The sequence below is a fragment of the Caballeronia sp. DA-9 genome, from assembly GCF_051615025.1.
Lineage (GTDB): Bacteria > Pseudomonadota > Gammaproteobacteria > Burkholderiales > Burkholderiaceae > Caballeronia > Caballeronia sordidicola.
Genome location: NZ_CP195133.1, coordinates 2,054,081 through 2,513,756 on the forward strand (window position 1 = coordinate 2,054,081; position 459,676 = coordinate 2,513,756).

At 59.8% G+C, this 459,676-nt stretch carries 411 protein-coding genes, 9 tRNA genes, 3 rRNA genes and 7 pseudogenes (2 of these 430 cut by a window edge); 157 read left to right on the plus strand and 273 right to left on the minus strand.

The features are described 5' to 3' along the window. The 3 genes from ACRWA7_RS25625 to ACRWA7_RS25635 form a co-directional block, all read right to left on the minus strand. Positions 1-146 carry the 5' portion of a nuclear transport factor 2 family protein gene (locus ACRWA7_RS25625; RefSeq protein WP_060856314.1) on the minus strand. The gene continues 289 nt to the left of window position 1, outside the view, so 146 of the gene's 435 nt are visible here — the first part of the coding sequence; the start codon lies at positions 144-146; its stop codon lies beyond the left edge, outside the window. Positions 147-378: 232 nt separating this feature from the next. Further along, positions 379-2,976: an ATP-dependent chaperone ClpB gene (gene clpB / locus ACRWA7_RS25630; protein ID WP_060856315.1), complete on the minus strand. Its 2,598-nt coding sequence runs from the start codon at positions 2,974-2,976 to the stop codon at positions 379-381. A gap of 210 nt (positions 2,977-3,186) precedes the next feature. After that, the gene (locus ACRWA7_RS25635; RefSeq protein WP_438393068.1) at positions 3,187-3,690 is read right to left on the minus strand and encodes an Rrf2 family transcriptional regulator; all 504 of its coding nucleotides are present in this window, start codon (positions 3,688-3,690) and stop codon (positions 3,187-3,189) included. A 394-nt stretch (positions 3,691-4,084) separates the two neighbouring features. Between ACRWA7_RS25635 and ACRWA7_RS25640 the strand changes: the two genes are divergently transcribed. Then, complete coding sequence (locus ACRWA7_RS25640) at positions 4,085-4,645, plus strand: group III truncated hemoglobin (protein ID WP_060856317.1); 561 nt, start codon at positions 4,085-4,087, stop codon at positions 4,643-4,645. 10 nt (positions 4,646-4,655) lie between these two features. Here ACRWA7_RS25640 and moaE read toward each other — a convergent pair whose 3' ends face one another. The 3 genes from moaE to ACRWA7_RS25655 are packed head-to-tail and all read right to left on the minus strand — an operon-like array spanning position 4,656 to position 6,629. Next, complete coding sequence (gene moaE, locus ACRWA7_RS25645; protein ID WP_060856318.1) at positions 4,656-5,132, minus strand: molybdopterin synthase catalytic subunit MoaE; 477 nt, start codon at positions 5,130-5,132, stop codon at positions 4,656-4,658. A gap of 1 nt (position 5,133) precedes the next feature. After that, on the minus strand, positions 5,134-5,391 hold the full coding sequence (moaD, locus tag ACRWA7_RS25650; RefSeq protein WP_060856360.1) for a molybdopterin converting factor subunit 1: 258 nt from the start codon (positions 5,389-5,391) through the stop codon (positions 5,134-5,136). A gap of 8 nt (positions 5,392-5,399) precedes the next feature. Beyond that, complete coding sequence (locus ACRWA7_RS25655; protein WP_438396783.1) at positions 5,400-6,629, minus strand: molybdopterin molybdotransferase MoeA; 1,230 nt, start codon at positions 6,627-6,629, stop codon at positions 5,400-5,402. Between the two features lie 249 nt (positions 6,630-6,878). Between ACRWA7_RS25655 and ACRWA7_RS25660 the strand changes: the two genes are divergently transcribed. The 6 genes from ACRWA7_RS25660 (at position 6,879) to ACRWA7_RS25685 (ending at position 12,062) form a co-directional block, all read left to right on the plus strand. Further along, a complete protein-coding gene (locus ACRWA7_RS25660) occupies positions 6,879-7,424 on the plus strand; it encodes an NUDIX hydrolase (protein ID WP_438393072.1) in 546 nt (181 codons plus the stop codon). Between the two features lie 14 nt (positions 7,425-7,438). After that, positions 7,439-8,182 carry a leucyl/phenylalanyl-tRNA--protein transferase gene (gene aat, locus ACRWA7_RS25665; protein WP_060856321.1) on the plus strand — a complete coding sequence of 248 codons (744 nt, stop codon included), beginning with the start codon at positions 7,439-7,441 and terminating at the stop codon, positions 8,180-8,182. 151 nt (positions 8,183-8,333) lie between these two features. Further along, positions 8,334-9,197 carry an arginyltransferase gene (locus ACRWA7_RS25670; protein ID WP_438393074.1) on the plus strand — a complete coding sequence of 288 codons (864 nt, stop codon included), beginning with the start codon at positions 8,334-8,336 and terminating at the stop codon, positions 9,195-9,197. A gap of 128 nt (positions 9,198-9,325) precedes the next feature. Continuing rightward, positions 9,326-10,366 carry a quinone-dependent dihydroorotate dehydrogenase gene (locus ACRWA7_RS25675; protein ID WP_438393076.1) on the plus strand — a complete coding sequence of 347 codons (1,041 nt, stop codon included), beginning with the start codon at positions 9,326-9,328 and terminating at the stop codon, positions 10,364-10,366. Positions 10,367-10,494: 128 nt separating this feature from the next. Next, positions 10,495-11,286, plus strand: a complete 792-nt coding sequence (locus ACRWA7_RS25680) for a cystine ABC transporter substrate-binding protein (RefSeq protein WP_438393077.1) — start codon at positions 10,495-10,497, stop codon at positions 11,284-11,286. A 116-nt stretch (positions 11,287-11,402) separates the two neighbouring features. After that, positions 11,403-12,062, plus strand: coding sequence for an amino acid ABC transporter permease (locus tag ACRWA7_RS25685; protein ID WP_060856324.1), 660 nt, complete (start codon positions 11,403-11,405; stop codon positions 12,060-12,062). Between the two features lie 28 nt (positions 12,063-12,090). Here ACRWA7_RS25685 and lepB read toward each other — a convergent pair whose 3' ends face one another. The 6 genes from lepB to ACRWA7_RS25715 form a co-directional block, all read right to left on the minus strand. Then, positions 12,091-12,768, minus strand: coding sequence for a signal peptidase I (lepB, locus tag ACRWA7_RS25690; RefSeq protein WP_438393079.1), 678 nt, complete (start codon positions 12,766-12,768; stop codon positions 12,091-12,093). 89 nt (positions 12,769-12,857) lie between these two features. After that, the gene (locus ACRWA7_RS25695; protein WP_438393081.1) at positions 12,858-13,838 is read right to left on the minus strand and encodes a Gfo/Idh/MocA family protein; all 981 of its coding nucleotides are present in this window, start codon (positions 13,836-13,838) and stop codon (positions 12,858-12,860) included. A 266-nt stretch (positions 13,839-14,104) separates the two neighbouring features. Then, positions 14,105-14,860, minus strand: coding sequence for a FadR/GntR family transcriptional regulator (locus ACRWA7_RS25700; protein ID WP_060856327.1), 756 nt, complete (start codon positions 14,858-14,860; stop codon positions 14,105-14,107). Between the two features lie 295 nt (positions 14,861-15,155). Further along, positions 15,156-16,739, minus strand: coding sequence for a mannose-1-phosphate guanylyltransferase/mannose-6-phosphate isomerase (locus ACRWA7_RS25705; RefSeq protein WP_060856362.1), 1,584 nt, complete (start codon positions 16,737-16,739; stop codon positions 15,156-15,158). A gap of 213 nt (positions 16,740-16,952) precedes the next feature. Then, positions 16,953-18,413 (minus strand): flippase, encoded by a 1,461-nt coding sequence (locus ACRWA7_RS25710; RefSeq protein ID WP_438393083.1) that lies wholly within the window; start codon positions 18,411-18,413, stop codon positions 16,953-16,955. A 225-nt stretch (positions 18,414-18,638) separates the two neighbouring features. Continuing rightward, the gene (locus tag ACRWA7_RS25715; RefSeq protein WP_438393084.1) at positions 18,639-20,510 is read right to left on the minus strand and encodes a serine aminopeptidase domain-containing protein; all 1,872 of its coding nucleotides are present in this window, start codon (positions 20,508-20,510) and stop codon (positions 18,639-18,641) included. Between the two features lie 265 nt (positions 20,511-20,775). Between ACRWA7_RS25715 and ACRWA7_RS25720 the strand changes: the two genes are divergently transcribed. Next, complete coding sequence (locus tag ACRWA7_RS25720) at positions 20,776-21,735, plus strand: glycosyltransferase family 2 protein (protein WP_438393086.1); 960 nt, start codon at positions 20,776-20,778, stop codon at positions 21,733-21,735. After that, positions 21,674-22,651 carry a glycosyltransferase family 2 protein gene (locus tag ACRWA7_RS25725; RefSeq protein WP_438393088.1) on the plus strand — a complete coding sequence of 326 codons (978 nt, stop codon included), beginning with the start codon at positions 21,674-21,676 and terminating at the stop codon, positions 22,649-22,651. The genes ACRWA7_RS25720 and ACRWA7_RS25725 overlap by 62 nt, the downstream gene beginning before the upstream one ends. A 703-nt stretch (positions 22,652-23,354) precedes the next feature. Here the strand turns inward: ACRWA7_RS25725 and ACRWA7_RS25730 are convergent. The 5 genes from ACRWA7_RS25730 to ACRWA7_RS25750 form a co-directional block, all read right to left on the minus strand. Next, a complete protein-coding gene (locus ACRWA7_RS25730) occupies positions 23,355-24,464 on the minus strand; it encodes a glycosyltransferase family 4 protein (protein WP_438393089.1) in 1,110 nt (369 codons plus the stop codon). Positions 24,465-24,558: 94 nt separating this feature from the next. Continuing rightward, entirely contained in the window at positions 24,559-25,740 is a 1,182-nt protein-coding gene (locus ACRWA7_RS25735; RefSeq protein WP_438393091.1) for a glycosyltransferase family 4 protein, read from the minus strand. Between the two features lie 56 nt (positions 25,741-25,796). After that, complete coding sequence (locus ACRWA7_RS25740) at positions 25,797-26,999, minus strand: glycosyltransferase family 4 protein (RefSeq protein WP_438396784.1); 1,203 nt, start codon at positions 26,997-26,999, stop codon at positions 25,797-25,799. A gap of 59 nt (positions 27,000-27,058) precedes the next feature. Next, entirely contained in the window at positions 27,059-28,735 is a 1,677-nt protein-coding gene (locus ACRWA7_RS25745; protein WP_438393093.1) for an O-antigen ligase family protein, read from the minus strand. 132 nt (positions 28,736-28,867) lie between these two features. Continuing rightward, on the minus strand, positions 28,868-29,404 hold the full coding sequence (locus tag ACRWA7_RS25750) for a GNAT family N-acetyltransferase (RefSeq protein WP_438393094.1): 537 nt from the start codon (positions 29,402-29,404) through the stop codon (positions 28,868-28,870). 350 nt (positions 29,405-29,754) lie between these two features. On the opposite strand from ACRWA7_RS25750, the gene ACRWA7_RS25755 reads away from it, so the two are divergent. The 9 genes from ACRWA7_RS25755 to ACRWA7_RS25795 all read left to right on the plus strand — a co-directional run bounded on the left by ACRWA7_RS25755 (position 29,755) and on the right by ACRWA7_RS25795 (position 43,174). Then, on the plus strand, positions 29,755-30,006 hold the full coding sequence (locus ACRWA7_RS25755) for an acyl carrier protein (protein WP_060818814.1): 252 nt from the start codon (positions 29,755-29,757) through the stop codon (positions 30,004-30,006). After that, positions 30,003-31,280, plus strand: a complete 1,278-nt coding sequence (locus ACRWA7_RS25760) for an acyl-CoA dehydrogenase family protein (RefSeq protein WP_438393096.1) — start codon at positions 30,003-30,005, stop codon at positions 31,278-31,280. The genes ACRWA7_RS25755 and ACRWA7_RS25760 overlap by 4 nt, the downstream gene beginning before the upstream one ends. 3 nt (positions 31,281-31,283) lie before the next feature. Continuing rightward, on the plus strand, positions 31,284-32,318 hold the full coding sequence (locus ACRWA7_RS25765; protein WP_438393098.1) for an amino acid--[acyl-carrier-protein] ligase: 1,035 nt from the start codon (positions 31,284-31,286) through the stop codon (positions 32,316-32,318). Between the two features lie 74 nt (positions 32,319-32,392). Continuing rightward, positions 32,393-33,352, plus strand: coding sequence for a DUF1839 family protein (locus ACRWA7_RS25770; RefSeq protein WP_060819205.1), 960 nt, complete (start codon positions 32,393-32,395; stop codon positions 33,350-33,352). 127 nt (positions 33,353-33,479) lie between these two features. Then, positions 33,480-36,053 carry a glycosyl hydrolase 2 galactose-binding domain-containing protein gene (locus ACRWA7_RS25775; protein WP_438393100.1) on the plus strand — a complete coding sequence of 858 codons (2,574 nt, stop codon included), beginning with the start codon at positions 33,480-33,482 and terminating at the stop codon, positions 36,051-36,053. A gap of 543 nt (positions 36,054-36,596) precedes the next feature. Beyond that, positions 36,597-37,334, plus strand: coding sequence for a Crp/Fnr family transcriptional regulator (locus ACRWA7_RS25780; protein WP_060818820.1), 738 nt, complete (start codon positions 36,597-36,599; stop codon positions 37,332-37,334). Positions 37,335-38,098: 764 nt separating this feature from the next. Next, positions 38,099-39,388, plus strand: coding sequence for a polysaccharide biosynthesis/export family protein (locus ACRWA7_RS25785; protein WP_438393102.1), 1,290 nt, complete (start codon positions 38,099-38,101; stop codon positions 39,386-39,388). A gap of 32 nt (positions 39,389-39,420) precedes the next feature. Continuing rightward, a complete protein-coding gene (locus tag ACRWA7_RS25790; protein ID WP_438393104.1) occupies positions 39,421-41,817 on the plus strand; it encodes a polysaccharide biosynthesis tyrosine autokinase in 2,397 nt (798 codons plus the stop codon). 286 nt (positions 41,818-42,103) lie between these two features. After that, positions 42,104-43,174, plus strand: coding sequence for an IS30 family transposase (locus ACRWA7_RS25795; RefSeq protein WP_438393106.1), 1,071 nt, complete (start codon positions 42,104-42,106; stop codon positions 43,172-43,174). Positions 43,175-43,815: 641 nt separating this feature from the next. Here ACRWA7_RS25795 and ACRWA7_RS25800 read toward each other — a convergent pair. Beyond that, complete coding sequence (locus ACRWA7_RS25800) at positions 43,816-44,988, minus strand: glycosyltransferase family 4 protein (protein ID WP_082850441.1); 1,173 nt, start codon at positions 44,986-44,988, stop codon at positions 43,816-43,818. 208 nt (positions 44,989-45,196) lie between these two features. Here ACRWA7_RS25800 and ACRWA7_RS25805 point away from each other — a divergent pair, with 208 nt between their 5' ends. Continuing rightward, positions 45,197-46,531: a glycosyltransferase family 4 protein gene (locus ACRWA7_RS25805; RefSeq protein WP_438393108.1), complete on the plus strand. Its 1,335-nt coding sequence runs from the start codon at positions 45,197-45,199 to the stop codon at positions 46,529-46,531. A 76-nt stretch (positions 46,532-46,607) separates the two neighbouring features. Here ACRWA7_RS25805 and ACRWA7_RS25810 read toward each other — a convergent pair whose 3' ends face one another. From ACRWA7_RS25810 to rnr, 6 genes are all read right to left on the minus strand, one after another. Continuing rightward, positions 46,608-46,844, minus strand: a complete 237-nt coding sequence (locus ACRWA7_RS25810) for a hypothetical protein (protein WP_060818827.1) — start codon at positions 46,842-46,844, stop codon at positions 46,608-46,610. A gap of 298 nt (positions 46,845-47,142) precedes the next feature. Continuing rightward, positions 47,143-47,838: a ribose-5-phosphate isomerase RpiA gene (gene rpiA, locus ACRWA7_RS25815; protein WP_438393110.1), complete on the minus strand. Its 696-nt coding sequence runs from the start codon at positions 47,836-47,838 to the stop codon at positions 47,143-47,145. Positions 47,839-47,883: 45 nt separating this feature from the next. Then, a complete protein-coding gene (locus ACRWA7_RS25820) occupies positions 47,884-48,276 on the minus strand; it encodes a SirB2 family protein (protein ID WP_438393112.1) in 393 nt (130 codons plus the stop codon). A 15-nt stretch (positions 48,277-48,291) separates the two neighbouring features. Further along, positions 48,292-49,128, minus strand: a complete 837-nt coding sequence (locus ACRWA7_RS25825) for an N-acetylmuramoyl-L-alanine amidase (RefSeq protein ID WP_438393113.1) — start codon at positions 49,126-49,128, stop codon at positions 48,292-48,294. A 6-nt stretch (positions 49,129-49,134) separates the two neighbouring features. Further along, entirely contained in the window at positions 49,135-49,878 is a 744-nt protein-coding gene (rlmB, locus tag ACRWA7_RS25830) for a 23S rRNA (guanosine(2251)-2'-O)-methyltransferase RlmB (protein ID WP_056364043.1), read from the minus strand. A 128-nt stretch (positions 49,879-50,006) separates the two neighbouring features. Next, entirely contained in the window at positions 50,007-52,514 is a 2,508-nt protein-coding gene (rnr, locus tag ACRWA7_RS25835; RefSeq protein WP_060818833.1) for a ribonuclease R, read from the minus strand. 337 nt (positions 52,515-52,851) lie between these two features. On the opposite strand from rnr, the gene ACRWA7_RS25840 reads away from it, so the two are divergent. Together ACRWA7_RS25840 and ACRWA7_RS25845 are read left to right on the plus strand one after the other, a co-directional pair. Further along, positions 52,852-52,938, plus strand: a tRNA-Leu gene (locus tag ACRWA7_RS25840). Positions 52,939-53,295: 357 nt separating this feature from the next. Continuing rightward, positions 53,296-53,460 (plus strand): hypothetical protein, encoded by a 165-nt coding sequence (locus tag ACRWA7_RS25845; RefSeq protein ID WP_438393114.1) that lies wholly within the window; start codon positions 53,296-53,298, stop codon positions 53,458-53,460. A 94-nt stretch (positions 53,461-53,554) separates the two neighbouring features. Here ACRWA7_RS25845 and ACRWA7_RS25850 read toward each other — a convergent pair whose 3' ends face one another. The 5 genes from ACRWA7_RS25850 to ACRWA7_RS25870 all read right to left on the minus strand — a co-directional run bounded on the left by ACRWA7_RS25850 (position 53,555) and on the right by ACRWA7_RS25870 (position 59,597). Continuing rightward, a complete protein-coding gene (locus ACRWA7_RS25850) occupies positions 53,555-54,505 on the minus strand; it encodes a LysR substrate-binding domain-containing protein (RefSeq protein ID WP_438393115.1) in 951 nt (316 codons plus the stop codon). A gap of 110 nt (positions 54,506-54,615) precedes the next feature. Then, positions 54,616-55,575, minus strand: coding sequence for a PDR/VanB family oxidoreductase (locus tag ACRWA7_RS25855; RefSeq protein ID WP_438393116.1), 960 nt, complete (start codon positions 55,573-55,575; stop codon positions 54,616-54,618). A 28-nt stretch (positions 55,576-55,603) separates the two neighbouring features. Further along, complete coding sequence (locus tag ACRWA7_RS25860; protein WP_438393118.1) at positions 55,604-56,938, minus strand: MFS transporter; 1,335 nt, start codon at positions 56,936-56,938, stop codon at positions 55,604-55,606. 102 nt (positions 56,939-57,040) lie between these two features. Then, complete coding sequence (locus ACRWA7_RS25865) at positions 57,041-58,090, minus strand: Rieske 2Fe-2S domain-containing protein (protein ID WP_438393119.1); 1,050 nt, start codon at positions 58,088-58,090, stop codon at positions 57,041-57,043. Positions 58,091-58,649: 559 nt separating this feature from the next. After that, positions 58,650-59,597: a LysR substrate-binding domain-containing protein gene (locus ACRWA7_RS25870; RefSeq protein ID WP_438393120.1), complete on the minus strand. Its 948-nt coding sequence runs from the start codon at positions 59,595-59,597 to the stop codon at positions 58,650-58,652. A gap of 207 nt (positions 59,598-59,804) precedes the next feature. Between ACRWA7_RS25870 and ACRWA7_RS25875 the strand changes: the two genes are divergently transcribed. From ACRWA7_RS25875 to ACRWA7_RS25885, 3 genes and pseudogenes are all read left to right on the plus strand, one after another. Further along, a complete protein-coding gene (locus ACRWA7_RS25875) occupies positions 59,805-60,845 on the plus strand; it encodes a Rieske 2Fe-2S domain-containing protein (RefSeq protein ID WP_438393121.1) in 1,041 nt (346 codons plus the stop codon). 114 nt (positions 60,846-60,959) lie between these two features. Next, entirely contained in the window at positions 60,960-62,330 is a 1,371-nt protein-coding gene (locus ACRWA7_RS25880; RefSeq protein WP_438393122.1) for an MFS transporter, read from the plus strand. Between the two features lie 167 nt (positions 62,331-62,497). After that, positions 62,498-63,023 (plus strand): annotated as a pseudogene (locus tag ACRWA7_RS25885) (IS3 family transposase); the annotation flags it as partial. Between the two features lie 17 nt (positions 63,024-63,040). Here the strand turns inward: ACRWA7_RS25885 and ACRWA7_RS25890 are convergent. The 7 genes from ACRWA7_RS25890 to ACRWA7_RS25920 form a co-directional block, all read right to left on the minus strand. After that, positions 63,041-64,030 carry a 4,5-dihydroxyphthalate decarboxylase gene (locus tag ACRWA7_RS25890; RefSeq protein WP_438393124.1) on the minus strand — a complete coding sequence of 330 codons (990 nt, stop codon included), beginning with the start codon at positions 64,028-64,030 and terminating at the stop codon, positions 63,041-63,043. A gap of 25 nt (positions 64,031-64,055) precedes the next feature. After that, the gene (locus ACRWA7_RS25895; RefSeq protein ID WP_438393125.1) at positions 64,056-65,417 is read right to left on the minus strand and encodes an MFS transporter; all 1,362 of its coding nucleotides are present in this window, start codon (positions 65,415-65,417) and stop codon (positions 64,056-64,058) included. 14 nt (positions 65,418-65,431) lie between these two features. Further along, a complete protein-coding gene (locus tag ACRWA7_RS25900) occupies positions 65,432-66,514 on the minus strand; it encodes a porin (RefSeq protein WP_438393127.1) in 1,083 nt (360 codons plus the stop codon). A gap of 142 nt (positions 66,515-66,656) precedes the next feature. Continuing rightward, the gene (locus tag ACRWA7_RS25905; protein ID WP_438393129.1) at positions 66,657-67,646 is read right to left on the minus strand and encodes an ornithine cyclodeaminase family protein; all 990 of its coding nucleotides are present in this window, start codon (positions 67,644-67,646) and stop codon (positions 66,657-66,659) included. Further along, positions 67,643-68,197: a hypothetical protein gene (locus ACRWA7_RS25910; RefSeq protein ID WP_438393131.1), complete on the minus strand. Its 555-nt coding sequence runs from the start codon at positions 68,195-68,197 to the stop codon at positions 67,643-67,645. Before ACRWA7_RS25910 ends, ACRWA7_RS25905 begins: the two co-directional genes overlap by 4 nt. Before the next feature lie 31 nt (positions 68,198-68,228). After that, positions 68,229-69,119, minus strand: a complete 891-nt coding sequence (dapA, locus tag ACRWA7_RS25915; protein WP_438393132.1) for a 4-hydroxy-tetrahydrodipicolinate synthase — start codon at positions 69,117-69,119, stop codon at positions 68,229-68,231. Positions 69,120-69,133: 14 nt separating this feature from the next. Then, entirely contained in the window at positions 69,134-70,258 is a 1,125-nt protein-coding gene (locus ACRWA7_RS25920; RefSeq protein ID WP_438393134.1) for a cupin domain-containing protein, read from the minus strand. A gap of 210 nt (positions 70,259-70,468) precedes the next feature. Here ACRWA7_RS25920 and ACRWA7_RS25925 point away from each other — a divergent pair, with 210 nt between their 5' ends. Continuing rightward, the gene (locus ACRWA7_RS25925) at positions 70,469-71,722 is read left to right on the plus strand and encodes a citrate synthase family protein (RefSeq protein WP_438393135.1); all 1,254 of its coding nucleotides are present in this window, start codon (positions 70,469-70,471) and stop codon (positions 71,720-71,722) included. Positions 71,723-71,846: 124 nt separating this feature from the next. On the opposite strand, the pseudogene ACRWA7_RS25930 reads toward ACRWA7_RS25925, so the two are convergent. Next, positions 71,847-71,993: pseudogene (locus ACRWA7_RS25930) on the minus strand (IS30 family transposase); the annotation flags it as partial. 389 nt (positions 71,994-72,382) lie between these two features. Between ACRWA7_RS25930 and ACRWA7_RS25935 the strand changes: the two are divergent. Both ACRWA7_RS25935 and ACRWA7_RS25940 read left to right on the plus strand, forming a co-directional pair. Continuing rightward, positions 72,383-73,111: pseudogene (locus tag ACRWA7_RS25935) on the plus strand (diguanylate cyclase domain-containing protein); the annotation flags it as partial. Between the two features lie 59 nt (positions 73,112-73,170). Then, complete coding sequence (locus ACRWA7_RS25940; RefSeq protein WP_438393137.1) at positions 73,171-73,521, plus strand: diguanylate cyclase domain-containing protein; 351 nt, start codon at positions 73,171-73,173, stop codon at positions 73,519-73,521. A 485-nt stretch (positions 73,522-74,006) separates the two neighbouring features. On the opposite strand, the gene ACRWA7_RS25945 is transcribed toward ACRWA7_RS25940, so the two are convergent. From ACRWA7_RS25945 to ACRWA7_RS26020, 16 genes are all read right to left on the minus strand, one after another. Continuing rightward, positions 74,007-74,990 carry a D-2-hydroxyacid dehydrogenase gene (locus tag ACRWA7_RS25945; protein ID WP_438393139.1) on the minus strand — a complete coding sequence of 328 codons (984 nt, stop codon included), beginning with the start codon at positions 74,988-74,990 and terminating at the stop codon, positions 74,007-74,009. A gap of 20 nt (positions 74,991-75,010) precedes the next feature. Continuing rightward, positions 75,011-75,520 (minus strand): aromatic-ring-hydroxylating dioxygenase subunit beta, encoded by a 510-nt coding sequence (locus ACRWA7_RS25950; protein ID WP_438393141.1) that lies wholly within the window; start codon positions 75,518-75,520, stop codon positions 75,011-75,013. Further along, complete coding sequence (locus tag ACRWA7_RS25955) at positions 75,513-76,796, minus strand: aromatic ring-hydroxylating dioxygenase subunit alpha (protein WP_438393142.1); 1,284 nt, start codon at positions 76,794-76,796, stop codon at positions 75,513-75,515. Before ACRWA7_RS25955 ends, ACRWA7_RS25950 begins: the two co-directional genes overlap by 8 nt. 52 nt (positions 76,797-76,848) lie before the next feature. After that, a complete protein-coding gene (locus ACRWA7_RS25960) occupies positions 76,849-77,844 on the minus strand; it encodes an ABC transporter substrate-binding protein (protein WP_438393144.1) in 996 nt (331 codons plus the stop codon). 103 nt (positions 77,845-77,947) lie between these two features. Next, positions 77,948-78,784, minus strand: a complete 837-nt coding sequence (locus ACRWA7_RS25965) for a GntR family transcriptional regulator (protein ID WP_438393146.1) — start codon at positions 78,782-78,784, stop codon at positions 77,948-77,950. A gap of 12 nt (positions 78,785-78,796) precedes the next feature. Further along, on the minus strand, positions 78,797-79,396 hold the full coding sequence (locus ACRWA7_RS25970; RefSeq protein WP_438393148.1) for a UbiX family flavin prenyltransferase: 600 nt from the start codon (positions 79,394-79,396) through the stop codon (positions 78,797-78,799). Beyond that, complete coding sequence (locus tag ACRWA7_RS25975; RefSeq protein WP_438393149.1) at positions 79,393-80,418, minus strand: ABC transporter substrate-binding protein; 1,026 nt, start codon at positions 80,416-80,418, stop codon at positions 79,393-79,395. Before ACRWA7_RS25975 ends, ACRWA7_RS25970 begins: the two co-directional genes overlap by 4 nt. Positions 80,419-80,460: 42 nt before the next feature. Then, positions 80,461-82,056: a UbiD family decarboxylase gene (locus ACRWA7_RS25980; RefSeq protein WP_438393150.1), complete on the minus strand. Its 1,596-nt coding sequence runs from the start codon at positions 82,054-82,056 to the stop codon at positions 80,461-80,463. 33 nt (positions 82,057-82,089) lie between these two features. Then, positions 82,090-83,628 (minus strand): class I adenylate-forming enzyme family protein, encoded by a 1,539-nt coding sequence (locus ACRWA7_RS25985; RefSeq protein WP_438393152.1) that lies wholly within the window; start codon positions 83,626-83,628, stop codon positions 82,090-82,092. Then, on the minus strand, positions 83,618-84,466 hold the full coding sequence (locus ACRWA7_RS25990) for a VOC family protein (RefSeq protein WP_438393154.1): 849 nt from the start codon (positions 84,464-84,466) through the stop codon (positions 83,618-83,620). Before ACRWA7_RS25990 ends, ACRWA7_RS25985 begins: the two co-directional genes overlap by 11 nt. Next, positions 84,463-84,900: a PaaI family thioesterase gene (locus ACRWA7_RS25995; RefSeq protein ID WP_438393156.1), complete on the minus strand. Its 438-nt coding sequence runs from the start codon at positions 84,898-84,900 to the stop codon at positions 84,463-84,465. The genes ACRWA7_RS25990 and ACRWA7_RS25995 overlap by 4 nt, the downstream gene beginning before the upstream one ends. Positions 84,901-84,915: 15 nt before the next feature. After that, positions 84,916-85,917: a zinc-binding dehydrogenase gene (locus ACRWA7_RS26000; RefSeq protein WP_438393157.1), complete on the minus strand. Its 1,002-nt coding sequence runs from the start codon at positions 85,915-85,917 to the stop codon at positions 84,916-84,918. Positions 85,918-86,018: 101 nt separating this feature from the next. Continuing rightward, on the minus strand, positions 86,019-86,828 hold the full coding sequence (locus ACRWA7_RS26005; protein ID WP_438393159.1) for an ABC transporter permease: 810 nt from the start codon (positions 86,826-86,828) through the stop codon (positions 86,019-86,021). Positions 86,829-86,850: 22 nt separating this feature from the next. Further along, positions 86,851-87,627, minus strand: coding sequence for an ABC transporter ATP-binding protein (locus ACRWA7_RS26010; protein WP_438393160.1), 777 nt, complete (start codon positions 87,625-87,627; stop codon positions 86,851-86,853). Then, complete coding sequence (locus tag ACRWA7_RS26015; RefSeq protein WP_438393161.1) at positions 87,624-88,460, minus strand: GntR family transcriptional regulator; 837 nt, start codon at positions 88,458-88,460, stop codon at positions 87,624-87,626. Before ACRWA7_RS26015 ends, ACRWA7_RS26010 begins: the two co-directional genes overlap by 4 nt. 78 nt (positions 88,461-88,538) lie before the next feature. Continuing rightward, positions 88,539-89,588, minus strand: a complete 1,050-nt coding sequence (locus tag ACRWA7_RS26020; RefSeq protein WP_060818858.1) for a porin — start codon at positions 89,586-89,588, stop codon at positions 88,539-88,541. 653 nt (positions 89,589-90,241) lie between these two features. Between ACRWA7_RS26020 and ACRWA7_RS26025 the strand changes: the two genes are divergently transcribed. The 3 genes from ACRWA7_RS26025 (at position 90,242) to ACRWA7_RS26035 (ending at position 93,698) form a co-directional block, all read left to right on the plus strand. After that, positions 90,242-91,189: a 3-hydroxyacyl-CoA dehydrogenase gene (locus ACRWA7_RS26025; protein WP_060818860.1), complete on the plus strand. Its 948-nt coding sequence runs from the start codon at positions 90,242-90,244 to the stop codon at positions 91,187-91,189. Between the two features lie 200 nt (positions 91,190-91,389). Then, entirely contained in the window at positions 91,390-92,664 is a 1,275-nt protein-coding gene (locus ACRWA7_RS26030) for an MFS transporter (protein WP_438393163.1), read from the plus strand. Continuing rightward, positions 92,661-93,698, plus strand: a complete 1,038-nt coding sequence (locus ACRWA7_RS26035; RefSeq protein ID WP_438393165.1) for an amidohydrolase family protein — start codon at positions 92,661-92,663, stop codon at positions 93,696-93,698. The genes ACRWA7_RS26030 and ACRWA7_RS26035 overlap by 4 nt, the downstream gene beginning before the upstream one ends. A gap of 31 nt (positions 93,699-93,729) precedes the next feature. Here the strand turns inward: ACRWA7_RS26035 and ACRWA7_RS26040 are convergent, their stop codons facing one another. The 7 genes from ACRWA7_RS26040 to ACRWA7_RS26070 all read right to left on the minus strand — a co-directional run bounded on the left by ACRWA7_RS26040 (position 93,730) and on the right by ACRWA7_RS26070 (position 102,641). Then, a complete protein-coding gene (locus ACRWA7_RS26040) occupies positions 93,730-94,548 on the minus strand; it encodes a FadR/GntR family transcriptional regulator (protein ID WP_438393167.1) in 819 nt (272 codons plus the stop codon). Between the two features lie 241 nt (positions 94,549-94,789). Then, positions 94,790-95,578 (minus strand): COG4705 family protein, encoded by a 789-nt coding sequence (locus ACRWA7_RS26045; protein WP_438393169.1) that lies wholly within the window; start codon positions 95,576-95,578, stop codon positions 94,790-94,792. Between the two features lie 119 nt (positions 95,579-95,697). Continuing rightward, the gene (locus ACRWA7_RS26050; protein WP_438393171.1) at positions 95,698-96,696 is read right to left on the minus strand and encodes a PstS family phosphate ABC transporter substrate-binding protein; all 999 of its coding nucleotides are present in this window, start codon (positions 96,694-96,696) and stop codon (positions 95,698-95,700) included. Between the two features lie 29 nt (positions 96,697-96,725). Further along, complete coding sequence (locus tag ACRWA7_RS26055; protein ID WP_438393173.1) at positions 96,726-97,769, minus strand: PstS family phosphate ABC transporter substrate-binding protein; 1,044 nt, start codon at positions 97,767-97,769, stop codon at positions 96,726-96,728. Further along, positions 97,766-98,716 carry a PstS family phosphate ABC transporter substrate-binding protein gene (locus ACRWA7_RS26060; RefSeq protein WP_438396785.1) on the minus strand — a complete coding sequence of 317 codons (951 nt, stop codon included), beginning with the start codon at positions 98,714-98,716 and terminating at the stop codon, positions 97,766-97,768. Before ACRWA7_RS26060 ends, ACRWA7_RS26055 begins: the two co-directional genes overlap by 4 nt. An 11-nt stretch (positions 98,717-98,727) precedes the next feature. Then, positions 98,728-100,956, minus strand: a complete 2,229-nt coding sequence (locus ACRWA7_RS26065) for a TonB-dependent siderophore receptor (RefSeq protein ID WP_438393175.1) — start codon at positions 100,954-100,956, stop codon at positions 98,728-98,730. A 293-nt stretch (positions 100,957-101,249) separates the two neighbouring features. Then, positions 101,250-102,641, minus strand: a complete 1,392-nt coding sequence (locus ACRWA7_RS26070) for an ATP-binding protein (protein ID WP_438393177.1) — start codon at positions 102,639-102,641, stop codon at positions 101,250-101,252. Positions 102,642-102,830: 189 nt separating this feature from the next. Here ACRWA7_RS26070 and ACRWA7_RS26075 point away from each other — a divergent pair, with 189 nt between their 5' ends. Both ACRWA7_RS26075 and ACRWA7_RS26080 read left to right on the plus strand, forming a co-directional pair. After that, entirely contained in the window at positions 102,831-103,010 is a 180-nt protein-coding gene (locus tag ACRWA7_RS26075; protein WP_438393178.1) for a hypothetical protein, read from the plus strand. A 28-nt stretch (positions 103,011-103,038) separates the two neighbouring features. Next, positions 103,039-103,652, plus strand: a pseudogene (locus ACRWA7_RS26080) (glycosyltransferase); the annotation flags it as partial. Here the strand turns inward: ACRWA7_RS26080 and ACRWA7_RS26085 are convergent. The 3 genes and pseudogenes from ACRWA7_RS26085 to ACRWA7_RS26095 all read right to left on the minus strand — a co-directional run. After that, positions 103,641-103,868: pseudogene (locus ACRWA7_RS26085) on the minus strand (hopanoid biosynthesis associated radical SAM protein HpnJ); the annotation flags it as partial. The pseudogenes ACRWA7_RS26080 and ACRWA7_RS26085 overlap by 12 nt on opposite strands. After that, positions 103,865-104,494: a hypothetical protein gene (locus ACRWA7_RS26090; RefSeq protein ID WP_438393180.1), complete on the minus strand. Its 630-nt coding sequence runs from the start codon at positions 104,492-104,494 to the stop codon at positions 103,865-103,867. The pseudogene ACRWA7_RS26085 and the gene ACRWA7_RS26090, both read right to left, overlap by 4 nt. Before the next feature lie 220 nt (positions 104,495-104,714). After that, the gene (locus tag ACRWA7_RS26095; RefSeq protein ID WP_438393182.1) at positions 104,715-105,431 is read right to left on the minus strand and encodes a hypothetical protein; all 717 of its coding nucleotides are present in this window, start codon (positions 105,429-105,431) and stop codon (positions 104,715-104,717) included. 207 nt (positions 105,432-105,638) lie between these two features. Here ACRWA7_RS26095 and ACRWA7_RS26100 point away from each other — a divergent pair, with 207 nt between their 5' ends. The 5 genes from ACRWA7_RS26100 (at position 105,639) to ACRWA7_RS26120 (ending at position 110,929) form a co-directional block, all read left to right on the plus strand. After that, entirely contained in the window at positions 105,639-106,301 is a 663-nt protein-coding gene (locus ACRWA7_RS26100; protein ID WP_438393184.1) for a response regulator transcription factor, read from the plus strand. A gap of 337 nt (positions 106,302-106,638) precedes the next feature. Then, positions 106,639-107,706, plus strand: a complete 1,068-nt coding sequence (gene alr / locus ACRWA7_RS26105) for an alanine racemase (protein ID WP_438393186.1) — start codon at positions 106,639-106,641, stop codon at positions 107,704-107,706. A 91-nt stretch (positions 107,707-107,797) separates the two neighbouring features. Continuing rightward, positions 107,798-107,882, plus strand: a tRNA-Leu gene (locus ACRWA7_RS26110). A 630-nt stretch (positions 107,883-108,512) separates the two neighbouring features. Continuing rightward, positions 108,513-109,670, plus strand: a complete 1,158-nt coding sequence (locus ACRWA7_RS26115; RefSeq protein WP_438393187.1) for a porin — start codon at positions 108,513-108,515, stop codon at positions 109,668-109,670. Positions 109,671-109,747: 77 nt separating this feature from the next. Further along, entirely contained in the window at positions 109,748-110,929 is a 1,182-nt protein-coding gene (locus tag ACRWA7_RS26120; protein ID WP_438393188.1) for an alpha/beta hydrolase, read from the plus strand. 24 nt (positions 110,930-110,953) lie between these two features. Here ACRWA7_RS26120 and ACRWA7_RS26125 read toward each other — a convergent pair whose 3' ends face one another. The 15 genes from ACRWA7_RS26125 to ACRWA7_RS26195 all read right to left on the minus strand — a co-directional run bounded on the left by ACRWA7_RS26125 (position 110,954) and on the right by ACRWA7_RS26195 (position 124,830). Beyond that, the gene (locus ACRWA7_RS26125) at positions 110,954-111,631 is read right to left on the minus strand and encodes a winged helix-turn-helix transcriptional regulator (RefSeq protein ID WP_438393190.1); all 678 of its coding nucleotides are present in this window, start codon (positions 111,629-111,631) and stop codon (positions 110,954-110,956) included. An 8-nt stretch (positions 111,632-111,639) separates the two neighbouring features. After that, positions 111,640-113,070: an ATP-binding protein gene (locus tag ACRWA7_RS26130; protein ID WP_438393192.1), complete on the minus strand. Its 1,431-nt coding sequence runs from the start codon at positions 113,068-113,070 to the stop codon at positions 111,640-111,642. 21 nt (positions 113,071-113,091) lie between these two features. Further along, complete coding sequence (locus ACRWA7_RS26135) at positions 113,092-113,772, minus strand: response regulator transcription factor (RefSeq protein WP_060818889.1); 681 nt, start codon at positions 113,770-113,772, stop codon at positions 113,092-113,094. Positions 113,773-113,854: 82 nt separating this feature from the next. Then, on the minus strand, positions 113,855-114,154 hold the full coding sequence (locus ACRWA7_RS26140; protein WP_438393195.1) for a DUF4148 domain-containing protein: 300 nt from the start codon (positions 114,152-114,154) through the stop codon (positions 113,855-113,857). Between the two features lie 303 nt (positions 114,155-114,457). After that, a complete protein-coding gene (locus ACRWA7_RS26145; protein WP_244164033.1) occupies positions 114,458-116,002 on the minus strand; it encodes a tripartite tricarboxylate transporter permease in 1,545 nt (514 codons plus the stop codon). Between the two features lie 16 nt (positions 116,003-116,018). Next, positions 116,019-116,525 (minus strand): tripartite tricarboxylate transporter TctB family protein, encoded by a 507-nt coding sequence (locus ACRWA7_RS26150; RefSeq protein WP_060818893.1) that lies wholly within the window; start codon positions 116,523-116,525, stop codon positions 116,019-116,021. A gap of 174 nt (positions 116,526-116,699) precedes the next feature. After that, complete coding sequence (locus ACRWA7_RS26155; protein ID WP_060818895.1) at positions 116,700-117,080, minus strand: VOC family protein; 381 nt, start codon at positions 117,078-117,080, stop codon at positions 116,700-116,702. A 102-nt stretch (positions 117,081-117,182) separates the two neighbouring features. Further along, on the minus strand, positions 117,183-118,205 hold the full coding sequence (locus ACRWA7_RS26160; protein ID WP_438393196.1) for a tripartite tricarboxylate transporter substrate binding protein: 1,023 nt from the start codon (positions 118,203-118,205) through the stop codon (positions 117,183-117,185). A gap of 40 nt (positions 118,206-118,245) precedes the next feature. Beyond that, positions 118,246-119,229, minus strand: a complete 984-nt coding sequence (locus ACRWA7_RS26165; RefSeq protein WP_060818897.1) for a hypothetical protein — start codon at positions 119,227-119,229, stop codon at positions 118,246-118,248. Positions 119,230-119,419: 190 nt separating this feature from the next. Further along, entirely contained in the window at positions 119,420-120,160 is a 741-nt protein-coding gene (locus ACRWA7_RS26170) for an FCD domain-containing protein (RefSeq protein ID WP_063493202.1), read from the minus strand. Positions 120,161-120,262: 102 nt separating this feature from the next. After that, a complete protein-coding gene (locus tag ACRWA7_RS26175; RefSeq protein WP_438396786.1) occupies positions 120,263-121,402 on the minus strand; it encodes a porin in 1,140 nt (379 codons plus the stop codon). A gap of 672 nt (positions 121,403-122,074) precedes the next feature. Beyond that, positions 122,075-122,722, minus strand: a complete 648-nt coding sequence (locus ACRWA7_RS26180; RefSeq protein ID WP_438393198.1) for a glutathione S-transferase family protein — start codon at positions 122,720-122,722, stop codon at positions 122,075-122,077. A gap of 8 nt (positions 122,723-122,730) precedes the next feature. Then, on the minus strand, positions 122,731-123,267 hold the full coding sequence (locus ACRWA7_RS26185; protein ID WP_438393200.1) for a chromate transporter: 537 nt from the start codon (positions 123,265-123,267) through the stop codon (positions 122,731-122,733). Next, the gene (locus ACRWA7_RS26190; RefSeq protein WP_060818902.1) at positions 123,260-123,829 is read right to left on the minus strand and encodes a chromate transporter; all 570 of its coding nucleotides are present in this window, start codon (positions 123,827-123,829) and stop codon (positions 123,260-123,262) included. Before ACRWA7_RS26190 ends, ACRWA7_RS26185 begins: the two co-directional genes overlap by 8 nt. 257 nt (positions 123,830-124,086) lie before the next feature. Beyond that, positions 124,087-124,830: a GntR family transcriptional regulator gene (locus tag ACRWA7_RS26195; protein WP_438393202.1), complete on the minus strand. Its 744-nt coding sequence runs from the start codon at positions 124,828-124,830 to the stop codon at positions 124,087-124,089. A gap of 247 nt (positions 124,831-125,077) precedes the next feature. Between ACRWA7_RS26195 and ACRWA7_RS26200 the strand changes: the two genes are divergently transcribed. Then, positions 125,078-126,340 carry an Hsp70 family protein gene (locus tag ACRWA7_RS26200; protein ID WP_438393204.1) on the plus strand — a complete coding sequence of 421 codons (1,263 nt, stop codon included), beginning with the start codon at positions 125,078-125,080 and terminating at the stop codon, positions 126,338-126,340. Positions 126,341-126,698: 358 nt separating this feature from the next. Here the strand turns inward: ACRWA7_RS26200 and ACRWA7_RS26205 are convergent, their stop codons facing one another. The 3 genes from ACRWA7_RS26205 to ACRWA7_RS26215 form a co-directional block, all read right to left on the minus strand. Then, positions 126,699-127,658 carry a chemotaxis protein CheX gene (locus tag ACRWA7_RS26205; RefSeq protein WP_438396787.1) on the minus strand — a complete coding sequence of 320 codons (960 nt, stop codon included), beginning with the start codon at positions 127,656-127,658 and terminating at the stop codon, positions 126,699-126,701. Between the two features lie 178 nt (positions 127,659-127,836). Further along, the gene (locus tag ACRWA7_RS26210; RefSeq protein ID WP_279616254.1) at positions 127,837-127,959 is read right to left on the minus strand and encodes a hypothetical protein; all 123 of its coding nucleotides are present in this window, start codon (positions 127,957-127,959) and stop codon (positions 127,837-127,839) included. Between the two features lie 408 nt (positions 127,960-128,367). Next, the gene (locus ACRWA7_RS26215) at positions 128,368-129,564 is read right to left on the minus strand and encodes a hypothetical protein (protein ID WP_438393206.1); all 1,197 of its coding nucleotides are present in this window, start codon (positions 129,562-129,564) and stop codon (positions 128,368-128,370) included. A gap of 360 nt (positions 129,565-129,924) precedes the next feature. On the opposite strand from ACRWA7_RS26215, the gene ACRWA7_RS26220 reads away from it, so the two are divergent. Together ACRWA7_RS26220 and ACRWA7_RS26225 are read left to right on the plus strand one after the other, a co-directional pair. Further along, complete coding sequence (locus ACRWA7_RS26220; protein ID WP_438393208.1) at positions 129,925-132,129, plus strand: multicopper oxidase family protein; 2,205 nt, start codon at positions 129,925-129,927, stop codon at positions 132,127-132,129. 12 nt (positions 132,130-132,141) lie between these two features. Next, entirely contained in the window at positions 132,142-132,693 is a 552-nt protein-coding gene (locus tag ACRWA7_RS26225) for a hypothetical protein (RefSeq protein ID WP_438393209.1), read from the plus strand. Positions 132,694-132,729: 36 nt separating this feature from the next. On the opposite strand, the gene ACRWA7_RS26230 is transcribed toward ACRWA7_RS26225, so the two are convergent. From ACRWA7_RS26230 to ACRWA7_RS26245, 4 genes are all read right to left on the minus strand, one after another. Beyond that, positions 132,730-134,148, minus strand: a complete 1,419-nt coding sequence (locus tag ACRWA7_RS26230; RefSeq protein WP_060818915.1) for an inorganic phosphate transporter — start codon at positions 134,146-134,148, stop codon at positions 132,730-132,732. A gap of 141 nt (positions 134,149-134,289) precedes the next feature. After that, the gene (locus tag ACRWA7_RS26235; RefSeq protein ID WP_060818916.1) at positions 134,290-134,553 is read right to left on the minus strand and encodes a hypothetical protein; all 264 of its coding nucleotides are present in this window, start codon (positions 134,551-134,553) and stop codon (positions 134,290-134,292) included. 175 nt (positions 134,554-134,728) lie between these two features. Next, positions 134,729-136,288, minus strand: a complete 1,560-nt coding sequence (locus tag ACRWA7_RS26240; RefSeq protein ID WP_438393212.1) for an FAD-dependent monooxygenase — start codon at positions 136,286-136,288, stop codon at positions 134,729-134,731. Positions 136,289-136,538: 250 nt separating this feature from the next. After that, positions 136,539-137,426: an SDR family oxidoreductase gene (locus ACRWA7_RS26245; RefSeq protein WP_438393213.1), complete on the minus strand. Its 888-nt coding sequence runs from the start codon at positions 137,424-137,426 to the stop codon at positions 136,539-136,541. A gap of 97 nt (positions 137,427-137,523) precedes the next feature. Between ACRWA7_RS26245 and ACRWA7_RS26250 the strand changes: the two genes are divergently transcribed. Then, the gene (locus tag ACRWA7_RS26250; RefSeq protein WP_438393215.1) at positions 137,524-138,351 is read left to right on the plus strand and encodes a helix-turn-helix transcriptional regulator; all 828 of its coding nucleotides are present in this window, start codon (positions 137,524-137,526) and stop codon (positions 138,349-138,351) included. Between the two features lie 35 nt (positions 138,352-138,386). Here the strand turns inward: ACRWA7_RS26250 and ACRWA7_RS26255 are convergent, their stop codons facing one another. The 5 genes from ACRWA7_RS26255 to ACRWA7_RS26275 all read right to left on the minus strand — a co-directional run bounded on the left by ACRWA7_RS26255 (position 138,387) and on the right by ACRWA7_RS26275 (position 144,303). Continuing rightward, on the minus strand, positions 138,387-139,610 hold the full coding sequence (locus tag ACRWA7_RS26255; RefSeq protein ID WP_438393217.1) for a Gfo/Idh/MocA family oxidoreductase: 1,224 nt from the start codon (positions 139,608-139,610) through the stop codon (positions 138,387-138,389). A gap of 47 nt (positions 139,611-139,657) precedes the next feature. Then, positions 139,658-140,317 carry a DUF1275 family protein gene (locus ACRWA7_RS26260; RefSeq protein ID WP_438393218.1) on the minus strand — a complete coding sequence of 220 codons (660 nt, stop codon included), beginning with the start codon at positions 140,315-140,317 and terminating at the stop codon, positions 139,658-139,660. Between the two features lie 292 nt (positions 140,318-140,609). Then, positions 140,610-142,121 carry an aldehyde dehydrogenase gene (locus ACRWA7_RS26265; RefSeq protein WP_060818928.1) on the minus strand — a complete coding sequence of 504 codons (1,512 nt, stop codon included), beginning with the start codon at positions 142,119-142,121 and terminating at the stop codon, positions 140,610-140,612. Positions 142,122-142,135: 14 nt separating this feature from the next. Beyond that, positions 142,136-143,524: an MFS transporter gene (locus ACRWA7_RS26270; RefSeq protein ID WP_438393221.1), complete on the minus strand. Its 1,389-nt coding sequence runs from the start codon at positions 143,522-143,524 to the stop codon at positions 142,136-142,138. Between the two features lie 47 nt (positions 143,525-143,571). Beyond that, positions 143,572-144,303, minus strand: coding sequence for an enoyl-CoA hydratase/isomerase family protein (locus tag ACRWA7_RS26275; protein ID WP_438393222.1), 732 nt, complete (start codon positions 144,301-144,303; stop codon positions 143,572-143,574). A 101-nt stretch (positions 144,304-144,404) separates the two neighbouring features. On the opposite strand from ACRWA7_RS26275, the gene ACRWA7_RS26280 reads away from it, so the two are divergent. Further along, positions 144,405-145,130 (plus strand): GntR family transcriptional regulator, encoded by a 726-nt coding sequence (locus ACRWA7_RS26280; RefSeq protein ID WP_438396788.1) that lies wholly within the window; start codon positions 144,405-144,407, stop codon positions 145,128-145,130. Between the two features lie 51 nt (positions 145,131-145,181). Here ACRWA7_RS26280 and ACRWA7_RS26285 read toward each other — a convergent pair whose 3' ends face one another. From ACRWA7_RS26285 to ACRWA7_RS26300, 4 genes are all read right to left on the minus strand, one after another. Further along, a complete protein-coding gene (locus tag ACRWA7_RS26285) occupies positions 145,182-147,338 on the minus strand; it encodes a putative bifunctional diguanylate cyclase/phosphodiesterase (RefSeq protein ID WP_438393224.1) in 2,157 nt (718 codons plus the stop codon). 575 nt (positions 147,339-147,913) lie between these two features. Next, on the minus strand, positions 147,914-148,642 hold the full coding sequence (locus ACRWA7_RS26290) for a transporter substrate-binding domain-containing protein (protein ID WP_438393226.1): 729 nt from the start codon (positions 148,640-148,642) through the stop codon (positions 147,914-147,916). Positions 148,643-148,688: 46 nt separating this feature from the next. Beyond that, positions 148,689-150,458 carry a CocE/NonD family hydrolase gene (locus ACRWA7_RS26295; RefSeq protein ID WP_438393227.1) on the minus strand — a complete coding sequence of 590 codons (1,770 nt, stop codon included), beginning with the start codon at positions 150,456-150,458 and terminating at the stop codon, positions 148,689-148,691. Positions 150,459-150,513: 55 nt separating this feature from the next. Then, complete coding sequence (locus ACRWA7_RS26300; protein ID WP_438393229.1) at positions 150,514-152,244, minus strand: serine hydrolase; 1,731 nt, start codon at positions 152,242-152,244, stop codon at positions 150,514-150,516. A gap of 331 nt (positions 152,245-152,575) precedes the next feature. Between ACRWA7_RS26300 and ACRWA7_RS26305 the strand changes: the two genes are divergently transcribed. Both ACRWA7_RS26305 and ACRWA7_RS26310 read left to right on the plus strand, forming a co-directional pair. Beyond that, positions 152,576-152,740: a hypothetical protein gene (locus ACRWA7_RS26305; protein WP_157766618.1), complete on the plus strand. Its 165-nt coding sequence runs from the start codon at positions 152,576-152,578 to the stop codon at positions 152,738-152,740. Positions 152,741-152,905: 165 nt separating this feature from the next. Then, positions 152,906-153,592, plus strand: a complete 687-nt coding sequence (locus ACRWA7_RS26310) for a cation diffusion facilitator family transporter (RefSeq protein WP_438393231.1) — start codon at positions 152,906-152,908, stop codon at positions 153,590-153,592. A gap of 18 nt (positions 153,593-153,610) precedes the next feature. Here the strand turns inward: ACRWA7_RS26310 and ACRWA7_RS26315 are convergent, their stop codons facing one another. Further along, positions 153,611-155,167 carry a methyl-accepting chemotaxis protein gene (locus ACRWA7_RS26315; protein ID WP_438393232.1) on the minus strand — a complete coding sequence of 519 codons (1,557 nt, stop codon included), beginning with the start codon at positions 155,165-155,167 and terminating at the stop codon, positions 153,611-153,613. A 333-nt stretch (positions 155,168-155,500) separates the two neighbouring features. On the opposite strand from ACRWA7_RS26315, the gene ACRWA7_RS26320 reads away from it, so the two are divergent. Then, complete coding sequence (locus tag ACRWA7_RS26320; RefSeq protein WP_438393233.1) at positions 155,501-156,598, plus strand: DNA alkylation repair protein; 1,098 nt, start codon at positions 155,501-155,503, stop codon at positions 156,596-156,598. Here the strand turns inward: ACRWA7_RS26320 and ACRWA7_RS26325 are convergent. Then, positions 156,577-157,479 carry a LysR substrate-binding domain-containing protein gene (locus tag ACRWA7_RS26325; protein ID WP_438393234.1) on the minus strand — a complete coding sequence of 301 codons (903 nt, stop codon included), beginning with the start codon at positions 157,477-157,479 and terminating at the stop codon, positions 156,577-156,579. The genes ACRWA7_RS26320 and ACRWA7_RS26325 overlap by 22 nt on opposite strands. A gap of 122 nt (positions 157,480-157,601) precedes the next feature. Between ACRWA7_RS26325 and ACRWA7_RS26330 the strand changes: the two genes are divergently transcribed. Beyond that, entirely contained in the window at positions 157,602-158,351 is a 750-nt protein-coding gene (locus ACRWA7_RS26330; RefSeq protein WP_438393236.1) for a sulfite exporter TauE/SafE family protein, read from the plus strand. Between the two features lie 153 nt (positions 158,352-158,504). On the opposite strand, the gene mdeB is transcribed toward ACRWA7_RS26330, so the two are convergent. Beyond that, entirely contained in the window at positions 158,505-161,225 is a 2,721-nt protein-coding gene (gene mdeB, locus ACRWA7_RS26335; RefSeq protein ID WP_438393238.1) for an alpha-ketoglutarate dehydrogenase, read from the minus strand. A 152-nt stretch (positions 161,226-161,377) separates the two neighbouring features. On the opposite strand from mdeB, the gene ACRWA7_RS26340 reads away from it, so the two are divergent. Then, a complete protein-coding gene (locus ACRWA7_RS26340; protein ID WP_438393240.1) occupies positions 161,378-161,908 on the plus strand; it encodes an Lrp/AsnC family transcriptional regulator in 531 nt (176 codons plus the stop codon). Between the two features lie 44 nt (positions 161,909-161,952). Here ACRWA7_RS26340 and ACRWA7_RS26345 read toward each other — a convergent pair whose 3' ends face one another. Both ACRWA7_RS26345 and ACRWA7_RS26350 read right to left on the minus strand, forming a co-directional pair. Further along, a complete protein-coding gene (locus ACRWA7_RS26345; RefSeq protein ID WP_060818953.1) occupies positions 161,953-162,375 on the minus strand; it encodes a MarR family winged helix-turn-helix transcriptional regulator in 423 nt (140 codons plus the stop codon). 58 nt (positions 162,376-162,433) lie between these two features. Further along, positions 162,434-163,615: an HPP family protein gene (locus ACRWA7_RS26350; protein ID WP_438396789.1), complete on the minus strand. Its 1,182-nt coding sequence runs from the start codon at positions 163,613-163,615 to the stop codon at positions 162,434-162,436. A 580-nt stretch (positions 163,616-164,195) separates the two neighbouring features. Here ACRWA7_RS26350 and ACRWA7_RS26355 point away from each other — a divergent pair. The 10 genes from ACRWA7_RS26355 to surE all read left to right on the plus strand — a co-directional run bounded on the left by ACRWA7_RS26355 (position 164,196) and on the right by surE (position 177,244). Continuing rightward, positions 164,196-165,977, plus strand: a complete 1,782-nt coding sequence (locus ACRWA7_RS26355) for a chloride channel protein (protein WP_438393241.1) — start codon at positions 164,196-164,198, stop codon at positions 165,975-165,977. Positions 165,978-166,265: 288 nt separating this feature from the next. Beyond that, positions 166,266-167,492, plus strand: coding sequence for an MFS transporter (locus ACRWA7_RS26360; protein WP_060818957.1), 1,227 nt, complete (start codon positions 166,266-166,268; stop codon positions 167,490-167,492). A 188-nt stretch (positions 167,493-167,680) separates the two neighbouring features. Beyond that, a complete protein-coding gene (locus tag ACRWA7_RS26365) occupies positions 167,681-168,442 on the plus strand; it encodes a TetR/AcrR family transcriptional regulator (RefSeq protein WP_438393244.1) in 762 nt (253 codons plus the stop codon). Positions 168,443-168,546: 104 nt separating this feature from the next. Then, the gene (locus ACRWA7_RS26370) at positions 168,547-171,051 is read left to right on the plus strand and encodes an acyl-CoA dehydrogenase (RefSeq protein ID WP_438393246.1); all 2,505 of its coding nucleotides are present in this window, start codon (positions 168,547-168,549) and stop codon (positions 171,049-171,051) included. 37 nt (positions 171,052-171,088) lie between these two features. Beyond that, positions 171,089-172,519: a 3-oxoacyl-ACP reductase gene (locus tag ACRWA7_RS26375; protein WP_438393247.1), complete on the plus strand. Its 1,431-nt coding sequence runs from the start codon at positions 171,089-171,091 to the stop codon at positions 172,517-172,519. A gap of 5 nt (positions 172,520-172,524) precedes the next feature. Next, positions 172,525-173,430 (plus strand): MaoC family dehydratase, encoded by a 906-nt coding sequence (locus tag ACRWA7_RS26380; protein ID WP_438396790.1) that lies wholly within the window; start codon positions 172,525-172,527, stop codon positions 173,428-173,430. 2 nt (positions 173,431-173,432) lie between these two features. Next, on the plus strand, positions 173,433-174,734 hold the full coding sequence (locus tag ACRWA7_RS26385) for an acetyl-CoA C-acetyltransferase (protein WP_438393249.1): 1,302 nt from the start codon (positions 173,433-173,435) through the stop codon (positions 174,732-174,734). 199 nt (positions 174,735-174,933) lie between these two features. After that, positions 174,934-175,959, plus strand: a complete 1,026-nt coding sequence (locus ACRWA7_RS26390) for a DUF1571 domain-containing protein (RefSeq protein ID WP_438393251.1) — start codon at positions 174,934-174,936, stop codon at positions 175,957-175,959. A gap of 162 nt (positions 175,960-176,121) precedes the next feature. Then, complete coding sequence (locus ACRWA7_RS26395; RefSeq protein ID WP_060818965.1) at positions 176,122-176,361, plus strand: hypothetical protein; 240 nt, start codon at positions 176,122-176,124, stop codon at positions 176,359-176,361. A gap of 79 nt (positions 176,362-176,440) precedes the next feature. Beyond that, complete coding sequence (gene surE, locus ACRWA7_RS26400) at positions 176,441-177,244, plus strand: 5'/3'-nucleotidase SurE (protein ID WP_438393252.1); 804 nt, start codon at positions 176,441-176,443, stop codon at positions 177,242-177,244. A gap of 30 nt (positions 177,245-177,274) precedes the next feature. Here surE and ACRWA7_RS26405 read toward each other — a convergent pair whose 3' ends face one another. The 13 genes from ACRWA7_RS26405 to ACRWA7_RS26465 all read right to left on the minus strand — a co-directional run bounded on the left by ACRWA7_RS26405 (position 177,275) and on the right by ACRWA7_RS26465 (position 190,586). After that, positions 177,275-178,666 (minus strand): sigma 54-interacting transcriptional regulator, encoded by a 1,392-nt coding sequence (locus ACRWA7_RS26405; RefSeq protein ID WP_438393254.1) that lies wholly within the window; start codon positions 178,664-178,666, stop codon positions 177,275-177,277. Between the two features lie 53 nt (positions 178,667-178,719). After that, positions 178,720-180,495: a TadG family pilus assembly protein gene (locus tag ACRWA7_RS26410; protein WP_438393256.1), complete on the minus strand. Its 1,776-nt coding sequence runs from the start codon at positions 180,493-180,495 to the stop codon at positions 178,720-178,722. Continuing rightward, entirely contained in the window at positions 180,452-180,859 is a 408-nt protein-coding gene (locus ACRWA7_RS26415) for a DUF3613 domain-containing protein (protein WP_438393257.1), read from the minus strand. The genes ACRWA7_RS26410 and ACRWA7_RS26415 overlap by 44 nt, the downstream gene beginning before the upstream one ends. 10 nt (positions 180,860-180,869) lie before the next feature. Then, positions 180,870-181,784 (minus strand): tetratricopeptide repeat protein, encoded by a 915-nt coding sequence (locus tag ACRWA7_RS26420; protein ID WP_208603268.1) that lies wholly within the window; start codon positions 181,782-181,784, stop codon positions 180,870-180,872. A gap of 30 nt (positions 181,785-181,814) precedes the next feature. Continuing rightward, on the minus strand, positions 181,815-182,819 hold the full coding sequence (locus ACRWA7_RS26425) for a type II secretion system F family protein (RefSeq protein ID WP_438393259.1): 1,005 nt from the start codon (positions 182,817-182,819) through the stop codon (positions 181,815-181,817). Positions 182,820-182,821: 2 nt separating this feature from the next. Beyond that, positions 182,822-183,838 carry a type II secretion system F family protein gene (locus ACRWA7_RS26430; RefSeq protein ID WP_438393260.1) on the minus strand — a complete coding sequence of 339 codons (1,017 nt, stop codon included), beginning with the start codon at positions 183,836-183,838 and terminating at the stop codon, positions 182,822-182,824. Then, the gene (locus tag ACRWA7_RS26435; RefSeq protein ID WP_438393261.1) at positions 183,831-185,198 is read right to left on the minus strand and encodes a CpaF family protein; all 1,368 of its coding nucleotides are present in this window, start codon (positions 185,196-185,198) and stop codon (positions 183,831-183,833) included. The genes ACRWA7_RS26430 and ACRWA7_RS26435 overlap by 8 nt, the downstream gene beginning before the upstream one ends. Before the next feature lie 3 nt (positions 185,199-185,201). After that, a complete protein-coding gene (locus ACRWA7_RS26440; protein WP_438393262.1) occupies positions 185,202-186,533 on the minus strand; it encodes an AAA family ATPase in 1,332 nt (443 codons plus the stop codon). A 63-nt stretch (positions 186,534-186,596) separates the two neighbouring features. Beyond that, the gene (locus ACRWA7_RS26445; RefSeq protein WP_438393264.1) at positions 186,597-188,033 is read right to left on the minus strand and encodes a type II and III secretion system protein family protein; all 1,437 of its coding nucleotides are present in this window, start codon (positions 188,031-188,033) and stop codon (positions 186,597-186,599) included. Between the two features lie 146 nt (positions 188,034-188,179). After that, positions 188,180-189,145, minus strand: a complete 966-nt coding sequence (cpaB, locus tag ACRWA7_RS26450) for a Flp pilus assembly protein CpaB (protein WP_438393265.1) — start codon at positions 189,143-189,145, stop codon at positions 188,180-188,182. A gap of 32 nt (positions 189,146-189,177) precedes the next feature. Further along, the gene (locus ACRWA7_RS26455) at positions 189,178-189,669 is read right to left on the minus strand and encodes a TadE/TadG family type IV pilus assembly protein (protein WP_438396791.1); all 492 of its coding nucleotides are present in this window, start codon (positions 189,667-189,669) and stop codon (positions 189,178-189,180) included. A gap of 11 nt (positions 189,670-189,680) precedes the next feature. After that, the gene (locus ACRWA7_RS26460) at positions 189,681-190,190 is read right to left on the minus strand and encodes an A24 family peptidase (protein ID WP_244164036.1); all 510 of its coding nucleotides are present in this window, start codon (positions 190,188-190,190) and stop codon (positions 189,681-189,683) included. A 228-nt stretch (positions 190,191-190,418) separates the two neighbouring features. Continuing rightward, positions 190,419-190,586 carry a Flp family type IVb pilin gene (locus tag ACRWA7_RS26465; protein WP_075643275.1) on the minus strand — a complete coding sequence of 56 codons (168 nt, stop codon included), beginning with the start codon at positions 190,584-190,586 and terminating at the stop codon, positions 190,419-190,421. 769 nt (positions 190,587-191,355) lie between these two features. Between ACRWA7_RS26465 and ACRWA7_RS26470 the strand changes: the two genes are divergently transcribed. From ACRWA7_RS26470 to ACRWA7_RS26480, 3 genes are all read left to right on the plus strand, one after another. Further along, positions 191,356-193,065, plus strand: coding sequence for a collagen-like triple helix repeat-containing protein (locus ACRWA7_RS26470; RefSeq protein WP_438393267.1), 1,710 nt, complete (start codon positions 191,356-191,358; stop codon positions 193,063-193,065). A 372-nt stretch (positions 193,066-193,437) separates the two neighbouring features. After that, complete coding sequence (locus tag ACRWA7_RS26475) at positions 193,438-195,141, plus strand: ShlB/FhaC/HecB family hemolysin secretion/activation protein (protein ID WP_438393269.1); 1,704 nt, start codon at positions 193,438-193,440, stop codon at positions 195,139-195,141. A gap of 150 nt (positions 195,142-195,291) precedes the next feature. Continuing rightward, positions 195,292-195,765, plus strand: a complete 474-nt coding sequence (locus tag ACRWA7_RS26480; protein WP_438393270.1) for a DUF2147 domain-containing protein — start codon at positions 195,292-195,294, stop codon at positions 195,763-195,765. A 100-nt stretch (positions 195,766-195,865) separates the two neighbouring features. On the opposite strand, the gene ACRWA7_RS26485 is transcribed toward ACRWA7_RS26480, so the two are convergent. From ACRWA7_RS26485 to typA, 6 genes are all read right to left on the minus strand, one after another. Then, on the minus strand, positions 195,866-196,342 hold the full coding sequence (locus ACRWA7_RS26485; protein WP_438393272.1) for a transposase: 477 nt from the start codon (positions 196,340-196,342) through the stop codon (positions 195,866-195,868). 164 nt (positions 196,343-196,506) lie between these two features. Next, on the minus strand, positions 196,507-197,604 hold the full coding sequence (gene zapE, locus ACRWA7_RS26490; RefSeq protein ID WP_438393274.1) for a cell division protein ZapE: 1,098 nt from the start codon (positions 197,602-197,604) through the stop codon (positions 196,507-196,509). A gap of 144 nt (positions 197,605-197,748) precedes the next feature. Next, positions 197,749-199,179: a dihydrolipoyl dehydrogenase gene (lpdA, locus tag ACRWA7_RS26495; RefSeq protein ID WP_438393275.1), complete on the minus strand. Its 1,431-nt coding sequence runs from the start codon at positions 199,177-199,179 to the stop codon at positions 197,749-197,751. A 128-nt stretch (positions 199,180-199,307) separates the two neighbouring features. Next, positions 199,308-200,621 (minus strand): 2-oxoglutarate dehydrogenase complex dihydrolipoyllysine-residue succinyltransferase, encoded by a 1,314-nt coding sequence (gene odhB, locus ACRWA7_RS26500; RefSeq protein ID WP_438393277.1) that lies wholly within the window; start codon positions 200,619-200,621, stop codon positions 199,308-199,310. 214 nt (positions 200,622-200,835) lie between these two features. Further along, the gene (locus ACRWA7_RS26505) at positions 200,836-203,694 is read right to left on the minus strand and encodes a 2-oxoglutarate dehydrogenase E1 component (protein ID WP_438393279.1); all 2,859 of its coding nucleotides are present in this window, start codon (positions 203,692-203,694) and stop codon (positions 200,836-200,838) included. A 299-nt stretch (positions 203,695-203,993) separates the two neighbouring features. Next, entirely contained in the window at positions 203,994-205,820 is a 1,827-nt protein-coding gene (gene typA, locus ACRWA7_RS26510; protein WP_060818999.1) for a translational GTPase TypA, read from the minus strand. A gap of 424 nt (positions 205,821-206,244) precedes the next feature. On the opposite strand from typA, the gene ACRWA7_RS26515 reads away from it, so the two are divergent. From ACRWA7_RS26515 to ACRWA7_RS26530, 4 genes are all read left to right on the plus strand, one after another. Next, positions 206,245-206,766: a MarR family winged helix-turn-helix transcriptional regulator gene (locus tag ACRWA7_RS26515; RefSeq protein ID WP_438396793.1), complete on the plus strand. Its 522-nt coding sequence runs from the start codon at positions 206,245-206,247 to the stop codon at positions 206,764-206,766. A 131-nt stretch (positions 206,767-206,897) separates the two neighbouring features. After that, positions 206,898-208,430 (plus strand): efflux transporter outer membrane subunit, encoded by a 1,533-nt coding sequence (locus ACRWA7_RS26520; RefSeq protein ID WP_438393282.1) that lies wholly within the window; start codon positions 206,898-206,900, stop codon positions 208,428-208,430. Between the two features lie 76 nt (positions 208,431-208,506). Then, the gene (locus ACRWA7_RS26525) at positions 208,507-209,766 is read left to right on the plus strand and encodes an HlyD family secretion protein (RefSeq protein WP_438393284.1); all 1,260 of its coding nucleotides are present in this window, start codon (positions 208,507-208,509) and stop codon (positions 209,764-209,766) included. Positions 209,767-209,797: 31 nt separating this feature from the next. Further along, entirely contained in the window at positions 209,798-211,357 is a 1,560-nt protein-coding gene (locus tag ACRWA7_RS26530; RefSeq protein WP_060819005.1) for a DHA2 family efflux MFS transporter permease subunit, read from the plus strand. A gap of 57 nt (positions 211,358-211,414) precedes the next feature. On the opposite strand, the gene truB is transcribed toward ACRWA7_RS26530, so the two are convergent. The 9 genes from truB to ACRWA7_RS26575 form a co-directional block, all read right to left on the minus strand. Further along, positions 211,415-212,344, minus strand: coding sequence for a tRNA pseudouridine(55) synthase TruB (gene truB / locus ACRWA7_RS26535; protein ID WP_438393286.1), 930 nt, complete (start codon positions 212,342-212,344; stop codon positions 211,415-211,417). A 3-nt stretch (positions 212,345-212,347) separates the two neighbouring features. Then, entirely contained in the window at positions 212,348-212,752 is a 405-nt protein-coding gene (gene rbfA / locus ACRWA7_RS26540; RefSeq protein WP_438393288.1) for a 30S ribosome-binding factor RbfA, read from the minus strand. A 97-nt stretch (positions 212,753-212,849) separates the two neighbouring features. After that, on the minus strand, positions 212,850-215,837 hold the full coding sequence (gene infB / locus ACRWA7_RS26545; protein WP_438393289.1) for a translation initiation factor IF-2: 2,988 nt from the start codon (positions 215,835-215,837) through the stop codon (positions 212,850-212,852). 93 nt (positions 215,838-215,930) lie between these two features. Next, positions 215,931-217,406 carry a transcription termination factor NusA gene (gene nusA, locus ACRWA7_RS26550; protein WP_438393291.1) on the minus strand — a complete coding sequence of 492 codons (1,476 nt, stop codon included), beginning with the start codon at positions 217,404-217,406 and terminating at the stop codon, positions 215,931-215,933. Continuing rightward, complete coding sequence (rimP, locus tag ACRWA7_RS26555; protein ID WP_056364635.1) at positions 217,403-217,864, minus strand: ribosome maturation factor RimP; 462 nt, start codon at positions 217,862-217,864, stop codon at positions 217,403-217,405. The genes nusA and rimP overlap by 4 nt, the downstream gene beginning before the upstream one ends. 445 nt (positions 217,865-218,309) lie before the next feature. Further along, entirely contained in the window at positions 218,310-220,223 is a 1,914-nt protein-coding gene (rluB, locus tag ACRWA7_RS26560; protein ID WP_438393292.1) for a 23S rRNA pseudouridine(2605) synthase RluB, read from the minus strand. A 127-nt stretch (positions 220,224-220,350) separates the two neighbouring features. Beyond that, the gene (gene scpB, locus ACRWA7_RS26565) at positions 220,351-221,430 is read right to left on the minus strand and encodes an SMC-Scp complex subunit ScpB (protein WP_438393294.1); all 1,080 of its coding nucleotides are present in this window, start codon (positions 221,428-221,430) and stop codon (positions 220,351-220,353) included. A 436-nt stretch (positions 221,431-221,866) separates the two neighbouring features. Beyond that, on the minus strand, positions 221,867-223,132 hold the full coding sequence (locus tag ACRWA7_RS26570) for a pyridoxal phosphate-dependent aminotransferase (RefSeq protein ID WP_438393295.1): 1,266 nt from the start codon (positions 223,130-223,132) through the stop codon (positions 221,867-221,869). A gap of 128 nt (positions 223,133-223,260) precedes the next feature. After that, positions 223,261-224,175 (minus strand): LysR family transcriptional regulator, encoded by a 915-nt coding sequence (locus ACRWA7_RS26575; protein WP_438393297.1) that lies wholly within the window; start codon positions 224,173-224,175, stop codon positions 223,261-223,263. A gap of 400 nt (positions 224,176-224,575) precedes the next feature. On the opposite strand from ACRWA7_RS26575, the pseudogene ACRWA7_RS26580 reads away from it, so the two are divergent. Both ACRWA7_RS26580 and ACRWA7_RS26585 read left to right on the plus strand, forming a co-directional pair. Beyond that, positions 224,576-224,971, plus strand: a pseudogene (locus tag ACRWA7_RS26580) (transposase); the annotation flags it as partial. Between the two features lie 353 nt (positions 224,972-225,324). After that, positions 225,325-225,585: a hypothetical protein gene (locus ACRWA7_RS26585; protein WP_438393299.1), complete on the plus strand. Its 261-nt coding sequence runs from the start codon at positions 225,325-225,327 to the stop codon at positions 225,583-225,585. Positions 225,586-225,884: 299 nt separating this feature from the next. Here the strand turns inward: ACRWA7_RS26585 and ACRWA7_RS26590 are convergent, their stop codons facing one another. Continuing rightward, positions 225,885-226,199: a hypothetical protein gene (locus ACRWA7_RS26590; protein WP_060819019.1), complete on the minus strand. Its 315-nt coding sequence runs from the start codon at positions 226,197-226,199 to the stop codon at positions 225,885-225,887. A gap of 483 nt (positions 226,200-226,682) precedes the next feature. Between ACRWA7_RS26590 and ACRWA7_RS26595 the strand changes: the two genes are divergently transcribed. From ACRWA7_RS26595 to ACRWA7_RS26605, 3 genes are all read left to right on the plus strand, one after another. After that, positions 226,683-227,231, plus strand: coding sequence for a YdcF family protein (locus ACRWA7_RS26595; protein WP_438393301.1), 549 nt, complete (start codon positions 226,683-226,685; stop codon positions 227,229-227,231). Between the two features lie 276 nt (positions 227,232-227,507). Next, the gene (locus tag ACRWA7_RS26600; RefSeq protein WP_060819021.1) at positions 227,508-227,765 is read left to right on the plus strand and encodes a hypothetical protein; all 258 of its coding nucleotides are present in this window, start codon (positions 227,508-227,510) and stop codon (positions 227,763-227,765) included. Between the two features lie 204 nt (positions 227,766-227,969). After that, complete coding sequence (locus ACRWA7_RS26605) at positions 227,970-228,233, plus strand: hypothetical protein (protein ID WP_062087069.1); 264 nt, start codon at positions 227,970-227,972, stop codon at positions 228,231-228,233. A gap of 63 nt (positions 228,234-228,296) precedes the next feature. Here ACRWA7_RS26605 and ACRWA7_RS26610 read toward each other — a convergent pair whose 3' ends face one another. Further along, complete coding sequence (locus ACRWA7_RS26610) at positions 228,297-228,584, minus strand: putative quinol monooxygenase (protein ID WP_438393303.1); 288 nt, start codon at positions 228,582-228,584, stop codon at positions 228,297-228,299. 535 nt (positions 228,585-229,119) lie between these two features. Beyond that, entirely contained in the window at positions 229,120-230,328 is a 1,209-nt protein-coding gene (gene bamC / locus ACRWA7_RS26615) for an outer membrane protein assembly factor BamC (RefSeq protein WP_060819027.1), read from the minus strand. A 509-nt stretch (positions 230,329-230,837) separates the two neighbouring features. On the opposite strand from bamC, the gene ACRWA7_RS26620 reads away from it, so the two are divergent. Together ACRWA7_RS26620 and ACRWA7_RS26625 are read left to right on the plus strand one after the other, a co-directional pair. Further along, entirely contained in the window at positions 230,838-231,311 is a 474-nt protein-coding gene (locus ACRWA7_RS26620; RefSeq protein WP_438393305.1) for a DUF2844 domain-containing protein, read from the plus strand. 9 nt (positions 231,312-231,320) lie between these two features. Continuing rightward, on the plus strand, positions 231,321-232,619 hold the full coding sequence (locus ACRWA7_RS26625; RefSeq protein WP_438393307.1) for a DUF3443 domain-containing protein: 1,299 nt from the start codon (positions 231,321-231,323) through the stop codon (positions 232,617-232,619). Positions 232,620-232,739: 120 nt separating this feature from the next. Here ACRWA7_RS26625 and pcaF read toward each other — a convergent pair whose 3' ends face one another. Genes pcaF through ACRWA7_RS26640 form a run of 3 tightly spaced genes read right to left on the minus strand, consistent with a single transcriptional unit; the run spans position 232,740 to position 235,376 of the window. Further along, positions 232,740-233,942: a 3-oxoadipyl-CoA thiolase gene (gene pcaF / locus ACRWA7_RS26630; protein ID WP_438393310.1), complete on the minus strand. Its 1,203-nt coding sequence runs from the start codon at positions 233,940-233,942 to the stop codon at positions 232,740-232,742. Positions 233,943-233,973: 31 nt separating this feature from the next. Further along, positions 233,974-234,654: a 3-oxoacid CoA-transferase subunit B gene (locus ACRWA7_RS26635; RefSeq protein WP_060819031.1), complete on the minus strand. Its 681-nt coding sequence runs from the start codon at positions 234,652-234,654 to the stop codon at positions 233,974-233,976. Between the two features lie 29 nt (positions 234,655-234,683). After that, positions 234,684-235,376, minus strand: coding sequence for a 3-oxoacid CoA-transferase subunit A (locus ACRWA7_RS26640; RefSeq protein ID WP_060819032.1), 693 nt, complete (start codon positions 235,374-235,376; stop codon positions 234,684-234,686). Between the two features lie 191 nt (positions 235,377-235,567). Between ACRWA7_RS26640 and ACRWA7_RS26645 the strand changes: the two genes are divergently transcribed. The 5 genes from ACRWA7_RS26645 (at position 235,568) to ACRWA7_RS26665 (ending at position 238,743) form a co-directional block, all read left to right on the plus strand. Then, positions 235,568-236,383, plus strand: a complete 816-nt coding sequence (locus tag ACRWA7_RS26645; protein ID WP_438393312.1) for an IclR family transcriptional regulator domain-containing protein — start codon at positions 235,568-235,570, stop codon at positions 236,381-236,383. A gap of 82 nt (positions 236,384-236,465) precedes the next feature. Then, positions 236,466-237,413, plus strand: coding sequence for a LysR family transcriptional regulator (locus tag ACRWA7_RS26650; RefSeq protein WP_438393313.1), 948 nt, complete (start codon positions 236,466-236,468; stop codon positions 237,411-237,413). Positions 237,414-237,441: 28 nt separating this feature from the next. Then, entirely contained in the window at positions 237,442-237,897 is a 456-nt protein-coding gene (locus tag ACRWA7_RS26655) for a hypothetical protein (RefSeq protein WP_438393315.1), read from the plus strand. A gap of 142 nt (positions 237,898-238,039) precedes the next feature. After that, positions 238,040-238,116: transfer RNA gene (locus ACRWA7_RS26660), tRNA-Pro, on the plus strand. Positions 238,117-238,353: 237 nt separating this feature from the next. Continuing rightward, entirely contained in the window at positions 238,354-238,743 is a 390-nt protein-coding gene (locus tag ACRWA7_RS26665; RefSeq protein WP_438393317.1) for a hypothetical protein, read from the plus strand. 86 nt (positions 238,744-238,829) lie between these two features. Here ACRWA7_RS26665 and ACRWA7_RS26670 read toward each other — a convergent pair whose 3' ends face one another. From ACRWA7_RS26670 to ACRWA7_RS26680, 3 genes are all read right to left on the minus strand, one after another. Then, positions 238,830-239,156, minus strand: coding sequence for an NIPSNAP family protein (locus ACRWA7_RS26670; RefSeq protein WP_060819042.1), 327 nt, complete (start codon positions 239,154-239,156; stop codon positions 238,830-238,832). Positions 239,157-239,283: 127 nt separating this feature from the next. Then, on the minus strand, positions 239,284-240,762 hold the full coding sequence (locus ACRWA7_RS26675) for an MFS transporter (protein WP_438393319.1): 1,479 nt from the start codon (positions 240,760-240,762) through the stop codon (positions 239,284-239,286). A gap of 219 nt (positions 240,763-240,981) precedes the next feature. Then, complete coding sequence (locus tag ACRWA7_RS26680; protein ID WP_438393321.1) at positions 240,982-241,455, minus strand: VOC family protein; 474 nt, start codon at positions 241,453-241,455, stop codon at positions 240,982-240,984. 423 nt (positions 241,456-241,878) lie between these two features. Here ACRWA7_RS26680 and ACRWA7_RS26685 point away from each other — a divergent pair, with 423 nt between their 5' ends. Next, a complete protein-coding gene (locus ACRWA7_RS26685) occupies positions 241,879-242,223 on the plus strand; it encodes a hypothetical protein (protein ID WP_438393323.1) in 345 nt (114 codons plus the stop codon). A gap of 124 nt (positions 242,224-242,347) precedes the next feature. Here ACRWA7_RS26685 and ACRWA7_RS26690 read toward each other — a convergent pair whose 3' ends face one another. The 15 genes from ACRWA7_RS26690 to ACRWA7_RS26760 form a co-directional block, all read right to left on the minus strand. After that, positions 242,348-242,737, minus strand: coding sequence for a MerR family transcriptional regulator (locus ACRWA7_RS26690; protein WP_060819048.1), 390 nt, complete (start codon positions 242,735-242,737; stop codon positions 242,348-242,350). Positions 242,738-242,824: 87 nt separating this feature from the next. Further along, the gene (locus ACRWA7_RS26695; RefSeq protein WP_056364192.1) at positions 242,825-243,235 is read right to left on the minus strand and encodes an integration host factor subunit alpha; all 411 of its coding nucleotides are present in this window, start codon (positions 243,233-243,235) and stop codon (positions 242,825-242,827) included. A gap of 50 nt (positions 243,236-243,285) precedes the next feature. Then, a complete protein-coding gene (gene pheT, locus ACRWA7_RS26700) occupies positions 243,286-245,718 on the minus strand; it encodes a phenylalanine--tRNA ligase subunit beta (RefSeq protein ID WP_438393325.1) in 2,433 nt (810 codons plus the stop codon). Between the two features lie 86 nt (positions 245,719-245,804). After that, positions 245,805-246,818 carry a phenylalanine--tRNA ligase subunit alpha gene (gene pheS / locus ACRWA7_RS26705; protein ID WP_438393326.1) on the minus strand — a complete coding sequence of 338 codons (1,014 nt, stop codon included), beginning with the start codon at positions 246,816-246,818 and terminating at the stop codon, positions 245,805-245,807. A 205-nt stretch (positions 246,819-247,023) separates the two neighbouring features. Then, positions 247,024-247,383 carry a 50S ribosomal protein L20 gene (rplT, locus tag ACRWA7_RS26710; protein WP_007585475.1) on the minus strand — a complete coding sequence of 120 codons (360 nt, stop codon included), beginning with the start codon at positions 247,381-247,383 and terminating at the stop codon, positions 247,024-247,026. Between the two features lie 29 nt (positions 247,384-247,412). Next, complete coding sequence (gene rpmI, locus ACRWA7_RS26715; RefSeq protein WP_031359004.1) at positions 247,413-247,610, minus strand: 50S ribosomal protein L35; 198 nt, start codon at positions 247,608-247,610, stop codon at positions 247,413-247,415. 17 nt (positions 247,611-247,627) lie between these two features. Further along, the gene (locus tag ACRWA7_RS26720; protein ID WP_060819052.1) at positions 247,628-247,816 is read right to left on the minus strand and encodes a hypothetical protein; all 189 of its coding nucleotides are present in this window, start codon (positions 247,814-247,816) and stop codon (positions 247,628-247,630) included. Positions 247,817-247,819: 3 nt separating this feature from the next. Next, a complete protein-coding gene (gene infC / locus ACRWA7_RS26725) occupies positions 247,820-248,344 on the minus strand; it encodes a translation initiation factor IF-3 (RefSeq protein ID WP_075359824.1) in 525 nt (174 codons plus the stop codon). Positions 248,345-248,394: 50 nt separating this feature from the next. Continuing rightward, positions 248,395-250,302, minus strand: a complete 1,908-nt coding sequence (gene thrS, locus ACRWA7_RS26730) for a threonine--tRNA ligase (protein WP_438393328.1) — start codon at positions 250,300-250,302, stop codon at positions 248,395-248,397. A gap of 274 nt (positions 250,303-250,576) precedes the next feature. Next, positions 250,577-250,653: transfer RNA gene (locus ACRWA7_RS26735), tRNA-Val, on the minus strand. Between the two features lie 149 nt (positions 250,654-250,802). Beyond that, a complete protein-coding gene (locus ACRWA7_RS26740; RefSeq protein ID WP_438393330.1) occupies positions 250,803-253,037 on the minus strand; it encodes a RelA/SpoT family protein in 2,235 nt (744 codons plus the stop codon). Between the two features lie 32 nt (positions 253,038-253,069). Then, the gene (locus ACRWA7_RS26745; RefSeq protein WP_438393332.1) at positions 253,070-253,435 is read right to left on the minus strand and encodes a RidA family protein; all 366 of its coding nucleotides are present in this window, start codon (positions 253,433-253,435) and stop codon (positions 253,070-253,072) included. Positions 253,436-253,483: 48 nt separating this feature from the next. Beyond that, the gene (locus tag ACRWA7_RS26750; RefSeq protein WP_438393334.1) at positions 253,484-254,401 is read right to left on the minus strand and encodes an alpha/beta fold hydrolase; all 918 of its coding nucleotides are present in this window, start codon (positions 254,399-254,401) and stop codon (positions 253,484-253,486) included. A 225-nt stretch (positions 254,402-254,626) separates the two neighbouring features. After that, positions 254,627-255,268, minus strand: coding sequence for a CoA transferase subunit B (locus tag ACRWA7_RS26755; protein WP_060819058.1), 642 nt, complete (start codon positions 255,266-255,268; stop codon positions 254,627-254,629). A gap of 2 nt (positions 255,269-255,270) precedes the next feature. After that, positions 255,271-255,975, minus strand: a complete 705-nt coding sequence (locus ACRWA7_RS26760; RefSeq protein ID WP_438393336.1) for a CoA transferase subunit A — start codon at positions 255,973-255,975, stop codon at positions 255,271-255,273. Between the two features lie 191 nt (positions 255,976-256,166). Between ACRWA7_RS26760 and ACRWA7_RS26765 the strand changes: the two genes are divergently transcribed. Beyond that, positions 256,167-256,712, plus strand: a complete 546-nt coding sequence (locus ACRWA7_RS26765) for a LuxR C-terminal-related transcriptional regulator (RefSeq protein WP_060819062.1) — start codon at positions 256,167-256,169, stop codon at positions 256,710-256,712. Position 256,713: 1 nt separating this feature from the next. Here the strand turns inward: ACRWA7_RS26765 and ACRWA7_RS26770 are convergent, their stop codons facing one another. Next, the gene (locus ACRWA7_RS26770; RefSeq protein WP_438393338.1) at positions 256,714-257,175 is read right to left on the minus strand and encodes an acyl-CoA thioesterase; all 462 of its coding nucleotides are present in this window, start codon (positions 257,173-257,175) and stop codon (positions 256,714-256,716) included. Next, positions 257,172-257,945: an SDR family oxidoreductase gene (locus ACRWA7_RS26775; RefSeq protein ID WP_060819066.1), complete on the minus strand. Its 774-nt coding sequence runs from the start codon at positions 257,943-257,945 to the stop codon at positions 257,172-257,174. Before ACRWA7_RS26775 ends, ACRWA7_RS26770 begins: the two co-directional genes overlap by 4 nt. A 249-nt stretch (positions 257,946-258,194) precedes the next feature. Here ACRWA7_RS26775 and ACRWA7_RS26780 point away from each other — a divergent pair, with 249 nt between their 5' ends. Beyond that, positions 258,195-259,868: an electron transfer flavoprotein-ubiquinone oxidoreductase gene (locus ACRWA7_RS26780; RefSeq protein ID WP_438393340.1), complete on the plus strand. Its 1,674-nt coding sequence runs from the start codon at positions 258,195-258,197 to the stop codon at positions 259,866-259,868. Positions 259,869-259,930: 62 nt separating this feature from the next. On the opposite strand, the gene aroC is transcribed toward ACRWA7_RS26780, so the two are convergent. From aroC to ACRWA7_RS26795, 3 genes are all read right to left on the minus strand, one after another. Further along, positions 259,931-261,034: a chorismate synthase gene (aroC, locus tag ACRWA7_RS26785; RefSeq protein WP_438393342.1), complete on the minus strand. Its 1,104-nt coding sequence runs from the start codon at positions 261,032-261,034 to the stop codon at positions 259,931-259,933. A 72-nt stretch (positions 261,035-261,106) separates the two neighbouring features. Beyond that, positions 261,107-263,041, minus strand: coding sequence for an MFS transporter (locus ACRWA7_RS26790; RefSeq protein WP_438393343.1), 1,935 nt, complete (start codon positions 263,039-263,041; stop codon positions 261,107-261,109). Between the two features lie 159 nt (positions 263,042-263,200). Next, complete coding sequence (locus ACRWA7_RS26795; RefSeq protein WP_056364222.1) at positions 263,201-263,653, minus strand: CBS domain-containing protein; 453 nt, start codon at positions 263,651-263,653, stop codon at positions 263,201-263,203. Positions 263,654-263,905: 252 nt separating this feature from the next. Here ACRWA7_RS26795 and ACRWA7_RS26800 point away from each other — a divergent pair, with 252 nt between their 5' ends. The 3 genes from ACRWA7_RS26800 to ACRWA7_RS26810 all read left to right on the plus strand — a co-directional run bounded on the left by ACRWA7_RS26800 (position 263,906) and on the right by ACRWA7_RS26810 (position 266,533). Further along, a complete protein-coding gene (locus tag ACRWA7_RS26800; protein ID WP_438396795.1) occupies positions 263,906-265,231 on the plus strand; it encodes an O-acetylhomoserine aminocarboxypropyltransferase in 1,326 nt (441 codons plus the stop codon). Beyond that, positions 265,228-266,049, plus strand: coding sequence for an alpha/beta fold hydrolase (locus ACRWA7_RS26805; RefSeq protein WP_438393345.1), 822 nt, complete (start codon positions 265,228-265,230; stop codon positions 266,047-266,049). The genes ACRWA7_RS26800 and ACRWA7_RS26805 overlap by 4 nt, the downstream gene beginning before the upstream one ends. A 163-nt stretch (positions 266,050-266,212) precedes the next feature. Further along, on the plus strand, positions 266,213-266,533 hold the full coding sequence (locus ACRWA7_RS26810; protein WP_060819075.1) for an Mpo1-like protein: 321 nt from the start codon (positions 266,213-266,215) through the stop codon (positions 266,531-266,533). Here the strand turns inward: ACRWA7_RS26810 and ACRWA7_RS26815 are convergent. Continuing rightward, positions 266,530-267,837 carry a YihY family inner membrane protein gene (locus tag ACRWA7_RS26815; protein WP_438393348.1) on the minus strand — a complete coding sequence of 436 codons (1,308 nt, stop codon included), beginning with the start codon at positions 267,835-267,837 and terminating at the stop codon, positions 266,530-266,532. The two genes, ACRWA7_RS26810 and ACRWA7_RS26815, sit on opposite strands and share 4 nt — an antisense overlap. 118 nt (positions 267,838-267,955) lie before the next feature. On the opposite strand from ACRWA7_RS26815, the gene wrbA reads away from it, so the two are divergent. The 4 genes from wrbA (at position 267,956) to ACRWA7_RS26835 (ending at position 271,372) form a co-directional block, all read left to right on the plus strand. Then, the gene (wrbA, locus tag ACRWA7_RS26820) at positions 267,956-268,558 is read left to right on the plus strand and encodes an NAD(P)H:quinone oxidoreductase (RefSeq protein WP_438393350.1); all 603 of its coding nucleotides are present in this window, start codon (positions 267,956-267,958) and stop codon (positions 268,556-268,558) included. Further along, positions 268,558-268,977, plus strand: coding sequence for a DUF2069 domain-containing protein (locus ACRWA7_RS26825; protein ID WP_438393352.1), 420 nt, complete (start codon positions 268,558-268,560; stop codon positions 268,975-268,977). Before wrbA ends, ACRWA7_RS26825 begins: the two co-directional genes overlap by 1 nt. A 120-nt stretch (positions 268,978-269,097) precedes the next feature. After that, a complete protein-coding gene (locus tag ACRWA7_RS26830) occupies positions 269,098-270,546 on the plus strand; it encodes an FAD-binding oxidoreductase (RefSeq protein ID WP_438393353.1) in 1,449 nt (482 codons plus the stop codon). Between the two features lie 22 nt (positions 270,547-270,568). Next, the gene (locus ACRWA7_RS26835) at positions 270,569-271,372 is read left to right on the plus strand and encodes a metallophosphoesterase (RefSeq protein WP_438393355.1); all 804 of its coding nucleotides are present in this window, start codon (positions 270,569-270,571) and stop codon (positions 271,370-271,372) included. A gap of 143 nt (positions 271,373-271,515) precedes the next feature. Here ACRWA7_RS26835 and ACRWA7_RS26840 read toward each other — a convergent pair whose 3' ends face one another. Continuing rightward, on the minus strand, positions 271,516-271,677 hold the full coding sequence (locus ACRWA7_RS26840) for a hypothetical protein (RefSeq protein ID WP_438393357.1): 162 nt from the start codon (positions 271,675-271,677) through the stop codon (positions 271,516-271,518). A gap of 163 nt (positions 271,678-271,840) precedes the next feature. Continuing rightward, on the minus strand, positions 271,841-272,779 hold the full coding sequence (locus ACRWA7_RS26845; RefSeq protein WP_438393358.1) for a LysR family transcriptional regulator: 939 nt from the start codon (positions 272,777-272,779) through the stop codon (positions 271,841-271,843). A 195-nt stretch (positions 272,780-272,974) separates the two neighbouring features. Here ACRWA7_RS26845 and ACRWA7_RS26850 point away from each other — a divergent pair, with 195 nt between their 5' ends. The 4 genes from ACRWA7_RS26850 to ACRWA7_RS26865 are packed head-to-tail and all read left to right on the plus strand — an operon-like array spanning position 272,975 to position 277,669. Next, positions 272,975-274,462 (plus strand): efflux transporter outer membrane subunit, encoded by a 1,488-nt coding sequence (locus ACRWA7_RS26850; RefSeq protein ID WP_438393359.1) that lies wholly within the window; start codon positions 272,975-272,977, stop codon positions 274,460-274,462. Beyond that, complete coding sequence (locus ACRWA7_RS26855; protein ID WP_438393360.1) at positions 274,459-276,594, plus strand: FUSC family protein; 2,136 nt, start codon at positions 274,459-274,461, stop codon at positions 276,592-276,594. Before ACRWA7_RS26850 ends, ACRWA7_RS26855 begins: the two co-directional genes overlap by 4 nt. Further along, a complete protein-coding gene (locus ACRWA7_RS26860) occupies positions 276,584-276,784 on the plus strand; it encodes a DUF1656 domain-containing protein (RefSeq protein ID WP_438393362.1) in 201 nt (66 codons plus the stop codon). Before ACRWA7_RS26855 ends, ACRWA7_RS26860 begins: the two co-directional genes overlap by 11 nt. 21 nt (positions 276,785-276,805) lie before the next feature. Continuing rightward, a complete protein-coding gene (locus ACRWA7_RS26865; protein WP_438393364.1) occupies positions 276,806-277,669 on the plus strand; it encodes an efflux RND transporter periplasmic adaptor subunit in 864 nt (287 codons plus the stop codon). Positions 277,670-277,674: 5 nt separating this feature from the next. Here ACRWA7_RS26865 and astE read toward each other — a convergent pair whose 3' ends face one another. From astE to ACRWA7_RS26915, 10 genes are all read right to left on the minus strand, one after another. Further along, positions 277,675-278,679 carry a succinylglutamate desuccinylase gene (gene astE, locus ACRWA7_RS26870; RefSeq protein ID WP_438393365.1) on the minus strand — a complete coding sequence of 335 codons (1,005 nt, stop codon included), beginning with the start codon at positions 278,677-278,679 and terminating at the stop codon, positions 277,675-277,677. A 7-nt stretch (positions 278,680-278,686) separates the two neighbouring features. Then, positions 278,687-280,030 (minus strand): N-succinylarginine dihydrolase, encoded by a 1,344-nt coding sequence (gene astB, locus ACRWA7_RS26875; RefSeq protein WP_438393367.1) that lies wholly within the window; start codon positions 280,028-280,030, stop codon positions 278,687-278,689. Between the two features lie 9 nt (positions 280,031-280,039). Continuing rightward, positions 280,040-281,515, minus strand: coding sequence for a succinylglutamate-semialdehyde dehydrogenase (gene astD / locus ACRWA7_RS26880; RefSeq protein ID WP_438393369.1), 1,476 nt, complete (start codon positions 281,513-281,515; stop codon positions 280,040-280,042). A 10-nt stretch (positions 281,516-281,525) separates the two neighbouring features. Beyond that, entirely contained in the window at positions 281,526-282,575 is a 1,050-nt protein-coding gene (gene astA, locus ACRWA7_RS26885; RefSeq protein ID WP_438393370.1) for an arginine N-succinyltransferase, read from the minus strand. Continuing rightward, positions 282,572-283,627, minus strand: a complete 1,056-nt coding sequence (gene aruF, locus ACRWA7_RS26890) for an arginine/ornithine succinyltransferase subunit alpha (protein ID WP_438393372.1) — start codon at positions 283,625-283,627, stop codon at positions 282,572-282,574. Before aruF ends, astA begins: the two co-directional genes overlap by 4 nt. Before the next feature lie 44 nt (positions 283,628-283,671). Beyond that, positions 283,672-284,883, minus strand: a complete 1,212-nt coding sequence (locus ACRWA7_RS26895; protein WP_438393373.1) for an aspartate aminotransferase family protein — start codon at positions 284,881-284,883, stop codon at positions 283,672-283,674. A gap of 106 nt (positions 284,884-284,989) precedes the next feature. Further along, the gene (locus tag ACRWA7_RS26900; protein WP_438396797.1) at positions 284,990-285,907 is read right to left on the minus strand and encodes a GlxA family transcriptional regulator; all 918 of its coding nucleotides are present in this window, start codon (positions 285,905-285,907) and stop codon (positions 284,990-284,992) included. A 64-nt stretch (positions 285,908-285,971) separates the two neighbouring features. Next, complete coding sequence (locus tag ACRWA7_RS26905) at positions 285,972-286,787, minus strand: ABC transporter ATP-binding protein (RefSeq protein ID WP_060819268.1); 816 nt, start codon at positions 286,785-286,787, stop codon at positions 285,972-285,974. A 137-nt stretch (positions 286,788-286,924) separates the two neighbouring features. Next, entirely contained in the window at positions 286,925-287,350 is a 426-nt protein-coding gene (locus ACRWA7_RS26910) for a hypothetical protein (protein WP_438393375.1), read from the minus strand. Between the two features lie 60 nt (positions 287,351-287,410). Then, positions 287,411-288,301 (minus strand): EAL domain-containing protein, encoded by an 891-nt coding sequence (locus ACRWA7_RS26915; RefSeq protein ID WP_374728616.1) that lies wholly within the window; start codon positions 288,299-288,301, stop codon positions 287,411-287,413. Positions 288,302-288,758: 457 nt separating this feature from the next. On the opposite strand from ACRWA7_RS26915, the gene ACRWA7_RS26920 reads away from it, so the two are divergent. The 4 genes from ACRWA7_RS26920 (at position 288,759) to rpsU (ending at position 290,680) form a co-directional block, all read left to right on the plus strand. Beyond that, positions 288,759-289,304: a GNAT family N-acetyltransferase gene (locus ACRWA7_RS26920; RefSeq protein ID WP_438393377.1), complete on the plus strand. Its 546-nt coding sequence runs from the start codon at positions 288,759-288,761 to the stop codon at positions 289,302-289,304. Between the two features lie 41 nt (positions 289,305-289,345). Then, positions 289,346-289,939: an IMPACT family protein gene (locus tag ACRWA7_RS26925; RefSeq protein ID WP_438393379.1), complete on the plus strand. Its 594-nt coding sequence runs from the start codon at positions 289,346-289,348 to the stop codon at positions 289,937-289,939. Further along, positions 289,936-290,268: a 2Fe-2S iron-sulfur cluster-binding protein gene (locus tag ACRWA7_RS26930; protein WP_438393380.1), complete on the plus strand. Its 333-nt coding sequence runs from the start codon at positions 289,936-289,938 to the stop codon at positions 290,266-290,268. Before ACRWA7_RS26925 ends, ACRWA7_RS26930 begins: the two co-directional genes overlap by 4 nt. Before the next feature lie 199 nt (positions 290,269-290,467). After that, the gene (gene rpsU, locus ACRWA7_RS26935) at positions 290,468-290,680 is read left to right on the plus strand and encodes a 30S ribosomal protein S21 (RefSeq protein WP_006999077.1); all 213 of its coding nucleotides are present in this window, start codon (positions 290,468-290,470) and stop codon (positions 290,678-290,680) included. Between the two features lie 320 nt (positions 290,681-291,000). Here the strand turns inward: rpsU and ACRWA7_RS26940 are convergent. Together ACRWA7_RS26940 and ACRWA7_RS26945 are read right to left on the minus strand one after the other, a co-directional pair. Beyond that, positions 291,001-291,077 (minus strand) — tRNA-Met (locus tag ACRWA7_RS26940). 78 nt (positions 291,078-291,155) lie between these two features. Beyond that, positions 291,156-292,688 carry a peptide MFS transporter gene (locus ACRWA7_RS26945; RefSeq protein WP_438393382.1) on the minus strand — a complete coding sequence of 511 codons (1,533 nt, stop codon included), beginning with the start codon at positions 292,686-292,688 and terminating at the stop codon, positions 291,156-291,158. Between the two features lie 322 nt (positions 292,689-293,010). On the opposite strand from ACRWA7_RS26945, the gene ACRWA7_RS26950 reads away from it, so the two are divergent. Next, the gene (locus ACRWA7_RS26950) at positions 293,011-293,742 is read left to right on the plus strand and encodes an SDR family oxidoreductase (protein WP_438393384.1); all 732 of its coding nucleotides are present in this window, start codon (positions 293,011-293,013) and stop codon (positions 293,740-293,742) included. On the opposite strand, the gene ACRWA7_RS26955 is transcribed toward ACRWA7_RS26950, so the two are convergent. The 16 genes from ACRWA7_RS26955 to ACRWA7_RS27030 form a co-directional block, all read right to left on the minus strand. Further along, entirely contained in the window at positions 293,682-294,413 is a 732-nt protein-coding gene (locus ACRWA7_RS26955; protein WP_438393386.1) for a ribonuclease HI family protein, read from the minus strand. The two genes, ACRWA7_RS26950 and ACRWA7_RS26955, sit on opposite strands and share 61 nt — an antisense overlap. A 51-nt stretch (positions 294,414-294,464) precedes the next feature. Then, the gene (gene ccmI, locus ACRWA7_RS26960) at positions 294,465-295,655 is read right to left on the minus strand and encodes a c-type cytochrome biogenesis protein CcmI (RefSeq protein WP_438393388.1); all 1,191 of its coding nucleotides are present in this window, start codon (positions 295,653-295,655) and stop codon (positions 294,465-294,467) included. After that, positions 295,652-296,125: a cytochrome c-type biogenesis protein gene (locus ACRWA7_RS26965; protein WP_438393389.1), complete on the minus strand. Its 474-nt coding sequence runs from the start codon at positions 296,123-296,125 to the stop codon at positions 295,652-295,654. Before ACRWA7_RS26965 ends, ccmI begins: the two co-directional genes overlap by 4 nt. Continuing rightward, positions 296,118-296,657 carry a DsbE family thiol:disulfide interchange protein gene (locus ACRWA7_RS26970; RefSeq protein WP_060819108.1) on the minus strand — a complete coding sequence of 180 codons (540 nt, stop codon included), beginning with the start codon at positions 296,655-296,657 and terminating at the stop codon, positions 296,118-296,120. Before ACRWA7_RS26970 ends, ACRWA7_RS26965 begins: the two co-directional genes overlap by 8 nt. Next, complete coding sequence (locus ACRWA7_RS26975; protein ID WP_438393391.1) at positions 296,654-298,693, minus strand: heme lyase CcmF/NrfE family subunit; 2,040 nt, start codon at positions 298,691-298,693, stop codon at positions 296,654-296,656. Before ACRWA7_RS26975 ends, ACRWA7_RS26970 begins: the two co-directional genes overlap by 4 nt. Then, on the minus strand, positions 298,690-299,151 hold the full coding sequence (gene ccmE / locus ACRWA7_RS26980; protein WP_438393392.1) for a cytochrome c maturation protein CcmE: 462 nt from the start codon (positions 299,149-299,151) through the stop codon (positions 298,690-298,692). Before ccmE ends, ACRWA7_RS26975 begins: the two co-directional genes overlap by 4 nt. Further along, a complete protein-coding gene (ccmD, locus tag ACRWA7_RS26985) occupies positions 299,148-299,327 on the minus strand; it encodes a heme exporter protein CcmD (protein ID WP_438393394.1) in 180 nt (59 codons plus the stop codon). The genes ccmE and ccmD overlap by 4 nt, the downstream gene beginning before the upstream one ends. A gap of 25 nt (positions 299,328-299,352) precedes the next feature. Further along, on the minus strand, positions 299,353-300,069 hold the full coding sequence (gene ccmC / locus ACRWA7_RS26990; RefSeq protein WP_438393395.1) for a heme ABC transporter permease CcmC: 717 nt from the start codon (positions 300,067-300,069) through the stop codon (positions 299,353-299,355). A gap of 20 nt (positions 300,070-300,089) precedes the next feature. Next, the gene (gene ccmB, locus ACRWA7_RS26995) at positions 300,090-300,758 is read right to left on the minus strand and encodes a heme exporter protein CcmB (protein ID WP_438393397.1); all 669 of its coding nucleotides are present in this window, start codon (positions 300,756-300,758) and stop codon (positions 300,090-300,092) included. Continuing rightward, positions 300,746-301,456, minus strand: a complete 711-nt coding sequence (ccmA, locus tag ACRWA7_RS27000; RefSeq protein ID WP_438393399.1) for a cytochrome c biogenesis heme-transporting ATPase CcmA — start codon at positions 301,454-301,456, stop codon at positions 300,746-300,748. The genes ccmB and ccmA overlap by 13 nt, the downstream gene beginning before the upstream one ends. A 7-nt stretch (positions 301,457-301,463) precedes the next feature. After that, complete coding sequence (locus ACRWA7_RS27005) at positions 301,464-302,078, minus strand: NapC/NirT family cytochrome c (protein WP_438393401.1); 615 nt, start codon at positions 302,076-302,078, stop codon at positions 301,464-301,466. A gap of 9 nt (positions 302,079-302,087) precedes the next feature. Beyond that, positions 302,088-302,564: a nitrate reductase cytochrome c-type subunit gene (locus ACRWA7_RS27010; protein ID WP_438396798.1), complete on the minus strand. Its 477-nt coding sequence runs from the start codon at positions 302,562-302,564 to the stop codon at positions 302,088-302,090. A 49-nt stretch (positions 302,565-302,613) separates the two neighbouring features. Further along, positions 302,614-305,118 carry a periplasmic nitrate reductase subunit alpha gene (napA, locus tag ACRWA7_RS27015; protein ID WP_438393402.1) on the minus strand — a complete coding sequence of 835 codons (2,505 nt, stop codon included), beginning with the start codon at positions 305,116-305,118 and terminating at the stop codon, positions 302,614-302,616. After that, the gene (locus ACRWA7_RS27020) at positions 305,090-305,425 is read right to left on the minus strand and encodes a chaperone NapD (RefSeq protein ID WP_438393404.1); all 336 of its coding nucleotides are present in this window, start codon (positions 305,423-305,425) and stop codon (positions 305,090-305,092) included. The genes napA and ACRWA7_RS27020 overlap by 29 nt, the downstream gene beginning before the upstream one ends. Positions 305,426-305,477: 52 nt before the next feature. After that, positions 305,478-305,636, minus strand: coding sequence for a periplasmic nitrate reductase, NapE protein (locus tag ACRWA7_RS27025; protein WP_438393406.1), 159 nt, complete (start codon positions 305,634-305,636; stop codon positions 305,478-305,480). A 326-nt stretch (positions 305,637-305,962) separates the two neighbouring features. After that, on the minus strand, positions 305,963-306,667 hold the full coding sequence (locus tag ACRWA7_RS27030) for a glutathione S-transferase N-terminal domain-containing protein (protein ID WP_438393407.1): 705 nt from the start codon (positions 306,665-306,667) through the stop codon (positions 305,963-305,965). 262 nt (positions 306,668-306,929) lie between these two features. Between ACRWA7_RS27030 and ACRWA7_RS27035 the strand changes: the two genes are divergently transcribed. The 4 genes from ACRWA7_RS27035 to ACRWA7_RS27050 all read left to right on the plus strand — a co-directional run bounded on the left by ACRWA7_RS27035 (position 306,930) and on the right by ACRWA7_RS27050 (position 310,028). Further along, positions 306,930-309,107: a malate synthase G gene (locus ACRWA7_RS27035; RefSeq protein WP_438393408.1), complete on the plus strand. Its 2,178-nt coding sequence runs from the start codon at positions 306,930-306,932 to the stop codon at positions 309,105-309,107. Positions 309,108-309,167: 60 nt separating this feature from the next. After that, positions 309,168-309,401, plus strand: a complete 234-nt coding sequence (locus ACRWA7_RS27040; protein WP_438393409.1) for an AbrB/MazE/SpoVT family DNA-binding domain-containing protein — start codon at positions 309,168-309,170, stop codon at positions 309,399-309,401. Next, the gene (locus ACRWA7_RS27045; protein WP_438393411.1) at positions 309,394-309,801 is read left to right on the plus strand and encodes a PIN domain-containing protein; all 408 of its coding nucleotides are present in this window, start codon (positions 309,394-309,396) and stop codon (positions 309,799-309,801) included. Before ACRWA7_RS27040 ends, ACRWA7_RS27045 begins: the two co-directional genes overlap by 8 nt. 137 nt (positions 309,802-309,938) lie before the next feature. After that, positions 309,939-310,028: transfer RNA gene (locus tag ACRWA7_RS27050), tRNA-Ser, on the plus strand. An 80-nt stretch (positions 310,029-310,108) separates the two neighbouring features. On the opposite strand, the gene ACRWA7_RS27055 is transcribed toward ACRWA7_RS27050, so the two are convergent. The 3 genes from ACRWA7_RS27055 to acs form a co-directional block, all read right to left on the minus strand. Continuing rightward, positions 310,109-312,127, minus strand: coding sequence for a sodium:solute symporter family protein (locus ACRWA7_RS27055; RefSeq protein ID WP_438393412.1), 2,019 nt, complete (start codon positions 312,125-312,127; stop codon positions 310,109-310,111). Positions 312,128-312,134: 7 nt separating this feature from the next. Further along, positions 312,135-312,476, minus strand: coding sequence for a DUF4212 domain-containing protein (locus ACRWA7_RS27060; protein ID WP_060819158.1), 342 nt, complete (start codon positions 312,474-312,476; stop codon positions 312,135-312,137). Between the two features lie 138 nt (positions 312,477-312,614). Further along, positions 312,615-314,597: an acetate--CoA ligase gene (gene acs, locus ACRWA7_RS27065; RefSeq protein WP_438393414.1), complete on the minus strand. Its 1,983-nt coding sequence runs from the start codon at positions 314,595-314,597 to the stop codon at positions 312,615-312,617. A 607-nt stretch (positions 314,598-315,204) separates the two neighbouring features. Here acs and ACRWA7_RS27070 point away from each other — a divergent pair. The 8 genes from ACRWA7_RS27070 to ACRWA7_RS27105 all read left to right on the plus strand — a co-directional run bounded on the left by ACRWA7_RS27070 (position 315,205) and on the right by ACRWA7_RS27105 (position 321,852). Beyond that, entirely contained in the window at positions 315,205-315,792 is a 588-nt protein-coding gene (locus tag ACRWA7_RS27070; protein ID WP_060819162.1) for a TIGR00645 family protein, read from the plus strand. 112 nt (positions 315,793-315,904) lie between these two features. Next, positions 315,905-317,428: a fumarate hydratase gene (locus ACRWA7_RS27075; protein ID WP_060819164.1), complete on the plus strand. Its 1,524-nt coding sequence runs from the start codon at positions 315,905-315,907 to the stop codon at positions 317,426-317,428. A gap of 225 nt (positions 317,429-317,653) precedes the next feature. Beyond that, positions 317,654-318,130, plus strand: coding sequence for a bacterioferritin (bfr, locus tag ACRWA7_RS27080; protein ID WP_060819165.1), 477 nt, complete (start codon positions 317,654-317,656; stop codon positions 318,128-318,130). 13 nt (positions 318,131-318,143) lie between these two features. Then, entirely contained in the window at positions 318,144-319,019 is an 876-nt protein-coding gene (gene murI / locus ACRWA7_RS27085) for a glutamate racemase (protein ID WP_438393416.1), read from the plus strand. Between the two features lie 241 nt (positions 319,020-319,260). Next, positions 319,261-319,497 carry a (2Fe-2S)-binding protein gene (locus tag ACRWA7_RS27090; RefSeq protein ID WP_060819169.1) on the plus strand — a complete coding sequence of 79 codons (237 nt, stop codon included), beginning with the start codon at positions 319,261-319,263 and terminating at the stop codon, positions 319,495-319,497. A gap of 308 nt (positions 319,498-319,805) precedes the next feature. Then, positions 319,806-320,576 (plus strand): energy transducer TonB, encoded by a 771-nt coding sequence (locus tag ACRWA7_RS27095; RefSeq protein WP_438393418.1) that lies wholly within the window; start codon positions 319,806-319,808, stop codon positions 320,574-320,576. 64 nt (positions 320,577-320,640) lie between these two features. Then, entirely contained in the window at positions 320,641-321,414 is a 774-nt protein-coding gene (locus ACRWA7_RS27100) for a MotA/TolQ/ExbB proton channel family protein (protein ID WP_060819171.1), read from the plus strand. Positions 321,415-321,426: 12 nt separating this feature from the next. Beyond that, the gene (locus ACRWA7_RS27105; RefSeq protein WP_060819173.1) at positions 321,427-321,852 is read left to right on the plus strand and encodes an ExbD/TolR family protein; all 426 of its coding nucleotides are present in this window, start codon (positions 321,427-321,429) and stop codon (positions 321,850-321,852) included. A gap of 339 nt (positions 321,853-322,191) precedes the next feature. Here ACRWA7_RS27105 and ACRWA7_RS27110 read toward each other — a convergent pair whose 3' ends face one another. Next, a complete protein-coding gene (locus tag ACRWA7_RS27110) occupies positions 322,192-323,154 on the minus strand; it encodes a LysR substrate-binding domain-containing protein (RefSeq protein WP_060819174.1) in 963 nt (320 codons plus the stop codon). A 156-nt stretch (positions 323,155-323,310) separates the two neighbouring features. Here ACRWA7_RS27110 and ACRWA7_RS27115 point away from each other — a divergent pair, with 156 nt between their 5' ends. From ACRWA7_RS27115 to hemP, 4 genes are all read left to right on the plus strand, one after another. Then, positions 323,311-324,183: a pirin family protein gene (locus tag ACRWA7_RS27115; RefSeq protein ID WP_438393420.1), complete on the plus strand. Its 873-nt coding sequence runs from the start codon at positions 323,311-323,313 to the stop codon at positions 324,181-324,183. A gap of 140 nt (positions 324,184-324,323) precedes the next feature. Next, positions 324,324-324,737: an OsmC family protein gene (locus ACRWA7_RS27120; protein WP_438393422.1), complete on the plus strand. Its 414-nt coding sequence runs from the start codon at positions 324,324-324,326 to the stop codon at positions 324,735-324,737. A gap of 46 nt (positions 324,738-324,783) precedes the next feature. Then, positions 324,784-325,278 (plus strand): SRPBCC family protein, encoded by a 495-nt coding sequence (locus ACRWA7_RS27125; RefSeq protein WP_438393423.1) that lies wholly within the window; start codon positions 324,784-324,786, stop codon positions 325,276-325,278. A gap of 138 nt (positions 325,279-325,416) precedes the next feature. Further along, a complete protein-coding gene (hemP, locus tag ACRWA7_RS27130; protein WP_060819181.1) occupies positions 325,417-325,674 on the plus strand; it encodes a hemin uptake protein HemP in 258 nt (85 codons plus the stop codon). Between the two features lie 279 nt (positions 325,675-325,953). On the opposite strand, the gene ACRWA7_RS27135 is transcribed toward hemP, so the two are convergent. The 6 genes from ACRWA7_RS27135 to uvrB all read right to left on the minus strand — a co-directional run bounded on the left by ACRWA7_RS27135 (position 325,954) and on the right by uvrB (position 332,048). Beyond that, a complete protein-coding gene (locus tag ACRWA7_RS27135; RefSeq protein ID WP_060819183.1) occupies positions 325,954-326,367 on the minus strand; it encodes a GlcG/HbpS family heme-binding protein in 414 nt (137 codons plus the stop codon). A 39-nt stretch (positions 326,368-326,406) separates the two neighbouring features. Then, positions 326,407-327,816: a 4Fe-4S binding protein gene (locus ACRWA7_RS27140; RefSeq protein WP_208603269.1), complete on the minus strand. Its 1,410-nt coding sequence runs from the start codon at positions 327,814-327,816 to the stop codon at positions 326,407-326,409. Then, complete coding sequence (locus tag ACRWA7_RS27145; protein ID WP_438393425.1) at positions 327,813-328,658, minus strand: FTR1 family iron permease; 846 nt, start codon at positions 328,656-328,658, stop codon at positions 327,813-327,815. Before ACRWA7_RS27145 ends, ACRWA7_RS27140 begins: the two co-directional genes overlap by 4 nt. Before the next feature lie 35 nt (positions 328,659-328,693). Continuing rightward, entirely contained in the window at positions 328,694-329,041 is a 348-nt protein-coding gene (locus tag ACRWA7_RS27150; RefSeq protein ID WP_060819187.1) for a cupredoxin domain-containing protein, read from the minus strand. Positions 329,042-329,129: 88 nt separating this feature from the next. Beyond that, the gene (locus ACRWA7_RS27155; protein ID WP_060819189.1) at positions 329,130-329,678 is read right to left on the minus strand and encodes an iron transporter; all 549 of its coding nucleotides are present in this window, start codon (positions 329,676-329,678) and stop codon (positions 329,130-329,132) included. A gap of 288 nt (positions 329,679-329,966) precedes the next feature. Next, positions 329,967-332,048 (minus strand): excinuclease ABC subunit UvrB, encoded by a 2,082-nt coding sequence (gene uvrB, locus ACRWA7_RS27160; RefSeq protein ID WP_060819190.1) that lies wholly within the window; start codon positions 332,046-332,048, stop codon positions 329,967-329,969. Positions 332,049-332,513: 465 nt separating this feature from the next. On the opposite strand from uvrB, the gene ACRWA7_RS27165 reads away from it, so the two are divergent. After that, positions 332,514-333,713, plus strand: coding sequence for an amino acid aminotransferase (locus ACRWA7_RS27165; protein WP_438393427.1), 1,200 nt, complete (start codon positions 332,514-332,516; stop codon positions 333,711-333,713). Positions 333,714-333,777: 64 nt separating this feature from the next. Here the strand turns inward: ACRWA7_RS27165 and ACRWA7_RS27170 are convergent, their stop codons facing one another. Continuing rightward, entirely contained in the window at positions 333,778-335,007 is a 1,230-nt protein-coding gene (locus ACRWA7_RS27170; RefSeq protein ID WP_438396800.1) for a DUF3734 domain-containing protein, read from the minus strand. 308 nt (positions 335,008-335,315) lie between these two features. On the opposite strand from ACRWA7_RS27170, the gene ACRWA7_RS27175 reads away from it, so the two are divergent. The 3 genes from ACRWA7_RS27175 to copM all read left to right on the plus strand — a co-directional run bounded on the left by ACRWA7_RS27175 (position 335,316) and on the right by copM (position 338,545). Then, a complete protein-coding gene (locus tag ACRWA7_RS27175; RefSeq protein WP_438393429.1) occupies positions 335,316-336,287 on the plus strand; it encodes a potassium channel beta subunit family protein in 972 nt (323 codons plus the stop codon). A 150-nt stretch (positions 336,288-336,437) separates the two neighbouring features. Continuing rightward, a complete protein-coding gene (locus tag ACRWA7_RS27180; protein WP_060819278.1) occupies positions 336,438-337,283 on the plus strand; it encodes a 23S rRNA (adenine(2030)-N(6))-methyltransferase RlmJ in 846 nt (281 codons plus the stop codon). An 851-nt stretch (positions 337,284-338,134) separates the two neighbouring features. Then, positions 338,135-338,545, plus strand: a complete 411-nt coding sequence (gene copM / locus ACRWA7_RS27185; protein ID WP_060819195.1) for a CopM family metallochaperone — start codon at positions 338,135-338,137, stop codon at positions 338,543-338,545. Between the two features lie 73 nt (positions 338,546-338,618). Here the strand turns inward: copM and ACRWA7_RS27190 are convergent, their stop codons facing one another. Both ACRWA7_RS27190 and cueR read right to left on the minus strand, forming a co-directional pair. Further along, positions 338,619-338,765, minus strand: a complete 147-nt coding sequence (locus tag ACRWA7_RS27190; RefSeq protein ID WP_087882081.1) for a DUF3563 family protein — start codon at positions 338,763-338,765, stop codon at positions 338,619-338,621. A 271-nt stretch (positions 338,766-339,036) separates the two neighbouring features. Then, positions 339,037-339,423 (minus strand): Cu(I)-responsive transcriptional regulator, encoded by a 387-nt coding sequence (gene cueR, locus ACRWA7_RS27195; RefSeq protein WP_060819197.1) that lies wholly within the window; start codon positions 339,421-339,423, stop codon positions 339,037-339,039. Positions 339,424-339,504: 81 nt separating this feature from the next. Here cueR and ACRWA7_RS27200 point away from each other — a divergent pair, with 81 nt between their 5' ends. After that, on the plus strand, positions 339,505-339,723 hold the full coding sequence (locus tag ACRWA7_RS27200; protein WP_060819199.1) for a heavy-metal-associated domain-containing protein: 219 nt from the start codon (positions 339,505-339,507) through the stop codon (positions 339,721-339,723). Further along, a complete protein-coding gene (locus tag ACRWA7_RS27205; RefSeq protein WP_438393433.1) occupies positions 339,720-340,652 on the plus strand; it encodes a dTDP-4-dehydrorhamnose reductase family protein in 933 nt (310 codons plus the stop codon). Before ACRWA7_RS27200 ends, ACRWA7_RS27205 begins: the two co-directional genes overlap by 4 nt. 169 nt (positions 340,653-340,821) lie before the next feature. Here the strand turns inward: ACRWA7_RS27205 and rrf are convergent. The 5 genes from rrf to ACRWA7_RS27230 all read right to left on the minus strand — a co-directional run bounded on the left by rrf (position 340,822) and on the right by ACRWA7_RS27230 (position 346,145). Further along, positions 340,822-340,934, minus strand: a 5S ribosomal RNA gene (rrf, locus tag ACRWA7_RS27210). Positions 340,935-341,119: 185 nt separating this feature from the next. Then, positions 341,120-343,999 (minus strand): 23S ribosomal RNA (locus ACRWA7_RS27215). Positions 344,000-344,314: 315 nt separating this feature from the next. Further along, positions 344,315-344,390, minus strand: a tRNA-Ala gene (locus ACRWA7_RS27220). A gap of 79 nt (positions 344,391-344,469) precedes the next feature. Further along, positions 344,470-344,546: transfer RNA gene (locus ACRWA7_RS27225), tRNA-Ile, on the minus strand. Positions 344,547-344,614: 68 nt separating this feature from the next. Next, positions 344,615-346,145: ribosomal RNA gene (locus tag ACRWA7_RS27230) — 16S ribosomal RNA — on the minus strand. The 16S, 23S and 5S rRNA genes sit together here with 2 tRNA genes alongside, the layout of an rRNA operon. Before the next feature lie 650 nt (positions 346,146-346,795). Here ACRWA7_RS27230 and ACRWA7_RS27235 point away from each other — a divergent pair. The 4 genes from ACRWA7_RS27235 (at position 346,796) to ACRWA7_RS27250 (ending at position 350,799) form a co-directional block, all read left to right on the plus strand. Next, positions 346,796-348,010 carry a DUF2863 family protein gene (locus ACRWA7_RS27235; RefSeq protein ID WP_060858541.1) on the plus strand — a complete coding sequence of 405 codons (1,215 nt, stop codon included), beginning with the start codon at positions 346,796-346,798 and terminating at the stop codon, positions 348,008-348,010. Between the two features lie 469 nt (positions 348,011-348,479). Further along, positions 348,480-349,295 carry a response regulator transcription factor gene (locus ACRWA7_RS27240; protein ID WP_438393435.1) on the plus strand — a complete coding sequence of 272 codons (816 nt, stop codon included), beginning with the start codon at positions 348,480-348,482 and terminating at the stop codon, positions 349,293-349,295. 115 nt (positions 349,296-349,410) lie between these two features. Then, positions 349,411-350,085 carry an energy-coupling factor ABC transporter permease gene (locus ACRWA7_RS27245; protein ID WP_060858539.1) on the plus strand — a complete coding sequence of 225 codons (675 nt, stop codon included), beginning with the start codon at positions 349,411-349,413 and terminating at the stop codon, positions 350,083-350,085. Positions 350,086-350,190: 105 nt separating this feature from the next. Continuing rightward, complete coding sequence (locus tag ACRWA7_RS27250; protein WP_060858538.1) at positions 350,191-350,799, plus strand: BspC domain-containing protein; 609 nt, start codon at positions 350,191-350,193, stop codon at positions 350,797-350,799. 81 nt (positions 350,800-350,880) lie between these two features. Here the strand turns inward: ACRWA7_RS27250 and ACRWA7_RS27255 are convergent, their stop codons facing one another. Then, complete coding sequence (locus ACRWA7_RS27255) at positions 350,881-352,068, minus strand: M14 family metallopeptidase (RefSeq protein ID WP_438393438.1); 1,188 nt, start codon at positions 352,066-352,068, stop codon at positions 350,881-350,883. Between the two features lie 42 nt (positions 352,069-352,110). Continuing rightward, positions 352,111-352,890 (minus strand): peroxide stress protein YaaA, encoded by a 780-nt coding sequence (gene yaaA / locus ACRWA7_RS27260; protein ID WP_438393440.1) that lies wholly within the window; start codon positions 352,888-352,890, stop codon positions 352,111-352,113. 56 nt (positions 352,891-352,946) lie between these two features. Here yaaA and ACRWA7_RS27265 point away from each other — a divergent pair, with 56 nt between their 5' ends. Further along, a complete protein-coding gene (locus ACRWA7_RS27265) occupies positions 352,947-353,438 on the plus strand; it encodes a putative toxin-antitoxin system toxin component, PIN family (RefSeq protein ID WP_438393442.1) in 492 nt (163 codons plus the stop codon). Between the two features lie 53 nt (positions 353,439-353,491). Beyond that, positions 353,492-354,673, plus strand: coding sequence for a pyridoxal phosphate-dependent aminotransferase (locus ACRWA7_RS27270; RefSeq protein ID WP_438393444.1), 1,182 nt, complete (start codon positions 353,492-353,494; stop codon positions 354,671-354,673). A gap of 8 nt (positions 354,674-354,681) precedes the next feature. Here ACRWA7_RS27270 and ACRWA7_RS27275 read toward each other — a convergent pair whose 3' ends face one another. Beyond that, positions 354,682-355,341 (minus strand): glutathione S-transferase family protein, encoded by a 660-nt coding sequence (locus ACRWA7_RS27275; RefSeq protein ID WP_438393446.1) that lies wholly within the window; start codon positions 355,339-355,341, stop codon positions 354,682-354,684. A gap of 118 nt (positions 355,342-355,459) precedes the next feature. On the opposite strand from ACRWA7_RS27275, the gene ACRWA7_RS27280 reads away from it, so the two are divergent. The 6 genes from ACRWA7_RS27280 (at position 355,460) to ACRWA7_RS27305 (ending at position 361,670) form a co-directional block, all read left to right on the plus strand. After that, entirely contained in the window at positions 355,460-357,001 is a 1,542-nt protein-coding gene (locus ACRWA7_RS27280; RefSeq protein ID WP_438393448.1) for a 3-hydroxyacyl-CoA dehydrogenase, read from the plus strand. Further along, positions 356,998-357,786, plus strand: coding sequence for an oxepin-CoA hydrolase, alternative type (locus ACRWA7_RS27285; protein ID WP_438393450.1), 789 nt, complete (start codon positions 356,998-357,000; stop codon positions 357,784-357,786). The genes ACRWA7_RS27280 and ACRWA7_RS27285 overlap by 4 nt, the downstream gene beginning before the upstream one ends. Beyond that, complete coding sequence (locus ACRWA7_RS27290) at positions 357,783-358,511, plus strand: histidine phosphatase family protein (protein ID WP_438393451.1); 729 nt, start codon at positions 357,783-357,785, stop codon at positions 358,509-358,511. The genes ACRWA7_RS27285 and ACRWA7_RS27290 overlap by 4 nt, the downstream gene beginning before the upstream one ends. A gap of 82 nt (positions 358,512-358,593) precedes the next feature. Continuing rightward, a complete protein-coding gene (locus ACRWA7_RS27295) occupies positions 358,594-359,694 on the plus strand; it encodes a phosphotransferase (RefSeq protein ID WP_438393453.1) in 1,101 nt (366 codons plus the stop codon). Positions 359,695-359,719: 25 nt separating this feature from the next. After that, the gene (locus tag ACRWA7_RS27300) at positions 359,720-360,934 is read left to right on the plus strand and encodes an acyl-CoA dehydrogenase family protein (protein ID WP_438393455.1); all 1,215 of its coding nucleotides are present in this window, start codon (positions 359,720-359,722) and stop codon (positions 360,932-360,934) included. Positions 360,935-360,977: 43 nt separating this feature from the next. Further along, complete coding sequence (locus ACRWA7_RS27305) at positions 360,978-361,670, plus strand: glutathione binding-like protein (protein ID WP_438393456.1); 693 nt, start codon at positions 360,978-360,980, stop codon at positions 361,668-361,670. 17 nt (positions 361,671-361,687) lie between these two features. Here ACRWA7_RS27305 and ACRWA7_RS27310 read toward each other — a convergent pair whose 3' ends face one another. The 28 genes from ACRWA7_RS27310 to ACRWA7_RS27445 form a co-directional block, all read right to left on the minus strand. Beyond that, complete coding sequence (locus tag ACRWA7_RS27310) at positions 361,688-362,140, minus strand: MaoC family dehydratase (protein WP_438393458.1); 453 nt, start codon at positions 362,138-362,140, stop codon at positions 361,688-361,690. Continuing rightward, the gene (locus ACRWA7_RS27315) at positions 362,137-362,595 is read right to left on the minus strand and encodes a MaoC family dehydratase (protein ID WP_438393460.1); all 459 of its coding nucleotides are present in this window, start codon (positions 362,593-362,595) and stop codon (positions 362,137-362,139) included. Before ACRWA7_RS27315 ends, ACRWA7_RS27310 begins: the two co-directional genes overlap by 4 nt. Before the next feature lie 31 nt (positions 362,596-362,626). Beyond that, positions 362,627-363,748, minus strand: coding sequence for an acyl-CoA dehydrogenase family protein (locus ACRWA7_RS27320; protein WP_438393461.1), 1,122 nt, complete (start codon positions 363,746-363,748; stop codon positions 362,627-362,629). A gap of 10 nt (positions 363,749-363,758) precedes the next feature. After that, complete coding sequence (locus tag ACRWA7_RS27325; protein WP_438393463.1) at positions 363,759-364,955, minus strand: acyl-CoA dehydrogenase family protein; 1,197 nt, start codon at positions 364,953-364,955, stop codon at positions 363,759-363,761. A gap of 69 nt (positions 364,956-365,024) precedes the next feature. Continuing rightward, entirely contained in the window at positions 365,025-365,504 is a 480-nt protein-coding gene (locus ACRWA7_RS27330; RefSeq protein ID WP_438393464.1) for a DUF1178 family protein, read from the minus strand. Between the two features lie 211 nt (positions 365,505-365,715). Further along, positions 365,716-366,342 carry an NUDIX domain-containing protein gene (locus tag ACRWA7_RS27335; protein ID WP_438393466.1) on the minus strand — a complete coding sequence of 209 codons (627 nt, stop codon included), beginning with the start codon at positions 366,340-366,342 and terminating at the stop codon, positions 365,716-365,718. A 72-nt stretch (positions 366,343-366,414) separates the two neighbouring features. Beyond that, positions 366,415-366,711, minus strand: a complete 297-nt coding sequence (locus tag ACRWA7_RS27340; protein ID WP_438393468.1) for a DUF2818 family protein — start codon at positions 366,709-366,711, stop codon at positions 366,415-366,417. Beyond that, positions 366,711-368,189, minus strand: coding sequence for an NADH-quinone oxidoreductase subunit NuoN (nuoN, locus tag ACRWA7_RS27345; RefSeq protein ID WP_060858519.1), 1,479 nt, complete (start codon positions 368,187-368,189; stop codon positions 366,711-366,713). The genes ACRWA7_RS27340 and nuoN overlap by 1 nt, the downstream gene beginning before the upstream one ends. 24 nt (positions 368,190-368,213) lie before the next feature. Continuing rightward, positions 368,214-369,704 (minus strand): NADH-quinone oxidoreductase subunit M, encoded by a 1,491-nt coding sequence (locus tag ACRWA7_RS27350; protein ID WP_060858518.1) that lies wholly within the window; start codon positions 369,702-369,704, stop codon positions 368,214-368,216. A gap of 17 nt (positions 369,705-369,721) precedes the next feature. After that, the gene (gene nuoL / locus ACRWA7_RS27355; protein WP_438393469.1) at positions 369,722-371,800 is read right to left on the minus strand and encodes an NADH-quinone oxidoreductase subunit L; all 2,079 of its coding nucleotides are present in this window, start codon (positions 371,798-371,800) and stop codon (positions 369,722-369,724) included. A 17-nt stretch (positions 371,801-371,817) separates the two neighbouring features. After that, on the minus strand, positions 371,818-372,123 hold the full coding sequence (gene nuoK, locus ACRWA7_RS27360; RefSeq protein ID WP_031360677.1) for an NADH-quinone oxidoreductase subunit NuoK: 306 nt from the start codon (positions 372,121-372,123) through the stop codon (positions 371,818-371,820). Positions 372,124-372,137: 14 nt separating this feature from the next. Beyond that, entirely contained in the window at positions 372,138-372,842 is a 705-nt protein-coding gene (locus tag ACRWA7_RS27365; RefSeq protein WP_438393471.1) for an NADH-quinone oxidoreductase subunit J, read from the minus strand. A 161-nt stretch (positions 372,843-373,003) separates the two neighbouring features. After that, on the minus strand, positions 373,004-373,492 hold the full coding sequence (gene nuoI / locus ACRWA7_RS27370) for an NADH-quinone oxidoreductase subunit NuoI (protein WP_050381450.1): 489 nt from the start codon (positions 373,490-373,492) through the stop codon (positions 373,004-373,006). Between the two features lie 18 nt (positions 373,493-373,510). Beyond that, a complete protein-coding gene (gene nuoH, locus ACRWA7_RS27375) occupies positions 373,511-374,575 on the minus strand; it encodes an NADH-quinone oxidoreductase subunit NuoH (RefSeq protein ID WP_060858515.1) in 1,065 nt (354 codons plus the stop codon). Next, positions 374,576-376,912: an NADH-quinone oxidoreductase subunit NuoG gene (gene nuoG, locus ACRWA7_RS27380; RefSeq protein WP_438393473.1), complete on the minus strand. Its 2,337-nt coding sequence runs from the start codon at positions 376,910-376,912 to the stop codon at positions 374,576-374,578. Positions 376,913-376,943: 31 nt separating this feature from the next. Continuing rightward, positions 376,944-378,269 (minus strand): NADH-quinone oxidoreductase subunit NuoF, encoded by a 1,326-nt coding sequence (nuoF, locus tag ACRWA7_RS27385; RefSeq protein ID WP_438393475.1) that lies wholly within the window; start codon positions 378,267-378,269, stop codon positions 376,944-376,946. Beyond that, on the minus strand, positions 378,266-378,751 hold the full coding sequence (gene nuoE / locus ACRWA7_RS27390; protein ID WP_060858512.1) for an NADH-quinone oxidoreductase subunit NuoE: 486 nt from the start codon (positions 378,749-378,751) through the stop codon (positions 378,266-378,268). The genes nuoF and nuoE overlap by 4 nt, the downstream gene beginning before the upstream one ends. A 155-nt stretch (positions 378,752-378,906) precedes the next feature. Further along, a complete protein-coding gene (locus ACRWA7_RS27395) occupies positions 378,907-380,160 on the minus strand; it encodes an NADH-quinone oxidoreductase subunit D (RefSeq protein ID WP_060858511.1) in 1,254 nt (417 codons plus the stop codon). A 9-nt stretch (positions 380,161-380,169) separates the two neighbouring features. Then, on the minus strand, positions 380,170-380,772 hold the full coding sequence (locus tag ACRWA7_RS27400; protein ID WP_060858510.1) for an NADH-quinone oxidoreductase subunit C: 603 nt from the start codon (positions 380,770-380,772) through the stop codon (positions 380,170-380,172). A 115-nt stretch (positions 380,773-380,887) separates the two neighbouring features. Next, positions 380,888-381,367: a NuoB/complex I 20 kDa subunit family protein gene (locus tag ACRWA7_RS27405; RefSeq protein WP_027819582.1), complete on the minus strand. Its 480-nt coding sequence runs from the start codon at positions 381,365-381,367 to the stop codon at positions 380,888-380,890. A gap of 79 nt (positions 381,368-381,446) precedes the next feature. Continuing rightward, on the minus strand, positions 381,447-381,806 hold the full coding sequence (locus tag ACRWA7_RS27410) for an NADH-quinone oxidoreductase subunit A (RefSeq protein ID WP_060858547.1): 360 nt from the start codon (positions 381,804-381,806) through the stop codon (positions 381,447-381,449). A gap of 160 nt (positions 381,807-381,966) precedes the next feature. Beyond that, positions 381,967-382,051, minus strand: a tRNA-Leu gene (locus ACRWA7_RS27415). A 114-nt stretch (positions 382,052-382,165) separates the two neighbouring features. Beyond that, a complete protein-coding gene (secG, locus tag ACRWA7_RS27420) occupies positions 382,166-382,543 on the minus strand; it encodes a preprotein translocase subunit SecG (RefSeq protein WP_060858509.1) in 378 nt (125 codons plus the stop codon). Between the two features lie 87 nt (positions 382,544-382,630). Then, positions 382,631-383,413, minus strand: a complete 783-nt coding sequence (gene tpiA / locus ACRWA7_RS27425) for a triose-phosphate isomerase (protein WP_438393477.1) — start codon at positions 383,411-383,413, stop codon at positions 382,631-382,633. 173 nt (positions 383,414-383,586) lie between these two features. After that, positions 383,587-384,603 (minus strand): NAD(P)H-quinone oxidoreductase, encoded by a 1,017-nt coding sequence (locus ACRWA7_RS27430; RefSeq protein ID WP_438393479.1) that lies wholly within the window; start codon positions 384,601-384,603, stop codon positions 383,587-383,589. A 163-nt stretch (positions 384,604-384,766) separates the two neighbouring features. After that, positions 384,767-386,917 (minus strand): polyribonucleotide nucleotidyltransferase, encoded by a 2,151-nt coding sequence (gene pnp / locus ACRWA7_RS27435; RefSeq protein WP_438393480.1) that lies wholly within the window; start codon positions 386,915-386,917, stop codon positions 384,767-384,769. Positions 386,918-387,297: 380 nt separating this feature from the next. Next, entirely contained in the window at positions 387,298-387,573 is a 276-nt protein-coding gene (gene rpsO, locus ACRWA7_RS27440) for a 30S ribosomal protein S15 (RefSeq protein WP_060858505.1), read from the minus strand. A 247-nt stretch (positions 387,574-387,820) separates the two neighbouring features. Beyond that, entirely contained in the window at positions 387,821-389,137 is a 1,317-nt protein-coding gene (locus tag ACRWA7_RS27445) for a branched-chain amino acid ABC transporter substrate-binding protein (protein WP_438393483.1), read from the minus strand. A 252-nt stretch (positions 389,138-389,389) separates the two neighbouring features. Here ACRWA7_RS27445 and ACRWA7_RS27450 point away from each other — a divergent pair, with 252 nt between their 5' ends. Next, positions 389,390-389,896, plus strand: a complete 507-nt coding sequence (locus ACRWA7_RS27450; protein WP_060858504.1) for a hypothetical protein — start codon at positions 389,390-389,392, stop codon at positions 389,894-389,896. A 187-nt stretch (positions 389,897-390,083) separates the two neighbouring features. On the opposite strand, the gene ACRWA7_RS27455 is transcribed toward ACRWA7_RS27450, so the two are convergent. The 6 genes from ACRWA7_RS27455 to ACRWA7_RS27480 all read right to left on the minus strand — a co-directional run bounded on the left by ACRWA7_RS27455 (position 390,084) and on the right by ACRWA7_RS27480 (position 397,156). After that, a complete protein-coding gene (locus ACRWA7_RS27455; RefSeq protein WP_060858503.1) occupies positions 390,084-391,628 on the minus strand; it encodes a 2-isopropylmalate synthase in 1,545 nt (514 codons plus the stop codon). A gap of 333 nt (positions 391,629-391,961) precedes the next feature. Further along, positions 391,962-392,828, minus strand: a complete 867-nt coding sequence (gene pssA / locus ACRWA7_RS27460) for a CDP-diacylglycerol--serine O-phosphatidyltransferase (RefSeq protein ID WP_060858502.1) — start codon at positions 392,826-392,828, stop codon at positions 391,962-391,964. A 78-nt stretch (positions 392,829-392,906) separates the two neighbouring features. After that, a complete protein-coding gene (locus ACRWA7_RS27465; RefSeq protein ID WP_060858501.1) occupies positions 392,907-393,551 on the minus strand; it encodes a phosphatidylserine decarboxylase in 645 nt (214 codons plus the stop codon). 132 nt (positions 393,552-393,683) lie between these two features. Then, complete coding sequence (gene ilvC / locus ACRWA7_RS27470) at positions 393,684-394,700, minus strand: ketol-acid reductoisomerase (protein ID WP_438393486.1); 1,017 nt, start codon at positions 394,698-394,700, stop codon at positions 393,684-393,686. 86 nt (positions 394,701-394,786) lie between these two features. Then, positions 394,787-395,278 carry an acetolactate synthase small subunit gene (ilvN, locus tag ACRWA7_RS27475; protein WP_047844600.1) on the minus strand — a complete coding sequence of 164 codons (492 nt, stop codon included), beginning with the start codon at positions 395,276-395,278 and terminating at the stop codon, positions 394,787-394,789. Between the two features lie 114 nt (positions 395,279-395,392). After that, positions 395,393-397,156 (minus strand): acetolactate synthase 3 catalytic subunit, encoded by a 1,764-nt coding sequence (locus ACRWA7_RS27480; protein ID WP_060858499.1) that lies wholly within the window; start codon positions 397,154-397,156, stop codon positions 395,393-395,395. 386 nt (positions 397,157-397,542) lie between these two features. Between ACRWA7_RS27480 and ACRWA7_RS27485 the strand changes: the two genes are divergently transcribed. From ACRWA7_RS27485 to ACRWA7_RS27500, 4 genes are read left to right on the plus strand one after another with little or no spacing between them, the layout of a single operon-like run. Then, complete coding sequence (locus tag ACRWA7_RS27485; RefSeq protein WP_056354030.1) at positions 397,543-398,106, plus strand: RNA polymerase sigma factor; 564 nt, start codon at positions 397,543-397,545, stop codon at positions 398,104-398,106. Continuing rightward, positions 398,103-398,543: a DUF3619 family protein gene (locus tag ACRWA7_RS27490; RefSeq protein WP_060858498.1), complete on the plus strand. Its 441-nt coding sequence runs from the start codon at positions 398,103-398,105 to the stop codon at positions 398,541-398,543. The genes ACRWA7_RS27485 and ACRWA7_RS27490 overlap by 4 nt, the downstream gene beginning before the upstream one ends. Before the next feature lie 18 nt (positions 398,544-398,561). Further along, complete coding sequence (locus tag ACRWA7_RS27495; RefSeq protein WP_438393489.1) at positions 398,562-399,293, plus strand: DUF3106 domain-containing protein; 732 nt, start codon at positions 398,562-398,564, stop codon at positions 399,291-399,293. Positions 399,294-399,296: 3 nt separating this feature from the next. Then, the gene (locus ACRWA7_RS27500; protein ID WP_060858496.1) at positions 399,297-399,821 is read left to right on the plus strand and encodes an RDD family protein; all 525 of its coding nucleotides are present in this window, start codon (positions 399,297-399,299) and stop codon (positions 399,819-399,821) included. Between the two features lie 23 nt (positions 399,822-399,844). Here ACRWA7_RS27500 and ACRWA7_RS27505 read toward each other — a convergent pair whose 3' ends face one another. After that, positions 399,845-400,594, minus strand: a complete 750-nt coding sequence (locus ACRWA7_RS27505; protein ID WP_438393491.1) for a class I SAM-dependent methyltransferase — start codon at positions 400,592-400,594, stop codon at positions 399,845-399,847. A gap of 373 nt (positions 400,595-400,967) precedes the next feature. On the opposite strand from ACRWA7_RS27505, the pseudogene ACRWA7_RS27510 reads away from it, so the two are divergent. The 6 genes and pseudogenes from ACRWA7_RS27510 to ACRWA7_RS27535 all read left to right on the plus strand — a co-directional run. Further along, positions 400,968-401,759 (plus strand): annotated as a pseudogene (locus ACRWA7_RS27510) (UDP-2,3-diacylglucosamine diphosphatase); the annotation flags it as partial. Positions 401,760-401,785: 26 nt separating this feature from the next. After that, entirely contained in the window at positions 401,786-402,817 is a 1,032-nt protein-coding gene (locus tag ACRWA7_RS27515; protein WP_060858493.1) for a glycosyltransferase family 4 protein, read from the plus strand. A 123-nt stretch (positions 402,818-402,940) separates the two neighbouring features. Next, complete coding sequence (locus ACRWA7_RS27520; protein WP_438396801.1) at positions 402,941-403,450, plus strand: diacylglycerol kinase; 510 nt, start codon at positions 402,941-402,943, stop codon at positions 403,448-403,450. Positions 403,451-403,579: 129 nt separating this feature from the next. After that, complete coding sequence (locus ACRWA7_RS27525) at positions 403,580-404,296, plus strand: TetR/AcrR family transcriptional regulator (protein ID WP_438393494.1); 717 nt, start codon at positions 403,580-403,582, stop codon at positions 404,294-404,296. Further along, positions 404,296-404,880, plus strand: coding sequence for a TIGR00730 family Rossman fold protein (locus tag ACRWA7_RS27530; protein WP_060858490.1), 585 nt, complete (start codon positions 404,296-404,298; stop codon positions 404,878-404,880). The genes ACRWA7_RS27525 and ACRWA7_RS27530 overlap by 1 nt, the downstream gene beginning before the upstream one ends. Positions 404,881-404,896: 16 nt before the next feature. Next, entirely contained in the window at positions 404,897-405,643 is a 747-nt protein-coding gene (locus tag ACRWA7_RS27535) for an SDR family oxidoreductase (protein WP_438393496.1), read from the plus strand. A gap of 11 nt (positions 405,644-405,654) precedes the next feature. Here the strand turns inward: ACRWA7_RS27535 and ACRWA7_RS27540 are convergent, their stop codons facing one another. The 4 genes from ACRWA7_RS27540 to sugE all read right to left on the minus strand — a co-directional run bounded on the left by ACRWA7_RS27540 (position 405,655) and on the right by sugE (position 410,094). Then, positions 405,655-406,065, minus strand: coding sequence for a group II truncated hemoglobin (locus ACRWA7_RS27540; protein ID WP_060858488.1), 411 nt, complete (start codon positions 406,063-406,065; stop codon positions 405,655-405,657). A 21-nt stretch (positions 406,066-406,086) separates the two neighbouring features. After that, a complete protein-coding gene (locus ACRWA7_RS27545; protein WP_438396802.1) occupies positions 406,087-408,648 on the minus strand; it encodes an ABC transporter permease in 2,562 nt (853 codons plus the stop codon). A 119-nt stretch (positions 408,649-408,767) separates the two neighbouring features. After that, a complete protein-coding gene (locus ACRWA7_RS27550) occupies positions 408,768-409,415 on the minus strand; it encodes a DUF4126 domain-containing protein (RefSeq protein ID WP_060858487.1) in 648 nt (215 codons plus the stop codon). Positions 409,416-409,773: 358 nt separating this feature from the next. Continuing rightward, complete coding sequence (sugE, locus tag ACRWA7_RS27555) at positions 409,774-410,094, minus strand: quaternary ammonium compound efflux SMR transporter SugE (RefSeq protein ID WP_438393499.1); 321 nt, start codon at positions 410,092-410,094, stop codon at positions 409,774-409,776. 352 nt (positions 410,095-410,446) lie between these two features. Here sugE and ACRWA7_RS27560 point away from each other — a divergent pair, with 352 nt between their 5' ends. Both ACRWA7_RS27560 and cydB read left to right on the plus strand, forming a co-directional pair. Continuing rightward, on the plus strand, positions 410,447-411,910 hold the full coding sequence (locus tag ACRWA7_RS27560) for a cytochrome ubiquinol oxidase subunit I (protein WP_438393500.1): 1,464 nt from the start codon (positions 410,447-410,449) through the stop codon (positions 411,908-411,910). Continuing rightward, complete coding sequence (gene cydB / locus ACRWA7_RS27565; protein WP_438393501.1) at positions 411,907-412,911, plus strand: cytochrome d ubiquinol oxidase subunit II; 1,005 nt, start codon at positions 411,907-411,909, stop codon at positions 412,909-412,911. Before ACRWA7_RS27560 ends, cydB begins: the two co-directional genes overlap by 4 nt. Positions 412,912-412,955: 44 nt before the next feature. Here cydB and ACRWA7_RS27570 read toward each other — a convergent pair whose 3' ends face one another. From ACRWA7_RS27570 to ACRWA7_RS27585, 4 genes are all read right to left on the minus strand, one after another. Next, the gene (locus ACRWA7_RS27570; protein WP_438393503.1) at positions 412,956-413,426 is read right to left on the minus strand and encodes a hypothetical protein; all 471 of its coding nucleotides are present in this window, start codon (positions 413,424-413,426) and stop codon (positions 412,956-412,958) included. Between the two features lie 26 nt (positions 413,427-413,452). Beyond that, on the minus strand, positions 413,453-414,016 hold the full coding sequence (locus tag ACRWA7_RS27575; RefSeq protein WP_060858483.1) for a peroxiredoxin: 564 nt from the start codon (positions 414,014-414,016) through the stop codon (positions 413,453-413,455). Between the two features lie 78 nt (positions 414,017-414,094). Beyond that, positions 414,095-415,423, minus strand: coding sequence for an EAL and HDOD domain-containing protein (locus tag ACRWA7_RS27580; RefSeq protein WP_438393505.1), 1,329 nt, complete (start codon positions 415,421-415,423; stop codon positions 414,095-414,097). Continuing rightward, positions 415,410-415,691 (minus strand): hypothetical protein, encoded by a 282-nt coding sequence (locus tag ACRWA7_RS27585; RefSeq protein WP_438393506.1) that lies wholly within the window; start codon positions 415,689-415,691, stop codon positions 415,410-415,412. Before ACRWA7_RS27585 ends, ACRWA7_RS27580 begins: the two co-directional genes overlap by 14 nt. Positions 415,692-415,977: 286 nt before the next feature. On the opposite strand from ACRWA7_RS27585, the gene ACRWA7_RS27590 reads away from it, so the two are divergent. Both ACRWA7_RS27590 and ACRWA7_RS27595 read left to right on the plus strand, forming a co-directional pair. After that, positions 415,978-417,927, plus strand: coding sequence for a putative bifunctional diguanylate cyclase/phosphodiesterase (locus tag ACRWA7_RS27590; RefSeq protein ID WP_438393508.1), 1,950 nt, complete (start codon positions 415,978-415,980; stop codon positions 417,925-417,927). 244 nt (positions 417,928-418,171) lie between these two features. Next, a complete protein-coding gene (locus ACRWA7_RS27595) occupies positions 418,172-419,647 on the plus strand; it encodes an HDOD domain-containing protein (protein ID WP_060858482.1) in 1,476 nt (491 codons plus the stop codon). A 60-nt stretch (positions 419,648-419,707) separates the two neighbouring features. On the opposite strand, the gene ACRWA7_RS27600 is transcribed toward ACRWA7_RS27595, so the two are convergent. Further along, positions 419,708-420,040: a hypothetical protein gene (locus ACRWA7_RS27600; protein ID WP_438393510.1), complete on the minus strand. Its 333-nt coding sequence runs from the start codon at positions 420,038-420,040 to the stop codon at positions 419,708-419,710. A 307-nt stretch (positions 420,041-420,347) separates the two neighbouring features. Beyond that, positions 420,348-421,967 (minus strand): methyl-accepting chemotaxis protein, encoded by a 1,620-nt coding sequence (locus ACRWA7_RS27605; RefSeq protein WP_438393511.1) that lies wholly within the window; start codon positions 421,965-421,967, stop codon positions 420,348-420,350. A 309-nt stretch (positions 421,968-422,276) separates the two neighbouring features. On the opposite strand from ACRWA7_RS27605, the gene ACRWA7_RS27610 reads away from it, so the two are divergent. The 3 genes from ACRWA7_RS27610 (at position 422,277) to ACRWA7_RS27620 (ending at position 424,476) form a co-directional block, all read left to right on the plus strand. Then, a complete protein-coding gene (locus tag ACRWA7_RS27610) occupies positions 422,277-423,530 on the plus strand; it encodes an MFS transporter (RefSeq protein ID WP_060858479.1) in 1,254 nt (417 codons plus the stop codon). Between the two features lie 137 nt (positions 423,531-423,667). After that, positions 423,668-423,973 carry a hypothetical protein gene (locus tag ACRWA7_RS27615; protein WP_438393513.1) on the plus strand — a complete coding sequence of 102 codons (306 nt, stop codon included), beginning with the start codon at positions 423,668-423,670 and terminating at the stop codon, positions 423,971-423,973. Continuing rightward, positions 423,952-424,476: a helix-turn-helix transcriptional regulator gene (locus tag ACRWA7_RS27620; RefSeq protein WP_438393514.1), complete on the plus strand. Its 525-nt coding sequence runs from the start codon at positions 423,952-423,954 to the stop codon at positions 424,474-424,476. Before ACRWA7_RS27615 ends, ACRWA7_RS27620 begins: the two co-directional genes overlap by 22 nt. An 87-nt stretch (positions 424,477-424,563) precedes the next feature. Here the strand turns inward: ACRWA7_RS27620 and ACRWA7_RS27625 are convergent, their stop codons facing one another. From ACRWA7_RS27625 to ACRWA7_RS27645, 5 genes are all read right to left on the minus strand, one after another. Then, positions 424,564-426,456: a propionate--CoA ligase gene (locus ACRWA7_RS27625; protein ID WP_438393515.1), complete on the minus strand. Its 1,893-nt coding sequence runs from the start codon at positions 426,454-426,456 to the stop codon at positions 424,564-424,566. A 134-nt stretch (positions 426,457-426,590) separates the two neighbouring features. Then, entirely contained in the window at positions 426,591-427,016 is a 426-nt protein-coding gene (locus ACRWA7_RS27630; RefSeq protein ID WP_438393517.1) for a hypothetical protein, read from the minus strand. Between the two features lie 104 nt (positions 427,017-427,120). Beyond that, a complete protein-coding gene (locus tag ACRWA7_RS27635) occupies positions 427,121-427,372 on the minus strand; it encodes a hypothetical protein (RefSeq protein WP_060858476.1) in 252 nt (83 codons plus the stop codon). Positions 427,373-427,546: 174 nt separating this feature from the next. Beyond that, complete coding sequence (locus tag ACRWA7_RS27640; RefSeq protein WP_438393520.1) at positions 427,547-428,311, minus strand: 5'-methylthioadenosine/adenosylhomocysteine nucleosidase; 765 nt, start codon at positions 428,309-428,311, stop codon at positions 427,547-427,549. Continuing rightward, complete coding sequence (locus ACRWA7_RS27645) at positions 428,308-430,677, minus strand: UvrD-helicase domain-containing protein (protein WP_060858474.1); 2,370 nt, start codon at positions 430,675-430,677, stop codon at positions 428,308-428,310. The genes ACRWA7_RS27640 and ACRWA7_RS27645 overlap by 4 nt, the downstream gene beginning before the upstream one ends. Positions 430,678-431,487: 810 nt before the next feature. Here ACRWA7_RS27645 and ACRWA7_RS27650 point away from each other — a divergent pair. Together ACRWA7_RS27650 and galU are read left to right on the plus strand one after the other, a co-directional pair. After that, a complete protein-coding gene (locus ACRWA7_RS27650) occupies positions 431,488-434,358 on the plus strand; it encodes a valine--tRNA ligase (RefSeq protein WP_438393522.1) in 2,871 nt (956 codons plus the stop codon). 195 nt (positions 434,359-434,553) lie between these two features. Continuing rightward, positions 434,554-435,435, plus strand: a complete 882-nt coding sequence (gene galU / locus ACRWA7_RS27655) for a UTP--glucose-1-phosphate uridylyltransferase GalU (RefSeq protein ID WP_060819697.1) — start codon at positions 434,554-434,556, stop codon at positions 435,433-435,435. 88 nt (positions 435,436-435,523) lie between these two features. Here the strand turns inward: galU and ACRWA7_RS27660 are convergent, their stop codons facing one another. The 4 genes from ACRWA7_RS27660 to ACRWA7_RS27675 are packed head-to-tail and all read right to left on the minus strand — an operon-like array spanning position 435,524 to position 438,700. Beyond that, a complete protein-coding gene (locus ACRWA7_RS27660) occupies positions 435,524-435,751 on the minus strand; it encodes a sulfurtransferase TusA family protein (protein ID WP_060819699.1) in 228 nt (75 codons plus the stop codon). Positions 435,752-435,805: 54 nt separating this feature from the next. Then, positions 435,806-436,825 (minus strand): Gfo/Idh/MocA family protein, encoded by a 1,020-nt coding sequence (locus ACRWA7_RS27665; RefSeq protein WP_438393524.1) that lies wholly within the window; start codon positions 436,823-436,825, stop codon positions 435,806-435,808. Continuing rightward, positions 436,822-437,820 carry an inositol 2-dehydrogenase gene (iolG, locus tag ACRWA7_RS27670; RefSeq protein WP_438393526.1) on the minus strand — a complete coding sequence of 333 codons (999 nt, stop codon included), beginning with the start codon at positions 437,818-437,820 and terminating at the stop codon, positions 436,822-436,824. The genes ACRWA7_RS27665 and iolG overlap by 4 nt, the downstream gene beginning before the upstream one ends. Then, on the minus strand, positions 437,810-438,700 hold the full coding sequence (locus tag ACRWA7_RS27675; RefSeq protein ID WP_438393528.1) for a MurR/RpiR family transcriptional regulator: 891 nt from the start codon (positions 438,698-438,700) through the stop codon (positions 437,810-437,812). Before ACRWA7_RS27675 ends, iolG begins: the two co-directional genes overlap by 11 nt. A 212-nt stretch (positions 438,701-438,912) precedes the next feature. On the opposite strand from ACRWA7_RS27675, the gene ACRWA7_RS27680 reads away from it, so the two are divergent. The 7 genes from ACRWA7_RS27680 to iolB all read left to right on the plus strand — a co-directional run bounded on the left by ACRWA7_RS27680 (position 438,913) and on the right by iolB (position 447,669). Then, positions 438,913-439,965, plus strand: a complete 1,053-nt coding sequence (locus tag ACRWA7_RS27680) for a sugar ABC transporter substrate-binding protein (RefSeq protein ID WP_060819704.1) — start codon at positions 438,913-438,915, stop codon at positions 439,963-439,965. Between the two features lie 125 nt (positions 439,966-440,090). Then, positions 440,091-441,254, plus strand: a complete 1,164-nt coding sequence (locus ACRWA7_RS27685) for an ABC transporter permease (protein ID WP_438393530.1) — start codon at positions 440,091-440,093, stop codon at positions 441,252-441,254. Positions 441,255-441,265: 11 nt separating this feature from the next. After that, a complete protein-coding gene (locus tag ACRWA7_RS27690) occupies positions 441,266-442,057 on the plus strand; it encodes an ATP-binding cassette domain-containing protein (RefSeq protein WP_060819706.1) in 792 nt (263 codons plus the stop codon). A 44-nt stretch (positions 442,058-442,101) separates the two neighbouring features. After that, positions 442,102-444,096, plus strand: coding sequence for a bifunctional 5-dehydro-2-deoxygluconokinase/5-dehydro-2-deoxyphosphogluconate aldolase (locus tag ACRWA7_RS27695; protein ID WP_438393532.1), 1,995 nt, complete (start codon positions 442,102-442,104; stop codon positions 444,094-444,096). Next, positions 444,093-445,955: a 3D-(3,5/4)-trihydroxycyclohexane-1,2-dione acylhydrolase (decyclizing) gene (iolD, locus tag ACRWA7_RS27700; RefSeq protein ID WP_438393534.1), complete on the plus strand. Its 1,863-nt coding sequence runs from the start codon at positions 444,093-444,095 to the stop codon at positions 445,953-445,955. The genes ACRWA7_RS27695 and iolD overlap by 4 nt, the downstream gene beginning before the upstream one ends. Before the next feature lie 2 nt (positions 445,956-445,957). Beyond that, positions 445,958-446,863, plus strand: a complete 906-nt coding sequence (gene iolE, locus ACRWA7_RS27705) for a myo-inosose-2 dehydratase (RefSeq protein WP_438393535.1) — start codon at positions 445,958-445,960, stop codon at positions 446,861-446,863. Then, the gene (gene iolB / locus ACRWA7_RS27710; RefSeq protein ID WP_438393537.1) at positions 446,860-447,669 is read left to right on the plus strand and encodes a 5-deoxy-glucuronate isomerase; all 810 of its coding nucleotides are present in this window, start codon (positions 446,860-446,862) and stop codon (positions 447,667-447,669) included. Before iolE ends, iolB begins: the two co-directional genes overlap by 4 nt. On the opposite strand, the gene ACRWA7_RS27715 is transcribed toward iolB, so the two are convergent. The 11 genes from ACRWA7_RS27715 to ACRWA7_RS27765 all read right to left on the minus strand — a co-directional run bounded on the left by ACRWA7_RS27715 (position 447,670) and on the right by ACRWA7_RS27765 (position 458,371). Beyond that, positions 447,670-448,374: an ABC transporter ATP-binding protein gene (locus ACRWA7_RS27715; RefSeq protein WP_438393539.1), complete on the minus strand. Its 705-nt coding sequence runs from the start codon at positions 448,372-448,374 to the stop codon at positions 447,670-447,672. It lies immediately after the preceding gene. Continuing rightward, positions 448,371-449,108 carry an ABC transporter ATP-binding protein gene (locus ACRWA7_RS27720; RefSeq protein WP_438393540.1) on the minus strand — a complete coding sequence of 246 codons (738 nt, stop codon included), beginning with the start codon at positions 449,106-449,108 and terminating at the stop codon, positions 448,371-448,373. The genes ACRWA7_RS27715 and ACRWA7_RS27720 overlap by 4 nt, the downstream gene beginning before the upstream one ends. Then, on the minus strand, positions 449,105-450,274 hold the full coding sequence (locus ACRWA7_RS27725) for a branched-chain amino acid ABC transporter permease (protein WP_438393541.1): 1,170 nt from the start codon (positions 450,272-450,274) through the stop codon (positions 449,105-449,107). Before ACRWA7_RS27725 ends, ACRWA7_RS27720 begins: the two co-directional genes overlap by 4 nt. Further along, positions 450,261-451,214 (minus strand): branched-chain amino acid ABC transporter permease, encoded by a 954-nt coding sequence (locus ACRWA7_RS27730; protein WP_438393542.1) that lies wholly within the window; start codon positions 451,212-451,214, stop codon positions 450,261-450,263. Before ACRWA7_RS27730 ends, ACRWA7_RS27725 begins: the two co-directional genes overlap by 14 nt. 11 nt (positions 451,215-451,225) lie before the next feature. After that, positions 451,226-451,663 (minus strand): acyl-CoA thioesterase, encoded by a 438-nt coding sequence (locus ACRWA7_RS27735; RefSeq protein ID WP_438393545.1) that lies wholly within the window; start codon positions 451,661-451,663, stop codon positions 451,226-451,228. A gap of 3 nt (positions 451,664-451,666) precedes the next feature. Further along, positions 451,667-452,821, minus strand: a complete 1,155-nt coding sequence (locus tag ACRWA7_RS27740) for an iron-containing alcohol dehydrogenase (RefSeq protein ID WP_438393548.1) — start codon at positions 452,819-452,821, stop codon at positions 451,667-451,669. Between the two features lie 111 nt (positions 452,822-452,932). After that, on the minus strand, positions 452,933-453,463 hold the full coding sequence (locus ACRWA7_RS27745; protein WP_060819719.1) for an NUDIX domain-containing protein: 531 nt from the start codon (positions 453,461-453,463) through the stop codon (positions 452,933-452,935). A gap of 25 nt (positions 453,464-453,488) precedes the next feature. Further along, positions 453,489-454,523, minus strand: coding sequence for a threonine aldolase family protein (locus ACRWA7_RS27750; RefSeq protein WP_438393550.1), 1,035 nt, complete (start codon positions 454,521-454,523; stop codon positions 453,489-453,491). Between the two features lie 132 nt (positions 454,524-454,655). Further along, positions 454,656-454,853 (minus strand): hypothetical protein, encoded by a 198-nt coding sequence (locus tag ACRWA7_RS27755; RefSeq protein ID WP_438396804.1) that lies wholly within the window; start codon positions 454,851-454,853, stop codon positions 454,656-454,658. Between the two features lie 200 nt (positions 454,854-455,053). Continuing rightward, positions 455,054-457,678, minus strand: a complete 2,625-nt coding sequence (gene alaS / locus ACRWA7_RS27760) for an alanine--tRNA ligase (RefSeq protein ID WP_438393552.1) — start codon at positions 457,676-457,678, stop codon at positions 455,054-455,056. A gap of 483 nt (positions 457,679-458,161) precedes the next feature. Beyond that, positions 458,162-458,371, minus strand: coding sequence for a hypothetical protein (locus tag ACRWA7_RS27765; RefSeq protein WP_060819724.1), 210 nt, complete (start codon positions 458,369-458,371; stop codon positions 458,162-458,164). A gap of 339 nt (positions 458,372-458,710) precedes the next feature. On the opposite strand from ACRWA7_RS27765, the gene ACRWA7_RS27770 reads away from it, so the two are divergent. After that, positions 458,711-459,676: the 5' portion of a glutamine--tRNA ligase/YqeY domain fusion protein gene (locus ACRWA7_RS27770; protein WP_438393555.1), read on the plus strand. It continues 744 nt past the right edge of the window; 966 of the gene's 1,710 nt are visible here — the first part of the coding sequence; its start codon is at positions 458,711-458,713; the stop codon falls past the right edge of the window.

The following is a 459,676-nucleotide window of genomic DNA, read 5'->3' on the forward strand; positions in this document are numbered from 1 at the left end:
AGTTCGGCGCCGTTGCCGGCGATCATTGCCGCGTGCAGACGCTGGACGGCCGAGTCCAGGGATGCCTGATCGCTGGTTTTGGCGTACACGTTCACCGAGCCGACACACGCAATAGCCGCCACCAACAACAATTTGATTTTTTTCATGTAGAAGTCAGGTTGGTTTATTGAACAGACGTCCTATAACTATCGCCTTAAATTAATTCGAAGGTGGCTTATTTTTACTCCCAATTTAGATATGACGTCAGATAACTCAGCCCAGATTATCACGATGTCCTAGTGTCGCTAAACGGGGTAAACCCAAAGCCCTTCCTGATCCGGACAAAAAAAACGCCCGATGAATATCACCGGGCGCTCTTATCAAACTACCAACAGCGTCTTAATGCACGACGCGATCAAACACCAGTTCGCCATCTCGCGTATCGACGGGAATCACGTCCTTCGGTCCGAACTTGCCGGCCAGGATCAGCTTCGCGACCGGGTTCTCGATCTGCTGCTGGATCGCGCGCTTCAACGGACGCGCACCGAACACCGGGTCGTAACCAACCTTGCCGATCAACTCGAGCGCGGAGTCGGACACATCGAGTTGCATCTCCAGCTTCGCGAGCCGCTCGTGCAGCCGCTGCAACTGAATCTTCGCGATCGACTGAATGTTGCTGCGGTCGAGCGAATGGAACACGACAACGTCGTCGATACGATTCAGGAACTCCGGCCTGAAATGCAGCTTGACCTCTTCCCACACCGCGTCCTTCACCGCTTCGTGCGGCTCGCCGACCATCGACTGGATCACGTGCGATCCAAGGTTCGATGTCATCACGATAACCGTGTTCTTGAAGTCCACGGTGCGCCCTTGCCCGTCGGTCATGCGGCCATCGTCGAGCACCTGCAGCAGCACATTGAACACATCCGGATGCGCCTTTTCGATTTCATCGAGCAGGATCACGCTGTACGGCTTGCGGCGCACGAGTTCGGTCAGATAACCGCCCTCTTCATAACCCACATACCCGGGCGGCGCACCAATCAAACGCGCGACGCTGTGCTTCTCCATGAATTCGCTCATGTCGATACGGATCAGGTGATCCTCCGAATCGAACAGGAACGCGGCGAGCGCCTTGCACAACTCGGTCTTGCCCACGCCCGTCGGCCCGAGGAACAGGAACGAACCATACGGCCGATTCGGGTCCGACAAACCCGCGCGCGAACGGCGGATTGCGTCGGCCACCGCGCCAATCGCTTCGTCCTGGCCAATCACGCGTTCATGCAGCTTGGCTTCGATCTGCAGGAGCTTGTCGCGCTCGCCCTGCATCATCCGCGACACAGGAATGCCCGTGGCGCGCGACACGACTTCCGCGATTTCCTCGGCGCCCACTTGCGTGCGCAACAGGCGCGGCCGTGTGGGATTGCTTTGCTCCGCGGTTTCAGCTTGCGTCACCTGCTTCAACTGCGCTTCGAGCCCCGGCAACTTGCCATACTGCAATTCGGCGACTTTTTCGAGCTTGCCTTCGCGCTGCAAACGCACGATATCGGCGCGCACTTTCTCGATCTCTTCCTTGAGCGTGGCGCTGCCCTGAACGGCGGCTTTTTCCGCCATCCAGATTTCCTCGAGATCGGAATACTCGCGATCCAGCCGCTCGATTTCCTCCTCGATCAATTGCAGGCGCTTCTGCGATGCATCGTCCTTCTCCTTCTTGACCGCTTCGCGTTCAATCTTCAACTGGATCAGGCGACGGTCGAGCCGGTCCATCTCTTCGGGCTTCGAATCGATTTCCATCTTGATGCGCGACGCCGCTTCATCGATCAGATCGATAGCCTTGTCGGGCAGGAAACGGTCCGTGATATAGCGATGCGACAGCTCCGCCGCCGCGACGATCGCCGGATCGGTGATCTCCACGCCGTGATGCAGTTCGTACTTTTCCTGCAGGCCGCGCAGGATCGCGATGGTCGCTTCCACCGACGGTTCATCGACAAGCACTTTCTGGAAACGCCGTTCGAGCGCCGCGTCCTTCTCGATGTACTTGCGGTATTCGTCCAGCGTGGTCGCGCCGATGCAATGCAGTTCGCCGCGCGAGAGCGCCGGCTTCAGCATGTTGCCCGCATCCATTGCGCCTTCGGCTTTACCGGCGCCGACCATCGTATGGATTTCATCGATAAAGACGATGGTCTGCCCTTCGTCCTTCGCGATGTCGCTCAGCACTGCCTTGAGGCGTTCTTCGAACTCTCCGCGATACTTCGCGCCCGCCAGCAGCGCGGCCATATCGAGCGAAAGCACGCGTTTGCTCTTGAGCGATTCCGGCACTTCGCCGTTCACGATCCGCTGCGCCAGACCTTCCACAATTGCGGTCTTGCCCACGCCCGGTTCGCCGATCAGCACCGGATTGTTCTTCGTCCGGCGCTGCAAAATCTGGATGGAGCGGCGAATTTCATCGTCGCGCCCGATCACCGGATCGAGCTTCCCGGCGCGCGCGCGCTCGGTCAGGTCGACCGTGTATTTCTTCAACGCGCCGCGCTGGCTTTCCGCGTCCTGGCTATGCACCTGGCCGCCGCCGCGCACGGTATTGATCGCGGCTTCGAGCGCCTTGCGCGTCAAACCATGCTGCTTCGCGATGCGGCCGGCTTCTCCTTTGTCGTCGGCCACGGCGAGCAGGAACATCTCGCTCGCAATGAACGTGTCGTTCAGCTTCTGCGCTTCCTTGTCGGCGCTGTTCAGCAAGCCGGCGAGATCCCGGCTGACCTGGACGTTGCCGTCCGTGCCCTGAACTTGCGGCAAACGCGTCATTGCGTCTTTCAACGCGGTTTCCAGCGCCTGAACCTGCACGCCCGCTTGCGAGAGCAGCGAGCGCGCGGAGCCGTCCTGCTGTGCAATCAGCGCAGCAAGCAGATGAACCGGTTCGATATATTGATTGTCATTGCCGACCGCGAGACTTTGCGCGTCGGCGAGTGCTTCTTGAAACTTGGTAGTGAGCTTGTCGATTCTCATATTGAGACCTCCAAATCGGGATGTATTCAAAATGAGGCGCGATCGGGCACTTTCAAGCGCTTCGATGCCCGGAAACGGCAATTTTTTGCGTAAATCGTCAAAACGGGCGGGGACGGTGCGGTCAGGCCTCGCGGCTTGAAACCGGAGTGCCGGATACGCGACGGCGCGCGGTCAGTGAACGAGCGCGCCGGCCGATATGGAGCCGCCAGCTTAACTTCGGCCAGCGATCTGCCCGGAAATGCCTGCATCCGTTTTTAGGGAAGGCGCGAACCGCACGATACCGAGCAGGCCCGCCAGTTCGTCGGCTGGCGATGCCAGATCACCGATGGTATGCCTGTCGAGTTCCGCGAGGAAAGCATCCCGCGCCGCCGCGAATACGCCCTTCAACTGGCAATGAGACTGAATCACGCAATGGCGGCGGGACTCGTTTGCACCGGCAAAGCAACCGACGATGTCAAAGTCGCTCTCCGTCTTACGCACCACCTCGCCGATGGTCAAAAACGGCGTGCGGGCGTCCAGTCTCAAACCGCCGTTGCGGCCGCGAACGGTTTCCACCCAGCCAAGTTCGCCAAGCCGCTGCACTACTTTCATCAAGTGATTCTTCGAAATGCCGTATGCCTCCGAAATCTCCTGGATCGTCGAGAGACCTTCCGGCCGAACGGCGAGATAAAGCATGACGCGCAACGAATAGTCGGTGTAATCGGTTAGTCGCATGAGGGTAATCGCGTAAATGGTCGCGTTATTCAGCCGCGTTCCCCGGGACGCGCGTGCAGCCGGCTCGCCAAACAGCGCCCCGGATTCAAGCCGCTATTGATATGGCGCGTGCGTGAACCCGGACTCAGCATGCTCGGTCATCGATGCGGCAAGCGGTCGCTTCCGGCTAAACAGGTTTCGAGCTTGACGTCGATTATCATGAAAGCCGGCTCTGCAAAAACCGCGAAATTGCATTTTGCTAACGGCGCTATTCTGCGACAGATTTCAGGTTTATTCATCCTTCCCGAAATTGCTTATGGAATGTGCCGCGAAATTAAAAGGGCCGGTTCAACATGCTGAATATGTTTGCTGCTGAATTCCCGGCGCTGCGCCGCGTTTAAATCACCGCCTCCACATGTCGAAAGATCTCGCTGTCCAATCCTCATCACCTGCGCCCGCTTCACAGCCTAGCGAAGCGAATATCCGCGAACTCGTTGACGCTTTCTACAAGCGTGTGGACGATGACCCTTTGCTCGGCCCGATATTTTCAAGCGAACTGAGTGGCCGATGGGATGCTCACTTGGCGAAGATGACGACTTTCTGGTCGAGCCTGGTTCTGGGAACGAAGGACTATCGCGGCAATGTGCAGGAAGCGCATCGGCCGCTTGGCAATATCGAGCCGCAGCACTTTGCCCGCTGGCTCTCGCTTTTTCTCGATACCGTCCAAAACCGTTACGAACCTGCCGCAGCCGTGCAGTTCATGGAACCGGCGCTGCGTATTGCGCAAAGCCTGCAATTGAGTAAGTTCGGCTGGGACTACCGCATTCCTGACACGCAGCTTGCGTTGCTGGCGTCGCTCAAACGCTTGCGAAGAGGCGAGCCCGCCGGGCATGAAACAGAAGCCGATCTACCCGATCGGAGCAGCGGCGCGCCATTCCCTGTGAATGTGACGGGCGTCGAGAACAACGGGTCCTGAGCGTCGGAGCTTAGTTCGCGCCTTTGGGTCCGCCGGCACGCCACCGGGCAAGCGCGGTATCGTCCGACTCGCGTGCATCGACCCATTTCTCGCCGTGTTCCGTTTTCTCTTTTTTCCAGAACGGCGCCTGGGTCTTCAAATAATCCATCACGAAAGCGCAGGATTCGAACGCTTCGGCCCGATGCACCGCGGTCGTCGCGACCAGCACGATCTGATCGAGCGGCAACAGCTTTCCCACCCGATGCACAATCAGCACGTCAGAACCCGTCCAGCGTTCCCGCGCCTGCGCTGCAATCTTCTCCAGCGCCTTTTCGGTCATGCCGGGATAGTGCTCCAGCTCCATTGCCCGGACGCTCTGGCCTTCGTTTAGGTCGCGAACCGTTCCCACAAAGCAGGCGACCGCGCCGACCTTGGGGTTATCGGCACGCAGCGCGGCAACTTCGGCGCTGATATCGAAATCGGCTTCCTGCACGCGGATTCGGGTCATCTCAACCGCCCGTCACAGGTGGGAAAAACGCAACCTCGCAGCCTTCCGTGATGCGCCGCGACGGGTCCGTCATCTCGTGATTGCACGCCATTCGCAGCGTGCGGCCTTCGGCGAGCGTTTCGGCCCAAACACCGCCGCGCGCGCGCAGCCAGGCGCGGACATCGCCCACGCTTGCAATCCCGTCCGGCACTTCGACACTTTCGTTTGCCACACCGAGCGCTTCGCGCACGCTCGCAAAAAACCGCAATTCGACTTTCATGATCACCTTCAACGCATCAATTCTGAAAACGGGATAAAACGCACGATTTCGCCTGTCTGGATGGCGTGATCGGGCGGGTTATCGATGAGGCCATCGCCCCATACCGTCGATGTCAGCACCGCCGAGCTCTGGTTGCCGAACACGTCCAGGCCGCCCGCATCGTTCACGCGGGCGCGCAGGAATTCGTTGCGCCGGTCGCCCTTTTTCTGCGTGAAATCCGCGCGCATGGAATACACGCGCGGCTTTACCGTTTCCACGCCCGCCAGACGCAGGATGAAGGGCCGCACGAACAGCAGGAACGTGCAGAAACTCGAGACCGGATTGCCCGGCAAGCCGATAAAAAACGCTTCTTCCCCAAGCCGCGAAGCCTCGCGCCGAACCGCGCCGAACGCCAGCGGCTTGCCGGGTTTCATCGCGATTTGCCACATGGAGATTCGCCCTTCGGCTTCCACGGCGGGTTTGACATGATCCTCCTCTCCCACCGATACCCCGCCGCACGTGAGGATCAGGTCATGGTCACGCGCCGCGCGCCGCAGCGTTTCACGTGTCGCGTGCAGCCGGTCCGGCACGATACCCAGGTCCGTCACGTCGCAATCCAGTCTGGCGAGCAGCGCGCGCAGCGTAAAACGGTTCGAATTGTAGATTGCGCCCGGCCGCAACGGTTCGCCGGGCATGGTGAGTTCGTCGCCGGTAAAAAACACGGCCACGCGCACGCGGCGCACGACTTCGAGCGTGGCGCATCCCACCGACGCCGCCAGCCCCAGCGCCTGCGGCGTCAGCCGGGTGGCGGCGGACAGGATGACGGAGTTGCGGCGAATATCGGCGCCCTGCTGCGTGATCCACTCGCCTTCTGCCGGAGCCTGGGAAAAGCGCGCGCGGGAATCGTCGAGACGAACCATTTCCTGCATCACGATGGTGTCCGCGCCCGGCGGCACGGTCGCGCCGGTAAAGATCCGCGCGGCCGTGCCGGCGGCGAGCGGCTCGGCCGCCGCGCCGGCCGGCACCCGCTGCGACACCGGCAGCGTGACGCCGTTTGCATCGGACGCCTGGGCAAGATCGGCGGCCCGGACCGCATAGCCGTCCATGGCGCTGGTGCGCATGGGCGGCACGTCCAGCGGCGACACCACATCGGCGGCGAGTACGCGCCCGAGCGCGTTGGCGGTATCGACGGTTTCCGCGCCATCCACCCGGCGCGCGGCTGCGAGCAAGGTGGCGAGCGCATCGGCGGTGGACAACATTGGCGGGCGTGAAGCAGCGGGCATGATGGACATCGGCGGGAATGTTTGGTGAACCGTGAAATGGGCGGAGCAGGAAAACGGCGCGTCCGAAGCACTTATTGTAGCGAGGCAACAGCCAAACGCGCTGATTCGCTCCCGCCCGATCCGCAGGCTCCCAGACCATTCGGCAGGTATCGGCGCCCTTCCCAGCCATGCCGCGCGCCCCGGCCTCGGTGATACACTCGCACGACACTTTCAGACTTTTCCCCTATGAAATTCTGCTCCGTCTGCGGTCATGAAGTCAGCCTGCTTATTCCGCCCGGCGACAACCGCGAACGTTTCGTCTGCGGCAACTGCGGCACGGTGCATTATCAGAATCCGCGCAACGTGGTCGGAACCGTGCCCGTGTGGGACGACAAGGTCTTGCTGTGCCGTCGCGCGATCGAACCGCGCTACGGCTACTGGACGCTGCCAGCGGGTTTCATGGAGATGAACGAGACGACCAGCGAAGGCGCTTCGCGCGAGACGCTGGAAGAAGCCGGCGCGCGCGTGGAGATCCAGAGCCTTTTCACGTTGCTCAATGTGCCGCACGTTCATCAGGTGCATCTGTTTTACCTGGCGCGCCTGCTGGACCTGGACATCGATGCAGGCGAGGAAAGCCTGGAAGTGAAACTCTTCGATGAAAGCGAGATCCCCTGGGACGAGATCGCATTCCCGACCGTTGGCCAGACGCTGCGCTTCTTTTTCGCCGATCGCGCCGCCGGCACCTATTCCCTGCACACCGGCGACATCTTCCGCTCATTGCGCGAAGGCTGAGCGGCGAGCGCATCATGGTTCCATGGCTCGCTTCCGACGATCCGTTTCCTCCCGTCGAGCGCGCGCTCGGCGAGGCGAGCGGCGCGCCGGGTTTGCTCGCGGCGAGCGCGGAGCTGCAAGGCGCGCGGCTGGTTGACGCCTATCAGCACGGGATCTTCCCCTGGTATTCCGATGGCCAGCCAGTGCTCTGGTGGAGCCCGGACCCGCGCATGGTCCTGGTTCCAGACGAATTCAAGGTCTCCGATTCGCTGCGCAAGACGCTGCGGCGCGTGTTGAGAGACGCAGCGTGGGAGATCCGCGTGGACCATGATTTCGCGGGCGTGATGCGCGCGTGCGCGCAGACGCCGCGCGAAGGCCAGCGCGGCACGTGGATCACGGCGGATATCGTGGAGGCGTATTCGTCGCTGCATCGCGAAGGGCGGGCGCACAGCATTGAAACCTGGTTCGAAGGCAAACGTGTCGGCGGTCTTTACGGCGTGTCGTTCGGACGGATGTTTTTCGGCGAATCGATGTTCGCGCATAGAACCGACGCCTCGAAAATCGCGCTCGCGGGACTCGTCGGACACTTGCGCCACCATAAAATAGAGATGATAGACTGCCAGCAGAATACGTCGCATCTGGCGTCGCTGGGCGGGCGCGAGATCACGCGGAAAGCTTTTTTGAGACATTTGCGCGATGCCGTGTTCGAGCCGCCGATACCCTGGCAGTTCGATAAATCGGCGCTGCTCGCAACGCTCGGCGCGCAAGTGTCGTTGTGAATGCGGGTTCGCGCGGAAAGCTGAAACCGCATTGAGATCAGCGGCGCCGATCGAAGATCATTGAGTAATTTGCATTGTGTGCCTTGCTTAACAGCAACGTTTAACCGGCAACACAGCGAGACGACAGAAGCCTAGAACGAGAGCTGCCAACGTGACTCACCCCAATGAGCTGCCGCTTTCACCGCTTTCGGCGTTGCAATTCTATGCAACGGCGCCGTATCCCTGCAGCTACCTCGACGGGCGCATTGCGCGCTCCCAGGTCGCGACGCCAAGCCATTTGATCAACTCTGACGTTTATACCGAACTCGTCAAGGCGGGTTTCCGGCGCTCCGGCGTGTTCACCTATCGGCCCTATTGCGACGGCTGCCGCGCGTGCGTGCCGGTGCGGCTGCCCATTGACGGATTCAAGCCGAACCGTACTCAGCGGCGCGTCTGGAAACTGCATGGCGGGCTCGTCGCGAGCGTCGCGCCCCTGCACTACGACGAAGAGCATTACACACTCTACATGCGCTACCAGTCCGCACGGCACGCGGGCGGCGGCATGGACCGCGACAGCCGCGACCAGTACGAACAGTTCCTCCTGCAAAGCCGGATCAACTCGCGGCTCGTGGAATTTCGCGAGCCGGTGACGGCTATGGAGGGCATGGAAAGCGGCGACGGCAAGCCCAACAGCGATCCCCCTGAAAAGGGCGTCCTGCGCATGATCAGCATGATCGACATCCTTGGGGACGGTCTGTCCTCGGTCTATACATTCTTCGACCCGGACCTGCCGCATACCAGCTTCGGCACCTACAACATCCTGTGGCAAATCGAGCAGGCGCGCAGCCTCGACCTGCCGTACGTGTATCTTGGCTACTGGATCCGCGAAAGCGAAAAAATGGCGTACAAGGCCAACTTCCGGCCGCTCGAAGGATTGATCGATGGCCGCTGGGGGCTGCTCGATCCCCTCACGATGCACTCCGCCGGAACACCGCCTATGCCCGGCAAGATGGCTGCGGACAAGCCGCGTCGTTGATGAAGGATCGTCCTGCGGAACACGGCGCTTTGCTCCCCATTTTCACCATTCCTAAACAGCTTTTCAGCCGCCGCCGGTAAAGCCGTTAAAATGGCGCGTCTCAATTTTCGCCGTTCCGGCCTCTTCTCGTGTTCAGTTCCCTCTACCCGCTTGCCCGCGCGCAACTTTTTCGCATGGATGCGGAAGATGCCCATCACCTGACGCTGCGCATGCTGGGCGCCGCTGGCCGCACCGGGCTTGCCGGCATGCTCGCCGAGCGCGCCCCCGATTCCCCGCGCACGGTCATGGGCCTGAACTTTCGCAATCCCGTCGGGCTGGCGGCCGGGCTGGACAAGGAAGGCGCGTGTATTGACGGGTTGGCGTCGCTCGGGTTTGGATTTATCGAAGTGGGAACGGTCACGCCGCGCGCGCAGCCCGGCAATCCGCGTCCGCGCATGTTCCGGCTGCCCGAGGCACAGGCGCTCATCAACCGGCTCGGTTTCAATAACCGCGGCGTCGACCAGTTCGTGGAGAACGTGCAGGCCGCGCGGTATCGCGGGATTCTGGGACTGAATATCGGGAAAAATGCGGATACGCCGATTGAGCGCGCCGCGGAGGATTATTTGTATTGCCTCGAGCGCGTGTATCCGTTCGCGAGCTACGTGACCATCAACATCTCGTCGCCCAATACGAAGAACCTGCGCCAGTTGCAAGGCGCGGGCGAACTCGACGCGCTGCTCGGCGCATTGAAAGACAAGCAGCAACGCCTGTCCGACATGCACGGCAAGCTCGTGCCGCTCGCGCTCAAGATCGCCCCCGATCTCGACGACGAACAGATCGAGGAGATCGCCGCCACCTTGCTGCGCCACAAAATAGACGGCGTGATTGCGACCAACACCACGTTGTCGCGCACGGCTGTGGCCGGCATGAAACACAGCGACGAAGCAGGCGGATTGTCCGGCAAGCCGGTGTTCGAGGCATCGAATGCGGTGATTCGAAAGTTGCGCGCGGAGCTTGGCGACGCGGTGCCGATCATTGGCGTGGGCGGCATCATGTCCGGCGACGATGCGCGCGAAAAGCTCGCGGCGGGCGCGTCGCTGGTACAGATCTATACGGGCTTGATTTATCGCGGACCGGCGCTCGTGACCGAGTGCGTCGAAGCGCTGGCGAGTCACGGCGCAGTTGTCTGAGGCGCGTTGCATCACTACCTGACCTCATACCCACATGAGGAATCGATATGAAGCCGCGGCTGCGATTTCGCTATCATCGCCGCACTTCGGATTTACCCAACACAGATTCAGACAAAGGCAAACAACACATGAAACTGACCCTCTTCAAGAAAGTACTCGTGGCAGGATTGATCGGCGCATCGCTCTCGGCTGTTGCTCATGCCGAAGACCTGCTGGATTCCGTCAAGCAGCGCGGTACGTTGCGCATTGGGCTGGAAGGCACCTTTCCGCCGTTCAACTCGAAAACGCCGCAAGGTGAACTGGTCGGTTTCGACGTGGATATTGCCAAGGCCGTTGCCGCGAAGCTCGGCGTGAAGCCCGAATTTGTCACGACCGAATGGAGCGGGATCATTGCCGGCCTGCAGGCAGGCAAGTTCGACGTGATCGTGAATCAGGTCGGCATCACCGACGCGCGCAAGCAGACGCTCGATTTCTCGCCGGCCTACACGTATTCGAATGCGCAACTGATCCAGCGCAAGGACGACACGCGTGAGTTCAAGACGCTCGATGACCTGAAGGGCAAGAAGCTCGGCGTGGGTCTGGGCACCAACTACATGGACATGGCGAAGGCGGTTCCGGGTATCGATGTAAAGACGTATCCGGGCGCGCCGGAATACTTGCGCGATCTGGCGTCGAACCGGCTGGACGCCGCGTTGAACGACCGATTGATGCTCGCGTACCTGATGAAAAATTCGCAGTTGCCGCTGCGTACCGGCGCGAATGTGGGTCCGGGCAATCCGTCGGGCATTCCGTTCAAGAAGGGCAATCCGAAGTTCCAGAAAGCCATTGACGACGCGATGACCCAGCTCGAAGCCGATGGCACCTTCACGAAGATCTCGGACAAGTGGTTCGGTATCGACGTGACGAAGCCCGCCAAGTAAGCCTGTCAAGCAGCAACCGTTTCTTTTACGCCTTCGGCATCGGGGCGGCGTCTTCCTGATGCCGCCCTTGGCTTTTGATGCCTGCCCGACTGTCACGAAGCCAACTTCATTTCCTCATGTCCACGACATCTCTCCTCGTTCAATCGATACCGGCTCTTGCGCAAGGCGCCGTGCTGACGATCAAGTTCGCGGTCTACTCGATGTTTTTTGGCCTGATCGCGGCCATCGTGCTCGCGGTCATGGGCATCAGCCGCAGCAAGACGCTGGTGGGTATCGGGCGCGCCTACGTGAGCGTGATGCGCGGGACACCGCTACTGGTGCAGATCTTCGTGATTTACTACGGGCTGCCGAGCATCGGGATTTCACTCGATCCAACGCCGGCCGGGGTCATCGCGTTGTCGGCGAATGCGGCGGCTTATTTGTCGGAAAGCATGCGCGGGGCGATTCTCGGGATCCAGAGCGGGCAGTGGCTCGCGGCTTACAGCCTTGGACTTTCAAGGACGCAGACGCTGCGCTATGTGATCGGGCCGCAGGCGCTGCGCATTGCCGTGCCGAGTCTTTCAAACAGCCTCATTAGCTTGATCAAGGATACGTCGCTGGTGTCCGTGATTACGGTGACGGAATTGCTGCGCAGCGCTCAGGAAGTGATCGCCGCCACGTATCAGCCTTTGCCGTTGTATCTGGCAGCCGCCGTGGTTTATTGGGTGCTTTGCAGCGTGCTGGAATTCGTGCAGCGGCGGTTCGAGCGACGGTTGGCTTTGCCGGGAAGGCATTAGCATCACGGCGCTGGGGAACGCCTGACGCCTATCCGTCCAGCCGCGCCCCGAATCTTCCCAGGCGGGGAAAGTAGTGGCGCTCGGGATCCAGCGAATACGCCACCCTTCGTGCCCGCCCCATCAACTCATCGCGCGGGAAAAAACCAAAATACCGCGAATCCGCGCTGTCGTCGCGGTTGTCTCCCAGCATCAGATATTGTCCCTTCGGCACCGTGACCGGTCCGAACGAGCGTCGCGGACTCGGCGCCAATACCGATAACCTCACGACATGCGAAACGCGTCCCAGTTTTTCATCGAGATACTCGCCCGGTGACGATGCGTCGCCCGCCACGCCCGTGATGTCGGCCGGCTGATACGCGGCCCGCCTGCCATCGATATAAAGCACGTTGTCACGCATTGCGACCACGTCGCCGGGAAGGCCGATCAGTCTTTTTACGATCAGCTCGTGCGCCGCCGACGAATCCACCGTCACGATATCCCCGCGCTGCGGATCGTTAAGATGCAGGATCGCGATGTGCGTGAACGGCACGCGCAAATCGTAAGCCATCTTGTCGACGAAAATCCGGTCGCCTTCGCGAATGGTCGGCAACATGGAACCGCTCGGAACCACGTTCCAGTCCGCAATCGCACTTCGAAACAGGGCCATCAGGACCAGAAACGCCACCAGCTTGCGATTGTCGCGCCAGAGTCGGGATAAGAATCGCATGGTAGGAATGCCCGGCAGGTGAAGACGTCGCAGGGTATCGTGCAAACCTGAAACGACGCTTAAACAGGGTCGTACGTCGAGCCGGTCCGTCACTCGGTTTCGAACGGGAAACGCACGCCAAGATCGCGGCGGGCGGCGTCGGTGATGGAGATCATCTGCATCGATACCGCATGCCGCATGACGGGACTTTCAGTCGCCCCGCTTCGCAGCAGTTCGCAGAAATGCGCGGTCTCGTAGTTGAGGCCGCCGCCTTCGAACGGTTCATCGAGCTCGACCGTGCGGCCATCGAGATAACGAATGGTCGCGCGCGCCGGGTTCCACCAGTTCTCGTGAATCGTCACGGTGCCGCCCGTAGCTGCGAGCAACGCGTCGCCCTTGCCCTGAAGATCCATGCCGCAAAACAGTTGCGCCACGCCGCGTTCGTGCCGGACATTCAGGCTCGCGAAACTATCTACGCCGCTTTGCCCGAGCCGCCCGAACGTCTGCACTTCAAGCGGTTCGCCGAGCCAGTCGACCGCAAGGAACGCCTCATAGATACCGATGTCGAGTAACGCGCCGCCGCCCATTTCCATGGAGTAGGAAGGATGGTCGAGCGGAACATTCGCGATGGAACACCCGGCTCGAACCAGCCCGATCTGACCGACCGGGTCCGCTGCAAGATGCTCGCGCAACCGGGTATAGAGCGGATAGAACGGCGGTTTCATGGCTTCCATGAAGAGGATTTTCGAGGCCCGCGCGGCATCGATCACCTGTTGCAACGCACGCGCGTTGACGGCCGCGGGTTTCTCGCAAAGCACGGCACGGCCCGCCTTGAAAGCACGCAGCGCGTACTCGGGATGGCTGTTCTGCATGGTCGCGACATAGAGCGCGTCGATGTTGCCGAGCATCGCGTCGAAGCTCTCGAAAGCCGTTGTCTGGAACTTGTCGGCGAAAGCGCGCGTGGGTTCGGGCCGGCGCGACCAGACGCCTGCGAGTTGCGTTCCCGGTACAAAGGCCAACCCCTCGGCGAACCGGTGCGCAATCCGTCCGGCGCCGACAATACCCCAACGAATCGTGCTTTCTTCATTCATCTGTTGCGCTCCTGAATTGATGGTCGTGACTCGGTCACCGCTCATTGTCCACTAAGGGCGCGATTGTCGGGAAGCAGGAAGCGGGAGGAAGCGGAAGATGACGCGAAGAAAGGGAGTGTAACGTTTGCGTAGGGAAGAACCCTGAATCCGGCGCCAGAAGCGCCCGGCCACGAATGACGTGACCAGAATCCGGGCAGCCCTCGCTTGAAATCCGCCGGGACCGTCCCGGTGTCAAGCGTGGAGCCGTGTTACGGCAGCCTGCGGAATCAAGCGCCCGCTGACTGCGATTCGCCGACAGGCGGAGAAGAATCATCCTCGCGCCGTTCAAGCGAAAATGCACGCCCGACTTCCTCGGCCGTGACATCGATCAGCCGGCTCATCGCGCGTTCGGCCGCAGCGGCGTCGCGTGCACCGATCGCTTCCACGACCTCACGCTGCGCGCCGAGCGTCGCTTCACGCATTGTCGCAATGCCTTCCACGATCGGATACACCGTCACCAGCGCACCGCGCACGATAGCGGTCATCTGCTGGAAGAACTGATTGCCGCTCGCCGCGACAATGCGCGTGTGAAGCGCGACATCGGCGGCCTGGAACTCGGGCTCGCCTGTTTCGAGCGACGACAGGGCGTCGAACGCCTCCCGAATCCCGGCAATCTCGTCAGGCGTTGCACGCGCCGCCGCCAGGGCAGCCGCACGCGGCTCGATCAACATGCGGAACTCGATCACGTCGCGCAGGAACGCCTGATCGGGCGTGGCCCGGAAGCGCCAGCTCACGACGTCTTCATCGATCAGCCGCCAGTCGCTCATCGGCCGGATGCGCGTGCCCGTCTTGGGCCGCACGTCCAGCATGTGACGCGCGAGAAGCATGGAGAGCGCCTCTCGCATCACGGTCCGACTGACGTCGAACTCCTTCGACAGAACGTCCTGCGGCGGCAGGATCGCGCCATACTTTTGCTCGACGATGCCCGATACGAGCCCGTCCATCACCTTGGCTACCAGTGATCGCTCTTTATTTTCGTCCATCACCCCTCTCCCCTTGCGCCCTGCATTGTGTCCCTGCGTATCCGGCAAGCTTCCCCAAGCTCCCGGAACCGCACGCCTGAGCCGTGCCAATGAACCGGCAATGCCACACCGTGCTCGATAAATTGCGTGTTCAATACCGCGAACGCCAGTCGGAAAGTCCCTTTGAAGGGTTATCCCTGCCGGCGCCGCAGCGCTGCTTCGGCAACCGCTGTAGTAAGTACTCCGTGCTTCCCTGTTGCCTTTGTGCCCCGCCTTGACCCGCAAACTTCCTTGGAGTCAGCTTCGCTGGCCGGGTTCATGCATCCGTCTGGCGCTTCTTTTTATCCGCGACGCGTCCGTACTGATCGTCGAAGCGGACAATGTCGTCTTCGCCCAAATATGTGCCCGATTGCACCTCGATCATTTCCAGCGGCGTCTTGCCGGGATTTTCCAGTCGATGCGTGGTGCCAAGCGGAATGTAAGTGGACTGGTTTTCAGTCACGAGGAACGTCTCTTCACCTCGTGTAACAAGCGCCGTGCCGCACACGACAATCCAGTGCTCCGCGCGATGGTGATGCATCTGCAGCGAAAGCCGCTGACCGGGTTGCACCACGATCCGCTTCACCTGGAAGCGCTCGCCATGTTCGATCGAATCATAAAAGCCCCAGGGACGCTGCACCTTGCGATGATCGTGCGCCTCCGTACCTTTCGCGGCTTTCAGGCGGCCGACCATCGCTTTCACTTCCTGCACCCGGTCCTTCGACGCCACCAGGACCGCATCGGCCGTTTCAACCACGACCACGCCGCTCACGCCCACACACGCCACGAGCCGGCCATCCGAATGCGCGAAGCTGTCTTCAGACCCTTCGAAAAGCACACGGCCGCGCGCCACGTTGCCGTCTTCATCTTTACTGGACATGTCCCACACGGCGTCCCACGCACCGACGTCGGACCAGCCGGCCGCGAGCGGCACGACCACGCCCGGGAAACCCGGCTCGTGCGCAATGCGTTCCATCACCGCGAAGTCGATGGAGTCCGACGGACACGCTTCGAATGCGTCGACATCGAGTTGAGTGAAGCCGTCCTGATGCAGCCCGCGTTCGAACGCGGCAATGCACGCGGCGTGAATGGCGGGTTGAAAGTGTTCGATCGCGGCGAGCCACACGGACGCACGGCACACAAAAATGCCGCTGTTCCACAAGTATTCGCCCGATGCCAGATATTGCTCGGCAATCTCACGCCGCGGTTTTTCCACGAAGCGTTCGAGCACGCGCGCTTCCATGGCGTGAGCGCTCGACCGTTCGAGCGCAGCGCCAGCCTTGATGTATCCGTACCCTGTTTCTATCTTGTCCGGCACGATGCCCAGCGTGACGAGCGCGCCGCCTGCGGCATGCTCGATCGCGGTCGCAATGGTGCGCTGGAACGCTTCGAGATCGGCGACGGCGTGGTCCGCGGGCATGGCGACCATGACGGGATCAACGCCCGGTACGGCCGCGAGCGCGGCCCACGCGGCGAGCGTGAGCGCCGGCGCGGTATTACGCGCACATGGTTCGAGCACGATGCGCGCATGGCGGCCGTTGCGTTCGATCTGCTGAGCCGTGAGCAATTTGTGCTCCGATCCGCAGACCACGATCAGTTCGTCGGCGGTATCGAATGGCATGCCTGTGTCGACGCTAACCGATCCATCGCCTGACGCATCGAGTCCGTCGAGACGGCGCAACGTGGCTTCCAGCAGCGACTCCGAACCCATGAGTTCGATCAGTTGCTTGGGAAACTGCTGCCGCGATAACGGCCAGAGACGGGTGCCGGAGCCGCCTGCGAGAATGACGGGCTGCACACGCACGCTCACGGCGCTCTCCGCGGCCGCGCTCGCAAGGGGATGGTTGGACACGTCCACGATGACTCCTGATGCGTTGAAGCTGATTGGGGGCTGAACGCGTCGAACAGGTGCGGACGCGCGGAACACACGCATCGATTGATGCGCCATTTAAGCAGGCAAATCTTTTTAGTTCTGTGCGCGCGCGAACGCCCGCACGTTGTTATGTCGTCGGTATTTCACGAATTTCACGGGCAAACCCGGCGCTTGTCTGCGGTCGCGGGAAATGCGCACCGCTCATCCCGCGCCCTGCAGCACGCGTTGCCGCAAGCGCATCGCCACCTCGCGCAATTCGCTCGACTCGACCAGCGACCATCCAAGATTACCCACGACCAGAACCACGCCGATAGCCGCCATGCCTCGCAGCGAATCCATGTAGTCCGCGCATAGCGTGGCGACGACCAGGAACACAAGATGCCCCGCCATGTTGCGCAGGATGGGTTGTGGCTTGAGCTTGGAAAAGTAGAGGAACGCCGCGTAATCGAAGAAAGTTTTCGCAACTACCGCGACACCCGCGCCGAGCAGCCCATACCAGCGAATGCCCAGCCACAGGACAAGCGCAAACACTGGCAAGCCAATCCAGCCGACCCGCGCCACGTGCGCCGGATTGGCCTTGGCCTGGATCAGCACGCTCATGATGCTCGACTGTCCCGCAAGCCATACGCCAATCACAAGTACCCGTCCGACAGGCGCGGACTGAACGCCCATCTCGTGGCCGAGCCAGATGTTCAGGAACGGGGCCAGCGCGAACAGCGCAACCACCACGCACGGTGTGAATGCGCAGTTGAGAAACGCCAGCGCCTGATGCGAGAGCGCACCGGCGTGCTCGCTGCCGGATGCTGAAAAGCGCGGAAAAAGCGTGCGCAACATGGCGCTTGGCAGCAGGTTCAGGCGCGTGACCAGGTTCTGCGGCGTGGCGTAGTACGCCACGGATTTCGCGCCCAGCATGGAGCCGATCACCACCCGGTCCAGTGTGGTCGCGATCATGTTCGCGCCTGAAAACAGCAACAGCCAGCGGCCATAATTGAAAAGTTCGCGGATCAGCGGCCATTCGGGCCTGGAAATACGCGTAATGCCAAGTGCGCGAAAGGTGCCATAGCCAAGCAGCAGCGCCGCAAGAAAACGCGCGATAACCGCAGCCGGCACGACCACGGCCAGCGAGGGCGAGAACAGATACAACGCGGCCAGCGGCAGCAATTGAAACAGGAACGTGCCGACGGTCTGGTTGGTGTTGTAGAGCGCGAACTTTTCCACGCCGCCGATCGCGCCGCTGAACACCCACGACACATTGGCGATCGGCACGGCGATCGCGATCCACGGCAGCGCTTGCAGCACTTCGCGCTGGAATGCCGGCGCGATGGTCGCAATATGCACCACGTAGATATAGGCGCCGAACCAGATCATGATGGCGCCCGCAAAACCTGTCGCAAGATTCAGGAAGAAAGCGCTCCAGAAAATGCGCTGGATGCTGCCGTCGTTTGTATCACGCGCCTTGGCGATGTGATTTTCGGTCGCCATCGAAATGCCGAGGTCGAGCACGCTGAAATAGCCGATCAACGCCCACACCAAATTGATGACGCCATACCGTTCAATGCCCATGCCATGGATATAGGCCGGCACCGTCGCGAGCGAGACGAACACGGGCAGGATCAACCCGGCGAAATTGATCGCGATGTTCTTGATAAGACTTTTTTCCATGGAACGACGGCCGATTGCAACGAAATCACACAGGATGAACCCGGGGACCGCCAAGAAGCGTGCGGTAATGCGCGCACGTTCAGACGTGTCGCGTAGTGCATGTATTGACGCTCCGGCTTGCAAACAGGTTGACAGCCGAACATCAGACAATTGTTGTAGGGTAAATCCCTAGCGCCCCCGGGGTCTGTGCGAATACGTACGTACCCGAGGGCGGCTTGCAATTCGTTACATTCGCTGTGCTTGCTGCGGTTCGAGAATGTCCGCATGCCGCTCCTCGCGACCTTGTGTGCGGCGGTGAAAGGATGGCACAACGGTAAGCAAACGCGTCCGCCGGCGTTCGGACTCCACGGGTTGCAGCGACGCGTCACGAACAAAATCGATAAGCGAAACCATCAGACTTTCGCGTGCCGGATAAGAGAAACACGCGTGATCGAGCGTCCCGCGATGGATCGTTTCCACACTACGCCACTTGCGCATGCGCCGGCCGCCCGCGCCAAAGAACACCGCGAACTCTTCCAGGCCAGCATCGGCTTCACCGTAGATGAAACGCACCTTGACGCCGCGCTCACCGAGGCTGCGGACCATCGCCCGCACGCGCGAGCCGATGGTGTCCACACCCACTGTGCGTTCCGCGATATACGCCATGCTCGCCGTGAACCGCGTGCGCATGCGTCGTGCAAGCTCACGTGCGATTGGGGCGATCTTGCGCTCACCACGCAAGACGCGCTTCCATTTGTGAGCGGTCGCAAAAGAACGGACGAACGTGCTGGTCGCGGTCCGCGGACGATTTTCCTGGCCGGCTGGCGGCATCGGATCTTCGGGGGAACTGAACCTGGGCGTATTCACCAGCGTCAGCGACCGGATGTGAGGGCTGACTGTTGCCGCGTGCAGGCACAAATAGGCGCCCGAACACACGCCGAAGCACGAAACCTCGTCCAGACCGCGCGACGCCAGATACGCGGCCGCAGCCACTACGTCGTCAACGTTTCTGCGGCTAAAAAGCATGGAGAGCGGCCGATGATCGACGGGCGCCGCGCTGTCGCCGAGTGCGCCGACGTCGAAACGAAGGGACGCAATACCTTCGCGTGCAAGCCGGCGCGCAAGCGTCACGGAAATGCGGGCGTCACCAATGCGATGGGTCGCTCCCGGGTTCACGAATATGACCGAGCGGCGCGACGCCGTGCCGTTTAACGGCTCACAAAGAATCCCGAACAAGCGGCCGTTATCGAAGATGACGGGCGTTTCGCGCACGCCGTTATCGATGAGCATCGCGGCTGGTGGGTTCTTCGCGATCGCAGCGCTTGAAAGCGCGGGCGGACCCAGCCATTCGACAATGCGCGCAATTGCCTCGCGCGGCGTTTCGGTCACGCCGGATTCCTGCATGAACGCGCTGCATTCGTCGAAGCTTTCGAGGGCCGCGTCCGCTCCGGCGGCCGAGCAGGCATCGACGAGTTTTTTTGAACGCACGGGATCGTAGGAATCGAGCACGAGCAAACGGCGCGGCGGATGCTCCACAAGCCGGGCATCGCGCAACAACTCGAATTTGCCCAATTTCGCCACGCTGGACGCCACCAGGCGATGCCCGACAACTTCAGCGTAATCGGTATCGGCCCGCGCCCGTTCGACATAAAGGCCGCCCGTCTCAAGCCAGTTCTGCTGCAGCAGGCGCAACTCGCGAAGATATTGCCGGCCCGACAGGACCGGCGCGAGCAGCACGAGCTCACCTATATTCTCATCGGCCGCGACCTGTGCCGCGAGCGTTGCGCCAAGGCGCAATCCGCACAGCGCGACCTCGGTTACGCCGGTGGTCTGTTTCAGGAAAGCCACGGCTGCGCGAATGCTTTGCAGCCAGCGCTCGAGTTGCTCCTTGCCCGCGCCGGGATCCTCGGACTCGCCGGCGGAGTCGCCGGTGCCGGCGTAATCGAAGCGCAGCGTGGGCGTTCCAGCCGCCGCAAGCTGCTCGGCCAGCACCCGCCAGCCCTTGTGTACCCACATTGCCTCACGGCCGAACGGCTGGCACAGTACAACCCCTCGTGTGGCGGACGACGCGCCCGCGTGCAGCCAGCCAAAACAGTCATTGAAAGTTACAGGCTTCATCTCAGCATTGCGCCCCGAAAGAGCGTTGGTATTAAGTTGTGGGCGTATTACACGTTTTGTAAGACGTTCATTCAGTGCGCCCGCACACACACTTTCGACCCCGCCCTGATTTTTCCGCCACGAGCGTAAAAACCTGCTGGGAACCCGCAACGTTGCGCCATCCGATGTTCGATGTCCCACAGACGCATGTTTCTGCGGCAAGTCAAATAGCGCATCACGCCGCGCCGTGCATGCGCGGCACACGACAAAAACGCCGGGGAAACAAATGGCCACCACCTCTCACGAATCCAGTCAGCCTGCCGCGCCGTGCTTTTCGGTCTGCATCTGCACACGCGACCGGCCGGAGGACCTCGCCCGGGCATTGCGTTCGGTCGAAGCGTCGACTTATCCGGCGCATCAGATCATTGTGTCGGACGACAGTAAGGAACCGCACACGCGCGCGATGGTGACTTCCGAGTTTCCGCAAGTTGTGTTTCTCGAGGGACCGCGCCGCGGACTGGGCGCAAACCGCAACAACGCGCTTGACGCTGTCACCGGCACGCACGTGGCGTTCATTGACGACGACGCTACCCTCTCCGCTGACTTCCTCGCGCGGATGGCGCAGTCGCTTCAGAACGGCGGCCAGCATCCGGAAAAACTGATTATTACGGGCTACGAACTGAATCACGGCACGCGGATTTTCGCGAATGCGGTTACGTTCCTTGGTTTTCAGTCTCGGCCTTATAAGGCCGGCGACTATCACAACACCGTGGTCATCAATAGCGCCGTGTTTCCGGCCTGGCTTTTCAAGGTGATCCGTTTCGACGAACATCTTATCTATGGCTACGATGAAGTCGATATCCTGATGCGCGCCACATTGCAGGGAAAATGCGCGGTCCGCACGCTGCCTGAAGTGTTCAATTGCCATTATCCGTCGATGGTGAATCGCGAGTACTACGCCTCGTTCGTGGAGGCTTCGCGCATCTACGTGACGCACAAGCGTTATCGCTGGTTTGAACGCAATCGCACGAAGGCGGCCGTGTTCCTGACACTGGCCGTGGCTCACAACCTGCTGCACAACCTGCGCGCACATGGACCGAAGGGCCTCTCGCGCAGCATGCGCACCGTCTCGCTCGCGCGCGGCTATATTCGCCGATACACCCCGGAAGGACTCGCCCTGCAAAATGAAAATAACTGTACTTGTACCCACGTACCGTCGAACCTCGGATCTCGCCCGGTGCCTTGATGCGCTCGCGCGGCAGCAGCGCGCGCCCGATGAAGTTCTGGTCGTGTGCCGCGGCGCCGATGAAGAGACGCAAGCCTGGCTCGCGATCGAAAAATCGCGGGCGCGTTTGCCGCTCGTGAAGGTGGAGGTGTCGCAGGGCGGCCAGGTTGCCGCGTTGAATGCAGGACTGGATGCCGTCACGGGTGACATTGTCGCGATTACCGACGACGACGCCGCGCCGCGTCCGGCGTGGCTGCAGCGCATTGAAACGCATTTCGCGAACGCGCCGGATGTTGGTGGCGTGGGTGGCCGCGACTGGGTGCACGAACATGGCGAGACGCTTGATGCGTCCGAGCCGGATGTTGGCCGCTGGCAGTTTCCGGGCCGCGCGATCGGCAATCATCATCTGGGCGTGGGTGCGGCACGCGACGTGGACTTCCTGAAGGGCGCGAACATGAGTTATCGCGTGAGTGCGATTCGCGGCGGCGCTATTCGCTTCGATACGCGTTTGCGCGGAACGGGCGCACAGGTCAACAACGACATGGCGTTCGCTTCGGCGGTGCGGCGTGCGGGATGGCGTCTGGTCTACGATCCGGCGGTGGAAGTGGATCATTATCCGGCGCAGCGTTTCGATGAAGATTCGCGTGCAGTGCGGGGTAGCCGGAGCTGGGTTGCGATCGAGAACGAGTCGTATAACCTGCATCTGGTCGTGCGGGACGAATATCGCGGGGTGCGGCGGCGCATTGCATTGATGTGGCTGATGGTCGTGGGGCATGGCGCGTGTTTGGGGTGGGTTAATCTGGGGCGGGCTCGCTTTCTGCATCGGGAAGGGACAGCGTTGCAGCGCTGGCGTGCAGCACGTAGTGGGGCGGCCATCGCCAAGAGGGATTTTGCTACGCGGCGGTTGCAGAATGCGCAGGGGGAGTTGGTCGGGTAGACCGGGGGTTGGTGGGTCGTGGGTCGTCGCCGTTGGGGGTCCTGCTTTTTGCGCCTGCGCGCGGTCCCTGTTCGTTGGTCCTTTTTAGCACTGTTAGCCACTGTCCGTGGCGGGACTTCATTTCTTTGTCCAACGGCGACAAAGAAACGAAGCAAAGAAAACGCCTTTCAACCGCTAATTCTTAAGTGTCCCGAGCGTGCAGTTTCATCGGTTTGGGACTTCAAAAGAACCCTCGACGCCATAACCACCAACACCTGAAACCCTCCCCCTCCGAATCCCTACATCCACACGCTTCGCCACCAGCGCTCTCGGGCAAGCACACAACCCCACGAAACCAGTACGGCCAAACACCCCATTTGCGTGCAAGCACGCAAATGGTGGCGCGCTGCGCGCGCTACGCTTTCCTGTTTGAGGCTACTCACACTGGTGGCGAAGCGTGTGGGTATCTGTGAACGGAGCGGGAGGGTTTCAACTGTCCGGGGTTTTACGCTGGGCGTTCTTTTGAAGTCCCAAGCAGATATACATGCACGCTTGGTCTCTTTAAGTATTAGCGGTTGGAAGGCGTTTTCTTCGTTTCTTTTTCGCCGTTGGAAAAAGAAATGAAGTCCCGCCACGGATAGTGGCTAACAGTGCTAAAAATATCAACGAACAGGGACCGCGCGCAGGCGCAAAACGCAGCAACCCAGCGTTGACCAATGCCGCACTAATCCCCCACCCAAGCGCCAGCGACATTCCCTGTCCTCAATCCCTGCACCTTGCGCCCATCAATCGCGCGCTGATATACCCCAAGATGGTCCGCACAAACGCGCTGCACTGAAAACCGCTCAACCCCACGGCGTGCGCGCTCCGCATACTGCGCCCGTACGGGCGAATCCATCAAAAGCCACCCAATCTTCGCCGCCAACTGCTGCGGTTGCCCCGGCGCCACAAGCACGCCCGCTCCCCCATCGAGCATCTCCGGCACACCACCCACTTTCGTAGCCACAATCGCACACCCCGCTTCGCGCGCTTCGCTCAAAATCAGCGGCCCAGGCGCCTCATGCGGCGCAAACACAAAGACATCAGCAGCCGCAAGATAAGCACGCGGATCCGCAACAAACCCCACAAACGTCACATAGTTCGCAATCCCAAGTTGTTCAGCGAGCATTTCCATCAACCCGCGATCGGGCCCATCACCCACGAGATAAAGCCGTGCATCGTGCGTATGACGAACCAGCGCAAACGCATGCAGGATATCCGCAATACCATTACGCTCGAACATCGACGAGACGCTCACCAGCACAGGACGCCCCAAATGCAGCGGCCGTGGCAGCGGACGTCCGGCGAAGCGAGGAGATCCGACCGCGCCGCTCGGCACCACACTCAGGATGTCAGCCATCAAGCCACGCTCCTGCAAGGCATTCCCCATCGCGTGGCTCACCACGATCACACGGTCACCAAAGCGCATCAGCGAAGCACTCTTCTGGATATCGTGATGAATTGTCGTCACCAGCGCGAAACGCCGGCGCATGCTGCCAAAGCGCGAAATCAACGCACCAGTCATCATGTGCGCATGCACCACGTCGGGATTGAAGCGCTCGATCAGCCGGCCGAAACCCGCGATCATGGCAGGCACGCGCCACGGCTGGCGCGACTGCTGCAACAGTACGTGCGTCACGCCGTGACGACGCAGCAACGGCTCATAGCCACCGCCCGAGGACGCAATCGCGACGTCGTGTCCGTTGCGCGCCTGCGTGCAGGCAAGATCGATCATTGCGTTGACAGTGCCATTGCCGTTGCACTGCGCATGAGTAGCCAGGTGAACTATTTTCATGACAGGTTCGCTTCGAGGTTGGACGGCGCACGCGCGCCGGGCCCTTCTTTCTTATTGCTGACTCTATGCTGCGCACGCGTTGAAAAGCATCACGTCAATACGAGTCGATCGCTTCCCGATACACCGCCGCCGTCTGCGCCGCAATGACGGGCAGATCGAAGTGAGCGCGCGCATAAGCGCGGCACTCGGCCTGCGTCGGCAGCGGCCGGCGACCGAGCAACGCGCCGCTCAACCCCGCACCCAGCGCCTGGAAACCACCGGCTTCGAGCACGAGTTCGGAACTCAGCGGCGCGACCGCTTCAGGCAACCCGCCGACCGGCGTCACGATCACGGGCGTTCCGCTTGCAAGCGACTCGATGGTCGTCAGCCCAAAGCCTTCCAGCGCGACCGTCGGCACGACCGACACGTTCGCGGCGCGATACCACAGCGGCAACGCTTCATCGGCGACAAAACCCGCAAGCCGCACATGTTGCGAGAGCCCACGGTATTCAATTCGCGCCTGCAACGCAGCCATCAACGGCCCTTTCCCCGCAATGGTCAGCAACACGTCGGGCACCGCCTGACGCACGATGAACATGGCATCGATAAGATCTTCCAGCCCCATGCGCGAAACCAGCCGGCGCACGCAAAAGAGAATGGGACGGTCCTGCGGCAGTCCAAGCGCGGTGCGTGCGGCATGTTGATCCACGTCGGTACTGAAGTGATTCACGTCCACGCAACCGGGCACGATGCGAATCGAGTCCGCCTTCACGCCGTACTGCTTATGCAAGACGTTGCCAAACGCCTGCGACAACACAATATGCCGGTCGCCGCGCTGGTACACATGCCGCTCCAGCGCGCGCCGCGCGCCTGCGCTTGCCTGTCCACGCGCGCCGTGAGCCGATTCATCGCCCCACGGCCCGTGAAAATGAATCACCTTCGGTACGCGCGAAAACTTGCCGAGCACGGGCGCCGCATACAACGCGAAATGCGCCGCCACGACGTCCGGCATGCGGGCATTGCGCAGTTCGACGGCTGACCGGCGCACGGCAAGCAGACGTTTTATCAGCGGCGCGTCTGCTTGCGCGAACGGTGTTACCACGCCATTCGTGGTGGTGCGCACATTCTCCGTGCCCGCAACCAACCCGCGAACCGCCACGCCTTGCGCCGGCAACGACTGGATCAGCGTGCTCACCATGCGGTCGAGGCCGCCGGGACGTTCGTCGAACCAGTTCATGCCGATCTGCAGCGAGTCGATGTTCCGCTCGCCCGGTTTGTCTTTCGAGGCTGTATTCATAGGTGCTTTAACACTCGGAGGCGCCCCATGGATAATCTTGGATTCGAATACCGTGCTCATGTCTTCACCGATGCAGTTTCGCGGTGCGCCCGCGATTGATGTTTAGCGATCCTTTCAATCTTTCGGCTGGCCGCAATCTCTTCGAACAGCGCGAGATAACGGGCGGCCATGGTCTGCCACGACAAGGTCGCGGCCAGCGCCTGGGCCGCATGTCCCATGTCGCGCGTGCGCAATGGATCATCTGCCAGTCGCGAGATGGCGTCGGCAAGCGGTTTTTCGTCGTCGGGATCGTCCAGTACCATGCCACACGCGGGCGTGATGACTTCCGCGCCGCCCGCCGTGTGCACGGTAATCACCGGCAATCCCGACGCGAGCGCTTCCAGCATCACGAGGCTCATTGCTTCGTAGCGCGAAGGAAACACAAAGGCATCGGCACAACGCATCAGCGCGGGCATCTCGCGGATCATGCCCACGAAATGCACGCGGTCCGCGATTCCAAGCGATGCGGCCAGCGCTGGATAAGGACTGTTCGCGGTATTTGCGGCCACCGTGAGATGCACGTTCGGCGAACATGTCACCAGTGCGCGAAGCACGGTATCGAGGTTCTTGCGTGCGGTGCGGATATCGCCGGCAAAGAGCAGCATGAACGGCGCTTCGGGAAGATTGAAACGCGCGCGCTGGGATGTTTGCGCAGGGTTCGGTGAAAATTCAACGTTGTCGACGCCGTTATGAATCACGCGTATCTTGTCGCGCGCCATGCCGAGCGCGACCAGCTCGGCGGCCACTTTTTCGGACACGGGCACAAGCATGCCGGCACGCTTGAATGCCCAGCGTTCGCACCACGCGTTGAGGCGCGTGAACAGCACCTGATACGCGGCATACGGACCGCCGCTCAGGCGAAACGGGTAATAACCGCTCTTGTACCAGCCGGTATGAACGAAGTGAATCGCGCTCACGTCCGCGCGCGTCCATGCAATGAAACCGTTGACCTGCACCACGTCGAACTCGGCGCGATGAGCGCGGATCCAGGCCGCCGCGCGCAACGCGAAAGCCTGGTATTTCAGCAAGCGCGTAGGCACGCGGCTCGGCGCAAGCTGCACGATCGTAACGCGCGGATGACGCGACAAGGTTTCATCGACTGTCGTGCAGAGCAGCGTGACCGAGTGGCCCACAGCGAGCGCAGCCTGGACAACTTCGTAGTTGACCCGTCCTTGCCCGTCGTTCTTGCCGATGGTATGAGTGACGATAAGCAGCTTCATGCGATCCTCGTTGAATACTGAATGATCGGCCGTGCAATCGGCCTGTTCTATGATTGCGTTCATGGGACTAGCGGCGAAGGCCGCGCAATGCTGAGTTGTGCGGCGGTTCCGGCCGGTGCAGGCGCGTGCCCTTCGGCGGCGGTCATGTCTTTTTGCGCCTTGAGCTTCATCTGCGAGCGCGATTGCATTTCGAGCGCATAGCGCCTTCCGGCAACCGGCAGGATCACGCCGATGAAAAAGAACACACCGCCCGCGCCGACCAGCGTATTGACGAAGACCATCATGGCGAGGACGGCGAATGCGGCTGCCGTACCAGCCACGGCAAAGCGATCGTTCTTGCGGGCGAAGCTCGTGACAAACGCACGCAGCACGAGCGTCAGCACGCCTGCCGTGTACAGCACCAGCCCTGGCCACCCGAGCACGTAAGGCACCTCCATCAGGCCGCTGTCGAAGTCGACGTTATTCGACGAACCGTCGTCCGAGAGCTTCGAGCCAATGCCCGTCATGCCAAGTCCTCGGCCCGCTATGTTCGTGGTCATCTCCGAGAGAAAGTGCCTGTAGATCTCGGTACGCACCTGATAGCTGTAGTCGTTGTCCAGTTGCGTGACGGTCGAGAACCGCGCCGTGGCTTTTTCCGATATCTCGTCCACCATCAGCGCCGGGGAACACAGCAGCACGATTACCGCAATACCGGCTGCGAGCCGCAGACGGCTGCGGGTATCGAGCATGATGAACAAGTAAAGCAATCCGATCGCAAGACCGCCAGCCACGCTGCGCGACATCGTGCCAATCAATGCCGGCACCGCGAGACCGCCTGCAAGCAGCGCCATCTTGTTGCGCGCGGCAAGCGTCATCAACAGGCAGACCATCATTGCAAGCGCGAACGGACCCGACGAGTTCATCGTGCTGGACACGCGCATGGAGAACGGCGCGGCGACGCCTTCGGACGTCATGCCGCAATGCGCCAGCCAGAACGCATCCCACGCCGGGGGATTCACATACTGAATCACGCCATATAAAGCGATCAGGAAACCGCCGAAGACAAAGGTCTTGAGCAGGACCCGGTGATATTCGGGGTAGTGCCGCCACGTAACGAGCACATGAAATCCGATCAGCACCGGGAACAGCCATGAGATCAGCACGTAGGAGGCGGCTGCAATGCCCGCCCCCACCATGCCGATGAAATAGCCATAGAGCATGGAGAGCACGATCAGCGTGAGCGGGATGGCGCGCCGCTGCATCAGCACGCGAAAATGAGTCAGCAGGTTCACGCCGCAAAATGCCGCGGCCATCACGGGCGCCAGCATGATGAGGCTGCGATCGCTGAACGCCCCGTTGAAGTAGTCGGCCAGGCGCCGCACCTCAGGCGTCAGGAAAAATAGCCAGAGCACGAACGACAGGTAATGCGCGGGCGAACGCCTGAACAGCAGCGCAGTCACCGCCAGCGCGCCCGCGGGATAGATGAATTCGAGCAAGCGGCCTTGATGCAGCCCGAGCAGCAACGCGGTCAGCGCGGCGAATCCAAGCGGCGCAATCATCAAGCGGCGGCGGCGGGCAAGTTCGGCGCGCGCGCGCGCCTTGGCGGTCTTGGCAGCGTTCCCGGCGTGCGCCCCCTGATCAGGCGCGCGAACGCCCTCGGCCATCTTCTCGCGCTGCGCCATCCAGGGCGTTTTCCAGGTCTCGACGCGCTCGTCCTGCGACCCGTCTCGAACATTCTTGATCGAAACACTCGACATCGTGCAATCCTGAAAAGTAGAGGTCGGCTCAGTGAAGCGTGCATTGCACACTCTCTTCGCGTCCTCTGTGTCATTTGGAAACGTCCAAGCCGACGTTGGGCACCTGCTTGTTCAACACATGCGACTACAGCTTCAAATCTCTTCGACTACATCGATGCAACCCGCATCCATCGTGTACGTTCTTTCCACATACGCACTCAGGCACGTGCTCAGGCGGCTCTTGCGCACCATGCCGATCGTGCGGACGCCGTGCTCGTCGAACGGTCCTTCGTTCTTGCGAAAACCGAATGCTTCATAAAACCCGCGCAGACCGACAGGCGCGGCCAGCCGGACGCTGCGTCCGGGCCAACGCTCGCCGGCCGCCGCGATCACACGTTCGATCAGCGCGTGCGCCGTGCCGTCACAACGCCTCAGCGGACTCGTCAAGATCTTGTCCACCACGACTTCCGCAACCGCGCCGGCATCCGCATGCAAACGCGCATAAGCAACAACCGGCATCGAACGGGCGATATCTTCCGCACCGAATACATGGACCGACGTTTCATCACGGCCATCGGGGTCCAGATGCACGCGGGACTGTTCGACAACAAACACGGCGCTTCTCGCCCGGAGGATCAAATACAGCTCCCGCGCGGTGATCTGCTCGAAGTCGAGGGCCTTCCAGTTCATGTCCGGGTTCCGGTCGCAGTAGCGCCGGCAGCACCGGCTTGTTCCATGTTCATACGATACGTCGCCAACCGCGCGGCTTCCGTGCGGCATCGCACCGACGCCACCCCTTGTCAATTCGTTAAATACGGTCACCGGAAGCAATCCGGCAATGAGGAACGGCAGCGAGAAAAAGCCAGGCATCCCACCCACATGGAATGACCACCGGGCTTCACAACAAGCGAGCCTTACGGCGAGCCGTTACGGATTGCAAGACCAACCCGGTCCGGGCACGCGACCAAGCCAACTACGAAATGGCCGCGGCCGGTTTCAGGTGACACACCTTTAGTGACGCTTCTTTGGGGGGCTATTAGATGAAATCCGCATTGCGCCGCATCCTTACCGAATCCGCCCGGCTCGACGTTCCGGCCGAATCACTCGCTGATGACGCCGACCTCTACGCCGCGGGGCTGTCGTCTCTCGCGACCGTTCATCTGATGCTCGCCGTGGAAGACGAGTTCAACATCGAGATCCCCGATCGCATGCTGACGCGGCGGCTCTTTTCATCGATCAATTCGCTCGCGGCCGCGGTAACCGAATTGCAACAGGCACAGGCGGCCGCATGAACGCCCCCGTGCGGATCGCTGTTTTATCAGCGAATGCCGAGCAGACCGCAGCGCACGCAGCGCCGGCCGCAGCGGAAGTTCCCGAGGCATCGGCTGAACCCCTCTGGCTCGCCGCCACACGCCGAGTCGCGCAAGTCGCGGCGCAAAACGCTGGCTCAGTCGATCGCGACGCACGGTTTCCGGCCGAAGCAATCGATGCCATGCGCCGCGAGCGGCTCTTGTCCGCCATGGTCCCGGCCTCGCTCGGCGGTGCCGGCCTGACGCTCTCCGAGATCGCGCAGATTTGCGAAACGCTGGGACACGCGTGCTCGTCGGCGGCGATGGTCTATGCCATGCATCAAAGCCAGGTAGCGTGCATTGTCGATCAGGGCAACGACGTTCCATGGGTGCGCCAGATGATCGCGCGCATGATCGACGAGCAATGGCTGCTTGCATCGGCGACTTCGGAAGAGACCATTGGCGGCAACATGCGCAACAGCGCGTGCGCGGTCGAACTGGTCGATGGCGCATTCAGCATTGAAAAGCTCGCGCCGACCATTTCCTATGGCGCGCACGCCGACTGCATCCTGGTCACCGCACGCCGCTGCGCCGACGCGAGTCCGTCCGATCAGGTGCTGATCGTGGCACCGCGCGAGAAACTCGTGCTGGAAAAACGCGGTGGATGGGACGCACTCGGCATGCGCGGGACCTGCAGCGAAAGCTTCCGGCTGAATGCGACGGGCCACGCAGAACAGATCCTGGCCATCCCGTTCGCGCAGATCGCCGACCAGATCATGTTACCGGTCTCGCATACGTTGTGGGCCGCGGTATGGGTGGGCATCACCTCCGACGCCGTGAACCGTGCGCATCAGTTTTTCCGCGCTCAGGCACGCGGCAAACCGGGCGTGTTGCCTCCGTCGGCCGGGCGGCTCGCCAACGCGGTCGCAGAGTTGCGCATGATGCAGGCACGCCTTAAAGATGCACTCGATGCCGCCAGCATTGCATCGACCGAACGCGGGGCGTGCGACTTCGATACGCCACTTGGTGCATCGTTGAACCTTGCGTCGGACATGAATACGCTCAAGCTCAGCATTTCGTCGCTGGCGCTGACGGTCGTGCAGGAAACGCTGATGATCTGCGGCATGGCGGGTTACAAGAACAACACTGAATATAGCGTCGGGCGTCATCTGCGCGATCTCTTTTCCGCGCCCTTGATGATCAGCAACGATCGCATCCAATTGAACACGGCAAATCTGCTGCTCGCGCAGCGCACGCCGGCTACGGGGAGAAACTAGGACATGAACACGCTCACGGATATCGCGGCCGTCGAAGCCGCCTCCGCTCAAAACACCTACAACGCTTCGGATGTGACGCTGCGCGCACGCATGATCGAAGCGGGCATCCTGATTGAAACGGGCGAAGACGGCCTGTATGGCCGCAGCCATGTGTTCGAGGATGTGATCGATCGCCTGAACAACGCCATCTCGCTGCTGGGCGCGGACCAGCAAGCCGAAGTGCTGCGTTTTCCGCCCGCCATGCGCCGTCACGACTTCGAGGATAGCGAGTACCTGAAGAGCTTTCCCGATCTCGCCGGCACGATCCACTCGTTCCAGGGTAACGATCGCGGTCATCACCGGCTCCTGGCGGCGCTCGAAAAAACGGTTTCCGTCGGCGACGAAGAGCGCACCGACGAATGGATGGACCAGCAAAAGCCAACGCGCCTCGTGCTGACGCCGGCAGCCTGCTATCCGATCTATCCGGTCGTCGCGAAGCGCGGCGCATTGGCCGAAGACGGCGCGACGGTGGATGTGTTCGCGTACTGCTTCCGTCATGAGCCGTCGATCGATCCAAGCCGCATGCAGATGTTCCGGATGCGCGAATACGTGCGTTTCGGCAGCCCCGAGCAAGTGATGGCGTTTCGCCAGAAGTGGATCGAGCGCGGTTCGCTGCTCGTGAAACTGCTGGGCCTGCCGTTCGAAATCGATCTCGCCAACGATCCGTTCTTTGGCCGTGGCGGCAAGATTGTGGCCGATAGCCAGCGCGCGCAGGAATTGAAGTTCGAACTGCTGATTCCGGTTGCAACGCCCGATCGTCCGACCGCCTGCCTGTCGTTCAACTATCACATGGAGCACTTCGGCGAAATCTGGAAGATCGCCCAGGCAAACGGCGAGGTGGCGCATACGGCATGCGTGGGATTTGGCATGGAACGCACCACGCTCGCCCTCTTCCGCCATCACGGCCTCGACGTCAATGCGTGGCCTGCCGAAGTGCGCGATTTCCTCTGGGGTAACACGCAGTCGCGCATCGCGTCCGGGCTCGAGGCGCTGTCATGACAGCCGTATACACAAGTGGCGCAGCAGACTCCAGCCGCGAACGTGCCCGGGTTCTGCAACTGCATCCACCGCACATGCGCGTACGCAAGCACCAGTCGCATTCGCTGCATCAAGGCGAACGCGTCTGGGCGGAAACGAACTGCTACGTCGACTTGTGGATCGAGTTGCTGCACGGCTATGGGCTCGACCCGCGCGCAGCGCTCGCCTTTACTGTCACGCAGGACTTCGAGGGAGACCAGTTTACGTTCTTCAAGTTTCCGCTCGAAGACCTGGACAAGCTCTATGGCCTGCAGGTACAGGAGCTGGCGATCTACGACTCGCTCGAAGACCGCATTCGTACGCAGACCCAGCGCGGACATACGGTGCTGACCGAAGTCGACGCGTTTTATCTGCCCGATACACGCGCAACCTCTTACCGGCAGCAGCACACGAAGACGACTATCGGCGTGGATTACATCGACCCGCGTTCGCGCAGGCTCGGCTACTTCCACAACACGGGCTATTTCGTGCTGGATGGCGAAGACTATGAAGGCGTTTTCCGGCAGCTTCCGGAGCTTGCCGGGCGTCCGGAGATCCTGTTTCCGTATGTGGAATTCTGCAAGCGCGCACGGCCGTCCCTTTCTGGCACGGCGCTCGCGGAGGCATCGGCGGATCTGCTGGTCGCGCACCTGCAGCGCCGTCCCGCACGCAATCCGATTACGCAGTGGCGCGCGGCGTTTCCCGAGCATCTGGAGATGTTGTTCGAGCGTGGAGAAAGCGCTTTTCATCTCTACACGTTCAACGTGATACGGCAACTGGGTTCGAATTTCGAGTTCCTTTCGCGATATCTCGTGTGGATGCGCGAGCGTGGCTTTGCGATTCCCGACTCCATGCCGAACGCGGCGCAACGCATTGCGACGGAATCGATGGTCATGCAGTTCAGGCTCGTCCGGGCGATCACACGCGGACGCCGCGATCCGTGTCACGAGTGCTTCAACGTGCTCGAGGAGTCATACGAGCAGATTGTCGAACCGCTTGCCGCGCTCATCCGCTAACGCGCTTGGCAAACGCCTGCAGTGCAGCCGGAATTGCGGCCTGCACATCGCGCCGCGTTTCGAACGGCACACACTATAAGAGAGGGCCGCCTCGATGCGATCCTCGACCGTCATACGGGGGATCATCATGCGCGCCGTTACGCGTGGCGTATTCACGCCTGGCTCGCCCACGCCGGGCGCCTACCTTCCACATGCCTTGTCCGATGGCTGGCAGTGCGCAAGTACGCTGGCAGGCGCATGTGCGACGCCGGCGGATCTACCCGACACGGGCAATACGAGCATCTGGCTCGATGCAATCGTGCCCGGCACGGTTGCATCGGCATGGAGAGCGGCAGGAAAGCTTGATCTCGAATCCCCTCCGGCATTTGCTTTCGATGACCACTGGTATCGACTGGTCTTATCGGGAAATGGCGCGCGGCGGCTGCGCCTGAACGGACTTGCAACAATTTGCGAAGTCTGGCTCGACGATACAAAACTGCTCGATACGGATTCAATGTTCGAAACCTACGACGTCGATATCAACCTCGACGGACACGCCACGCTGTACCTCTGCTTTCGTTCGCTAAGCGCGGCGCTTGGCGCGAGGCGCGGGCGCGCACGCTGGCGGCCGAGACTCGCGCAGCCCGCGACGTTGCGCCAGGTCCGCACGACACTCCTTGGCCACATGCCCGGCTGGTGTCCTTCGGTGCAGGCTGCAGGACCGTGGCGCGCGGTGCAGTTGCTGGGCGAATCGCCTGTGTCGATTGATCGCGTGGACCTGCGCTCGAGTCTCGATGGCGACGACGGCCTCGTGCATCTGAGCGTGCGCTTCATGCATCCGCAAATGCAGCGAGCAGCGCGTCTGATCTGCAGGGATGCGTCGATCGCGCTGCAATGGCATGACGCGCAAACGATTGGCGGAACCTTGCGCGTGAAGAACGTCCCGCGCTGGTGGCCCCACACGCACGGCGATCCGGCGTTGCATGAACTCACGCTCGAATTCGCGGATAACGATGTGATCGCCCTTGGCCGCATCGGCTTCAGGGAGATTGCCGTGGACCGGGGACCCACGGGCGACGGCTTTCAACTCGTCGTCAACGGCGTGCCCGTTTTTGCGCGCGGTGCATGCTGGACCACAGCGGATCTCGTCTCGCTCGACACGTCCCATGAGCAGGCGCAAACGTTTTTCAAGCTTGCCCGCGATGCCGGCATGAACATGTTGCGCGTGGGCGGCACCATGCTTTACGAGTCGGATGCGTTCTATGCTTTGGCCGATGAATACGGGCTTTTGATCTGGCAGGATTTCGCATTCGCCAATTTCGACTATCCGACCGATCCGGCGTTTGTCGCCAGTGTTCAGCGTGAGGCAGAACAGTTCTTATCAAGAACGCAACGCTTTGCATCGCTTGCGGTACTGTGCGGCGGCAGCGAGGCCGATCAGCAGGCGGCCATGCTCGGACTGCCGCCCGCGATGCGCATGCAAGCCTTGTTCACGCATCAATTGCCGTCGATCGCGGCTGCATTGCGGCCCGACGTGCCCTACGTGGTGAATTCGCCCAGCGTGGCCGCAGGAGAGGAGAACGGAACCGCCTGGCCTTTCGCCACACGCGCCGGCGTCACGCATTACTACGGCGTTGGCGCTTACCAGCGGCCGCTCGATGACGCACGGCGCGCAAACGTGCGTTTCGCCAGCGAATGCCTCGCGTTCGCCAATGTGCCCGACGACGTCGCGCTCAATGCCGTACTGCTCGCTTCGCTACCGCATCAGCCACGCTGGAAAGCCGCGGTGCCGCGCGACAGCGGTGCAAGCTGGGATTTCGACGATGTCCGCGAATACTATTTGCGCACGCTGTATTCGGTCGATCCAGTGCGGCTGCGTTACGAAGACCCTGAGCGTTATCTCGACCTCTCGCGCGCCGTGGTGGCCGAAGTCATGAGCGAGGTTTTCTCGGAATGGCGCCGGCAGGGATCGTCGTGTGCGGGCGGCCTCGTCTGGCAGTTGCAGGACATCCGGGCCGGCGCGGGCTGGGGCCTGATCGATGCCCTGGGAACGCCCAAAAGCGCCTGGCACGGCCTCGCACACGTTTTACAGCCCGTAACGGCGCTGATCACCGACGAAGGCCTTGACGGCCTCGATATCCACCTCATCAACGAGACTTCCAGGCCGGTTGATGCGCATCTGGAACTCGCATGTCTTCGCGATGGCGCGACAAGAGTCGCGAGCGCGTCGCGGGACGTAACACTTTTGCCACGCGGCACGGCGCGTCTGCAGGCAGCCGATGTGCTTGGGCAGTTTTTCGACTTCACCTACGCGTATCGATTCGGACCGCGTGCTCATGAAGCCACCGTCATCACCTTGCGCGACAAGGCGAGCGGCGCAGTGTTATCGGAAGCGTTCCACTTCCCACAGCGCGAATTGACGCAATGTCACGACCTTGGATTCGACGTTCGGCTGGAACATGACGCCCACGGCGGCCTCGATGGATGGGCGCTCGCGATCCGTGCCAAACGTTTGGCACGCTGGGTTCACATAGTCGACCCACACTACCGCGCGAGCACCGACTGGTTCCATCTGGCGCCCGGCGTTGAACGCCGTGTCGCGCTCGTTGCTCGTGAACGCGACGCCTCGCATACGCCGCAAGGTGAGGTTCGTGCGTTGAACGCAACGTTTTCAGTTCAGTACGAATGCGCTCAGCATGCCTCGCCGGCAAGGGCGGCGTAAGCACCGTGCGCCTGTGCAACCGTGTCAAGCACTGACGCGGGGCACTTGCGTTCGGTAGCACACGAAGTCGATGGAACAGTTCTGAATCATTTTCCAAAGAACCGACGAATGCCGTTGAAGCAATCATGATTCGCGCGTCCGGCTGCTGTTTGACGAGCATTAAAAAAACCAGGACAGGCCACCAGCAAGGCATTGCGCAGACAAAAGGATGCGTTGCATCAATCACACCGATAGTCGCCATTCTGAGCGCTCGTGTTCAAGACTGAAACAAAAACATCCATCTGCAGATTTCTCATCTGCACTCGCCATGCACGACCCCATGATGGCATTGAGATTGACCATCGCTGGCACGGTCCTCGCTAAATGGCTAGTGCAACGCGGTGACGTCGAAATATGAAATCAACTAAACGACGATGCTGCGCTGCTTACGGGGCTGGCCGCGAAACGTTTCGATGAATGCCGTCAGATGCATCCACGCAACGTTTCGCTGGCCGGTAAATAAAAAGTAAGGCGCAATGCGCAAAGTTACGAGAGAAGAACATCATGCTGACCCTTCAGTCCGACCTGCACGGCAATCATCTGTTGGGTGCGCTTCCCGCGCACGAGTGGCAAGCTCTTACGCCTCACCTTGAACTGGTTCAGCTTCGCACCGATCAATTGCTGTGCGATTCGGGTCAACGCATTCACCACGTGTATTTTCCAACGACAGCCATCATTTCGCTCCTCCACACGATGGAAGACGGTGGTTCAGTCGAGATCGCAGCAGTCGGCCGTGAAGGCATGACCGGCGTGCCCGTCCTGACTGGCGGGGAAACCATGCCGACGCGCGTCCAGGTGCAATGCCCGGGCTTCGCTTATCGCATGAGCGCATCTGCATTGCGCGAGCAGTTTGGCCGCTCGGACTTCCTGCGCCGTCTGATGCTGCTGTACATGCAAGCCCTGCTCACGCAAGTGGCGCAAACGGCTGCATGCAATCGCCACCACTCTCTCAACAAGCAACTGTGCCGCTGGCTTCTGATCGAAATCGACCGCACCTCTTCGAACCAGCTTCAGGTCACGCAGCAACTGATTGCCGACATGCTTGGCGTACGTCGTGAAGGCGTAACGGAAGCCGCAGGCAAGCTGCATGATGCGGGACTGATTCATCACAGCCGCGGTTGCATCAAGGTGCTGGATCGCGAGGGCCTCGAAGCGCGTGCTTGTGAATGCTATGGCATCGTCAAGCGTGAGTTCGACAGGTTGCTTCCACGTCTGCGCCAGGCTACCGAAGAAGTGCATTGAACCTGGGGAGCAGGCGATCAGTGTGAGCGTCACGCAGCCAGGTCCTAACCTGCCGTGTGCACTCCTCTTTCCGCCGCCCTGTTCAACGCGCCGGCACTTCTGGTGAGCATTCATCCACGATCATGCGTTTCACAAAACATTGAGCATGCTTTCGATATTTTTTTATCGAGCGGATTTTGCACGCGCGTATTCATTGGTTCGGTCTGATGCAGTGTTGTTTTAAACAAGATTTGGAATTTAAGTGTCGGGGACAGCGTCATGCGCATGAAAACCGCATTGTCCATGCAATAACTATTTGTGTGAACTAAGACGCCCGCGTGCGGAAGCGCACTTACCGACCCGGCCGCAAACGCCACGATGTCATATCAAACGGCCATCTGCTCGCCTCGACTATCGCCTTGATCGCGAGTCAGCACGAGTAGCCGCAGAAAAGAAGTGAAGCGACGAAATAAGCAACGCAGCAACGTAGTCGACAACAATTTTAAAAAGACGCAGCGGTCTCCTGCCATGCGTCTTTCAACCTGCAGTTCTTCCTGTGTGAACACCCGCTGGATTCTCAAGGCGGGGAGCGTTAGCTGTTGTTTCGAGTGGCTGCTGCGAATGGGTGGACCGGGGAAGAAACCCATTCGCAGCGAAACCCGCATGACAGCACCAAGGCGTTCACGTCATGCACAGGAAGGACTACGTACGCGCACTGCGCGTTGACGGTCAGGAGACTTTGCGCTGGAACCATTCAGCGTATCCGTAACGCGAGGACCACTAATATGAACATCAAACTACTCGTTTCACTGCTGGCTGGCGCAACCTTCACAGCATCGTTGACCGGTTGCGCCATTGCACCGGGACCGTATCTCGATACCGATCGCCTCGACCAGACGCCCGCGCCGGACAGCGTCGCCCAGGCGAACGTGAAGTACCGCGTGACGCCTATCGACGTCAGCTACTTCGAGACGCATCCGCAAATCAGCGATGAGTCGCTCGCGAGCGTTTGCCCGCTCACCTGCCTCACCAAAGACACCCGCAAGTTGTATGCGTATCACATTGGCGTGAACGACCAGATCAGCATCACTGTCTGGGATCACCCAGAGTTCAGTTCCGCCGGAATTGCCGCGAGCACGGGAGGCGCTGGCGTACCGCCGCTTCCAACGGGCACTGCCGGCAATGCGGCCGCGCCCGTGAATACCTCGGGCAGCGCGACCGGTCCGGAAGCTGGCGGCGTGACAGTACGTGTCGCCAATGACGGCACCATCTTCTTCCCGCGAGTCGGGCGCGTGCAGGCTGTCGGCAAGACGGCGCAGCAACTTCAGGCGATGCTCACGCAGAGTCTTTCGAAGAACATTCGCAATCCGCAACTCGACGTGCGCGTGACCGGCTTCTATAGCAAGCAGGTCCAGGTCACGGGCGACCTCAAGCAGCCTTCGTCGATGCCGATCACCGACGTGCCGCTCTCCGTCATCGACGCGATCAACCGCTCGGGCGGTGCGAACGCTGACGCCGATCTGCAGAACGTAGGCATTACACGCGACGGCAAGCGCTACGCAGTCGATGTTGCAGCCCTTCTCGATCGTGGCGATATCCAGCAAAACGTGTTGCTCCAGGATGACGACATCATCGACGTGCCGGATCGCACGAAGAGCCGCGTGTTTGTACTTGGAGAACTGGCCAAGCCGCAGACCATTCCGATGAACCGCGGCCGCCTCACGCTTGCCGACGCGCTGGCGAACGCCAACAGCATCGACCCGCGTTCAGCCGATCCGCGCCAGATCTATGTGATCCGCGCACCGGAACAGTCCACGAAGGGCGGCATGATCAAGACCGCGGCGTTGACCACATCCAACGGCAGCACAATACCGGGCACGCGCCCGCTCGACCTGAGCGTCTACAAGCTGGACATGACGCAGGTCGACGCATTGATGCTCATGACTCAATTCGAGTTGCATCCGCGTGATGTGATCTACGTGCAAGTTGCGAGCGCCGCGCGTTTCAACCGCGTGCTCGAGCAGATCGCGCCTACGATCCAGACGCTGTTCTACACCATCCAGACAACCCGCTAACAACGCGTCACGTGTTACGCCCGGAGTGCGACATGAGTACTTATGAAATGCTGGAGCATTCGCCCGCGCAAGCCAAGGACGACGAGTTCGTCTTGCGCGACCTGGTGCGAATGATCACCGATCAGATCTGGTGGGTGCTGGGCATTGCGCTCGGCATCTTGCTGGCCGCCGTGCTGTACGCGAAACTGTCCACACCGATCTATTCCGCCGATGCGCTCGTGCAGGTCGACACGCCCAGTGCAAATTCACCGGGCAGCAATCAGGGCGCCCTCTCGGCGGCGTTGACGCCGACCGGCGGTTCGCTGCACGCGGACTCCGAGATAGAGATCATCAAGAGCCGCACGGTGATCGAGCCTGTTGTCGACCAGTTCAACCTGAACTTCAGCACGGCATCCAACGTCATGCCGTTCATTGGCCGCATCACGCCGTGGTTCGCGCGCAAGGGTCATCCGTTGCCTGCCGTGTTCGGACTGAATGCCTATGCATGGGGCGGAGAAGAGTTCAAGGTCGACGCGATCACGGTACCTGCAATGTTGCAAGACCAGCGTCTCACATTGCGTGCACTGGGCAATGGCCGCTTTGCATTACTCGATTCCGAGAACCACGAGTTGCTTCAAGGTCTCGCCGGCAGCACGGCGAAGGGCAATGGCGTTACGTTGCTCGTGAGCCAGCTCGTCGCACGTCCTGGTACTGAGTTCTACGTCACGCGTGCTTCACAACTCGAAGCCGTGCAAGCTTTCGGCACCGGCATGCAGGTCGCCGAGAAAGGCAAGGACACGGGGATCATCCAGATCTCGTATAGCGGTTCGCAGCCTCTTTACATCACGCAGGTTGCAAACGCGCTGGCCGCTTCATACCTGAAGCAGCGCACAGAACGGGCTCAGGAAGAAGCGAACCGCATGCTTACTTTCCTGAACAACGAACTGCCGCGCGTGCGCGATGAACTGCGTGCGAGCGAAACCGCGTTGGCGCAATATCAGACGACCGCGGGTTCGTTCCAGCCGACCCAGGAAGCGCAAACGTACTTGTCGGGCGGACTTGACTATGAACGCCAGATTGCGGCGCTGCGCATGCAGCGCGTTCAGTTGCTGCAACGCTTCACTGAAGGTGCAGACGAGGTACGTGCGGTCGATGCGCAACTCGCCGCACTCAATGTCGAAAAGTCGCGCTTCGATAACCAGTTCAAGACCCTGCCGGGTTCGGAGCGTCAGGCTGTTTCGCTGCAGCGCGAAGCGAAGGTCAACTCCGAGATCTACGTCGCGCTGCTAAACAAGACGCAGGAGCTCTCGATCAGTCGCGCGGGGACCGTGGGCAATGTGCATATCATCGATATGGCGCTCGTGCCTTCGCAACCGGTGAAGCCGAAGGCTGCGCTGATCATCGCTGCCGGCGGCTTGCTGGGTGTGATTGCAGGCGTCGTGTTTGCCTTTGTGCGCCGTTCGTTCTTCGCTGGGGTCGATGATCCGGAACTCGTTGAACGCCGGTTCAACCTGCCTATATTTGGCGCGATTCCGTTCAGTGCGGAACAAGCCCGGCAAGACCGGATACGCCTTGATCGTCCGATGGCATTGCCGACGCCTTCCGCCAAGGGCGGCATGAAACGACCTGGTACGCAGCCTGTTGGAGATTCGATTGGTTCGACATTGGGTCTTTCCACCAAGACGCCTGTCGCCGTGGCGCTTCAGAACGCCACGGTGCTGCCGGCGGCCAGCACTGGCAAGCAGCCGTTGCTTTCCACCACGCATCCGTTCGATACATCGATTGAAGGTCTTCGCGGGTTGAGGGCCACGCTGCAGTTCGCGCTGGTCGACGCGCCCAATCGAGTGATTGCCATTACGAGTCCGGCGCCGTCCGACGGCAAGAGTTTCCTCGCAGCCAACCTTGCTGCATTGCTGGCTGAGTCGGGCAAGCGCGTGTTGCTGATCGATGCCGATTTGCGGCGTGGCCGTTTGGCGCATTACCTTGGAAAGTCATCGAATGGCGGGCTTACCGAGTTGCTTAGCGGACAGACCGACTTTGAGATGGCTGCGCGTGAGACGGGCGTGAATGGATTGCACTTCATTGGTTCGGGCGCGCATCCGCCGAATCCTTCGGAGATACTGACGTCCAGCCGGTTTGCTTCGTTGCTCCAGGCATTCGAAAAGCAATTTGATCTCGTCATTGTGGATACGCCGCCGTTGTTGGCTGTGCCGGATGCGGCGGTGATCGCTAGTCTGGCTGGATCGACGGTGCTTGTGATGAGGTCGGGGGCCCACTCCGAGAAGAATATCGCCGATGCGCTTAAGAAGCTGAAGCGTGCTCGGGCCCGGATTGTAGGGGGTGTTTTGAATGCGATGCCCGCGAAGAGTGGGGGGCGTAAGGGGACTTATGACTATGCTTATGCTTATACCTATTCAAGCGATCCAGCCGTTGTTGATGTGAAGCATTGAGAGGTGTTGGGGGGGTGGTTTTGATTTTTTTATGATGAGATGGCCTGGAGGCCGCCAGTAGCGCCGGTGCCCGCGGAAGCGGGCATTTGGTTTTTTTCGGGCGCTGGCGCTTGGGGGGGTCAGGGGTGGTGCTACCTAGGCTTTCGCGCGTTTCGTTCTGGCTGAATTTTTTAGCACTGTTAGCCACTGTCCGTGGCGGGACTTCATTTCTTTTTCCAACGGCGAAAAAGAAACGAAGGGCGTTTTCAAGGTACAAGTGCAACACCTTTGAAATAGGATATGTTGCATGGGACAAAGCTATGAACAACTCAGTGCTGAGGAGCGTGGCTCAATATTTGCCATGAAACTTGCCAACGAAAGCACGCGCGCGATCGCGCGTGCGCTCCGACGTTCGCCAAGTACGATCAGCCGCGAACTCAAGCGCAATGGCTGGAAGTCCGATGAAGAGCGCGGCGACAGAGGACGGCCTGCGATCGCGGGCGCTTACTGCGCGATCCGTGCTGGTCGACGCGCGGGACGGCTTCGCCGCAAACCGCGTTACGAGCGCAAACTGCACGTTGACGGCGCGTTGTGGCCCGAAGTGCGGCAGTATCTGCAAAAGTGTCACTCACCCGAGCAGATCTCAGCCGCACTCAAACTTGCCCACCCTGATGAGCCTGCTTTGAACGCTTCGCATGAAACCATTTACCGAGCCATTTACGCCGCGCCCCGAGGCGAGTTGCGCCGGGAACTCGTCAGCCTGTTGCGACAGGGACGTGGCGCACGCAGGCCGCGCACGCGAGGACAGGACCGGCGCGGCAAGCTCTCCGACATGCTCAGTATTCACGTACGCCCTCCCGAAGCCAACGACCGGCTCATCCCGGGTCACTGGGAAGGAGATCTGATCAAAGGCCTGGCTAACCGTTCGGCAGTGGGTACGCTGGTGGATCGCAGCACGTTGTTTGTGATGCTGGTCAAGATCGATGGCAGTACGGCGCAGGCAGCGCTGGAAGCCTACAGTGCCGCGTTCGCGCCGCTCGATCAGGGACTGCGTCAAACCCTGACCTACGACCAGGGCAAAGAAATGGCGTTACACAAAAAGCTGGCTGAGGCGACGGGCATCAAGATCTACTTCTGCGATCCACACAGTCCGTGGCAACGCGGCATCTGTGAAAACATCAATGGGCTGCTTCGCCAGTTTCTACCCAAGGCGACCGATCTATCGGTATTCTCGCAGCGACAACTCGATGCGATCGCGCTGAACATGAACACCCGCCCTCGAAAGACGCTCCAGTGGCGCACGCCTGGTGAGGTCTTTATTGAAAACTGCGCCAAGCACGGCATTGTCATTGACCCCGCTGTTGCACTTGGAGTGTGAAAGCGCCAAACAAAGAAAACGCCTTCCAACCGCTAATTCTTAAGGAGACCAAGCGTGCACGTATATCTGCTTGGGACTTCAAAAGAACGCTCAGCGTAAAACCCCGGACAGTTGAACCCCTTCCCCTTCGGCAACAGATACCCACACGCTTCGCCACCAGTGTGAGTAGCCTCAAACAGGAAAACGCGGCGCGCGCTGCGCGCCCATTTGCGTGCTTGCACGCAAATGGTGTGTTTGGCCGAACTGGTTCAGTGGGGTTCTGTGCTTGCCCGAGAACGCTGGTGGCGAAGCGTGTGGATGTAGGGATTCGGAGGGGGAGGGTTTCAGGTGTTGGTGGTTATGGCGTCGAGGGTTCTTTTGAAGTCCCAAGCAGATGTATGTGCACGCTTGGTCTCTTTAAGAATTGGCGGTTGGAAGGCGTTTTCTTTGCTTGGTTTCTTTTTCGCCGTTGGAAAAAGAAATGAAGTCCCGCCACGGACAGTGGCTAACAGTGCTAAAAATATCAACCAAGACGAAACGCGCGAAGGCTCAAGCAGCACCGACCCTAGCCTAAACCAAAACCCGCGAACAAAAAAAAGCCCACGCTATCTGAGCGCAGGCAATAGTGCAACAAACAAGCAAAAGCCAAGGCAGTGCAAGGCCTAAGCAGCCTTAACAAAAGCGTGCGCGATTACTCCCGAAATGTCCCTATCTGAATCAGGACCAGTCTTCGCCATTGCGTTCAAAACTTCCACAATAAACCGCCGGCGAAAATCCGCCGCACTAAACCGTTCCGCATTCTTCCGGCAGGCAAGCGCCGAAAACGCATGTGGCGAATCCTCAAACCGCTCAACCGCCTCACACAACGACGCTGCTGTCTGCTCAGGAAAATGAATCCCCGTCGCCCCCGACGTGCCAAGCGGCACGACCGATTCCAGCGCCCCACCCTTGCCAAATGCAATTACCGGCGTACCGCACGCCTGCGCCTCCACAATGGCAATGCCAAAATCTTCCTCAGCCGCATACACAAATGCCTTGGCGCGCTGCATATGATCCTTCAACACATCAAACGTCTGATAGCCAAGAATGCTCACATTGGGCGTTGCCTTCGAGCGCACCAGATCCATCTGCGGACCGTCGCCAATCACAACAAGCTTGCGTTCCGGCATCAACGCAAACGCTTCAACAATCATGTCAATGCGCTTGTAAGGCACCATGCGCGAAGCGGTCAGATAAAAATCGCCCTTCTCGTCACCAACCTCGAAAGCCTGCACATCGACCGGAGGCGCAATGACTGCCGACTCGCGCCTGTAACTCTTCATGATCCGGCGCGCGACGAAGTGCGAATTGGCAATGATCCGGTCTACACCATTGGCCGAACGCGCATCCCAATTGCGCAAGTAATGCAGCAACAGACGCGCGACCCATGAACGCGGTCCGCGCTCCAGCCGCGCCTCACGCAGATATTGATGCTGCAGGTCCCACGCATATCGAATCGGTGAATGAACGTAACTCACATGAGTCTGGTCAGGGCCAACCAGCACACCCTTGGCCACCGCATGCGAGCTGGAAAGAACGAGGTCGTAACTCGACAAATCAAACTGTTCTATCGCAAGTGGCATTAACGGCAAGTAGCCGCGATATTTTTTTTCCGCATACGGGAGCCGCTGGATAAAGGACGTTCTCACCGGCTTGTTGTGAACAATGGAGCGGTCTTCAAGGAAGTCCACAAGGCTGAAAATATCCGCCTGCGGGAAACACGCAATCATCTGCTCCAGCACTTTCTCCGCGCCGCCCGACACCACCAGCCAGTCGTGAACAATAGCCACTTTCATGATGAAACCCGTATGCCGCAGCCCATTGCTGCCGATGAACCGAGTTTAAAGACAGTCCTTTTATGTTTTCGTGCGCACGCCCACACACCTGGCGCATCGCATTGCGAATAATGAGTGCTGTGTAGATGTTGTCTTCACGCCATTTCATTTACCCAAGGTCGCCGGGTTAATCGGCCTCGGGTTCGCTCAATGCTTATTCCTGTCATCGATGCCCACAGAAACCGCAGCCAGCTTATCAAATCCAGCCATCACGCTGTTGCGTGACCATGGCCCGGCACCCGCGGCTTCACAAGTCCGAGGCGAACCCCGGATTCTGTTCATCGATCAAAGCGGACAACTTGGCGGCGCCGAAATCTGCCTCCTGCCACTTGCTGTCCGATGCACCCAGCGCAGCGAAGTCCTTCTGCTCTCCGATGGCCCCTTTCGCGATCGGCTTCAGGACGAAGGCGTCAACGTTTCAGTCGAGGTCGACGCACGCATTCAGGGCATCAAGAAAGACCGCATGAAGTTCGGCGCGCTTGCTGCCCTTCCCGGCATTCTGCGTCAGGTACGCATGATCGCCGCGCGCGCAAAGCGATTCGATATGGTGTTCCTCAACACGCAGAAGGCGTTGATACTCGGCGCTTTCAGCCGCGCGCTGCATGGCAAGCCCACCTTATGGCATGTGCACGACATCGTCTCGCGCGAGCACTTCGGCCGCTTGCACTTACTGCTGATCAAATGGGCCGTGAAGGTAGGTGTCGATCACGTCGTAGCCAACTCGCGCGCTTCCGCCGATGCATTGATCGCGCTCACCGGCCTGCCACGCAGTGCCGTGCCCGTCGTTCATAACGGCGTGGACATGAAGCGCTTTGGCGACGGCACGGGTCAGGCAGGCACGACCATGGAACAACGTCGGGCAGCGCTTGGACTGCCTCATGATGCATTTCTCGCTGGACTATTCGGCCGCTTCACGCAATGGAAAGGTCAGCACGTTGCACTGGATGCAATCGCCCGCGTTCCGAACGCTCATCTGGTTCTCGTCGGCGATGCGCTGTTTGGCGAGACCGCTTATGCAGAAAGTCTGCGAGTACAAGCGGAGACACTAGGCATCACCGACCGCGTGCACTTCGCAGGCTTCCAGCACGACGTCACCTCGTGGATGAAAGCCATGGACGTGATCGTCCACGCATCGACACAACCCGAGCCCTTTGGTCTTGTCATCATCGAAGCAATGGCGGCGGGCAAACCAGTAATTGCCTCGAACGGAGGCGCGGTCCCTGAAATCGTGAGGCATGGCGAGAACGGCATGATCGTTGAACCTGGCGATGCATCGAAGCTGGCCCTTGCTATCGACACCTTGCAACGCGAGCCTGAAACGTCCGCACGAATCGCGGCGCAAGGTCACGCGAACGCGGGCCAGCACTTTTCCATCGATCGATATTTGCAGCAGATGACACGAATACTATTCGACATAGCGACGCTCGCAAATAAGGATAACGAAGTTGAAGCGACGGGCGGTATTGAGCCAGCGCCAGCGAGCGAGGCCGGGCTAACCCGATAGTTGATATCGCAGACCAAAGAAGAAGGCCCGGCATGTTTTTATGCCGGGCCTTCTTGTATGTCAGCCGATATCCATTTTATCGAGCACTGAAGTTACCGGGCACACCCAGCTTGATCTCATACATGGCAGCGAGCATCGCCAGATACGCACGTTCGCTTTCGGCTTCCTTCAGCGACATTCCCCTGCAGGTTTGGCCACCCATGATCACGCCCAGACACAGGGCATAGTTGCCCGCAAACGCCGTGGGCGACGGCTCCATGCTTCTAAGGCGTTTGTAGGACGCGTCCAGCGTCTTGCGAAGATTGTTGTGCATCGCTTTATTCCCGTAATTGTTAAGACCTTATTGCCGCGCCCACGCGAAAGGTGAAATCCAACCTGTAGAGGTTGCGAGCGCGGACGGAATGTTCGCGGTCACCCAAATGACGGGCTGGGAGCAATGCTCCAGCGACGTACCCAGTTTGAATGATTGCCCATGCATCACGCATCGGATCGATCTGACTAAGCAGGTAGTTTAGCGAAATAGACTGTTGAAGATTGCCGCGATAAAAAAAACGCGGCAAGCTTTCAAAGCTTACCGCGCACTCAGATCTGCATTCCTCGCACAAGGCGTATCAATGCGCGATGTAATCGATCCGTTCAACACCGCCCGGCGTTCCCAACAAGCAGACGTTTGCGCCGCGCGCCGCGAAGAGACCCACGGTGACCACGCCCGGCCAGCCATTGACGACCGCTTCCAGCGCGATCGGATCGGTGATCTTGAGCGCCTTCACGTCGATGATCTCGTTGCCGTTATCGGTAATGAACGGCGATCCGTCCTTTTTCACGCGCAGCACCGGCACGCCGCCCAATGCAATCACGCGTCGCCCGATGGCGGTTCGCGCCATTGGCACAACTTCGATTGGGAGTGGGAAAGTGCCGAGAACATCGACGCGTTTGCTGCCGTCGGCAATACACACAAACACGTCCGCCACCGACGCCACGATCTTCTCGCGCGTGAGCGCTCCGCCGCCGCCCTTGATCATGGCGCCCTGGCCGTCGATCTCATCAGCGCCATCCACGTACACGGGCAACGATTCGATTTCGTTCAATTCGAGCACCTGGAAACCATGCGCTTCGAGCCGCGCGGTAGTTGCAAGCGAACTCGAAACCGCCCCGCGATACCGCGATTTCGTGCTCGCAATGGCATCGATGAAACAATTCGCAGTGGTGCCTGTGCCAACGCCGATCACGGCGCCCTCGGGCACGTTGGCGTGGACGTAGGCGGCGGCTTCGGCGGCAACCAGTTGCTTCAGTTCGTCTTGGGTCATGGCAAGGGTGACAGCTATAAAGGAATAAACCTGAATTCTAGACGCTCAAACCTGCATCAAGAAGCCGAGCGGATTGTGCGTGCGCGCCACGGACGCAATAAACACGAACACAATGATCGCCAGGACGCCGAAGATCGCGCGCGCACCCTTCGTGCGTCCGCGTTTCAGCGCAAATGTCCCGAGCACGACATACACGATCAACCCGGCGATCTTCGCCGACAGCCACGCAGCGTTCGGTCCAAAACCAATGATCCCGACCAGCGCGATGGCGCTCAGCAGCAACACCGTATCCACGATATGCGGCACGACCTTGACCGCGCGTTGTTGCAGCAGCGGGGAGTCGCGCAGCATCCAGATCCATCGAATGAAAAAACCGAGAATGCTGAGCGCCGCGCACGTCATATGCACCGAACGAAGCGGGAGAAAAAGATCTGACATGAATGCAATGAGCCTTTAAGGAAGGTACTTGTCGAGCAGCGCGGCGGCGATGGCGTCCGTCTCGGCATCGGGGTTGCCGGCATAGTCGGCGGGACGGAAATGCATCTGGAACGCCGCGATCACACGGCGCGTCTTTTCGTCGAGCACGCCATCCGTTGCAATCTCGTAGCCGTATCGCTGGAGTTTTTGCTGCAAGACCGCTACATCGGCGGGGGACTTCGGATCGCGTCCGGCCAGATGCTGCGCAACCATTGCATCGTCGGGCCACGCGCCTACGCCGTTGTCGTAAAGCGTGCGCCATGGGAAAGCCGGACCCGGATCGATCTTGCGTTGTGGCGCGATGTCGCTGTGACCCACCACGCGCGTTGGCGGAATCTTGTAGCGCGTCACAACATCCTTCGCCAGCTTGACGATAGCGTCGACCTGCGCCGGTGGATAAGGCGCCCACGTGCGGCCTTGCGGTGTATCGATGGGACCAACGTTGACGTTCTCAATGCCAATGGACGCCGCGTTCAGTTCCGTGGTTCCTTGCCATTCGCTCTTGCCCGCGTGCCACGCGCGCTCGGTTTCAGGCACGAGCTGATAGACCACGGGCTCGCCATTTTCGATGCGCGGCGCATCCGGCACGACGTAATGAACGCTGACGTCATCCCCGGTGAGCACCGCGAGCGAACGCGCTTCGCCACTTTGCGTGTAGTGCATGACGAGAAACCGCACCCGCGAATCGAAGCCCGGCGCGTGATAGCGCGTGTCTGCAATGTATGCGCCGCGATCAATCTGCGTGGTGGAACAGGCGGCGAGCAAGGCACATACAAGGCCACCCGCAAGCAGCGCAAAACGATGCCGCTTCACGTGCGCCTACTTCTTGACCGACCGCTGACGGACGGCTTCGAACAAACAGATCCCGCTCGCCACCGATACATTCAGACTCTCGACGCTGCCTGCCATCGGAATCTTCATGATCTCGTCGCAGGTTTCGCCGGTGAGACGGCGCATGCCCTCGCCTTCCGCGCCCACGACTATCGCAACGGGGCCGTCGAGCTTCGTCTCGTAGACACTCGCCGTCGCGTCGCCCGACGTGCCAATCACCCACACGCCTGCATCCTTCAACTCGCGCAACGCCCGCGCCAGATTCGTCACCGTGATGTACGGCACGGTTTCGGCGGCGCCGCTCGCAACCTTCGCGGCCGTTGCATTCAATCCCGCCGAGCGGTCGCGCGGTGCGATCACGGCATGGGCGCCGGCGGCATCGGCAACACGCAGGCACGCGCCGAGATTGTGCGGATCGGTTACACCGTCGAGCACGAGCAGCAAGGGCGTGCCGCTCACGCCATCGAGCAGCTCGGCAAGGTTTTGCGCGAGCGGCATGTCGGATGCGCGCGCCACCACGCCCTGATGGCCCACGTTGCCCGACAGACCCCAAAGGCGCGCCTCGTCGGCGGCGATCAGGCGAATGCCCGCTTCCTTTGCCGTGCGCAGGAAATCCGTCATGCGCCGGTCCTTGCGGGTCGGATCGTAGAGGATCTCTTCGATCGTCGATGCGTCCGCGCGAACCCGTGCGGTCACCGCGTGAAAACCATACAAAACTTTAAGACGTGACATGACTGGACCAGACCGTAATCAAACAAAACAAAATGGAAACGCGGCCCGGATGCATCGTGCATCGGGCCGCGCATTTCAAACCGGGGCGTCGCCCGAGCTCGATGACTCGCGCCGCCTCAGTACTTCTTTCAGCGCTTCTTGCGCGGCGGATGGCTTTTTGCCGCCGGCTTCGTGACCGCGCCGCGCTTCTTGGCCACCGCCATGTCCTTCGCGATGGTCGGCGGCAACGCGGCAGCGGCCGCTTTGCCTGCCGCCTGCGCCGCGGCTTTCTTGCCGCCACGATCACGCCGGCGGCTGTTCACGCTGCTGCCTTCGTCGGCGGGTAACGCACGTACACGCGGGCCGGAGCCGTTGATGCCCGCGTGCTCGGCGGTGGCAGCCGGCGCGGTTGAGCGGCCGGGCGGCTTGACCGGCGTATCGCGAACCAGACGGAAGTCGATCTTGCGCGAATCCAGATCCACGCGGCTGACCTGCACGCGCACGCGATCCGACATCCGGTAGCGAATGCCCGTGCGTTCGCCGCGCAATTCGTTCTTGATCTCGTCGTACTGGAAGTAATCGGCGCCGAGTTCGGTGATATGCACCAGCCCTTCTATGAACAACGAATCAAGCTGCACGAAGATACCGAACGTGGTCACGCCATTGACCATGCCGCCGTATTCCTCGCCGAGCTTGTCGCGCATGAAATAGCACTTGAGCCACGCTTCCACGTCGCGCGAAGCTTCGTCGGCGCGGCGTTCATTCGACGAACAATGCAGCCCGAGTTCTTCCCAGATCGCGACGTTGTTGCGCTGACGGCTGCGCGATTCGTCGTCGGCCTTCTGCATGGCTCGCGCTGCTTTCGTCAAGCCGGTGCTGAGCGTCACGTCGTGACCGACCTCCGGCTGATACTTCTTGCCCTGCAGGATGGCGTAAATCGCGCGATGCGTGAGCAGGTCGGGGTATCGGCGAATCGGGCTCGTGAAGTGCGCATACGCTTCGTACGCGAGCCCGAAGTGCCCGATGTTGTCCGGGCTGTACACGGCTTGCTGCATGGAGCGCAGCACCATGCTCTGCAGCATCTGCGCATCCGGCCGGTCGCGCACCATCGCCATGAGCGCCGCGTAATCGCTTGCATGCGGCTTCTCGCCGCCACCCAGCGACAAACCCACGCCACGCAGGAAGGCGCGCAGATTTTCGAGCTTTTCAGGCGTGGGCCCGGCATGCACCCGATACAACCCCGGATGTTTATTGCGTTTCAGGAAGTCCGCGGCACACACGTTCGCGGCCAGCATGCTTTCCTCGATCAGCCTGTGCGCGTCGTTCCTGTGACGCGGCACGATCTGTTCTATCTTGCCCTGCGCGTTGCAGACTATGTACGTCTCGGTCGTATCGAAGTCGATCGCGCCGCGTTTCTGGCGCGCCGCGTGCAGCGACTTGTACACGCCATACAGATTCTGCAGTTGTGGCAGCAGATCTGCCCGCTTCGCCGCTTCCGGCCCCTTTGTATTGGTCAGGACCGCGGCCACTTCCGTATAGGTCAGGCGCGCCGCCGAATGCATCACGGCGGGATAGAACTGATACGCCTTGATCTCGCCGCGCGCGGTGACCACCATGTCGCAAACCAGCACGCAACGGTCGACCTGAGGATTCAGCGAACACAGCCCGTTCGACAGCTTCTCGGGCAACATGGGAATCACGCGGCGCGGGAAATATACCGACGTGCTGCGATCGAGCGCATCGACGTCCAGCGCTTCGTTCGGGCGCACGTAATGCGAGACGTCCGCAATCGCGACCAGCAAACGGAAACCCGTGCCGCGCCCGACGTTCATGGGCTCGCAATACACGGCGTCGTCGAAGTCGCGCGCATCTTCGCCGTCGATGGTCACGAGCGGCACATCGCGCAAATCCACGCGATGCCGGATGTCGGCCGGACGCACTTCGTCGGGCAGTCTGGACGCTTGCTCAAGCGCGCGGTCGCTGAATTCATGCGGCACGCCGTATTTGCGCACGGCGATCTCGATCTCCATGCCCGGATCGTCGATGTCGCCGATCACTTCCACCACGCGCCCAAGCGGCTGCGAATGGCGGCTCGGGAAATCGGTGAGATCCACCGACACCACTTGCCCCACTTTCGCCTTCTTCGGATTCTGCGTGATGAGAATGTCGTGCCCGATGCGCTTGTCTTCCGGCACGAGGATCAGCGCGCCGTTCTCGCTGATCAACCTGCCGATAATGCGTTTGTTCGCGCGATCCGTGACTTCGACAATATGGCCTTCCGGACGCCCGCGCCGGTCATAACCCACAATGCGTGCGAGCACGCGATCGTTATGCATGACCTTCTGCATTTCGCCGTTGGGCAGGAACAGGTCGTCCTGGCCGTCGTCGCGAATCAGGAAGCCAAAACCGTCGCGATGGCCCTGGACCCGGCCCGCCACGAAATTCGACGGATGCGTGAGCTGGTAGTAGCCGCGTTTGTCGAGACGGACCTGGCCGTCGCGCTCCATGGCGCCCAATCGCTTGAAAAATCCTTCGCGCTCCTGGCGCTTGATCGACAGAGCTTCGGCGATGTCGTTCGCAGCAAGCGGGGCTTCGCTCGTACGCAACACGCCGAGAATTTCTTCGCGGCTCGGTATCGGATACGGGTATTTGTTCAAGGGCTTATCGATGATCTCTTCTCGTCTAACTGAATGTCGCGGTTAATCGGAAACGCGTGGCGACCACGCGGGCACCACGTTCCCGGCTTTGCATCCTGACTTTACCGGCCATTTTTGAAAGCGATGAGCCGATGCGTTGCCGGGACGTCGCGCTTAACGTTGTTCCGGTTCGTTCACGAATAGTCTGCGGATCATTCTAACACCCGCAAACGAGGCCATATCGGCGCTTAAGCCATATGGACAATGGCTTGCAGCCCGGTTGGGGCTTAGATCTCAAAATGCTTGACAGCGCGGCGAGCCCGGCTATAATTGCGTTCTTTGCTGCACACGCACCCTAGCCCAGGTGGCGGAATTGGTAGACGCACTAGGTTCAGGTCCTAGCGGTGGCAACACCGTGGAGGTTCGAGTCCTCTCTTGGGCACCAGCATGTAGTCCGGAGCAATCCGGAGAAGTTAGAGAAACCCCGTAAAGCCTTGCGCCTGCGGGGTTTTTTGTCCTTTGCGTTCCGATGTGGTCCGGTAACATCCGGCGCTTTTACGTATATTGGTGCATATACCAGTTTCGAGGGCAAAGCCATGCCCAGACACGTCGAACCGAAGTCGGAATTGGCGTTTCGCAACCCCAAAACGGGGCCGAAGCCCTACCTCCTCCCGGATGGCCAAGGCCTTTCATTGTGCATGCCCGAACGGCGCAAAGACCTGGCTACTCCGATATCGCCGTCCCGGTACTGGGAAAGAAAACTTCCTGAGCCTTGGCCCCGGCCCCTTACCCCGACGTTAGTTTGATCGAAGCACGGCGCCGCGCCGCCGTTGCTCGCGATCTCGTGCGCGAGGGTACTGATCCAGTCGAACAACGGCGTGCCGACGTTGCCGCACGAAAGCGCGCTGCCGACGGAGCCTTTCATCTCGTCGCCAAGGCATGGCTTGAATTCAAGCACAAAGAGTGAGCAGATGAAACTTACCGCAAAGCCGAATTTGTCCTGCGCGAGTATCTGACGCCGGCGCTACGCCCACATGAGCTCCACGGTAGAAGGATCGCGATTACTGGCTGTCAAGTCGATTTGGTCCAACGGAGCCCAGCCGTGAATGACGATCCTCTACCTTCGGCCCCTCTTCCTTCGCAAGTTCAGCAAGCAGCCAACCACGAAATGCTTCTACTTTGGCGAGGGCCTCCTCTCCTTCGGGATAAACGAGATAATAAGCGCCCTTGCCACGCGCCACTTGTGGCAGAGCCTGGACCAGCCGGCCCGCCGACAATTCCGCGCGCACCATCGCCGGGTCGACGACCGCCACCCCAAGGCTTTCGCAAGCAGCTTGAATCACCATGATCCGTGAAGCGAGAATCAGTTGACCTTCCCCCGTCGGTACTGGACTGTGAGCGGCTTCTGCCCAAAGGGCCCAGTCGTCGGGGCGGGTCTTGGCAGAGAGCAGCGTGTGATGCGCTAAGTCGGGTACGTTAGCGAGTGGCCCTTTTGCCGTGAACGTGGCCGCCGAGCACACAGCGATTAGCGATTCGGCACGCAGGAAGTCGCAACGCACGTCGGGCCAATTTCCGTCACCGTACGCGATCGCGCAATCAAGCGCGTCGCGGGCGAGATCCACCGCAGAAATTGAGACACGAATTTCGACGTTCGCAAATCGCTCCTGAACGGCGGCAAGTCGCGGCAACAACCAATGCATCGCAAAAGTAGGCAGCGAATTGACGATCAGTCGTGAAGACTCACCGCGCATCGCTACACGTTGCCATGCGGTCCGCAATTGCTGAAGACATCGATCGACCTCGCCGTGTAACTCTCGGCCAGCGTCGGTGAAGGCGAGACCGCGGCCCGTGCGTACGAACAGGCGCACGTCGAGCCGCTCTTCGAGAATTCCGAGCTGATACGATAGTGTCGAGGCGCTCAGATGCAGCTCGCGCGCCGCATGTACAAGATTCAGGTGATGGCCAATGACCTGGAAACTACGCAGATGGTTAAACGAAGGAAGCGCCTGCATTGTGGACGGATGACTCCCGCGGATATCGTTTCAAGGATCGTACTCACATGCCCCGCGGCCAACAATCAGGATTTGCTGCGAAGGGCCGCGTGCCATCTTTAAGAGGGTGCTTACAGATCAAGCAAAAGCTCTGGCGTGCGCGAGCGCGAACAACACGGTAGGAACTGGCTGTTTCCCGCTCGCTCGACGTCGGTTAGGTAAAGATCGCGATGGTCGGGCTCTCCCGCCAGCACGCGAGTCAGGCAGGTACCGCACACGCCCTGCTCGCACGATGTCTCAACATGAACGCCGTTGGCGGCGAGCGCCTCGACAACGGTCTGTGACGCACTGACCGGAATAACTCGGCCGCTTTTTGCGAGCCGAACCGTGAACGACTCTAACGGCGAAACGGAGTTCAATGCAGGTGTCGCTGGTGCGCTGAAATATTCGCGGTGGAGATGGGCGTCATCCCATCCCGCTCGTTGCGCAGTCGTCAGGACGTGCGTCATAAAGCCGCCCGGGCCGCAGACGTACAAATGCTTGCCAGGTGCTGGCTCGCCAATAGCAAGCGCCACATCCAGCGCGGTGCTTCCCGGTTCTGTATCGATATGTAGAAATGAGCGCTCGCGCAAAGCCGGCGATGCTATTCGCTCCAAAAACGCTGCACGCGACCGCTCCCTCACACAATAGTGCAACTCAAACGACGCGCTCAGAGCGGCAAGATGTTCGGCCATCGCGAGCAGCGGCGTGATCCCTATGCCGCCGGCAAACAGGATCGACCGAGCAGCGGTAGCCTCCAGCGGAAAGTGATTGCGCGGACCTTCAACGCGAAGCGTGTCACCGATCTTTAAGTCATGCATCGCGAGCGATCCACCACGAGAAGCAGCTTCGCGTTGAACAGCGATCACATATGCGTTGGAGGATTCGCGGGGTCCGCACAGCGAATATTGACGTACCATTCCCGTCGGCAAGTGAACGTCAATATGCGCGCCTGGTTCGAAACCTGGCAATGGATGGCCGCCGAGCGGCTCGAATTCGAAGGAGCGGATGTCAGCAGCGACATCCAAAATACGGGTGACGACAACGTTCATGGCAGGAGAGACGTACCGTAAGAGTGGATTAAGTCGAAACGTGCTGGCTAATGCCGGACGCCTTTGCGTTCCTCGACAACCGAAGGCCAATTATCAGCAGAACACCAATAGCCGGTAGGACTGCGACAGAAAGCAAGATAGCGTCGGGTTTCCAGCCAATCGACAGCACAATGGCGACAAGCATCGGCGAAGCGATCTTCCCAACCTGGCCAGCCGCCCCACCCAGTCCCAACGCTGTCGAACGCACACGCGTCGGATATATAAGCGCAAAAAGTGCGAGCGGCGCTGATTGTCCGATGCCGCCAGTCAGTCCTATCACGAAGCCGCTCGGCACCAGCACGGCTATCTTCGATATCTCCATGCCGACCAACACAGTCGTCATGGTCAGGAGTAGCAGCGCAGGCAAAAGCGATCGCGTCGTGCCAAAACGACTGACAACATAACCAGCGAGACCAAGACCTATCATCGATCCGATGTCAAGGCTTGCGAGCACCCAAGACGCCTTGACGACCGGGATTCCTGCCGTTTGCAGCAGCGGCATAAGCCAAACAGTCATTACCTTGATCGTAGCGTAGCTGAGCACCAAGATACCGAGCAGCAGCAGCGTGACACCTAATCGCCCTTCCCCAAAGATTTCGCGTATGGGCACGCCGGCAGTCGCCGGAGCATCGTCGGCCGTTGAACACGGCCGCAAGCGCAGCACGTCGATGTCAATAGTCTCGCGCGGGTAGAGTCGTTCGAAAACCCTACGCAATTTCTTTGTCTTCCCTCGTGAAACCAGGAAGTGCGGCGATTCCGGCAGCCAAACGATTATCGCGAGAGCCACAGCGATCGATAGTCCACCTCCGACCAGATACACTGCACGCCAGCCCGCGTGCGCAAGCACATATCCGTTGAGCATCGCTCCAAGTGCCGCTCCCAGCGAATAGTTTGCGAACAACAATGCGACCGCGAAACCTCTCGACTTGCTGTGCACATATTCGGCCCCAAGTGCCAGCACACAGGGAAAAATGCCGCCAAGGCCAACGCCCCCGAGAAAACGAACAATCATCAGTTGCGTGTATGTCTCGACGCTTGCAGTACCGAGCGTCAAGAAGCCGATGAGTAGCGCCGCCACAATCACAAGTGGTCGCCTACCAATGCGGTCAGCAAGATAGCCAAAGATGAAAGTGCCGAGCAACCCTCCCAGCTGAAGCACTGAGAACACTGCGCCAAAGCTCGCGAGTGGAACATCTAGCGCTACCGCCATCGACTTTGTCGCAACGCTAATCGATTGGGTGTCGAGTCCGTCTAGAAAGATCACAGATCCACAAAGTACGAGGACCAAGCGCTGATAAGGCGATAACGGGCGGCCGTCAATCAAAGCCGCAGCGGCGCCCGGTGCGGGGAGGGCTGGCATTTTTGTCTCCGGTGAAGCGGCATTTCGTGTGCTGCTTTCTGTTTTGAGTTATTTCTGTTGCACCAATCAGGCGAGTGCTGCTGGCGCCGGTTCGTTTATGCGTGCCTCTTCCTCAATCATCGCAGCAAGCAGGCGGCGGGCACGAATCGCAGCCCCATCGGTGGCCAGCAGAATCGGGCGCATCGACAGTAAATCTCCATCGCCCATACGAGTCTGAACTGCTTCGATCATTGGCTTGTCCTGCTCGTGGAAGCCCATCTGCTGCCAGCGTTTTGTTTCGTCGTCGGCAAGCGGATCGTCGAGGCGATAGTTGCGAGAGCTAGCGTACACATAGCGCGAGTAACTCGTGGTGACGGGCGTGACGATATGCGTGCCGAGCCGCACGAGGCCTTTCTCGCGCGGCTCGCCTACCGGCACGACACCAGTTTCGAGAACGCAGCAACCCGGCGCATGCCAACGGATGTTTAGCCAGTATTCGACCGGCGCGTCCGGATCTGCCAGGAACGGCTGGAACGATTGTGGCGCTCGTGTGCTCGCGACCGTACGGCGGCTTTCAAGCGTCCCGCCGTCTTGCATCACGTCATGCTTCGCGCGCAGAAAGTCGTCAACTTGTTGATATGGTGCATGCAGATAGTTAACGTGCGACAGATCCATCAGGTTGTCGACGACAAGCTCGTAGTTTGCGTTCTGGATCATTTGGTCGCCGATCGTTTTCAGATGCGGCGAAACCAAGTGCTCAAAGTCCGGAATCAGTCCCGAATCGGCGCGCGCCGGATCACCGGCCCACAACCAAATTAGCCCGTGGCGGTCAACGACCGGAAATGTCTGAACGCGCGCCGTCTGCGGGATTCGCCCGTCGCCGTGCGGATTCAGCGTGCATGCGCCACTGCAGTCGAACTGCAAGCCGTGGTAACCGCACTCGACGTTGTCGCCGACGCGCTTACCCATCGACAGTGGCGCAAAACGATGAGGGCAACGGTCTATCATCGCCACTGGGGTCCCATCGCGCTTACGATAAAAGAGCATCGGCTTTCCCAGCAGGTCGCGAGTCGTTAACGACTCGCCGATTTCGTGACTCCATGCAGCCACGTACCAAATATTTTTAAGCAGTTTCATTTCGCCCTTGTCCCGTTGCATTAATCGCGAATACGTACGCTCAGCTTATTCCCTCGCAAGGGACGGAACAAACGCAAAGATTCGGGTGCAGAATTGCAAAAATTCGATTTCTCGATGGCCGCCCCTCAACAGGTAGAGAATCACGCTGGAGCGGTTGCAGCGTTACTTTCGCTTTCAATTACGGCTCCGAGGGCTCTTGCATCGCCGTAAAGCTTTGCCCGTTTTTGCGAGAGGAATTTCGAGTTTAAGAAGAAAAAACTGGTCCGAAGATCCTATTAGAAAATGGACAATATTGGGGGGCTGGCGAATTTGAGCACAGGCAGACACGACTCGACGCCGACTCTATTGCGTTTGTTTCAATGCCATCGCAGTGCGAAGATGCGGGTAATTCAAGTGCGGCATGGAAGTACGGGACGTAATGAATCGCCGCCGTCCTGATGTCGACTATGTATGAACTGTGATACAAGGACAAGTGAACCGCGTTCACCCGATAGTCCTGGCTCTTGCGGGCCAGTCAGCCCAAAACCGGCCTGCTGGCTTTTCCGAAAACTGCTCCGGTTCAGCCAAGCTTCACGATCGGAGTCCCGACCGCTTCGGGTTCGCATATCCCCTCGTCGATTAGCGCATGCTTGGAAATCTCGTCGATCAACCACTGATAAGTGAGGTTGATCCGTTCCGGCACCGGATCGGAATGAGGGAAAGCAAAATAATATGAGCCACGGCCTTCCAATCGCTTCGACAGCACTTTTATCAGTTGCCCGCAGCGCAATTCTCGTTGGACCATTAGTGGATCCACAAGTGCGACACCGAGTCCATTCAATGCCGCTTCGATCACCAGATTGCGCGACTCAAGAACCAGTCGGCCGGCACCATGAAGGGCATCGACGCCTTCTTCCGGACCTACCCAATCGTCCCAGTCATGGGCCCATCGTCGCGCTGAGAGCAACGTATGATGACGGAGGTCGCTTAGTTGTCGGAGGGGCTTTTCCTCAGCTACGACACCGGGAGCGCATACAAGGACGAGGTATTCGTCCCGCAGAAAATTAACGCTTAGACTTGGCCAGTTCCCATCACCGTACAGGATCGCACAGTCCACGTGGTCACGAACGAAGTTAACGTCCACGGTGGAGACCCGCAGCTCCACGTTTTTTACCATCCTCTGCAAAGTCGCAAACCTCGGTAGCAGCCAACGCGTCGCGAACGTGGGTGGAGAAGTCACAACCAGCGGCGCATCGATGTCGATCGCCGTCAGCCGTCGAAGGCTCTCAGTCAGTTTTTGAAGACTCTCGTCTACCTCTTTATATACCTCCTCGCCACAAGGGGTAAAAATGAGCCCACGACTCGTTCGAATAAAGAGCTTCACCCCCAATTGCTCCTCGAGCATGTGCATTTGATAACTCAAAGTCGAAGACGAGAGGTGGAGTTCCTCTGCCGCTCGCACCATGTTCAAATGCCGTCCGATGACCTGGAAACTACGAAGGTGGTTGATAGAAGGATATTTGCGCATTTAATCAAATTACCACTCCATACTTTCGCTTAATGCTAGGGACATTCCCTAGCAGGGTCTATTTTGATCTGAGAGATTTCGAATGTTGCTCGCAAAAATTTCCCGTGGCTCGTCTTAGTCGCGATCGCTAGACTTCTGGTGGCCTGCCGTTAATCCTCCAATCCGCGTTAATGGCTCCTCCCCACGTCCACCAAATGGAGTTTCTTCGTGAGTTTTCTTTACAATGCCTGGTATGTGTTCGCGTGGGCCGACGATTTGTCCGACGGGATGCTCGCCCGCACCGTTCTCGGATTACCCCTGGTCGCCTACAGGCGGAAGGACGGCATTCCAGTCGTTCTCCATGATCGTTGTCCGCATAGGTTTGCGCCGCTGTCCATGGGCAGGTTGATCGATGACGCAATCGAATGCGGCTATCACGGGCTTCAGTTCGACTGTTCCGGAACCTGCTCGTTTAATCCTCATAACGAGGGGCGCATCCCGCCAAAGGCCTCAGTTCGTAGCTTCCCTGCCGCCGAACATCATCAGATGATTTGGGTATGGATGGGAGACAAAGATCTGGCCGACCCCTCGGAGATTCCTGATTTCAGTTGCCATTCGCAACCCGGTCTGAAAATGATCCAAGGCGAGATGATCCAGGACGCGCACTACCAGCTAATCATTGATAATTTGCTTGACCTTTCGCATATCAACTACTTGCACGCGCCGTATCAAGAGGTTCACGGTCTTCTGTCCGTCAGACATGAAGTTATCTACGAACACGGCGTCCTCGAAAGCCGCCGCACCGTCCCATCGACTGCCGCACAGAAATCGTTCGCAAGCTTCCTTGATTCTCCGGACGAGCCCGTGGAATTCTGGCTGAACATAAAGTGGTTTCCGCCGACGGCATGCCAACTCGAAGTTGGAGTAACGCCCGTCGGCCACGCCCGGTCCGATGGATTGTCGAGAATAGGAACTCATATTGTCACTCCGGTGTCGGAGACAACGACCCGATATTTCTACGCAAGTACGCGAAATTACGCACTTGAGGACCCAAAGGCAGACGAAAAGATTCGTTGGTGGCAACAAGTTGGCTTCCACGAGCAAGATAAGCCAATGATTGAGGCCGTCCAACGGAACATGCGGTCTTCCGATTTGCTTAGCCAGAGTCCAATCTTGCTTTCCCCTGATGCAGCCGCGATTCGCGCCCGTCGAATTCTTTCCGACCTTATTGCCCAGGAAAAGCAATCCTCCGAAAGTGCGAATGCGTAGCCTATTCTAGCTAAGTTGCAGGCAGCGAAAATTACTATATAAAAGACGTGTCAATTTAATCGTGGCGCCCGGGTTTATTCGAATACGCCCGGCACCGCGACAATGGAGGAGACAATGAATAGCGACGATTCCAATGCGAACAGCGTGGGGCGGTACATCGACACTCAAAAGGCGAGTCTCAAACAGGTGTTCTTGATAGTCCTAGCTGGGTCCGTCATTTTTCTTGACGGTTTAAACACTCAATCGATAAGCGTTGTCACTAAATCAATGTCTGCTGGACTCGGCATTGAATTGTCGAAGTTCGGCATGGTGTTTGCCGCCTTGCAAGCCGGCGGAATCATAGGAACTTTTCTTGTAGGTTATTTGGGCGATAAATTAGGCCGGAGACCAATGGTCATCAGTTCCGCCCTTGCAATCGCGCTCATCTCCTTCGCTACGGCCTTCACACAGACAATCTGGCAACTGACTGCGCTTCGTTTTCTGATCGGAATCGCCTTGGGTGGCGCATTCCCGAGCGTTATGGCCCTCGGCGGCGAATATGTGTCGAAGAGACATCGAGCCACCATTGTCTCGGTTCTGCTCGCGAACTATTCGTTGGGTGCAGCGACGGGAGCCATCGTCAACGGATATTTCCTCCGGCACTATCATTGGCAAGCAGTGTTTCTTGCAGACGGGTGCGTCTCCCTAATCGTTGCAATAGTGGCCCTGATTTTTATCAAAGAATCGCCGCATTATCTATTCGTTCGTGGCGAAAGGAAGGCAGCCGAACGCACGTTGAAATCGATATTTCCGAACGGTATAGCCTTCATAGCTGAGGAAACGTCCCCAAGCGTAGCTAAATCGAAAGCGAAGGCAAGTGCTCCGCTGAAAGCAATCTTTCAACCGGGACGAGTTGGCGCGACCATCGCATTATTGGGAGTTTTGGCAACCAGCCAGGCGACCATTAAAGTGATGACAGTGTGGCTTACTCCGCTTCAACAATCTGCCGGCGTTAGCATACGCGATACCTCGTACGTTCTAGCGAGCCTTGACGTCGGGTCAATGCTCGGCCTTGGCTTCGCCGGCTACATCGTCACCTTACTCGGCCCAAGACGCTTATTGGGCCCGTCGTTGATTTTGTTATCCCTCGCTACCGCTGCGATTGGGGCGAGTATGCATCTCTTTGCCGCGCTCGTACCCGCGGGTTTTTTGATCGGATTTGCCGGCGGCCTCGGACAATCAGCCCCCCTTGCGCTATTCGCTGCAACATACCCCACCGAAAGCAGATCGACCGCACTGGGTATTGGCAACATGTCGAAGCAGGCGGGCAGCATGCTATCTCCTCTGCTCGTGGGCGGCCTGGTAGCACTCGGCTGGAGACCCGACTCAATTCTGTATTGTGTCGCGTTCGTTCCCTTGATCGGCCTCGCTCTCGTAACTGTATATTTGACGCGCGCGAACAAAACAAACAAGATGCAGGGCAGCCAGATAAGAGACGTAACCTGAACAATCCAACCGTCCTTTTAACGTCGACCGATAACCGCAGCTTAATGCTTGTTGGTCGCAGCATCGTGCTAACGCTGCACTGAGACGCGTTTTGATACCTCCGGTTGCATGGTGCTTTCACTGGTTTTGAGAACGTCTCCTTATGTCTATCGCGCTGCCTGAGTCTGACATACAGCCGGCATACGCTACCCATGGCAGAAAACGTGCTCGACCGGCGGTTTGACACGGACGGGCCAAACGTGGGTGGGTTTCAGGCATCACGTACATCCGCACGGCACAGGGCTGGCTGTATTTGACGGTCGTGCTAGACATGTACTTGCGCAGAGTGGTTGGCTGGTCCATGGCGCCCACCATGCCGGCCGGATTGCACATTTCGATCCTGACCATGGCGCTGCAGCAGCGCCGAACACCGCCGGCGCTGCTGCATTGGGACCGGGGCAGCAATACGCGAGCGATGAATACCAGGCGTTACTCAGGCAACATCACGTAGTTTGCATTATGAGCCGTAAAGGAAATTCTTGGGACAACTCGGTGATGGAGCGCTTCCTCCTGAACCTGGAAATCAAGCGCGCGTGGCAGCGTCAATACGCCAACCACGAGGAGGCACGACGCGACATCAACCAGTACATCGTTGGCTTCTACAATGTCCTATGCTTGCATTCGACTTTGGGCTATCTGTCGCCCCCTGAATAATCCCGGTTTTTGATCGTTCACACACGTACGGCAGACAGTGTCTCGGCCGGAAAGAGCTCTTCCGGGCTAAGAAGACGGTGACATACGCCTTGTTCGTAGCCGAATCCGAGAAACGCTTCGAGTGTCGTACGGTTTTGTTCCAGGCCGTAAGGCCAGACATCGGCGCCGAACATCTTTTGGGCTTCTGTGATGCGCGCAGGCATCCAAGGCAACGGAAAATGCGAACAGGTGATGTCTCTCAGTCGGTAAAGGCTATTGCGTTTTGCTTCTTCGAATGCCTTCTGTAGATTGGCGGCAATCCAGCGATTTCGCTCGAAGGTATCCCGGCGCAGAACGATCAGATGCATAATCGGGAAGATGCCAGTCTCTTCATAGTATCGCCGCTCTATGTCAGGATAATCTTCGAAGAGGCGAACAATGTCCCCCGCGCGATCAGCGCCCGGATCTGGCGGACGCGCGCTCAGCACTGCATCGATTTTGCCATCAAGCAACAGCGACGTCAGCGAGTGTTCGAGTTCGGGTTGATAGGACACGCCTTCGGGCACGCGCACACCGACTTTCTCTTTACGCCCCGCCTGATTCACGCCGCCCTGCACCCATTCAATTTCGGAAAGCGGAATGCAGAGCGAATGCGCAATCCACCCGCGTGAGTATATTGCGGCGGTCTGCGCCCACTCGGGAATACCGATGCGCTTGCCGCGTAAATCCTCCGGACGCTGAACGGGACCACCGCGGCGCACATAAATGGACGAATGCCGGAACGACCGCGACGGAAACACAGGCAATCCGACAAGCCGGTCATCGCCTTGCGAGCGCAGTGAGGAATATTTGCCTAAGGACATCTCCGAGATGTCCCACTCCTGGAAATGCGTCGTTCGATAAAATATCTCCTCCACGTTGAGCACTGAGGGCAGCAGATCAATACCCTCCGGCTGCACGCGCCCCGTTACCAGATCGCGCACGTGGTCATAGTCGCTGACGGCGAGGCTGAGAGTGAGTCTCGACATGGTAATTTTCCTTGAAATGGAAGATTTAATGAGCGTTCGTCGCGACAATGTGCGGCTGTGAAGGACCGACAGTCAGTACCAACATCGACGTCACCATTAAGGCTGCGATGATCGCCGCGAACATAATGCCCGGTCCGCCGAACCATTGCTGTAGGATGCCCGCCACGGCGGGTCCGAACATCGCTCCGATGCGCGACAGTCCGAGGAATACGCCGACACCCGTACCGCGCATTTCGGTGGGATATGTGGCGGCGACGAGGTTGTTGAGCACGATCTGCGAGCCAACGACGAATGCGCCTGCACCGGCGATGGCAAGCAGCGTCATGGTACGGTCGGTCGCCCAGGCTAGCAACGCAACCATCACTGCACCGACCAGATACGACGCCGAGATGACGCGACGGCGGTCGCCGACGCGGTCGGCGATGAAGCCGGAAATCAGTCCGCCCGCCACTGCCATGCCGGCGAACAGCGAACCATACGCGAAGCTCGACGACAAGGTTTCGCCGCGTTTAAGCATGAGCGTTGGGAGCCAGCCCGACAGACCATAGGCCGAGAACAGGCTTAATGCACCGGCGGCCCAGAAGCTGACCGTGCGCAGCCGGTAGTCGCGTGACAGGAGCAGACCGAGCGGGCTTCTGTGTGATATAGCGCCGCCCGTAGCGAAATGGCCTATAGCATAGATTGCGGCCCGTTCCGGACGCAGTCGGTAAAGCAGCGGCTTGACCTCCTCCCATCGACCGCGGCTTGCAAGAAACCTGGGCGATTCGGGGAGCCACAACTGGATCATGAGTGCGAATACGAGCGCGACGCCCCCGACGTAATAGAGACTCTGCCAGCCGTAATGCGGCGTGAGCCACGCCGCGATTAGCCCTGCCGAAGACGAGCCGCTCACCCAGCCGAGCGAGAAAAACAGGCTTGTGAAAACATTCGACGAACGCGCCGGCGCAATCTCGTTGATGTACGTGATCGCGAGCGGCATCAGGAGCCCGAGAGCAAGGCCCATTATCACGCGAAGCACGATGTACGACCCGAGACTGTTTGCGAACAGCGCAATCACCACACTCATCAAGCCAGAACCCCAGCAGCCGAGCAACAGGATCCGGCGCCGCCCGAATCGGTCGCCAAGCAGGCCACTGACGGCCGACCCCACAGCGAAGCCCGCTAGGCCACTCGAAAGCATGATGCCAATGCTCGAAGCAGACAAACCCCACGGCCCCGCCACGTAATGAACAATGTACGCGGAGTTGTACAGATCGTAGCCGTCGAAGAGCAAGATCAATGAGACCATTACGCCTAGACGTATGTGGAAGCCGCCCAAACGTGCTTCTTCGATTTCCTGACGCACATCGATGCGGTCGCTGGGCATCGTCAGCTTGTGTTGTGCCATGACGTCCTCGACTCTCAAAAGGTATGTTTGATGCCGACCATTCCGCCGGTTTGGTTGGTTCCTGGAGTAACGTCGCCAATTGCGCGTACCCCGACGTTCATCCCATTCGAATTGCTCGTATACGACACCTCAACATACAAATCGGTGCGCTTGGATAGGAAGTAGTCGGCGAGCAGCACGCCGCTGGTCGACTTTTGAGCGGTACCGTGAGTGCGTTCCTGATAGCCGCCTAGCGACAGGATCAACGGCGTGGTTGGTTGCCACGTCGCCCCCAGCCAATAAAGTAACGAGCTCTGCAGGGCGGCGTTCGCGATCGTGCCATTGTTGTCCCTGATGTTCAGCCACCGCGTGCCGGCGAATGCCTTGAATGGGCCGAATGCATAAGATGCGCCACCCACTACCCGCATTTGCGTAAGGTCCTGGGTAGCGATCGAGGTACCTTGCATTTGGTCGTATGTCACGCCAATGCTGCCGGGTCCTTGCTCATATTGCAGCGCGAAGCTGTACTCACGTCCGACCTTCGAGTGACCCGGAACCTGTGCACCATTGGCGATAGTACTATCGAAGCCCGTGCTATAAAGCGCGGCAAACGTAACTCCCCGCAAGCGCGCGGTATAACGGATTGAATTGTCGGATCGGCCGACCAGCGTCGCATCATAGCCTTGCGCCGAATAGCTGGGGTTAAAGTTCAGCGCGTCATACACGTACATCAAGTCGTAGATGAGGTTGTATTGTCGGCCGAAGGTGACGACACCATACGGTGTGCTCAAACCGACATACGCCTTGCGACCAAACATCCGTCCGCCTTGCCCTATGGTGCCGTTGTTGACAGAAAAACCGTTTTCGAGGTCGAAAATAGCTTTTACGCCACCTCCTAGATCTTCCGAACCACGTAGGCCCCAGCGGGATCCAGCGAGGCTACCGGACTGCATGCGTAGTGCGCTGCCGGATGTGCCATTCGGTCCGGGCACGTGATTCACGTATTCAATACCGGCATCGATGATTCCGTACAGCGTCACAGAACTTTGGGCGTGCGCGACCGGCATTGCTGCAGCAGACGATAAGGCTAGCGCGGTGAAACTAAAGCGGTTTTTCACTGACATGTCTCCAATTTTTATAGTGAACTTGTCTTATTAATTCGTTTTCCTTATTAAAAACTTCTATTTTTCAACGCCTGCATTTAATCAAGAAATATCGCGCGCGCATGCCGACGCGAGTCGTAAAACCGTGCTCCGTCCGTCAATCGAGGCGCGGAGCCTCGCGGCGTGGCTGCGGCAGCTGAGCGCCGAGCGCCGCTTCAGTCGCCATCGCGTACAGTTGGAGACCTAGCGCAAGGTCCGACACCCCCATACCCATTGCCTTGAACACTGTAATATCGTCGGATGTCGTGCGCGGCTGCTGCTTCGCGATAATTTCGCACAGAGACACAACGTCGTCCCAACGATTGTTGGTGCCGTAGGCACGGATGAGCTCGCTTGAGAGTCGCTTCGCGGCATCCAAATCGTCGACTACCGCGCGCGTAACTCGGGCAAAGACGTCTTCAGCAAGCTCAGTCCGCTCTTCGGTGATTGCGCCGACCGCGTTGATATGCGAGCCCGTTGCAATCGCGGAAGCTGGCAGGAACGCCTCCGTCGCTCGCGTGACCGTAGTTATGATCGGCGCGTCGGCGACCGCAGCTTCGACCGACGGAGCTTCGACAATTTCGATGTCAAACTTGGAGCGTGCTTTTTCGACAAACGCGCGTCGCTTATCAGGCGTGGGGCTGTAGACACGCACGAGCTTCAGACGACGCACTGCGGCGACCGCCGCGAGTTGGGCGAGTGCCTGCTTGCCTGTGCCGATGAGGGCGAAGACGTCCGCATCTTCCCGCGCAAGCCATTTGGTCGCAACACCAGAAATTCCTCCAGTGCGCATCTGTCCAAGGGCAAATGCTTCGAGAATGGCTCTTAGCTGGCCAGTAGTACTATCAAACAGGATCAAAAGCGGACACGCGCCGCCGTCGGTGTGCGCCCATGTCTTCGTACCGACAACGCCAGCATCCTGATACGCAGCCCCAATTGCATGCAAATTGTTGTGTCCCCACGCGACGTGGGTCTTGCCCATATTGCGTGCGGCACCGCTGGCTTGTTGCGAGAGGCCGCTTTCGAGTGCATCAATCGCCTTCGATAGGTTCATAAGCGATACGATCTGCTGCTCAGAGATCCAAATCGGCTCTATTGTCGTGCTCATTGATCGCCCTCGAAGATTGACGGAACCGGCGGCGTCAGGCCAAGCGTATTCACGGCGATGGCATGCGTCACATAACGCCCGACGAGCAGCAGAAATGCCATTGCCTCGCCTGGCGACAGATGGCTCGCAAATGCATTGAATTCCGCTTGCGCATCATGGCCCCGCGTGCGCAGAGCTTTGAGCGCAAACGTCTGCGCCGCGCTATCGACCTCATCCATTTCCTTCGTTGCAGACGGGTCGAGCCGGTTAACTTCGGCAATCCATGCACGCGAAAAACCAAGCTTTTCACTCAGACGCTCGTGCTGATTGCGCTCGTAGTCGTTCTGCATGTAGCCCGCAACCGTCAGTGCTCCCAGTTCGGTGAGACGGTCCGGCAACGCGTCCTTCAACGAATCGGTGAAATGCATGAATTGAAGAATAACGTCGGGCGCGTTGCCGGCGCACTTGAACAGCTCGCCGAGATAGCCGAGACGCTTGACGCGCGGCTCAAGGTATGAGGCGAGGTTTTCGGGAAGTTGCTCCATCTCCAGGCGGGGAATCGCTGCGCTCATGACCTAGCGTTCTCCAGATGATTGGCAGGCATCAGACAAGCCCCGCGTGTGCAAGTACCTTGTCCAGGCGCTCTTCGAGTTCGCGTGTGGCGGGTACCATCGGCAGCCGATGCTCGTTGTTCGCGATCAGTCCCATGCGCTTCATCATGTATTTGATGGGGATCGGGTTGGTGTCGAAGAACACCGACTGGTTGAGATCGAAGAGTTCGAAATGAAGCTTCCGGCCCGTCTCCATGTCGCCCTTGTTCACCGCCTCGTAGAGGTCCGCGACCTTGCGCGGCGCGAGATTGCCCACCGCGTTCATCAGCCCGCACGCACCGACCGCGAGCATCGGGAAACTGAGTTCCTCGAGTCCGACGAACACGCGCCAGTCCGGGCCGAAGGTATCCAGCATGTGGGTGACGAAGCCCATGTCGTTCACTGCGTGCTTCATGCCGATCAGATGCGGCACACGCTCCTTGATTGCCTTGACCGTCGACAGGTCGGTCGTAACCGCAGCGCGTCCCGGGATGTGATAGATCATCAAGGGCAAATCGGTGCGGCCGCCGAGGTCGGCGTAATACTCGACCAGTCCCCGTTGGGGGGGACGGATGTAGTACGGCGTGACGATCAGCAGCGCCTGCACGCCGGCCTTGTCCGCGTGCTCGGTCAAAGCAATCGTCTCCGCATGGGACTGCGACCCCGTGGCAGCAATCACCGGAACCCGCCCTTTTGTGGCTTCGATCGCGACATCGACCAGACGATTGCGCTCGGCCACCGTCAGCGTGCTCGGCTCGGACGTAGTGCCGTTCACCAGCACGCCATGTCCTCCGTTCGTGATCTGCCAGTCGACCAGCCTTGCGTAGCTTTCATAGTCGACCTCGCCCTTTTTGAAAGGCGTGACGACCGGCGTGATTGAACCCCTGATTTGTTCGATGTTCATCGTCATGTCGTCCTTTACGCTGCCGTCTTTTCGCGATTCGTTTTGAAGCCACTTTCGGTGCCGAGGAGCGCGGGCGGCGCCTTCAGGCTTTCCTGCCACAGCAGCGATTCCATGTAGATATTGAGTGGCTGGTCCTGGATGGTCAGCTCGTACACGTAGTCATCGTAAGAAGCGTGGTTGTGGACCGCCCAGCCCGGTGCGGACAGCATCAGGTCGCCAGCTTTCCACTCATAGCGGTTGCCCGCGACCATGCTGTAACCGCTGCCGGAAAAGTAGTAGTTGATCGCAGCCGATACATGCCGATGCGGCCGGTCGACAATTTTTGGCGGCCGGATCGTCATGGTGGCGAAGAAATTCGGCGTGATGCCGTTGGTGCGTCCCGTGACCGGGTTGTACATCATGTAAAGACGCCGGCCGATGTAATCACTGCCCAGCGCCTCGAGCTTGTCGAGTTCCTTCTTGACCGACTGCCACGGAAAGTGGAGCGGGTTGGACTGCACCGCCGAAGGATTGATCAGCGTCTCGTAAGGCATCAGCAGGCCGCCGTCCGTGCCAATCGGGAACATGCCGAACGGGTTCTGCCGCTTGGGATCAGCCGCAACATGCTGAGGTACTTCTTCCATGGCTGCGCCTGTAGCGGTGACGTCGTACTCGGGCACATACACTTCCATATGCTGCAGCAGCGGCACGTTCGAATATGCGAAGCGGACCTGTATTTCGTTTGTATCGTTGTGATGCGCATAGACCGCGTATGAAGGATGGTTCCATACGTCGTACTGGCTGAATGCGATCTCGCGCCCCGCCACCGTCGTTGTTCCTGCGCCGCGAATGCAGAAATTCACTTCGGTCGCGTTGTGGCGCATCGGGCGGGTCGACTCGCCCGGCAGCAAGACCTGCATCATCACCTGGATGCCCGGCGCCAGTCCCGGCGAGCCTTCGCGCGCTGAAGGGTGGACGATGAGGGACTGCCGGCGGCCGTCCGCCGGCCGTGGCAAGGCGGCAAGGCGCGCAATCTCGGCATCGATCTCTTCACGCGTGATCACGACCGGTTCCCAGTAGTGGTTATCGCGCGCGCGAACCGATGTCTGGTCCACGAACAGCGCCTTGCGGCGCTCGAACTCCCGCTTGAAATCCTGCATGTGTTCTCTCCCTTTACTTGGCTTTTGCCGATTCAGCATGGCACCGCGTTTCACATGCGCGACGCCGGTACAGGAAGAACAGTAGATAGATTTCTATAGGCACTCAAGATTGATAATTTAAATCAATACATGTCGTATACCCGTACCCTAGAGGGGAGCTGTCGGTTGCTAAAATCGGCGCATCGACCGACGGGTAAAGGTGAGCGTTCCATGCAAAAAGATTTGATGACGCGCAACGAGGTGCTGGAAACTCTCAACATAAAACCCGGTACGCTCTACGCGTATGTCAGCCGCGGCATCATCAAGACAGCGCCGCATGACGACGGCCGCAAGAGCCTTTACCTGCGAACCGATGTCGAGCGCGTGGGCAGCCGCAAGCGTGGGCGGCCCTCGAAGACGGCATCGGCGGAGTCAACAATGCACTGGGGCGAACCGGTCATTGCGTCAGCCATCACGCAGGTCACGACGGGCGGCCCGGTGTACCGCAATCGATCAGCGGTCAGCATGGCGCGTGCGGGTATATCGTTCGAATCGGTCGCGCAATTGCTCTTCACGGGAACCTGGCAAGACACGTTCGCGGCGTGGTCGGGCATTGAGACCCCTGCCGACACGCAGCGGCTGCTGCGTTCCTACGAAGACGGTTTGCGCTGCAACGATATCGGCAATCTGCTGGGGATGGTCACGCTCGCACTCGGCATGCATGACCGGGGCGCCTCCGAGATTTCCGATGGCACCTCAGTGCCGGCAGCACGCCTGTTGATCCAGACCATGGCGGGCTGCCTGGGATGCCTTCGGGAACCCCCTGCGTTCGAGAGCCGGAACGCGCACGAAGCGCTCGCGCCGTTCATCTTGCGGGCCACGGGCGTGCCGAGTTCACCGCAAGCGCTGCACGCGCTCAATGGCGCGATGATCGTGCTGGCAGACAATGAACTTGCGCCCGCGACATTTGCCGCGCGCATCGCAGCATCGACCAATGCTGACCTGTACAACTGCGTGGCCGCGGCCATCGGATCGCACGTCGGCTTCTCGACCGGTACGGCAACGCAGACCGTGGAGAGCGCGTTGCTTCAGTCCACGGACCGCCGGGAACTGGAAGCGCGGCTGCCTATCGTCCGCGAATACGGGGCGAGCCGTTTCGGCTTCAATCATCCGATGTACCCCGACGGCGATCCCCGGGCCGACGTGATCCTCGATCTCGTAACCGCATTGCCGGCCTTGCCGCAAGCCACGCTCGACACGCTGGATTTCCTTGCCACCGCCCGCTCGACGCTCAAGGCCAATCCGGGCGTGGCTATCGCGCTTGTGGTACTCACGCGCGCGCTCGGAATGCCCGACGGTTCCGCGACCGCGCTCTGGATTCTCAGCCGGACTGCGGGCTGGGTCGCGCATATCCTCGAACAGCGTACGCAAGCATTCCTGTTGCGCCCACGCGCGCAATTTACGGGTGCGGCACAGGCCCGCTGATCATCGACAGGAGACTTCATGGCACAGCCACCGGTTCACCCGCCCGCCAATCACAGCGAGATGCATCGATTGATCGACGACCTGGTCAGCGCGGCGGTTTCAAGGTTAAAGGGCAACAGCTTGTTCAATGTTTAGAGCCGCGGAAGCAAAGTGTTGCAGCGAAGACCTCGAATGGCGAATGAAACGCATGAGTGGCGCGAGGCCTACTGTTCAGACCGTCCCCAATGGCGTCAAGTTCGTCTTGACCGTAGACCGAAAGGGCCGCGCCTTTGATCGGCCGAAGCCGCCATTCAAGTAGGTCATTCGACAGATCGGACGAGTCGCGATTAGAGTCCTTCCTTATGGAGCGGAATGGTAATCTGCCGTTAAAGGCTCTAGAAGCACCGTCAGGCGCTCGCATTTCGCCAAGCCGGCTTTGAGGGCCTCGAACAATGATCGCTCAGATTTCTTATTCGTCATCGGTCCGACGCGTGATCGCTCTAGCGTCATGACCGATCATCGATTTGAGCGCGCGTGGAGTCAGGATGACTATGCCTTTCTCGGCAATTCCCGAGCACCAAACCAGCGGTTGACAATACGAGAAGCATGTCTTCCAACCCATCGAACATACCCTGCTACGGGCGCTTGCAATAACGTACCGCATCGCATCATGCGAAGGACATGCAGGGTCGGTTCATCTTCGCCAACGACGCAGTGGCCCGGGGCATGGGAGTGGCCGACCCCGTCGATCTACTCGGAAAGACCGATTTCGACTTCTATCCACTCGAACTGGCAAGCGAGGATTACCGACAGGAACAGGATGTCTTGAGGCACGGGCGACCGCTTCTCAATCAGGAAGAGCATGCCAGATATCTGTTGCTCGAAGGCGAAGCGTGGCTGATCACGACCAAGGTAGCAGTGCGCGACGATACTGATCGGATCGTCGGGCTGGTGGGCATCAATTACGAGGTCACCGCGCAAAAGGCTGCCGAACTGGCGCTGCAGGCAGCTCACACGCAGGCGGCGGAGGCGGCAGTCCGGCTGCAAGCCACTGTCGCACGGCTGGACCTCGAAGTGAAGGAGCGGCAACGATTTGAACAGGAGTTGCGCCACCAGGCGATGCACGACACCCTCACCGGTCTGCCGAACCGGGCGCTATTGATGGACCGGATAGAACAGGCGATCGAGCTCGCGCGACGTCGCGATCACTCGCTCACGCTGCTGTTTCTCGATCTCGACCGATTCAAGCTCGTCAACGACAGCCTCGGACACGCCGCCGGGGACAAGCTGCTGTGTGTCGTGACGCGGCGGATCAGCCGCTTGGTGCGCTCGGGCGACACGGTCGCCCGCCTTGGTGGCGACGAGTTCGTCCTGTTGCTCTCCAACCCGATGCCTGCCGACGAGCTCGCAAGCTTGACCAACCGCCTTTCCTATTCGAGGCCAAGCCGGTGCTCGTTGCCGACCGCGAGGTGTCCGTCACGTGTAGCCTTGGCTACAGCGTCTATCCGCAGGACGGCGCGGATGCGACCACGTTGCTCAAACGCGCCGACGCGGCGATGTACGGCGCCAAAGAAGACGGCGGAAACGGGGTGCGGCGCTACACGCCCGAGCTGAGTTCGCACACCGGCGAGCAACTGGAGATCGAGACCCAACTGAAGCAGGCACTGCAACGAGGCGAGTTACCGGCATTGGCGGACTTGAACGGCTCCGCTAGCGTGCTGTTGGTATCGAGATCTGACATTCGCACATCAAGGTCTGCTTCAAGCAAATTTGCTCTTTGGATTAATTCAGTACGCGATCACATCGGGAGACATGAATGAGTTCCGAGCCGACTCATTGGCGAATCGGAACCAAACACACTCGAGCCTACGGCGAGCGCGCTCAGCTGAAGTGAAGTACTTCAAGGAAAGGAACTATGGCTAGATCGGCTTCGTCGAGCAACCTACTCCTATCCGATAATGTCCTCTGCCGTGCGCGCATTTTGCGTATACCGTTACGTATACCCGAGTATGGTTAAATTTTTTTTATTTATTTTTCAATCAGTAACAACATACTTCGAGTCCTCTCTTGGGCACCAGCATGTAGTCCGGAGCAATCCGAAGATGTTCGAGAAACCCCGTAAAGCCTTGCGCCTGCGGGGTTTTTTGTTTTGCGGTCTGGTCGGATTCAGTTTTTTACTTAGCTGGCTTCGAAACTGAAGTCGGAACGGGCATGTCGCAATGCCAAAACAGGGCCGAATCCCTACCGATATCACCGGCTTGATTTGCTTTGGTCGCGCACTCGTCCCCGAGGTTTAAGCGCGAAATCAATACCCCAATTGCCGATTCACGACGTTCTCAAATGGTTTGTTTGACAGGAAATTTTTGAAATTTCTGAACCAGACGTCGAGCACGCGCTGGTTGTAGTCCGGCACGTCACACGATATATGGGGCGTAACAACAAGGTTCGGGACACTCCATGCTTCGCTTTCGGCGGGCAGCGGTTCCGGATCGAATACATCGAGCACGGCGCCGCTCAAATGCCCGGAACGCAAGTTATCGAACAGCGCCGGATAGTCGATCAATCCAGCTCGTGAAATATTGACGACCGCCGCACCCGGGCGCATTGCGCTTATCCTGCTGGCGGAGACCAGCATGTGCGTCTGCGGCGTCAACGGCGCGGCGACAATCAGAAAGTCCGTGCGTGGAAGCCACTCGTCCAATCGTGCGATGCAATCTGCTTCCACACCTTCGTGCACCTGAGCGTTGCCGCCTCGCGTAAGGACGCTGACGTGGAGTCCCAACGCGCACGCCGCCGCACATGCAGCGGATCCCAGATTTCCATACCCGATCACAAGTGCGGTCTTGCCGCGCAAAGGCGGCGTCAATTGCGTGTCCCAACGCCGGTTACGCTGGGCATCGAAGACCGAAGCCATTCGTGCGTGGAGCATGAGAAGCGCCATCTGCACGAATTCCTGCGCCTTGTCGCTGTGTATGCCTCGGCTGTTGGTGAGGATCAGGTCTTCGCGCACGGTATCGAGCGGCAGCAATTGATCGACGCCCGCACCGGTGGTGTGAATCCATCGCAATCTTGCTGCGCCATTGACAGCGTCCCAGGGAAAGCGGGACGCGAGCAGGAAATCGACATCGTCGAGAGGATCAGCGAACCGCGAGCCGTCCCAGCCGAAGCTCACGTCGACCTGACGTGCCAGATCCGGGTGACGCGTCGCGGCAAGCGCCCACGCCGCTTCGTCGAGGTGGAAAGAGGAATGCTGCTGCCGACGGCTTTCCAGGTGCAGCCGATAAGTCATAAGCTCTCTGCTCTCTGCTCTCACAAAGGAAGCGCTACAAGCGTGTCGTACCGGGGTGAATCGGTCACCACGATTCTTTCATGCAGCAACGCGCGTTCGTCCTCGATCACAATCTGATCGATATATCTGCCGGCACTGAAGATCATCATTGTTCCTTCATAGCCGGTACGAACAATCATGAAGCTGGTTTCGCACCGGATACGCGCGTCCGCCATGCCAACGATTTCCGTAGGGCCTATGACGTGCCGGTACACATGCGGTTCGAACACGTTGACTGACTGGATAGCGCTGACCCGATCGAGCAACATTCCGCGCGCGCTGCAAAACCAGATTCCGAAGTCGCGCCCTGCTTCAAAGTCCGTGCGCGTGAGTATCCGGTAAGTGCAATCATCAGTGAAACAATCCGGCCAGCTCGATATGTCGCCATTGTCAATTGAACTGCAGTACCGCGCCATCAACCGGTCGATGCACGCCAGTGCACGCGTATCTACAGCGGCATTCAGGTCAGGAGTTCGCGTTACGCTAGACATTCATTAATTCCCGGTAGAACTTCCAGAAGCCACGCACGGAGGTCTCGGTTGCGCGTGTTGCCATGGGCCCCACGCCCTTCCCTCCCATTTCGATCACGGCGTTGTCATCGAGATCGCCTCGTATGCCTTTTTCGACAAATGCGCCGATGGTCCCGTCTTCCATCGACACATAACCCGCCGGTCCAACGAGGTTGCTTTGCTTGCGTCGAATAAGCGTCTGTTCCTCGGAATCTTCCTCGAAACCCAGAACCGTCCAGATCAACTCACACCGGTCGACGGCAAGTGGTACGACCTGACGCACTCCCAGAGAATTCATGATCTGGTGCAGGACGAATCCGGGAAAGATGCTTTGGATGGCATTGGTGATCTGATCCGGATATTCCATCCATTGATCGATAAGCGATGGGTCCTTCAAGCCGAAATCATCGCGCATTGCACGGATCACGCCTGAGTCATAAGCCTTGTCGCCCACGTCGGTAAAGCGTTTGGTGAAGGTAATGTGGTGACGGCTTTGATCGTCCTGAAGTGTTCCCCCTTCGGCGGACAGCCGGTTGATCTTGAACGTGGAAAAGAACGCGTGCAGCAAGCTCGGGTGATAGTTATCCCGGCTGTTCTCCACATAGAGTTTCCAGTTGTTATGCATGACCTGGCTGTAGCGGCCAAGAATTTTCAGCCGTCCATAAATGGTCCGCTCTATATGACTCACCATGACCGGGCCGAGATAGTCACGGAGTTCAGGCGCCGCGCTGGAGAAAGATCCGAACACGATTCCGCGAATAGCATCCACGCGAAGCCGGGTGAGGTGGAAGGCAGCCTTGTCGAAATCCTCGGGCATGCCGCCCTTACCCTGCACGCCATTTTCAAAGGCAACGCTGGTTAGTCGGCCATCAAAACTATAGACCCAGTTGTGGTACGGACAAACAAAGTTGGGCCTCGCGCGATGTCCACGCGCCTCGTAACAAAGCACAGACCCCTTGTGCACGCACTTGTTCACGAGCGCATGTATGCTGCCGTCGGCAGTTCTGACCACGATGACTGAAGTCCCGCCAACTTTCGTGGTCACATAGTCACCCGCGTTGGGAATCTCCACTTCCAGGCAGAGGAAGCTCCAGGTCGGGCCGCGAAAAACCGCATCCTGCTCGCGGGCATAAGTCGCCGCATCCGCGAAAATACGTAGAGGCACCCGTGTGACGTCATCCCTTGGCCAGCGGACCTGGGTCGCCGGACCTGTCATCGGAACATAGCTTTCTTCAGGCGTGTGAGCAGCATGTGTCATGAGAATGTGGTCACCATTGCAATTCCTAAAATAAACAGCGCGATCCGCCCGGTCATCGGGACTTTTCAGATTCCAGGTAAGGCTGCTGATAGAACAGTCCTTGAGGCAAATCCCCCTTCAGCGTGCCAGCGGATTTAAAAACCTCGAAGGTACGTTTAAGCGTCGCAATGTCATCCGGCTTGAAGGACACTGTATTCATGCCGCCCCAGTGATCGCTGTAGAACATGGCGCCCTGATCGCTCATGTTGCTCGCCTCTTTGAGGATTGCCTTTACCGCGGCTGGATCATCGGTGCCGAACTTGAGCGCCTGACGCATGGCGGTTATCACCTTTGCAGCATCTTCGGGATTTGCCTTGAGCCATTCGTCGCGCATTACAGCAACGCCAATATAGGGAGGCGTAGTGGATTTGGTCATTTGTTGCCATTGCGCCGCAAGCGTTGTAATGACTCTCAACTTGCTTGCACTGTCCGACACCTGCGCAATTGTGGTGGGACGGAGCACGGCCGCATCGACATTTTTCATCTGCAGGAATTGCGCGAGGCGTGGTTCGTCGCCTGAGACAAGTCGATAGTCCGACTGCTTGAGCCCCTGGTTACCTTCCAGCACGGCCGTGGCGACGCCAGTCGTCGCGCTCCCGACCGGCGACATGCCAATCTTTTTGCCGCGCAGTTCTCCTAACGACTTGACAGGTGAACTGTCCAGCACGGCAATTTCGGCGTCGACAATCTGTGTGGCCGCGATGATGCGTACAGGCGCGCCCTGCTGGCTCATGCTCAGCGCACCCGCGAGGCTGGCGCCGAACGCCAGGTCAATGGCGTTCGAAGCCAGCGCGGTGGTTGGGCCATTGACATCGGGGAAATGAAAAAACTTGACCTGCAGACCCTGTTTTTCGAAAAACTTCTGAGCCTCGAGAACTGCACCGAATCCAAGGCTGATTCCGCTTGTCCAGTAGCCAACACGCAGTTCTGTTGCCGCCGCCGGATTTGCCACACCCAATATGACGGCAAACGCAAGACAGGTTGCACGAATGATCCGCAAAGAGTTCATGGATACAAGGCACGCATAGTGATGTTTCGTTAGACATCCTGACCGAAACGCGAAGCGTGCCGGATCTGTACAGCGAAAACCAGTCGCATCAAATATTTACCCGCTATCTCCCAAGCGCTACGAGCGGAGTATGGCCAAGGTCTTGCCTGATGCTCTTGAACACGCGGTCCATTGTCATCTCACGGAATCTCTCAATATGACGACGTGTGATATCGGCCGCAAGTTTGCCGTCCCCGGCGACGAGCGCGTCAACAAGCTGTCGGTGATCATCGGCAATTTCGGGGCTGTCGCCTTCGTCAGTGAAACCGAGTGCCACCAGCCGCGTCATTTCGTCCAGGAGATTTTCAATGCTGCGTGCAAGACGCTCGTTGCCGGATGCCGCCGCAATCACCAGGTGAAATTCCCGGTTGGCATCGAGAAAAAAACCAATGCGATTTCCGTGATTTCTGGATGCCTTGTTTGCGCGGCCCGCTTTGTCGATACGCATCAGTGCCTTTCCGTCCACGTTGCCAGCGGCAAACCGCGCCGCTTCGGGCTCAAGGATCAGCCGAAGCGAAAACACTTCCTCAACGTCCTTCAATGTGATCGGAACAACCGTATAACCATGTCGCGGAACCGAGCGCACCAGCCCTTCATGCGTCAGCCGCACGAGCGCAAGCCGGCACGTGGACTTGCCCACCTGATATTGCTCCATCAAGGCGGCTTCGGTCAGCATGCTCCCAGGCGGGACCGAACAAGACAATATGGCCTGCCGCATGGCGAGGTAAGTTGACTCGCCGAGCAGTTTGCTCTCGGCACCTGGTTTTCCCGCACTCAACACCTTGCCTGACATCTTTCCATTCCTTATCGCCTGACTTCTACGATGCTTACCAGATTCTGTAGGCACCTCACAACCACGACTCCATTCTAGAAGAGCGCCATCGGGAAGTAAAGATCGCAAAAAATATTGTGATCAGGCGGCGGTGCCGTCCCACCGCCTCACCGTGCGCGTGTCTACATCGAAAAGATCGAGCACGCGGCCAAGCGTGTGATCGACCATTTCTTCCACGGATGCCGGCTTCGCATAAAACGCAGGAACCGGAGGATAAACAATCGCGCCCGCTTCTGTTACCGCTGCAAGGCTGCGGATATGCCCGGCATGCAACGGCGTCTCACGCACCATCATCACAAGACGCCGGCGCTCCTTCAGCATGACGTCCGCGGCACGGGACAGCAGCGAACCCGTGCATCCTGTCGCAATCTCCGAGAGCGTCCGGATGGAACATGGCGCGATGATCATGCCGTCAACGCGGAATGATCCGCTGGAGATTGCCGCACCAATATCCGTGTTCGGATAGGACACGTCGGCGAGCGCCTGGACATCGGCGAGGCGCATGTCCAGCTCGTGTGAGAGTGTGACCTGCGCCGACCGGGATACCACCAGATGAGACTCTATGTCGAGTTCCCGCAAAAGCCTGAGCAACCGGACTCCGTAAATGGCACCGGAGGCGCCGCTTAGCCCTATGACGAGACGCATGCGGCGTGACGCGACGGCGCGCTCCGTGAGTGTCATGGCTTGGCTCCCGCCATCATCTTTTTGGCGCTCTGATAGGGCTCTGTGACAAATACGTCAGCCGGGAGCGTTCCCTTGATCGCGCCGCTTGCGACGAAGATCTGCTGCTCGCGTTTCAACGTATCTATATCGATAGGCTCGAAGGAAATACTGTTGAGTTCGTCCCAGTGCGCCGCATAAATTTTCGCATCCGCGGCAGGAAGGTTTGCTACTTTCTGCAAGATCGCGGCGACCTGATCGGGATGGGCGCGGCCCCACGTAATGGCGCCTTGAACCGCGACAATAAACTTCGCGACCGTCTGCGGATCACTCTGCACGAGTTCGGCACGTGCCGCGGCCACCCCCAGGTAAGGCATCGCATTCGACTTCGTCAGCTTGTGCCATTCCTCCACCATGGTGCCGAGGCGTCGCGTCTTGACTTCAGTCAGTTGCGCTACGGTGACCGAGCGCAACGCCGCTGCATCGACTTGCTTTTGCATCAGGAACTGGGCGAGCCGCGCCTCATTGCCGGGCACAAGCGCGTAGTCGCCCGCACCCAGGCCATAGTTGGCCTTGAGCACCGCGGCTGTCATCAGCGCGACCGAACTTCCAGACGGAGACATGCCCACTTTCGTTCCGCGCAGGCCGGCCATTGATTTGATGGGCGAGTCTTCCTGAGTCACGAAGGTCACGTCAGCCGGCGCGGTCGCACCGAATATCTTGATCGGCACGCCACTCGCCGCAATGCTGAAGCCGCTTGCCGCGGCGACGCTGAAACTGATGTCGATTACATTTGCCGCGAGTCCAGTGGCTGGCGCGTTGACTTCCGCAAAATGGACGAAGCGTGCGTCTGTGATACCCGCCTTCTTTAGAAAATCGCCCGTCTCCAGCACCGCACCCAGGCCAAGGCTCACGCCGCTCGTCCAATAGCCAATCCGCAATGGCACTGCCTGGACAGCGGTGCACGCCAACATGGCGATCAACAATGCCGCGCATTTCATCCGTTTTTTCGCTTGTATCATGGTCAGCCAAATGTTGGTCACGACGCCGCCAGCGTGGCGTCGAAAAACGATGGAGAGATTGCGCTAGCGGCGCGAGGGCGGCACTGCGTCAAACCGCGATCCGCGCACGCACAGCTTGCCTTCAGCCGTCTTCCACAGCCGCTGCTGTTCGTGCAACTCACCGAGCGCACGGGCGAGCGTCCTGAAGTCGTACTTGGAAAGGCGCTCGGCGAGCGCCGTGTAATAGAGCGGCATCTCCTCCAGCACGGCGAGCGCCTCCGCAGCGGCAGCAGCCAGTTCTTCGGGCCCACACACATGCTCCGGGTCGGCCTTGCCCGCGAGATAGTCTGCAATCAACGCCGTATCGGCATACGCATACGAAATGCGCTCGTAACGCTCATGCGGAATGCCTTCGGAAATCGTAGCGTCAACACCGACCTTTGCGCCGGTAGGGACCATTCCCACGGGTGTTATTGGAAGACTCGGGTCGAGGGGCTTCGCTCGCGCGCCAGGAATGATGATCAGGTCGCGATCGCCCTGGACACGCGTGGCGATCGCCCACTCGACCTGCTCGCCGTTGAAGACGTCAATGTCGTCGTCCACCACCACCACATGCTTGAGATCCATCACCGAGAGCGCGGCGAGAAGCGCGTTCTTGCCTTCCCCTGCCTGCTTTTTGATCGATACCACCGCATGCCAGAACGCCCTTCCGCCCAACGTCACGTTGATGTCCTTGACCTGGACCCCGGCCGTGCGCAACGCGGTACGGATTGCCTGATATCGCGTTGGCGCCGCGAGCCAGGTGTTTTCCCAGGGCATGTGCAGCGAGTAATACATTGCATCGCGCCGGTGCATGATGGCCTTGATACGAACATTCGGGTTCCAGTGCAACCCGCCCATTAGCGCGGTAAATTCGCCGAAGCGTCCCTCGGGTTGTGTCCATCCCGTTGGCATGATCTCCGCCTCTATCACAATCTCGGAATCCGCAACGTATGGCAAGTCGACTGTCTCGCACTGCGCAAGCTCCACTGCCGCGCCGCGAATGCCGCCTGCGATCGCCATCTCATCCACGCCAATGGGTGCACGGTATCCCGCACCCATGATCTCGACCGGATGATTGCCGATCGATATGGAAATCGGACAGGGGCGCCCTTGTTCATAGGCTCGTTGTGCAAACATGCGCATATTGTTTGGTGTCACGATATCTATGCCGCTCAGCGCCTTCTCCTTCACCATGAAGCGGTAAATGCCGCTATTGAGTCCGTAATCCGGATCACGCGACATCACAATGCCAGCGGTAATCATGGGACCACCGTCGAAGATCGACGACATGGGAATGGGCAGGCGGAACAGATCGACGTCGTCGCCCTTGTAAATCACTTCTTTTGTTTTTGATGTCTCCACGTATCGCGGAGGAATCGGATTGCGAATGCCCTGATCGAGCATGTGTTCGATCTGCCCATACGTCTCGCATCCCATGGCCATCATTGCGCGCTTCTGCGTGCGTATGATCCCGGAGAGCAGCGGCATATCGTAGCCAATCACGTTGTGAAAAAGCAGCGCCTGACCGGATTGATCGACCAGCGTCCCGACGTGACGGATATCGACGGGCTGGGTAATGTCAACAAGCTCGCCAGAGGCGCGCAGCCGGTCGAGAAATTCACGGAAATTCTCATTCATATCGCAGTCCTGATAGTGATGTTCATTGATTTATCAGACGTCACCTGAATCGTGCAATGACGCAATGGCGGTGGCTTTCAGCGTTGCCCGGTCAACCTTGTTGGTGGACGCAAGCGGCAATGCATCTACGAACCACACCCGCCTCGGATGCTGGTAGGCCGGCGCGTGATCAAGCGCGTGCTGTTTGACTTGCGCCTCGGTCAGCAACGAACCCGCGCGCCGCACGACAAACGCAACGGGTTTGGTTCCCTTTATGTCGTCGTCGACCGGCACTACACACGTCTGGACTATGTCGGGATGAGTCTCCAACACGTGCTCGACTTCGCCCGGAAAAATATTCTCGCCGCCTGAAACAAACATGTCGTCCGCCCGTCCGACGAACGAATAGAATCCCATCTCATCACGATGAAACACGTCGCCCGTGATGTAAAAACCATCGTTCGTGATCGGCATCGCGAGATCGGGCCGATTGTGGTAACCCAGCATTACCGCGGGGCTGCGCATGGCGAGCACGCCGGTAGCGGGCCCGGCAGAGGGTGCCTCGAGAAGCCGCACGTCGACTTCAGGGTGCGGATAGCCAACGGACATCGCTGGCGGCGTCAGGCCAGCAGGGTGAGGTCCAAAGACAATGGGGCCGCCTTCGGTAGTTCCATACACATTGGTCAAACGTGCATTGGGCAAGACCTTTTCTATGTTGGCGAGCAGGCTTTCGCTAACCGGCGCCGAGCCCATCCGGATGAACTTGACCGACGACAGATCCGTGCGGGCAAGCAGATCTTTCTCCCGCAGCATCATGGCGATCATCGGCGGGACAGAGGTCAGCCAGGTCACCCGATGCCGCTCTATCGACGAAATATACTTGCGCGCGTTGAATTGCGGCAGCATGACCACGGTGCCATGTCCGTGCAGCGCCATCAGTACAAGCGTCAGCGCGTTCATGTGATACATGGGCGCAGCGACAAGAAAGCGATGTGACTCGGGCGGGTGTGCATTTGCGCGCGTCATGGCCACCCAAAGGTGGCTGGCATGCGAAAGCATCACGCCCTTTGGCTTCCCCGTCGAACCCGACGTGTACAGGAACATTGCGGGATCTTCCGGTGCGCACTTCACCGCCGAGAACGGCCCGGGATCGACAAATGCGCTGAGACCTTTTTCAGTGTCGTCGCCGAATACAACGCTCGCGAGATCGTCCGGGACGTCTGGCAAGCGGGCTTTGTCGCAAAAGACAATCTTGGCGCCGCTGTCGCGCATGACGAAGGTCGACATTGCTGACGGGAACTTGAAATTGACCGGCACGGCGACCAGCCCCGCCCGCATGATGCCCAGCAATGCCGCCACGTAGGGCGCGCAGTTGGCCGCCAGTATTGCCACACGATCACCACGGCGAAGCCCGTGCGCGGTCAGAGCGCGCGCCACGCCATTCGATAACGCGTCGAGTTCGCCGTAACTCATATGCGTCTCAGGGGAACTCTCGTCAGCCCCGGTTATGTCGCTAACCTCAATCAACGCAATCTTCTCAGGCTCCGGGATCGGCCCGATCAGATCGCCCAGGTTCTGAAGACTAGACATCATGTACCGCTCCAATGAATTCGATCACGACATTGAGGTCGCGCAGAAACACGACGATTGATGCGTCGCCAGTGGCAGGGTGTATCGAATCCGCATAATCGACTTCGCACAGGCGACCGGTCTCCGCTTCCAGTCTTGTCCTGACATCACGCAGGTCCTTTACTACTACTGTTAGTGATCCAAAATAACTGTCCCGATCCGCGCGTTTGCAGCTCAGTTCACCGTACCGCGCCGCGTAATCGGCCTCGCCGAGAAAACTCAGCGTGAATCCAGGTACGCAGATACCGACCGCCAGTGCGTATCGCCCGGCGTCCGCCGACGGATCGCGGCCCACTATGACGAGTTCAAACAATCCACTCGCCCCGTTAGGATGAGTTGCCCACTCAGGCCGAAAAACCCATTGCGGAGTGAGGTGCTCGCAAAAGTAAATCCTCCCGCCAGGCACTTCTCCCGCGAGCAACCGCGTTGTCCGGAAACGTGCCGTTTCTTTGCGTCCGTCTATTTCAAGCGGGCGCGTGAACGCCTGGGGCTCGCTTGCCCGCACACCCGCGCCAAGAAGGCACGCATACGTTGCCTGCGCATCGTCCGTCTTGTAGACAAGGCCATCGAGACCAAGACGGCTTTCAAGAATCTCCTTTCGCACCACGGTCGCGCCTACGGGCAGACCCACAAGCTCGAGGTAGTGATCCGAAAACATCATCAGATGATTGACCGAACCCAGCGAGTGATATCCCCGTGGAGTAAGAGTGAAGCCGAGCATCGAAAAACATGCGGCCGCCGCATCGGTCTCGAACAACGCGTTCACTACAACGTGATCGAGTACTGCCGAGCCAGCTGTCATGGTGCTTTTGGAGCGGGCAGCGGGACCGTGGAATAGACGCCACGGCCGCTGGCAAGCAGTACACCTGTAGCATCAAATACGCTTGCCTCGGCGACTGATATTGCACTTCCAAACTTGATCACCTTGCCTTTGGCAACGAGATCGCCCGGCATGGCTGCGCGGTGATAATCGACCCTCAAGTCGATAGTCGGCACGCCCCGCCCCGTCCTGGAAACCAGCGCCCAGTCAGCCGTCAAGTCCACGAGCGCAGCGAGAATGCCTCCGTGCGTGTAACGCCGCTCGGGGTTCACAACCCAGTCCTCTCGCCACTTTGCGCCAATTTCGATCGTCCCCTCGCCCATGCTGATTACATGCAGACCGAGCCATTGGTGATATGGCCCGCGCGTGATCATGGCTTCGACCTGTTCTACACTGATAATCTGATTATCCGACATGCGTGTTTCCGTCAATTAAGGAGTAACGACGATCTTGCCGAGCACTTCACGATCGCGGATCATGCGTAACCCTTCTGCCGCCTGCTCGAGCGGAAGCACCTTATCGATCTGAACCGCAATCTTTTCGGTCCGGATCAGTTCCATGAGTGCTGCAAGGTTGTCGTCGTAAAAGCTGTTCGAGCCAATCACGCGAAGCTCGAAGCTCCAGATGTAGCGCAAGTCTTCCTTGGGGTCATGACCGGCGGTGGCGCCGCATACCAGCAGGCTGCCGCCCCGCTTGATGCATTTAAGCGAAGGTGCCCAGGTGTCTCCTCCCGTGAAGTTGATGACAACGTCCGCGCCGCCTTCATAGGTTCGGCGTTGCGGCTTTCCGTATTTTTCAATGACCCACTTCGAGAAGTCGACTTCCTTGTAGTTGATCACGTGATCGGCACCAAGCTCCTTCAAGCGTTCGGCTTTATCGGCACTTCCAGCCGCTGCGACAACTTCTGCGCCCAGCATTTTCGCGAGCACTACGCATCCAGTTCCTACTCCCCCGCTTGCCCCAAGAATTACAACGCGGTCGCCCGGCTTGATGGTGTTGTGCGTGACGATCATCCGGTGCGCCGTGCCATAGGCCACCGGCAGCGACGCGGCTTCTTCGAAACTCACCCCATCGGGCATGGCAATCAACTGATCCGCCGACACAAGGCAATATTCCGCCATCCCGCCGTCAAGCATCTCGCCCATCAAACCTTTCTTCTTGTTCAACGGATTCACCAGGACGCGCGCGCCCCGCTCCCATCCTTGAACGTCGTCGCCAATTTCAACAATTTCACCCGCCATGTCCAGTCCGATGACGATAGGGAATGGCACCTTGATTCCCGGCATTCCCTTGACGGTAAAAACGTCGTGGTAATTAAAGGACGAAGCGCGCACGCGAATGACCACATGCCCTGGCACAACTGTTGGCACGGGTTTTTCGACGACTTTCAAATCGTCCACGTCGCCATGTCCATTGAGAACAAGCGCTTTCATTGTACTTTTCATAGTATTCCTATTTAATTGATATGGACATTTGAACGTCGTATCCTTTTATGTAGAGCTAGCGCGTCGCGGCGGCTCCACATGCTTTGGATTCAAATGCGCCTTTTCCATCGAAACAAATAATTCTCCAGCGGCTTGAGAATTCCGTATTCCAGCAATACCATCAAGACGACGAGTGTGAGCGTCCAGGCAAATACCTGGTCGGTCTGCACAAGGTCGGCGGCCTGCCGAAGGCGGTATCCAATGCCATTTGATGAGCCAATAGTTTCGGCCACCAGCGATACACGCCAACCAAAACCAAAGGCAAGACGGGCTCCCGAAAAGAAGTACGGCAGCACCGTCGGTAAATATATTTTTCTCATGACCTTGGCGCGTGACATCTGAAATGAACGCGCCAACTCGACGTATTCAGCGTTGACACTCTGCGCGCCCTGCCACACGTTGGTAAGGATCAGCGGCATCGCTTCCATGAACACCACGAAGATCGTGGTCCCGTTCGAAATGCCAAACCAGATCAACGCGAAAATTGCCCAGATCGCTGCCGAAACCGTATTGAGTACGGACAGTACCGGTTCGCAATAAGTGCCTACTCTACGGTTGGACCCCAGGACAATACCGAGCGGCGTGCCAACAATCGCTGCAAGCGTAAAGCCAGCCACAACCCGATAAAACGTGATCCCAAGATCTTCGCTAAACGTACCGCTTTTGATCAGATCGAGCAGTGCTGCCCAGGTCTTTCCGATTCCAGGAAGAATGAAGGCAGGCATCCTTTGCGAAGCCAGCCACCATAGCAACAGGAACACCACGAGCAACGAAAGCCGCTGCAATGCCAGGGACATGATTTTCGCCCAACGGCTTGTCTGCGCGGGAAAATCGGAACCGGTGGAAGGAAGGGTTGCCATTGAATCGTCCTCGATATCGAATCTAAATCAGGGCGCGCACGCGGCGCACCGTTTCCGCCACATTTTGCGCAAGCGGATCACGTGGCCTCTCAAGATTGATCGGCAAAACGTCGCGAACACGTCCGGGGCGCGGTTCCAGCACCACCACCTTGTCCGCCAGCACAATGGCTTCCTCCACGTCGTGCGTAACGAACACGACCGTCATTCGCAGTTGCTCGCGAAGACGCAGCAATTCGCGGTGCATTTGTGAACGCATCTGCGGATCAAGCTTCGAAAACGGCTCGTCCATCAATAGGATGTACGGCTTGACCACCAGACTGCGAGCCAGTGCGACCCGGCTGCGCATACCGCCCGATAACTCATGTGGGTAGGCATTTTCGAAAGCTTCAAGTCCAGTCATCCTGAGCGCTTCACGCGCACGTTCGCGCCGCACCGCCGCGCTCATCGTTCCCGCCTCGAGTCCAAACTCGATATTCGCGAGAATGGATCGCCAGGGCAGCAAGCGGTCCTCCTGGAACATGTAGCTGATGACGCGCGTGTCGTGCTCGGGCGCACAGGCGGCGCCATCAACACGCACGGTGCCCTGATCGGCCGCGACCAGTCCCGCAATGATGTTCAGCAAGGTACTCTTGCCGCATCCGGAGGCACCCGCAATGGCAAGCACCGAACCCGCTGGTGTATTGAAGCTGATGTTCTCGAGAACCTTTAGTTTTCCAAAATACTTTGTCACATGCTCTATTTCCACCGCGTTGCGCACAGCGGCTGGCGCGAAGACCGGCGGTTGTGAAATCGCGTTCATGGTGTCACCCGCAGCGAGACGATCGGTGCGCCTGCATGGGTGTCACGCAAACTGGCAAATACTTTTTCCATGGTCATGTCTCTAAACGTCATCACATGTCGCAGGGCGATCTGTTCGGCGCGCTTGCCATCACCGCTCGCAAGCGCTTCAATCATCGACAAATGATCGTGCTTGATCTCAGGTTTGGTGTTTTGCACACCGAATCCAAGCGCCACCAGACGCGCCATGTCGTTCAATAGACCGCCGAGAGTCCGAACAAGCCGGCCATTACCGGACGCTTCGGCAATCGCCATATGGAATGCCGCGTTCGCGTCCATGAAAATGCCAATGCGACTGCTGATGCCAAGCGATGTATCGTCGTTGCGGCACGCTTTCTCCAGCCGGTTCAGCAGCGCGATGTCCGCCTTGCCCGCCGCAAGGCGCGCCGACAATGGTTCGAGTTGCAAGCGCAACGCAAATACTTCTTCGACGTCGCGCAGGGTGATGGGCGTGACCGAATATCCCTGGCGCGGCACGATCTTGATAAACCCTTCTTGCGCAAGCCGTTGAAGCGCAACGCGGCAGGTCGCCTTTCCGAAGCCGTAACGCGCCATCAAACCACTTTCCGTCAGCATGGTGGAGGGTACGATCACGCAGGAAAGGATGTCGTGCCGAATCACTGAACATGCGCGTTCGCTACGCAATTTGGCTTCGTTCGAGCAATCAATTAGTTCTACGGCAGGAGCGGAAGAATCTGACACAACACTTCTCCTTGGCTTGGTGAGCTGCTCACAAAAGCCATCGTGAGCAGGCGTTAAAGCAACCATAGAACAGTCATAAATAAAAAGCACCATAAAAAATTTGCGACGCTGAACACTTCACACGATTGGCGAAGCCTGCGCAAACAGACGCGACTCCCGAGCGGGCCTTACTCAGAAAGAATGAACGATACCCACCTGCGCGCCTGTCACACCTCCGCCGGCGGCAGGCGCATTGACTGTCACCGGGCCGTTTCCGATCAATCCGTATGTGGCGCCATGACGGTTCTGCAGGCGCTCCACGGTGCCGTACAGAAGCGTGCGCTTCGACAAACTGTAGAACCCGCCCACGCTGCCTTCAAAGCTGTTGCTGTTTTTTCCCGAACTATCCTGCGCATAACCTATCGCGCTAGCGAGGTAGAACGAAGGCGTGAATTTGTACGTGGCGGAAAGCGAATACACGCTGTGATATTTACCCTCCACACTTGTTGTGAGGTTTGATCCGAGATTGTTCCCACGATAAAAACCGAAAAACCCGGTGAGTTTTCCAAACACGTAACTCGCACCGGCAAACGTGGTCTTCGTCAACACTTTTCCGTTTGCTCCGTTCTGCTCGGCGTGGCTGACACCCAGATATAGCGGTCCGCGCGAGTAATCCAGACTGCCGGTGTAGACATTCAGTGCATCATGCGGCGAGGTCTGCCCTCCCGGACTCACGCTTCCGGTAAAAGTAAATCCGGCGAGGTTCGGAGAGAGGTAGGAGATCGTGTTGTCATAACGGAATGCAAACGTGGATGTGTTGTGCAGAAACGAACCGTATGTCCCGCCACTGAATGCATCGAACTTGCCGTGCATTAGCAGAAGAATCGAGTTTTGCCGTCCGAAACGGACCTCGCCGTAAGGGCTCGCAATGCCGACCCACGCTGTTCGGTTGAATGCCGATGCCGGATCGACCGCTGCGCCGCTATTCGTTTGAATTCCGTTTTCCAGGTCGAAAACCGCGCGCAGTCCCCCGCCAAGATCCTCACTGCCGCGCAAGCCAACCCGGCTTGCATATAGGCCTCCACTTTGCATGGCAGTCGCCGCTCCTTTCCCGCTGGCATTGGTGTAACCCACGTAGGTATCGAGTACTCCGTACAACGTCACGTTCGCATGCGCCAGATCTGCACATGCAAAACCCGACGCCAGAGTGGATGCCGAAAGCAGCAAACGAAATTTTTTCATGTCCATTCCAGTGATCGTGGTTTATATGGTTGTCCTAACATATCGAGCTTTTTTGTCCCCGATCTGAATGAGGCCATTCACGATATGCGCGGCGCTTGTGAGCACCTCACAAATTAGGGGTAGGTATCTCTTACGAAAGGGTAAGGCGACAAAAACGCGGTGCACAACAACAATTTGCAGAAATCGCGCTCGTGGAGTGCCCACAACGGGCTTATCTGTCTCGTAGCTCGACGGCTGAGCGTGACTTGTCATTGCAAAGGAATCCTGTGCAGCGAACGCGCACGCTTACTTTTTATATCCGCACGAAACTGCCTCGATGCCGGTTCGCGGAACGCCACGGCATACATGCGCTGCTATGAAGGCTTGCCGCGTTGTTGCGCGATGCCTAAATAAAAGCAAACGCGAATTTCGCGTGGCCGAATTGCCATTGCGCACATCTGCATCCATCAGACGAAAACACAGCCATAAGCACGATCAAAACGATCGTCTTTAATAAAGCTATCCTGTCTAAAAGATGTCTACTTGATATTTACAACCTATTTTTTCATGTGTAATCTAATGACGAAGTGAAGCATTCAGACCTTTGCGCAACGAGGGGTCGATGAAAATCATGTGCCTCTGTACTTTTTGTCTGGCACACAATCGGAGCAAGCATGACAAAAGTGGCAGTAGTGGGATGCGGCGTGGTCGGATCCTCTTGGGCGCTGGTCTTTGCCCGGGCGGGCTACGAAGTCGCCGTCTATGACGCGTTGCCCGCGTCAGTACAACAAACACTCGCGTTCGTGCGCACTTCCCTGGAAAGCCTACCTCCCGATGGCGGCGGCAGTGCAGAAGACGTGGACGTTGTTTGCGCACGTTTAAGAGCCGCCACGTCACTCGAAGACGCGCTGACAGATGCGGCCTATGTTCAGGAAAGCGCGCCAGAACGCCTGGAGATCAAGCGCGATCTGTATCAAAGGCTCGATGCGGCCGCTCCGCCTCACGTTATCCTGGCCAGTTCCACGTCGGGGTTGCCAGCCTCGTCTTTCACCGACCATCTCGTGCATCGCGAGCGTTGTCTGGTCGTGCACCCCATTAATCCACCGCATCTGATTCCGCTGGTAGAACTCGTTCCGGCGCCCTGGACTCAAGCCGGCGTCCTAGATGAAGCCGCCGCGTTGATGGAACGGGTCGGGCAATCTCCAATACGCCTGAATCGTGAGATCAATGGGTTTGTGGTGAACCGCCTTCAAAGCGCGCTGCTGGGCGAAGCCTTCCGTCTCGTCGAGGATGGCCTGTGCAGCGCCGCCGATGTCGACAAGGCCGTCGCGGACGGTCTCGGTTTGCGCTGGTTTTTCATGGGTCCATTCGAGACAATCGACCTGAATGCGCAGGAAGGCGTGGCGCAGTACTGCCGCAATCTGGGTCCGATGTACTACGGTCTGGCCAAGGAACAGGCCGACCCGCGCGAATGGCACGCGGCGCTCGTAGAGACTGTCGAAGCAGAGCGGCGAATGCTGACGCCGGCCAATAGCTTGCCTGCCCGCCGTCTGTGGCGTGATCGTTGCCTGTCTGCATTGGTAGCGGCGAAGCGGCGAGTCATGCATGAAGAACAAACCTGAAGCGTAATCGGCGAGCGGCGAGCGGCGAGCGGCGAGCGGCGCATGTCCGCCTGGAGCGCCGGTCACTAGCGAACTTCTCAAACACGCTCCTTGGTTCAATAAGCCGGGCTGAAGTGACCGACCAAAGGCGCACTACTAGGGGATACACATTGGAGACGACAAAAACCACTCGCTGGAGGGCGCGGTATTGGGTTTATCTGATGCTGTTCCTTCTAACCACCATCAACTATCTCGACAGGGTCGTGCTCTCGGTAGGAGCCGGGCCGCTGGCCGCGGACTTGCACGTCAACAAGGTCCAGCTCGGCTACCTGTTCTCGTCTTTCTTATGGGGCTACGCGCTCTTTCTGATACCGGTCGGCTTGCTTGTCGACCGTTTTGGCTCGCGTTCCGTCACCGCGATCAGCATGACGGTCTGGTCGCTCGCCACCATGGTCACCGGAGCCGCGACGAGCGCAATGGGCGTGCTTGTATCCCGTATTGTCATGGGTGCGGGCGAAGCGAGCTGTTACCCTTCGGCCGCGCGTATCATCCGCGACTGGGCGCCAAGCCGGGAACGTGGCGTCGCCATGACGGCGTTGAACTCGGGCGCGTATTTCGGTCCGGCGCTGGGTGCGCTGGCGTTGTCATGGCTGATCTCGATTGCCGGATGGCGCTGGTCGTTCGCCATCTGTGGTGGCGTGGGTTTCTTCTGGATTGCCGCATGGCTTTTCTTTTTCAAGGCGCCCGAAAACACCAGGTGGATTAGCGAGGACGAACGCGAGACAATTCTGCGCGAGCGTGAAACCTCCGAGCAGACAGGTTCCGACGCCGTATCGATCGGGCTGACCGGGCTCCTGTGTGAACGGACAATGTGGGCGCAGATGCTTACACAAGGGTGCAATGTCTATACGCAATATCTTTTCCTGACCTGGCTGCCCAACTATCTGCAAACCGAACGCGGCATGACGCTGCTGGGCAGCGGTACGGCGATGGCGATTCCCTATCTCGGTTCCATCGTCATTTCAATGGCATTAGGTTTCCTAAGCGATTCGACGCTTAACCCCACTGCAGTCGAAAAAGGCCAGCGGCGCAGGCTGGTTGGCGCAGTCATGTCGGCAGGAGCAGTCATTGTCTTCATCCCGATGATTTCCAATGTCTGGGTCGTGCTGGGTCTGATCACCGTGGCGTTGGGCGCGGCCTCTGCCGGCATTGCTCTTAACGTCGCGCTGCTGGGCGACCTGTTACGCACGCGCCGCGACATTGGCCGCGCGGTGGCGCTTCAGTTCATGGGTGGCAACGTGTTCGGATTCTTCGCGCCCATTGTCACGGGATACATCGTGCAGGCCACGGGTCACTTTGCGGCGGCCATCATTGCTGCAGGCATCATTTTCCTCGTGGGCGCAATGTCCGCGTGGTTCCTGACCTGGAAACCGATCGGTGCACGGGCGGCTGGCATGGTGTCGCAGCATGCCGTGGCCGGAAGGAGAATGTCATGAGCCAGGATATTTCGCCGCCGCCCCATATTCCCGTTCGTCCAGACTGGCTCTCCCTGCATGTAGAGGAGGCCCTGGAACCATCACTGCCGATTATCGATTCACATCATCATTTATGGCAGTTTCCGGACAAGACTTATCGCAGCACCGATCTTCTTCATGATCTTGCGTCAGGGCATAACGTTCGCGCCACTGTGTTCATTGAATGCCAGACGTGTTATCGCACCGACGGACCGCCCGAGATGGCATCCCTGGGCGAGATCGAATTCGTGCTCGAGGAAATTGAAGCCGCCCGCAAAGCCGCTTCACGCACACGAGTGGCCGCCGCCATGGTGGGACATGCCGACCTGCTGCTGGGCGCGCGCGTCACGCCGGTGTTGGAGGAGTTGATCCGGTGTTCGGAAGGCCGGATGAAAAGCATCAGGAACATCGGGGTATGGCATGCCGATCCAACCGTGCGTGCCTCCGTTGCCACTCCGCCGCCGCATCTGTTGATGGACCCGCGCTTTCGCGAAGGGGTAAGCCGCCTTGCGCCCCTCGGTTTGAGTTTCGATGCCTGGGTTGTTCACACGCAACTGGAAGAACTTCGTTCGCTGGCCGGCGCATTTCCGGATACGCCAATGGTCCTGAATCATGTCGGTGGCCCGCTTGGAATCGGGCCTTACCACGCGCGACGCGATGAAGTCTTTCGACAATGGCGCACTTCCATGCTGGAACTTGCACGTTACCCGAATGTGCACATAAAGCTTGGTGGCTTTGGCATGACCCTGTTCGGATTTGATTTTTATAATCGCCCGCGGCCGCCCTCCTCGGCCGAGGTCGCCGATGTTATCCGGCCATATGTTGAAACCTGCGTAGAAGCTTTCGGCGCGCGGCGCTGCATGTTTGAAAGCAACTTCCCAGTGGACAAGGGCAATATTGCTTATGGCGTGCTTTGGAACGCGTACAAACGCGTCGCGGCGCAAGCATCGGTCACTGAAAAAGCAGATTTGTTCCACGATACCGCAGCGCGGTTTTATCGAATCGAGGCTATCTGAACCGGGCCGGAATGGCGGGATCCGCCCGTTGTCAGTTCGAAAAGTCCCGTACCAGATCTCGCGCCAACACGCCGCCGCTGCCCGCCCAGAAGTCCCGATCGGCAAGACGGACGCGCTCGGCCACGCAAACCATGTGATCACCCGCGGCAGCGCGTGCGCGATCTGGATCACCGGCTGCAATTGCCGCGACAATCAGTTCATGCTCAGCGCGAACCTGCGCGGCGAAGTCGAGCCGGCGCGCTTCGTTGGCGCGCGTCACCTTGACCGCCAGCCGTATTTGCGGGACAAACATGTGCACGAATTTCGCCCAATATGGATTGCCGGTGGCTTCGGCAATGCACAAATGGAACGCGACGTCTTCGTCCACGCCATCGCCGCCCAATGCCATGGCTTCCTCGACCCGTCGCAGCGCATGCTCGATTTGCGTAAGCTGACCGGGCGTGCGCCTGACCGCTGCGAGCGCGGCAATCTCGGCTTCAAGACCGCACCTCACCTCAGTCAGATTAAGTAGCGACTGCACCGACTGCTCGGTAAGCGGGTCAAGCTGCGGAACGCCCTCGCAAACGAATGCACCGCTACCCTTGCGAGTCATCAGCAACCCGTCGGCCTTGAGCAGCGCAATAGCCTCGCGCATTACGGTACGGCTTACGCCGAAATGCTGCGCCATGGCCTGCTCGGACGGCAGACGCGTGCCGGGCGCAAGCGCGTCACCATGAATCTTGGCAACCAGCTTGTCCGCAACGCGTTCGCCGAGCGTGCCGAACGTCAGCGCCTGGCCGACCGTCGCGACCTTATGCGCAGGGGCCTTACCGGGGTGATCCGACCGGTTATTAGATTTTCGTAAGGTCATGACGAGATGAGTGCGCGAAACCGCTCCTCGGCAGGCATGCCGAAGACAACTAATTGATATCTTCGCACATCTTTGAGACATGTTGGCAGGCTGCCCTATGGCGATAAAACCAGAGGTGAGTCTGGCATCCCCTTTCCTGGTGAGGTGTCATCGCGGTTCTGCACAAATAGCGGGAGATCGATGAAAGTTCGCTAAATCTCGCAATGCGCCAAGGCACGTTTCAGACATTGCGCGTGCGCCTTCACGATTGCTCGTCCGACGTTGCCGGGCTTTGAGGCAGAAAGGCTACGCTTGCAACAATAAAAACAAGCAATATCAAGGATGCATAAAGCCGGCTAATGTGCAGGCCTCCCTCTGCAATGGGTTTGTCCAGGAAATCGCCCAGCGTCGCGCCTAACGGACGGGTCAATATAAATGCAGCCCAGAAAAGCAGCGTGCGAGAAATGCGCGTCCAGAGATAAGCACTGGCTACGATTGCAAGGCAGACGCCGAAAATCAACGCACCGTATTCGTACCCGAGACCCAGGCCGCCACGGTCCGTGCCTGCGACCCAGTCACCCAGCGCGGTACCTAGCGTCTGGGAGAACAAGATAGTTATCCAGTAGAACCACTCCGCCTTGGGCGTCTTAATGCTCTGGACGGACACGGTTCCCTGCGATTTATACCAAATGCCCAGGCTTGCAAGCAGCAGCGCGAACACAATGCAAACACCACCCGGATACCCCACGCCAATAGACCGGTCAAAGAAATCGGCCATGGTCGTGCCAAGCGTAGTGGTCGCGACGATGGTAGCCCAGTACAGGGAAGGTCGATAACTGTCGGCCCGTATCTGCCCCGAAACAAGCGCAAGGAAAATGACCGCAAAGATAGCCGAGCCAATCAGATAACCAAGATCAAGCGACATTGTCACCCAATCGCCACCCGTTTCTCCGAGCGTTGTTGCAGCGATCTTGATTATCCAGAACACCAGCGTTACCTGCGGGACCCTGCTCGCCGCATGTTTGAATGTTTCCCGCGCGTTACCTGTCATGTCTAAGCCCTATCCAGAAGTTTGCTGATTCTGGATCAAGGATTACTGAACATTGCTTAGGGCACACTTAGGAAGACACTCGCCGAATTTTGGCGAGTCGCTAGGAATCCGTAATCGCATCACATACCCGCAAGCCGGTCGCGCTCGCGTTTGAGATCAGCGGCCGAAAGCGGCGCAAAGCCCGGTTGCATGCGGATCATGGACTGCGCGTCGTTTGAAAGCGCTTTGCTTAAATAAGCCTTGATCCAGGGTTCGAGCGGCTTGCCCTCGGCGCGATACACATAGAATTGCGCATGCGAAGCGAGCGGATACAGCCCGCTTGCTATTGCGTCGGCAGTCGGAGGCACATACTTGCCGTCTTCCGTTCCTAGCGCGAGCGGCCGCACCGTCTGCGGCCAGTTGACCTGCTCTCCAGCGCCGATCATGCCAATCCCGCAAACGTCGTCGCTCACGGCTTGCGCTACGCCGTTCGCGTTGTCGAAGGTCTCGTAAGTTGCCGCGAACGGATGATTGCCGAGTTTGATGCGACGCGTGGTCGTGGCGACCGTCCCGTCATCGCGACGGCCATATAGATGAATGCGACGGTCACGGCATTCCGCGGGCACCTGAGTCTTGCCGAGTTGCGACCAGAAGTTGATGTCTCCTTGCGGTGCGCCGGACGTAAAGATTTGCGCAACTTGCGTGAGGGTCATGCCATCGATTGCATTACGCCGATTGACGATCACAACCGCGGGCCGTTCCACTATATAACCCACACGCACCAAGATCGGGTCGCGCCCGTGCACTTGGCGAAACCCCGCGCGTTCGCCATCGAACGCGTCGCGTGTGATCGGTGCAAGCGCGCTGACGTCAGCGGTCAGCGCGGGCAGCGCAGTCGATGCGCCTTTCGTCTCGAGCACGAATCGGAACGATGAATAGTCCCGCGCGAACGACGCGTCGAGGCTCTCGACAATGCCGCGCATGGCGTCGTCGCCCACGATCGCTATGGAGCCTTTCGAGTTCACGTAAGCGCTTTGAGCAGGAAGCGTCAGCGCATCAGCGGCGTGTGCGCTGAGAAGATTCATTGAAAGAAGAATAGCCGCGGCGCGAGCCATCGTTCCCGATTTAAGTTTGACCATGATCGGCGTGTTCCGTGTCCTTGTATGCATCATTTAAGCTTCGCCAGTTCCACGCGCGCTTCTTCGGCGGTTAGCGGCATATACCCCTTTGTTTGCGATGCAATGATCTGCTGCCCATCGCGCGAAAGCACCATGCGCATGTATTCCACAGCGATGGGATCGAGCGGCTGGCCCGGCACGCGACGCAGATAAAAATAAAGGAAACGCCCATACGGGTAGACGTTGCCGACAATCTCCGCAGGCGTTCCCGTGGTAGCGGCTCCGTTCGCGCTGACAATCGGCACGGCCTTGATCTTGTCGGTAGCACGCCCGATCGCGGCGACGGCGATCCCCGCCGGGTCCGCTTCCAGCCGCTTCAGGATCGAGCCCGTGTCGCCGTATTGTTCCGACGAAGGCGCAAGCCGCCGGTGGTCGAGATGATTCGTCTGCAGGTAGTCGCCAAAGCCCGTGTGTTCCGGTGTGCCATACGGATGGATCGCGCGTTGTGCCCATACGCCGCCAAGGCCCGCCTGGCCCCATCGTGAATAGTCGCCACCAGGGTTGCCCACGGAGAGCATCTTCGCGACCTGCTGCTCGCTTAGCCGCTCGACCGGATTGGCACGATTCACATAGACGGCGAGCGATGTCGCCAGATGCTGCGACGTATCGTTCGACGCGTGCGCCACGCGAAGCTCAAGTGGCTCGCCACCGTTGGCATCGTGATACGCCTTCTGTTCCACCGGGTTGATGCCGCGCCCGACCGGACCAAAAAGAATCACGTCATACGTCACGAGCGGCAGGGAACTGGTCGTGCCTTTTGCCTGGTTATCGAACGTGATGCCAGGATGTGTCTTTGCAAATAGCGCATCGAACCGTTCGACGATGTACTTCACATGTTCCGCACCACCCACGCGGATCGCGCCGGCGCGCGTCACGTAGCGCGCGCCAGCGGGAACACTGACGGGTGCGGGTTGCCACGCGGGCAATGCGGCATCCACGTCCGGTAAAGACGACGGACGCGGCGTGGCGCAACCGGCGAGCATGACGGTCATGCATGTCACGACATGCCGCGCGCGAAAAGACCACGGATTCATTTCAGCCTCTCCAGTTCATCGAGACGTTCCTGTGCATTCAATCGGATATACCCGCGCGGCTGGGTTTCGATCAGCGCCTGACCTTCAGTCGACAACACCGTGCGCAGATAAGCCGCGGCAACCGGGTCGATCGGCTGGTTTCTTGTCCGGCGCACATACATGTAGACATAACGCCCGTATGGATAGCGCCCGGCGGCAACTTCGTCGCGCGTACCGATAAGCGCCGAAGCGCCACTCTCCGTCAGGATTCCTACCTGCTTGAGTTGTGCATTACCGCGATTGATGGCCGCGAACGCGATGCCCGCGGGGTCATCGGCGAGACGCTTCAATATGTCGGGCGTGCTGCCGTGCGCCTCGTAATTAGCTGCAAAGGGGCGGCTGCCGAGGTGCGTCGACTGCATATATACGCCCATGCCGGTGTATTCCGGCGTGCCATACGGATGGATCGCGCGTGCCGCCCATTCGCCCGTAAGCCCGAGCTGGCCCCATCGCGAATAGTCGCCGCCTGGATTGCCCGCCGACAGCATCCTTGCGACTTGTCCGGGACTCAATGCATCAATCGGATTCGCGCGATTCACATAAATGCCGAGCGAATACGACAGGTCTTCGGTCGGATTATCCGACGTATGCGCGATGCGGATTTCAAGCGGCGGTACACCGTTCTCCGCTTCGAAGGCAGCAAGCTCCTGCGGCGTTGCCGTGCGGCCCATCAGCGCGAACAGGACCCGGCCATAAGTGAGCCATGGCATCGCGCTTGTCGTGCCGCTCACAGGCAGCCCGAAGCGTACGCCCGGATGTGCGGCGACATAGAGCCGGTTGAATCCATCGACCAGAATGTCGCCATGTTCCGCGCCCGCAGTCCGAATGGCGCCATCGACAAGATAGGCCGGCGGCGACCCGGCATGCGTCAGCGGCGCGATCATGGCGCAACCCAGCGCAATCAGCATGCACTTCACGATCAGAAGTCCAGCTTGGCCGTCACGATCACTTGCCGGCTTTCGCCAATGTTGACGAACGGCGTGCCCGTGCAGCAACTGCCGGTGTAATACGTGGAGTTGAAGATATTGCGCGCGTTGAGCTGCCAGTCGATGTACTGGCCGAAGATATGCGAGTTCCACGATACGAACGCATCGGCGACATGACCCCACGGCAACTGATACACCTTGCCGGTGCCGTCGCCGACCGCCATGCTGCTGAAAACGCGCACGCCTGCGCCTGCTCGCACGCGTCCGCTTGCCGGTCCGACTTCAACGTTGCCAAAATCGCGTGTGAGATAAAACGCGCCTTCATGCTTGGGCGTGTTGGGCAGCGGATTGCCGCCCACGAGCGGGTCGTCCTTGTAGCGCGCCTCGGTCGCCGCGTAGCTCGCGATCACGCTCCAGCGGTCAGTGAGCTGGCCGTTCACATCGACTTCGAGGCCGCGCGACCGCGCATGCCCTGCATTGCGCACGAAGTTGACGCCGTCGATGGTCTGTGTCGTCTGAATATTTTTCTTGCGGATGTCGAAGAGCGCAACGGTGCTGGTAATGCGGCTGGTCTCGAGCTTCGTGCCAATCTCGTATGCAAGCCCCTGCTCCGGCGGCAGCGTACCAATAGGCGCGGCAATTGAAGTATTCGGCCTGAACGATTCGCTGTAACTCGCATACGTCGACCACTCCGGCGTGATCTTGTAGACAAGGCCCGCGTGCGGCACGAACTTGCTGTTGCTTTGAGTGGATCCGACCACAAACGGCCTGCCCTTGCCTGTCAGTTCCTGGAAGTTGTCATAACGCACGCCGCCCAGGAGAATCCAGCGGTCGCCAAGATGTATGGCATCCTGAATGAATGCGCCTCGCTCGATCAGCTTGTCGGTCTGATCGCTGTCCGCCGGCGACAGTGTGTAAGTGGCAGGAAGCGTGCCGTAGACCGGGGAGTACATGTTGAACGTCGAGTTATTCTTGCCGCGATACAAATCCGCCAGTACCCGGTAATTCCGCATGTAGTCGAAGCCTGTCAGAATGTCGTTTCGCAATCCGAACCAGGTGACCTTGCCTTCCAGATTCAACGTGAAGTTGTGCGTGGACTGAACTCCGTTTTGCGTGGAGTCCACGCGGCGCGTCAGGATTCCCGTTGTAAAGTTCGGCGTCAGCACGCGGGCTTGCTGATCGTTGTAATACGTGCGGTTCCAGCCATATCCGGCATGCACGGTCCAGTCCTGACTCAGCTTGTGGTCCACGCGTACGTTGAGCGCGTCGGAGCGGCCCGCGGAGATGTTGTAGTTCTCGTCGAACCGCTCTTTCGGCGATACCGACACCGGGTTGCCCGTGCGAGTATCGATAATCGTGCCGCGGTCAATCGGCACCGAATAGTTCATATGCTCGTATTGAACGAGCACACTGGTGTCGCGTCCATACCATGCAATCGAGGGCGCAATCGTATCCTGCCGGTTGTAGCCGAAGTTGCGCCAGTAATCCACGTTCTGGTGATCGGCAATGAACCGGTACGCCAGCCCCGATGTACCAATAGGGCCCGTCAAGTCCGCTTGCGCGCCTCCGCCGCCGTAGCTGCTTGCAAAACCGGAAACCGAATTCGCCCGCTCCAGTTGCGGTTTCTTGGTGACGACGTTCACAACGCCGCCCGGGTCCTGAATGCCATAGAGCATCGACGCCGGGCCTTTCAACACCTCGATGCGCTCGGTCGTCGGCGTGAAGTTGCGCGGCTGTACGGACTGCAGACCATCGCGAAGAATGGAATTGTCGCGGTTGTCGCCGAAACCACGCTTGACCAGCGCGTCCAGCGTACCGCCAAGCGTGTTGCCCATGCGCACGCCCGGCACGGTTTCGAGCGCTTCAGCGAGACTGTCCGGCGCGCGATCCTGGATCGATTGCGACGTGACCACGTTGACTGCCTGCGGCACATCCACAAGAGGCGCGTCGGTACGCGTCGCCACCGATGCACGGCGGCCCTGGTAGCCCCGCTCGGGCTCGCTTTCGCTGACACGTGCCGCATTGATTTTGACTGCGGGAAGCGCGCCTTCACCGCCGGAAACCGGTGTAGAAGCTGAGGTTGATGCGGGCGTTGTAGCAGGCGCTTGCGCGCTAACGGCTTCGTCGGCGATCGCCTGTCCGCTCGATGCGAACGCGAGCGTCAGCGCGAGCGCCGCGGGTCGTTGACGTGCGCGCAGACGGTCGCGCTTGTTGGCCTTCATGGAATCCATTCCTCGTTAAACGATTGTTTACAATTCGCCGCATCTTATCGTTAACGATAATGATTCTCAATATTGATCGAAAGAAAATTGTCGGGATTGTTCCTTATGAAGCTTTGATGACCAAGCGACGATTGAAAGTTCCCAATAGCTACGGACCGTGATTCTGAACACAAACCTGCAAATCGCGACCGGAGGGTGGGTCACGAAACGCGGTCATCATGAACGGGCGAAAGCCGGTCCAGTTGCGCGATCGCTCTTTTCACTTTTCAAGCCGCGCGTGGCGCACTGCGACATCAGTCCGCACCGACTCCCGCCGGATTCGATACAGACGGTCTCGACAGCGAGCGGTTCGAAAATGACACGGTGACCCGCAAGCCACTGTGATGATCGGGCCAGCGCGCGTCGCCTAGTTGCACGCGCGCGCCGATTCGCGTGGCGATGGTCTGCACGATTGCCAGACCGAGTCCCGAACCGGTCTGCCCGGTTCCCAACACGCGGTAGAAGCGGTCGAACACTCTTTCGCGCTCGTCAGTTGCAATCCCCGGGCCAGTGTCGTCTATGTGGACATGCAGGAACTCCGCGTCCCGCGTCATGGAGATGTCGATCCGGCCGCCATGAGGCGTGTAGCGGATTGCGTTGTCGACCAGATTTTTCAGCAGGATGGTGAGATCGGTCTCGCCCGCCGGCACTTGCGCGTCGAGTTCCTCGACCATGCCAATGTCGAGTTGCCGAGATTCTGCAAGCGGCATCAGCTCTTCCAGCACCAGCCGCAGCACGCGTCCAATCGATACGCTCTGTATCTGTGCAACGGTTTCGTCCTGCATGCGCGCAAGCGTCAGCAACTGTTCGATCAGCGCACGCGCACGCGCGAGACCGGCCCGCAGCGCGATGAAGCGCTCGCGTGCTTCGGCCGACATGTCGGAAAGCGACAGGCGCTCTGCCTGCAAGGTCAGCACGGTGAGAGGCGACCGGAGTTCGTGGGCAGCGTCGGCCACGAAACGGCGCTGCATGGCCATGGCATCGAGCACGCGGGAAAAGAGCCGGTTATTGGCGACCAGAAAAGGCATGATTTCGGCAGGCAATCGCATGTCGTCAGCGCCGGTAATCCTGGAAAGATCATGATCCGAACGGGCGTCGAGTTCCGCCGCCAGCTTCACCAGCGGCCGGAACATGCGGCGCACCAGAAGAAACACCACGCAGACCAGCAGCGGCGCCAGGACGGCGAACGGCACGAGCGTGGCGATTGCACTGTTGATTGCGATCTCGTCGCGATCGGACGTCTGCTGCGCTATGGCGACGCGGGAATCCGCCGCTAGCGTGCGCACGACTATGCGCCACTCGCGCCCGTCCAGCACGCGTGTCTGGATACCGTCGGCGAGATGCGCGGGCAGATGCAGCAACGCGGCGCCACCTGCGTCACCGAGTCTTTGAACGACGACCTTGGCTTCGGGTTCGCGGGTCGGGACATAGCGGCGCGAGCCGGTCTCCATGACGTCGAGATTGTCGGCTGTGAGCAGCGAGGCGATCTCCTCGAGTTGACCGTCCTGGACGTCGTTCGCTTCATCGAAGGCCGCGCTGAACGAGAAAATGCCAGCGGCGACCGCGCTGAGCAGGACGGCGAGAGCGAGCCACATGGACAAACGCATCTGCAACGACCGCCGCGTGCGCTTCTTCACACCATCCATTCGATACCCCCGACATTGCTTGATCGCCCGGATTCCCGGTTGGCGTGGCACATCGAGCGCCATGTGGCGCAACGCAACGCATGCGGCCGGGCCGAACGTAATGATGCCATTGCAAGTGTGTAAGCGAACGCTAATTCACCCGGACGAATCCGTCTCTATGATCGCCTGACGCAGTCCAAGCAGCCTGCCGTGATGCTCGTGACGGCTGCGCGGCTTACGTTGATCCTTGCCATGGGGAGCCGGATCATTCTTGCATCGATATCGCCCGCGCAATGGGCGCTGGTTGTCCCGTGCTGCGCGGCGACGCTCTACATCATGTTCGCCGCGCTCGTGCGCTACGGTCCCGGTCCGGCGCGTCAATACCGATGAAAAGCCGGTCTCGCTGCGCCCTGTCAGCGTGCTTAAACCGCTTTGCGGATTCGAGCCGCGTCTCCATGCGAACCTCGAAACCTTCTGCAAGCAAACGCATCCCTGCTTCGAGCTGTTATTCGGCGTGGCGTCGCTGGAAGATCCTGCGGTCGCTATTGTCGAGCGCTTGCGCGCAGCGCATCCGGACACGGATATCAAGCTCGCGGTCGATGCATCGCTTTACGGCAGCAATCGCAAGGTCAGCAATCTCATCAATCTGGAAAATCGCGCGCGTCACGAATTGATCGTGATCGCCGATAGCGACATTTCCGTCCAGCCCGACTATCTCGTGAAGGTGACCGGGCCGCTGCTGACGGCGGACGTGGGCGTGGTCACATGCCTTTATCGTGCACGCAGAATCGGCAATTTCTGGGCGCGGCTGGGGGCGCTGTTTATCGACGAATGGTTTTCACCGTCCGTGTATCTGGCGCATGCGGCAGGCTCGCAGCGCTTCGGTTTGGTGCGACGCTTGCCATTCGCCGCGAGACGCTGGACGCGGTTGGCGGGCTGCGTGCGTTCCGGAACTGCGTCGCGGATGATTTTTCGATCGCGCAGGCTGTACGACGCATGGGCTTGCGGACCTATCTCTCGGGTATGCATGATGACGAGGTCGTATTGCGCGGCAATATACAGCGCGTCCGCAACCGGGAGCCCGTCCGCTGGCGCGTCGAGCAAGCGGCTGCCCGGGACGAGCGCCGCGGGTTGTGCAAGCCAGGTCGGATACCAGAACGAACGGACTTCGCGCTTCGCCTGATAGCGCGAGCCCGCGCCGCCGTCGAATCCGTCATATGACGGCGCCTGCAAAAACAGCGTCTTCATGACTGCTCCGAAAGACGATTATGTTTGACCGTGCTGGCGAGATCCAGGCGCACCAGCTCTTTCTGCAGAGCATCTGTATTCAGGGCACAGGCTTCGTAGGCAAGATGGAGCGTCCGCATTCCGCCGTCGGGAATGCCGCGAGAGTCGCAGAATTCATTCGATGCATGACGCAACGCGCCAAAGAAAAGATGCAGGCTCATGCGTGCACGGTCGAGTGCTGCGCGGCAGGCGGCATTGGGCATGGACCGGCGGTCGATCTGATCCAGGCGCCGGATCGAATGGTCGATTTGCGATTCGTTGTAGACGCCCAGGAAGTAACGTGATGGTTCCGTTCCCGCCAAGAGCCCGCTATCGGCCTGTTGGGCAAGAGAGCAACTTGCGATGACGGCGTCGACGGTCGCCTGAAAGCTTTGACGCGATATCTCCGCAGCCATGCGCCGGGTATGCCACGCGAGATGAGCAGGAATGGCCAGCGCGACCGCAACCGCGAACAGACCTGACAGCGCGTCTCGAAGCATCATCCAGCTTGTTATGGACATCGAGGCCATGTAGGGACTGGCGAGCGCGATCAACGTCGCCACCCCGCCAACGGCCACGTCCTTGACGTTCGACACGCTCAATGACATGCAGGCTACCTTGCAAAAATTCTTATCGGCTGAATATTAAATTCGGATTACTAATAGCTTGATGAAAAGCGTCGATTGCTCAGACCATGGACCCACGATACTCGATTCCCAACCGCCGAGAATTAGCGCGGCCTTACGTGGGAAAAAGGACTGAAAGACACATGGACGATAGCCGGTGCTCTCGCTGGCAGAAAAGGAGGCGTCGGCGGATTTGCAGGCGCTATCGCCGCCAGCCGAACGCCGTGATTGCTGTGATGGCGGGATCGCACGTGACGGCTCCGCGCAAGTTTCCCGGCAATGGAATGTCGAGGGTACGCTGGCCGGAATTTGCGCCGGATGCGCGCGCGAGACTGATTTCGCGGGCATGCTGCTGTGCGTGTTGCAGCGAAAAAGGCGTGCGCGCCGCGCCGCGCTCGCCCCTGTTGTCGATAAGCGGCCCCGTAACCCCCACGGCCAGTTCGCTAATGCCCGCCGCAATCACGAGCCAGACGCCGGCAGAAACAAGATCGACAGTGATCGTGCGCTTTTCCATGCCGTCAGGCGTACTCGCAAAACACACGCCACGCGGGGTTTCTACAAGTTCGACTTCGCCGGGCTCGCAGCACAGCACGCGCGACGTCACCATGCGCAATGCCGCGCGCCGGACGCCGAATTGCCGCCCGGCGGCGGTGTTGCGGCTATTTTTCACACGTTTGCGCTCGGAAAGACTGAGCCCGTCGCGGCCGCTCATTGCGGAGACGAGTTGCCAGTCGTTGCGCAACAGCCAGAAGAAAAGTTCTTCGCGCGCGGGTATCCGGCGCGCATGCGCCGAAAGGCCGGCAAACGCGTGAAACGTGAAGTCGATGCCTTCGGCAAAAAAACGCGCAGGCCAAAGCGCGCCACGGGCATCGACCTCTCGGGTTGCCGGTGCCTCGGCCTTGTTCGCCGTGTTATCCAATCGAAGCCCAAAAAAGAATGCAGGACGCGGGCTACCAAGATTATTTGACAAAACTTAGGCCAGACACAGCGCACGCAATTACCTTTACGCCGCGTTGGTTCGCGCTTGTTTGCGCTTGTTGCGGGGTATGATCGGCGACAAAATCCTTACTGCGCCCGGCCGGACCCGTGGCTGCAAACAGACCGGGCAAAACAGGCGGAGTGCGACATGAGGGTATTGGTGGTCGAGGACGACGTGATGATCGGCGACGCCATTGAAGGCGCGCTCCGCGACGCCAACTATGGCGTGGACTGGGTTCGTGACGGAAAGATGGCGCTCGCGAGCATCGAGACGCAGGTGTACGACGTCGTATTGCTCGATCTCGGATTGCCAAGGAAGGATGGGCTCGAGGTCCTGCGCGTGGTTCGTGAAAGCGGAAATCTGGTGCCGCTGGTCGTGATCACCGCGCGTGACTCCGTGGAAGACCGCATTCGCGGTCTCGACAGCGGCGCGGACGACTACGTGCTGAAGCCCTTCGAGATGTCCGAGGTCCTCGCGCGCATGCGTGCGGTCGTGCGCCGGCGTGGAGGTCAGGCAGCGCCCCTCATGAGCAACGGCGTGTTATCGCTCGATCCCGCCACTCACGAAGTCACGGCAAACGGCCAGACCACGCGCCTGTCGGGACGCGAATTTTCGCTGCTGCAAGCGCTCATGATTCGCCCCGGCGCCATTCTCGCGCGCGCTGAACTGGAAGACCGCATCTACGGCTGGAACGAAGAAGTCGAAAGCAATGCGGTGGAATTTCTGATTTATTCGCTGCGCAAGAAGCTTGGCAGCGACGCCATCAAAAACGTGCGCGGCGTTGGCTGGATGGTGCAAAAAGAGTCGTGACCGATGCCTCACGTGCATCGCCGTCGTACGGCACGAAACGACGCCCTCCCCGTATGGCAAGTCCCGCTCCAACGTTGCTGATGGTTCACGCGCATTCCAGGCATTGTTGCGCGGCGAATCGTTGAAGCGGCCTAACCGCGAATCCAGTCGATACCCCTACGCAAGCCTGTTAATAAAAAAACAAAAACTACTGATAGCGCTTTAGCATAGTGACAACTTTGGCTGTGCCGAACCCGGCTGTGCAATCCAGTTCGACGCGAATCCGCGCTGACGGCTTTCCTTATTTGCCGGAGTGGGAGCGCACTGCCGTTATTCGTTTCTTCCATCATCCACCGCCATGCCACGCCCGATCTTCGCCGAAATTCATCCGAACGCCGTCAGGCACAATCTCGAACTCGTCAAGCAAAAAGCCATCGGCGCGCGCGTCTGGGGCGTCGTGAAAGCGGACGCGTATGGACATGGAATCGAACGGGTTTATGCGGCGTTGGAAGCGGCAGACGGCATCGCGCTGCTTGATCTGAATGAAGCCGTCCGCGTGCGCGAACTCGGCTGGACCAAGCCGATTCTGCTGCTCGAAGGCATCTTCACCGCGCAAGACGTGCAGGTTGCAGACCAATACCGACTGACCACGGCGGTCCATTGCGACGAACAACTCGCGCTGCTTTCGAACTCCAGGCTTGCGCGTCCCATCAATATCTACTTGAAGATGAACACGGGCATGAACCGGCTGGGGTTCCCGCCGGAAGCCTTCCGCGCGGCCTGGGAACAGGCACGCGCGTGCGCGAATATCGGCGAGATCACGCTGATGAACCATTTTGCCAACGCCGACGAAGGCGAAGTCGACTGGCAGATGGATCGCTTCGACGCCGTCACCGCCGGCATGCCGGGACAACGCAGCCTGGCGAACTCGGCGTCGGTGCTTTGGCATCCGCGCACGCATCGCGACTGGGTGCGTCCCGGGATCGTTTTGTATGGCGCGTCGCCCACTGGCTTGATGAAACATATCGCCGACGAGCCGCTCGAGGCTTCCATGACATTGCACAGCGCGATAATCGGCATCCAGATGCTGCAGGAAGGCGACACCGTTGGTTATGGCCGCGCGTTCACAGCGTCACATGCCATGCGCATAGGCGTGGTCGCGTGCGGTTATGCCGACGGATATCCGAGGCACGCGCAAACAGGCACGCCGATCGCCGTGGACGGCGTTAAGACACGCGTGGTCGGACGGATATCGATGGATATGCTCACAGTGGATCTCTCCCCTGTTCCCGGCGCACACGTGGGTTCGCAGGTGGAGTTATGGGGCAGGCAGATCCGCATAGACGATGTGGCGAGCAGCGCGGGAACCATTGGATATGAGTTGATGTGCGCGTTGGCGCGGCGCGTGCCGGTTGGCGTCGCTTGAGCTTTCGACTGCGCAAGAGCCGTTATTTCTCACGCGCCCATTGACAGCGCAGGATGGTTCGCTAAAATACCTGTCTTCGCTGTACCGCTTGGCCCAGGTGGCGGAATTGGTAGACGCACATGGTTCAGGTCCATGCGCCGCAAGGTGTGGAGGTTCGAGTCCTCTCTTGGGCACCAAAGATTCAGGCAGTCAGGAAATATCGAAGAACCCCGTGAAGCTTCTGGCTCTCGGGGTTTTTTGTTTTTCGCGCTTCAAGCGGTCCGGGGATATCAAGCGCTCTTCTACGACTACCGGTGCGCATACCGAGCGACGCTGCGCGCGGATACATCGAACTGAATTAGGCTCGCCGCACTTGCTTGATCTCGTGGGTAAAAAGCGAGCGGATAAAGTCACCGCTAGCGCACCCTACTGCTCTTCCGCGTCAAAACAACATTGCCTTCTTGGTGGTCACGGCGAGCATCCACCCACTTGCGAAACGCGCCAATGCTTGCCGCTATCCATCTGATCAAAGTTCCTATGACACGTAGGTATTATCCATCACCTGTTAAATGTTGACATTATTTCGATGCGGACCTATAAATTCAACTATTGGGAAATTTGCACCGCAAGTGTCGATAGCCGGACAACTACGACTGTTTGCTCAGCGCGCGACGGTCTAACGACCTCCCGACTGTTAGACGATCCACTGGCGAGCCCATCGTAGCGCCAGGCAACGGAAGCGCTCGCAGAACTTGGAGGCTGCGAGATTTCAGGTCCGTGATCAATCCAATACACAAAAAATAATGTCGTTGTATAGGAGACCTAAATTGAAAAAGTCGCAGGCTGGATGTCTCTTGCTCCTCTGCCTGTCAGGAGCCGCACATTCCCAAAGCAGCATGACGATCTATGGAATCGTTGATGAAGGCTTCACCTATGTCAATAACTCAGCGACCTCAACGGGGCACAGCGCTACGTTCAAACTTGCCGACAGCGTAGCCTCGGCATCCCGCTTTGGGTTTCGTGGCGTTGAAGATCTCGGTGGAGGCCTGAAGGCGATCTTCACGCTTGAAAATGGCTTCAGCGTTGGCACCGGCATAGCAGCACAAGGCGGTGCGCTTTTCGGCAGACAGGCTTTTGTCGGGCTGTCCAGGGAAGATGTCGGGCAGCTGACGTTCGGCCGGCAATACGCGTTCGCTTACGACTACCTCGGTCATCACTATGCAACGGGGGGCCAAACTGCGGCGGCTGGCTTTGCATGGCACATCAACACGCTCGATCAATTGAACGGCGGTGAACTGAACAACTCGATCAAGTTTAGCAGTGCGGATTTTCGGGGTTTCACGTTCGGGGCCATGTATGGATTCTCCAACCAAGCCGGCGCGTTCGCCGGCTCGCCTGCCACGGCCTCAGTCGGAGGATCGCAACGGGCGTACAGCTTTGGCGCAAACTATGAGAGCGGGCCATTCAGTGCGGGCTTTGCGTATTCCGACTATACGTATCCGACCGCGGCAACGCCCGCGATGGCCGTCAGCATGGCCAACGTCACGTTGAATCCGAAAGGAACACGGGATCTGCGCACACTGGGTGTCGGGTCCAAATACAGGTTTGTCAAAACCGCGGTCTATGCGCTGTGGACCAATACCGCCCTTCAGGCCATCACCGGCCCCACGTCGACGGTCAACATCTACGAAGGCGGCTTCATACAGACGTTCAGGCCTGATCTTTTTGGCGCGATTGGATTTACGCATACCAAGCTTGACGGTGGCGCACAGGGAAAGTGGAATCAGGTCAATAGTAGTTTGGATTACTATCTAAGTAAAAGTACCGATGTTTATATCCTGGCGGTTTATCAGAAAGCGTCAGGAGCAAACAATGGTGTTCCCGTTCAGGCGCAGCTTGGAAACAACACGTCGTATGTTGGTATTTCAGGGAAAGGCGCCGCGGATCAACTGGCGTTCCGTGTTGGGCTACGCCACTTCTTCTAGACAAGATGGATCTTCGGGTATTCAAATGCGCGGACTGAGCGCCCCACAAAACCAAAATTTATTTTGAGGAAATCCAAGTGCGATTCATCAGCAAATCTGTCGCGATCACTATTTTTGCCGCCAGTCTTACTGTTTTATCAGTTGGCAAAAATGCTCTGGGAGCGCCTTACACACCGGTGAAAATCTCGGGCGGCCCCATTTCGATAGCGAGCGAAGGAAACTTCTTTGTGCCCGGCACCTATACCCAGTCCGATCAGGGAGAGCGGATGCACGGCCAGATGTACGTGCAGTATCAGATTCCGGCCCATCAAACCCATAAATATCCTCTCCTTATGATTCATGGCGGAGGTCAAACGGGAGCAGGGTTCTATGAGACGCCCGATGGCAGGGAGGGTTGGGCCACTTATTTTCTAAGCAAGGGTTATGCGGTGTATGTGGTCGATCAGGTGGGACGTGGACGCTCAGGGTATTTTGCCGATTCATACGGTCCCACACGAAAACCCGATACCGCCTATTCTATGAAGTGGTTTTCAAGGCCTCAAGATGCGCCGCTCTATCCACAGGCATCCCGGCATGATCAATGGCCAGGCTCGGGACATCCGGGCGATGAAGCCTTTGATCAATTCTTTTCATCTCAGGTCGAGGATATGGTCGATCTGGCCAAAAACGAACAACTCAACCGATCTGCAATCGACGCGCTTGTCGATGAAATTGGACCGGTCGTTCTTGTTACCCATTCCCAGTCGGGACCCATCGGCTGGGGTGCAGCGAATGATCGACCCGAAAAGATAAAGGCTGTCATTGCTGTGGAAAGCAGTGGACCACCGTTTTACAACGTTGTCGATACCGGAAAACAGGATCCCTTTGTTTACGAGTCGAAGGTTGCGCGCCCGTTCGGCGTGACCGTAACGCCACTGAATTATGATCCGCCCGTCAGCAGCGTGGATGACTTGCACCCCGTGCTTCAGAAAGATGCAGATAGTCCGAACACCGTAAGATGCTGGCTGCAGAACTCGCCCGTACACGCTTTGCGAAACCTGTCACGAGTTCCGATTCTCATGCTTGGCAGCGCTGCGTCCTATCACGTGCCATTCGACGCGTGCACCACCGCGTTTTTGCGTCAGGCAGGTGTCACGGTTGATTTCATCCGCCTACCCGATGTGGGACAGCACGGAAACGGGCATTTCGTGATGCTCGAAAAGAACAGCCTCGAGTCGGCGAAGTTTCTGGATGGCTGGATCAGAAAGCATGCGAATTAGCGGCGGCGGCTGATACGCGTCGTATCAAGCCACGACGATCCGATATCCGAATCGGTCGACCGTCTCGATCTGCGCGGTGATCGCATGCCTCGCAAACTTGCGACGCAAACGCGACACCACGAGGTTGACGTTCGACGGATCGACCGTTTCGGTATCCGGCCATGCGTAGCGGATCACCCGATCCCGCGCGACCGGTAGGTTGGGTTCGCGCATCAGACATTCAAGCAGCAGGAACTCGCGCCGCGTCAACGGTACGCGCCGGCCGCCCTCCATGCCTTCGTGCGCTGTTGCATCGAGCCAAAAGAGAAGCGGCATGTTGCCGCCGTTGCCTGCACTTGCCTGCGGCGTCACACGCCGCAGCCCTTTTATTCGCTCCTGGATTTCGACGAACGAGTATGGCTGCACGAAACACGCGTCGGCACCGCCACGCAACATGCGCGCGCGCTCAGCCGCATTCGCCGCCGCGAGCAACACGACGATCACTGGTGCGCCCGGCAGCTGCGCGTAAGCCGGCAGCAGCCGTTCGAGTCGCGCGATCCATACAGCGTCCGGAACGACGGCATATATTGCGTCGAAGCGATCGCGCGAAGCCATATGAAAGCCATCGCGGAAATCACGCGCGGTTTCAATGCTGTGCGCGTGTTCGCGCAGCGCCTTCAAAAGATACGCGGCGTCCGAAGCCAAAGGGCTGACAATCAGCATGCGCATGTTCAGTCGAGCGCATGCGGCCAGCACTCGACGCTCATCACCGTGCCGCCCGGTTCTTCGTTCGCGCCCACGTGGAGCGTGAAGTCGTGCAACCGCATAACGGCCGACACAATGCTCAAGCCAAGTCCTGACCCCAGAACGCGGCGCGCATCGGCGCCGCGATAAAACCGCTGCAAAACCGCCTCGCGCTCGTGTTCGGGGATACCGGGTCCGTTGTCCGTGACGGTCAAACGCGGACCATGAAGGTGGACTGTCAGCGTAACGCGTACCATGCCGCCCTCCGGCGAAAACTTGATGGCGTTGTCGAGCAGGTTGCTGAACGCTTCGAACAGCAGCGACCGATCGCCATGAATGGCCGGCATAGCGTCGAGATGCGTCACGAGATTCACCCCACCATCTTCAGCAAGCGGTTCGTACAGTTCGCACATTTCTTTCACGAGCGCAGTCAGATCCACCTGCGCGAACCCGCTGCGACGCTTGAGCCCGCTGATCTCGGAGATGCGCAGCATCGCACGGAAACGTTCAAGCAGCATGTCGGTCTCGCGACGCGCCTGTTCGATCAACTGCGCGCTGGCTTCGTCGGCCATCGTGTGACTGCGTTGCGCAGCGTTGCCAAGCAGCGTGCGGATATGTGCGAGCGGCGTGCGAAGGTCGTGCGCAATGCCATCGCACGCCCCTTTTACTTCGTCCATCAGCCGCTCGATTTCATCGAGCATGTGATTGACGAGATGCGCGAGCATGTCGAGTTCGTCGCGCCCGCCTATTGGCAGGCGCTGGTTCAGGTCGCCCTGCGCAATACGCACCGTCACGCGATGAATGTCGTGCACGCGCCGCATCTGCCGCACGCTCAGCAACAAACCGGCGCCGATGCTCACGAAGAGGAGGATCACTCCGCCGCCAACCAGCGCATTCAGCGTGGCGTCACGGAGCGACAGCACGCCGCGCAAGTCGCGCGCGATAACAATACGCGAGCCGTCAGGACGTGCCTGGGCAATTGCCCGGATGACCGGCAGGTGTGCTCTGCCCATGACCGCGACGCTGCGCACGAGGGTTGTGCCGGTCGCCTTGCCGCCCATGCCGCTTTGCACCACCGCGAGGCCGTCCGGCATTGTCAGGATGTCACCGGCCAGATGCGCGCCGTTGGCGGCGAAGAGGCCGAAGTAACTGTTATGCAGGCGCTCCTGCTCCACCCGGCGCTGGATTGCGCTCGGCAATTCACGGTCGGGGATGGATTCGAAGGAAACCATCTGCCAGTGCAACAGGGAGTCGGTGTCGATCTCCATGCGCGTTGTCACCGACCAGCCGATAAAACCAATCAGCACCAGCACCGCCAGCGCGAAGATCACCGCGTAGACCGCGAGCCAGCGGAAGGTCGTGGTGTGCCAGCCGCGCCCGAGGTTGACGGGCAGCGTCCGGTGCAATGAGTTGATCACGATACTTCCATGTGGCGTTTTCTAGCGGAGGATGTAACCCGAACCTCGCACCGTCTGGATGATCGCCTCGACGCCGGGAGGATCGATTTTTTTGCGCAGCCGGCCCATGTGAACGTCGATCAAGTTGGTGCCGGGATCGAAGTGATAACCCCAGACCTCCTCGAAGAGCATGGTTCGCGTGATGGTTTGCCCGCTGTGGCGCACCATGAATTCGAGGATCTTGTATTCGGTCGGCAGCAGCGCGACTTCCACGCCGTCGCGCGTCACCTTGCGCGCGATCAGATCTACCGCCAGTGGTCCGCTGCGCAGCGTGGTGACATCGGGCGCCGCCGTTCCACGGCCGCGGCGCAGCAGCACTTCGAGCCGCGCAACCAGTTCATTGGGATCGAACGGCTTGGTCAGGTAGTCGTCGCCGCCCGCGCGCAGACCACGAATGCGCTCATCCACGTCTCCGAGGGCGCTTAGCATCAGCACGGGCGTCTCGACCCCAACCGTGCGCAACGTGGTGAGGATAGTCAGGCCGTCGAGCCCAGGCAGCATCCTGTCCAGCATGATCAGATTGAAGTCGCCACCGAGCGCGCGCGCGAGCCCGTCCGTGCCGTTATCGATCCAATCGACTTCGAAGCCACTCGCGGTCAGCTCGCCCGTGATCTGCTGCGCGGTGAGCGGGTCGTCCTCGATAGTGAGTATGCGTGTGGCCATTGTGGTTCAAAGGCATACGAAGCCGGCAGATAGCCAGCCGCACGCGTCGGGATCGGCGACAGACATCGCCGGATCACGGCGTTCAGTGCGCATTCGATGCGACCGTCGGCGCGGCGCAATCGTTCTGATACTCGCTCTGCAATGCAGCCTTGGCCTTTTCGAGGTGATGCGGGTAACTGCCATCGTCACCGCCCGGATGGTAACCAGCCGCTTCAAGTTCTCCGAGTTCGCGCTGCAGCTTCTTGTGCGTCACCGGCTGCGTAAGCGGCGCGAAGGGATATTTTTGGCACTCGGCCGGCGTGAGATGCGGCTCGGCGGCAAAAGCGAAGTTGCTTGCTGAGGCCAAAATCGAGACTGTTAGCATGGTGTAAAAGTGTTTCACGATGAGGCTCCACAACAGATTGGTCGAGATCGAGCGCCCTGTCGCCGGCTACGAAACCCGGCTCAAGACGATGAAATCAGCATACCGGTTCGGTTGCGATTCAATGCCCTCATAAACATGAAAAGAAATTTAGGTTCGGCGTTCGCGGGAACGACGGCTTCCAATGCGCACGGCAGCCTGCTCTACTCGATAACGGCTCCGAGGCTTCGGTTCCCCGAAGCCTCGGAGTTCAACTTGCGCCGCCTTAGGTAAAGCACGCCGGTATATCGTGTCCGGCGTCGCGTTCGGACATGGCTCCCAGGTTCAGCGTCGCTCTTCGGCGAGCCTTTGCTCAGCAATGCGTTCCTCGGCCTGCTGCAGTTCCTGCACCGGGCGGCGCTTTCTCCAGACCGACGCGCCCACCATGATCGCCGCGCAGCACAGCAATCCGGCGGCAATCGGGCTGCGGAAGAAGACCGTTGGATCGCCGTTCGAGATGGTCAGCGCCTGGCGAAACGATTGCTCGAGCGTGTGACCGAGGATCAGGCCGAACAGCAACGGCGCCTTGGGTATGTCGAGCTTACGGAAGATATAGCCGACCACGCCGAAGCCGAGCGCGAGGTACAGGTCGAAAGCGTCGTTGTTGAACGAGTACACGCCAGCGGAGGCAATCCCGAGAATCAGGCACAGCAGAACGCCAGGCGGCACATACAGGATTTTCGACAAAATCCCCACGAGTGGCAGGTTCAGCACCAGCAGCATGATGTTGCCCATGTACATGCTGGCGATCAGGCCCCACACCAGGTCAGGTTGCGTGTGGAACAGCATCGGCCCGGGCTGGATACCATACATGATGAACGCGCCCATGATGACCGCCGTGGCCCCGGATCCCGGCACGCCGAGCGCCAGCAGGTGAACGAAGGCGCCGCAGGTGTCGGCGTTGGTGGCCGCCTCCGGCGCGGCAATGCCTTCCACCGCGCCCTTCCCGAATTCCTCGGGATGTTTGGAGACTTTCTTCTCCAGGACATAGGCCAGCATGGCTGCGATCGTCCCGCCCAATCCAGGCGCGGCGCCGCACAGGAATCCGACCACCGTGCCCCGAAGCGCCGCCGGACGCGCGCGCCGCCATTCCTGTTTGGTGAACCAGAGCTTGCCTTCCACTTTGACTGAATGCAGCGTACCGCCAAGGGTGCCTTCCACCATCCGGCTCACTTCGGCGATGGCGAAGAGCCCCACCACCACCACGAGGAAACTGACGCGATCCTGCAATTGCGTGAGGCCCATGGTGAAGCGTGGCACTCCGCTTTGCAGGTCGATACCGACCGTGGCAAGCCCGAGACCCAGGAAAACGGCGATCATCCCTTTTGCCAGCGAATTACCGTTGAGCGCGCTGACAGTCGAGAGCGCAAAGAAGATCAACGCAAAGTACTCGGTCGGACCAAAGTGCAGCGCAACCGCCGCGAGCGGCACGGCGACGAAGGACAAGCAGGTGACACCAATCATGCCGGCCATGAACGAACTCACGCCGGCAATCGCGAGCGCGGCGGCGGCCCGCCCTTTTCGCGCCATGGGGTAGCCGTCCAGGACGGTCATCACGGCAGCGGCGTCGCCCGGAGTATTCAGCAAAATGGCCGTGACCGCGCCGCCGTACATACAGCCGTAATAGATGCCGGTGAGCATCATCAAGGCGGTGATCGGGTCCATTCCGAAGGTAACCGGAATCAGCAGCGCAATGCCTGCTGACGGGCCAATGCCCGGCAGGTGGCTGATCATCGTGCCGATGAACACGCCGATCAACGTATAGAGAAGGTGGGTCGGCTGAACGGCGACGGCCAGTCCATGCAAGATCCCGTGCAAACTTTCGATCATGGTGGGCGCTCCCGCGTCAGATGGATAACAAGCCGGCCGGCATGGGGACGCCGAGTACCAGGGAGAAGAGCAGATCGAAGACGAGCGTGAAACCGAGCGCGACCGCAATATTGGTTTTGTGCCGCTCGCGGTTGAAATAGCTCAGGAGGCCGAACAGAAATACCGACGTGGCAATGAGATAGCCCACGCGTTCGAAGCACACGTAGTAGAACGCCGTCCAGACGACCATACCAACGAGGATCAGCGGATTGTGTTTTGGTGCGTCGCCGGAGGCGTTCGTGCCAGGTTCGTCGGCGCTCGGCTTGGCCACCGCATGCGGCGGCGCCCGCATTTTGCTGCGATGCTCGAGCAGCAGCAACAAGGCCGCTGAGATCAGGCCAACGCCCACCAGCGCGGGAAAGGCCTTGGGTCCGAGCGGATCGCCCAGGCGCATTTCCGGCAGCCGCATGTCCATGTACAGGTACACCAAGGCAACGACGATGACGCCGATGGCAAGCTGCACGTCACCCTTAATACTCTTCATGTCTCCTCCTGAATACCCTGCAGCGGTCCGTGCCTGAAACGCGGGCCGGGAGCCTTTCGAAGGCGCTGCATAGGCGCTCTGCTTGGCGGATGCGTCAGCGCACACCCTACATGGGCGGCGCTGGTCAGACAGGATCGGCCGCGCATCGAGTGCGGCCGTCCAGTTATAGTCTTTTTACTTTTCGTTGTAGCGGCCCGGCTTCACCACTTCAGCGATCGTGCCGTCCGGTGCGCGGAACTTGAGCGCGCCTTCGCCTTTAGCCGACAGGATTTCGCCGCCGTATTGAACGATCTTCTCGGCAGCCGCTTCCTGATCCTCGACCGTCACGCCCCAGTGATGCAGACGCGGGCCTTCTCCGGCAATGGTCGCTTCATGCGAGTCTTCGCTGTCGTATTTCATCAACGTGAAGTCGATGTGGCCGTCTGTCATGTGGCGGGAGATGTGCTCGCGGTTGCGGCCTGTCTTGACTTCCTTGAAACCAAAGACTTCGGTGTAGAACTTGGTCGCCTCTTCGAGATCGTTGACCTTGACGGCGAGGTGGACGATGCGTGACATATGTATCTCCATGTCGTTGGTTGCGGGGTGAGAAAAGGAACTGGAAAAACTTGAAGCGGAGTCTGTCGAAGCCACAGGTACTGCTCTTGCACTGCTTTCTTGCTACTTGGCGAGGCCCAGTTCAGTCAGAAGCGGTGTGAGACGGGCTTTCTCGCCACTCAGGAATACCTTAGTCTGGGCGCTGTTCTGGTAGTCAGCGGTCCAGAGATTGCGCTTGATGGCGGCGGCCCATTCAGGCGACGCGGTCGCCTTCTGCAGCACGCTGTCCCACCAGGCGATCTCGGCCGGTGTCATGCCTTTCGGGCCGACCAGCACGCGCCAGGTGCTGAATTGCACATTGATGCCCTGCTCTTTCCAGGTGGGCACGTTGGCTAGATCGCCCGGTTGGCGACTATCCGCCGGTATACCGATCAATCGTACGCGCCCCGCCTGCGACGGTCCCAGCACGACGCCCGCGGGCGTAGCGCTCGCAGTCACGTGACCGCCCATCAGGGACGTAAGCGCCTCGCCGCCCGAATCGAAGAACACGATCTTCAGCTTCTTCGGATCGACTCCCGCCGCCTTCAGCATGAGCGCTGCCGCCGCGTGACTCTGACCGCCTGGAGAGCTCGACACCGCCATGCTCACGCTTGACGGGTCCTTGCGCAACATGTCGATCAGATCCTTGCCATTCTTGATCGGCCCGTTGGCGGCGCAGGCGAAGACCACCTGCTCGGTGACGAATACGGCGAGCGGCGTGACGTCGTCAAGACCCACCGTGCTCAAGCCCGTAATGTTGTTCGTGATAAGCGGCAGCGCCTGCACGCTGACGTAATGCCCGTTGCCCGGATGGGCGTTCATGTAGGCGATGCCAACCGTGCCACCGCCGCCCGGCCGGTTGATCACCGTAACGGGTCTCGGCGAGAGCTTCTCCTGCTGGATCACGCTCTGAAGCGTGCGCCCGACCAGATCGAGACCGCCCCCCGGCGCGCTCGGCACGATGACCTCGATCGGCCGCGTCGGCTGCCATGCATCGGCGGCGCGGGTAGCCAGCGCGTGCATCGAAAGTACGATTGCGCAGGACATCAGCGTCACACGGCGCAACCTTGAACTTGTTTTCTTACCTGTCTTGCGTGAGCTATCCATCAGCTTGTCTCCAGGTTGTTTTGAATTCTTGGCGCTGCTTTCAGAAGTTGAAGCTATCGAACGTACTTGCGGCGAAGAGCTGGTCCATCGGCACGTCTGCCTGAATCAGGCCGTCGGTTTTCGCGTAGCGCTGCAATGAGCCCAGGTCGTGACGATTCGCCTCTACGCCGTAACGCCAGTAATCGTCCCCCATCAACGCCTTGACCTTGTTGATCTCGGCATTTATCCACGGATGGGTGACGCGCAGGGTGTCGGTAATCGTAAGCTCGTTCATGGCGATGTCGCGCGCCGCCACGAACGCGGCATAGACGTTCACCGGCAACCACGGGTGCTGCTCGACCAGCGAGCGCCGGATGCCGATGGTGTGCATCGGCGGGAACAGGCGGGTTTTCTGAAAATAGGCTTCTTCTGCCTGCCGGAAATCGGGAAAGAGCCGCTGCACGTGTTCGTTACGGCCGAAGCACGAAGGCGGTTTCGGCGCGATGATCGCATCGATATCGCCTGCATCGAGCAGCTTCGACAGCGTGGTCCCCGAATCGATCGGCTCAATCTTGATGTCCGCAGGCAGGTTAAGCGGCATGCGCACTTCGCGTCCCGCCTGCTCGAGGCCGCCGGTCACCCAATGCACGTCGCGTGTGCGCACGCCGTGTTCGTCGTCGAGAAATCCCCGCACCCATACACCCGCAGTCTGCTGAAAATCGGGCACGCCGATCCTGCGGCCGCGCAGCGCCTCGGCCGAATCGATCCCACGGTCAGAGCGCACGTAAATGGCGGAGTGGCGAAACGAGCGTGACACAAAAGCCGGAATGCCGATGTAGCGGCTTTGACCGCGCGCCGTGGTCAATAAGTGCGTGCCGAGCGACAGTTCGGAAATATCGAACTCCTCGTGGCGAAATGCTCTCTGAAACAGTTCTTCTGCTGGACCATGAACGAAATTGATCTTGCAGCCTCCGATCGTTACCCGGCCATCGACCAGCGCGCGGGTTCGATCAGTGATTTGGCATGCTAACGAAAGTTCAAGCATAGTGGTGGCAAACCCCTCTGGCAGCCCTTTCTGGTGGCGCCCAAGAGCGGAAAAGCGTCTGGGCGTATGGATTCAAAAACATTTCGCATAACAAAATAACGGTTGGACTGATCGCAATCGGGCCGCCCTTGTCATCCTCTGGTCTCCTTGGGAGGCGGCCGCTGCGGCGCCATCCCCTGCAACATTGTGTCTATGCCACCCGGCCGTTCAGGTTCAGATCCGGACTCGGCGCTGGAGCCGTCCGCGCAAGGCCATCGAGCGCGATCAGCATCCGCTCCTTACCCTTGCCAACGTGATGAAAACTGGTCCGGTAGCTCAACTCGGCATCTCTTGCCTTGAGCGCGGCGACGATCTCGCGGTGCTCCCGATTGGACTGAAGCAATGCGCCGCGCTGAACCAGGCCATGCGTGCGGAACAAGTGAAACTCCTTCACGAGGCCGCGATAAAGCTTGATGAGCCGCGTGTTATCCGTCGAACGAACGATGAAGTCGTGAAATTCGAGATTGACCGGATCGAAGCGCGAGAAATCGCCCTTCTCGGCGGCGCCTTCCATTTCTTCGACCAGACCATCTAGTGTTGCGGCGGTTTGCGTCGACAACATAGGAGCCAGCAGCGACGCCGACAACCCGATCAGCCCGGCGCGCAAGTCATAGACCTCAACCGCGTCGCTCTTGGTCAGGCTCTTGATGAACACGCCACGATTGGGGATCAGATAGACAAGTCCCAACTCTGCGAGTGCGCGGCACGCTTCGCGCACGGGCCCCCTGCTCACTGACAGCTTGTCGGCCACGGCCTTTTCATTCAGACGCTGACCGGGCACCAGCTCCCCGCACAGGATCATTCGCTCGATCGCCTGCTGGACCACGCCGGTGAGCGTGTACGCGCGAAGCTTGGCGACTGTGACGGTAGAGGTGCTGTAGTCGATATCCATGAATGAATAGTAAAATGTGATCTGCAAACTGTCAACACTTTGGTCTTCAAAACTTTACCATCTGGGCTGCGGTTAGCATCCGCAGCCCGCTCTATCGTCTGATCAGAAGGTATGGCGCAGTCCGATCCGGAACGCCAGCTGGTTCTGAGCGTCGCTGCCCGAGTTTCCGAAGTAGCTCGTGGACTTGCCGATCATCGCCTGCACGGGTACACCCTCGTTGGATCCCGACGCCTTCTGATAAATCGCCAGCAGATAAACGCTGGTCCGCTTGCTGATGGAATAGTCAAGGCTGCTGTTGATCTGGTTCCACGTGCCGGAGGCCGAGCCTCTCAGATTGGTACGCGTGTACCCGAGCGCGGCAGAAAGCGGCGTGGTGACCTGATAAACCACCCCGCCCTCGTAAATGTTCAGCGTGGCTGCGCTGTGATCGAGATTCTCAAGGCGTGTATTGGTCCACAACGCGTAGGCGAGCGTCTTGCCGAAGTCGTACTTCGCGCCGACTCCAAGTGTGCGCAAGTCACGCTCGCCCAATGGATCGAGATTCGCGAGCGTCAGCTTCTGTGCTGGCGTTTCCTGCAGCGGGTAGCTGACGTCGGTGTAGGCAAAGGCCATGCTGAACGCACCCGAACGATAGTCGGCGCCGAAGCTGTAGGTTCGGGACGAGCCATTCTTGTTGCCCGGCCCGGCTTCGCCGCCGAACTCGCCCGCCTGGTTCGAGAACGCATACATGGCACCGACCTTGAGGCCGTACATGCGCACGCTGTCGAACTTGACGGAGTTGTCCAGACGCACCGACGTCAACAAGTCGAGCGTATCGATGTGATACGTGTACGCATTGCCCGGGCCCAAACCGCCTGTCGAATACCGGTTCAGGTAATCATGCGAGAACGGATATTGCCGGCCCATGGTGAATGAACCCACATCGGTCTTGCTGATTCCCACGAACGCCTGGCGGCCGAACAGCGCACCGCCCTGGCTGATCGTACCGTCGCCCAGACCGAAGCCACTCTCCAACGTGAAGATGGCCTTGTAGCCAGCGCCAAGATCTTCCGCACCCTTGAAGCCAAAGCGGTTGCCGTCATCGATGCCGTCGTCGAGCTTGAGCAGGCGTGAACTTCCACCGCTGGCATTGGCAGCGTTGTTCACCCAGCTAAGACCTTCATCAAGCACTCCGTACAACGTCACGCTGCTTTGAGCATGCGCAGCGCCGCCGATTGCCGCAAGAACAGACGCGCAAACCATTTGCCGATATCGAGCTGGTTTCACTTTGGGATCCTAATTGATGACTTCATTTAAAGATGCCGAGGCATACCTTTTTGCAAGGCTTTATTTTTCAGCTACCGCGACTTCGTGCTTCGTTCAAAGCATTGATGCCCTCAAGATCGCCAGGCGACCTACGTAAGATTTCGAGACGGCCCAACGCGGGAGTGAGCGCCTTTCCGTAAGTAATCTTGTTCGTCGGGATGGAGTTTCGATCTTGTCGTGATAACTGTCAACATTTTACATATCAGGGTTTTACCTCCCTGTGCGCGAGATTTCCGCGCGGACGGGAGGCTTAAAACGGTGGTTGACGAGTTAGGGCTTTGCACGGCAGCCCTGCAAAGCGCGAAGCGAAAGGTCGCTGCGGCCGTGCTGCGGAGGATTGGTTGGCTTACTCGGGGATTGCCAAAGGCTTGCGGCACACCGCGCGCAAATTGCCCGGGAGCGAGTTGAGTCGCGCGTTCAATGCGACCTAAGACGCGTTCACGATCACGAAAAACGAGGGAGGATAGAAAAAGAGCGCCCGCGCATACGGTCGCCAATACAGCGGGCGTCAGTGTGAGGCAGACACGCTCCGTCCTGCGCAGCGCATGCGGGACGGAGCGCGATGCAGCAGTGCCCAGCAAAGGGCGAATCAAATAGCGGCTAAAAGACCTATTCGCCGATTTTCGCTGCGACGTAACCGGAACGTTGCGTCACTGTTGCGAGCCACTTTTGCACGGTGGGCAGGGTTACGGACGCATCGACCCGCTCGAGGAATTTTTCGGCCAGCATGAACCAGCGCTGCGCGGCAAGCGCGACGCCGATATCGGCAACGGTGAAACGATCCAGCGCAAGGTACGGCTGCTTTTGCAGGGTGGTATCGACGATACCGAGCAGACGTGCCGCTTGCCGGTGTGAATGGCGGATTGATTCATAGTTGCGCTCGTTTTCAGGCGTACGCGTCAATCCGAGAAACGCAACGCGCAATGTTGCCCATAACGTGCCGAGTTGCCAATCCATCCACTTCTCGATGCCCGCGCGCATTGCCGGCTCCATTGGCAACAGGTGCTCATTGCCCCGCGACGCCGCCAGATAGCGGACGATCGTATTGGACTCCCACAGCACGGAGTCGCCGTCCACGAGCGTCGGCACGAGGCCGTTGGGATTCATCGCCAGGAATTCGGGCGTAGTGGTCACGCCGAAGTGCAAGCCCGCGTCGATCCGTTCAAAGTCTCTTCCCTCTTCCAGTCCGAGTTCGCCAAGACACCAGAGCACTTTTTGAACATTGATCGAGCTGCGTCTGCCGTAAAGTTTGATCATGTGTGTAGTCAGAAAATAGGACCGAGCGCCGCGTTCACCACACCCGCTGCGAAAAGCACGACGAGTGGATTCAGTTTGGGCCGCGCCAGAAAAATAACGAGTGCGGCGGCGGCGAGTCCCCAGATCATCCACGTGGATGACGAAGCCCGCATGACCGAAACCGCGCTGGCGAGAATCAGGCCGACCGCGACCGGCGCGAGTCCGCGTTCCGCCGTTCGATGCCACGGGTGATGATGATGCCGCGTCCACGCGAGTGTCGCGCCGTATGCGAGCAGCGAGGATGGCATGAAGAGCGCGAGCGACGCAACCACCGCCCCCATGAAACCCGCTGTTTTCCATCCGATCAGCGTGGTAAGCAACGCGCCTGGGCCGGGCGCCGCGCGCGACATCGCGAACAGGTCGATGAATTCGGACTGCGTGACCCAATGGTGGATGGCCACGGCCTGCTGGTTGATGTCGGCCACAATACTCTGGCCACCGCCGAGCGAGAGCAATGAGAGCGGCGCAAACACCGCGATGAGTTGCAGGTAAATGTTGTCACGCACCCGGTTGGCTCCTGGAGGCGATGAACAGGCCAGCCGCATCCGCCACGAGCGCAACCGGCACCAGCGGCCAACGCATCACGCCGATCGCGAGAAAGACCCCGGCGATCAGTGCAAGCGGCCAGCGTTGGACGGCGAGCAGCGAGCGCGCCGTGCGAAAGCCAACCGATGCCGTCATGCCGATGGCGGCAGCCGCCACACCCTCAAGAAAACGATGCAGCCATGCGAGTTGCGCGAACTCGTGAAAGACCGTGGCAAGCAGCACGATCACGATCATGGGCGGCACGAGTAGCGAGCAGACGGCGACCGCGCTGCCCAGTGCGCCGCGCATCCGGTAGCCAACATAGATCGACAGGTTGATCACGTTGGAGCCAGGCAGAATCTGGCCGAGCGTGAGTGCGCCGAGGAATTCGTCCTCTTTCAGCCAGCCGCGTTGCGTGACTACTTCGCGATATATCCACGCCGATAGTCCGCCGCCGAAGCTCGTCAGACCTACCCGCGAGAACAGCAGCAGAATCTGCAGCAACGTCACCTCGCGCGGATTTTGCGCGGCTACGGTGTTCATGGTCTGAAGTCCTCGTCAGCGCGCGGTGGCGGATGCCCATTGGCGCAGGTCAATGACGCTCGTCCGCAAGCCGGTGTTCCGGCGCGTGGTGAGTCGATACGTTTTTGTGCGCTAGTTCATCAGTCTCATTTATTCGGAGTGCAAACAATCGAGGCCACACACTTGACGATAGATCGAGCGCGGATCAATTCGCCAGTTTCGACCGGCGAATCACCTGCATGTTCATCTAAGTACTGAGCTGTATTTCACGCCATACGTCAGGAGATTTTGTCACTGACCTCAGTGACTTCTGCATTTGACATCGCGCCTGATTTCGTCATGTCGTCGAGCGCATGCAGCATGCGCTCCTTGCCCTTGGACACGTGACTGAAGCTTGTTTCATAGCTCAGGTTTGCGTTCTGCGCCTTTAGCGCATTGACTATCTCACGATGCTCTTCATTTGACTGCAACAAAGCGCCGCGTTGCACGAGCCCATGCACACGGAACAGGTGAAATTCTTTCACGAAGCCGCGATACAACTTGATCAGCCGCGAATTGCCCGTTGAGCGCACGATGTAATCGTGAAACTCCAGATTCAGCGGATCGAAGCGCGAGAAGTCACCCTTCTCCGCCGCATCCTGCATGTCGTCGACGTACTTGTCCAACTGCTCCGCAATTTCCTTCGTGAGCATAGGCGCAAGCAGTGAGGCCGAGAGCGCGGTCAAGCCGGCGCGCAGCTCGTAGACTTCGATTGCGTCATCGCGAGTGACACGCTGAATGAATACGCCTCGCTGCGGAATCAGATAAACAAGGCCGAGTTCAGCGAGCGCACGGCACGCTTCGCGAACGGGACCGCGACTCACCGACAGTTTGTCGGCGACCGCTTTCTCGTTCAGCCGCTGTCCCGGTTTGAGTTCGCCACTCAGAATCATTCGCTCGATTTCATGCTGAACCACGCCAGTGAGCGTGTGAGCGCGGAAATCGGCTAATGAGACGGTAGTTGGGTTGTAATCGGTATCCATGAAAGTCAGTCTATGATACGCGTTGCAAAATGTCAACACTTGACCATACGTTCTTATTTTTTGGCAAACGTCCATCCCATAAGGCTTTCGGCCGTTTTGGACGCTGACATTTCATGCATTCAATGAACGAAACGCGTCGCGGCTCGTCGATCTGTCACGTGACAACTTGATCCGCTGGGACAATCATTTTATGGTAAATGTTATCATTTGACATTGCTGAGGCGTTTTACAGCCACACGACCGACAAATGACCTACTGCGCAATCGACTTTGGCACCTCCAATTCCGCCGTTGCCGTCCCGAACAGTGACGAACTAACACTCGCGACGGTGGAAGGCGCGTTTCAGACCTTGCCAACGGCAGTTTTCTTTAACGTGGACGACCACTCATGCGCGTTTGGCCGCGCCGCCCTCGCCGCTTACACGGAGGGTTTTGACGGCCGGCTCATGCGCTCCATCAAGAGCATTCTGGGGTCGTCGCTCGCCGAGAGTACGACCGACCGCGGCGACGGTTCGGCCATCCGCTATCTCGATGTGGTGACCACCTTCATCCGCCATCTCAAGCGCTGCGCCGAGCAGTTCACGCACGCGCCGATCGAGCGTGTCGTAATGGGCCGTCCGGTTTTCTTTGTCGATGACGACCCGGTGGCCGACGCCCGCGCCGAGCATCAACTGGCGCACGCGGCGCGCGCAGCTGGTTTTGATGAAGTGCTGTTTCAGTATGAGCCGATTGCCGCCGCGCTCGATTACGAATCGCGGCTCGATACCGAGCAACTGGTGATGGTGGCGGACCTCGGCGGCGGCACGTCTGATTTCTCGCTTGTGCGAGTGGGTCCGCAGCGGCGCACGCATGTGGATCGCAAGACGGACGTGCTGGCGCATCATGGCGTACATGTAGCGGGCACGGACTTCGACCGGCGCGTCGAACTGTCCGCGATCCTGCCGGAGTTCGGCTACAGAACGCTAGATATGGAAGGGCGTGAGCTGCCCAATCGCATCTACTTCGATCTGGCGACGTGGCATCTGATCAACACGGTCTACACGCCTAAGCGCACCAAGGAATTGCATTTGATGCGCCACCTGTTCCGCGATACAGCGCATCATCAACGGCTGATGCGCGTCGTTCACCGGCGACTCGGCCACGCGCTCGCCGCACGCGCCGAGCAGACGAAAATCGCGCTGGCCGCAAGCGCCACGGCATCGATCGATCTCGAGTCGGCCGAAAAGGGATTGCGCGTGGAATGGACCGCCGCCGCGCTGATCGACGCCGCGCACGACGAGACGAACCGGATCGCACACGCCGCACGCGAAACCGCGCGACTTGCGGGCGTTGCGCCCGGTGACGTAGACGCGGTGTACTTCACGGGTGGATCGAGTGGTCTCAATTTTTTGACTGCGGCGATAAAGAGTGGCTTTGAAAAGGCGCAGCCAGTGTACGGCGACCGCATGTCGAGTGTTGCAGCGGGACTGGGGATTTATGCGAAACGTATGCTCGATGGCGTGACGTCATGAGCGAATCCGGTTCTCGCGCCGTGGTCTGCATGATTCCCTTTGGCTGGCCATCCACGAAATCGACTTTGCACTCTTTCAACCACCAACTTGGCATCGGTTAGCGCCCTGATTCGTCTTGACGCCCGACCCGGAGCTGCTAACAGGCGCCACCGTCACGCTGCTCCAGAAGCTCGTACCATCCTTACGCACTGAATCGTGCTGTTTTTCTCACCGCCTGCGTCTAATGCGTCGCGTATTGGACGTCAGCTTCGAAAGGCCGTCCTTGCCGTCAACAGCGGTTTCAACGTCCAGTCCATTCTTCCTCAAGAAAGCAGCGACAACACGAATTTTCGACATACAGGATTTGTAGGGTTTAGGTTCAAAACAAATCGAGCTCACCCGCGGCTACGACATCGCCCGTCTCCAGCTTGACTTCACTAAAGTCTTCGGGCGACCAGCTCAAGCTAAAGATAAAGCGCTGATGAAGCGTTACGATATGACCGCTCACCTGATCGGTTACACGATAAACAAAGCACAACTGAGGGTTGATCGTACCAAACGAAATGTACTTATGCTGGTGGTTGATCAGCAGCGGAACCTGCACCTGGCTTCGCGACAGCGCATCCGCGTTGCCGAGATACCGGTTCTTGAACGAGCCCCAGACGAGATTGGTCATCTCCCCCAGCAGACTGTTGAGATCGCGAAAATTCGCAGGTCCGTCGCACAGATGCTGCTGATCGAGCAACGTAAGGATGGGTGCCTCTTCTGCCTGCATCATCATGTAGCCGCGACACCACGCGCTTTCTAGCGGAATCAGGCTGAACACTTCGCCAAAGATGATCTGGTCCCGCACGATGCAAGGTGTGTCCCATGAAATGCTGACGCCTGCAAACAGGCCATTCAGCATGGATTCGGTCATCTCAAGGATGCCCCGGACCAGCGCGTTCGGATATTCCAGGCTGAAGATGTAGCTGTCGATAGCCGCCTTGAGCGGCGCCATGTCGGCGGCCGTGTAGGCCGTGCAAATCACTCGCCGGAAACCATCAGGCAAATCGCCGGTCGAGGACGTAGATTCGCGTCGAAGGATGATCGGCAGCTCGGGGCGGATTGCGTTGATCCTGAGTGCTATCTGCGCGCACTCGTCCATTGATCCGCCATACGTTTCCGACAGCAGGATCGCACCCAGGTCGATATTGGAACGAAGAACCGAGAACAGGCGGTGCGCCCGCACGTTGAGCGCCACCAGACTGTGTTCGTCGCAGAATGTCTTTAGTGTGCGCGTGTGGACTGGGGAGTCATCCAGTACTAGCACCTTGCTTACGGGTGTATTGCCGTTCAGGTTTGCGTCTAAAGATTGGTTAGTAGTATTCAATACAACTCCAGCTTTCCGTTGGTTTCGGCAATAGCCGTTTCGTTCGCAACAAAATCGATCGCCGCTTGTACGCATACACCGGGCGTGGCCGCGAAGCATGCGCAACTATTGATCTCGATAGCAAAGGCAGCAAGATAACCAGGCTTCAGTTCATCGAGCTAATGCATGCAACTCCCGCGCCCAACGCATAGGGCGTCGACATGCCAAGGTCCAGGAAGAACTGGAGCAGTTCCTGATTGGCGGCGTCGAGCAAGGACCGCGTACTCACCAATAGCCGATAGGGAAGACGGTTTGATCAGCGCTAACGCGCTAACAGCCCGGATAATGTCGTTGGATTATTACCAAACAGTGACGCGAACACATAAGCGCGAATGTTTATAAAAAAAACGTCGGAAAAAGACAGTCCATCATTTAACCAAATAAATCCCTCAAGTTTCACGCGTGACGGCCGTTATACATAGGCTATGCGATGATCGTCCGCATAATCTTACGCACCGCGTATTATTAAATTCAGCCCGCACTGGGTGAAAATAGACATGCGACATCCGGAAAACGCAACGTCAAATCGCGCTGTCGTATAGTCCCCCTTGTCGTGGCCGTGCTCATCAAAGCAGTTCACTTGGCTCTTTTTGCATACAAATCAACTCCGCGCTCGAAAGCTATCCTTATCGGAGCATCAAGCGTAAAGCGAGCTCGTTGTGTGCATCGTGGAACTCAATGCGATGATCCGCTCGAAATCGCGCAGTCCAGTCGCCCCGGTTTTTCTCAGAATGGTGCGAATCTGGCTGCGTACCGTGTCGAGCGATACGCGTCGTGTACGCGCGACGTCTTCAGCCGTTACGCCTCCCGCCAAGGCGACCGCGACCTCGGCTTCAGAGCGCGTAAGTCCGAACAGATCGGTGAGCAGCCTGACAGGCGGCGACGATGGCCTGAGCAGATGCCGCGTGAGCACGGTCGCTGCGCCGTGGATGATGCTCGTGCCCGTATTGAGCTGCGTTGAGGAAGACAGGTGTCGCAGGGCGGGACACACCAGCGCCGACAGCGTGGCGCAATCGCCCGGCAACGCGCCTGGACGTGCGTGGATTTGCATGCCGCCACCGGCGCCGCCTCTCGCGGCGGCGGCTACCAGACGGCAAAGCTGCGCGTTGTCGTGTGGATGGCGCGCGAACAGTCTGCTTGCGCCTGTGACCGGTCCGGACCGAGGCTGTGCCGAGGACAACCCTGACTGCGAATCGCTCAGCAACGCTGCCGCTTCCGCGTTGTTATAAAGAATCCGCATTTCCCTGTCGACAATGATGACGCCAATTGGCAGTGCATCGAGCGCACCGGCGCCAAGGGCGGATGTTGTGGGCGCCAGCCGGGCGCGCATCTGAAGTCCACGCTGCAGATGCGGAAGCAACTGCGAGAGAGTGCGCTTGTCCCCCTCGCCAAATGGCCGTGAAGCCGCATCCCGGTGCAATCCAAGCGGGATAACCTTCGACATGCCGATCAGGCCGCCGATCATATAACGTCGCGAACTCTTGCGGCCGAAATCGTCGTAAAACTCGCTTTTCACATAGCTGGCGTCCGGGATGATCTCGTGACCCAGCCGAACGTCCCCCCGCCGGCGCACTGTTTCCTCGACGCTTACCTCCCGCGCCGACGCGCGATAGGGATCAAGAAGAACGTACCTGGACGCGTATTCTTCGTCATAGGAATCGCGACGCATCAGAAGGTTGCCTGGCGCACCGGCTTCATCAGCCAACCACAGCGTCGCACGTTGCGCCTCCATCAGCGTCATCAGTTTGTCACCCAGATCATGCCAGCTCGCACCTTCGTCGAGTGCAGCAGCGTAGATGAGATCGACAGCTTCCAGGAGTTCGTTCTGTTGCATGGGAGTCTCCGTGTGCGGAGGCCATTCAGCATGACCATCACCACTTCTGGTGATGTCAAAGTACGCTCAATATTACACACTTCATTCGACTCCCACTCAGCTGAGGCGGCGCCTCGAATTACCGCGTCAAAGCAACAGGCGCGCGAACGCAGCGGGAGTGATGCGCGACGGCGATGAACCGAACCTGAGGCTGCGCACGCACATGCATTTGCTACCTGTCGCGAAGCGATCGGGTTTCGCTGCCAGAGCATGGCTTCCGCAGTTCAAGATGGCGAACGATTTGATAAAGCAGACCGAAGAGCGCACTCCAGCGGTTAGTTATCCATAACAAATAAAAACGGCGCATGAAGGAGAGACACCATGCCCAAAGATGCGGCGGAACATCGCAAACCGGCAACACGGTCTCGCCCGGGCATGATCGCCTTGACTGTTGCTGCCTTGTCGTCGAGCCTTTTCGCGCACGGCTGCAATAGCGGTGCTGATAATAGTCCACTGGTCGTTGCACAGACGAAACTGGACGGGAACTGTTTTGCGAAGTTCGCGATCAGTCTGCCCGTGTTCGGGCCGGCAGGCGCGATACCGCGCGTGGATGCGGCTGCTCACCCCAACCTTACCGTCACCATGACGGAAACCAATCAGCAGGTATTGCCACCGGGTTCATACGTTCAATGCGGCTCAGGGGTTACGTTCGGTCAGACCCGCGTATGGACATACCAGACCACAGATTCCAGCACAGGCGCGGTACTTGGTCCGGCGCACTGGCCGGCAGTCACCATCGTGGCCCAGCGCGGTATCGCTACCCACGCCACATACGTCAACAAACTGCCGAGCTTCGATCCGGCTCACCCTGGCGGTCCTGGACTGGTGCAAGGAGAATTGCCATTCGACCAGACCGTGCACTGGGCTGACCCGTTGAAAAGCGGCTGCGGGATGCAAATGGAGAACGCGAGCACCGCATCGTCATGTAAGCAGAATTACATCGGTCCAGTTCCCGCTACCGTCCACTTGCATGGTGCTGAAATTCCTGCCGCGTACGACGGCGATCCAGAATCATGGTTCACACCAAATGGACTGAAAGGTACGGACTTTCACACGATCGGCAACCCCGCTCCTGGCACGGCGGTCTATGAATATCCAAATTCGCAGGAACCAGGCACGTTGTGGTTCCATGACCACGCCTTGGGAGTCACGCGCCTGAACGTCTACGCGGGGCTCGCGGGATTTTATTTTCTCGAAGACCCCAACACGGAGCCGCAAGGATATCCGAGCGGTCGCAACGAAATCGAAATGGCGGTGCAGGATCGCATGTTCGACACGAATGGTCAGCTCTACTTGCCCACTCAGCAGGCTTCCCTCAATCATCCATTCTGGAGTCCAATTTTCGAGGGCGATGTCGCGGTCGTGAATGGCGCGGCTTTCCCTTACCTGAACGTCGAGCCGCGACGCTACCGCCTGCATATCCTGAACGGCAGCTTGAATCGCGGATATACATTGGTCTTCGGCAATGCACCTGTTTACCTGGTCGGGGCAGACGACAATTACTTCGACAAACCCGTTCCCCTCGCGGCTTCTTCGAGTGGTACTTCCGAGGGTCTGTCTGTGTCGCCTGGTGAGCGGGCCGACATCATTGTCGATTTTTCCAACTTTGCCGGTCAGACGATCGAACTGACAAATTCGCAGCGCGGCCAGGACGTTCAGCTGCCCGATATCATGCAATTCAGGGTGGCGGCGTCGGCATCGACGCCTGATACCAGTTGCGATCCCGCAAACCCTGACGCGGCTTCTGGGCTCTGCGCCAGGAAAAACCCGTTGGCTCGCCTGACCAATGGAAATGGCAATGTGCTCCCCGGAGTAAAAGTCGACAGGGTCAGGCAGATGGTCCTTTACGATCACGTCGAGACATCTGGCGGCCCCGTTCCAACGGATATCAAGGAGTATGTCAATAACACCACGTGGAACGGCCTGGAGTCGCCGGGCATCGCCCATGATTTTCCAAGTGATGGCATCAGCGAACTGCCACGCGTGGGATCAACGGAAATGTGGGAAATCGTTTATCTGTCGACGATGGCCGGGGCCAGTCATCCGGTTCATCTCCATCTGACGCAGTTCCAGGTTCTCAACCGTCAGGCCATCAATGCAGCTCGATATCTGGCCGACTGGAACAAGGCATTCGGCGCGGCAGGCAGCAGCCCGGCGCCTCTGCCAGCGGGATGCACGGCCGGCACGTACTGCGCCGACTATGGCCCTCCCCTCGACTACGCAACGCCCAATAAAGACGGTGCGCTTGGCGGCAATCTTCCGTTCAGCGGCTACCTGGAAGGCGGCGTCATGGCGCCAACGCCTGGAGAATCGGGATGGAAGGACACAGCCGATGCGCACGCTGGACAGGTCCTCAGAATTCTCGTTCGATGGACGCCGTCGAGCGTTCCTGTAACCGCCAACCAATCGGACGCCGGGAGCAACCTGTACCAATTCGATCCAACACAGGGATACTACGTCTGGCACTGTCACGTCCTCACACACGAAGACAATGAAATGATGCGGCCGTATCGCGTGACGAATTGAAGGTGGATTGACATGCACTTCGTTCTATTGGCGCGCCTGAAGCCGCACACGTCCAACCTTCATGGTCCTTTGGAGGCCGCACGTATTATTTTCAGACATCCTCATGCTGGCGCGGCGAACACGAAAAGAATAACGGGTTACTTCGTGGTCGCGGCGGCACTTTGCTTTTTTCCCGTCTCGGCATCCATTTCCACTTCGCTCGAGAATGAAGTTACGGTCTACATGTTGTCTTGTGATGGAGAAATGGTCAACGATGTCTGCCATGGCATGGAAAAAACGTACTTGCCTTTCACGTACGCGGTTTCGGTCGATCAACATTCCGTGTCATACCGGACAATGGCCGAAAGAGGTATTCAGCATGAGCTTTCGTTCTGTGCAGTTCAAGACACAAATAGTTGGTTATGCCAATTTAATGGTGATGAAGTTCCGAAGACGAGGTTCGGGATGGTGTCTGGAAAATACGCTGAGATCGCCACTTGTGTGGCTGATACGACTCACCGGCCTCCAATTCAGGTATCAATGTGGCGTTGGTGGCTTGTACGGTTGCATGAGAAGCTTTCCTGAATTGATCGTAAGCGCGAGCCGGCGAATGCCCTGCCGTCAAAAGTTCGGGTTCGCCAGCACGTAGAACAGGCCGGCCGACAGCAACATGGTCACCGGCAATGTAACGATCCACGTCAGCGCGATTCGCAACAGCATGTTGCCCTGCACGCCTTGACCGCCTGCAACCATCGTCCCCGCGATCCCGGACGTCACAATGTGCGTGGTACTCACCGGGAGTCCTGTAAAGCCTGCCGTCCCAATCAGCACCGAACCCACGAGCTCGGCGCTGAGTCCTTGACCCGGCGTCATGTGCTGCCGCCCAAGGCGTTCTCCAAGCGTGCGGACCACGCGCTTATATCCGACCATTGTCCCAATACCGAGGCAAAGCGCGCTTAGCATGCGGACCCAGAGCGGCGCATATTCGACCGGCAAGCTCATTTGCTTGAGCAGTGTCCCGGCCAGCTTCTTGTCTTCTGGCGATGCATTTTTTACTTCGCCAACATGCTTCATCTGCGAGGTGACGTCATAGATATACCCACGCAATTGCGACCGCGCAGCCCGCTCATTATCTGGCGGCGTACCGTTCGACTTGAGTTGAGAAGCTTGCCGGTCCAGCTCGGGCCCCGCATTCTGCAGCGCCTGTGCAGACTTCAGCGCCTGCTGCTTGACATCGTCTCCATATTTCTGGATCAGCGGCATCGCCTCGATGGCGTGCTGGTGAAGTTGCTGCAACTGGTCGATGGCCTGCGGATTCAACGCGTACGTTGCCGGCAGCAGCCCGATTATTGTCAGCATGATCAGACCGATGCTTTTCTGCCCATCATTCGTGCCATGCGAAAAACTGACGGACGTGCAGGTCAGAATCAGCATTGCGCGCAGCCACCAGACGGGCGGTTTGTCTTGTTCAGGCGTCTCGAACAAGTGTCCCTTGCGCACGATCAACCTGAGCAGGCCATATAGCGCGCCAGCCAGCACGAATCCAAGTACTGGCGAGATTGCGAGTCCTTCCAGCACCGTGACAATCTGCTTCCAGTCCACGCCTTGCGACAAGCTGCGCGATTTGAGCAATGCGTCTGCGGCCGCTACGCCAATCAGCGCGCCGATGATGCAGTGAGAACTACTGTTAGGAATGCCGAATGCCCACGTAAGGATGTTCCAAAATAGCGCTGCGGCGAAAATGGAGACGAGCATCGGGACTGCGGGCGCGCCATTGGGCGGTGTCAGCACGTCGGGCGGCAGGATTTCGACAAGCGCGTACGCTACCGCAATGCCGCCGACCAGCACGCCAACGAAGTTCATCAGGCCGGACCAGACCACGGCGGGAACGGGCTTCAGGGACTGCGTGTAAATGACGGTCGCAACGGCGTTGGATGCATCGTGGAAACCATTGGTCGCCTCGAACGCGAGGACCATGACAAAGCATGCGACGAGCATGCCAATGACGATGCCGGATGACGGCATGAAATGAACGAGCATCTGCGCTCCGGTTGGATCCAGGGGAGGAGTCGCGGATGCCGGCTGCGAAGCGCGTGAATGCGAATCGCCCGATGCTACAGGTGCGCGATGAACCTTTTAAGGCAGCGGGCGGGAGAACTCAAGCTTGCAGGCAATGACCGCTCAGAGGTCAAGTGTCCGGAGTGCGACGCGCTCGCCTGCGTCAGCGGCCGAGCACTTTTCAACGCTCCGCACAATACGTTTCCTGCCAAGCTCAAACGCGAGTACCAGTTGATGGCGCGTGGTGTCGGCTGCGCCTAGCTGCTCGCATACAACATCGGCGGGCAATGAAAAGGCGCGGTAACCCCAGCCGAATGCGTAAGCCGAAAACCACACCGAAGCGTCCGGTAACACGACCGGCCTGGATATTGAAGGAAGTGCGTTCATATAAAACTCCTTTCCGCGTCGCAAGCGAGCATCATCGCACGCGCGATCGATCAAAGCTGTGCGTCATGCCACCAAACGCCGACTCCTATCTAAAAGCCGCCGAACAATGAAGACCGGAGCCACGAATTCACCATCATGACGCAATAACCACGGCCGACTCCGGCGCGGCGAATGACTAGTCGGATTGACTGGCACTTTCGGGTTCGCCAAACCATCGCGACAGGGCACGGGCAACCTCTTCCTCGCGTGATGCGGTCTCGCTGGCCCAGGCGACGATCCCATCGGGACGCATGAGCACGGCACTCAAGCCCAGCCGATTCCTGGCGTCGCTTGCGACATAGCGAACCCGCTCCCGCCAACGGTTCACAAGCGCCCGAAGCGACGCGTCCGAACCGAAATCGAGAAAAACACCCTTCCCTTCAGTCAGAAGAGCGCCGACCTTCAGTCCGTCAACCAGTTCGAAATCGGGCACGCTGCGGCCGGTCAGCGGCTGACTGTCGTCAAGATCATAGCGAAGCGAAACGCCCCACACACGCTCGGCGAAGTATGTCGCGCCATCCGGCGTGTCGATAAGATCGCGCATGATGGCTTCGAGCGCACGCGTACTTTGGGTAGGCCGCATGAGCGCAACCTGCGCGCGCGACCAATCCAGAACGCTTGCGCCCACCGGATGCCGTTCTAGCGAATAACTGTCGAGCAGACCAGCCGGTGCGTCGCCGCGAACGGTAGCCGCCAGTTTCCAACCCAGGTTAAGCGCGTCTCCAATCCCAAGGTTGAGCCCTTGGCCACCCAACGGAGAGTGAATGTGCGCCGCGTCGCCGGCAAGCAGCACCCGCCCCTTGCGATACGTCGTCGCCTGATACGCCCGATCCGTCCAGGTCGTGGCGAGCCGAAGTCTTGTCAGGGTGACATCGACGCCGGATACACGGCGCAACACCGCCTGAACATGGTCGATGCTGATCGGTTGGATCCGGTGAGAAGCGCCGCCGTCGAATTCGACCATCGCAATCGTGCCGGGACGCGCATAGGTGTACATGCCGGTCGGCGTATAGTGCCGCCCCGGGCGGAGCGCTTCGGGGTCGGCCATCTCGACTTCGACCGAATAGCCCGTAAATTCGGGGTCGGTTCCGGCGAATTCGAATCCGCCCGCTTTACGAATCGCGCTGCGCCCGCCATCGCAGCCCACAAGCCAGGATCCGCGAAAGGTCTCATTGCCCGCGTGAACCATCACCTCTTCGTCTGACTCGATGAAACCGTCAACGTCTGCACCGCGCCGGATCTCGACGCCCATCGCACCGGCTCGCCGGGCGAGGACGGTTTCGAGTGTCTCCAATGCGGCCGGCATGCTGGTGCCGGCGGGGCTTGGCAGCCGATACGGCCACTTCGATGCATCGATCCGGTCGTGATAGAACTGAATGCCTGCGAAGTGCCCGGCCGGGCGACGCGGCTGTTGCATCCAGTGCGCGGTTGCCGCGGTCTCGCTCGCGGCATCATTGGCGCGTTGCGCGGCGATGATTTCGTCCAGCAGCCCACGACGGTAGAACGCTTCGAGGGTGGGCGCCGAAAGACCGCGCATTCCAAACGGAAGGCGCTTCAAGGGAGAGTGTGGAACTTTCGCCTGCTCCAGCACGAGGACCGAGAGACCCTGCAGGCGCAGCTCGCAGGCGAGAAACAGGCCAACGGGGCCGGCTCCGGCAATGACGACGTCGTGGGGATGAGAATGATGGTTGTGCATGAAAGGCTCCTTAGTCGATGATGTTCGACCGGAGCGTTCCTCAGATCGAGAACCGCACGGACGAACATCGGGACGCGTAGACCGCGTCCTGTGTTCGTCGTGGGGATCTCATGCACGAGGCCAAAGACCAGAGCTTTCGTTACCGAAAGGACTTGGGCTTACCAAACCAAGTCTGCCTTTTCCGACACCGCTTTATATCATTCTGACGCCAAGCGCGCAACGAACTGCGGCTGCGGATTACGCGCAATCCTCAAACGTAACGCGCTTCGTCGAGATCGGCGATCAGCGTCGGGCCTGTCGGCTTCCATCCCAAACGTGCCTGCGTCAGCGCGCTGGAAGCCGGCATATCCAGCGTGGTGAACATCGCCATCCAGCCGAAATGCGCCTGCGCCTCTTCCGGTGCAATCGATACCACCGGCAATTTCAAGCCGCGCCCAAGCGACTCGGCGATTTCCCGGCTGGTGATTCCCTCTTCCCCGACCGCGTGATAACGCGCACCGCGCGCTCCTTTTTCTATCGCCAGCCGATACAGACGCACAACATCCGAAAGATGGCCAGCCGGCCAGCGATTGCGTCCCTCGCCGACGTACGCCGAAACCCCTTTCTCCCGGGCGATGGCGACCATCGGTGAAATGAGGCCCTGTTTGTACGGGTTGTGAACTTGCGGCAGGCGCATCACCGACACATTGACGCCAGCTTCCAGCAACGCGTTTCCCGCCAGTTCCGACCCGATGCGCGGATTCGGATGGCGGGTATTGAATACGTCCTCACTCGCCAGTTCACCGTGCTCGCCGCTGCCCACGCCGGTTCCGGACGTGATGAGAAGCGGACGATTGGAGCCGGCCAGCGCCGCGCCAAGCGCGGCGATCGCGCGCTTGTCCTTTTCGCAGTTCTCAACGAAGTTCGAGAAATCGTGATCGAAGGCCGCATGGATGACGGCGTCCGCTTTCGCCGCGCCTTCGCTCAGGCTCGCGGTGTCCTCGAGCGTCGCGCGGTGCACGTCTGCGCCTGCGTCGGCAAGTGCTCTCGCGCCGGCATCCGAACGCGTCATGCCAATCACATGATGACCTGCCTGGATCAATTCGGGAACAAGAGCCGAGCCGATAAAACCCGTCGCGCCCGTCAGAAAAATACGCATGTGAACTCTCCTTGTTTGTCACGCGTTCACTATCCGACGAATTCTTATCCCGTTAAAGTAGTGATCTCATCATAGTAAGACGACTAACAGGATGCTCATGTCAGTCAATTCCGCCCGATCTCTCGGCGATTTTCTGCGAAGCCGCCGCGCGCGGCTCGACCCGGCCAGCTTCGGATTTTCCGGACGCCGGCGCACACCTGGTTTGCGCCGGGAAGAAGTCGCGCAGCGCGCGCACATCAGTCCTACCTGGTACACCTGGCTTGAACAGGGACGCGGCGGCGCTGCGTCGCCAGACGTGCTGGACCGCATCTCCAGTGCCTTGATGCTGACCGACGCTGAGCGCGAACATCTCTTCATGCTCGGGCTTGGACGGCCGCCGGAAGTCCGTTACAAATCGGTCGATGCCGTCAATCCCCGCCTGCAGCGCCTGCTCGACTCGCTTGAAACAAGCCCGGCGATCATCAAGACCGCAACCTGGGATGTCGTCGCATGGAACCGCGCGGCCGCGGTCGTGCTGACCGATTACGGTTCGCTACCGGCCAAGGAGCGCAATATCCTGCAGTTCCTCTTCCGCAATCCCGCCGTCCGCGCCAAGCAGCACGACTGGGAAAGCGTGGCCCGTTTTGTAGTCGGCGCGTTCAGGGCGGACGTGGCGCGCGCGGGACTGGCGTCGGAGGTCGCCGCACTTGTCGACGAGTTGAGCAGCGCCAGTCCGGAATTCGCGGCCTTATGGCGCGATAACGACGTGCTGAGCCACGGGGACGCGGGCGGCATCAAGCGCCTGATGCATCCCAAGCTCGGATCGATCGAGCTGGAATATTCGGCGTTTTCCGTCGATGGAAGACCGGACCTTGGCATGATTGTCTACACTCCGATAGACAAGAACATGGCCGGGCAGATTGGCGCGCTGTGCTCGCAAGTCTGAAGCGATAAAGCGCGCCAGAAGAAGTCCAATCACAGTCACCCATCCACGGTAATAGGACGGCGCTCGCGCGCGGACTGATAAATTGCCTCCATCAGCACCTGATCGCGCAGGCCTTCTTCTCCAGGCGTGGCTGGCGCGTGGTCATCGCGCACGCATTGCGCAAAGTGATCGATTTCAAGCATGAACTGGTCTGTGAATTCAAGACGCTGCTCTTCCACCACTTCGAAATCATCTTTGCGTCGCGCGACGCGCACGCGCTGGCCCTTGTACGCGAAAGCGTTCTCGATATCGATCCATCCTCTCTCAAGGCGAATACGCATGTCCTTCGTTTCATGCGCGCCGTAACTGCTCGCGCACAATGCGATTGCGCCAGATGCAAAGCGCAGTGTGAACGCGATGCTTTCCTCAACTTCCTTGTAGCGGTCATCATCCGCGGGATTGATGATCTGCGCGTAGACCTCGACGGGTTCTTCGCCCAGCACATGGCGCGCGCCATTGAGACAATACAGGCCAATGTCCGGCAACGCGCCGCCGCCCGCGAGAGCGGATCTCAAGCGCCACTGATCGCCGGAACCTTGCACTTGTGTGTTAGTGGCTTCGATGATGCGCGGCCTGCCCAGATCACCTGAGTTCACAAGCGCGGCAGCCGCACTGTTGAACACTTCGAATTGACACCGATACGCGACCATGAGCTTGACGCCAGCCTTTGCACAGGCATCGATCATCTGCCGTGCCTCGTCGGAGGTATTGGCCATTGGTTTTTCACAGAGCACATGCTTGCCGGCGTTCGCGGCTGCAATGACGTGCGGCAGATGCATTGCGTTAGGCGTCACCACGTAGACCGCCTGTATGTCCGGGTTATCGGCGAGACAGGCCATGCTGTCGTAGTCATAGATGGCCTGTTCGCTTATGCCGTACTGCGCCGCGACCACACGGGCTTTCTCGGGACTGCCGGATACCAGTCCCGCAATCCGCGCGTGCCTGCTGCTGACGAACGCTGGGAGGATTTGTTCCAGTGCAAGCCGGCCAAGACCCACAACCGCGAAGCCGATGCGCTTATCAGGCGCGCACGGCGCCGGTGGCGCTGGCGAAGGTTTGTCCGCATCGCCTTTCCAGTTCGCGAATTCAACTTTCCCGTCCTTGACGGAACCCACGTCTATCTCGGCGGCCTTCTGAGACTGGCCTGCGACGGGCAACGTAGGGCCGTCGGCTGTGCCGGGACCTGAAACGGCGTAAAAGGGGCTTTTGTCCGTGACCATGAGCGATATCTCCGCAGGTTGATGATCAACGCATTCGTCAAGAGCACTCAGTGCACGCGCTGTCGTGGATGCACGGCGGTGCCATGCAAGGCCGCCGCAAGCGCGCAAACAAGTGCGGCCAGTGCAACGAACGCAAGCGCCTCTGGCCCATACAAAAAGTCGAGCGACGTGCCAACGGCCGCACCGGCAATCCACGCAAACCAGCGCAGCATGCCGAGCGCGGCTGCATTGAATTTGCAAGCGGCAAGCTGTCTTCCTATTCCAACGACCGTACCGGTGATGAAGGTGACACCCGGTTGATCGGCAAGCGCCTGATTCATCGCACCCATGCTGGCCGCAATGAGAGACGTGGAAAACGGCGTGTAGTGTTCGCTGGCATTCGGCACGACAGCAGCAAGGAACGCCGCCGTCAGCACCATGCAAAGCGATGCGCGCCATCGGGGAAAGCGGCTTCCGAGCCATGCGGCAAACGTTGTGGATGCGAGAAAAGACGCGATCACGGCAAGTAACGGAAGCGCCTTGCTCAATGCGCCGTGAAGCAGCGACTGACTAAGCTTGGTGGAATTGCCCGTCATGTATACGGCGAGCCATTCTTTGCTATGAAGCATGGCGAGCGCGTCCATGTGGCCCGCGATTGCGACGAGCACAAAGACCGGCAACGGGGAGCGAGCAAAACGCTCGAGGACGGAAGGGTTGAGTGACGGCAAGGAAACGCTCCCACGACGTGCAGTTCACGTAGATCGAGCGGTGCGGTGCGAATGCGTGTGATAGCGACTGCTCGACTGGTCTTGCCTTGGCTGTGCGCAAAACCGGTGCCCGGTCGCGGCGTGCCATCCAGTTCGACTCAAACCACCACGTCTGCTGTGGTCACTCTCTCTAACGCAAACACAGTCAGACGCGGTGCGACGGCCGCAGCGTCTGACGGAGCATGACTACAAAAACTCGACAAATTAAGGATATGGGCAATGGCCGGCATAACGATCCGGCCATCCCTACGGCTTAATTGAGGCGTTTCAACTGACCATCGTCGGCATACCAGTCAACCGTCACGCCGCTCGTGTTGACCGTGACCGCGCGCGGCTCGCTGAACTGATCAAACGACTCGATCCCGGTTTCCCGCCCGACTCCGCTATTCTTGAAGCCACCCCAGGGCGAAGCCGGGTCCAGCCGATGATGATCGTTGATCCACACCATCCCGAACACGAGCTTGCTCGCCACGCGGTGTGCGCGCGCTACATCAAGTGTCCAGACGGATGCAGCGAGACCAAACTGGGTATCGTTGGCAATGCGCAGTGCGTCCGCTTCGTCCTTGAAGGGCATGATTACCGTGACCGGACCAAAGACCTCGCTCTGCCCGAGTTCCGATTTTGGATCGACATCATAGAACGCAGTGGGTTGCAGATAAAACCCTTCGCTCAGATGCGCGGGAATGCCGCCGCCCGCGAGCAGCTTCGCGCCGTCCGCCACGCCCCGTTCCAGCATGCCAAGAATGCGCGCACGCGAACGCCCGGAAATGACCGGCCCCAGTTGTGTGTTCAGGTCGGCGGGATTGCCCACGCGGATTGCCTCGACCTTCGCGCGGAATTTCTCCAGGAACTTCTCGTAGATGGTTTCCTGCACCAGCAAGCGCGCGCCGCACACGCACGTCTGCCCCGCCCCGATAAACGCCGCGAACGCCGCGCCGTTCACCGCGCGATCGATGTCCATGTCGTCGAACAGGATCACCGCGCCCTTGCCGCCAAGTTCGAGCGTCGTCAGCGCGAAGGTCTGTGCGGCCGCTTCCCCAATCGAGCGGCCCACTTCCGTGCCGCCCGTGAACACCACTTTCGCGATCAGCGGATGGCGCGCGAGCGCGGCGCCCGCTTCCTTCCCCTCGCCGTTGATCACGTTCACCACGCCATCCGGAACGCCTGCCTGCTGCAGTAACGCAACGAGGCGCACGGTGGTGAGCGGCGTCTGCTCCGACGCCTTGATCACGACGCTATTGCCGGTTGCAAGCGCGGGCGCGAGGCTCTTGGACAGGATCATCAACGGATGATTGAACGATGTCATCAGCGCGCACACGCCAAGCGGCACACGCTGCGTATAACAAAGATACGGTCCTTCGATAGGAATGACGTCGCTGCGGCGCGTGAGCGCAAGCGCGGCGAAGTATCTATAGAACTGCGGCAAGCGCGAGATCTGTGCGCGTGTTTCCACGATCGGCCGCCCGTTGTTGAGCGTCTCGAGCCTGTAGAAGTTTTCAAGGTCGGCTTCGAACAGATCGGCGAAACGGTTCATCACGCGCGCACGTTGCTGGAATGGCATGTCGCGCCACGCACCGGATTCGAACGCGTTGTGTGCGGATTGCACGGCACGGTCGACATCTTCCGCCGATGCCTTCGACAACGCGCCAATCGTGGCGCCATCGGCGGGATTGATGATGTCCATCGTCTCGCCCGAAGCGGCATCGACAAATTTGCCGTCTATGAACAACTGCGCGTTGAGGAACTGCTTGTTCACTGCATCCATCTTGCATTCTCCGTTTACTTGAGCGGGGACACCCGCGTATCGGCACCGACATCCAGACGCGCGAGCGCGTCCGCCGGTTGAATATCTTCCAGGCGCTGGCCGGTCGGTTCCACGCCAAGCCATGCCACCACCACGATCTGAATTGCCAGCAAACCAATCATCAATGCAAGCACGCCGACTACGCCGTAATGCCCGAACAGCGCGACGACAATGAACGGCGTGACGATCGTCGCGCCTCGGCCGAGCGTATTGCAAATACCCGATGCGCGCAGGCGCACTTCGGTCGGAAACAACTCGGGCACGTAGATGGCGAACAGCAAGGCAACGAGCACATAAATAGGGATGACGAGCAGCAGGCCGACGACCGGCAACATGACCGGGTTGCTCACGAACGGATAGATCGCGCCGAAGATGATCGCGAGAATCGATGCGCCGATAATGGTCGGCTTGCGGCCCCACCTGTCCGCCGTCAATGCGCCGATGCCCGAACCAACCGGCGCGCCTATCGACATGACGAGCGCATACCCGAACGACTTCGCAATGCTGAAACCCTGATGGACGAAGAACGTCGGCAGCCAGGTCACGAAGCCGTACAACAGGGTGTTGATCACCACCAGCGTCACACAGCCGACGATCATGCGCGGCAACATCGCACCGGTGAAAAGCGAACCAAGCGCACGCGAAGGCGCAACGGAAGGCTTCGGCGATGGCGCGGGCAAGGTCCCGCCATGTTCGGCCTTCACCTCGGTTTCGATCTTCGAAAGAATTGCTTCGGCATCCTGATGTCGTCCAACCGATTCCAGCCAGCGTGGCGATTCCGGCAACGATTTACGCGCATACCACACGCCAATCGCACCAATTCCGCCGAGCACGAACATGGCGCGCCAGCCCATTGCGGGGATCAGGACGAGGCCGATCAATCCCGCAACCGGCAAACCCGAGACCACGAAAACGGCCATCAGGCCCTGCATTTTTCCCCGCGATGCCGGCGGTGCAAACTCGGTCAACGTCGAATAACCGACGACGTTTTCAGCGCCCAGCCCCAGGCCCATGACGAAACGAAATGCGATCAGCACCATCATGTTCGGCGCGAGCGCCGCGCCCAGCGACGCGATGCCAAATACCATCAAGTTGGTCTGATATGTAAAGCGGCGGCCGAATCGATCGCCGAGAAAACCTGTCGCCAGGGAGCCGATCATCATGCCGAGAAATGTCAGGGAGACAAACAGCGCGTTCTGGCCGAGCGTCGAAAAACCGCTTTGCAGCGTGGCGCCGAGCACCGTGGAGGCCACGTAGATATCGAAGCCGTCGAAGAACATGCCGATCCCGATCAGCCACATGATGCGCTTGTGAAAGCCGGATACCGGCAGCCGGTCCAGGCGTGCGCCTGCATTCACATTCATTTCCGTCTCCTGCAAACCATCGAGGGCTTGTCGTAATACATGAATGATTATTTCGATGCCATCAGCCGCAACGCCGATACCGTCAGCGTCTCTGTCGCGCATCGGAAGTTGTGCTCCAGCGAGCTTTCTTCGGCGTTCTGGAAGAAGGACTTGCACTGGCGCGCGCCCGTTTCGTCGAGCGCGAGAATGCGTTCAGCGAGTGCATCGGTATCCGTTTGCAACGCGCCGGGCGCGCAGACGCGGTTTATAAGGCCTGCGTTCAGCGCGGCATCGGGCGTGATTGCATCGCCGAAGAGAACCATTGGAAACACGTGCTTCGGCAACGCGTAGCGGCCGAGATAAGCCATGATCGCGGCAGGCGGCAAGCCCTTGCGCATCTCGGGAAAAGCAAGCTTCGCGCTGCTCGATACCAGCGTGAAGTCGCAAAGAATCGCGAGGCCGAATCCGAATCCGAATGCATCGCCCTGCACTTGCGCAATGGAAATCATCGGCGATGCCCGCAACAGCCGCTTCAACTCAATCAACCGCGACACTTCGCGATGAATGGAAACCGCGTCGGTTCCAGCACGCTCGCGTCCCGTGCAGAACACGTCGCCGCGTGCCCGGATGCGCAGCACGCGCGCCGTGGGCAGCGATGCTTCACTGCGCAGCGCGGCAATCATGGCGTCGAACATCGGCGCGGTTATTTCGTTGCCAGCGGCGGCATTGTTCAACGTGAAGGTCAAGACTTCATCCGATCGATCGATTGCGACCGGGTCCGGCAAGCGCGCGTGGTCCAAGCAGCCTCCTGTTGTATAATGATCTGTATAACCTGTATACAGCGTATTCACTGAATAACGGAAAGTCAATGGCCCCTGCAACGAAAACCGCCGAAGTGGACATGCTTGCTGACGCGCCGGAGCAGGCGCTCGAAACGCTAGGCCGCAAATATCATTCGAAATTGCGCATGATCGACGCGTCCGGCGACTCGCTCAGCGACGGCGTGGTCGTACCGGCGTTGCGCGAAGCGATTGTGGAAGGTGTGCTGGCGCCGGGTAGCCGGCTGTCGGAAGTGCAGGTCGCGAAGCAATTGAACGTCAGCCGTACGCCCATGCGCGAAGCGTTTGCACAACTCGAACGTGAGGGACTGGTGACAGTGGTTGCGCGCGTCGGGGCATTTGTGCGGTCGGTAACGCTGCGTGACGTCGCGGAAATCTATACCGTGCGCATGGCGCTCGAGTGCCTCGCCGTTCAACTCTGCGCGGAAAATATCACGGCGCTTGGACGCGCTCAGCTCGAAGACGTGATCGGCGAAATGCGTGCGAGCGTTGCCGCCGATGATCCGGCGGCCTACGTCGATGCGCTCGACCGTTTTTATTCGATCGTGATGACGCTCGCCGACAACCGCACGCTTCAGGCCACGCAGGCAAGCCTGATGGGGCCCGTTCGCCGCTTGCGGCGGATTGCGATGGCGCGCGGTGGGCGCATGCGTGCATCGTTTGAACAGGCCGTGAAGATCAAGGACGCAATTTGCACTGGCGACACACGCGTTCAGGACTTGATGCGCGAACAACTGCACGGCGCGTGCGAAGCGGCGACCGCGGTCTTGAACGAGACCGAGGGTTGAGGTTTGCGTCGAACGCGTACTCGAGCGTCTCGCGGCGAGTACGCGCGCTGATTACTGCGAGAGGCCGAACAGGCGGCTGAATTCGGACGCGGGCATTGGCCGGCCGAACAGATAGCCTTGCGCGGCTTCGCAGCCTTTCTTGCGCAAGCGCGCACTTTGCTCTTCTGTTTCCACTCCTTCGGCAATAACCTCCAGCCCGAAGCTGTGACCAAGGTAAAGGATGGCCCGGACAATCGCCGCGTCGGCGCTCGATTCGCACATGCCACGCACGAATGTCTGATCGATCTTGAGCTTCGTCAACGGATACCGCTTCAACATGCTGAGTGAGGCATACCCCGTCCCGTAGTCGTCAAATGCGATACCGACGCCTTCGTCACGAAGCTCTCGCAGTGGTCCGATCATCTGGTCGTCGTGCCGAAGGATGACGTTTTCGGTGATCTCCAGTTCCAAGGCCGATGCGGGCAATCCCGATTCAACGAGCGCCCCTCGAACCTTGCTGGCAAGATCGCCCGTGCGGAACTGGGCACCGAAGAGATTGACGCCCATTCTGAACTCGTGCAAACCGTGCTCACGCCATCGGGCAGCTTGATTGCATGCGGTGCGAATGACCCAGTCGCCCATTCGCGGCGCGAGAAATCCGGCTTCCAGGGCGGACAGAAATGCTTCGGGGCCAAGCAGGCCCTTGTCGGGATGGCGCCATCGCAGCAAAGCTTCGGCCCCAACCAGTTCATTGTCGGCGAGCCGTATCTGTGGCTGGTAATAGAGCGCGAATTCGTGCTTTTCGAACGCCCTCAGTAGTTCGCCCTGATAGGATCGTTTTTCGGTCGCCGCTTCGCGCAGGCCTGCCTTGTAAAAGCGCCGGCAGTGCCGGCCTTCAGCCTTGGCCTGGTACAAAGCCAGATCCGCGCTGGAAAGCAGCTCACGCACGCTTGCTCCGTGCTCCGGAAACATCGCAATGCCAATACTGGCGCCAATGTTGATTGCCTGCCCATCGACGGTAAGAATGCGCGACAGCGATTCGATAACACCGTCCGCGATTTCCGCAGCGCGAGAGGCATTGGCCAGACCGGGAATAAGGATGGCAAACTCATCGCCGCCCATGCGCCCGACCGTATCGAGGGCGCGCACGGACGATTCAAGACGGCGCGCCACGTTCACAAGAACGGCGTCACCGGCCGAGTGGCCCAGACTGTCGTTAACGTCCTTGAATCCGTCGAGATCGACCATCATGACGCAGGCGGCGCCTTGATCGGCTAATGCCTGTTCCAGGCGAGACCTGAACATCGTGCGATTTGCCAAACCGGTTAACGAATCGATATGAGCAAGCTGAAACAGCCGTTCTTCATTGGTGCGGCGTTCGGTGATGTCTCGCAGGATTGCGCCAAAGCTCGGGCGCCCGTTCTCGCGCCACATGGAGGCGGACAGCTCGACTGGAATGCTCGTGCCATTGGCGGCGTGGACGTTCAATTCAATGGTGCGTCCCTCAAGCAACGACGCGCCCGCTGTCGCCAACTCGTGCACGCGGTCAATGAGTTCCTTGGGAGCGATCAGATCGATGCTGCGCCCGAGAATATTCTCGGCGTGGTAACCAAGCAATCGACCGGCTGCGGGGTTCCAGAAGGTGACACGCCCCCGCTCGTCCGCACAGATGATGGCGTCCGGCGACGTGGCGGCGATGTTCTCGAAACGGGACTGACTCGATCGGCGGGCGAATTCCAGGCGGCGAACCTCGAGTTTGTCGAGCACCAGCGCAGCAAGCTCAAATAGGTTGCGTCGCTCGCTATCGGTAAATGCGTCCCTTGGTTCGGTATCGATCAGGCAGAGGGTGCCGAGCGCATAACCGAGCGTGGTGCGAAGCGGCGCACCCGCATAAAAGCGGATGTGCGGCTCACCTGTCACCAGCGCATTGTTACAAAAGCGAGGATCTTTTTGGGCATCGAGGACGACCATGACTTCGCTGCGCTGGATCGCATGCGCGCAAAACGAGAGGTCCCGTGGCGTCTGACTCACGTTCAGACCCGTACCGGCGGCAAACAACTGGCGCTGCGCATCCACCAGTGAGACGAGCGCAATCGGCACTCGAAAAATGCTTTGGGCAAGGTGAACAAGGCGATCGAAGCCGGGGTCGTCAAGCGCAGAATCGATCGCGTATTCACTCAGCGCTGCGAGTCTCGCTTCTTCGTTGGAAGCGAGTAATGTGTGGTCCATGCGGTTTCATCCTCGACGATGCTTTGTAATAGCGGCACTCTGGTTCAACGCGGCAGCCTCGTTCTAGACGCTCGGGTGGATGCTGCTTTTTTCCACGTCCGACCCGGGTAATCGTCATGCCAGTCGTAGTCCTCAGTGTCGGCCTCGGCTTCGTTTGCTGGCGGGAGCCACCGAGCCAGAAAAGTCGCGAGCGCTATTACCGCAAGGATCACCACAACCTTAAGCATCATGCCTTTCCCCAACGCTGCAGAGCAGCCGATTCATAATTCATATGGAGAAACATGAGCAAGTTTTGTGCTAACTGAAAATAAGGGAAACCCTAGACGGTAAATTGACTCCCTTCTTCGGCGAGCTCGAAATCATGCGGCATCGAGCCAATGCAAGATGCGCTGCCAGTCTTGTGGCGTCATGGCGCCGATCCAGTGGTCGTGACCAGCGCGGGGCAACAGCATGAGACGGGCATGATCGTGTTCACTGGCAAAGCGCGGCTGGAAATTCCGGGCGGCCCGGGTTTATACGCGTTCCCGAAATTCCCAGGTGCCGCGCGGCAGATCACGGCTAAAGCCGAAACCTACTCAACGGGTGAGAGCGGGATCGATCTCGTTGTGTGTCAGGCCGAATTCCGCCATGCGAGCGCGATGGTCCGGCGAACCGAGATATGAACGAAGTTGTTCGTTTACCGCATTGAGCAGATCACGGTTGTTTCTGTTAAACGAGAATGCGCCGAGTGGAAGCTTTCGCTGCTTGCCATTCGTTTCCTTGTGCGTCACGGCCTCAAGCACCGAGCCGCCGATAAGATCCGCCAGTATGCGATTTCCCAAGGCGGTGCTCGCATATGCATCGATCGCCCCCGAGCAAACCGCTTCGATAGCGTCGGCCTGCTGCTCGAAGATTTCTATCTGGTCCTCGCTTACGCCTGCCGCTCTCGCGGAGTTGTATTGCACTTGTCCGGCAATGATGCCAAGACGCGCATCACGACGTTTGCCGAGCGATGAATAGCTGTCGAGCGCTTTTGGATTTCCAGCGCGAACCAGGAAGCCGTCTCCTATCGCCCATACCGGCATGCTGAATGCGACCAGATTGGCACGTTCAGGCGTCACGAAAAGCGCAACGTTCATATCCCAGCGGCCGGCGTCCACCCCAGGCAGCAGTTCACTGAACGTCACCGGGCGATGCTCGATCTGCGTGACGCCAATCGCTCGCAGAACCGCGTTGGCCAGATCAATGTCGGCACCGGTCGCGATACTGTTCGCTTCCGTCCAGCCGAATGGAGGCTCTTCGATGTACGCAATCGTTATCTTCATCGGTGAATCTCGGGAGTTGACCTCGCTTGTTCCGCGAACGGCGCGCTCATTTGCTTGACGCCGGTAGAACTTTTTGCGACCGGAAATATTCCGGGCGACGAAAAACTTTGCTCTTCGCCGCCGTCACGCTGATGGGCCGGGTACCGACGAGCAAATGCGCATCGAATGCACCGCCGGTATGGAGGACGCAAATTGCCTTTGGGCTGCGCTGATACCAGGATGGAAACTGGCCGCGCAATGGGTCCCTCGGAAAATGCCAGGTCCCCCTTATATCGAGGCGAAGCACATCGCCCTTGAGAAAGCGTGTGGCATGCGGTTGCAATGCGATATCGACGGGAACAATCTCGCCAGCCCGCAGCGGTTCGGCAATGCGATGCGTGTGTACCGGCTGTGACGGTGACGAGCGTTCTTCGTCGAGTTCGCGATGCGCGGCACGTTGCCAGCCCTTCGACACCATGTCGCCGGAAAACCCGAACGAGCCTTCGAACTGCATCTCAACGCCGTCACGGATCTTGCGCACGCCCGCGAAAATAAAGACGTCGTCCGCGCCGCGCACCTCGACGTGCAGACGAAGCGCCATCGGCCCTATCAGGTCGATATCGTCCTGCACTGTCCAGATGAATTGTGCGGCGTGCCGATGAGTGTCGAAAGATACCGAGGTTGCAGGCCCCTCCTCGAGTTCGTCAACAAGCGTTCCTCGACGGGCGTCGAGTGCAAGCGCCCGCCATTGCAGATCGTCGGGCGGCCAGCTTTGTTCGCCGACCACGGCTACAGGATCCGGGCCGCCATCATGAATCGCAAGGCGCACCGCGGGTTCCTTGTCCCAGCCATTGTCGAGGCCCTTCAGCGTGTAGTCGAAAAAGCGCCCGCGTGCTTCCGTAGATTCGCGACCGTAGAAAGCACACCATTTTCCATCGCGATGCGTATAGAGCGATTTCAATGAGGAACCCGCATGCCGGAAGACATCAAACGACCCTTGCGTATGAAGTGAATGATCGGAAAAACTGCCACATACGAGGACTGGAACTTCAATACGCGCAAGGTCAGGGACAGTCGACTCATACCACTCGTCCCGTTCAAGGCGAGCGACGATTTCCTCACGAAATCGGGTGCCGGTTCTCACGCCCCCTCTCTTGAGTCCCTTGTCCCAGATGATGGTGAAGCCGTCTTCGCGAACTCCGCCCGGGCGTGCGAAATCCCGGTACAGATCACTGAGGCCTTCCCAAGGACAAATCGCCGCGAGATGCGGCGGCCGTAAAGCCGCCACCTTATATTCGCTGATCGCAAGATACGAGACGCCGTTCAAGCCTACTCGCCCGGAGCACCAGCTTTGCGTCCCGGCCCACTCGATGACGTCGTAATAATCCCGGGCTTCTTGATCCGAGAACAGTTCGCCCACGCCTTCGGCTGTTCCTCCTCCGCGCAAGTCCACATTGACTACCGCGTAGCCCCGAGGCACCCAGACTCCGGGATCAGGCGCCTCCCAACTCGTCCATTCCGAGAGATCGACAGGATGCGGCTGCGGAAACAGGCGGTACTGCAAATCAACGCCGCGGCCGCTTCGAGTTCGTGCGGGGATCTTGTCCTTGCCGTACGGATGAGCCGACATGATCACCGGCGCCGGCGCTCCGCTTTCGGGCCGGAAGACGTTGACGCGTAACGTCGTGCCGTCACGAACCTTCACCGGAACGTCCCAGTCGGCATGAACGCCAGCGGGCATCCTGTACACATGCACCTGTGGACGAATGGCGTTTCTAATGCGGCGAAACGCCAGCGTCATCGGTCCGACACTTTGCCGCCCACGATGCATGGTCATTATGCTTGCCGTTAGTGCAACGTTGTCAATGCCGTCAATGGCGGGAAAAAGACGATTACGCTATCTCGCGCTGAGCCTGGAATGTTCCGTTGGGCTGGTGGAAAACGATCTTCGTTACCGTCCCGTCTTCGTCGCGAACAAACTCCACGCGGTAGCCCTTCAGCTCGCGAACCGCAAAGACGCGCTCACGATAAGGATCGAGACGATAGGTCGGTTGCGCGGTCGGTGAGAGCGTGAGTTCGCCGTCGGCATCGATCGCGACCACGTGCACAATCGCGCCTCCACGATAAACCCCGGCACAGGCCTGGCGAAACGCCGGGTCGAGCGCCTCGCCCGAAGCGCCGCGATGAAACACAATATCCGCGACGCTGGGCTCGAGTGGGGCCAGGAGGCGGTCGATGCGCCCCTCGCGGTCATAGAGAAACGTCACGGCAAGGCCGTCCGGCCACAGTGTTCCAGGCTGCTCATCAAGTTCGAACGCGTCATAGTGGCGATGGATCAATGCGCCCGATATCCCCCGATAGCGAAACGCGAGGGCGTCACCCACGGCTTCAATTGTCACGCGGCCGTAGGCGGGATGGACATAGTCTCCGGCGTATTCGCTTAAAAACCGGCTCGGCGCATCGGTTCGTCGAGACGCGCGCTTCGCAGCGACATCGGCCGGGCGTTGCGCCACATAGGCGCGTCTCAACTCGCGGAAACGATCAAACCATGGAATCGCATCCTTGCCCATGAGATGGTCGAGAATTGCGTTCGTGACGATATCAGCGAGGGGAGATCCGCCGCGGTTGATGAGCACCGCGACGCCCGAGCGACGCTCGGGCAAAAGCGACATCAGCGTACTCCAGCCGATCCAGCCGCCGGAATGGCTTATGACCCGCTCGCCCCGATAATGATGAGTCGCGAGGCCAAGCCCGTAATGGCTTTCGCCGATTTCGGCGAAGTGCGACTTTCCGGTATGGACCCGTGGCTCGTAGAGCGCCTTCAGCCGCGCTGAGGAGACGAGCCGCACGCCATCAACCATGCCGTCAGCAAGATATAGGCGCATGTACCGCGCCATGTCGGACGCGGCAACATTGATACCGCCGGCCGGCGTATCGGCGATTGGCCAAAGTCGCGCACGTTGGCGCACGAACTCGCCTGCCTTATCTTGATCATGCAGGATATAAGGACGCGCGCTGTCAGGCGCGCGCTCCAGGTCAGTATCTGAAAAGCCGATATTGACCATTCCGAGCGGCCTCATGATCCGCTCCCGCGTGAAATCCTCCCAGGTCTGGCCGGAAATCCGTTCGGTGACCATCCCTGCCGCCACATAACCGAGGTTGCAATATTGATAAGTGGTGCGAATGTCCTTGCTTGGCTCAAGGTAGCGCAGCGCAGCAAGCATCTCAGCGCGCGAAAGGTCGCCCGGCATCCAGATCCAGTCGTGCCGCGGCAACCCGGTATGGTGGGAAAGCAGATCGATAACGGTGACGCGCTCCGTCGCGGCCGCATCATGCAGGCGAAACTCAGGCAGATAGTCGCGCACCGGCATGCTCCAGTCGAGCCGCCCCTCGTCGACCAGCATCGCGAGACCGAGTGCGGTGAAGGACTTGGTAACCGAACAAAGGATGAATTGGGTGTCTCCCGTGACGGGGAGGCCAGCCTCCACATCCCGTAGTCCATAGCCCCGGATCCAATCTTCTTCGCCATCGCGCGTGATCGCCAGTGCCAGGCCGGGTATCTGCCATTCCTGCATCGCATCGCGAATGAGTGTATCGAGGTTTTCGGACAGGAAGTTTGTCATGCGAACGGCTCCTTTTTGACCTGACGGCTATGAAAGGTTGACTCGATGCGCCGCATCGAACAGTTCGCAAGGCGAGATTCGGGCGGCGTTGCCGATTGTCAGCGATCCAGATGCGAATGTCGAACAGCCGGGCGCGCGCAGATCGCGCCGCCGCTATACACTGGCGCCCTTGGTCAACATTGCCTAACCCATGCCTGCAGAAGACCCTACCGACGCGCCACGCACCAACCCGCCACCTTTCAGACGCGAGCCGGTGCCCGATTTACCTCGAAAATTACCGGGCGGATCCAGTGGGATCGAGCCTGCGGTCGCTACCGGATTTTGCGCCCTGATGCTAGATACCGGCGCATGGGCTTTCACGCGCGACAAGAGTGGAGACTTTTTCCCCGCGCTCACCCCCATCTGCATGGTCGCGGGCGCCATTCTTACCGCTATCAGCGTTGCATTGTTCGGGCTTGTCTGGCTCAAGCGTCAGCGCGCTTCGCGCCCCAAATAACCATGTTGCAGTGTCTGGGCGCTGTTGAGCCCTGGAAACCCGTGACGCATCAAGGCTCGCGGGTTTTTGTTTTCCACCGCCGGGCGATCCTCTTCGTCCAATGTCATCTGTTCGCCATGCGACGCGGTTACGGTGCTGTACCGCCACAAAAAAACAATCCTCACGATGTCGTCGACGTCCAAGCTCGACCGCGAACAGCACGACACCGCCGCTGCCTTTAAAGCAGCCCGGGCAAGTGTCCTCTTGAATGCAGTGCTGATGACAGTGCAGATCGTCATCGGATGGATGGCTTTTTCGGACGGCCTGCTCGCCGACGGCATTCACACCCTCGCCGATCTGGGCGCCGACGGCATGGTGTTGATCGTGCTGCGCCTGAGCACGGCCGCGGCGCATCGCCGGACCGGATTCGAATTCGACCGGTCCGAGCGCTACGAAACCGCAGGCTCCCTCCTCATCTCCATCTTGCTGATCGCAACCGGGATGGAGACGCTCTGGACCAGCCTCAGCCACATGAGCGACGCGGGCGTCGCACCCTCTGTTCATGCACCCGCGCTCGTGGTCGCGGTATTCGTGATCGTCGCCAAGGAGGCGTTGTTCCGCTACATCATGAGCGTGGCCAGGCGCACCCGCTCGACCATTCTGGTCGCCAGCGCGTGGCACGCCCGCTCGGACGCCATTTCCGCGTGTGTCGCCGTGCTCGGGATCGTGGGCAGCATGGCCGGCGTGCCGATGTCGGATAGCCTCGCCGCAGCGCTCATCGGCCTGATGATCGCGCGAATGGGATGGACGCTGGGCTGGAAAACGTTCAAGGAATCCTTCGCGCGAACCGCCGCAGGAACGACCGGCCGATAGCCAACGTCGCGTCCCGGATCAAGCGCGCGCCTGCTCCCCAATCCTGAACACCGATACTGCCGCTTTCAGGTGGCGCGTCTGCTCATGCAGCGAAGTTGCCGCCGCGGCCGCCTGCTCCACCAGCGCCGCGTTCTGCTGCGTCATTTCATCCATCTGCACGACGGCCTGATTCACCTGCTCGATACCCGTGCTCTGTTCGAGCGATGAAGCGCTGATCTCGGCCATCATTTGCGTGAGCCGCGAGATCGATGCGGATACGTCGCGCATCGCCTCGCCGGCGCGTTCGGCCAGCGCCGAGCCATCGTTCACTTGCGAAACCGATTCGCCGATCAACGCCTTGATCTCCTTCGCCGACTGCGCGCTGCGTTGCGCAAGCCCGCGCACCTCGCTTGCGACGACGGCAAAACCGCGCCCCTGTTCGCCCGCCCGCGCCGCTTCGACCGCCGCGTTCAGCGCGAGGATGTTGGTCTGGAACGCAATGCCGTCGATGACTGAGATGATCTCAGCGATCTTGTCCGAACTCTTCGCAATGCTGTTCATCTTTTCGACGACCTGATCGACCACGCCGGTGCCTCGCGAGGTCGCGGTCAATGCATCGCCGGCGAGACTGTTGGCGTCGCGTGCATGCTCCGCGTTCTGCCGCACCGTGGCCGTCAGTTCCTCCATGCTCGACGCCGTTTCTTCAAGCGACGCCGCCTGATTCTCCGTGCGAGCCGACAGATCGGCGTTGCCGGTGGCGATTTCATCGGCACCCAGGTTGATGGAATCGGACGACTCGCGCACGGTCCTCACGGTGTGCGCGACGCTCGATTGCATCGCGGCAAGGCCGGCGAACAGGCGGCCGATCTCGTTGCTGCCGCGCTCGGCAATGCGCTCGTCGAGCTTGCCCTCGGCGATCCGCTCGAAGTGGCGGCCTGCTTCCTCGAGCGGCGCGATCACGCCCCGGCGCAAGCCAATGTGAACAAGTACGACACCGATCACCAGCGCCACGAAAATCGCCAGTCCGACGCCTCGGAAGAGGTTCAGGCGTGCGTCGATGGAATCCAGATACGACTGGCTCGCGGCGTCGCTAAAATTGGCGAAAATGCGTTGCTCGCCGAGGTATCGGTCCTGGAAACCTTGCGTTGGCTGATCGAGGAAAGCCTGGATATTGTTGCTGTCGAGAAACTGGGCAAGTTCGGTCAGCGCGCCGTGATAGGCCTTGAATTTTTCCTGTAACGCGGCGGCGTGCGCCTGGTTTTCATCGCCGGTCTTCGGTGCGCTGAGAAAGGCGCTGAACGACTTGTCAGCAAGCGCAAGTTGCTCGCGCGCGTGCTGGACGATCTCGACCGGCTCTGTGCCGCCACGAACCATGCGCGTGCCCGCGCGCGAGAGGTTGATGCGCGCATCCATCAGGCGCTGCGTGGTTTCGTTGACCGAGTTGACCTGCCTGAGCGCGATGTTCGAAAGATTGCTGACATCGTCGTGAGTGGATGTGAGAGACCAGAAACCCAGGCCTTCCGTCAGGACCTGGAACAGGCAGAACACGGCGAGCACGAACAGCAGGCCGGTTGCAACACTTACTTTCTTGAGCATTTTGACGACTCTATAAAACGAGGTATTCGAAGTTGTCCGCGTGCATCCCGCTCTTTCGATCGATGAACCCGGAAAACGCAGCCAGCGAGCGCGATTTGCCGTGGCAAACGCAACGCGATGCAGGTCGATGAGCGTGGGAAAGCGAAACGTTTTCGCTGGAAGCGGCGTCGATTGATCGAGGATGAGATTGCAGCGCAAGGGTGACAGCTTGTTAACGGCGATCCAAAGCCATACTTGAGGCATTGACCCGCGTTGAGGCTATGCTTTGCAGTCCCGCCGAAAGAATCATCCGGCCCCCAAAACGCCTTTTCCCTTAGAACGACAACACTAAAGATGACGGACACCGAAAACCCGGCGCTCAAGGAGATATTCAACGAAGCCCGCTTCCGGCAGGCTGCACGCGAGGTGAAAGCGGTGTATCCCGCGTTCGATACCCGGCGCTTCTTGAAGCTCGCGCTCGCGGACATGGAAACCTTGAGCCTCATGCAGCGCCTTCGCCGCATGACGCATGCGCTGCGAGCGACGCTTCCCGGCGAATACACGCAAGCGCTCGACATTCTTCGCGCGCTCGCACCGACCATGAAACCGGGATTTTCGACGCTGGTTCTTCCCGACTACGTGGGTCAGTACGGCCAGGATCACTTCGAACTTTCCATGGACGCGCTCAAGTACTTCACTGGCTTTGGTTCATCGGAGTTCGCCGTTCGCGAGTTCCTTCGCCACGACCTGAAGCGGGCGCTCGCCATCATGAAAGTCTGGTCGCGCGACGAAAGCGACGCAGTGCGCCGGCTCGCAAGCGAAGGCTCGCGTCCGCGCCTGCCGTGGTCGTTCCGGCTCGACGCCATCATGGCCGATCCCGCGCTCACGGCGCCCATACTCGAGAACCTGCGCGCGGACCCAAGCCTCTACGTGCGCAAGTCCGTCGCCAATCATCTCAACGACGTAACCAAGGTTCATCCCGACTGGGTGCTGGACCGGCTGACAACGTGGCCCATCGATAACCCGCATACGGCGTGGATCGCGAAACGTGCGTTGCGCTCGCTGATCAAGGAAGGCAACGGCCGCGCGCTGGCGTTGATCGGCGCGGGTGGCGCACCGGACGTCAGGCTGAGCAAGTTCGCCGTTTCGCCGTCTCGGGTTGCGCTTGGCGAACGCATCATCTTGTCGTTCGATCTTGCGTCGAAGAGCGAGGAGAGCCAACGGCTCGTGATCGACTACCGCATGCACTACGTGAAAAAATCAGGCGCGACCGCAGCGAAGGTTTTCAAGCTCAAGGAGCTGACGCTTGCAGGCGGCGCGCGCGTTTCAATAGAACGCACGCAGAACATCCGTGACTTCACCACACGCGTGCATTACGCGGGACGGCATGACGTGGAAATCCTGGTAAATGGCGTGTGCCTGGCGAAGGGCTATTTCGATTTGAGTTGCTGAGCCTGAATCAGGCCGTCCACCAGCGCCCTTTCGGGCCGCTGGAGCGCGTCCAGATCACGCACGACAATCAGCAACTGGCGCGGGGCCCATCGATCCGTCAGTTCCACGATCCGAATGCCCAGCGTTCCCCTGTAGCGCCGCGCCGCGGTGACAGGAACGATCGCGATTCCGGCTCCATGCTCGACCATGCAGCAGACATTCTCGAAGGTCCTCATGCGGGCACGAAAATAGAAGTTCTGTCCCGCGAACAGCGCCTGCTCGCCAAGATATTCCGAGAGTGCGCTACCCGCGCTCAGGCCAATAAATGCCTCGCCTAGCACGTCCTTGAGCGCCACTTTTCGCCGTCCGCTCAACGCATGATCGCGCGCGACGATCAGCACGAGCCGGTCAGTTGCGAACGCAAACGCCTGCAGTGCGCCATGCTCCACGGCATCGGCCACGATACCGATTTCCGCCGATCCGTTAAGCACCGCCTTGACGGTCTCGGCGCTCTGCCGCTCCTTCATGTCGATATGAACGTTCGGGTGGTCGCGAAGAAACTCGGCCAGCGGACGCGGCAGGAATTCGGTGACCGCCGCGGTGTTCGCCCATAGACGAATGCGCGTCTTGCGCGCCTCGGAATGCTCGCCCAGCTCGCCTTGCATGCGCTCGATCTGCGCGAGCACGAGGCGCGCATGATGCGCGAGCGTATCGCCGGCCGGCGTGGTCTCCACACCGCGCCGCCCGCGCTCGAGCAGCGGCATGCCCAACGCGTCTTCCATGCCTCTCAGCCGCGCACTCGCGGACGGCAGCGACATGTTCGCCTGCGCCGCGCCATGCGTGATGCTGCCTGTTTCCAGGATGTAGAGAAAGAGCCGCAGGTCGACGAGATCGAAGCGCATCGGCAGGAACGTTATGTTTGACGAGCCTTAGTTATACCCTAAGGCACAGTACATATCATCCGCATTGTGATCCGCCGCGATCCCGGCAGAATGACGTCGATTGAACCTTCCAGTCGCCGCCGATGACCTCTCCTGCTGCAGCGCATGTCGCCATCATCGGGCTCACGTTCCTGATCGCCGGCACCGTCAAGGGCGTCACGGGCATGGGCCTGCCGACCGTCGCCATGGGCGTGCTCGGCACGTTGATGCTGCCCGCGCAGGCGGCCACGCTCCTGATCCTGCCGTCCCTGATCACGAACGTGTGGCAATTGTTTGCGGGTCCCGGCGTGATCGCGCTGGCAAAACGTTTCTGGCCGATGATGGCAGGCATTGTGGCGGGCACGATTGGCGCGGCGTCATTCATTGCGGGCAGCGGCGGAACGTGGGCCGTGACGGGACTGGGAGCGGCGCTGACGCTTTACGCCATGTCCGGATTGTTCGCGTGGCGCTTCGCAGTAAAGACAGAATATGAACGGCGGCTCTCGCCTGCCGTGGGCATTGTCACCGGCCTGATCACCGGCGGGACGGGCGTGTTTGTCGTGCCGGCAGTCCCTTATCTGCAGGCTCTGGATCTGAAAAAAGAGGATCTGGTGCAGGCGCTCGGCCTATCATTTACGGTATCGACGGTGGCCCTTGCAATCGGACTCGCGCGCGAAAATGCATTCGCAATCGGGGACGTCAACCACTCGCTGCTTGCCGTGGTTCCCGCGTTGCTTGGCATGTGGATCGGGCAGCATGTTCGCGAGCGCATCAGTCCCGCGACCTTTCGCCAATGGTTTTTTATCTGCCTGCTCGCGCTGGGTCTTCAATTGCTCTTGCGGCATTTGATTTAACCGGGACCACCGAATCATCAGGAGATCCAACGCGATGTTATCTCCGCTACTCGAAACACTCGGCGCGCTGGCTGTCCTGGTGAGCCTCGTTGTGAACCTTCGCGCGCTGCTGGACCGGCGTCGATAAACGGAGTTGGGCACCCCGCCGCACAATTAACGTTGCCAGGGCGCGGCCTGATCGTTCCCGGCCTTGCCATATTTCCGCGAAGCCGCGCGGACGACCTGCATCTCGATCTCGCCCTCGTCGGCCAACGCCTTGAGCGCGGCAAGCACAATCGACGCACGATCCACTTCGAAGAACTCACGTAGCGCCTGGCGTGTGTCGCTACGGCCAAAACCGTCGGTGCCGAGCGCCACGTAGCGTCGCGGCACATATGCGCGAATCAGTTCCGGCACGGCACGCACGTAGTCGGTCGCGGCGATCACCGGACCGCGCGACGAACCCAGCGCCATGTTCACATAAGGAACCGGCGCGTCCTCGCCAAGGCGCGCGAGGCGTTCGGCCGCCATGCCGTCGCGCTGCAACTCGGTGAAGCTCGTCACGCTCCATACCGCTGACTCAATGCCCCAGTCCTCGCGCAACATCCGCTGCGCAGCGATCACTTCGCCAAGGATCGCACCCGCGCCAAGCAGTTGCACTTGCGCGGCTTGATCCGGTTTGGCCGCGAGCGGATACATGCCCTTGAGAATGCCCTCGCGCACGAGGGCAAGATCGCCGCCCGGCACCGATGGCTGCGCGTAGTTCTCGTTCATCGCGGTGATGTAGTAGAAAACGTCGTGCTGGCGTTCGAGCATCTCGCGCATGCCTTCGTCGACGATCGCGACAAGTTCATAGGCGAACGCGGGATCGTAGGCGCGGCAGTTGGGTATGGTCGATGCCACCAGATGGCTGCTGCCGTCCTGATGCTGCAATCCTTCGCCGCCGAGCGTGGTCTTGCCCGCTGTCGCGCCGATCAGGAAACCCCGCGCGCGCTGATCGGCCGCCGCCCAGATGATGTCGCCAATGCGCTGAAAGCCGAACATGGAGTAATAGATATAGAACGGCAGCATGGGCAGGTCGTGCACGCTGTAGGACGTCGCCGCTGCAATCCACGATGACATCGCACCCGCCTCCGAGATGCCCTCCTCCAGGATCTGCCCCTTGGTGTCTTCGCGGTAATAGAGCATGGAACCGAGGTCTTCCGGCTCGTACAACTGACCGAGCGGCGAGTAGATGCCGACCTGCCGGAACATGTTCGCCATGCCGAAGGTGCGGGCCTCGTCGGCGACGACCGGCACCACGCGCGAACCCAGCGAGGAGTCTTTCATCAGGCTGCCGAACATGCGCACGATCGCCATGGTGGTCGACATTTCCTTGCCGGCGGCGTCGAGCGCGAATTGTCCCCAGCCTGAGATGGAAGGTACGACCAATCCCTTCGATGCAACCCTGCGCCGTCGCGGCAAATATCCGCCAAGCGCTTCACGGCGCGCATGGAGATACTGCATCTCGGGACTATCGCTGGCGGGCTTGTAGAACTTCACCGCCTCGACATCCGCGTCGGAAAGCGGCAAACGAAAACGATCGCGGAACGCCTTGAGGTCCTCGAAACCAAGCTTCTTTTGCTGATGCGTCGTCATGCGCCCCTGGCCCGACGTGCCCATGCCGAAGCCCTTCATGGTCTTGGCGAGGATCACCGTCGGCTGGCCGCTGTGTGCGAGCGCCTTGGCATAGGCCGCGTGGAGCTTGCGCACGTCGTGGCCGCCACGGCGCAGGCGGTCGATGTCTTCGTCGCTCAAGCGCGATGCCAACGCGGCAAGCTCCGGATTCTGGCCGAAGAAACGTTCGCGGTTGTACGCGCCGTCGTTCGCGGAAAAGGTCTGGAACTGGCCGTCGACGGTATGCGCGAACGCGCGCAACAACGCATTGCTCTGGTCGCGCGCGAACAGCGCGTCCCAGTCCGATCCCCACAGCACCTTGATCACGTTCCAGCCCGCACCGACAAACTGCGCCTCGAGTTCGTCGATGATGCGCCCGTTGCTGCGCACCGGCCCGTCGAGCCGCTGCAGGTTACAGTTAATCACGAAGACCAGATTGTCGAGCTGTTCGCGTGCGGCCAATGACAATGCGCCGATGGACTCGGGCTCGTCCATTTCTCCGTCGCCGAAGAAGCCCCACACTTTTCTGTCCTGCGTCGCAGCGAGGCCGCGGTTGTGTAAATAGCGCATGAAACGCGCCTGGTAGATCGAGTTGATCGGACCAATGCCCATGGAGCCGGTCGGGAACTGCCAGAAGTCCGGCATGAGCCACGGATGCGGGTACGAGCACAATCCTGGCCCCGCAATTTCCCGCCGATAGTGCTCCAGATGCGCCTCGCTCAGGAAGCCTTCCAGATACGCGCGCGCATAAACGCCCGGCGATGAATGCGGCTGGAAGTACACGAGATCGCCGCCTGTGCCTTCACCGGCATCGGGCGCGGCGGCGCGAAAGAAATGGTTGAAGCCGACTTCGAACAGATCGGCCGCCGATGCATAACTCGCAATGTGTCCGCCAAGCTCGCCATATGCCTTGTTCGCGCGCACGACCATGGCGAGCGCATTCCATCGCAACGCCGCAGCGAGTCTTTCTTCTATTTCCAGGTTGCCCGGATAACGCTGCTCGTCGGCTGGCGCAATGCTGTTGGTGTAAGGCGTGACCCGCGCGCGCGATGACTCGATTCCGAGTGACAAAGCATGCTCTGCCAGCCGGTCATACAAATACTGCGCGCGATCCCGGCCGACGTGTTCCGTAACCGCATCCAGCGCCTCCAGCCATTCGGCGGTTTCAGCCGGATCGCTATCTTGGCGACCTCGCGATAAGGAAATGATCTGTTCGCTTCCGCTGGATAAATCGGTCATGGCAAAACTCCGCGTCTGGATGGAGATACTTCGCTGCTTGTGACCACAGCTTATCTGGCGCCGCGCAGAATGTGCCTCTGAATTGCTTTTCATCCGCTATGCGGATAGTGTATTTATTCTGCGCCGCTCCACTTTTCCAGAATATTCGAGTTATGACGACATCACCTAAACGGCTGGACCGCATCGATATCGGGATCTTGAATCAGTTGCAGCAGAACGCCCGCATCACGAACGCGGAACTGGCGCAGGCGGTGAACCTGTCGCAAACGCCGTGCTTCAACCGCGTGCGCGCGCTCGAAAAACTCGGGCTTTTCAAACAGCAGGTGACGTTGCTGAACCCCGAGCTGCTCGGCCTGCGCATCAACGTGTTCATTCAGGTGAGCCTCGCCAAGCAGGACGAAGATGCGTTGAGCGGTTTCGAGGAAGCAATCAGCGAACGGCCCGAAGTCATGGAGTGCTACCTCATGACAGGCGATGCCGACTATCTGCTGCGCGTGATGGTGCCGGACATTCAGGCGCTGCAGCGTTTTATCGTGGAGCGGTTGACGAAGATTCCGGGGGTATCGAACATTCGATCGAGCTTTGCGCTCAAGCAGGTGCGCTACAAGACGGCGTTGCCGTTGCCTTCGTCGGGAATGACGCTGCCGGAACCCGATGCAAGCGCCGACACAGAATGGAGCTAGCGGTTATAAGGGATTATAAAAACCGCGTGCTGAAGCTCACACAATCACAAGTCGATCTGCGGAACACGAAACGAACTCGTCAGTGACCGCAGTTCCGCTCGATGCAGTTCGGCCAGACGCGCAAGCAATTTCTCCCCCGTCTTCTGCAGATGTACTTCAACCTGACGACGGTCGCTCTCGCTCACTTTTCGCCTGACCAGATTCAGCGCTTCGCAGCGGGAGACGAGCGCGACCACGCCGTGGTGTTGCGCCTGAAGCCGCTCGGCAAGCTCGCCGATGGTCGCCCACTCGCGCTCCGGATAACCCTTGATGTGAAGCAGCAGCAAGTACTGCAACGGCGTGATGCCTTCGCTCTGCGCGGCTTGCTCCGAAAACCGCTCGAAGCGGCGCATCTGATAGCGAAATTCCGATAACTGCTCGAAGTCGGCTTTGACCAGGCCGCGAGTCCGGCGAGTCCGTTCTGTCATCGAAGATCCGTCGCGCAGTGAAAACGAAAATATAGCAGGACTCGCTGCCCGATCCTTGTTATCCCGCGGCCGTCTCCCTCGTGCGCAGTTGCTCGACATGAGCCTGCCGATACAAGCCAGCGAGCAAGTCCGATTGCGTGATCATTCCAGCAAGCTTTTTGTCGGCGTTGAGCACGGGAATGTGGTGGTGCCCGTAGGTCGCGAAGATCGGCACCAGATCGGCAATGGTCGCGCTCGCATCAACGGTGCGAACATGGCTGCTCATCAGTGAGCGCACCGAAGGCACGGGACCCGTGCTGCGTTTCAACCAGCGCGGCGTGATGCTCGATACTTCGAATCCTGTGGCCGCGCTGTACTTGTCCATCAAATCCGAGCGCGTCACGATGCCGATTACGCGTTGAGCATCGTCCGTGACGGGCAGCGCCTTGACGTCATGGCGTTTGAGCAGGTCCCGGGCGGACGTCGCGAGCTCGGACGCCGCCACCGTGACAACGGGCGTCGACATGATGTCCGCGCACGCCAGATCGCGAAACGTGCGTGCGTACGCGAGCATTTGCGTGTCGCGCATCAGCGATTCGAGATCGTCCGGGTCGATGTCCAGAAGTTCGTCGCGGCGATCGAGCACGGCTTGAATATCGGCACGCGTAATGCCTGGACTCGATGTTCGCGCCGCCGCGTTTTCATCCGGCGCTGGCGCGTGATGCACCGCATGCGGATAGCGATGCCCGGTCACCGCGTGATACACGATGGCCGCGGCCAGCAGCGCGCCCGACTGGAACGCGATAGGAGCGATCACGAATCCAAAGCCCATCGCATGCACGGCGGGGCCGCCAAGCACTGCGGTCAATGCAACCGCGCCCGATGGAGGATGCACACACCTGAGCGCGAACATGAAGCCGATGGCGAGCGCGACGGCGAATGCGGCAGCGCACACAGGATTGGCGATCAGCGCCGCGCACGCAACGCCCACGGTTGCCGACACGAGATTGCCGCCGATGATGGACCACGGTTGCGCAAGAGGACTGGCGGGAACCGCGAAAAGCAGGACCGCGGAAGCGCCCATGGGCGCAACCAGAAACGGAATCGCCGACGCCGATCCGGGCAGGAGATGTATTGCCGACCCGGTGAACGCGATCCCGATCAATGCACCCAGGCATGAGCGAAACCGTTCGGGCCATTTGATCGTGATGGGACCCGGCATGAAACCCCGGAGCCAATGGCCTATGGCAGATCTGGACAAAATCAAGTGCGCGCGCGTTAGGGGAAACAAGCCGTATTCGCGAGGTACAGAACTGTTTCAGTCTGGAGCCGATCGCAGTCATTATGTTCGATTGTGATATACAAATCCGTCTCCTCATGCTGCAGTGCGAAACGCCTATTGATGGCGTTGCATGCGTATGGAAGGTGAATATTCTCGTTCAGAGAAGCCCCGAACCAGTGCCTAATATATCACATACCGACGATTTGTCAGCAGTCCGCATACTTTCCCGATCAGGGAAAACCTTCGTATCGTGTGAATTCGAGCGACCTGTACTGCGTTTTATTTGCTGATCCTGGAATTCACCCTATTGCGCCCTTGTCCTGAAGAGAGCCGGGCTCGCTGATCTGTGGCAACCCCGACGCATCATGCTTTTTCGCGGAAAAAACGCAACGCAATACATTATCAAGTGGGATAGGGACATAAAGTATGAAAGCGAAAATACATCACGAAATGATATAGTTTTTGCTTCCGGCACAAAAGATGACAATGCCGTTCGACTCCAGCCGAACGCTGTCCGCTCGCCATGCCTCGTTACTTCAATGTCAGGATCGACGTCAACATGAATACGGCAAAAGGAGACTTTGCTACCGATGTCCGGCTTCTCCGCATCACGGCTATCGCGGCGGTCGTCGGCGTCCTGAGTACGCTAGCGGCGGATTTCCTGCTCCATGTAATCCGCTTTTTCACTAATCTGTTCTTCTATCAAACGCTGTCGATCGCGGACCATTCTCCTTCGGATAACACGCTCGGTCTATGGGTGATCGTCATCCCGGTGATAGGCGGCTTGATTGTCGGCCTGATTGCGCGCCTTGGGTCGGAGCAGGTTCGCGGCCACGGCATTCCCGAGGCCATAGAAGCGATCCTCTTCGGCAAGAGCAAGATGTCGCCGAAAGTAGCCGTACTCAAACCACTGGCGTCAGGCATTGCGATTGGCAGCGGCGGCCCGTTCGGCGCGGAAGGCCCAATCATCATGACGGGCGGCGCAATCGGATCGTTTATCGCGCAGTTCTTTCACCTGTCGAGCGGCGAGCGCAAGACGCTGCTGGTCGCGGGCGCCGTCGCCGGCATGACTGCGGTATTCGGATCGCCGGTGGCCTCCGTTTTGCTCGCCGTCGAACTGCTGTTGTTCGAGTTGCGGCCACGCAGCTTGCTGCCCGTCGCCGTGGCATGCGCGGTAGCCGGTTTCGCGCGGCCCTTGCTGATCGCGAGCGGCGCGTTGTTTCCCTTGCAGACGCAACCGCTTGGAACGCTAGGCCTGCTGTCTTGCGCCTTTGCGGGAATCGTGACGGGCGCGCTTGCATGGCTGCTTTCCAGTTCGCTCTACAAGGTGGAGGACTGGTTTCATCGACTACCCGTTCACTGGATGTGGTGGCCCGCGCTTGGCGGCCTCGCGGTCGGGATCGGCGGCTATTTCCAGCCGCGTGCACTCGGTGTTGGTTATGACGTGATGGGCGACATCCTGCTCGGCCATCTCGCGGCCGGTGTCGTGCTCACCATCGTCTTGGTGAAAGCCGTTATCTGGGTCATCGCGCTGGGTTCGGGCACATCCGGTGGCGTACTCGCGCCGCTCCTGATGATGGGCGCGGGCGTCGGCGCGTTGCTCGGTCCTGCCATGCCTGGCGGCGCTCCCGGTGTATGGCCGCTGATCTTCATGGCGGCCATGCTCGGCGGCATGATGCGAGCGCCTATGACCGCCGTGATCTTCGCTTTCGAACTCACGCACGACACCAACGCGCTATTGCCGGTGCTGACCGCTGCAGCGGTTTCATACGGCTTCACTGTGCTGTTCATGCGGCGCTCGATCCTGACCGAGAAGATCTCGCGACGCGGACGTCATACGTATTGCGAATACGGCATCGATCCGCTCGAACGCCATCATGTCGATGAAGTCATGTCGTCCAATGTACAAACGATCGACGCCAACCAAAGCCTGGCCGACGTCCTCGCGCAGCAGTTTGGATCGCAGCAAGACCACCGTGCCTACCCTGCCGTTCGCGGTGGCGTACTGCTTGGCGTGCTGGATCGGCATACACTCGGCGCGGCGCATGAAAAAACGCCGCATGCGCTGGTTGGCGATGTGTTTGGCGATCCGTTCGGCGAGTGCGCTCCGCACTTCGCGTTGCCCGATGAAACCTGCCGCGCCGTTGCGGCGCGCCTTGCAGCGCATTCGCTCGATCGCGTTCCCGTTGTAGCCGATGCGAAAAACCTGCGGCTCATAGGCATTGTGACCCGCCACGATCTGGTCAAGCCGTCGTGGTCGATCTTTAACGAAGAACGGCGGCACGAGCGTTTTCGCCGGATTGGTATTGGGCGGAATAAATCCGTTGCACCCGCAAAGTGAACACGCCTCCTGAAGTCATTTAATTAATACAAAACAGATTCAAAATACTTTCATTATATTTAATCTGGAAAATGCGTCGAAAGCCATTCGATTGGCTAACGATGCATTCCACGCATGAACCTACCGGGGTTAATACCAATCCGGCTGATCGTTTCAAGCATCCGCTTAAACAGCGGCGTACACTCTTTCGTGCCGACGCAAGCCGGGCGCCTTATGTGGCGCGGCGCAAAGGAGACCACGGCCTCGTCGTTCTTTTAATTAGATACGCGAAACAAGGGGAATACGGCAATGAGCTGGACGCGAGAACAAAGGAACGTGACCATAGCGGCCTATCTTGGCTGGACACTGGACGCCTTCGATTTCTTTCTGATGGTTTTCATATTGAAGGATATCGCCGCCGAGTTTAATACCAAAATCCCGGAGGTCGCGTTTGCAATTACTTTGACACTTGCAATGCGCCCAATCGGAGCATTGATCTTCGGGCGTCTCGCCGATAAATTCGGCCGTCGCCCAACGCTGATGATCAACATCGCGATCTATTCGTTGCTTGAGCTGCTGTCCGGCTTCTCGCCGAATCTTTTCACGCTGCTGGTGTTGCGCTCGCTGTTCGGTATTGCAATGGGCGGCGAATGGGGCGTCGGCTCCGCGCTCACCATGGAAACCGTGCCGACCAAAGCACGCGGATTCGTATCCGGCCTTTTGCAGGCCGGATATCCGAGCGGTTATCTGCTTGCTTCCATTGTGTTCGGCGTTGCATATCAGTACGTTGGCTGGCGCGGAATGTTTTTTATCGGCGTCGCGCCTGCGCTGCTGGTGTTGTATGTGCGTGCGCATGTACCTGAATCGCCCGCCTGGAAAGCCATGGAGAAGCGGCCGCGGCCCGGTTTGCTCAAGACGCTCAAGCAGAACTGGCAGTTGTCCGTGTATGCCATCATTCTAATGACGGCATTCAATTTCTTTTCGCACGGCACTCAGGATCTGTATCCGACTTTCTTGCGCGAGCAGCATCATTTTGACCCCCACACGGTTTCGCTTATTACGATCGTGCTGAATATCGGCGCAATTTGCGGCGGCCTGTTTTTCGGGTCGATGTCCGAAAAAATCGGGCGTCGATGGGCAATCTTCATTGCCGCGTTGATCGCGTTGCCGGTATTGCCGCTGTGGGCATTTTCAAGCGGTCCGGTCGCGCTCGCAGCCGGCGCATTTCTCATGCAGATATCGGTACAAGGCGCGTGGGGCGTCATCCCCGTTCACCTCAATGAAATCTCGCCCGACGAAATCCGCGCCACCTTCCCCGGGCTTATTTATCAACTCGGGAATTTGCTGGCTTCGGTCAACGCGACCATGCAGGCGTCGATTGCGGTCAAGAACGGCGATAACTACGGGCTCGCAATGGCGCTGGTCGGCGGTACGGTGGCCGTGGTGATTGCCGCGTTGATTTTCTTCAGCCGGGAACGGCGCGGTATCGACATGACCGAATCCGCCGAGCAGGTCGCCGCCCGGGCGTCCGCATAATCCTTGCAACTTTCTCGGGGCGCCACTCGGCGCCCCGTTCTGGTCATACATTTCCTGAGAGTTTTAGGCGCACGATCGTTCTCTTTCTAGAGAGCGCGCTCCATTAAATGGCTTGTCGATCCGGACAAACGTTTTTATCTTCGGTTAAACGCCCGTTTTAATCAGAGGCATACAATCCGGAGACGCCATTGCCTAACCGTTCCATCCCGCCTAGCCGGCCGGCCGATACCAAGACCCGACTGCTCGACGCCGCCGAAGCCCAATACATCGATTCGGGCTACGAGGCCATGTCCTTGCGTCAGATCACGGCGCGCGCGAACGCCAACCTCGCGGCAGTCAACTATCATTTTGGCGGCAAGGACGCGTTGATCCACGCCATGCTGACACGCCGTCTCGACGACCTCAACGCCAACCGACTGGCACTGCTCGAACGCTTCCAGTCGATACACGGCGCGCACCTCACCTGCGAGCATGTTCTCGGCGCGATGTTTATCCCCGCGCTACAGCAGTCGCGTTGCCCCGAGAAAAGCGGCCCCGCATTGTTGCGCCTTCTCGGGCGCGCATACACGGACCCGTCGCCATTCATTCGCGGTTTTCTTCGCAGCATGTACACGGACATCGCCGAACGATTTTTCGTGGCCTTTCAGACCGTGCTGCCACACTTGCCCCGCGAAGAACTCGGATGGCGGCTGCACTTCTGCATTGGATCGCTTTCGGGCATTCTCGCGGGCGCGGATACAAACAGCCTGATCGATGACTTCACACAAGGGCAGCGTCTGAACGATCCGCAACTCATAGGACGCCTCGCGCTCATCATGGTGGCGGCGCTCAAGGCGCCCCCGGCCGCGATAAAAGCGCCATGTCCGTTCCAGTCGATGTTCGCCGAATGCGAGGCTGCGCCCGGCAAGACGCTCGAAAGCGATACTGCGGCGCAGCACGCGCTGGCCTGAAACGCATAGCGAGTAACAGGTCCACAATGTGCTGGAGATTGCGCACCGTTTCTGCGTCATTCCCGCGTTACTTGACGCATCGGACATCATCATAAGAGGTCGTCATGACTGCCAGCTTCGTGGTTGCTTTGTTCATCGTAAGCGGCGTGTTGATCTACATGCAGGCGCCCGCAGTCGCGTGGCTTGCATGGGCCGTGATCTGGGTCGCAGCGGGTTGGTTCGCGGGCATCACAGGACCTGTTGTCACCACGCTGCTTGCCATTGCCTTCGTCCTGCCCGCGCTGGTTCTCGCCATCAAGCCGCTGCGTCGTGCGCTCGTAACGAAATCCATCTTCGATCTCTTTCGCAAGATCCTCCCGCAAATGTCGCCGACCGAACGCGACGCCATTGAAGCCGGCACGGTCTGGTGGGACGCTGCGCTTTTCTCGGGACGTCCGGAGTGGGACACGCTGCTTGCAACCGGCGCGCCGGTCTTGACGCTGGAAGAACGCGAATTCATCGACGTGGAATGCACGCGGCTTTGCGATATTGCGAACGACTGGGAGACGACCGCAATCTGGCAGGACCTGTCGCCCGAAGCGTGGGCGTTCATCAAGTCGCAGGGCTTTCTCGGCATGATCATTCCGAAGCAATATGGCGGCAAGCAATTCTCCGCTTATGCGCATTCGCAAGTCATCATGAAACTCGCGACGCGCTGCTCCGCCGCAGCCGTCTCGGTGATGGTGCCGAACTCGCTGGGTCCCGCTGAATTGCTCATGCATTACGGCACGCAAGCACAAAAGAACCATTACTTGCCGCGCCTTGCGCGTGGCGATGAAATTCCCTGCTTCGCGCTGACAAGTCCCTACGCGGGATCAGACGCGGCCGCGATCCCGGATATCGGCATTGTTTGCAACGGCGTGCACGAAGGCCGCGAAACGCTCGGATTCCGCGTGACCTGGGAAAAACGCTACATTACGCTCGGTCCCATTGCGACGGTGCTTGGCCTTGCGTTTCGCGTGCTCGATCCCGACCATCTGCTTGGTCCCGCCGACGAACCCGGCATCAACTGCGCGCTGATTCCAACCCGTCATCCCGGGGTGAACATCGGGCGGCGTCACTGGCCCCTCAATGCGGTGTTCCAGAACGGCCCGAATTGGGGCCGCGACGTTTTCATTCCGATGGACTGGGTGATCGGCGGACGCGAGCAAGTCGGCAATGGCTGGCGCATGCTGATGGAATGTCTCGCGGCGGGACGGGCGATCTCGCTGCCGTCGTCGAACGTGGGAATGGCCAAGCTCGCGGTGCGCGGCACGGGCGCCTATTCGGCGGTGCGCCGCCAGTTCCGCACGGCCATCGGCAAGTTTGAAGGCGTGCAGGAAGCGCTCGGGCGCATGGGCGGCAATCTGTATGTAATGGACGCAGCGCGGCGCCTGTCGGCGCAAGCGGTCGACCTGGGCGAGAAACCGTCGGTGATTTCCGCGATCGCGAAATATCACATCACCGAACGCGCGCGCAAGGTCATCAACGACGGCATGGATGTGGTGGCAGGCAAAGGCATCTGCATGGGACCGTCGAATTTCCTGGCGCGCGCTTATCAGCAAGTGCCCATTTCCATCACGGTGGAAGGCGCGAATATCCTCACGCGCAGCCTCATCATCTTCGGCCAGGGTGCGATCCGCTGTCATCCGTATGTGCTCAAGGAAATGGCGGCGACACAAAACACGGACCACGCGCGCGGCCTCGCCGAGTTCGATAACGCCTTCTTCGGCCACGCGAGTTTCACCGCGTCGAACGTGATGCGCAGCTTCGTGTATGCGCTGGGTGCAAGCGCGTTGATCGCGAAACCGCGCCGTGCCGATGCGCGCCTCGTACCCTACTACCGCGCATCGACTCGCATGGCGACGGTCTTTGCTTTGCTGGCCGATGTTTCCATGTTCGTGCTCGGTAGCGAGTTGAAGCGGCGCGAACGCTTGTCGGCAAGACTCGGCGATATCCTTTCGCAGCTCTATCTGATTTCGGCGACGCTCAAGCGCTTCGAGGACGACGGCCGTCCCGAAGCCGACTTGCCGCTCGTTCAATGGGGCGTCGAAGACGCGCTGCATCAGGCGCAAAGCGCTTTCGACGCCGTGCTGTCCAACTATCCGAACCGGCTCGCCGCCGGTTTCGTGCGTGCGCTCGCGTTTCCGTTCGGCATGCCGCATCGCGTGCCGGGTGATCGGCTCGGAACCTCGATCGCGGAACTGATGACCACGCCCGGCGAAGCACGCGAACGCCTGATCGCGGATTCCTATGCGCCCGATGCGAATGTCGATCCGATGGGTTACGGCGAGCTGATGTTCGCATTGAGCCCGCACTATGCGCAAATCGAGCACAAGCTGCGGGACGCGGTGAAATCGAAAAAGATCCCGCCGATGCCCCAAAGCCTGATCGAGCTGAAAGCATGGGCGGCGGCCTGCGAGGCAAGCGGGTTGATCGATGCGAATGAAGCTCAGGTACTCTCCGACTACGCGCGTTACGGCGCGGAAGTCGTGAAGGTGGACGACTTCGGAGCGGATTTCGGTATGCTCGATGCGTTGCAGAAGCGCCATCAGGCGCTCGCGAACGAGCCAGAGGATATCCCGGCATGATCCTTCAAACAGGCGTGCAAACGCGCATCGGGCAGTCATGAAAGACCGCTATCTGGACTTCGTCAATAAACCGTTCGGCGCGAGCGTCGCGCGGTCCATCGGATTGCCGCGCCCGGAAGTGCTGCGCCGGCACGCGAAAGGCCAAAGTGAATTTGGTGGAATCGCGGCCATTGGCGCGGGTCCGTCGCCCACGCTTTTCGAGCCGCTGATGACGCTGCTGGGTTCTATCGGCATGACGAGTGTCGCGCATGAAAGTGCGCTGGACTGGCTTCAAGTGGCAGCGCGGCACGGCGCCATGAGCGGCCGCTTCGAGCCGCGCTCGCCCGATGCGCCGCCGAACGATCGCGTACAAGCGCTTATCTTCGATGCAACCGGCATAGCCGACAGCACGCAATTGCATGGGCTCTTCGGCTTCTTCCACGACGCCATCCGGTCGGTTGCAAAAAGTGGCCGCATCATCGTGCTCGGATTGCCGCCGCAGTCTTGCGCGTCGCCGCGAACCTGGACGGCGCAGCGCGCGCTCGAAGGCTTGACGCGCTCGCTTGGCAAGGAAGCGCGCAGCGGCATTTCGTCGAACCTCGTGCAAGTGGAACCCGGCGGCGACATGCAAGGCGCATTGCGATTCCTGCTGTCGCCGCGCTCGGCGTATGTATCGGGACAGGTCGTTCGTATCGATGCAACGCCCGCCTCGCCGCCCGCCGACTGGAACCAGCCACTGGCAGGCAAGCGTGCTCTGGTCACGGGTGCGGCGCGGGGTATTGGTGCGGCGATTGCGCAGGTGCTGGCCGAGCGCGGCGCGCACGTGATCGGACTCGACGTGCCCGAGGCGCAAGACGCGCTCGACCAGACCATGCTCGCGCTGGAAGACACCTGGCCGTCGCAAGGCGCGCATACGGCGCTCGTCGCGGATATTGCCGCGACCGATGCGCCCGCCACGATTTCAGAGACGCTCGCGGCGCTCGGCGGTATCGATATCGTCGTGCATAACGCCGGCATCACGCGCGACAAGACCATTGCGAAAATGACCGAAGCCGCGTGGGACAGCGTAATCGACGTGAATCTCGGCGCGCAGGAACGTATCGACGAAGCGCTGCTCAATGGCGATGTGCTGCACATGGGCGGCCGGATCATAGGCGTGTCGTCGATCAGCGGCATTGCGGGTAATTTCGGACAGGCCAACTACGCGACATCGAAAGCCGGGGTGATCGGGCGGGTGCAAGGCATGGCCAAGCCGCTGGCCGCGCGAGGCATCACGATCAATGCGGTGGCGCCTGGGTTTATAGAAACGCATATGACCGCGAAAATGCCGCTCGCGCTGCGTGAGGCCGGACGGCGCATGAATTCGATGAGCCAGGGCGGCCTGCCGGTCGACGTGGCCGAGGCCATTGCGTGGCTTGCCAGCCCGGCTTCCAGCGGGATAACCGGCAACGTGCTGCGCGTATGCGGTCAAAGCCTGATCGGAGCATGAACATGATGCTTGCGTCAGGCACGGCGCGCATGCGCACGGTGATCGTCGCGACGCTGCCGCCGCCGGCGAAGCTATACGGCCGCGCGCTGCAAGGCATTTTCAAACGGACGGGCGCGGGCGCGCAATTGCCGCCGCTGCGGCTCGTGCGTCCCAAAGTGGCGCTCGACGCCGAACAGATTGGCCGCTATGCGCGCGTGTGCGGATTCATTCCCGAACATGGCGTGCCGCCCACGTTCCCGCATGTCATGGCGTTTCCCCTCCATCTGATGCTGCTCACCGATCCCGCGTTTCCGTGGCCCGCGATCGGCCTCGTGCATATATCGAACACGGTGCACATGCGGCGCACCTTGCACGCGGGGCAAGCGCTGAGGATCGAAGTGGAAAGCGGCGCGCTTGTTGCGCATGAAAAAGGCCAGGCGTTCAGCTTGCATACGCGGATTTATCGCGGTGGCGAAGCGGTTTGGGACGCCGACAGCGTGTACCTGAAGCGCGGCGCCGCAGCTCATGCGAGCCATGCGCCCGTGGTTGAACCGGCGGAGACGAGCGCATTGCCCGTGCTCGCGCGCGAGGCGCGCTGGCAACTGCCCGCGCAACTCGGGCGCGACTATGCGCGAGCATCCGGCGACTTCAATCCGATCCATCTTCATGCGCTCACCGCGAAGGCGTTCGGCTTTCCGCGGGCAATCGCCCACGGCATGTGGACGCTCGCCCGCACGGTCGCGGCGCTGCAGCCATCGAAGCAGCTTGGATCGGCGAACATAAGCGGCGACTTCAAATCGCCCATCTTCCTGCCCGGCGAAACCACGCTCTGGACCGCGGCTTCATCAACGACGGCGCGCGAATTCGAAGTGCGCGATCTCGCCGGCAAAAGGCTGCACTTGCGTGGCCACTTCGACTGGGAATTGCAATGACCATGAGCGCCCTTCCCGTCGCGCGCCGCGTGGCGATCATCGGCAGCAACCGGATTCCGTTCGCGCGCTCGAACACGGCGTATGCGGCGGCATCGAATCAGGACATGCTGAGTTTCGCGCTGCAAGGGCTGATAGACCGGTACGGCCTGCATGGCCTGCGTCTGGGCGAAGTCGCGGCGGGCGCGGTCGTGAAGCACTCGCGCGACTTCAACCTCACGCGCGAGGCCGTGCTCTCGACCACGCTCGCCAAGGAAACGCCCGCCTACGACGTCAGCCAGGCGTGCGGCACGGGACTCGAAACCGCGATTCTGGTGGCGAACAAGATCGCGCTCGGACAAATCGATGCAGGCATTGCAGGCGGTGTCGATACGACTTCGGACGCGCCCATCGGCGTGAACGAAAAGATGCGCAAGATCCTGCTGGAAGCGAACCGCGGTAAATCGGCGGCGCAACGCGCGAGCGCGCTTCTCAAACTGCGGCCCGGCATGCTCGTGAAACCCGCTCTGCCGCGAAACAGCGAACCGCGCACGGGTTTGTCGATGGGCGAACACTGCGAACTCATGGCCAAGCGCTGGAAGATCTCGCGCGAGGCGCAGGACGAACTGGCGCTCGACAGTCATCGCAAACTCGCCGCAGCGTACGAGCGCGGTTTTTTCAACGACATCATGACGCCCTACAAGGGCCTCTCGCGCGACAACATCCTGCGGCCCGATCTCACGGCAGAGCGGCTCGCTGCGCTCAAGCCCGTGTTCGATCGCGACGCCGGCACGCTCACCGCCGGAAATTCCACGCCGCTGACCGACGGTGCGTCGGCAGTGTTGCTGGCGTCCGAAGAATGGGCTGCGGCGCGCAACTTGCCAGTACTCGCCTATCTCACGCATTCGGAAACGGCGGCTGTCGATTTCATCGATAAGAAAGAAGGCCTGCTGATGGCGCCTGCCTACGCGGTCCCGCGCATGCTCGATCGCGCAGGGCTCGAACTTGCTGATTTCAGTTTCTACGAGATCCATGAAGCTTTCGCGGCGCAGGTGCTGTGCACGCTTGCAGCATGGAAAGACGATGAATACTGTCGCACGCAACTGGGTCTCGACAGCCCGTTTGGGTCGATCGACCGTTCGCGCATGAACGTGAACGGCGGATCGCTCGCGGCGGGCCACCCGTTTGCCGCGACCGGCGGACGAATTCTCGGCGCGCTGGCAAAGCTGCTCGCGGATGAACCGGATACACCCGGCGTGGCCAGGCGTGGTCTGATCTCAATCTGTGCGGCGGGCGGCCAGGGCGTGGTCGCAATCCTCGAACGATGACCATCCACTTCAGTTCATCGGCACCCCCAAGCACATAAAGTGCTGCTCCGTGGAATTTCGGGGCGCTCACAAACGTTGTCACACGGAGAAATATTAGAGCAACGCTCGCTGTGAACTGCCCGACGCCAAAGCGGCCAAAAACGGAGAGCTGGACGCAGGACCCCATGTAGAGTCAACGGAACGGACCACGGAGAATTTCATGCATCGACCACGACAGCGTCGCTCGCGCCTCACACTGAATCACGCGGCGCAATGCGCGTGGAGCGTGCTGTGCGCGTTTGCGCTGAGCGTGGCCCTGCCCGGACCAGCACGCGCCCAGGAACCTGCCAGCGGGGCCACGGAAGTCAGCACCGCCGCAATCGCGACGCCATCGTTGCCCACTTCCGCCGCTACGTCCGCCGCCGGTCCCGCGCTTTCGGCCAGCGCCACCGCCGAGCCGCCGAAAACGGCGGCAGCGCAGGTCGGCAAGCTTTCGCTCGACCGCCAGGTCCGCTGGTTGAGCCGCGCCGCGCGCTCCGGCACGCTCGCGAAAATGAACGACGCGGCGCTGGTATCGCTGTTTCAATCGCTCGATCCGCTTGCATTGCCGCGTTACCTGAAGGACGGTCCGAACGGTTATCCGTCATATGAGTTCACCATGCTGCGGCGCGAGCGCATAGACGGCAAGTGGCCGGATCAGCCCGATCACATGCTGGTGCGCGTCACACGCGACCCGATGCGCGTCTACGCGAAATGGCTGCCCGACGGCGATCACGCCGGCCAGGAAATCCTCTACGACGAAACCACGCGCCCCGACGAAATGCTCGGCCATCTCGGCGGCCTGCTCAACGTGGTGACGCTCTGGACCGCGCTCGACGGGTCGCTCGCGCGCTCTCAATCGCGGCATTCCATTCGCGATCTCGGCACCGAATTCATCACGCAGCAGTTCCTTGCGGAAGGCACAAAATTTGCCGATGCTGGCGTCACGCGCGCGAACAATATTGAAGTCAAGACCATCGACGGCGCGCGCGTGGTTGCATTCACTTACGAAACGCCTTCCGGCCAGCCGCAGTTCTACGCGAAGAAAGAAGTGCTCGGGCTCGACCTGAGGCGGCCGTACTTTCGCACCGCCGAATCCTTCGATAACGACGGCAATATCTTTGAAAGCATCGTTTTCCAGAACATCGCGCCAACGGTTTTCGACGACAACGCGTTCAGCCCGAAGAACCCGGAATACAAGTTCTAGGCAGCAGCCACATTACGTCGTAAGGATTACGCGACACGGCTTTATTCCGGTTTTAAGTTTCGCCTAAGACTCAGTCGATACCCTCGCCCCACTTGCATCATGACTGCGGCAGCCATATCGCTTGAACGCATAACGAAAAAGCATCAACGAAAGGAGTTCTTCATGAACCTCCGGGACGCATCGGCTCCAGTGCGGGCCATCAAGAGATTATTGAGCCACCACGAGATCGCGACTCTGCTGCTGTTGCTGCACGCGCCCATCGACGTGCGGGCCGCCACGCCCGATGTCCTGTCGCTCAGCGAATACGGCTACGTGGAAAGAGTGACGCCCACGCCCGGCGAAGCCAAGTTCCGTTTGACCGCCGACGGCAACGCCGTATTGCGCGGACTTGGAATCAAGTAACGCCGGATCTGATCCGCTGGCGTGATCTCTGGAATAATCGATTGACCGGCGTTCGCCTCAATCGAAAAGGAGATCTGCAATGTCTGTTGCAACAGCCGCATTCACATCCGCAGTACGCCCCCGCCTTCAACGCGTCCTGTTGACCAACGACGACGGTATCGACGCACCCGGCCTTGCGGTGCTCGAAGCGGTCGCAGCGGAAATCGCGGACGAAGTCTGGGTCGTCGCGCCCGAGCACGATCAAAGCGGCACGTCACACTCCATCAGCCTGCATTCGCCGCTGCGCGTGAGCCAGCACGGCCCTCGCCGCTTCGGCGTGCTCGGCACGCCCGGCGACTGCGTGGTGATGGCAGTGCGCCATCTGATGCAGGACGCGCGCCCTGCGCTCGTGCTTTCCGGTATCAATCGCGGTGCGAATCTCGGTGTGGAAACCATGTTCTCCGGCACAGTCGGCGCAGCCATGACGGGCTTGCTGCTCGGTTTGCCTTCCATTGCGCTGAGCCAGACCTTCAGCGATCACGCGAACGTGCGCTGGGATACATCGCGCGAACTCGCGCCGGGCGTGATCGGTCGGCTTGCCGCGATTGCGCACGATGCACCTACGTGTCTCAACGTGAACTTTCCGGATGTGGAGGCCTCTGCTGCCGGTCCGCTTACGCCAACACGGCAAGGCGAGGGCCTGGTGGAAGGTATCGATGTATTGCCCCAGACCGATCCGCGCGGACTGCCGTATCACTGGCTGCGATTCAAGCGCGGCGCACGCGAGAACGCGCCCGACAGCGAGACAGCGGCGGTTGCGTCGGGACGGATATCGGTGACGCCGCTGCACTTCGAGCGAACCGACGAACGTACGTTCGCCGCACTGACAGCTGCACTGCAATGACACGTTGATTGCACCTCGCGCGCCCTATGATTATTCGGCGGAGCGCGTTTCAGGCTCTTCATCGAAGATCTGGAACTTGCGCATTTTCTCCCACAGCACCTTGCGGCTGATGCCGAGATAACCCGCCGTATCCTGACGACGCCACGCGTTGGCGTCGAGCGCAGCAAGCACGCGATTACGCTCGTTCATGTCCCACTTGCTGCGGTCCACGACGACTTGCGCGTTCAGTTCCGGCGGCAATGGCTGCGTGGTCCGGGCGAGCGCGAGCAGCCGTTGCAGCCGCGCCGTATCCCAGGATCCCACCTGACGCACCGTTACACCTATACGCTCGGCGAGATTGCGCAGCTCGCGGACGTTGCCAGGGAAATAACTGTCGGCGACCGCGTCGGCGAGCCAGTATGGAAGCTCGGGCAACGCGGCGAGTTTCTCCTGCCCGACCACTTGCGCAATGAACGACTTGAACAACGCGATCTTGTCGAGCGCACCGCGTTCTTCGAGCGACGGTATCTTCAGCTCGATCACGGCCAGCCGATAATAAAGGTCCGCGCGAAACTGCCCGTCCTTCACGAGTTGCGGCAAGTTCCGGTGACTTGCCGCAACCAGCCGGAAATCCACCTTGACGGGTATCGCCGAGCCAATGCGCGTCACCGCGCTGTCTTCCAGAACGCGCAGCAATTTGACTTGCTGATAAAGCGGCATGTCGCCGATCTCATCAAGGAACAGCGTGCCGCCATCAGCCTGTTCGAAATAACCCTTGTGCGCGATCACAGCGCCCGTGAACGATCCCTTCGTGTGGCCGAAGAAGAGCGACTCGAATAGGCCGTCGGGAATCGCGCCGCAATTCACAGGCACGAACGGCCCTTCCGAATAACGCGAATGAAGCGCGTGCAGCATCTGTGCAATGCGTTCCTTGCCAACACCCGTTTCGCCATGCACGAGTACGCTGGTATCGCAGTCGGCGAAGGTTTCCACTTCGCGCAGCAAGCTCTGCATGCACTCGGCGTTGGCGATCAGCGCGCTTGATTCCGGGATCTCTTCACCGTGCGCGCGAAGTTGTTGTGCGAGCTTCGCCACCATGCGGCGCAATTCCGCGCCAGTGAAATCGAGCGGCAGAATATGCGAGTAATCGATCGGGAAAACGGCTGCGTCGCGTTCCCGCGGCGCGGCGCCGACCCAGATGACGGGCATGCCGCGATGCGCTTCCCAATCGCGCAACGCAAACGCGCCCGTATCGATCACGCTCACGCTTACGATGGCGATCGACTGGCGCTCCGAACCCTGACTCGAAGCGATCGACATGCCATCGGCACGAATCACATCGACTTCGAAACTCGACATGCAGCGCACCACTTGCTCGACGATGTCCGCCTTGCCTTCCCATACATAGATATCGAGGTTGTCGATTTTTGCTGCTGGTCTCATTGATCGAATCTCATGGCGTGGCGTCTCGTCGCTTTGATGCAGATGATGCGGCATCAGTACCGCAATTGCGATTGACCGCATACGGGCGGCAGGCCGTGAATGGTGCTCGCGCCAATCTGCGCGCCCAATAGCTGGAGCACAGGCACGAGGATCAGGTCGAGCGCGTTGAGAACGGGCGTCAGCAGGTTGAGCACCACACCGAGTACGCTTCCCAACAACGTGCCGATGGGAAGCGGGATGAGGCCTAGCAGATTCGGCGTTAAGCCGTTCCTGGAAATCGTTGCCGCCAGCGAGGAAAGCGCGTAACCCAATACGTGGCCCGCATTGTTCGAATTGACGGTCTGGTAATCGTCTGCATTCCCGACGATTCCATCGAACGTCAATGTCGACGCGCTCCCAGCGGGGACGACGGCGGGAATCGCCGCGCCTGTGGTGATGGTCAGGAGCGGCAGCGCGTTCACGAGTGTTGCCGGCGACGTACAACTAAATGGCGCGGACGCGGACATGTTGGCAGGCGCATCGCCCACGCAGATATTCGCAATGCCTGGCTGAACCCCCACCACGCTGTTGCTCGCCGCCGCGGTCGATGCGCACCGCGTCGACTGCAACCAAGCGGTTCCGGGCGCCACTTCCAGATAGATCGGCAGGCTTACCAGATAACCCGATGCGGAACCAAGACTGACATTGATAAACGCCCTGACCTGCGCCGACCGCGCGACCGTGCGCCATGCGCCCGACGGCGTTGTCCCCGCCTCGCCCACAGCCAGCACTGGCGGCTGGATCACCTGGATCTGCAGCGTGGCGCTGGCAACGCCCAGGTTGAGACCCGTCGCCACATTCGCCGCCGACTTTCCCGCTTGCGCAACCTCGGCCGCGACCATCAATGCGTCGAACGGACTGATGGTCGCGTGCAAGGCGGATTGTGTATCGGCGAGACCAACCTGCAGCAAGCCCGCTGCGCCGTTCACCGCACCCAGCGCCAATTTGGCCGAACCGGGGATATTCGCGTTGACGACAGTCTGCAGCGCACCCAGCGCCGCCGACAGATTCGCGTTCGCCACATGCGTGTTCTGCAGCGCCGTGAGCATCAGCCGTGCGAGTTGCGCCGCAGTGAAATTCATCGCGAGCAACTGATCCACGCTCCCGACACCCGCCGGGGCGACCAGATCGCCGATCTCGATGCGCGATTGCGCGAGTCCCGCATATCCCAGCGCCGATATCTGCAGCGCGTTGATGTTCGTCCCCAGCATTGCATTGAGCAGTGCGGTAATCACGGCCGGATCGACACTTGCGGTCGTCGTTCCAATACTGAACGCGCCCACGTTCACGGCCTGCGCAAGCGCGGTCGCCGTGAGCACGCGCCCGGGGCCCGGAAAGAAATACGGTACTTGCCTGGTCACTGTCACCTGCACCGCGTTGACGGGCGTCGCCGCGCCCGCAAAGAATTTCGGGCCGCCGTACCGGGTTGGATCCCAGCGGCCGCATACCGTGGTAATGGTGTTGCCCGATCCCGAGGCCACGAAACCGTTCACGCCGGCACTGCCAGCCGCGGTAGTGGGTGCACGGGAACACGCATCATCGATTACTTGCGCCCCTGCGCTCGCTGCAAGATCCGCCACGCTTTGCAATGCGCGCTGCTGAAAGAACACATTGCCGACATCGATCGCACCCAGCGCCGCGACCGCCACGACCAACCAGATCGCAGCGAGCACGCTCGCCACCCCGCGCTCGCGCGTGCGTCCGCGCAATGTCCGGTCAACAGGTGCCATCGATACACGGCGCATCTCAGTACTGCGCTCCAGTCCCGCCAGAACCACTGGACCCGCCACCCACCGTACCCACCGACGAATCCAGATGCTCCGGAATCGGATGATCGAAGGACTTGAGGTAACGCCGGTACGCCGCATCGGCTTCAGCGCCAAGCATCGGTTGCGCAGGCGCGGCGACACGGCCGTCGCGCTGGATTGCCAGCCACGCAATGGTCGAGTCGCCTATGCGCGTTGCCGGCAATGGCACCGCTGTTGCATGCCTTGGCTGTGCTTGTGCCTGAATTTCAGGCTGTGATTGGGTCGTCAACGGTGTCTGCTCCTGCAACTGGGTTTGCGCGCAAACGCGCGACGCGACCGGCAGCACGCTGAACACCACCCATGCAAACGTGACCGCGCTGCACCGCAGCGCCCGGATCTTTCTCATAGCTTTCTCCTTATCGCGCAACCATTTGCGCTTGCTTAACGGGTCGTTCGGATACCTCATTACCTAATGTTTGGGTTAGCGGCAATTGCGCGTTAAGCAGCGATTCGACGGTCTGGTGCGCGCGCGACACGGGTACGTACGCTCGCTCGGTCGTCGCGGCGGCAACGGTCGCGGCTCGCGCGCGCGAGGCTTGCCCGGCAGCGGCGTTGATTCGCTGCGCGTCCGTGCGGATCGCCTGCTGGACTTCCGGCGAGAATTTTTGCTGCGCAATCAGTCCTTGCGCCGCGGCTGATTGACCATCTACGAGCAGAAACAGCGCAACGTTGCTCAGGATCTTGAGGTTGCCTTGCGCGAGTTCCGCAGCCTTCATGAGCGGTACGCGCGCGCCCGCGATATCGCCCAGACGCAAGCGGGCATATGCGAGGTCTGAAAGCGTGAGCGCGTCGGTGGGCTGGAGGCGCGAAGCAGTATCGAACGATTCGGATGCCTTGGCGAAATCGCCCGCGCTTCCGGCAAGCAGCCCGATCCCACGATACCCACGCGCCGCCAGCGGTGTGTCCATGAGCTTCATATAAGCAGCCGCGCTCGCCTGCGCCTGGTCTGTCTGACGCAATGCGTCGGCGCGCAGCAAGACCGTATCGGGCGTGGATCCATATTGCTTTTCATAGGCATCGATATGGGCGAGCGACGCGTAGAACAAGCCCTGCGACTGCATACGGTCGATCAGCGCGAGATACATGCCGGGCGAATCGGGCGCGTCCGCTTTCTGCTGCAACTGGCGCAACGCAGCCTCGCGCTCGGCCTGAATGCCTACGCCATAACCGCTCTCCATCTTCGATGCACAGCCGGCCAGCGCGGTCAACGCAACGCAGGCGGCGATCAGGGTCAAAGCGCGCACACGCGGCTCGATTGCGGTCGTTTTCATGACATGGCTCTCTCGAACATTTCGTCTATATCATTTGTGCATGGAAGACAGCGAATGAAACACGGCGATAAACCCCGGCCCCGCCGTCACGATCAAAAGCGCTGGCAGCAATGTCAGCACCATCACGCCGGTCATCTTTACGGTGAGCGCGCCGATCCGTTCACGCAGCGTCGCGCGGCGCGATTCGCGCAACCGGTCGCCAAACTGGCGCAGCGGTTCTTGCACGGCGCCGCCGTGTTTGTCCACCTGGATCACGAGACGCATCACCGCCGTCAGGTCGTCGTTTTCATAACTGCTCGAAAGACGGTGCAACGACTGCTCACGCGTGCGCCCAGTATTGAATTGCCGCTGCGCTAGTGCCAGTTCCTCGGACATCACGGGGAGCACGGTCGAAAAATCACTGGTCATGACCTGCAGGGTTTGATCGAGGGACAAGCCCACGCCCTGAAGCAGGCGCAACAGGTCGACGAACATGGGCAACTCCCTCGCGACCGCTCGCTGACGCTCTTTCGCGCGCCTCTGCAAAAGCCACTTCGGCGACATGAAACCGGCAGCAAAGGCACAGAACACCCAGATCGCAAGGTGTGGCTCACCGCTGCGCCAGACGAATACCAGCAGTGGCGACAGCGCAGCACAGCCGATGCGCGCCGCGAAGAAACGCGCACGCGCCCTGACATCGAGAAAACCACAGCGTTCCAGCATGCGGCGATCTTCGTCCGCGACAACGGTTTTTCCCAGTGACGTATCCAGCCATCGTGCAGCGTTACGATTGAAGGCATCGGCAAAGCGCGACAAATGCGTGGACCTGGAATCTTTCCTTTCTTCCGATATTTTGGAATCCTTTCTTTCCATCGGTTCTGGCATGGCGGCGCGTGCAGCGGCAGCCGCGCGTGCCGCACGCTGATCAAGCGCGTGATCGAGCGTACGTACGCCTCGACGTCTCGCGCCAAGACCTGCGAAAAGAAGCGCCCCCAGCGCTGCGCATCCAGCGGATGCAAGCGTCAGCGCCACAGCAAATAGCGTGTCGGCATCCATGCTCAGTCCTTCAACCGTGCAAGCGAGTAGAGCAGGAAAACGCCGAGCGCCTGCAGACCGGCCGCCACGAATACCAGGCGTTGACCGAGCGGGTCGGCCCACATCGCGGCGAAGTAACGCGGATTGGAGATAGTCACGAAACCGCCTACCAGAACGGGCAGCAAGCCCAGCATCCACGAGGACAAACGTGTCTCGGTTGTAAGCGCAATCAACTCGCGCTCGGCTTGTTCCATGTCGCGCATGAGTCCGGCCATGCGATCGAGCATGACGTCGGACCGGCCGCCATAACGCACCGATATGCGAAGCACCGAGCCGATCAATTCCAGTTCGCTGATCCGGTACATCTGCGACACATGCTTCAGCGCGGCATCGATTTCCACGCCCGAGCGCAACATGCGCGACACACGATCGAGACACTCGCGCAAGGGCGCATCAGTCGTCGCGAGCGCGGCCTGGAATGCCGCCGGCACGCTGTTGCCGATGATGATCAGGCGCACGATGCCATCGAGGAAAACGGGCAACTGCCGTGTAATACGCTGATAGCGTTTCTGCGCGCGCCATGAGAGCGCTGCATAAAGACAGAGTGCGCCGAAGACGATAAACCCCACGCCCACGAGCCAATGTGTCCTTGCGCCAATCGCCATGGCGACTGCAAGAATCAACGTGCCCACGCTCAGTAACAGCGCGCGCGAATTGGCAATGCCCGCGCGGCGCATCAGGTTGCTTGACGCGTGCATCATCCGGTCGCGCCGATCGCGCAGATACTCGCGAACGCCGTGAGGCGGGCTGCGGGACAGCATCGTTGAAGGCGCGTCGACGCGCGGCCGCTGCACGTGTGCCGCATCGCCACGCGTTGCGCTTTCCGCCGGGGCCGATCCGTGCGCCGCCGTGACACGCCGGCCGACAAACCGATCCGTCATGGTGCGGTTGCGCGTGTCTTCGGCGCGTTGCCATAGCAGCAGCGCGAGCGCAGTGCAGATCAACGCGGCGATCAGGACGATGGCTACCGCGCTAGACATTGAATCCCCCGCGCGGGCGTCCGAAGCCAATGCCGAACTCGTTGTTGAATACCTCGCGCTCGCGCATGTCGCCGCCGAGTGCTTGCCGGTACTTCGCCAGCTTCGGCGAACTCGGATGAATGCCGAGCGACACCCAGTTGTCCTGCTCCTCGCCGCCTTCGAGCAAGACGGGTTCGTATCGGTATAGCTCCTGTGTCGCGACGATGTTGTCCGAGAGACCCGTCACCTCCGTCACGGACAGGATTCTGCGTCGTCCATTTGACAGCCGCCCGATCTGCACGATGAAATCGATTGCGTTCGCAATCTGCCGGCGCAAGCTCGACTCGGTTCCCTGAAATCCGGCAAACCCCGCCAGCATCTCCAGCCGGTAAAGACATTCGCGCGCCGAACTCGCGTGCACGGTGCCCATGGAACCATCGTGGCCGGTGTTCATCGCCTGCAGCATTTCGAGCACTTCTCCACCGCGAACTTCGCCCACGATGATCCTGTCCGGACGCATGCCCAAAGTGTTGCGCAAGAGGTCGCGAATCGACACAACGCCTGCGCCATCAAAGCCGCCAGGCCGGCTTTCCAGCCGCACCACATGCGGGTGATTGAGCGAGAGTTCCGCCGTATCCTCGATCGTCACTACGCGCTCGTGTTCCGGAATAAAGAACGCGAGCGCATTGAGCAAGGATGTCTTGCCTGAACTCGTTCCGCCCGACACCAGTACGTTGCAGCGCGCCGCAACCGCTGCGTCGAGCAACGTGCAGATCTCCTGGCTGAACGTACCGTTGGCGAGCAAATCGTCGGGGCGTAAAGGATCGCGGCGAAACTTCCGTATCGATACGACCGGTCCATCCAGCGACAGTGGTTCGATCACCACGTTGAGGCGGCCGCCATCCGGCAGCCGCGCGTCGACCATGGGATTCGATTCGTCCAGCCGCCGTCCGACAGGCGCCAGAATGCGCCGTACGATGCGCAGCAAATGTGCGTTGTCGGCGAAGCGCACCGGTATCTTCGCGAGCATGCCGTGACGTGAAACATAAACATCGTCGAAGCCGTTGATCAGGATGTCTTCAACGGCCGGGTCGGCAAGCAGGTCCTCGATCGGCCCGAAACCCGCCAGTTCCTTGGTCAATGCCTCGGCGACCAGACGCACTTCACGTTCGTTCAGCGGGATGCGCCGCAATCGCACGAAACCGTCCATTTCCAGGTCGACGAATTGCTGGATCGCCTGACGCGACCATCGCCCGAATTCCGCGCCGAGTTCCTCGATCCGCGTGAGCAAATGTTCGTGCGCCGCGTTCTTGATGTCCTGGAACTGCTGCGTCTGCGCAAACGAAGTGGCGTCGTCGGCGAATTCGATGTCTTTTGCCATCGTCTATGACCGCTTTATGAAAGTGGAAAGAAGCCGCTTGACGCCCTTCTGCGCATCGGCGGAAGCGATCGGCACTGTGTCCTCCGGCACAGGTCCCGATGCGCTCGCGTCCGGTGCGTTACCGTTGCCAAGCCGCACGAGCAGCGCATCGAGCGCGCGTACATACGGATCACGCAAGGCCGTATCCGCGAGCAACTTGCCCTGGTTCACGGCTCGCCCGAGCGCCTGCGCGCGCGCCGGCAGCACTGCGAGCAAAGGCAACCCGAGCCGCGCGGCAATCTGCCCCGCGCCGAAGTGCAACGTGTCGTCGAACTTGTTCACGACCAGATTCAGCTTTGACGGCGTATCGGCCTGCATGTCATGCTCGCGCAAGCCTTCGAGCAATTCCACAGCCGATACCGCCGACGCCACGTTCGGATCGCAGACGAGCCACACGTCATCCGCTGCGCGCACCATCTGGCTGACGAATTCGAGGTTCGTGAAACCGCCGAGGTCTACAAGCTGATGATCGAAAAAGGTCCGCAACCGGTTCAACAGACTCACCGCCGACGCATACGAGACTTCGCGCATGAATGTGAGGTCGGACGGCAGCGTGGTAAGCGCAAGCCCGCTCGTGTGCCGGCCGAACGCCGTATGCACGAAGGTCTGATCGAAGCGGCGAAGATTGCGCACGGCATCGACGAAATTGAACTCGCTGTGTGTATCGAGTAGAACCAGACTGTCGGCGGCCGGAATGCCAAGGTCGATCAATGCCGCCGTCCGCGAAGCAGCGGTATCGCGCTTTTGCAGCCTGACCGCGAGATTCGCGGCCAGTGTGCTCACGCCAACGCCAATGCGCGCGCCGAGCAGCACCGTGATCTTGCCGTGACGATTGGGCGCGCGTTGCGCTTGCGTCGAAAGGCTCGCTTGCTCAAGCAACTGTTTCGTGATCCGTACTGCTTCTTCAGGATTGCCCTCCACATCGATAAAATCCCGCACGCCGGCACGCAATGCCGCAATCGCGCTGTCCGAATGCTGCAACAACCCGAGCGCGACGATGATGAATCCGGGGAATGCATCGCGCACGGCGGCGGCCATTGCCGTGGCGCTCTCCACGCTTGCCTGCGGTGCTTCGAGCGGCGCATGGCCGAAGTCGATAAACACGAGCTTGGCGCCGAGCGCTGCAATCCTCGGCACGAGCGCAACCGAATCGAACGGCGCAGGTTCGATCTGACCCAGCGTCCCGAGTGCGCGGGCGAGCCATGCGCGTCGTCCCGCATCTGCACAGACGCAAGGAAATCGCATTCGCGGCGCGTGCGTTTCCAGGTCAGTCAAGGAAAGAACTCTCGCGTTCATCGCCCGAATCTCCTCGCATGGCAGCGCGCGGCGCGCACAGCGCACCCGCGTTGCCGTTGCTCATCATTTCGAAAACCCCGGCGCCGTATCGCTCGACGCGACGCCCCCCAAGAACGAACGCCATACGGGTCCATCGCGCTGCTCCGCCTGCTCGCCCGGCGTGCCGGGCAACGCCGCACCTTTGGCGATCGGCGAGACCAGATGCGGTGTGACGACGATCACCAGTTCGCGATCGTTCTGCGTGTATTGCAAGGTCTTGAAGAACGCGCCGATGATCGGTAGGTCGCCGAGCATCGGCACCTTGTCCACGTTCGACATCGTCTCGCGGTCGATCAGGCCGCCGATTACGTAGCTCTCGCCATCGCCGAGTTCGACCGTCGTATCCGCGCGCCGCGTGGTAATCGCGGGCACCGAAATACCGTTGATGGTCAGCGCGTGCTGGAAGTCGAGCTGGCTCGCTTCAGGCGCGACCTTTAGCGCAATGCGCTGCGGCCCGAGCACTGTCGGCGTCACCGTCAAGCCAATCCCGTAGGGCTTATACACGATACTGATCGTGCCAAGCGACTGCGGCACCGGCACCGGAATTTCGCCGCCGGCAAGGAAGCTGGCGCTCTGTCCGGACAGCGCAACGAGCGTCGGCTCGGCCAGCACGCGCGCCAGATTGTTCGACTCGAGCAAGCTCAGGTTGGCGAAGATGCCGCGCGACCCGAGGTTCACGATCAGATTGAAAGCACTGCTGATCGGCGACGTGGACTGAACCTGCAGGTTCGTGGTCGCGCCGCCTGTGTAAGACGTCAGCGACGAAGGCGAGAAGGTCCCGAATGCGAACGCATTGTTCTGCTTGAAAAGGTTGAAGCCCGCCTCCTTGAGCACGGACTTGCTGAACTCGACCACCTTCACGTCGACCTGGACCACGGGGCTCACCGCTACCGTGGATACATCCAGGACGCTTGCGCTTGTGATTCCATTGGCTGATCCGCCGTCCTGTTTTCCGGCGTCCCCTTTCGAGCTGGAACCCGCTGTATCGTCCGCGCCGGCCGTGGTCTTGCCGAGCGCGTCACGCGCTACCGCGAGTGCGCGCAGATGCGACTCCACGTTCGCCGCCGACCCGGTAACCGCAGCCGTGCGTCCAAGGACATCGACCGTGGGTGTGCCGGCGCCGAGCAACTCGCGTGCAGCTTGCGTGGTGACATGGATCGTATAGGTACGCGGTTGTGCGCGGCCCTTTTCCCACAGCAACACGTCGGTGCGGCCCGCGCTTTTTCCAATCAGCAACAAGCCGCTGACGCCTCCACTGCTGTTTTTGAGCCAAAGGACATCGGCGACGCTGGGATCCCCCACCGCGACCCGCTGCAACGCGCGCCCAGGCGCTATCTGCCGTTGCGCGCCGACCGCGATTTCCAGCCGGTCCGATTCCGGCCCAGACCCGTTACCCGGGCCATGAACGGTTTTCGCGTTCGCGACGTCGATGCACGCGCAGACGCATAGATGGGCCAGCATGGCAAACAACACTCGCCGCACGCGGTATCCAACCCGTCCCCGAACAGAATCCCTGGTTTTCTTCATTTGATATATGGACTGCATTCTGCGTTGTTGCCACACGGTGGCATGGCCCGAACTTCCTCTGGCACGACGTGCGCGCGGTATTAGTAAGTCAGCTTTTCCCTCCGCGATCCACGAATCACTTCCAGATCATTCGATGCCGCCTGAACCTTCGGCACTCTGGAAACAGACGGGTTGAGCAATGATCGTGGAGCGATCGGCTGCTGTCTTCCCGGTTGGGTCCCTGCCGCCCCCGCCAGCATCTGTAGCGACAGTCCCGCCGCCCCGCTTTCCCGAGTTTCATTGGCAATCCTGATCGATTCCAGCTGTGGCACCATGGCAAGCGGTTCCGTGATGTCGTTATCGGCGGGATTGCGCAGCGCCAGCACGAGACGGCCGGCGCCTTCAGCGAGCGTCAAGGCATCGATATCGGCCGTGCGCACAGCGAGCACCGCAGTTCGTGGGCCCGCTCCAGTATTCGCCCCGCGTGTGGCGTTCGCCGCCGCATCGCTGCTGTCCGCCGTACCGGGCAGCGTGGCGTCGCCGAAACTCAGCACGCGGACCCTCGACAACAACAGCCGCGCCTGCGTGGCCGACACCTCGGCCTGCGCACCGGGACCCCCGCCCATGTCGCGTTTGAGCATGAAGAAGACATCGACGAAATTGCCCGGCCGAACGCGATTGCCCACGGCGTTGCCCTCATCGACCCGCACCGCGACCGCCCGTTCGCCGGGTGCGATGGTATCCGCGAGTCCGGTGGAAAGGTTTGCTTCGGCAAGCGCTGTGTGGGCGGCAATCGGAATGAGCGGCACGCGGCCGATCAACGCGGCTGCGTCGCCGAACTCGCCTGCTCCTCGCAACGCAGCCATCCGCAAGGACAACGCATCCGCATCGATAGGCTTGCCCGCAGGCAGATCCCGCGCGGCGATCACGACGGGGAAACCCGCCTGCCCTTGCGTGACGGCTGGCACGGGAGCCGGTGCGCGGCGCGAGAGCGACCAAGCGAAAATGCCGAGCAGCACCGCAAGTCCGAGCAGACAGCCCGCGAGGATACGCGTGATATTGGCCATATGTGATGGGTCGTTTCGAGATCAGGAGACGCTCAAAACAGGTTCTCCGGGTTCAGTTGCACCATGGCGCTCGCATTGAGCGTTGCCGGGGTAGGTAGTCCGATCAGCGGCAATACGGGCACCAACGGCCGGCTCGCGTAGTTGTAGTTGAGCGCCACGTTGACACATTGCATCGATGCATCGAACGTACAGGGCGCGTAGGTCGCCGTGCATGGCGTGGTCGCCGCGAGCCAGTTGAGGAGTCCTGTCGCCGTGGAACAGGCGGCGCTTGCGCGCAGTGCTAGCGCGCTTGCCGCACTGTTCGCATTGGGCTGGAACTTCAGCGCGGCGCGCGCCCCTTCCGACGCTGCAAGCGTGAGCGACTGCTGCGCGACGAAGATCAGGCTGTATGTGACGATCGCGTAGAAAATTAGGAAAAAAACCGGGAATACGATGGCGAACTCCACCGCTGTACTGCCGCGCTGATTCCCGAACGGCGGCTTGTGCCGGTGCGCGCACCCGGCAACACGGACGTGACGATTGATCTTGAGCGGGATCACCGTGCAACTCCGAACGCATTGATTGCAAAGCTTCCGATTGCGGCCAGCGCAAGCATTGCGGCGTAGGGCGTCGTCCGGCGACCGCCAATGACGAACGTCACGAAACGCAAAGGTGCTTGAGACCCTTGAGGTGAGGTATTGCGATTGTGCGTGGTCATCGATGACGCAATCAGCCAGAGCGCGTAAACACCCGCAGCCAGGCTTGCGGCAATCCATAGCCAGGGCAATGCGCGCACGCCGCACCATGCACCGAGCACGGCGAAGACCTTGACGTCGGCCGCGCCCATCACGCCCAGCACATAAAAAGGAATTAGCGCGAAGAATCCAGCCGCCAGTCCGAGTCCGGCATCGGCCAGGTCCGTGTGAAACGGAGAATAACCGCTTGCCGCAAGCGCGCAGGCGCATGCGAGGCCCGCAATGACAAGCCAGTTGGGTATGCGGCGTAACCCGCAATCGAATATAACGACCGCAAGCGACCAGCAAATAAATAATGCGGCGTTAATCACGATATCAACTCACTTCCATCAGGCGAACGCGTTCCTTATTGATTGCTTTTTGAGCGAATCAATAAACTAACGAGCAGCAGTTCTAACGGACAGCCGTCTGGAGATATGTAATGTGCGCAATTGCAATTACATACGGAATCCCGCGGATACGAGCGAAGTGCCGGTGTCTGCGAGAACCGTCATGTGAGCAGGAAGTGATGCCTCACAATCGGCTACCCGAAGCCTGCTTCAATGAGGCAGCATTCCGCCGATATATGCAAAAGTTGCCGTGAGATTTGCGCCGAGCGCGGTTACCGCCGCGACAATGGCGACCGCGATAATGCCGGCTATAAGGCCGTATTCGATTGCGGTGACGCCGCGTTCGTCTTTGATGAAGAGTCTGATGTGATTAAACATGATGCTTCCCTCGGATATTTTTTAATGGTCGTTTCGACAAATGATCCGGCATTTTCGTGGACTCGAAGTCAACGGGTTCTCTCTTTCCCGCAGTCCTCTGTCCGTGTGCCTTGTTGCACGTCTTTGCGCGCTGATTCACTCGCCGCTTCTCTCAGGTTCCAGGTGCGTTTTCGATGTAGCCTCCACCAGTCGGGACGTAAATTGATGCATCCACGAAACGATTTATAGCCGAACGCTATCTCGAAATCAACGGGTAAGCCGCAATAAATTCGCCGGCTATTACCCGTGATCCGTAAGCTTTGCGCAGCGACAGCGCATCCGTTCAAAGACTTGGCTTCAATCGTCAAATTCTGTGTCATCGCCTGCCCCGCGTTTTAGCGATCATGTTTTCGAGTCCAAACCTTTGCGTGGCTCACTATGTAGTTAACGGACGAATTGGCGTCGACTTTATATGCATCTACTAGTGCAATCGTTCTAGAAAAACGACATGCTTGAAGAAGCTGCTTTCAGCATTCTCAACAACCGGTGTTACCCGCTTGTTCGTAACGGCATCGAATACGCGTTACGTTAGGTGAGCGCTCACTGCGAACACGACATATCTCCGCAAACTCTGCTTGTCTGCCGCCAAAGCCAGACCACGCCTTGCGCTGTCTGGTTAACCCCAGCAATCTTCAAAGCATCTTGCACCCGTCCATTAAAAATGGCACGCGTCCTGCAATGACACGATGGCAGTTCGAAAGCACAAAACTAAATACCATCCGAGGGCGTTATGAAGACCGCACACAATCACAAGGGCGCGTTTCGCGTCACCCTTCTCGCCGCCGCTGTTGCAGCCTCGTTGACGCTCAGCGCATGCGGCGGTTCAGGTTCAACCAGCAAGCAACTTGGCAGCACGGGCGCAGGCTCCGGCGCAATCCCGACCACCGGAGGCGATGGAACCACCTCAGCCGGCGGCGGTGCGGGGTCAGGCGGCGGCAGTGGTTCAGGTTCAGGTTCAGGTTCAGGCGGTGGCGGTTCGGGATCGGGAGGCGACACCGTCGCCGGTGGCGGCGGTGCAGGTGCTGGCGGTGCGGGTGCTGGCGGAACAGGCGGTGGCGGAACAAGCGGGGGTGCAGGTGGCGGCGGAACCGGCGGTGGCACGCCGGCCGTGACACCCGTTGCGGGCGTCGCTGCAAACGCAGGCAACCTGGTATCGGCGGTGGGCAATACGGTGTCCGGTCTCGGCTCCGTCGTGGGCAACGCCAACGTTCCGGGCATAAACCCCTCCACGACTCAAGCGTCTGGCAATGTTGTATCGAATCTTGGTGGCGCGGTGGGCGCACTCGGTGCCGGCGTATCGCAAGGTCTCGGTCAGATAGGATCAAGCGCGAATCCGGTCGGCACGACGCTCGCCAGCACCGGCAACGTCGTTCAGCAGACGGGCGCCGCGGTCACGAGTGCAGGCGATCTGGTAACGAGCATCGGCGCCGGCCCATTGTCCCCGCTCGCACCAATAACAACGCCAGCCGGCAACCTGGTGAGCGGCGTGGGCGGCGCTGTCACGCAGCTCGGTGGCGCACTCGGCACTACATTGTCGACCGGCGCTGTCAGCCAGGTCACGCAAGGTGTCAGCACGCTGATCACCCCGATCACCACGATGGCCGGTTCGCTCACGCAAACAGTCGGCTCGGCCACGGGTCTCGGCGCATCGGTCAACAATGTGCTCACCACGCTTGGCGGTACGCTGAATTCGGCAGGGCAGGCGATGGCATCGACGGGGAACAATCCGCTTGCCAGCGGCCTGGGTGGCGTGGTGTCCAGTACCGGAACGACACTAGCGTCGGCCGGCGGTCTCGTCCACGGCACGCCGGGTTCGAACCCGCTGTCACCGTTCAACGGTATCCTGTCGGGCCTGACGGGTACAGTCGGCGGCGCGGGCGGCGTGGGAAGTCCGCTGGCTCCAGTGAGCGGCCTTGTTGGAGGATTGACGGCCACGGTGGCGAGTCTTGGCGCCACACCGGGAGCGGCGGGACCGCTTGCACCGGTTGCATCGCTCGTAAGCGGCGTAAGCAGCGGCCTGGGTAATGTGGCTAATGCGGGTGGTGCGGGTGGCGGCGGTGCAGCAGGCGCGTTGGCTCCCGTCACGGGTCTCGTCGGCAGCTTGACGAACACCGTTGGCACGGTTGCCACAGGCGTCGCTACGCCAGTGGCAAGTGCCGCGGGCGGAGCCACAAGCGCCCTGACAAGCGCGACTTCGGGCAACGGATCGGCTGCGCCAGGCAACCTGCTCGCGCCGGTGACGGGTCTTGTCGGTGGCGTGACGGGCGCGTTGGGTGCGGGTGCGGGTGCGGGCACACGGACAACCACTGCGGGCGTAGGCGTGGGGGTTGGCGTGGGTCTATCGAGCGCTCCGGGCACTGCATCGGGCAGCTCGCCGGCCAATCCGCTGGGCGGTGTGACTACGCTGCTGGGCGGATTGCTCGGCGCACACAACAAATAGCTGCGGACGCTTCGCGCGAGCCACGGACAATCGCCTTTCCCAGCGAGCGGTCCGTGGCGAAAAGGTAGGTGTCCATACGTTCCTCCATGCCCCGTCTCATCCAAGCTGGACAAAGCACGGTCTCTCGATGCAACCCGTCCGGCCAGACGGCGCGCGCCGGACACAAGAACGACAAGAAGATACCCGCCCGCTGCTCTGATGTATATCGTCAGCAAAGCAGATAAAACAGAAGTTAAAGCGCCAAGAGCCGTAATACAGAGCGTTGCAATTGCATCAGCAGCAAACGATGACGAACGCGGCAAGACGCCGGATCTCTTCGATCCATAAGTCTTCTCGCAGTTCGCACGAAAAAAAGCCAACGAGGGCCGTACCGTGAAGATCAAGGAATGGAAATGGACGCTGCTGGCCGCGGCGGTGACGGCGCACGCCGCCCAGGCGCAGACCAGCGGGCAGGTCGCGCGCCCATCGGTGGCGGGCAATCCGCTCGATGCACTGCCGCAAGTGAACGCGCCACAAAAACCGCCGCCCGTCACTGTCGATGTCCAGACGCAAACGCCTCAAATACAGGAATTGCTTGCACGCCATCTGACGCCGCAGAAGATCCAGATTGAAGGTGTAAAAACCGTTCCCTTCGATGAGATCGCCCAACGCTTCGCGCCGCTCGTCGGCCACGACGTCACCATCGGCGAATTGATGGAAACCGCGAACGGCGTGACCGCGCTCTACAAGGAACGCGGCTACGCACTCTCTTTCGCCTTCGTGCCCGCGCAAACCTTCGACAACGGCATCGTGCGCATCACCATAGTGGAAGGCTATGTCGCCGACATCAAGATCAAAGGCGAACCCGGGAGCGCCGAAAAGCGCATTCGTGCGGTCGCCGACCGGATTCGCGCCGATCGCCCATTGAAGCAGGATACCTTCGAGCGCTACGTCAACGTGCTCGGTTTGACGCCCGGCGTGAAGATCGCGGCGACGGTCGCGCCCCCGCAGACCACCGACGGCGCAGCCCTGCTCGAACTCGATGTCGAGCGCAAACCGTTCAACTTCGCGACGGGTATCGATCTGAATCACCCAGGCTTGCAAGGCATCGTGAGCGCGACCGAAAACAGCGTGCTGGGCCAGGGCGAAACGGTCGGCGTTTCGGCGTTGCTGCCAAAGGGCCGCAACGATCAAACCTACTTCGCGATCAACGGCGCATTGCCGATTGGAACCGATGGCTTCACCGCCCGTGCCGATGCTTCGCATTACTACGGTCATCCTGTCGATAACCCGGGCTTACCTGCCTTCGTTGAACGCACTGTGGTGAACGACAAGGCCGGGTTGTCGGTGTCGTATCCGTTCATTTTGAGCAATACGCGCAGCCTGACTGGTACGGCCGGCGCCTATGCTTCCCATGATGAGGACCGTTTCAAGAACACCATCACGGGCGCACAGCTCGGTCAGCGTTCGCAGGTTCGTGTAACGACGCTGCAGCTCGACTACACCGGCACGGATACCGGCACCGTGCGGCGTGCGAGTATCAACGTGGCGAAAGCGTTGAACGTACTGGGTGCATCGAAGACAGCCGAAACCAACATTCCCGGCGTGGTCACGGCCAACCCGGTCTCGCTCACCTTCGTGCGCACCAGAGCCACGATCTCGCAAGCCAACGAATGGCCGTACAAGATCGGCACGATGATCGCCGCGACCGGACAGTACAGTCCGGATTCGTTACCGACATCGGAGCAGATTGCGTTTGGCGGACAACGCTTTGCGCTTGGCTACCAGCCGGGCGAGGGATCGGGCGACTCGGGCTGGGGTGCTTCGGCGGAAGTGAACCGGCCGTTCGCCATCGGGCTTGCGTTCATGAAGACTTTCACGCCCTACGTTTCCGTCGATACGGCTCACGTCTACCTGCACGGCGGCGCCGCGAAGCCAGGCAGGCTGGCATCGGTCGGCGTGGGTTTTCGCGTGTCGGATGCAAAGTACTACAGCCTGGATTTATCGCTGGCGAAGCCTGTTGGCGATGCCCCGGTGGAAGGCAACGGTTCGCGCAGCCCGCGCGTGAACGCGACGTTCTCCTACCAGTTCAATTGACCAAAACCCGCTTGGTTGCGCGATAGCCGTGCCTGCCCGCCACGAACCTACTAGAGGAAATCCTATCAAACGTCCTTGATGCTTTGACGTATTCTGTCCGCCCAACATCGGTAAATACAATCAAGAGACGTTTCACCTCCAGGAGGAAGCATGACGAGTATGACCCAGCGCGCGCAGCGGCAATTCAGACACATCCTGGTAGCGAGCGCCCTGCTCGCTTCGGCCGCGAGCACGCTTGCGCAGGCTGCGTCGCCGGCTGGACTCTGGCAGACCATCGACGATAAAACCGGCCAGCCCAAAGCCGTCGTTCAAATCGTGCAGGATAGCGACGGCACGCTTTCCGGGAAAATTCTGGAGGGGATCGGCAACAACAACGACCCGACTCGCCGATGCACGGCCTGTACAGATTCACGCAAGGATCAACTGCTGAAGGGCATGACGATCATCGAAGGCATGAAACCGGATGGCGACACGTGGGATGGCGGGCGGATTCTCGACCCGGAAAACGGCAAGCTTTATAAGTGCAAGATGCATCTGGACGAGGACGGCCAGAAGCTCGTGGTACGCGGATACATTGGCGTTTCGCTGCTCGGACGCTCGCAAACGTGGATCAGGCAGCAATAAGCCTTTACGCAGGTTCGATGCATAAAAAAACCGGCTGCAGACCAGAATCTGCAGCCGGTTTTTTTGCTTCGCGCTTCCCTCGCGCTGCGTCAAATACGCATCAGGCAGCGCGGCGCGAACCGCCAGCACGGTCTCCGGACGCCGCAGGCGCAGGACCAGGCGACGGCGCCATAGGCACGAATACCGGACGCACATCGCCATTCACCGACGTGCTGCTTGCGTGCGCAACGCCGTGATCGCCAAAACCTTCGGGCAGTTCGGTCGGCACGCGCATACGCGATGTCATCAGCGAATACAAACCTTCGCCAGCGGAGCCGAACAACTGGAGCATCACGCGCGCCAGAACACCCGAGTCATGCCACGCCTTGAAGCGGCGATGACACGTCTGATACGAAGGATATTTGCGCGGCAAGGTGGACCATGAAGCGCCGCTATACATCACCCACAGCACGCCGTTGAGCACGGCGCGGGTGTTGGCGAGCGGCCGGCCGCGCAACTCCGAACGGGGACGCAATTCCGGCAGCAACGGCGCGACCATTTGCCATTCTTCGTCGGACATATCGCGGTAAGGCTTCATGGTTTTTCTCCAATCACAAGTAAGTGATCAGACGATACCCATCCGCCCAAAACCCCGGTATCAGACATGTCCGAATCTTGAAATACCGCGCAAACCCTTGCAGCACTAACCTGACGGCGAAATTATGAGTCTCGCATTGTCAATTGTCCTTTCGGCCAGCGCTTTCAGGTCAGCGACGTATCCACCAGCCGCCGTTCGGACTCCAGATATTCCTTCGACTGCATCTCCGTGATCCGCGACACGGTGCGCGCGAATTCGTTGGCCATCGGTCCTTCCACGTAAAGCTCCTCGGCCGGCACTTCCGCGGACATCAGGAGCTTCACCTTGTGGTCATAGAACACGTCGATCAACCACGTGAAGCGGCGCGCCTCCGACGCATTGCGCGGCGACATCTTCGGAACTTCGGAGAGAATGACGGCGTGAAAACGGCTTGCCAGCTCAAGGTAGTCGTTCTGCGATCTCGGACCGCCGCAGAGCGTGGCGAAGTCGAACCAGACAACGCCGTCGGCTTTACGCAGCGCCTTCAGTTCACGTTTCTCGATGCGCAGGATCGGACTCTCGTCAGGCACCGCGGCAAGCTTGGCGAAGTCGGCGCGCAATGCTTTATCCGCGGCGGCGCCGAGCGGCGTGTGATACACCTTCACTTGCGACAGCGTGCGGCGGCGATAGTCCGTGCCGGCATCGACGTTGATGACGTCAAGCTTCGACTTGATCAGTTCGATGGCAGGCAGCAAACGATCACGATGCAAACCGTCCGGATACAGCAAGTCGGGATCGTAATTCGATGTCATCACGAACTGCACGCCTGCGCCAAACAGGCGGTCGAGCAACCGGTACAGAATCATCGCGTCGGCAATATCCGACACGTGAAACTCGTCGAAGCAAATCAGGCGGTAGCGCTTCGCGACGCGCCGCGCGAGTTCATCGAGCGGATCGGCCATGCCCTTCAGTTCTTCCAGCTCGCGATGCACTTCCCTCATGAACTCGTGAAAGTGCAGGCGCGTCTTGCGCTGCACCGGCACGACCGCGTAGAAGCTGTCCATCAGGAAGCTCTTGCCGCGCCCCACGCCGCCCCACATGTACACGCCGCGCGGCAACTCCGGGTGTGAAATCAGTTTCTTGAACGCATTCGAGCGGCGCGCCTTATACGCGACCCACTCGTCGTAGCAGCGCTGCAGGCGTTCGACCGCTGCGAGCTGCGCCGCGTCCGACTGATAGCCCCGCGTCTGCAATTCGTGTTCGTAGTATTCGTTGACGTTCATGGTGCGAGGGTTTTGAAGCCCGGGTGGAAACCCTGACTGAGCCAAATGAATGAGCAAATAAGCAAGCTGGAAGCGGCCGATAAAAACAAAGGCGAGCGGGATAACTCCCGCCCGCCTTCGTCATGCTGCTCGACCCTGCTGCAATTACATGTTGAGCGCGCGTTTGTCGACGGCGAGCGCGGCTTCGCGCATCACTTCGGACAACGACGGGTGCGGATGGCAGATCCGGCCGATATCTTCCGACGCCGCCTTGAACTCCATCGCGACCACCGCTTCCGCGATCAGGTCCGACGCATTCGCCGCGATGATGTGGCAGCCGAGCAGTTCATCGGTCTTCGCATCGGCGATCATCTTCACGAAACCGTCAGCCTTGCCGATACCGAGCGCCCGGCCATTGGCCATCATCGGGAACTGGCCGGTCTTGATCTCGCGGCCTTCCGCCTTCAACTGCTGCTCGGTCTTGCCGACCCACGCAATTTCCGGCTCGGTATAGATCACCCAAGGAATGCAGTTGTAGTCGATGTGCGGCTTCTGGCCGTCGATGATCTCGGCCACCAGCACGCCTTCGTCTTCCGCCTTGTGCGCAAGCATGGGGCCGCGCACCACGTCGCCGATCGCGTACACGTTCGGCACGCTCGTCGCGCAGTGATCGTCGACGGGAACAAAACCGCGTTCGTCCGTCTTGAGACCGATTGCTTCCAGACCGAGGTTGTCCGTGTTCGGGACGCGGCCAATCGACACGATCAACCGGTCGGCATCGAGCGTTTGCGCGTTGCCGTCCTTGTCCGTGTAGGCCACCGAGACGCTCGAATCCGTCGTCTTCACTTCGCCGATCTTCACGCCGAGATGAATGTCCAGACCCTGCTTCTTGAACTGCTTCGCGGCTTCCTTCGAGAGCGATTCGTCGCATGCGCCAAGGAACGCGGGCAACGCTTCGAGCACCGTCACGCTGGCGCCCAGGCGACGCCATACCGAACCGAGCTCCAGACCGATCACGCCGGCGCCGATCACGGCCAGCTTCTTCGGCACCGAATCGAAGGAAAGCGCGCCTTCGTTATCCGACACGATCTTGTTGTCGACAGGAATGGCCGGCAGGTGACGCGCCTTCGATCCCGTGGCGATGATCACGTTCTTCGCCGTTACGGTTTCCGTTTCCGCTTCGCCGCTCACTTCAATCTGCACGCCGGCGTCCGTCTTGCCGGTGAACTTGCCATGACCCTTGAGCCACGTGATCTTGTTCTTGCGGAACAGGAACTCGATACCCTTCGTCATCTTCTCGACAATGCCGTCCTTGCGGGCGAGCATTTTGGAGATATCGAGTTTCACGTCGCCCACGTTGATACCGTGATCGCCGAGATGATGCGACACGTTTTCGAATTCTTCCGACGAAGCCAGCAGCGCCTTCGACGGAATACAGCCCACGTTCAGGCATGTGCCGCCGAGCTTCAGGTTGCCGGCCGGGTTCTTCCAGCTTTCGATGCACGCGACCGACTTGCCGAGTTGCGCTGCACGAATCGCCGCAATGTAACCGCCAGGACCTGCACCAATCACGACGACATCAAATTCTTTGGACATGACTATCCTTCTCTTGTTGGATACATGGCGCGCCCGAGTCTATCGAGCGTGCCACGAGTCCTAAATAAGGTCTTAATGCTTGATTAAAAGGGTTACCTCGAGGGTAACCCCGAGGGCAACCGCAGGGATCACAGGTCCAGCAGCAAGCGGGCCGGATCTTCCAGCGCATCCTTCATCGCCACCAGCGACAACACCGCTTCGCGGCCGTCGATGATCCGGTGATCGTAGGAGAGCGCCAGATAGTTCATCGGGCGAATCACGATCTGGCCGTTCTCGACCACAGCGCGTTCCTTCGTTGCGTGCACGCCGAGGATTGCCGATTGCGGCGGGTTGATGATCGGCGTCGACAACATGGAGCCGAACACGCCGCCATTCGAGATCGAGAACGTACCGCCCGTCATTTCCTCGATCGACAGCTTGCCGTCCCGCGCCTTCGCACCGAATTCGGCGATTTTCTTCTCGATATCGGCCAGGCTCAGTTGATCGGCGTTGCGCAGGATCGGTACCACGAGACCACGCGGCGAACCCACGGCAATGCCAATGTCGAAGTAACCGTGATAGACGATGTCATTACCGTCGATAGACGCGTTCACCAGCGGGAATTTTTTCAGCGCATGCACGGCGGCCTTCACGAAGAACGACATGAAGCCGAGCTTCACGCCATGTTCCTTCTCGAAACGGTCCTTGTACTTGTTGCGCAGGTCCATCACCGGCGCCATGTTCACTTCGTTGAACGTGGTCAGGATGGCATTGGTTTGCTGCGACTCGAGCAGACGCTCGGCAATACGCGCGCGCAAACGCGACATCGGCACGCGCTGTTCCGGACGATCCTTGAGCCACTGGTCAGCACCCGGCGCCTTCACGTCCGGCAGGGACGGCTTGGCGGCAGCCGGAGCCTTGACGGGAGCCTTTGCAGCCGGCGCAGACGCAGCGGCAACAGCCGGCGCACCTTGCGTGGCGGCCAGTGCATCGCCCTTCGTGACGCGGCCATCGCGACCCGTGCCCGAGACCTGATCGCTCGATACATTCTTCTCGGCCAGAATCTTCGCAGCCGACGGGGAAGCGGACGTGTTGGATGCCGAAGCGCTCGCCGAAGCGCTCGCCACAGCCGGCGCAGCTTCCTGTTGCGGTTGCGCGGCCGGAGCCGGTTTCACCTCGGCGTCGCCAGCGGCGGCTGCCACCGGTGCGTCGCCGGCCTTTGCTTCCGTATCGATCATTGCGATCACTTCTTCCGCGCCGACCACGTCGCCGTCATGCTTGATGACTTGCGCGAGCACGCCCGCAGCCGGTGCCGGCACTTCCAGCACGACCTTGTCGGTTTCGATTTCAATGAGGATTTCGTCGATGGCAACTGCCTCGCCCGGCTTCTTCTTCCACGACAACATGGTGCCTTCCGACACGGACTCAGAAAGCTGGGGAACCTTGACTTCTACAATAGACATTATGTTTTTTCCTGAATGTATCTGGGTACGGCGCCATCATTGGCAATAAGTGAATTCGACGCCGTCAATTCTTGAGTAACCAGAGCGTATGAATGCAGCGCGCATTCAACTTGCGGCGAGCGCTGCTTGTGCATTCCACGTTCCGAATCGAATCACAGGACAGCGCATGAAAAACCGGGGAGCCGTTAAAAGGACGCTCCCCGGTCACAGCCGCTTACTTCGAGATGGTCTGTGCGCCCTTCAACCGGCCAAACGCGCCTTCGATCAGCGCCTTGAGCTGCTCGTAGTGCTTCGCGTAATAGCCGACTGCCGGGGATGCCGATGCCGGACGGCCGCTGTATGCCAGCTTCTGTCCTTCACGCATGCCTTCGCGCAGATGATGCTCGACGTAGAACCAGGCGCCCTGGTTCTGCGGCTCGTCCTGTACCCAGACCACTTCGGTCGCGTGTTCGTATTTCTTGATTTCCGCGTCGAATTGCTTGTGGGCAAACGGATACAACTGCTCGATACGAACGATGGCGACATCGCTCGCCTTCGCTTCGCGACGATGCGCGATCAGGTCGTAATACACACGGCCCGAACACACGATCACGCGCTTGACCTTCTTCGGCTCGATTGCATCGTCCGTTTCGCCGATGATCGGCTGGAACGAACCCTTCGCCAGTTCCGACAGGTCCGACACTGCTTCCTTATGGCGCAGCAGCGACTTCGGCGTGGCGACGATCAGCGGCTTCCTGAACAAGCGGATCATCTGACGGCGCAGCAGGTGGAAGATTTGCGCCGGCGTGGTCGGCTGCACCACTTGCATGTTGTGATCCGCGCAAAGCTGCAGGAACCGTTCGATACGCGCCGAGGAGTGCTCCGGACCCTGCCCTTCATAGCCGTGTGGCAGCAGCATGGTAAGACCCGAAACGCGGCCCCACTTCACTTCGCCCGACGAGATGAACTGATCGATCACAACCTGCGCGCCGTTCACGAAGTCACCGAATTGCGCTTCCCATGCAACCAGCGTATTCGGCTCGGCCGTCGAATAACCGTACTCGAAACCGAGCACCGCTTCTTCCGACAATACCGAATCGATCACCGTGAACTTCGCCTGACCATCGGCAATGTTCTGCAGCGGAATGTACGTACCGTCGTTCCAGCGTTCGCGGTTTTGATCGTGCAGCACAGCGTGACGGTGCGTGAACGTGCCACGGCCCGAATCCTGGCCCGTGAGACGCACGGCATAACCCGACGCCACCAGCGACGCATACGCGAGATGCTCGCCCATGCCCCAGTCGAGCTTCGCTTCGCCACGGCCCATTGCACGGCGGTCGTTGATCACGCGCTCGACCAGCGGATGCACCTTGAAGTTTTCCGGGATCGTGGTGATGCGCTCGGCCAGGCGCTTCAGTTCGGCCAGCGGAACTGCCGTGTCAGCGGCGTCCGTCCACTTGCGGTTCAGGAACGGAACCCAGTCCACCGCGTACTTGCTCTTGTAGTTCGAGAGCACCGGATCGACCGTGTGATGCCCGTCGTCCATTGCCTGGCGATACGCCTTCACGTAATTATCGGCGTCTTCCGCGGTGATCACGCCTTGCTGCACGAGCTTTTCAGCGTACAGCGCGCGCGTACCCGGATGTTTCGCGATGGTCTTGTACATCAGCGGCTGCGTCACCGCCGGCGTGTCCTGCTCGTTGTGACCCAGCTTGCGGAAACAGATGATGTCGACAACCACGTCCTTGTGGAACTGCATGCGGTAGTCGATAGCCAACTGCGTGCACAGCACGACCGCTTCCGGATCGTCGCCGTTCACGTGCAGCACCGGCGCTTCGATCATCTTCGCCACGTCCGAGCAATACAGCGTCGAGCGTGCGTCGCGCGGGTCGGACGTCGTGAAGCCGATCTGGTTGTTGATGACAATATGCAGCGTGCCGTGCGTGCCGTAACCGCGCGTTTGCGCGAGGTTCAGCGTTTCCATGACCACGCCCTGGCCGGCAAACGCCGCGTCGCCGTGAATCTGGACCGGCAGCACTTGCAGGCCGTCGACGTCGCCGCGACGATCCATGCGCGCCTTCGCCGACCCTTCGACCACCGGGTTCACGATTTCGAGGTGCGACGGGTTGAACGCGAGCGACAGGTGGACCGGGCCGCCGTCGGTCGAGACGTCCGACGAGAAACCCTTGTGGTACTTCACGTCACCGGCGGGAAGGTCATCAACATGCTTGCCTTCGAATTCGGCGAAGAGATCAGCCGGCATCTTGCCGAGCGTGTTCACCAGGACGTTCAAGCGTCCACGGTGAGCCATGCCGATGATGATTTCCTGAACGCCCGCGGCGCCTGCATGGCGAACGACTTCGTCCATTGACGCAATGAAGCTTTCGCCGCCTTCCAGCGAAAAGCGCTTCTGGCCGACATATTTGGTGTGCAGGAAACGCTCGAGCCCTTCGGCTGCCGTCAGGCGCTGAAGGATGTGCTTTTTCTTGTCGCCGGAGAAATCCGGCGTGGAGCGGATCGATTCGAGCCGTTCCTTCCACCAGCGCTTTTGTTCCGGGTCGCTGATGTACATGAACTCGGCGCCAATCGTGCCGCAGTACGTGTCGCGCAATGCCTTCACGATCTCACGCAGCGACGCCTGCTCGTTCCCGAAATACAGGTTCTGTGCATGGAACGTCTGGTCCATGTCGGCTTCGGTGAAGTCGTAGAACGCAGGTTCGAGTTCGGGGATGGCCGGGCGCTCACGGCGCTTGAGCGGATCGAGGTTGGCCCATTGTGAGCCGAGGAAGCGGTATGCGCCGATCAGCGACTGAACGAAGACCTGTTTGCGCGCGGTCGCCAGATCAGCACTGCTTTCGCGCGGCACGAAGCCGTTCGATTTCGCTCGCTGAGCGAACGACTCCACGATCGGGCCGTGGGCCACGTCGTTGTGATTCGACCCATCCGATGCAGGCACGTTTTGCAGTGCATCGAAATAGGTACGCCAGGTCTCGGGCACTGACGCGGGATTATCGAGATATGCCTCGTACTGTTCTTCGACGTATGGGGCATTACCGCCGAACAAATAGGAGTTCAGCTGGGATTGCTTCATCATTTTTACGCTCACCTTTCTTCGAGTTTCTCGAGAAATAGCGGGTTACTCAACCTTCCGCAACACGGCCTGACCGTTTAGCGGATTGCGCGAATCAAGTCTGCTTGGAAGGACCTAAAACTGGCAATGCATCCGCTAGCATAGCACAGATCATTAAGTCCACGCGCCGATGGTCGCGGCCCGGACGCTTGTCTGGCGGGCTTTCGGGCACCTTTCGCGAATAAGGGACATATGCTCAAAACACGCGGCGCAACAAAAAGCCACCCGCGGGTGGCTTTTTGTTGATGCAAAACTGACGTGAATCAGTCCACAGCGCCCTTGCGGCTGGCGCTACGACGCTCATGTTCTTTCAGATAACGCTTGCGCAGGCGAATGGATTGCGGCGTGACTTCGACCAGTTCGTCGTCGTCGATAAACTCGACCGCATATTCCAGCGACATCTGGATCGGCGGCACCAGGCGCACCGCTTCGTCCGTACCTGACGAACGCACGTTGGTCAGTTGCTTGCCCTTGATCGGGTTCACGACCAGGTCGTTGTCGCGGCTGTGAATGCCGATGATCATGCCTTCGTACAGCGGCTCACCCGGCGAAACGAACATGCGGCCGCGGTCCTGCAGCTTCCACAGCGCGTAGGCAACGGCTGCGCCATCGTCCTGCGAAATCAGCACGCCGTTGCGGCGCTCGCCCACGCCGCCTTCCTTCACCGGCTGATACGAGTCGAACGTGTGGCTCATCAAGCCCGTGCCACGCGTCAGCGTCAGGAATTCCGACTGGAAGCCGATCAGTCCGCGCGCCGAAATGCGGTATTCAAGACGCGTGCGGCCACGGCCGTCCGACGCCATGTCAAGCATTTCGCCCTTGCGGCGGCCCAGTTCTTCCATCACGCCGCCCTGGTTCGCATCTTCCATGTCGACGGTCAGGTTTTCGTATGGCTCGTGCTTGACGCCGTCGACTTCCGTCATCACCACGCGCGGACGCGACACGGCGAGTTCGTAACCTTCACGACGCATGTTTTCCACGAGAATGGTCAAATGCAGTTCGCCCCGGCCTGACACTTCGAACGTGGTTTCGTCGCCGGTTTCCTTCACGCGCAACGCCACGTTATGGTTCAGTTCCTTCATCAGGCGGTCGCGGATCTGACGGCTCGTGACGAACTTGCCTTCGCGTCCCGCCAGCGGCGAGGAATTCACGAGGAAGTTCATGGTCAGCGTGGGTTCGTCCACGGTAATCATGGGCAGCGCTTCCGGAACGTCCGGCGCGCAGATGGTCACGCCAATGCCGATTTCTTCAATACCGTTGATCAGCACGATGTCGCCGGCTTCAGCCGATTCGACCTGTACGCGCTCCAGGCCCTTGAACGACAGCACCTGGTTGATCTTGCGGTTCAGGATCGCGCCGTCCGGACCCGAGCGCACGGCCACCGACATGCCCGGCTTGATCCGGCCCCGCGTGATCCGGCCCACGCCGATACGGCCCACGTAGGACGAATAATCCAGCGATGTAATCTGCAGTTGCAGCGGCGCTTCCGGATCAGCCGGGCGGACCGGAACGTGCTCCAGAACCGCGTCGAACAGCGGGCGCATGTCGCCTTCGCGCACGTCCGGCGTCAATCCTGCATAACCATTCAGCCCCGATGCATAAACAATCGGGAAGTCGAGTTGTTCGTCGGTGGCGCCAAGCTTGTCGAACAAGTCGAAAGTCTGGTTGATGACCCAGTCGATCCGCGCGCCGGGCCGGTCGACCTTGTTGATCACCACGATAGGCTTGAGGCCCAGCGCCAGCGCCTTTTTCGTTACGAACCGCGTTTGCGGCATCGGGCCTTCAACGGCGTCCACCAGCAGCAGCACCGAGTCGACCATGGACAGCACGCGTTCCACTTCGCCGCCGAAGTCGGCGTGTCCCGGCGTATCCACAATATTGATGTGCGTGCCTTCGTACTCGACCGCGCAGTTCTTCGAAAGGATGGTAATGCCGCGTTCCTTTTCGATGTCGTTCGAGTCCATCACGCGCTCGACTACGGCCTGGTTCTCTCGGAACGTGGCGGTCTGGCGGAGCAATTGGTCGACGAGCGTGGTCTTGCCGTGGTCGACGTGGGCAATGATGGCGATGTTGCGAAGGGCGCGGGTCATAGGAGCTTGAGGAGCTTGTACATATAGTTGAGCGCCGTGGGTGCAAGCTAGCTATTAGCCGTGGAGCGAACACCTGGAGAATCCGCAGCTTCGGAATCTCCTGCGAAATCCTTGATGTCAGTCCACTTCCCCGCACTCGGCGCGATGGGAACCGAAGATTGTAGCACGCGGACGTGTCCTGTTCCTCACTGCTGTGCAATAGGACATAACCCGGAAGCGTTTTCGGACCAGTTTCCTATATCGGGACAGGTGGAAAGCCCTGTCAGGGCGTGCTGCCGGGGCCTCGCCCAACATTATCCAATCTCAAAATAACAACAACTCACGTTTCGCTTCGCAGCCAGGACGACCATGAAAGTACTTGCCGCGTCAACGATGCAACTCTTATAATCTTGCATAGTCAATTATTGCAAGCGCACGAGTATCCATCAGCGACGCCCACCAGCCGGTTCCTGAAATTGCCAACTACGTTCTTTGCGAGAGCGTCGGCTATTTGCTTAGCCGGGTTCGCTCAACGCTCTGGAACAACGTTACGCAACTCACCATGGCCGATCTCGGCATTACCAGCACGCAGGCAAGCATCATGTTCATGCTGGCGAGCGGGCGCAATTTGGCGGCGGCGGATCTGGCGCGTGAGTACGGTATCGATGCAAGCGCGGTGACCCGGCTGATCGACCGGCTGGAAAAGCGCGGACTCATTACCCGCGTGCGCAGCGAGGAAGACAGGCGGGTCGTGAGACTCGCGCTGACCGCCGAAGGCCGTGAACTGGCGGGGCAGATTCCCGCCATTTTCACGAAAGTGCTGGACAAGCTTCTCGGCGGTTTTACGCCCGAGGAAGTGGGTTTCCTGAAGAGCATGTTGCGCCGGATCCTGCTCAATTCCGGTGACCCGGCAGCCATCGCGCTAATCAGCGGATATGAAAAGTCCGCGCCGAAAGCATCTTCCTGAAGAGGCGAGATCTTTTCTGAATTCAAGTCCATATTCTGACGACGCACTTCGCAACCGCCCTTGTCGGGTAATAAAACTGAAAGAAATTGGTTGCTGCGTCCATCTTTACAATCATCTCTGAGAGCCGAGCGATGAAATTTTCATATTCGTGCGCATCCGCGTCCGCGGCGCCCACGACACCCATAAAACGCAGCGCGCTCGCTGCGACGTTCGCTGCTTTCGTGCTGGCGGGCTGCGCGAACTATGCGGGCATCAGCAGCGACAAGCAGATCACCGAACCGCAGAACGACGCGCTGCAAGCCACGCAAAGCGTGCCGTCGCAAGGCGGTCAATGGCCGTCGCTCGACTGGGCGAAGCAATTCGGCGATCCGCAATTGCCGCAGTTGATCGACGAAGCGCTTGCCGGCAATCCGTCGATTGCGCAGGCTCAAGCCCGGATTGCGAAGGCATCGTCTTATATAGAAAGCTCGCGCGCCGGGCTTTATCCGAAGGTGAACGGGTCGTATTCGTGGTCTCGCGAGCTTTTTTCGGCAAATGCGCTCTATCCGCCTCCGTATGGCGGCACCTGGTATAGCGAAAACAATGCGCTCGTGAGCGCGTCGTGGGACCTTGACCTGTGGGGCAAGAACCGCTCGCGGCTCAATCAGGCCGTGTCGCAGCAGAAGGCCGCCGAGGCCGACATGCAGCAAGCGCGCGTCACGCTGGCGGCGTCGGTTGCGCAGACGTACAACCAGCTCGCGCTGCTCTACGCATTGCGCGATGTCGCCCAGCGCGAGATTGCAAACCGCTCCGACGTGGGTCGCATCACCACTGGCCGCGTGAGCGCCGGACTCGATACCAATGTCGAAATCCGCACCGCCGAAGGCAACATCGCGACGAGCCAGACGAACCTGTCCGAACTCGACGGTCAGATCACGACCACGCGTTATCAGCTTGGCGCACTGCTCGGCCAGGGGCCGGATCGCGGGCTCAGGATCGCGAACCCGGTGTTGAATTCAAAGATCAAAATCGCACTGCCGGACAACGTGCCCGCAGACCTGATCGCGCGGCGGCCCGACATTGTCGCGGCGCGCTGGCAGGTGGAAGCGGCGACATCGAATGTGAAGGAAGCGAAGGCCGAGTTTTTCCCCGACATCAATTTGTCGGCGGCAGCGGGCTTCGATGCCTTCGGCTGGGGCCGTTTCTTCACCTCGAGCAGCCGTCAGTTCAATGCGGGACCGGCGATCCATCTGCCGATCTTCGACGCAGGCGCACTGCGCGCCCAGTTAAAAGGCCGTTATGCGGACTTCGACCTCGATGTGGCGAACTACAACCAGACGCTGGTCAATGCGCTGAACGACGTGGCGACGCAGATTGCATCGATTCGCTCGGTCGATCAGCAAACGAGCGACGCCACCCGCGCCCTCGACGCCTCCACGCACGCGTATCAACTTGCCGTGATCCGCTACAAGGCGGGGTTGTCGCCGCAGTTGCAAGTGCTCACCGCCGACCAGAACCGGCTGTCGAACGAGCAGACCGTAACGAACCTGCGGATGAAACGACGCGACCTCCAGATCGGCCTGATCAAGGCGCTCGGCGGCGGTTTCGATGCCGCGGATACCAACCTCGCCATCGGTGGCCAGACGTCGAAGACCGTGTCGGTCGCGCCGAAGAGCGCCGACTGATCCAACCCGAATCGAACTGAAGCATCGAACTGAACCGACTGGCAGCAACTCAAGACAGAGAATACGGAGCTATTCAATGAGCGACTCTCAACAAAACGCCGCAGCAGCACCGGCGCCTAAAACCAGCAACACCAAGCGCCGCGTGCTGATGTCACTGATCGTGCTGGTCGTGATCATCGCGGCTGTCGCATATGGCCTGTACTACTTCCTGGTCGCGCGTTTCCATGAAAGCACCGACGACGCTTATGTGAACGGCAACATCGTGCAGATCACGCCGCAAGTGGTCGGCACGGTAATTTCGGTGAATGCGGACGACACGCAAACCGTGAAGATGGGCGATCCGCTCGTCGTGCTCGATCCGGCCGATTCCAAGGTCGCACTCGATCAGGCCGAGGCGAATCTCGCGCAGACGGTGCGCCAGGTCCGCACGCTGTTCGTGAACGACAACCAGTACCAGGCGCAAGTCGCGCTGCGCCAGTCGGATTTGTCGCGTGCCCAGGACGACCTGCGCCGCCGCTTGACGATTGCGCAAACCGGCGCGATCTCGGGCGAGGAAATCTCTCATGCGCGTGACGCGGTGCGCGGCGCGCAGGCTTCGCTGAACGCCGCGCAGCAAGAGCTTCAGTCGAACCGCTCGCTGACGTCGAACACGACCATCGCAAGCCATCCGAATGTGCTTGCGGCTGCGGCCAAGGTGCGCGATTCCTACATCAACTACGCACGCAACACCATGCCGGCGCCGGTGACGGGTTATGTCGCGAAGCGTTCGGTGCAGGTCGGGCAGCGCGTCTCGCCGGGCACGCCGCTCATGGCGATCGTGCCGCTGAACGGCGTCTGGATCGATGCCAACTTCAAGGAAGTGCAGTTGACGCACATGCGTATCGGCCAGCCTGTGGAACTGACGGCGGACGTGTATGGATCGAGCGTCGTGTTTCACGGCAAGGTGATCGGTTTCTCGGCGGGTACGGGTTCGGCGTTTTCGCTGTTGCCGGCGCAAAACGCGACCGGCAACTGGATCAAGGTCGTGCAGCGCCTGCCGGTTCGGATCGCGCTTGATCCGCAGGAACTCGAAAAGCATCCGCTGCGCATCGGTCTTTCGATGAACGTGGACGTTTCCATCAAGGACGAGAACGGCGGTCAGCTCGGCGCCGCGCCCAACACCGTGTACCAGACCGATGTATTCGCGAAGTACGGCGATCAGGCAGACGCCGAAATCGCCCGCATTATCGCGGCGAACGAAGGTACGTCAGGTCCGGGCACGGGCAACGGTCCACAAAAGACATCGAAGGAAAACGTTCAGCCGGCGACGAAGCAAGACCTCGCCAAGCTGATGTAAGCGCCCTTCAAAGTCTTCCGGAACCGTTCTTATGTCTCAACCCAACGCCGTTCATCCACCGCTGGAAGGCGCGAAACTCGTGATCGGCACGATCGCGGTGTCGCTCGCGGTGTTCATGAACGTGCTCGATACATCGATTGCGAACGTGTCCATTCCGTCCATATCGGGCGACCTCGGGGTGTCGTCGGATCAGGGCACGTGGGTGATCACATCGTTCGCGGTCGCCAACGCGATCTCCGTGCCGCTGACCGGCTGGCTCACGCAGCGCTTCGGCCAGGTGCGGCTCTTCATGACGTCGATCGTGCTGTTCGTGATCGCCTCGTGGCTGTGCGGGCTCGCGCCCAGCCTGCCCTTCCTGCTCGCCGCGCGCGTGCTGCAAGGCGCTGTGGCCGGCCCGATGATCCCGCTCTCGCAAACCTTGCTGCTCGCGAGTTACCCCAGGGCGAAGGCGCCCATGGCGCTTTCCATGTGGTCGATGACCACGCTGATTGCGCCAGTCGCCGGCCCGATCCTGGGCGGCTGGATTTCCGACAACATCTCGTGGCCGTGGATTTTTTACGTGAACATACCGGTGGGTATCGTCGCCGCGATTGCCACGTTTGCAATCTTCCGCGAACGCGATTCGGTGATCCGCAAGGCGCCTATCGATACCGTTGGCCTGGGCCTGCTCGTGATCTGGGTCGGTTCGCTGCAGATCATGCTCGACAAGGGGAAGGACCTCGACTGGTTCAACTCGACCACCATCGTGGTGTTGACGTTGATCGCGGTGATCGCGCTCGCGTTCTTCATTGTGTGGGAGTTGACCGAAGAACATCCGGTTGTCGACCTGTCGCTCTTCAAGCTGCGTAATTTCACAGGCGGAACGATCGCGCTGGCAATCGGATACGGGCTGTATTTCGGCAATCTCGTGCTGTTGCCGTTGTGGCTGCAAACCGATATTGGCTATACCGCCACCGACGCCGGTCTCGTTCTCGCGCCTGTCGGCTTGTTTGCGGTGCTGCTCTCGCCCGTAGTCGGCAAATTCCTGCCACGTATCGATCCGCGCAAGATCGCGACCGCCGCGTTCCTCGTATTCGCGCTCGTGTTCTGGATGCGCTCGCGCTACACCACGGGCGTCGATACCTTTTCGCTGATGTTGCCCACGTTGATCCAGGGTATAGGCATGGCCGGATTCTTTATCCCGCTGGTCTCGATTACGTTGTCGGGCCTTCCGGGGAACCGGATTCCGGCTGCGTCGGGATTGTCCAACTTCGTGCGGATCATGTGCGGCGGTATCGGCACGTCGATATTTTCAACTGCCTGGGATCATCGCTCGGGCGTGCATCACGCGCAGCTTGTGGAGCAAGCCAATCTGTATAACCCAAACTTTAACGCGTCGATGCAGCAATTCAGCGCGGCCGGGCTCAGTCACGATCAGGGTTATGGATTATTCAACAGCATGGCGACGCAGCAGGCGGCGCAGTTGGGCGTGAACGATCTGTTCTATATATCCGCGGCGATTTTTGTTGCGTTGATTGCGTTGATCTGGATTACCAAGCCCGAACGCTCGGGTGGCGGAGATTCGGCGGCCGCGGCCTCGGCGGCGCATTGACGAGTTTGACGACGGGTACAAACTTGCGAAAACGCGACGGCAAACCGTGGCGTTTTTTTATCCTGCAGATACCACAAGCCGCTCGGGCGCCAGCACGCCGTCGCCGGCCCGGGCGACGCCGAGAAGACGTTGTTCATCGCGGGAATAGACGCGCACGCGTTGCGCATCCGCTAGACGTTCAGCGATATCCGAAAGTTTGAGCCGCTGTCCCTGGCAAAAACGTCGGCTGGCGTCGGCGTCGAGGTGAACAGCTGGAAAGGTGGACAGCAAGGCGTCAACCGGTTGCAGCCAGTTATCGCGTTCATCCGGCGCAGCCTCCGAAAGCGTGTCCAGCGTAACGGCATGCTCAAGCGTCAACGCGCCCACTCCGGTACGCCTCAGCGCCACCAGATGCGCGCCACAACCCAGCTTTTCACCGATATCCTCAGCCAGCGTACGCACATACGTGCCCTTGCTGCAGGTCACGCGGAACGTCACGTCAGGCAACGCACACGCGATCACTTCCAGCGCGTGGATGGTCACGTTGCGCGCCTCGCGCTCCACCGTCTGCCCGGCACGCGCGTATTCGTACAACGGTTTGCCGTCACGTTTGAGCGCTGAATACATCGGCGGGACTTGCGTGATGTCACCGCGAAAATGGACCATCGCGGCGTGAATCGCGGCTTCGTCGCACGTGACCTCGCGTGTTTGCAGCGCCTCGCCTTCCGCGTCGCCGGTCGTCGTCTGGATGCCCAGTCGCATGGTGGCTTCGTAGGTCTTGTCCGCTTCAAGCAGATCCTGAGAAAACTTCGTCGCCTCGCCGAAACACAGCGGCAACAACCCTGTCGCGAGCGGATCGAGCGTGCCCGTATGCCCCGCCTTCTTTGCCAGAAAGATTCTTTTGGCGCGAATCAGCGCGTCGTTGCTGGAAAGGCCGAGCGGCTTGTCGAGCAGCAACACGCCGTCGAGCAAACGACGCGGAATCTTCGGACGAGCAGAACCGTTCATCGATCAGGCGCCCTTCTCGTCTTGGTCTTCTTGATCCGGCTCGTCGTCGTCCTTTGCGCGCGTGGAGTTCGCTTCATCGATCAGCTTCGACATTTCCACCGCACGCACCACAGTCTGGTCGTAGTGGAAATGCAGTGTCGGCACCGTATGGATATGCAGGCGCTTGAACAACAGGTTATGCAAATGCCCCGCTGCGTGATTCAAACCGGCTTCGGTTTCTTTCGGATCGCCGGTGAGCGTGGTGAAGTACACCTTCGCGTGCGCGTAGTCGGGCGTCAGTTCGACGCTCTGAAACGTCACCATGCCGATGCGCGGGTCCTTCACGTCGCGCACCAGTTCGGCGAGATCGCGCTGGATCTGATCTGCAATCTGCACGTTGCGGTTAGGGGAAGTACGTTTCTTGGCCATGATATTTCCAATAATTTGTGTGTTGCCGGACGCCGCAAACAAAAAGGGCGGAGCGGGCGTGAAGCCCACTCCGCCCTCGCGTCCAGCGGTGAATCTTTTATAGCGTACGTGCGACTTCGGTCACTTCGAAGATTTCGAACTGGTCGCCTTCAACCATGTCGTTGTAGTTCTTCAGCGAGATACCGCACTCGAAGCCTTGGCGCACTTCCTTCGCGTCGTCCTTGAAGCGCTTGAGCGAATCGATTTCGCCCGTATGGACAACCACGTTGTTGCGCAGCACGCGAACCATCGAGTTCCGCTTGACCACCCCGTCGGTAACCATACAACCCGCAATCGCGCCGATCTTCGGCACACGGATGATCTGGCGAACTTCGACCATACCCGTGATGACTTCGCGCTTCTCCGGCGAGAGCATGCCCGACATTGCCGCTTTCACTTCATCCACTGCGTCATAGATGATGTTGTAGTAGCGAATGTCGATACCATTCGATTCCGCCACCTTGCGAGCCTGAGCATCCGCACGCGTGTTGAAACCGATGATGACCGCCTTCGACGCCGTCGCCAGATTGACGTCCGACTCGCTGATCGCGCCGACCGCGCTGTGCACGATCTGCACGCGTACTTCGTTGGTCGAAAGCTTCTGCAGCGACTGCACCAGCGCTTCCTGCGAACCCTGCACGTCGGCCTTGACGATCAACGGCAGATTCTGCACGTTGCCTTCCGTCATGGACTCCAGCATGTTTTCCAGCTTCGCGGCCTGCTGCTTCGCCAGCTTCACGTCGCGGAACTTGCCTTGACGGAACAACGCGATTTCACGCGCCTTGCGCTCGTCCGGCAGGACCATGACTTCTTCGCCAGCACCCGGCACTTCGGAAAGCCCCTGAATCTCGACCGGAATCGACGGACCCGCCGACTTGATCGGCTTGCCGGTTTCGTCGAGCATGGCCCGCACGCGCCCGAAAGCCGTACCCGCCAGCACGATGTCGCCACGATTCAGCGTACCCGATGTCACCAGGATGGTCGCGACCGGACCCTTGCCCTTGTCAAGCTTCGCTTCGATCACGAGACCCTTGGCAGGTGCATCCACCGGCGCCTTGAGTTCCATGACTTCGGCCTGCAGCGACAGGTTTTCGAGCAAGCTGTCGATACCCGCGCCCGTTTTCGCCGACACTTCGATGAACGGCGAATCACCGCCATACTCTTCCGGCACGACGCCTTCAGCGACCAGTTCCTGCTTCACGCGCTCGGAAGCTGCGCCTGGCTTGTCGATCTTGTTGATCGCCACGACGATAGGCACGCCGCCCGCCTTCGCATGAGCGATGGCTTCCTTCGTTTGCGGCATCACGCCGTCATCGGCAGCCACCACCAGGATCACGATGTCCGTGGCCTTCGCACCGCGAGCACGCATGGCCGTGAAGGCCTCGTGACCCGGCGTGTCGAGGAACGTAATCACGCCGCGCGGCGTTTCCACGTGGTATGCGCCAATGTGCTGCGTAATCCCGCCCGCTTCACCCGATGCAACCTTCGCACGGCGGATGTAGTCGAGCAGCGAGGTCTTGCCATGGTCGACGTGACCCATGACCGTGACCACCGGAGGACGCGGCAGGCGTTCGCCCACTTCTTCCTGCGTTTCGCCTTCGACCAGCAACGCTTCCGGATCGTCCAGCTTGGCCGCAACCGCGCTGTGACCCAGTTCTTCCACGACGATCATCGCGGTTTCCTGGTCCAGCACCTGGTTGATCGTGACCATCTGTCCAAGCTTCATCATCACCTTGATGACTTCCGAAGCCTTGACCGACATCTTGTGCGCCAGATCCGCAACCGATACCGTTTCCGGCACGTGCACTTCGCGCACCACCGGTTCCGTCGGCGCCTGGAAGTTGGTCTGGTCCTGATGCTTGCCGCGACCCTTCGGGCCACCGCGCCAACCGCGGTCCACGCCGCCGCTGGTGTCGCCGCGCGTCTTGATGCCGCGGCGCTTGGCTGCGTCGTCCTGCCAACTGCTCTTGCCACCCGCTTTCTTCTTGTCCGGTCCAAGCGACGGTGCCGCCGGAGCCGGTGCGCCGGCAGCAGGCTTTTTCGCCGCTGCGGGGCGTGCCGGCGCCGAGCCTTCCGGACGTGCCGGCTTGTGCAACGTGCCCTTGGCTTCGGCAGCCTTCGCGCCTTCGGCGACCTTGGCAGCAGCAGCCGCTGCGGCCACCGCTGCCGGGCTCGGCTCGGCAGGCTTCGCCTGCTGGGCCTTGCGCGGCGTGTTCATCATTTCGCGAATAGCGCGCGCTTCGGCTTCAGCCGCGGCGCGGCGCTTGGCGATCTGGTCGTGCTCGGCACGCGCCTTCTCGGTCGCGGCACGCGCGGCGTCTTCCGCCTTCTTCGCAGCTTCGCGCTGAGCGGCACGTTCGGCGGCGGCCTTCTCATCCACCTGCGGCACCGCTACTTCAGCTTTCACGGGTTCGTCGGCCACGTTTTCCGTCTTCGATTCGGTACGCGTATCCTGACGGGCGCTCGCCGCAGCACGCGAAATCTCGGCAGCTTCCGCCTGAGCGGCAGCACGCTTCGCTTCTTCTTCCTCGGCACGGCGGCGCTCGGCTTCAGCCGCCGCCTCGCGCGCAACCCGTTCCGCCTCTTCACGCTCGAAGCGCTCCTGACGTTCTTTCAGTTCCAGCGCTTCTTTCTCAAGCAGCTCGGCTGCATGGCGCGCTTCTTCATCGCGACGCTGCAATTCGGCTTCGTCGACTTCGTCTTCGACGTGGTTCGCATCTTCGACCACCTGTTCAACACCGCTCTGATCGCGCTGCACGAACACGCGCTTCTTGCGGACCTCGACCTGAATGGTGCGAGCTTTACCCGTAGAGTCGGACTGTTTGATTTCCGACGTATGCCGGCGGGTCAAAGTGATCTTGCGTTTGTCGGCATCGGCGGAACCGTGCGACTTGCGCAAGTGCTCGAGCAGGCGCGACTTGTCCGTCTCGGACAAGTCGTCATCCTCGCTCGCTTTCGTGACGCCAGCCGCCTGCAACTGCTCGAGCAGGACGCCCGCAGGCATTTTGAGTTCCGCGGCAAATTGGGCTACGTTGTTACTCGCCATTCATTCCTCTTGATGCAAGGACAAATTCCCTGCTGTTTGATCGGGGTCATGCGGCCAGCCGGCCGCGATATATCAGTGCGCCATGGTCATTTCTCACTGGAACCAGTGTTCACGTGCTTTCATGATCAACGCCTTAGCGGCATCCTCTTCAATACCGGTCATCTCGACCAGCTCATCCACAGCCAGCTCCGCGAGGTCGTCGCGTGTCCGGATCTGATGTTCTTCGAGCTTCGCGTACAACTCGTCGCTCATGCCTTCGAGGCTCTTCAAGTCGAGCGCAATGCCCTCGACCTTCTCTTCATTCGCAATCGCCATTGTCAGAAGCGCGTCACGAGCGCGGTTACGCAGTTCGTGAACAGTGTCTTCGTCGAAGGCTTCGATTTCGAGCATTTCGTTGAGCGGCACGTAAGCAATCTCTTCGAGGCTGGTAAAGCCCTCGTCGATGAGAATGTCGGCCACTTCTTCATCAACGTCGAGCCGCGCCATGAAGAGGCTTCTCAACGTGCCACGCTCTTCGTTCTGCTTCAGCGCGGACTCGTCCGGCGTCATGATGTTGATCTGCCAGCCGGTCAGCTCGCTGGCAAGACGCACGTTCTGGCCGCTGCGGCCAATGGCGACCGCCAGTTCATTCTCGTCCACGACGACGTCCATCGAATGCTTTTCTTCATCGACGACGATCGACTGTACGGCAGCCGGCGCGAGGGCGCCGATCACGAACTGGGCGGGATCGTCCGACCATAGCACGATGTCGACGTTCTCGCCACCGAGCTCGTTTCGCACCGCCTGCACCCGCGAACCACGAATTCCGACGCACGTACCGATCGGGTCGATACGCTTGTCATAAGCGATCACCCCGATTTTCGCACGCACGCCAGGATCGCGCGCAGCCGCCTTGATTTCGAGCAGGCCCTGCTCGATTTCCGGCACTTCCATTTCGAACAGCTTCATCAGGAACTCAGGCGCCGTGCGGGAGAGTTCGATCTGCGGACCACGAGCGGTGCGGTCGACCTTCGCGATATACGCCCGAACCCGGTCGCCCACGCGCAAGTTTTCCTTCGGGATCAACTGGTCGCGGCGCAAGAGCGCTTCGACACGGCCCGATTCGACGATGAAATTACCCTTGTCCAGACGCTTGACCGCGCCGGTCATGATCTTTTCACCGCGTTCCAGGAAGTCATTCAGGATCTGCTCGCGCTCAGCGTCGCGAACCTTCTGAAGAATCACCTGCTTGGCGGCCTGCGCACCGATCCGTCCAAACTCGATGGACGGAATGGGTTGCTCGATGTATTCATCGATTTGCGCGTCGGGCTTTTCTTCCTTTGCCTCGAACAACAGGATTTCCTGATCCGGCTCCTGCAGGCCGGCTTCGTCCGGCACCACCTTCCAGCGGCGGAACGTCTCGTGCTCGCCGCTTTCACGGTCGATCGCCACGCGGATGTCCACGTCTTCCTCGAACAGCTTCTTCGTTGCCGAAGCAAGCGCGGCTTCGAGCGCTGCGTACACCACGTCCTTGTTGACGTTCTTCTCGCGCGCCAGCGCATCCGCCAGCATCAAAACTTCGCGACTCATTGTTTGCGGCTCCTAAAGTCAACTTTGGGGACGAGACGTGCTTTATCGAGGTCTGCGAGCGTGAAATCGAGCATCGCAGCGCCGCCGTCCTTCCCTTCGAATTCCAAACCGATCGACTCGCCGTCCGGTGCATGCAGGATGCCCCGGTACGACTTGCGCCCGTCCAGCGGCTTCTTCAATGTAATAGTGGCTTCGCTGCCCGCGAAGCGTTCGAAATCCGCCAATTTCTTGAGCGGACGATCGAGACCCGGCGATCCGACTTCAAGACGCGAGTAATCGATATTTTCCACTTCGAACAGATACTGAAGCTGACGTGTGACTTTCTCGCAGTCTTCAATCGCGATACCGGCAGGCTGGTCAATCGAGATACGCAGCAAACCGCCTCCCGCGCGCTCGATCTCAACAAGCTCGTAGCCCAGGCCCGAGACCGTGGTTTCGATGATTTCCGTCAGTTGCACAGTGAGTGACTCCAAGATGTTCGCGCGCTCCACGCCGAACACCTGCGGACCGCGCCTTGAGCCGGCGCTCATTCGTTACCCCGAGATGCAGAACCGAACAGCCAAAAAAAAATGGGCGCAACGCCCATCCTTCTGTACCGCGATCACACCCGGGCAGCGAAACAGTCACCATGCCCATCGACTCCGAGATTTTAGCCATTTTTCGGGATAAACGCAACCGGCACGCCCTGTATATAGGCGGTTGACGGCCTTTTACAAGGCAAATCGAAGAGGTTTATCCACGCAATCGCACGCTTGCCCCGTTTGCCCGCGTTTGCCTATTGGCGAAACCACGCGGACGGCGTGGCAGCGGGACGAACTAGCGACTCGCGCCGAGCCGCTAGTCCCGAACTATCACGCCGCAGCATATGGCGCTGACCCGTGCTGATCAGCAACCAACCATTTATCAGCGGCCGCGCGTGCGATTGCGCGGCGCCGGACGAGCGCCGTCGCGACCTGGTCCGCCACGAGCGTTGCCGCCGTTTCCTTGCGGACCCGCTCCCGGAGCGCCTTGACGGCCGCCCTGCCCGGAGCGTTTGCCGCCTGCGTTCGCCGGGCGTCCGCCGGGCGCGCCGTTGCTCATGCCAGGAGCGCCGGGCGGCCGGCTGCCGCGCGGACCGCCCGCCGACCCGCCCGGACGCGGCAAGGCACGGTTTCCATTTGCTTCGCCGCCTGCGCGGTTGCCGTTTGGCTCCCGGCCGCCATTGTTGCCACGTGCTCCATAACCGCCGCCCGTTCCGTTGCCATTACCCGCGTATCCGCCGCCGAATCCACCCGGTGCGCCACGACGGCCGCCCGGGCCGCCACGCGCCGGCGTTTGAGCCAGGCGGTTGTGGGAACTCAGAACCGGCTCGCGCGTGATGAAGCCCATGGATGTCTGCAGCGGATCCGGCTGGACACGCGGAGGAGCGCTGCGCGCGCCGCGCTCCTCGGCCGGCGCCTTGAGTCCAACCGATGCCAGCAGGCCACGAACTTCGTTATCTTCCAGCTCTTCCCATCGGCCGCGCTTCAAACCCTTTGGCAAGGCGATCGGGCCGTGCCGGGTGCGGATGAGACGGCTGACCATCAGACCGGCCGCCTCGAACATCCGGCGCACTTCGCGATTGCGGCCTTCGGCCAGCGCCACGTGATACCAGTGGTTCGTGCCTTCGCCGCCGCCATCGCGGATGCGCAGGAAATTCGCCGGACCATCTTCCAGTTCCACGCCGCTCAAGAGTTTCTGACGCATTCCTTCCGACAACTCGCCGACTACCCGGACCGCGTATTCACGCTCGACGCTGTAGCGCGGATGCATGAAACGGTTGGCGAGATCGCCGGACGTTGTCAGCAGCAACAGGCCTTCCGTGTTGAAGTCGAGCCGGCCGACCGCAAGCCACTTGGCCGTCTTCATGGCCGGAAGGCTGTCGAACACCGACGGACGCCCTTCCGGATCGGCATGACTCACGATCTCGCCGGTCGGCTTGTGATACAGCAGGATGCGCGGCGGCTTGCTCGAGAGCTTGCGCTTCACCGGCTTGCCGTTGATACGAACCTGGTCGGTCGGCATGATCCGCTGGCCAATATGGGCCGGCTCGCCATTCACCGATACCCGTCCAGCCACGATCAATTCTTCCATGTCGCGGCGCGAACCCATGCCGGCTTCGGCCAGCACCTTGTGAAGCTTCGGCGTGTCGTCGTCGGCTTCCAGGACACGTTTTTGCGGTGCGGGTCTGCCCCGGCGCAGCATCGGGGCGCGCACGCCGCCCGAGGTGTTGTCGGCGTCGAAAGCCGGCGACGTCACGTATTCGAAGACGTCGTCTACCGCAGCGGCCACGGGGGTAGGATTGATCGCAGCATCTTCGCGGCGGCCGCGCTTTTGACCCTGCCCGGCTTGTGCCTGGCGCGGTGAGCGACGACCTTCGCGCTGAGCCTGCCCGTCACGCTGGCCTTCGCCTTGCGCGGGACGCGGTCCGCGCGGCGGCCTGCCTCCCGACGCTTCACGCATATTTTCCTCGCGTGGGGCGCGCGGCGCCCGGGGAGCACGCGGTCCAGCGTCCTTGCGCGGCGCACGCGGCGCGGGCGCGAGCTCACCGTCCAGAGGAGCTTCTGCCATCGCGCCCGGCGTCGGCGATGCGCCCTCGGCACCCTTCGTCTTGGCGACGGCGCGGCGACGGGCAATCAGGCTGCGAGGCCCACGCCGCAAACCGCGACGCGGCCGTTCCTCGCCGTCGGCGGGTTCGTCGGTGCGTGTGCGTTCGCCTGTGTCGGGCTGGCCATGTGCGTCATCGGCACGAACGGGGCGCTCGGATTCGGGCGAATCGCTGTCGTGGGAATGTGTCAAAACAACCTCAATTGTGTCGGGTCGCGCGCCCGTAGCAAGGCGCGTCAAAAAATCCGGCCGATGGTGATGCATAGCCGAATGAAGGTTTCGTGCAAACGGGCTTGCCAATAGGGCTTGCCAGTCGATCTCAGGCCCGGCGAGCGGTGCGATCGTCCGGTGCGTCGAATTCGTCGGTTTCGTTTAGTTCGTCAGGCGCGTTCGCAGCGCCAGCTTCGTCCGGTGCAGCGTGGACGGATATGTTGTCGATATCGTGGTTTTCGCTCGTTGCAGCAGGCCGTGCATCTACCCGCACGGCATTCGTCTCATCGGCATCGGACCCCGTACGCTTCAGTTCTTGGCCGGACACATCTTCAACCAATGGGTGTTGCAAAGGATCCGTCTCCGGCCCGAAGTCTTTTGGCTGGATCGCCAGGGATGCATCCGCCTGCGCGTGCGCGGGTGCATCTGAAAGCGCCGCCGCTTCTGCGTGGACCACCGGACCGATACCGGGTTCCACGTCCGGCAGGGATCCAACATAATCGGACGCCGCAACTTCCGATGCTCCCTGCTCGCCCGCCGCTTGCAGGGCGGGTTCAGCAATGCCGGACAAGTTTCCCTCCGAGCTCTGCGCGAGCGCCGCGCCGATGGCAGCCGCAGGATCGTCACCGGGGAAATCAATCGCATGCTGCGCGAGCAGCGACGCCTCGAGTTGCGCGGACGGATTATCGAGCGCGGGAAGTTCATCCAGCGCGCTCAAGCCGAGATCGTCCAGAAACTGCTTCGTGGTCGCGTACAACGCCGGACGGCCAGGTACATCACGATGACCGATCACCTCGATCCAGCCGCGATCCTCAAGCTGCTTCACGACCTGCGTGTTCACGGTCACACCGCGGATTTCCTCGATATCGCCACGCGTGACCGGCTGCCGGTAACCAATGATGGCCAGCGTTTCGAGAACCGCGCGCGAATACTTGGGCGGCTTCTCCGGATGGAGCCGATCGAGATATGACCGCATCGCGGGTTTGCTCTGAAACCGCCATCCGGACGCGAGCGCCACAAGCTCCACACCGCGGCCCGACCAATCCTGCTTGAGGGTGTCGAGCAAGGTGCGAACTGTATCCGCCGAGATATCGTCGGCGAAGAGCTTGCGCAACTCGGCGAGTTTCAGCGGCTCCTGCGCGCAGATCAAGGCTGTCTCGAGGACGATCTTCGCCTCTTGGGTATTCATGCAGCTAGATAGGACCCTGTATGGTCTATAAACCGGTCAAATCAGGCCGAAACGAAGGACGCCGATTTACTCGAACCATTCGCAACGCTCAGACTGGACAATCGTGGACGAGGATACTGACTACGCGCTCGCCCGATTTATGATCGGTCATATTGATTGGGAGCACGCACCGGGGGGAGACAACAGAACGGGATCAGATCCTGATCGCCGCGCTTATCCCAGCCGGACGAAGTAGCGCTTTCCAAGGCGGACGCGCGTGACTGGACGCATATTACGCAAAAAAAAACGGTGCGTAAAGGTGAAACATCGAGCCGCGTCCCGCTCACGTCTGCAGATCAATAATGAATCGGCGCGAAGCCCGTGCCGGCAAGGCCTCGCCGACAACACGCCGGTCATGCCCTTTGACACGTTTTAGGAGAATCCGAGCGCGAGCGCCTCAGGAGGATCCTGCACGTGCTTCCATGAACTCGCGCAAGCGCGCGACGCCGGCGTCCAGCCGCGCCGTGTCGCATGCGTAGCACCAGCGCACGAAGCCCTCGCCTTCCGGACCGAACGCACTGCCCGGCGCAAGCCCCAGTCCGCTCGTGCGCACGAGCGTTTTGCAAAGCTCAAGGCTGCGATCTGTCCCTGGAAGTTTGAAGAACAGATACATGGAACCCAGTGGCGCGCGCACATCCACGCCCGGAATGCGCTGCAGCGCCGTCACCAGGTAGTCGCGGCTCGCGCGCAGGTCGGCTACCACCGATTGCGTAAACGGCTCACCGTCCCTCACCGCCGCGACTCCGGCCAGTTGCACGAAGGAAGGCGCGCACGATGTGTTGTATTCGACAAGCTTGCCCAGATCCTCCATCACGCCTTCGGGCGCGACGATCCAGCCCAGCCGCCAACCGGTCATCAACCATGCCTTGGAGAAGGAATTCACCGCGATCACGCGTTCGTCGCGAGTGGCGAGATCGAGGAATGACGGCGCAACGGTCGCATCACTGCCGTAATAAAGGCGTTCGTAGACTTCGTCGGCGATCAGCCAGATGCCGTGCTGGCGGCACCGGTCCAGGACGGCTCGCTGCTGCTCGCGCGTCATGACCCAGCCCGTGGGGTTGTTTGGCGAGTTGATCATCAGCATGCGCGTGTCGGGCGTCAGCGCGGCCAGCAACCGGTCGAGGTCCAGCACCCAGCCCTCGTCCCCGTAGGTCAGCGAGACCGTCTCCACGGTTGCACCGAGAATCTTGGGGATTTCCACAAGGTTGGGCCACAGCGGCGTCACGGCCACCACGCGATCCCCGGCGCCCACCACCAGTTGTGCCGCGAGCATGAGGGCATTGACCCCCGCACTCGTCACGGCGATTTCCTGCGGCCGCGTGACGCCGTGCAACCGGCTGACATAATCTGCAAGCGCCTCGCGCAGCGGCGCGATACCCAGGTTGTGCGTATAGAACGTCGCTCCGTCCGCGAGCGCCTGGCTCGCCGCGTCACGGATGAACCGGGGCGTCACCTGATTCGACTCGCCGAACCAGAAAGGCAGGACATCCGGCACGCCGAAGCCGGCGTTGGCCACCTCGCGAATCTGCGACGGACGCAGCGCACGTACAGCGTCTCGTGCATTGGGCAAACGCGCACCTGACACGCTTTCCGCACCCCCCGTGCCGGCTTGAGTAGCCAGCGCACCCAGCTCCGAGACAACCGCCCCTTCTGATTCGCTCATTACCGCCTCCGCAGATGGAAAACAAAAGTCTAACGCGCCGTTTCGCGAAAAGCGCGATACGGCTAGCGCGTTAGCCATCAGGCCAGTTTTTCCAAGGTCCGGTTACGGATTTCGCACTGCCGGAAAGGCTAGTCCAACTGGTCCACGCGCCTGGGCAACCGCGCGATCAGCGCCCAGACCGACTCGGCCGCCGGCGAAAGCGAGCGGTCGCGCCTGCGAACCAGTTCCACGGTGCGCTCGATGCGCGGCACGAGCGGCAAAGCCACCAGCGACGAATCGGCCGGCAATGGCAGGGCAAGCCACGGCAGGACGCTAATACCCACACCCGCCTCAACCAGCCCGAAAACGGTGGCGCTATGGCCGAGTTCCTGCACCACATCGGCGAGCACACCCTGGTCGCGCAGGACGGCATCGATGATCGGACGGCTTCCCGAAGCATGATCCAGCATGACCAGCCTCTCGCCCGAGAGCGCTTTCCATTGCACCTCTCGTGCGCTCGCGAATGCATGGTCACGCCTGACAACCGCGCAAAACGAATCGGTGGTCACGACCTCACCATGCAGATCATCGTGAGCGACAGGACCGATCGCGACGCCGAAATCCACTTCGCCTGACTTGACCTTCCGAATGACATCCGCTTGAAGGTCGTCTCGCAAACCGAGCGAGATCAACGGGAATTCGCTCATGCAGGCGGAAATCACCGGTGGCATCAACCGGCACGCAACGGTTGGACTCGCCGCCACGATCACGCGCCCGCGCTTTTGCTGGCCCAGATCACGAATCTCGCGCAGGGCCTCGTCCAGATCCAGCATCAGACGCGACACGCTGCCGACCAGATTTGTCCCTACATCGGTGAGCTGGACTTCCCGCGTGGTTCTATCGACCAGCTTCAGGCCGAGTTCGGCCTCAAGTTCCCGCACGCATCGGCTCACCGCCGACTGTGTCAGGCCGATTTCATCGCCCGCACGGCTGAAGCTCTGCAGTTTCGCCACCTCGATAAACACCCGCAACTGCCGCAAAGTCACATTGAGCGAGCGACTCATACATTTTCCTCATCAAACATTCATATAAATTCAAATAGTAGATCAAACTGGCCTGGCGAACAGTTGCGCTGCGGTGCAGCAAGCAGGCATCCGCGCACGCGCGATGGGCTTGCTGCACATGATTGGTGATTGTCCCGATTTCATTAACTGCACTTATAGCGTCTCATACGGCCCATGCTGGCAGTGCGCCAGCCTACTGCCGCGAGGCTTTCCGGCCGATCGATACCCGCATGGCACGGTTCTCGCATTTACTTGCGCAGAGGTCGGCGCCATTGCAGTTTTAAACGCAAATCGTCCGTCGCAATGTCTGCTCCGACCTTACCTGGGTTCGATCTTCGAATTCCGACCAGAGTGCGCGGCGCGGGGCAGCGCACCGGGGTTAGCTTCGCTGAGGTGAAACATGATGTTTGACGATTTAAGAGATAACGAGTGGGCGCTGGTTGAGGCCTTGTTCTGTGCAGAGCCTGCACGCAGCGAACGCCGCGGCCGTCCGCGCGTCGAGGCACGCGCTGTTGTCAACGCCGTCTTGTGGGTGTTGTCGACCGGCGAAGGCTGGTCGAAGTTGCCGGGCCGCTATCCGTCGCCGCCGACCTGCCGCCGCCGTTTCGATGAATGGCAGGCTGACGGTACGCTGGCTGAGATCGTGAAACGCCTTGGAAACAATGGCCGTGAAGTGTCGTTGCGTGGCCGGATTGGTTCGACTGCCGCGAAACCGCCTGCACCGCCCAGCCGCGATCGCCTGCGTGGCGCGTTCTGGACGAATCCGGAATCGTGGCGCGCTCCGGTCAAGATGGCTTGATTCCGGCCTGAATCACCTTCAGGCACCTGCACGTCCAGAGGCAATACGGTTCGAGGCCATTGACCGTACTGTCGAGCAGTTTCGCGAAGCACCCGCGCGCAGTTTCTGCGCTTGAGTCAGAGTCCCACCCGATGGCCGCGTTTATCGGGTGCGGACCGCCGGTTTGCCCAACCATAGACCGTTCACCTCCTACATCAGCCGGCAAGTGCCCGACCTTCTGCTTGAGGGCCGGGCACATGGCGCGTACACGGCAGGAAACAACTCTTTACCAATATTTACAGCGCCCTTTCGTGCACTGGCATAGCTTGTGAAGCTGACTAACAGACCAGAAGGTCTGAAGGGAGCTCATCATGAAACCAATGTCACTGCTCGTGTGCGGCATTGTGATTTCATCGCTCGGCATGATCATTCCGGTGCATGCCGAATCACAGACGGGCAATCTCGCTTTACGCGCCGATACCCAGCCTGGAATGCAGGCGTGGAAAAGGGAGCCCGTGCGCAGCAATCAGCCGGCCGAACCCGCGCCACGCGGGGATCTGCGCGGGGATATTGCGAGCAATGCGCACGCGCGTCCGGAGCAGGATCAGGAAGCACGTCCGCGCCGCCACTGATTGCGACGTCGCACGCGTGATCGCGGCGCACGGCCGGCACAGTGTGGATTCAATAAACAATCAGGGAACCGATCGCAAAAAGACAAGTCGGACTTTATGCCATGAGCACAGCGTGGCAGAAGTAAATCCGGTAAGCCCGTATCCGCGTGGTACGGGCTTTTTTTTGACGGGGCGGTTCATCGCCACAGGAGTGCAACGTCGAAAGCTTGGCGGGGTGCCGCAACCGTTTGCGTGGATTGACCGACAAACTGCGCCAAGCAAACAGCTTCCGAAACCAGCGGGTAAGAGAGTCGGAGCCTCTAGGCGCGCGCTTCGGCGAGCGGCTCCTGCATTGCCGCCATGCAGTATGGCGCGGTGCGGTGCACCTCCCAGTCCATTGACCGCTCGTCGCGTGAAAGACGGGAAAATTCCAGTTTTCCCCGCTCGGTGACAACAGCTATATCCACCGGGGCGTGAAAGCCTGGAGCAGGAGCAACGGTACGTTGCCTGACCAGCTCAAGAAGGCCCAGGTCGCGTAGATGGCTAAAAACGTTGGGGCGTCTTGCCCACGGAACTTGACGATACTGAGCTCGCCGGAGCGCTTCGAGTACGGCTTCGTTTGAATACGTGGTCATCTCGTTATGTCTTCCAGTGCAGCCGTGACGGCGCCACTTGGCAGTGAAAATGCCTGCCAGCGGCGCCGACTAAACGCGGCACGCCCCGAAACCAGTCAAAATGCCGATAATGCGACCCCTGACCGGAACTCGCAGCCGCCGCTTGCGCCAGGTGCTGCTTGATTCTTACCGCCGCTTATACTTCCGAGCTCCCGTTAAACGTGCATGACATATCACGTCCCGCAGTTTCGGCGATGCATTCTCGTGAATGCGATGACCACGAAGCGGATTATCTCGGAAACCTATACGTTACCTCAAACCAAATTGGTTCTTATAACTTTATTGCTGCTTTTCTTTGCACTGTTCGCCGTTTGGCGTCAACGCAGGCGCGCGGTAGTTGCCCTATGTGCACTGCTTTTCTGGGCCCTCGGCGCGGGCTGGCTCGCGACGCCACTGTGGCATTTCGCCCAAAACGGTTTCGAAAAGCCGTCGGCGCTGTCAGATATGCGCTTCGCATCGCGAACAATTTTTGTGCTGTTGGGCGGAGGCACACGCCACGATGACGATAACCGCCTCATTCCTCGACGCGATGCGTTCACGCGAGTAGTAGCGACAGCCGACTTGTACCGCGAATGCCGACGCGCCGGAGGCGCGTGCCGAGTGATCGTGAGCGGAGGCAATCCTCAGCACCACGAACAAGCTGAGGCCGACAACTACGCGCCCTTGCTGCTCGTCCGAGGCGTAAGCGCCACGGATCTGCTACGTGAAAACGAAAGCCTCAATACCTACGAGAATGCTCGCAACGTCGCGAGGCTGCTCGGGCCTGAGCGAGATGAAACATTCGTCCTGGTAACGTCGGCTTATCACATGCGGCGATCGCTGGCCGCATTCAGCGCATTCGGCATAAACGCGCAACCTTTCGTGAGCAATGTTCGGCACCCGCGAGTTTCGTTCTTCCCGCGGCCGCGCGGGTTTGTCGATGCAGAGACCGCGCTTCATGAACTGATTGGCCTCGCGCGCTTTTATGTTTATCGGTTCCTTCGTCTATATTGAGACGCGAGGCGCAAAGCCCTGGATGAGAGACGTGCCGTTCATCTCGAAATTCAGTACTAGAAAGCATTGCACTTCGCCGGTATTATCGCCGGCGCGGTCAATCGACTGTCCGGGATGGCGAACAATTGTAACGAAGCGTGTGATTGCTGCGGCCGGCCGAATCGTCGTAACAACATGTAACGCGTAGCGCGCTGGATCGGCGCTTGCTAGCCAGCGTTCGATGTCTCGTTTAACGTGACAGGCCAACCCGGGTTCAACGAATCTATGGAGGTAACAATGAAGAAAATATCCCTGGCAGTCCTGGTTTCGCTCAGCGCAATTACCGGCGCAGCCTTTGCACAATCCGGCGAAGGCGTGACCATGAGCACTGATCCCGCGAAAATCTCCGATATCGAGCAGCGCGCGCAGGCACTGCAATCGGGTCAGGCGAATGTGCAGAGCGACATGCCGACGCACAAGAGTGGCGCGCACCATAAAAAGTCGGGCGCGAAGCATTCGAAAAAGGCGGCAAACGCTGCTGGCGCGAGCGAATAAGCGCTCGGATGCACATATTGCGGCGGCGCGCAAACGTTGACCGTCGAAGACAGGAGCCGGACAAACGCCTCGGCGTTTATCCGGCTTTTTTGTCGCCATTCCCTATGCGTGCAAACTCGGCAAACACGCGATGCGCTTAGCGATGCGGCGTTATGCTACATTCCGCGTCGGTAAATTGAATCGCACCTGTGTGCGGAGGATCGTATGAGCAACATCCAGTTGGATATTGAATGGACCGAAGCCGCATCGCGCAAGATCGAAAAGCTGATGCCCCGCAACACGAAGGATAAGGACGCGTATCTCGCGCTCCCGCCCGTGGAATGTTTGCCCATGGAAGGCGACGTGCTGTTCCTCGGCCCGGACGGCAAGCAGCAGCCATTTATTGTCGCCGAGCGTCAGTACCACCACGACGGTGACGCCGACTGGACCATTATCCTGATTCTCGACGTTCCGCACGAAACGCACTGACGCGGGGTTTGCAGCGTTCCTGCGGGCTTCCTGAGTTCCGGCCAGGAAGCCCCTGACAAATGTTCAGAGCTTCGCCACGACGTTGATTTCGCCATGTTCGATCAGGTCCGGCAACCTTTTGTCGAGCGCCTGAATATGGGACGTCTTGTTGTGCTCAGCCAAGGACGCTTCGCTCGCCCAGCGCTCAAAGAACACGAACCGGCGCGGCTCCTTGATATCGCGATGCAGGTCATACTGGATCGCGCCCGGTTCGGCAAGCGTCGGCGCAACGATGCCTTGCAGCAGTTCCTTCAGCTTCTCCTCGTTGCCAGGCTTGGCGACAAACGTTGCGACCACGGCGATTTCAGTCATGTCTTGGCTCCCGATTTAAAACGCCCAGCATAGCGTTCGCGCGGCACTCCCGCAGAAACCGGCGCAGGCCCCAAGAAAAAAGCCCGCGTTCCCTTTTGGGAGCGCGGGCAAAAGCCGTCGCCCTACGAGGATAGGCGACGGGGCCATCGAGATCCGCTGGCCAGCGGATCGCAATTCATGAAGGATTGAGCAAGTCGGCACGGGCGCCATGCAGATTACATGCCATGGATGCAATGTAATCCCTATGCAATTGATTCCTATAAGCTTTCCCGCACATAAAAACAAAGAAAGCGGGCGCAATCCGATGGTGTGACGTTTAGCTGTAACGTGACATCGATTACATGAAGGCTGTGGTCCATAACGTCACGAAGCTTAACTGGCGGCGTGAAAATTCCGCGCGCGCTACCGCGCATTCCAGTGCGAGGGATTGCTCTAGATCGGCTTTTGAATTTCATGGCGGAAAAAAACCCGCCGACATTCGGGCGGGTTTCGTTTTTCGCCAATGCCCCGGCGTTCCGAAGGTTTCTGGTTTTGTTTAACGCAACTGATCGTCAAGCAAGCCCATGATCTGGCGCGCTTGAGGCGACGAATCCACATTCCCCTTGCTGTCGATAATCGACACGCGGGTCTGCGTCTCCGTGAGCGCGCGAACATTGACTTCGTAATTTTTTGGAAGCTTTTCTTTCTTGCCGTGGAACACCTGGCTCCAGAAGCCCTGCTCTGCCGCCGTCATGTCTTTTGGATCGACGTAGCGGACAAAATAAATCCCGCGACCACGGTCACGGTCGTCTACCGTGAAATTCGTGCGATCCAGCGCCAGGCCGACACGCAACCACGCCCGGTCGTATGGCTCCGACAAGGTGATCTCATCCGAAGCAGATTCGGGAACGACGTCTTCCTTGATAGGCGTCTGGGCTGCCAGCGCTACATTTTGCGCCGCTCGCGACGATGCGGTCGCGGCAGACGGTGCGCTTGCCGCTGCCGCCGCCATGGCGGCATCGCTCTTGCCTGTCTGGCCGCTTGCCTGCCGTGCGTCCGCCAACGCGAGCGACGCCATGAGACGTTTGAGATATTCGCCCTCAAGCGCCGGGTCGTTGGGTTTGGCCTGCCACTGGCTGTTGTCGTTGTTCGTGCCCGTCAGCGCCTCGCGCATGCCTTTCTGGCTCACGAACACGTAGGTGCCGCCATTCGGCGCGGCCTCCAGGCGCGTACGGTACTTGTTGCGCTCGGCAGCCACGTACGAGTTGCCCGTTGCCATGGACAGCGTGTTGCGAATCAAGCCGTCCGATATCTGCGGATGGGTTTCATTCCAGTCAGTTTCCATGACGCCCTTGTCACGCGCATCAACGACGAGCAGAAATCCCTGTTCTTGCCAGAAACGGCGAATCTGCGGCCAGACCTGTTCTGGCGACTTGTTGTCGATAACCAGCCAGCGCTCCGTACCGTCGCGCTGGACATGCATGCCAGAAACCGGCGGAATCACCGTAGGCGCGCTCGGAGCAACCTTTTGCACCTGCTGGAGATCCGACAGCGAAGCCTGCCCGCCTTGCGGGGGCAAGGACCGCTGGTCGCCCGATTCTTCGAGAAGGTTGGGCGGGACGGCAAGAGATGCCTGCTTTGACCGGGAATCGCTCTTGTAATTGATTGCGTTAGGCGACGACGTACCGCATCCGGCTACCAGGCCACCCGCCATCAGGAGGGCCGCCACCTTCAGAGCCGGCTTGTTCACACGAAAATCTGTCATGTTTGGGAAATCCTTCCGCTACGCCACGGCGTTTTCCGTGGATCAACCAAGCATTTTACCGGTCCCGCGCGTCACCGTGCAAAAACAGTAGGCGCGAGCGCCCGCGGCGACTCTGTAACAAGCATCGATAACCTCTCCTGCCAATGAAATTCATGTACCGGCGCGCGTCGGATTATTGCGTAGCCGAAGCTCGCTTGGTGGCTACGTTTCCAGTATTGGCTCGGGCGTAATGCAGCGTGCAAATTAAGGCCTCACTATAACTTGTCCAGCGCCTTCACCAATCTCAAAAATAAGCGCGTCGACCTTGTTTGCGACAATTTATGACAATTGCTCTTAGTCTTTCCTAGCGACTTTCCGTGTCGCAACTTTTTGTTTAATAAGCAGTTTTAATTATTTTTTGACGCTTTTCAAAAGACCCCACAAGACAATTCCGAAGTTGGTTCCAAGCTCTTCAGCTATCTTAAAATTAGGCTTCGATAACAAGAACGGCCACGAGAACGGAGCACATCATGTCTTACCGGCACAAGCTCAACTTACTTCGGGTATCCACCGCTGTATTTTTCACCGCAGCGGGCGGATTGGTACACGCGCAACTGGGATCGACGGCGAGCACTGCTGCAGATGCGTCGGGCACGCCTGCTCCCGTCATGCATCAAGCGGATAACAGTGCCCTGCGTTGGGTGGAAACGACCGATGCCAACCAGATCCAGGTGCGGCAATACATGTTGCCCTCGGGACTCGTCTACGCCGTCAGTTGGAATGGACCGGCAATGCCCGATTTATCGACCCTGCTAGGCACATGGTTCGATCGGTATCGACAAGGCGCGAGCGTCGCATTGGAAAACGCAAGCGGCCTGCATTCATCGCGTGTGGATGGCAGCGATCTCGTAGTGGAGACGAGTGTCAGACTTCGCAACTTCAGCGGCCGCGCGTGGCTTCCCGATGCATTGCCCGCCGGCGTTGCCGCGGCTGACATCGAATAGGAGGAGATCATGCGAAATCATCCATCCTGCCTTTTGTTCCTGACGCTGATTGGTGCGTGTGCGCTCCTCACTGCATGCGGAGGCGGAGGCGGAGGAGGTGGCGACGCCACCAGCGCCGCAGTGCCTGCAACGGCCAGTGCCGCGCCCGCCGCCAGCGCTCCTTCCGCAGTCACGCCCGCATCCGCGGCGGAGCCTGCTTCGAGCCCACCTTCCAACACCGTCGCTCAATCGACCACACCCAATGTCTTGCCGATCACGGTCGGCAGGATCGCGACGGGCACGCGCAATATGTTGCAGGCCAGCGTGACCATCTGCGTGCCGGGAACGGCGACCTGCCAGACAATCGACAACATCCAGGTCGATACCGGGTCACAAGGGCTTCGCATCCTTGCGTCAGTACTTGCGCCCGCCATGACACTGCCCGCGGTAACCGGCACCGGCGGCGCGACAATAGCGTCCTGTACGGTGTTCGGTTCCGGCTATACGTGGGGCTCCGTGCGCACCGCCGACGTGCGCCTGGCCGGCGAAGTGGCGGCGTCGACAGCCATCCAGGTGATCGCCGATCCAGCCATCCCAGCCGTGCCTGCCGACTGCAGCAATTCCGGATTGCCGATGCTCACAGCGACGACGCTCCGAAGCAACGGCATTCTCGGCGTGGGTCCGTTCGCCGCAGACTGCGGCAGCGGTTGCGCAACCACCGCTTTGTCACGCTGGTACTACAGTTGCGCATCCGGCACATGCGCATCCGCAACACAACCCGTTGCGCAGCAGGTAACCAATCCGGTCAGCAACTTTGCCAGCGATAACAACGGCATCCTGATAGAACTACCCGCCATCGCGGACACTGGGGCATCGAGCGTTTCCGGCACCATGACCTTTGGCATAGGGTCGCAATCGAACAATCAGTTGGGAAACGCGCAGGTACTCACCAGCAACCGCTCTACGGGTTTCGTGTCGACCAGTTTTCAGGGCAGTACCTACGGCATGAGTTTCATCGATAGCGGGTCGAACGGATTGTTCTTCCCAATGAGCTCCGTGCCGGGTTGTGGCTTGTGGTTCTGTCCGACAACCTTGCAGAGTCTCGTGGCAAGCATATCCGGCACCAACGGTACGACGAGCAGCGTGACGTTTGCAGTTGGCAATGCGTCGTCGCTCTTTGCCAGCAACAACAACGCGTTCAACAATCTGGCAGGCCCCGCCAACGGTTATTTCGATTGGGGCCTGCCCTTCTTTTATGGCAGGCGTGTGTTCACCGCGATTGAAGCGCAGGTAACGCCCGCGGGTAACGGTCCTTACTACGCGTTTTAGTCTTTGGAAACGTGCAGCACTGCGGCTGCCAACGCAACTGCCGCAATCACCGACGGCGCGGCGAACCATCCATATGCGCTGACCGCCATACCGGCCTTTAGATCGAGCAAGGCTTGCACATCAGACGCGCTCGATGGCGATCGCAATGCCCTGCCCCACGCCTATGCACATGGTGCAAAGCGCAAAGCGTCCGCCTGTCCGATGCAACTGATACGTCGCGGTCGTGACAAGACGCGCGCCGCTCATGCCCAGCGGATGGCCGAGCGCGATGGCGCCGCCGTTCGGGTTGACGCGGGGATCGTCGTCGGCAATGCCGAGCAAACGCAGCACGGCCAGACCTTGCGATGCGAACGCCTCGTTCAGTTCGATCACGTCGAATTGATCGATGGTCATGCCCAGGCGCTGCATCAATTTCTGCGATGCCGGCGCCGGCCCGATTCCCATCACACGCGGCGGGACGCCGGCCATCGCGATGCCCAGCACGCGCGCACGCGGCACGAGGCCGAATCGCCTTGCGCTGTCTTCATCGGCGAGCAGCAAGGCGGCCGCGCCGTCGTTCACGCCCGACGCGTTGCCCGCCGTCACCGTGCCGTCGGGCCGCACCACGCCCTTTAACCTGGCGAGCGCCTCGAGACTGGTCTCGCGCGGATGCTCGTCTTGGGACACTAGCACCGGATCACCCTTTTTCTGCGCGATAGGAACCGGCACGATCTCCTGCGCGAGCGATCCGTCCTTCTGTGCGCGCGCCGCTTTTTGCTGGCTGCGCAATGCGAAGGCATCCTGATCTTCTCGGCTTACCTTATAGTCGGTCGCGACGTTTTCGCCCGTTTCCGGCATGGAGTCGACGCCGTACAGCTTCTTCATCAACGGGTTGACGAAACGCCAGCCAATGGTCGTATCGTAGATCTCTGCCTGACGCGAAAACGCCGTGGTTGCCTTGCCCTGGACAAACGGTGCGCGGCTCATGCTTTCCACGCCGCCCGCCACCATCAACGCCGCTTCGCCCGACTTGATTGCACGGGCCGCCACGCCGATCGCATCCATGCCCGATCCGCACAAGCGGTTGATCGTTGCGCCGGGTACGCTTTCGGGCAAACCTGCCAGCAAGGCCGACATGCGCGCCACGTTGCGGTTGTCTTCGCCAGCCTGATTCGCGCAACCGAAAATCAGGTCGTCGAGCGCATTCCAGTCCACGTCCTTGTTGCGCTCCACCAATGCGCGCAGCGGCACCGCGCCCAGATCATCGGCTCGCACCGAGGATAACGCGCCGCCGTAGCGCCCGACCGGCGTGCGAATTGCGTCGCAAATAAAAGCTTCTTTCATGCCCATCTCCTTTATTCTCCTTTACCGTTCTTTAGTGCGCCGCGCCGCCTGTCGCCGCCGAATCAGCGTTGAGCGGTTCGTACGTCAGCGATACTTGCGCCAGTTTCTGGAGCTCGCCGAACGACAAGCCTTCAATGATCTCCCGCACCACGAAGCCATTCGGCGTTACATCGAATACGCCGTGATCCGTATAGACGCGATCTACGCAGTCCACGCCCGTCACCGGATAGGAACACTCGGCCACCAGCTTGCTTTCGCCCTGCTTGGTAAGCAGTTCCATCATCACGTAGACCTGTTTTGCTCCGATAGCCAGATCCATCGCGCCGCCGACAGCCGGGATTGCATCGGGCGCGCCCGTATGCCAGTTGGCCAGATCGCCTTTCTCCGACACTTGAAACGCGCCGAGCACGCAGATATCCAGGTGGCCGCCGCGCATCATCGCGAACGAATCGGCGTGATGAAAAAACGCGCCGCCCGTGAGCAGCGTGACGTGCTGCTTGCCGGCGTTGATCAGTTCGTCGTCTTCCGCGCCTTTTTCAGGCGCCGGGCCCATGCCAAGCAAACCGTTTTCGCTGTGCAAAAAGATTTCGCGGTCCGCCGCGAGATGGTTGGCCACCAGGGTTGGCACGCCAATGCCGAGGTTCACGTACGCGCCTTCCTGAATGTCGCGCGCTACACGCTGCGCCATTTCGTCACGAGTGAGTTTTTTCATATCGATGTCCTTGCTTGATCTTGCTTGGCTCAGGCAGCCAGTTCGACTGCATGCGCCGTCTGCGGCACTTCGATCACGCGCTGCACGAAGATCCCCGGCGTCACGATGTCTTCAGGGTCCAGCGCGCCAAGCGGCACGACTTGCGACACCTGCACGACCGCCGTGCGGGCTGCCGTCGCCATGATCGGCCCGAAGTTGCGCGCGGTCTTGCGATACACCAGGTTGCCCCAGCGGTCGCCCTTGAACGCCTTGATCAACGCGAAGTCGGCATGGAGTGGTGCTTCGAGCACGTAATGCCGGCCATCGATAAAACGGGTTTCCTTGCCTTCGGCCAGCTTCGTGCCGTAAGCGGTCGGCGTGAAAAACCCGCCAATGCCCGCGCCCGCCGCGCGAATCCGCTCAGCGAGATTTCCCTGCGGCACGAGTTCGAGTTCGATTTCTCCCGCCCGATACAACCCGTCGAACACTTGCGAATCGCTTTGCCGCGGAAACGAACAGATGATCTTGCGCACACGCTTCGCCTTGAGCAGCGCAGCCAGGCCGGTCTCGCCATTGCCTGCATTGTTGTTCACGATGGTCAATTCCCGCGCGCCCTGTTCGATCAGCGCATCGATCAGTTCCGCCGGCATGCCGGCCGTTCCAAACCCGCCGATCATCACGGTTGCGCCGTCCTGAACGTCTTTCACCGCCAGACTCAGCGAGTCGAAAATCTTGTCGATCATGCCGCTCCTTACCTTGATTGAACCGACGCGCGCCGGACGATTCCTTTCGCCCGGCAGCACTTGCATTTCAAAGTTCGCTATGCGAACATCGATTCGTTTAGCGAACAAATGTCATGGTATTCCCGTATTCGTTGCCCTGTCAACGAACCTCGGGTTTATCCGGACGCGCTTTGATTTACCGGACCACATCGATGACCAACTTTTCCACAGAGAGCGATCTGCCCGACATGGACTCAAGCTCGCGTCCTGGCGATGCCTACGTGCAATCGTTCGCGCGCGGTTTGTCGGTGATCCGGTCCTTCAACGCGTCGCGTCCCGCGCAAACCCTGTCCGAAGTCGCGGCGGCATCAGGCCTGACGCGCGCGGGCGCACGGCGCATCCTGCTGACCTTGCAGGCGCTTGGTTATGTGGAAGCAGACGGACGTCAATTCACGCTGACCGCGAAGATTCTCGATCTTGGTTTCGCGTATCTCACGTCCATGCCATTCTGGAACCTCGCTGAACCGGTCATGGAAGAACTTGTCGGCCAGGTGCATGAGAGCTGTTCCGCGGCGGTTCTGGATGGCACGGAAATCGTCTATGTGCTGCGCGTGCCGACGCACAAGATCATCACCATCAACCTGTCCATCGGCAGCCGCCTGCCGGCGTTCTGCACGTCGCTCGGTCGCGTGCTGCTTGCCGCGCTGGATGACGACAAACTCGATGCGCTCCTCGACGCCAGCGCGCTGGAAGCTCGCACGCCCCGCACGATCACGAACAAAACCACGCTCAAGGCCGCGCTTGCCGTGGTACGCACACAAGGCTGGGCCATCGTCGATCAAGAGCTGGAAGAAGGCCTCATTTCGATGTCCGCGCCCATTCGCGATCGCCAGGGACGCGTGATCGCGGCGCTGAACATCAGCGGCAACGCGCAACGCAAGAACGCCAAGCACATGGTGAAGGCTTTTCTTGAGCCGCTGCTCGACGCGGCGCAACGCGTCTCCGGAATGGTCGCGCGGCGCGGCTGAACGGAACCGGCACGCTGGGCGGCTTCGACTTGCTCCCGTTTCATCTCTAAACTGAGCGCTTTGTTCCTGCCGGGAAAGTCTTATGGATGGATTGACCAGCTTGCGCGTGTTTCGCGATGTCGTTGAAGCAGGCAGCTTTGTGAAGGCGGCTGAACGGCTCGACATATCCACCGCGATGACCAGCAAACACGTCGCGAACCTGGAGCGGCAACTCGGCGTGCGCCTGCTGAACCGGACCACGCGGCACCTGAGCCTGACCGAAGCGGGCAGCGTCTATTACGAGCAATGCCGGGAAGCGCTGGATATCCTGCAAGCTGCCGAAGCGGCGGTCGGATCGCAAACCGACAAGCCACGCGGTGTGTTGAAAATCACTGCGCCCGGCTGGTTCGCCACCGCGAAATTCGCCGATATCCTGGTGGCTTATCGAGCACGGTATCCCGAAGTGCTGATCGACTTGCGGCTGGAAAATCGCTTCGCCGATCTGGTGGAAGAAGGCTACGACATGGCATTGCGCGCGACCTCCGAACCATCGCCCACAATGATCGTTCGTCCGCTCTGCAAGGTTCCGTTCGTACTCGTGGGTTCGCCCGATTACTTGAAACGTAATGGCCAGCCGCAGCATCCACGCGACCTCGTTGAACGCAATGAGATCGTGCTGCCGACTTATACGAGCGTGGACAGCGTCGAGTTCTCCGGACCCGACGGCGTGTTCACGATCAAGAACAACGCAGTGCTGAAGACCAACGACAGTTCCATGTCGCTGCAACTCGTGCGCGCCGGGCTGGGTCTTGCCTACTTGCCGGAATGGATCGTGGAACAGGAACTCGCGACGGGCGTGCTGACGCATCTATTCCCTGCTTACACGACCTTTGCACCGCGCGTCTACGCGGTCTACACCAGCCGTAAATACATGACGACCAAGGTGCGCACGTTCATCGACTTTGTCTTCGAAGCACTCTCTACCGATGATTCCGGCCACGATTCCACTCCCGCACGCGGCCCATCAAACTCACCTCGAAAACTAGGATAAATCGTATTCAATCTGGGCCACTGCTCGTGTGAAGATCGCGCCGATTCGCTATGTGATGTTGATAAGCGACGACCCTCCACACTCAAGACTAAATGTCGGGCTGGTGATGAATTTCCCCTGGTTTGCGTTGATCCTCAATTTTGTGCTGCTGGCGGCCGCTATCCTGATTTGCAATGCGCTGAATAACGCCCGGCGAGAGCCGGTCTGGAACGGCGCGCTGTTTTTTTTATGCTTCTGCGTTCTCGCGATGGTGCTTGATTTCGCGCTGACCTTTGTCTTCGCGTCCGCGACCACCACGGACAAGGAACGCTACATCGATTTATCGTCGCTCTCCGCGTGTGGCGAACGGGTAATTGCTTACGCGATTCCTTGCGTTGTTGCAGCCGTGTTGGCCCTGAGATTCCGTTCGCGCGACCGGGCTCACGGAGCGCCTTCAGTGATGATCCAGACGTCTGAGTACACACAGTCGGAATTAAGATATTGATCAGGTTTGGTTTTGTTGCTACTGCGGTCTTGAAGGAATGAACGCAATTTCCTTCGCGCAGGAGTGAATTGCTCGGAACTTCGCCCGAAAATGAGTCCGCAGGTTCAAAATTTGGAAAGTCTCTGATATACTTTTCCTCTTTCGGGGCGTAGCGCAGCCTGGTAGCGTACCTGCATGGGGTGCAGGTGGTCGGAGGTTCAAATCCTCTCGCCCCGACCAGTTTGATGAAGGACTTAGGCTTCACAGCCTAAGTCCTTTTTTCGTTGATTCACCGTTGTTTTCAATCAAAATTTGCTGCACTGCGTGCATCCGGCCGCGCCCCCGGCGCGTATAGACCTTGGAGGCACCGCTCACAAGCACGCCTCCCATGCACTCTCGACCAAACTATAAAACCAAGGCCAGACGAGCAGGCAAAATTGCGCCGCAGCCCGTACTGCCGTTTACCGGGGAAACACAATGTCAGCCAGCAGAACCAGCAAACCACGCAAGCCAGGCCGAACAAGAACGCGCAGCGCTACATTCGACGGCAAGCTTTGGCCTATCCACGCCATGATCGTGTCACGCAGTGCATCGCATATTGCGAGCATGTTGTCCGCACCACAGCGCATCAACGCGCTCGCCGAGTCTCTTGGAGAAGTGACGAAAAATTATGGCGATGACGCCATCGATGGCTTCCTGATCGCGCTGAAAAACTGGTTCGTGCAGCGCGAATATGGCGCCGCCATTGAGTTGGTCGGATATTTCCAGGAACATGGCCGCCTGCCGGAAATCGTGCAGCCGTTGCAGTCAGGCCGGCGCGCCTCGCGTGCCGGCTCCAAGAACAATACCGCACTGCGCGCAGCATAAATCACGCGCAAAAACGCCCGGCGACCGAACTATTCCTGTTCGATCGCCGGGCGTTTCCCGATCACGCAATTTGAACGATCAGTCCATCAACGCAAGGCGGAATAAGCCGTCGGCGTCAAGAAGTGATTCTCGATGCGCTCAACAATCGGCGCCTTCGCCTCGGTCTCGGCGCGTTTGGCGATCCAGTCGGCATCGGCTTGAAACGCGTTCCACTTGGTTTCGCGCTCAGCGAGACTTTCCCACTTCAACATGTACGTCAGGGCGTGATTGCTCGGACCGGCAATCGTGGTCCAGAATCCGATCTGCTCGATGCCGTATTTCTTGAAGAAATCCAGCGTAATGTTGGTGAATCGGTCGTTCAACGCGGGCAAGCGTCCCGGCGCGCAATGATAGATACGCATTTCAACAATCATTTTTTCCTCGTGGAGATAGAGTAATGCGGCCACGAATGGGCCGCGGCTGGAGTCACCACGAGCAATCGTACCGGCGTTTCACCTCACCCGCACACAATGAAATACCGCCCGGGCCATCGCCGGACGATCATGTCCGCTTTGCTGCATCGAAATCCTCCGCATCGACGTCATAACCGGATGGTTCCCATCGGATCGCCAGCAGCGCAACCAGCCCCGCCAGCGGCGCAAACGCGATGATCCAGAAAACCTTCGTGCCAAGAGCAGCCGACAGCACGGGGAACAGGAACAGCGACACCGTCGAACTCGCGCGCATCAATGTCTGATTGAAACCCACGCCAACGCCACGCAGTGAAGTTGGATAGCTGAGCGAAGCGAACGTCATGCTGTGTGAACCTGGACCAAATCCCTGGCCGAGCAGGAACACCGCGAGAAAACCAATCGCCAGCGCCACTTGCGCGCCACCGGCCGGACGTCCGACCACGGCCAGGCCGATCAACGCCGCCAACTGGAACGCATAGCCGAGCACGGTCAGCTTCCAGGCTCCGACCTTCGGCACCGTGCGCACGGCGATCAGTCCGCCCACGAACGCGAAGCACAGGTTCAACGCGAGCGAGGCAAGGATGGTGGTGAGCATAGACTGCGCGAGGAAACTCGAGATGATCACCGGCAAGCCAAACGCCACGGCGTTGTATGCGAACGAGGATGCCACGGCAATGACGGTTGCCAGCACGGTGCGGCGAAGATAAACGCCGCGCAGCAACGCGCCGTAGTTGCTCCATGTCGCCTTGTGCACCGGCGCTTTTGTGTCCCGGAGCGCGGCGGCATCGACTTCTACATCCATGCCGTACGAGCGCTTCAAGATTTGCGCGGCGCCCCGCAAATCGCCCTGATTGGCGGCCCAGACCGGCGACTCGCTGATGTAACGGCTGCGGATCGCGATGATTACCAGCGCCGGCAATGCGCCAAAACCAAGGGTCAAGCGCCATAACCAGCCGGAGTGGCTCGCGGGCAGCACGGCGTACAGTGCGAGCACGAGCAGATAGGACACGCTGATGGCGGCGTACCACGTCGGGCACCACATCGCAATGCGCGCCGCCTTGTTGCCGCGGCCGTTCAGCCGGGAAAACTCGGCGAGAAACGCCATGGCGACAGGCAAGTCGATGCCGACGCCCAGTCCCATCACGAAACGCGCGCCGCCGAGCACCCAGGCGTTGGGCGCGAGCCCGCAGGCAATCGCCGCGACGACGAAGAAGAACATGTCGGCCATGAAAACGCGGTATCGGCCGATCTTGTCGGTGAGATAACCGCCCAGGAACGCGCCGATGATCGCCCCGAACGTGATGGCGGACGCGACAAAACCCGTCGCTGCCGGTGTCAGCGAAAATTCGCGCGCAATGTCCTTTACACCGAACGCGAGCGCGCCGAGATCGTAGGCATCGAGAAAAACACCACCGAGCGCGATCGCGATGACAATGCGTGCATCGCTTCCGATCGCCGCGCCTCGATTGACAAGCTGGGAGACATCGGCGGCGCTGCGAATGACGGTACGCGCGGTGCCGTCTGCCGGAGACGCGAGCGCGGACTCGGCCGCGAAAGAAGTGGACATGGGATGGGCTACGCTGAAAGAGGCTGCAAAGCGCGCGATCGTACCGGCGCACGCGCTCTATCTCAAATTCTTTTTTGTTATTTGTCGAATGAAGGGGGAACAAAACCCCCGCTTGCTTCAGATTTGCTTATACGAAACCGCCGAATATTTCAGGCAAAACGCACTTGAGGCGTCGCGAGCGAAGTTTCGGCGCGACGCGCAAGTGTTACGGAGCGGACTTTATTGCTGTGGCATTGAAGCCGCCATCCCTTCCCGGATCTGTTCCGGGCTCAGATCACGCATATGCGTCGCGAGCGACCAGCGATGACCAAACGGGTCTTCTACCTGACCATACCGGTCACCCCAGAACATGTCGGTGACAGGCATGATGACCTTGGCTCCGGCTTCAACAGCCTGCGCAAAGGAAGCATCCACATCGTTCACATATAAATGCAGTGTCACAGGCGATCCTTTCAGCGCGAGCGGGCTCCTGTGGCCGCAATTTTCGAATTCTTCGCCGAGCATCAGCGTGGAATCGCCAATCCCGAGCATCGCATGCATGACTGTGCCGTCGGGTCCAGGCAGACGGCTATGTTCGACTGCATTGAAGGCTTTGACATAAAACGCGATTGCGTCGGACGCACCTTTGCAAACCAGATGAGGCGTGATCGTATGCATTCCATCCGGGATCGGCTTGACTGTGGACGTGGGCATTGCAGTGCTCCTGAGTTGAATGGATGTACCAACAGAAGACGGCGCCGGATTCAGCGCCTTCTTGTTCATACGACGCGCGGGGCGCCCGTCGATCGACAAGTCTCACACCAAAAATCTACCAGGCGACTTGCGACACGCTTCGCGAAACTACGATAAGTTTTTAAGCGAATTTACGTTCGAAGTACATACATGAATCGTTTTTACCGCCAGTTGAGCCATTAATAGTTTTATCGATGCATAATCCCGTTCGGCCCAAACCGATGAAGGCTTGCGGTTGACGATGCAATATCCGGTATCGTTGCATTCGACTGACTTAAGCCATTTTAATTTCTCTGATCATTCACGCTTCAATGATTGAGTCGCCTGTTGATTGATTGCCTTCCCGCTGCGTTCTGCCCTTACCGGAGCGCGAGACGGTTCCATATGGACTGGTGGACCCGCAAGTACGGGTTCAAATCCCCGCTTCAATCCGTCCCCTTAAATAAAGCTAAAGTTTTAGTCGCGGTGGCCGAAAGCCCATCTATGGAACACGAAATGAACCCTGCCGACGACCGTAACGATCCGACCTTTCTACGGGCGCGGGCGTTAAGCATCAGTGTCGGCGCGATCCGCAAGGCACAGGGAAAAGCATCCCCCGCTGATTTTCCTGTGGGCACTGTTGAGTGGCACGCAATAGTCGAGGATTTTGCCAATGATGTATTAAAGGCAATGCTCTCGGAACCTGATTTGCAGCTCCTCGAGATTCGGCGGGACAGCACGGGAAAATAACGGTCACTGGCTTGGTACTTTATTACCGGCTCATTAGTCCGATGAAAATAAAAACGGCATCGCCGAATAATCAGCGACGCCGTTTTTATGTAAAGAAGATTCAATTCAGTATCAGTCCGGCAATTCATCCGCCCAGTAAATCGATCACTTTCAGAAGATCCTTGCGCAATTGCTCGACATCGACTGAGACGTCCGCTTGAGGCATTCCACTCGTTTCTTCCATGGCCCCGCTATCAGCTGCGGCGCCATTCAGACGGCCATGTGAATCCAGCCGGTTACGCGCGCCATTGATCGTAAAACCTTGTTCGTAAAGCAACTCACGAATGCGGCGAATCAGCAGCACTTCGTGATGCTGATAATAACGGCGATTGCCGCGCCGCTTGACAGGCCGCAACTGCGTGAACTCCTGTTCCCAGTAACGCAGCACATGCGGCTTGACGCCGCAAAGCTCGCTGACTTCACCAATGGTGAAGTAGCGCTTGGCGGGAATGGGAGGCAAGACGACTTTTTCCATCGTCAATCAACCGTCGTGGTGAATGTCGCGAATCTGGCGGATATCGCTAATAAGCGCTCGGGCGATACAAAGCGTTTGCCCGTCACTTCAGCGGCCGAAACTGTTTTCAGCACCGGCTTCCACCAGCGCTTTCAACTTCTGACTCGCATGAAACGTGACGACACGGCGCGCCGCAATGGGAATGGCTTCTCCCGTTTTTGGATTACGGCCGGGACGCTGCGGTTTGTCTCGCAATTGGAAGTTGCCAAAACCGGATAGCTTGACGCTGTCGCCACTTTCAAGCGCGTCGCGAATGACCTCGAAAAATGCTTCGACCATGTCTTTGGCTTCGCGCTTATTCAACCCGACATGGTCGAATAGCATCTCCGCCAATTCGGCTTTTGTGAGCGTGGGCGTTTCTGCCGTTGCCGCACTGTTCGAAGTGGAGACATCTCGGATCATGGCGCTGCGTTGCGCCGAAAGAAGGGCTTCGAAATCACTCGAGTTCATTTGGTTCATATCGAAAAAATGGCGTGACGATGAAGACGACGGAGAGGGCCAGTGACAGGCTATCCGCGCAACCGCGCGCCATGTACTCGAGTCAAGCGTTCCACCAGTGTTTTGATGGCCGTTTCGACCGTTTCGTCCTGAAGCGTCCCGCCAGTATCTTGCAACGTTACACGGAAGGCAAGGCTTTTCTCATGCTCGTTCAACCCACCGGAAGTGCTTGATTTTGGACGGAATTCATCGAATAAAGCAAGCTTTGTGATGTACCTGCAGGCAGGCTCCGAACGGGCGCTTTCGAGCTCGTCGAGGAGCGCCTGGACTTCCACCTTCTGGTCCACGACCACGGCGATATCGCGGCGAACCGGCGGAAATTTCGTTACGTCGGAAGGCACCGGCAGCGCGCGCTGCATCAGCGCCTCTGCTTCGATTTCGAACAAAACTGGCGCGTGCGGCAAGTCGTACTTCTGCATCCAGCGCGGGTGCAGGTCGCCGATCCAGCCCACCGATCGGCCATCGATCTCGATCCGGGCGCTGCGTCCAGGGTGCAGCGCCGGATGCTCGGCCTTGACGAAACGTGGCGTCACGGGCGCGAAAAGCGCCTCGACGTCGCCTTTTACATCGAAGAAATCGACCGCGCGCGACGCCGCGCCCCACTGCTCTTCAAGCGCCGGGCCATACGCGAGGCCACCGATCATCTTCGGCTGTGCAAAACCCTCTACTGCAAGCTCACCCGCCTTGATCAACGGATTGTGCAGGAACACACGGCCGGCTTCGAACACGCGAATCCGGTCCGCGCGGCGATTCAGGTTGTAGCGCAGCACGCTGATCAGGCTGCCGAACAGCGTGGTGCGCATGACCGAAAGCTGGCTCGCGATCGGATTGAGCAATTTCACCGGATTCGAATTACCAGCGAAATCGGCCTCCCATTCGGCATCGACGAAACTGAAGTTCACCGTTTCCGCGTAATCCCGCGCGGCCACCGCGTGACGCAGCATGTGAATGGAACGCCGGGTTTCGTTCGTCGGCCGCATTTCGCTGGTCGCAACCGGCGGACGCGCCGGAATCTTTTCGAAACCGTAAATGCGCGCAACCTCTTCGATCAAATCTTCTTCAATTTCAATATCGAAGCGATACGGCGGCGGTGTCACGGAGAAAACATCGCCATCGTGCGTGTACTGGAGACCGAGGCGCGTGAAAATCTGCGCGATTTCCTCGGCGTCAATCTTCACGCCGATAATCCGGTTCGCACGCGAAACGCGCATGCTCACAGGCTCGCGCTTCGGCACATTAAGCGTCTGATCATCGACTGGACCGGCGTTGCCGCCGCAAATATCGAGAATCAGGCGCGTAATGCGTTCGAGGTGCTCAACGGTTGTCGAATAATCCACGCCCCGCTCGAACCGGTGCGCCGCGTCAGTCGAAAAATTGTACTTGCGCGCCCGGCCGCGGATACTGTCCGGCCACCAGAACGCCGCTTCCAGGTAAATATTCGTTGTATCGAGAGACACGGCCGTGCTGTCGCCGCCCATGATCCCAGCGAGGCTTTCGACCTGATGGTCGTCGGAGATGACGCCAGTGGCTTCATCGAGTTCGACGGTATTGCCATTCAGCAGCTTGAGCTTTTCGCCCTTCTTTCCCCAACGCACTTCAATGCCGCCGTGGATCTTGTCCAGGTCGAACACGTGCGACGGACGGCCGAGTTCGAGCATCACGTAATTCGAGATATCGACGAGCGCCGAAATACTGCGCTGGCCCGAACGCTCCAGGCGCTCGACCATCCACTGCGGTGTTTTCGCGTGCGCGTTCACGCCGCGGATCACCCGGCCGGAGAAGCGTCCACACAAATCCGGCGCCGACACTTTGACGGGCAGGATTTCATCGATAGTCGCCGTCACCGGTTCGATTCCCAGTGCGTGCAATGGCGCGCCCGTGATCGCAGCGGTTTCGCGCGCCACGCCAAACACGGACAAACAATCGGCCTTGTTCGGCGTCAGCTTGATTTCGAATACGGTGTCGTCCAGATTCAGCGTCTTCCTGATGTCTTCGCCGATGGGCGTTTCGGCGGGCAGAATCATCAGGCCGCTGTGATCTTCAGAGAGTTTCAACTCGCGCGCCGAGCACAACATGCCCTGGCTTTCCACGCCACGCAGCTTAGACAATTTGATCGCAAACGGCGCACCGCCGGTTTCGGCCGGTGGCAATTCCGCGCCGACCAGCGCGACCGGCACCTTGATGCCCGGCGACACGTTCGGCGCGCCGCACACAATGGTGAGCGTTTCGCCCGTACCGGCGTCGACCTGACAGACATTGAGCTTGTCCGCGTTCGGATGCTTTGCGACTTCCAGCACTTGCCCGACGACGATCTTCGTGGTCGGCGGCGCGACGGGCGCAAGCCCTTCCACTTCGAGACCCGCCATGGTGAGCGCGCGCGAGAGTTCGTCGGTCGACAGCTTGGGATCGACGAAAGTTCTAAGCCAGGATTCCGGGAATTGCATGTGTGTCTAGTTCGAAATAAAGTGTGTCCGCGTCTCTACGACGGCCTTTTGCACACTGCCCTCAAGCAGGTTGCTCAGCTGGCTTTTCAAGCAAATTGCTCGAGAAAACGCAGATCGTTTTCGAAGAAAAGGCGCAGATCCTGCACGCCGTAGCGCAGCATGGTCAGGCGTTCAAGGCCACTGCCGAACGCAAAACCGATATACCGTTCCGGGTCGAGCCCCATGTTGCGGATCACGTTCGGGTGCACTTGTCCCGATCCTGAGATTTCGAGCCATTTACCGGCGTTCTTGCCATGCTCGAACATCATGTCGATCTCGGCGGACGGCTCGGTGAACGGAAAATACGACGGGCGGAAGCGCACGAGAATGTCGTCGCGCTCGAAGAATTTCTTGAGAAAATCCGAATACACGCCCTTCAGGTCGGCAAAGCTGATGTTCTCGTCGATCCACAGACCTTCGACCTGGTTGAACATGGGCGAATGCGTGGCGTCGCTGTCCACGCGATACGTCCGGCCCGGCACGATCACCTTGATCGGCGGCGTGTTCATGCGCGCGTAGCGCACCTGCATCGGGCTCGTATGCGTGCGCAGCAGCAGTTGCCGCCCATTCGCATCTTTCCCGTCGATATAAAACGTATCCTGCATTGAGCGCGCCGGATGATTTTCCGGGCTGTTCAATGCGGTGAAGTTGTACCAGTCAGTCTCGATTTCGGGGCCGTCGGCCACATCGAAACCAATCGTGCTGAAAATCTGTTCCACGCGTTCCCACGTGCGCATGACCGGATGCAGGCTGCCCGCGCCAAGACCCCGGCCGGGCAACGTGACGTCGATCGATTCCGATGCAAGCCGCTGGTTCAGCAACATGTCCGCCAGCGCCTGACGGCGCGCGTTCAGCGCTGCTTCCACTTGCTGCTTGACCGCGTTGATGCGCGCGCCCTCGGTCTTGCGGGTATCCGGATCGAGTTTGCCCAAACCCTTCAGCAAATCCGTGAGCACCCCGGACTTGCCGAGAAAGCGGGCCTTTTCGTTTTCGAGCGTAGCCGCGTCCGCGGCGTGTTCGAAGGCATTTCGCGCGTCGGCGACAATCTGGTCCAGATCCATTGATCCCATCATTTCATCGTCAAAAATCTTCTGATCGTTCCCGGGTCACCATGTGCGCGATGCGGCGCACCTGCGCTTGAACCCGGATTCACCAACAAAAACGGGGCTCTTGTCGAGCCCCGTTTTCTGCTGAAGCATTGTCCTTGAATACAGCCAGGACACGCTACAACGAACCACGCAGTACCAATCTCGCTAACAAGCTCGATCAGGCTGCAACGGCGGCTTTTACCTGCTTGACGATCGCAGCAAAAGCAGCCTTGTCGAACACAGCCATGTCGGCCAGCACCTTGCGGTCGAGTTCGATCGAAGCCTTCTTCAGGCCGTTGATGAACACGCTGTACGTCATGTCGTGCTGACGCACCGCAGCGTTGATACGCGTGATCCACAAAGCACGGAACACACGCTTCTTGTTGCGGCGATCGCGATAGGCATATTGCCCTGCGCGCATGACCGCCTGCTTGGCGATGCGATAGACGTTATTGCGACGGCCGCGGTAACCCTTGGCCAGCTTGATGATCTTCTTGTGACGGGCCCGTGCGGTAACCCCACGTTTGACTCTAGGCATAGTGCGCTCCTGTGAGTGTCAGTTAAGGGTTAAGCGAACGGCAGCATTGCGCGCACAGAGTTCATATCAGATGCATGAACTTCCGTGGAACCGCGCAGATGGCGTTTTACCTTGGTGGTTTTCTTGGTAAGAATGTGACGCTTGAAGGCTTGACCACGCTTGATGGTACCGCCCGGACGCACCACGAAGCGCTTTGCAGCACTCTTCTTGGTCTTCATCTTCGGCATGAAACTACTCCAGTTTATTAGATGGATATGGGTGTGCGGTCGATCCATTCGATCCTGACCCGCCCTTCGAAACCCACATGCCACTTATGAGCGGCAACTTTGAAAGTCACCGCTTTTTCATGAGCGCCGCCATTATCCGGCAACGCCCTGAAACCTGCTTGCTCGATGCCGCGCCGGCCCTGAAACATGCGGGCCGCGCGATCCATCGATTACTTCTTTTTCTTCGGGGCCATGACCATGATCATCTGGCGCCCTTCCATCTTCGGCATTTGCTCGACCTGACCGTGCTCTTCGAGATCGGCCTTGAGCCGCTCGAGCACGCGCATGCCAATTTCCTGGTGGGCCATTTCGCGGCCGCGGAAACGCAACGTGATCTTCGTCTTGTCGCCGTCTTCGAGGAAGCGCGTGAGGTTACGCAGTTTCACGTTGTAGTCACCGTCGTCGGTGCCAGGCCGGAACTTCACTTCCTTGACCTGAACGATCTTCTGCTTGAGCTTGGCCTCATGCTGCTTCTTGGCTTCCGAATACTTGAACTTGCCGTAGTCCATCAACCGGGCGACAGGCGGGACGGCCTGCGGCGCGATTTCGACGAGATCCACGTCTTGCTGTTCCGACATGCGGAAAGCATCAGCGAGCTTCACGATTCCCAGCGGCTCGTTGTCCACTCCAACCAGGCGCAGTTCAGGTGCCGTGATTTCCCCGTTGATGCGATGTGCCGACTTATCAGTAGCGATGTTACGTTTCCTCTAAAAATTCAAAAAAACTAGCCGCGCTGCGGGTGGGCTTACTTGTACGCCTGCACGTCATGCTGCAGACGCTCAAGGAATGCATCGACCGGCATCACGCCAGCGTCGATACCGCCACGAGCACGCACGGCTACGGTTTGGGCTTCACGCTCCTTGTCGCCGACGACCAGCAAATACGGGACCTTTTGCAGCGTGTGCTCACGTATTTTATAGCTAATCTTCTCGTTGCGCAAATCGCTCTCTACTCTAAGCCCTTGTTTTTGCAACGATTGGGCCAGTTGCTGTGCATATTCCGCCTGACTTTCAGCAATATTCAGGACGACAGCCTGCACCGGCGCGAGCCACGACGGCATTGCACCAGCGTGGTGCTCGATCAAAATTCCGAGAAAACGTTCCATTGAGCCAACAATCGCCCGATGCAGCATGACCGGGCGCTTGCGGCTGTTGTCTTCCGCCACGTACTCGGCGCCCAGACGTTCCGGCAACACCATGTCGAGCTGCAGCGTACCGCATTGCCACGAGCGGCCCAGCGCGTCCTTGATGTGATATTCGATCTTCGGGCCATAGAACGCGCCTTCGCCCGGCAATTCTTCCCACGTCAGACCGCACGCCGTCAGCGCGTCGCGCAGCCCTTGCTCGGCGCGATCCCAGGTTTCGTCGGTACCGGCACGGGCGTCCGGACGCAGCGAAAGCTTGATGTCGATGTGATCGAACCCGAAATCCTGATAGATGCTCATCGCGAGCGTATTGAACGCAATCGATTCTTCGATGAACTGGTCTTCCGTACAGAAAATGTGCGCGTCGTCCTGAACGAAGCCGCGCACGCGCATCAAGCCGTGCAGCGCGCCGGACGCTTCATTCCGATGACACGATCCAAATTCCGCGTAACGCAGCGGCAGGTCGCGATACGAACGCAAGCCATGGTTGAACACCTGGACGTGGCCGGGACAATTCATTGGCTTGATGGCGTAATCGCGCTTCTCGGACTCCGTCGTGAACATGTTTTCACGATAGTTCTGCCAGTGACCCGACGCTTCCCACAGGGAACGGTCCATGATCATCGGCGTCTTGATTTCGAGATAACCGGTTTCGCTCAGGCGGCGGCGGATATATTGCTCGACCTGCTGCCAGATCGCCCAGCCCTTCGGATGCCAGAACACCATACCGGGCGCCTCTTCCTGCAGATGAAACAGGTCGAGTTGCTTCGCGAGCTTGCGGTGGTCGCGCTTCTCGGCTTCCTCGAGCATGTGCAGATACGCTTCCTGGTCTTCTTTCTTCGTCCAGGCCGTGCCGTAGATGCGCTGCAATTGCTCGTTCTTTGAGTCGCCGCGCCAGTAAGCGCCGGCAACCTTCATCAGCTTGAAGACTTTCAGCTTGCCCGTGGAAGGCACGTGCGGCCCGCGGCACAGGTCGGTAAAACCGCCATGCGAGTAAAGCTTGATGTCGTCGGTTGACGGGATCGATTCGATGATCTCAGCTTTGTACTTCTCGCCGATGCTCTTGAAGTAGTCCACCGCCTCGCCGCGCGTGACGACACGGCGCGAGACAGGCTCGTCCTTCTTCGCGATCTCGGCCATGCGCTTCTCGATCTTTTCGAGATCTTCCGGCGTGAAGGGACGGCTGTACGCGAAGTCGTAGTAAAAACCATTGTCGATCACGGGACCGATGGTGACCTGCGCTTCCGGGTACAAGTCCTTGACCGCGTAAGCCAACAAATGCGCGGTGGAGTGACGAATGATGTCGAGACCGTCGGCGTCCTTGTCCGTGACGATCGCAAGCGATGCATCGTGGTCGATCAACGTGGACGTATCGACGAGTTCGCCGTCGAGCTTGCCGCCCAGAGCGGCTTTGGCAAGTCCAGCGCCAATCGATGCGGCAACTTCCGCAACCGTCACCGGGTGGTCGTACTGACGAACTGACCCGTCGGGCAAACGTATCGAAACCATTTCGTTCTCCAAGACACCGAAGCCGGCGCTCAAGTTCATTCAACAATGCCTTGCAGGACACAAATCAACTGCGCAAGACAAAAAAAATGCGGCCCCACTTTTCGAGGGGCCGCATTCACTTTCCTACAACTGCAAAGGCGAAAGTGGTCCTCGACTAGCGTCGTTCCGAAGTTGTATCGGTCAACGTTCGCGGTGCCATCTTGTTCATTTGCCTTTCGCGCCAAGGCGCTTGCTGCAGTTTTGAAAATCCGGCGAGCCGGACTTTCACTTTCGTTGGTAGGCTCGATTGGACTCGAACCAACGACCCCCACCATGTCAAGGTGGTGCTCTAACCAGCTGAGCTACGAGCCTGAAGAAGCGAAATTATATGGTGCGTTTTGAATCCTGGCAAGTGCTTTCATTCGACGACACCGAAGATATTCGTGGATACGTTTAAGAAGCACGAACAATGCGCTTCAGATTCAAAGCGTTAAGCCCTGAGTTCATACGTACAAATATCACTACCCGCGCCGCGATGCCCGCACAACGCCCAGTACTTCACTGAGCAACGCGCACGCGCGCTGAATCTGCGCCGCACTCGATACTTCGACGGTGAACTGCATGTAGGCCACGTTGCGCCGGCTTTGCGTTTTCACGCCGGTCACGTTCATCTTCTCGCGCGCGAAGACTTCCGAGATGTCGCGTAACAAGCCTTGCCGGTCATTCGATTCAACGGCAAGGTCCACCGGATAAACAGAGGAACCTCGTCCGTTCATGACCTCGGCGGACCACGCGGTTTCGAGCACGCGTTCAGGCGAACGCTCGGCCATCCGCTGGAACGTTGCGCAATCACTGCGGTGGATCGACATGCCTTTGCCGCGTGTCACAAACCCCGCGATACGATCGGGCGGAGCCGGCCTGCAACAACGCGCAAGCTGCGTGAGCAATGCGTCCACACCAACCACCAGCACCCCTGTAGAGGCGCCCTGCGCAACACTTTGCCCGCTGCTGCGCTTTTCGAACTGCGCGGGCGCTTCGGGTTCAGGTTCCGGCGGCGGCGCGTCGTGCAGCGCCTGCTCGATATTGCGCAGGCTGAATTCTTCCTTGCCCACGACCGCATACAGATCTTCCGGCGTCTTGAAGCCCAGCTTGGATGCCAGTTGATCCAGGTTGACCGATGTCTTGCCTTCGCGCTGCAAGGTCTTTTCAACCAGCGCGCGGCCGTTCGTTATGTTCTCTTCGGAATCGACCGCGTTGAACCAAGCACGCACTTTTTGCCGCGCGCGCGGGCTGTGCAGATAGCCGAGCAAAGGGTTGAGCCAATCCCGAGACGGGCCGCCCTCCTTCACCGCCACGATCTCCACGGTCTGGCCGTTCTGCAGCGGTGTGTTGAGCGGCACCATGGCGCCATCGACACGGGCACCGCGACAGCGGTGTCCCAACTCGCTATGCAAGTGGTACGCAAAATCCACCGGAGTCGATCCATGCGGCATCGCGATCACGCGCGCCTGCGGCGTGAGCACGTAGATATGGTCGTCGTCGAGCGTCGCTTCACGCAGATGCTGCCAGGGTTGCGCGCCGGGCTGGTCGCCTTCGGAAACATCGTCTTTCCAGGCCAGCAACTGCCGCAACCACGCAATCTTCTCGTCGTATTTTTCAGCGGCCGTGACCTGCCCGCCGTACGCTCGCGTGCCAGCTTCCTTGTAACGCCAGTGCGCCGCCACGCCATATTCCGCGAAGTTGTGCATTTCCTGTGTACGGATCTGCACTTCGAACGCGCGGCCGTCGTCGCCGACCACGACCGTATGCAGCGACCTGTAGCCATTCGGCTTCGGCCGTGAGATGTAGTCGTCGAATTCCCGCGGCACGGGCTGCCACAAGTTATGGACGATACCCAGCACTGTGTAGCAATCCTTGATGTCGTCAACAATCACCCGAAACGCGCGCACGTCGTTCAGCTCAGAAAAATCCAGCTCCTTGCCGCGCATCTTTTTCCAGATGCTGTAGATGTGCTTGGGCCGTCCACTCACTTCCGCGCGAATGTGCGCCGTAGCCAGTTCGGTCTGCAAACGCGCGATGGCGTCAGTTACATAGGCTTCGCGCTCGACGCGCTTTTCGTCGAGCAGCTTGGCGATGCGTTTATAAGTAGGCGGTTCCTCGAACCGGAACGCGAGATCTTCCAGTTCCCATTTCAGTTGCCAGATGCCGAGCCTGTTGGCGAGCGGCGCGTAAATCTCGAGGGTCTCGCGGGGCACGTCGGGCGATGGGTCGAGCTTGTTCGCCGCGTAATAACGCAACGACTGAAGCCGCGAAGCAAGCCGGATCAATACCACGCGAATGTCTTGTGCAAACGCAAGCAACATCTTGCGCAACGCTTCGACCTGAGCGCGGCGTGCAGCCTGCGCGTCGCGTCCTGTTTCGGGCAGCTTCGCCTGCGTGGCGCGCGAACTGACCGAGCCGAGACGCCACAACTTGCGGACATCGGCGACAAGACTTTGCACTTCTTCGCCAAAACGCTCGCTGATCACACGCTCGGGATCATCTATGTGCGGCGCGATGGCAAACAACGCCGCCGCCGCAATTGCCGCCGGATCGACGTTCAACGTCTGCATGATCCGCGCCGTCCCGGCCGCGTGCTCGGCAAGCAGCTCCCCGCTGGTAAGCCGCGCTTCGCCCGCGTGTTCGCGCACGAACGCGAGCGCATCATCAAAGGACGGCTCGGAGTTCAACGCGGGCGAGATGGCGGTACCAGGCATGCGATCAATCAGGTGCAATAAAAGTGTGGGACTCAGTCACGCGCCTGGTCAAGCATGGCGGCAATGACAACCACTTCCACGAGGCACGCGGGATTGGCAAGTTTTGCTTCCACGGTGGCGCGCGGAGGCGTGTTGCCTTCGGGAACCCAAATGTCCCACGCCGCGTTCATTGCAGCGAAGTTCGCCATGTCCGAGATGTAGATCTGCACTGACAGCAATTGGGTCTTGTCGCTACCGGCTTCTGCCAGCAAGCGGTCGATATGGCCAAGCACTTCACGGGTCTGCCCCGTGATGTCCTGGTCGGTGTCTTCGGCAATCTGGCCCGCGAGATAAACGATGCCGTTGTGGATCGCGGCTTCGGAAAGACGCGCGCCGACGTGGAGACGAGTGACTGCCATGGATGCCTCTGAAAAGTGATTGTCAAAGAAACTGTGCGAAGCCCAATATTATGCCTTGTACGTTTCGGTATCGAGGAAGAAGCGGTACGCAATATCGATCTGATCAGGCGCGAGAAACGCTGGCGCATGACCTACGCCCTGAATTTCCGCGCTTCTTACGGCCTGACCCGTCGCGACCATTTTTTCGACGGTTTCTCGCGACAACAGATCCGATTGTTCACCGCGCACGACCAGCACCGGATGCCTGATTGCCGCAAGCGAACGCCACAGGATCGCTTCGCCGAGCGAGGCCGCATTCGAATCAGCAGCAGCAAAAGGCACCGCGATCTTTGGATCGTATCTGTAGGCCCAGCGCCCGTCGCGCTCGTGCATCAGCGGCGTGTTGATCGCACGCCATTCTTCGGCGCTCAGCGGTCCAAACGACGCCGCAAGTTGCGCCGCGTGGTCTACCCCTTCCTGAAGCGTGGCGAAGGTTTCGTCACGGCCCAGATAGGTGCCGATGCGCGCGAGCGCCGCCGGCTCAACATGCGGTCCAACGTCGTTCAACAGCATATTGCGAATGGGCGAGTTCGGCAGGCCTGCGAGCCCGAGGCCGATCAGTCCGCCCATCGACGTTCCGAACCAGTCCACCGCCTCCACGTTCAGGCGCGCAATCAGCACGACCATGTCTGAAACGTATTGCGGCACGGCGTAATTTTTCGGATCCGCGAGCCAGTCGGAAAGCCCGCGCCCCACCACGTCCGGACACACCACGCGATACTCCCGCGAGAACGCTTTCGCCACCTCGTCGAAATCGCGGCCGGACCGCGTCAGCCCATGCACGCACACGAGCACGCGCGGGTTTGCTGGATCACCCCATTCGGTGTACGCCATGCGATGCAAACCAGATGGGCTGATGCATTGCACGTGGCGCTGACGCGCAGCGGAAACAACGGACGGTGCAGCTTCGACGATAGTCTCTGACATGAGGATTTCCTTCGGCGCAATGGCGCTGCTGCATAACGGATAAACCACCCGAAATCGATTGTAAACGCTTTGCGCCGCGCGTTTTTTTGTCGAGCGCAGCGTTAGCCAATCAGTCTAATCAGGCTATATGCGACGTCGTCCTTGTAGACCAAAGAAAAAGGGCTGTGCCAACACATGGTCGGCACAGCCCTTCATGACCGGCAACGGCACCGGTTCTCAAAAATCCTACTTGACCCCGCTTACATCCAGCGGCGCGCCGGTTTTTTGCTGAATCTCTTCCACGCTGACGCCCGGAGCCAGTTCGACCAGCTTGAGTCCCGCGTCCGTTACGTCGATCACGCCGAGATCCGTGATGATCCGGTCGACCACGCCCTTGCCCGTCAATGGCAGCGTGCATTCTTCCAGGATCTTGTGCTGGTCGCCCTTCGCCACGTGCTCCATCAGCACGATCACGCGTTTCACGCCCGCGACCAGATCCATGGCGCCGCCCATGCCCTTGATCATCTTGCCGGGGATCATCCAGTTGGCGAGGTCGCCGTTCTTGCTGATCTGCATGGCACCCAGGATGGCGAGGTTCACGTGGCCGCCCCGGATCATCGCGAACGAATCCGCCGACGAAAATATCGACGACCCCGGCAGCGTGGTCACGGTTTGCTTGCCAGCGTTGATCAGGTCGGCATCGACTTCTTCCTCGGTCGGCGACGGACCAATGCCAAGCAGGCCATTCTCCGATTGCAGCCACACTTCCATGCCGGCCGGCACGTGGTTAGCGACCAGCGTGGGCAGCCCGATCCCGAGGTTCACGTAGAACCCGTCCTGCAATTCCTTGCCCGCCCGCGCGGCCATCTGGTTGCGGTCCCATGCCATGATCAGTCTCCTTTCGCGCGCACGACGCGTTGTTCGATGCGTTTTTCCGGATGCGCGTTCAACACGATGCGCTGCACGAAAATGCCCGGCGTGTGAATGGCGTCGGGATCGAGTTCGCCGACTTCCACGATTTCCTCCACTTCGGCCACAGTGATCCTGCCGGCCATGGCGCACATGGGATTGAAGTTGCGAGCCGTGCGGCGATAGATCAGGTTGCCCGATTTATCGGCTTTCCACGCCTTGACCAGCGCCACGTCCGCTGTGAGCGAGGGTTCGAGCACGTAAAAGTTATCGCCGAATTGGCGCGTTTCCTTGCCTTCCGCGATCACCGTGCCATACCCCGTGTTCGTGAAAAAAGCCGGAATACCGGAACCGCCCGCACGCAGCTTTTCGGCCAGCGTGCCCTGGGGCGTGAATTCGAGCCCGAGTTCGCCGGCCAGATATTGGCGCTCGAACTCCTTGTTTTCGCCGACGTACGACGAAATCATTTTCTTCACCTGACGGGTTTCGAGCAGCAAGCCAAGGCCGAAGCCATCGACACCCGCGTTATTGCTGATGCACGTGATTCCCTGGACGCCCGTGTCGCGCAATGCCGCGATCAGCGCTTCGGGAATGCCGCACAGTCCGAAGCCGCCGACAGCAAACGTCTGGCCGTCCTTCACGATGTCTTCAAGCGCCTGTTTCGCGCCGGGATAGACCTTGTTCATGTGTCCCTTCCTGATCTGGATGAAATCCGTTTGTTCGAGTCGCCATGCCGCTGATTTTAGTCAGCGACACGACTTTCTGATGTGGCAAAAGAGTACGACGATGCATCGATCCGGCACAATACGCAAAAATACATAAGTAATCGCCGTAGTACGCGGCGATGCACCGTCAAACGCCCGCCGTCCGAGCCAAAATGCCTCAACTGGATTACCAAACTGCGTTTCATCTTGCGCCAGTCGGGCTGGTGTTGTCACGGGAACGGATCATCGAAGACTGCAATGCGCAGCTTTGTGCGATCTTCGGCGTGACGCCGGACGCATTGATCGGGCGGTCGTTCCAGGTGCTGTATCCGTCGCCGGTGGAATTCGAGCGCATCGGCGCGCGCATTTCCGCGTTGATGCAGCGCCAGGGCAGCTACGCGGACGACCGCATCATGAAACGCGCGAACGGGGAATTGTTCTGGTGCCACGTGACAGGGCGCTCGCTGGACTTGAGCGCGCCGCATGCCGCGGGCGTCTGGACGTTCGAAGACCTCAGCGCGACGCGGCGAGTCGCGATCGAACTCACGCCGCGCGAGCGCGAGATCGCAGCACAGCTTGTGACCGGCAAGACCAGCAAGCAGATTGGCCGCGCGCTCGATATCAGCCCGAGAACCGTGGACATCTACCGCGCGAAACTCATGCGCAAATACGATACCGGCAACGCCACCGAACTGCTTCAGCGGCTGCTCGGCGATTGAATTATTTGCGCGGCGCCGCCGTTTCAATGGCGTGGCGCAGCAGGTCGGGAATGGGCACTGACCTGGCCGCAGCGTAGTCAACCCACACGCATTTCGCTGTGCCGCGCGCGTACAGCGTGGCGATATCGTCCGCACGATAAAGCTCGAAGCGCGTATCGAAACTGCTGCGGCCTGGCGCGCCCACAAACATGCTGCCGATTACGTCGCCGGGATAATGGAGCTGTTTCAGGAATTCCATGGACGCGTTCACAACTACGGGTCCCTGCCCTTTGACATTGGCGCCTGCAATGTCCAGTTGGCGGAACCACGTGATCCGCACTTCTTCCATGAAGCGGAAATACACCGTGTTGTTGACGTGGCTGAACGCGTCCATGTCGCCCCACCGGATGGGCATGGACAGGTCTATAACGCGATGAAAACCGCCCTGCGCCGCGCTGGACGCCTGATCGAAAACCTGGCTCATAAGCCGAATCCGTCGTCGGCGGCGATCACCGAACCGTTGATGAACTGCGATTCATCCGCTGCCAGCAGCAGCAACAGGCCATCCAGATCTTCAGGCGTTCCCACGCGGCGGCGCGGCAGGATGGACAGCAGTTTCTGCCCCGCTTCGCTCTTCCAGTGATGATGGTTCAATTCGGTATCGATATATCCGGGGCAGATGGCGTTCACATTGATCCCGTGGCGGCCCCATTCCTGAGCCATGGCTTTTGTCATATGAACGACGGCCGCCTTGCTCATGGAATACACGCCAATTTGCGGCAGCGTCTTGAGCCCCGCCATGGACGCGATGTTGATGATCCGGTAGCCCGGCTTCACGGTGCCATTGCCACGCATGATCATGCGCTTGGCCACTTCCTGCGCGACGAAAAACGCTCCGCGCGTGTTCGTGTCGAACACGAAATCGAAGTCCGAAGGCGTCACATCCGTCAGTTTTTGCTGCGTCGAAACGCCCGAGTTATTCACCAGAATATCGATAGTGCCAGCCTCCGTCTCCGCGTGCGCGACAGCAGACTTGATGCTCTGGTAATCGGTGACATCGAGCGACACGACGTGCGCCGCGCCGCCGGACGCCTCGATCTCGGCGCGCAGTTCTTTAAGGCGCTCGGTGCGCCTGCTTGCCAGCACCACGCGGGCGCCCGCCTGCGACAACACCTGCGCGAAGCGCTTGCCCAGTCCGCTGGAAGCGCCGGTGACCAGCGCACATTTGCCTTCCAGATTGATCGAACGGCCCATTGTTTTTCCTTGGTTGAAAGCGATTGAGTTGCCCGGGACCGAGTTGCCCTGCACTCGCGTGTTCTGCTGCCGCGCGTGAAATCTGCGTCAAATCCGCACCGAATCCGGCCAGCCATTCGGCGCGCCAATATGCTATCGTGAAATAACACGATCGTGCTAATCGACGGAACGTTAGTTGCGCCATACCTATCGTTCCCTGACAATACGCGATCCCCAAAAAAGCATTCTAACGTTAGACAGGAGCATTGGATGACCCCGGCGAGTCTCATCGAGCAGTACGGTCCCCGTGAATCCATGGAGTACGACGTCGTAATCGTGGGCGGCGGCCCTGCGGGACTTTCTGCGGCCATCCGGTTAAAGCAGCTTGCGCAGGAAAAAGGCGTCGAACTGGGCGTATGCGTGCTGGAGAAAGGCTCTGAGATCGGTGCGCACATCCTCTCTGGCGCAGTCATGGACCCGCGCGGCCTGAGCGAATTGCTGCCCGACTGGAAGACGCAAGGCGCGCCGCTCGATGTGGAAGTGACCGAAGACCGCTTTCTGTTTTTGTCCAAGGACAGTGCGAAACAGGTGCCGAACTGGCTCTTGCCGGACAACTTCAAGAACCATGGCAACTACGTTATTTCGCTTGCCAACGTCACGCGCTGGCTCGGCCAGCAGGCCGAAGCGCTGGGCGTAGAGATCTTCCCGGGCTTTCCCGCCGCCGAAGTGCTTTACACCGAAGATGGCGCGGTCCGTGGCGTCGCGACTGGCAACATGGGCGTGGGCAAGGACGGCGAGCCAACGGCCAACTTCCAGCTCGGCATGGAATTGCACGCCAAATACACGCTTTTTTGCGAAGGCGCGCGCGGCAATCTCGGCCGACAGTTGATGGAGAAATTCAAGCTGGGCCGCGACGCCGACCCGCAGGTCTATGGCATCGGCATCAAGGAACTGTGGGAGATCGATCCCGCGAAACATAAACCGGGGCTTGTCATTCACACCGCTGGCTGGCCGCTAGAAACCGATACATACGGCGGCTCGTTCCTCTATCACATGGACAACAATCAGGTGGTAGTGGGTTTCGTGGTGGGTCTCGGGTACTCGAATCCGTATCTTTCGCCATTCGAAGAATTCCAGCGATACAAAACCCATCCGGCCATCCGCACCTTCCTGGAAGGGGGCAAGCGCGTGTCGTACGGCGCGCGTGCGATCGTCGCGGGCGGCTTGATGTCACTGCCAAAGCTGGTGTTCAAGGGCGGTGCGTTGGTCGGCGACGACGCCGGTTTCCTGAATGCATCGCGCATCAAGGGCAGCCACGCCGCGATCAAGTCCGGCAAGATGGCAGCGGAAGCGGCGTTCGACGCCGTGCAAGCGGGCCGTCAGGCCGATGAACTGACCGCGTACTCCGAATCCTTCGACAACTCGTGGCTCAAGACCGAGCTTTATCGCGCACGCAACTTCAAGCAGTGGATGAGCAAGGGCCTGTATCTGGGCACGTTCATGGTCGGACTCGAACAGAAGCTGCTGGGCGGCAATGTGCCCTGGACGCTGCACCATCAGCACGCCGATAACGAAACGCTCAAGCCCGCGTCGCAATGCAAGCCGATTGTTTATCCGAAGCCGGACGGCAAGCTGACATTCGACCGGCTGACCTCAGTGTTCATATCGAACACGAATCACGACGAAAACCAGCCGCCGCATTTGACGTTGAAAGACGCATCCGTTCCGGTCGATGTGAATTTGCGGACCTATGCAGGGCCGGAAAGCCGTTATTGCCCGGCACAGGTGTACGAATTCGTGAAAACCGATGACGGCGGCGAACGCCTGCAGATCAACGCGCAAAACTGTGTGCACTGCAAGACATGCGACATCAAGGACCCGACGCAGAACATCGTGTGGGTGCCGCCCGAAGGTGGCGGCGGTCCGAACTATCCGAACATGTGATTGTTCGTGCGAGTTGAAGCTTTGATTAAAAATCGCCGGTTCTTTGTTGGAACCGGCGATTTTCATTTGGGGATATGTGCCGCGATATGAGGCGTGGTTGTCTTAACGTCGCCATTTTGCGCGCGATGCCGCAACGCGTGGTCGATCAGCACCAGTGCAAGCAGCGCCTCGGCGATAGGCGTTGCGCGAATGCCGACGCACGGATCATGGCGGCCGAAGGTTTCGACGGTGGCCGCGTGACCGGCTTTATCGATGGATTCGCGTGGCGTGCGGATGCTCGACGTCGGCTTGATCGCGATGGAAACCATAATGTCCTGCCCGCTCGAAATGCCGCCCAGGACACCGCCGGCATTGTTCGCAGCGAAACCTTCCGGCGTCATTTCGTCGCCGTGGACGCTGCCGCGTTGCGCGACGCTCGCGAATCCCGCGCCAATTTCCACACCTTTCACCGCGTTGATGCCCATCATCGCCTTGGCGATATCAGCGTCGAGCCGGTCATAGAGCGGCTCGCCCAGACCAGCGGGAACGCCCGTCGCAATCACGCCGATACGCGCGCCGATTGAGTCGCCATCCTTGCGCAGCGCGTCCATGTAGTCCTCGAGACGCGGCACGATCTCGGCGTTCGGCGAAAAAAACGGGTTCTCGCGCACGTGCTCCCACGCTACGAAGGGAATCGGGATCTCGCCGAGCGCGCTCATGAACCCACGCGTTTCGATACCGTACCGTTCCCGCAGCCACTTCTTCGCAACCGCGCCAGCCGCCACGGTCGGTGCGGTCAGGCGCGCCGAAGAACGGCCGCCGCCGCGATAATCGCGAATACCGTACTTCTGCCAGTAGGTGTAATCGGCGTGCCCGGGACGAAACGTCTCGGCAATATTGCCGTAATCCTTGCTGCGCTGATCGGTGTTGCGGATCAGCAAGGCGATGGGCGTACCGGTCGTCCTGCCTTCGAACACGCCAGAAAGAATCTCGACCTGATCGGCTTCCTGGCGCTGCGTCACATGCCGCGACGTGCCGGGTTTGCGCCGATTCAGTTCGATCTGGATATCGGCCTCTGTCAGCGCCATTCCCGGCGGGCAGCCGTCGATCACGCAACCGATCGCGGGACCATGCGACTCGCCGAAGTTGGTGACGGTGAAAAGCGTGCCGAGTGTGTTGCCGGACATGAGCGTCGTCCTGAAATGATCTAAAGAGCGGATATTATGCCAGCCGAGCGCCCTTCCAGCCTCGTTCGGCGCCTATTTGCGGACACCGCGCAAGGCCGCGACGAGCTGCTGCAGGTGTTCGGGCGTGGCAGTGGCGGGATCGATCGGCTCGCCGACCGCCAACGTCAGCCGGCTCATTACGCCGCGCTGGATCGGACGCGGCCAGCGCCTGTCTTCGTGACGCGAAAACACGCTGCCCCACAAACCGCGTAGCGCGATAGGCACCACCGGCGCGGAATGCCGCCGCAGAATCTCGCTGATGCCGTGGCGAAAAGGGTTCAGATCGCCCGTTCGCGTCAGTTTGCCTTCCGGGAAGATGCATACCAGATCGCCATCGGCGAGCGCGCGGCCGCAGGCATCGTAGGCTTTTTCCAGCAGCATGGGATCCTCGTGGGCCGGCGCGATGGGAATGGCTTTGACGTGGCGAAATAACCAGCCAAGCACCGGCGAACGGAAAATCCGATGGTCCATCACGAAACGGATCGGCCGAGGACTTTCCGACATGATCACGATTGCATCGACGAAACTCACATGGTTGCAAACCAGCACGGCCGCTCCGTGCTCGGGAATCCGCTCGGCGTTCACCAGCCTGATCCGGTAGAAGGTATGCACGAGAATCCACGCGAGAAAACGCAGCAGGAATTCCGGCACAAGCGAATAGATGTAGATCGCGACCACGATGTTCAAAAGCGCGGTGGTGAGGAAGAGCCCCGGAATGCCCACGCCCGCTGAAGTCAGCCCCATGGCCATCAGCGCCGACACGATCATGAAAAACGAGTTGAGAATATTGTTCGCCGCGATGATCCGCGCGCGGTGCGTCGGCTGGCTGCGTGCCTGAATCAGCGCGTAGAGCGGAACGCTATAGAACCCGCCGAACATGGCGAGCAGGAACAGGTCGGCAAGAATGCGCCAATGCACGCCAACGCGAAGAAACTCGCCCACGCCAATAAGACCACCGGCCGGCACGATATTGTGACTCGCAAAAAACAGGTCGATTGCAAACACGCTGATACCAATCGATCCAAGCGGAACAAGACCGATCTCGACGCGGCGCTTCGACAGCTTTTCGCACAACAGCGAACCCGTGCCAATGCCAATTGAAAACGTGGCCAGCAGCACGGTGACCACGTCGGGATTCGCCGACAACACGTCCTTGGCGAAATTGAAAAACGACGTAAGAAAAGTCGCGCCGACAAACCACAGCCATGAAATTCCGAGCAGGCTCAGGAATACGGTCCGGTCGCGGCGCGCAAGCGCAAGGTTGCGCCACGTCTCGGTGAAAGGATTCCAGTTGATCTTCAGGTCCGGCTGCAGCGCCTGCGTCTTCGGCACGAAGCTTGACCCCGCGCGGCCAATCAGCGCGACCGCCACGCAACATCCGGCGAGAAGCATTGCGCCGTGCTCCATCCATCCAGCCGCCGCCCCGCCGATGATCGTGCCGATCAGGATTGCCACGAACGTCCCCATTTCAACCAGTCCGTTACCTCCCACGAGCTCGGAAGGCTGCAGATGCTGCGGCAAATAAGCGTACTTCACCGGGCCGAAAACGGTCGAATGGACGCCCATCAGGAACGTGCACAGATAAAGCAGCGGTGCACTGTGCAGGACAAACCCCGCGCCACCGACCAGCATCACGACGATCTCGAAAGACTTCACCAAGCGGGTGAGAGTGGCTTTGTCGTATTTATCGGCGATCTGGCCCGAAGTCGCTGAAAACAGCACGAAAGGCAGGATGAAAATAGCCGATATCAGGAATGCAGCGGTTTTCGGATCGACTCCGGAAAACCGTGCGGCCTGGAACGTTACGAGGGATGTAAAGCCGACCTTGAAGACGTTGTCGTTGAGCGCGCCGAGAAACTGCGTCCAGAAGAACGGCGCGAAACGCCGTTCGCGCAGCAGCCGGAACTGACCGTGACCGCGTGGAGATTTGGCTGTTTTCTCGCGGGCTGGAGCAGGCGATTCGCTCATGGATTTCTGGAGTTGAAGAATGGGATAAAGGAGGCAGCCGCGTTAAGCCGCCACCCGTTCGAGGCGAAAAAAATGCGCGCCATTTGGGGCGCGCATCTTGCGGGCGTCAGCTACGTTCGGTCATGCGTTGCGGCCAGGCCAATGAGGCGGACGCCTCGATCAACGCGCTTCTTCCTGCTGTTCCGGCCAGTCGCGGATATAGGCCTTGAGCATCTTGTTCTCGAAACCTTGTTCTTCCACCACGGCCTTTGCGACATCGTAGAAGGAAATCACGCCCATGAGCACGCCTTTTTCCATGACCGGCAAGTAGCGCACGTGATGCTCCAGCATCATGCGGCGTACTTCGTTGACGTCGGTTTCCGGCGTACACGTGATGGGGTGATCGTCCATGACCTTGCGGATGGTGAACGTTCCCACGCTGCCGCCGTTCTTGCTCAGGATCAGGATGATCTCGCGGAACGTCAGCATGCCGGCAAGGTCGCCGTATTCGATGACCACCAATGAACCAATGTCGTGTGACGCCATTGCGTCAATGGCTTCGCTCAATGGCGTATCGGGCGTTACCGTGAAGAGCGCGTTGCCCTTGACGTTCAAAATGTCGCTGACTCGCATGATTGTCTCCTCGCGAAAAGCCTAACTGTCTGTCGATCCTAGCGGAAAGACGGTTAAAAAGAAAGCGCGCAGGGCGCGCGTATTTCGTCTGTACAAGCATATGGGGCGGGCCTTTACGCCGGGTCAACCCGTAGCTTTGCCGCATTGGAGTGCACGTGTGCGCCCTCTGCGCCGACGCTCACGTCTACCCCAAGTTTGTCTATCCATACCCGATGTTACGATAAATGACTCTTTTCCATGGTAGCCGCCACGATGTCCGCCAACCGCTTCGATACGCTCGTGCTGCACGCGGGCGCCGCGCCCGACCCGACCACCGGCGCCCGCGCCACGCCGATTTACCAGACCACGTCGTTCTCGTTTCGCGACACCGATCACGCCGCCTCACTCTTCAACATGGAGCGCTCGGGCCACGTCTATTCGCGCATCTCGAATCCGACGGTAGCCGTTTTCGAGGAACGCGTGGCCGCGCTCGAAGGCGGCGCGGGCGCAATCGGCACGGCGAGCGGACAGGCCGCGCTGCACCTCGCGATCGCCACGCTGATGGGCGCGGGCTCGCACGTGGTTGCGTCGAGCGCGCTGTACGGCGGTTCGCACAACCTGTTGCATTACACGCTGCGGCGCTTCGGCATAGACACCACATTCGTGCCGCCGCACGATCCCGATGCCTGGCGAGCCGCGATTCGCCCCAACACGCGCCTGTTGTTCGGCGAGACGCTGGGTAATCCTGGGCTTGATGTCCTCGACATAGAGACCGTCGCTGAAATCGCGCACGCGAATCGCGTACCGCTTCTAGTGGATTCGACCTTCACCACGCCCTATTTGCTGCGTCCGTTCGACCACGGCGCCGACTTCGTATACCACTCCGCGACCAAATTCCTGGGCGGCCATGGCACGACAATAGGTGGCGTACTGGTCGATGGCGGCACGTTCGACTTCACCGCGAGCACGCTTTTCCCCGAGTTCACCGAACCCTACGACGGCTTTCACGGCATGGTCTTCGCCGAAGAAAGCACCATTGCGCCGTTCCTGCTGCGAGCCCGCCGCGAGGGTTTGCGCGATTTCGGTGCGTGCCTGCATCCACAAGCCGCGTGGCAACTGCTGCAGGGCATTGAAACCTTGCCGCTGCGGATGGACCGGCATGTCGCCAATACACGCAAGGTCGTCGAATTCCTGCTCGCGCATCCGGCAGTGGAAGGCGTGGCGTATCCGGAACTCGAAAGCCATCGCGATCACGCGCTTGCAAAACGGCTGCTGCCACGAGGCGCGGGCGCCGTTTTCAGCTTCGATCTGCGCGGTGATGTGGCAGCGGCGCGCCGCTTCATTGAATCACTGACACTGTTCTCACACCTTGCCAACGTGGGTGACGCCCGTTCCCTTGTCATCCATCCGGCGTCGACCACGCATTTCCGCATGGATGCCGCCGCCCTCGCCGCGGCAGGAATCGCGCCGGGCCGCATCCGGCTGTCGATCGGCCTGGAAGATCCTGACGATCTCATCGATGACCTTAAGCGCGGCCTCAAGGCATCGCAGAAAGCCTCTCCCGACGCTGCTCAAAAGAGCGAAGGGAGCCGCGCATGATGCTCGAAGTCAGCGGCGCTCCCGCCTATGCATACACCGGCGGCCATGCGTTCGAGGCGGGACGTCCTGTGGCCGTGTTCATACACGGCGCGCAGCATGATCACAGCGTCTGGGCGCTGCAGACGCGTTACTTCGCCCACCACGGCCTGAATGTGCTCGCCGTTGACCTCCCCGGCCACGGCCGCAGCGGCGGCCCGGCCAAGCAAAGTATTGCCGCCCTGGCCGACTGGATCATTGAACTGCTGGACGCCGCAAACGTAAGCAGTGCAATGCTGATCGGCCATAGCATGGGCTCGCTGATTGCCCTCGATACCGCTGCGCGCCATCCGTCGCGCATTACACGTCTCTCGCTTCTCGCCACCGCGTTTCCGATGACCGTTTCGGAGGCGCTCTTGACTGCAGCGCGTGATCGCGAACCCGACGCCATCGACATGGTGAATCAATGGTCGCATTCGTCGATTGCCGCAAAACCTTCAAGCCCGGGCCCGGGCTTCTGGTTGCACGGCTCGAATCAGCGTCTGATGGAGCGCATGGCCGTTCGCGGCGAGCCACAACTCTTTCACACTGACTTCAGCGCCTGCAACGCCTACGCCGATGGTCTGGAACGCGCTACGGAATTGCAGTGCCCGGTGCAAATAGTGACCGGGAAACGCGACGCCATGACGCCTCCCCGCGCCAGCCGCGCACTTTTCGACACAATGAAACACGCGGGCATACCCGTGGAAACTGTCCCGCTCGACGCGGGGCATGCGCTCATGAGCGAACAACCCGATGCAACCCTTGCAGCGCTGTTCAGTTTTGCAACGAGAACCGCATGAAACAAGCTTATCGGGACTTGGTCCGCCGCGCCATCAGCCGAATGGGTAGGGTGCTGAAAACCTTCGGGAATTGCTGGAATCCGGGTTGCGCCGCCACGCCGTTCGCCGGAGAATGAATCTTGCTCGATTCGCTTTACAGGACCCGCCCGGCAAGGAGATTGTCATGGCCCAGACCGCCCATTCTGATCATTTCGCGAGCTTCGCGGAGTTCTATCCGTATTACCTCGAAGAGCACCGCAACGTGGTGTCGCGGCGACTTCATTTCATCGGCTCGCTTGGGGTGATTGGCTGCCTGGCGATGGCTATAGCAACAGGTGATTGGCTATGGCTTCCGGCTGCGGTAATTTGCGGCTATGGCTTCGCTTGGGTCGGCCATTTCTTCTTCGAGAAAAACCGCCCTGCCACGTTTCGCCATCCGCTCTATAGCTTGATGGGCGATTGGGTGATGTTCAAGGACATCTGCATTGGCAGGATTTCGCTTTAGGCAGTCTGACGCGGCATCGAGGCTGCGCTTTCAGCCTGACGCGCGCTGGCTTCCCGTGCAGCGGCGCGCGCGGCCAGCAGCGTAGCGAGCGTGACCTCCATCTTTTCGTTGCTCAGCGCGTTCATCAACGTCGCATTGTCTATGCGCGACGAATCCAGGTGCAACTGATACTCGAGTTCTTCGCGCTGGATCACGAACAAATCGAAGAGGCTCGACACCGTGATTTGCTGCGGACTCGCAATCAGCACGTAACGCGGCACGCGCAGGTTCTCGAGCCGCGCAACCCACTCCAGGTCGTCGAGCTTGCGAACGAGCCGCATGGTGGTGTCCATGTCACAGCGCAACATGCGCGCGAGCTCAAGCCCCGTGTAACCGGGCTTGCCGGCGTCGCGTGCTTCGGCGAGCCGCGCGAGCAACTCAAGGGCATCGAGGAGATCGCTGCCGGGGAAATCCGCGCGATGAAACTGACCGATGCGAATGGCCGGCAACGCCGACGTGACCATGGCGCCGATCAGCGTGATCATCCAGCAGATATAAACCCATAACAGGAACACCGGCAACGCCGCAAACGCGCCGTAAACGGCGGTATAGGTAGGAATCCGGCGCACGTAGTATCCAAAACCCCGCTTGGTCAATTCGAACGCAATCGCAGCCACCAGACCGCCGACCAGGGCATCGCGCCATGCCACTTTACAATTCGGCAGGAACACATAAAGCATCGCGAACGCCAGTACCGTGAAAGGCAGCGTGGCGCTCGTCAACGCCCATTCAATGCCCGGCGGCAAAAGATTGTGCGACCCGGCGAACGCGATTGACTGTGCAAACAAATAGGACGACATCGACAAACTCACGCCGAACAGGATCGGCCCAAGCGTGATGATTGCCCAATAAACCAGAATGCGTTGTGCCAGAGGCCGCGATTTACGCACGCGCCAGATCACGTTGAACGCCGATTCGATCGTCATCATGGTCATCACGGATGTCACGAACAAAATGATCATGCCGACCGTGGTCAACCCTTTCGCTTTCGATGCAAACTGGTTCAGGTACTTGAAGATCTGGCTATTGATCTGCGAAGGCATCAGGTGCGACGCAAGAAAATCCTGCAACGACATCTGGAATGACGCGAAGATCGGGAACGCCGTGAACAACGCGAACGCGACAGTTGCGAGCGGCACGAGCGACAACACGGTGGTGAATGTCAGGCTGCCCGCCACCTGCGCAACGCGATCCTCACCCGTTCGACGCGCGACGAACCCGGCGAGGCGCTTTGTGGTGTCGAGATCGATGGGAAACTTCAACAAGAAACTCTCTCCTCATTTGTTACAACGAGTCCACGATACGATTCTCCCGGCGGCAAGCCCTCGCCAAAAGCACGTTCGCGCACCCGATCCTTATAATACCCGTTCACCGAAAAGGCCCATGAACGACATTCTCGTGCTCTATTACAGCCGCAACGGCGCCACCCGCGAACTCGCCCAGGCGATTGCACAAGGCGTCGACAGCGTGCCCGGCATGCAGGCGCGCGTGCGCACGGTGCCGCCCGTATCCACAGTCTGCGAAGCAACGCAGCCCGACATTCCCGCAGACGGTCCCCCGTACGCAGAAGTGCGGGATCTTGAGGAATGCGCCGGACTTGCGCTCGGTTCGCCAACGCGCTTCGGCAACATGGCCGCGCCGCTGAAGTATTTCCTCGACGGCACCTCGCCACAATGGCTTTCCGGCGCGCTTGCCGGCAAGCCTGCAAGCGTCTTCACCTCCACAGGCAGCCTGCACGGTGGTCAGGAAAGCACACTGCTTTCCATGATGCTGCCCTTGCTTCACCATGGCATGGTGATTGTGGGGATCCCGTACACGGAGCCAAAGCTGACCACTACGCAGACCGGCGGCACGCCTTATGGCGCGTCTCATTTCGCACGTTCGGAAACGGCCGACAGCGGAATTTCCGCCGATGAAAAAACACTGGCGATTGCTCTCGGCGCGCGCCTGGCCTTTACCGCGTCACAACTTCAGCGCAGCGCGTGATGACCCAAACGTCTGCCAATGCCGGTCTCGCGCGCGGCGCGCTATTGAGCCTGATCGCGCTCATTGCGTTGGCGCTGCTGTGGGAGCTATGGCTTGCGCCCTTGCGTCCCGGCGGCTCCGCGCTTGCGCTCAAGGCTATACCGCTTGCGTTCGCGCTCCGGGGCACGTTCAGGCGCAACGTCTACACGTTGCAATGGGCGTCAATGCTGGTCCTGCTCTACCTCGCCGAAGGCATTGTCCGCGGCATGACGGACGGTGGTTTATCGGCGCGGCTTGGCTGGTTTGAAGCCTTGCTTGCACTCGTGTACTTCGTCTGCGCGCTCGCCTTTGTCGCTCCGTTCAAGCGCGCCGCCCGCACGGCGAAACGGGAAAACGCGGCTGCGGCAGCGCCGTCTGCTGGCGGCCAGAATCGTTTGTAGCATGAATCGCCGTCGTGACGCAGACCTATGCCATTCGGTCAGGTTTCGCGCAGGCCGCAATCAGGCAATACTGTGTCAACGCCTGCCGCACACGCCAAAGCCAACGGATCAACCTCATTCATGACCGCATCCAACACCCGTTCGAAGTACTTTGTAGAAGCCTGCATCGAGGCGCTCGGCGCCGCCAATGTACTCACTGCCTCGCACGATACCGCGCCTTTTCTCACTGACTGGCGCAAGCGCTATCGCGGTGAAACGTGCGCCGTGCTTCTTCCCGGCGACACGCAACAGGTTGCCCGAGCCGTGCGGCTTGCGCGCGAGCATCGTGTTCCGATCGTGCCGCAAGGCGGCAACACCGGGCATTCGGGAGGCGCCACGCCTGACGCCAGCGGCGCGCAAGTCGTCATCAGCTTGCGCAGGATGAATCAAATCCGCGCTATCGACACAATCAACAACACCATCACCGTGGAGGCCGGTGCAATCCTCGCCGATATCCAAACGCGTGCCGAACAGCAGCAGCGGCTTTTCGCGCTCAGTCTCGCGGCCGAAGGCAGTTGCACGATTGGCGGCAATCTGTCGACGAACGCGGGCGGGACCGCCGTGCTGCGCTATGGCAACACCCGCGAGTTGTGTCTTGGACTGGAAGTAGTCACGCCGCAAGGCGATGTCTGGGACGGTTTGCGCGGACTTCGCAAGGACAATACAGGTTACGACCTGCGCGATCTTTATATTGGCGCGGAGGGAACGCTCGGCATCATTACCGCCGCCGTAATGAAGCTGCACCCGGCACCGGTTGCCCGCGTCACGGCGCTTGCCGCGCTCAAGTCCCCTCAAGCCGCGCTCGATTTTTTCGCCACCGCGCAACGTCATGCAGGGCCGTTGCTGACTGGCTTCGAGCTGATGTCCGACTTTTCACTGCATCTGGTGACTACGCACTTTCCACAGATGCGCTATCCGTTCTCTGCAAGACATGGCCAGACCGTGTTGCTCGAATTATCGGACAATGAAAGCGAAGCCCACGGCCGCGCCCTCTTTGAGCGGCTGATGGAACAGGCAATGGAGCAAGGTCTGGTTGAAGACGCGGTGGTCGCGGAGAGCTTGTCGCAAACTAAAGCTTTCTGGAACCTGCGCGAACACATTCCTCTCGCGCAGGCGCAGGAAGGACTCAACATCAAGCACGATATCTCAGTGCCGATTTCAAGCATCGGAGATTTCATCGCTCAAACCGATGCACTAATTGCCCAAGCAATTCCGGGCGTGCGCATGGTGACCTTCGGGCATCTCGGCGACGGCAATCTGCACTACAACGTGCAGGCTCCAGAAGGTGTCGATCCACAAGGCTTTCTCGCGGAATATCAGGCGAGCGTGAACGCGCTTGTCTATGAACAAGTGAATGCGTTTCACGGCAGCATCAGCGCCGAACATGGATTGGGGCAGTTGAAAGTGTCTGAGGCAATGCACTATAAATCCGCGGTGGAAATACGGCTGATGCGCGCAATCAAGACTGCACTCGACCCGGAAAACCTGATGAACCCGGCCAAGGTATTGCCGGATGCCCGCGTGTCATGAAGGTATCAAGGAGAAAATCGCTGTGAAGATCCGCGTTCTGTCGGACCTGCACCTCGAACACGATGAGCCGCTCGCCATCCCGTATGCGCAGGCCGATCTCGTTGTGCTCGCCGGCGATATCCACAACCATGCGGAGGGCTTGCGCTGGGCAGCGGAAAACTTTGGTTCCGACGTACCGGTGATTTACGTTCCAGGCAATCACGAGTACTACGACGGGGAATTCGGCGCGCTCGAAACCTCGATGAGAGACGCCGCGAACAGCCTGCCGAATGTGCACTTCCTCAACAACAGCGCGTTGATCGACCGGCATGGCAAATGGCGCGTGCTCGGCACCACGCTCTGGACGGATTTTGCGTTGTATGGATCGAGCGAGGAAGCGGTGCGCATATCCATGCAGGAAGCCGAAAGAGCAATGCTTGATTTCAGAGGCGTGATTCAGGTTGCATGGCCGGAACCTGAAGATGAGCCACGATCCTTCACGGCGGCCGATTCACTGGCGCTGCACGGTCAGGCGGGCGCGTGGCTGCAGGAGGAACTCGCCAAGCCTTTCGATGGCAAGACGATTGTGGTCACCCATCACGCGCCGCTCAGGGACAGTCTGGCTGAGAAATATGCGACGGACAGGGTATCGGCGTCATTTGTCAGCGACCTGCCCTCGCTCGTACGGGAGCCCGTCGCGCTGTGGGTGCATGGCCACACGCATACGGCATTCGACTACGTGGTGGAGGGAACGAGAGTGGTCTGCAATCCGCGAGGATATCGGGACCGGCGCACGGGTGCGCCCGAAAATCCATCGTTTGAATGGGACAAGGTGGTCGAGATTTGATCGGGACGCGCTGCACTCCGCGAACGCAGTGCGACCGGCTTACGGTAAGCCTGCCTTTGCGCTTCAAAGAAACGCACAAAAACGCCTCGTTGAATGAAGCGTTCCCAATCGAAACAAAAGACCGACGAATCGGCCTTTAGGTCCTAACGGTCGTGGGACTGACGGTTTTTGCGTTCGTCGATGCGAATCGGGATAAGGCGAGCACGCTTTGCGTTCTCTCGGGCGTTACGCAGCAGTTCACGGGTGGCGGGCACAGCGATCAAACCCAGCAGTGCGTAGATAGCGAACATCAGCGGCGTATTCATAACCTTCCTCGGACAGTGTCGAAAACCGGTAAAAGTGAATCAGTGAAGCTAAAACCAGCCCTTAAGCTATCAAGATGAGGCTGAAATAGAAGTAAGCAAGTGTTGCAGCGCGATAAACCCAAACACCGGCATTTGTCTAACTCCCATTCTCCTGCTCATAAGCTTACGCCGCTACAAATTCTTTTAGCAAATTTTCGTCGGCAGCGAGTGCGCCGGGCAACTCATTGCGCAAAAAATCGACCCAGGTGCGGATTTTTGCATCCAGATACTGTCGCGACGGGTAAAGCGCAAACACATTGAACAGTTGCATGGTGTATTCGGGCAGTACGCGCACAATCGTTCCAGCGCGCAACGCGGGCAAAGCGGACGACGTAGGCAAGACGCCCACCCCCATGCCCTCGCTGATCGCCACCGTCATGGCTTCGGCGACATTCACCGTGAACGGTGTCGGGCCGAGATCGACGCTTTCCGGACCGTTGGGGCCGTCAAAGGTCCATCGTGTTGGCGGAAATGCAGGCGTGACAAGCTGCAGACAGGTGTGCTGATTGAGATCGGCCACCGACTGCGGCACGCCATGCGCCTCGATATACGCCGGCGACGCACATGCAATCGTGAACACGCTGCCAAGGCGCTGCGACACCAGTCCCGAATCCGGAAGCTCGCTGCCGAGCACGATCGAGACATCGAAACCCTCATCCAGCAGGTCTGGCACGCGCGAGGCCAGCGTCAGATCGACCTGCACCGATGGATGCAGCTTCTGATACCGCGAAATCATCGGCACGATGTAATGCTGGCCAATGCCCGCCATGGCGTGCATTTTCAGTTTGCCGGCCGGTTTGGCGTGGGCATCCCCGGCTTCGGCCTCCGCTTGATCGACATACGCCAGGATCTGCTCGCAGCGCTGCAAATAGCGCTCTCCTGCCTCCGTGAGCGCGATCCGGCGCGTGGTCCTGTTGAGCAAACGGGTACGTAAATGAGCCTCGAGGTCCGACACGGCGCGAGAAGCATACGCCGTTGTCGTGTTCAGTTGATTGGCCGCCGCGGTAAAGCTGCCAGCCTCCACCACCCGCGAAAACATTCGCATGTTCTGAAGCGTATCCATAGCTTCGATTCTCTTTCAGGTAATACGTCATTGTTGCGCGATCGGCAACTGTAATTACATCAGATTCGGTAAAGATGCTTTACATCTTTACGGGTTTTTCGATAATCACGGCAAAAATACAATCCAGCGCACGTGTCTCAACCCGTTTGAGAAATAATTTTGCCAGACCGGATGCTGAAAACGACCATCGTCCCGATGGTTCTTACATTTATTTTAACAATAGCAGGCTGCGCGAGCACCAGGAACGTCGGTCCCGAAGATGCGCTGAAGGAACCGTCGTCGCTCGAAGCGGGGGTCACGCTGCGCGCGGCGAATGCCGATGCCGGCTGGCCCACGGCCGAGTGGTGGCGCGGTTACGAAGATCCGCAGCTCGATGCGTGGATCGAGCGCGCACACGCCGGCAGTCCATCGCTTGCGTTGGCAGCCGCGCGGGTGCGCGAGGCGCGCTCGCTGGCGGGCGTTGCGGAATCGGCGCTTTCGCCGCAGGTCGACGGGTCCCTGTCGATCAATCGCAAGCGCTGGCCCGAAAACGCCTATTACGGCCCGGGCAAGTTCAACGACGTCACGACCTGGAACGACACAGGCGCGCTGCAGCTCTCGTATAACCTCGATGTGTGGGGCCGCGACCGGAACTCGGCGGAGCGTGCGCTCGACGCCGCGCATGCCCGCGCCGCCGATGCGCGCGCCGCGCAGCTCGAACTCGAAGCGAATGTAGTGCGGGCGTATATCGGGTTGTCGCAGGGATTTGCGTTGCGCGACATCGCCCAGTCGACGCTCGAGCAGCAGCAGAAGATTGCCGCAAGGGCGCGCAGGCGGCTGCAGGGCGGCATTGGCACGCAGCTCGAAGTCGCGCAGGCGGAAGCATCGCTGCCCGATTACGAGCGTCAGATCGAAACCTACGACGAAGCCATCGCGCTCTCGCGCAACCAGCTTGCAGCGCTGGCCGGCGCGGGTCCGGGTGCTGGCGACGCGATCACGCGCCCGGTGTTATCGCTCGCGACGCCGCTCGGATTGCCGTCGGCGGTGCCGGCCGAATTGATCGGCCGCCGTCCGGACGTGGTCGCCGCGCGCTGGACGGTTGCGGCGCAGGCGCGCGGTATCGATGTAGCGAAAGCGCAGTTCTATCCGAACATCAATTTGATGGCGTCGCTCTCGCAAATGTCGGCGGACGGCGCACTGCTCACCTTTCTGACAGGCAACGGCAGCGGCTGGAGTGCGGGTCCGGCCATGACGTTGCCAATCTTCGAAGGTGGCCGCCTGCGCGCGCAACTCGGGGCGGCATCGGCGCAATACGATCAAGCCGTGGACCAGTACAACGCGACGCTGGTAGGCGCATTGCGGGAAATCGCCGATCAGGTTGTGCGCCTGCAATCGCTCGACCGGCAACTCGACGCCGCCAGCCGCTCGGTCGCCGCCGCGCAAAAAAGCTATCGCCTGGCCGACGAAGGCTACAAGCGCGGCCTGACCGACTACCTCAACGTGCTTGTGGCGCAGACGCAGTTGCTGCGCGCGCAGGACGGCGAGGCGCGCGTGCGGGCGGACCGGTTGGCCGTGTACGCGACTTTTTCGGCTGCGCTGGGCGGCGGTATCGATAGTTCCAGCGACAGTCCCGATGAAGCCGGTATGCATCCCGCCGCGCACATCGGTCCCTTTACAGCGCGCATGGAAACCAGGAGCCAATGAGCGTGTCCACGCCCGCTTCCACACTCAAGCCGCCGCCATCCTTCCTCGCCGACTGGAAGCGCACGGAAGGCGTTGCGTGGCTCTTCATCTTCAAGGCCGTGTTCGCCGCGCTATTGACGCTCTGGATCGCCATGCGGCTCGACCTGCCGCAACCGCGCACCGCGATGACCACGGTCTTCGTGGTGATGCAGCCGCAAAGCGGCATGGTGCTGGCCAAAAGCTTCTACCGGTTTTGCGGAACGCTGGTGGGCTTGATCGTGATGCTGGTCCTGATTAGCCTCTTCTCGCAGCAACCGGTGATGTTTTTATCGGCGACGGCGCTTTGGGTCGGCATTTGCACGGCCGGCGCGGCGCGCAACCGCAACTTCCGTTCGTATGGGTTCGTCTTGTCGGGTTATACGGCGGCGCTCATTGGCGTGCCCGCTGCACAGCACGCCGATACCGCGTTCCTGAGCGCGATGACGCGCGTCGCGGAAGTGTCGCTCGGCATTGTCTGCGCGGGCGCGGTCAGCGCGCTCGTGTTTCCGAGCCACGCAGGCGTCCAGGTGCGAGCGACCGTGCGGCGCCGTTTCAGCGGGTTCGTGGATTACGTATCGAAGGCGCTCGGCGGCACGATAGAACGGTCGCAGATCGAGCGTATCAACGCGGCGTTTGTTGCGGATATCGTTGGGCTGGAGGCGCAGCGCAGTGTCGCCGTGTTCGAAGATCCCGGCACCCGGATGCGCAGCGGCCGGGTCGCGCGCCTGAACGCCGAGTTCATGAGCGCTTCCACGCGGCTTCACGCGCTGCACCAGTTGATGAATCGCCTGCGCCTGGAACGCGCAAGCTTGACAGTCGAAGCGCTGGAGCCGTATTTCCGCGAAGTGTCGCCGTTGTTGACCGCCGAAGGCGCGCCGGTGAACAACGCCGCGGACGCCGTCCACGCCGCAGCACAACTCGACGCGTTCAAGGCGGCGCTGCCCAAGCGCATCCGCGCCACGCGCGCAAAGCTCGATCCTGCAGCCAATCTTCTTGAATTCGATACCGCCGCCGAACTGTTGTATCGGTTCGTCGACGACCTGCATGCCTACGCGCAAACCTACGCGTCGCTCGCCGTGCCGTCGCATGAGCGCGAGCATGGCATCACGCGCTATGTGCCGAAAACCAGCCTGCTCGCCGCGAGCGTGTCCGGTGTGCGGGCGTTTATCGTGATCATGGTCCTGAGCGGTTTCTGGATCGTGTCCGCGTGGCCGAGCGGCGGCACCGCCGTGCTCGATGCGGCGGCGGTGGTGGCGTTGGCATCGTCGTCACCAAGGCCAACACAGATGGCCTTCCAGATGGCCGGCGGCACGACGCTCGCGGCCATTGCGGGAATGATCGTGGTATTCGCGCTGTATCCGCTCATGGACGGCTTCGTGCTGATGTCCGCCGCGCTCGTGCCGTTCCTGATGCTCGGCGTCTTCCTTATGACGCGGCGTGGAATGCTGGGCTACGGCGTGGGCTATTGCATCTTCTTTTGTTTTCTCGCGGGTCCTGACAATGTCATCCACTATGACCCGTCGGGGTTTATCAACGACGCGATCGCGCTCGTCATCTCCATGCTTGCCTGCGCCGTGGCGTTCGCCGTGCTGCTGCCGACCAACGCGCCGTGGCTGCGCCGCTTGCTGCTGCGCGAGTTGCGCCTGCAAATGGTGACGGCAAGCAAGGCACGTTTGAACGGTTTGGCGATGCGTTTCGAAAGCGGCGCGCGCGATCTGCTTTTGCAACTGGATGCCCTCGCCGCCGGCGACGAAACGTCGCAGCGCGATGCATTGCGCTGGCTCTTCGCGGTGCTTGAAGTGGGTCACGCCGTGATCGACTTGCGTACGGAGCTTGAACGAGCGGACGGCGCATCGATCAGGCAGGCGCTCGATCACGTCGCTCGTCTCTTCGATCATCCGTCGCCTCGGCATTTTCAGATGGCGTTATTGGCGACATCGAGCGCCATAGACAATCTGCGCGCGCTGCTCGATACCGAATGTCAATCGCGCGACGAACGTCATCGCTTGCAGCGGATGTCGAGCCATCTGCATTTCATCCGCACTGCGTTGCTCGACCCGCAATCCCCGATGGCTTCGCTGGGCGAACAGGAAGGAGCCTTGCATGCCGCGTGATATCGCAATCCTCGATGCCTACGTGCCTGCGATCCTGCTGTTGTTTATCGCGGGCGGCGTGGCTACATGGTTCATCGACAGGCTGCTCGCGTTGACGGGTTTGTACCGCGTGGTCTGGCATCCGTCGCTGTTTCGCGCGTGCCTGCTCGTATGCGTGTGCGGACTGTTGGGACTTTCGGTGTACCGATAATTGAAGGACAAAAACGGCATCATGATCATCAGGAAAATTTTCGGCATCGTCATGACGGCGCTTATCTTTGGCGCCGCGATATTGATCGGGCACGTGCTCTGGGTCCATTACATGGATCAGCCATGGACGCGCGATGGTCGCGTGCGCGCCGACGTAATCAACGTTGCGCCCGATGTATCCGGCGCAGTGGTCGAGATGCCGGTGATCGATAACCAGTTCGTCCACAAGGGCGACCTGCTCATGCAGATCGATCCGGCGCACTACAGGATCGCCGTCGAGCAGGCGAAGGCGAACGTGGCCGCTCGCAACGCGGAGCTGCGCATGCGCCGCGACGACGCCGCGCGCCGGGCTGACATGGACAACGAAGTGGTATCGAAGGAATCGCGCGACAACGCCACGCAGGCCGCCTCCGGCGCGGCCGCAAACTTGCAGCAGGCGCAAGCCGCGCTCGATGCCGCCGAGCTCAACCTCGAACGCACCAAGGTGTTCGCGCCGGTCGACGGCTACGTGACGAACCTCAACACGCATCGCGGCGACTATGCAACGGCGGGTTCAGCGAAGCTCGCCATAGTCGATAGTCATTCGTTCTGGGTCTACGGATATTTCGAGGAAACGAAGTTGCCGCATGTGCGGGTGGGCGACAAAGCCGAAATGCGGCTGATGAGCGGCGGCGTGTTGAAAGGCCACGTACAAAGCATTTCTCGCGGCATTTATGATCGGGACAATCCCGAAAGCCGCGACCTGCTCGCCGATGTAAACCCGACCTTCAACTGGGTCCGGCTCGCGCAACGCGTGCCGGTGCGCATACGCATTGATGAAGTGCCGCAAGGCCTGATACTCGCGGCCGGAACGACGTGCACGGTGACGGTCACGCCTTCGAGTTGAGCGCGCTAGGACAGCGCTTTAAAGGTCTCGTCCGTTGTATCGATCACCATCAGGCCGGCTCGCAAACCTGGCTTCACCGTCGGGTTCGGAAACACGATCCGCTCTTCGTCGCGCGTGACCTCGTAGCGGTAATCGCCATCTTCGGCCAGCACCGTACCGCGCGTGAACGGAGTGAAGTTCGCTACGTCGCCGGCAACATGAAGCTTGAGCGCCTCGCTCTGCTTGGTGATCTGCCCGATCACGGTGAATACCTTCAGCGTATCGTCCGGCTTCGCCAACGGCGCAGTGGCTGCGATCAAGCGGCGCAACGCTGCATCGGACGCCGCGAAGCGCGTCAGGTCGTTATGCCCGAACGGACGCACTTTGCCGAGTTCAAGCGTGCAGGCGAGCGCGCCCGATTGCTCCGCCGTGAAATGCGTGAACGTGTTGGACTTTTCCTTGTGCAAAAGTACCGCCGACAAACCCGCGTCCCGCAGCCAGTCGAACATCGCCCGCGACAATGGCGCGCCCGCGTAAGGCAAGAGCGCGAACTGCTCGAACATCGACGGACGAATGGCCGTGTGCATGTCGATGTGCCACTTCGCGTGCGTGGGATCGGCTGCGGCAAAGAACGTCCGCGTCACGTCCTCCAGTTGCGCCGCGCGCGGCGACTCGTGGCTCGCAGCAAGCGTCAGGTGACGTCCGTTGAAGAGCCGGTTCAGGTCGTCATCGCGATAACGGCACGCAGCACGCATTGCATCGATATTGCCGAAGATCACAAGCAAGCGGCTTTTCAACAGCGCCTGACCGCTGGCAATATCCGCCACGAGCAAGGACAGCATTTCGATGGGCGCGGTTTCGTCGCCGTGAATTCCCGCCGACGCCACCACGCTCTGATGGACTTGCTCCGGCGGCTCAAAGGAAACAATGCCGTCGCCGAGCCAGGTCCACTTCACGCCATTGGGCAACGTGCCTTCCGTCAGCGCGGGCTTTTTTCCATCGATGACAAAGTCGAGAAAGTTCCTGAACATGGTGGTCTCAGCGCTGGAAATCGTACAGTGTACCCAGCTTGAGAATACCGGTCAGCGCGTCGAGGGCCGCGTGCGATTCATCAAGCAGTTTCGGATCGGCGAGATCAGCAGGCGCAATACGATCACGATAAAACCTTTCGATCCACGCGTCGAGTCGCGCGAACAGCGTGTCGTTCATCCAGACGCCCGGATTCACCGCGGCGCGCTCGGTATCGTTGAGCACCACGCGCAGGCGCAAACAAGCGGGACCGCCGCCGTTCTTCATGCTTTCGCGCAGGTCGAAGACGAGCACGTCATCAATCGATGTGTGCCGCTCGCCCAGGGAATCGAGGTATTTTGCAACACGTGCGTTTTCGCGGCATTCCTGCGGCACGACGAGTACCTGGCGGCCATCGGGACGTGTGAGCAACTGGCTGTTGAAGAGGTACGACGAAACGGCATCGGCCACGCTGACTGCTTCTTCGGGCACTTCGATTGCGGTGAACGCACCGCCGTGCGCGCCGAGCTTCGCGCGAAGCTGGTCGTACACCTTCGCCTGATCGAGGAACGCGCGTTGATGGCAGAACAACGTGTTGCGGTTTCCCACCGCGATCACGTCGTTGTGGAACACGCCTGCGTCGATCACATCGGGAAGCTGTTGCGCGAACACCGTGGCGTCGTCCGAGAGCCCATGCAGGCGCGCGACCGCGCGGCTGGCCTCGAGCGTCTGGCGCGCGGGATAGCGCTTTGGCTGCGCTGCGTCCTGACCGTATTCACTGCGTCCATACACAAAAAACTCGACGCCCTTCTCGCCGTATTCGTTGCAAAAGCGCGTGTGATTCGCCGCGCCTTCGTCGCCTAAAGCGGGTGTGCCGGGCAATGCGTGATGAATGTGAAAACGCGATTCATCGGCGAAAATGGCGGCGAGCGAACGCCGCGTTTCTTCGTGCTCGATCGCGCGATGCAGCTTCGTGCTGAGGTTCGCCGGCGTGAAATGCACGCGGCCGTCATTCGTATCCGCCGATGGGCTGACGGTCGCCGCGTTCGCGGTCCACATGGCGGATGCCGAACTCGCCGCCGCGAGCAACTCGGGTGCTTCGCGCGACGCACGTTCGATCACGTCGACGTCCGTGCCCGTGAAACCAAGGTTGCGCAACAATTTCAGCGACGGCCGTTCGAGCGGCGGCAGCACGCCTTGATAAAAACCAAGATCGGCCAGACGCTTCATCTTGCGCAAGCCTTGCTTCGCGGCCGCCTTGGGATTCGCCGCTGATTTCTCGTTGTTGCGCGACGCGACATTGCCGAACGACAACCCCGCGTAGTTGTGTGTCGGGCCGACCAGCCCGTCGAAGTTCGCTTCGAATGCTTGCATCGTGAATCCTCAGAACTGAAGGCCGGGCGAAACACTCACGGGCATGAGCAATTGGGTGCTTTCCACGGATGCCATCGGGTACGAGCAATAATCCGCCGCATAAAACGCGCTTGGACGCTGGTTGCCCGACCGCCCGATACCGCCAAACGGCGCCGACGACGACGCGCCGTTAGTCGGCCGGTTCCAGTTCACTATTCCCGCGCGAATGGCGTGCTGGAAGTGCGTCCACGCGGCTGCGCTGTCGGCCAGCAAACCCGCGGATAAACCGTAGGCCGTGTCGTTCGCGCGTTCGATAGCCTGATCGAACGTGGCATAACGCGTGAGCTGAAGCATCGGCCCAAAATGTTCTTCGTCGGGCACGTTTTGCGCGTTCGTGACGTCGATGATCGCCGGCGTGACAAAGCCCAGTTCCTTTGATTGTTGCTTCATTTCAAGTAACGGCGCGCCGCCTGCTTCGATCAATTGCGTCTGCGCCTGCATGAGTTTCGACGCTGCACGCGCCGAGATCACCGCGCCCATGAACGGCTGCGGTTCGGCGTCGAAGGCGCCAGTCCTGATCTTCGATGTGACCTCGATCAGGCGCTGCGTGAAGCGCTCGCCGAACGCGTTATCGGGAACCAGCAGACGGCGCGCGCACGTGCACCGTTGCCCCGCAGAAAGATACGCTGACTGGATCGTGTGATGCACGGCGGCGTTTATATCCTCGACCTCGGCCACGACCAGCGGATTGTTGCCGCCCATTTCGAGCGCAAGAACGATCTCGGGACGGCCACCAAATTGCCGATGCAATAATGTTCCGGTATCCGAACTACCGGTAAAGAACAGGCCATCGATCTGCCGATGATTGGCGAGCGCAATGCCGGTGTCCTTCTCGCCTTGAAGCAGATTCAGCACGCCCGCAGGCAAGCCGGCCTGCATCCACAACTCCACGGTGAGGGCGGCCACGGCTGGCGCGAACTCCGAAGGCTTGAACACGACCGCATTGCCCGCAATCAACGCCGGGACGATATGCCCGTTCGGCAAATGGCCGGGGAAATTGTACGGTCCGAACACCGCCACGACACCATGCGGCCGATGCCGCAATACCGCGACGCCATCGGCCATGTCCTGCCGTTTTTCGCCGGTACGCTCGTGATATGACTTGACCGAGATATCGACCTTGGCGGCCATGGTCGCGACTTCCGTGCGCGCTTCCCACAAGGGCTTGCCCGTTTCATGGCCAATGGTATGGGCCAGCGTTTCCTTGTTCTCGTTCAGCAGCACGGCAAAGCGGCGCGTGATCGCGATGCGTTCGTCGAGCGTCAAGGCAGACCATGAAACAAACGCGCGTCGCGCTGCAAGCACGGCGCGATCGACGTCTTGCGCGGACGCGCTCGCCCCTTCCCAAACCACTTCGCCATTGCCCGGATTACGCGATGCAAACGGCGCGCCGCCGCCATCGCTCCACGCGCCATCGATAAACAATTGAGTCGAAATCCTGGTCATGTTCCTGTCCTTAATTTGCGTTCTTCGAGCGCGCCTGCGATGCCGGATTCGAAACCAGCACGCGCACCGTATCGCCCGCTTTCACGCGCAGCGCCGCGGCCTCTTCTTCGGTCAGCAAGAACGATCCGTCCTCGGGCATGCCGAAGGTGGCGCCGCATCGGAAGTCATCGAGCGATGTATTCGATACCAGACTGCGTATCTCATTGTTCGTGGCGCGCTCGCCAACACGCACCGTCACCAGCACGCTTTCACGCACCGTGCGCAAGTCCGCCGTATGGCATTCGAGCACCGGACCGGCATCGAATATATCGACGTGATTCTCGTAGCGCAGCCCTTCCGTTTCGAGCATCTTGCGCGCCGGCATGGTGTCGCGATGCGTGAGGCCGACCGCCGCTTGCGCGTCTTCGGGCAGCATCGCGAGATAGACGGGATAGCGCGGCATCAGCTCGGCCAGGAACGACTTCTTGCCGTGCGAACTGAGGTAGTCGGCGGCGTTGAAATCGATCTGGTAGAAATGCGAGCCGACCGCTTGCCAGAATGGCGAGACGCCGTTTTCATCGAAATGGCCGCGCAATTCAGCGCACAAACGCTCCGGAAAACGCTCGCGAAATTGCGCAATGAACATGAAGCGCGAACGCGACAGCAAACCGCCAACGCCTGCCGTTCTGTATCGCGGGCTCAGGAATAACGAACAGACTTCCGCATAACCGGTCAGGTCATGCGAGATATTGAGCAACGACATCTTGGTCCATACGCCCAAGTCCCGGCTCGCATGAACCACCGTCGAAACACGATAGTTATAGAACGGCTGCTCGAGTCCCACTTCCGTTTCTATGCCGCACACGCCCGCAATATCGCCTGTAGCCGTGTCTTCCATTGCGAAAAGATATCCGGCTTCGTAGGCCTCGGCTTCATTGGCGAGCGTGCGTCTTGCGCGTTCGACGCGCGCGCTCAGCGCATCGCGATCCGGCTTGAACGTGGTGAGTCCCGGTCCGGTTTCGTGCGCGAGCGCGACCAGCGCATCCACGTCTGCGGGCTGCACGCAGCGGACAACGATCATTGCAACTCTCCCGAAGCTTGATGAAGCGGCACGCAGCGCACCGTGCCGGACTCTTTCACGCCGAGCGCCTCGCGCAATTCGGCCGATAGCGGCGCACCTTCGGCGCGCGCCGCCGGCAGGTTAGCCAGCGCACAGCGGAACGCATGCGCGCCGCCGGCGGCGACCAGATAGGGCGTGCTGGAAGGCGGCGCGCTGTCCAAAGAACCGCTCACCGTGCGCACCTCATTTGCGAGCACCGACGCACTGCGTTCAACCGCGACGGTCAGCACGGGACCGGCGTCGAAGATATCCACGAAACGATCCGGCTCGAAGCCTTCCTCAAGATGGATGTCATAGGCAAGCAAGGCGCCGTCGTCGGGCTCGCCCAAAACGCGCTGCGCCTCGGGCGGCAATAGCGGAACATACAGCGGATAACTCGGCATCACTTCCGCGATGAACGTCCGGCTCCGGCCGCCCGATTCCAACTCGACCTGCTCGAAGTCACGGCCAAAAAACTTCCGCCCCACGGCTTCCCAGAATGGCGACACGCCGGCGTCATCCGTCACGCCAAGCATCAGCGAGAAGACGTCGTCGGAGAAGCGCTTGCGATTGGCGGCCACGTACATCATGCGGGCACGCGAAAGCAGATGCGCGGCGGCGTCGTGCGTGGATTCGCGTATCGACGGATCGATATAGAAGCCCGTCAGGCGGCTCTTGCCGGTGAGTTCATGCGACATGGTAAGCGCGTGGATCTTGCGGTTCACCTTGAGTTCGCGCGATGCGTGGATCAGCGCATCGTTGCGAAACGCGTAGAACGGCTCCGAGTATCCCGCCGACGCCACGATGCTCGACGTGCCAAGCAACGCGCCCGTCGACGTGTCTTCGAGCACGAACAGATAAAACTCCTCGCCGGGAAATTCAACGTCGGCACGAAACGAATCTTCGGAGAGTGCTACGCGCGTCGCAAGCACGCCGCGGTCGCGCGGCAGCGAATGCAGCACCGGGTGCGCGGCGTGCGCCATGCGCTCGAGCGAGTCCAGGTCGGCGAGTGTTGCGGGGCGGACGATTAGCATCGGCGATTCCATTGGGTTGAAAGAGGCCGAGGAAGCGCGCACCTTCACCGCGCCACGCCGGCGACAGCTTTTTCGATGCGTGCAAAACCCTCGTCGAGATCGGCCATCGGCATGATCAGCGACGGTGCGAAACGCAGCACGTTCGGCCCCGCGATCAGCATGATGACGCCCTGTTTCGCGGCCGCGGTCAGCACGTCCTTCGCGCGGTCCTTGTAGGCATCGGCGAGTTCGGCGCCAATCAAAAGACCCTTGCCGCGGATTTCCTTGAATACCGAAAAACGTTCATCGATACGCTTCAGATGCGCCTTGATGGCGTCGCTGCGCTGCTGCACGCCTTCGAGCAGTGCGGGATTGCTGACCAGCTCCACCACCTTGTCCGCGATCGCTGCGCCGAGCGGATTGCCGCCATACGTGGTGCCGTGCACGCCGACCTTGAAATGCGCGGCGATCCTGGCCGTAGTGAGCATGGCGCCGATTGGAAAACCGTTGCCGAGCGCCTTCGCGGTCGTCAGGATGTCCGGCGTCACGCCGTAGCCCATGTACGCGTAGAACGTGCCGGTGCGGCCCACGCCCGTTTGTACCTCATCAAAAATCAGCAGTGCGCCATGTTGATCGCAGGCTTCGCGAAGACCTTGAAGGAACGCGGGATCGGCGGGTAAAACACCGCCCTCGCCCTGAACCGGCTCGACAATCACGGCGCAAGTTTGCGGACCGATAGCCGCGCGAGCCGCCGCGAGGTCGTTGTACGGAAGATGCGTGATGCCTTGCGGTGTCGGGCCGAAGCCTTCGGCGTATTTCGGCTGGCCACCCACGCTGACCGTAAAGAGCGTGCGTCCATGGAACGATTGCGTGAAGGAAATGATGTCGACTTTCTGCGGACCGCTGTTGTCGATGGCGTAACGGCGCGCGAGTTTCAGCGCGGCTTCGTTCGCTTCGGCGCCGGAGTTGGCGAAGAACGCGCGATCGGCGAAGGTGATGTCCGTGAGACGCGTGGCGAGGCGCAGCACGGGTTCGTTGGTGTAGCCGTTGCCGATATGCCAGAGTTTCTGGCCTTGATCGTGAAGAACCTTGAGCAGTTCGGGATGCGCGTGACCCAGCGCCGTCACCGCGATACCACCTGCGAAATCGATGTAATCGCGGCCTTCGGTGTCCCAGACACGCGAACCGAGTCCGCGATCGGGCACGAAATTCGCCGGGGCGAACAAGGGCACCATTACTTCATCGAAAGTACCGCGTGTCACATTCAGGTCGGTCATGAATCGCTCCTTGGGCGGGATATGCTGATTCAATCGATCGTAGCCTGCGGCAGCGCCCGCGTCTTGCGTGAACGCGACACGATTCCACGTACAAATCAGCGCCGGATCAACCGGAATTCCTTTCGATCCAGTTCCGCCGTTCCTCTCGCGGCGTGACGCCAAACTTTTCACGGTAAGCATTGGAAAAATGCGCCGCCGACGCAAACCCGCACGCCAGACTGATCTGCACCACCGACTGGCTGCTTCTTTGCAATTGGGTACGCGCTTTGATCAGCCGGAGATTGAGGTAATACTTCGCGGGCATCGCGCCAAGATATTGCTTGAACAGGCGCTCCAACTGCCGCCGCGAAATGCCGGAAAGCGCGGCGATTTCGTCCGTGGCAAGCGGCTCTTCTATATTTGCTTCCATCAGTTGCAACGCATCGTTCAAACGCGGATGACGTTCGCCCGGCGCGGTGACGTAGGGAATGCGCTGGCGTTCATCGCCGGAACGCAACACCGGCATGCCCAGCGCGTCGGCAATCCGCTCCGCGAGTTCACGGCTATGGTGGCGCGCGATCATGTTGAGCATGAAATCGGCCGTGGCCTGGCCGCCGCAACACGTGGCGCGGTCCCGGCCGGTTTCGAAAATCTGCTGCGAAACAATGCAGTGCTCGAACTGCTCGGTGAACTGCTGCGCCATGTCCCAGTTCACGGCCACGCGATGACCATCGAGCAAGCCTGCCGAAGCGAGCCACCACACGCCATGATGAATGCCGCTCACAAGCGGCGTGGCCGCCGCGACGCGCGCGAGCGCCTGGAGAAACGCATGCTGGCCGCCAAGCGCCTGAAACCCCTCGCCGAGCACGATCAGCCAGTCGCATTCGGTGTCAGCGCCAAATGCAGCCTGCGCCTTCAGCCACGCGCCGCCGCCAAGCGCCACGTCGCGTCCATCGGGCGACAGAACCTGCCACGCATAAAGCGCATTGCCATCGATTTCATTTGCAAGCCGCAACGTGTCGATGACCGGCCCGGCACCGCTCATCGAACACGGGGCAATGGCCGCAATGGCCACCCGCAACGGCTGCGGCCCGGCTCCGTCCAGCACGTTACTTGAGGCTGCCGGAGAGGAATTGCCGCAACCGTTCGCTGGTCGGCCGGCTCAGGACGTCGGCGGGCGCGCCTTCTTCTTCCGTGCGGCCCTGATGCAGAAACATCACATGATTCGATACGTTGCGCGCGAAGCCCATCTCATGCGTGACCACGATCATGGTGCGGCCTTCTTCCGCCAGCTTCTGCATCACCTTCAGCACTTCGCCGACCAGTTCTGGATCGAGCGCAGAAGTGGGTTCGTCGAAGAGCATCACGTCCGGATGCATGGCAAGCGCGCGCGCGATCGCCACGCGCTGCTGCTGGCCGCCCGACAAATGCGACGGATACTGCTTTTCCACCTTCGGCGCGAGCCCGACTTTCTCGAGACATTCCCGCGCGCGTTCGCTGGCTTCTTTCTTCGATAACCCAAGCACATGCATGGGCGCTTCCATGACGTTCTCGATCGATGTCATGTGCGCCCACAAGTTGAAGTGCTGGAACACCATCGCGAGTTTCGTGCGCACGCGCTGAAGCTGCTTGTGGTCGGCGACTTCTAGATTTCCCCGGCTGTCTGTTTTGGTGCGCACCGGCTCGCCGTCCACGATGATGTCACCCGCGTTCGGCCGTTCGAGGAAATTGATGCATCGCAGGAACGTGCTTTTGCCCGAACCGCTCGAACCGATGATGCTGATCACGTCGCCGGCGTTGGCGGCGAGAGAGACGCCCTTGAGCACTTCGTTGTCGCCGAAACGCTTATGGATGTCGCGCGCGACGAGTTTGGGCGCGGCGTTGTGCGCGGCGGCCGATGCTGCGGTTTGTGCTGATGTGTCCAACGCGTTCTCCCCGGAGGATGAGTCTGAAGGTCCGATCGTTTCGATCATGGCTGCGGATTCTACCGAAACCCGCCGCGGCTCCGGCATTGGGACAAACGCCCTCTGCTGACGCGCGGGCCGGCTGCACGTCGCATTCGTCAGTCTGTTTCAGGCTCGCTGGGCAGGACGGCGCGCACGTGCTGGGCCACGCGGCCGTTGGCGAGCGCTATTTCCGGACTGCTTTGCAACAAGGGCAGATATTGGACGTCGAAGGCGGCGTTGCGCTCGCGGGCGCCGAACATCGATGTCACGGCGTGCGCAATATCGTCGCGCGCGTCAGGCGTGGCGTCGGTGTCGTCGAGCACGTCGTCAAGCGCCGCAATGAGCGTGGAAAGCGGTCCGAGCCATTTGAAGGCGCTGCCGTTGATCACGATCTGGAGAAATTCGCCCGGCGAGACCGCGCCGAACTCGGCTTCGTGCCGGGTGCGCAGTTCGTCGAGCAGCGCGCGGTGCAGCGCCAGTAACGGATGGCGCACTTCCTTCAGGAAGGCGGTTGCTACGGAGTCGGTCATTCTTGTAGGCATGGGCGAGGTTCCGGAAATGGACGCAAGCGGACGCGCAAGCAGCAGCGCAATGCCCCAAGCCTACACCGTCACCAGAGCCCGTCCTACATAGCGAATAAAATCCGGCGCGGACAGCGGTTCGGAAAAAAGCCAACCCTGACCGAATTGAGCGCCGCGAGCGTGCAGATAACACGCCTGCTCTTCGTGCTCGATTCCCTCGGCCACGACCTGCACGCCAAGCGTTTGCGCCATGTCCACGATATGCGACGCCACGCTGCTCGACGCCGCATCCTGGCCGACGGTATCGACGAAGGACTTGTCTATTTTCAGCACATCGACCTGAAAATTCTGCAGGTGCGAGAGACTGGAATACCCCGTCCCGAAGTCGTCTATATACACCGGATGCCCGGCATCGCGAAACGCCTGGATGACTTCCTTGGCGGCATCGGCGTCGAGAAAACAGCGCTCGGTCGCCTCGATCCGGATCTGCTGCGGCGAGATGCCGGCTTCGGCCAGCGCCGGCGTCAGGCGATCCAGGAAACGCCGCGTGACGAGATCGGGCGCGCTCAGGTTGATCGATACATACATCTCGCGATACCGCTGCAAAAACTCGCCGAGTTCGAACAGGATGGTGTCGAACACCTGGTCCGTGATCGCCTGGATCAGACCGCGATGTTCCGCGAGCGGAATAAAGTGATCGGGACGCACCACGCGGTTGTTCTGCTTCCAGCGCACGAGCGCTTCCGCGCCCACGCAGCGCCGCGTCTCGAGATCCACAATAGGCTGATACGCAACAATGAACTGATGCCGGCGCACGGCGTCGCTGAGCTGCCCGAGCGGCGAAAGGCGCCGGACCATCAGGAGGCCTAGCCATGCCGAAACAGCGAGGCCGCCCGCCAGTCCCGCGAACAGCCAGTTCCAGGGACGGGCGCGCAGACGTGCGGCGCCGCCGGCGAATTTGAAGGTGCTCATCGTGCGCGCTTCTTCATGGACGTCATGCCTCTTGTGTACATCCGGGTTCTTTCCTGGTTCTTATATGTCGGACGCGATGCGCGCCAGAAGCGTCTTGCCGGCCACGGGATGAACAGTCGTGCGCACTGTTCAAACTTTTCCCGCGTTCGTGTCATTTCTTCCATTGCCCGCACGCCATACAGGTTCATTGCGCGGCCGGACACCCGCCGACAGACCGGCGAGCGACCCAGTGTAGCGGCGGCGCGTGCATCCCTTCAATGCTTGCACGGTGACGAAATGCGCCCATTGGTGGGCTGGCGCACGCCGGCTCAGTAGTTTTGCGAGGCATGTGCGGGAGACGTCTGGTAAATGGCGGATAAGGCCGGGAGTCGTGAGAAAATCGGGCAGGTTTTGAACTCATCCGATTGTTTCCATCGCCTGTGCGCGACGCTTTCACGCTCAACTCAAGAGATACTCAATGGCACTGGACGAAGCCTGCGCAGTTACCATCCGCGACGCAACCGCAGCTGATTTCCACACGATCACGCGCATCTATGCGCACTACGTGCTGCATGCGCTCGCTACCTTCGAGGAAGTGCCGCCCGACGAGAATGAGATGCGCGCGCGGCACGCATCCATCACGAACGCTGGCCTGCCTTATCTGGTGGCGCAGGCGGACGGTGAAGTGGTCGGCTACACGTATGCAACGGCTTACAGGCCGCGCTCGGCTTACCGGCATACGATTGAGGATTCGGTTTATATCGCCGATGGTCATGGCGGCCGCGGACTGGGTCTCGCGCTACTGAGCGCGCTGATCGAACGATGCGAGGCCGGCCCGTGGCGGCAGATGGTGGCCGTGGTCGGCAACAGCGGCAACGCCGGGTCGATTGCGCTGCACGCACGGCTCGGATTCGAACATGTGGGCGTATTTCGCCGGGTGGGCTACAAGCACGGCCAATGGGTCGATACCGTGCTCATGCAACGTCCATTGGGCGAAGACAAGGCGTTGCTGCCGCCGCGGTAGAAACAGATCAAAAGCAGTCCATTTTTCAGCTAGAACTTTACTTGCCTACTTACACGCTTGCCGCCGCCGTCACTGCTGAAATCGATATCCGCAAGAGCCGCTTTATCGCCGTGGCGCTACCGGTTGCCGATCGCGCTGCCGCGATGCTCGAACTCGACGCGCTGCGCACCCGGCACCCCGCCGCCACGCACGTGTGCTGGGCGTTGCTCGCGGGCGGCGAATCCGGCATGTCAGATGACGGCGAACCCTCCGGCACCGCCGGCCGGCCGATCCTGGAAGTCCTGCGCCATCACGAAGTGGATGGTGTGCTGGCTGCCGTCGTGCGCTACTACGGCGGCATCAAGCTGGGCGCGGGCGGGCTCGTGCGTGCGTACACGGACGCCATCGCGACCGCGATGCAGCGCGCCGAGCGCATTGAACGCGTGGCGCTCGGGCTGCTGGAAGTGGAAGTCGATTACGCGGACGAAGCCCGCATCCGCCGATGGATCGAGCAGGAGGGCCACGCGCTCGCCGAGCCTGGCTACGGCATGACGGTGAGCCTGTCGATCCAGATGCCGCTCGCTCAGCGCGACACCGCCGCCGATACCATCCGCGACCTGACACACGGGCGCGCGGTCATTGTGAAAGCGCCATGAGTGCGCGGTCATTCACCATCACCCTGCTGCCGTCGAACCACGATTTTCCGTCGACCGATGGAACAACCATACTGGAAGCCGCGTCGCTCGCCGGGTTGCGTTTGCCGAGTTCATGCCGCAACGGCACGTGCCGGGCGTGCCTGTGCCAGCTGAAAAACGGCGAGGTGCGCTACAAGATCGAATGGCCGGGCTTAACCACCGAAGAAAAAGCCGAAGGCTGGATCTTGCCGTGCGTGGCGATACCAGCGTCGAATGTGGAAATTGAAACGGATTTCGAGGAAATTCCTCCTCTCGCCGAACTCAAACCCGGTCGCCGTCGCGGCTTCTAACGCGGCTCAAACACAGAAGCGCGACGTTGCTGAAAGACCCGGGTAATCCGGGATTGTTGTCTTTTATCAAAGACCTACGATGACGTTCGCGGCTGCCCCGAAGCGCCCGATTGTTGAGCCGCCTGCAATCAAGGCGTCAAAAAGTGTACAATTGCGTTTCGATTAATTTTCTGGCAGGGCCAGATTAACTGAGATCTCAATGACTAAAGTATTGTTGAAAGAGAACGAGCCTTTCGACGTCGCCATGCGCCGTTTTCGTCGCACTGTCGAACGTACCGGCCTGATTCAGGAACTGAAGTCGCGTATGGCTTATGAAAAGCCGACCACCGAGAGGAAGCGCAAGAAAGCCGCTGCCGTTGCTCGTCTGCGCAAGCAAATCCGCCGTGCACAGTTGCCGAAGAAATTCTATTGATGGTTGTATGGCTCACGGGCCATGCGAACTGTGCGTTGCCTGAAGATATTCGTCCAGGTACAGATCCGGGCGTCGGCTCGGGCACAAATTCAGTGACGAAGCAAGTCGGTCTATAAGTCGCGCAATAGTGGGTTGTGTTTATCGCCTGCACTGTCAGCCGCGCAAATCCAGAGTGTGAATGCCTGCACGATGTACTCATCATGCGGGTTTTTGGCATTGGTCCAACGAACGTGGAATGCGCATGCGAGCGAGCAATCATGTAGCGCTTAGCCGTAAACGCATAAAGCCCGGATAGACCGGGCTTTATGCGTTTAAATCCTTGGTTGCGGGGGTAGGATTTGAACCTACGACCTTCGGGTTATGAGCCCGACGAGCTGCCAGACTGCTCCACCCCGCGAAAAAGATTATAGCGGGACGGGCATCTGCGGTCAAACCTAATCGACGAATAGTGCAACTCTCTCATGAAGCATCGAACCTATGGCGTTGAGCCAGGCGTCGATGCCACATAAGGGTCGGTTCCATTTCGCGCGGCATCGACACATCGGCGATGTTCGCGTGAGAGGCGATTCAACAGCGGCAACAAGACAATAGCCACGGCCGCCCCGCCCGCCGCTAACCAGCCAAGACCGAAGAAGAGCGATGTATAAAGCGGCAGCGATTGCAGCGGACCCAGATCTCCCGATGGCATGCGCGCAAGGTTCGCAACCACGCTGCCGAGATACTGCGACACGCCCGTGGCCACGTAATACGCGCCCATCATGAAGCCGCTCATGCGCACGGGAACGTAGTGGGCGATCATCGCGAGGCCGAGTCCCGAGACCAGCAACTCGCCGAGCGAATACAGCCCGTAGCCAACGACCATGAACCACGAAGACACGCGGCCCTCGACTGCGTACCGGCCGCTGAACGAAAACACGAAGAAGCCCAGCGCCACGACAATGAAACCCATCGCGTACTTGGCCGCGATGGGCAGATCGTGGCCCTTCTTTGCAAGCCGCGTATAGCCAATCGCGAGGAACGGACTCAGCAGCATGATCCAGAGCGGATTGAGCGCCTGGAATTGCGCCGCGCTCCACGAAAACAGCGTCATGTTGAATAACGTGAATGACGGGTCCACGTTGCGCAGCGCGAACAAGGTCAGCGACGTCGACATCTGCTGGTAGAAGATGAAAAAGAGAATGACCTGCAATGTCAGGATCAAGGCGGCAAGCAATCCTGCCCGTTCGCTGCGGCCACACTTCATCAGCATCCAGCCGAAGATGACGAGAATGGCGGCGCCCGCCGCGTACACGCAGACCGCCGCAACACTTTCGTTCTGCAACACGAATACCGTCGCCACGCCAAGCGCAACGGAGGCCGCAACCACTGCGCCGAAATGGCGCCAGTGCATGGGTTTGTCGTCGGGCGCGGAGCCGATGCGCGCTACCGTCCGGCGCATCAGCGCGAAGTTGATCAAGCCGAGCACCATGCCCGCAAAACACACGGCGAAGGCGACGTGCCAGCCCCAATGATCCTTGATCCAGGGCGTGGCGAGCATCGAAATGGTCGAGCCGATATTCACCGCCATGTAGTAGATGGTGAATGCGCTGTCGAGGCGCGCGTCATCGCCTTCGTAGATGCGCCGCACGAGATTCGCCGCGTTCGCCTTGAACAAGCCGTTGCCGACCACGATCACGCCAAGGGCCGCATACATATATCCCAGCGATTCGAACGGGATCGCAAGCATGAGATAGCCCGACGCCAGCACGCACGCGCCAAAGATCATCGTGCGCCGCGCGCCGAGCACCTTGTCGCCAATCCACCCGCCTATTGCCGGCGCGGAAAAAACGAGCGCCGTGAACGCGCCCCATGTGAGGTTCGCGTGTTCGTCGGCGAAACCGAGCTTGTCGATCATGAACAAAACCAGCAACGCGGCCATGCCGTAATAGCCGAAACGCTCCCACATCTCGATCAGGAAAACGGTCGTAAACGAGCGCGTCTGCGACGTGCCGGACGAGTGTGAAGTCATGATGAATCTCGATTAGGTTTATTAATGCTGCGTGTGAACCGGCAACCCGGAGACATCTCCTCCAGATCATTCATGCAGGAGTCCGATTTATGGCGAGCCGCGATTATCCCAGTGCGATCGGTAAATGTGTCGCAAAGCCTTGCACATACAGCGTTCAACTTTTTGAGACGACGATCGAAATGCAGGACGCTTGACTATCGTCAACAGGTTGAGCGATAGCGTTGCGGCGTTGCACTGTTTCGCTTGCTGCTGCATGCGCTGTGGACGTTTAAAACTCGTGATAACTTGTTTGCTCGACTTTTACTGAACGGACTGCATTTACATGAACATCATCAAGGCGGTTCTCACCGGCCACACGCGCGGTCTTGGCGCGGCGCTCGCGGACAATCTGCTCGGGCGCGGCATTGCCGTGCTGGGAATCTCGCGTACTCGCAGCGCTGCGCATGCTTCCGATCTATTGCAGGAAGTGGAACTCGATCTCGCCAATACCTCCGCGGTAGAAACGTGGATTGGAACGGGTGCATTGAAGCGGTTCGTGGAGGGCGCGCATACCGTGGTGCTGATCAACAACGCAGGCATGCTGCAGCCAGTGGGTCCGATCGAGATACAGGATATTGGCGCGATCGGCCGCTCGGTAAGCCTGAACGTCGCCGCGCCGTTGATGTTGTCGGCAGCCGTCGCAGCCGCCAGCACGACAGGGTTGGACCGCCGGATCGTGCACGTTTCAAGCGGCGCGGCGCGCAATGCCTACCCGGGCTGGAGCATCTACTGCGCGACGAAAGCAGCACTCGATCACCACGCGCGCGCAGCGTCCTTGGATCATAACCGCGCGTTGCGCATTGGCAGCGTGGCGCCGGGGGTTATCGATACGGACATGCAAGCCGAGATTCGCGGCATGGGTCTGGATGCTTTTCCGTTGCGCGAAAAATTCGATGAACTCAAGCGCAGCGGCCAGCTATCCACTCCCGCCGACGCCGCGCGAAAGGTGCTCGACTATGCGTTAAGCGATGCGTTCGGCGAAACGCCCGTGACGGACGTGCGCGAATTCAAGTGATCGCCCATGACGCCACGAATGGCGTCTTGCGACAGCGCATCCGCGGCTGTATTGCGGGCGCGCGGTATCCATTGAAGGCGGACGTCGGCGAGTTGTGCAATCAAAGCCCGCGCTTCTTCTGCGTATGAACTGAGCGCGGGCGCGCTCGCGGCTGCGTCGCGCAGCACGTCTTCTATCACGACCTGGCTGTCGCCATGAATCACGAGTTTCGCGGGCGCCGGTTGCCGCGATAACGCCGCCTGAAGCACCGCAATAAGCGCAAGATATTCGGCCTTGCAGCTATCGCCGTGACCGGCGAGGGCGCTGATCTTCACGACGTCGCCTATGGGACTTTCGAGCACTCCGCCAATTCCAATCTTGCCGGGATTCGGATGCGCCGAGCCGTCGAACCATGCATGCCACGCCATGGCATCGCGGGGTGCGGGTTTTGGGCTCCGTGCGGCGCGTGTGGCTGCGCGGTCTTCACGCCGGCGCTGCGCCGCCCGAAGCGCCGCCGCTTGTTCGAGACGCCGCGCCTTCACGAGTTCGGCAAGTGGCAAAGCGCCCGCCGACTTTTCCAATGTCTGCGTAAGCGCGGCGTGCTCGCCGAGGGCCGTGAGCTTAGCCAGACGGCGGCTCGCCGCGCGCTCGCGTTTATAGGCAATCTGGAACAACTCGTCGAACTCGAACATATCGGGGAGCAAAGTGGCCGAACGCCGAGCTTAACAAGCTTTTCGATTTTCCTATCCGGATGACGCGGTAATCACGAGCGTGGCGCGCCGGTTTTCTGATCCGGCGACGTTGGTTTGCGCGCTCAAGCCGGCCTCTCCCGTCGCCGCTACAACGCGCGCTTGCACGCTGATTTTCGGATAGGCCGAGAGGGTATCGGCGGGGTTGATGGCGAACGAATCATCGAGCATGATCGTCGCCGGCAAGTCGTTCGCCGATAAATGGCGCTCCGCCAGCAACGTGCTCGCCGCGCCCTGCGCGCGTGCGCTCAGGATCACCGTTGCGCCGGGCATGTCTTGCACCCCGTCGGCGAACTGCAGCGTCACGGTGACGGCGCTCAAGGCCAACGCTTCGTCTATGTTTTTGCGCGCCTGGATCGCGATGGGCGACGCGGCGTCGAGCGTGTCGATCAGGCGCCGCCAATAGCCGATCGCCTGAGCAAAGCGCCGCGCTTCGAACGCCGCCGACGCCGCCAGCGCCAGTGCTTTCGGATTCGATGCTTCAAGTGCCAGCGCCGCCGCGATTTCTTCCGATGCGCGGCCGTCGAGCCGGCCTTCGTTCGCGCTTGCGAGCGTATCGGCGAAATCGGCGCGCAATTGTGCGTCGCCCGGTTCCAGCGCGACCGCGCGGGCATACGCGGCGGCTGCGTCGGACGGGCGCTCGAGCACCGCATAGGAGCGCGCGAGCGTGGCCCAATCGGCGGCATCGTGCGGATCGGGCACGCGGCTCCTCAGGCGGAACGCGAGCCTCGACACCATCATTTCCACCGAGGAAGCATTCATGTCGTGGGACTCGCCGGATGAGGCGCTCACCGTCTCGTCCAGGTCGAGCGCCGCCGGTTGTCCGAGCTTCAGGTATAGCGCGCACGCCACGGCGGGAAACAGCGCGATCAGGAGTGCGCTCATGGCCGCGCGCGTCGCCGTTCGCGGGCCCGGCGGAGGCACGAGCGACTGCGCGGCGGGCGGGCGGGTATCGGCGAGAACGCGCTGTTCTATTTCGCTGCGCAAGGCGGCGTGCTGATCATCCGATAGCACCCCTGCCAACCGGTCTTGATCGGCGTCGGCGAGTTCACGCCGATACAGCGACACGTTCAACGCGCGCGGCTCACGTGCATCCACGGCGGGTTCGCGCTGCATCAACGGCACGATCGCGCATAACACAGCCACGATCAGCATGGCGGCTGCGACGATCCAGAACGTGATCATAGGCGTCCACCCAGCAGACGCCGGGCGCGCCTGCGCTCAAGGTCCGTGAGAGCCGCCGGAGCAGTTCTGCGCCGACGCAACACCACAACCACAAGCACTGCGAAGCCGAACACGAGCAACACGAAAGGCCCGATCCAAAGCGCGAAAGTCAGCGGCTTGAACGGCGGATCGTAGAGCACGAAGTCGCCATAGCGCGTCACCATGTAATCGCGAATCTGGGCATCGGTCGCACCTTGCTCGACCTGGTCGTGGATGATCGCGCGAAGATCCGCCGCGAGATCGGCAGTCGAATCCGCAATGGTTTCGTTCTGGCATACAAGACAACGAAAGTTCGATTCAAGCCGTTGTATCCGCGCCTTGATTGCCGCGTTCGCGCTCGCGTTGGTGGCATTGGGCACGACCTCGCTCGCGGGCGCATTTGCTTGCGCGAAACATCCGAGTACGAACAGCAAGGCCGCGAGCTTATTCATCGCTGTCCTCGCCTTGCAGCTTTTGCACCAGCGGAAGAATCTGGGTATCGAGCGCGGTTTGCGTGAGTGGCCCCGAACGCTTGAAACGGATCACGCCCTGCCGGTCGATCACGAACGTCTCCGGCACACCATACACGCCATAGTCGATGCCGGTCTGCCCGGAGCGATCCGCCATCGACGCAATATACGGATTGCCCGCCTGCCGCAGCCATTGCCGGGCCGCCTCGGGTTCGTCCTTGTAATCGAGCCCGTAGATAGGCACCACGTTCCTGCCTGCAAGCGAAATCAGCAATGCGTGTTCATCACGGCAGGATTCGCACCATGACGCCCATACGTTCATGATCCAGACGTGCCCGCGTAACGCATCGGGCGAGAGATTTCTTCCGGGGGTATCGAGGCGCGGCAGATCGAACGCGGGCGCACGCTTGCCGATAAACGCAGAGGGCAGCCGCCGCGGGTCGTTGGACAGCGACGCCGCCAGCACCACGCTCAAGCCCGCAAACAGGATAAGTGGCAGCAGAAAACGTTTCACTGGCGCGTCTCCTTGGCATGCGTTGTTGCAATGCCGGCCCGGGGACGGAGGCGGTTGCGTGCGAGTACAGCAGAAGCCGCCGACGCTTCACGCTGCATCCGCACCGCCAGCCGATACCGCCGGTCGCTCGCCGCGAGCAGGCCACCGAACGCCATCAGGAGACAGCCCGCCCAGATCCAGTCGACAAACGGTTTCACCTGCACGCGCAAGGTCCATGCGCTTGCACTGTCGCCGGCTGCGTCGCCGAGCGCGACATAGAGATCGCGCAGCAGCGCACGGTCGACGGCGGCTTCGGTCATCGTTGTCTTCTGCACGGCAAAAAACCGCTTCTCCGGATGCATCACCGCGACCACCGCGCCATCGCGGCTTGCTACGACGGTCGCCCGTAACGCGCGATAGTTCGGACCATCGACCGCCTGCGTGCCGTCGAAGCGAAACGTGTAGCCTCCGGCGCTGATCGACTGGCCGACCTCGAGCCGTCCATCGCCGGCGCTTTCATAGCTTTTGACGAGCGTCACGCCCGCGACGAAAACGCCTACGCCCAGATGCGCGGCGAGCATGCCGTAGAAACCGCGCGGTACGTGAAAGAAACGCAGCAGAAACCCTTCGCGCTGCTCGGCAATACGCATGGCGAGTGCGGTCAGCACCGAGCTAGCGCACCACACCGCAAGCCCGATACCCAATGCGACCAGCGGCCTGAACTCGCCCGCGAGCAACGGCATGGCCGCCGCCGACGCCACGCTCACCAGCGCCGCCCAGCCCAGCCGCATGGCAAGGTGCGGCACGCGTGCGGACTTCCATCGGGCGACTGGACCAATGCCCATCAGGAAAATGGCGGGTGTCATGAGCGGCACGAACACGGCGTCGAAATACGGCGCGCCGACGGAAATCTTGCCGAGCCCAAACACGTCGAGAAACAGCGGATACAACGTGCCGAGCAACACCGAAGCAGCAGCCACCATGAGCACGACATTGTTTGACAACAGCAACGCCTCGCGAGAAACCAGCGCGAAGCCCGCGCCCAGTCCGATCTTCGGCGCGCGCCACGCGAACAGCATCAATGCGCCGCCTGTCACTATCGAGAGGAATACGAGAATGAAGATGCCTCGCGTGGGGTCGGTCGCAAATGCATGAACAGATGTAATCACGCCCGAGCGCACGAGGAACGTGCCAAGCAGGCTCAGCGAGAACGCGCAGATGGCCAGCAGCACGGTCCACGCGCGAAAGCTGCCGCGTTTATCGGTGACTGCAAGCGAGTGCATCAACGCCGTGCCCACGAGCCAGGGCATGAACGATGCATTCTCGACCGGGTCCCAGAACCACCATCCGCCCCAGCCGAGTTCGTAATATGCCCAGCCGCTGCCAAGCATGATGCCGAGCGTGAGAAAGGTCCACGCGGCCGTGGTCCATGGGCGGGACCAGCGCGCCCACGTGGCGTCGAGTTCACCCGACAAGAGCGCCGATACCGCGAACGAAAACGCCACGGCAAAACCCACGTAGCCCATGTACAGGATGGGCGGATGCGAGACCATGCCGGGGTCTTGCAGCAACGGATTAAGATCGCGGCCGTCCATGGCGGGAGGCAGAAGGCGTATGAACGGGTTCGACGTCCAGAGCATGAAGAGCAGGAAGCCCGCGTTGATCCAGCTCATCACGCCGAGCACGCGTGCGACCATTGGCACCGGAAGCTGCTTGCTGAAAACGGAGACGGCTGTCATCCAGAGCGTCAGGAGCAAGGTCCAGAGCAGCAACGAGCCTTCATGGCCGCCCCACACCGCGGCAAAGCGATATGCGGGCGGCAGCATCGAATTGGAGTTCGACGCCACGTAGGCCACCGAAAAATCATCGTTTATAAACGATACCGCCAGGCAGCCGAACGCCATCGCAACGAACGCGTTTTGCGCCCGCGCGAGCGGCCACGCGCAACGCATCCAGCCCGGTATGCCGCGCGCCGCACCGATCAGCGGCAGCACGCCACAGGTAAGCGAAAGCAGCAGCGCGACAATCAGCGCGAACTGGCCAAGTTCGGGGATCATCGGAGCGCTCCTGTCCTGTCCGATACTTTTACCGTGGAACGCGCGCGCCTGATCGCCTCCGCGGCGTCGGGCGGCATGTAGTTTTCATCGTGCTTGGCAAGCACCTGATCCGCCACGAAGACGCCCTCCGGCGACAGACGCCCTTGCGCCACCACGCCCCGGCCCTCACGAAACAGATCAGGCAATACGCCGCGATACACAACGGGAATCTCGCGCGCGGTATCCGTAATCATGAACCTTACCGTCAAGCCTTCCGGATCACGCTGGACGGAGCCACGCTCGACCAGGCCGCCCACGCGCAGCCGCGCCATGGGCGCCACTTTATCGGCTGCAAGCTGACTCGGCGTGACGAAGAACATCACGTTGGAATTGAACGCGTTCAGGACCAGCAGCGCCGCACCGCCGAGCGTCACCAGCCCGGCAGCGACGCCGCACGCGCGCCGCGTGCGCCCTTTCACGGTCTCTCCGTCAGCGTGCTCGTGCGTGTGCGCGGCTGGACGATACGTTCACGCCGCCGATACTTCCTTCCAGCCTTGACCGTGACTGCAATTTCAATCGCCAGTACGAGAAACGTAATGTCGAATGCGACCCACAAATACCAGAGGTCCCCGCTCGCGCTATTCAAGACGTTCATGGTCCTCACCCCTTTCTTCTGTTAATCAGGATTCCCGTTCATCGATAATTCGCCGCACCCGCACGAGCACGACGGCGATGGCATAGCACCAGAACGCCAGTGTCATGACCAGGATGCCAGCGAGCATCGACGCATCCATGGACACGCCACTGCCAAAAGACAGTGACGCGCCCTGATGCAGCGTGTACCACCACTGCACCGAGAAGTAGATGACCGGAACGTTCACCACGCCTGCAAGCGCGAGCACGGCGCAGGCGCGATCGGCGCGGCGGATGTCGTCGATCGCGCCATGCAGCGAGATGAAGCCCAGGTAAAGGAACAGCAGAATCAGTTCGGACGTGAGCCGCGCGTCCCAGACCCACCACGCACCCCAGGTCGGACGGCCCCACAACGCGCCGGAGATCAACGCGAGCGCGGTGAAGAGCGCGCCGGTCGGCGCGACGGCGCGCGCCATCATTGCGGAAAGCCGTGTGTTGAGCACGAGGCCGAGTCCAGCGTATGCGGCCATCACGACATAGAGCAGCATCGACATCCACGCAGCCGGCACATGCACGAACATGATGCGATATACGTCACCCTGAACCGCGTCGGTGGGCGCGACGAACAACGCAATATGAATGCCGGGCATCACGAAGAGAATTGCCGCGATCGCAAAGCCGGGAATCATCTTTCCCGCCAGCCGATGAAACGGTTTGGGCGACGCGTAACGCAACCAGCCAGTTTGAGCGAATGTGGAATTCATTTCAGACTCGTTCGTCGGGCTCATTCAGCGGAAATCCGCAGTGCCGCAGCAGTGGCGACAGGACACAGCGCAAGCGCGGCCAACAAGCCCGCGCCGAGCAGGGAAAAGTTAGCCGCGGACCATCCATCGGCTCGCGATGAATCGGCGGCGTTGGCGCCAAAGATCAGCACCGGCGTTTCCAGCGGCAGCACCAGCACCGCGAGCAGCATGCCACCACCGCGCACGCCGAGCGTGAGCGCCGCGCCCATCGAACCAATGAGGCTCAGCACTGGCGTACCGATCAACAACGCGAGCGTGAGACGGCAGACAGCGTCGAAGGCAAGCCCATATTGAAGCGCCATGACCGGCGCCAGCAGCACCAGCGCAAAGCCGCTTGTCAGCCAGTGCGCGCCGATCTTTGCCATGACCATCGCGAGCAATGATTGCGGCGAGAGCAGCATCTGGTCGAGAGCGCCATCGGCGAAATCCGGGCCGAACAAACGCGCGAGCGAAAGCATGGCGGCGAACAACGCCGTGACCCACAACACACCTGGCGCGACTGCTTGCAGCAACGCGGGATCAGCGCCGAGCGCCAATGGAAACAGACTCGCCGCGATCACGAAAAACAGCAGGCAGCCGAGCGCCGACGTGCGCCTTCGCCACGTCAAGGCGAGTTCGCGTTGCACAATGCGCGCGGTCAGTCTGAGCATCGGCCGCTCGGTTCGAAGTAGAGATTGCGCGTGGCCGAGGGCGACGTCGTAATCAGCCTGTGCGTGGTCATCAGCACGATCCCGCCACGTTCCAGATGCCCCTTGATGACGTCCTCGAGCACGCCGGACGATTCTTCGTCGAGCGCGGCGGCAGGCTCGTCGAGCAGCCACAGCGGTTTGTGTTCGAGCAGCAGCCGCGAGATGGCGAGCCGGCGTTTCTGTCCCTGCGACAACCCCCGCACGATTGCATGCCGATACCGGTCGAGCCCCACGCTCTTGAGCGCAGCTTCTTCGACTTCCACACGCTCTTCCGCGACTTCGCCCAACACGGCGCTGAAGGCCAGGTTTTCAGCGGCGGTGAGTTCGTCGCTGATGCCGTTCAAATGCCCGAGATACGCAAGCGACTGCCGCCATGATTCGGGATGTGCGTGAGCGTCCCTGCCGCGCCACCGGATGGTCCCCGCGCTTGGCCGCAGGAGTCCCGCCAGCACGCGCAGCAACGTGGTCTTGCCGCTGCCGTTTGGACCGTGGATCTGCAGCACCTGACCCGCGTCCACGTCGAAAGCGACGTTACTGAAAAGCATTTCTCCGGCACGGTCGAAGCCGAGCTTATCGACGGACAACAGCGCGTTGCCGCGATTTCGCGAATCGCGTTCCGACGTCATATCCGATGTGAAAAACAGATCTTGATTCGTCATGGTGCCCTCACTTTGAACGCGCTTCGCGCAACTGTTCATCCTGCATTGCCTGCGTCATGTTCGGCAGTTCGTGTGCAATGCCCTTGTGACAATCGATACAGGTCTTCTCGCCCGTCGCAAGAAAGCGCTGGTGTGCGTTTTGCGCGCGCGGACTCTGGCGCGTGAAATCCATCGACTCGAAGGAGTGGCAGTTCCGGCATTCCAGCGAGTTGTTGGCCTTGAACCTGCGCCATTCATGCTCGGCGAGTTCCAGCCGCTTGTCCTGGAACTTCTCGCGCGTGTCGACCGTGCCGAACACCTTTGCCCACACTTCCTTTGACGCCTGCATCTTTCTTGCGATCTTGTCCGTCCAGTTGTGAGGTACATGGCAGTCCGAACAGATTGCCCGCACGCCGCTGCGATTGCTGTAGTGGATCGTGGTTTTCAGTTCGGCAAACGTGTTGTCGTGCATCTCGTGGCAACCCGTGCAGAACGCCTCGGTACTCGTCATTTCGAGCGCCGTGTTGAATGCACCCCAGAACACCACGCCCGCAACAAAGCCGCCAAGCGTCAGGAAACCCAGGCTGTAGTAGGTGCTTGGGCGGTTGATGGTTTTCCAGTAACGCTTGATCAGGCCGAACATCGCGCGCTCCTACTTCTTGCCGGCCGGCTGCGGCGCGGAAGGCCCGGGCGCGGTGCGCACATCTTCCACGTCCGTGAACGTGTTGCCAACGAGCGGCTTCGCATCGGCTTGCGTGACATGACACTGCGTGCAGAAATAGCGCCTCGGCGAGAGACTTCCGAGCGTGGCATTGTCTCGGGTGAGGTAGTGGGATATGCCGATGGGCACCGCTGCGCTATCCGCCGCGCGGCTCCTCGCGTGGCACGCGAGACAGCGGTTGGCGTCCTTGTCGAGTTGATAGCCGTCGATCTTGTGCGGGATCGTCGGCGGCTGCTGTGCATAGGCGCGGCCACGGATGACATCCTTATTTTCGGTTGGAGCAATCAACGGCGGTTTCGCCTCTTCGTCCAGAGGCGTCGTGCCGCGCAGGGCGTCATGAAACGGTTCGGCGGGAATCACCGGCTGCGCCGGTGCTCCTTGCGAAAACAGAAACAGGCTTGCGGTCATGACCGCATTCACCACGCTCATTACACGTATCGATCGCATGGCTGCCTCCTCAGACCTTGACGATCTTGACTGCGCACTTCTTGTAGTCGGTCTGAAGCGAGATTGGATCGGTCGCGTCCAGCGTCAGCTTGTTGACCAGTTGGCTCGCGTCGAACCACGGGATGAACACGAGACCGCGCGGAGGTTTGTCGCGGCCACGCGTCTCGATACGCGTGCGAATAAAACCACGCCGTGACATCACCTTGACCTCGACACCGCGCCGCAGGCCGAGCGCCCGGGCGTCGTCCGGATGCATGAAACACACGGCGTTCGGAAACGCCCGATACAACTCCGGCACGCGCCGCGTCATGGACCCCGAGTGCCAGTGTTCGAGCACGCGTCCCGTTGCCAGCCAGAACGGAAACTCCTTGTCCGGCGGCTCCGGCGGCGGTTCGTAAGGCAGCGCGAACACCACCGCGCGTCCGTCCTTGTTGCCGTAGAACTGATAGCCCGTTCCCGCCTTCACGTAGGGGTCCGAGCCCTCCTTGTAGCGCCAGCGCGTCTCCTTGCCATCCACGACCGGCCAGCGCAGACCACGCGCCTCGTGATAGGCGTCGAAAGGCGCGAGGTCGTGGCCATGTCCCCGGCCGAAACTCGCGTATTCCTCGAAGAGACCTTTTTGCAGATAGAAGCCAAAGGCCTTTGCTTCACTGTTTTCGTAATGGGCGCTCGTTTCCTTCAGCGAATACTTGTCGACCTGGCCGTTGCGGAAAAGCACGTCATAGAGCGTCTTGCCTTTTAGTTCGGGCTTGCGGGCAATCAGTTCCGCCGGCCAGACTTCCTCGACCTTGAAGTGCTTCGAGAATTCCACGAGTTGCCAGAGATCCGAGCGCGCGCCGTTGGGTGCATTGACGAGTTGATGCCAGAACTGCGTGCGCCGCTCGGCATTGCCATAGGCGCCCTCTTTTTCGACCCACATTGCAGCAGGCAGGATCAGGTCGGCGGAAACAGCGGTTGCGGTCGGATAGACGTCGGACACCACGATGAAGTTATCGGGATTCCGATATCCCGGCAGGATCTCTTCGTTGAGGTTCGCACCCGCTTGGACGTTGTTGTTGCACATGACCCAGTAAGCATTCAGCTTGCCGTCCTTCAGCATTCGGTTCTGCAGCACCGCGTGATAGCCGGGCTTGGGCTCGATTGTCCCTGCCGGCAGCTTCCAGATTTGCTCCGCATGCTCCCGGTGCTCGGGGTTCGTGACCACCATGTCCGCCGGAAGCCGATGCGAAAACGTTCCGACCTCACGCGCCGTTCCACACGCCGACGGCTGCCCCGTGAGCGAAAACGGACTGTTGCCGGGCGTCGCGATCTTGCCTGTCAGCAGATGCAGGTTGTAGATCATGTTGTTCGCCCACGTGCCGCGCGTGTGCTGGTTGAAACCCATGGTCCAGAACGACATCACCTTGATCTTCGGGTCCGCGTACAGTTCGGCCAGTTGATCGAGCTTCACCTTCGATACCCCGGATAATTTCGTCACGTAATCGGCGTCGTACTTCGAAACAAAACGCGCGAAGGTATCGAAGTCGATTGGCTTCGCGCCGGCCGGATCGCCCGCATTCTTCGCGGCCTTTTGCAGCGGATGCCCGGGGCGAAGACCGTAGCCAATGTCCGCATTGCCTTGCTTGAAGCTCACATGCTTGCCAACGAAGTCCTTGTTCACGCGATTCGTCTTGATGATCACATTCGCGATGTAATTCAGAATGGCCAGGTCCGATTGCGGCGTAAAGATCATTCTGTAGTCCGCAAGATCGAAACTGCGATGCTCGAATGTGGACAGCACCGCGACTTTCGTCTTTGGGAAGCTCATCTTGCGGTCGGTCACCCGGGTCCAGAGGATCGGATGCATCTCCGACATGTTCGACCCCCACAACACGAACGCATCGGCCTGTTCGATGTCGTCATAACAGCCCATCGGCTCGTCCATGCCGAACGTGCGCATGAAACCCGTCACCGCCGAGGCCATGCAGTGCCGCGCGTTCGGATCGAGATTGTTCGTGCGAAAGCCCGCCTTCATGAGTTTGACCGCCGCGTAGCCTTCGAACACCGTCCACTGTCCCGAGCCAAACATGCCAACGGCCGTGGGACCCTTCTCTTTCAGCACGCGCTTGAACTGTGCGGCCATCGTGGCAAACGCCTGGTCCCACGAGACGGGCGTGAACTCGCCGTCCTTTGCATACTTGCCGTCTTTCATGCGCAACAGCGGTGTGGTCAGACGGTCCTCGCCGTACATGATCTTGGAAAGGAAATAGCCCTTCACACAGTTCAGCCCGCGATTCACTTCCGCTTGCGGGTCGCCCTGGGTCGCGACCACCTTCCCGCCTTTGACCCCCACGCTTACGCCGCAGCCGGTTCCGCAGAACCTGCACGGCGCCTTCGACCACGTGACTTCGGTATCCGATACGGTGCCAAGCAGCCTGTCCGCACCCGTGGCGAACGCAGGCAACGCCATGCCCGCCGCCGATGCAGCCGTGGCGGCGGCCGTCTGTTTAATAAAGCTTCGACGCGTCAGGCTCATCGCGAATCTCCTCGTCAAGCGCTGCGACGTCTTCGTGATGCTGATAAACCAGCGATGCCGAATAAACGCCCGGCAACGCGCTGATGGCTTTTATCTGATCCGCGATAATCCCCGACCGGCCGGCTTCGAGCGTCACGACCATTTTCCCTTCCGGACTGATTGCGTGAATCTCGGAACCGGGCAACGTTGAAATGGCCTGCCTGATTTTTTCGATATTCGATTTACTCGCGTGCACGACGATGCCCGCAATATGTGCCTCTGAGATTAAAGCCATTTCGACGAATGCATTTTTCAGTCGCGCAGACATAACCCCGACTCCTGTCGTTGTGTAACGTCAAACCAATAGATTCGCGAATAAGTCAGTGAGGCGGACCGCCAATCAGCATTTGATAAAACCAGACCGCGAAACCGTAAATAGCTACAAACACAATGGTGAGCACCGGAACCATGACGATGGTCAGGAACAGGAAGCTGCGCAGTTCCTCGGTTTTTCGAAGGGACGTTTCGGTTTCTGTCATGATTATGGCGCCGTGATAAGACACGCAATTAAAACCGTGTTTTCGAGATGCTGCTGTGGGATTGATTGTTGGCGCAGGAGAGAAAAGCGTCAAGCGGTTTATTGTTTGATATCGCAGGAACGATAAAGCCGACTATTTCTGAGTTTTTATTTTAATAACAATGCATCGCATGGGATGCAAGCAATTATTGAATTTAAATTTTTTATTATCAATACGCTTTACGTTTCATTAAAAAATTCATTGCCTGAAAATGCGCGCGAGGTTAATTGAAACGGTAGTGAATGAGGCGGCGCAGCGGCCGCCTCAGGAAAGCTCACTTGGAAGCTTCAGCCCCGCTTCGGAATGTTCAATCCTTTTTCCACCGCCGGCCGCGCTACGAATGCGTTCAGCGCGCGTTTCACGTTCGGGAAACTGTCGAAATCCACCAGTTCGCCCGCTTCGTAGAAACCGACCAGATTGCGAATCCACGGGAAACTCGCTATGTCCGCGATGGTGTAGTCGTCGCCCATGATCCACTTGCGGGCCACGAGCCGCTCTTCGACCACGGCCAGCAAGCGTTTTGATTCGGCCACGTAGCGATCCCGCGGACGCTTGTCTTCGTAGTCCTTGCCGGCGAATTTGTTGAAGAAACCAAGTTGCCCGAACATCGGACCAATGCCGCCCATCTGGAACATCACCCACTGGATCGTTTGGTAGCGGCCGGCGGCGTCTTGCGGGATGAACTGGCCGGATTTATCGGCGAGATAAAGCAGGATCGCGCCCGATTCGAACAGCCCCAGCGGCTTGCCGTCCGGACCATCGGGATCGATGATCGCAGGAATCTTGTTGTTCGGATTCAACGATAAAAACGCCGGCGACATCTGGTCACTGGTCTCGAAGCTGACCAGATGCGGTTCGTACGGCAGGCCGGTCTCCTCCAGCATGATCGAAACCTTGACGCCATTGGGCGTTGGCAGCGAATAAAGCTGAATCCGGTCGGGATGCTGCGCAGGCCATTTTGCTGTGACGGGGAAAGCGGACAAATCGGTCATGGATATCCTCTAGACAAAAGCACGGGCCGGTCAGAAATGATGCGCCGCTTGCATGATTAATCCGGGTTGTTTCGGCGCGGCAGGCCGACAAATATAGTCATTTCGGCTGAACTTGTCTTTTGGCGCCGCGCGCCAGCGCGACCGTAGAGGTGATCCTCCATGCCCCGGATTGCGTTACCAGCGGGCCGACTGGTTCAAGAAGCGTTAACATGGCACCTACAATGCTGCATCGCGACGAATATAAACAGAGCTGGAGATACTCATGAGTCAAATGATTAAGCGAAACGGATTACAGGTTGCCAACGTGCTCGCCGAGTACGTCGACAATGAGGCGCTTTCGGGCGTCGGCATTGAAAGCGACACCTTCTGGAAAGGTTTCGATGCCCTCGTTCACGACCTCGCGCCGAAGAACCGCGCGTTGCTTGCCGAGCGCGACCGGCTGCAGACGGAACTGGATAAATGGCATCGCGCGAATCCTGGGCCAGTGCGCGATTTGAAGGCGTATCGCGGGTTTCTGGAAGGCATTGGTTATATCGTGCCGGCAAGTTCGGCCGTGAAGGCGACCACGCAGAATATCGATACGGAAATCGCCACGCAGGCCGGCCCGCAACTCGTCGTGCCGCTTTCGAACCAGCGTTATGCGCTCAACGCGGCGAACGCGCGCTGGGGCAGTTTGTACGACGCGCTCTATGGCACCGACGCCATTCCCGACACCAACGGCGCTGAGCGCACCGCGCAATTCAACCCGGCTCGCGGCGCAGCGGTCATTGCGCGCGCACGTGCCTTTCTTGACGAATCCGCGCCGCTCGCAAACGGCTCGCATGCCGACGCCGCCGCGTATCGTGTGGAAGGCGGCAAGCTCGCCGTCACGCTGAAAAACGGTTCGTCGGCGTTGAAGTTTCCTGAACAGTTCATCGGCTTCCAGGGCGAAGCAAGCGCGCCTTCCGCCGTCCTGCTCAAGCACCACGGCCTGCACTTCGAGATCCAGATCGACGCGGCGGATTCCATTGGCAAGACCGACGCCGCGCATGTGAAGGACGTGCTGATGGAAGCGGCTGTATCGACGATCATCGATTGCGAGGATTCGGTCGCTGCCGTCGACGCCGCAGATAAAGTCCAGCTCTACCGCAACTGGACCGGCCTCATGAAAGGCGACCTCGCCGAGGACGTCACGAAGAACGGCAAGACCTTCACGCGCCGCCTGAACGCGGATCGCGAATACACCGCGCCCGATGGTTCCACGGTCAAGCTGCATGGCCGCTCGCTGCTGTTCATTCGCAACGTCGGGCACCTGATGACCAATCCGGCCGTTGTCGATCGCGATGGCCACGAGATTCCCGAGGGCATTCTCGACGCCGTGATGACGTCGCTTGGCGCCCTGCATGATCTGAAAAACAAGCTCAATTCGCGCACGGGATCGATTTACATCGTCAAGCCCAAGATGCACGGACCGGCTGAAGTCGCCTTCTCCGATGAGCTTTTTGGCCGTGTCGAAGATCTGCTTGGCTTGCCGCGATACACCATCAAGATGGGCATCATGGACGAGGAACGGCGCACGAGCGTCAACCTGCAGGCATGCATCGCAGCGGCATCGGCGCGCGTGGCGTTCATCAACACGGGCTTTCTCGATCGCACCGGCGACGAAATGCACAGCGCCATGGAAGCCGGTCCCATGATGCGAAAAGGCGACATGAAAACGTCGGCATGGATCACGGCGTATGAGCGCAACAACGTGCTCGCGGGGTTGAGTTCGGGCTTGCGTGGGCGCGCCCAGATTGGCAAGGGCATGTGGGCGATGCCCGACCTCATGCACGCCATGCTCGAGCAGAAGATTGCGCATCCGAAGGCCGGCGCGAACACGGCGTGGGTGCCTTCGCCGACCGCAGCTACGCTGCACGCGCTGCATTACCATCAAGTCGACGTCCAGGCCGTGCAGCAAGAGCTGGAGAAGACCGGGTACGACAGCGCGCGCGATGCGATGCTCGACGGGCTGCTGACGATTCCGGTCGTTGAAAAGGCCCAGTGGTCCGATACCGAGATTCGCCAGGAAATCGAGAACAACGCGCAAGGGATTCTGGGGTACGTGGTGCGCTGGGTGGACCAGGGCGTGGGATGTTCGAAGGTGCCGGATATCCACGATATCGGCCTGATGGAAGACCGCGCAACGCTGCGGATCTCGAGCCAGCATATTGCGAACTGGCTGTATCACGGGGTGGTTTCGGAGGCGCTGGTGAACGAGACGTTCGAGCGCATGGCCAAGGTGGTGGACGCGCAGAACGAAGGCGATCCGTATTACCAGCCGATGGCCGGGCACTTCGAAACGTCGCTGGCTTTCAAGGCGGCGAAGGCGCTGGTGTTTGAAGGGCGCGCGCAGCCGAGCGGTTATACGGAACCGTTGTTGCACAAGTTCCGGTTGGAAGTGAAGGCGTTGCGTGGGTAAAAATTTGCCTTGAGACCTCGCTGATATACAATTGAAAAACGTATATCTAGCGAGGTCGTCATGCAAGTGTCGAAGTGGGGAAATAGCCTGGCAATCCGTCTGCCTGCCATGGTGGTGGAGGCCCTTGAGCTTCATGAAGGTGACGACATCGAAATCATCGTTGCAGGCGCCCGTCAATTCCAGATCAAGAAGAAACCGACTGCCCGCGAGCTGCTCGATCGATTGCGGCAATATCGCGGTCGCTTACCGGCCGACTTTATCTTTAGCCGCGACGACGCCAATCGCAATGACTAAAGTCTTTCTGGACAGCAATATTGTTCTGTATCTTCTTTCCAGCGATACAACCAAGGCAAATCGCGCTGAAGGTTTGGTGGCGGAAGGTGGTTTTATAAGCGTCCAGGTGCTCAACGAGGTTGCGAATGTGACGCGTCGCAAGTTGAGCATGTCGTGGGATGAGACGAACGACGTACTGGATGCGATCCGCGCTGCTTGCATAACGGAACCGCTTACTGTGGAAGCGCATGACTTCGGTCGGCGTATATCTGAACGCTACGGGTTGTCGGTATATGACTCGATGATCGTAGCGGCCGCGCTTCTCGCCGGATGCACCGTGCTGTATTCGGAGGACATGCAACACGGACTGGTAGTCGATGGGACATTGCGGATTGTTAATCCGTTCGCGGCGAGCCCATGAGTCGACGTGGCCATACTTTTCTCGTTATTGATCAACCACTGACCTGATGATTTTTTCTGGATACAGGGTTTGCAGCAGAGTTCTCTCCACAAGGGGCTGGCACGATCGCGCGAGTTTGCTATAATCCGCGACTTGCTGGAGAGATGGATGAGCGGTTTAAGTCGCACGCCTGGAAAGCGTGTTTAGGGTCAAACCTAACCGGGGTTCGAATCCCCGTCTCTCCGCCAGAATACGTTTCACATAATCGAGCAACACCCAAACCCGCATCGAGCCTCTTGCCGACGCGGTTTTTTGCGTTTCGGCGGCCTCACGGATGCCGGATGTAATCCACCAGCGCCCGCGTATAAGCATCCGGTTTCCGGTCAAACACACTCACGACCAAAGCCACCAAAAACCCCGCCGGGACACCAAACACGCCTGAACTAATCGATTCGATCCCGAACCACCTCGCACCCGAAAATCCCGTGATGTGCGTGAAATACGGATATGTCGAAACGATGTAATAAACACACACTCCGAGCCCCGCCAGCATCCCGCAAACCGCACCGAGCTTGGTCGTGCGTTTCCAGAACACGCCCAGCACCAGCACCGGAAACAGCCCGGAAGCCGCCAGCGAAAACGCGGCGCCCACCAAGAACAGAATATTCCCCGTATTCAGCGAAGCCACATAAGAAGCAAACAACGCAACGCCAAGCAACAATATCTTCGATATCGTCACCCTTCTCTGACTGCTCGCGCTCTTGTCGACCATGCAGTAATACACATCGTGCGAAAGCGCATTCGCGATCGTCAGCAGCAAACCATCAGCCGTGGAAAGCGCCGCGGCCAATGCCCCCGCCGCAATCAACCCCGACATCACATATGGCAAGCCCGCAATCTCCGGCGCGGCGAGCACGACCATATCCGGCTGCATCTGAATGCCGGCCCAGCGCACAATGCCATCGCCATTCACATCGCTGATCCGGATCAGATACGGCTCGACCTTGCGCCATTGCATGACCCACGTAGGCAGATCCGCGAACTTGTGTCCAACAATGCCCGTAAGCATTTCATACTTGATCAGGACCGCGAGAACGGGCACGGTGACATAGAACAACGCGACAAAAAACAGCGTCCAGCCAACGGAACGCCGCGCCGACGCAACCGACGTCGTCGTGTTATAGCGCGTCAGGATATGCGGCAAACTCGCCGTGCCAAGCGAGAGACACAGCAACAAGGACAAAAAATTGCGCCGATGCAACCGCGCGTTTTCATCGTCCGAAGGAGGGAACGCCTGGGCCGCGGGAACCGGTGGCGCGGCGCGCTCCAGCATGGCGTCGCGCTCGCGCGCCCATCGAATGCCAGCGTCGGCCGCATCCTTGGGAAACGAAGCCAGTTCCCGCTCGCGCTCGCTGATATCGCGCAACGGACCGTTGCGCCGGCGCAGTTCCGTTATTTCGTCGGTAAGACGGGCCTGTTCCGTATGAAACGACGCCGGCAGTTGATCGATCTGCGCCTGAATCTGCTGCGCTTGCCGCCTGTAGTCGTCGCGGACCTTGGCTTCCTCGGGCGAGTTTGCGATCCGACGCTCAAGTGATTCAACGCGCTCAAGCAGGTGTCCATATGAAAGTTGCGGCAGCCAGCCGAGCCCTTCGCGATGCGCGATCATCGAAACGGGAATCAGCATGGCGCTGATCAAGATGATGTACTGCGCGACTTGCGTCCACGTCACGGCGCGCATGCCGCCAAGGAACGAGCACACAAGAATGCCCGCAAGCCCGCAGAAAATCCCGATGGCGAAATCAATGCCGATAAACCGCGACGCGATCAGCCCGATGCCCTGAATCTGCGCGACCAGATAAACGAACGAACACAAGATGGCCGCGAACGCCGCAATGCCGCGCACGAGGTTGCTGGAAAAGCGCGTGCCGAGGAAATCGGGGATGGTGTAGCGCGCGAGCTTGCGCACATATGGCGCGAGCAGGAACGCGACGAGGCAATAGCCGCCGGTCCAGCCCATCATGTACGCCAGGCCGTCGTAACCAGTTGCATAGATGGAACCGGCCAGCCCGATAAACGACGCCGCCGACAACCAGTCCGCAGCCGTCGCCATGCCGTTGAACGCCGACGGCACGCGCCGCCCCGCGACGTAATACTCGACAAGATCCGACGTGCGCGATAACAAACCAATCACGGCGTACACGGCGATCGGCACGAACAGAAACACATAGCCAATCCACATGCCCGGTCCGGTCACGCGCTCGATGCGCGTCATCACGTAAATGAACGCGAAGAAACCGAGCGTGTAGAGCGCGTAGGCGCGGATCAGGCGATGGTTGAGCTTCATTGAAGGATCATGGCGTCGATGCAACCGGCGTTTGCGCCAAAGCCGCGAGCGTGCGCCGCAGACGTGCATCGGCGAGTTGCATCAGCACGATATACACGACAATCAACGCCACATACACGAGGATCGCGCCTTGCGCGCCGAAGTAGAACGGCAGCGGAAAACCGGCGAACCGCACGTTCGCCAGGCGCGCCGCCATCAGCGGGACGCCGAACGAGACCACGAAGCCAATCAGCATCAGCACCGATATCAACGCGAGGTTTGTCCGCCAGTACACCCGATGCGCGCACGCCATTTCCGCCGTCACGGGCGGCGGCTGCGGGAGACTCACGGACGGTGGCGTCGAAGGCATGTGCTTATCTACCAAATGCTTGGAAAAGCGGCAATCGGGATCGACATTATTCGTGGCGGCGAACTACAAAAGTGGATACAAAAACGGCTCCCTGAAAAAGGGAGCCGCTCGTTCAAAACAGATAGTACTCGAAGAAACTCAATGCGCTTCGCCGAGTTGATCGAGGATCGCGGGGTTCTCCAGGGTCGATACGTCCTGCGTTATCTCCTCGTCCTTCGCGAGCGAGCGCAGCAAACGCCGCATGATCTTTCCCGAACGTGTCTTTGGAAGATTTTCGCCGAAACGAATGTCCTTCGGTTTTGCGATCGGACCAATTTCCTTCGCGACCCAGGCGCGCAATTCGTTTGCGATCTTCTTGGCTTCGTCGCCTTCCGGACGCGAGCGTTTCAGCACGACAAACGCGCATACTGCTTCGCCGGTTGTATCGTCGGGACGGCCCACCACGGCCGCTTCCGCAACAATGGGGTTCGATACGAGCGCCGACTCGATCTCCATGGTTCCAAGCCGGTGACCGGAGACGTTCAGCACGTCGTCTATACGGCCCATGATCGTGAAGTAGCCTGTTTCCTTGTCGCGCACGGCGCCGTCGCCAGCGAGGTACAGCGTCCCGCCAAGCTCTTCCGGGAAGTAGCTCTTCTTGAAGCGATCGGGGTCTCCCCACACCGTGCGCAGCGCCGACGGCCACGGCCGCTTGATCACCAGAATTCCGCCCTGTCCGTTTGGCACGTCCTGACCGGTTTCATCCACGACAGCGGCCATGATGCCCGGCAGCGGCAACGTGCATGAACCCGGTACGAGCGGCGTTGCGCCCGGCAGCGGCGTGATCATGTGGCCACCGGTTTCGGTCTGCCACCAGGTATCGACAATAGGACATTGCCCGCCGCCCACGTTCTCGTGATACCACATCCACGCTTCGGGATTGATCGGCTCGCCGACGGTGCCGAGAATGCGCAGCGTCGACAGATCGAAGCTTTTCGGATGAACCTTCGCGTCGGCTTCCGCAGCTTTGATCAGCGAGCGGATCGCGGTCGGCGCGGTGTAGAAGATCGTGACCTTGTGCCGGGCGATCATGTCCCAGAAGCGTCCTGCATTCGGGTACGTGGGCACGCCTTCGAACACGATCTGCGTCGCGCCTATCGCGGTTGGTCCGTATGCAATGTAGCTATGCCCGGTGATCCAGCCGATGTCCGCCGTGCACCAGAAGATGTCGTCGGGCTTCGCGTCAAAGGTCCACTTCATGGTCTGCGCCGCCCACAGCAGCAGACCGCCCGTGCTGTGCTGCACGCCCTTCGGCTTGCCTGTTGAGCCGGACGTGTAAAGGATGAAAAGCGGATGTTCGGCGCTGACCCATTCCGGTTCGCACGTGTCGGATTCATGCTCGACAAGCTCATGCATCCACACGTCGCGCCCTTCGTGCCATTGCGTCTTGCCGCCCGTGCGCCTGTACACGATCACGCTTTTCACCGCTTCGCAGCCGCCGGCGGCGATGGCTTCGTCGGCGATGTTCTTGAGCGGCAATGCCTTGCCGCCGCGCATCTGTTCGTCGGCGGTGATGAGCGCAACCGCGCCCACGTCGACAAGCCGTTCGTTGAGCGACTTCGACGAGAACCCGCCGAAGACCACCGAGTGCGTGGCGCCAATACGCGCGCACGCCTGCATGGCGACGACGCCTTCTATGGACATCGGCATGTAGATGACCACGCGATCGCCCTTCTTCACGCCGCGCTTTTTCAGCGCATTGGCGAAGCGGCTTACGCGCTGCAGCAAGTCCTGGTACGTGACGTTGGTGACCGTGCCGTCGTCGGCCTCGAAAATGATTGCGCGCTTCTCGCCGTTGCCCGCTTCCACATGCCGGTCGATGCAGTTGTACGACGCGTTGATCTCGCCGTCCTCGAACCACTTGAAGAACGGCGCATTGGATTCGTCGAGGACGGTCTCGAACGGCTTGTGCCAGCTCAGCGTTTCACGCGCGAGCCGCGCCCAGAAGCCTTCGTAATCGCGCTCGGCCTCGGACGTCAAGGCCTTGTAAGCGTCCATGCCGGAAATCGCGGCGCCTTCGGACGCTTTGGCCGATGGCGGGAAAATACGGCGTTCCTGAAGTACGGATTCAATCGCGGACATCGACAACCCCTTCTTTGATGGTGAATCTGAAAATCACGGCGCGGGAGCCGGGGCTCCATTCTTAGCCGCTGTGTTTGTACGGCATACGTCGTATGAACGTATGCCGCGTCTCCGGTACATGCATATGGTTGCTGCCCGCATGGCCTTCGATGCGGCGCAGCATGCTCGCTCAAACGCGCCATGAATGCCTCATTGGCGAAGATAAGCCGCGCGGCTTACCCGCTACTTACGCAATGCGCTCAAAGCCCACGGGGTATACACGTAGTCGCCGGCGCTTTTACAATGCGTGGCTAGCCGCACCCATGCAATGATGCCCTTTGCAAGCGGGCGCCGCCATACCAATGCGCCCCAACGACGCGCCAGATCACTTCCGTGAGCATGTTAACTGAACTCGTTGTCCGGGTTCCAGCTTGAACCGTTACGCGCTCTACCTTGTCGCGGCCGCGCCGCCGATGATCTCGTAAGCATCCGGTCGGGGTTGACCCGCAAACCGGTTACATCATCGCGCTACAATGTCGAACTTTGTGGATTTCGCGTCCGCCCTTCGCGCACGTCCACGCCGATGTCTTACTCATCCGACCATTCCGTCCACGAACCGGCACCGCTTATGTCCGCATCCCCGAACATCCCCGGCACCCGTGCGCCCCGGCATCCGATGAAGCCGCTACCCGTCGTCATTTTCATGAGCCGCTGGCTTCAGGTGCCGCTGTATCTCGGCCTGATCGTGGCGCAAGCGGTGTATGTGGTGCTGTTCCTGAAAGAAGTCTGGCATCTCGTCACGCACATGACGACGCTCGATGAAACCAACATCATGCTGGTCGTGCTCGGCCTGATCGACGTGGTGATGATCTCGAACCTGCTGATCATGGTGATCGTGGGCGGCTATGAGACGTTCGTCTCACGGCTCGGCGTAGAAGGTCATCCGGACCAGCCCGAGTGGCTCGATCACGTGAATGCCGGCGTGCTAAAGGTAAAGCTTTCCATGGCGCTGATCAGCATTTCGTCCATTCACTTGCTGAAAACGTTCATCAACCCGGACCAGTATTCGGCGCACGCGGTGATGTGGCAAGTGCTGATCCATATAGCGTTCCTCGCGTCGGCGCTGATCATGGCGTGGGTCGACCGCCTGACCACGCATACGCATCCAGTGCACTTTCATGAGGCGCCAGCAACGCCCGCCGCGACGCACGACTAACACGCGTGGCAGCACAATCAGGCGCTGGTCAAAGCGCCGCTGAAAGCACCCCGGCATCACGATAAAATCCACAAAAAAGTTCTAACACAGCCCGTCCCCACACGTTCAAGCCATGACTATCATCAAGCAGGAAGATCTGATTCAGAGCATCGCGGATTCGCTGCAGCACATCAGCTTTTACCATCCGCTCGACTACATCCAGGCACTCGGCCGCGCGTACGAGCTCGAAGAGAGTCCGGCCGCGAAGGACGCCATCGCGCAGATCCTGACGAACAGCCGCATGTGCGCCGAAGGCCACCGGCCGATCTGCCAGGACACGGGCATCGTCACGGTGTTCGTGAAGGTTGGCATGGACGTCCGATGGGACGGCGCCACCATGAGCGTCACCGACATGATCAACGAAGGCGTGCGCCGCGGTTACCTGAATCCGGACAACGTGCTGCGCGCGTCCATCGTGAGCCCGCCCGAAGGCGCGCGCAAGAATACGAAGGACAACACGCCGGCCGTGATCCACTACGAGATCGTTCCCGGCGACAAGGTCGACGTCCAGATTGCGGCGAAAGGCGGCGGCTCGGAGAACAAGACGAAGTTCGCGATGCTGAATCCGTCTGATTCCATCGTCGACTGGGTGCTGAAAACCGTCCCGCTGATGGGCGCGGGCTGGTGTCCCCCCGGCATGCTGGGGATCGGCATTGGCGGCACAGCCGAGAAGGCGATGGTCATGGCGAAGGAATCGCTCATGGACGCCATCGACATTCAGGATGTTATTGCGCGTGGCCCGAAGGACTGGATCGAAGAATTGCGCGTGGAGCTGCACGAGAAGGTGAATGCGCTGGGTATCGGCGCACAGGGACTTGGCGGCCTCGCGACCGTGCTCGACGTGAAGATCATGGCCGCGCCGACGCACGCCGCATCCAAGCCGATCGCGATCATTCCAAACTGCGCCGCGACGCGTCACGCGCATTTCACGCTGGACGGCTCGGGTGTCGCCAGGCTCGAAGTGCCTTCGCTCGATGCATGGCCGAAGGTCGAATGGGTCGCGAACACGGAAACCAGCCAGCGCGTGGACCTGAACACGCTGACGAAGGAACAGGTCGCCGCGTGGAAACCGGGCCAGACGCTGCTGCTCTCCGGCAAGATGCTGACCGGCCGGGACGCGGCGCACAAGCGCATTGCCGACATGCTCGCCAAGGGCGAAAAGCTGCCGGTGGACTTCACGAACCGCGTGATCTATTACGTCGGCCCGGTCGACCCCGTGCGTGAAGAAGTCGTCGGCCCAGCGGGTCCGACCACCGCCACGCGCATGGACAAGTTCACCGACATGATGTTGTCGCAGACCGGCCTGATCTCGATGATCGGCAAGGCCGAGCGCGGCCCGGGCGCCATCGAGGCAATCAAGAAGCACAAGGCGGCCTACATGATGGCGGTGGGCGGCGCGGCGTATCTGGTATCGAAGGCGATTCGCGGCGCGAAGGTCATCGCATTCGAAGACCTTGGCATGGAAGCCATTTACGAGTTCGACGTGCAGGATATGCCGGTCACGGTCGCCGTCGATTCAACCGGGACTTCCGTACATCAGACGGGACCCAAAGAATGGCAGGCAAAAATAGGTAAAATTCCAGTTGCAACGGCGTAGAGGGTTTAAACTCCTACTCCAGTAATGCGAAGCGAAAAAGAGCCGGGCCTTGTGCCCGGCTCTTGCATTTTGAGGACGCTCTGAAGAGAACTGTTGTCATTCTCATTTCACTTCGCCAACGAACATAAACCGCCGCAATCCAGCGGGAAAAACCCATTTTCATATTGGCTTTTTAAACTTGAGCAGTTATGTTTGAAAAGCTATAACGCCACGCAAGGAACCACGATGAAAGGCGACGTAAAAGCGATCGAGTATCTGAACCAGCAGTTGAAGAACGAACTGACGGCAATCAACCAGTACTTTCTTCACGCCCGCATGTACAAGCATTGGGGCCTGGAGAAGCTCGGCAAGCATGAATACGACGAATCCATTGGCGAGATGAAGCACGCCGACTGGCTGATCCAGCGTATTTTCATGCTCGACGGCTTGCCCAACCTGCAAGACCTGCACAAGCTGCTGATTGGTGAAGAGACGCTCGAAATCCTGCAGTGCGATTTGAAGCTGGAACAGATTTCGCAAAGCACGTGCAAGGAAGCCATCGCTTATTGCGAATCGGTGCGCGATTTCATCTCGCGCGAAATCTTCGTGAAAATTCTCGATGACACGGAAGAACATATCGACTGGCTGGAAACGCAGATCGATCTGGTCGCGAAGGTCGGCATCCAGAACTATCAACAGACCATGATGGGCGAAAACGAGTAATCGAACAGCCGCAATGCCTCTAGAAGCCACTCGCTCTTCTTCTCAGGCGGCCGGCCTGGCGCTCGGCGCGAACTCGCCTGTAGGCATTTTCGATTCGGGCCTCGGCGGTTTGTCGGTGTTGCGCGCCGTGCGCGCAGCTTTACCGGACGAGCGGCTGATCTACGTCGCGGATTCACTGTACGCACCATACGGCGAGCGCGACGACGACTTTATCGCCGACCGGACGCTGGCTATCGGTGAATGGCTGATTGCACAGGGCGCCAAGGCGCTTGTCGTAGCGTGCAATACGGCGACGGCGCAGTCCATCGCGCAGGCTCGCGAGCGGATGTCCGTTCCCATGATCGGCGTGGAACCGGGCATCAAGCCCGCCGCGCTGATGTCGCAAACCCGCGTGGCCGGCGTGCTGGCCACCGCCGTCACCTTGCGCAGCGCGCGCTTCCAGGCGCTGGCCGAACGTCATGCAACGGATTGCCGCTTTATCCTTCAGCCGGGACATGGGCTCGTTCAGGCGGTGGAACGCTGCGATATCGACTCGCCCGAACTGATCGAACTGCTCAGAAGCTACATCCAGCCAATGCTCGACGCCAACGCCGACACGCTCGTGCTCGGCTGCACCCACTACCCTTTCCTCGACAAGGCGATCCGTTCCATTGCGGGCGACAGGCTTGCGTTGATCGACACGAGCGTTGCGATTGCGCGGCAACTGGAACGGCAACTGGACCTGCACGGCCTGCGTGCGGCACCTTCGCACGCGGCGGAATTGCCGCGCTTTTGCTCGACCAGCGACGGCCAGATGCAGCAACAACTGGTGGCGTCGCTGCTTGGTCTCAATGTACACGTCGAGCGCGTCGTCATTCCATCGCGCCGTACGTTGACGCTGGAATCCTGAGCGCTCAAACGCGGCATGGAGCCACATCGGCCGTCAAAAATCCCTATCTGGCTAAATAAAACCCTTTCGCAGATGCGGATTCAGCGCGCATCCTGCTTGGCACGCCTTACCCAGCATGGCGTCGCGTCCCGCCCCTTATTTCTGCGCATCTTGCGTCCAAAAAAACCAACGCTCCCTATTGCCAACGTTCGCATAAGGAATGATAATAATTCGCATTAACGTTAGCTATCGTGGTTGCCACATGATCGTCTGTGTTTGCAAGTCAGTATCGGACAGAAAGATTCGCGCTTCCATTGCCGACGGCGCTGCTACTTTTGATGAACTGCAATTCGAGCTTGGTGTCGCGATGTGCTGCGGCAAATGCGAAGAAAGTGTACGCGACGTGATGCTGGAAAGCGGATGCGCGTCGCATTGCGGCATGCGCGGCGATCAGCATCAGGCCGTCCCGCTCACGTTCTACGAACGCAAGGCCGCCTGAAGCTGCCCGAAGCGCTGCGAGTCCTCAAAGACCGGCAGATTTCATACGTTTGAAAGCGCCACAATGCACGGCTGCAAGCTGTGAAGCGTGGATCATGTGCAACACCGGAGTTTTCCGCTCGCAAGCCAGGTCACATCAAGCCAGCACGCCAACCCCCATTCAAGGAGGGAACGATGGAACTGCTGATCGGTTTTGTGGCCACGCTGTTTATTTCTCTGCTCATCTTCCGAAAATGAAGTCCTCCAGTCATACATGCTGCATGGGCTTTCGCTGTTCGCACGGCATCACCGCCGTGCAACCACGCTGATATGCCGTCTCCATCATTTACCCCGGGCGGGGCTGCGACGCTCGGTGCGCCGGGCCCTGGTCCGTCGGACAATTCCGTCAATCCTCGCGTTGTCGCAGCGACTGTTGCTGTCGTGGGGATCCACGTCGGCCTGCTCGCAATCGCCCTGACGATGCGCAACGAGCCGCCGCCGCGTCCCATCGAATCGAAGACGATCACCGCCGAACTGATCAGCTCCGCGCCGCCGCAACCCGTCGCCGCGCCCGCAGCCATTCAGTCGACGCCCGTTCCTCCGCCGCCGAAACCGGTTCCACCGAAGCCGACGCCCAAACCGAAGCCGACAGTCCAGCCGCACGTAAAAGCCGCGCCGACGCCGTTGCCCGAAACCACGGCGCCGTCGACCATTGCAGCCGCTGCGCCGGAAGAAACGCCTGCTGCGCCCGCGCCGCCGGCTCCCGCAGCGCCGCCGCCCGCCGCACCGGCTATCGGCCGTCCGACGATGGCGCTCAACGCGCCAAAGGACGTTGCGCATCTCGATTGCAACATTGCTATGCCGGAATATCCGGCGCTGGCGCGGCGCAGAGGCGAATCCGGCACGGCCGTGGTGAAGTTTGTCGTCGGGCTGACAGGAAAGATCGAGAATATCGAGCTGAAGAAGAGCAGCGGTTCGTCGCGGCTCGATGACGCCGCGCTCGACGCCATGCGCGCAAGCGCCTGCAAGCCCTACAAGGAAAACGGCGAGGCGATCCGCGCCGCCTATTCCCAGCCGTTCGTCTTCGGGCTGAACGACTGACGCGAACGCATGCCGGCAAAAACCAAGAATTCGACCTAATTTTTAGATATCTACAGGAACTGCAATGCAAAGCTATGGTTTGGCCCACGTCTGGGCGCAAGGGGATTTTGTAACGCGGGGCATCGCGCTCGCGCTGGCGATCATGTCGGTGCTGTCATGGACCGTGATCGTGGTGAAAGGTCTGAACGTGCTGCGCCTGAAACGCCTGACCAAGAACGCGGAACAAGCGTTCTGGCACTCGGATGATTTCGCCGATGGCATCAAGAAACTGAGCAACCAGTCGTCCAACGCGCAGGACAACCCGTTCCTCGCCCTCGCCCTTTCCGGCCAGGACGCCGCCGATCACCATCACCAGACGCAACCGCACTTGCACGACCGCATGGATGTCTCGGACTGGATCACGCGCTGCCTGAAAGACACCATGGACGAAGGCGTCGGCCGGATGCAGGCGGGTCTTGCCGTGCTGGCGTCGATTGGCAGTACTGCGCCGTTCGTCGGCTTGTTCGGCACGGTGTGGGGAATTTATCACGCACTTCTGACCATCGGCGCCACGGGGCAGACGTCCATCGACCAGGTTGCGGGACCGGTTGGCGAATCGCTGATCATGACGGCGTTCGGCCTGTTCGTCGCGATTCCAGCCGTGCTTGGCTACAACGCGCTGACGCGCTGGAACAAGTCGATCGTGACGAAGCTGAACCGCTTTGCACACGGCCTGCATGCGTTCTTCGTGACGGGTACGAAGCTCGCGTCGAGCAAGCGCGGCGACGGCCTGCGCCTGGCCACGCATCAGGCGTCGAGCGCCCCGTCGGGCGTCAAGCCTGCGTCGCGTGTGAGCTAAGGGGAAGTCGTCATGGCCATGAGCCCTTTCTCCAGCGACGAAGATGACGGCATGATGAGCGAGATCAACATGACGCCGCTGGTCGACGTCATGCTCGTTCTGCTGATCATTTTTCTCGTCACGATTCCCGCGATCAATCACGCGGTGAAAATCGATTTGCCGAAGGCGAGCAGCCAGCCGCAGGACACCAAGCCGGCGCATGTGGACGTGGCCGTGGAAGCGGACGGCACAGTGCTCTGGAACGACCAGAAAGTCGACGATAACGCGCTCCAGGCTCGCATAGCGGATGCATCGAAACAGACGCCGCAGCCGGAACTGCGTTTGCGCGCGGATCGCAAGGTGCCGTATGAACGCGTCGCCGACGTGATGTCGGCTGCGCAAGGCGGCGGGTTATCGAAGATCGGGTTCGTGACCGAGCCCAAGGCGGGCGCGAAGTAGTTCGAATGCTGCAAAGCTACAAAGTAAAAGGCCTTCATCGCAATGATGAAGGCCTTTTTTTGTGTGCGCGCGGCACATTCGGGCTAGCGGTTACTTTGGGGCCGAGTAGCCCGAACCCGCGGCATCGCCACATGCGACAGCCGTGCTCGACACGGACAGCGCGATTAGCCCTATCAGGCCTACTATAAAAGCGGCCGTGAGTTTTCGCATAAGCAGCTCCTTAGCGAAGAGATTTCACTATAGTGCCGCGCCAAAGCAGGTTCAAGCGCGCGCCGATTGAATCTCTGCATCGCAAGCGCGCGCTTCAATGTCAGAAACTTGCGCGGGCGTCACGATTAGTCAAACTGTTTCGTGAGCAGCTTCAACCGGAAGAGGACATTCTCCAGGAAAGCGCTCGCCGTCATTGATCGACTCCACCAGAAAGTCCACGAACGCGCGGATTGCTGGAACCATTCCCTGGCGCGACAGGAACACGGCGTAAAGCTGCGGCGCCGGAAAAGTCCAGCCTGGCATGACAGGCGACATCTGGCCGGTCCGAAGCGCCGCGCCATATAACATCTCGGGCAACGCGGCAATGCCCACGCCGCGCATCACGGCCTCGCGGATCATGCCCAGATCCGCCGTGACGAGGCGCGGCTCGTGTTCGAACTCGTGCCGCGTGCCATCGGGCGCGATCATGCGGTAGACATGGCGGCCATCGCTGGACGGGACGTCGATGGTGTCGAACTGAGCCAGTTCGGAAGGCACGAGCGGCGGCGCGTTCGGCTTGAGCAGCGACGGCGCCGCGACCAGCATCTGCTCGGTTCGCCATAACGGCCGCGCAACGATAGTGGAGTTGACCGGCGGTTCTGAACGCACGCGCAAGGCGACATCGACGGGATCTTCGAACAGATCGATCACCCGATTCGTCACGCTCATGACGACGCGGACTTCGGGGTATCGATGCAGGAAATCCGGAATCACCGCCGACAAAAACGTCTGCGCAATCGTCACGGGCACGCTCACGCGCACGCTGCCGCGAGGCGAATCCCGCAAGCTGTGGACAATATCGACGGCTGCTTGCGCCTCGGCGAGCATGCCCTTGCAATGTTGATAGAAAAGCTGGCCGGCTTCGGTCAGCGCGAGTTTCCGGGTGGATCGCTGCATCAACCGCACGCCAAGCGATGTTTCGAGTTCCGACACACGCCGCGACAAACGCGACTTCGAAATGCCCAGCACGCGCTCGGCGGCCGAGAATCCGCCGTGCTCGACCACGTATGAGAAGTACATCAGGTCATTGAGGTCGTGCGAGTCAGGTTTCATGCGGGCAGGCGGATGGTTGTTTCAGTGGTGGGACAATCCATTGCGGATGGACGGCTTTTTCCCCGGAATCCGGTCCATATAATAGCTCCATGTCTTGAATTTGGCGCTAATCACCGGATTGCGCCCATTCCTGTATCAGCTAACACGAGGACGAAAATGGACACCACACGCAGTATCGAACGCACGATCCCGGCGCTCCGCACGGTGGAGGGCGGCGGTTTTGTCGTGCACCGGCCGTTTCCCACGCGGTTGCTGATGGACTTCGATCCGTTTCTGCTTCTGGACGAAATGGGGCCAGTCGATTACGCGCCGGGCGAGGCCAAAGGCGCGCCCGACCATCCGCATCGCGGGTTCGAGACCGTCACCTATGTGCTCGAAGGCGAGTTCGGTCACAAGGATTCCGCGGGCCATTCGGGCACGCTGCGTCAAGGCGACGTGCAATGGATGACGGCTGGATCCGGCGTCGTTCACAGCGAAATGCCCGATCCGGAATTCACGCGCACGGGTGGCCGCGTGCATGGACTGCAGCTTTGGGTAAATCTGCCGAAGCGCGACAAGATGATTCCGCCGCACTATCAGGAGATTGCATCGGCGAGCATTCCGGTGGCCGTAAGCGAAGACGGGCGCGTGCGCGTAAAGGTTATCGCGGGTGAAGCGCTGGGCGTGAAAGCGGCTATAGAAACACGCACGCCGATTCTTTATCAGCATTTCTCGCTGCAGCCGGGCGCGTCGGTCGTGCAGCCGGTGCCGCGCGACTTCCGGGTGTTCGGTTATGCCTTGTCGGGCGATGGCTTCTACGGCTCCAATAAACAGCCTGTCAAGGCGCGGCAAATGATCGTCTTCGCGGACGACGGCGAGACTGTCACTTTCAGCGCCGGCGATGAACCGCTCGAATTGCTGTTGCTCGGCGGCGTGCCGCTGAAGGAGCCGGTCGTGCGCTATGGTCCTTTCGTGATGAACACGGAAGACGAGATTCGCCAGGCCGTGGTGGACTTCCAGGCGGGACGGATGGGCACGATCAACCATTAGCTGGACCTGGCACTGGCGGCGTCCGTTTCACCGGCGCGGCACGAAAGACACTATTTGCGTCACAATAGTCTTTCGTGCCGCGCCATTTTATTGTCTGAAATTGTCAGACGCCGCCCCGTTTCAATTTTCCGGAGTACCGCATGTCCGAAAAGTTTGTGTCGCCGGTTGTCAGCGCCAGCATCGGCGCCAAGGATTTTCAGGTCGTCCTGAGCGACGGCAAGCATGAATGGCGTGGCGATGAACCCGAATCACATGGCGGCGCCGATACCGGGCCGACGCCTCACGGTCTGTTGCTTTCGAGCTTGGGCGCATGCACGTCGATCACGTTGAAAATGTATGCGAAGCACAAAGGATGGCCGCTGGAAGATGTTCACGTCACGCTCACGTACCAGTCCACGCCGCCGGAAGCCACGGTGATCGACCGCCAGATCCAGTTGACGGGCGAACTCGACAGCACTCAGCGGGAACGCCTTTTGCAAATTGCGAACGCATGTCCCGTGCACAAGATTCTCTCCGGGTCGATCGCGATCAATTCCGGGCTCACGCCCGTTTGAACCCGCTATCGATGCGCTTAACGATCATCTCAAGGAAACCGTCGTTTTGAATTTCGAACATCTCATCCAGATCAACGACCCGCTCAACCCGTTTGTGGAAGCCATGACGCGCGAACAGGTCTGGCAAGGGCTCGTGCTGCGCGCAGAACAGCCGCAACTGTTCGTGATCGGCCTGGACCGATGCGCGATCCTGTCGCGCGAAGGCGATGTGATCGAACGCGAGTTGCACTACGGCCAGGCGCGCGTGCGCGACCGCGTGACGCTGATTCCCGAAAGCAGCGTGCGCTATGACATTTTGCCGACGCCTGAGTACGTGGGCGGGTCGCTCACCATGGCGATAGAACAGCCGGACGAGCTTCAGCTATTCCTGCGCTTCACCTACGCGACCACCCTGCCCGTCGCCGACGATCCGAACGCGAGCCCCGACGCCCTGCAAACACAGGAGATCGTGAAGTCGGCGTACAGGGAAGCGGATATCGATACGGTCAGGCTGATTCGCCAGTTCGCTCATGGCAGCAAACTGGAAGGGCCGCTGCACTGAAGGCTGACGCGTTTCGATAGAACATTGCTGGAAAGCCTATGGCTATCGAAATGTAAAATCGATGAAGACATCGTTGTTGCAAATAAGAATGGTTATCATTAAGATTACTCCATCGACTCAACGAACGGACTTCTCGACATGACCGACATCCTGCGCTCCAACACGCTTCGGCTGCGCCGCCCGGTTGAACGGTCCGCCGCGGCGAGCATCGGACGGCCGCGTACCGCTGCAGTGACTACGGCGCGTCCGGCGACAACCGCATCCACGGAAACCGGCGAGCGCACGTTGCGCAGCGACACGCTGCTGCAAGGTCAAAGTCACATCAGCATCATGCATAACGGCGAGACCTATCAGCTACGCGCCACGCGCCTGGGCAAGCTGATTCTCACGAAGTAACGCGCGTAACACGCATTCATCAGGACAGGATTTCAGTACCGGGTATTGTGGGGACCACCTCTTCGAGAGGTGTTTGGCAATAGCCAGCCATGACGGCTTGCACGCGAGAATTTAGACCCCTTCGTGCAAACACCAGCCAGTCGTCGATAGCCAGCGAAGCCGCTTTTTTTGGTTCCCAGCGAGTGCTTGCGAAAGCACGGTTGATAAAGCAAAAAGCACGTTTTCTCATCGAAAACGTGCTTTTTTTATTTGAACCCGTACAAGCGTTACGGCTTTCGATCAGACGTTTTCGATCCCCAACGCCGCAATGCCCGCCTTCGCCACCGCCGCATCCTGATCCGACTTCACGCCGGAAACGCCGACCGCGCCAACCAGATCCGCGCCAACCATGATCGGCACGCCGCCTTCGAGCATTGCGGTCATCGGCGCACTCAGGAACGCGACGCGGCCCTGCTTGATCATGTCTTCATAGAGCTTCGTTTCACGCCGGCCGACTGCCGCCGTGCGCGCCTTGCCTGTCGCCATTTCGGCCGTGCTTGCGCCCGCGCCGTCAAGCCGGTGAAGATGCAGCAGGTGGCCGCCTTCATCGACAATGGCAATCGTCACATTCCACTTGTTCGCCAGCGCATGTGCTTCGGCGGCTGCGGCGATGATTTTCACGTCATCATCGGTCAATGCGGGTTTGGTTCTCATTGGGTCACCTTTGTAGTTGTGGTCGCGAATAGATACAGGTTACCGCGAGAAGCCCCAGAACATCAGGTACCAGGCGCTATCGACGACAGCCAGCGCCGCGATGAACCACAGCATCGCGGCAACGCCACGCGACATTACGCGACCGGGAACGTATCGTCCGATCACATGCCACGCGAGCCACGCGCTCCATAAATTGGCGACGCCAAGCAATCCCAGGCGCACGCCGGGCACCCACCAGAGCGGCAACTGCTCCGCGCGCAGCAGTGAAACCGTGGTCGCCGACAGCCCCAGGAACACGCCCACGCCCGCAATAGGAATCAGCGCCTGCGTCAAATGATGCAGCCTTGCGAACTCGAAGCGGCCGAGCATGCGCGTGCCGGCCGCGAGCAAACCCAGCAGCACGGTGCCATAAACCAGTCCGGTCACGACGATGTATCCAATCACCATCGTGCCATCGAGCCACGAAAAGACGTCGTTTTGCTCGGGGTAATGCGTAAAGAGGAACCACGGCGCGTTGGTGTCGAGCGGCCACAGGATGTTGTGATCGATCAGCCAGCTCGCGAAAATCTGCTTCAAATCGACGAACCAGGTGCTCACGGTCCAGTGAAATGCGCCAATCGCAATGCCCAGCAAACCGTACAACACCAGCGCCGTGTCCCACGGGTTGGTTCGTTTATCGCCAAGTTTGACGATCTCGGACGAAGGCGAGCGCCACGTGAGCGCGATTGCATCGCGGTGACCGCTGCAACGGCCGCACATATGACAGTCCGATGCGCCTTTCATGGCCCGCAGCGGCACGAGCGGCGCGCAATTCACCGGAATCACCCGATGCCCATGCTCGCCCTCTTTATACGATTTGCGCCACGCGTCCTCGTTGACCTTGTAATGAAACGGCGCCAGGCGCGCCAGCAACGAAAACACGCCATTGACCGGGCACAGGTATTTGCACCAGACGCGCTTTTCCCGCCCATACAGCACGCCAATGATCATTGCGCCAAGCGTCGATCCGCCAAGCACCAGCAGGACGGCTTTCGGATACTGATAAACGCTGACCATCTGACCGTAGATGGTCGTGATGCCAAACGCGACAAACGGCCAGCCGCCCCAGCGCAACCAGCGCGGAATTGCCCAGCCTCGCCCGAATTTGCTTGCAAACTCGGTCAGCGCGCCCTCGGGACACAAAACGCCACACCACACGCGGCCGAGCATCACCATGGACAACAGCACGAACGGCCACCAGATACCCCAGAACACGAACTGAGCCGCGACCGTCAGGTTGTTCCAGATGTGCGCCGTATTGCCGGGCAACGGCATGACGGCAGGAACCAGAATCAGGAATGCATAGACCAGGACCACAACCCACTGAATTGCGCGGATTATGCTGCCGTGCTGTTGCATCCATTGCCCGGCTTGTTGAAGCCGGCCGGGCCGATTCATCACGTCGCTCATGCTGCGCGTCTCGCCGATTTCTGCGCCATGCGGTTTTTCGAACGGCGCAGCAGCAGGAAGATCACCGCCCAGTAAACCACGTATGCAATCAGGTTCATGCCGGCCGGATGTGCGCGATATCCGGTGAGCGTCGCGACCAGTGAACCAAACGTGCTGGAGTCATCGAGTAGCCAGGACGAGTTCCAGACCTGATTCACCACCACGGGCAGGATTTCCTTGTCGATAAGCTTGTCCACGCCTGTCTCGAACAGCCCGGCCGCGAGGAACAGCAACATGATTTCGGTCACGCGGAAAAACAGGCGCCACGAAAAAATCTTGCCGCCAAGCTGCAGCAGATAGAACGTGAAAAACGCGAGCGCAAGACCGATCACAACCGCGAGATATTGCATGGAATCGACGTGACCCGATTGCCCGAAGCCCAGGCCGTACAGGAAAATCACCGTCTCGCTGCCTTCGCGTGCAATGGCAAGCGCGACCAGCAGCGTCACGCCCCACCAGTTGGCGTCCTGCTTGCTTTTTTGCAGCGAGGCTTCCATATCGCGCTTCATTGAGCGGCCATGGTGTTTCATCCACAGCACCATCTGCACGATCAGCACGCATGCCACCAGAACCATTGCGGTCTGGAAATAGTCCTGCGCGTCGCCGGACAGCACTTCCGTGAAACCCACCAGCGCCGCGCCAAGCGCCACGGCGGCCAGCAAGCCGATCGCCACGCCCGCCCACAAATACGGGATGCCGCGCCGCGCCGCGGCGTCGCCGTTTTTCAGCCATGCATACAGGATGCCGACGACCAGCAGCGCCTCGACACTTTCCCGCCACACGATGAAAAGAACCTGACCCATTACCTTCTCTCCCGCTCTACCGAGCCGATGCAACTCTACTTCGCGACGATGACGCCTTGCGCCGACTGATGGAAATCGTCGAAGAACTTGTATTCGCCCTTGTCGAGCGGCGCGATCACGACAAAAGAATCGGCGCCCGGGGCGAGCACTTTTTCCTTGCGCAACTGAATCGATTCGAATTCCGCCGCGCCCTTGCCAATGTTGTGCACCTCGATCTTGATGCGCACGCCCGCCGGTACTTCGATACGCGCGGGATTCAGCTTGCCGTCATTCATTTCCAGCTTGAAAGTCGGAAGGTCGGCAGCTTGCGCCGAAGCAGCGCTGGCCAGCCAACCGGCAGTGATCGCGAGCGATGCGGCGATCAATCTGTATTTACGTGTCATGCATCCTTCCTGGCTGCGCTGTCCGGCGCTCGCTCGTCGCAACGTGCGCACATTACGCCGGACACCTGAGTCCAACTTGGTGACCGGTTTAGTAACCGCCCTTCTTGCCGATGCCGGCGAACGGAAAGTCATACTCGATCGTGTACGGCTTGAACCACGGACCCACGCCGGTTTCCTTGTCGACGTGGCGGCCAAACGCCATGTGGCCGGTTTGCATCGGCGGCGCGATGTTGAGTTTCAAATGATATTTGCCCGGACCGAAGAGCTTGACGTTGTCGCCGTAGTGCGGGCCGTCGTTCGCGACCATGGCCATCAGGTCGCCCTTGATGGTTTGCGTCGTGCCGACTTTCGTCAGTTCGTATGTGACTTGCAGGTAAGGCATCCAGTCGCCTTCGGCAAAGCCAGTCGGATTGTTCTTCACTGCATGGATGTCGGCCTCGAGGTGGACGTCCGAGTCCGACGCCTTGCGCATCATGCCTTCTGGTTCCATCGTGATCGGCTGCAGGTAAACCGCGCCGACTTCCATCCCGTTCTGGATGTTCTGCTTGCCGATCGGATATTCGGCAGCCGATGCCGACGCCATTGCCGCAAAAGCGGCTGCGGCTACCGAGCCGCATACCAAAGTTGAGACCTTCATCCACTACTCCTTGTTGTTATTGACCGGTGCGTCCGGTCCGACCCGATTGTTTGCCAACGCGCCAACATTAACCGCAAAAATTCCGAATGAGAATGCAATGTGAAAGCTTAATACGAACCATTCTCAATGATTGGGAAGTTTAGCATCGATTGGAGGGACGAACAATTCGATGAAGCGAAACAAAGCCTTGTCGCGACAAGGCTTTTGGCGTGATCTGACCTTGGTCCGCACATAAAAAACAGCGGGCTCTGGAAGCCCGCCGCCCGACCTTCCGCAGCCACAAAGGGCTCAGAGATGATCGCCTACGTTCGCGCCGAAAACACGCTGCCGCAATAGCGACAGTTGGTCGCGCGTCTGCGCCGCTTTCTCGAATTCGAGGTTTTTCGCGTGATCCATCATCTGTTTTTCCAGCCGCTTGATTTCCTTCGAAATCTGCTTTTCGGACATATCTTCAAACTTCGCACGTGTTTGTGCTTCCTTCAGCTCGGCACGCGCGTCGTCCACGTTGTAGACGCCATCAATGATGTCCTTGATCCGCTTCGTCACGCCGCGTGGCGTGATGCCTGCCGCGAGGTTGTGCGCTATCTGCTTCGTGCGCCGGCGCTCGGTCTCGCCGATGGCGCGTTTCATGGAATCCGTCATGTTGTCGGCATAGAGAATCGCCTTGCCGTTTACGTTCCGGGCCGCCCGGCCGATCGTCTGGATCAGCGAACGTTCGGCGCGCAGAAAGCCTTCCTTGTCGGCATCGAGAATCGCAACGAGCGAAACTTCCGGAATATCGAGCCCTTCCCGCAACAAGTTGATGCCGACCAGCACGTCGAACGAACCGAGACGCAGGTCGCGGATGATTTCCACGCGCTCGACAGTATCGATGTCGCTGTGCAGATAGCGTACTTTCACGCCGTGATCCGCCAGGAATTCGGTGAGCTGCTCGGCCATGCGCTTGGTCAGCACCGTCACCAGCACGCGCTCGTGCACCTTCACGCGCGCGTTGATCTCGCCGAGCACGTCGTCCACTTGCGAGCGCGCGGGACGCACCTCGATCTCCGGATCGACCAGACCCGTTGGCCGCACCAGTTGTTCGGCGACCTGTCCAGACGTGCGGTTTTCGTAGTCCGCGGGCGTCGCCGAGACGAACACGGCCTGACGCATCTTTCGTTCGAACTCGTTGAATTTCAGCGGCCGGTTATCCAGCGCCGACGGCATCCGGAACCCGTAGTCGACCAGATTCTCCTTGCGCGCCCGGTCGCCGTTGTACATGCCATTCAACTGACCGATCAGCACGTGCGACTCGTCCAGCAGCATCAGCGCGTCGGGCGGCAGGTAATCAACCAGCGTGGGCGGCGGTTCGCCGGGCGCGGCGCCCGAGAAATGCCGCGAATAATTCTCGATGCCTTTGCAGAAACCCAGTTCCTGCAGCATTTCGAGATCGAAGCGCGTGCGCTGTTCCAGCCGCTGCGCCTCCACCAGCTTGCCGTCCTTGTGGAAGAACTCTAAGCGCTCGCGCAGTTCGGCCTTGATTGTTTCTATGGCGCGCATCACCGTGTCGCGCGGCGTTACATAATGCGACGACGGATACACGGTAAAACGCGGAATCTTGTTGCGCACGCGGCCGGTGAGCGGATCGAAGAGTTGCATCGACTCGATTTCGTCGTCGAAAAGCTCTACGCGCACGGCCATTTCGGCGTGCTCGGCCGGGAAGATATCGATGGTGTCGCCGCGCACACGGAAACTGCCCCGCGAAAAATCCGCTTCGTTGCGGTTGTATTGCATGGCGATCAGCCGCGCGATGATGTCGCGCTGACCCATCTTGTCGCCCGTGCGCAACGTCAGAATCATCTTGTGATATTCCGACGGATTGCCGATACCGTAGATTGCGGAAACCGTCGCCACGATCACCACGTCGCGCCGTTCGAGCAGGCTTTTCGTCGCGGAAAGGCGCATTTGCTCGATATGCTCGTTGATCGACGAATCCTTCTCGATAAACAAATCTCGTTGCGGAACGTAGGCTTCCGGCTGGTAATAATCGTAGTAGGAAACAAAATATTCCACGGCATTGCGCGGAAAAAACTCGCGAAACTCCGCGTACAACTGCGCGGCGAGCGTTTTATTGGGCGCAAACACAATGGCCGGACGGCCCATGCGCGCGATCACGTTCGCCATGGTGAAAGTCTTGCCGGAACCCGTCACGCCGAGCAGCGTCTGAAATGACAGGCCGTCCTCGATCCCCTCGACGAGCGTCGCGATTGCCGTCGGCTGATCGCCCGCTGGCGGATACGGTTGATAAAGCTGGAATGGCGAACCCTCGAAAGTCACAAACTTCGACTCGTCGAGCGTTTCTGCGGCGTCTACTAGCGGGGTATCGGACATGAGGAAACGGTGCCTTTGGCCGAGAGCAAACCTCCATTCTAGCGGTTCGCGCTGGAGCGGGTTTGACGGCGGATCAGGGTTATTGGAGTGGTTCCGGGGATCGGTGGCGGTTTAGCGTTGATTAGCACGCGCTCGCCGGATGTTTTCCAGATGAGGCGGCAGCGCCAAAACGCAAGTGCTTGTTTTCGCGAATGAAAGCATTCCGACGCTCGTTTGATAATTCCGCCAGCCTCATATTGTTTGCCGTCGAAATTCGCGAATCCGACAGCCACAAAACTCGAAATTCATTCGTTTCTTCCGCCTCTTCTCACCGAAAAGCGCCGTTCAATTCGTTACAATGCCGAACTGGGGTTTTCATCGATGGAAAGGAGTTTTTTGTCAACTCCCCGCCGCGCGGTCGAACACAGCATGCCGCGACTTCCATCCCGAACGCCGCGCACGCCTTTCCACTACCGCCGATAAATCATGTCCCTCTTCTCAGCAGTCGAGCTTGCCCCCCGTGATCCGATTCTGGGTCTGAACGAAGCCTTCAATGCCGATCCGCGCAGCACCAAGGTCAATCTCGGCGTGGGCGTGTATTTCAACGAAGAAGGCAAGATTCCGCTCTTGCGCGCCGTCCGTGAGGCCGAAAAAGCCCGCGTCGAACTGGCCGCGCCGCGGGGATATCTGCCCATGGAAGGCATTGCCGCTTACGACGCGGCCGTTCAAAAACTGCTGCTTGGCAACGATTCCCCCCTGATCGCGGAGGGTCGCGTGATCACGGCCCAGGCACTCGGCGGAACCGGCGCGCTGAAGATTGGCGCTGACTTCCTGAAGCGCCTCAACCCGGCAGGCAAGGTCGCCATTAGCGACCCGAGCTGGGAGAACCATCGCGCGTTGTTCGAGTACGCCGGTTTCGAAGTCCTGAACTATCCGTACTACGACGCAGCCACGCACGGCGTGAAGTTCGAGGCCATGCTCGAAGCGTTCAACAGCTATCCGGCAGGTACGGTTGTCGTGCTGCACGCGTGCTGCCACAACCCGACCGGCGTCGATCTTACCCCGGCGCAGTGGGAACAAGTCGTGGCAACGGTCAAGGCACGCTCGCTGGTGCCATTCCTCGACATCGCGTATCAGGGCTTCGGCGAAAACATCGACGCCGATGCAGCAGCCGTGCGCCTGTTCGCCAAGGCCGACATCAACATCTTCGTGTCGTCGTCTTTCTCCAAGTCGTTCTCGCTGTACGGCGAGCGCGTCGGCGCACTGTCGATCATCACGAGCGGCAAGGAAGAAGCTGCCCGCGTGCTGTCGCAACTCAAGCGCGTGATCCGCACCAACTATTCGAACCCGCCAACCCACGGCGGGTCGGTAGTCGCCGCCGTGCTCGCTTCGCCGGAACTGCGCGCGACGTGGGAGCAGGAACTTGGCGAGATGCGCGACCGGATCCGCGCAATGCGCAATGGCCTGGTCGAGCAGATCAAGGCAGCGGGAGTCGAACGCGACTTCAGCTTTGTGAACAAGCAACGCGGCATGTTCTCGTACTCCGGACTGACCGCACCGCAAGTCGATCGCCTGCGTGAAGAGTTTGGCATCTACGCAGTAAGCACGGGCCGGATCTGCGTGGCTGCACTGAACACCCGTAACCTCGAAGTCGTGGCAAACGCTATTGCAGCCGTGCTGAAGTAAGTTCTTTGCACGCCCCTGAAACGGCGCTCCTTGTGGGCGCCGTTTTTTATGCTGCGCGGCCGTGCTAGCGCCCGTCGCGGTGGATATCGTGGGTGATGAAGCCGGAATCATTCTGCGGCATATCCAGCCAGTCACGATGGCCGAGCGTGCCACGAATGTCAGTGAGTCCGCTTGCCCAATGCTCCTGCATTGTCGACAACCCAAACTGATAGTCCTTGTAGTGCCCCTCGAACTCCTTGTGCCTGTAAATAAGGTGAATCACGTTGTAGCGCTTCGAGCACGCAAGTTCTTCCGCGGCCTTGCACCACGGATCGCTGTTTCGAACGTCTACCGGTACTTTCTCGAGCACTTCCCTCAAGACATTCCGAAATCGCTGCGAACGTTGCATGGTGTCGGTGACGAGCCGCGTGCGGCTGGAATACTGGACATCCTTCACCCGCCCCATTACGTCGACAATGCTGTCTGGCACCGGGCCTTTCGCGCTCCACAAGTCGACCTGGAACGCGAGCGTGTCGCGACGCGGCGTGGCCTGTGCAATCTCATAGAGCGGCGTATTCGACATGAGCCCGCCATCCCAGAAATACTCGCCATCAATTTCGACCGCAGCGAATCCTGGTGGCAGCGCGCCGGACGCCATGAAATGTTCCGCACGCAGTTTCATGCGCGTGTTGTCGAAGTACGCAAAGTTCCCGGTTGCCACATTAACGGCGCCCACCGATACCCGCGTTTCCCGCGAGTTGATCCGGTCGAAATCGCAAAGCTGTTCGAGCGTTGCCTTCAACGGCCGTGTGTCATAGAAACTGGCCGTGGCGGGGTCGCCCGCTGCCAACGGCGACGGCGGCGGAAACCGCGGCACGAAAAATCCCTTCTGGCCTTCCACCAGCGCGCTCGCCGCCTGCATCGCGGTGAAGGCCTTGCGAATTTCATCGGTGGAATTAAAGAATGCATGCTCGACGAATGCCGGCAACGGCGGCATGAAAGCCGGCTGGCAGATTGTTTCCCAAAATTCGAGCAGGCGCGGCACCCTGTTCTCCGGCGCATTCCCCGCGATGATTGCCGTGTTCAACGCGCCGATGGAGATCCCGGCAATCCAGTTCGGATGAATCCCCGCTTCGTTCAATCCCTGATAAACGCCACCCTGATAGGCGCCGAGCGCCCCGCCTCCTTGCAGCATCAACGCAATGGTTTCGTATGGCGGCAACTTGATCGCCCTCGCCGTATCCGGGCTGGGCGACGCCGCTGCTTCCGTTGGTCCTGCAAGATCAAGCGAAGTCACTTCGCGGGGCTCTTTCATTACCTTCGAGCGCTTTGACCCTGCACGCGCGTTGACACTGTTCGTCCGTTCTGCCATTGAAACTCCTGTTGACGTGTTCTACGTCCGGGCGCCGACGCTTGCTTGCTCCAGGACAATAAGACCATGCAACGCCGCGTCAATCAACCTTCTGCACACGTCATAGCCCATTCGGCCGGCTTTTCGACCCTGCGCAATCCTCGTAGTCTTTACCCCACGGACAATCCCCATCGCCACGTGAAGTGTGAAAACCGATTAAGCTTTGAGACCCGATTCGCACCACAAGAAACCCTAAACTGGAGATACCGCATATGAACTATCGTCGGCTGGGACGTTCTGGCTTGCAGGTCAGTGAATTGTCGATTGGCTCGTGGGTGACTTACGGCACTCAGGTCGATCACCGGGTCGCACGCGAGTCGCTTGCGGCGGCGCGGGATCACGGAGTCAGTTTCTTCGATAACGCTGAGGTCTATTCCAAAGGCGGGTCCGAGGAAATCATGGGCCGCGCGCTGAAGGAACTTGCCTGGCCACGCGTGAGCTATGTGGTGTCCACGAAATTTTTCTTCGGGCTCAACGACGGTGCGAACCAGCATCAGACGCTCAATCGCAAATACCTGCATAACGCTATCGACGGATCGCTTGCACGGCTGCAACTCGATTACGTCGATCTCGTGTTCTGCCATCGTCCAGATCCGCATACGCCCATAGAGGAAACCGTCTGGGCAATGAGTGACATCATCGCGCGCGGCAAGGCCTTGTACTGGGGCACGTCCGAATGGAGCGCCGACGAGATTCGCAGCGCCCATGACATTGCCGAGCGGCATCATCTGCACAAACCCGTGATGGAACAGCCTGAGTACAACCTGCTGCATCGCACGCGTGTCGAGCAGGAATACAAGCGGCTCTACGAGGACATTGGACTCGGCCTGACTACGTGGAGCCCGCTCGCTTCCGGCTTGCTGACCGGCAAGTATAGAGACGGAGTTCCCTCCAATAGCCGCGCGCAATTGCAGGGTTACGAATGGTTATCGAAAAAACTCACGGACAAAGGAGCGAACAACATTGTCGGGAGACTCGCCGAAGTTTCTGATCAGCTCGGTTGTTCGCTCGCGCAACTGTCCCTTGCATGGATCCTGCTGAATCCGCATGTCAGCACGGTCATTACCGGCGCGTCACGCGTCGAACAGATTCACGAAAACATGAAAGCGATCGATGTCGTAAAAAAGATCACGCCCGAGATCAAGGCGCGGATGGAGGAGATCGTTGGCGACGCGTTCGTGTGAGCGCGGCGGGAAGCGGCATGCGGGTCGGCTACAATAGCGACCCCGCCGGCGTGTAAACGTAATGCACCTGACGCAATGCATCTCGACCGGTATTTATCCGGCTGGCTCGGCCCGCTCCTTCTCGTTTTTCGTCTCCGCTCATTCATCGCCATGCTTAGTTATCGACACGCCTTTCATGCAGGCAACCACGCAGACGTGCTGAAACACGCGATCGTCGTGCAGTTGCTGCAATACCTTGGCCAGAAGGACAAGGCGTTCTGGTATATCGATACACATGCCGGGGCCGGCGTGTATTCGCTCGCTGATGGTTACGCGACAAAAACGGGTGAGTTCGAAACGGGCATAGCCAAGCTTTGGGGCAAGCGAGATCTTCCCGGACTGCTCAAGGATTACGTCAAGGAAGTCAAAGCCCTCAACGCGGACGGGACGCTGCAGTTCTATCCCGGTTCGCCCTACCTTGCATGGCGAACCATGCGCGAACAAGACCGGATGCGCCTGTTCGAGCTGCATTCCACCGAAATCGATGTGTTGCGCCACAATTTCCGCGATGCCGGCCGCCGCGCGATGCTTTTCGAAGGCGACGGCTTCGAAGGCATTCTCAAGCTTCTTCCGCCGCCGCCGCGCCGTGCTTTGGTGCTAATTGATCCGTCGTACGAGGACAAACGCGATTACGCGCGTACGCTGAATTGCCTTGAGGAAAGCCTCAAACGGTTTGCAAACGGGACTTATGCAGTATGGTATCCGCAAGTGACGCGGCTGGAGTCGCAGCGTTTCGCCGATCAGTTGAAGCGCGTCCAGCCGAAGAACTGGCTGCATGCTTCATTGACCGTAAGCAAGCCGCCGGTCGATGGTTTTGGCTTGTTTGGCAGCGGTATGTTTATCGTGAATCCGCCGTACACCTTGGCCGGCGAGCTGAAACAGGCGCTCCCCTATCTGGTCGATACGCTCGGCCAAGACAGTAAGGCGTCGTTCAAGCTCGAGCACAAGGGCGATTGAGAAACGCTGCATTCGCTATTCCACCGAAGTGACGGAGCCTGTCGCCGTGTGCGGATCAGATGAACGCGATACGGCCTTTGGTCCGAATCCCGCATTTTTTGAGGCAGTCGCGGGATCGGTTGCGGCGGACGTTGGCGCTGCGGGTATAGGCTGCGCTCGCGGTTGAGCCCGAGGTTGTTCGGACGACTGCGATTGAGTGCGGGATTGCGATTCGACCTGCGGCGGCGGTTGCAACCGCGTTTGAGATTGCGCTCGGGTGGTCGGTTGCTGAGACTGCGGTTCCGGTTGTGCCTGAGATCGAGTAGCCGCCGGCACGCCGTATAACCCGCCGGAATGTGACCCGGAAGAGCGCAGCCCACGACCGCGCCCCGACCCCGCAGAACCTGACTGAGGTTGGATTGCAGGCGAGATGCCATAGCCTTGAGCACCGGCGTACCCGCCTGGTTGCACTTCAATGTACGGAGAAATTACAACCGGCTGCTGCCCCTGCTGCGGTACTTCCGGCAGCGAACCGAGCGGGCGCGCCGGAACCATGCCCGATTCGTTCAGTGGCCCCGTCTGTAGGACCGTACCACCAGCGCCACTATGGATCCCTGTTTGTGTGTCCAAGATGAGCGGCCGACCTCCTGGCTGTGCAAAGACGTCCGCTGGCATTGTGCTGAAAACCAGCATCGCGCCGGCCAGGGCTGCGCATCTGATCCACGTCTGTTTTGAACTCATGGCGCCCCGCGTCAAATTATGATTGTTGATACGCCTCAAAGAACTCGTTCATATCATATGAAAGCGCTTTACCTTACCGCGATGGTAAGCCTTAGGCTAGCCTTCCCGGCTCGATAACTTACGGAGATTTAATGACATTCCAGAAACCGATCATTACTGGTATTGCTGCGGTTGCGGCGTGCATCGCTGTGTCGATGCCGACAGCTTTTGCGCAGGCTCCGGCATCCGCTGGATCAATGGCTGGCATGGACATGTCGGCAACGAAGAACGCCCCGGGGAACGAGGCAACGAAAGCATTTCAGGCAGCCGACCAGTCAATGATGTCGGGTATGTCAGGCATCGAGTACACCGGAAATGCGGACCACGATTTCGTCGCCCACATGATTCCCCATCATCAGGGAGCGGTTGCTATGGCCAAAGTCGAATTGAGGTATGGGAAAGACGCGAAGTTGCGCGCACTGGCGAAGGAAATTATCGCGTCGCAGGACAAGGAAATCACGTTCATGAAGCAGTGGCTCGCGGCTCATCCACAGAGCAAGTGACTGCCGCCACCGAGAAATGACAAAGCCCCGCATGCGGGGCCTTTTCAGTCTTCAACCGGATACCGGTCGGAATTTACAGCGAATAACCTTCGGTTTCCAGCGAACGGATGCGCTTTTCAAGCTGGACGATATCTGACGACTGAGCCAGATATTCCTCGCGACGATTACGTTCGGCGGTTTCAAACCAGATGCTGACTTTTTCGAGCAGGAATGCAAACATGATTTTTCTCCAAGGATTTCAATGAATCCCCGGCGGTTCGGGTCAGGGATATCCCTCAAAAGGGTTAACCCGAATTATAGATGAACCGGCATCCGAGTGTTAGTGAAATGCCTGCATTGGGTGCATTCTTTTTTGGAATGGTGCATGCACCGATACCGATCAACCAACTGATTCTTATAAGTTTTTCGCTGTAGCCCGAAACTTCCAGCTAAATTTGCACCAATATAGTTCTTTGCAAAAGGAAGAATTGTAAATTTTGCACCAACTCGAATCAACCTGCGAGCCGTTCCAGGATAGGGCAATCTGGTCGCTCATCGCCATGGCAATTGACAGCGAGATGAGCCAACGTATCGCGCATGACGGTGAGCTCTGCAATTCGTCTATCCAGTTCCGCGACGTGTTCGAGCGCGATTGCTTTCACCTCTGCGCTAGCTCGTTTTCGGTCTTGCCACAAAGCCAGGAGCTTTCGAATGTCTTCAACAAGAAAGCCGAGTCGGCGTGCCTGCCGCACAAATTTGAGCGCGTGGATTTCATGCGTTCCGTACACGCGATACCCGGACGTTGCTCGCCCCACAGGCGGCAAGAGCCCGACGCTTTCGTAGTATCGAATCATTTTGGCGGTTACGCCCGACGCGCGCGCGGCTTCACCTATGTTCATAGTCAAGCTCCAAAACTTTATTTCAACTGTACACCTTCCAACGATAGGAAGGTATAGCATGTCTCGTTTCAGAAACTCAACATGGGAATAGACGTGACTGAATTTCAAGTAGAAGGCATGAGCTGCCAGCATTGCGTCGCGGCAGTAACGCGCTCGATTCATGAAATCGATGCCGATGCAAAAGTGCAGGTCGATCTTGAACACGGGAAAGTGATCGTTGCGTCGACCGAGACTATCGACGCGCTCAGAGAAGCCATTGATGAAGCCGGTTACACAGTTCTCTCGGCAAAAACCGAATGATCAGCGAAAGCGCTGACTTCAAAGTCGCCGTGATTGGCGCTTCCGGGCTACTTGGGCGCGCGATTTCGGACGAGCTTGCCCGGCAGACGCGATGGCAAGTGGTTAAAACAGCATTTCGTCGCGGCAACGCGACGACCGTCATTCTCGATATCCGCGACGAAGCCGCTGTGCGGCGGTTTATCGCTGAGCAGAATCCTAGTGCCATTGTGATAACCGCGGCCGAGCGGCGACCGGATATTTGCGAAAGCGACCTCTCGCTTGCAAAGGCATTAAATGTGGATGCGTTGCGTTTCATTGGAACGGTCGCTCGGGAAATCGGAGCGTGGACACTTTCGATTTCCACCGACTATGTCTTCGATGGCACTCAACCGCCCTACCATCCCGACGATGTACCGAACCCACTCAACGCGTACGGTCTTAGCAAGCTCGAGGGAGAGCGTGTGTTGATGCGAACAAGCGCGCGATCTTGCGTTGTACGTCTCCCGCTGCTCTACGGACCAGTCGTAGACTGGAGCGAATCCGCAGTAACCAGTTTGGTGCCAGCTATCATGAAATCAACGGGCGAAGACGCGCCAGCGACTATGGATGCCTGGGCGACACGTTATCCGACCTTCACGCCGGACGTCGCAGTTGTGGTTCGGCAGTTATTGGAACGCTGCGAATCCGGTACGCCTGTCAATGGCGTGATGCATTGGTCTGGCGATGAGCCGATGACAAAGTATGACATCGCTGCTTGTATCGCCCGAAAGTTAGGCGTTGAAGCCAAGCTTCATCCTCAATATGCACCGGTCGATGCTACGCCTCGCCCGAAGGACTGCCACTTGGCCTCGGATGTATTGGAATCGATGGGTATGGGTCGCAGAACGCCATTCGAAACCGGGATTTGCACGGTGATACAAAACTGGCCGGAACCTACAATCGTATGGTAGCTGCGTGATTTATCGAGTTTTGCGCTGATGCACGCTTTCAACCCGGAGACCTGGAAGCTCGCACAGTTGCGCGACATCTGCGCATTAAATCGGAACCGTAAACGCAAAAACCCCACCGAGTTGGGTGGGGTTTTAGCGTTTATGCTGAGTGTATCTCAGCGAATGGGGAGCCTGACGATTACCTACTTTCACACGGGAATCCGCACTATCATTGGCGTGGAGTCGTTTCACGGTCCTGTTCGGGATGGGAAGGGGTGGTACCAACTCGCTATGGTCATCAGGCATAAAGGGGTGTTGTATCGGTTTTCTGGTCGATACAACCAATCTGGGGAAGAAGTAGTCGAGTTCGCTTGTTGAGCGCCTCGTGGTTACTGATGCTGCTTGGGGTTGTGGTTGTTACTGGCACAACATGATCTCAACCCGAGCGGTTCTGGCTACGGCATTGGCAGCCGAAACACACTGGTTATAGGATCAAGCCTTACGGGCAATTAGTATCAGTTAGCTTAATGCATTACTGCACTTCCACACCTGACCTATCAACGTCCTGGTCTAGAACGACCCTTCAAGGAGCTTAAAGCTCCAGGGATATCTCATCTCAAGGCGAGTTTCCCGCTTAGATGCTTTCAGCGGTTATCTCTTCCGAACATAGCTACCCGGCGATGCCACTGGCGTGACAACCGGTACACCAGAGGTTCGTCCACTCCGGTCCTCTCGTACTAGGAGCAGCCCCCTTCAAATATCCAACGCCCACGGCAGATAGGGACCAAACTGTCTCACGACGTTTTAAACCCAGCTCACGTACCTCTTTAAATGGCGAACAGCCATACCCTTGGGACCGGCTACAGCCCCAGGATGAGATGAGCCGACATCGAGGTGCCAAACACCGCCGTCGATATGAACTCTTGGGCGGTATCAGCCTGTTATCCCCAGAGTACCTTTTATCCGTTGAGCGATGGCCCTTCCATACAGAACCACCGGATCACTATGACCTGCTTTCGCACCTGCTCGACTTGTCGGTCTCGCAGTTAAGCACGCTTATGCCATTGCACTATCAGCACGATTTCCGACCGTACCTAGCGTACCTTCGTACTCCTCCGTTACACTTTGGGAGGAGACCGCCCCAGTCAAACTGCCTACCATGCACTGTCCCCGACCCGGATCACGGGCCAAGGTTAGAACCTCAAACAAACCAGGGTGGTATTTCAAGGACGGCTCCACCGAAACTAGCGTTCCGGTTTCATAGCCTCCCACCTATCCTACACAGATCGGTTCAAAGTCCAATGCAAAGCTACAGTAAAGGTTCATGGGGTCTTTCCGTCTAGCCGCGGGGAGATTGCATCATCACAAACACTTCAACTTCGCTGAGTCTCGGGAGGAGACAGTGTGGCCATCGTTACGCCATTCGTGCAGGTCGGAACTTACCCGACAAGGAATTTCGCTACCTTAGGACCGTTATAGTTACGGCCGCCGTTTACCGGGACTTCAATCAAGAGCTTGCACCCCATCATTTAATCTTCCGGCACCGGGCAGGCGTCACACCCTATACGTCCACTTTCGTGTTTGCAGAGTGCTGTGTTTTTATTAAACAGTCGCAGCCACCAGTTTATTGCAACCCCTTCACCCTTTGCGCGCAGGCGCATCAAGCTACAGGGGCGTACCTTATCCCGAAGTTACGGTACCAATTTGCCGAGTTCCTTCTCCCGAGTTCTCTCAAGCGCCTTAGAATACTCATCTCGCCCACCTGTGTCGGTTTGCGGTACGGTCTTGTTAAACTGAAGCTTAGAGGCTTTTCTTGGAACCACTTCCGATTGCTTCTTCACCGAAGTGAATGGCCTCGCACCCTTGAATTCCGCGCCCGGATTTGCCTAAGCGCCTTCTCCAATGCAAGGACCGGGACTTCCAACACCCGGACAACCTTCCGCGATCCGTCCCCCCATCGCATTTAACAATGGTGCAGGAATATTAACCTGCTTCCCATCAGCTACGCATTTCTGCCTCGCCTTAGGGGCCGACTCACCCTACGCCGATGAACGTTGCGTAGGAAACCTTGGGCTTACGGCGAGGGGGCTTTTCACCCCCTTTATCGCTACTCATGTCAGCATTCGCACTTCCGATACCTCCAGCACACTTTTCAATGCACCTTCACAGGCTTACGGAACGCTCTCCTACCATGCATATAAATATGCATCCGCAGCTTCGGTATATTGCTTAGCCCCGTTACATCTTCCGCGCAGGACGACTCGATCAGTGAGCTATTACGCTTTCTTTAAAGGGTGGCTGCTTCTAAGCCAACCTCCTGACTGTTTTAGCCTTCCCACTTCGTTTCCCACTTAGCAATATTTGGGGACCTTAGCTGGCGGTCTGGGTTGTTTCCCTCTTGACACCGGACGTTAGCACCCGATGTCTGTCTCCCGTGATTGCACTCTTCGGTATTCGGAGTTTGCTATGGCGTAGTAATCCGCAATGGACCCCACAACCATGACAGTGCTCTACCCCCGAAGGTGATACACGAGGCACTACCTAAATAGTTTTCGGAGAGAACCAGCTATTTCCAAGTTTGTTTAGCCTTTCACCCCTATCCACAGCTCATCCCCTAATTTTTCAACATTAGTGGGTTCGGTCCTCCAGTACGTGTTACCGCACCTTCAACCTGGCCATGGATAGATCACTTGGTTTCGGGTCTACGCCCAGCAACTGAGACGCCCTATTCGGACTCGCTTTCGCTACGCCTGCCTTAATCAGTTAAGCTTGCTACTGAACGTAAGTCGCTGACCCATTATACAAAAGGTACGCCGTCACCCCTTTCAAGGCTCCGACTGTTTGTATGCATGCGGTTTCAGGATCTATTTCACTCCCCTCCCGGGGTTCTTTTCGCCTTTCCCTCACGGTACTGGTTCACTATCGGTCGATCACGAGTATTTAGCCTTGGAGGATGGTCCCCCCATCTTCAGACAGGATTTCACGTGTCCCGCCCTACTTGTCGTACCCCTAGTTCCACATCGCTGTTTTCGCCTACAGGGCTATCACCTGCTATGGCCGCACTTTCCAGAGCGTTCGGCTAACAATGATGCTAAAAGGTACAGGCTGATCCCATTTCGCTCGCCACTACTTTGGGAATCTCGGTTGATTTCTTTTCCTGCGGTTACTTAGATGTTTCAGTTCACCGCGTTCGCTTCACTGGAGCTATGTATTCACTCCAGGATGACCCATACGGGCCGGGTTTCCCCATTCGGACATCTTCGGATCAAAGCTCGTTTGCCAGCTCCCCGAAGCTTTTCGCAGGCTACCGCGTCCTTCATCGCCTGTGATCGCCAAGGCATCCACCACATGCACTTGTTCGCTTGACCCTATAACGAGTGTGTCTCTCAACACGCGCGCCATAGGTTGAGTATTCGTGTTGCGCCGTATTCCAAGCCATCTCTCGATAACTTTTCATACATTGATACAATCACAACCCTGATTCACCTACTCATACACCCATCTCTAAGTGTATTTTCGTGAATCTCTTTACTACTTCTTCCAGATTGTTAAAGAACGACAGCACGACTTTAAGCGCTATGCTTAAAACCGCTTACTGACTGGCTCAATCGCCAATGCGTATTTTTCACACGACACCGCAAGCACTTTTCTGCTCACAGGTATAAAAAATCTGCGTTGGTGATTGGTGGAGGATGACGGGATCGAACCGACGACCCCCTGCTTGCAAAGCAGGTGCTCTCCCAGCTGAGCTAATCCCCCCGTACCTTGATGCTGAAGGGTCCGTCATTCCTCTTTTATGACGCTTAACGCATTCGTTAATCATCACTCAAGCGAATCATGGTGGGTCTGGTTGGATTCGAACCAACGACCCCCGCCTTATCAAGACGGTGCTCTAACCAACTGAGCTACAGACCCTTAGCCTGTCTTCTTACAGCCGATAAGCGTGAGCACTTCAGTGCTTTGTTCAAAGCGTTGAGCTCGAGAAAGGAGGTGATCCAGCCGCACCTTCCGATACGGCTACCTTGTTACGACTTCACCCCAGTCATGAATCCTACCGTGGTGACCGTCCTCCTTGCGGTTAGACTAGCCACTTCTGGTAAAACCCACTCCCATGGTGTGACGGGCGGTGTGTACAAGACCCGGGAACGTATTCACCGCGGCATGCTGATCCGCGATTACTAGCGATTCCAGCTTCACGTAGTCGAGTTGCAGACTACGATCCGGACTACGATCGGTTTTCTGGGATTAGCTCCCCCTCACGGGTTGGCAGCCCTCTGTTCCGACCATTGTATGACGTGTGAAGCCCTACCCATAAGGGCCATGAGGACTTGACGTCATCCCCACCTTCCTCCGGTTTGTCACCGGCAGTCTCCTTAGAGTGCTCTTGCGTAGCAACTAAGGACAAGGGTTGCGCTCGTTGCGGGACTTAACCCAACATCTCACGACACGAGCTGACGACAGCCATGCAGCACCTGTGTATCGGTTCTCTTTCGAGCACCCCAGCCTTTCAGCCAGGTTCCGACCATGTCAAGGGTAGGTAAGGTTTTTCGCGTTGCATCGAATTAATCCACATCATCCACCGCTTGTGCGGGTCCCCGTCAATTCCTTTGAGTTTTAATCTTGCGACCGTACTCCCCAGGCGGTCAACTTCACGCGTTAGCTACGTTACTAAGGAAATGAATCCCCAACAACTAGTTGACATCGTTTAGGGCGTGGACTACCAGGGTATCTAATCCTGTTTGCTCCCCACGCTTTCGTGCATGAGCGTCAGTATTGGCCCAGGGGGCTGCCTTCGCCATCGGTATTCCTCCACATCTCTACGCATTTCACTGCTACACGTGGAATTCTACCCCCCTCTGCCATACTCTAGCTCGCCAGTCACAAATGCAGTTCCCAGGTTAAGCCCGGGGATTTCACATCTGTCTTAACGAACCGCCTGCGCACGCTTTACGCCCAGTAATTCCGATTAACGCTCGCACCCTACGTATTACCGCGGCTGCTGGCACGTAGTTAGCCGGTGCTTATTCTTCCGGTACCGTCATCCCCCCACTGTATTAGAGCGAAGGTTTTCTTTCCGGACAAAAGTGCTTTACAACCCGAAGGCCTTCTTCACACACGCGGCATTGCTGGATCAGGGTTGCCCCCATTGTCCAAAATTCCCCACTGCTGCCTCCCGTAGGAGTCTGGGCCGTGTCTCAGTCCCAGTGTGGCTGGTCGTCCTCTCAGACCAGCTACAGATCGTCGCCTTGGTAGGCCTTTACCCCACCAACTAGCTAATCTGCCATCGGCCGCCCCTATAGCGCGAGGCCTTTCGGTCCCCCGCTTTCTTCCGTAGATCGTATGCGGTATTAATCCGGCTTTCGCCGGGCTATCCCCCACTACAGGACACGTTCCGATGTATTACTCACCCGTTCGCCACTCGCCACCAGGGTTGCCCCCGTGCTGCCGTTCGACTTGCATGTGTAAGGCATGCCGCCAGCGTTCAATCTGAGCCAGGATCAAACTCTTCAGTTCAATGCCTGTTACTGTTTTCTATTCTTCCGAATAGGTCGCTCACTCAACGTACTGACAAGTTCCTCCCATCTTCCGGTTACCCGAAAGACGCTCAAAACCTACCTTAATACTAGTGTGAGACTTGATACTTTCGCTTCACGGCAGCATCTCCCGAAAAACCCCGGAAAACACCACCACACCCCAAAGCAAACCACCAAGCGCCCACACTTATCGGCTGTTAGTTTTTAAAGAACATCGCCAAAACACCAGCATTCCAACCTTCAGAACACCGCCGCTTTCGCGTCGCTGCGTTTGCAGCACAGAAATGAGATTATGTAGAACTCTTCGCTTTACGTCAACAGGTTTCTTACTCAACCCCTGACTTCCGATTTTGCTGCAACGCCCGTCCTGCTTGGCTCTGCGGCATCCTCTGTTGCGCTGCGGCTCCTGCACTTTCTCGCTTCCCTTCGCCTCGTCGTGAAGCGAAGGAACGGAATTCTAGTGCCCGTTTCAACTCAGCGCAAGTCCTTCAGCAAAAGAATTTTAACGATGCCTGCATCCGTGCTCGCTACGCCGGTGACTCGGCCGGATAAAGCGCTGGGCGCATTACGGCTCAAGTCGACACATAGCGACTACAATCAAAGGTTCTTTGCACCTAATGAATGCCTCCTATGCGCTCGCGAATCGCCAAACGACTCCCCCCTGACGCCGAAAAGCTTGTCGGCCTCTCGCTCTCGCTGTTTGCGTCGGGCAGCCGTATTGAAGACCGGTTTTGGGAAGCACGCCTCGATACGCTTCTCGCAAAAATTGTCCGCAATGGAAACCAGACCGCGCTCGACGCGGCGCTTGACCACCTGCAACTAAAATTTCCCGATGCCTACGGCGCGCTTGCCGACATGGCCGAAACGCAGAGCGAATCGTTCGCCATCGAGATTGACGGCGTTGCCCATGACGCGCTCCTCATCGCAGCGCCGGTACTCGCGTGGACGCGATATTCCATCCCGTCTGGCCCTTTGAAAACCGACGTGGCGGATGCGTTGCGCACCCAGTTGCAGGCCCACGTACTGGCAGATGGCGCCAAGGTTGCGGTGTCGCCGTACCTTTACAGTATCGATCAGTTGCCCCGTCATCATGTGGAAACGTCCCGCGTTGCGCAGCAACTGATCCAGAGCGTGCTCGGCCAGGCACCCGCTCGGGGGAACCTGGCCGATCTGCCGGAGACGTCGCCGATCCTGGCCGACCCGCGCTTTTTGCTTGCAATGGCAATCGTACCTGCCGGCTCGGCGCTCTTCCGCTGGCAAGAGGAGACGAACGGCGTTCGGGTCGAACGCGGCCAATGCCTCGAACATTGGACAACCCAGGGCGGAGCAACTTTCGCGGCCATCTTGCCGGGCTGCGAATTCGAGTGCCTGTTGCCCGACGCTTACTATTCGGCATGCCGCGACGCCGATGAACAGGTTCGTCCACACTCCGTGCGCACCGCCGTTCGCTATCTCTTCGATACGCTCGGGACTGCACCGGACGAGCTGCGCGCGGTCATCGCCGGTTTTGGCGAGCAGCGCATCGACGAATATCGAGTTGGATTTACCCGGCGCGGCAGCAATGACGTGATTTATGGCGTCGTGTGGCCGCTCTATGGCCGGGAGAATGGCGAAACCGGACCGGCAGAAGACGCGGCGGAACTCGAAGGCGCGGACGGACCCGTTGAAGCAATTGTTGCGTTGCTGAAACGGTCGGGCGTGACGGATGTTCGGCGACACTCCGGCCGCTTTGAACCTGAATATTGCGAGGACTGCGGCGTACCGTTGTATGCCGATCCACTAGGCGAAATCGTCCATGCAGAAATGCCGGAAGACGCGGAGCCGGCGCAGCCGCATTTTCACTGATTTTGCCAAACGAGACAAAAAATGACGAATCGCTGTCAGTATTAGGGGAAACCGGATAGCTGAAACCAAATCGCTCTCCGGCAAATCGGCAAAATGCCGCTCCAATCAATGTTGGAGCGGCATTTTTTTGTGTGCATTCACCGATTTACGCATAACTGTGCCGAACTGGAATCCGTAAGCCAAAAAATACACATGCCCTTCTGTGACCCGCCAAGTCGCGCAGTTAATCGGATTTATCTCATCCGGTCTTGCTCCATTAGCCTCATTTTAAGAAAAATGCGGTATCACCAGACGATCTTCAGATAAATACGGGACACGTCCGTGGCATTTGCGATTTTATGAGATATGCCTATGCCATTCGATCAGGGCGCATTTTTCGCTGCAATTAGTCATGATGGGTTTTAGCCGCATATCGTCCGTTTATTAATAAAACGGGCATCGCGCCGGATCCATATCATTAGAGGCAGACATGAAATTCACCATAGTTAATTCGGAAGCTGAACGTCGCGAGGGATTAAAGGCGCTGTTGCGACATATAGACCGGCGGGCTCGCTTCAACGAGGCGAAAGACTGGCGGCAAGCTGCCAGTGCGGTCCTGCGACTCGAGCCGGACATGATCGTGATCGACTGGCATAAAGCCATGCGCATGGCAGACCTGCGGATGCTGCTGGAGGCTTTTCCGAAAATTCCAGCGGCCATTGTTGTGGATGAAGCATCGACAACTCAGGTCCGCTTGTTTCTCGCCGCTGGAGTGCGAGGCGTAGTGCCACGCAAGCTTGATCCGACGCTGATCGTGCGTGCGCTGGAAATGGTCCTGCTCGGTGGTTACTACGTGCCTGCGAACGCGCTGGATCCCGAACTGGAATCCGTTTCGGATACACGCCGCGAGTCTGAGCCAAAAGAATTCCGAAAGGGATTGAAGCGGTTCAATACGCTGTCTTTGCGCCAGCAACAAATCATGCGGTGCGTCCATATGGGAAGCACGAACAAGATCATCGCAAAGACTTTGGGAATCAGCGAGGGCACGGTGAAAATCCACCTTGGCAGCATCTTCCAGCAACTCGGCGCACCCAATCGCGCGGCTGCTGTAGCGATTTACAACGGCTGGCAGAACCGTCATCTCGAGGTGCTGAAGCGGGAAGCTGACGCTTCGCCGCGGCCGTCGCTTGGCGATGCGGGGGTTATACCGTTGCGAGCGCCAGCATCGACTTATTCACCGCTTCCGGAGATGGAGGAGCATTTGATGCCAATGGCCGCTCAACCGTTACCACCTTTTGGCGACTGAATAATCACAAAGTGAGGCGTGGGCGCAACGCGCAAGTCGGCGCGTTGCGCCCGTGAAACCACGCTGGCACAGTCAATGCACACGTTTTCGGGCGCAAACGAGTAATATGAGATTTATGGGTTTCTTCTACACACCTCTTCCGCTGTGGCTTGCTATAGGTGGCTGGATAGTCACTGCGGGTGTGCTCGCGCTTGGCATTTGGAAGAATCCCTTTCGCCGGTTGCAGGACGGAACGCTTCAGCATGTTTGGCTCGGCATAGTCGTGGCGGTTACGGTGCTATGGGCTTGCAATACATGGTTCGAAGATGGGCCCGCCATTCATCTCCTTGGCGCGACCCTCATGGTCACGCTATTCGACTGGCAGCTCGCCATGGCTGGTATGGCTGTAGCAACGGGGTTGGCGGCCGTCGTGCTCGACGCTGCGTGGCCGGGCATACCGGTGACATTCCTTTTGTTCGGCGCATTGCCGGTCGCCGTGTCCTCGTTGATGCAAAAAGCCATTCAGGCGTGGATTCCCCGAAGCTTGTTTGTCTTTATCCTTGGCCATGGTTTTCTGACATCGGCCGTTGCGGTCGCAGCAGCGTGCGCCTCCGGTTTGCTGCTTCAAATCATTCTCGCCGACGGACGGCTGTTCATACCAGCGGGCTTTACGCTTGCCGCAACCCTGCTCGTTGCCGGCGAGGCGCTCTTCACCGGCCTCTTCACCATTCTCATCACCGTTTATCGGCCCGCCTGGATAACAACTTTCGATGTGCGGCGCTATCGGCTGGATCGTGGGCCACGAGTCTGAATGCTGTCTGGTCTAGGCGGTCAGCTAAAGAATTTAATATAAGATGGAACTCCTGTTCACTGTCAGGCCTCTTACGTGCCTGATGTCTCTTTAGTGCCCAACCCGATGGATAGTATTCAAGTACCGCGTCGACTGCTTCGGTTGGTCGGCCGGGTGGTAGCGATTGCATCCGTGGCGACAATTGCGTCAGCCCTCTGCAGCGCCGCCGCGTTTGCCGATACGCTCGACGAACGCAATGAGCTCGTCAATCACTTCGTGACCGATTTCAACGCCAATCCCCTGATGGCGGACTGCGCCGCGCACGGCAGCTTTGTCGCGAGCACGTCGACGGCATTTGACCGCGTCGAGTTTCCAGCCAGTTCTTTCGATGCCGCGCATGGCAGCATTGTCCCGTGGAACGACTCATTCGATGATCACAAGCAACGCATCAAGGTCGATAACGTCGTGACCGTCGAAGGACTTGGCGTGAAGGACGGCGACAGCTCCCCTTCAACGCTCAGGTTCCGGTGCGGTTATGTCGGAAGTCAAATGCTTGCGTTTGGCTGGAATGATCCCGTGCCGGCCGCCCGACCGCGCGCCGAACCAGGGTCGAGCCATGGCGCTCGCGGCAAGCATAGGGTCGTCAAAGGCAAGGGCAAGGCTGCGAGCGGCAAAGCACCGACGTCGACATCGAAGAAATCGTCTTCGGCCAAGTCGGCCAAGAAAAAACACTGACGGCGGGCTAAAACGAAGAAGGGCGAGATCCGCTATAAGCGATTTCGCCCTTTGGCGCTGCGCAAAGCCGGCCCGTTCGTATCAGAACGCCTGCAAATGCCGCAAGATTGCCTGCAACATGGCGGCGCCAAGCGCGGCACTTCGCTCCCCATTCCAGCCCACGCGCTCATCTGGAAGATTCGCATTGTCCTTGAACGGCATTTCGAGCGTCAGGGACAAACACCCGAATTCATTGCCAACATACTTCGACGCCAGCTTCAACGCATCCGTCTGGTATTTGCTCGCTTCGTAACCGTACACATCCTGGAAGTCGGGACTTGCCTGCTTGAAACATTCGATAAACGCCTTCTGCTCCCTCGCCTGCCGTTCCGTGAAGCCGGGCAACATCTCGGAACCCGCCACGAAGATATAGGGCAGCGCTTCGTCGCCGTGGATATCGAAGAACAGATCGCAGCCGATCGCGTGCATGGCGTTGCGTACCACCAGCACTTCGGGGCTTCGTGCGGCGTCCGGCTCCATCCATTCACGATTCAGGTTGGCGCCCGCCGCGTTCGTACGTAGATTGCCGAGGGCACTGCCATCGGGATTCATGTTGGGCACAATGTGAAAAACGGCGTGATCGAAGACGAGGCGCGCCACCGGGTCGCCCGCCCAGTCGCCCCACCCCGCCAGCCGTTTGATCAAACCCTCCACGAACCATTCGGCCATGGTTTCGCCCGGATGCTGACGCGCGATGATCCAGACGTTTTTCTTGGGCTTGGCCGCTTCATCAACATCTGCTTGCGTTTCGTCTTCAGCCTCGTCCTCAAGCAGGCCCAGTGTCAGGAGCGACATCGGGCGGCCTTGCACAGTACGGCCGATTTCAGTCAGCGTCGCGTGCGGCATCTGCTGCACGGCGCCGATAAAACCCGCGTGCCGCTCTTCGCTGTACGGTTCGAAATAGGCGTAATAGATGGCGTCGAAATCCGGCGTGTGCTCAATGGTCATCACCCGGCCGTCGTAGCGCGTCGGCACGCGGAACCAGTTGATCCTGTCGTAGCTCGCGACCGCTCGATAATCGCGCCAGCCTTCGGCGAATGCGCAGTCCGCGGCGTTTTCGAAAGTCATCGTGAGCGCTACGTCGCGCACGTTGCCCATGCAGAAATAGAACCACTGCGCGAAATCGGCGTGACTGTCCGGGCGGATGCGCAGGCGGATATCGGCGGGATTATCGGCGGAAACGACGTCAATCGCACCCGCATCGAATTGACTCGTGATTGAGATGCTCATGACGCTTCCTTGATTAATCCGATTAGATGGCGGCGGCCAACTTCAGGCGCCAATCCGCCGTCTAAACACATAACTCGTTTCGTTCGATGCCTTTTTATCGAAGGCATACCCTTCGCTGTCAAAATCCTTCAGGCCTTCCGGTTCATCGATTCTATGCTGCACCGCGAAGCGCGCCATCAGCCCGCGCGCCCGTTTTGCGTGAAAGCTGATGATCTTGTACTGGCCGTTCTTCCAGTCCTGGAATACGGGCGTAACAACCGGCGCGTCAAGACGCTTTGGCTGGACCGACTTGAAATATTCATTGGATGCGCAATTGACCAGCACCTTCGCGCCGCGCTGCTTCTTCATTTGCGCGTTGAGCGCGGCGGTAATGCGCTCGCCCCAGAAAGCGTAGAGATCCTTGCCGCGCGCGTTGGCGAACTTCGTGCCCATTTCCAGCCGATACGGCTGCAACAGATCGAGTGGCCGCAGCAACCCGTACAAGCCGGACAACACGCGCACATGATTCTGGGCGTAGTCCAGATCGGCTGCATGAAGCGATCTGGCGTCGAACCCTTCGTAGACATCGCCATTGAACGCAAGCACGGCCTGCTTCGAATTCTCAGCGTCGAACGTCGGCGACCAGTCGGCGTAACGTTGGAAATTGAGTCGCGCGAGCGGATCCGAGATATGCATGAGACTGCCGATTTCCTGTGGCGAGAGCTTGCGCAGCGCGTCGATGAGTTCGGCGCAATCCGCGGCGAATTCGGGTAGCGTGTGCTTCGTGACGTGAGGCGGGGTTTCGTAGTCGAGCGATTTAGCCGGCGAGAGAGCGATTATCATAGGGGCTCGCCGGCTTGCTTGCCAACGATGAAGACGGAAACCCTCGATTGTATCGAATGAAAAAATCCCCCGCGTGGCGCGCTGTGCTCGATTCCAATGTGTGGATCGACATTCTCGTATTCGATGACCCCAATACCCGTCCAATCCGCGCCGCGCTGGAAACCGGCACGCTGGAAGCGTTGATCGATGCGCGGTGCCTCAAGGAACTGACCTATGTGCTGGATTATCCGCAGTTCGTCCGCTTCGCCGTGAACAAGGCAAATGCGCTTGAGACCGTCGCGCGGCTTTCGAACCTGGTGGAACCGGAACCGCTGCCTGAAGACACGCCGCCCTTGCCGAAATGCAAGGACCGCGACGACCAGAAGTTTCTTGAGCTGGCGCACGCCGGCCGGGCGGACTGGCTGGTATCGAAGGACCGGGCGTTGCTGAAGCTGGCGAAACGCACGGCGCGGGATTTCGGGTTTCAAATCGCCCAGCCGGCGCCGTTCGTCACACGCTTTCAGGCGCGGATCGAGACCAATGCGGAAACGAACGCAATCGATATTTAAAATCGACGTTTAAAATAGCAGGCATTCTTCCAGCGCAGCCGATCGAACCCACCATGAACGCCTCGCACGACCTTCCGCATTCAGCCACTGTCCCTGCCATTGCCTCGCGTTTGCCGCACGTGGGCACGACGATCTTCACGGTCATGAGCGCGCTCGCGACACAAAAAGGCGCGGTCAATCTCGGCCAGGGTTTTCCGGATTTTGCGTGCGATCCGCGCATTGTGGATGCGGTGGCCAACGCCATGCGCGACGGTCACAACCAGTACCCGCCAATGGCTGGCGCCGCGCCGCTGCGCCACGCGATCAGCGAAAAGATCGAGCGGCTGTACGGACGTCAATACGATGCCGAGCGCGAAATCACGGTCACGGCCGGCGCAACGCAGGCAATCCTCACAGCAATCCTGTGCTGCGTGCATCCGGGCGATGAAGTCGTCGTGATCGAACCAATGTACGACTGCTACGTCCCGGCAATTGAACTGGCGGGCGGAAAACCCGTGTTTGTATCGCTGGAAGCACCCGACTATGCGCTGCCCTTCGACAAGATCGCCGCCGCAATCACGCCAAAAACGCGCCTTCTGATCATCAACACGCCGCATAACCCGACCGGCCGCGTCTGGCGCACCGCCGACATGCAAAAGCTCGACGAGATCATGCGCGGCACCAACGTGCTGATTCTCTCCGACGAAGTCTATGAACACATGGTCTTCGACGGCGCGCCGCACGAGAGCGTCTCGCGTTACCCGGACCTGGCCGCGCGCAGCCTCGTGGTATCGAGTTTCGGAAAGACGTTTCACGTGACGGGCTGGAAAGTGGGCTACGTCGCCGCACCCGCCGCGCTCACGGCCGAATTCCGCAAGGTGCATCAATTCAACGTGTTCACTGTGAATACGCCGATGCAAGCCGGCATTGCCGAGTACTTGAAAGACCCTTCGCCGTATCTCGACTTGCCCGCCTTCTACCAGCAAAAACGCGACTTTTTCCGCGCGGGCCTCGCGAATTCGCGCTTCAAGTTGCTGCCGTGCGACGGCACGTATTTCCAGTGCGTAGACTATTCGGCCATCAGCGACCTGCCCGAAGCCGAATTCTCGAAATGGCTCACGAGCGAGATTGGCGTGGCGGCAATTCCGGTGTCGGCCTTCTATCACGAGAGCCACGAATCGGGTGTCGTGCGCTTTTGCTTCGCGAAAAAGGAAGAGACGCTGCGCACCGCACTTGAGCGTCTCGCCAGCCTCTGAGCGAAGTCCTAGATCTTCGGCAGTTCTTTCTTCTGCGCGTCCATGAACGCCAGCCGGTCGGCCGTCACTTTCTGCGCGGCTGGCCGTTCCCCGACGCGCTTGTTGTGCGCCTTCCAGTCAATACCCGCCTCCAGCAGGAAATCCGTGCCATAAACCGCTTTGGTCGCGAGGCCGACCAGCGGCAAATGCACGAACGCGCTGACATCGGCGATACTGAAGGCCGTGCCGAGCGCATACGGATCGAATTTCGCAATCCGCTTGAATCCCGCAATGCCGTGACGGAGCTTTTTTTCAGCGCGCGTCTTCGTGTACTCGGTTACGGTTCCACCGAAAAACGCCTGCTTATACAGATCGCGCGCGACGAGTTCCAGATGCAACTCGATGAACGCAATCATCTCGCGCTCTTTCGCGGCCGCGAAGGGATCGACGGAAAAGATCGGTTTGTCCGGATAAGCGCTCGCCAGATATTCGACGATCACCTGCGACTCGCACAGCGACCCCGCCTCGGTCTCGATGTACGGAACCTTGCCAAGCGGCGATCGCGCGAGCGTGGCTTCGTCCTGACCGAAATTGGCGCGCACCTCTTCGAATGCAATGCCGTGTTCGAGCAGCACAAACTTCACCTTGTTCACATAATTGGACAGCGCAAAACCATACAGCTTGAGCATCACCAGTCTCCAGAACGTCTTCGTTTTTTAAGTAATACAGGCAACGGACGGCCTTTTGGGGCCATCTCACTAACAGCACGACCGTGCTAATCTAGCAAAATAAGGAGTGAGACACACCATGAGTTTTCGCGACACAGAGATTCGGACCTTGGGCGTGGTCGGCAGCGGCGCAATGGGACGCGGGATTGCGCAGATTGCGGCGCTCGGCGGCCTGACCGTGCGTCTTTACGACGCCAACAAGGAAGCCATCACGGCTGCTCGCGAGTATCTCGCCGATACCCTGACCAAACTCGCCGCAAAAGGCAAGCTCACCGAGGCGGACGCGCACGATGCGCTGGCGCGCGTTCATGCAGCGGACGCGACAAGCGATCTGGCCGATTGCGACGTGGTCATCGAAGCGATTGTCGAGAAGCTCGACGTGAAGCGCGCGTTGTTCCGCGAGCTGGAAGAGGTTGTGCGCGATGATTGCATCCTGGCGTCGAACACGTCGTCGCTTTCCATTACTGCGATCGCCGCGGGCTGCAAACGGCCGGAGCGCGTGGTTGGACTGCACTTTTTCAATCCCGTGCCGCTGATGAAAGTGGTCGAGGTAATCGACGGCCTGCGCGGGGATCCCGCAGCCGGCGATGCGCTCATGGCGCTCGGCCGCCAGATGGGCCACACGCCGGTGCGCGCGAAGGATATGCCGGGATTCATCGTGAATCACGCCGGACGCGGCATGAATACCGAAGGCCTGCGGATCGCCGGCGAAGGCGTGGCGAGTTTCGCGGATATCGACCGGATCATGCGGGAGCAGGCCGGCTTCCGGCTCGGCCCGTTCGAGTTGCTCGACCTGACCGCGCTCGACGTGTCGCATCCGGTAATGGAATCGATCTATCACCAGTTTTATGAAGAGCCGAGATTCACGCCGTCGCCGATCACCGGCACGCGGCTCGCTGGCGGATTGATCGGGCGCAAGGCTGGCGAAGGTTTTTATCGGTATGTCGATGGGAAACAGCAAACGCCCGCTGAAGCGCCTGCGCCGGCTGCGCTGCCGCGTCGCGTCTGGGTGAGCCGGGCGTCCGCCCACGCGCGCGAGGAAGTGTTCAGGCTGATCGCGAAAATGGAAGCGAATGTCACCATCGATACCGGCGGCACACCGGCACTGGATTCGCTGATCGTCGTCACGCCGCTCGGGCACGATGCCACCACGGCGTGCGTCGCGGAAAAGCTGGATGCGTCGCGCACGGTTGCCATCGACACGCTGTTCCCGCTCGCCGCTACCGCCCGCCGCACCATCATGACAACGCCCGCGACCACGGCTGAATTCCGCGACGCCGCGCACGCCCTGTTCGCGTTCGATGGCGTTCCCGTCACCGTGATCCGCGATTCCACCGGTTTTGTCGCGCAACGCGTGGTGGCGACCATCGTGAACATTGGTTGCGATATTGCGCAGCAACGCATTGCCACGCCCGCCGATATCGATCTCGCCGTCACGCTCGGGCTGGGTTATCCGCGCGGCCCGCTCGCGCTCGGCGACGCGCTCGGCGCAAGCACCATCCTCACGATCCTGCGCAATATTCAAGGCGTGCTCGGTGATCCGCGATATCGTCCGTCGCCGTGGCTCGCACGTCGCGCGCAACTCGGCCTGTCGCTCACTTTCGACGAGGCCGCGCAATGAGCGCCGAACTGCTCTCCGCCCGGCCGGCCGAAAGCGACACCACGCTCGTCCTGAAGTTGTCCAATCCCGGCGCGCGCAACGCGTTGCATCCGGACATGTACGCCGCCGGAATCGAGGCGATGAACACGGCCGAGCGCGACACCTCGGTGCGTGCAATCGTGCTGACCGGCGCCGATAATTTCTTTTGTGCCGGCGGCAACCTGAACCGCTTGCTCGAGAACCGCGCGGAGGATCGGTCGGTGCAGGCGGCGAGCATCGACATACTGGGCGAATGGATCGTGGCGCTGAGGTCATCCACGAAACCGGTGATCGCGGCCGTTGAAGGCGCAGCGGCAGGCGCTGGATTCTCGCTGGCGCTCGCGTGCGACCTGCTCGTTGCCGCCGATGACGCGAAGTTCGTGATGTCATATTCGCGCGTGGGCCTCACGCCCGACGGCGGCGGCTCGTGGTTCCTGACCCGCGCCCTGCCGCGCGCGCTCGCTACCGAAATCCTGCTGGAAGCAAAGCCGATCGGCGCCACGCGCCTGTATGAAACCGGCGTGGTCAATCGGGTAACGAAGCCGGGCGCGGCGCTCGATACCGCCATCGCCTGGGCCGACGAACTCGGCCGCATGGCGCCCAAGGCGTTGGCGCAGATCAAGGCGCTGATCGCATCGGCCGAAACACAGACGCTCGCGGAACAGCTCGACGCCGAGCGCGATAGTTTCGTCGATGCCCTGCATAACGGCAACGCGCTCGAAGGCATCAACGCGTTCCTCGAAAAGCGCCCGCCAATCTACAAATGACGACTCCCGCATACGCACTTCCCAAGCGCCGCCGCATCTTCCTCATGCGTCATGGCGACGTCACGTACTTCGACGCAACGGGCCGCGCCATCGATCCCGTGAAGGTGCCGCTGAACGAACGCGGCCGTGACGAAGCGACCGCTGCCGGACGCGAGTTCAAGGCGCAGCAGATTCGCTTCGACAAAGTCATTGCGAGCGGTTTGCCCAGGACGCTTGAAACGGCACAGCGCGTGCTGGCTGAGACGGGTCAGCAAATCGATATCGATGTATGGCCAGAGTGGAAAGAGATTCGCGGTGGCCGGCTGAGCAATCTGCCGCCGAAAGATTTCGAGCGCGCGTTTCTCAGCGTGTTCGATGGCATCGTGCCTGAGACAACGGCGTTTCTGGGCGGTGAAACCATCGGCGAATTGCTGGATCGCGTGTTGCCGCCGCTGCAACGCCTGCGCGACGACACCACCTGGGATACGGCGTTGCTCGTACTGCATGGTGGCGTCAACCGAGCGTTGTTGTCGCATGCAATCACGGGCGGCGAGCGCATGTTCTTCGGGCATTTATCGCAGACAACAGGTTGCATCAATGCGCTCGATGTCGGTGACAAACCCGGCGACTGGGTCATTCGCGCGCTGAATCATTCACCGCCCTCACCGCTTCACGCGAGCGTGCGCAACACCACCATGGAATTGCTCTACGAACAGTTTGTGCGCTTTACGTCGGTATTGAAGTAATCAGGCTCGCGGCGAAAACAGCGCTTTCAGGCGCGACGCTGCTTTTGAACAAGCTCAGGAACGCAATCCGGAGGAGACAACAATGGCGTCAAACGACCTGCCCTTGCCTGAACCGCAGGATTTCTCGGCGTTCGAAGGAACGCGTGCCGTCAACGCGCGGCAACAATTCGACCTCGGCGCATTATCCGCGTGGCTGGAAACACATGTCGATGGCTTCGCAGGACCTGTTCGCATCGAACAGTTTGCCGGCGGACAGTCGAATCCCACGTTCAAGCTGATCACGCCCGCGCGCAGTTACGTCATGCGCTCGAAGCCGGGGCCGGCGGCGAAGCTGTTGCCATCGGCGCATGCGATCGATCGGGAATATCGCGTGATGCAAGCGCTCGCGGACACGGATGTTCCCGTCGCGAAGATGCTCGCGCTGTGCGACGACGAAAGCGTGATCGGCCGCGCGTTCTACGTGATGGAGTTCATGGAAGGCCGCGTGCTATGGGATCAGGCGCTGCCCGGCACGACGCCCGCTGAACGCGGCGCCATTTACGACGAAATGAATCGCGTGATCGCCGCGCTGCATTGCGTGGATATCGTGCAAACCGGTCTCGAAACCTACGGCAAGCCTGGCAACTATTTCGAGCGTCAGATTGGCCGATGGAGCAAGCAATACGTTGCATCGGAAACCGAATCCATCGAAGCCATGAACAAGCTGATCGAATGGCTGCCGAAGCATATTCCGCGCGGCGGCGAAAGCGTATCGGTGGTTCACGGTGACTTCCGGCTCGACAACCTGATCTTCCATCCGACCGAACCGCGCGTGCTCGCCGTGCTCGACTGGGAGCTTTCCACGCTCGGCGATCCGCTTGCCGACTTCGCTTACCACTGCATGGCATGGCATGTCGATCCGGCGCAGTTTCGCGGTATTGGCGGGCTTGATTGGGCAGCGCTCGGCATTCCCGATGAGCAAGCCTACGTCGCGCGATATCTGGAACGCACCGGCCTGCAGATCCAGGGCGACTGGAATTTCTACCTTGCGTACAACATGTTCCGTATTGCCGCGATCCTGCAGGGAATCATGAAGCGCGTGAGCGACGGCACGGCGGCAAGCGCACAAGCCGTCGATGCAGGCAAACGCGCCAAGCCAATGGCCGAACTCGCGTGGTCGTACGCGCAGAAAGTGACCGGGTAAGTCCCATCGGGAAACAGGAGACGACATGAATTTCGACTACACGCCGAAAGTGCAGGAATTGCGCCACAAGCTGACCGCCTTCTTCGATGAACACATCTATCCGAACGAACGCGCGTTCAATCAGGAGATCGCCGCGAACCGCGCAAAGGGTGACGCATGGATTCCACTTGCGCTCATCGAGACGCTGAAGCAAAACGCGCGCGACGCGGGTTTGTGGAATCTGTTCCTCCCCGAATCGGAGCGTGGCGCGGGTTTGAGCAATCTGGAATACGCGCCGCTTTGCGAAATCATGGGCCGCGTGCCATGGGCGCCCGAAGTCTTCAATTGCGGCGCGCCCGACACGGGCAACATGGAAACCATCGAACGTTATGGCAGCGACCAGCAAAAGCAGCAATGGCTCGAACCGCTGCTGCAAGGCGAAATCCGCTCGGCATTCCTGATGACAGAGCCAGACGTGGCTTCGTCGGATGCAACGAATATTCAGTGCAGCATTGTTCGCGATGGCGACAGTTACGTGATCAACGGCCACAAGTGGTGGTCGTCGGGCGCGGGCGATCCGCGATGCAAGGTGTATATCGTGATGGGCAAGACCGATCCCGACGCACCCAAGCACCAGCAACAATCGATGATCCTCGTTCCCGCAGATTCATCGGGCATTACGGTGCACCGGCCGCTTTCGGTGTTCGGCTACGACGACGCGCCGCACGGCCACATGGATATCACGCTCGAGAACGTGCGCGTGCCGGTATCGAATGTATTGCTCGGCGAAGGACGCGGCTTCGAAATCGCGCAAGGGCGCCTTGGGCCGGGACGCATTCACCACTGCATGCGCCTGATCGGTTTGGCCGAGCGCGCACTGGAACTCATGTGCAGGCGGACGTCGCAACGCGTTGCTTTCGGCAAGCCGATAGCCGCGCACGGCGTGACGCAGGAGCGCATTGCCGAGGCGCGGATCATGATAGAGCAGGCGCGCCTGTTGACGCTGAAAGCCGCGTACATGATGGACACGGTCGGCAACAAAGGCGCACGCGGCGAGATTGCGATGATCAAGGTCGTCGCGCCGAACATTGCGTGCGAGGTCATTGATTGGGCGATTCAGGCGCATGGCGCCGCAGGTGTGTCGGACGACTTTCCGCTCGCCTACGCCTATGCGCATGCACGAACGCTGAGGCTCGCCGATGGGCCCGACGAAGTGCATCGGAATGCGATTGCCAAGCTTGAGCTCGCGCGGTACGCGTAACACGCACAACACGCATAAGTGCCCATCCACACCCGGAGCAAAAATGATCGACGTCTATAGCTGGGCCACGCCGAACGGCCACAAGATTCATATCATGCTGGAAGAACTCGGGCTCAAATACGCCGTGCATCCCATCGATATTGGCGCTGGCGACCAGTTCACGCCCGACTTCCTCGCGATCAGCCCGAACAACAAGATCCCGGCGATCATTGACAGCGATGGTCCCGAAGGCAAGCCGCTCGCACTTTTTGAATCCGGCGCGATCCTGTTTTATCTCGCTGAAAAGACGGGCAAGTTCCTGCCGCTCGATCCAGTTGGCCGATACACCACCATGCAATGGCTGATGTTCCAGATGGGCGGTGTCGGGCCCATGCTCGGTCAGGCGCATCACTTCCGGATCTACGCGCCGGAGAAAATCGAATACGCGATCAATCGATATTCGAACGAAGCGAAGCGTTTGTATGGCGTGATGGACAAGCAGTTGGGCGTGACGAAGTATCTTGCGGGCAATGAATATTCAATCGCGGACATCGCCACGTTTCCGTGGACACGTTCGTGGAAGAATCAGGGCATCGAGCTAGATGAATTTCCCAACGTCAAACGATGGTTCGATGAAATTGCCGCGCGGCCCGCGGTGATTCGCGGGGTTGAAGTGCTGGCCGCGGCTCGCCGGGATCTGACCGGCGACAAGCAACGCGAAGTACTGTTTGGCGCGCAGCAGTATGCGAGGCGGTAGCGCCGAGCAACGCAACGTCAGAAATAATGCCGGGTAATAAACTCGGCAACACACACCGGTTTTTCAGCGCCTTCTTTTTGTACGGTGACGCGCCAGATCACCTGCACGCCGCCCTGCTCCACGTCGGTCACGGTCTCGGCGAAAAACCGGGCTCTCAACTTCGAGCCGACCAGAACCGGCGACATGAACCGCACCTTGTTCGTGCCGTAGTTCACCCCGAGTTTCTGTTGCAGCGGAACGCACTCCTCAAGCCATTTCGGAACCAGCGCCAACGTCAAAAACCCGTGCGCGATCGGACCGCCAAACGGCGACTCTTTCTTCGCCCGTTCTGCGTCGACGTGAATCCATTGATGATCGTCAGTGGCATCGGCGAATCGGTTCACGCGAGGCTGGTCAATTTCAAGCCAATCGCTCACGTATTCCTCGCCGCCTTGCGCCGCTTTCATATCCGCTGCGGAGGCGAGCGTCATTGCGTGTTTTCCGGATGACGAAGCCCGAATATCGCCGATGAATCCACCGTCAATACCAGTTCGCCATTCTGGTTATAGGCCTCCCAGCGCGTACCAACAATCCCGCGATCCGGCTTGCTCGCCGATACCCGCTTGCTCAGTACCCGCACCGTCAACCGCACGCTGTCATTCACGCGAACGGGTTTGAGCCAGCGGATGTTATCGAGGCCGGGAGAACCCATTGACGTTGAATCGGCCAGCATATCGCGTACGAGAATGCCCATCATCGCGGAACAGGTGTTCCATCCGCTCGCGACCAAACCTCCGAATGGAGACGCTTCGCCGCCTGCTTCGCTCAAATGAAAAGGCTGCGGATCATAACGCCCGGCAAATTCGATAATCTCTTCTTTCGAAAACGTATGGCTGCTGAGTTCGGCCACGTCCCCGACCTTGAAATCTTCATAGCTGAAAGTCATCTCGATTCTCCTTTCCTGATTCGGCGATCGTTTAAACGGTTGTGTCCGCAAATCCGGGAAGCGACGCAAACCGCTCCAGATGATGATCGACATCGCCCAATGTTGTTTCGATGATCGACAGGCGCTTGAACCAGTGCGCCGCCGCGACTTCATTCGTCACGCCCATGCCGCCGTGCAATTGCACGGCTTGTTGACCGACAAAACGCGCCGCCTGGCCAACGCGCGCTTTCGCGGCAGAGATTGCGCGACGGCGTTCATCGGCGTCGTTGCTCGAATAGCGCGCGGCCGCCAGATACGTGATCGAACGGGCCTGCTCGGCATGAATCAGCATCTCGACCATGCGATGCTGCAACGCCTGAAAACGTGCGATGGGCGTGCCGAACTGCTTGCGCTCCTTCGTGTATTCGACCGTCGCGTGATTTAGTGCATCGAGCACGCCTACCGCTTCGGCACAAAGCAGGAACGTGGCGTAGTCCGCGATACGTTCGAGCGTCGCCGCGCCGGTTTGCGCGCCGCCCAGACGCCTGGCCGGCGTGCCTGTGAATTTCAAGGTAGCGGCACGCTGACCGTCGATCGTCCGATACTCAGTGATCGTTACGTTAGCTGCATTGCGCTCGACGGCGAACAACGCAATCTCGCCATTCAGCCGCGCGGGCACGATCCATACGTCAGCCTGCGCGCCGTGCAGGACCAGCGACTTCTCGCCGCTCAACGTGATTTGATCGCCCTGAGCCTGAGCGGTGGATTCGATGGAGAACAGGTCGTAGCGCGCATGCGGCTCGTGAAACGCCACCGCAAGCTTGATCTCGCCCGCGGCCGCACGCTCCAGCCATGCCAGCGCGTCTTGATCACCCGCAAGCCGCAACGCCTCCATACCAACCACAGTCGCCCAATACGGCTCCACGACCAGCGCCCGCCCGAGTTCCTGCATGACGACCAGCATATCGACCGGACCGCCATCGAATCCGCCTTGTGCTTCGGGCGCGGGCAAAGCGGTCAGCCCCAACTCCGTGAACGCGGTACAGTGTTTTGCATCGACCCCTTCTTTCGATGCCACGATCTTCTGCCGTGCATCAAATGTATATTCGTTGTCGAGATAGCGGCGCAAGGCATCGCGGAACTGCTGCTGTTCGTCGGTGAAATTGAAGTCCATGTGCCGCTCCTCACAAGCCCAGAATCATCTGCGCGATGATGTTTTTTTGAATTTCGTTCGAACCGCCATAGATCGATGTCTTACGGAAGTTGAAGTAGTACGCGGCAAGCGGCGCGGCTGCGTCGTCACCGGCGAGGCTGTGCTCGCGTTCTCCTTCCAGATAAGCCGGATCGAATGCCGCAGCTTGCGGTCCGGCAGCTTCCACCATCAACTCGGTCAGCGCTTGCTGGACTTCAGTGCCCTTGATCTTCAACATCGATGCTTCCGGCCCCGGTCCGCGACCGTTCGCTTCGCTCGCGACCACGCGCTGCACGGTGACTTCGAGCGCCATGACCTCGATTTCGAGCGCGGCGATTTTTGCGGCGAACACGGGATCCTTGAGTAACGATCCACTGCCCTTCTTCTGGTCGGCGGCCAGTCGCTTGAGGAACACCAGTTCACGCTTCGATTGTCCGACGCGGGCAATGCCCGTGCGCTCATGGCCAAGCAAATACTTAGCGTAGGTCCAGCCGCGATTCTCGTCACCGACGAGATTTTCCAGCGGCACCTTCACATCCTCGAAGAACACTTCGTTGACTTCGTGATCTTCATCGAGCGTGATGATCGGGCGCACGGTAATACCCGGCGTTTTCATGTCGATAAGCAGGAACGAAATGCCTTCCTGCTTCTTCGCGCCGCTGTCCGTGCGCACGAGGCAGAACATCATGTCGGCGAATTGTCCGAGCGTGGTCCAGGTTTTCTGGCCGTTGACCACGTAGTGATCGCCCTGGCGTTCGGCGCGTGTTCTCAATGAGGCCAGGTCGGAGCCCGATCCCGGTTCGGAATATCCTTGGCACCACCAGTCGGTGCCATCGAGAATGCGTGGCAAATAATGGGCTTTTTGTGCGTCGCTGCCGTATTTCATGAGAACGGGCGCGACCATGGATACCCCGAACGGCAGCACGCCCGGCGCACCAATGCGCGCGCATTCCTCATCCCATATATGGCGCTGCGTCGCGTTCCAGCCGGGGCCGCCAAATTCCTTCGGCCATGCAACGACGGACCAGCCGCGCGTGCCAAGCAGCTTGTGCCAGCTCGCGTAATCGTCGCGGCTCAGACGTTTGTGATCGAGTACCTTGGACCGCAAGGCTTGCGGCAGATTGGCGTCGAGCCAGGCGCGGATGTCGGCGCGAAAAGCGTCGTCGGCGGGGGAATAATTCAGGTCCATACGCTCTCGTCTCCTGTCATGACCCGGGTCGGCCACGAGGAGACGCGCGTCAAGCCAACGTGCGTCAGCTTATTGCAGCGGCTCTTTCAGTGCGGCCGGCACGGGCAGCGGCATCACGTCGATGCCTTCTTCCATCAATGCGTGCGCATCTTCGGGCGTAGCAACGCCGCGAATGTTGCGCGCCGGCGCTTCGTCGTAATGCATGCGCCGCGCTTCTTCGGCAAATCGATCGCCCACGTTCTCGGTTTTCGCCAGGATCTCCCGCATGAAATGAAGCGCGCGGGCTTGCGCCTGCATGGCGTTTTCCGCCGGCTGCTGTGGCTGGGCCGCTTGCGCAACGCTCGTGCTGTCACTCGGCTGTTCGGTGCGCCCGGTGCGTGACGTCGACAAATTCAGCCGCGGCGCCGATGGCATGCGGCTTACTTCTATCGAAGAACACACCGGGCAAGCCACGAGCTTGCGCGACAACTGGGATTCGAACTCGTCGGCCGAAGCAAACCAGCCTTCGAACCGATGGTCGTGCGAACACTTCAAATCGAGAACCTTCATGCTAATCAGGGCTTGCCAGAAAGTTTAATCGCAAAAGCGCGTTTTGTGAACGGTCGTTCGTAAATTTGCGTCTGCGACTATTTGATGAATCGAGAAAACGAATGTTCGATTTTAGCCCGGCGGTAGGCGGCGCGCTTGGTGGCGTTGTTTTTGATGAAGCGCACAAACAAAACAGCGGCCCGCAGGCCGCTGTTTCTTCATTTCAAACCGATCATTCGCTGACCGGATCGCCGAGTTTCCACTCGCCGGACATCACCTTTTCAAGCCAGAAGCTGCCGATGATCGTCTTCACATCGCTGATCTGGCCGCTTCTGATCCACTCGAAAATCTGCGAGCGATCCGCAATGAAGGTCTCCAGAAACTCGCCTTCATCGAGCTTGTTCTCGCCCGCCGTCAAACCACGCGCAAGATACAAATCGATGAACTCGGTGGAATACGAAATCACCGGATGAATCCGCGTCAGGAAAAACCATTCGCGCGCCGTATAACCCGTTTCCTCATGCAACTCGCGCTTCGCACACGCCAGTTCGCTCTCGTTGGGATCGAGCTTGCCTGCCGGATACTCGAGCAGAACTTTACGAATCGGATACCGATACTGCCGCTCGAGCAGCACGCGGCCATCGTCGAAAAGAGGCAGGATCATCACTGCGCCCGGATGCTCGACAAACTCGCGCGTTGCGTGCTTGCCGTCGGGCAATTCGACCGTATCGAGTTTGAGCGTGAGGAACTTGCCTTGATGCAGCAGCTTGCTTTCGACCGTTTTCTCGATCAGGCCGGCGTCGGAATCGGGAAAAGAATCGGATAGATGCTTGGGGTCGAGTGAAGAACTGTCAGCCATCGTGCGCCTTGAAGAAAACGCGTCGGGCGGCAATAGCCAAACGCGTGGATCAAGCCGCGAAGGCCGTGGCCGTCAGCGGCGCTTGACGAGATATTGATAAGCGAAACCGGGAAACGCGAGCACGAGAAAGAGGCTGAACGTCACGGCGTAAAACTGCCAGCCCTGCTCGAAACGGTTTCCGGCGCGCGCTTCAAGCATAAAGCCGAGCGCGCCCACGACAAAATAAAGCACGATCAATTCCGCAATCCGGATCCACGCGCTTTTTTTCGCCCTCTTGATTGGCACGGCAGCGAAAATGCGTTGATTCGCGAACGGAAGGTTGGCGCCCACAAGCGCCAACAACACGATAAACCAGCCCGCAGCCGACATTACAACTGGAACGGCAAGGTATGCGTGATAGCGGTCAGGCAGGCCTTCATCAGCGGACCCGGAACAATCCCGAGCACCAGCACCGCAAGGCCGTTGAACGCGAGCAACGCACGCTTGAGGCTATCGGCGACGATAGGCGATGCATCCGTGGGTGCATCGAAATACATCAGCTTGACGATACGCAGGTAGTAGAACGCGCCCACCAGCGACGACAACACGGCAAGCACCGCAAGCCAGGTCAAGCCAGCGTTCATGGTGGCTTCGAGCACGGCGAGTTTGGCGTAGAACCCGACCATCGGCGGGATGCCGGCGAGCGAGAACATCATGATCATCATCACGAACGCAAACACCGGGCTGCGCTGGTTCAGGCCCTTGAAATCGTCGAGCGTTTCGGCTTCGAAATCCTTGCGCGCCAGCAGCATGATCACGCCAAAGGTGCCGAGCGTGGTGATCAGGTAGATGATGCTGTAGAACATGGCCGAGCTATATGCATCGGCCGCGCTGTCCGCCTTGCCCTCGACCACGCCCGCGAGCAAGCCGAGCAGCACGAAGCCCATGTTCGAGATTGCCGAGTACGCCAGCATCCGCTTGATGTTCTTTTGCACGATACCCGTGACGTTACCCACGATCAGCGACAACGCGGCGAGAATCACCAGCATTTCCTGCCAGTCCACAGCCAGCGGCAGCAGCGCCATCACCAGGAAACGCAGGCCCCAGGCGAACGCCGCGGCTTTCGGACCGCCGCCGGTGATCAATGTCATGGCGGTCGGCGCGCCTTGATAGACGTCGGGCACCCACATGTGGAACGGCACCGCGCCCATCTTGAACGCGATTCCCGCGACCACGAAGATCACGCCGAAGAGCAGCACGGCGTCGTTGATGCGGCCGGTTGCAATCGCCTTCGCCACTTCGTTGAGTTCAAGCGAGCCGGTTGCGCCATACAGCATCGAGATGCCGTATAGCAGGAAGCCCGAAGCCAGCGCGCCCAGAACATAGTACTTCATCGCGGATTCGTTGGCTTGCGGCGAGTCCTTGCGCAACGCGATCACCGCGTACAGCGACAACGACATCAGTTCCAGGCCCAGATACAACGTCAGGAAGTTGTTGCCCGAGATCATCACGCACTGGCCGAGCAGCGAAAACAGGCCGAGCAGGAAGAAGTCACCGCGGAACAGATCGCGGTCTTCAAGGTACTTGCGAGAATAGATGATCGATACCGCGAAGCCGAGCGTCACCACCGCTTTCATTGCGCTGGCGAACGGATCGACCACGTACATGCGCGTGAAGAAGTAATGCGGCGTGGGATCGAGTGCCTGGAAGGCGAACCACACGCCGACCACGATCGTCGATATGACAGAGATGAAATACGACGATTGACGGCTCTTCACGCCGAAGATGGTGTCGTTCAACCACACCACGACGACCATCAGCATCAGCAGTCCATCGGGTAACAGGGCACTCATTGGGGCGTTTTGCATGATCTTTTATTTCCTCCGCACGCGTTACTGGGCCAGCGGCAGTTTCGACTGCGCGACGTGGGAGAGGAGATTTTCCACAGATGCGTGCATCACATCGGTGAAAGGCTTCGGGTACAGGCCCATGTACAGCGTAAATACAGCAAGCACGGCCAGCATGAAGAACTCGCGCTTGTTGATGTCTTTCAGTTTCGCGACATGGTCGTTGGCCACCGCGCCGAAGTGCACGCGCTTGTACATCCAGAGCGTGTAGGCCGCGCCGAGAACCAGCGTGAACGTCGCGAGGAAACCGATCCAGAAGTTGAACTTTACAGCCGCCAGAATCACCATGAATTCACCGACGAACCCTGAAGTACCCGGCAAGCCGCAGTTGGCCATGGCGAACAGCATGGCAAACGCCGCGAACTTCGGCATGACGTTCACCACGCCGCCGTAGTCCGAGATCCGGCGCGAGTGCATGCGGTCATACAGCACGCCGATACACAGGAACATCGCGCCCGAGACAAAGCCGTGCGAGATCATCTGGATGATCGCGCCTTCCATGCCAAGCGTATTGAAGATGAAGAAACCGAGCGTGACGAAGCCCATGTGCGCAATCGACGAATACGCCACCAGCTTCTTCATGTCTTCCTGCACCAGCGCCACGAAACCGATGTAGATCACCGCAATCAGCGACAGCGTGATCACCACCGGCGCCAGGAAATGGCTTGCATCCGGCGCAATGGGCAGCGAGAAGCGAATGAAACCGTACGCGCCGAGCTTCAGCATGATCGCGGCCAGCACGACCGAGCCGCCCGTCGGCGCTTCTACGTGGGCGTCAGGCAACCACGTGTGGACCGGCCACATCGGCACCTTCACGGCAAACGCCATGAAGAACGCTATGAACAACAATATCTGCGGCGTGAAACCGATCTTCAATGCCTGCCACGTGGCGATATCGAACGTGTGCGTCTGTGTGTACAGGTACAACAACGCGATCAGCATGAGCAGCGAGCCCATCAGCGTGTACAGGAAGAACTTGAACGCTGCGTAGACGCGATTCGCCCCGCCCCACACGCCGATGATGATGTACATCGGGATCAGCGTGGCTTCGAAGAATACGTAGAACAACATGCCGTCGGCGGTCGAGAACACGCCGATCATGAGGCCCGACAGGATCAGGAACGCAGCCAGGTATTGCGACACGCGCACCGTGATGACTTCCCACGCCGAGATCACCGTAATCACGGTGATCAACGCGGTCAGGACCACAAACCACATTGAAAGACCGTCGACACCCAGGTGATACGAGATGTTGAAACGTTCGATCCAGCTTACGTTCTCTTCGAACTGCAGCGCAGCCGTTGAATTGTCGAAGCCCGTAATCAAGGGAATCGTGACGACCAGCCCGAGAATCGAGCCAATCAGCGCAAGCCAGCGCGCCGGTGCCGGATTGTTGTCGTTGCCTACCGCCAGTACAAGGATACCGACAATGATCGGTAACCAGATCGCGAGACTGAGAATTGGAAAAGAGTGCATAGATAGGTGTCCCCGCCTTATTTGCCGCCGAGCGTTACAAACAGGGTCAAGAGCCCCAACATGCCAATGATCATGGCGAACGCGTAGTGATAGATGTAACCGGATTGAAGGAAGCGAATCACACCGGCAAACCAGCCGACGAACTTCGCGAGACCGTTGACGATACCGTCGATAACGGCGACATCGCCCTCTTTCCAGAGTCCGCGGCCAATGGCGACCGCACCCTTTGCAAATACGACATCGTTGATCTTGTCGAGGTAGTACTTGTTATCGAGCAAGTTGTAGATCGGCAGGAAGCGTTGCTTGATCACGCCCGGCAGATCCGTCCGCTTGAGATACAGGAACCACGACACCACCACGCCCGCGAGCGCGAGCCATACCGGCAGACCCGCGACCGAATGAAGGCCCATTGCGAACCAGCCGTGGAATTCCTCGGCCATTTCGTGCAGCGCCGGATGGTTCTCGCCGATAAAAATTACGCGGTCGAACACAACGCCGTGAGCAAAGAAATCGCCGAACAACATGGGACCGATCGCCAGCGCGCCAATGATCACCGACGGAATCGCCAGCAGAATCAGCGGCACGGTAATCACCCAGGGCGTTTCATGCGGCACGTGCGGGCCATGACCATGTCCATGATCGTCGTGGCCGTGTGAATCATGATCATGCGAATCGTGCGCATGCGCTGCGGCTTCGATCGCCATCGGGCTTTCCGGATGCTTCGGACCGCGGAAACGCTCCTTTCCATGGAAAACCATGAAGTACATACGGAACGAATAAAGCGCGGTAACGAACACGCTTGCAACCACGGCGAAGTACGCGAAACCCGAACCCGGCAGATGCGATAGCTTCACCGCGTCGATAATCGAATCTTTTGAATAGAAGCCGGAGAAGAAAGGCGTACCGATCAATGCCAGCGAACCAAGCAGCGACGTGATCCACGTGATTGGCATGTATTTACGCAGGCCGCCCATGTTGCGCATGTCCTGGTCGTGATGCATGCCGATGATCACCGAACCCGCGCCAAGGAACAGCAGCGCCTTGAAGAACGCGTGCGTTGCAAGGTGGAACACCGCAACCGGATAAGCCGACACGCCAAGCGCGACCGTCATGTAGCCGAGCTGCGACAGCGTGGAATAAGCCACCACACGCTTGATGTCGTTCTGCACCACGCCAAGGAAGCCCATGAACAAGGCCGTGATCGCGCCGATCACCGTGACGAACGACAGCGCCGAATCCGACAGTTCGAACAGCGGCGACATGCGCGTGACCATGAAGATACCCGCCGTCACCATGGTCGCCGCGTGAATCAGTGCGGAAATCGGCGTCGGGCCTTCCATGGAATCGGGCAGCCACACGTGCAGCGGGAATTGCGCCGACTTACCCATCGCGCCAATGAACAGGCAGATACACGCGACCGTCAGCAGACCCCAGTCGGTACCGGGAAACGTCATGCCGGCCAGTTCCGTGCGATGCGCGAAGACATCGCCGTAATTCAGCGATCCCGCAAACGCTAGCAACAAGCCAATGCCAAGCAGGAAGCCAAAGTCGCCCACGCGGTTGACCAGGAACGCCTTCATGTTCGCGTAGATGGCTGTCGGACGCGTGAAGTAGAAACCGATCAGCAGATACGACACGAGACCCACCGCTTCCCAGCCAAAGAACAACTGCAGGAAGTTGTTGCTCATGACGAGCATCAGCATGGAGAACGTGAAGAGCGAGATGTACGAGAAGAAGCGCTCGTAGCCCGTTTCTTCGTCGGCCATGTAGCCGATCGTGTAGATGTGCACCATCAGCGAGACGAAGGTGACGATCACCATCATCATCGCGGTCAGCGAATCGACCAGGAAGCCGATCTCCATCTTGAGCGGGCCGACCGTCATCCATTCGTAGATGGTCGCGTTGAAGCTCGCGCCGTTCATGACGTCGAGGAAGACGAAACACGAAAGCACCAGCGAGATCGCCACACCGAGAATGGTGATGCTGTGCGAGCCGCGGCGGCCGATCTTCCAGCCGAACAGCCCCGCTATCAGCGAACCGGCAAGCGGCGCCAGCGGGATCGCAAGCAGAAGGTTTTCATTGAGTGTCGTGGACATATCTGTCTTGCCTGAAATTAACCTTTGAGCTGATCGAGATCTTCGACGTTGATCGTGTCGAGACTGCGGAACAACGTGACCAGAATGGCGAGACCGATGGCCGCCTCGGCTGCCGCGACGGTCAGCACGAAGAACACGAAAATCTGGCCGTGGATGTCGCCGAGATAGTGCGAGAACGCGACGAAGTTGGTATTCACCGCCAGCAGCATCAGTTCGATCGCCATCAGGATGATGATCACGTTACGCCGGTTCAGGAAAATGCCGACAATGCTGATCGCGAACAGGATCGCGCCGAGCACGAGGTAATGGGCAAGACTCAACATGATTGTTTTTCTCCTCAGCCTTTGTTGTCGACCGTGCCGGCGCCGGCATTGCCGGTAACGGGCGGCGGGTTGGTCGTGGCATCCGGCGCTTCCTGTTCGGACTTCATCTTCACAATCCGCACGCGATCCTTGGCTCGCACCTTGACCTGGTCGCTCACGCTCTGGCGCTTGTTGTCCTTCTTCTCGCGAATGGTCAGCGAGATTGCTGCGATGATCGCGACCAGCAGGATCAGGCCTGCGATTTCAAACGCGAAGATGTAGTCGGTGTAGATCACCTTGCCGATCAGGTGCGAGTTCGACATCACTTCGTTCGGACCCACGCCTGCGCCCACGCCGTTGACCAGCATGGCGTCGTGTACCGGCGTCACCGTCGCGCCGTAGCCGTGCCACAGGATCAGGGCCGTTTCGATAATGATGATCGCGCCCACAATGCTTGCGATGGGCACGAATCGCTTGAAGTCCCGGTGCAGCACGTCGAGGTTGATGTCGAGCATCATCACCACGAAGAGGAACAGCACCATGACCGCGCCGACATAGACGAGAACCAGCAGAATGGCGAGGAATTCGGCTTCGAGCAGCATCCAGATCGCGGCCGCGTTGAAGAACGCGAGCACGAGGAACAGCGCGGATGACACAGGATTGCGCGAAGTGATCACCTTCAGCGCCGAAACAACCAGCAGTAGCGCGAAGATGTAAAACAGTACGGTCGTGAATTCCATGATTACCGGTTCATCGTTAGGCTTTGTGTTTTGACACAAGCGCGCCGTGTCGCATCGTTTGAAGGACGCAACTTACAACCATGGCGCGCGGGCCGGAACAGCAGGTCAATTCAAATGCAGGAACAGCAAAAGGCGCGATGACTCATGCGCCCCGCTTCGCTTTACCGATAAGGCGCGTCAGCCGCCTTCGCAGCGGCAATCTCCGTTTCATAACGGTCGCCCACTGCGAGCAGCATGTCTTTCGTGAAATACAGGTCGCCGCGTTTCTCGCCGTGATACTCGAGAATGTGCGTTTCGACAATCGAATCGACCGGGCAGCTTTCTTCGCAGAACCCGCAGAAAATGCACTTGGTCAGGTCGATGTCATAACGCGTGGTACGGCGCGTGTTGTCGGCGCGCGTTTCCGATTCGATGGTGATCGCGAGCGCCGGGCACACGGCTTCGCACAACTTGCATGCGATGCAGCGCTCTTCGCCGTTTTCGTATCGGCGCAATGCGTGCAGGCCACGAAAACGCGGGGAGATCGGCGTCTTCTCCTCCGGAAACTGAACCGTCACCTTGCGCTGGAACAGGTAACCACCCGTCAGCGCGAGGCCTTTCAGCAACTCGGTCAGAAAAAACGTCTTGAAGAAATTCTGTAATGCGTTCATGGTTTTTTCATCCGCCCATTATTTCCAGATGTTCAGCGGCGACATGATCCAGAAACCGACCACGACCACCCACACCACCGACACCGGCAGAAAGATTTTCCAGCCAAGACGCATGATCTGGTCGTAGCGATAACGCGGGAACGTTGCACGGGCCCAGATGAATACGGACAGCAGGAAAAAGATCTTCAGCACGAACCAGAAAATGCCCGGGATGAAGGACAGGAAACCGAACGGCGCGCTCCAGCCACCAAGGAACAAGGTCGATGCAATCGCCGAGATCACGATCATGTTGATGTACTCGGCGAGGAAGAACAGCGCGAACGCCATGCCCGAATAATCGATCATGTGGCCCGCGACAATCTCCGACTCGCCTTCCACCACGTCGAACGGGTGACGGTTCGTCTCGGCAATGCCCGAGATGAAGTACACGACGAACATGGGCAGAAGCGGCAGCCAGTTCCACGACAGGAAGTTGATGCCCCAGTTCGCGAAGATGCCATGTTCCTGCGAGACCACGATAGCCGACATGTTCAGGCTGCCCGTGACCATCAGCACGACGACGAGCGCGAAGCCCATCGAAATTTCGTACGACACCATTTGCGCCGCGGCGCGCATGGCGCCAAGGAACGCGTATTTCGAGTTCGACGCCCAGCCGGCCAGGATCACGCCATACACGCCAATGGACGAAATCGCCATCACGTAGAGCAGCCCGGCGTTGACGTCGCCCAGCACCGCTTTCGCCTGGAACGGAATCACCGCCCACACCGCGAACGCGGGCACCACGGTCATGATCGGCGCGATCAGGTAGATCCAGCGGCTGGCTTGCGTTGGCTGAATCACTTCCTTCAGCAGCAGCTTCAGCACGTCGGCGATCGGCTGCAACAGCCCGAGCGGACCCACGCGATTCGGGCCGAGACGCACGTGCATCCAGCCGATCAGCTTGCGTTCCCACAGAATCAGGTACGCGACGCACAGCAGGATCACCACCGACACCACGAGAATGCGGATGACCGCCCACACGGTGGGCCAGGCGACACCGAGAATCTGCGTCCCGCCTGCGTTGATCGTATCGAACAAGCCCATTTACGCCTTCTCCACTACCAGTTCACCGAACAGAGCCCCGAGCGCCGCGCCGGCCGGCGTTCCCGTCGACACGCGCACCACGCTTTCCGCCAGATTCGCGTCGCGAACCGCCGGCAGGGTTACCGAGAGACCGCCTTGGGCAACGCGTACGGCGTCGCCGTTAGTAAGCCCGAGTTCTTCGAACAGCGACGTCGGCAGCGCAACCACGTTTGCGTCGCGCGCGGCAGCCGTCAGGTGCAACGATTCGGCGCGGCGCGACAATGCGTCGGCGTGATAGATCGGCGTGTCGGCAAGGCGCTCGAAGCGGCCTGGATTCGATGCAGCCTTCGTCACCGGCTTGATGGCCGCACCGCTCTTGTTCGACAGACGCGCGCTCAGGTCGCCCTTGCCCAATGCGGCGTCGCGGACTTCTTCGGCGGTATCGAATTCGAAACCCTTCAGGCCCAGGATGCTGCCAAGCACGCGCAGCACCTTCCAGCCCGGACGCGTTTCGCCCAGCGGACGGACCACGCCGTTGAACGTCTGCGCCGTACCTTCGGCGTTGACGAACGTACCCGAGGTTTCCGTGAACGGTGCGATCGGCAGCAGCACGTCGGCGTAGTCCATGCCGTGCTTGAACGCCGACAACGCAACGACCATTTCAGCCTGTTTCAAGGCGGCGAGCGCTTGAGCAGGGTTGGCGGTATCGAATTCCGGTTCCACGTTGAACAGCACATAGCCCTTGCGCGGCTGCTCGAACGCTTCGCGTGCATTGAGGCCACCTTCCCCCGGCAGTGCATCGACAAGATGCGCGCCAACGGTGTTTGCCGCTTCCGTCAGATAACCCAGCGTTGCGCCCGTTTCGTTCGCGATCCATTGGCACACAGCCAGGATCTGCGCGAACTGCGGATGCTGAACCGCGCTGTTGCCAAGCAGCAGCACGCGCTTGTCACCAGCCGACAGCGACGCAGCAATGTCCTTCGCCGCCGCCGATGCTTCACGCCCAGCGAACGCTTCCGGCGCAGCAACGCCGCGTGCCTCGGACACCGCAACAGCGATACCGCCAAGGTGCTCGAGCCATTTCGAAGGCGCCGCAACCACGCGATGCGCGGCGGGAATCAGCGAGTCGTCATTGGTTGCGTGCAGGAACGTGAGCATCGCGCCGCCCTTCGCTGCTTGCCGCAAGCGGGCCGCGAACAACGGATGATCGCGACGCAGGAACGAGCCGACGATAAACGCCGTATCGATATTCGACAGATCCGCGATCTTCACGCCAAGCCACGGCGCGCCATCCGAAACCGGCGCGGAGAAGTCGCTCTGACGCAGGCGGAAATCGACGTTGGGCGTACCTGCGCCTTTAGCCAACTGCTTGAGCAAATACAGTTCTTCGACCGTGCTGTGCGGCGTGGCCAGGGCAGCGATCTGATTCGCGCCATGGTCGGCCGTAATGCCCTTGATGCCCTTCGCCACGTATTCCAGCGCCGTCTGCCAGTCGGTCTCGATCCACTTGCCGCCTTGCTTAAGCATGGGCTGCGTGAGACGGTCGTCGCTGTTGAGCGATTCGTACGAGAAGCGATCCTTGTCCGAGATCCAGCATTCGTTGATGGATTCGTTTTCCATCGGCAGAACGCGCATCACGCGGTTGTTCTTCACCTGAACAACCAGATTCGCACCAACAGAATCGTGCGGGCTGATCGACTTGCGGCGCGACAGTTCCCACGTACGGGCGCTGTAGCGGAACGGCTTGCTCGTCAACGCGCCGACCGGACACAGGTCGATCATGTTGCCGGACAATTCCGAGTCCACGGTCTTGCCAACAAACGATGTGATTTCCGAGTGCTCGCCACGACCCAGCATGCCGAGTTCCATCACGCCGGCCACTTCCTGACCAAAGCGGACGCAACGCGTGCAATGAATGCAGCGCGTCATCTCTTCCATGGAGATCAGCGGCCCGACGTTCTTATGGAACACCACGCGCTTTTCTTCGTTGTAGCGCGACTGCGACTTGCCGTAACCCACGGCCAGATCCTGCAACTGGCATTCGCCGCCCTGATCGCAAATCGGGCAATCGAGCGGGTGATTGATCAGCAGGAATTCCATGACGGACTGCTGCGCCTTCACGGCCTTGTCCGATTTCGTGCGCACGATCATGCCCGCCGACACCGGCGTGGCGCAGGCGGGAACCGCCTTGGGCATCTTTTCCACTTCGACCAGGCACATCCGGCAGTTCGCCGCGATCGACAGCTTCTTGTGATAGCAAAAGTGAGGAATGTATGTATCGACCTTATGCGCAGCCTGGATCACCATGCTGCCTTCAGGCACTTCTACGCTTTTGCCGTCGATTTCTAATTCAACCATGATGGGGAATGGTCCTTGGCCTAATCACTGATCACGCGGTAAGCGCTTCGGACGTGTGCGCATGATGCGCATGTCCGTCGACGAGACAATGTTTGTGCTCGACGTGATATTCGAATTCGTCCCAGAAGTGCTTCAGCATGCCGCGCACCGGCATGGCCGCTGCGTCGCCGAGCGCACAAATGGTGCGGCCCATGATGTTTTCGGCGACCGAGTTCAGCAGATCCAGGTCTTCCTTGCGCCCCAGTCCGTGTTCGATCCGATGCACCACGCGATACAGCCAGCCCGTGCCTTCGCGGCAAGGCGTGCACTGACCGCACGATTCCTCGTAATAGAAGTACGACAGGCGCAAGAGCGAGCGCACCATGCAGCGCGTTTCGTTCATGACAATGACCGCGCCCGAGCCCAGCATGGATCCGGCCTTCGCGATCGAGTCGTAGTCCATGTCGGTAGCCAGCATGAGCTCGCCCGGGACAACCGGCGCCGATGATCCACCCGGAATCACCGCCTTTACCGACTTGCCACGCACGCCGCCGGCCAGTTCGAGCAAGGTCTGAAACGAAGTACCGAGCGGCACTTCAAAGTTGCCCGGACGATTGACGTCGCCCGCAACCGAGAAAATCTTCGTGCCGCCGTTGTTCGGCTTGCCGATCTCCAGATACTTCTGCGGGCCGATAGCCAACAGGAACGGCACGGCTGCGAACGTTTCGGTGTTGTTGATCGTGGTCGGCTTGCCGTACACGCCGAAGCTCGCCGGGAAAGGCGGCTTGAAGCGCGGCTGACCCTTCTTGCCTTCCAGCGACTCGAGCAGCGCCGTCTCTTCGCCGCAGATATACGCGCCATAACCATGGTGCGCATACAGTTCGAACGAAAAGCCCGAGCCAAGAATATTCGCGCCCAGATACCCAGCCGCACGCGCTTCTTCAAGCGCCTGTTCGAAGATCTTGTAGACCTCGAAAATCTCGCCGTGAATATAGTTGTAGCCGACCGTGATGCCCATGGCGTACGCGCCAATGGCCATGCCTTCGATCAACGCATGCGGATTCCAGCGCAGAATGTCGCGATCCTTAAACGTGCCCGGTTCGCCTTCGTCCGAATTGCAGACAAGGTACTTCTGCCCCGGAAACTGACGCGGCATGAAGCTCCACTTAAGACCGGTCGGGAAACCCGCACCGCCGCGTCCACGCAGACCCGACGCCTTGACGTCGGCAATCACCTGCTCCTGCGGAATTTTTTCTTCGAGAATACGGCGCAACTGGGCGTAACCGCCGCGCGCCACATAGTCTTCGAGGTGCCAGTTTTCGCCGTTGAGACCGGCGAGAATCAGGGGCTGGATGTGGCGGTCGTGAAGAGACGTCATTTCGATAGTTCCTCGAGGAGCGTGTCGATCCGCTCGCGACTCATGAAACTGCACATACGATGATTGTTCACGAGCAACACGGGTGCATCGCCGCACGCGCCAAAGCATTCACCTTCTTTCAAGGTGAACTTGCCGTCAGCGGTGGTTTCGCCAAAGTCGATGCCAAGCTTTTGCTTCAGGTATTCCGCAGCGCTCTCGGAACCGCCGTCTGGACCAAGCTGGCACGGCAGGTTCGTACAGAGCGTGATCTTGTGTTTGCCGACCGGCGCGGTCTCGTACATGGTGTAGAACGTCGCGACTTCCTGCACGGCCACAGACGGCATGCTCAAGTAGTCGGCCACGAACTGCATGATTTCCGGCGACAGCCAGCCATGCTCTTCCTGAGCGACAGTCAGCGCCGCCATCACCGCGGACTGCTTCTGCTCCACGGGATATTTCGCGATCGCGCGATCAATTTCTTTCAGGCCTTCAGCTGAGATCATTTCAGACACGACTCTTTCAGTTCCTACCGAACGAAAACCCGCCGCGCCCTTCTTTTGCGGCAGACCTGGCGTCCTGCTGTTGTTGGTTTGCAGACCTGTTCAACGCTTTTGCGCGAGCAGGCCGGCATAGTACGGCGGATGTCCGCGATGCCATGTCAGCGGTCGATCTCGCCGAACACGATGTCCTGCGTCCCGATGATCGTCACCGCGTCCGCAATCATGTGGCCGCGCGCCATTTCGTCGAGCGAAGCAAGATGCGCATAGCCCGGCGCACGAATCTTCAATCGATACGGCTTGTTCGCGCCATCCGAAACCAGATAGATGCCGAACTCGCCCTTCGGATGCTCGACCGCCGCATACGTCTCGCCTTCCGGCACGTGAAAACCTTCTGTGAAGAGCTTGAAGTGGTGAATCAGCTCTTCCATGTTGGTCTTCATGCCTACGCGCGAAGGCGGCGCAATCTTGTGATTGTCGATCATCACGGGGCCCGGATTCTTGCGAAGCCACTCAATACATTGTTTCGCAATCCGCGTGGACTGACGCATCTCTTCCACGCGCACGAGGTAACGGTCGTAACAGTCGCCGTTCACGCCCACCGGAATATCGAAATCCAGTTGGTCGTAGACTTCATATGGCTGCTTCTTGCGCAAATCCCATTCAATGCCCGAGCCACGCAGCATCGCGCCGGTCATGCCGAGCTGCAATGCGCGCTCAGGACTGACCACGCCAATACCGACAAGCCGCTGCTTCCAGATACGGTTGTCGGTCAGCAGCGTTTCATACTCGTCCACGCATTTAGGGAAGCGCGTAAAGAAGTCGTCGATAAAATCAAGCAGCGAACCCTGACGCGTCTCGTTCATGCGCGACAACGCCTTCGCATTGCGGATTTTCGACGCCTTGTATTGCGGCATTGCGTCAGGCAGGTCGCGATACACACCGCCCGGACGGTAATACGCCGCGTGCATCCGTGCGCCGGATACCGCTTCGTACACGTCCATCAGGTCTTCACGTTCACGGAACGCATACAGAAACACCGCCATTGCGCCGACGTCGAGCGCATGCGAGCCAATCCACATCAGGTGGTTCAGCACGCGCGTGATTTCGTCGAAAAGAACGCGGATATATTTCGCGCGCACCGGCACATCGATGCCGAGCAGCTTCTCGATTGCCAGCACATAGCCGTGCTCGTTGACCATCATCGACACATAGTCGAGACGGTCCATGTACGGCACGGACTGAATAAAGGTCTTCGATTCCGCGAGCTTTTCGGTAGCGCGATGCAGGAGGCCGATATGCGGGTCGGCGCGTTGAATCACTTCACCGTCGAGCTCCAGCACGAGGCGCAGCACACCGTGCGCAGCCGGGTGTTGCGGGCCGAAATTGAGCGTGTAGTTCTTGATCTCTGCCATGGCGTTCTCTTAGTGTTTCAGACCGCCATAGCGGTCCTCGCGGATCACTCGCGGCGTGATTTCGCGCGGCTCGATCGTCACGGGCTGGTACACGACGCGCTTTTCTTCCGGGTCGTAACGCATTTCGACATATCCCGACACCGGGAAGTCCTTGCGGAACGGATGGCCGATGAAACCATAGTCGGTGAGAATGCGCCGCAGGTCCGGATGCCCTTCGAACACAATGCCGAACAGGTCGAATGCCTCGCGCTCGTACCAGTTCGCCGACGACCACACGTCCACCACCGAGGCGACGATAGGCACTTCGTCGTCCGGCGCGAAGACGCGCACGCGCAGACGCCAGTTGTTGGCGATCGAAAGAAGATGGAGGACGGCCGCGAAACGCGGACCTTCGTAGGCGCCGTCGCCGTACGTGGAGTAGTCGACGCCACACAGATCGACGAGCTGCTCGAAACCGAGCGAGCGATCGTCGCGCAATTTGAGCGCTACATCGGCGTAGTCTGCCGCCTTGACGACGACAGTCAGTTGCCCGAGCGACTCGGTAATGCTATGCAGGCGGTCGCCGAACGCCGCCTCGAGGTTCGCTTTCAGGGTCTCGAGTTTGCTTGCCATATTTGGGGAGGCTCAGGCCTTGGTGACGCTTAATGGAGCTTAATGGGACTTCTGTGACGCGGACCGGCATGCTGATGGCGTCACGACCTTGTACGGCCACGCTGGTCGACCCCGCTTACTGGCGGGCGATCGTGCTGGTGCGGCGAATCTTCGCCTGCAACTGGATCACGCCGTAGACAAGCGCTTCAGCCGTCGGCGGGCACCCTGGCACGTAGACATCGACCGGAACAATCCGGTCACAGCCACGCACCACGGAATACGAATAGTGATAATAACCACCGCCGTTGGCGCATGAACCCATGGAGATGACCCAGCGCGGCTCGGCCATCTGGTCATACACCTTGCGCAGCGCGGGCGCCATCTTGTTGCACAGCGTGCCGGCGACGATCATCACGTCCGACTGCCGCGGACTCGGACGAAACACCACGCCAAAACGATCCAGGTCATAGCGGGCAGCGCCCGCATGCATCATCTCGACCGCGCAACACGCAAGACCGAACGTCATGGGCCACAACGAACCCGTGCGCGTCCAGTTGATCAGCTTGTCAGCCGTGGTGGTGACAAACCCTTCCTTCAAGACCCCTTCGATACTCATTTGCTTTCACTCCAGATGAGCAGCCAGCCATAGCCGCCCAGCAATCCGGTGATCGGGTGACCCTCAAACCCGACGCCCTTCACTCCCAGTTAAGCCCACCCTTTCTCCAGATGTAGGCGAAACCCAGCAGGAATTCGAGCAGAAAAACCATCATTGACAGGAAACCCGGCCAGCCGATGTCGCGCAGGGCCACGCCCCACGGAAACAGGAAGGCGGTTTCAAGGTCGAAAATAATGAACAGAATAGCGACGAGATAATAGCGCACATCGAACTTCATCCGCGCGTCTTCGAAAGCCTCGAAGCCGCACTCGTAAGGCGCGTTTTTTTCAGTGTCAGGCTTGTTGGGACCGAGGATCTTGCCGATGCTGACGAGAGCGATACCCAAACCGGTGCCCACGACGAGGAACAGCAAGACGGGATAATAGGCTGAGAGATTCACGACTATCCTCAAATCGGTTTGATCTGGTGTACCGGTCAGGACGACTGCCTGACCGATTTTCAACTCAAGGCGCATCATACGTAAGAACCCTTACATATTCACTCGCCAGAAGTGACAATGCCAGCCGAAGCAATGCATGCGGCTGGCATTGGATAACTTTTGGTGCCGACGGCGAGACTCGAACTCGCACAGCTTTCGCCACTACCCCCTCAAGATAGCGTGTCTACCAATTTCACCACGTCGGCACTGTCTTGCAATCCGGTAAAACAACTTCTAATTGCCGGTAATCGCTTCGAGAACAAAATTATAACTGGGTTAAGCAGTTTGTTCAACGCACAAAAGGCGCGGTACGCGAAAATTTATTTCGGGACATCCGAGCCTGGAGCCGACGATGCAATCGGTGCCGAACCACCAGCCGCAGCCGATGCGCCGACGTTCGGATTTGCAGCCGGCGCGGTCACGGCAGCCCCGCCCAGCACGCCTGCGGACGCTGCAGGCTTATAGCTTCCGAGGTAAGTCAGCGTCAGCGTGGAGATGAAAAACACCGCCGCGAGGACAGCCGTCGTACGCGACAGGAAGTTCGCCGAACCGGTCGCGCCGAAGAGACTTCCGGATGCGCCACTGCCAAAAGCAGCGCCCATATCGGCACCCTTGCCGTGTTGCAGCAATACGAGGCCAATAACGCCAAACGCCGACAACAACTGGACGACAATAATCAATGTCTTTAAATACAGCATTTCGTTCACCCGACTTTTTAATGTTCACGCGACACTGTTGCGTCGCGCTTTTAAATACTTACATCTTCGAAAGCTCGAACTCGGCGATTAAGCCGAAACGTTTTGTGCAGCCTGGCAAATCGCAAGAAAATCGTTCGACTTCAGCGCTGCGCCACCAATCAATCCACCATCGATGTCCTGTTCGGCGAATAATTCTTCCGCGTTCTCCGGCTTGACGCTGCCGCCATAAAGTACGGGCACTGTTGCGACCGCTGCGCCCTTGGCCGCGAGTTGCGCGCGCAAGAATGCGTGAACTTTCTGGGCCTGCTCCGTCGTCGCGCTTTTGCCCGTACCAATCGCCCAGACCGGTTCGTACGCGACAACGATCTTCGACGCCTGTTCTTCGCTCAACACCAGCAGAACAGCCCCAAGCTGCGTTCCGACAACCTGCTCGGTCGAACCATTCTCGCGCTGTTCCAGCGTCTCGCCCACGCACACGATTGGCGTTAGACCTGCTTCGAGCGCGCGCTGCGCCTTCACCGCCACCAGGTCCGAGTGCTCATGGTGATAGGCGCGCCGTTCTGAATGGCCGACGATCGCGTAGGTTGCATCGAAATCCGCCGCCATGCCAGCTGCGACTTCGCCAGTGTAAGCACCCTGCTTGTGAGCCGATACATCCTGCACGCCCCACGCAACCACCGATCCGGCGAGCAACGCCTGCGCTTGTGCAAGATACGGCATCGGCACGCACACACCCGTGCGCACGCCCTTCTGCAAACCCGCGGCGCCGGCGGCAACTGCTTGCAGCAACGCGGCGTTTTCGATGAGCCGGCCGTGCATTTTCCAGTTTCCGACCACCAGCTTTGCGCGTTTGGCTTGTTCTTTCGGCATTTGTCTCGTCGTAGCAGCGAGGCTGCCGATCAGTAGGTGGAAAAATAACCGGAGCCGGAACTTTTGGGCACGCCGCCCCAGTACAACATGCGATTTTACTGTGCGTGGCGGAAAACGGTCAAACGCCGAAATCCTGGTGGCGGCTTTATCTCAGATCTAAATTCAGTTCACAGTCAGGCGACCTTGCTCCAGTCGAGCACGATCTTGCCAATGTGCGTACTGCCTTCCATCAGTTCATGCGCCGCAGCGGCCTGATCGGCGGGGAAAACCTCGTGAATCACCGGTTTGATGCGCCCGGCCTCGACTTCCGGCCACACATGTTCCTTCAACTGCGCCGCGACCTTGCCCTTGAACGCAACTGCACGCGGTCGCAGGGTCGACCCGGTAATCACCAGACGACGGCGCAACACCTCATTCAGGTTGATCTCGGCTTTCGATCCACCCAGCGTCGCGATGACGACCACGCGGCCACCGTCGGCCAGCGCTTTCAATTCGCGGGGAAGATAATCGCCCGCAACCATGTCGAGGATCACGTCCACGCCGCGGTCATTCGTCAGCGACTTGACGACATCGACGAAATCTTCCGTCTTGTAGTTGATCGCCCGCTCCGCGCCGAGCTTCTCGCAAGCCTGGCACTTTTCGTCGGATCCGGCCGTCACGAACACGCGATGTCCAAGCGCCTTGGCAATCTGGATGGCCGTCACGCCAATGCCGCTCGACCCGCCCTGAATCAGCAACGTTTCCTCGGCGCCATTTTCGCCTTTGCCCAGGTGCGCCCGCTCGAACACGTTGCTCCACACGGTAAAAAACGTTTCCGGCAGCGACGCCGCTTCAATATCCGTCAATCCCTTCGGCACCGGCAGGCATTGCTCGAGCGGCGCGCAGGCGTACTCGGCATATCCGCCGCCCGCAAGCAGCGCGCATACACGATCGCCCGCTTTCAGGCCGAACGGATTGTGCTTCGGATCGAAGTCACCGCGCACGATTTCACCCGCCACTTCCAGCCCCGGCAGATCCGATGCACCCGGCGGCGGCGCATAACCGCCCTTGCGCTGAAACACATCCGGACGATTCACACCCGACGCCGCGACCTTGATCAGCACTTCGCCAGCCTTGGGTTCCGGCATGGGGCGCTCGCCAAGCTTGAGAACTTCGGGCGCGCCAAATTCGGTGATTTCGATCGCTTTCATCTGCGTATTCCTTCGAGTCGGACTTCGTGAAACAGCGATGTAACCTCATGGCATTGCGGACTCGGGGAACCGAACCCGCAATAACATCGAATCACAATCGAACCGTGACATTCAAAACGGCCGGCACGCGAGCTTCTCGCGCCGGCCATTCCAACTTACCGCATTACTGCGGCTGCGTGGGCTGGATCGGTTGAATCGGCTCGCCGCCTTCAGCCAGTAACGCCTTTGCCGACAAACGCACGCGACCCTTTTCGTCTGTCTGGATGACCTTGACCTTCACGATCTGGCCTTCCTTCAAGTAATCGTTGATGTCCTTGATGCGCTCGTTGACGATTTCCGAGATGTGCAGCAGACCATCCTTGCCCGGCAGGATGTTGATGATCGCGCCGAAGTCCAGCAATTTGAGTACCGGACCTTCGTAGACCTGGCCCACTTCCACTTCGGCCGTGATGTTCTCGATGCGCTTCTTCGCTTCCGCCATGCCTTCGCTGCTCGTGCTCGCGATGGTCACCACGCCGTCATCGGAAATATCGATGGTCGTGTTGGTTTCCTCGGTCAACGCCCGGATCACCGAACCGCCCTTGCCGATCACGTCGCGGATCTTCTCCGGATTGATCTTCATGGTGATCATGCGCGGCGCGTAATCCGACAGGTTCGTGTTCGTACCCGGAACCGCCGTCGTCATCTTGCCGAGGATATGCATGCGGCCTTCCTTCGCCTGCGCGAGCGCGACCTGCATGATTTCCTTCGTGATGCCCTGGATCTTGATGTCCATCTGCAGCGCCGTCACGCCTTGCGCCGTGCCCGCCACCTTGAAGTCCATGTCGCCCAGGTGATCTTCGTCGCCCAGGATGTCCGTCAGCACCGCGAACTTGTTGCCTTCGAGGATCAGGCCCATCGCGATACCCGCAACGTGCGCCTTCATGGGGACACCGGCGTCCATCAGCGCGAGACAGCCGCCGCACACCGACGCCATGGACGAGGAACCGTTCGATTCCGTGATTTCCGATACCACGCGGATCGAATAACCGAATTCGTCGGCGCTCGGCAGGCAAGCGGCGAGCGCGCGCTTGGCGAGACGGCCGTGACCGATTTCACGGCGCTTCGGCGAACCGACGCGGCCCGTTTCGCCGGTCGCGAACGGAGGCATGTTGTAGTGAAGCATGAAGCGTTCGCGATACTCGCCTTCGAGCGCGTCGATGTTCTGCTCGTCGCCCTTCGTGCCAAGCGTGGCCACGACCAGTGCCTGCGTTTCGCCACGCGTGAACAAGGCTGAACCGTGCGTACGCGGCAGCACGCCGGTACGGATTTCGATCGGGCGGACAGTGCGGGTGTCGCGGCCGTCAATACGCGGCTCGCCGTTCAGGATCTGCGTACGGACGATCTTCGCTTCGATGTCGAACATCACGTTGCCGATGGTCGCCTTGTCAGCCGGCGTTTCGCCGCGGGCAACGGCTTCTTCGGTCAGCTTCGCGGTCGTCGATGCGTACACTTCCTTCAGCTTCGCGCTGCGCGCCGACTTGTCGCGAATCTGATAAACGGACAGCAGTTCGGCTTGCGCCAGTTCGGACACGCGCGCAATCAGCGGCTCGTTTTTCGCAGCCGGCGCCCAGTCCCATTCCGGCTTGCCGCCTTCGGCCACCAGTTCATGGATTGCATCGATAGCGATCTGCATCTGGTCGTGACCGAACACCACGGCGGCGAGCATCACTTCTTCGGTCAGTTGCTGCGCTTCCGATTCCACCATCAGCACCGCGCGTTCCGTACCGGCCACGATCAGGTCGAGCGCCGATTCCTTCATCTGCGGACGCGTCGGGTTCAGCACGAATTCATTGTTGATGTACGCAACGCGGGCAGCGCCCACCGGGCCGTTGAACGGCAGGCCGGAGATGGCCAGAGCCGCCGACGCGCCGATCAGCGCAGGAATGTCCGCGGGCACATCCGGGTTCAGCGACAGCACGTGAATCACGACCTGGACTTCGTTATAGAAGCCTTCCGGGAACAGCGGACGCAACGGACGGTCGATCAAGCGCGAGATCAGCGTCTCGCCTTCGGACGGACGGCCTTCGCGACGGAAGAAACCACCTGGGATCTTGCCGGCTGCGTAGGTCTTTTCCAGATAGTCGACGGTCAGCGGGAAAAAGTCCTGGCCCGGCTTTGCCGTCTTCGCGCCGACAACCGTCGCGAGCACTACGGTATCTTCCACGTCAACGATCACGGCGCCGCTTGCCTGGCGCGCGATTTCACCTGTTTCCAGGCGAACGTTGTGTTGTCCCCACTTGAATTCCTTGACGATTTTCTTAAACATTCTCACTCCTTCTTCGTTATGCCCCGCGGCATTCCCACGTGTTGTCGTGCGCTCCGGACCCTCCGGAACCCCCGCACACGCCGATAAACCCCGCGAAGCCAAGCGATGGCCGACAGCCGCGCAAGAGAGGGGTGTATGTCATTCCAACGCAACACGACACGCAATGCGCATGACGCGCTGGAATGACACAAAGCTCTGCGGCGAAGCCCGGCCCTGTAGTCGAATCGGTTTCCGATCCGGATTTGGCTTTAATGCAAGCCTTCGATAATTCCCACTGTTTTTGCTGCTTGCGATCTGACTACGCGCTGATTGCGAGCGCGCCGTTCAAAAACAAAATGCCTGTATCAGCAAACTGACACAGGCATTTCGTTGTGAACGCTAGCCGCTTACTTGCGCAGGCCCAGCTTTTCGATCAGCGAGCGATAACGGTCAGCGTCTTTGCCCTTGAGGTAATCGAGCAGCTTGCGACGGCGGCTCACCATGCGCAGCAAACCGCGGCGGCTGTGGTGATCCTTCGTGTGAGCCTTGAAGTGAACGGTCAGTTCATTGATACGGGTCGTGAGCAGTGCAACCTGCACTTCAGGCGATCCCGTGTCATTTGCGCCGCGCGCATATTCTGCGACGACGTCGGACTTCTTTGCATGAGCAACTACGGTAGACATTTGATTTTCCTTTGATACGGACAGGCGGTCACGGAAGAAGGGCCGTGCCGTGGGTTTTCTACATCTTTCCCTGGGCCAGTAATACGGCTTTGGATTCCTTGCCGGACGTGTTTCTGCGGGATTTAAAGCCCGGCCCCACATACGGCAAGTCGCGAATTATAGCACAGCGATTTTGCCCGTCGATACGGTCGCGGCGGTCGAACTTGATCGTGCAATAGGCGTGGGCCCAAGCTTTCCCGCGCTTCTTTCAAGGTGCGGGACGTTTCATCTGGCAGGTTGTCGGCATTGACGTGCTGGCCGCCGGGATTTTCAGCAGCGTGCGAAAGCCAAAACCCGAGCCTTCGTTGTCGAAACGCACGCCCGGCGTGCCAACCCGGTCCATCTCCATCACGTAAAGGGGCTGGATCAGTTGATGATCGGCGGCGCGCATTTCCGTTGTCTGGAAGCCGGTATCAAGCTTCATTCCCTCCAGCGCCCGGGCGACAGCGGTTGGATCGGCGCTGCGAGCCTGCTGCATTGCGTTCGCCAGCATCTTGATCATCAGCGGCATGCGCAGGAACAGGTAATCGTCGGCGGGTGCCGGGAAACGGGTCCGGAACGCTGCGTAGTAGGTATCGGACGCCGCTCCGCCTGCGTTCGGATGCCAGTCCGCCACCGCTACCACGTGTTTCACGCCAGCCTCGCCCAGCGCGGCGGGCGCGCCCAGGCTGTTGCCGTAAAAAGTGTAGAAATGCGTGTCGAGACCCTGCTCGCGCGCCGCCTTGACAAGCAGCGTCAAGTCGTTGCCCCAGTTGCCGGTGATGACGGCATCGGCGCCGCTCGAACGAATCTTCGCGATGTACGGCGCGAAATCCTTCACGCGGCCGGCCGGGATGAATTCATCCGCGACGATTGCGATGTCCGGGCGCCTCTCCTTCAACGCACGCTGTGCTTCGCGGCTGACATCGTGGCCGAAGCTGTAGTCCTGGTTGAACAAATAGACCTTCTTGACCGATTGCTCACGCTGGATAACGTCGGCCAGGGCGTTCATGCGCATGCCCGCGTGGGCATCGAAGCGAAAGTGCCAGAAGCTGCAGTTCTCGTTGGTGAGCGCCGGGTCGTCGGCGGAGTAATTCAGGAATACAACGCGATGTTCAGGGTCGCGGGCGTTCTGCTTGCTGATGGCATCGACAAGCGCGGCGGCCACCGCCGAACTGTTGCCCTGCGTGACGAAGCCGATTCCCTGGTCGATCGCCGCGCGCAACTGGACGAGACTTGCTTCGCTGCTGCCCCGGCCGTCGAGGACGACCAGTTGCAGCGGATGCCGGCCGTCCGGCAATGCCACGCCGCCATTGGCGTTCACGCGTTCAACGCCGAAACGCAGATTGCGCTCGACCGACGCGCCCGCATTTGCAAACGGCCCCGACATGCCTTCGATCATCGCGATGCGAATCGGCGCGAGATTGGCTACGGGCGCGGGCGCCGCCGAGGCTAACGAAGCGAAAACAAAACCGCCAAGGCTCAAGGCCGCCGCAAGACGGACGCTCCACGAAATCAACCGGTCGTGCAATTTCATACCGCTCATCCAGGATAAAAACTCGACCGGGGATCATAGGCCGCAGCACATGCCGCGTGCAATATCCACAGCCGCTTCGCCCGAACCCGCGGCTAATGGAGGCAATCGACGTAATGGGACGTAATGGAATATCGGTGCATGCCTGCGCGTTTCCTGAACAAGCGAGCGCATCACCCGCAACGCGCTGCGCCCCATGTCAAAATAAGCACCACAGCAAAAAACCCACGATGACCTGTGGACACGCACACGAAGGAGGCTTCAATGTTGATCAATTCGATACGAAAACCAGCCGTCATGGTACTGGCCCTGTTGCTGACTGCGTGTGCGCAGCCGTGGCAGAACTATCAGGCGGGCGCGGATGCGTCCACGGTGACGGCGCGGCTCGGGCCGCCGAAAGAAGTGTACGACCTGCCGAATGGCGGCAAACGCCTGATGTGGCCCACGCAGCCGCTGGGCGAAGTCACGACGGCGGCGGATATCGATGCATCGGGGAAAATCGTGAGCGTGCGTCAGGTTCTCGATGAAAACGAGTTCTACAAGGCGCAGATCGGCACGTGGACCCGCAAGGACGTGCTCCTCAATTTCGGACGGCCCGTGGAGACGTCCTACTTTCCGCTGATGAAGCGCGAAGTCTGGACTTACCGGTATATGGAAGCAGGTTACTGGTACATGATGTTCAGCTTCTATTTCGATGACCAGGGCATCGTGCGCCTGACGCAAAAAACGCCGGATCCGCTGCACGATCCCGATCGCAGGAATTTCTTCTGATGCACCGGGAAGACATTCATTGAAATCATGCCGCCGTCAAACGCGGCATTTTTTTCGTCGCGGCCCCGAAACCAAACGGACATTTTCGTTGATCGCAAACCAATGAAAAACGGCCCCCGCTTTTGGCGAGAGCCGTTTCAATCAGCAAGGCGACCGGATCAAACGCCTTGCTTTACATCCATCGAAATCAGGAAAGCTGCGGATTGAGCTTCTCGACTTTCGAATGAAGCTTGTTGAGCGCGGCGAGATACGCTTTCGCCGATGCCGCCACGATGTCCGGATCCGTGCCCACGCCATTCACAATCCGGCCGCTCTTTGACAAGCGCACGGTCACTTCGCCCTGAGCCTGCGTACCGGTTGTGATTGCGTTGACCGAGTACAGCACGAGCTCGGCGCCGCTCGTCACCTTCGATTCAATCGCGTGGAGCGTCGCGTCCACCGGACCATTGCCGCGCGCTTCGCCACGCACTTCGGTTCCATCGACGGCGAACACCACGCGTGCGTGCGGCTGCTCACCCGTCTCGGAGTGCTGCGCAAGCGACACGAAGCGGAACGTTTCCTTTGCCTGGGCCTCAGCGGATTCTTCGGAGACGATCGCCATGATGTCTTCATCGAAGATTTCCGATTTGCGGTCGGCGAGCTCCTTGAAACGCACGAACGCGGCGTTCACGTCCGTTTCCGATTCCAGCGTCACGCCGAGGTCTTCCAGACGCTGCTTGAACGCGTTCCGGCCCGACAACTTGCCGAGCACGATCTTGTTGGTCGACCAGCCCACGTCTTCCGCGCGCATGATTTCGTAGGTATCGCGCGCCTTGAGCACGCCGTCCTGGTGAATGCCCGATGCATGTGCAAACGCGTTCGCGCCGACCACGGCCTTGTTCGGCTGCACGACAAAACCCGTGATCTGCGACACCAGCTTGGAAGTCGGCACAATATGCGTGGTGTCGATACCGAGTTCCAGCCCGTAATAATCCTTGCGCGTTTTCATCGCCATCACGACTTCTTCGAGCGCCGTGTTCCCAGCGCGCTCGCCGAGACCATTGATAGTGCACTCGATCTGGCGCGCCCCACCGATATGCACGCCGGCCAGCGAATTGGCGACCGCCATGCCGAGGTCGTCGTGGCAATGCACGGACCAGATCGCCTTGTCCGAATTCGGCACGCGTTCGCGGATGGTCTTGATGAGGTTGCCGTAGCCCTCCGGCACGGCATAGCCGACGGTATCCGGAATATTGATGATGGTCGCGCCTTCGTCGATCACCGCCTCGAGCACGCGGCAGAGGAAGTCGAGATCCGAGCGGCTGCCGTCTTCCGGCGAGAATTCCACGTCATCGGTGAACTTGCGCGCGAAACGCGTGGCAAGACGCGCCTGCTCGTAGACCTGATCGGCGCTCATGCGCAGCTTCTTTTCCATATGCAGCGCGGAGGTCGCGATGAACGTATGAATCCGGAAGTGATCGGCGGGCTTGAGCGCGTCGGCGGCGCGCTGGATGTCCTTGTCGTTGGCGCGGGCGAGCGAGCAGATCGTGCTGTCCTTGATCAGGCCCGCAATCGTATGGATCGCGTCGAAATCACCGTTCGAACTGGCGGCAAAACCGGCTTCGATGACATCGACCTTCATCCTTTCGAGTGCTTTTGCGATCCGGATCTTCTCGTCTTTTGTCATCGACGCGCCCGGGGATTGCTCGCCATCGCGAAGCGTCGTGTCGAAAATGATGAGTTTGTCTGCCATGTTCGGGCTCCAGTAGGGACTTTTAGATTTAAGAAAACGGTGGAGAAAAGCGATACGGAATTCGGGTGTTCGCGCCACCGCTGGCGTCGAAAACCACGAACGAGCAGACGGGAGGCGGGAAGCTTAGCGCGGCAGGCGCGCTAGTAGCGGTAGCGCGCGTAGCGGCGCACCGGCTAGGGACAACGAGAGGAGATGGGAGAAAAAATTCATTCGCAGACTATAACGGCATTTTTGAGAGCGTGCAATTGGGCTTTCCGATCGGAGCGATTGGGGTTTTGTGACTGCGCAGCCACAAAAAAAGCGCATCGGCCGTAAAAACCGATGCGCGCCATATTAATGCGCTTTTTCCGATGAGCGTGCCGGATTCGGCCGTCCTCTCAAACTCATATATCCCCACCAGGCATAGCCCGAGAAGCCATAAAGCACAAAAAGTCCAAACAACATCAGCGGCGGATCGGACGACACGAGCACAAACGCCACCACCACCAGCAACACCCCGGCGAACGGTACGCGAAAACGGACGTCGAGCGCCTTGCCGCTGTAGAACGGCGCGTTCGACACCATGGTCACACCTGCATAGATGGTCAGTGCAAACGCCACCCACGGCAGCCATACCAGCTTGAGCGGCACGCGGTTATCGGTTGCGAGCCACACGAAACCCGCGATCAGCGCCGCCGCAGCCGGACTCGGCAGGCCCTGGAAATAGCGTTTATCGACTACGCCCACGTTCGTGTTGAAGCGCGCAAGCCGCAACGCCGCGCCCGAGCAATAGACGAAAGCCGCGAGCCAGCCCCAGCGGCCAAGATCCTTCAGGATCCATTCGTACATGACCAGCGCGGGCGCGACGCCGAACGACACCATGTCCGAGAGACTGTCGAACTGCTCGCCAAACGCGCTTTGCGTATGCGTCATGCGCGCGACACGGCCGTCCATGCCGTCGAGCACCATGGCCACGAAGATCGCGATAGCCGCAATCTCGAAGCGCACGTTCATGGCCTGCACGACCGCAAAAAACCCGCAGAACAACGCCGCCGTGGTGAATGCGTTGGGCAGCAAATAGATGCCGCGCTTCCTCAAAAACTGTTGCCGCTTCGCACGCCTCGTTTCGAGCACGCCAATATCTTGCGTCGATTTGTTGCGGCGAAACGCCCGCGGTGGTGTTGCGGTGCTTCGCGTCCGGCGCGGTTTGAGTGCCGCCATCGAGTCCTCCGTTGTGCAGCCTGGTTTTACCGCTTGTTTAAACTGTTTGTTTCAGCTCGATTAGCTGGACGAGCTCGATTACTCGGCGAACTCGGCAAGAATCGTGGACGACGCCGATACTTTCTCGCCAATCGCCACACGCGGACGGCTTCCCACCGGCAAATACACGTCAACGCGCGATCCAAAGCGGATAAAACCATAACGCTGGCCACGATTGAGCGGCTCGCCCACGTGGACATAGCACAAAATGCGCCGCGCAATCAGCCCCGCGATCTGCACCGACGTGACCGTGTGCCCCGCCGCGGTCTGGATCACGATGGCATTGCGCTCGTTCTCGGTCGATGCCTTGTCGACGGCGGCGTTCAGGTACGAACCCGGGAAATACTCGACCTTGCTGATCGCGCCATCGACTGGCGAGCGCTGCGAGTGCACATTGAACACGTTCATGAACACGCTGATCTTCAGGGCTTCGCGATTCGCGTAAGGGTCGTGAGCCGTTTCCACAGCGACGATCCGGCCATCGGCGGGACACAGCACGGCGTTGGCCTGAACGGGAATCGGGCGGGCGGGATCGCGGAAAAACTGCACGACGAAGATCGCGAGCAGCCAGAACGGCCAGGCAAAACCAAAGCCGCCGATGGCCTGGATCAACACGGCAATGACAACCGCAATGGCAATAAACGGCCAGCCTTCGCGCGCGATGATCGGATGTGGATAGTTCATGAACAGGTTCTGTATTTTTAGTAAAACCGTAGGATAGCAAAAGCCGTCCGGAGCCCAACGACCCCGGACGGCTTTCGGTCTTCACTATGACCGGCAAACAACGCCGGTCGTTCAAGCAAAATCAGGCGATATTTAGTTCTTCGACTGATCGACCAGCTTGTTGGCGGCAATCCACGGCATCATTGCGCGCAGCTTGGCGCCAACCGTTTCGATCTGGTGCTCGGCCGTAAGACGGCGGCGCGATTGCAGCGTCGGCGCACCCGCACGGTTTTCAATGATGAAGCTCTTCGCGTACTCGCCGGTCTGGATGTCCATGAGAACCTGCTTCATCGCCTTCTTCGTTTCAGCCGTCACGATCTTCGGACCCGTCACGTACTCGCCATATTCGGCGTTGTTCGAGATCGAGTAGTTCATGTTGGCGATACCGCCTTCATAAATCAGGTCGACGATCAGCTTCAGTTCATGCAGGCATTCGAAGTAAGCCATTTCCGGCGCATAACCGGCTTCCACCAGCGTTTCGAAGCCAGCCTTGATCAGGTCGACCGTACCGCCGCACAAAACAGCTTGCTCGCCGAACAAGTCCGTTTCGGTTTCTTCGCGGAAATTCGTTTCAATAATGCCGGCACGGCCGCCGCCGTTCGCCGCTGCATACGACAAAGCCACGTCGCGCGCCGAGCCCGACTTGTCCTGCGCGACCGCGATCAGGTGCGGAACGCCGCCGCCTTGTGCGTACGTGCCGCGCACGGTGTGACCCGGCGCCTTCGGGGCGATCATGATCACGTCGAGGTCGGCGCGCGGGATGACCTGGCCGTAATGCACGTTGAAACCGTGCGCGAATGCCAATGCAGCGCCTTCCTTGGCGTTGTCGTGCACTTCGTTCTTGTAGACTTCGGCGATCTGCTCGTCCGGCAGCAGCATCATGACCACATCTGCGCCCTTCACGGCTTCGGCCACTTCCTTGACCTTCAGTCCGGCCTTCTCAGCCTTGCTCCACGATGCGCCGTTCTTGCGCAGGCCGACCGTCACGTTCACGCCGCTGTCCTTCAGGTTCAGTGCGTGCGCATGGCCTTGCGAGCCATAGCCGATGATCGTGACCTGCTTGCCCTTGATGAGGGAGAGATCGGCGTCTTTGTCGTAGAAAACTTTCATGTCGGTTCCTTTGCCTTAAGTTGAATTCGTTGATTCGATGATGCGTTGAAGTGGATGCCAATAATACGGGTTCTTTACAGCGGTTCTCAAACCTTCAGGATGCGCTCGCCCCGGCCAATGCCGGAACTTCCCGTGCGCACGGTTTCCAGAATCGCCGTCGCATCGAGCCCCTGAATAAAGGCATCGAGCTTGTCGGAAGCGCCCGTCAGTTCCATCGTGTAGCTTTTTTCGGTGACATCGATAATGCGGCCGCGGAAGATATCCGCCATCCGCTTCATCTCTTCCCGTTCCTTGCCGACCGCCCTTACCTTGATCAGCATCAGCTCGCGCTCGATGTGGGCGCCCTCTGTCAGGTCGACCACTTTCACCACCTCGATCAGGCGGTTCAGGTGCTTCGTGATCTGTTCGATCACGTCGTCCGAGCCAATGGAAACGATGGTGAGCCGCGACAGCGAGCTGTCTTCGGTCGGCGCCACCGTCAAGGTCTCAATGTTGTAGCCGCGCGCCGAAAAGAGCCCGACGACACGCGATAACGCGCCCGGTTCGTTTTCCAGCAGCACGGAAATGATGTGTCTCATGATGTTTGCGTTCCCGATTAATCCAGTTAGATAGCGCGTTTTCGCGAGATCCGTGCGCGGGCCGGCGTCTTTTGTGAAGACGGGCGCGCGCGAATCCGCACGAGAAAACAGCCGTTATAGATCTTCCGATCCGAGCAGCATTTCCGTGATGCCCTTGCCTGCCTGGACCATCGGAAAGACGTTTTCGGTGGGATCTGTCTGGAAGTCGAGAAACACCGTGCGATCCTTCAGGCGCAGCGCTTCCTTCAGCGCCGGTTCGACGTCGCGCGTGTGCTCGATGCGCATGCCCACATGGCCATATGCCTCCGCGAGCTTCACGAAATCAGGCAGCGCGTCCATGTACGAACTCGAGTAGCGCTTCTTGTATTCGATCTGCTGCCACTGGCGAACCATGCCGAGATAGCGGTTGTTCAGCGAGATGATCTTGACCGGCGTGTTGTACTGCTTGCACGTCGACAATTCCTGGATGCACATCTGGATCGAGCCTTCGCCCGTGATGCACAGCACTTCGTCGTCCGGATGCGCCATCTTCACGCCCATGGCCGCCGGCAGGCCAAAGCCCATAGTGCCGAGACCGCCCGAATTGATCCAGCGGCGCGGATGGTTGAACTTGTAGAACTGCGCGGCCCACATCTGGTGCTGGCCCACGTCCGAGCAGACGAATGCTTCGCCGCCGGTGAGCTCCCAGGCCTTTTCGACCACATATTGCGGCTTGATGATTTCGCTTTCGCGATCGAACTTGAGGCAGTCCTTCGAGCGCCACGCCTCAATGTCCTTCCACCAGTCGGCGAGCGCCGCGGTATCCGGGCCGTGTTCGGCCGTCTGCAACTGCTCGATCAGTTCCTTCAACACTTCCTTCACGTCGCCGACAATGGGGATATCGACTTTCACGCGCTTGGAGATGGACGACGGATCAATGTCGATGTGAATGATCTTCTTCGCGTGCGACGCAAAATGTTCCGGATCGCCGATCACGCGGTCGTCGAAACGCGCGCCGATTGCAATCAGCACGTCGCAGTGCTGCATGGCCATGTTGGCTTCGTACGTGCCATGCATGCCGAGCATGCCGAGAAACTGCTTCTTGTCCGCGCGATAGCCGCCCAGGCCCATCAGCGTATTCGTGACCGGATAACCGAGCAGGTCGGCGAACTGGTTCAGCTCGCGCGCAGCGTTCGCCAGGATGATGCCGCCGCCGGTATAGATATACGGGCGCTTTGCCGAGAGCAAAAGCTGCACGGCCTTGCGGATCTGGCCCGAATGGCCCTTGGTGACCGGGTTGTAGGAACGCAGCGAGACGGATTTGATCGGCTCGTACTTGCAAGGCGTCTTCGACACGTCCTTCGGAATGTCGATCAGCACCGGGCCGGGACGGCCTGTACGCGCGATAAAAAACGCTTTCTTGATGGTGGCGGCAAGTTCGCGCACGTCCTTCACGAGGAAGTTGTGCTTCACGCATGGACGCGTGATGCCGACCGTGTCGCACTCCTGGAACGCATCCTGGCCGATCGCGGCAGTTGGAACCTGACCGCTGATGATCACGAGCGGGATGGAATCCATGTAAGCCGTGGCGATACCGGTCACCGCATTGGTGACGCCGGGGCCGGATGTCACAAGGCACACACCGACATTGCCCGTTGAGCGCGCATAGGCGTCGGCGGCATGAACCGCGGCCTGTTCGTGGCGCACGAGGATGTGCTGGATCTGGTCCTGCTTGTACAGCTCGTCGTAGATATAAAGTACCGAGCCGCCGGGATAGCCCCAGATAAACTCGACGTTCTCGTCGGCCAGCGCGCGCATGAGCACGGTGCCGCCAATGGATTGCGCTTCGAGTGGAGGAGTCGTATCCGACGTGGAGAATTCCGCGCTGGGCATATTCATACATTCACCTTTCGAATTTTCGGCAAAAAATTGATTGGGTGCTCTCTGCCGGGCTTGTGGCTCGGGTTCAAGCGGCGCGTCTAAATGGGAAGCGGGCTTCTTGGGCTCGCCTCAAAGAGACAGTTCACTTTATGATGCGAGTCGGAAACGATAGCCCGAGGCAATAAAGTCCGTCAAGCAAAAATTTCCCGGACTTGCCGCTGGAACAGACCGGATTCGCGGTCGAAAGGCTCAGAATTCTCTGAAATTCCGTAGAAAAGTCTGTTATTCATCGTCCGGCGATGGTGCAATTCCTCGCTGTTCACCCAAAAGTTTGCTAGCATCCGCAGGTTTTTAACCTCTCACCAACCCTTATCGACGCACACTCGTTGCGCCGGGCCTCACGGATGGCATCAGACAAGGAACTCGCCGATTTTCTGGCGGGCGTCGAAAGGCGCGCGTTCAAGCAGACGGTGTACACCGTACGTGACGACGACGCGGCGCTCGACATCGTTCAGGATGCGATGATCAAGCTCGCCGAAAAATACGGCGACCGCCCTCCGGCCGAATTGCCGCTTTTGTTTCAGCGTATCCTGCAGAATGCAACGCACGACTATTTCCGGCGCCAGAAGGTCAGGAATACGTGGGTGAGCCTGTTTTCATCGTTCGGCAACGCCGACGACGACGAATTCGACCCCCTCGAAACCTTCGAATCGCAGGATGGCACGGTCGGTGCGGAGAGCAGCGAAAGCCGGCTTGAGCGCGAACAGGTGCTAAATCTGATCGACGCGGAAATCCAGAAACTGCCAGCACGTCAACGGGAAGCGTTTCTCATGCGTTACTGGGAGGATATGGATGTCGCCGAAACCGCCGCTGCAATGGGCTGCTCTGAGGGCAGCGTAAAAACGCATTGCTCGCGGGCCACGCATGCGCTGGCACACGCGCTGAAGGCGAAAGGAATCACGCTATGAGCAACGCTCTTGATCAGAAAGAAGCCGAATTCGCGCTGAAGGTACGCCGCGCGCTTGACGAAAGTATTACAACGCTGCCCGCAGCGTCGCTCGACAAGCTCGCGGCGGCGCGCCGGACGGCGCTCGCGCGCAAGAAACCGGAGAAAGTCGCGGCGCCGGTCTTTGCGCCTGCACTCGCTGGCGCAGGCATGGCGCCCGGCTTTGGCGCCGCAGGCGCTGGTCCTCGCTCCGCCGGCAAACGCGGCCGCTTTTCGCGCCTTACGCTTGCTTGGCCGCTGCTCGCGCTTGTGATCGGGCTGGCCGGCATTGCGTATTGGGAAGATCAGCAGCGCACCGCCGAACTCGCCGATATCGACGCCGCCATGCTGAGCGACAATCTTCCTCTCGACGCGTATCTCGACCACGGTTTCAACGCGTACCTGACGCGCAATCATTAAGTCTGCAGGAGTTATCGGGTGAGTTACAAGCGCGGCCTCGCGATTGTCTTTGGATGCGCAATTGCGGGACTTGTCGCGTTTGCCGCCACCTATCCGCGTTTCTACCCGGCCGCTTCCGCCGTTACTGTCGCGTCCGCGCCCACGGGCGCAAGCGCGGGTGAGGTACTAGCTCCGCTCTCCTCGCTTTCTCCCGACAGCCCTCTCGCCTGGAGCCGGCTCACCGAAGCTCAGCGGACCGCGCTTGCGCCTTTCGCCACGCAATGGGATCAGTTCAGCGAAGAGCGAAAGCTCAAATGGATGAAGATTGCGTCGCGGTATCACAAGCTCTCGCCAGAGGGACAAAAGCGATTGCACGAACGCATGGCGGAATGGGCGCGCATGACGCCGGACCAGCGCAAGGTCGCGCGGGAAAATTACCAGGTTTCCAAATCCGTTCCGGTTGAAAAGCGCGAGCGCGCCTGGGACGCGTATCAAAAGCTTCCTGAAGAGCAGAAGAAAAAGCTCGCGGCGACCGAAAAACCGCGCCGGCCGACGGTTGTCAGCGCGCCGCCCTCTGGAAAAACCGAAGTCAAGGACATTAACCGGCTGATTACCAGCCGGGAGCATCCGCACGCGTCCGAGCCAACGCAAGCGCAACCTACGGCGCCCGCGCCCGTTTCCCCGGCCATTCCGAGTGCCGCGAGCTTTGTTCCCGCCACGCCGATCCCCGTATCGCCTCAACAGGCGCCCTCGATCTTCAACGGTTCCTGAACCATGGAGAGTGCTTCCTCCGAATCACTCGCGCGGGCCCCATTGGTCGCGCCCAAGCTTCGGCGGCGCCTCGCCACGATGGTCTATGAAGGCGTGATCCTTTTTGGGATCGTGTTTATTGCCGGATATCTGTTCAGCACGCTCACCCAGCAACGTAACGGACTGACCCATCACAACCTGTTGATGACGTGGATCGGGATCGTGCTGGCGGTCTATTTCGTGTACTTCTGGACCCACGGCGGCCAGACGCTGCCGATGAAAACCTGGCGCCTGAAAGTAGTCGATGCACGCGGAGCCAAAGTTTCCACAGCGCGCGCCGTCTTGCGGTTCGCGCTTGCGTGGCTGTGGTTCCTGCCGCCGCTCGCGTTGCATCCGCTGCTTGGCCTGACCATCCCCGTCACGCTGGGTCTGTGCGCCGGCTGGATCGTAGTATGGGCAGCCGCTGTCTGGCTCGATCCCTCCCGGCAATTCCTGCACGACCGTCTGGCCGGAACGCGCGTGGTGGCCGTCTCGCCAGCCGCCGCTTGAGCGACTGACAAACCGCTTGCGTTCTAGCTCAGCCAGTCTGGATCGTGGTTCAACGCCATGTGCAGGTTGTTGTTGAAATGATGCACGCGATACCCCTCCCCCTCGAATAGCGTCAACAAGGCGCGGCGCGTGTAAAGCGTGATGTGGCCATTGCGCGGCGCGATGTACCAGTTGTCCATGCCGCGTGCGGGCACGTGATCGATGGTCAATGTCGAAAACACCAGCACGCCGCGCGGGCTCAACATGCTCAACGCTTCCCGGACGGTCGCAACGGGTTTCGGCGTATGTTCGAGCACTTCGAAAGCGCTAATAAAGTCGAAGGGACCCGAAGGTGACGGTGAGCCGACTGCGTCCATCGGGTCCCAACTGTGGGCGTCTACTCCGGCTTCCTGTAACAATCGCGCCAGCGTTCCATTGCCGCCGCCATAGTCCAGGCACTTCAGGTCTCGCCCCTTCTTGATGAAATCTCGAATGAATCCTGCATTCGACGCCGGCCGTACATCGATGTAATCCGGATCGATCAGCACATAGTCTTCGTTGTAGATGTGCTGCGCATAGTCGGCCTTGGTCCAGTCATCGAATGCGCGCGTGAAAACAAGGCCGCAGTGGTTGCATCGATGGTAATAAACCGGCACACCAACGAGCGGCAGGTAGCGTCCGCGCGCTTCTTCACAACTTTTGTTGAAATCGGCAACACCGTAAAGAGGCGCTTGAGAATTGCAGATCTTGCACGTCGAAACGTGCACGACTGGACGTACCGTTACATTGTCCATTTGCTTAGGATTCCACTGGAAACCGGGGAGTATAGGGGCAAAATCAGCGCTGAAAGTTGACCTTGCGCGTGCTTCATTTATCGCGATAAGTTTCGGCTCGATTGCCGCGACCCAACCACCTCTCGCCAATAAGAAGTTTTTGTGACTGTCATGGCACCGTCATGCGCGCGTGGCGCAATGGGCTCACTGCAACCCGTTGCGCGCGCCCATGGCCACCAAATCGTCTGCGAGTAACCTGAGTGATCTGTTAGGCATTACCCTGCGCGATGCGGAAGCCATCGCGTTTCGCACCGACGTCGCACCGCCCGCCCCGCCAGAAAGTACCAGCGCCAACCTCATCCCCCAGCCGGCTTTCCGCCCCGCCAGCGGCCCCGACGACAACCCCGCCGACCACCGATACCGCACCATCTGGCTCTCCGACATCCACCTGGGTTCCGGCGGCTGCCAGGCGAACTATCTGCTCGATTTTCTTCGCCACAATGATTCGGAATACTTGTATCTGGTGGGCGACATCATCGACGGATGGCAGCTTCGTAAAGGCTGGTTCTGGCCGCAGGCGCACAACGACGTGATCCAGAAGATCCTGCGAAAGGCCCGCAAGGGCACGCAGGTGGTGTACATCCCCGGCAATCACGACGAAGCCGCGCGCCAGTTCTGCGACCTCGCATTCGGCGACATCCACGTACGCCAGGAAGCGTTTCACACCACGCTTGGCGGCAAGCGCTTGTGGATTGTCCACGGCGATCTCTTCGACGGCGTTATTCAGCACGCCAAATGGCTCGCCTATCTCGGCGACACGCTCTACACGCTCATTCTGCTGCTCAACCGCTGGTTCAATCGCGTGCGCAGCCGCTTTGGCCTGAACTACTGGTCGCTCTCGCAATACCTCAAGCATCAGGTCAAGAACGCAGTCAACTTCATCTCGAAGTTCGAGTCCGTGATGACCGACGAAGCGCGCCGGCGCGGCTGCGATGGCGTGGTCTGCGGCCACATTCACAAAGCGGAGATCCGCGACATCGACGGCGTTCTCTACTGCAATGACGGCGACTGGGTCGAAAGCCTGTCAGCGCTCGTCGAGACCTTCGAAGGCGAACTCAAGATCGTGTACTGGACGGTACTGCGCTCGCCGGAACACCACGCACAAAAGGCCGGGGCAACCGCCTGAGCGCTTAACAACCGAGAGGCCATCGAATGAAAATCATGATCGTGACCGACGCATGGGAACCTCAAGTCAACGGTGTCGTGCGGACATTGAAAAGCACGAGCCGCGAACTGACGGCGCTGGGACATCGCGTGGAATTGCTGACGCCGCTCGAATTCAAGACCATACCGTGCCCGACGTATCCCGAGATCCGGCTTTCGCTGTTGCCGCGAAGCCGCGTGGCACAACGCATTGAAGAGTTCGCGCCTGATGCATTGCACATTGCAACGGAAGGCCCGCTTGGCATGGCGGCGCGTTCATTTGCCATCCGCCACAAGCTGCCGTTCACGACCGCTTATCACACACGATTTCCCGAGTACGTTCAGGCCCGTTTTGGCATTCCGCTCGCCGCGACGTACAAGTTCCTGCACTGGTTTCACAAGCCGTCACAAGCGGTGATGGCGCCCACACCGGTTGTAAAAACCGACCTGGAAAAGTTCGGTTTCACGAACGTGGTGCTGTGGACACGCGGCGTGGATCTGGATATCTTTCAACCGATGGACTCGAAGGTTCTCAACACCACGCGGCCGATCTTTTTGTACGTTGGACGGGTTGCTGTCGAAAAGAATGTCGAGGCTTTTTTGAAGCTGGATCTGCCCGGTTCGAAGTGGGTGGCGGGCGAAGGTCCGGCGCTTGCGGAACTGAAATCGCGCTATACGAACGTGAACTATCTCGGCGTGTTGTCGCAAGCCGAGCTTGCAAAAGTGTATGCAGCCGCCGATGTTTTCGTGTTCCCGAGCCGCACGGACACCTTCGGGCTGGTGCTGCTCGAAGCCATGGCATGCGGCACGCCGGTGGCGGCTTATCCGGTGACCGGTCCTATCGACGTGCTGGGAACGGACGGACCCGGCGCGCTCGATGAAGACCTGCAGGAAGCCTGTCTGCGCGCGCTCAAGATCGAACGTGCCGATGCGCGCGCGTGGGCAGAAAAGTTTTCGTGGCGCGCGGCATCGGAGCAATTTGCCTCGCATCTGAAGCCGCTCGGCGCGCACGGCGCAACTCAGAAGCAGGCCGCGGCGTAGAAGCGGCGCCTGCTGTGCAGCCGCTCCTCACGGCAGGCATACTGTGCCTGCAAAAAACCGTGAATCAATGCATTCCCACCGACCCGCAATGTGAAAGCCAAACCTTCAGTGCAAGCGGACTCGTTGCTTTATGTTCACCGTGAGCCCTTCGATCATGAAGAGGTGAGCGCTGGCATCGACGCTCCGCCGCACGCCCACGAACCCCTAAGTCCCGACGATACGCCCGGCTCCCTGCCCTTCAATCCGTACAAGGGCAATCGCGGCCTGACACGCGCCTGGCACGCGATGAAAAACTCGCTGAACGGCTTTCGCGTGGCAATCCGCGAGGAAAGCGCGTTCCGTCAGGAACTCACGCTCGCGGCCATCCTCCTGCCTTGCGGAATTTTCGTGCCGGTCTCGCCGGTGGAGCGCGCGGTGCTGATTGCGTCGGTGCTGCTCGTCTTGATGGTGGAACTGCTCAATTCGAGCGTGGAAGCGGCTATCGACCGGATTTCGCTCGAGCGCCACGAGCTTTCCAAGCGCGCGAAAGACTTTGGCAGCGCGGCGGTAATGGTCGCGTTGCTGGTGTGCGTGCTGACGTGGGGACTGATCGTAGGTCCGCTTCTCTGGCGATGGGCGCTCGCGCTGTTCTGAGGCGAGCCCACCCCGCGAACCACCCGTTTATAATCGTCCGATATTCAAGACAGCCTCCGGTTCCCAAGGCTCGACGCGCCGCCGCCCAGACGGCGCTCGCGGGGAGCCGGTCAACCAGGTCCGGACGACATGGAAGCAAAACCTCCCCGCCGCACCCGTGAACGGATTCTCGAACTGTCGCTGAAGCTCTTCAACGACATCGGGGAACCGAACGTCACGACAACGACCATCGCGGAAGAGATGGAGATCAGTCCAGGCAATCTGTACTACCACTTCCGCAACAAAGACGACATCATCAACAGCATCTTCGCGCAGTTCGAGCAACTGATCGAAAAGCGGCTGCGGTTTCCGGACGACCACCGGCCGACTATTGACGAAATGTGGTCTTACTTGCAGTACATGGCGGATTTCCTCTGGCAATACCGCTTTTTGTACCGCGACCTGAATGACCTGCTTGCCCGCAACCGCACGCTGGAAACGCACTTCAAGCAGATCATCACGCACAAGGTGAACTTCGCGCAGCAGCTCTGCGACGCGCTTGTCGCCGACGGCGAAATGGTCGCGACGCCCGCGGAGATCAAGGTGATCGCGACCAACATGGGGATTATCGCGACGTACTGGCTGTCGTATCAGTTCGTCATGAACCCGCGCAAATACAACGAGCAGGACACGATTCGCGCGGAATTGCATCAGGCAAGCCTGAATATCATCTCGGTGATGGCGCCGTATTTGCGCGGCCGTTCGCGGCAGATTTTCGATGACCTCGTGTCGGGGAAAATGCCTGAGCGCGTCTTTGCCGACTACCGCGCGCCAAAGGACGACGGCGCGCCCAAGGAACCTATCTAATGAAAGCAGTTTGCGTATATTGCGGCTCCTCGAACGGAGCCCGGCCGGTCTATGCCGAAGCGGCCAAGGCGTTCGGACGCGCGCTGGTCGAAGCGGATCTCGCGCTGGTCTATGGCGGCGGAAGCGTCGGCTTGATGGGCACGATCGCCGACGAAGTGCTGGCGCACGGCGGCCGCGCCATCGGCGTGATTCCCGAGTTGCTAATGAACAAGGAAGTCGGCCACAAAGGCTTGACGGAACTGCACGTCGTACCCGACATGCATCAGCGCAAGAAAAAAATGGCCGATTTCTCGGATGCGTTTGTATCGATGCCAGGCGGTGTTGGCACATTCGAAGAGCTATTCGAGGTTTATACGTGGGCGCAGCTTCGATACCACGAGAAGCCCGTTGCACTGCTGAACATCGACCATTACTACGATCCGCTTCTCGACATGCTGCGTCATACGGTCGAGGAAGGTTTCATGCGCGCGCCGTTCCTCGACATGCTTCAGGTCGAATCCGATCCGGTGAAACTGATCGGCGCGCTCAAGGCTTACGCACCGCCGGCTATCGATCGCTGGCCCGAGAAACGCGACGCTGTCTGAACCAGGAACGTTGAAGATGCCAAAGATCGTCTTGATCACGGGCGGGAGCCGCGGCATTGGGCGCTCGGCCGCCTTGTTGTGCGCGGCGCGCGGCTGGTCGGTCGGCGTGAACTACGCGACGAACCGCGCCGCCGCCGATGAAACCGTCGCCCGAGTGGAGGCTGCGGGCGGGCGCGCTATCGCAATCCAGGGCGACGTCAGCCAGGAAGCGGACGTGGTCGCCCTGTTCAACGCCACCGAGAAGGCTTTCGGCCCGATCGATGGCTTCGTGAACAACGCGGGCATTGTCGCGCCGGGTTCGCCGCTGGCCGACATGGACGTGGCGCGCATGAAACGCATCTTCGATACCAACGTCCTCGGCGCCTATCTCGGCGCGCGCGAAGCGGCGCGGCGCATGTCGACGAAGCGCGGCGGTGTCGGCGGGTCGATCGTGAATATTTCATCTGCGGCGGCGCGGCTGGGCTCACCCAACGAGTACGTGGATTACGCCGGTTCCAAAGGCGCCGTCGATACGCTGACCATCGGGCTTGCCAAGGAACTCGGACCGGAAGGCGTGCGCGTGAATGCCGTGCGGCCGGGACTGATCGATACCGAGATTCACGCGAGCGGCGGCAAGCCGGACCGCGCGGCGCAATTGGGTGCGCTGGCCCCGCTCGGCCGGCCCGGAACCGCTAATGAAGTCGCGGAATCGATTGTGTGGCTTTTGTCGGACGCGTCGTCTTATGTGACGGGCGCGTTGCTCGATGTCGCCGGCGGACGATAGGTTTTTACCGCTCAGCCGGGACGATTGCGCATCCAGTCGGCGGTATCGAAGAAGGACGTGAGCAGGCGTTCACGCATGGGCTCGGCGAGCCCGATGTCTTCCATTGCCCACGCCATGCAGCGCAGCCATTGATCGCGCTCCGGCGATGCAATCGCGAACGGCAGATGCCGCGCGCGCAAGCGCGGATGGCCAAATTTGCTGATGTAGTAATCGGGGCCGCCCATCCAGCCGCACAGGAACCAGAAGAATTTGTCGCGGGAATTGTCGAGCGTAGGCGGATGCAAGCCACGCAGTACCGCAAACTCGGGTTCCAGATCCATCAAGTCATAGAACCGGTCGACGAGCGCACGGACACGCTCCTCGCCGCCGATCAATTCGAATGCCGTAGCTTGCTGCGTTTCCTGGGATGTTGCGTCGGTCATGCTTGATTATCAAAAAATATCTCAGGCGTCCCGCAGCGACTGCAATGCGGGACGCGACAGCACGCGGCGCAGGCTCATCCAGCCGCCCAGCCCCGAACAGACGACGCCCGCCGCAATGCCAGCCGGCACGAGCCACGGATTGAAGTCGATGTGAAACTCGAACACGCGCGTCGCCAGCAAAAAGCCTATGCCTTGCGCGCCAAGCGCCGCCATCAGGCCGCTTAGTGCGCCAACCGCGATGAATTCCGCCGTCTGCACCGAGCGCACCTGCTTGTGCGACGCGCCGAGCGCGCGCAGCAGCGCGGACTCGCGCATGCGTTCGTCACGCGTGCCGGCAAGCGCGGCGTACAACACGAGCACGCCAGCTGCCAGCGTGAAGATGAAGAGGAACTGCACGGCGCCGATCACCTGTTCCAGCACGCGCTGGATTTGCGCGAGGATCGGCGCGGTATCGATGGCGGTCACGTTCGGATACTGGCCGACCAGTCCGTCGATCAATCCCTGCTGCCCCGGCGGCAAATGAAAGCTCGTAATGAACGTGGCAGGCAGGTCGCTGATGGACGGCGGCGGCATCAGCACGAAGAAGTTCACCTTGAACGAATTCCAGTCGACCTTGCGCAAGCTCGTGACCGGCCCCTCGACCTGCATGCCGGCGACGTCGAAGCGCAATGTATCGCCCAGTTTCACGCCGATGGTCTTGGCAAGCCCTTGTTCTATGGATACCTGCGGCTTGCCGTCCGTGCCGTACCAGTCGCCGCCGACCAGGCGGTTGTCGCTTGGTAGTTCTGTGGTGTACGAGAGGTTGAATTCGCGGTCGACCAGCCGTTTGGCATCGGCTTTCTCGTAGTTGTCCGGGCTGACAGCCTTGCCGTTGACCGCGACAAGACGGCCGCGAACCATGGGCGACAACGCCGCGTCGGCCTGTCCATGCTGCTTCAGATACGTGGTGACGCCGGCGCGCTGGTCGGGCTGGATATCGATCAGAAACTGATTGGGCGCATCGGGCGGAGTCGATTGCCGCCAGCCGGCGATCAAATCGCTGCGCGTCATGGCGATCAGCAACAGGCACATCAAACCGATACCCAAGGCCGTGATCTGCAACGCGCTCGCCCCGCTGCGCCGTTCCAGCGACGCCAGCGCATAACGCCAGCCCACGCCTGCGCCCACGCGCTCGCTGCGCACAAACCGCGCGGCCGCCCAGAGCGCCACGCGCGCAATCCCGCCGAACACGAGCAGCCCGCCCGCGAAACCGCCCGCCACGATCCCGCCGAGCTTCAACTCGCCCGCCGCGATCACGAGCAGGCCGGCGAACAGCAGCACGCCGGCCGCGTAGGCGACCCAGGCGATCCGGCCTGCGTCGCCGAGTTCACGGCGAATCACGCGCACCGGCGGCACGCGCGTGAGCGGCAACAACGGTGGAACGGCAAACCCAAGCAGCAGCACGAGCCCCGTTGCCACGCCCTGCAAGGCAGGCCAGATGCTCGGCGACGGCAATTCGACATCGACAAGCGTTCCTAGCCAGCTGAGCAACACAAGATGGCCGCCGAAACCGAGCACGACCCCCACCACGCTGCCAAGAATGCCCACCAGCAAGAACTCGCCGATAAACAACGACCGCAACGTCGTCTGACTCACGCCGAGACAGCGCATGGCGGCGCAACCATCGAGATGACGGCGCGCGAAGCGATGCGACGCCATCGCAATCGCGACCGCGGCAAGCAACGCGGTCAGCAACGAAACGAGGGTGAGAAAGTGGCTCGCCCGGTCGATGGTCTGACGCACCTGCGGCTGGCCGTCCTGCAGCGATTCGAGCGCAACCCCGCGAAGCTTGCCGCCTTGCGCCGCTGCGCCGCTTGCTGCGCCATTCGATCCGTTTGACGCGCCATTCGCTTTTCCATCGACCTTGTCGCGGGCGAACTCGGCGAACTGCTTGACCTGCGCATCCGGCCCGGCCACCAATAGCCGATACGTCACGCGGCTGCCAAAGGTCACGAGGCCGGTGGAGGCGAGTTCGTCGTCGCGCATCATCAGGCGCGGCGAAAAACTCACGAACGAAAAACCGCGATCCAGTTCACGCGTGATGATGGCTGCGACCGTGAACGTACGCGTGCCCACGCGAACCATTCCGCCGACAGGCACTTTCAGCGCATCGAGCAAAGCGGCATCGGCCCAGACGGTGCCGGACGCGGGAATGGACATGGCAGGCGCATCGGGCTGACCGGCCGCTGGCGCAATGCGCAACGCGCCGCGCAGCGGATACCCGGGCGAAACTGCCTTGAGTGCGGACAGACGCGCCACGGGCGCGGAAGCAGCGCCGGGAACGCCGGCGCTGATCATGCTGGGGAAAATCGCGGTGGTCGCCGTCCTGAGCTTGAGTTGCGCCGCTTCGGCGGCAAACGCGGGATCAACTGGATGATCGGCGCGCACGACAAAATCCGCCGCAATCATTTGCCGCGCATCGCGCTCCAGCCCCTGCCGCATCCGGTCGCCGAGAAAACCGACACTCGCCAGCGCGGCAACCGCCAGAACGAGCGCGAGAATGAGCATTGTCAGTTCGCCGGCGCGCCAGTCGCGCGCCGTCATGCGCCACGACTGACGTGCGATCTGCACGATCCCCAGCCCACGTTGATGCAAATCCCGTTTCGAATCCTGCTTCAAGGCCTGCTTCGAATCCGAACTGCCGCTATTCAGGGTACCAATGCTCAATCGTGCTTGCTCCTGAACGGTCCGACACTGGAATTCACCCGCGCACTGACGCTTGGAACGGGCAGCATGTGTTTGGCCATCCGGCCGAATCCCCCGCGCACGCCTCTCACGAGCCGCGGTAGCGCCCATCCGGCGCACAGCAGGAACGCGATGATCAGCACCAGGCACAACAGCGGCACGAACAACGCGAGGGTGATGCCGAGCAATGCACCGAAGTCTTCCGTGGCGGAAGCAACCCAGTTCGACACCGGTTCCGGCGATAAATTGATCAGCGCGCGCGTCCCGGCTTTCGCCAGGTGCGCCGCGCCCGCGAGCGTGCCGCCGGCGAGCGCCGCGACGGTGAGCAACGCCGGATCGGCATGTCCGAATGCGCCAACGGCCAGCACGGCGCCGGCCGGAATGCGGATAAACGTGTGAATGGCGTCCCAGAGCGAGTCGAAGGCGGGGATTTTATCGGCGAAAAATTCCACGATGGTCAGCACCGCAGCCGCGCCGATCACCCATGGAGACGCCAGCACCGAGAGCGTTTCAGGCAGATGTATCAGGCCCAGCCGTTCGAACAGTCCCGCCACGAACACAGTCAGATACAGCCGTAGCCCGCTCGCCCAGGAGAGTCCCGCTGCCAGCGAAAGTGCTTCAAGCATCACCGCCTCCTTGCGCGCTGCTCACCCCGCGCCAGGCACCAGGACCGTCGCGGCGTTCCTGACTTGAGTGTTTTACCCGTTGCTCATCGACAAACAACAGGGTGGGGATAATGGACAAAACGTAAGACATTCAGCGGGACGCTTTTCCGAACACTTTGATTCACGCCCGCCGAAAACGACTGAATATTCAAGGTCATTATAGCCACGGCCCGCCTGCCGATGCATCGCGCCGTGCATTGGCGTGTCGAGCACCCAACGTTCCCGGCCCGACGCGGCGAACTGAATTGACTGTTTAACGGCGGTTTTAGTGATTGTTTGAGCCGCCACCACAGCAAAAACATCGTGAAGTTCGCCGCGATCAATGCCCGGACGACAATTTCAGTCCAATCAGCCCGATCACGATCAACGCGGCGCTCCCGACCCTCGCCGCAGTAAGCGCCTCGCCCATCATTACAATGCCAAAGATAAAAGCGCCGACCGCGCCAATGCCCGTCCAGACCGCGTAAGCGGTGCCGAGCGGCAACTGGCGCATGGCCAGCGCCAGCAGCACGAAGCTGCCAGTAGCCGTCACGACCGTAAAGACCGACGGCCACAGCCGGGTAAAACCTTCGGAAGTCTTGAGACCGGCCGCCCATGCAACTTCGAGCAATCCGGCGATAAACAACAGGAACCACGACATGGACATTCCCCGTCAATTAAATGGGGCCGTCCCCGGTGTGACAGATGCGCACGTGGTCGTCCACGCGGCATGTAATGAGAGCGTAATTATATCAACGACAAACAAATCGCGGCCATGACGCGCTTATCGCGTGGTTATCGGTGAATGTTTATCTATATAACGTTTGGCAAATAAAATCGTCGTTTAACAAAAACCTGGTTTAATCTAAACCGGTAAGCCGACATCGCTGCATTGACGCTATATCGAGATCAAGGTCAAGAAAGAAACACGGAAAGCGCCGGTCCTGCATGGGTGACAAAAGTGCGAGCGTTGTCCGGTCGAGTCCATATGAAGCTTCTCAAGCGGAGTGTTCATGGAATTAGATGCCGTTTTGCTGTCCCGTTTTCAGTTCGCGTGGGTGATCGCCTTTCATATCCTGCTACCCGCCTTCACGGTCGGGCTTTCGTGTTTTATCGCGACGCTCGAAGTGCTCTGGTGGATTACCAAACGCGACGTCTACCGGCGGCTTTCGGCGTTCTGGCTGAAGATATTCGCGGTTTCCTTCGGCATGGGCGTGGTGTCAGGGATCGTGATGCCGTTCCAGTTCGGCACCAACTGGAGCCGCTTTACCGATGCCACCGCGAGCGTCATCGGCCCGTTGATGGGTTATGAAGTCCTCACGGCCTTTTTCCTCGAAGCCGCGTTTCTCGGCGTGCTGCTGTTCGGCCGCAAGCTCGTGCCGCAATGGGCGCACGTGCTGGCCGCCTTTTTCGTGGCGTCGGGAACGGTCATTTCGTCGTTCTGGATTCTCGCGGTCAATAGCTGGATGCAAACGCCGCGCGGCTACAAGATCCTTCCCGACGGCCGCTTCGAAGTCACCAGTTTCTTCGACGCCATCTTCACGCCCTCCTTCCCGTACCGCCTCGGCCACACGGTCAGCGCTTTCCTCGTCACGGCCGCGTTCGTGATCCTGGGCGTGGGCGCGATGTACCTGAGGCAACGCCGGTCGCTCGAAGAAAGCCGCGTGATGACGAAGATGGCGCTGATTTTCCTGTTGATCATGGTGCCGGTGCAGATGGTTATCGGCGATATGCATGGTCTCAACACGCGGGAACATCAGCCCGCCAAACTCGCCGCAATGGAAGGCCTGTGGGAAACAGGCGCGCGCGTGCCCGCCGCGATCTTCGCGATTCCCGACCAGGACAATGAGCGTAACCGGTTCGAGATTTCCATACCTGTGCTTGGCAGCATCTATCTCACGCACGATCCGAACGGCGTCGTGCAGGGTCTGAAGGATTTCCCGCGCGAGGATCGGCCGAATGTCGCGGTCGTGTTCTTCGCGTTCCGGATCATGGTCGGCATTGCCGTGCTGATGTTCGTGCTCGTACTCTCGGGCATCGTCCTGTTCGCGCGCGGCAGGCTCGAGACCAGTCCGCGCTGGCTGCGTTGCGCGACCTACGGCATGCCGCTCGGGTTTATTGCGGTGCTGGCGGGATGGACCACGACCGAAAGCGGCCGTCAGCCCTGGACCGTGTACGGATTGATGCGAACCAGCGATTCGGTCACGCCATCGCTCAAGGCCGGCGATGTCGGACTATCGTGGCTGCTCTACGTGCTCGCGTACATCGTTATTTTCGGGTCGGGGTTCATCCTGCTGCGCCGCCTCGTGCGCGCGGGTCCCGCCGACGAACACGCCGATACCGACCACGACCTGCTGCAACCGGAGACGCGGGCGGCGCGGCCTTTGTCGGCAGCGTCGGCAAGCGCGGCACGCAGCACCGGCGCGGCGAAGGCAGTCAGCGCCGACGACGTCGTTCCACCGGCCAGGAGGCCATGATGCTCGACCTCGTGCCAATGTGGGCCGCCATCCTGGCGCTCGCCGTATTCATGTACGTGCTGCTGGACGGCTTCGATCTCGGCGTAGGGATGGTGTTCCTGCTGCGCCGCGACCCGGTCGAACGGCAGTTGATGATCAACTCGGTCGCGCCCGTCTGGGACTTCAACGAAACCTGGCTGATCCTGGGCGGCGGCGGATTGCTCGCCGTGTTTCCGCTGGCGTTTTCGATCATCGTGCCTGCGGTGTATTTTCCGATCCTGCTGATGCTGCTCGGCTTGATCTTTCGTGGCGTCGCGTTCGAATTCCGCGAGGTGATCGGCGCGCGCAAATGGATCTGGGACGGTGCGTTCGGCTATGGATCGCTGATTGCGACGTTTTCGCAGGGCGTGGTGCTCGGCATGTTCATCCAGGGCTTTCCCATACACGGCCGCGTTTTCGCCGGCACGAGCTGGGACTGGATCGCGCCGTTTCCGCTTCTGACCGGGATCGGACTGATCTTCGGATATGCATTGCAGGGCACGACGTGGCTCGTCCTCAAGACCGAAGGCGAACTGCAGGAATGGGCGCGCGGCATGGCGAGGAAGGTGCTGTTCGGCGTCATCGCGTTTATCTTGCTGATCAGCATCTGGACGCCGCTCAAGGACGCGCGGATTTCAGAGCGCTGGTTCAGCTTTCCCGCGAGCTTTGTGTTCGCGCCAGTGCCGGTGCTGACCGTGCTGCTTGTCTGGACGTTGTGGTCGGCGTTGGGCAAGCGCCGCGAAGTGGTCCCTTTCATGTGTTCGATCGGGCTGTTTTTTCTGGCGTTCACCGGGCTGGTGATCAGCTTGTGGCCGTTCATTGCGCCACCTTCGGTGACCTTGTGGGATGCGTCTACAACGCCGCTTTCACAGCAGTTTCTGATTATCGGGACAATGTTCCTACTGCCTGTGATCGTGCTCTATGTGGTCTGGTCGTACTGGGTTTTTCGAGGGAAAGTACGCGGCGATATGGGATATCACTAGTTTTCCCCGCTCGCGCCCGAGTAGCAATGCAAAGCGCACAAAGGTCACAGCTTCTGGTCCGTGGCCTTTTGCAGAATCCGGCTCCACTTGTGCGCCTCGCGCCGGTCGCCCATGGGCAGGATCCACTTGGGTTGCGCAGCGTCATCCACATCCAGCGCAACCTGCCACTGGCGCCCGGCGGACCCCGCTTCCATGCGCGCGCCGCGCAAATCGGCAAAGATATACATTCCGGTGCGCTCACCCAGGCGCACCTCGCACAAGCGCTTGCCCGCGGCGACCCGTATGCCGCCCCAATCGCCTTTGGTCTCGTGCGTCCAGTCGCCATCGCGGGCGTTGGGTGCGACTTCTTTCCACCGGAACCAGAAATACGCCGCAATGGCCACCACGATCAACCCCGCCACGATCGCGGCGCCCACTGCAATTGCCACGCCAAACGCCGCCGATATTGCATGAAACGACCAGAACGCGCCGTAGATCACGGCCACGAGAACAACGAGTGCAACGATAATCGGCATCGGCAAGTCACCTTGAATGCAAAGAACTACTGCGTCTTGTGCTTCGCGTTCCAGTCCTTCAACGCCTGCAACGTGTTCGCCACGTGCTGATCCGGCGACAAGCTCGTGTACTCGTAAATCACCTTGCCGTCGGGCGCGATCACGTACGAAACGCGATTCGCCATTGAGTTGACGAGCGGCATGGACGCGTCGTATTGCTTGATGATCTTCGAGTCGGCGTCGGCGGCAACCGGGAACTTGCTGCGGCACTCGCTCACCGAGAACTTCTTCAACGTGTCGATATTGTCATGCGACACACCGATCACAGTCGCGCCCTGCGCCTTGTATTCATCGACGGCATCGGCGAATTCATGCGCCTCGATCGTGCAACCCTTCGTGAACGCAGCCGGATAGAAGTACAGGACGACAGGCCCCTTCTTCAACGCGCTCGCGAGCGAATAATCGAAGACGTTGCCGCCCATGGATGCCTGCGTGGTGAAAACCGGCGCCTGGTCGCCTGGCTTCAAGGTCGCGTAGGCAACCAGGGCATACGCGGCAAACACAGTACCCAGCGATAAACCCAGCAACTTACCCGCAAATTTTCGCTTCATGAGACTCCCTTCGTTTTTGATTGGGTCTTTCATTTGAGCCACAAAATGCATGCAAGCAGGCCATCCCGCCAGCCTACCTTACTCCATCCGGTGCGCGCTGAACCACGTGGCCGCCTCGAACTGCAACTGGGCGAGCACAGCCGGCGTCAACACCCCGAACTCCGCGTCCGAGCCAATACTCGAATCCAGTTCTGGCGCATCGCCCCGCTCGGCCGCCTGCGCGATCCGCAACAACGCGCCGAGCGCGCCGTGGCCATCGACGATTGCGTCGCATATCTCTTTCGACAGCTTCAATAACTGCATGATCTCGACAGGCGGCAAATCCACCACCACATGCACGAGTGAAAATATGCCGGTCATGAAAGCGGCATCGGCGAATTCTTCTTTCGATGGCCGCAAGGCGCGCGCCGCAAGCTCCATGAACCGCGCTCGCGTGCCGACAAGCTGCACGAGCGGGTCCGAACGCCACGGCAAATGACGGCCGTCGGCGTATAGCAGCAACTGGGTCCAGCGCGATATCTGCCGCGTACCGGTCGCAACTATTGCCTCACGCAGCGACGAAACCGGCCGCGCCAGCTTGAACGCGCTTGAGTTGGCGAGGCGCAGCAACTGGACGACCACATTCGGATTGCGCTTCAGTTCGGCTTCGAGTTCCGCGATGCCGGGTTCGCCGGAAAGCACGCCGAGCAGGCGCAGCAGCGCGGTGCGCGAAGGATTGGAACGGCGCGTGACCAGCACTTGCGGGCGCGCGAAGAAGTAACCCTGGAACAGGTCGAAACCGAGCTTTCCGGCTTCATCGAAATCCTGATGGGTCTCGATCTTTTCTGCAATCAACGTCTTGCCAAGACGCTTGAGCGTGGCCGCGAGTTCCGGAATACCCGCGCGATCGGCGGCGAGAAAATCGACCTTGACGTAATCCACGTAAGGCAGCGCTTCGCGCAACGACTCGGTCAACGCAACCACGTCGTCGAGGGCGAACTGAAAGCCTGCCTCGCGCAATTGCTCGCAGCGCTTGAACAGCCCGGCATCGAAGGTGACGGTTTCGAGGATTTCAAGCACAAAGCGCTCGGGCGGCATGATATGGACAATGTCATCGAACAACAGGTCGCGATTCATGTTCACGAACCCGCGATGGTCGCCCAGCACCGCCGCCAGGCCGATCTCGCCCACCGTCCGGGCCACGACATGGGCGGTGGCCTGGACGTCGTCGAAAATGCGCGCGCGATTGTCGGGGCTGTCGCGAAACAGCAGTTCGTAAGCATGCAGCGCGCCCTTGCGATCGATGATCGGCTGGCGGCCCAGATACACGCTTTCCGGTTCCAGCAGCGCGGACAAGCCGGCCGGGTCGCCTGTTGCAGCGGCGCCTTGCGGGCTGTCTTGCGGCGGATTGTGATCAACCGGCGGCATTGAACGATCCGATAACTTCATCCGGCATCACCCGCTCGCAGCGCCATTCGAAGCCTCCTCGGGCGCGCGCCGCGAACTGGCGCGTCACGGTGCTGGGGCAGGCGGTGCCGGGATTGTGCTCCGGCTGTGACAATCGGCTTGGGGACACGGTCATGGCGTACGGCAAATGGAACGGTAGCAACTGAATGACAGTGAATAATGATGAAAGATGCTCGAGCCGGTGGAAAAAAATCGCTCGAAAGAGCGCATATCCGACCCGCTGACTCACACCTGTCCAAGCCGCACTCTACCGCAAATCGGGATAGCGACAAATGGCGTGAAACCCGCCGGGGTGAAGGCTTGCGGGCGCGCGGGCATTCTTCTAAAGAAATTGGCGACCTAACCGTTAACTTGCAAAGAACACGTCCGGTTCGCGGCCGCTGGAACGTCTGGCGGCTTGTGTCAGCATCGCCAGTCATCCTTGCGGCACCTCGATGCGGCGCGCTCGCCGGACAACGCGCGCCGCGCTTTTCACATGCCGTGCGTGCGTTCCTGACAGGCCAAACCCAAACAACATGCAAGTAAAACGGACCCGCACTCAGCGCTTTAACGCATGGCTCGCCGTCGCTGGCCAAACCCGCGCCTCCGTGCGCCGGATCGCCGCAACGCTGGTCGCAGCCACGCACGGTATTTGCAATCCCAAACTCGCCACCGTCGATGCAGCGCCGCTCGCCACACGCAACACACTGCCGGAGTCTCTCACGCACGCACCGCACAACGCGGCGCGGCTCGCTCAGGTCGTTGCAACGCGCAGCGAGCAAGCCCGGACGTCGGTCGCGTCGGACGCTCCCGCTGAGGCCACGCTCGGCGCCGTCGACTTTCTCGCGCAAGTGGACGCGTCGCTGCGGGTCACCTATGTGTCGGAGAGAAGCGTCGAGTTCCTCGGTTATCACCACGACTATCTGAGCTCGCTGACGCTGCACGAACTCGTGCCGTCGGAGGAAATCGACGAACTCGATGCGCTCGTCGCCCGCGCCCGGCAAAGCGGCAGACTCGAGACCGCGACGCTGCATCTGCTGAAGTCGCTGACAACGCCGATCTTCGTGGAAGTGCGGGTTCTGTCGCCCAGCCGCGGCGCCGCAGGCTTTGCGGTCGCCGCATTCGAGATGTCGCGATGGCGCGACACGGAAGCCACATTACGGCATGCACTCAATCACGATCCGCTGACCGGGCTGGAAAACCTGACTGCCCTTCAGGCAGCGCTCGACGCAGCCCAGGCCGAAGCCGTTCACACGCAAACACACGCGGCGCTGCTGCGCGTGGATATCGACGATTTCCAGCGCATCAACCGCGCACTCGGCTACGACGCCGGCGACGACATGCTGCGCGAAACCGCGCGCCGTCTGCAACATGCGGCACGCGCGGGCGAGCGCGTGGCGCGCGTGTCGAGCGACGAGTTTGCCGTGGTGCTGTCGGCCGGCACGGCGGCCGAAGCGGTTGCGGCGGCCGAAGACCTTGGCCGGCGGCTGCTGAGCGCAGTGGCGCAGCCGTATCTTTATCGTGGACAGCACACGCATTTGTCGGCGAGCATTGGAGCAGCCATTTTCCCCGATGCCGTCGAGCATACCGGCAGCAACCTGTTGCGCATGGCCGATCATGCGCTGGCCCAGGCCAAGCGCTCCGGCGGCAACATCGTCGTGTTTCACGCGCCCGACAACGATCCGCGCAACGCCGAGCGTCTGAACCTGGAAGCCGATCTGTACGAAGGCGTGCGCAACGGCGAATTCGCGCTGCATTTCCAGCCGATCACCGAAAGCCGTCACGGCGGCGTGGTTGGCGTGGAAGCCCTGATCCGCTGGCAACATCCGGTGCATGGCCTCGTGCCGCCGGCTGCCTTTATCCCGCTCGCGGAATCGATCGGCCTGATCAACTATCTCGGCAACTGGGTGCTCAAGGCGGCCTGCATGCAACTGGTGCAATGGGACAAGGACGGGATCGCTCTCGATTACGTCTCCGTGAACGTGTCGCCGCAGCAATTCCGCGACAAGCGTTTTACGCAAAACGTGAAGGATGCGCTCGAACTGACGGGACTCGATCCGCACCGGCTGGTATTCGAGATCACCGAAAGCCTCCTCATGCACGATCCCGAAGAAGCCACGCTGCTGCTGGAAACGCTGGCGGCGCTCGGCATTCACTTTGCCGTCGATGATTTCGGCACGGGTTATTCAAGCCTCTCCTACCTGCAGCGTTTCCCGCTTTCGAAGCTCAAGATTGACCGGAGCTTCATCGAAAACCTGCTGACTTCGCGCAATAACCGGGCGATCGTCACGGCGGTGGTCGGACTGGCCAAGTCCCTCGGCCTGGAACTGGTTGCAGAAGGCGTGGAAACGCAAGCCCAGCGTAATCTGCTGATTGAAATGGGATGTGATCAAATACAGGGCTGGCTGATCAGCAAGGCGCTCCCCGCCGCCGAACTGAAGCGTTGCTTTGAAGACAAATCGCTCTTTCTCCAGGCTGCTTTATGAGATACCGTCACGTCCTGTGACAAGTGGCGCGTTTGCTGTAAAGCTTGTGTGCCAATACGCCGTTAAACGACTGATAGGCGGCATTTAAAACGGGATTTACGCACGAGACTTACATTCGCTTTTTTCCGCGCATTACACTTCGGCTGAGTTGAAGGCGCGTCGCTGGCCTGATCACCGGCTACGCGCATAACCCAATCTGGCTCAGCCAACCGGACTGGAACCTGCAAGGCATTAAACCAATCGCATGGCAAGCAATACCAAAGCCGAATTACTGGACAAACTATGGGCGCGAATGAGCGAGCGCGGGGATTTCCCCATGCTCTCGCAGGCCTTGCGCACCACGGTATCCGCGATGAGCGACGACGACCTGGACTTCACCGCCCTCGTCCAGGTTGTTCTGTCCGACTTCGGCCTGACGCAGAAGGTCTTGAGGCTCGCCAATTCCGCGATGTACATCTCGTTCGGCGGCAACATCACGACCGTCACGCGCGCGCTGATGGTCCTCGGCATGGACGCGGTCGGCCATCTCGTGGTCGGGCTCAAGCTCGTCGACCATTTTCATCACAGCGCGCCGCGCCGCATCGACGCCAAGCTCGAACTGAACCGCACGCTGCTCTCCGGCGCGGTCGCGCGGCAAGTGACCGAGCGCAGCGAATTCCGGGCATCGGAGGAAGCGGTGGTCTGTACGCTGATGCGGCAGATCGGCAAGCTGCTGGTGGCGTTTTATCTCGAGACCGAATGGGATCAGTTGCGCCGCAAGGCTGCTGCCGAGAAGATCAGCGACAACCTCGCGTGCAGCGCGCTCCTTGGTGTCACGTTCGAGGAAATCGGCATCGAGGCGGCGGACCGCTGGCGCTTGCCGGAGACCATCCGCACGGGAATGCTGACGCGCGATCCGCTTCTGCCCATCGATGAAAAAACGCCGCGCCACGTGCGCTGGCTGCAGGCGGTCACCAACTACTCCACCGAAGTCGCCGATGCGCTCACGGCGCAACATGTCGACGAGTCTCATCGCGAGCATTCGCTGATCGACATTGCGAACCGCTATAGCCGCGCGCTGGCGACAGACGCCGCCACGCTCGCCGAAATGAGCCTTGCGCTCGCGAACGAAGACACGAACGACGGCGTGATGCGCGAGATTGTCGAACTGCGCGCGGATGCTGACGCGATCGCGCGCGCGGGGTTATCGGCGGAAGCACGGATTGCGGCGAGTCTTGACGACTTGCGCTCGCTGCCTTCCAGGAACGCATTGGCTCCGGTGCTTTCGCTCGCGGCCGAAGCCGTGCTTGCGGGGCTTTCGTTTTCGCGCACGGTGGTGTTCGTACGCCAGGTCAACGAAGAATTCCACGCGCGGCTCGGAATGGGTCCTGGCGTGGAATCGCTATTGCCATCGCTTAGTTTTCCAGCCGCTTTCGAGCCGGACGTCTTCCATCTGGCAATCTCGAATCCAGTGGGAATTTTCATCGAAAATGCGCGCGACCCGCGTATCGATGCACGTCTGCCGCGCTGGTTCAAATCGTCTTTCGGCGACGCCCACGCGTTTGTCCTGCTGCCGGTGAAAGCAAACGGATCGACGGTGGCGATGCTTTACGGCGACTGGACGCAAGCGCAGCAGGTGCGAAAAATCACGTCGATGGAAATGGCGGCGTTAAACGAGCTAATGCGTGAGTTAAGCCGTTTTTTTAGTAACGCCGACTGGAAAGAAATGGAATTGATCTAGTCGGCGCGCTCAGGACAGAACTGCCACGAAGCGCGCCGATTGCCCCTCCTGCCTCACCACTCATTCGCGCCAGAGAATCGCCACCGCCTGATCGCCGTACTCCACGATATACCCGCCATGCTCGCGCTGCCACGCACGTCCTTCGGCGGCGCTTGCGAACCAGACCTTCTCGTAGTCGCCGAACGCGCCGGCATCGAACCGGTATCTGTCGATGACGGCCGGCGCCTGCGTGTCCACCACGGCTTTGCACGCGTCCCAGCCGAAATGTCCGAGTTCGACTGCCAGCATGTTCAGCACATGCTTGAGCTGGATCCGCGCGCGGTTCTCGTGCAACTGCGTCAGCGTTTCATCGCGGATCGCGCCTGCGGCGAGCAGGCGCCGAAGGACCGGCATCGCGGCGCTCGTGCTCTCTGCGCGAGCAAGCCGAAGCAGCCGGCGCGCGTGGCGTCGAAGGAATTCAGTGTTGGTGATTTCAAAAAGACCAGCGCGGGGACAGGATGTTGACCACATGACGTTTCTCCTTAATGCGCCGTTCTCGCTGCGGCTAAAGGTTCAACGTTGCGGTTTATCCAGATGAGAGATAACGCGTGACAGGTGCTTTCACTTTCGCGAGACCGGGCGCCCTGCCGCGCCCGCCGCGAATTCTAGAACGAAGGCGTGCGTTCAGGCAAGCCCGCGTTCTTTCGATGGATGCAAACCCTCACTTGAGCTGAAACTTTCCGACCAGTTGTTTCAGTGCATGTGCCTGATCGTCGAGCGATTGCGCCGCGGCCGCGGCCTGCTCGACCAGCGCGGCGTTTTGCTGCGTGCCGGCGTCCATTTGCGTAACGGCGTGATTGATCTCTTCAATGCCGCTGCTTTGCTCGGCGGACGCCGCCGATATCTCGCCCATGATGTCCGTCACGCGCTTCACGGCCCTGACGACTTCGTCCATGGTCGCGCCGGCTTCGTGCGCGAACGTGGAGCCATCCGAGACGCGCGAGACCGACGTATGGATCAAGCCCTTGATCTCCTTCGCCGCCGCTGACGACCGTTGTGCGAGATTGCGCACTTCGCCCGCAACAACGGCGAAACCGCGCCCTTCTTCGCCCGCCCGCGCCGCTTCCACGGCTGCGTTGAGCGCAAGAATATTCGTCTGGAACGCGATGCCTTCAATCACGCCAATGATGTCGCCAATGCTCTTCGCGCTGGCGTTGATCTGCTCCATGGTCGCGACCACGCGGCCGACGACTTCGCCGCCTTTCTCCGCGATCTCCGACGCGTTGTGCGCAAGCGAACTCGCCTGCTTCGCGTTCTCGGCATTCTGCCGCACCGTGGACGTCAACTGCTCCATGCTGGACGCGGTCTTCTCCAGCGCGACGGCCTGCTGCTCGGTGCGCTGCGACAGGTCCACGTTGCCTTGCGAGATTTCGCCCGACGCCGACGCGATCGCTTCCGCGCTGGCCGCGATTTCGCCAACGGTCGTCGATAAACCCGACTGCATGCCGGAAAGCGCGTACAGCATGCTGGTGTTGTCGCGTCTCGCGATGGTGATGCGGTTCGACAGATCGCCCGCGGCGATGCGGCTTGCGATCTGCATGGCGTAGACGGGTTCGCCGCCGAGTTGCCTGGACAGCCGCCGCACGACCCATTCGCTCACGAAGAAAGCCAGCACGATCAGCGCCAGCGTCAGCACCGCGACCATCACGAACGACGCGTGATAGATGGACGAAGCCGTATCGATGGTCGCTTTCGCCGCCGCCCCGCGCTGCGCGATCAGCACGTTGACGAGTTTCTCCAGCTTGCCCGTTGCCACCAGCAGCGAGACGTCCTGCATGCCGACCTGCCAGTTCATCTGCGACAGATCGAGCGGCTGCTCCTTCATGAGTTTCACGAACGCGCGCAAGTCGTGGCTCCACGCGCCCACCGCGGTTGCGAGCTTCTTCTGGTCGCCCGTCGGATCGGCGAAACCCTGCAACTGGTTTTGCTCGCCGCTGATATCCGCCAATGCATGTTCGACGTCCGCGCCGAGTTCCTCGCGCTCCTTTGCCGTCGTCGCGGTCAGCAGCATCTTCTGCGAGCGGCTCGCGCGCAGGACAGCGGCGCGCAATTCCTCGGCGGCGCGGCTCGCCACATACCCTTCACGATAAATCGAGTCGGTCGAACCGTTGAGCCGGCTGATCTGCGTGAGCGCAATCACGCCGATCGCCAGCGTGCCGATCAGCACCAGCGCGAAAGCGAGCCGCAGCGACGCCTTCACGGAAAGCGAGCGGCGGCTCGCTTTCGCGTCGGCTTTGACAGTAGAACGAGCGGCGGTTGCGCGCAGCGAGAACAATTTCATCGATTGAATTCCCAAGTGTCGATTGGCATCGCGCGGCCGACGCCTTTTGAGCGGCGAGCGCGAGTACATCAATGGTCTACGGCGCGAACCCGCGCTTCTTTAGGGAAGTTTTCCGCATTTGTTACAAAACGATGTTTGATGAGCAAAATGCATGGAAAACCCTCAGATCGAGGGGGTTCGGTGTCCGGATCGCGACAAAACTTGGCCGGACAATGCATAGAGGACACTTTAAAATCACGTAAACGGGTTATCCACCAGCCGTCAAGGTAGATAACGAATGCAACGCGAGACTTCTCCCAGCCTTTCACCATGCAGACGAGTATCGATAAAAGCGCGCTCGGCGCGGCGCCCTCATTGGGTTCCGCCAGTCCGACAATCGCGGCGGCGCCCCGCACCGTATTTTCGGTTTTGGGCGCAATCAGTTTTGCGCATTTACTCAATGACATGATCCAGTCGCTGATCCTCGCCATTTACCCGATGTTCAAGAGCGAGTTCTCTCTCTCGTTCGGACAGATCGGCCTGATCACGCTGACGTATCAGATCACGGCGTCGTTATTGCAACCGCTCGTCGGGCTCTACACCGACAAACATCCGAAACCGTATTCCTTGCCAATCGGCATGGGATTCACGCTGTGCGGCCTGTTATTGATGTCGATGGCGGGAAGCTTTCCGGTCTTGCTGATCGCGGCGGCGCTCGTTGGCTGCGGATCGTCGATATTCCACCCCGAATCGTCGCGCGTGGCGCGCATGGCGTCGGGCGGCCGGCACGGGCTCGCGCAATCCGTGTTTCAGGTCGGCGGCAATGCGGGTAGCTCGCTCGGACCATTGCTGGCGGCATTGATCATCATGCCCCACGGGCAACGCAGCATTGCGTGGTTTTCGGCGGCGGCGCTGCTCGCCATTATTGTGCTGTTCAATATCGGACGGTGGTATCAGCGGCATCCCGCAGTGAAGAAAGCGCGTAGCAGCACGGTCGTGTCTTCCTTGCCCCGCAACAAGGTGATGATCGCCATGACGGTCCTGATGCTGCTCACGTTTTCGAAGTACTTCTATCTCGCGAGCATCAGCAGCTACTTCACGTTCTATCTGATCAGCAAATTCCATTTGCCCGTGGAAACGGCGCAGGTCCATCTCTTCTGGTTTCTTGCGGCAGTCGCCGTGGGCACGATCGTAGGCGGTCCTGTTGGCGACAAGATTGGCCGCAAGGTCGTGATCTGGGTGTCCATCCTGGGCGTTGCGCCCTTCACCCTGATGCTGCCCTTCGCCAACCTCTTCTGGACCGGCGTGCTGTCTGTTGTGATCGGCCTGATCCTGGCGTCGGCTTTCTCGGCCATCCTGGTGTATGCAACGGAACTGGTTCCCGGCAAGGTCGGCATGGTCGCTGGCCTGTTCTTTGGCTTTGCGTTCGGCATGGGCGGGATTGGCGCGGCGGTCCTTGGCCATCTGGCTGACGCGACGAGCATCGACTATGTCTATAAGGTTTGTTCTTTCCTGCCGCTGATCGGAGTCCTGACCATCCTGCTGCCCAATACCCGGGAGAAACCGGTTTCGGCACGCGCGTGACGTTCACGGTCATGTGAGCAGGCAAGCACGCGACCGGCGAAAGCACGACTCAAAACGAGTTTTTGTTTCGACGTTCCAGCGCCACCCAAGGTTGTCAATTGACAACTTTGGGTGGCGCTTCTACTATGGAGCTAAGGATGACTCGTTCAAAGCATCAGAAAAAGGAAATTGAAGAAGCACTGCAACACGCTGAAACACACGGGTGGCGCGTTGAACAAGGCGGGAGCCGCGCTTGGGGACGGATTTATTGTCCATTCAATGAAGCCGCTTGCCGCTGCGGCGAGTTTTGTATAACCAGTGTGTGGAGCACACCCAAAAATGCGGTCAACCATGCACGCGCCATCAAACGCGTTGTGGACAACTGCGCGTTTCACGCCGAAAAGGTTTCCCAACAATCAGCGGTCTTAATTAAATTGATGCCATGGAATACACGTTCACATTGAAGTACCGGCTCTCGGAAAGTGACTGCGATCACGAGGAATTGATCGGCCGTCTCGGCGCCGCCGGGTGCGACGACGCGCTGATCGGCGTGGGACAACCTCGCCGCATTGCGCTCGCATTCACGCGGGAAGCAGACAGCGCGGAAGCCGCATTAATGAGTGCATTGAAGGACGTCAAGTCAGCCATTCCGACGGCTGCGCTGGTGGAAGCATCACCAGATTTTGTTGGCCTGACAGACGTCGCCGATACTATTGGCGTCACGCGCCAGAACATGCGCAAGCTGATGCTCGCGAACCCTTCCACCTTTCCCGCACCGGTTCACGAAGGCAGCGCGGCGGTCTGGCATCTGGCGGAAATACTGGACTGGCTTGACGCCCGGGGAACGTATCAACTCGAGCAGGCGGTGCACGAAGTTGCTGCTACAACCATGCAAATCAACTTGGCTAAAGAGGCGGTGCACGGATTGCCGAAGACACAGTCGGCGCTGCAAAAGCTGGTTCGCTGACCGACCTTGCGCGATCCGGGGCGGCGCACCCGGATCCCGCCATTGAAGTGTTCATGCAGTAAGTTGCTGTTTGCCAGAACCGATCAATCAACGCGTCAACGCCTCTTTCACCTGCGCCAGCGCCCCAGCGTCTTCAATCATTGGAAGATCGCCCGGATCGCGTCCTTCAGCCAGCGCGGCAATCGCACGGCGCAGCAGTTTGCCCGAACGCGTCTTGGGCAGCATCGCAAGGAAATGCACGCGGGCAGGACGGGCAATCGCTCCCAACTGCGAATCCACGCTGCGCGCGAGTTCCGCTTCCAGTGCTTCGCGCGCGCCCGCGTCGTCAAGCGCCTGTGCATCGCGCAATACAACAAACGCCAGCGCAACCTGGCCCTTGACCGGATCGGAGACACCGACCACAGCCACCTCGGCCACCGCCCGATGACTGCTGATCGCTTCCTCTATTTCGCGCGTACCCAGCCTGTGTCCCGCCACGTTGATCACGTCGTCCGTGCGCCCGAGAATGGAGACGTAACCGTCTTCATCCGCAACGCCCCAGTCGAAGGTCGAATACAACTGATGTCCGGGAATGCTCTGCCAGTATGTCTTGATAAACCGCGAATCGTCGCCCCAGACGGTCTGCATGCAGCCCGGCGGCAATGGATAATCAAGCGCGATCACGCCCTTCTCGCCCGCGGCGCAAATCTCGCCGGTTGCTTCGTTGCGCACGGTCAGGGCAAATCCCATCGAGGGCACGCCGGGCGAGCCCAGCTTGGGCGGCAACGGTTCAATGCCGCGGGGGATGGCGATCATCGGCCAGCCAGTTTCGGTTTGCCAGTAATTATCGACGACCGGCTTTTTCAGCGCGCCCTGGATCCATTGCGCGGTGGGTTCGTCCAGCGGTTCGCCGGCCAGAAAGAGCGTACGCAAACTCGACAGATCCGCCTGCTCCATCAGCTTCGGATCCTGTTTCTTGAGCACGCGCAGCGCGGTCGGCGCGGTGAACATCAGGTTGATCCTGTGCTGTTCGATGATGCGCCACCAGATGCCGCCGTCGGGACGAATGGGCGTGCCTTCGTACATGACCGTGGTCAGCCCGGCAATCAGCGGCGCATAGATGATGTAGCTGTGCCCGACCACCCAGCCCACGTCGGACGCGGTCCACATGGTGTCGCCGGGTTTGCCCTGGAAGATGTGTTCCATCGAAGCCGCCAGCGCCACCGCATATCCGCCAACATCGCGTTGCACGCCTTTCGGCTTGCCGGTCGTACCCGAGGTATACAGCACATAAGAAGGCTCATTCGATTCGAGCCAGACGCATGGAACGTGCGCCGCGAAAAATTGTTCGCGCAACGGCTCGTAGTCGACCAGATACGGCGCCTGCAAGCGCTCGGGCGCAAGTTGACGGTCGATCAGCAGCACGTTCGCCACCTTGTGCGCAGCGCGCGCGAGTGCTTCATCCACGAGCGGCGTGTAGTCGATCACCCTGCCGGCCCGCGCGCCGGCGTCGGCGGTGACGATCAGGACAGGCGCGGCGTCATCGATGCGCGCCGCCAGGCTCGGCGCCGCAAAGCCGCCGAACACGACCGAGTGGACCGCGCCGAGCCGCGCGCACGCGAGCATGGCGAACAGGGCTTCGGGGATCATCGGCAAGTAGATCAGCACGCGCTCGCCCTGTTTCACGCCGAGGGAGCGCATCACGGCGGCCATGCGATTCACTTCGGCGTGCAGTTCGGCGTACGTATAGCGCCGCTCGATGCCCGTTTCCGTCGATACATACACCAGCGCGTTTTGCTGAGCACGCAAGGCGAGATGACGGTCGACGGCGTTGTAGCAGAGATTGGTCTTGCCGCCCACAAACCACCGCGCGAACGGCGGGTTGCTGCGATCGAGCACCTGGACGAACGGCGTTTCCCAATGGATACGTTGCGCCTGTTCGCCCCAGAACGATTCCGGATCTTCGATCGACCGGCGATGAGCTTCACGATAAGTCGGCATTCGAACCTCTGTCGGGTAGCGGAATCATCGCGTCCGGATCGTTCAAGAACGACCCGGACGCAGCGAATTGCTCCTGAGCATAGTTCAGCCAGTGGGGCCGTGCTAGAGGGGGACGGCCCTGACTCGCCCCGGCTTCAAGGCATCTGCCGACGGGATTTACTGATGGAAGACGGCGTGGAAAGGTCTGTGCCGGAGTGCTTGAGCAGCACGGGCGCCAGTTCGTTGGCCACGCGCATGCCGGAAACCACGACCATGCGCAAACCGCTGCCTTCGCACATACCGCGCACGGCTTCCCGTGTCGATGCCCGCGCTTCAATGCGCGGCTCGATCACGATCAGTCCACGGCAATATGCCGCGAAGGCCACCCGGTTCGATCGCAGCCAGGCGGAGCGAACGCGCAGGTCGTCGGCGGGTTCGTCGGCGCTGTAGTGCGCGACGATCACGAACGGCGCCTTCAGCGCGAGCAGGCGCTGCATTTCCGCGCCCCACGCAAAGGCGTAGCCGGGTTGCATCGCGCGCGTGCGCAGGCGTACTAGTGGGAAACGGCTGGCGTCGTGCATGCGCTGCTTGGGGACATCGGAAGGAATAAGCGTTTCCGTTGCCGGTGCGCATGCCGGTGGTGCTGCGGGTAGTGCCAATGAAGCGGATTGGGATTGGATGGCGATCACAGCGGTCTCGTGCTCCAGAAGTTCATGACTAAAGCCAGATTGGCCACCATCGGCCGGCGCGGAAATTTGGGCCGGCGGGCTTGCTTGGCAGGATCTGCAATCTGCAGCGTTGCGTTGCCGAGCCACGCACGGCGGGTTGTCTCTATCACGCGCGCGGCGTTCGTGGATACGGCCTGCTGTGCCCGGGCTGAATCAGAAGACACGTCAGGCAGCAAGCCGGGCGATTGATTGGGCGTCGTTTGGGTCAAAGTGGACCTCCTCTCGTCCGGCTTATTGTAATTGCGAATCATTCTCACTTACAAGCAGGATTTTTGGGGCAGGACCGGACAGAAGTGATGTGGGGATTTATTGCTGAAAAGCGGGTAGGAGGCACGTAAGGTCGAGCCGTGGCCGCAAAGCAAAAATAGGATTCGCCGCAGCGATCACGCTTTCGCAGCTAAAAATCGCCGTAATATTCCTGACGAATACGCGCCTCCTAGCGCGTGCAGAAACTCAAGGAACGATTCAGGCGCTTCGGCGTCGGCGGTATCGGAGACGGTGCGTACCACCGCGCACGGCACCTCGTGCTCGTAGCAAATCTGAGCGATTGCGGCGCCTTCCATTTCGACCGCAAGCGCCTCGGGCAATGCGACGCGCAGCGCATTCACTTCCGCGTGACTCGATACAAACCGATCGCCGCTCACAATCATCCCGCGATGCAAACGCGGCGGATGAACGCCGAAACGCGCTTCCAGCGCCGCGTGTTCATCGGCGAGAAAAGCAGTGCAGGCGTTGGCGAGCGCTTCGCTCAAGGCGGCATTCGCGGCAAACCGCGCCATGCCGAGCAACGGCACTTCAAAGCGCGGAAAGAGCGGCGATGCATCCAGGTCGTGCTGCATCAGCGTGTCGCCGATCACGATATCGCCGACGCGCACATCTTTCCGGACGCCGCCCGCAACCCCGGTAAAGACGATTGCCTCGACACCGAACACGTGGATTAGCGCACTCGCCGAGGTGGCCGCCGCGACCTTGCCCACGCGCGCGAGTGTCGCCACGCAAGGCACGCCATGCGCGGTGCCGACATGATATTCACGCAGGCCGATGGTTTCGGTGCGAACATTTCCGGCAAGACGCATTGCATCGACAAGATCGCCCAGTTCCTGCGGCAACGCGGCCATGATGCCGAGCAGACCCACGCCCAACGTCATTCAACCGCCTGCAATTTCGCGACCGCCAGCGCGAGCCATTTTTCGCCGTGACGTTTGAAGCGGACTTGAGCCTTCGCGTCCGTGCCCGCTCCTTCCAGCGCGATCACCGTCCCTTCGCCGAACTTGTTGTGAAACACCGGCTGGCCGATCTTGAAACCGGTATCGGCGGCGCGCTGGTTGTTGGCGAACGCGGGCAACGGCTTGCCTGCATCCGGGTCTGTATAGGCCGCGCGTTCGCCGCGCTCCTGCCCTGGGCGCGCAAACCAGTCGCGGCCCCAGCCGGCGTTATCGGCCCGGCCGCCCCAGCGCGCGCCCGCCTCCACTTTGGGGGTGAGCCATTTGAGCGATTCTTCCGGGAGTTCATCGAAGAAACGGGAGCGGATGTTGTAGCGCGTCTGGCCGTGCAGCATCCGGCTCTGCGCGAACGAGAGATACAAGCGCTCCTTCGCCCGCGTGATCGCCACGTATGCGAGACGCCGCTCCTCTTCCAGTCCGTCGCTTTCCTGCGCGCTGTTTTCGTGCGGAAACAATCCCTCTTCCAGCCCTGTGATGAACACGGCCATGAACTCGAGCCCCTTTGCCGCATGCACCGTCATCAATTGCACAGCGTCCTGGCCGGCCTGCGCCTGATTGTCGCCGGCCTCGAGCGAAGCGTGCGACAGGAAACCCGCCAGCGGCGTCATGGTGTCGGGGTTTTGCGCGGGATCGGCGGGACTTTCGGGATCGAGTACATCGACGGCCGGATCGTCCGTCGCCACACCGATTTCGGGCGCGTTTGTCGCGCCCGGGCGCAGCGGGATGGAACGCGCCGGGGTATCGAGCCCATAGCCTTCCTCCTGCACGAACGCGGCCGCCGCGTTCACGACTTCCTGCAGATTCTCGAGCCGGTCCTGGCCTTCGCGTTCGTTCTCGTAGTGCGTCGCGAGACCGCTTGCGCGCACCACGTATTCGACCGTCTCGGGCAAGCTCATATGCTGCGTTTCCGCGCGCATCTTGCCGATCAACTGCGCGAAATTCGCGAGGCTCGAACCGGCCTTGCCGGCCACATAAGGCACGGCGGCGGCCATTGAACAGTTGTAGAGGCGCGCAGCATCGGCGAGTTGCTCGATCGATCTTGCACCGATCCCGCGCGTCGGGAAATTCACGACGCGGGAGAAAGCGGTGTCGTCGTTGGGGTTATCGATCAGGCGCAGGTACGCGAGCGCGTGCTTCACTTCCTGGCGTTCGAAGAACCGCAAGCCGCCGTACACGCGATACGCAATGCCCGCGTTCACCAGCGTATGTTCGATGGTACGCGACTGCGCGTTGCTTCTGTACAGGATCGCGATTTCGCCGCGCGCCGCGCCCGCATGAATCAGCGCCTTGATCTCCTCGACAATCCAGCCGGCCTCCTGCGTATCGGTCGCGGCTTCGTACACGCGCACGGGTTCGCCGTGGCCGGCGTCGGTGCGCAGGTTCTTGCCGAGGCGTCGAGAATTCTTCGCGATCAGGAAGTTGGCGGTATCGAGAATATGGCCGTGCGAGCGATAGTTCTGCTCCAGCTTGATCATGTTGCGTACGTGGAACTCGCGCTCGAAGTCGTGCATGTTGCCGACGTTCGCGCCACGGAATGCGTAGATGGACTGGTCGTCGTCGCCCACGGCGAAGATGGCGTTGTGCTCGCCCGCGAGGATCTTGAGCCACGCGTATTGCAGCTTGTTCGTGTCCTGGAACTCGTCCACGAGGATGTTGCGAAAGCGCGCCTGGTAATGCGCGCGCAGCGGCGGATTATGGGCGAGGAGTTCGTAGCAGCGCAGCAGGAGTTCGGGAAAATCCACGACGCCTTCGCGCTGGCATTGCTGCTCGTACGCCGCGTAGAGTTCGACGAACTTCATGTTGAAGGCATCGGTGGCGTCGACGTCTTTCGGGCGCAGCCCTTGTTCCTTTGCGTTGTTGATGAAGTATTGGAGATTTTTGGCCGGATATTTTTCGTCGTCGATGTTCAGGCCCTTCATCAGCCGCTTGATGGCCGAGAGCTGGTCTGCCGTATCGAGGATCTGGAATGCTTGAGGCAGGCCGGCGTCGCGGAAATGCGCGCGCAGCATGCGGTTGCACAGGCCGTGGAAGGTGCCGATCCACATGCCGCGGGTATCGATGGGCATCATGGCCGTCAGCCGCGCCATCATCTCTTTTGCAGCCTTGTTCGTGAAGGTGACGGCGAGGATGGTTTGAGGGGATGCATAGCCCTGCTGGATCAGCCACGCGATGCGCGTGATCAGGACGCGCGTCTTGCCGCTGCCCGCGCCCGCCAGGATGAGCGCCGGTTCGTTGGGCAGCGTGACGGCGGCGAGTTGTTCGGGGTTTAGATTGGCAAGCAGATCAGGCATGGGCGAGGGGTTCCGGTAGGACGGGTATTATACGATTTAGAGGGGGTGGGCGTTGGCACTTGGGGGTTGGGGGCCTGCTATTTGCGCCTGCGCGCGTTCCCTGTTCGTTGGTCCTCTTTAGCACTGTTGGCCACTGTCCGTGGCGGGACTTCATTTCTTTTTCCAACGGCGAAAAAGAAACGAAGCAAAGAAAACGCCTTACAACCGCTAATTCTTAAGGAGACCAAGCGTGCACGTACATCTGCTTGGGACTTCAAAAGAACGCCCAGCATAAAACCCCGGACAGTTGAAACCCTCCCGCTCCGTTCACCGATACCCACACGCTTCGCCACCAGTGTGAGTAGCCGTTAAACAGAAAAGCGCGGCGCACGCCGCGCGCCGGTTTGCGTGCTTGCACGCAAACGCGGTGTTTGGCCGTGGCGGTTCTTGTGGAGTTGTGTGCTTGCCCGAGAGCGCTAGTGGCGAAGCGTGTGGATGTAGGGGTTCGGAGGGGGAGGGTTTCAGGTGTTGTTGGTTATGGCGTCGAGGGTTCTTTTGAAGTCCCAAGCAGATCTGCGTGCACGCTTGGTCTCCTTAAGAATTAGCGGTTGGAAGGCGTTTTCTTTGCTTCGTTTCTTTTTCGCCGTTGGAAAAAGAAATGAAGTCCCGCCACGGACAGTGGCTAACAGTGCTAAAGAGGAACAACAAACAGGGACCGCGCGTAGGCGCAAAAAGCAGGACCCGACCACCAGCCACCCCGCCCCCGTCCTCCCCTTATAATCCCCCGATCCCCGCTTCTTTTTACACGCAATTTTCGGCAGAACCCACCCCATGAGTGACAACACGCTTGCGAAGAGTTTCGAGCCCCAAAACATCGAATCCCACTGGGGACCGGAATGGGAAAAGCGCGGCTACTCCGCGCCCACCCTCGAAGAGGGAAAAAAAGACTTCTCGATCCAGCTTCCGCCGCCCAACGTCACCGGCACGCTGCACATGGGTCACGCGTTCAACCAGACCATCATGGACAGCCTCACGCGCTATCACCGCATGCTCGGCGAAAACACCATGTGGCTGCCCGGCACGGACCACGCGGGCATCGCGACCCAGATCGTGGTCGAGCGCCAACTCGACGCAAAAGGCATTTCACGCCACGACCTGGGCCGCGAGGAATTCCTGAAACGCGTCTGGGAATGGAAACAGCAATCGGGCTCGACCATTACAGGACAGGTCCGGCGCCTCGGCGCCTCCATCGACTGGTCGCGGGAATACTTCACGATGGACGACAAAATGTCGACAGCCGTGCAGGATGTTTTCGTGACGCTCTACAAGCAGGGCCTGATCTATCGCGGAAAGCGCCTGGTGAACTGGGATCCGGTACTGGGCACGGCCGTGTCGGACCTCGAAGTGGTCAGCGAGGAGGAAGCCGGCAATCTGTGGCATATCAACTATCCGTTGCCGGACGGCTCGGGTCACGTGACGGTCGCGACCACCCGGCCGGAAACCATGCTCGGCGACACAGCCGTGATGGTCCACCCGGAAGACGAGCGTTACGCGCACCTGATCGGCAAGACCGTAATGCTGCCGCTCTCGGATCGCGAAATCCCCGTGATCGCCGACGATTATGTGGATCGCGAATTCGGAACCGGCGTGGTCAAGGTCACCCCGGCGCACGATTTCAACGACTATCAGGTCGGCTTGCGCCACAAGCTGCCGATGATCGAGATCCTCACGCTCGACGCGAAAATCAACGGCAACGCGCCCGAAAAATATCGCGGCCTGGACCGGTTCGACGCCCGCAAGCAGGTCGTAGCCGACCTGGAAGCGCTCGGCCTGCTCGAATCCGTCAAGCCACACACGCTGATGGTGCCGCGCGGCGACCGCACGAGCGTGGTGATCGAACCCATGCTGACGGACCAGTGGTTCGTCGCCATGAGCAAGCCGGCGCCCGAAGGCACGTTCCATCCGGGTAAATCGATTGCGGAAACGGCGCTCGACGTCGTGCGCAACGGCGAAATAAAGTTCGTGCCGGAAAACTGGTCGACCACGTATTACCAGTGGCTCGAAAATATCCAGGACTGGTGTATCTCCCGCCAACTCTGGTGGGGCCATCAGATCCCCGCGTGGTACGGTGAGAACGGCGAGATTTTCGTGGCGAAGACGGAAGCCGAAGCCCGTGCGGAAGCCATCGAAAAAGGCTATGTGGGCGCGCTCAAACGGGACGACGACGTGCTCGACACGTGGTTTTCGTCCGCCTTGGTGCCGTTTTCGTCGCTGGGATGGCCGGACGAGACGCCGGAACTGAAGCATTTCCTGCCTTCGTCGGTGCTTGTCACGGGTTTCGACATCATCTTCTTCTGGGTCGCCCGCATGGTCATGATGACCACGCATTTCACCGGTAAGGTCCCGTTCGGCACGGTCTACGTGCACGGCCTCGTGCGCGATGCGGAAGGCCAGAAGATGTCGAAGAGCAAGGGCAACACGCTCGACCCTATCGACATAGTCGATGGAATCGATCTGGAAACGCTCGTCGCCAAGCGTATTACGGGTCTGATGAACCCGAAGCAAGCCGAAAAGATCGAGAAAAAGACCCGCAAGGAATTCCCGAACGGAATTCAGCCGTATGGCACGGATGCCTTGCGCTTCACCATGGCGTCGATGGCTACACTCGGTCGCAACGTGAATTTTGATCTGGCAAGGTGCGAGGGGTATCGTAATTTTTGCAACAAACTCTGGAACGCTACACGCTTTGTCCTGATGAATACCGAAGGCCACGATTGTGGTTTCGGCAAGCCGGAAGAATGCGAAGCAGGCGATTGCGGTCCCGGCGGCTACCTGTATTTTTCCCAGGCGGACTTCTGGATCGTGTCGCTGTTGCAGCGCGTGGAAGCCGAAGTCGAGAAAGGTTTTGCGGATTACCGGTTTGATAATGTAGCGAGCGCGATCTACAAATTCGTTTGGGACGAGTACTGCGACTGGTATCTGGAACTGGCGAAAGTGCAGATTCAGAACGGCGCGCCCGAGCAGCAGCGCGCGACGCGCCGCACCTTGCTGCGCGTGCTGGAAACCGTGCTGCGCCTCGCGCATCCGATCATTCCGTTCATCACGGAAGCCTTGTGGCAAAAGGTCGCGCCGCTGACCGACCTGTATTCGCAGCACGCCAATGGCGGCGAGGCGACATCGATCATGATCCAGCGCTATCCGCAGGCGCAGCCATCGAAAATCGATGATTCGTCAGAACAGTGGGCGGCCGAACTGAAAGCAGTGATCGATGCATGTCGTAATCTGCGCGGCGAAATGAATTTGTCGCCGGCGGTGAAGGTGCCGCTGCTGGCAACGGGCGACGAGGCGCAGTTGAAATCCTTCGCGCCTTATATTCAGGCGCTGGCGCGTTTGTCGGAGGTAAAGATCATCGCCGACGAAACCGCGCTCGACGCAGAGGCAAGTGGCGCGCCAGTTGCTATCGTAGGATCGAACAAGCTGGTGCTGAAGGTCGAAATCGATGTCGCTGCTGAACGCGAACGGCTCACGAAGGAAGTGGACCGCTTGACGCAGGAAATCGGTCGTGCCCGTGTGAAGCTGGAAAACGAGAGTTTTGTGGCCCGCGCGCCGGCCGCCGTGGTTGAACAGGAACGCAAGCGGCTGGCTGAATTCGAGTCGACGGCTGACAAGCTGAAAGCGCAGCTTTCACGCTTGCCGGCCTGATGTTTCAACGCGGTGGCACGACTGGAAACTTACCCACGACTTGTTTCGTCTATAGCAAAGTGCACTTCGACGCGTGAAGAATTAATCTCGTCGCACTTTTTTATCAACGCCTCAACCTGCATCATGGCATTGGCTTGCCAGCCCACGAATTTCAGGCTTGACGTTTAAACACGATAAGAGGATCAGGGTCATCAAATGCTAAAAGTTACGAAAGCGGTTTTCCCGGTTGCGGGTCTCGGTACCCGGTTCCTCCCCGCGACCAAGGCCAGCCCGAAGGAAATGCTGCCCGTCGTCGACAAGCCGCTGATTCAATACGCGGTGGAAGAAGCCATGGCGGCCGGCATCACGGAAATGATTTTCGTGACCGGGCGCAGCAAGCGCGCCATCGAAGATCACTTCGACAAATCGTATGAGATCGAAGCCGAACTGGAAGCGCGCGGCAAGCAAAAACTGCTCGACCTCGTTCGCAGCATCAAGCCAAGCCACGTGGACTGTTTCTACGTGCGTCAGGCAGAAGCGCTCGGCCTCGGCCACGCGGTGCTGTGCGCGGAAAAGCTGGTGGGCGACAACCCGTTCGCCGTCATCCTGGCCGATGACTTGTTGTACGGCACGCCGCCCGTCATGACGCAGATGATCGAGGTGTTCGATCACTATCACAGCTCGGTAATCGGCGTGGAAGAGATCCCGGCTCAGGACTCGAAGTCGTATGGTGTTATCGACGGGAAAGAGTGGGAAGACAACATTTTCAAGTTGTCGGGCATTGTGGAAAAGCCGGAACCCGCCGTGGCGCCGTCCAATCTCGGCGTGGTCGGCCGCTATGTGCTGAAGCCGCGTGTTTTCGATCATATTCGCGCGTTGAAGCCGGGCGCTGGCGGCGAATTGCAACTCACGGACGCCATTCAGTCTCTGCTCGCCGACGAACAAGTGCTCGCGTACAAATATCACGGCACGCGTTTTGACTGCGGCAGCAAGCTGGGATATCTGAAAGCGACCGTGGAATTTGCGTTGCGTCACCCGGAAGTCGCGGCTGACTTCCAGGAATATCTGAACACGCGCTCGCCGCACCTGGTCGGGTAAGAACTGCTTCAGGCGCCGTCATGGCGCCTGGAAAACAAAAATGCCCATGATTTTTCATCATGGGCATTTTTTTATTCCGCCGCGCCGGTCAGCGCCGCCGCATCAGGAAGGTGAAGACCTTGTCGTGCGACGTGGATTCCACCAGTTCATTGCCCGTCTGCTTCGAAAACGCGGCGAAGTCGCGCTGGGAACCAGGATCGGTCGCGAGGACCTTCAATATCTGACCGCTTTGCATGTCGGCCAGCGCCTTCTTTGCCCGCAGGATGGGCAGCGGACACATGAGCCCGCGCGCGTCGACTTCCTTGTGCACTTCCATCGAATGAGCCTTGTTCGAACTTGCTTTTGTAAGAGTTCGATTTTACCCCAGTGCCTAAAAATTCACCGCTTGTCCCCGGGCCAGGGATTCCCTCATGGCGATGCCTATGCGTGTCGCTTCCCGCGCGTCTGCGAGCGTGAGACCCGTCGCCGGGCCGCCGTTGAGCGACGCCACGAATGCTTCCGCCTCATTCAGGAACGCGTGTTCGAAGCGCTCGAAGAACGTCGGCGTGCATTCGTTGCGAATGCCGGTGGCGTCGAATATCTCCACGCGATTCACCCGCGGATTGTTGCCCACCGATAACGCCCCGCCCGTTCCCACAACTTCCGTCTGGGTATCGTGGCCGTGCGCGCTGGTGCGCGATGCATGGAAAACCGCCATGCAACCGCCTTCGAACTCACAAACCGCGACGCCGTTGTCGATATCCCCGCATGCCGCCAGACCTTCGTGGATGGCGATCGTGCCGCTTGCGAACACGCGCGTGGCGCGCGGATTGCCGAGCATCCAGCGCGCAAGGTCGATGTCGTGCACGCTGCAATCGAGAAACAGGCCGCCCGACGTCGGCGCGAAGCGCACGAAGAAACCGTCGGGATCGTTTTTATCGACGGTTTGTGAGCGGACCATGAACGGCCGGCCGATCGCGCCTTCGCGAATCTTGTTGAAGGCGTCGCGATAACTGGCGTCGAAGCGGCGCACGAATCCGATCATCACCTGAAGTTCGGGAAACCGCGCGCTTTCTTCGATAACCCGATCGCACTGCGCCAGATCGAGCGACAACGGTTTTTCGCAGAACACGTGCTTGCCGGCCCGCAACGCCGCGATGATCTGATCGGCGTGCAAGGACGTTGGCGTGACGAGCCAGACGGCATCGAGCGATGTGTCTTGCAGCATGGATTCGTAATCCCCGTGCAGCGCGAGTTCGGGCAGGTTCGCGACCGCCCAATCACGCTCGGCCGCGACCGGACTGCACGCGGCGGCAAGCGTCGCGCCCGGCACGTGCCACGCGAGATTGCGTGCATGACGCTGTCCGAGCCGTCCCAATCCAGCAATGCCAATCCGCACGGGCGCGTTCATGCCGCGCCCAGCTTGATGATGGTTCCTTCGCGCCATGAACGCGTGGCGGCATCGGCGAGTTCGAGCGCCTTCATGCCATCGGCGACGGTCGTGCGGACCGGCTTGCCTTCCTGGATGGCATCGAAGAAATGCGCAATTTCCAGCGCATAAGCCGCACGATAACGCTCGAGGAAAAACGCTTCGGGGACGTCATTCGAAACCGCCGTCTTCGAATACGCCGTGACTTCGGTCGGGCGGACATTGCCCGCTTGCAGCATGCCTTTGCTGCCAAGCAATTCGAAGCGCTGGTCATAGCCGTACGCCGCGCGCCGGGTCGTGTTGATCTGGCACAAGCGGCCGCGTTTGGTGCGGATCGTGACGGCAGTCGAGTCGATATCGCCCGCTTCGGCAATCGCCGGATCGGTCAGGCAGCTTCCGGTGGCGTGCAGCGTGTCGGCTTCGTCGTCGAGCATCCAGCGGAAGATGTCGAAGTCGTGGATCAGCATGTCCTTGAAGATGCCGCCCGAATGCCTGATGTAATCCACTGGCGGCGCGCCTGGATCGCGGCTCGTGACCACCAGCATTTCCGGATCGCCGATTTCGCCCGCGTCCACGCGCGCCTTCAACGCGGAAAAGGTTGGATCGAAGCGGCGCTGGAAGCCGATCATGCAGACCACGCCGGCTTTCGCGACGGCATCGGCGCAAGCGCGCGCACGTTCCAGCGTCAGGTCGACGGGCTTTTCGCAGAACACGTGTTTCTTTTGCGCCGCCGATTTCAGGATCAGATCGGCGTGGGTATCGGTGCTCGAACAGACCACGGTCGCGCCGATGGACGCATCGCCGAGCGCGCCTTCCACGTCCGCCACTTGCGCACCGTGGAGCGCAGCCAGCGCGGCGGCGGCTTCCTTGTTCACATCCACGACATATTTCAGCCGCACGCCCGGCTGTTTCGCCAGATTCGCCGCATGGATCTTACCGATGCGCCCCGCTCCGAAAACCGCTACATCAATCGTCATAGCCGCCTGTCTCCCTTGATTCTTCTACGTTCAGTTCAAGCCGGTACGCAAGCGCGATGAACAGCGCCTGGCACAGGCAGATCGTGCTCGTCAGCGAGCGAAACGCGAACGCGCTGCCCTCCTTCACGAACAAATGCGCGCTCGCGTGACGCGCGAGCGGCGAAAGCTGGCCGTCGGTAATGACCAATGTCTTGGCGCCGTGATGCTGCGCCGCGCGCACGCAGTACTGCGTCTCCTTGCCATACGGCGCGAAGCTGATGGCGAACACCACGTCGCCCTTCTTCACGCTGCGAATCTGTTCCCGATACATCCCGCCAAAGCCCGACACCAGATGCACGCGCTTGGCCGTGTGCTGCAGCGCGTAGACAATGTAGCTCGCCACCGGAAACGAGCGCCGCACGCCAATCACATAGATGTTCTCCGCTTGCTCCAGCATTTTCACGGCGGCTTCGAATTGTTCGTCGTCCAGACCTGCTTCGAGTTCGGCCAGGCCGTTCTGGCTCGCCGCAATGAATTCCCGCGCGACCGATCCACCCGACAGCTTGCCGGGCTTTTCATCGATAAGTTTCCTGATGCGCTGCTGATAGCTTTGCGCCGAGCCGTTCTGGCCCGTGTACGCCTGCTTGAAGATGGCCTGAAGGTCGGAGAAGCCAGAAAACCCGAAGCGCTGCGCAAAGCGCACGACCGCGGAAGGATGCACGCCGCACGCGCTCGCAATGTCGCCAGTGCGATCCATCATCACGTTGCTGCGATGCTGTTCCATGTACGTCGCCACACTCTTCAACTGGCGCGGGAGCGTGTCGTAAGCCTCGGTGATGCGCCGCATGAGTTCGTCGACCGTTTCGACGTCCGTTGTCATTTCCTGTGTGTCGTCCTTCATGCGGCGCTCTTTGAATTTCCCGTATTCGATGCAACCGATTATAGATATCTCCTGTCACAAATGGAATGAATTTTCCAAACATCAGGTAGTTAAACTTCCTATTGCATAGCGTTAAGACTTGTCCTAATCTTGGTCGTGAGCGAAGGGGCGTGAAGGTTGAGCGCACGCCACCCGATGTTCATCCAGAAAAACAACCGTGATAGGTGGAGACAATGAGACTTTGCAATGGCCGAGCCGCCCTGCGCGCGCTCGCGGCGGCTGCCGCCTTGTGCGGCGCAGCGGCACTGAGCGCTCAGGCGGCCCATGCGGCTCCTGATGCCCACTTCGTTTTGATCAGCCACGCGCCGGACTCCGACTCGTGGTGGAACACCATCAAGAACGCCATCAAACAGGCCGACGAGGACTTCAACGTCGAGACGGATTACCGCAATCCGCCCAACGGTGATCTCGCCGATATGTCGCGGTTGATCGAGCAGGCGGCGGCGCGCAACTACGATGGCGTGATCGCGACCATCGCGGATTTCGACGTTCTCAAGAGTTCGATGAACAAGGTGACCGCGAAGAAGATTCCACTTGTCACGATCAACTCGGGCACTGAAGAACAAAGTGCGCAGCTTGGCGCGATCATGCACATTGGCCAGCCTGAATATGTCGCGGGGCACGCGGCCGGCGAGAAGGCGAAAGCTGCGGGCATCAAGTCGTTCCTGTGCGTGAACCATCTCGCGACCAATGTGGTGTCGTTCGATCGCTGCCGTGGTTTCGCCGATGCCATCGGCGTGGATTACAAACCGGCGACGCTCGATTCGGGACAGGACCCTACCGAGATCCAGTCGAAAGTCAGCGCTTATCTGCGTAATCATCCGAACACGCAGGCCATCCTGACGCTCGGACCGACGCCTGCTTCGGCCACGCTGAAAGCCGTGCAGCAGATGGGTCTGGAAAAGAAGATCTGGTTTGCGACCTTCGACTTTTCCGATGACATCGCGAAAGCCATTCAATCCGGCACGATCCAGTTCGCAATCGATCAGCAGCCGTACTTGCAAGGCTATATCCCGGTCGCCGTGCTGGCGATCGTGAAGCACGACAAGACGACCGATCCGGTGAAGATCCGCCAGATCCTCGAAGCCAATCCGAAGTTCAAGGCGCGGCTCGCGACATATGGCCTTCAGCCTTCATACGGCCCAAAGAATATTCGTTCGGGACCGGGCTTCATCACGAAGGACAACATCGACAAGGTGTTGAAATTCGCAGGCCAATACAGGTGATTTATCGCGGGCGGCGTTTCAGATCTTCTCCGGCCTGACTGCGCCGTTTCGCAGCACTGCTTTCTCTCAACGCGCCGCCGCTCGAAGTCTCTCAGGCGGCCGGCCGCGCGCTTCAAGGAGCCATCATGGGTATAGCCGGCAAGCACGTTCCTCCCCTTTCCAATGCGGCCGACTCAGCCAGCGCGCCGGCCACGGCCACGCCCGCCGACGAACGCGTCAGGCGTCAATCGTGGTTCGGCCACCTGTTGAACCGTCCGGAGTTCGCCGCGATATCCGGCGCGGTGCTCGTGTTCATTGTGTTCGGCGTGGGCGCCGGCAGTTCGGGCATGTTCAACCTCGACGGCGTGATGAACTGGTCGCAAGTCGCGGCGTATCTCGGCCTGCTTGCAGTCGGTGCCTGCTTGCTGATGATTGCGGGCGAGTTCGATCTGTCCATTGGCTCCATGATCGGTTTCGCCGGCATGATGGTCGCGATTCCATCAGTGTATTTTCATTGGCCGCTGTCGGTGGCGATCCTGTTCGCCTTCATTTGCTCGATGCTGCTCGGCGCATTGAACGGGTATCTGGTGGTGAAAACGCGGCTGCCTTCGTTCATCGTCACGCTGGCGTTCCTGTTTATCTTGCGCGGCTTGACGCTCGCGCTCTCCATTCTCTTCGCGGATCGCACGATCATTTCCGGCGTTGGCGATCTCGCGCAAAACGACTGGCTCGCCAACACGCTGTTTCATGGCGTCGCATTGCATGGATTTTTTGCGTGGCTCGGGCATATGGGTATCGGCAAGTTGCTCGATAGCGGCGAACCGCTTGTGCCCGGCATTCCAAAAGTCATCCTGTGGTGGCTCGGCCTCGCCGCGGTGAGCGCGTTCGTGCTTGCGAAGACGCGTTTCGGCAACTGGATTCTTGCCGTCGGCGGCGATGCAAACGCAGCGAAGAATGTCGGCGTACCGGTACGGCGCGTGAAGATTTCGTTGTTCGTGCTCACCGCGTTCTGCTCGTGTTTGTTCGCGGTGCTGCAGGTCTGCGACATCGGTTCCGCTGCCGCCGATCGCGGCCTGCAAAAGGAATTCGAAGCGATCATCGCGGCGGTGATTGGCGGGACGCTGCTCACGGGCGGATACGGATCGGTGATCGGCGCGTGCTTCGGGGCGCTGATCTTTGGCGTGGTGCAGATCGGCATTACGTACACGAACGTCAGCTCCGACTGGTTCCGCGTGTTCCTCGGCGTGATGCTGCTGATCGCGGTGCTGTTCAATCACTACGTGCGTCGTCGCGTTTCACAGGCTCAATAAGGGGAACGGTCATGGCAGACCAGGACACCATTCTCGCGCTGGAAAATGTCAGCAAGTTCTTTGGCCGCGTGATCGCGCTGAACGGCGTGACGTTGCGTTTGAAGCGTGGCGAAGTGCATTGCCTGCTTGGCGACAACGGCGCGGGCAAATCCACCTTGATCAAGACGCTCGCGGGCGTTCATGCGCCCTCTTCCGGCGAATATCTCGTCGATGGAAAGCCAGTGCATTTCGGCTCGCCCAAAGAAGCGCTCGATATGGGTATTGCAACCGTGTATCAGGATCTTGCGCTCGTGCCTTTGCTGTCGGTCGCACGGAACTTCTTCATGGGGCGCGAGCCGCAGAAGAAACTTTTCGGTTTCCTGAACGTAATGGACCTCGATCTGGCGGCGCAGACATCGAGCGCGCGTCTTTCCGAAATGGGCATCAACGTGCGCGATGCGCATCAACCCATCGGCACCATGTCAGGCGGCGAGAAACAATGCCTCGCGATCGCGCGGGCGATCCATTTCGGCGCGCGCGTGCTGATCCTCGATGAACCCACGGCCGCGCTCGGCGTGAAGCAATCGTTCAACGTACTGCGCTTGATCCATACGGCGCGCGCGAAAGGCATCTCCGTGATCTTCATCACGCACAACGTGCATCACGCGTATCCCATCGGCGATTCGTTCACGCTGCTCAATCGCGGGCGCTCCATGGGCACGTTCACCAAAGACACGATCACGAAGAACGAAGTCCTCGACATGATGGCGGGCGGGGCCGAGATGCAGCAGATGATGAGTGAACTGGAAGATGCCCCGGCTTGAACACAGGCTCCCTCGCGCACTTCATCTATTCCCAAGGATCGAACATGGCATTGCACTCATCAACCGGATCGCGATTCGCTCAGGGGCGAACGCGCGACGTCGTGTGTCTCGGGCGGATCGCGGTCGACCTCTATGCGCAACAGGTCGGCGCGCGGCTTGAAGATGTATCGAGTTTCGCGAAGTATCTTGGCGGCTCGTCGGCGAATATTGCTTTCGGATGCGCACGGCTAGGACTTAAGTCCGCAATGCTCTCGCGCGTGGGCAACGATCACATGGGCCGCTTTCTCACCGAAACGCTGGAACGCGAGGGATGCGACACCAGCCGTCTACGCATCGATCGTGAGCGGTTGACGGGACTGGTCCTGCTCGGCCTTGAAGACCGCGATACGTTTCCGCTCGTGTTCTATCGCGATGATTGCGCCGATATGGCCGTCGACGAAAACGACTTCGACGAAGCGTTCATTGCTTCGTCGAAAGCATTGTTGATTACAGGTACGCATTTCTCCACGGATCAGGTCAACCGCACGAGCCGTCGCGCGCTTGATTACGCGCGGCGCAATCAGGTTCGCACAGTGCTGGATATCGATTACCGGCCAGTGCTGTGGGGACTGACCGGCAAGGCCGATGGCGAGACGCGGTTTGTCGCGAACGACGGCGTCACCGCTCATCTGCAAGGCATTCTGCCTTTGATGGATCTCGTGATCGGCACGGAAGAAGAATTCCGGATTGCCGGCGGCAAGGACACGCTGATCGATGCACTTGCCGCCGTGCGCTCCGTCACCGACGCCACGCTCGTCGTCAAACGCGGACCCATGGGCTGCTCGATCATCGAAAGCGATGTTCCCGTGTCGATAGACGACGCACCCGTTCACGGCGGCGTGGAAGTCGAAGTGCTGAACGTGCTGGGTGCGGGCGATGCATTCGCCGCGGGCTTCCTCGCCGGCTGGCTGCGCGACGAACCCATGGAGGCGTGCGCACGCACGGCCAACGCATGCGGCGCGCTGGTCGTGTCGCGTCACGGCTGTGCGCCGGCCATGCCCACGCCCGCCGAACTTTCCTACTTTCTCGATGCCGCCCGCGCCGATCCCATCCGCATGCGCCGTCCCGACCGCGATGCGACGCTCGCGCGTTTGCATCGCGTGACGCCCGCTCGAAAGCAATGGAACGAAGTGCTTGGTTTTGCCTTCGATCATCGCAACCAGTTCTTCGAACTTGCGCAGCAAACCGGCGCCGATGAAACCCGCATTGCCGAACTCAAGGCCTTGTTCGTGCAAGCCGTGGCGCAAACAGAAACGGAACGCGGACTTGAAGGACGTATCGGCGTGTTGATCGATGACCGCTATGGTCAGGACGCGCTGAATGCGGCGACCGGACGCGGCTGGTGGATCGGGCGTCCGGTGGAGTTGCCGGGATCGATGCCGCTCGTCTTCGATCACGGCCGGTCGATTGGAACCACGCTGATCGAGTGGCCGCGCGAGCACGTTGCGAAGTGCCTCGTGCACTATCACCCTGACCATCCGCACGAAATCCGCCTTGAACAGGAAGCGCAGATTCGCGCGCTTTACGACGCGGTTCAGGCGAGCGGCCACGAACTGCTGCTCGAAGTGATCGTGCCGAAGAATGGTCCGCCTGTTGCCGAAGACACAGCATTGCGGTCCCTGAAGCGGCTCTATAACCTCGGTATCTATCCTGAATGGTGGAAGCTCGAACCCATGAGCGCGAAGCAATGGGAAGCCGTCGATGCGCTGATTGCCGAGCGTGATCCGGCGTGCCGCGGCGTGGTGTTGCTGGGTTTGTCGGCGGCGGTGGACCAGCTTTGCGAGGGCTTTAAACCAGCGGCTTTATCGAAGACATGCCGTGGGTTTACCGTCGGCCGCACGATCTTCCACGAGCCGAGCCACGCGTGGCTTAGTGGCGCAATCGACGATGCCGAACTCATTGCGCGGGTCCGGCGTACGTTCGAAACGCTGATCGATGCCTGGACAGAAGCGCGCGCCACCTCGGGCACGCAAGCCACCACGCAGGAGCAGGCAGCATGAACAGCACGATCCGTTTGACGGCCGCGCAGGCGCTGGTCCGCTACCTTGCCGCGCAGCAAACCGAAGATGGCGAAGCGCTCTTCGGCGGCGTCTTCGCCATCTTCGGGCATGGCAATGTGGCCGGGATGGGCGAGGCGTTATATGCCCATCGCGAAACCTTGCCGACTTATCGCGCGCACAACGAGCAGGCCATGGCACACGCCGCCATAGCGTACGCGAAAGCGCACTTTCGCCGCCGGATGATGGCGGTGACTACGTCCATTGGTCCGGGCGCGACGAACCTCGTGACGGCTGCCGCGCTGGCGCATGTGAACCGCTTGCCCGTGCTGTTGCTACCCGGCGATATCTTCGTGTCGCGCGCGCCCGATCCCGTTCTGCAGCAAGTGGAAGATTTCACCGATGGCAACGTGTCCGCGAACGATACGTTGAAACCCGTCTCGCGTTACTTCGACCGCATCGTGCATCCGGCGCAATTGCTGAGCGCACTGCCTCGCGCAATCCGCGTATTGACCGACGCCGCATTGTGCGGCCCGGTCACGCTCGCGTTGCCTCAAGATGTGCAGGCCATGGCGTACGACTATCCCGCTTCGTTCTTCGAGCCGCGCGCGGTATCGTTCCATGCGCCCGCGCCCGCAGCCGATGACATCACACGCGCCGCCACTGCATTGCGCGCCGCTAAAAAGCCCTTGCTCGTATCCGGCGGCGGCGTGCTTTACGGCCTTGCGACCGGTGCGTTGCGTTCTTTCTCGGAGCGCCACGGCATTCCTGTCGCCGAAACCCAGGCCGGAAAGGGTGCGCTCGAATGGGATCATCCGCTGAACCTGGGCGGTATCGGCGTGACGGGATCGGAGGCCGCGAACGCGTTGGCAAACGACGCCGATTGCGTGCTCGCGGTTGGCACTCGCCTGCAGGATTTCACGACTGGATCGAACACGTTGTTCACGCAGGCCCAGATCATCGGCATCAACGCAAATGCATTTGATGCCCTGAAACAAGGTGCTCTGGCAGTGGAAGCCGATGCAAGGCTCGCACTCGATGCACTCAGCGCGACACTCGATGACTGGCGTACATCGCCGCCATGGACCGCACGCGCGCACGAACTCGCCGATAGCTGGCGCGCGAGCGTCGACCATGTGACGAACGCGCCACAGCAGGACAACACATTGCCGCGCGAAGCCGACGTGATCGGCGCGGTGCAGCGTTCGAGCGTGCAATCGGCGACCAATGACATTGTGGTTTGCGCGGCGGGAACCTTGCCTGCCGATTTGCAGAAGCTCTGGCGCACGAGTACGCCGGGCGGTTATCACGTCGAATACGGTTACTCGTGCATGGGTTATGAAATTGCCGGTGCGTTGGGTGCGAAACTCGCGCGGCCTGAGCGCGAAGTGATCGTGATTGTTGGCGACGGCAGCTATCTGATGATGAACAGCGAACTGGCTACCTCCGTCATGCTTGGGGCGAAGATCATCGTCGTGCTGCTCGACAACCGTGGTTACGGTTGCATCAACCGCTTGCAGCAAGCGTGCGGCGGCGCGCCGTTCAACAACCTGATAGCCGATTGCCGCCAGGGTCCTGAAGGCGCGCCGTTCATCGACTTCGCCATGCACGCGCGTTCGCTGGGCGCAAGCGCGGAGCATGTTGCGAATACTGATGAACTCGAAGCCGCGATGCAGCGTGCGCGGGCATCGACGAAATCGTATCTGGTCAGCATCGATACCGACCCCGCGCGTCCCACGGAAGAAGGCGGCTGGTGGTGGGAAGTCGCAGTGCCCGAAGTGTCGTCGCGTGAAGCGGTGCGCGCGGCGCGCGCTGACTACGAGCACAAACTCACGGTGCGCTCGAAGCGCACGAAGGAATAAAGATGAGCACGTTCGACGTACGAATCGGCATCAATCCGCTTTCATGGATGAACGACGACCTGCCCTCCCTCGGCGGCGAAACCCCGCTGAGCGTCGCGCTGACCGAAGGCAAGAAGATTGGCTACGAAGGCTTTGAGCTTGGCAACAAATTCCCGCGTGAAGCGCAAGCGCTGAAAACGCTGCTGGCTGAATACGATCTGGCGCTCGTGTCCGGCTGGTATTCCGGACGCCTCGCCGAGCGCAGCGCGGAAGACGAAATCGCCGCCGTGGGTCCGCATCTGGATCTGCTGGCGAAGAACGGCGCGACGGTGATGGTCTACGGCGAGGTGGCGGATTCGATTCAGGGTTCCCCGCGGCCGCTCTATCAGCGCCCCCGTTTTTTCTCCGATGATCGATGGTCCGAGTACGCAAGACGTCTCGACACGTTCGCTGAATATACCTTGTCGAAAGGCGTTCGCGTGGCGTACCACCATCACATGGGCGCATATGTCGAGACGCCTTCGGACGTGGACAAGCTGATGAGCCTGACCGGCGATTCGGTTGGCCTGCTATTCGACGCAGGACATATCACGTTCGCGGGCGGCGATCCGCTCGCCGTGCTCGACAAACACATCGGCCGGGTTTGCCATGTTCATTGCAAGGACGTGCGGCCCGACATCATCAAGCTCGCGCGCAATCGCAACTGGAGTTTTCTCGACGCTGTCATCAACGGTGCGTTCACCGTTCCCGGCGACGGCGCGGTGAACTTTCCATCGATCATCGCGCGATTGAAACGGCAGGGGTATCGCGGCTGGCTGGTGGTTGAAGCTGAGCAAGACCCCGTTATTGCAACAAGCTATGCGTATGCAGAGAAAGGCTACAAGACGCTACGCGCGCTCGTTGACCAATCCCTTCAGGAGGCAGCATGAGCCTGCTCGTCAAGGCGTCGCGCGAAGGTCAGACCATTGCACGCGTCACGCCGGAAACTGCGTTGTGGAAGCATGTGGGGTTCGCCGCGTATCGGCTCGAAACCGGCGATATCGTGCATGTGAATGAAGCGAAACGCGAGGTGTGCATCGTGGTGTTGTCGGGAACCGTCAGCATCGAGGCAGGCGATCACACGTGGGAAAAGCTCGGTTCGCGCGACAGCGTATTCGAAGACACCGCGCCCTATGCCGTGTATCTGCCGCCGAAACTCGCCGCAACCGTGCGTGCGGATCGCGATGCCGAGATCGGCGTGGCAAGCGCGCCCGCTACCGGGATATATCCACCGCGGCTCATCGAGCCTTCCCAAATGAAACGATCGACTCGCGGCAAGGGCGCGAATACGCGATACGTATGCGATATTCTTCCGCAAACCGAACCGGCCGAAGGCTTGCTCGTTGTCGAAGTGAAGACGCCTGGCGGTCATGCATCGAGCTATCCGCCGCACAAGCATGACAAAGACAACGTGCCGGTGGAGAGCTCGCTCGAAGAGACTTATTATCATCGGCTGAATCCGCCGCAAGGATTCGCGTTTCAGCGCGTGTATACGGATGAACGCGATATCGACGAAACCATGGCCGTTGAAGATCACGACGTGGTCATGGTGCCGCGCGGCTATCATCCGGTCGTGGTGCCGTATGGTTACGACAACTACTATCTGAACGTGATGGCCGGCGACAAACGCACCTGGCACTTCAAGAACGACCCGAAGCACGAGTGGATTGTGGAAAGGGACAGCAAGGCTTCCTAGTCAGCTGCCTACGGAAAGCCATTCCCGTGTGATGCGTTCGTCTGCTGCGAACGCATCGGGTGTGCCGTCGAAAACAATCGTGCCATGCCCCATTACGGCAATGCGCGTTGCGAGTTCACGCGCAATCGTCATGCGCTGTTCGATCAGCAGAATAGCCACGCCTCGCGCCTGCAAGCTCTTCAGGCACGCGGCGACCTGGGCCACGATCTGAGGCGCAAGACCTTCCGTGGGTTCATCGACGATCACGAACGACGGATCGCCCATCAAGGTGCGCGCGAGTGCAAGCATCTGCTGTTCGCCGCCGGACAGGAGACCCGCTTTCACGGCCTTGCGTTCGTGCAGTATCGGGAAAAGCTGCTCGGCGTTTGCTATGTCGAAACTCGATCCACCACGTTTTATTCCCAGTAACAAGTTCTCGCGAACGCTTAGTGTGGGGAAAACATCGCGCTGTTCGGGGACATAACCCAGGCCCATTCGCGCGATGGCGTGCGGCCGCTTTCCAAGTATCGATACCCCGCGATAATTCGCCACGCCTTCTGCACGCACGAGTCCCATCAGCGCTTTGGCAAGCGTGGAGCGTCCCGAACCATTGCGCCCCGCAAGCACGACGACCTCGCCTTCATCGATACACAAGCTCACGCCATGCAGTACGTGACTTGACCCGTACCATGCGTTCAGGCCTTCGATTTCAAGGAGCGCGGTCATATTGCGTCACCGAGATACGCCGATCGAACGGCTGCGTTCGCGGCAACTTCATCGGGCGCTCCGCTTGCAATCAAGCGGCCGTGCACCAGCACCGAGAGCGTGTCGGCGAGTGCAAAAACGGCTTCCATGTCGTGCTCGACAATCAACAGCGTCTTACCTTGTGTTGCCGCGCGGATCAACGCGAGTGCACGCGCCGCTTCCGAACGGTTCATGCCGGCAGTGGGTTCATCGAGCAGGATTGTGGACGCGCCCGATGCCAGCGCAAGCCCCAGATCCAGCGCGCGCAGTTCCGCATGACTGAGGTTTGCAGCGGGTTCGCCCCTGCGCTGGAACAAACCGTTTGATTCAAGGACCCGCCGGGTTTCATGATCGATTGCGTTCGACCCGAACCATCTCGCTTTCCACGATGTCTGGGCGCCAAGCACCGCGCATCGAAGGTTGTCCCATACGCTGAGACCGGCGAACACGCTGGAGGTCTGGAAGCTGCGCGCAAGGCCCATGCGTCCCAGCCGATACGCAGGCAACCCCGTGACATCCACGCCATCTAGAATGACACGGCCGCTCGTTGGCCGCGTGCGTCCCGCGACAAGATCGAACAGCGTCGATTTGCCCGCGCCGTTCGGCCCGATCAACGCATGACGTTCGCCTTGCCGAACGCTAAGATCAACGCCGCGCAGGATCTGCGTGGCGCCGAAGCGCTTCGTGATTTGCCTGAGTTCGAGCGCGGTGTTCATCGAGCGCGCCGGGATTGTCTTGTAAGCGCCAAGGCGACCATGGCGCTGAACAATGCGAAGCCCCACGGCCCGATTCGATGACCATCGAGCAGCAAGCCCGCGACGTGCGCAAGGCCGTCGCCGTGGCTATCGAATTGAAGTGCGTAGGCGAGTTCCATCAAGATGACAATGGCAATCAGCCACGCAACGAAAGCACCTGAAACAAGCGCTGTTCCGGTAAATCCGCCGCGCGATCTCTCGGCCATCACCCCGGCAATTCCCTTCGGTGCGGCGACTACGGTCCACACAAAAAACAGCCCGAGGTATGCCACCCATGCAGGCGACACGCTCGCCACCGCGACGCTGAAAAACGTGAGCAGCACGGCGCCAAGTATCGGCCCGAAGAACGTGGCCGTTCCGCCGATCACCACGGCAATCAGCACGCTTGCCGAGCGCGCCAACCCCACGCCTTCCGCCGATGCAAGCTCCACGTTGATCACACCGAGACCGCCCGCGACACCCGCGAAGAATGCCGCCATAACCACTATGACGAAGCGCACGCGCCGCGGATCGAAGCCAATGGCCGCGGCGCGCACAGGGTTGTCGCGGACTGCGTTTGCCACGCGTACAAATGGCGTGCGCGAAAAAACGAACATCGTGACACACGCGAGCAGACACCAGGCGGCAATCAACGCATATGCCTGGATCGAGGGTCCGAAGCTCAGGCCGGCAATCGCGGGTCCGCTCGCACGATCGATGGAAACACCGCCCTCGCCGCCGAACCATCCCGGCACGAGCCAGACCGCCGCAGCAACCATTTCACCGATACCCAGCGTGATCATCGCGAACGTGGTGCCGGCCCGGCGAGTCGACAAGAAGCCGAACACGACGCCGGCGAGCGAGGCAGCAAGACCGCTGATGAAAGGCAGCAATGGCAATGGCACGCGATAGTGGTTGAAGCAATGCGCGGCGGCAAACGCGCCAAGACCTGCGTATACGGCGTGACCAAAGGAAAGCAAGCCAGTCTCGCCGAGCAGCAGATTGAATGAAAGCGCAAACACGATCATGGTCGCGGTTTGCGCGAGATACGCAAGCAGCCAGCTTTGGGCGCCGAACACGGGCGGCAACGCGAGACCTGCGGCGAGCAGCAGCCACGGCGCAAGACCTCTGAGCCTATGCGTCGTCATCGCTACGCTGTCCGAAAAGTCCGCGCGGCCGCAACGCAAGCATGGCGACAAGCAGCACGTAGGGCAGCACGGGCGCGATCTGCGCGATGCTCAATGCGGCCCAGGCAGGCGGCAACGCGCCGCCCATCGCCCTTGAGATCGCACCCAGCGACACTGTTGTCCCAACCGCGAACGTCTGCACGCAACCAATCAAGAGCGAAGCCGCAAGCGCACCGCCGATCGATCCCAGTCCACCCACGACAACCACCACGAACACGATCGGCCCGATGTTATCGGCCATCGACGGTTCGATCACGAACAACGGCGCGCCGATCACACCGGCCAGCGCGGCAAGCGCCGTGCCGGCGGCAAAGACGAGGGTGAACACCCGCGGCACGTCGTGCCCGAGCGTCTCGACTGTCGATGCGTGCGTGAGCGCAGCCCGTACAACAAGGCCTATGCGCGATACCCGCAACACCGCATACAAGGCCACGAGCATCGCGATGGACACACACATCATGAACGCCCGATACCGCGGAAATGCGGCACCGAAAAGCGTGAACAAAGGACCATCGAGAGAAGGCGGAACAAGCGCGTTGAACGGGGCAAGGCCCCAGGCCAGCTTGACCGCTTCAGCGATCAGATACGCGGCGCCGAATGTCAGCAACAGTTCGGCAAGCGCGCCGCGCACTGCGATTCGCCGCAACAGGAAGCGCTCGAACGCCCCGCCAAGCGCGCCAACGATCAATGGTGAAACAACCAGCGCGAACCAGAAGCCCCACCGCGCCGCGAGCGCGTAGCCAACATACGCGCCGAGCATGTAGAAGCTCGCGTGAGCGAAGTTGAGGATGCCCATCATGCTGAAGATCAGCGTGAGCCCCGCCGACAGCATGAACAGCAACAACCCGACGCTCACTCCATTCAGAAGGTTGATTGCGAACCACTGAACGAATGCGTCCACGGTCGACGCGCCTAGGCTGTCACGAGCGGCTCGAGCGCGGCCACGAGCGCGTCGGGCAGCGGCACCGGACGGCGCGTATTGCGATCCACATAGACATGCACGAAATGCCCTTGCGCCGCTGGTTGATCGGACCCGGCGCTGAAGATGCCGACTTCGTACCGCACGCTCGTCGTACCGAGCCGAGCAACGCGAAGACCTGCATCGATACGCTCGGGAAACGCCAGCGACGCAAAGTAGCTGCAATGCGTCTCGACCACAAGGCCGATGGTCTTGCCGGACTCCGGATCAAGCGCACCCTTGCAGATCAGATACTCGTTCACCACGGTATCGAAGTAGCTGTAGTACACCACGTTGTTCACGTGGCCGTAGAGGTCGTTATCGGACCAGCGCGTATTGATGGGCAGGAAGTGCGGATAGGCCGCGCGCGTTGCAGGTACAGGCCGGCTCATGGATCAGAACGACTCCTTGAGCATGCGCCGATAATCCTCCGCGCTCGCCTCGCGCGGATTCGTCTTGTGGCAATGATCGGCGAGCGCGCCCTGAATGATCTTGTCGAACATGCTTTCTTCCACGCCCATTTGCGACAGGCGCGTCGGCAAGCCGAGGCGTTCCGTCATGTCGTGAAGCGCCTGGGCAAGGTCTGCATCGGCGGGAAGATTCATCACGCGGCGCATGCGCGCAAAACGCTTGTCCGCGACCACGCTCGGCGCGCTTTCGTTAAAGCGCAGCACGGCCGGAAGAACCACCGCGTTCAGCGTGCCGTGATGCAGGCCGGTGCGGCCGTTTATGACCAGCCCGCCCATTGGGTGCGAGAGCGAATGCACGCATCCCAGGCCCTTCTGGAACGCCATCGCGCCCTGCATGGACGCGCTCATCATGTTGAGCCGCGCATCGCGGTCCTGGCCGTCGTGCGTCGCTTTTTCTATATTCGCCCATGCCCGTTCAAGCCCGTCGAGCGCAATGCCGTCGGCCGGCGGATTGAACGCGGAGCCAAGAAACGTTTCGATGCAATGCGCGATCGCGTCCATGCCGGTCGCCGCCGTCAGCATGGGCGGCAAGCCCAGCGTCAGGGATGGATCGCAGATCGCCGACTTCGGCAGCAGATGCCACGAATGAAAGCCGAGCTTGCGGCCGTCTTCCAGAATGATGATCGCGCCGCGCGCTACTTCGCTGCCAGTGCCCGATGTAGTCGGCACGGCAATCAGCGGCGCTGCTTGCGATGTGATCTTGTTGCTGCCGCCTTCAATGGTCGCGTATTCGGTGAGCGTGCCCGGATGCGTTGCTGCAATCGCGACGCCCTTCGCCAGGTCGATGGACGAACCGCCGCCCACCGCGATCAGGCCGTCACAGCCTTCGCTCTTGTAGAGCGCGGCGGCTTTCATCACCATGGCTTCAGTCGGATTCGACGGCGTCTCGTCGAAAATGGGAACAGCGCCAGCGTCGAGAGTCATCGCCTGAACGGTCTGCGAAACCAGTCCCGCCGCGAGCACACCCTTGTCCGTGATGATCAGCGGCCGCTTGATGCCAATGCGCGCGCACTCGCCGTCGAGCGACGCCAGCGCGTCGAAACCAAGATAGATATGCGTGAGATAAAAGATGAAAGCCATGACGTGTCCCCGTTGTAGTCTGCGTCAGGCATGTTAGGAGTGCCGCGAGAGTCCGTCAATCGCGTCCGTCAATGGCACGAAATGTCACGTTTTCAGGCGCACCGGCCGCACTTACTGCCCCGGCCGGTCCACATATTCCACCGCCAGCCCGCGCCGGCGCATCCATTGCGCCACCGCGTGGCCGGTTCCCGCGCGCCACGGCCTCAGGTTCGCCGGCTCGACCAGCCGATATTCGAGCAATTCCGGCGACAGCGAGATCGTCCCGTTCGCCTTCACGTGATAAGCAATGATCAGCTCGTTCTTGCGGATGAACTCATATACGCCAACCAGTTCCACCGATTCCGCCACCAGCGAGGTCTCTTCGAGCACTTCGCGCGCGATGCCCTCTTCCGGCGTCTCGCCGTTTTCGAGAAAGCCCGTGATCAGCGCGAACATGCCCTCGACCCACGCCGCGTTGCGCGCCAGCAGGATCTTGCCCTCGTATTCCACGATCGCCGCAACGACCGGTAATGGGTTATTCCAGTGAACGAAACCGCATTCCGGGTCCGGACACGCAAGCCGCACACGACCGCCCTCATGCGCGACATCGGCACGTTCGACCAGCTTATTCGCGTCGCGCGGACAGAATTGGTATTCGATCATGTTGGAATTCCGTGAGTTCGAGAGGTCAGCGGGCGGCGCACAGCGCGCGGATTTCGTCCGTGAATTGTTCCACCGTCTCGGCCAGCGTGTCCCATGCGCACATCAGCCGGCAGCCGCCCGAGCCGATGAACTGATAGAACTTCCAGCCCTTCGCGCGCAGCGCCTGCGCCACATGCGGCGGAAGTTCGGCGAAAACAGCGTTGGCTTGCGGCTTGAACATCACCTTCACGCCATCTATGCCGGCAAGCCGTTCGGCCATCAACTGGGCCATCGCGTTGGCATGTTTCGCGTTGCGCAGCCAGACATCGTTGTTCAGAAGTCCCAGCCAGGGTGCGGAAATAAAGCGCATCTTCGACGCCAGTTGCCCCGCCTGCTTGAGCCTGTACGCGAAATCGACGGCCAGTGTCTTGTCGAAGAAAATCACCGCCTCGCCGACCGGCAAGCCGTTTTTCGTGCCGCCAAAACACAGCACGTCCACGCCCGCGCGCCACGTGATTTCGGACGGATGCACGTTGAGCGACGCCACCGCGTTCGCAAACCGCGCGCCGTCCATGTGCACTTTCAAATGCCGGCGCTTGGCAATGGCTGCAATCGCGCGAATTTCCTCGACGCTATAAACGGTGCCCACTTCGGTGGATTGCGTGAGCGTGACGACCTTGGGCTTCGGATAATGAATATCCGCGCGCCGCGTCACGATTGTTTCGATGGCATCGGGCGTCAGCTTTCCATCTATACCCGGCGCCGTCAGCAGCTTTGAGCCGCCCGAGAAAAATTCGGGGCCGCCGCATTCGTCGGTTTCTATGTGCGCCAGTTCGTGGCAAATCACCGAGTGATACGACTGGCAGAGAGAGGCCAGCGCCAGCGAATTGGCGGCCGTGCCGTTGAAGACGAAGAACACTTCGCAATCGGTCTGGAACAGGTCGCGGATGCGATCGCACACGCCTTGAGTCCAGGAATCGTCGCCATAAGCCGGCTCGTGGCCGCTGTTATTGGCTTCTATAAGCGCTGCCAGTGCTTCCGGGCAAATGCCGGCGTAATTGTCGGAGGCGAAGTGTTGCATGCGGTCGGGAGGCAGGGCGATGTGGAGGTGGCCATCATTTTAGCGGTTCGCGTCCGAATTCGCGGGAACGCCATTAAGACGCTGCCGCGAGTTTCATCGCCCGGGCCTAAGACCTATGCGGACTGTTCCGACTTACTTTCCGGCCGGTTGGCTTGCCGCCGCGGCCTGCTGCGCCTGCTTGTCCTTCTTGTTCGCCTCGTGATGGCCGATCGCGCAACCGCCAGCCGCGCCCACCGCGCCGTGCTTGCCCGCTACGTGACCCGCCACGCCGCCGACTGCCGCGCCTTCCAGACATCCCTTGGCATACACCGCGCCAGTTGCAAACAGCATCGAGGATGCGAGTGCGAGCGTGACAAATTTCCGATTCATGAATGTGATCCTTTTATAGTCGATGCGCCGAACTTCGTGTCCGCGCTGCCCCAAGAATCCGCAAGGTGCGTACCTGTCGATCTGCTTGCAACGGACGATTGAGATGAAAAAGCCCGCCGTGCTGCACACACGGCGGGCTTGCTGACATCGTTGACGATTGCTTAGAGCTTCGCCTTGACCCACTCGTTGACGCCAGCGAGCGCCGCCGCAAGATTCTGCGGCTCGGTGCCGCCGGCCTGCGCCATATCCGGCCGCCCACCGCCCTTGCCGCCGACTTGCTGCGCGACAAAGTTCACGAGTTCGCCCGCCTTCACCTTCTTCGATGCCTCCGCCGTCACGCCCGCAATCAGGCTGACCTTGTTGCCATCGACGGCAGCGAGCACGATCGCCGCATTCTTCAGCTTGTCCTTCAATTTATCGACGGTTTCGCGCAGCGTCTTGCCATCCGCGCCCGGCAATTGCGCAGCCAGCACATGCACGCCGCCGATCTCGACCGCTTGCGACACGAGTTCGTCGCCCTGGCTCGACGCCAGCTTCGACTTCAGCGCGCCAAGTTCCTTTTCCAGCGACTTCACGTGTTCCTGAACCTGCGTGATGCGCTGGGTCAGTTCCGACGGCTGCGCCTTCAATGCCGCCGATGCCGCGTTGATGCGCGCGTCGAGTTCCTGCACAAAACGCACGGCGTTGTCGCCGGTAATGGCTTCCACGCGACGAATTCCCGCCGCCACGCCGCCTTCCATCACGATCTTGAACAGGCCGATATCGCCCGTGCGATTCACGTGCGTACCGCCGCACAATTCGCGCGAGAAGCCAAGGTCGAGCACGCGCACTTCGTCGCCGTATTTCTCGCCGAAGAGCGCCATTGCGCCGCCCTTCACGGCTTCGTCGTAGGGCATCACGCGCACGACGCCCGGCGCATTCGCCAGCACTTCGGCATTCACGATTTCTTCCACGCGGCGAATCTGCTCGTCCGTCATGGGCGCGTTGTGCGCGAAGTCGAAGCGGGTCTTGTCGGGATCGACCAGCGAACCCTTTTGCTGCACGTGGCTGCCGAGCACCTCGCGCAGCGCCTTGTGCATCAGGTGCGTCGCCGAGTGATTACGCGCCGTGCGAAGACGCCGGACCGTATCGATTTCAGCCTTCACCACGTCGCCCACTTTCAGCGTGCCTTGCTCGACCGTGCCGTGATGACCGACGACGTCCGATTGCACCTTCAGCGTATCGGCAACGGCAAAACGCACGGCGGCGTTCGCGAGCACACCCTGGTCGCCTGCCTGGCCGCCCGACTCCGCGTAGAACGGCGTATGATCGAGCACGACCACGGCTTGCTGCCCGGCCTGCGCTTCTTTCACCGATGCCCCATCCACATAGATTGCAACGATCCTCGCGTCGTCGAAAATCTCGTTTTCGTAGCCGTGGAACGTGGTTTTCTCACCTGCGTATTCAAGGCCTTGCGCCGACTTGAACTTGCCAGCCGAGCGCGCCTGTTCGCGCTGACGCGCCATGGCCTCGTCGAAGGCGGCTTCGTCCACCGTAATACCGCGCTCGCGGCACACGTCCGCCGTCAGATCCAGCGGGAAACCGAACGTGTCGTGCAGCTTGAATGCGAGTTCGCCGTCGAGTTGCTTGGAGCCTTTGGCATCGAGTTCGGCCAACGCTGTTTCGAGCATCGACATGCCATGCTCGATGGTCTCGAAGAAGCGCTCTTCTTCCTGTTTCAGCACTTCCGTGACGCGCGTTTGGGCGTCTTTCAACTCTGGGTAGGCCGCTCCCATTTCCTCGACCAGATCGGCCACGAGCTTGTGGAAAAACGCGCTCTTGCGGCCGAGCTTGTAACCGTGACGGATCGCGCGGCGCACGATCCGGCGCAGCACATAACCACGGCCTTCGTTGCCGGGAATGACGCCATCGACAATCAGGAACGAGCACGCGCGGATATGGTCGGCGATGACCTTGAGCGAATTGTTCGTAAGATCCGGCGTGCTGGTTTCGCGGGCTGCAGCCTTGATCAGCGCCTGGAACAGGTCGATTTCATAATTGCTGTGCACATGCTGGAGGACAGCCGCGAGACGTTCGAGACCCATGCCGGTATCCACACTCTGCTTGGGCAGCTTCGTCATGTTGCCCTGAGCGTCGCGATTGAACTGCATGAACACGAGATTCCATATCTCGATAAAGCGGTCACCGTCCTCTTCAGCAGATCCCGGCGGCCCGCCCCATACTTCCGGGCCGTGGTCGTAGAACACTTCCGAGCACGGGCCGCACGGGCCGGTGTCGCCCATGGTCCAAAAGTTATCCGACGCGTAGCGCGCGCCCTTGTTGTCGCCAATGCGGATGATCCGCTCTTTCGGCACGCCGATTTCGTTTTCCCAGATGGCGAAGGCTTCGTCGTCTTCCTGGTAGACCGTGACGGTCAGCTTTTCCGGCGGGAGGCCGTAGACCTTGGTCAGCAATTCCCAGCAATAATGGATCGCGTCGCGTTTGAAATAATCGCCGAACGAGAAGTTGCCAAGCATTTCGAAAAACGTGTGGTGGCGGGCCGTATAGCCGACGTTTTCGAGGTCGTTGTGCTTGCCGCCTGCGCGTACGCTGCGCTGGGAGGTGGTTGCGCGCGAGTACGGGCGGGTTTCAGTGCCCAGGAACACGTCCTTGAATTGAACCATGCCGGAGTTCGTGAACAGCAACGTGGGATCGTTGCCCGGCACAAGGCTCGACGAGCGGACAATCGTGTGGCCCTTCGATTCAAAAAACTTGAGGAATTTCTCGCGGATGTCGGCGGCTTTCATGGCTTGCGGGTCTGCTGTTTTTTACGGCTCGGCGCGGGGATGGGCTTTTGAACTCTGCCAATGCGCGCGGGGCCAGGGCCTGATTCTGGATTGTCGATTATACGGGAATGGGGCGGGGGAAACGCTGGCGCTGGGAGGGGTTGCGACGGGGTGGTGATGCCGGGTGCCGCTTTTTTGAGTCTTTGCGCATTCTTTGTGCGTTGATATTCTTAGCACTGTTAGCCACTGTCCGTGGCGGGACTTCATTTCTTGGTCCTTCGGCGACAAAGAAACGAAGCAAAGAAAACGCCTTTCAACCGCTAATTCTTAAGTGTCCCGAGCGTGCACGTATATCTGCCAGGGACTTCAAAAGAACGCTCAGCGCATAACCCGGGACAGCTGAAACCCTCCCCCGCCGTCCACAGATACCCACACGCTTCGCCACCCGTGTTTGTGGCAGCTAATCAAGACGCAGAAGCAGGAAGCCGAAAGAGCGCCGCCTTTTTACCTCACTCCGGCGCCGACCAACCCGCCCGCCGCCGCGCCAGCTACCGTTCCCAACGGGCCGCCCGTCAAAACATAGCCCAACGCGCCGCCCGCTGCAGCCCCAATCCCCGCGTGCGCCTGCGTCCGGCTCATCGCACACCCTGACATCGCCGAAATCATTACCGCAACCGCCGCAACCCGAATCGATACCCGCGTAATCTTTTTCATGATGATGTTTCCTTTTTATTGTCAATACCGCCTGCGCCGAACCTTTCAATCTCATTGTTTCAGGACGCGAAGCTATCTTAAAATCGTCTCATCATTACCGACAACGCGATTTACCTCCCGTTACGCCCGATACATCCAGTATTGAAGCGCCGTTTGTCCGTGCCGCCGCAATGCGTGTCGCAACCGCGCCGCACATCGCGCGGCAAAATCCCGGCGCGCGCTGCCCCGTCGCGGTTGCTAAGGTAGAATCGTTGGATCAAATCAGTCTTACGAACGCAAGCCGCACGCATCCGCACGCTAGCGCCCTCGTCCGCTTTTCTCGCTCTTCTTCTTTTACGCATGAACACCGATCGCAACGACGCCCCGGCGGTAACCAACTTCATCCGCAATATCATCGACGAAGACAATCGCAACGGCAAATGGTCGCAGCGGGTTGAAACACGCTTCCCGCCCGAGCCGAACGGTTACCTGCATATTGGCCATGCGAAGAGTATTTGCGTCAATTTCGGCATCGCGCGCGACTACGGCGGCGTGTGCCACCTGCGTTTCGACGACACAAACCCGGAAAAGGAAAGCGTCGAATACGTCGAATCCATCATCGACGCCGTCAAGTGGCTCGGCTTCGACTGGCACAAGGACGGCCAGGAATTCCTGTACTTCGCAAGCGACTACTACGACAAACTCTACGAATTCGCCGAACTGCTGATCGAGCGCGGCCAGGCGTACGTAGATAGCCAAACGGCCGAAGAAATGCGCGCGACGCGCGGCTCGGCGCAGGAACCCGGCAAGAATTCTCCGTTCCGCGACCGCTCGCCAGCAGAAAACCTGGACCTGTTCCGCCGCATGAAAGCCGGCGAATTTCAGGAAGGCGAACACGTGCTGCGCGCGAAAATCGACATGGCGTCGCCGAATTTCAACATGCGCGATCCCGTGATTTACCGGATCCGTTTCGCACATCACTATCGGACCGGCGACACGTGGTGCATCTATCCCATGTACGACTACACGCATTGCGTGTCGGACGCGCTTGAAAACATCACGCATTCGCTGTGCACGCTCGAATTCGAGGACCATCGTCCGTTGTACGACTGGTTCCTGAATCAACTCGCCGACGACGGAAAATTCACCCGCCCGTTGCCGCAGCAAATCGAGTTTTCGCGCCTGAACCTGACGTACGCCATCACGAGCAAGCGCAAGCTGCTGCAACTGGTCGCCGAGAATCACGTGGATGGATGGGACGACCCGCGCATGCCGACTATCGTTGGCGTTCGGCGTCGCGGTTTCACGCCGGAAAGCATTCGCCTT

What these genes read in the sequence shown, in the direction of transcription:
- ACRWA7_RS26385 (WP_438393249.1), top strand. Translation starts at nt 173,433, where the DNA reads ATGAGCGCCCTTCCCGTCGCGCGCCGCGTGGCGATCATCGGCAGCAAC.
- ACRWA7_RS26305 (WP_157766618.1), top strand. Translation starts at nt 152,576, where the DNA reads ATGCTAGATACCGGCGCATGGGCTTTCACGCGCGACAAGAGTGGAGAC.
- ACRWA7_RS26690 (WP_060819048.1), bottom strand. Translation starts at nt 242,737, where the DNA reads ATGGAAAAAGTCGTCTTGCCTCCCATTCCCGCCAAGCGCTACTTCACC.
- rplT (WP_007585475.1), bottom strand. Translation starts at nt 247,383, where the DNA reads ATGCCTAGAGTCAAACGTGGGGTTACCGCACGGGCCCGTCACAAGAAG.
- ACRWA7_RS26645 (WP_438393312.1), top strand. Translation starts at nt 235,568, where the DNA reads ATGACCAACTTTTCCACAGAGAGCGATCTGCCCGACATGGACTCAAGC.
- ACRWA7_RS25920 (WP_438393134.1), bottom strand. Translation starts at nt 70,258, where the DNA reads ATGCAGGATTTCAAGCGGGAGTTCGAGCGCCGCAAGGCGCTGTTCGTG.
- ACRWA7_RS27020 (WP_438393404.1), bottom strand. Translation starts at nt 305,425, where the DNA reads ATGTCTGCGCGACTGAAAAATGCATTCGTCGAAATGGCTTTAATCTCA.
- ACRWA7_RS25980 (WP_438393150.1), bottom strand. Translation starts at nt 82,056, where the DNA reads ATGAATGAGAATTTCCGTGAATTTCTCGACCGGCTGCGCGCCTCTGGC.
- rbfA (WP_438393288.1), bottom strand. Translation starts at nt 212,752, where the DNA reads ATGGCCAAGAAACGTACTTCCCCTAACCGCAACGTGCAGATTGCAGAT.
- ACRWA7_RS26420 (WP_208603268.1), bottom strand. Translation starts at nt 181,784, where the DNA reads ATGAAAACGACCGCAATCGAGCCGCGTGTGCGCGCTTTGACCCTGATC.
- ACRWA7_RS26445 (WP_438393264.1), bottom strand. Translation starts at nt 188,033, where the DNA reads ATGCTGGCCCATCTATGCGTCTGCGCGTGCATCGACGTCGCGAACGCG.
- ACRWA7_RS27640 (WP_438393520.1), bottom strand. Translation starts at nt 428,311, where the DNA reads ATGACGTTGGGCGTGGGTCTGCTCGGCATCATGGCCGCGTTGCCGCAG.
- ACRWA7_RS25950 (WP_438393141.1), bottom strand. Translation starts at nt 75,520, where the DNA reads ATGTCTAGCGTAACGCGAACTCCTGACCTGAATGCCGCTGTAGATACG.
- ACRWA7_RS26810 (WP_060819075.1), top strand. Translation starts at nt 266,213, where the DNA reads ATGGCCCAGACCGCCCATTCTGATCATTTCGCGAGCTTCGCGGAGTTC.
- ACRWA7_RS27170 (WP_438396800.1), bottom strand. Translation starts at nt 335,007, where the DNA reads ATGAAAGAGCCCCGCGAAGTGACTTCGCTTGATCTTGCAGGACCAACG.
- ilvC (WP_438393486.1), bottom strand. Translation starts at nt 394,700, where the DNA reads ATGAAAGTTTTCTACGACAAAGACGCCGATCTCTCCCTCATCAAGGGC.
- ACRWA7_RS26955 (WP_438393386.1), bottom strand. Translation starts at nt 294,413, where the DNA reads ATGTTCGAGTTCGACGAGTTGTTCCAGATTGCCTATAAACGCGAGCGC.
- iolE (WP_438393535.1), top strand. Translation starts at nt 445,958, where the DNA reads ATGAGCACGTTCGACGTACGAATCGGCATCAATCCGCTTTCATGGATG.
- ACRWA7_RS27300 (WP_438393455.1), top strand. Translation starts at nt 359,720, where the DNA reads ATGAATTTCGACTACACGCCGAAAGTGCAGGAATTGCGCCACAAGCTG.
- ACRWA7_RS25785 (WP_438393102.1), top strand. Translation starts at nt 38,099, where the DNA reads ATGAACATCAAACTACTCGTTTCACTGCTGGCTGGCGCAACCTTCACA.
- ACRWA7_RS26145 (WP_244164033.1), bottom strand. Translation starts at nt 116,002, where the DNA reads ATGATCGAAAGTTTGCACGGGATCTTGCATGGACTGGCCGTCGCCGTT.
- ACRWA7_RS27685 (WP_438393530.1), top strand. Translation starts at nt 440,091, where the DNA reads ATGGGTATAGCCGGCAAGCACGTTCCTCCCCTTTCCAATGCGGCCGAC.
- ACRWA7_RS27070 (WP_060819162.1), top strand. Translation starts at nt 315,205, where the DNA reads ATGTCCGCATCCCCGAACATCCCCGGCACCCGTGCGCCCCGGCATCCG.
- ACRWA7_RS26125 (WP_438393190.1), bottom strand. Translation starts at nt 111,631, where the DNA reads ATGCTGATTGTCAGCCCTTTGGCTTCGGACGCCGCGTATCTTTTGAAG.
- ACRWA7_RS26920 (WP_438393377.1), top strand. Translation starts at nt 288,759, where the DNA reads ATGGCACTGGACGAAGCCTGCGCAGTTACCATCCGCGACGCAACCGCA.
- clpB (WP_060856315.1), bottom strand. Translation starts at nt 2,976, where the DNA reads ATGAGAATCGACAAGCTCACTACCAAGTTTCAAGAAGCACTCGCCGAC.
- ACRWA7_RS27060 (WP_060819158.1), bottom strand. Translation starts at nt 312,476, where the DNA reads ATGCCTTCGACGCCACCGTCCGTGAGTCTCCCGCAGCCGCCGCCCGTG.
- tpiA (WP_438393477.1), bottom strand. Translation starts at nt 383,413, where the DNA reads ATGCCGAAAGAACAAGCCAAACGCGCAAAGCTGGTGGTCGGAAACTGG.
- ACRWA7_RS26800 (WP_438396795.1), top strand. Translation starts at nt 263,906, where the DNA reads ATGTCCGCCAACCGCTTCGATACGCTCGTGCTGCACGCGGGCGCCGCG.
- ACRWA7_RS26330 (WP_438393236.1), top strand. Translation starts at nt 157,602, where the DNA reads ATGACCTCTCCTGCTGCAGCGCATGTCGCCATCATCGGGCTCACGTTC.
- pcaF (WP_438393310.1), bottom strand. Translation starts at nt 233,942, where the DNA reads ATGAAAGAAGCTTTTATTTGCGACGCAATTCGCACGCCGGTCGGGCGC.
- ACRWA7_RS27660 (WP_060819699.1), bottom strand. Translation starts at nt 435,751, where the DNA reads ATGGAAGTGCACAAGGAAGTCGACGCGCGCGGGCTCATGTGTCCGCTG.
- ACRWA7_RS25635 (WP_438393068.1), bottom strand. Translation starts at nt 3,690, where the DNA reads ATGCGACTAACCGATTACACCGACTATTCGTTGCGCGTCATGCTTTAT.
- ACRWA7_RS27340 (WP_438393468.1), bottom strand. Translation starts at nt 366,711, where the DNA reads ATGTCGGCTGCGGGCTGGTTTATCGTGTTGTTGGCGCTTGTGGGCGCC.
- ACRWA7_RS26430 (WP_438393260.1), bottom strand. Translation starts at nt 183,838, where the DNA reads ATGTCTAGCGCGGTAGCCATCGTCCTGATCGCCGCGTTGATCTGCACT.
- ACRWA7_RS26525 (WP_438393284.1), top strand. Translation starts at nt 208,507, where the DNA reads ATGAGCGACTCTCAACAAAACGCCGCAGCAGCACCGGCGCCTAAAACC.
- ACRWA7_RS27485 (WP_056354030.1), top strand. Translation starts at nt 397,543, where the DNA reads ATGGCATCAGACAAGGAACTCGCCGATTTTCTGGCGGGCGTCGAAAGG.
- ACRWA7_RS27465 (WP_060858501.1), bottom strand. Translation starts at nt 393,551, where the DNA reads ATGAACTATCCACATCCGATCATCGCGCGCGAAGGCTGGCCGTTTATT.
- ACRWA7_RS26860 (WP_438393362.1), top strand. Translation starts at nt 276,584, where the DNA reads ATGCCGCGTGATATCGCAATCCTCGATGCCTACGTGCCTGCGATCCTG.
- ACRWA7_RS26440 (WP_438393262.1), bottom strand. Translation starts at nt 186,533, where the DNA reads ATGAACGCGAGAGTTCTTTCCTTGACTGACCTGGAAACGCACGCGCCG.
- ACRWA7_RS27180 (WP_060819278.1), top strand. Translation starts at nt 336,438, where the DNA reads ATGCTTAGTTATCGACACGCCTTTCATGCAGGCAACCACGCAGACGTG.
- astA (WP_438393370.1), bottom strand. Translation starts at nt 282,575, where the DNA reads ATGATCGTTGTCCGCTGCGTGCAGCCCGCAGACGTGGATGCGCTGGTC.
- ACRWA7_RS26010 (WP_438393160.1), bottom strand. Translation starts at nt 87,627, where the DNA reads ATGAACGCGATTTCACAACCGCCGGTCTTCGCGCCAGCCGCTGTGCGC.
- ACRWA7_RS27480 (WP_060858499.1), bottom strand. Translation starts at nt 397,156, where the DNA reads ATGAATATGCCCAGCGCGGAATTCTCCACGTCGGATACGACTCCTCCA.
- ACRWA7_RS26805 (WP_438393345.1), top strand. Translation starts at nt 265,228, where the DNA reads ATGATGCTCGAAGTCAGCGGCGCTCCCGCCTATGCATACACCGGCGGC.
- ACRWA7_RS26065 (WP_438393175.1), bottom strand. Translation starts at nt 100,956, where the DNA reads ATGAAGGCCAACAAGCGCGACCGTCTGCGCGCACGTCAACGACCCGCG.
- ACRWA7_RS27240 (WP_438393435.1), top strand. Translation starts at nt 348,480, where the DNA reads ATGAAATTCACCATAGTTAATTCGGAAGCTGAACGTCGCGAGGGATTA.
- ACRWA7_RS27695 (WP_438393532.1), top strand. Translation starts at nt 442,102, where the DNA reads ATGGCATTGCACTCATCAACCGGATCGCGATTCGCTCAGGGGCGAACG.
- ACRWA7_RS26265 (WP_060818928.1), bottom strand. Translation starts at nt 142,121, where the DNA reads ATGGATGCAGTGAACAAGCAGTTCCTCAACGCGCAGTTGTTCATAGAC.
- ACRWA7_RS25655 (WP_438396783.1), bottom strand. Translation starts at nt 6,629, where the DNA reads ATGTTGTCCACCGCCGATGCGCTCGCCACCTTGCTCGCAGCCGCGCGC.
- ACRWA7_RS26895 (WP_438393373.1), bottom strand. Translation starts at nt 284,883, where the DNA reads ATGACCGACCTGAATGTGACACGCGGTACTTTCGATGAAGTAATGGTG.
- ACRWA7_RS25880 (WP_438393122.1), top strand. Translation starts at nt 60,960, where the DNA reads ATGAATAGCGACGATTCCAATGCGAACAGCGTGGGGCGGTACATCGAC.
- ACRWA7_RS25715 (WP_438393084.1), bottom strand. Translation starts at nt 20,510, where the DNA reads ATGAAGCCTGTAACTTTCAATGACTGTTTTGGCTGGCTGCACGCGGGC.
- ACRWA7_RS26900 (WP_438396797.1), bottom strand. Translation starts at nt 285,907, where the DNA reads ATGAGCGGTGCCGGGCCGGTCATCGACACGTTGCGGCTTGCAAATGAA.
- alaS (WP_438393552.1), bottom strand. Translation starts at nt 457,678, where the DNA reads ATGAAAGCCGCCGACATCCGCGAGAAATTCCTCAAGTTTTTTGAATCG.
- ACRWA7_RS27265 (WP_438393442.1), top strand. Translation starts at nt 352,947, where the DNA reads ATGAAAAAATCCCCCGCGTGGCGCGCTGTGCTCGATTCCAATGTGTGG.
- nuoN (WP_060858519.1), bottom strand. Translation starts at nt 368,189, where the DNA reads ATGCAAAACGCCCCAATGAGTGCCCTGTTACCCGATGGACTGCTGATG.
- ACRWA7_RS27745 (WP_060819719.1), bottom strand. Translation starts at nt 453,463, where the DNA reads ATGATCGAATACCAATTCTGTCCGCGCGACGCGAATAAGCTGGTCGAA.
- ACRWA7_RS26175 (WP_438396786.1), bottom strand. Translation starts at nt 121,402, where the DNA reads ATGGTTTGCGCGTCTGTTCTTGCGGCAATCGGCGGCGCTGCGCATGCT.
- ACRWA7_RS26290 (WP_438393226.1), bottom strand. Translation starts at nt 148,642, where the DNA reads ATGAAGATAACGATTGCGTACATCGAAGAGCCTCCATTCGGCTGGACG.
- ACRWA7_RS26285 (WP_438393224.1), bottom strand. Translation starts at nt 147,338, where the DNA reads ATGGACCACACATTACTCGCTTCCAACGAAGAAGCGAGACTCGCAGCG.
- ACRWA7_RS27105 (WP_060819173.1), top strand. Translation starts at nt 321,427, where the DNA reads ATGGCCATGAGCCCTTTCTCCAGCGACGAAGATGACGGCATGATGAGC.
- ACRWA7_RS26370 (WP_438393246.1), top strand. Translation starts at nt 168,547, where the DNA reads ATGACTGCCAGCTTCGTGGTTGCTTTGTTCATCGTAAGCGGCGTGTTG.
- aruF (WP_438393372.1), bottom strand. Translation starts at nt 283,627, where the DNA reads ATGCTAATCGTCCGCCCCGCAACACTCGCCGACCTGGACTCGCTCGAG.
- ACRWA7_RS26650 (WP_438393313.1), top strand. Translation starts at nt 236,466, where the DNA reads ATGGATGGATTGACCAGCTTGCGCGTGTTTCGCGATGTCGTTGAAGCA.
- ACRWA7_RS27280 (WP_438393448.1), top strand. Translation starts at nt 355,460, where the DNA reads ATGAGTTTTCGCGACACAGAGATTCGGACCTTGGGCGTGGTCGGCAGC.
- ACRWA7_RS25735 (WP_438393091.1), bottom strand. Translation starts at nt 25,740, where the DNA reads ATGAATACAGCCTCGAAAGACAAACCGGGCGAGCGGAACATCGACTCG.
- astD (WP_438393369.1), bottom strand. Translation starts at nt 281,515, where the DNA reads ATGACCAGGATTTCGACTCAATTGTTTATCGATGGCGCGTGGAGCGAT.
- ACRWA7_RS26310 (WP_438393231.1), top strand. Translation starts at nt 152,906, where the DNA reads ATGTCGTCGACGTCCAAGCTCGACCGCGAACAGCACGACACCGCCGCT.
- ACRWA7_RS26915 (WP_374728616.1), bottom strand. Translation starts at nt 288,301, where the DNA reads ATGAGCACCTTCAAATTCGCCGGCGGCGCCGCACGTCTGCGCGCCCGT.
- ACRWA7_RS27245 (WP_060858539.1), top strand. Translation starts at nt 349,411, where the DNA reads ATGGGTTTCTTCTACACACCTCTTCCGCTGTGGCTTGCTATAGGTGGC.
- ACRWA7_RS27350 (WP_060858518.1), bottom strand. Translation starts at nt 369,704, where the DNA reads ATGCACTCTTTTCCAATTCTCAGTCTCGCGATCTGGTTACCGATCATT.
- ACRWA7_RS27395 (WP_060858511.1), bottom strand. Translation starts at nt 380,160, where the DNA reads ATGGCAGAGATCAAGAACTACACGCTCAATTTCGGCCCGCAACACCCG.
- ACRWA7_RS25865 (WP_438393119.1), bottom strand. Translation starts at nt 58,090, where the DNA reads ATGAAACTGCTTAAAAATATTTGGTACGTGGCTGCATGGAGTCACGAA.
- ACRWA7_RS26945 (WP_438393382.1), bottom strand. Translation starts at nt 292,688, where the DNA reads ATGACTTCACACTCGTCCGGCACGTCGCAGACGCGCTCGTTTACGACC.
- ACRWA7_RS26165 (WP_060818897.1), bottom strand. Translation starts at nt 119,229, where the DNA reads ATGCTTGAACTTTCGTTAGCATGCCAAATCACTGATCGAACCCGCGCG.
- ACRWA7_RS26520 (WP_438393282.1), top strand. Translation starts at nt 206,898, where the DNA reads ATGAAATTTTCATATTCGTGCGCATCCGCGTCCGCGGCGCCCACGACA.
- ACRWA7_RS26180 (WP_438393198.1), bottom strand. Translation starts at nt 122,722, where the DNA reads ATGATCAAACTTTACGGCAGACGCAGCTCGATCAATGTTCAAAAAGTG.
- ACRWA7_RS27750 (WP_438393550.1), bottom strand. Translation starts at nt 454,523, where the DNA reads ATGCAACACTTCGCCTCCGACAATTACGCCGGCATTTGCCCGGAAGCA.
- ACRWA7_RS25850 (WP_438393115.1), bottom strand. Translation starts at nt 54,505, where the DNA reads ATGCAGGCGCTTCCTTCGTTTAACCATCTGCGTAGTTTCCAGGTCATT.
- ACRWA7_RS26340 (WP_438393240.1), top strand. Translation starts at nt 161,378, where the DNA reads ATGACGACATCACCTAAACGGCTGGACCGCATCGATATCGGGATCTTG.
- ACRWA7_RS26250 (WP_438393215.1), top strand. Translation starts at nt 137,524, where the DNA reads ATGTCAGTCAATTCCGCCCGATCTCTCGGCGATTTTCTGCGAAGCCGC.
- ACRWA7_RS26005 (WP_438393159.1), bottom strand. Translation starts at nt 86,828, where the DNA reads ATGGCAACCCTTCCTTCCACCGGTTCCGATTTTCCCGCGCAGACAAGC.
- infB (WP_438393289.1), bottom strand. Translation starts at nt 215,837, where the DNA reads ATGGCGAGTAACAACGTAGCCCAATTTGCCGCGGAACTCAAAATGCCT.
- ACRWA7_RS26965 (WP_438393389.1), bottom strand. Translation starts at nt 296,125, where the DNA reads ATGAATAAGCTCGCGGCCTTGCTGTTCGTACTCGGATGTTTCGCGCAA.
- nusA (WP_438393291.1), bottom strand. Translation starts at nt 217,406, where the DNA reads ATGAGTCGCGAAGTTTTGATGCTGGCGGATGCGCTGGCGCGCGAGAAG.
- ACRWA7_RS27285 (WP_438393450.1), top strand. Translation starts at nt 356,998, where the DNA reads ATGAGCGCCGAACTGCTCTCCGCCCGGCCGGCCGAAAGCGACACCACG.
- ACRWA7_RS27365 (WP_438393471.1), bottom strand. Translation starts at nt 372,842, where the DNA reads ATGGAATTCACGACCGTACTGTTTTACATCTTCGCGCTACTGCTGGTT.
- ACRWA7_RS27615 (WP_438393513.1), top strand. Translation starts at nt 423,668, where the DNA reads ATGACTCGTTCAAAGCATCAGAAAAAGGAAATTGAAGAAGCACTGCAA.
- rpiA (WP_438393110.1), bottom strand. Translation starts at nt 47,838, where the DNA reads ATGACCCAAGACGAACTGAAGCAACTGGTTGCCGCCGAAGCCGCCGCC.
- hemP (WP_060819181.1), top strand. Translation starts at nt 325,417, where the DNA reads ATGACCGACATCCTGCGCTCCAACACGCTTCGGCTGCGCCGCCCGGTT.
- ACRWA7_RS25990 (WP_438393154.1), bottom strand. Translation starts at nt 84,466, where the DNA reads ATGACAGCTGGCTCGGCAGTACTCGATCACGTTGTAGTGAACGCGTTG.
- ACRWA7_RS25925 (WP_438393135.1), top strand. Translation starts at nt 70,469, where the DNA reads ATGCAAAAAGATTTGATGACGCGCAACGAGGTGCTGGAAACTCTCAAC.
- ACRWA7_RS27290 (WP_438393451.1), top strand. Translation starts at nt 357,783, where the DNA reads ATGACGACTCCCGCATACGCACTTCCCAAGCGCCGCCGCATCTTCCTC.
- ACRWA7_RS26380 (WP_438396790.1), top strand. Translation starts at nt 172,525, where the DNA reads ATGCTTGCGTCAGGCACGGCGCGCATGCGCACGGTGATCGTCGCGACG.
- ACRWA7_RS26435 (WP_438393261.1), bottom strand. Translation starts at nt 185,198, where the DNA reads ATGGCAAAAGACATCGAATTCGCCGACGACGCCACTTCGTTTGCGCAG.
- ACRWA7_RS26390 (WP_438393251.1), top strand. Translation starts at nt 174,934, where the DNA reads ATGCATCGACCACGACAGCGTCGCTCGCGCCTCACACTGAATCACGCG.
- bfr (WP_060819165.1), top strand. Translation starts at nt 317,654, where the DNA reads ATGAAAGGCGACGTAAAAGCGATCGAGTATCTGAACCAGCAGTTGAAG.
- ACRWA7_RS26405 (WP_438393254.1), bottom strand. Translation starts at nt 178,666, where the DNA reads ATGAGACCAGCAGCAAAAATCGACAACCTCGATATCTATGTATGGGAA.
- pheS (WP_438393326.1), bottom strand. Translation starts at nt 246,818, where the DNA reads ATGGATCTGGACCAGATTGTCGCCGACGCGCGAAATGCCTTCGAACAC.
- ACRWA7_RS25855 (WP_438393116.1), bottom strand. Translation starts at nt 55,575, where the DNA reads ATGAACGTTGTCGTCACCCGTATTTTGGATGTCGCTGCTGACATCCGC.
- ACRWA7_RS26605 (WP_062087069.1), top strand. Translation starts at nt 227,970, where the DNA reads ATGAGCAACATCCAGTTGGATATTGAATGGACCGAAGCCGCATCGCGC.
- acs (WP_438393414.1), bottom strand. Translation starts at nt 314,597, where the DNA reads ATGTCCGCGATTGAATCCGTACTTCAGGAACGCCGTATTTTCCCGCCA.
- ACRWA7_RS26620 (WP_438393305.1), top strand. Translation starts at nt 230,838, where the DNA reads ATGTCTTACCGGCACAAGCTCAACTTACTTCGGGTATCCACCGCTGTA.
- ACRWA7_RS26470 (WP_438393267.1), top strand. Translation starts at nt 191,356, where the DNA reads ATGAAGACCGCACACAATCACAAGGGCGCGTTTCGCGTCACCCTTCTC.
- ACRWA7_RS27490 (WP_060858498.1), top strand. Translation starts at nt 398,103, where the DNA reads ATGAGCAACGCTCTTGATCAGAAAGAAGCCGAATTCGCGCTGAAGGTA.
- ACRWA7_RS25745 (WP_438393093.1), bottom strand. Translation starts at nt 28,735, where the DNA reads ATGTCGAGTGTTTCGATCAAGAATGTTCGAGACGGGTCGCAGGACGAG.
- ACRWA7_RS26295 (WP_438393227.1), bottom strand. Translation starts at nt 150,458, where the DNA reads ATGACCATGCATCGTGGGCGGCAAAGTGTCGGACCGATGACGCTGGCG.
- ACRWA7_RS26760 (WP_438393336.1), bottom strand. Translation starts at nt 255,975, where the DNA reads ATGAACAAGGTCTATCCCGGCGCGAAACAGGCGCTTGAAGACATCGTG.
- nuoF (WP_438393475.1), bottom strand. Translation starts at nt 378,269, where the DNA reads ATGACGTCTCTTCACGACCGCCACATCCAGCCCCTGATTCTCGCCGGT.
- ACRWA7_RS27095 (WP_438393418.1), top strand. Translation starts at nt 319,806, where the DNA reads ATGCCGTCTCCATCATTTACCCCGGGCGGGGCTGCGACGCTCGGTGCG.
- nuoI (WP_050381450.1), bottom strand. Translation starts at nt 373,492, where the DNA reads ATGAACGCATTACAGAATTTCTTCAAGACGTTTTTTCTGACCGAGTTG.
- ACRWA7_RS26635 (WP_060819031.1), bottom strand. Translation starts at nt 234,654, where the DNA reads ATGAAAAAACTCACTCGTGACGAAATGGCGCAGCGTGTAGCGCGCGAC.
- ACRWA7_RS27725 (WP_438393541.1), bottom strand. Translation starts at nt 450,274, where the DNA reads ATGACGACGCATAGGCTCAGAGGTCTTGCGCCGTGGCTGCTGCTCGCC.
- ACRWA7_RS27040 (WP_438393409.1), top strand. Translation starts at nt 309,168, where the DNA reads ATGCAAGTGTCGAAGTGGGGAAATAGCCTGGCAATCCGTCTGCCTGCC.
- ACRWA7_RS27315 (WP_438393460.1), bottom strand. Translation starts at nt 362,595, where the DNA reads ATGACTTTCAGCTATGAAGATTTCAAGGTCGGGGACGTGGCCGAACTC.
- astE (WP_438393365.1), bottom strand. Translation starts at nt 278,679, where the DNA reads ATGTTCAGGAACTTTCTCGACTTTGTCATCGATGGAAAAAAGCCCGCG.
- nuoG (WP_438393473.1), bottom strand. Translation starts at nt 376,912, where the DNA reads ATGGTTGAATTAGAAATCGACGGCAAAAGCGTAGAAGTGCCTGAAGGC.
- aat (WP_060856321.1), top strand. Translation starts at nt 7,439, where the DNA reads ATGGTTCCATGGCTCGCTTCCGACGATCCGTTTCCTCCCGTCGAGCGC.
- napA (WP_438393402.1), bottom strand. Translation starts at nt 305,118, where the DNA reads ATGAGCCTGACGCGTCGAAGCTTTATTAAACAGACGGCCGCCGCCACG.
- ACRWA7_RS25700 (WP_060856327.1), bottom strand. Translation starts at nt 14,860, where the DNA reads ATGGACGAAAATAAAGAGCGATCACTGGTAGCCAAGGTGATGGACGGG.
- ACRWA7_RS26135 (WP_060818889.1), bottom strand. Translation starts at nt 113,772, where the DNA reads ATGGCCACACGCATACTCACTATCGAGGACGACCCGCTCACCGCGCAG.
- ACRWA7_RS27030 (WP_438393407.1), bottom strand. Translation starts at nt 306,667, where the DNA reads ATGACCGATTTGTCCGCTTTCCCCGTCACAGCAAAATGGCCTGCGCAG.
- ACRWA7_RS27570 (WP_438393503.1), bottom strand. Translation starts at nt 413,426, where the DNA reads ATGCCGATTATCGTTGCACTCGTTGTTCTCGTGGCCGTGATCTACGGC.
- ACRWA7_RS26415 (WP_438393257.1), bottom strand. Translation starts at nt 180,859, where the DNA reads ATGAGAAAGATCCGGGCGCTGCGGTGCAGCGCGGTCACGTTTGCATGG.
- ACRWA7_RS26485 (WP_438393272.1), bottom strand. Translation starts at nt 196,342, where the DNA reads ATGAAGCCTTACCGCGATATGTCCGACGAAGAATGGCAAATGGTCGCG.
- ACRWA7_RS27145 (WP_438393425.1), bottom strand. Translation starts at nt 328,658, where the DNA reads ATGGGTCAGGTTCTTTTCATCGTGTGGCGGGAAAGTGTCGAGGCGCTG.
- ACRWA7_RS26230 (WP_060818915.1), bottom strand. Translation starts at nt 134,148, where the DNA reads ATGCTCGTTCATTTCATGCCGTCATCCGGCATCGTCATTGGCATGCTC.
- ACRWA7_RS27165 (WP_438393427.1), top strand. Translation starts at nt 332,514, where the DNA reads ATGTCCCTCTTCTCAGCAGTCGAGCTTGCCCCCCGTGATCCGATTCTG.
- ACRWA7_RS26035 (WP_438393165.1), top strand. Translation starts at nt 92,661, where the DNA reads ATGAGCCAGGATATTTCGCCGCCGCCCCATATTCCCGTTCGTCCAGAC.
- ACRWA7_RS26865 (WP_438393364.1), top strand. Translation starts at nt 276,806, where the DNA reads ATGATCATCAGGAAAATTTTCGGCATCGTCATGACGGCGCTTATCTTT.
- ACRWA7_RS27140 (WP_208603269.1), bottom strand. Translation starts at nt 327,816, where the DNA reads ATGAGCGACGTGATGAATCGGCCCGGCCGGCTTCAACAAGCCGGGCAA.
- ACRWA7_RS26590 (WP_060819019.1), bottom strand. Translation starts at nt 226,199, where the DNA reads ATGACCACGTATTCAAACGAAGCCGTACTCGAAGCGCTCCGGCGAGCT.
- ACRWA7_RS27595 (WP_060858482.1), top strand. Translation starts at nt 418,172, where the DNA reads ATGGCAAGCAATACCAAAGCCGAATTACTGGACAAACTATGGGCGCGA.
- ACRWA7_RS26200 (WP_438393204.1), top strand. Translation starts at nt 125,078, where the DNA reads ATGACCTACTGCGCAATCGACTTTGGCACCTCCAATTCCGCCGTTGCC.
- mdeB (WP_438393238.1), bottom strand. Translation starts at nt 161,225, where the DNA reads ATGACCGATTTATCCAGCGGAAGCGAACAGATCATTTCCTTATCGCGA.
- ACRWA7_RS26530 (WP_060819005.1), top strand. Translation starts at nt 209,798, where the DNA reads ATGTCTCAACCCAACGCCGTTCATCCACCGCTGGAAGGCGCGAAACTC.
- thrS (WP_438393328.1), bottom strand. Translation starts at nt 250,302, where the DNA reads ATGGTTTCGATACGTTTGCCCGACGGGTCAGTTCGTCAGTACGACCAC.
- ACRWA7_RS27250 (WP_060858538.1), top strand. Translation starts at nt 350,191, where the DNA reads ATGGATAGTATTCAAGTACCGCGTCGACTGCTTCGGTTGGTCGGCCGG.
- ACRWA7_RS27590 (WP_438393508.1), top strand. Translation starts at nt 415,978, where the DNA reads ATGCAAGTAAAACGGACCCGCACTCAGCGCTTTAACGCATGGCTCGCC.
- bamC (WP_060819027.1), bottom strand. Translation starts at nt 230,328, where the DNA reads ATGACAGATTTTCGTGTGAACAAGCCGGCTCTGAAGGTGGCGGCCCTC.
- ACRWA7_RS27690 (WP_060819706.1), top strand. Translation starts at nt 441,266, where the DNA reads ATGGCAGACCAGGACACCATTCTCGCGCTGGAAAATGTCAGCAAGTTC.
- ACRWA7_RS25775 (WP_438393100.1), top strand. Translation starts at nt 33,480, where the DNA reads ATGCGCGCCGTTACGCGTGGCGTATTCACGCCTGGCTCGCCCACGCCG.
- nuoL (WP_438393469.1), bottom strand. Translation starts at nt 371,800, where the DNA reads ATGTCCACGACACTCAATGAAAACCTTCTGCTTGCGATCCCGCTGGCG.
- ACRWA7_RS27610 (WP_060858479.1), top strand. Translation starts at nt 422,277, where the DNA reads ATGCAGACGAGTATCGATAAAAGCGCGCTCGGCGCGGCGCCCTCATTG.
- ACRWA7_RS26790 (WP_438393343.1), bottom strand. Translation starts at nt 263,041, where the DNA reads ATGAGCGAATCGCCTGCTCCAGCCCGCGAGAAAACAGCCAAATCTCCA.
- secG (WP_060858509.1), bottom strand. Translation starts at nt 382,543, where the DNA reads ATGCTGTATTTAAAGACATTGATTATTGTCGTCCAGTTGTTGTCGGCG.
- ACRWA7_RS26345 (WP_060818953.1), bottom strand. Translation starts at nt 162,375, where the DNA reads ATGACAGAACGGACTCGCCGGACTCGCGGCCTGGTCAAAGCCGACTTC.
- ACRWA7_RS26195 (WP_438393202.1), bottom strand. Translation starts at nt 124,830, where the DNA reads ATGGATACCGATTACAACCCAACTACCGTCTCATTAGCCGATTTCCGC.
- ACRWA7_RS27405 (WP_027819582.1), bottom strand. Translation starts at nt 381,367, where the DNA reads ATGAGTATCGAAGGGGTCTTGAAGGAAGGGTTTGTCACCACCACGGCT.
- ACRWA7_RS27740 (WP_438393548.1), bottom strand. Translation starts at nt 452,821, where the DNA reads ATGGCTTTCATCTTTTATCTCACGCATATCTATCTTGGTTTCGACGCG.
- sugE (WP_438393499.1), bottom strand. Translation starts at nt 410,094, where the DNA reads ATGTCGTGGTTCCTGTTGTTTATCGCCGGATTGCTCGAAGTTGCATGG.
- ACRWA7_RS27295 (WP_438393453.1), top strand. Translation starts at nt 358,594, where the DNA reads ATGGCGTCAAACGACCTGCCCTTGCCTGAACCGCAGGATTTCTCGGCG.
- ACRWA7_RS27560 (WP_438393500.1), top strand. Translation starts at nt 410,447, where the DNA reads ATGGAATTAGATGCCGTTTTGCTGTCCCGTTTTCAGTTCGCGTGGGTG.
- copM (WP_060819195.1), top strand. Translation starts at nt 338,135, where the DNA reads ATGACATTCCAGAAACCGATCATTACTGGTATTGCTGCGGTTGCGGCG.
- lpdA (WP_438393275.1), bottom strand. Translation starts at nt 199,179, where the DNA reads ATGTCCAAAGAATTTGATGTCGTCGTGATTGGTGCAGGTCCTGGCGGT.
- ACRWA7_RS26235 (WP_060818916.1), bottom strand. Translation starts at nt 134,553, where the DNA reads ATGAACGCACTTCCTTCAATATCCAGGCCGGTCGTGTTACCGGACGCT.
- ACRWA7_RS27535 (WP_438393496.1), top strand. Translation starts at nt 404,897, where the DNA reads ATGCCAAAGATCGTCTTGATCACGGGCGGGAGCCGCGGCATTGGGCGC.
- ACRWA7_RS27045 (WP_438393411.1), top strand. Translation starts at nt 309,394, where the DNA reads ATGACTAAAGTCTTTCTGGACAGCAATATTGTTCTGTATCTTCTTTCC.
- ACRWA7_RS25660 (WP_438393072.1), top strand. Translation starts at nt 6,879, where the DNA reads ATGAAATTCTGCTCCGTCTGCGGTCATGAAGTCAGCCTGCTTATTCCG.
- ACRWA7_RS27320 (WP_438393461.1), bottom strand. Translation starts at nt 363,748, where the DNA reads ATGGACTTCAATTTCACCGACGAACAGCAGCAGTTCCGCGATGCCTTG.
- iolG (WP_438393526.1), bottom strand. Translation starts at nt 437,820, where the DNA reads ATGACGATTGATGTAGCGGTTTTCGGAGCGGGGCGCATCGGTAAGATC.
- ACRWA7_RS26320 (WP_438393233.1), top strand. Translation starts at nt 155,501, where the DNA reads ATGACGGACACCGAAAACCCGGCGCTCAAGGAGATATTCAACGAAGCC.
- ACRWA7_RS27430 (WP_438393479.1), bottom strand. Translation starts at nt 384,603, where the DNA reads ATGAAAGCGATCGAAATCACCGAATTTGGCGCGCCCGAAGTTCTCAAG.
- cydB (WP_438393501.1), top strand. Translation starts at nt 411,907, where the DNA reads ATGATGCTCGACCTCGTGCCAATGTGGGCCGCCATCCTGGCGCTCGCC.
- ACRWA7_RS25755 (WP_060818814.1), top strand. Translation starts at nt 29,755, where the DNA reads ATGAAATCCGCATTGCGCCGCATCCTTACCGAATCCGCCCGGCTCGAC.
- ACRWA7_RS27455 (WP_060858503.1), bottom strand. Translation starts at nt 391,628, where the DNA reads ATGGCAGACAAACTCATCATTTTCGACACGACGCTTCGCGATGGCGAG.
- ACRWA7_RS27650 (WP_438393522.1), top strand. Translation starts at nt 431,488, where the DNA reads ATGAGTGACAACACGCTTGCGAAGAGTTTCGAGCCCCAAAACATCGAA.
- ACRWA7_RS27135 (WP_060819183.1), bottom strand. Translation starts at nt 326,367, where the DNA reads ATGAGAACCAAACCCGCATTGACCGATGATGACGTGAAAATCATCGCC.
- ACRWA7_RS27100 (WP_060819171.1), top strand. Translation starts at nt 320,641, where the DNA reads ATGCAAAGCTATGGTTTGGCCCACGTCTGGGCGCAAGGGGATTTTGTA.
- nuoK (WP_031360677.1), bottom strand. Translation starts at nt 372,123, where the DNA reads ATGTTGAGTCTTGCCCATTACCTCGTGCTCGGCGCGATCCTGTTCGCG.
- ACRWA7_RS26100 (WP_438393184.1), top strand. Translation starts at nt 105,639, where the DNA reads ATGAGGGTATTGGTGGTCGAGGACGACGTGATGATCGGCGACGCCATT.
- ACRWA7_RS26930 (WP_438393380.1), top strand. Translation starts at nt 289,936, where the DNA reads ATGAGTGCGCGGTCATTCACCATCACCCTGCTGCCGTCGAACCACGAT.
- ACRWA7_RS26610 (WP_438393303.1), bottom strand. Translation starts at nt 228,584, where the DNA reads ATGACTGAAATCGCCGTGGTCGCAACGTTTGTCGCCAAGCCTGGCAAC.
- ACRWA7_RS25640 (WP_060856317.1), top strand. Translation starts at nt 4,085, where the DNA reads ATGTCGAAAGATCTCGCTGTCCAATCCTCATCACCTGCGCCCGCTTCA.
- ACRWA7_RS27625 (WP_438393515.1), bottom strand. Translation starts at nt 426,456, where the DNA reads ATGCCGACTTATCGTGAAGCTCATCGCCGGTCGATCGAAGATCCGGAA.
- ACRWA7_RS26025 (WP_060818860.1), top strand. Translation starts at nt 90,242, where the DNA reads ATGACAAAAGTGGCAGTAGTGGGATGCGGCGTGGTCGGATCCTCTTGG.
- scpB (WP_438393294.1), bottom strand. Translation starts at nt 221,430, where the DNA reads ATGAATACCCAAGAGGCGAAGATCGTCCTCGAGACAGCCTTGATCTGC.
- ACRWA7_RS26090 (WP_438393180.1), bottom strand. Translation starts at nt 104,494, where the DNA reads ATGTCATTGAGCGTGTCGAACGTCAAGGACGTGGCCGTTGGCGGGGTG.
- ACRWA7_RS25955 (WP_438393142.1), bottom strand. Translation starts at nt 76,796, where the DNA reads ATGACACATGCTGCTCACACGCCTGAAGAAAGCTATGTTCCGATGACA.
- ACRWA7_RS26395 (WP_060818965.1), top strand. Translation starts at nt 176,122, where the DNA reads ATGAACCTCCGGGACGCATCGGCTCCAGTGCGGGCCATCAAGAGATTA.
- ACRWA7_RS26855 (WP_438393360.1), top strand. Translation starts at nt 274,459, where the DNA reads ATGAGCGTGTCCACGCCCGCTTCCACACTCAAGCCGCCGCCATCCTTC.
- ACRWA7_RS25790 (WP_438393104.1), top strand. Translation starts at nt 39,421, where the DNA reads ATGAGTACTTATGAAATGCTGGAGCATTCGCCCGCGCAAGCCAAGGAC.
- cpaB (WP_438393265.1), bottom strand. Translation starts at nt 189,145, where the DNA reads ATGGCCAATATCACGCGTATCCTCGCGGGCTGTCTGCTCGGACTTGCG.
- rpsU (WP_006999077.1), top strand. Translation starts at nt 290,468, where the DNA reads ATGACTAAAGTATTGTTGAAAGAGAACGAGCCTTTCGACGTCGCCATG.
- ACRWA7_RS26775 (WP_060819066.1), bottom strand. Translation starts at nt 257,945, where the DNA reads ATGGGCCGTTCGATCAATCTGGAAGGCAAATGTGCGCTGGTCACCGGC.
- ACRWA7_RS25870 (WP_438393120.1), bottom strand. Translation starts at nt 59,597, where the DNA reads ATGCGCAAATATCCTTCTATCAACCACCTTCGTAGTTTCCAGGTCATC.
- ACRWA7_RS27310 (WP_438393458.1), bottom strand. Translation starts at nt 362,140, where the DNA reads ATGACGCTCGCCTCCGCAGCGGATATGAAAGCGGCGCAAGGCGGCGAG.
- ACRWA7_RS25800 (WP_082850441.1), bottom strand. Translation starts at nt 44,988, where the DNA reads ATGAAAGTGGCTATTGTTCACGACTGGCTGGTGGTGTCGGGCGGCGCG.
- ACRWA7_RS26670 (WP_060819042.1), bottom strand. Translation starts at nt 239,156, where the DNA reads ATGATTGTTGAAATGCGTATCTATCATTGCGCGCCGGGACGCTTGCCC.
- ACRWA7_RS25750 (WP_438393094.1), bottom strand. Translation starts at nt 29,404, where the DNA reads ATGAACTGGAAGGCCCTCGACTTCGAGCAGATCACCGCGCGGGAGCTG.
- ACRWA7_RS26300 (WP_438393229.1), bottom strand. Translation starts at nt 152,244, where the DNA reads ATGACAAACTTCCTGTCCGAAAACCTCGATACACTCATTCGCGATGCG.
- ACRWA7_RS27600 (WP_438393510.1), bottom strand. Translation starts at nt 420,040, where the DNA reads ATGCCGGTCCTTCGGCGCCTGCTCGCCGCAGGCGCGATCCGCGATGAA.
- ACRWA7_RS26465 (WP_075643275.1), bottom strand. Translation starts at nt 190,586, where the DNA reads ATGTTTAATCACATCAGACTCTTCATCAAAGACGAACGCGGCGTCACC.
- ACRWA7_RS27305 (WP_438393456.1), top strand. Translation starts at nt 360,978, where the DNA reads ATGATCGACGTCTATAGCTGGGCCACGCCGAACGGCCACAAGATTCAT.
- ACRWA7_RS27720 (WP_438393540.1), bottom strand. Translation starts at nt 449,108, where the DNA reads ATGAACACCGCGCTCGAACTCAGGCAAATCACGAAGCGCTTCGGCGCC.
- iolB (WP_438393537.1), top strand. Translation starts at nt 446,860, where the DNA reads ATGAGCCTGCTCGTCAAGGCGTCGCGCGAAGGTCAGACCATTGCACGC.
- ACRWA7_RS27645 (WP_060858474.1), bottom strand. Translation starts at nt 430,677, where the DNA reads ATGCCTGATCTGCTTGCCAATCTAAACCCCGAACAACTCGCCGCCGTC.
- ACRWA7_RS27755 (WP_438396804.1), bottom strand. Translation starts at nt 454,853, where the DNA reads ATGCTGTTTGCAACTGGCGCGGTGTATGCCAAGGGATGTCTGGAAGGC.
- ACRWA7_RS26425 (WP_438393259.1), bottom strand. Translation starts at nt 182,819, where the DNA reads ATGGATGCCGACACGCTATTTGCTGTGGCGCTGACGCTTGCATCCGCT.
- ACRWA7_RS27190 (WP_087882081.1), bottom strand. Translation starts at nt 338,765, where the DNA reads ATGTTTGCATTCCTGCTCGAAAAAGTCAGCATCTGGTTTGAAACCGCC.
- ACRWA7_RS26575 (WP_438393297.1), bottom strand. Translation starts at nt 224,175, where the DNA reads ATGAGTCGCTCGCTCAATGTGACTTTGCGGCAGTTGCGGGTGTTTATC.
- ccmD (WP_438393394.1), bottom strand. Translation starts at nt 299,327, where the DNA reads ATGAACGTCTTGAATAGCGCGAGCGGGGACCTCTGGTATTTGTGGGTC.
- ACRWA7_RS26280 (WP_438396788.1), top strand. Translation starts at nt 144,405, where the DNA reads ATGCTTGCTGACGCGCCGGAGCAGGCGCTCGAAACGCTAGGCCGCAAA.
- ACRWA7_RS27620 (WP_438393514.1), top strand. Translation starts at nt 423,952, where the DNA reads ATGGAATACACGTTCACATTGAAGTACCGGCTCTCGGAAAGTGACTGC.
- ACRWA7_RS26190 (WP_060818902.1), bottom strand. Translation starts at nt 123,829, where the DNA reads ATGAACACCGTAGCCGCGCAAAATCCGCGCGAGGTGACGTTGCTGCAG.
- ccmC (WP_438393395.1), bottom strand. Translation starts at nt 300,069, where the DNA reads ATGAATTCCACATTCGCTCAAACTGGCTGGTTGCGTTACGCGTCGCCC.
- ACRWA7_RS27010 (WP_438396798.1), bottom strand. Translation starts at nt 302,564, where the DNA reads ATGACCGCAAGCCTGTTTCTGTTTTCGCAAGGAGCACCGGCGCAGCCG.
- ilvN (WP_047844600.1), bottom strand. Translation starts at nt 395,278, where the DNA reads ATGAGACACATCATTTCCGTGCTGCTGGAAAACGAACCGGGCGCGTTA.
- ACRWA7_RS27155 (WP_060819189.1), bottom strand. Translation starts at nt 329,678, where the DNA reads ATGAAGGTCTCAACTTTGGTATGCGGCTCGGTAGCCGCAGCCGCTTTT.
- ACRWA7_RS27575 (WP_060858483.1), bottom strand. Translation starts at nt 414,016, where the DNA reads ATGAAGCGAAAATTTGCGGGTAAGTTGCTGGGTTTATCGCTGGGTACT.
- ACRWA7_RS26480 (WP_438393270.1), top strand. Translation starts at nt 195,292, where the DNA reads ATGACGAGTATGACCCAGCGCGCGCAGCGGCAATTCAGACACATCCTG.
- ACRWA7_RS25720 (WP_438393086.1), top strand. Translation starts at nt 20,776, where the DNA reads ATGGCCACCACCTCTCACGAATCCAGTCAGCCTGCCGCGCCGTGCTTT.
- ACRWA7_RS25710 (WP_438393083.1), bottom strand. Translation starts at nt 18,413, where the DNA reads ATGGAAAAAAGTCTTATCAAGAACATCGCGATCAATTTCGCCGGGTTG.
- ACRWA7_RS26720 (WP_060819052.1), bottom strand. Translation starts at nt 247,816, where the DNA reads ATGGATCGCGCGGCCCGCATGTTTCAGGGCCGGCGCGGCATCGAGCAA.
- yaaA (WP_438393440.1), bottom strand. Translation starts at nt 352,890, where the DNA reads ATGATAATCGCTCTCTCGCCGGCTAAATCGCTCGACTACGAAACCCCG.
- ACRWA7_RS26675 (WP_438393319.1), bottom strand. Translation starts at nt 240,762, where the DNA reads ATGTCCACTTCTTTCGCGGCCGAGTCCGCGCTCGCGTCTCCGGCAGAC.
- ACRWA7_RS27540 (WP_060858488.1), bottom strand. Translation starts at nt 406,065, where the DNA reads ATGACCGACGCAACATCCCAGGAAACGCAGCAAGCTACGGCATTCGAA.
- ACRWA7_RS25725 (WP_438393088.1), top strand. Translation starts at nt 21,674, where the DNA reads ATGAAAATAACTGTACTTGTACCCACGTACCGTCGAACCTCGGATCTC.
- ACRWA7_RS26060 (WP_438396785.1), bottom strand. Translation starts at nt 98,716, where the DNA reads ATGCTGATTGCGCTGGGTTGCGCCATGATCGCGCCGCTGACGCATGCC.
- ACRWA7_RS27200 (WP_060819199.1), top strand. Translation starts at nt 339,505, where the DNA reads ATGGGAATAGACGTGACTGAATTTCAAGTAGAAGGCATGAGCTGCCAG.
- ACRWA7_RS26355 (WP_438393241.1), top strand. Translation starts at nt 164,196, where the DNA reads ATGAATACGGCAAAAGGAGACTTTGCTACCGATGTCCGGCTTCTCCGC.
- ACRWA7_RS26225 (WP_438393209.1), top strand. Translation starts at nt 132,142, where the DNA reads ATGCACTTCGTTCTATTGGCGCGCCTGAAGCCGCACACGTCCAACCTT.
- uvrB (WP_060819190.1), bottom strand. Translation starts at nt 332,048, where the DNA reads ATGTCCGATACCCCGCTAGTAGACGCCGCAGAAACGCTCGACGAGTCG.
- ACRWA7_RS27205 (WP_438393433.1), top strand. Translation starts at nt 339,720, where the DNA reads ATGATCAGCGAAAGCGCTGACTTCAAAGTCGCCGTGATTGGCGCTTCC.
- cueR (WP_060819197.1), bottom strand. Translation starts at nt 339,423, where the DNA reads ATGAACATAGGTGAAGCCGCGCGCGCGTCGGGCGTAACCGCCAAAATG.
- ACRWA7_RS26040 (WP_438393167.1), bottom strand. Translation starts at nt 94,548, where the DNA reads ATGACCTTACGAAAATCTAATAACCGGTCGGATCACCCCGGTAAGGCC.
- ACRWA7_RS25760 (WP_438393096.1), top strand. Translation starts at nt 30,003, where the DNA reads ATGAACGCCCCCGTGCGGATCGCTGTTTTATCAGCGAATGCCGAGCAG.
- ACRWA7_RS27110 (WP_060819174.1), bottom strand. Translation starts at nt 323,154, where the DNA reads ATGAAACCTGACTCGCACGACCTCAATGACCTGATGTACTTCTCATAC.
- ACRWA7_RS27445 (WP_438393483.1), bottom strand. Translation starts at nt 389,137, where the DNA reads ATGAGCGGTATGAAATTGCACGACCGGTTGATTTCGTGGAGCGTCCGT.
- ACRWA7_RS27500 (WP_060858496.1), top strand. Translation starts at nt 399,297, where the DNA reads ATGGAGAGTGCTTCCTCCGAATCACTCGCGCGGGCCCCATTGGTCGCG.
- ACRWA7_RS26255 (WP_438393217.1), bottom strand. Translation starts at nt 139,610, where the DNA reads ATGGTCACGGACAAAAGCCCCTTTTACGCCGTTTCAGGTCCCGGCACA.
- ACRWA7_RS26240 (WP_438393212.1), bottom strand. Translation starts at nt 136,288, where the DNA reads ATGCACAACCATCATTCTCATCCCCACGACGTCGTCATTGCCGGAGCC.
- ACRWA7_RS26315 (WP_438393232.1), bottom strand. Translation starts at nt 155,167, where the DNA reads ATGCTCAAGAAAGTAAGTGTTGCAACCGGCCTGCTGTTCGTGCTCGCC.
- ACRWA7_RS26845 (WP_438393358.1), bottom strand. Translation starts at nt 272,779, where the DNA reads ATGGATACGCTTCAGAACATGCGAATGTTTTCGCGGGTGGTGGAGGCT.
- ACRWA7_RS26695 (WP_056364192.1), bottom strand. Translation starts at nt 243,235, where the DNA reads ATGAACCAAATGAACTCGAGTGATTTCGAAGCCCTTCTTTCGGCGCAA.
- truB (WP_438393286.1), bottom strand. Translation starts at nt 212,344, where the DNA reads ATGAACGGTTCTGCTCGTCCGAAGATTCCGCGTCGTTTGCTCGACGGC.
- ACRWA7_RS26840 (WP_438393357.1), bottom strand. Translation starts at nt 271,677, where the DNA reads ATGAATACGCCGCTGATGTTCGCTATCTACGCACTGCTGGGTTTGATC.
- ACRWA7_RS27735 (WP_438393545.1), bottom strand. Translation starts at nt 451,663, where the DNA reads ATGAGCCGGCCTGTACCTGCAACGCGCGCGGCCTATCCGCACTTCCTG.
- nuoE (WP_060858512.1), bottom strand. Translation starts at nt 378,751, where the DNA reads ATGATCTCAGCTGAAGGCCTGAAAGAAATTGATCGCGCGATCGCGAAA.
- ccmA (WP_438393399.1), bottom strand. Translation starts at nt 301,456, where the DNA reads ATGACGAATCAAGATCTGTTTTTCACATCGGATATGACGTCGGAACGC.
- ACRWA7_RS27675 (WP_438393528.1), bottom strand. Translation starts at nt 438,700, where the DNA reads ATGAAGGACGACACACAGGAAATGACAACGGACGTCGAAACGGTCGAC.
- ACRWA7_RS27235 (WP_060858541.1), top strand. Translation starts at nt 346,796, where the DNA reads ATGCGCTCGCGAATCGCCAAACGACTCCCCCCTGACGCCGAAAAGCTT.
- ACRWA7_RS27115 (WP_438393420.1), top strand. Translation starts at nt 323,311, where the DNA reads ATGGACACCACACGCAGTATCGAACGCACGATCCCGGCGCTCCGCACG.
- ACRWA7_RS26685 (WP_438393323.1), top strand. Translation starts at nt 241,879, where the DNA reads ATGGACTGGTGGACCCGCAAGTACGGGTTCAAATCCCCGCTTCAATCC.
- ACRWA7_RS25945 (WP_438393139.1), bottom strand. Translation starts at nt 74,990, where the DNA reads ATGACTTATCGGCTGCACCTGGAAAGCCGTCGGCAGCAGCATTCCTCT.
- ACRWA7_RS25765 (WP_438393098.1), top strand. Translation starts at nt 31,284, where the DNA reads ATGAACACGCTCACGGATATCGCGGCCGTCGAAGCCGCCTCCGCTCAA.
- ACRWA7_RS26780 (WP_438393340.1), top strand. Translation starts at nt 258,195, where the DNA reads ATGACCCCGGCGAGTCTCATCGAGCAGTACGGTCCCCGTGAATCCATG.
- ACRWA7_RS25910 (WP_438393131.1), bottom strand. Translation starts at nt 68,197, where the DNA reads ATGAGCGCAGCGATTCCCCGCCTGGAGATGGAGCAACTTCCCGAAAAC.
- ACRWA7_RS26625 (WP_438393307.1), top strand. Translation starts at nt 231,321, where the DNA reads ATGCGAAATCATCCATCCTGCCTTTTGTTCCTGACGCTGATTGGTGCG.
- ACRWA7_RS25970 (WP_438393148.1), bottom strand. Translation starts at nt 79,396, where the DNA reads ATGACACTCACGGAGCGCGCCGTCGCGTCACGCCGCATGCGTCTCGTC.
- ACRWA7_RS26245 (WP_438393213.1), bottom strand. Translation starts at nt 137,426, where the DNA reads ATGCGTATTTTTCTGACGGGCGCGACGGGTTTTATCGGCTCGGCTCTT.
- ACRWA7_RS27525 (WP_438393494.1), top strand. Translation starts at nt 403,580, where the DNA reads ATGGAAGCAAAACCTCCCCGCCGCACCCGTGAACGGATTCTCGAACTG.
- ACRWA7_RS26375 (WP_438393247.1), top strand. Translation starts at nt 171,089, where the DNA reads ATGAAAGACCGCTATCTGGACTTCGTCAATAAACCGTTCGGCGCGAGC.
- ACRWA7_RS25680 (WP_438393077.1), top strand. Translation starts at nt 10,495, where the DNA reads ATGAAACTGACCCTCTTCAAGAAAGTACTCGTGGCAGGATTGATCGGC.
- ACRWA7_RS25730 (WP_438393089.1), bottom strand. Translation starts at nt 24,464, where the DNA reads ATGAAAATAGTTCACCTGGCTACTCATGCGCAGTGCAACGGCAATGGC.
- ACRWA7_RS26585 (WP_438393299.1), top strand. Translation starts at nt 225,325, where the DNA reads ATGAAACCAATGTCACTGCTCGTGTGCGGCATTGTGATTTCATCGCTC.
- ACRWA7_RS27120 (WP_438393422.1), top strand. Translation starts at nt 324,324, where the DNA reads ATGTCCGAAAAGTTTGTGTCGCCGGTTGTCAGCGCCAGCATCGGCGCC.
- ACRWA7_RS26770 (WP_438393338.1), bottom strand. Translation starts at nt 257,175, where the DNA reads ATGAGCCAGGTTTTCGATCAGGCGTCCAGCGCGGCGCAGGGCGGTTTT.
- ccmI (WP_438393388.1), bottom strand. Translation starts at nt 295,655, where the DNA reads ATGATCACGTTCTGGATCGTCGCAGCCGCCATGCTGATCGTGGCTGTG.
- lepB (WP_438393079.1), bottom strand. Translation starts at nt 12,768, where the DNA reads ATGCGATTCTTATCCCGACTCTGGCGCGACAATCGCAAGCTGGTGGCG.
- ACRWA7_RS26045 (WP_438393169.1), bottom strand. Translation starts at nt 95,578, where the DNA reads ATGACAGGTAACGCGCGGGAAACATTCAAACATGCGGCGAGCAGGGTC.
- ACRWA7_RS26155 (WP_060818895.1), bottom strand. Translation starts at nt 117,080, where the DNA reads ATGTCACGCATCGTCCACCTCGCCGTCAAGGTCAACGATCTCGAAGAG.
- ACRWA7_RS27275 (WP_438393446.1), bottom strand. Translation starts at nt 355,341, where the DNA reads ATGCTCAAGCTGTATGGTTTTGCGCTGTCCAATTATGTGAACAAGGTG.
- ACRWA7_RS27175 (WP_438393429.1), top strand. Translation starts at nt 335,316, where the DNA reads ATGAACTATCGTCGGCTGGGACGTTCTGGCTTGCAGGTCAGTGAATTG.
- ACRWA7_RS26665 (WP_438393317.1), top strand. Translation starts at nt 238,354, where the DNA reads ATGTCAGCCAGCAGAACCAGCAAACCACGCAAGCCAGGCCGAACAAGA.
- ACRWA7_RS26050 (WP_438393171.1), bottom strand. Translation starts at nt 96,696, where the DNA reads ATGGTCAAACTTAAATCGGGAACGATGGCTCGCGCCGCGGCTATTCTT.
- rpsO (WP_060858505.1), bottom strand. Translation starts at nt 387,573, where the DNA reads ATGTCTACCGTAGTTGCTCATGCAAAGAAGTCCGACGTCGTCGCAGAA.
- typA (WP_060818999.1), bottom strand. Translation starts at nt 205,820, where the DNA reads ATGACCCGCGCCCTTCGCAACATCGCCATCATTGCCCACGTCGACCAC.
- iolD (WP_438393534.1), top strand. Translation starts at nt 444,093, where the DNA reads ATGAACAGCACGATCCGTTTGACGGCCGCGCAGGCGCTGGTCCGCTAC.
- ACRWA7_RS27335 (WP_438393466.1), bottom strand. Translation starts at nt 366,342, where the DNA reads ATGGCTGACAGTTCTTCACTCGACCCCAAGCATCTATCCGATTCTTTT.
- ACRWA7_RS27055 (WP_438393412.1), bottom strand. Translation starts at nt 312,127, where the DNA reads ATGAAGCTCAACCATCGCCTGATCCGCGCCTACGCGCTCTACACGCTC.
- ACRWA7_RS27005 (WP_438393401.1), bottom strand. Translation starts at nt 302,078, where the DNA reads ATGTTCGGCCTGATCAAGCGTTACTGGAAAACCATCAACCGCCCAAGC.
- ACRWA7_RS25895 (WP_438393125.1), bottom strand. Translation starts at nt 65,417, where the DNA reads ATGGCACAACACAAGCTGACGATGCCCAGCGACCGCATCGATGTGCGT.
- ACRWA7_RS26975 (WP_438393391.1), bottom strand. Translation starts at nt 298,693, where the DNA reads ATGATCCCCGAACTTGGCCAGTTCGCGCTGATTGTCGCGCTGCTGCTT.
- galU (WP_060819697.1), top strand. Translation starts at nt 434,554, where the DNA reads ATGCTAAAAGTTACGAAAGCGGTTTTCCCGGTTGCGGGTCTCGGTACC.
- ACRWA7_RS25810 (WP_060818827.1), bottom strand. Translation starts at nt 46,844, where the DNA reads ATGCACAACAATCTTCGCAAGACGCTGGACGCGTCCTACAAACGCCTT.
- ACRWA7_RS25780 (WP_060818820.1), top strand. Translation starts at nt 36,597, where the DNA reads ATGCTGACCCTTCAGTCCGACCTGCACGGCAATCATCTGTTGGGTGCG.
- ACRWA7_RS27545 (WP_438396802.1), bottom strand. Translation starts at nt 408,648, where the DNA reads ATGACGGCGCGCGACTGGCGCGCCGGCGAACTGACAATGCTCATTCTC.
- pssA (WP_060858502.1), bottom strand. Translation starts at nt 392,828, where the DNA reads ATGGCGGCACTCAAACCGCGCCGGACGCGAAGCACCGCAACACCACCG.
- ACRWA7_RS26360 (WP_060818957.1), top strand. Translation starts at nt 166,266, where the DNA reads ATGAGCTGGACGCGAGAACAAAGGAACGTGACCATAGCGGCCTATCTT.
- ACRWA7_RS25890 (WP_438393124.1), bottom strand. Translation starts at nt 64,030, where the DNA reads ATGTCGAGACTCACTCTCAGCCTCGCCGTCAGCGACTATGACCACGTG.
- ACRWA7_RS27665 (WP_438393524.1), bottom strand. Translation starts at nt 436,825, where the DNA reads ATGAACGCGCCCGTGCGGATTGGCATTGCTGGATTGGGACGGCTCGGA.
- ACRWA7_RS27680 (WP_060819704.1), top strand. Translation starts at nt 438,913, where the DNA reads ATGAGACTTTGCAATGGCCGAGCCGCCCTGCGCGCGCTCGCGGCGGCT.
- ACRWA7_RS27025 (WP_438393406.1), bottom strand. Translation starts at nt 305,636, where the DNA reads ATGACAGAAACCGAAACGTCCCTTCGAAAAACCGAGGAACTGCGCAGC.
- pheT (WP_438393325.1), bottom strand. Translation starts at nt 245,718, where the DNA reads ATGCAATTCCCGGAATCCTGGCTTAGAACTTTCGTCGATCCCAAGCTG.
- ACRWA7_RS27255 (WP_438393438.1), bottom strand. Translation starts at nt 352,068, where the DNA reads ATGAGCATCTCAATCACGAGTCAATTCGATGCGGGTGCGATTGACGTC.
- ACRWA7_RS26755 (WP_060819058.1), bottom strand. Translation starts at nt 255,268, where the DNA reads ATGGCATGGGACCGCAACCAGATGGCCGCGCGGGCGGGCAAGGAATTG.
- ACRWA7_RS26910 (WP_438393375.1), bottom strand. Translation starts at nt 287,350, where the DNA reads ATGCCTACAAGAATGACCGACTCCGTAGCAACCGCCTTCCTGAAGGAA.
- dapA (WP_438393132.1), bottom strand. Translation starts at nt 69,119, where the DNA reads ATGAACATCGAACAAATCAGGGGTTCAATCACGCCGGTCGTCACGCCT.
- ACRWA7_RS25685 (WP_060856324.1), top strand. Translation starts at nt 11,403, where the DNA reads ATGTCCACGACATCTCTCCTCGTTCAATCGATACCGGCTCTTGCGCAA.
- ACRWA7_RS27450 (WP_060858504.1), top strand. Translation starts at nt 389,390, where the DNA reads ATGTTGATCAATTCGATACGAAAACCAGCCGTCATGGTACTGGCCCTG.
- ACRWA7_RS26740 (WP_438393330.1), bottom strand. Translation starts at nt 253,037, where the DNA reads ATGCCTGGTACCGCCATCTCGCCCGCGTTGAACTCCGAGCCGTCCTTT.
- surE (WP_438393252.1), top strand. Translation starts at nt 176,441, where the DNA reads ATGTCTGTTGCAACAGCCGCATTCACATCCGCAGTACGCCCCCGCCTT.
- ACRWA7_RS27075 (WP_060819164.1), top strand. Translation starts at nt 315,905, where the DNA reads ATGACTATCATCAAGCAGGAAGATCTGATTCAGAGCATCGCGGATTCG.
- ACRWA7_RS26160 (WP_438393196.1), bottom strand. Translation starts at nt 118,205, where the DNA reads ATGGATAGCTCACGCAAGACAGGTAAGAAAACAAGTTCAAGGTTGCGC.
- ACRWA7_RS25960 (WP_438393144.1), bottom strand. Translation starts at nt 77,844, where the DNA reads ATGAACTCTTTGCGGATCATTCGTGCAACCTGTCTTGCGTTTGCCGTC.
- ACRWA7_RS25695 (WP_438393081.1), bottom strand. Translation starts at nt 13,838, where the DNA reads ATGAATGAAGAAAGCACGATTCGTTGGGGTATTGTCGGCGCCGGACGG.
- ACRWA7_RS26750 (WP_438393334.1), bottom strand. Translation starts at nt 254,401, where the DNA reads ATGTCAGAGACTATCGTCGAAGCTGCACCGTCCGTTGTTTCCGCTGCG.
- ACRWA7_RS26850 (WP_438393359.1), top strand. Translation starts at nt 272,975, where the DNA reads ATGGTTCTTACATTTATTTTAACAATAGCAGGCTGCGCGAGCACCAGG.
- ACRWA7_RS27765 (WP_060819724.1), bottom strand. Translation starts at nt 458,371, where the DNA reads ATGAAAAAGATTACGCGGGTATCGATTCGGGTTGCGGCGGTTGCGGTA.
- ACRWA7_RS26015 (WP_438393161.1), bottom strand. Translation starts at nt 88,460, where the DNA reads ATGGTGCTTTTTATTTATGACTGTTCTATGGTTGCTTTAACGCCTGCT.
- ACRWA7_RS26055 (WP_438393173.1), bottom strand. Translation starts at nt 97,769, where the DNA reads ATGAATCCGTGGTCTTTTCGCGCGCGGCATGTCGTGACATGCATGACC.
- ACRWA7_RS26215 (WP_438393206.1), bottom strand. Translation starts at nt 129,564, where the DNA reads ATGCAACAGAACGAACTCCTGGAAGCTGTCGATCTCATCTACGCTGCT.
- wrbA (WP_438393350.1), top strand. Translation starts at nt 267,956, where the DNA reads ATGAACGACATTCTCGTGCTCTATTACAGCCGCAACGGCGCCACCCGC.
- ACRWA7_RS27550 (WP_060858487.1), bottom strand. Translation starts at nt 409,415, where the DNA reads ATGCTTGAAGCACTTTCGCTGGCAGCGGGACTCTCCTGGGCGAGCGGG.
- ACRWA7_RS27270 (WP_438393444.1), top strand. Translation starts at nt 353,492, where the DNA reads ATGAACGCCTCGCACGACCTTCCGCATTCAGCCACTGTCCCTGCCATT.
- ACRWA7_RS26825 (WP_438393352.1), top strand. Translation starts at nt 268,558, where the DNA reads ATGACCCAAACGTCTGCCAATGCCGGTCTCGCGCGCGGCGCGCTATTG.
- ACRWA7_RS26325 (WP_438393234.1), bottom strand. Translation starts at nt 157,479, where the DNA reads ATGCGCTTCGATCTCGTCGACCTGCGGCTCTTTCTCTACATCCTGGAA.
- ACRWA7_RS26595 (WP_438393301.1), top strand. Translation starts at nt 226,683, where the DNA reads ATGCGCTTCGCATCGCGAACAATTTTTGTGCTGTTGGGCGGAGGCACA.
- ACRWA7_RS26680 (WP_438393321.1), bottom strand. Translation starts at nt 241,455, where the DNA reads ATGCCCACGTCCACAGTCAAGCCGATCCCGGATGGAATGCATACGATC.
- nuoH (WP_060858515.1), bottom strand. Translation starts at nt 374,575, where the DNA reads ATGGGCTTGTTCGATACGATCAACGCAGGCGGGACGCAGATTCTCGGT.
- ACRWA7_RS27090 (WP_060819169.1), top strand. Translation starts at nt 319,261, where the DNA reads ATGATCGTCTGTGTTTGCAAGTCAGTATCGGACAGAAAGATTCGCGCT.
- ACRWA7_RS25820 (WP_438393112.1), bottom strand. Translation starts at nt 48,276, where the DNA reads ATGTCAGATCTTTTTCTCCCGCTTCGTTCGGTGCATATGACGTGCGCG.
- ACRWA7_RS27630 (WP_438393517.1), bottom strand. Translation starts at nt 427,016, where the DNA reads ATGCACGACGCCAGCCGTTTCCCACTAGTACGCCTGCGCACGCGCGCG.
- ACRWA7_RS26745 (WP_438393332.1), bottom strand. Translation starts at nt 253,435, where the DNA reads ATGGCAGTCACTCGTCTCCACGTCGGCGCGCGTCTTTCCGAAGCCGCG.
- zapE (WP_438393274.1), bottom strand. Translation starts at nt 197,604, where the DNA reads ATGAACGTCAACGAATACTACGAACACGAATTGCAGACGCGGGGCTAT.
- ACRWA7_RS26600 (WP_060819021.1), top strand. Translation starts at nt 227,508, where the DNA reads ATGAAGAAAATATCCCTGGCAGTCCTGGTTTCGCTCAGCGCAATTACC.
- ACRWA7_RS25995 (WP_438393156.1), bottom strand. Translation starts at nt 84,900, where the DNA reads ATGTCGGATAATCAGATTATCAGTGTAGAACAGGTCGAAGCCATGATC.
- ACRWA7_RS26020 (WP_060818858.1), bottom strand. Translation starts at nt 89,588, where the DNA reads ATGAAAAAATTTCGTTTGCTGCTTTCGGCATCCACTCTGGCGTCGGGT.
- ACRWA7_RS25985 (WP_438393152.1), bottom strand. Translation starts at nt 83,628, where the DNA reads ATGATGTCTAGTCTTCAGAACCTGGGCGATCTGATCGGGCCGATCCCG.
- ACRWA7_RS26070 (WP_438393177.1), bottom strand. Translation starts at nt 102,641, where the DNA reads ATGGATGGTGTGAAGAAGCGCACGCGGCGGTCGTTGCAGATGCGTTTG.
- ACRWA7_RS25905 (WP_438393129.1), bottom strand. Translation starts at nt 67,646, where the DNA reads ATGAGCACGACAATAGAGCCGATTTGGATCTCTGAGCAGCAGATCGTA.
- ACRWA7_RS27505 (WP_438393491.1), bottom strand. Translation starts at nt 400,594, where the DNA reads ATGGACAATGTAACGGTACGTCCAGTCGTGCACGTTTCGACGTGCAAG.
- ACRWA7_RS27605 (WP_438393511.1), bottom strand. Translation starts at nt 421,967, where the DNA reads ATGAAATTGTTCTCGCTGCGCGCAACCGCCGCTCGTTCTACTGTCAAA.
- murI (WP_438393416.1), top strand. Translation starts at nt 318,144, where the DNA reads ATGCCTCTAGAAGCCACTCGCTCTTCTTCTCAGGCGGCCGGCCTGGCG.
- ACRWA7_RS26000 (WP_438393157.1), bottom strand. Translation starts at nt 85,917, where the DNA reads ATGAAAGCGCTTGTTCTCAATGGACATGGCGACGTGGACGATTTGAAA.
- ACRWA7_RS25795 (WP_438393106.1), top strand. Translation starts at nt 42,104, where the DNA reads ATGGGACAAAGCTATGAACAACTCAGTGCTGAGGAGCGTGGCTCAATA.
- ACRWA7_RS26270 (WP_438393221.1), bottom strand. Translation starts at nt 143,524, where the DNA reads ATGAATGTGAATGCAGGCGCACGCCTGGACCGGCTGCCGGTATCCGGC.
- odhB (WP_438393277.1), bottom strand. Translation starts at nt 200,621, where the DNA reads ATGTCTATTGTAGAAGTCAAGGTTCCCCAGCTTTCTGAGTCCGTGTCG.
- rpmI (WP_031359004.1), bottom strand. Translation starts at nt 247,610, where the DNA reads ATGCCGAAGATGAAGACCAAGAAGAGTGCTGCAAAGCGCTTCGTGGTG.
- ACRWA7_RS26570 (WP_438393295.1), bottom strand. Translation starts at nt 223,132, where the DNA reads ATGAGCGAATCAGAAGGGGCGGTTGTCTCGGAGCTGGGTGCGCTGGCT.
- ACRWA7_RS27325 (WP_438393463.1), bottom strand. Translation starts at nt 364,955, where the DNA reads ATGGACCTGAATTATTCCCCCGCCGACGACGCTTTTCGCGCCGACATC.
- ACRWA7_RS26220 (WP_438393208.1), top strand. Translation starts at nt 129,925, where the DNA reads ATGCCCAAAGATGCGGCGGAACATCGCAAACCGGCAACACGGTCTCGC.
- ACRWA7_RS27580 (WP_438393505.1), bottom strand. Translation starts at nt 415,423, where the DNA reads ATGCCGCCGGTTGATCACAATCCGCCGCAAGACAGCCCGCAAGGCGCC.
- ACRWA7_RS25805 (WP_438393108.1), top strand. Translation starts at nt 45,197, where the DNA reads ATGCCCACAGAAACCGCAGCCAGCTTATCAAATCCAGCCATCACGCTG.
- aroC (WP_438393342.1), bottom strand. Translation starts at nt 261,034, where the DNA reads ATGTCCGGCAACACACTCGGCACGCTTTTCACCGTCACCAACTTCGGC.
- ACRWA7_RS27400 (WP_060858510.1), bottom strand. Translation starts at nt 380,772, where the DNA reads ATGGCAAGCAAACTCGAGACCCTGAAAGCGAACCTCGAGGCGGCGTTC.
- alr (WP_438393186.1), top strand. Translation starts at nt 106,639, where the DNA reads ATGCCACGCCCGATCTTCGCCGAAATTCATCCGAACGCCGTCAGGCAC.
- ccmB (WP_438393397.1), bottom strand. Translation starts at nt 300,758, where the DNA reads ATGCTCAGACTGACCGCGCGCATTGTGCAACGCGAACTCGCCTTGACG.
- astB (WP_438393367.1), bottom strand. Translation starts at nt 280,030, where the DNA reads ATGCAAGCATTCGAAGCGAACTTCGACGGGCTGGTCGGCCCGACACAC.
- ACRWA7_RS26795 (WP_056364222.1), bottom strand. Translation starts at nt 263,653, where the DNA reads ATGCGAGTCAGCGACATTTTGAACGTCAAGGGCAACGCGCTCTTCACG.
- ACRWA7_RS26765 (WP_060819062.1), top strand. Translation starts at nt 256,167, where the DNA reads ATGCCTCAACTGGATTACCAAACTGCGTTTCATCTTGCGCCAGTCGGG.
- ACRWA7_RS26830 (WP_438393353.1), top strand. Translation starts at nt 269,098, where the DNA reads ATGACCGCATCCAACACCCGTTCGAAGTACTTTGTAGAAGCCTGCATC.
- ACRWA7_RS27515 (WP_060858493.1), top strand. Translation starts at nt 401,786, where the DNA reads ATGAAAATCATGATCGTGACCGACGCATGGGAACCTCAAGTCAACGGT.
- ACRWA7_RS27715 (WP_438393539.1), bottom strand. Translation starts at nt 448,374, where the DNA reads ATGACCGCGCTCCTTGAAATCGAAGGCCTGAACGCATGGTACGGGTCA.
- ACRWA7_RS27330 (WP_438393464.1), bottom strand. Translation starts at nt 365,504, where the DNA reads ATGAAGGTTCTCGATTTGAAGTGTTCGCACGACCATCGGTTCGAAGGC.
- ACRWA7_RS26505 (WP_438393279.1), bottom strand. Translation starts at nt 203,694, where the DNA reads ATGATGAAGCAATCCCAGCTGAACTCCTATTTGTTCGGCGGTAATGCC.
- ACRWA7_RS27035 (WP_438393408.1), top strand. Translation starts at nt 306,930, where the DNA reads ATGAGTCAAATGATTAAGCGAAACGGATTACAGGTTGCCAACGTGCTC.
- ACRWA7_RS26030 (WP_438393163.1), top strand. Translation starts at nt 91,390, where the DNA reads ATGCTGTTCCTTCTAACCACCATCAACTATCTCGACAGGGTCGTGCTC.
- ACRWA7_RS25770 (WP_060819205.1), top strand. Translation starts at nt 32,393, where the DNA reads ATGCGCGTACGCAAGCACCAGTCGCATTCGCTGCATCAAGGCGAACGC.
- ACRWA7_RS27530 (WP_060858490.1), top strand. Translation starts at nt 404,296, where the DNA reads ATGAAAGCAGTTTGCGTATATTGCGGCTCCTCGAACGGAGCCCGGCCG.
- ACRWA7_RS26640 (WP_060819032.1), bottom strand. Translation starts at nt 235,376, where the DNA reads ATGATCGACAAGATTTTCGACTCGCTGAGTCTGGCGGTGAAAGACGTT.
- rlmB (WP_056364043.1), bottom strand. Translation starts at nt 49,878, where the DNA reads ATGTCACGTCTTAAAGTTTTGTATGGTTTTCACGCGGTGACCGCACGG.
- ACRWA7_RS26150 (WP_060818893.1), bottom strand. Translation starts at nt 116,525, where the DNA reads ATGAAGAGTATTAAGGGTGACGTGCAGCTTGCCATCGGCGTCATCGTC.
- ACRWA7_RS26950 (WP_438393384.1), top strand. Translation starts at nt 293,011, where the DNA reads ATGAACATCATCAAGGCGGTTCTCACCGGCCACACGCGCGGTCTTGGC.
- ACRWA7_RS27150 (WP_060819187.1), bottom strand. Translation starts at nt 329,041, where the DNA reads ATGACACGTAAATACAGATTGATCGCCGCATCGCTCGCGATCACTGCC.
- ACRWA7_RS26170 (WP_063493202.1), bottom strand. Translation starts at nt 120,160, where the DNA reads ATGGATATCGACTACAGCACCTCTACCGTCACAGTCGCCAAGCTTCGC.
- ACRWA7_RS25740 (WP_438396784.1), bottom strand. Translation starts at nt 26,999, where the DNA reads ATGAAGCTGCTTATCGTCACTCATACCATCGGCAAGAACGACGGGCAA.
- moaD (WP_060856360.1), bottom strand. Translation starts at nt 5,391, where the DNA reads ATGAAAGTCGAATTGCGGTTTTTTGCGAGCGTGCGCGAAGCGCTCGGT.
- moaE (WP_060856318.1), bottom strand. Translation starts at nt 5,132, where the DNA reads ATGACCCGAATCCGCGTGCAGGAAGCCGATTTCGATATCAGCGCCGAA.